430 protein-coding genes, 7 tRNA genes, 3 rRNA genes, 11 pseudogenes and 1 other annotated feature (2 of these 452 cut by a window edge) are annotated in these 461,373 nt (G+C 41.1%); of the genes and pseudogenes, 270 read left to right on the forward strand and 181 right to left on the reverse strand.

Annotated features, from left to right (window positions below; genetic code table 11):
* From P3L40_RS04000 to P3L40_RS04035, 8 genes are all read left to right on the forward strand, one after another.
* Positions 1 to 546: the 3' portion of an ankyrin repeat domain-containing protein gene (locus P3L40_RS04000; protein ID WP_004905375.1), read on the forward strand. 141 nt of this gene lie to the left of the window's left edge; the window shows 546 of its 687 coding nt (coding positions 142-687); the start codon falls outside the window, past its left edge; the stop codon is at positions 544 to 546.
* The gene (locus P3L40_RS04005; RefSeq protein WP_136134791.1) at positions 546 to 1,013 is read left to right on the forward strand and encodes a nucleoside deaminase; all 468 of its coding nucleotides are present in this window, start codon (positions 546 to 548) and stop codon (positions 1,011 to 1,013) included. Before P3L40_RS04000 ends, P3L40_RS04005 begins: the two co-directional genes overlap by 1 nt.
* Positions 1,010 to 2,191 carry a cyanate transporter gene (locus P3L40_RS04010; RefSeq protein WP_096864804.1) on the forward strand — a complete coding sequence of 394 codons (1,182 nt, stop codon included), beginning with the start codon at positions 1,010 to 1,012 and terminating at the stop codon, positions 2,189 to 2,191. The genes P3L40_RS04005 and P3L40_RS04010 overlap by 4 nt, the downstream gene beginning before the upstream one ends.
* Before the next feature lie 96 nt (positions 2,192 to 2,287).
* Positions 2,288 to 3,157 (forward strand): helix-turn-helix transcriptional regulator, encoded by an 870-nt coding sequence (locus P3L40_RS04015; RefSeq protein ID WP_136134792.1) that lies wholly within the window; start codon positions 2,288 to 2,290, stop codon positions 3,155 to 3,157.
* 107 nt (positions 3,158 to 3,264) lie between these two features.
* Complete coding sequence (locus tag P3L40_RS04020; RefSeq protein ID WP_136134793.1) at positions 3,265 to 5,403, forward strand: TonB-dependent siderophore receptor; 2,139 nt, start codon at positions 3,265 to 3,267, stop codon at positions 5,401 to 5,403.
* Positions 5,403 to 5,654: a hypothetical protein gene (locus P3L40_RS04025; protein ID WP_136134794.1), complete on the forward strand. Its 252-nt coding sequence runs from the start codon at positions 5,403 to 5,405 to the stop codon at positions 5,652 to 5,654. Before P3L40_RS04020 ends, P3L40_RS04025 begins: the two co-directional genes overlap by 1 nt.
* Complete coding sequence (locus tag P3L40_RS04030) at positions 5,651 to 7,090, forward strand: PepSY-associated TM helix domain-containing protein (protein ID WP_210852711.1); 1,440 nt, start codon at positions 5,651 to 5,653, stop codon at positions 7,088 to 7,090. Before P3L40_RS04025 ends, P3L40_RS04030 begins: the two co-directional genes overlap by 4 nt.
* Complete coding sequence (locus tag P3L40_RS04035) at positions 7,068 to 8,291, forward strand: RhtX/FptX family siderophore transporter (RefSeq protein ID WP_272693283.1); 1,224 nt, start codon at positions 7,068 to 7,070, stop codon at positions 8,289 to 8,291. Before P3L40_RS04030 ends, P3L40_RS04035 begins: the two co-directional genes overlap by 23 nt.
* Positions 8,292 to 8,308: 17 nt before the next feature.
* Here the strand turns inward: P3L40_RS04035 and P3L40_RS04040 are convergent, their stop codons facing one another.
* The 29 genes from P3L40_RS04040 to P3L40_RS04180 all read right to left on the reverse strand — a co-directional run bounded on the left by P3L40_RS04040 (position 8,309) and on the right by P3L40_RS04180 (position 35,910).
* Positions 8,309 to 8,701 carry a hypothetical protein gene (locus P3L40_RS04040; protein ID WP_094962165.1) on the reverse strand — a complete coding sequence of 131 codons (393 nt, stop codon included), beginning with the start codon at positions 8,699 to 8,701 and terminating at the stop codon, positions 8,309 to 8,311.
* A complete protein-coding gene (locus tag P3L40_RS04045) occupies positions 8,698 to 9,240 on the reverse strand; it encodes a LemA family protein (RefSeq protein WP_168697667.1) in 543 nt (180 codons plus the stop codon). Before P3L40_RS04045 ends, P3L40_RS04040 begins: the two co-directional genes overlap by 4 nt.
* A 1-nt stretch (position 9,241) precedes the next feature.
* Positions 9,242 to 10,282 (reverse strand): hypothetical protein, encoded by a 1,041-nt coding sequence (locus P3L40_RS04050; RefSeq protein ID WP_196731752.1) that lies wholly within the window; start codon positions 10,280 to 10,282, stop codon positions 9,242 to 9,244.
* 29 nt (positions 10,283 to 10,311) lie between these two features.
* Positions 10,312 to 10,869 carry a LemA family protein gene (locus P3L40_RS04055; RefSeq protein ID WP_004905359.1) on the reverse strand — a complete coding sequence of 186 codons (558 nt, stop codon included), beginning with the start codon at positions 10,867 to 10,869 and terminating at the stop codon, positions 10,312 to 10,314.
* Positions 10,870 to 11,020: 151 nt separating this feature from the next.
* Positions 11,021 to 11,284, reverse strand: coding sequence for a helix-turn-helix domain-containing protein (locus P3L40_RS04060; RefSeq protein ID WP_004905357.1), 264 nt, complete (start codon positions 11,282 to 11,284; stop codon positions 11,021 to 11,023).
* Positions 11,285 to 11,333: 49 nt separating this feature from the next.
* Complete coding sequence (locus P3L40_RS04065) at positions 11,334 to 12,794, reverse strand: O-antigen ligase family protein (RefSeq protein WP_228677150.1); 1,461 nt, start codon at positions 12,792 to 12,794, stop codon at positions 11,334 to 11,336.
* Between the two features lie 18 nt (positions 12,795 to 12,812).
* Entirely contained in the window at positions 12,813 to 13,865 is a 1,053-nt protein-coding gene (locus P3L40_RS04070; RefSeq protein ID WP_110592376.1) for an adhesin, read from the reverse strand.
* Positions 13,866 to 13,880: 15 nt separating this feature from the next.
* A complete protein-coding gene (locus tag P3L40_RS04075) occupies positions 13,881 to 14,390 on the reverse strand; it encodes a fimbrial protein (protein ID WP_110592375.1) in 510 nt (169 codons plus the stop codon).
* Between the two features lie 11 nt (positions 14,391 to 14,401).
* Entirely contained in the window at positions 14,402 to 14,929 is a 528-nt protein-coding gene (locus P3L40_RS04080) for a fimbrial protein (protein WP_094962170.1), read from the reverse strand.
* Positions 14,922 to 15,272: a hypothetical protein gene (locus tag P3L40_RS04085; RefSeq protein ID WP_004905343.1), complete on the reverse strand. Its 351-nt coding sequence runs from the start codon at positions 15,270 to 15,272 to the stop codon at positions 14,922 to 14,924. The genes P3L40_RS04080 and P3L40_RS04085 overlap by 8 nt, the downstream gene beginning before the upstream one ends.
* Positions 15,273 to 15,300: 28 nt before the next feature.
* Positions 15,301 to 16,029 carry a fimbria/pilus periplasmic chaperone gene (locus P3L40_RS04090; RefSeq protein ID WP_004905342.1) on the reverse strand — a complete coding sequence of 243 codons (729 nt, stop codon included), beginning with the start codon at positions 16,027 to 16,029 and terminating at the stop codon, positions 15,301 to 15,303.
* Positions 16,030 to 16,042: 13 nt separating this feature from the next.
* Positions 16,043 to 18,532 carry a fimbria/pilus outer membrane usher protein gene (locus tag P3L40_RS04095; protein ID WP_004905341.1) on the reverse strand — a complete coding sequence of 830 codons (2,490 nt, stop codon included), beginning with the start codon at positions 18,530 to 18,532 and terminating at the stop codon, positions 16,043 to 16,045.
* Positions 18,533 to 18,566: 34 nt separating this feature from the next.
* Entirely contained in the window at positions 18,567 to 19,136 is a 570-nt protein-coding gene (locus P3L40_RS04100; protein WP_004905333.1) for a fimbrial protein, read from the reverse strand.
* 42 nt (positions 19,137 to 19,178) lie between these two features.
* A complete protein-coding gene (locus tag P3L40_RS04105; RefSeq protein WP_004905332.1) occupies positions 19,179 to 19,730 on the reverse strand; it encodes a fimbrial protein in 552 nt (183 codons plus the stop codon).
* A 401-nt stretch (positions 19,731 to 20,131) separates the two neighbouring features.
* Positions 20,132 to 20,614 (reverse strand): FidL-like protein, encoded by a 483-nt coding sequence (locus tag P3L40_RS04110; RefSeq protein WP_004905330.1) that lies wholly within the window; start codon positions 20,612 to 20,614, stop codon positions 20,132 to 20,134.
* A complete protein-coding gene (locus tag P3L40_RS04115; RefSeq protein ID WP_004905329.1) occupies positions 20,604 to 21,422 on the reverse strand; it encodes a transcriptional regulator in 819 nt (272 codons plus the stop codon). The genes P3L40_RS04110 and P3L40_RS04115 overlap by 11 nt, the downstream gene beginning before the upstream one ends.
* Before the next feature lie 363 nt (positions 21,423 to 21,785).
* On the reverse strand, positions 21,786 to 22,304 hold the full coding sequence (hpaC, locus tag P3L40_RS04120) for a 4-hydroxyphenylacetate 3-monooxygenase, reductase component (protein ID WP_004905327.1): 519 nt from the start codon (positions 22,302 to 22,304) through the stop codon (positions 21,786 to 21,788).
* 19 nt (positions 22,305 to 22,323) lie between these two features.
* Positions 22,324 to 23,886, reverse strand: coding sequence for a 4-hydroxyphenylacetate 3-monooxygenase, oxygenase component (gene hpaB / locus P3L40_RS04125; RefSeq protein WP_004905326.1), 1,563 nt, complete (start codon positions 23,884 to 23,886; stop codon positions 22,324 to 22,326).
* Positions 23,887 to 24,404: 518 nt separating this feature from the next.
* Positions 24,405 to 25,295 (reverse strand): 4-hydroxyphenylacetate catabolism regulatory protein HpaA, encoded by an 891-nt coding sequence (gene hpaA, locus P3L40_RS04130; protein ID WP_136134800.1) that lies wholly within the window; start codon positions 25,293 to 25,295, stop codon positions 24,405 to 24,407.
* Between the two features lie 225 nt (positions 25,296 to 25,520).
* Positions 25,521 to 26,888 carry a 4-hydroxyphenylacetate permease gene (gene hpaX / locus P3L40_RS04135; protein WP_094962172.1) on the reverse strand — a complete coding sequence of 456 codons (1,368 nt, stop codon included), beginning with the start codon at positions 26,886 to 26,888 and terminating at the stop codon, positions 25,521 to 25,523.
* A gap of 164 nt (positions 26,889 to 27,052) precedes the next feature.
* The gene (hpaI, locus tag P3L40_RS04140; RefSeq protein WP_196731730.1) at positions 27,053 to 27,859 is read right to left on the reverse strand and encodes a 4-hydroxy-2-oxoheptanedioate aldolase; all 807 of its coding nucleotides are present in this window, start codon (positions 27,857 to 27,859) and stop codon (positions 27,053 to 27,055) included.
* Positions 27,860 to 27,869: 10 nt separating this feature from the next.
* Positions 27,870 to 28,673 (reverse strand): 2-oxo-hept-4-ene-1,7-dioate hydratase, encoded by an 804-nt coding sequence (hpaH, locus tag P3L40_RS04145; RefSeq protein WP_004914311.1) that lies wholly within the window; start codon positions 28,671 to 28,673, stop codon positions 27,870 to 27,872.
* Positions 28,674 to 28,793: 120 nt separating this feature from the next.
* Complete coding sequence (locus tag P3L40_RS04150) at positions 28,794 to 30,257, reverse strand: NAD-dependent succinate-semialdehyde dehydrogenase (RefSeq protein ID WP_136134803.1); 1,464 nt, start codon at positions 30,255 to 30,257, stop codon at positions 28,794 to 28,796.
* Positions 30,254 to 31,480: a Bcr/CflA family multidrug efflux MFS transporter gene (locus P3L40_RS04155; RefSeq protein ID WP_004905316.1), complete on the reverse strand. Its 1,227-nt coding sequence runs from the start codon at positions 31,478 to 31,480 to the stop codon at positions 30,254 to 30,256. The genes P3L40_RS04150 and P3L40_RS04155 overlap by 4 nt, the downstream gene beginning before the upstream one ends.
* A 40-nt stretch (positions 31,481 to 31,520) precedes the next feature.
* Positions 31,521 to 31,904, reverse strand: coding sequence for a 5-carboxymethyl-2-hydroxymuconate Delta-isomerase (locus P3L40_RS04160; protein ID WP_004905302.1), 384 nt, complete (start codon positions 31,902 to 31,904; stop codon positions 31,521 to 31,523).
* A 9-nt stretch (positions 31,905 to 31,913) separates the two neighbouring features.
* On the reverse strand, positions 31,914 to 32,795 hold the full coding sequence (gene hpaD / locus P3L40_RS04165; RefSeq protein WP_004905296.1) for a 3,4-dihydroxyphenylacetate 2,3-dioxygenase: 882 nt from the start codon (positions 32,793 to 32,795) through the stop codon (positions 31,914 to 31,916).
* A gap of 240 nt (positions 32,796 to 33,035) precedes the next feature.
* Positions 33,036 to 34,502: a 5-carboxymethyl-2-hydroxymuconate semialdehyde dehydrogenase gene (gene hpaE, locus P3L40_RS04170; protein ID WP_094962174.1), complete on the reverse strand. Its 1,467-nt coding sequence runs from the start codon at positions 34,500 to 34,502 to the stop codon at positions 33,036 to 33,038.
* On the reverse strand, positions 34,502 to 35,281 hold the full coding sequence (locus tag P3L40_RS04175; protein ID WP_094962175.1) for a fumarylacetoacetate hydrolase family protein: 780 nt from the start codon (positions 35,279 to 35,281) through the stop codon (positions 34,502 to 34,504). The genes hpaE and P3L40_RS04175 overlap by 1 nt, the downstream gene beginning before the upstream one ends.
* Positions 35,281 to 35,910, reverse strand: coding sequence for a fumarylacetoacetate hydrolase family protein (locus P3L40_RS04180; protein ID WP_196731729.1), 630 nt, complete (start codon positions 35,908 to 35,910; stop codon positions 35,281 to 35,283). Before P3L40_RS04180 ends, P3L40_RS04175 begins: the two co-directional genes overlap by 1 nt.
* Positions 35,911 to 36,341: 431 nt before the next feature.
* Between P3L40_RS04180 and hpaR the strand changes: the two genes are divergently transcribed.
* The 11 genes from hpaR (at position 36,342) to P3L40_RS04235 (ending at position 47,045) form a co-directional block, all read left to right on the forward strand.
* The gene (hpaR, locus tag P3L40_RS04185; RefSeq protein ID WP_110592370.1) at positions 36,342 to 36,791 is read left to right on the forward strand and encodes a homoprotocatechuate degradation operon regulator HpaR; all 450 of its coding nucleotides are present in this window, start codon (positions 36,342 to 36,344) and stop codon (positions 36,789 to 36,791) included.
* Positions 36,792 to 37,420: 629 nt separating this feature from the next.
* Positions 37,421 to 39,094, forward strand: coding sequence for a ShlB/FhaC/HecB family hemolysin secretion/activation protein (locus P3L40_RS04190; protein ID WP_210852708.1), 1,674 nt, complete (start codon positions 37,421 to 37,423; stop codon positions 39,092 to 39,094).
* Positions 39,095 to 39,118: 24 nt separating this feature from the next.
* Positions 39,119 to 40,927: a filamentous hemagglutinin N-terminal domain-containing protein gene (locus tag P3L40_RS04195; RefSeq protein ID WP_272515336.1), complete on the forward strand. Its 1,809-nt coding sequence runs from the start codon at positions 39,119 to 39,121 to the stop codon at positions 40,925 to 40,927.
* Between the two features lie 38 nt (positions 40,928 to 40,965).
* On the forward strand, positions 40,966 to 41,877 hold the full coding sequence (locus tag P3L40_RS04200; RefSeq protein WP_210852706.1) for a hemagglutinin repeat-containing protein: 912 nt from the start codon (positions 40,966 to 40,968) through the stop codon (positions 41,875 to 41,877).
* A gap of 152 nt (positions 41,878 to 42,029) precedes the next feature.
* A complete protein-coding gene (locus P3L40_RS04205) occupies positions 42,030 to 44,288 on the forward strand; it encodes a DUF637 domain-containing protein (RefSeq protein WP_210852705.1) in 2,259 nt (752 codons plus the stop codon).
* Positions 44,272 to 44,547 carry a hypothetical protein gene (locus P3L40_RS04210; protein ID WP_407072567.1) on the forward strand — a complete coding sequence of 92 codons (276 nt, stop codon included), beginning with the start codon at positions 44,272 to 44,274 and terminating at the stop codon, positions 44,545 to 44,547. Before P3L40_RS04205 ends, P3L40_RS04210 begins: the two co-directional genes overlap by 17 nt.
* A 393-nt stretch (positions 44,548 to 44,940) precedes the next feature.
* Positions 44,941 to 45,216: a hypothetical protein gene (locus tag P3L40_RS04215; protein ID WP_096864821.1), complete on the forward strand. Its 276-nt coding sequence runs from the start codon at positions 44,941 to 44,943 to the stop codon at positions 45,214 to 45,216.
* A gap of 208 nt (positions 45,217 to 45,424) precedes the next feature.
* Complete coding sequence (gene cdiI / locus P3L40_RS04220) at positions 45,425 to 45,838, forward strand: ribonuclease toxin immunity protein CdiI (RefSeq protein WP_136134808.1); 414 nt, start codon at positions 45,425 to 45,427, stop codon at positions 45,836 to 45,838.
* A 147-nt stretch (positions 45,839 to 45,985) separates the two neighbouring features.
* Positions 45,986 to 46,201 (forward strand): hypothetical protein, encoded by a 216-nt coding sequence (locus P3L40_RS04225; protein WP_136134809.1) that lies wholly within the window; start codon positions 45,986 to 45,988, stop codon positions 46,199 to 46,201.
* Between the two features lie 9 nt (positions 46,202 to 46,210).
* Complete coding sequence (locus P3L40_RS04230; RefSeq protein ID WP_112307870.1) at positions 46,211 to 46,606, forward strand: hypothetical protein; 396 nt, start codon at positions 46,211 to 46,213, stop codon at positions 46,604 to 46,606.
* A gap of 109 nt (positions 46,607 to 46,715) precedes the next feature.
* Positions 46,716 to 47,045 carry a hypothetical protein gene (locus tag P3L40_RS04235; protein ID WP_094962182.1) on the forward strand — a complete coding sequence of 110 codons (330 nt, stop codon included), beginning with the start codon at positions 46,716 to 46,718 and terminating at the stop codon, positions 47,043 to 47,045.
* 23 nt (positions 47,046 to 47,068) lie between these two features.
* Here the strand turns inward: P3L40_RS04235 and P3L40_RS04240 are convergent, their stop codons facing one another.
* The gene (locus tag P3L40_RS04240) at positions 47,069 to 48,028 is read right to left on the reverse strand and encodes a hypothetical protein (protein ID WP_036958546.1); all 960 of its coding nucleotides are present in this window, start codon (positions 48,026 to 48,028) and stop codon (positions 47,069 to 47,071) included.
* Positions 48,028 to 48,507: an Hcp family type VI secretion system effector gene (locus P3L40_RS04245; protein ID WP_036958545.1), complete on the reverse strand. Its 480-nt coding sequence runs from the start codon at positions 48,505 to 48,507 to the stop codon at positions 48,028 to 48,030. The genes P3L40_RS04240 and P3L40_RS04245 overlap by 1 nt, the downstream gene beginning before the upstream one ends.
* Before the next feature lie 485 nt (positions 48,508 to 48,992).
* Here P3L40_RS04245 and cdiI (P3L40_RS04250) point away from each other — a divergent pair, with 485 nt between their 5' ends.
* Positions 48,993 to 49,115 (forward strand): ribonuclease toxin immunity protein CdiI, encoded by a 123-nt coding sequence (cdiI, locus tag P3L40_RS04250; protein WP_231665161.1) that lies wholly within the window; start codon positions 48,993 to 48,995, stop codon positions 49,113 to 49,115.
* Between the two features lie 109 nt (positions 49,116 to 49,224).
* On the opposite strand, the gene P3L40_RS04255 is transcribed toward cdiI (P3L40_RS04250), so the two are convergent.
* From P3L40_RS04255 to P3L40_RS04270, 4 genes are all read right to left on the reverse strand, one after another.
* Positions 49,225 to 51,231, reverse strand: coding sequence for a BCCT family transporter (locus P3L40_RS04255; protein WP_094963056.1), 2,007 nt, complete (start codon positions 51,229 to 51,231; stop codon positions 49,225 to 49,227).
* Positions 51,232 to 51,654: 423 nt separating this feature from the next.
* Positions 51,655 to 51,921, reverse strand: coding sequence for a DksA/TraR family C4-type zinc finger protein (locus P3L40_RS04260; RefSeq protein ID WP_036958544.1), 267 nt, complete (start codon positions 51,919 to 51,921; stop codon positions 51,655 to 51,657).
* A gap of 75 nt (positions 51,922 to 51,996) precedes the next feature.
* A complete protein-coding gene (locus tag P3L40_RS04265; protein WP_136134810.1) occupies positions 51,997 to 52,434 on the reverse strand; it encodes a GNAT family N-acetyltransferase in 438 nt (145 codons plus the stop codon).
* A gap of 143 nt (positions 52,435 to 52,577) precedes the next feature.
* A complete protein-coding gene (locus tag P3L40_RS04270) occupies positions 52,578 to 52,901 on the reverse strand; it encodes a hypothetical protein (RefSeq protein ID WP_036958543.1) in 324 nt (107 codons plus the stop codon).
* 301 nt (positions 52,902 to 53,202) lie between these two features.
* Here P3L40_RS04270 and P3L40_RS04275 point away from each other — a divergent pair, with 301 nt between their 5' ends.
* The gene (locus tag P3L40_RS04275) at positions 53,203 to 53,889 is read left to right on the forward strand and encodes a DUF421 domain-containing protein (RefSeq protein WP_004905262.1); all 687 of its coding nucleotides are present in this window, start codon (positions 53,203 to 53,205) and stop codon (positions 53,887 to 53,889) included.
* A 49-nt stretch (positions 53,890 to 53,938) separates the two neighbouring features.
* On the opposite strand, the gene cptA is transcribed toward P3L40_RS04275, so the two are convergent.
* Entirely contained in the window at positions 53,939 to 55,648 is a 1,710-nt protein-coding gene (gene cptA, locus P3L40_RS04280; protein WP_036958542.1) for a phosphoethanolamine transferase CptA, read from the reverse strand.
* Between the two features lie 360 nt (positions 55,649 to 56,008).
* Between cptA and P3L40_RS04285 the strand changes: the two genes are divergently transcribed.
* The 7 genes from P3L40_RS04285 to P3L40_RS04315 all read left to right on the forward strand — a co-directional run bounded on the left by P3L40_RS04285 (position 56,009) and on the right by P3L40_RS04315 (position 62,053).
* Positions 56,009 to 57,187, forward strand: a complete 1,179-nt coding sequence (locus P3L40_RS04285) for an ion channel (RefSeq protein WP_096864750.1) — start codon at positions 56,009 to 56,011, stop codon at positions 57,185 to 57,187.
* Between the two features lie 32 nt (positions 57,188 to 57,219).
* On the forward strand, positions 57,220 to 57,852 hold the full coding sequence (gene ccmA / locus P3L40_RS04290; RefSeq protein ID WP_004914240.1) for a cytochrome c biogenesis heme-transporting ATPase CcmA: 633 nt from the start codon (positions 57,220 to 57,222) through the stop codon (positions 57,850 to 57,852).
* Positions 57,837 to 58,502 (forward strand): heme exporter protein CcmB, encoded by a 666-nt coding sequence (gene ccmB, locus P3L40_RS04295; protein WP_004905254.1) that lies wholly within the window; start codon positions 57,837 to 57,839, stop codon positions 58,500 to 58,502. Before ccmA ends, ccmB begins: the two co-directional genes overlap by 16 nt.
* A gap of 523 nt (positions 58,503 to 59,025) precedes the next feature.
* Positions 59,026 to 59,247 carry a hypothetical protein gene (locus tag P3L40_RS04300; protein WP_036958541.1) on the forward strand — a complete coding sequence of 74 codons (222 nt, stop codon included), beginning with the start codon at positions 59,026 to 59,028 and terminating at the stop codon, positions 59,245 to 59,247.
* Between the two features lie 391 nt (positions 59,248 to 59,638).
* Positions 59,639 to 59,986 carry a thioredoxin family protein gene (locus P3L40_RS04305; RefSeq protein WP_096864752.1) on the forward strand — a complete coding sequence of 116 codons (348 nt, stop codon included), beginning with the start codon at positions 59,639 to 59,641 and terminating at the stop codon, positions 59,984 to 59,986.
* A gap of 42 nt (positions 59,987 to 60,028) precedes the next feature.
* Positions 60,029 to 60,823, forward strand: a complete 795-nt coding sequence (locus tag P3L40_RS04310; protein WP_004905249.1) for a sulfite exporter TauE/SafE family protein — start codon at positions 60,029 to 60,031, stop codon at positions 60,821 to 60,823.
* Positions 60,824 to 61,045: 222 nt separating this feature from the next.
* On the forward strand, positions 61,046 to 62,053 hold the full coding sequence (locus P3L40_RS04315) for a LacI family DNA-binding transcriptional regulator (RefSeq protein ID WP_004905247.1): 1,008 nt from the start codon (positions 61,046 to 61,048) through the stop codon (positions 62,051 to 62,053).
* A 156-nt stretch (positions 62,054 to 62,209) separates the two neighbouring features.
* On the opposite strand, the gene P3L40_RS04320 is transcribed toward P3L40_RS04315, so the two are convergent.
* The 6 genes from P3L40_RS04320 to P3L40_RS04345 form a co-directional block, all read right to left on the reverse strand.
* Positions 62,210 to 63,181, reverse strand: coding sequence for an ABC transporter permease (locus tag P3L40_RS04320; protein WP_004905244.1), 972 nt, complete (start codon positions 63,179 to 63,181; stop codon positions 62,210 to 62,212).
* A gap of 10 nt (positions 63,182 to 63,191) precedes the next feature.
* Positions 63,192 to 64,676: a sugar ABC transporter ATP-binding protein gene (locus P3L40_RS04325; protein ID WP_094963062.1), complete on the reverse strand. Its 1,485-nt coding sequence runs from the start codon at positions 64,674 to 64,676 to the stop codon at positions 63,192 to 63,194.
* Positions 64,677 to 64,832: 156 nt separating this feature from the next.
* On the reverse strand, positions 64,833 to 65,693 hold the full coding sequence (locus P3L40_RS04330) for an ABC transporter substrate-binding protein (protein ID WP_370661211.1): 861 nt from the start codon (positions 65,691 to 65,693) through the stop codon (positions 64,833 to 64,835).
* A 151-nt stretch (positions 65,694 to 65,844) separates the two neighbouring features.
* Positions 65,845 to 66,918 carry an erythritol/L-threitol dehydrogenase gene (locus P3L40_RS04335; RefSeq protein WP_004905239.1) on the reverse strand — a complete coding sequence of 358 codons (1,074 nt, stop codon included), beginning with the start codon at positions 66,916 to 66,918 and terminating at the stop codon, positions 65,845 to 65,847.
* Positions 66,919 to 67,646: 728 nt separating this feature from the next.
* Complete coding sequence (locus P3L40_RS04340; RefSeq protein WP_136134812.1) at positions 67,647 to 68,948, reverse strand: anaerobic C4-dicarboxylate transporter; 1,302 nt, start codon at positions 68,946 to 68,948, stop codon at positions 67,647 to 67,649.
* Positions 68,949 to 69,018: 70 nt separating this feature from the next.
* Complete coding sequence (locus P3L40_RS04345) at positions 69,019 to 69,747, reverse strand: aspartate/glutamate racemase family protein (protein ID WP_110592361.1); 729 nt, start codon at positions 69,745 to 69,747, stop codon at positions 69,019 to 69,021.
* Between the two features lie 460 nt (positions 69,748 to 70,207).
* Here P3L40_RS04345 and hypT point away from each other — a divergent pair, with 460 nt between their 5' ends.
* Positions 70,208 to 71,116 (forward strand): hypochlorite stress DNA-binding transcriptional regulator HypT, encoded by a 909-nt coding sequence (hypT, locus tag P3L40_RS04350; protein ID WP_004905229.1) that lies wholly within the window; start codon positions 70,208 to 70,210, stop codon positions 71,114 to 71,116.
* Between the two features lie 409 nt (positions 71,117 to 71,525).
* Here hypT and P3L40_RS04355 read toward each other — a convergent pair whose 3' ends face one another.
* A complete protein-coding gene (locus tag P3L40_RS04355) occupies positions 71,526 to 72,044 on the reverse strand; it encodes a ClbS/DfsB family four-helix bundle protein (protein WP_136134813.1) in 519 nt (172 codons plus the stop codon).
* A 621-nt stretch (positions 72,045 to 72,665) separates the two neighbouring features.
* Here P3L40_RS04355 and melR point away from each other — a divergent pair.
* The 4 genes from melR (at position 72,666) to P3L40_RS04375 (ending at position 77,477) form a co-directional block, all read left to right on the forward strand.
* Positions 72,666 to 73,628, forward strand: coding sequence for a transcriptional regulator MelR (gene melR, locus P3L40_RS04360; RefSeq protein WP_110592359.1), 963 nt, complete (start codon positions 72,666 to 72,668; stop codon positions 73,626 to 73,628).
* Positions 73,629 to 73,687: 59 nt separating this feature from the next.
* On the forward strand, positions 73,688 to 75,136 hold the full coding sequence (gene nhaC / locus P3L40_RS04365) for a Na+/H+ antiporter NhaC (RefSeq protein ID WP_110592358.1): 1,449 nt from the start codon (positions 73,688 to 73,690) through the stop codon (positions 75,134 to 75,136).
* Positions 75,137 to 75,181: 45 nt separating this feature from the next.
* Positions 75,182 to 76,363 carry a MalY/PatB family protein gene (locus tag P3L40_RS04370; protein WP_136134815.1) on the forward strand — a complete coding sequence of 394 codons (1,182 nt, stop codon included), beginning with the start codon at positions 75,182 to 75,184 and terminating at the stop codon, positions 76,361 to 76,363.
* 241 nt (positions 76,364 to 76,604) lie between these two features.
* Entirely contained in the window at positions 76,605 to 77,477 is an 873-nt protein-coding gene (locus P3L40_RS04375; RefSeq protein ID WP_000196965.1) for a ParA family protein, read from the forward strand.
* A 77-nt stretch (positions 77,478 to 77,554) separates the two neighbouring features.
* Here the strand turns inward: P3L40_RS04375 and P3L40_RS04380 are convergent, their stop codons facing one another.
* Positions 77,555 to 77,986 carry a hypothetical protein gene (locus tag P3L40_RS04380; RefSeq protein WP_001095747.1) on the reverse strand — a complete coding sequence of 144 codons (432 nt, stop codon included), beginning with the start codon at positions 77,984 to 77,986 and terminating at the stop codon, positions 77,555 to 77,557.
* A gap of 211 nt (positions 77,987 to 78,197) precedes the next feature.
* On the opposite strand from P3L40_RS04380, the pseudogene dnaB-PI reads away from it, so the two are divergent.
* From dnaB-PI to P3L40_RS04425, 9 genes and pseudogenes are all read left to right on the forward strand, one after another.
* Positions 78,198 to 79,549 (forward strand): annotated as a pseudogene (gene dnaB-PI, locus P3L40_RS04385) (SPI-7-type island replicative DNA helicase).
* Positions 79,550 to 79,563: 14 nt separating this feature from the next.
* Complete coding sequence (locus P3L40_RS04390) at positions 79,564 to 80,268, forward strand: ParB family protein (protein ID WP_316928008.1); 705 nt, start codon at positions 79,564 to 79,566, stop codon at positions 80,266 to 80,268.
* 85 nt (positions 80,269 to 80,353) lie between these two features.
* Positions 80,354 to 81,214, forward strand: a complete 861-nt coding sequence (locus P3L40_RS04395) for a hypothetical protein (protein WP_316928009.1) — start codon at positions 80,354 to 80,356, stop codon at positions 81,212 to 81,214.
* Positions 81,195 to 81,824 (forward strand): hypothetical protein, encoded by a 630-nt coding sequence (locus P3L40_RS04400; RefSeq protein WP_004239739.1) that lies wholly within the window; start codon positions 81,195 to 81,197, stop codon positions 81,822 to 81,824. The genes P3L40_RS04395 and P3L40_RS04400 overlap by 20 nt, the downstream gene beginning before the upstream one ends.
* Positions 81,739 to 82,329, forward strand: a complete 591-nt coding sequence (locus tag P3L40_RS04405) for a DUF2857 domain-containing protein (RefSeq protein WP_000235333.1) — start codon at positions 81,739 to 81,741, stop codon at positions 82,327 to 82,329. Before P3L40_RS04400 ends, P3L40_RS04405 begins: the two co-directional genes overlap by 86 nt.
* A gap of 42 nt (positions 82,330 to 82,371) precedes the next feature.
* Positions 82,372 to 82,602, forward strand: a complete 231-nt coding sequence (locus tag P3L40_RS04410; RefSeq protein WP_410482066.1) for a hypothetical protein — start codon at positions 82,372 to 82,374, stop codon at positions 82,600 to 82,602.
* Positions 82,603 to 82,728: 126 nt separating this feature from the next.
* The gene (locus tag P3L40_RS04415; protein ID WP_316928010.1) at positions 82,729 to 83,847 is read left to right on the forward strand and encodes an STY4528 family pathogenicity island replication protein; all 1,119 of its coding nucleotides are present in this window, start codon (positions 82,729 to 82,731) and stop codon (positions 83,845 to 83,847) included.
* Positions 83,844 to 84,026, forward strand: a complete 183-nt coding sequence (locus P3L40_RS04420; protein WP_316928011.1) for a hypothetical protein — start codon at positions 83,844 to 83,846, stop codon at positions 84,024 to 84,026. Before P3L40_RS04415 ends, P3L40_RS04420 begins: the two co-directional genes overlap by 4 nt.
* Positions 84,016 to 84,147: a hypothetical protein gene (locus tag P3L40_RS04425; protein ID WP_316928012.1), complete on the forward strand. Its 132-nt coding sequence runs from the start codon at positions 84,016 to 84,018 to the stop codon at positions 84,145 to 84,147. Before P3L40_RS04420 ends, P3L40_RS04425 begins: the two co-directional genes overlap by 11 nt.
* A 165-nt stretch (positions 84,148 to 84,312) precedes the next feature.
* Here the strand turns inward: P3L40_RS04425 and P3L40_RS04430 are convergent, their stop codons facing one another.
* On the reverse strand, positions 84,313 to 84,831 hold the full coding sequence (locus P3L40_RS04430) for a ClbS/DfsB family four-helix bundle protein (protein WP_000115888.1): 519 nt from the start codon (positions 84,829 to 84,831) through the stop codon (positions 84,313 to 84,315).
* A 282-nt stretch (positions 84,832 to 85,113) separates the two neighbouring features.
* Here P3L40_RS04430 and P3L40_RS04435 point away from each other — a divergent pair, with 282 nt between their 5' ends.
* The 3 genes from P3L40_RS04435 to P3L40_RS04445 all read left to right on the forward strand — a co-directional run bounded on the left by P3L40_RS04435 (position 85,114) and on the right by P3L40_RS04445 (position 88,466).
* Positions 85,114 to 85,818, forward strand: coding sequence for a PFL_4669 family integrating conjugative element protein (locus P3L40_RS04435; protein ID WP_000437242.1), 705 nt, complete (start codon positions 85,114 to 85,116; stop codon positions 85,816 to 85,818).
* Between the two features lie 182 nt (positions 85,819 to 86,000).
* On the forward strand, positions 86,001 to 86,402 hold the full coding sequence (locus P3L40_RS04440) for a hypothetical protein (RefSeq protein WP_239637694.1): 402 nt from the start codon (positions 86,001 to 86,003) through the stop codon (positions 86,400 to 86,402).
* A gap of 9 nt (positions 86,403 to 86,411) precedes the next feature.
* Positions 86,412 to 88,466, forward strand: a complete 2,055-nt coding sequence (locus tag P3L40_RS04445) for a DNA topoisomerase III (protein ID WP_004239734.1) — start codon at positions 86,412 to 86,414, stop codon at positions 88,464 to 88,466.
* Between the two features lie 250 nt (positions 88,467 to 88,716).
* Here the strand turns inward: P3L40_RS04445 and P3L40_RS04450 are convergent, their stop codons facing one another.
* Complete coding sequence (locus P3L40_RS04450) at positions 88,717 to 88,917, reverse strand: hypothetical protein (RefSeq protein WP_000370330.1); 201 nt, start codon at positions 88,915 to 88,917, stop codon at positions 88,717 to 88,719.
* 432 nt (positions 88,918 to 89,349) lie between these two features.
* Between P3L40_RS04450 and P3L40_RS04455 the strand changes: the two genes are divergently transcribed.
* The 3 genes from P3L40_RS04455 to P3L40_RS04465 all read left to right on the forward strand — a co-directional run bounded on the left by P3L40_RS04455 (position 89,350) and on the right by P3L40_RS04465 (position 91,560).
* Positions 89,350 to 89,817, forward strand: coding sequence for an STY4534 family ICE replication protein (locus tag P3L40_RS04455; protein ID WP_000202155.1), 468 nt, complete (start codon positions 89,350 to 89,352; stop codon positions 89,815 to 89,817).
* A 20-nt stretch (positions 89,818 to 89,837) separates the two neighbouring features.
* Positions 89,838 to 90,785: an Rpn family recombination-promoting nuclease/putative transposase gene (locus P3L40_RS04460; protein ID WP_004239733.1), complete on the forward strand. Its 948-nt coding sequence runs from the start codon at positions 89,838 to 89,840 to the stop codon at positions 90,783 to 90,785.
* Positions 90,786 to 91,227: 442 nt separating this feature from the next.
* A complete protein-coding gene (locus P3L40_RS04465; protein WP_004239732.1) occupies positions 91,228 to 91,560 on the forward strand; it encodes an exported protein in 333 nt (110 codons plus the stop codon).
* Between the two features lie 14 nt (positions 91,561 to 91,574).
* Here P3L40_RS04465 and P3L40_RS04470 read toward each other — a convergent pair whose 3' ends face one another.
* A complete protein-coding gene (locus P3L40_RS04470; protein ID WP_004239731.1) occupies positions 91,575 to 91,886 on the reverse strand; it encodes an Orn/Lys/Arg decarboxylase N-terminal domain-containing protein in 312 nt (103 codons plus the stop codon).
* A 314-nt stretch (positions 91,887 to 92,200) separates the two neighbouring features.
* Positions 92,201 to 92,257 (reverse strand): hypothetical protein, encoded by a 57-nt coding sequence (locus P3L40_RS25105; protein WP_105874332.1) that lies wholly within the window; start codon positions 92,255 to 92,257, stop codon positions 92,201 to 92,203.
* Between the two features lie 845 nt (positions 92,258 to 93,102).
* Here P3L40_RS25105 and P3L40_RS04475 point away from each other — a divergent pair.
* The 4 genes and pseudogenes from P3L40_RS04475 to P3L40_RS04490 form a co-directional block, all read left to right on the forward strand.
* Positions 93,103 to 93,489, forward strand: coding sequence for a fimbrial protein (locus P3L40_RS04475; protein ID WP_410482067.1), 387 nt, complete (start codon positions 93,103 to 93,105; stop codon positions 93,487 to 93,489).
* A gap of 256 nt (positions 93,490 to 93,745) precedes the next feature.
* Positions 93,746 to 94,315 (forward strand): fimbria/pilus periplasmic chaperone, encoded by a 570-nt coding sequence (locus tag P3L40_RS04480; RefSeq protein WP_230458799.1) that lies wholly within the window; start codon positions 93,746 to 93,748, stop codon positions 94,313 to 94,315.
* Positions 94,316 to 94,413: 98 nt separating this feature from the next.
* The gene (locus P3L40_RS04485) at positions 94,414 to 94,617 is read left to right on the forward strand and encodes a FimD/PapC N-terminal domain-containing protein (RefSeq protein ID WP_223302955.1); all 204 of its coding nucleotides are present in this window, start codon (positions 94,414 to 94,416) and stop codon (positions 94,615 to 94,617) included.
* Positions 94,556 to 94,759: pseudogene (locus P3L40_RS04490) on the forward strand (DUF417 family protein); the annotation flags it as partial. The gene P3L40_RS04485 and the pseudogene P3L40_RS04490, both read left to right, overlap by 62 nt.
* Positions 94,760 to 95,423: 664 nt before the next feature.
* Here P3L40_RS04490 and P3L40_RS04495 read toward each other — a convergent pair.
* Positions 95,424 to 95,699: pseudogene (locus P3L40_RS04495) on the reverse strand (DDE-type integrase/transposase/recombinase); the annotation flags it as partial.
* Positions 95,700 to 96,077: 378 nt separating this feature from the next.
* Between P3L40_RS04495 and P3L40_RS04500 the strand changes: the two are divergent.
* From P3L40_RS04500 to P3L40_RS04510, 3 genes and pseudogenes are all read left to right on the forward strand, one after another.
* Positions 96,078 to 98,159: a TonB-dependent receptor gene (locus tag P3L40_RS04500; RefSeq protein ID WP_001351060.1), complete on the forward strand. Its 2,082-nt coding sequence runs from the start codon at positions 96,078 to 96,080 to the stop codon at positions 98,157 to 98,159.
* Between the two features lie 10 nt (positions 98,160 to 98,169).
* The gene (locus tag P3L40_RS04505; RefSeq protein ID WP_004239729.1) at positions 98,170 to 100,539 is read left to right on the forward strand and encodes a TonB-dependent receptor plug domain-containing protein; all 2,370 of its coding nucleotides are present in this window, start codon (positions 98,170 to 98,172) and stop codon (positions 100,537 to 100,539) included.
* A gap of 447 nt (positions 100,540 to 100,986) precedes the next feature.
* A pseudogene (locus P3L40_RS04510) lies at positions 100,987 to 101,908 on the forward strand (ArdC family protein).
* Positions 101,909 to 102,260: 352 nt separating this feature from the next.
* On the opposite strand, the pseudogene P3L40_RS04515 reads toward P3L40_RS04510, so the two are convergent.
* The 19 genes and pseudogenes from P3L40_RS04515 to P3L40_RS04650 form a co-directional block, all read right to left on the reverse strand.
* Positions 102,261 to 102,416 (reverse strand): annotated as a pseudogene (locus P3L40_RS04515) (ClbS/DfsB family four-helix bundle protein); the annotation flags it as partial.
* Between the two features lie 12 nt (positions 102,417 to 102,428).
* Positions 102,429 to 102,644, reverse strand: a pseudogene (locus tag P3L40_RS04520) (integrase core domain-containing protein); the annotation flags it as partial.
* Between the two features lie 12 nt (positions 102,645 to 102,656).
* Complete coding sequence (locus tag P3L40_RS04525; RefSeq protein WP_004239726.1) at positions 102,657 to 103,721, reverse strand: IS110 family transposase; 1,065 nt, start codon at positions 103,719 to 103,721, stop codon at positions 102,657 to 102,659.
* Between the two features lie 210 nt (positions 103,722 to 103,931).
* Positions 103,932 to 104,884: pseudogene (locus tag P3L40_RS04530) on the reverse strand (IS3 family transposase); the annotation flags it as partial.
* A gap of 20 nt (positions 104,885 to 104,904) precedes the next feature.
* Positions 104,905 to 105,018: pseudogene (locus P3L40_RS04535) on the reverse strand (DUF2857 domain-containing protein); the annotation flags it as partial.
* 24 nt (positions 105,019 to 105,042) lie between these two features.
* Positions 105,043 to 105,231 (reverse strand): AlpA family transcriptional regulator, encoded by a 189-nt coding sequence (locus tag P3L40_RS04540; RefSeq protein ID WP_000200567.1) that lies wholly within the window; start codon positions 105,229 to 105,231, stop codon positions 105,043 to 105,045.
* A gap of 131 nt (positions 105,232 to 105,362) precedes the next feature.
* On the reverse strand, positions 105,363 to 105,605 hold the full coding sequence (locus P3L40_RS04545; RefSeq protein ID WP_017827829.1) for a hypothetical protein: 243 nt from the start codon (positions 105,603 to 105,605) through the stop codon (positions 105,363 to 105,365).
* 534 nt (positions 105,606 to 106,139) lie between these two features.
* Positions 106,140 to 106,283, reverse strand: a complete 144-nt coding sequence (locus P3L40_RS04550; protein WP_000482925.1) for a hypothetical protein — start codon at positions 106,281 to 106,283, stop codon at positions 106,140 to 106,142.
* Between the two features lie 169 nt (positions 106,284 to 106,452).
* The gene (locus tag P3L40_RS04555) at positions 106,453 to 107,202 is read right to left on the reverse strand and encodes a 4'-phosphopantetheinyl transferase family protein (RefSeq protein WP_000071884.1); all 750 of its coding nucleotides are present in this window, start codon (positions 107,200 to 107,202) and stop codon (positions 106,453 to 106,455) included.
* Between the two features lie 12 nt (positions 107,203 to 107,214).
* On the reverse strand, positions 107,215 to 108,942 hold the full coding sequence (locus P3L40_RS04560; RefSeq protein ID WP_000588838.1) for an ABC transporter ATP-binding protein: 1,728 nt from the start codon (positions 108,940 to 108,942) through the stop codon (positions 107,215 to 107,217).
* Positions 108,935 to 110,701: an ABC transporter ATP-binding protein gene (locus tag P3L40_RS04565; protein WP_001044024.1), complete on the reverse strand. Its 1,767-nt coding sequence runs from the start codon at positions 110,699 to 110,701 to the stop codon at positions 108,935 to 108,937. The genes P3L40_RS04560 and P3L40_RS04565 overlap by 8 nt, the downstream gene beginning before the upstream one ends.
* 18 nt (positions 110,702 to 110,719) lie before the next feature.
* Entirely contained in the window at positions 110,720 to 111,493 is a 774-nt protein-coding gene (locus tag P3L40_RS04570; protein WP_004239723.1) for a thioesterase II family protein, read from the reverse strand.
* Complete coding sequence (locus P3L40_RS04575; protein ID WP_000801189.1) at positions 111,493 to 112,581, reverse strand: Gfo/Idh/MocA family oxidoreductase; 1,089 nt, start codon at positions 112,579 to 112,581, stop codon at positions 111,493 to 111,495. Before P3L40_RS04575 ends, P3L40_RS04570 begins: the two co-directional genes overlap by 1 nt.
* Positions 112,581 to 121,784 (reverse strand): annotated as a pseudogene (locus P3L40_RS25110) (SDR family NAD(P)-dependent oxidoreductase). The gene P3L40_RS04575 and the pseudogene P3L40_RS25110 overlap by 1 nt, the downstream one beginning before the upstream one ends.
* A 2-nt stretch (positions 121,785 to 121,786) precedes the next feature.
* On the reverse strand, positions 121,787 to 122,335 hold the full coding sequence (locus P3L40_RS04630) for an acyl carrier protein (RefSeq protein WP_316928020.1): 549 nt from the start codon (positions 122,333 to 122,335) through the stop codon (positions 121,787 to 121,789).
* Positions 122,336 to 122,962: 627 nt separating this feature from the next.
* On the reverse strand, positions 122,963 to 124,744 hold the full coding sequence (locus tag P3L40_RS04635) for a condensation domain-containing protein (RefSeq protein WP_316928021.1): 1,782 nt from the start codon (positions 124,742 to 124,744) through the stop codon (positions 122,963 to 122,965).
* Between the two features lie 37 nt (positions 124,745 to 124,781).
* The gene (locus tag P3L40_RS04640) at positions 124,782 to 127,892 is read right to left on the reverse strand and encodes an amino acid adenylation domain-containing protein (RefSeq protein ID WP_316928022.1); all 3,111 of its coding nucleotides are present in this window, start codon (positions 127,890 to 127,892) and stop codon (positions 124,782 to 124,784) included.
* A 20-nt stretch (positions 127,893 to 127,912) separates the two neighbouring features.
* Positions 127,913 to 128,650, reverse strand: a complete 738-nt coding sequence (locus P3L40_RS04645) for a class I SAM-dependent methyltransferase (RefSeq protein WP_000371013.1) — start codon at positions 128,648 to 128,650, stop codon at positions 127,913 to 127,915.
* A 31-nt stretch (positions 128,651 to 128,681) separates the two neighbouring features.
* On the reverse strand, positions 128,682 to 129,995 hold the full coding sequence (locus P3L40_RS04650; RefSeq protein ID WP_001351065.1) for an MFS transporter: 1,314 nt from the start codon (positions 129,993 to 129,995) through the stop codon (positions 128,682 to 128,684).
* A 172-nt stretch (positions 129,996 to 130,167) separates the two neighbouring features.
* On the opposite strand from P3L40_RS04650, the gene P3L40_RS04655 reads away from it, so the two are divergent.
* From P3L40_RS04655 to P3L40_RS04700, 10 genes and pseudogenes are all read left to right on the forward strand, one after another.
* Positions 130,168 to 132,156: a TonB-dependent receptor gene (locus tag P3L40_RS04655; protein WP_272693287.1), complete on the forward strand. Its 1,989-nt coding sequence runs from the start codon at positions 130,168 to 130,170 to the stop codon at positions 132,154 to 132,156.
* 157 nt (positions 132,157 to 132,313) lie between these two features.
* Positions 132,314 to 132,751, forward strand: a pseudogene (tnpA, locus tag P3L40_RS04660) (IS200/IS605 family transposase).
* Positions 132,752 to 132,922: 171 nt separating this feature from the next.
* Positions 132,923 to 133,585, forward strand: a complete 663-nt coding sequence (locus tag P3L40_RS04665) for a PilL N-terminal domain-containing protein (protein ID WP_004239720.1) — start codon at positions 132,923 to 132,925, stop codon at positions 133,583 to 133,585.
* Complete coding sequence (locus P3L40_RS04670) at positions 133,582 to 133,800, forward strand: hypothetical protein (RefSeq protein WP_316928023.1); 219 nt, start codon at positions 133,582 to 133,584, stop codon at positions 133,798 to 133,800. The genes P3L40_RS04665 and P3L40_RS04670 overlap by 4 nt, the downstream gene beginning before the upstream one ends.
* Positions 133,797 to 134,324 carry a hypothetical protein gene (locus P3L40_RS04675; protein ID WP_316928024.1) on the forward strand — a complete coding sequence of 176 codons (528 nt, stop codon included), beginning with the start codon at positions 133,797 to 133,799 and terminating at the stop codon, positions 134,322 to 134,324. The genes P3L40_RS04670 and P3L40_RS04675 overlap by 4 nt, the downstream gene beginning before the upstream one ends.
* A 13-nt stretch (positions 134,325 to 134,337) precedes the next feature.
* Positions 134,338 to 135,072: a TIGR03759 family integrating conjugative element protein gene (locus P3L40_RS04680; protein WP_000790124.1), complete on the forward strand. Its 735-nt coding sequence runs from the start codon at positions 134,338 to 134,340 to the stop codon at positions 135,070 to 135,072.
* Between the two features lie 12 nt (positions 135,073 to 135,084).
* Entirely contained in the window at positions 135,085 to 135,723 is a 639-nt protein-coding gene (locus P3L40_RS04685) for a transglycosylase SLT domain-containing protein (RefSeq protein ID WP_004239718.1), read from the forward strand.
* A complete protein-coding gene (locus tag P3L40_RS04690) occupies positions 135,713 to 136,267 on the forward strand; it encodes an integrating conjugative element protein (RefSeq protein WP_004245750.1) in 555 nt (184 codons plus the stop codon). Before P3L40_RS04685 ends, P3L40_RS04690 begins: the two co-directional genes overlap by 11 nt.
* 355 nt (positions 136,268 to 136,622) lie before the next feature.
* Complete coding sequence (gene traD / locus P3L40_RS04695; RefSeq protein ID WP_012368437.1) at positions 136,623 to 138,770, forward strand: type IV conjugative transfer system coupling protein TraD; 2,148 nt, start codon at positions 136,623 to 136,625, stop codon at positions 138,768 to 138,770.
* A complete protein-coding gene (locus tag P3L40_RS04700; RefSeq protein WP_000179437.1) occupies positions 138,757 to 139,506 on the forward strand; it encodes a TIGR03747 family integrating conjugative element membrane protein in 750 nt (249 codons plus the stop codon). Before traD ends, P3L40_RS04700 begins: the two co-directional genes overlap by 14 nt.
* An 87-nt stretch (positions 139,507 to 139,593) precedes the next feature.
* On the opposite strand, the gene P3L40_RS04705 is transcribed toward P3L40_RS04700, so the two are convergent.
* Positions 139,594 to 140,202: a DUF2913 family protein gene (locus P3L40_RS04705; RefSeq protein WP_004239713.1), complete on the reverse strand. Its 609-nt coding sequence runs from the start codon at positions 140,200 to 140,202 to the stop codon at positions 139,594 to 139,596.
* A 146-nt stretch (positions 140,203 to 140,348) separates the two neighbouring features.
* Between P3L40_RS04705 and P3L40_RS04710 the strand changes: the two genes are divergently transcribed.
* The 16 genes from P3L40_RS04710 to P3L40_RS04785 all read left to right on the forward strand — a co-directional run bounded on the left by P3L40_RS04710 (position 140,349) and on the right by P3L40_RS04785 (position 155,643).
* Positions 140,349 to 140,675, forward strand: coding sequence for an RAQPRD family integrative conjugative element protein (locus P3L40_RS04710; protein WP_004239712.1), 327 nt, complete (start codon positions 140,349 to 140,351; stop codon positions 140,673 to 140,675).
* The gene (locus P3L40_RS04715; protein ID WP_001070025.1) at positions 140,672 to 140,911 is read left to right on the forward strand and encodes a TIGR03758 family integrating conjugative element protein; all 240 of its coding nucleotides are present in this window, start codon (positions 140,672 to 140,674) and stop codon (positions 140,909 to 140,911) included. The genes P3L40_RS04710 and P3L40_RS04715 overlap by 4 nt, the downstream gene beginning before the upstream one ends.
* Before the next feature lie 47 nt (positions 140,912 to 140,958).
* Positions 140,959 to 141,321, forward strand: coding sequence for a TIGR03745 family integrating conjugative element membrane protein (locus P3L40_RS04720; protein ID WP_073557142.1), 363 nt, complete (start codon positions 140,959 to 140,961; stop codon positions 141,319 to 141,321).
* 12 nt (positions 141,322 to 141,333) lie between these two features.
* A complete protein-coding gene (locus P3L40_RS04725) occupies positions 141,334 to 141,750 on the forward strand; it encodes a TIGR03750 family conjugal transfer protein (RefSeq protein ID WP_004239708.1) in 417 nt (138 codons plus the stop codon).
* Positions 141,743 to 142,387, forward strand: coding sequence for a PFL_4703 family integrating conjugative element protein (locus P3L40_RS04730; protein ID WP_000033152.1), 645 nt, complete (start codon positions 141,743 to 141,745; stop codon positions 142,385 to 142,387). The genes P3L40_RS04725 and P3L40_RS04730 overlap by 8 nt, the downstream gene beginning before the upstream one ends.
* Positions 142,384 to 143,283, forward strand: a complete 900-nt coding sequence (locus P3L40_RS04735; RefSeq protein WP_316928025.1) for a TIGR03749 family integrating conjugative element protein — start codon at positions 142,384 to 142,386, stop codon at positions 143,281 to 143,283. Before P3L40_RS04730 ends, P3L40_RS04735 begins: the two co-directional genes overlap by 4 nt.
* Entirely contained in the window at positions 143,280 to 144,776 is a 1,497-nt protein-coding gene (locus P3L40_RS04740; protein WP_004239706.1) for a TIGR03752 family integrating conjugative element protein, read from the forward strand. Before P3L40_RS04735 ends, P3L40_RS04740 begins: the two co-directional genes overlap by 4 nt.
* Positions 144,773 to 145,258 carry a hypothetical protein gene (locus P3L40_RS04745; protein ID WP_004239705.1) on the forward strand — a complete coding sequence of 162 codons (486 nt, stop codon included), beginning with the start codon at positions 144,773 to 144,775 and terminating at the stop codon, positions 145,256 to 145,258. The genes P3L40_RS04740 and P3L40_RS04745 overlap by 4 nt, the downstream gene beginning before the upstream one ends.
* Complete coding sequence (locus P3L40_RS04750; protein WP_004245744.1) at positions 145,255 to 145,692, forward strand: TIGR03751 family conjugal transfer lipoprotein; 438 nt, start codon at positions 145,255 to 145,257, stop codon at positions 145,690 to 145,692. The genes P3L40_RS04745 and P3L40_RS04750 overlap by 4 nt, the downstream gene beginning before the upstream one ends.
* Positions 145,692 to 148,559 carry a conjugative transfer ATPase gene (locus P3L40_RS04755; RefSeq protein ID WP_004239701.1) on the forward strand — a complete coding sequence of 956 codons (2,868 nt, stop codon included), beginning with the start codon at positions 145,692 to 145,694 and terminating at the stop codon, positions 148,557 to 148,559. The genes P3L40_RS04750 and P3L40_RS04755 overlap by 1 nt, the downstream gene beginning before the upstream one ends.
* 94 nt (positions 148,560 to 148,653) lie before the next feature.
* The gene (taaP, locus tag P3L40_RS04760) at positions 148,654 to 150,879 is read left to right on the forward strand and encodes a trimeric autotransporter adhesin TaaP (RefSeq protein ID WP_004239700.1); all 2,226 of its coding nucleotides are present in this window, start codon (positions 148,654 to 148,656) and stop codon (positions 150,877 to 150,879) included.
* Between the two features lie 78 nt (positions 150,880 to 150,957).
* Entirely contained in the window at positions 150,958 to 151,398 is a 441-nt protein-coding gene (locus P3L40_RS04765) for a TIGR03757 family integrating conjugative element protein (RefSeq protein ID WP_004239699.1), read from the forward strand.
* Positions 151,395 to 152,369 (forward strand): TIGR03756 family integrating conjugative element protein, encoded by a 975-nt coding sequence (locus P3L40_RS04770; protein ID WP_012368435.1) that lies wholly within the window; start codon positions 151,395 to 151,397, stop codon positions 152,367 to 152,369. The genes P3L40_RS04765 and P3L40_RS04770 overlap by 4 nt, the downstream gene beginning before the upstream one ends.
* A 14-nt stretch (positions 152,370 to 152,383) precedes the next feature.
* On the forward strand, positions 152,384 to 153,826 hold the full coding sequence (locus tag P3L40_RS04775) for an integrating conjugative element protein (protein WP_004239696.1): 1,443 nt from the start codon (positions 152,384 to 152,386) through the stop codon (positions 153,824 to 153,826).
* Positions 153,827 to 154,165: a hypothetical protein gene (locus P3L40_RS04780; protein ID WP_000160224.1), complete on the forward strand. Its 339-nt coding sequence runs from the start codon at positions 153,827 to 153,829 to the stop codon at positions 154,163 to 154,165. It begins immediately after the preceding gene.
* Complete coding sequence (locus P3L40_RS04785; protein WP_115240228.1) at positions 154,162 to 155,643, forward strand: conjugal transfer protein TraG N-terminal domain-containing protein; 1,482 nt, start codon at positions 154,162 to 154,164, stop codon at positions 155,641 to 155,643. Before P3L40_RS04780 ends, P3L40_RS04785 begins: the two co-directional genes overlap by 4 nt.
* Before the next feature lie 74 nt (positions 155,644 to 155,717).
* Here the strand turns inward: P3L40_RS04785 and P3L40_RS04790 are convergent, their stop codons facing one another.
* The gene (locus P3L40_RS04790; protein ID WP_004239694.1) at positions 155,718 to 156,125 is read right to left on the reverse strand and encodes a DUF3742 family protein; all 408 of its coding nucleotides are present in this window, start codon (positions 156,123 to 156,125) and stop codon (positions 155,718 to 155,720) included.
* Between the two features lie 342 nt (positions 156,126 to 156,467).
* Here P3L40_RS04790 and P3L40_RS04795 point away from each other — a divergent pair, with 342 nt between their 5' ends.
* The 16 genes from P3L40_RS04795 (at position 156,468) to P3L40_RS04870 (ending at position 168,844) form a co-directional block, all read left to right on the forward strand.
* Positions 156,468 to 156,767, forward strand: a complete 300-nt coding sequence (locus P3L40_RS04795; RefSeq protein ID WP_004245740.1) for a hypothetical protein — start codon at positions 156,468 to 156,470, stop codon at positions 156,765 to 156,767.
* Positions 156,767 to 157,006 (forward strand): hypothetical protein, encoded by a 240-nt coding sequence (locus tag P3L40_RS04800; RefSeq protein ID WP_004245739.1) that lies wholly within the window; start codon positions 156,767 to 156,769, stop codon positions 157,004 to 157,006. Before P3L40_RS04795 ends, P3L40_RS04800 begins: the two co-directional genes overlap by 1 nt.
* Positions 157,007 to 158,048: 1,042 nt before the next feature.
* Positions 158,049 to 158,957, forward strand: a complete 909-nt coding sequence (locus P3L40_RS04805) for an integrase domain-containing protein (RefSeq protein ID WP_004239692.1) — start codon at positions 158,049 to 158,051, stop codon at positions 158,955 to 158,957.
* 7 nt (positions 158,958 to 158,964) lie between these two features.
* Positions 158,965 to 159,576 (forward strand): SGNH/GDSL hydrolase family protein, encoded by a 612-nt coding sequence (locus P3L40_RS04810; RefSeq protein WP_000861660.1) that lies wholly within the window; start codon positions 158,965 to 158,967, stop codon positions 159,574 to 159,576.
* 348 nt (positions 159,577 to 159,924) lie between these two features.
* A complete protein-coding gene (locus P3L40_RS04815) occupies positions 159,925 to 160,287 on the forward strand; it encodes a hypothetical protein (RefSeq protein WP_004245735.1) in 363 nt (120 codons plus the stop codon).
* Between the two features lie 81 nt (positions 160,288 to 160,368).
* Positions 160,369 to 160,686 (forward strand): hypothetical protein, encoded by a 318-nt coding sequence (locus P3L40_RS04820; RefSeq protein WP_000171971.1) that lies wholly within the window; start codon positions 160,369 to 160,371, stop codon positions 160,684 to 160,686.
* A gap of 418 nt (positions 160,687 to 161,104) precedes the next feature.
* Positions 161,105 to 161,275 carry a hypothetical protein gene (locus tag P3L40_RS04825; protein ID WP_223302951.1) on the forward strand — a complete coding sequence of 57 codons (171 nt, stop codon included), beginning with the start codon at positions 161,105 to 161,107 and terminating at the stop codon, positions 161,273 to 161,275.
* Positions 161,276 to 161,371: 96 nt separating this feature from the next.
* Positions 161,372 to 161,728: a hypothetical protein gene (locus tag P3L40_RS04830; RefSeq protein ID WP_004239684.1), complete on the forward strand. Its 357-nt coding sequence runs from the start codon at positions 161,372 to 161,374 to the stop codon at positions 161,726 to 161,728.
* Between the two features lie 110 nt (positions 161,729 to 161,838).
* On the forward strand, positions 161,839 to 162,351 hold the full coding sequence (locus P3L40_RS04835; protein ID WP_000542402.1) for a hypothetical protein: 513 nt from the start codon (positions 161,839 to 161,841) through the stop codon (positions 162,349 to 162,351).
* Positions 162,351 to 162,998 (forward strand): hypothetical protein, encoded by a 648-nt coding sequence (locus P3L40_RS04840; protein WP_004239680.1) that lies wholly within the window; start codon positions 162,351 to 162,353, stop codon positions 162,996 to 162,998. The genes P3L40_RS04835 and P3L40_RS04840 overlap by 1 nt, the downstream gene beginning before the upstream one ends.
* A 152-nt stretch (positions 162,999 to 163,150) precedes the next feature.
* Entirely contained in the window at positions 163,151 to 164,125 is a 975-nt protein-coding gene (locus P3L40_RS04845) for an ArdC family protein (protein ID WP_012368428.1), read from the forward strand.
* Between the two features lie 9 nt (positions 164,126 to 164,134).
* Positions 164,135 to 164,434 (forward strand): TA system toxin CbtA family protein, encoded by a 300-nt coding sequence (locus P3L40_RS04850; RefSeq protein ID WP_001038587.1) that lies wholly within the window; start codon positions 164,135 to 164,137, stop codon positions 164,432 to 164,434.
* Positions 164,435 to 164,518: 84 nt separating this feature from the next.
* On the forward strand, positions 164,519 to 165,520 hold the full coding sequence (locus P3L40_RS04855) for a DUF1281 domain-containing protein (RefSeq protein ID WP_004245726.1): 1,002 nt from the start codon (positions 164,519 to 164,521) through the stop codon (positions 165,518 to 165,520).
* 143 nt (positions 165,521 to 165,663) lie between these two features.
* Positions 165,664 to 165,990: a hypothetical protein gene (locus P3L40_RS04860; protein ID WP_012368427.1), complete on the forward strand. Its 327-nt coding sequence runs from the start codon at positions 165,664 to 165,666 to the stop codon at positions 165,988 to 165,990.
* A gap of 175 nt (positions 165,991 to 166,165) precedes the next feature.
* Positions 166,166 to 167,758 (forward strand): TraI domain-containing protein, encoded by a 1,593-nt coding sequence (locus P3L40_RS04865; protein ID WP_000938200.1) that lies wholly within the window; start codon positions 166,166 to 166,168, stop codon positions 167,756 to 167,758.
* Positions 167,759 to 167,773: 15 nt separating this feature from the next.
* A complete protein-coding gene (locus P3L40_RS04870; protein ID WP_000654298.1) occupies positions 167,774 to 168,844 on the forward strand; it encodes a tyrosine-type recombinase/integrase in 1,071 nt (356 codons plus the stop codon).
* A gap of 233 nt (positions 168,845 to 169,077) precedes the next feature.
* Here the strand turns inward: P3L40_RS04870 and P3L40_RS04875 are convergent.
* The 4 genes from P3L40_RS04875 to mutY form a co-directional block, all read right to left on the reverse strand.
* Positions 169,078 to 169,153 (reverse strand) — tRNA-Phe (locus tag P3L40_RS04875).
* A gap of 183 nt (positions 169,154 to 169,336) precedes the next feature.
* Positions 169,337 to 170,410, reverse strand: coding sequence for a membrane-bound lytic murein transglycosylase MltC (mltC, locus tag P3L40_RS04880; protein WP_004264664.1), 1,074 nt, complete (start codon positions 170,408 to 170,410; stop codon positions 169,337 to 169,339).
* Positions 170,411 to 170,464: 54 nt separating this feature from the next.
* Complete coding sequence (locus P3L40_RS04885) at positions 170,465 to 170,734, reverse strand: oxidative damage protection protein (RefSeq protein ID WP_004264665.1); 270 nt, start codon at positions 170,732 to 170,734, stop codon at positions 170,465 to 170,467.
* A 10-nt stretch (positions 170,735 to 170,744) separates the two neighbouring features.
* Positions 170,745 to 171,797, reverse strand: a complete 1,053-nt coding sequence (gene mutY, locus P3L40_RS04890; protein ID WP_210852704.1) for an A/G-specific adenine glycosylase — start codon at positions 171,795 to 171,797, stop codon at positions 170,745 to 170,747.
* A 289-nt stretch (positions 171,798 to 172,086) separates the two neighbouring features.
* Between mutY and trmB the strand changes: the two genes are divergently transcribed.
* The 5 genes from trmB (at position 172,087) to P3L40_RS04915 (ending at position 176,084) form a co-directional block, all read left to right on the forward strand.
* Positions 172,087 to 172,806 (forward strand): tRNA (guanosine(46)-N7)-methyltransferase TrmB, encoded by a 720-nt coding sequence (gene trmB / locus P3L40_RS04895; RefSeq protein WP_004264669.1) that lies wholly within the window; start codon positions 172,087 to 172,089, stop codon positions 172,804 to 172,806.
* Positions 172,806 to 173,138 carry a YggL family protein gene (locus P3L40_RS04900; RefSeq protein WP_004264672.1) on the forward strand — a complete coding sequence of 111 codons (333 nt, stop codon included), beginning with the start codon at positions 172,806 to 172,808 and terminating at the stop codon, positions 173,136 to 173,138. Before trmB ends, P3L40_RS04900 begins: the two co-directional genes overlap by 1 nt.
* A 119-nt stretch (positions 173,139 to 173,257) precedes the next feature.
* Positions 173,258 to 174,175 carry a glutaminase B gene (gene glsB / locus P3L40_RS04905; protein ID WP_004264677.1) on the forward strand — a complete coding sequence of 306 codons (918 nt, stop codon included), beginning with the start codon at positions 173,258 to 173,260 and terminating at the stop codon, positions 174,173 to 174,175.
* 23 nt (positions 174,176 to 174,198) lie between these two features.
* Complete coding sequence (locus tag P3L40_RS04910) at positions 174,199 to 174,930, forward strand: DUF2884 domain-containing protein (protein ID WP_136134823.1); 732 nt, start codon at positions 174,199 to 174,201, stop codon at positions 174,928 to 174,930.
* 203 nt (positions 174,931 to 175,133) lie between these two features.
* Complete coding sequence (locus tag P3L40_RS04915) at positions 175,134 to 176,084, forward strand: siderophore ABC transporter substrate-binding protein (protein WP_110592327.1); 951 nt, start codon at positions 175,134 to 175,136, stop codon at positions 176,082 to 176,084.
* Positions 176,085 to 176,245: 161 nt separating this feature from the next.
* On the opposite strand, the gene hemW is transcribed toward P3L40_RS04915, so the two are convergent.
* The 9 genes from hemW to rsmE form a co-directional block, all read right to left on the reverse strand.
* Positions 176,246 to 177,385 carry a radical SAM family heme chaperone HemW gene (gene hemW / locus P3L40_RS04920; protein WP_210852702.1) on the reverse strand — a complete coding sequence of 380 codons (1,140 nt, stop codon included), beginning with the start codon at positions 177,383 to 177,385 and terminating at the stop codon, positions 176,246 to 176,248.
* Entirely contained in the window at positions 177,378 to 177,971 is a 594-nt protein-coding gene (locus P3L40_RS04925) for an XTP/dITP diphosphatase (protein WP_094962051.1), read from the reverse strand. Before P3L40_RS04925 ends, hemW begins: the two co-directional genes overlap by 8 nt.
* Before the next feature lie 16 nt (positions 177,972 to 177,987).
* A complete protein-coding gene (locus tag P3L40_RS04930; RefSeq protein ID WP_094962050.1) occupies positions 177,988 to 178,572 on the reverse strand; it encodes a YggT family protein in 585 nt (194 codons plus the stop codon).
* 19 nt (positions 178,573 to 178,591) lie between these two features.
* The gene (gene proC, locus P3L40_RS04935; RefSeq protein ID WP_004264693.1) at positions 178,592 to 179,413 is read right to left on the reverse strand and encodes a pyrroline-5-carboxylate reductase; all 822 of its coding nucleotides are present in this window, start codon (positions 179,411 to 179,413) and stop codon (positions 178,592 to 178,594) included.
* Between the two features lie 28 nt (positions 179,414 to 179,441).
* Positions 179,442 to 180,134 (reverse strand): YggS family pyridoxal phosphate-dependent enzyme, encoded by a 693-nt coding sequence (locus P3L40_RS04940; RefSeq protein ID WP_247605806.1) that lies wholly within the window; start codon positions 180,132 to 180,134, stop codon positions 179,442 to 179,444.
* A 147-nt stretch (positions 180,135 to 180,281) separates the two neighbouring features.
* Positions 180,282 to 180,701 (reverse strand): Holliday junction resolvase RuvX, encoded by a 420-nt coding sequence (gene ruvX / locus P3L40_RS04945; protein WP_102139766.1) that lies wholly within the window; start codon positions 180,699 to 180,701, stop codon positions 180,282 to 180,284.
* Positions 180,701 to 181,264 carry a YqgE/AlgH family protein gene (locus P3L40_RS04950; RefSeq protein ID WP_094962048.1) on the reverse strand — a complete coding sequence of 188 codons (564 nt, stop codon included), beginning with the start codon at positions 181,262 to 181,264 and terminating at the stop codon, positions 180,701 to 180,703. Before P3L40_RS04950 ends, ruvX begins: the two co-directional genes overlap by 1 nt.
* A 173-nt stretch (positions 181,265 to 181,437) precedes the next feature.
* The gene (gene gshB, locus P3L40_RS04955) at positions 181,438 to 182,385 is read right to left on the reverse strand and encodes a glutathione synthase (protein ID WP_004264707.1); all 948 of its coding nucleotides are present in this window, start codon (positions 182,383 to 182,385) and stop codon (positions 181,438 to 181,440) included.
* A gap of 9 nt (positions 182,386 to 182,394) precedes the next feature.
* On the reverse strand, positions 182,395 to 183,126 hold the full coding sequence (gene rsmE / locus P3L40_RS04960) for a 16S rRNA (uracil(1498)-N(3))-methyltransferase (protein ID WP_004264709.1): 732 nt from the start codon (positions 183,124 to 183,126) through the stop codon (positions 182,395 to 182,397).
* A 278-nt stretch (positions 183,127 to 183,404) separates the two neighbouring features.
* On the opposite strand from rsmE, the gene P3L40_RS04965 reads away from it, so the two are divergent.
* Positions 183,405 to 184,214, forward strand: coding sequence for a prepilin peptidase (locus P3L40_RS04965; protein ID WP_210852700.1), 810 nt, complete (start codon positions 183,405 to 183,407; stop codon positions 184,212 to 184,214).
* A gap of 61 nt (positions 184,215 to 184,275) precedes the next feature.
* Here the strand turns inward: P3L40_RS04965 and P3L40_RS04970 are convergent, their stop codons facing one another.
* Both P3L40_RS04970 and P3L40_RS04975 read right to left on the reverse strand, forming a co-directional pair.
* Positions 184,276 to 184,920 (reverse strand): DsbA family protein, encoded by a 645-nt coding sequence (locus P3L40_RS04970; protein WP_210852698.1) that lies wholly within the window; start codon positions 184,918 to 184,920, stop codon positions 184,276 to 184,278.
* A 172-nt stretch (positions 184,921 to 185,092) separates the two neighbouring features.
* Positions 185,093 to 185,965: an MBL fold metallo-hydrolase gene (locus tag P3L40_RS04975; RefSeq protein ID WP_210852697.1), complete on the reverse strand. Its 873-nt coding sequence runs from the start codon at positions 185,963 to 185,965 to the stop codon at positions 185,093 to 185,095.
* Between the two features lie 130 nt (positions 185,966 to 186,095).
* Between P3L40_RS04975 and P3L40_RS04980 the strand changes: the two genes are divergently transcribed.
* Positions 186,096 to 187,016 (forward strand): LysR family transcriptional regulator, encoded by a 921-nt coding sequence (locus P3L40_RS04980; RefSeq protein ID WP_210852694.1) that lies wholly within the window; start codon positions 186,096 to 186,098, stop codon positions 187,014 to 187,016.
* Here the strand turns inward: P3L40_RS04980 and P3L40_RS04985 are convergent.
* Positions 186,990 to 187,925 carry a LysR family transcriptional regulator gene (locus P3L40_RS04985; protein ID WP_004264729.1) on the reverse strand — a complete coding sequence of 312 codons (936 nt, stop codon included), beginning with the start codon at positions 187,923 to 187,925 and terminating at the stop codon, positions 186,990 to 186,992. The two genes, P3L40_RS04980 and P3L40_RS04985, sit on opposite strands and share 27 nt — an antisense overlap.
* 125 nt (positions 187,926 to 188,050) lie before the next feature.
* Between P3L40_RS04985 and lysA the strand changes: the two genes are divergently transcribed.
* The 4 genes from lysA (at position 188,051) to P3L40_RS05005 (ending at position 192,067) form a co-directional block, all read left to right on the forward strand.
* On the forward strand, positions 188,051 to 189,310 hold the full coding sequence (gene lysA / locus P3L40_RS04990; RefSeq protein ID WP_210852692.1) for a diaminopimelate decarboxylase: 1,260 nt from the start codon (positions 188,051 to 188,053) through the stop codon (positions 189,308 to 189,310).
* A 171-nt stretch (positions 189,311 to 189,481) separates the two neighbouring features.
* Complete coding sequence (locus P3L40_RS04995; protein WP_004264733.1) at positions 189,482 to 190,117, forward strand: hypothetical protein; 636 nt, start codon at positions 189,482 to 189,484, stop codon at positions 190,115 to 190,117.
* Between the two features lie 22 nt (positions 190,118 to 190,139).
* The gene (locus P3L40_RS05000; protein WP_136134829.1) at positions 190,140 to 191,375 is read left to right on the forward strand and encodes a hypothetical protein; all 1,236 of its coding nucleotides are present in this window, start codon (positions 190,140 to 190,142) and stop codon (positions 191,373 to 191,375) included.
* Positions 191,372 to 192,067, forward strand: a complete 696-nt coding sequence (locus tag P3L40_RS05005; RefSeq protein WP_004264740.1) for a hypothetical protein — start codon at positions 191,372 to 191,374, stop codon at positions 192,065 to 192,067. Before P3L40_RS05000 ends, P3L40_RS05005 begins: the two co-directional genes overlap by 4 nt.
* 89 nt (positions 192,068 to 192,156) lie before the next feature.
* Here the strand turns inward: P3L40_RS05005 and fadE are convergent, their stop codons facing one another.
* Positions 192,157 to 194,622 (reverse strand): acyl-CoA dehydrogenase FadE, encoded by a 2,466-nt coding sequence (gene fadE / locus P3L40_RS05010; protein WP_210852689.1) that lies wholly within the window; start codon positions 194,620 to 194,622, stop codon positions 192,157 to 192,159.
* A gap of 390 nt (positions 194,623 to 195,012) precedes the next feature.
* Here fadE and lpcA point away from each other — a divergent pair, with 390 nt between their 5' ends.
* Positions 195,013 to 195,591 (forward strand): D-sedoheptulose 7-phosphate isomerase, encoded by a 579-nt coding sequence (lpcA, locus tag P3L40_RS05015; RefSeq protein WP_136134832.1) that lies wholly within the window; start codon positions 195,013 to 195,015, stop codon positions 195,589 to 195,591.
* A gap of 26 nt (positions 195,592 to 195,617) precedes the next feature.
* Complete coding sequence (locus P3L40_RS05020; RefSeq protein ID WP_004264748.1) at positions 195,618 to 196,385, forward strand: class II glutamine amidotransferase; 768 nt, start codon at positions 195,618 to 195,620, stop codon at positions 196,383 to 196,385.
* Here P3L40_RS05020 and P3L40_RS05025 read toward each other — a convergent pair.
* A complete protein-coding gene (locus P3L40_RS05025) occupies positions 196,356 to 197,093 on the reverse strand; it encodes a murein L,D-transpeptidase family protein (protein WP_094962038.1) in 738 nt (245 codons plus the stop codon). The two genes, P3L40_RS05020 and P3L40_RS05025, sit on opposite strands and share 30 nt — an antisense overlap.
* 416 nt (positions 197,094 to 197,509) lie before the next feature.
* Between P3L40_RS05025 and P3L40_RS05030 the strand changes: the two genes are divergently transcribed.
* From P3L40_RS05030 to nqrM, 8 genes are all read left to right on the forward strand, one after another.
* Positions 197,510 to 198,853 (forward strand): Na(+)-translocating NADH-quinone reductase subunit A, encoded by a 1,344-nt coding sequence (locus P3L40_RS05030; RefSeq protein ID WP_004264753.1) that lies wholly within the window; start codon positions 197,510 to 197,512, stop codon positions 198,851 to 198,853.
* A 4-nt stretch (positions 198,854 to 198,857) separates the two neighbouring features.
* A complete protein-coding gene (locus tag P3L40_RS05035) occupies positions 198,858 to 200,096 on the forward strand; it encodes an NADH:ubiquinone reductase (Na(+)-transporting) subunit B (protein ID WP_004264756.1) in 1,239 nt (412 codons plus the stop codon).
* Positions 200,089 to 200,883: a Na(+)-translocating NADH-quinone reductase subunit C gene (locus P3L40_RS05040; RefSeq protein ID WP_110592315.1), complete on the forward strand. Its 795-nt coding sequence runs from the start codon at positions 200,089 to 200,091 to the stop codon at positions 200,881 to 200,883. Before P3L40_RS05035 ends, P3L40_RS05040 begins: the two co-directional genes overlap by 8 nt.
* Positions 200,876 to 201,505: an NADH:ubiquinone reductase (Na(+)-transporting) subunit D gene (locus P3L40_RS05045; protein WP_004264762.1), complete on the forward strand. Its 630-nt coding sequence runs from the start codon at positions 200,876 to 200,878 to the stop codon at positions 201,503 to 201,505. The genes P3L40_RS05040 and P3L40_RS05045 overlap by 8 nt, the downstream gene beginning before the upstream one ends.
* A gap of 4 nt (positions 201,506 to 201,509) precedes the next feature.
* Positions 201,510 to 202,106 (forward strand): NADH:ubiquinone reductase (Na(+)-transporting) subunit E, encoded by a 597-nt coding sequence (gene nqrE / locus P3L40_RS05050; protein ID WP_004264764.1) that lies wholly within the window; start codon positions 201,510 to 201,512, stop codon positions 202,104 to 202,106.
* Positions 202,107 to 202,121: 15 nt separating this feature from the next.
* A complete protein-coding gene (gene nqrF, locus P3L40_RS05055) occupies positions 202,122 to 203,348 on the forward strand; it encodes an NADH:ubiquinone reductase (Na(+)-transporting) subunit F (protein ID WP_004264766.1) in 1,227 nt (408 codons plus the stop codon).
* Positions 203,349 to 203,588: 240 nt separating this feature from the next.
* Positions 203,589 to 204,620, forward strand: a complete 1,032-nt coding sequence (locus P3L40_RS05060) for an FAD:protein FMN transferase (RefSeq protein WP_036958908.1) — start codon at positions 203,589 to 203,591, stop codon at positions 204,618 to 204,620.
* A 17-nt stretch (positions 204,621 to 204,637) separates the two neighbouring features.
* Positions 204,638 to 204,865 (forward strand): (Na+)-NQR maturation NqrM, encoded by a 228-nt coding sequence (nqrM, locus tag P3L40_RS05065; RefSeq protein WP_004264769.1) that lies wholly within the window; start codon positions 204,638 to 204,640, stop codon positions 204,863 to 204,865.
* 96 nt (positions 204,866 to 204,961) lie between these two features.
* Here the strand turns inward: nqrM and P3L40_RS05070 are convergent, their stop codons facing one another.
* Positions 204,962 to 205,324 carry a hypothetical protein gene (locus P3L40_RS05070; RefSeq protein WP_210852687.1) on the reverse strand — a complete coding sequence of 121 codons (363 nt, stop codon included), beginning with the start codon at positions 205,322 to 205,324 and terminating at the stop codon, positions 204,962 to 204,964.
* A gap of 178 nt (positions 205,325 to 205,502) precedes the next feature.
* Positions 205,503 to 206,399: a glycerophosphodiester phosphodiesterase family protein gene (locus P3L40_RS05075; RefSeq protein WP_181488604.1), complete on the reverse strand. Its 897-nt coding sequence runs from the start codon at positions 206,397 to 206,399 to the stop codon at positions 205,503 to 205,505.
* 281 nt (positions 206,400 to 206,680) lie between these two features.
* Here P3L40_RS05075 and dinB point away from each other — a divergent pair, with 281 nt between their 5' ends.
* Complete coding sequence (gene dinB / locus P3L40_RS05080; RefSeq protein ID WP_036958912.1) at positions 206,681 to 207,736, forward strand: DNA polymerase IV; 1,056 nt, start codon at positions 206,681 to 206,683, stop codon at positions 207,734 to 207,736.
* Between the two features lie 48 nt (positions 207,737 to 207,784).
* On the opposite strand, the gene pepD is transcribed toward dinB, so the two are convergent.
* Positions 207,785 to 209,245, reverse strand: coding sequence for a beta-Ala-His dipeptidase (gene pepD, locus P3L40_RS05085; protein WP_004264782.1), 1,461 nt, complete (start codon positions 209,243 to 209,245; stop codon positions 207,785 to 207,787).
* A 436-nt stretch (positions 209,246 to 209,681) separates the two neighbouring features.
* Here pepD and gpt point away from each other — a divergent pair, with 436 nt between their 5' ends.
* The 18 genes from gpt to luxS all read left to right on the forward strand — a co-directional run bounded on the left by gpt (position 209,682) and on the right by luxS (position 227,135).
* Positions 209,682 to 210,146 carry a xanthine phosphoribosyltransferase gene (gpt, locus tag P3L40_RS05090; protein WP_036958965.1) on the forward strand — a complete coding sequence of 155 codons (465 nt, stop codon included), beginning with the start codon at positions 209,682 to 209,684 and terminating at the stop codon, positions 210,144 to 210,146.
* A gap of 184 nt (positions 210,147 to 210,330) precedes the next feature.
* The gene (frsA, locus tag P3L40_RS05095) at positions 210,331 to 211,581 is read left to right on the forward strand and encodes an esterase FrsA (protein ID WP_004264784.1); all 1,251 of its coding nucleotides are present in this window, start codon (positions 210,331 to 210,333) and stop codon (positions 211,579 to 211,581) included.
* Between the two features lie 71 nt (positions 211,582 to 211,652).
* Positions 211,653 to 212,054 (forward strand): sigma factor-binding protein Crl, encoded by a 402-nt coding sequence (crl, locus tag P3L40_RS05100; RefSeq protein ID WP_036958914.1) that lies wholly within the window; start codon positions 211,653 to 211,655, stop codon positions 212,052 to 212,054.
* A 116-nt stretch (positions 212,055 to 212,170) separates the two neighbouring features.
* Positions 212,171 to 213,274 (forward strand): glutamate 5-kinase, encoded by a 1,104-nt coding sequence (gene proB, locus P3L40_RS05105; RefSeq protein ID WP_036958967.1) that lies wholly within the window; start codon positions 212,171 to 212,173, stop codon positions 213,272 to 213,274.
* Between the two features lie 2 nt (positions 213,275 to 213,276).
* The gene (gene proA, locus P3L40_RS05110) at positions 213,277 to 214,530 is read left to right on the forward strand and encodes a glutamate-5-semialdehyde dehydrogenase (protein WP_196731716.1); all 1,254 of its coding nucleotides are present in this window, start codon (positions 213,277 to 213,279) and stop codon (positions 214,528 to 214,530) included.
* 127 nt (positions 214,531 to 214,657) lie between these two features.
* Entirely contained in the window at positions 214,658 to 215,155 is a 498-nt protein-coding gene (gene aroL / locus P3L40_RS05115) for a shikimate kinase AroL (protein WP_004264804.1), read from the forward strand.
* Between the two features lie 140 nt (positions 215,156 to 215,295).
* Entirely contained in the window at positions 215,296 to 217,449 is a 2,154-nt protein-coding gene (gene aas, locus P3L40_RS05120; RefSeq protein WP_210852685.1) for a bifunctional acyl-ACP--phospholipid O-acyltransferase/long-chain-fatty-acid--ACP ligase, read from the forward strand.
* A 1-nt stretch (position 217,450) separates the two neighbouring features.
* Positions 217,451 to 218,653: a lysophospholipid transporter LplT gene (gene lplT, locus P3L40_RS05125; protein WP_036958917.1), complete on the forward strand. Its 1,203-nt coding sequence runs from the start codon at positions 217,451 to 217,453 to the stop codon at positions 218,651 to 218,653.
* Positions 218,654 to 218,667: 14 nt separating this feature from the next.
* Entirely contained in the window at positions 218,668 to 219,171 is a 504-nt protein-coding gene (pncC, locus tag P3L40_RS05130) for a nicotinamide-nucleotide amidase (RefSeq protein ID WP_004264808.1), read from the forward strand.
* A gap of 104 nt (positions 219,172 to 219,275) precedes the next feature.
* Positions 219,276 to 220,343 carry a recombinase RecA gene (recA, locus tag P3L40_RS05135; RefSeq protein ID WP_004264809.1) on the forward strand — a complete coding sequence of 356 codons (1,068 nt, stop codon included), beginning with the start codon at positions 219,276 to 219,278 and terminating at the stop codon, positions 220,341 to 220,343.
* A 326-nt stretch (positions 220,344 to 220,669) separates the two neighbouring features.
* Positions 220,670 to 223,297 (forward strand): alanine--tRNA ligase, encoded by a 2,628-nt coding sequence (alaS, locus tag P3L40_RS05140; RefSeq protein ID WP_096864775.1) that lies wholly within the window; start codon positions 220,670 to 220,672, stop codon positions 223,295 to 223,297.
* 227 nt (positions 223,298 to 223,524) lie between these two features.
* A complete protein-coding gene (gene csrA / locus P3L40_RS05145) occupies positions 223,525 to 223,710 on the forward strand; it encodes a carbon storage regulator CsrA (protein ID WP_004264815.1) in 186 nt (61 codons plus the stop codon).
* A 435-nt stretch (positions 223,711 to 224,145) separates the two neighbouring features.
* A tRNA-Ser gene (locus tag P3L40_RS05150) sits at positions 224,146 to 224,238 on the forward strand.
* Between the two features lie 11 nt (positions 224,239 to 224,249).
* A tRNA-Arg gene (locus tag P3L40_RS05155) sits at positions 224,250 to 224,326 on the forward strand.
* A gap of 138 nt (positions 224,327 to 224,464) precedes the next feature.
* A tRNA-Arg gene (locus tag P3L40_RS05160) sits at positions 224,465 to 224,541 on the forward strand.
* 94 nt (positions 224,542 to 224,635) lie between these two features.
* Positions 224,636 to 224,712, forward strand: a tRNA-Arg gene (locus P3L40_RS05165).
* A gap of 196 nt (positions 224,713 to 224,908) precedes the next feature.
* Entirely contained in the window at positions 224,909 to 226,468 is a 1,560-nt protein-coding gene (gene gshA, locus P3L40_RS05170) for a glutamate--cysteine ligase (protein WP_112307895.1), read from the forward strand.
* Between the two features lie 151 nt (positions 226,469 to 226,619).
* The gene (luxS, locus tag P3L40_RS05175; RefSeq protein WP_004914042.1) at positions 226,620 to 227,135 is read left to right on the forward strand and encodes an S-ribosylhomocysteine lyase; all 516 of its coding nucleotides are present in this window, start codon (positions 226,620 to 226,622) and stop codon (positions 227,133 to 227,135) included.
* Between the two features lie 85 nt (positions 227,136 to 227,220).
* Here luxS and P3L40_RS05180 read toward each other — a convergent pair whose 3' ends face one another.
* Together P3L40_RS05180 and P3L40_RS05185 are read right to left on the reverse strand one after the other, a co-directional pair.
* Positions 227,221 to 228,507 (reverse strand): CNNM domain-containing protein, encoded by a 1,287-nt coding sequence (locus P3L40_RS05180; protein WP_110592308.1) that lies wholly within the window; start codon positions 228,505 to 228,507, stop codon positions 227,221 to 227,223.
* A 42-nt stretch (positions 228,508 to 228,549) separates the two neighbouring features.
* Positions 228,550 to 229,341 (reverse strand): inner membrane protein YpjD, encoded by a 792-nt coding sequence (locus P3L40_RS05185; protein WP_004264820.1) that lies wholly within the window; start codon positions 229,339 to 229,341, stop codon positions 228,550 to 228,552.
* 384 nt (positions 229,342 to 229,725) lie between these two features.
* Between P3L40_RS05185 and ffh the strand changes: the two genes are divergently transcribed.
* The 8 genes from ffh to P3L40_RS05225 all read left to right on the forward strand — a co-directional run bounded on the left by ffh (position 229,726) and on the right by P3L40_RS05225 (position 237,876).
* A complete protein-coding gene (gene ffh, locus P3L40_RS05190; protein WP_210852682.1) occupies positions 229,726 to 231,087 on the forward strand; it encodes a signal recognition particle protein in 1,362 nt (453 codons plus the stop codon).
* A 136-nt stretch (positions 231,088 to 231,223) separates the two neighbouring features.
* Positions 231,224 to 231,472: a 30S ribosomal protein S16 gene (gene rpsP / locus P3L40_RS05195; RefSeq protein ID WP_004264823.1), complete on the forward strand. Its 249-nt coding sequence runs from the start codon at positions 231,224 to 231,226 to the stop codon at positions 231,470 to 231,472.
* 18 nt (positions 231,473 to 231,490) lie between these two features.
* The gene (rimM, locus tag P3L40_RS05200) at positions 231,491 to 232,036 is read left to right on the forward strand and encodes a ribosome maturation factor RimM (RefSeq protein ID WP_004264824.1); all 546 of its coding nucleotides are present in this window, start codon (positions 231,491 to 231,493) and stop codon (positions 232,034 to 232,036) included.
* A 38-nt stretch (positions 232,037 to 232,074) separates the two neighbouring features.
* Positions 232,075 to 232,839 carry a tRNA (guanosine(37)-N1)-methyltransferase TrmD gene (gene trmD / locus P3L40_RS05205; RefSeq protein ID WP_210852680.1) on the forward strand — a complete coding sequence of 255 codons (765 nt, stop codon included), beginning with the start codon at positions 232,075 to 232,077 and terminating at the stop codon, positions 232,837 to 232,839.
* 41 nt (positions 232,840 to 232,880) lie between these two features.
* Positions 232,881 to 233,234 carry a 50S ribosomal protein L19 gene (gene rplS, locus P3L40_RS05210; protein WP_096864779.1) on the forward strand — a complete coding sequence of 118 codons (354 nt, stop codon included), beginning with the start codon at positions 232,881 to 232,883 and terminating at the stop codon, positions 233,232 to 233,234.
* A gap of 529 nt (positions 233,235 to 233,763) precedes the next feature.
* Entirely contained in the window at positions 233,764 to 234,858 is a 1,095-nt protein-coding gene (locus P3L40_RS05215) for a 3-deoxy-7-phosphoheptulonate synthase (protein ID WP_110592307.1), read from the forward strand.
* Positions 234,859 to 234,871: 13 nt separating this feature from the next.
* Positions 234,872 to 235,993 carry a bifunctional chorismate mutase/prephenate dehydrogenase gene (gene tyrA / locus P3L40_RS05220; RefSeq protein ID WP_004264830.1) on the forward strand — a complete coding sequence of 374 codons (1,122 nt, stop codon included), beginning with the start codon at positions 234,872 to 234,874 and terminating at the stop codon, positions 235,991 to 235,993.
* A gap of 314 nt (positions 235,994 to 236,307) precedes the next feature.
* On the forward strand, positions 236,308 to 237,876 hold the full coding sequence (locus P3L40_RS05225; RefSeq protein ID WP_004264831.1) for a methyl-accepting chemotaxis protein: 1,569 nt from the start codon (positions 236,308 to 236,310) through the stop codon (positions 237,874 to 237,876).
* 50 nt (positions 237,877 to 237,926) lie between these two features.
* On the opposite strand, the gene pheA is transcribed toward P3L40_RS05225, so the two are convergent.
* The 3 genes from pheA to bamD all read right to left on the reverse strand — a co-directional run bounded on the left by pheA (position 237,927) and on the right by bamD (position 240,763).
* Positions 237,927 to 239,099 (reverse strand): bifunctional chorismate mutase/prephenate dehydratase, encoded by a 1,173-nt coding sequence (gene pheA, locus P3L40_RS05230; protein ID WP_136134837.1) that lies wholly within the window; start codon positions 239,097 to 239,099, stop codon positions 237,927 to 237,929.
* 26 nt (positions 239,100 to 239,125) lie between these two features.
* Positions 239,126 to 239,243: a sequence feature (Phe leader region), on the reverse strand.
* Positions 239,244 to 239,383: 140 nt separating this feature from the next.
* Entirely contained in the window at positions 239,384 to 239,716 is a 333-nt protein-coding gene (gene raiA / locus P3L40_RS05235) for a ribosome-associated translation inhibitor RaiA (protein ID WP_036958924.1), read from the reverse strand.
* 315 nt (positions 239,717 to 240,031) lie between these two features.
* Positions 240,032 to 240,763, reverse strand: a complete 732-nt coding sequence (gene bamD, locus P3L40_RS05240) for an outer membrane protein assembly factor BamD (protein ID WP_004264835.1) — start codon at positions 240,761 to 240,763, stop codon at positions 240,032 to 240,034.
* A 137-nt stretch (positions 240,764 to 240,900) separates the two neighbouring features.
* Here bamD and rluD point away from each other — a divergent pair, with 137 nt between their 5' ends.
* The 13 genes from rluD to P3L40_RS05305 all read left to right on the forward strand — a co-directional run bounded on the left by rluD (position 240,901) and on the right by P3L40_RS05305 (position 256,783).
* The gene (rluD, locus tag P3L40_RS05245) at positions 240,901 to 241,878 is read left to right on the forward strand and encodes a 23S rRNA pseudouridine(1911/1915/1917) synthase RluD (protein ID WP_004264836.1); all 978 of its coding nucleotides are present in this window, start codon (positions 240,901 to 240,903) and stop codon (positions 241,876 to 241,878) included.
* Positions 241,878 to 242,612, forward strand: coding sequence for a purine nucleoside phosphorylase YfiH (gene yfiH / locus P3L40_RS05250; RefSeq protein ID WP_210852678.1), 735 nt, complete (start codon positions 241,878 to 241,880; stop codon positions 242,610 to 242,612). Before rluD ends, yfiH begins: the two co-directional genes overlap by 1 nt.
* Positions 242,613 to 242,735: 123 nt before the next feature.
* Positions 242,736 to 245,309, forward strand: coding sequence for an ATP-dependent chaperone ClpB (gene clpB, locus P3L40_RS05255; protein WP_094962020.1), 2,574 nt, complete (start codon positions 242,736 to 242,738; stop codon positions 245,307 to 245,309).
* 621 nt (positions 245,310 to 245,930) lie between these two features.
* Positions 245,931 to 247,470, forward strand: a 16S ribosomal RNA gene (locus P3L40_RS05260).
* A gap of 65 nt (positions 247,471 to 247,535) precedes the next feature.
* Positions 247,536 to 247,612, forward strand: a tRNA-Ile gene (locus tag P3L40_RS05265).
* A gap of 122 nt (positions 247,613 to 247,734) precedes the next feature.
* A tRNA-Ala gene (locus P3L40_RS05270) sits at positions 247,735 to 247,810 on the forward strand.
* A 325-nt stretch (positions 247,811 to 248,135) separates the two neighbouring features.
* Positions 248,136 to 251,220: ribosomal RNA gene (locus tag P3L40_RS05275) — 23S ribosomal RNA — on the forward strand.
* A 144-nt stretch (positions 251,221 to 251,364) separates the two neighbouring features.
* Positions 251,365 to 251,480, forward strand: a 5S ribosomal RNA gene (gene rrf, locus P3L40_RS05280).
* The 16S, 23S and 5S rRNA genes sit together here with 2 tRNA genes alongside, the layout of an rRNA operon.
* Before the next feature lie 842 nt (positions 251,481 to 252,322).
* A complete protein-coding gene (locus P3L40_RS05285) occupies positions 252,323 to 253,114 on the forward strand; it encodes an endonuclease/exonuclease/phosphatase family protein (RefSeq protein WP_036958303.1) in 792 nt (263 codons plus the stop codon).
* 59 nt (positions 253,115 to 253,173) lie between these two features.
* Positions 253,174 to 253,755, forward strand: a complete 582-nt coding sequence (locus P3L40_RS05290; RefSeq protein ID WP_228676927.1) for a DUF1287 domain-containing protein — start codon at positions 253,174 to 253,176, stop codon at positions 253,753 to 253,755.
* Positions 253,756 to 253,971: 216 nt separating this feature from the next.
* Positions 253,972 to 255,159 carry an FAD/NAD(P)-binding oxidoreductase gene (locus tag P3L40_RS05295; protein WP_096865156.1) on the forward strand — a complete coding sequence of 396 codons (1,188 nt, stop codon included), beginning with the start codon at positions 253,972 to 253,974 and terminating at the stop codon, positions 255,157 to 255,159.
* Between the two features lie 13 nt (positions 255,160 to 255,172).
* Positions 255,173 to 255,565: a hypothetical protein gene (locus P3L40_RS05300; protein WP_110592302.1), complete on the forward strand. Its 393-nt coding sequence runs from the start codon at positions 255,173 to 255,175 to the stop codon at positions 255,563 to 255,565.
* Between the two features lie 15 nt (positions 255,566 to 255,580).
* Positions 255,581 to 256,783: an aminotransferase class I/II-fold pyridoxal phosphate-dependent enzyme gene (locus tag P3L40_RS05305; protein ID WP_272693337.1), complete on the forward strand. Its 1,203-nt coding sequence runs from the start codon at positions 255,581 to 255,583 to the stop codon at positions 256,781 to 256,783.
* Positions 256,784 to 256,859: 76 nt separating this feature from the next.
* Here P3L40_RS05305 and P3L40_RS05310 read toward each other — a convergent pair whose 3' ends face one another.
* Positions 256,860 to 258,227 (reverse strand): amino acid permease, encoded by a 1,368-nt coding sequence (locus P3L40_RS05310; protein ID WP_094960907.1) that lies wholly within the window; start codon positions 258,225 to 258,227, stop codon positions 256,860 to 256,862.
* A 178-nt stretch (positions 258,228 to 258,405) separates the two neighbouring features.
* Between P3L40_RS05310 and queE the strand changes: the two genes are divergently transcribed.
* Positions 258,406 to 259,077: a 7-carboxy-7-deazaguanine synthase QueE gene (gene queE / locus P3L40_RS05315; RefSeq protein WP_136133946.1), complete on the forward strand. Its 672-nt coding sequence runs from the start codon at positions 258,406 to 258,408 to the stop codon at positions 259,075 to 259,077.
* A gap of 65 nt (positions 259,078 to 259,142) precedes the next feature.
* Here queE and P3L40_RS05320 read toward each other — a convergent pair whose 3' ends face one another.
* On the reverse strand, positions 259,143 to 259,760 hold the full coding sequence (locus tag P3L40_RS05320; protein ID WP_004260761.1) for a YagU family protein: 618 nt from the start codon (positions 259,758 to 259,760) through the stop codon (positions 259,143 to 259,145).
* Between the two features lie 279 nt (positions 259,761 to 260,039).
* The gene (queD, locus tag P3L40_RS05325; RefSeq protein ID WP_004913900.1) at positions 260,040 to 260,405 is read right to left on the reverse strand and encodes a 6-carboxytetrahydropterin synthase QueD; all 366 of its coding nucleotides are present in this window, start codon (positions 260,403 to 260,405) and stop codon (positions 260,040 to 260,042) included.
* A 343-nt stretch (positions 260,406 to 260,748) separates the two neighbouring features.
* Here queD and cysJ point away from each other — a divergent pair, with 343 nt between their 5' ends.
* The 12 genes from cysJ to P3L40_RS05385 all read left to right on the forward strand — a co-directional run bounded on the left by cysJ (position 260,749) and on the right by P3L40_RS05385 (position 274,377).
* Positions 260,749 to 262,554: an NADPH-dependent assimilatory sulfite reductase flavoprotein subunit gene (gene cysJ, locus P3L40_RS05330; protein WP_210853693.1), complete on the forward strand. Its 1,806-nt coding sequence runs from the start codon at positions 260,749 to 260,751 to the stop codon at positions 262,552 to 262,554.
* Positions 262,554 to 264,287 carry an assimilatory sulfite reductase (NADPH) hemoprotein subunit gene (gene cysI, locus P3L40_RS05335; RefSeq protein WP_210853694.1) on the forward strand — a complete coding sequence of 578 codons (1,734 nt, stop codon included), beginning with the start codon at positions 262,554 to 262,556 and terminating at the stop codon, positions 264,285 to 264,287. The genes cysJ and cysI overlap by 1 nt, the downstream gene beginning before the upstream one ends.
* Complete coding sequence (gene cysH / locus P3L40_RS05340) at positions 264,284 to 265,018, forward strand: phosphoadenosine phosphosulfate reductase (RefSeq protein ID WP_004260748.1); 735 nt, start codon at positions 264,284 to 264,286, stop codon at positions 265,016 to 265,018. Before cysI ends, cysH begins: the two co-directional genes overlap by 4 nt.
* Positions 265,019 to 265,795: 777 nt before the next feature.
* Positions 265,796 to 267,208: a siroheme synthase CysG gene (gene cysG / locus P3L40_RS05345; protein ID WP_210853621.1), complete on the forward strand. Its 1,413-nt coding sequence runs from the start codon at positions 265,796 to 265,798 to the stop codon at positions 267,206 to 267,208.
* 13 nt (positions 267,209 to 267,221) lie between these two features.
* Positions 267,222 to 268,130, forward strand: coding sequence for a sulfate adenylyltransferase subunit CysD (cysD, locus tag P3L40_RS05350; protein ID WP_196732879.1), 909 nt, complete (start codon positions 267,222 to 267,224; stop codon positions 268,128 to 268,130).
* A 36-nt stretch (positions 268,131 to 268,166) separates the two neighbouring features.
* Positions 268,167 to 269,609, forward strand: coding sequence for a sulfate adenylyltransferase subunit CysN (gene cysN / locus P3L40_RS05355; RefSeq protein ID WP_136133950.1), 1,443 nt, complete (start codon positions 268,167 to 268,169; stop codon positions 269,607 to 269,609).
* 5 nt (positions 269,610 to 269,614) lie between these two features.
* The gene (cysC, locus tag P3L40_RS05360; protein WP_004260739.1) at positions 269,615 to 270,223 is read left to right on the forward strand and encodes an adenylyl-sulfate kinase; all 609 of its coding nucleotides are present in this window, start codon (positions 269,615 to 269,617) and stop codon (positions 270,221 to 270,223) included.
* 160 nt (positions 270,224 to 270,383) lie between these two features.
* Positions 270,384 to 270,671 (forward strand): cell division protein FtsB, encoded by a 288-nt coding sequence (gene ftsB / locus P3L40_RS05365; protein WP_004260736.1) that lies wholly within the window; start codon positions 270,384 to 270,386, stop codon positions 270,669 to 270,671.
* Positions 270,672 to 270,738: 67 nt separating this feature from the next.
* Positions 270,739 to 271,476, forward strand: coding sequence for a 2-C-methyl-D-erythritol 4-phosphate cytidylyltransferase (ispD, locus tag P3L40_RS05370; protein WP_004260733.1), 738 nt, complete (start codon positions 270,739 to 270,741; stop codon positions 271,474 to 271,476).
* A gap of 9 nt (positions 271,477 to 271,485) precedes the next feature.
* Entirely contained in the window at positions 271,486 to 271,998 is a 513-nt protein-coding gene (gene ispF, locus P3L40_RS05375; RefSeq protein WP_004260732.1) for a 2-C-methyl-D-erythritol 2,4-cyclodiphosphate synthase, read from the forward strand.
* Entirely contained in the window at positions 271,964 to 273,022 is a 1,059-nt protein-coding gene (gene truD, locus P3L40_RS05380) for a tRNA pseudouridine(13) synthase TruD (protein WP_094960915.1), read from the forward strand. The genes ispF and truD overlap by 35 nt, the downstream gene beginning before the upstream one ends.
* A gap of 164 nt (positions 273,023 to 273,186) precedes the next feature.
* On the forward strand, positions 273,187 to 274,377 hold the full coding sequence (locus P3L40_RS05385) for a tyrosine-type recombinase/integrase (RefSeq protein WP_272693336.1): 1,191 nt from the start codon (positions 273,187 to 273,189) through the stop codon (positions 274,375 to 274,377).
* On the opposite strand, the gene P3L40_RS05390 is transcribed toward P3L40_RS05385, so the two are convergent.
* The 24 genes from P3L40_RS05390 to P3L40_RS05505 all read right to left on the reverse strand — a co-directional run bounded on the left by P3L40_RS05390 (position 274,364) and on the right by P3L40_RS05505 (position 284,625).
* Entirely contained in the window at positions 274,364 to 274,543 is a 180-nt protein-coding gene (locus tag P3L40_RS05390) for a helix-turn-helix transcriptional regulator (protein WP_272693335.1), read from the reverse strand. The two genes, P3L40_RS05385 and P3L40_RS05390, sit on opposite strands and share 14 nt — an antisense overlap.
* Positions 274,536 to 274,784 carry a hypothetical protein gene (locus P3L40_RS05395; protein ID WP_316928026.1) on the reverse strand — a complete coding sequence of 83 codons (249 nt, stop codon included), beginning with the start codon at positions 274,782 to 274,784 and terminating at the stop codon, positions 274,536 to 274,538. Before P3L40_RS05395 ends, P3L40_RS05390 begins: the two co-directional genes overlap by 8 nt.
* A complete protein-coding gene (locus tag P3L40_RS05400; RefSeq protein WP_210853629.1) occupies positions 274,756 to 274,950 on the reverse strand; it encodes a hypothetical protein in 195 nt (64 codons plus the stop codon). Before P3L40_RS05400 ends, P3L40_RS05395 begins: the two co-directional genes overlap by 29 nt.
* Before the next feature lie 7 nt (positions 274,951 to 274,957).
* Positions 274,958 to 275,503: a phage N-6-adenine-methyltransferase gene (locus tag P3L40_RS05405; RefSeq protein ID WP_272693333.1), complete on the reverse strand. Its 546-nt coding sequence runs from the start codon at positions 275,501 to 275,503 to the stop codon at positions 274,958 to 274,960.
* A 337-nt stretch (positions 275,504 to 275,840) separates the two neighbouring features.
* Positions 275,841 to 276,089, reverse strand: a complete 249-nt coding sequence (locus tag P3L40_RS05410; protein ID WP_272693332.1) for a hypothetical protein — start codon at positions 276,087 to 276,089, stop codon at positions 275,841 to 275,843.
* A complete protein-coding gene (locus P3L40_RS05415) occupies positions 276,082 to 276,321 on the reverse strand; it encodes a hypothetical protein (protein WP_144140585.1) in 240 nt (79 codons plus the stop codon). The genes P3L40_RS05410 and P3L40_RS05415 overlap by 8 nt, the downstream gene beginning before the upstream one ends.
* Positions 276,322 to 276,331: 10 nt before the next feature.
* Positions 276,332 to 276,493: a hypothetical protein gene (locus tag P3L40_RS05420; protein ID WP_210853633.1), complete on the reverse strand. Its 162-nt coding sequence runs from the start codon at positions 276,491 to 276,493 to the stop codon at positions 276,332 to 276,334.
* Between the two features lie 296 nt (positions 276,494 to 276,789).
* Positions 276,790 to 276,987: a hypothetical protein gene (locus P3L40_RS05425; protein ID WP_210853138.1), complete on the reverse strand. Its 198-nt coding sequence runs from the start codon at positions 276,985 to 276,987 to the stop codon at positions 276,790 to 276,792.
* A 69-nt stretch (positions 276,988 to 277,056) separates the two neighbouring features.
* Positions 277,057 to 277,503: a single-stranded DNA-binding protein gene (locus P3L40_RS05430; RefSeq protein ID WP_272693331.1), complete on the reverse strand. Its 447-nt coding sequence runs from the start codon at positions 277,501 to 277,503 to the stop codon at positions 277,057 to 277,059.
* Positions 277,503 to 278,003 (reverse strand): HNH endonuclease signature motif containing protein, encoded by a 501-nt coding sequence (locus P3L40_RS05435; protein WP_272693330.1) that lies wholly within the window; start codon positions 278,001 to 278,003, stop codon positions 277,503 to 277,505. The genes P3L40_RS05430 and P3L40_RS05435 overlap by 1 nt, the downstream gene beginning before the upstream one ends.
* Before the next feature lie 46 nt (positions 278,004 to 278,049).
* Complete coding sequence (locus tag P3L40_RS05440; protein WP_272693329.1) at positions 278,050 to 278,664, reverse strand: ERF family protein; 615 nt, start codon at positions 278,662 to 278,664, stop codon at positions 278,050 to 278,052.
* 15 nt (positions 278,665 to 278,679) lie between these two features.
* Complete coding sequence (locus tag P3L40_RS05445; RefSeq protein WP_272693328.1) at positions 278,680 to 279,033, reverse strand: hypothetical protein; 354 nt, start codon at positions 279,031 to 279,033, stop codon at positions 278,680 to 278,682.
* The gene (locus tag P3L40_RS05450) at positions 279,026 to 279,178 is read right to left on the reverse strand and encodes a hypothetical protein (protein WP_180312428.1); all 153 of its coding nucleotides are present in this window, start codon (positions 279,176 to 279,178) and stop codon (positions 279,026 to 279,028) included. The genes P3L40_RS05445 and P3L40_RS05450 overlap by 8 nt, the downstream gene beginning before the upstream one ends.
* Positions 279,175 to 279,648, reverse strand: coding sequence for a class I SAM-dependent methyltransferase (locus tag P3L40_RS05455; protein WP_272693327.1), 474 nt, complete (start codon positions 279,646 to 279,648; stop codon positions 279,175 to 279,177). Before P3L40_RS05455 ends, P3L40_RS05450 begins: the two co-directional genes overlap by 4 nt.
* Positions 279,645 to 279,911 (reverse strand): hypothetical protein, encoded by a 267-nt coding sequence (locus tag P3L40_RS05460; RefSeq protein WP_048606419.1) that lies wholly within the window; start codon positions 279,909 to 279,911, stop codon positions 279,645 to 279,647. Before P3L40_RS05460 ends, P3L40_RS05455 begins: the two co-directional genes overlap by 4 nt.
* Positions 279,908 to 280,063: a hypothetical protein gene (locus tag P3L40_RS05465; protein WP_272693326.1), complete on the reverse strand. Its 156-nt coding sequence runs from the start codon at positions 280,061 to 280,063 to the stop codon at positions 279,908 to 279,910. The genes P3L40_RS05460 and P3L40_RS05465 overlap by 4 nt, the downstream gene beginning before the upstream one ends.
* A 65-nt stretch (positions 280,064 to 280,128) precedes the next feature.
* A complete protein-coding gene (locus P3L40_RS05470; protein WP_272693325.1) occupies positions 280,129 to 281,124 on the reverse strand; it encodes a cell envelope biogenesis protein TolA in 996 nt (331 codons plus the stop codon).
* A 64-nt stretch (positions 281,125 to 281,188) separates the two neighbouring features.
* Positions 281,189 to 281,491 (reverse strand): hypothetical protein, encoded by a 303-nt coding sequence (locus P3L40_RS05475; protein ID WP_272693324.1) that lies wholly within the window; start codon positions 281,489 to 281,491, stop codon positions 281,189 to 281,191.
* Between the two features lies 1 nt (position 281,492).
* On the reverse strand, positions 281,493 to 281,705 hold the full coding sequence (locus P3L40_RS05480; protein ID WP_129467332.1) for a hypothetical protein: 213 nt from the start codon (positions 281,703 to 281,705) through the stop codon (positions 281,493 to 281,495).
* Positions 281,702 to 282,058, reverse strand: a complete 357-nt coding sequence (locus tag P3L40_RS05485) for a hypothetical protein (protein WP_272693323.1) — start codon at positions 282,056 to 282,058, stop codon at positions 281,702 to 281,704. Before P3L40_RS05485 ends, P3L40_RS05480 begins: the two co-directional genes overlap by 4 nt.
* Positions 282,059 to 282,087: 29 nt before the next feature.
* Positions 282,088 to 282,708, reverse strand: coding sequence for an Nmad5 family putative nucleotide modification protein (locus tag P3L40_RS05490; RefSeq protein WP_272693322.1), 621 nt, complete (start codon positions 282,706 to 282,708; stop codon positions 282,088 to 282,090).
* Between the two features lie 382 nt (positions 282,709 to 283,090).
* On the reverse strand, positions 283,091 to 283,291 hold the full coding sequence (locus tag P3L40_RS05495) for an antirestriction Ral family protein (RefSeq protein ID WP_094963050.1): 201 nt from the start codon (positions 283,289 to 283,291) through the stop codon (positions 283,091 to 283,093).
* Between the two features lie 72 nt (positions 283,292 to 283,363).
* Entirely contained in the window at positions 283,364 to 283,570 is a 207-nt protein-coding gene (locus P3L40_RS05500; protein ID WP_238563499.1) for a hypothetical protein, read from the reverse strand.
* A 347-nt stretch (positions 283,571 to 283,917) separates the two neighbouring features.
* Complete coding sequence (locus P3L40_RS05505) at positions 283,918 to 284,625, reverse strand: XRE family transcriptional regulator (protein WP_272515427.1); 708 nt, start codon at positions 284,623 to 284,625, stop codon at positions 283,918 to 283,920.
* A 110-nt stretch (positions 284,626 to 284,735) separates the two neighbouring features.
* Between P3L40_RS05505 and P3L40_RS05510 the strand changes: the two genes are divergently transcribed.
* The 43 genes from P3L40_RS05510 (at position 284,736) to P3L40_RS05720 (ending at position 316,275) form a co-directional block, all read left to right on the forward strand.
* A complete protein-coding gene (locus tag P3L40_RS05510) occupies positions 284,736 to 284,948 on the forward strand; it encodes a transcriptional regulator (protein WP_224050378.1) in 213 nt (70 codons plus the stop codon).
* Between the two features lie 106 nt (positions 284,949 to 285,054).
* Positions 285,055 to 285,372 carry a CII family transcriptional regulator gene (locus P3L40_RS05515; RefSeq protein ID WP_272515428.1) on the forward strand — a complete coding sequence of 106 codons (318 nt, stop codon included), beginning with the start codon at positions 285,055 to 285,057 and terminating at the stop codon, positions 285,370 to 285,372.
* Positions 285,373 to 285,443: 71 nt separating this feature from the next.
* The gene (locus P3L40_RS05520; RefSeq protein WP_272515429.1) at positions 285,444 to 285,569 is read left to right on the forward strand and encodes a hypothetical protein; all 126 of its coding nucleotides are present in this window, start codon (positions 285,444 to 285,446) and stop codon (positions 285,567 to 285,569) included.
* The gene (locus P3L40_RS05525) at positions 285,562 to 286,644 is read left to right on the forward strand and encodes a replication protein (RefSeq protein ID WP_272693321.1); all 1,083 of its coding nucleotides are present in this window, start codon (positions 285,562 to 285,564) and stop codon (positions 286,642 to 286,644) included. Before P3L40_RS05520 ends, P3L40_RS05525 begins: the two co-directional genes overlap by 8 nt.
* Position 286,645: 1 nt before the next feature.
* Positions 286,646 to 288,025, forward strand: coding sequence for a replicative DNA helicase (locus tag P3L40_RS05530; protein WP_272693320.1), 1,380 nt, complete (start codon positions 286,646 to 286,648; stop codon positions 288,023 to 288,025).
* A gap of 25 nt (positions 288,026 to 288,050) precedes the next feature.
* A complete protein-coding gene (locus tag P3L40_RS05535; RefSeq protein ID WP_272693319.1) occupies positions 288,051 to 288,443 on the forward strand; it encodes an ASCH domain-containing protein in 393 nt (130 codons plus the stop codon).
* 58 nt (positions 288,444 to 288,501) lie between these two features.
* A complete protein-coding gene (locus P3L40_RS05540) occupies positions 288,502 to 288,723 on the forward strand; it encodes a hypothetical protein (protein ID WP_272693318.1) in 222 nt (73 codons plus the stop codon).
* Positions 288,723 to 288,998 (forward strand): hypothetical protein, encoded by a 276-nt coding sequence (locus P3L40_RS05545; protein ID WP_316928027.1) that lies wholly within the window; start codon positions 288,723 to 288,725, stop codon positions 288,996 to 288,998. The genes P3L40_RS05540 and P3L40_RS05545 overlap by 1 nt, the downstream gene beginning before the upstream one ends.
* A 2-nt stretch (positions 288,999 to 289,000) precedes the next feature.
* Positions 289,001 to 289,219 carry a hypothetical protein gene (locus P3L40_RS05550; RefSeq protein ID WP_272693316.1) on the forward strand — a complete coding sequence of 73 codons (219 nt, stop codon included), beginning with the start codon at positions 289,001 to 289,003 and terminating at the stop codon, positions 289,217 to 289,219.
* Between the two features lie 13 nt (positions 289,220 to 289,232).
* A complete protein-coding gene (locus P3L40_RS05555) occupies positions 289,233 to 289,679 on the forward strand; it encodes a DUF1367 family protein (RefSeq protein WP_164561120.1) in 447 nt (148 codons plus the stop codon).
* 182 nt (positions 289,680 to 289,861) lie between these two features.
* Positions 289,862 to 290,524 (forward strand): metallophosphoesterase, encoded by a 663-nt coding sequence (locus tag P3L40_RS05560; RefSeq protein ID WP_272693338.1) that lies wholly within the window; start codon positions 289,862 to 289,864, stop codon positions 290,522 to 290,524.
* A gap of 60 nt (positions 290,525 to 290,584) precedes the next feature.
* Positions 290,585 to 290,875 carry a DUF1364 domain-containing protein gene (locus P3L40_RS05565; RefSeq protein WP_272693315.1) on the forward strand — a complete coding sequence of 97 codons (291 nt, stop codon included), beginning with the start codon at positions 290,585 to 290,587 and terminating at the stop codon, positions 290,873 to 290,875.
* Positions 290,872 to 291,237 (forward strand): RusA family crossover junction endodeoxyribonuclease, encoded by a 366-nt coding sequence (locus tag P3L40_RS05570; RefSeq protein WP_272693314.1) that lies wholly within the window; start codon positions 290,872 to 290,874, stop codon positions 291,235 to 291,237. The genes P3L40_RS05565 and P3L40_RS05570 overlap by 4 nt, the downstream gene beginning before the upstream one ends.
* Before the next feature lie 43 nt (positions 291,238 to 291,280).
* On the forward strand, positions 291,281 to 291,418 hold the full coding sequence (locus P3L40_RS05575; RefSeq protein ID WP_410482070.1) for a hypothetical protein: 138 nt from the start codon (positions 291,281 to 291,283) through the stop codon (positions 291,416 to 291,418).
* On the forward strand, positions 291,415 to 291,918 hold the full coding sequence (locus P3L40_RS05580) for an antiterminator Q family protein (protein ID WP_272693312.1): 504 nt from the start codon (positions 291,415 to 291,417) through the stop codon (positions 291,916 to 291,918). Before P3L40_RS05575 ends, P3L40_RS05580 begins: the two co-directional genes overlap by 4 nt.
* A gap of 331 nt (positions 291,919 to 292,249) precedes the next feature.
* Positions 292,250 to 292,567 (forward strand): phage holin, lambda family, encoded by a 318-nt coding sequence (locus tag P3L40_RS05585; RefSeq protein WP_153673578.1) that lies wholly within the window; start codon positions 292,250 to 292,252, stop codon positions 292,565 to 292,567.
* A complete protein-coding gene (locus P3L40_RS05590) occupies positions 292,560 to 293,042 on the forward strand; it encodes a TIGR02594 family protein (protein ID WP_221078493.1) in 483 nt (160 codons plus the stop codon). Before P3L40_RS05585 ends, P3L40_RS05590 begins: the two co-directional genes overlap by 8 nt.
* A gap of 1 nt (position 293,043) precedes the next feature.
* Entirely contained in the window at positions 293,044 to 293,391 is a 348-nt protein-coding gene (locus tag P3L40_RS05595; RefSeq protein WP_180312453.1) for a hypothetical protein, read from the forward strand.
* Between the two features lie 630 nt (positions 293,392 to 294,021).
* The gene (locus tag P3L40_RS05600) at positions 294,022 to 294,804 is read left to right on the forward strand and encodes a KilA-N domain-containing protein (RefSeq protein ID WP_272658175.1); all 783 of its coding nucleotides are present in this window, start codon (positions 294,022 to 294,024) and stop codon (positions 294,802 to 294,804) included.
* Positions 294,785 to 295,141, forward strand: a complete 357-nt coding sequence (locus P3L40_RS05605) for a hypothetical protein (RefSeq protein WP_137019202.1) — start codon at positions 294,785 to 294,787, stop codon at positions 295,139 to 295,141. The genes P3L40_RS05600 and P3L40_RS05605 overlap by 20 nt, the downstream gene beginning before the upstream one ends.
* Before the next feature lie 116 nt (positions 295,142 to 295,257).
* Entirely contained in the window at positions 295,258 to 295,497 is a 240-nt protein-coding gene (locus P3L40_RS05610; protein WP_272693311.1) for a hypothetical protein, read from the forward strand.
* Positions 295,498 to 295,565: 68 nt separating this feature from the next.
* On the forward strand, positions 295,566 to 295,811 hold the full coding sequence (locus tag P3L40_RS05615; protein WP_126459730.1) for a DUF2560 family protein: 246 nt from the start codon (positions 295,566 to 295,568) through the stop codon (positions 295,809 to 295,811).
* A gap of 58 nt (positions 295,812 to 295,869) precedes the next feature.
* Positions 295,870 to 296,292: a DNA-packaging protein gene (locus P3L40_RS05620; RefSeq protein WP_112860405.1), complete on the forward strand. Its 423-nt coding sequence runs from the start codon at positions 295,870 to 295,872 to the stop codon at positions 296,290 to 296,292.
* The gene (locus tag P3L40_RS05625) at positions 296,273 to 297,517 is read left to right on the forward strand and encodes a PBSX family phage terminase large subunit (protein WP_272693310.1); all 1,245 of its coding nucleotides are present in this window, start codon (positions 296,273 to 296,275) and stop codon (positions 297,515 to 297,517) included. Before P3L40_RS05620 ends, P3L40_RS05625 begins: the two co-directional genes overlap by 20 nt.
* Positions 297,517 to 298,887, forward strand: a complete 1,371-nt coding sequence (locus tag P3L40_RS05630) for an anti-CBASS protein Acb1 family protein (RefSeq protein WP_272693309.1) — start codon at positions 297,517 to 297,519, stop codon at positions 298,885 to 298,887. Before P3L40_RS05625 ends, P3L40_RS05630 begins: the two co-directional genes overlap by 1 nt.
* Positions 298,823 to 299,752, forward strand: a complete 930-nt coding sequence (locus P3L40_RS05635) for a phage minor head protein (protein WP_272693308.1) — start codon at positions 298,823 to 298,825, stop codon at positions 299,750 to 299,752. The genes P3L40_RS05630 and P3L40_RS05635 overlap by 65 nt, the downstream gene beginning before the upstream one ends.
* 2 nt (positions 299,753 to 299,754) lie before the next feature.
* The gene (locus P3L40_RS05640; RefSeq protein ID WP_272693307.1) at positions 299,755 to 301,029 is read left to right on the forward strand and encodes a hypothetical protein; all 1,275 of its coding nucleotides are present in this window, start codon (positions 299,755 to 299,757) and stop codon (positions 301,027 to 301,029) included.
* The gene (locus P3L40_RS05645) at positions 301,029 to 301,466 is read left to right on the forward strand and encodes a hypothetical protein (RefSeq protein ID WP_137019183.1); all 438 of its coding nucleotides are present in this window, start codon (positions 301,029 to 301,031) and stop codon (positions 301,464 to 301,466) included. The genes P3L40_RS05640 and P3L40_RS05645 overlap by 1 nt, the downstream gene beginning before the upstream one ends.
* Positions 301,467 to 301,481: 15 nt before the next feature.
* A complete protein-coding gene (locus tag P3L40_RS05650) occupies positions 301,482 to 302,576 on the forward strand; it encodes a major capsid protein (protein WP_272693306.1) in 1,095 nt (364 codons plus the stop codon).
* 10 nt (positions 302,577 to 302,586) lie between these two features.
* Positions 302,587 to 302,760 carry a glycoprotein gene (locus tag P3L40_RS05655; RefSeq protein WP_272693305.1) on the forward strand — a complete coding sequence of 58 codons (174 nt, stop codon included), beginning with the start codon at positions 302,587 to 302,589 and terminating at the stop codon, positions 302,758 to 302,760.
* Positions 302,761 to 302,816: 56 nt separating this feature from the next.
* Positions 302,817 to 303,221 (forward strand): hypothetical protein, encoded by a 405-nt coding sequence (locus P3L40_RS05660; protein ID WP_272693304.1) that lies wholly within the window; start codon positions 302,817 to 302,819, stop codon positions 303,219 to 303,221.
* Positions 303,218 to 303,586, forward strand: coding sequence for a hypothetical protein (locus P3L40_RS05665; RefSeq protein WP_272693303.1), 369 nt, complete (start codon positions 303,218 to 303,220; stop codon positions 303,584 to 303,586). The genes P3L40_RS05660 and P3L40_RS05665 overlap by 4 nt, the downstream gene beginning before the upstream one ends.
* Before the next feature lie 2 nt (positions 303,587 to 303,588).
* Positions 303,589 to 304,029, forward strand: coding sequence for a hypothetical protein (locus P3L40_RS05670; RefSeq protein WP_272693302.1), 441 nt, complete (start codon positions 303,589 to 303,591; stop codon positions 304,027 to 304,029).
* Entirely contained in the window at positions 304,026 to 304,403 is a 378-nt protein-coding gene (locus P3L40_RS05675; RefSeq protein WP_272693301.1) for a hypothetical protein, read from the forward strand. The genes P3L40_RS05670 and P3L40_RS05675 overlap by 4 nt, the downstream gene beginning before the upstream one ends.
* Before the next feature lie 14 nt (positions 304,404 to 304,417).
* On the forward strand, positions 304,418 to 305,143 hold the full coding sequence (locus P3L40_RS05680) for a phage tail tube protein (protein WP_195698448.1): 726 nt from the start codon (positions 304,418 to 304,420) through the stop codon (positions 305,141 to 305,143).
* A gap of 33 nt (positions 305,144 to 305,176) precedes the next feature.
* On the forward strand, positions 305,177 to 305,818 hold the full coding sequence (locus P3L40_RS05685; RefSeq protein WP_136135563.1) for a DUF6246 family protein: 642 nt from the start codon (positions 305,177 to 305,179) through the stop codon (positions 305,816 to 305,818).
* Between the two features lie 60 nt (positions 305,819 to 305,878).
* Positions 305,879 to 309,328 (forward strand): tape measure protein, encoded by a 3,450-nt coding sequence (locus tag P3L40_RS05690; protein ID WP_272693300.1) that lies wholly within the window; start codon positions 305,879 to 305,881, stop codon positions 309,326 to 309,328.
* Positions 309,329 to 309,341: 13 nt separating this feature from the next.
* Positions 309,342 to 309,827, forward strand: coding sequence for a hypothetical protein (locus tag P3L40_RS05695; protein WP_272693299.1), 486 nt, complete (start codon positions 309,342 to 309,344; stop codon positions 309,825 to 309,827).
* The gene (locus P3L40_RS05700) at positions 309,824 to 310,291 is read left to right on the forward strand and encodes a DUF1833 family protein (protein WP_036943373.1); all 468 of its coding nucleotides are present in this window, start codon (positions 309,824 to 309,826) and stop codon (positions 310,289 to 310,291) included. Before P3L40_RS05695 ends, P3L40_RS05700 begins: the two co-directional genes overlap by 4 nt.
* Positions 310,291 to 310,683, forward strand: a complete 393-nt coding sequence (locus P3L40_RS05705) for an NlpC/P60 family protein (RefSeq protein WP_036979310.1) — start codon at positions 310,291 to 310,293, stop codon at positions 310,681 to 310,683. Before P3L40_RS05700 ends, P3L40_RS05705 begins: the two co-directional genes overlap by 1 nt.
* Positions 310,670 to 313,144, forward strand: a complete 2,475-nt coding sequence (locus tag P3L40_RS05710) for a host specificity factor TipJ family phage tail protein (protein WP_316928028.1) — start codon at positions 310,670 to 310,672, stop codon at positions 313,142 to 313,144. Before P3L40_RS05705 ends, P3L40_RS05710 begins: the two co-directional genes overlap by 14 nt.
* Positions 313,145 to 313,170: 26 nt before the next feature.
* Entirely contained in the window at positions 313,171 to 315,027 is a 1,857-nt protein-coding gene (locus tag P3L40_RS05715; protein ID WP_272693296.1) for a hypothetical protein, read from the forward strand.
* A gap of 216 nt (positions 315,028 to 315,243) precedes the next feature.
* A complete protein-coding gene (locus tag P3L40_RS05720) occupies positions 315,244 to 316,275 on the forward strand; it encodes a DNA cytosine methyltransferase (protein WP_272693295.1) in 1,032 nt (343 codons plus the stop codon).
* A gap of 1 nt (position 316,276) precedes the next feature.
* Here P3L40_RS05720 and P3L40_RS05725 read toward each other — a convergent pair whose 3' ends face one another.
* The 3 genes from P3L40_RS05725 to P3L40_RS05735 form a co-directional block, all read right to left on the reverse strand.
* A complete protein-coding gene (locus P3L40_RS05725) occupies positions 316,277 to 316,987 on the reverse strand; it encodes an MAE_28990/MAE_18760 family HEPN-like nuclease (protein ID WP_272693294.1) in 711 nt (236 codons plus the stop codon).
* Between the two features lie 3 nt (positions 316,988 to 316,990).
* Positions 316,991 to 318,043: a DUF262 domain-containing protein gene (locus tag P3L40_RS05730; RefSeq protein ID WP_272693415.1), complete on the reverse strand. Its 1,053-nt coding sequence runs from the start codon at positions 318,041 to 318,043 to the stop codon at positions 316,991 to 316,993.
* A 97-nt stretch (positions 318,044 to 318,140) separates the two neighbouring features.
* A complete protein-coding gene (locus P3L40_RS05735) occupies positions 318,141 to 318,479 on the reverse strand; it encodes an Arc family DNA-binding protein (protein ID WP_272693292.1) in 339 nt (112 codons plus the stop codon).
* A gap of 143 nt (positions 318,480 to 318,622) precedes the next feature.
* On the opposite strand from P3L40_RS05735, the gene P3L40_RS05740 reads away from it, so the two are divergent.
* The 4 genes from P3L40_RS05740 to P3L40_RS05755 all read left to right on the forward strand — a co-directional run bounded on the left by P3L40_RS05740 (position 318,623) and on the right by P3L40_RS05755 (position 320,467).
* On the forward strand, positions 318,623 to 318,790 hold the full coding sequence (locus P3L40_RS05740) for a hypothetical protein (RefSeq protein ID WP_272693291.1): 168 nt from the start codon (positions 318,623 to 318,625) through the stop codon (positions 318,788 to 318,790).
* A 72-nt stretch (positions 318,791 to 318,862) separates the two neighbouring features.
* Positions 318,863 to 319,765, forward strand: coding sequence for a phage antirepressor N-terminal domain-containing protein (locus P3L40_RS05745; RefSeq protein WP_272693290.1), 903 nt, complete (start codon positions 318,863 to 318,865; stop codon positions 319,763 to 319,765).
* Positions 319,766 to 319,846: 81 nt separating this feature from the next.
* Positions 319,847 to 320,059 (forward strand): hypothetical protein, encoded by a 213-nt coding sequence (locus P3L40_RS05750; RefSeq protein WP_316928029.1) that lies wholly within the window; start codon positions 319,847 to 319,849, stop codon positions 320,057 to 320,059.
* Positions 320,060 to 320,065: 6 nt separating this feature from the next.
* Positions 320,066 to 320,467 (forward strand): type II toxin-antitoxin system death-on-curing family toxin, encoded by a 402-nt coding sequence (locus tag P3L40_RS05755; protein ID WP_316928030.1) that lies wholly within the window; start codon positions 320,066 to 320,068, stop codon positions 320,465 to 320,467.
* A gap of 28 nt (positions 320,468 to 320,495) precedes the next feature.
* On the opposite strand, the gene P3L40_RS05760 is transcribed toward P3L40_RS05755, so the two are convergent.
* Complete coding sequence (locus P3L40_RS05760; RefSeq protein WP_231131805.1) at positions 320,496 to 320,723, reverse strand: DNA polymerase III subunit theta; 228 nt, start codon at positions 320,721 to 320,723, stop codon at positions 320,496 to 320,498.
* 266 nt (positions 320,724 to 320,989) lie between these two features.
* Here P3L40_RS05760 and surE point away from each other — a divergent pair, with 266 nt between their 5' ends.
* The 4 genes from surE (at position 320,990) to rpoS (ending at position 324,793) form a co-directional block, all read left to right on the forward strand.
* On the forward strand, positions 320,990 to 321,751 hold the full coding sequence (surE, locus tag P3L40_RS05765) for a 5'/3'-nucleotidase SurE (protein ID WP_004260729.1): 762 nt from the start codon (positions 320,990 to 320,992) through the stop codon (positions 321,749 to 321,751).
* Positions 321,748 to 322,374, forward strand: a complete 627-nt coding sequence (locus tag P3L40_RS05770; protein ID WP_004260727.1) for a protein-L-isoaspartate(D-aspartate) O-methyltransferase — start codon at positions 321,748 to 321,750, stop codon at positions 322,372 to 322,374. The genes surE and P3L40_RS05770 overlap by 4 nt, the downstream gene beginning before the upstream one ends.
* A 307-nt stretch (positions 322,375 to 322,681) precedes the next feature.
* On the forward strand, positions 322,682 to 323,752 hold the full coding sequence (gene nlpD, locus P3L40_RS05775) for a murein hydrolase activator NlpD (RefSeq protein ID WP_136133951.1): 1,071 nt from the start codon (positions 322,682 to 322,684) through the stop codon (positions 323,750 to 323,752).
* Positions 323,753 to 323,806: 54 nt separating this feature from the next.
* The gene (gene rpoS / locus P3L40_RS05780; RefSeq protein ID WP_004260723.1) at positions 323,807 to 324,793 is read left to right on the forward strand and encodes an RNA polymerase sigma factor RpoS; all 987 of its coding nucleotides are present in this window, start codon (positions 323,807 to 323,809) and stop codon (positions 324,791 to 324,793) included.
* Between the two features lie 78 nt (positions 324,794 to 324,871).
* Here rpoS and miaE read toward each other — a convergent pair whose 3' ends face one another.
* Together miaE and mutS are read right to left on the reverse strand one after the other, a co-directional pair.
* The gene (gene miaE, locus P3L40_RS05785) at positions 324,872 to 325,636 is read right to left on the reverse strand and encodes a tRNA isopentenyl-2-thiomethyl-A-37 hydroxylase MiaE (RefSeq protein ID WP_096865144.1); all 765 of its coding nucleotides are present in this window, start codon (positions 325,634 to 325,636) and stop codon (positions 324,872 to 324,874) included.
* Between the two features lies 1 nt (position 325,637).
* A complete protein-coding gene (gene mutS / locus P3L40_RS05790) occupies positions 325,638 to 328,205 on the reverse strand; it encodes a DNA mismatch repair protein MutS (protein ID WP_136133952.1) in 2,568 nt (855 codons plus the stop codon).
* Between the two features lie 402 nt (positions 328,206 to 328,607).
* On the opposite strand from mutS, the gene P3L40_RS05795 reads away from it, so the two are divergent.
* On the forward strand, positions 328,608 to 328,811 hold the full coding sequence (locus tag P3L40_RS05795) for a hypothetical protein (protein WP_231137111.1): 204 nt from the start codon (positions 328,608 to 328,610) through the stop codon (positions 328,809 to 328,811).
* Here P3L40_RS05795 and P3L40_RS05800 read toward each other — a convergent pair.
* From P3L40_RS05800 to P3L40_RS05845, 10 genes are all read right to left on the reverse strand, one after another.
* On the reverse strand, positions 328,808 to 329,425 hold the full coding sequence (locus P3L40_RS05800; protein WP_136133953.1) for a Fic/DOC family protein: 618 nt from the start codon (positions 329,423 to 329,425) through the stop codon (positions 328,808 to 328,810). The two genes, P3L40_RS05795 and P3L40_RS05800, sit on opposite strands and share 4 nt — an antisense overlap.
* Before the next feature lie 561 nt (positions 329,426 to 329,986).
* Positions 329,987 to 331,285 (reverse strand): c-type cytochrome, encoded by a 1,299-nt coding sequence (locus tag P3L40_RS05805; protein ID WP_004260716.1) that lies wholly within the window; start codon positions 331,283 to 331,285, stop codon positions 329,987 to 329,989.
* The gene (locus P3L40_RS05810; protein ID WP_094960921.1) at positions 331,278 to 333,554 is read right to left on the reverse strand and encodes a xanthine dehydrogenase family protein molybdopterin-binding subunit; all 2,277 of its coding nucleotides are present in this window, start codon (positions 333,552 to 333,554) and stop codon (positions 331,278 to 331,280) included. The genes P3L40_RS05805 and P3L40_RS05810 overlap by 8 nt, the downstream gene beginning before the upstream one ends.
* Positions 333,551 to 334,024, reverse strand: coding sequence for a (2Fe-2S)-binding protein (locus P3L40_RS05815; RefSeq protein ID WP_036958302.1), 474 nt, complete (start codon positions 334,022 to 334,024; stop codon positions 333,551 to 333,553). The genes P3L40_RS05810 and P3L40_RS05815 overlap by 4 nt, the downstream gene beginning before the upstream one ends.
* A gap of 396 nt (positions 334,025 to 334,420) precedes the next feature.
* Positions 334,421 to 335,740, reverse strand: a complete 1,320-nt coding sequence (locus P3L40_RS05820) for a cytochrome c (protein ID WP_036958301.1) — start codon at positions 335,738 to 335,740, stop codon at positions 334,421 to 334,423.
* 11 nt (positions 335,741 to 335,751) lie between these two features.
* Complete coding sequence (locus tag P3L40_RS05825) at positions 335,752 to 336,318, reverse strand: (2Fe-2S)-binding protein (protein ID WP_004260707.1); 567 nt, start codon at positions 336,316 to 336,318, stop codon at positions 335,752 to 335,754.
* On the reverse strand, positions 336,315 to 339,233 hold the full coding sequence (locus P3L40_RS05830) for a xanthine dehydrogenase family protein molybdopterin-binding subunit (protein ID WP_196731603.1): 2,919 nt from the start codon (positions 339,231 to 339,233) through the stop codon (positions 336,315 to 336,317). The genes P3L40_RS05825 and P3L40_RS05830 overlap by 4 nt, the downstream gene beginning before the upstream one ends.
* 426 nt (positions 339,234 to 339,659) lie before the next feature.
* Positions 339,660 to 340,895 carry a c-type cytochrome gene (locus P3L40_RS05835; RefSeq protein ID WP_210853399.1) on the reverse strand — a complete coding sequence of 412 codons (1,236 nt, stop codon included), beginning with the start codon at positions 340,893 to 340,895 and terminating at the stop codon, positions 339,660 to 339,662.
* The gene (locus P3L40_RS05840; protein WP_004260697.1) at positions 340,892 to 341,443 is read right to left on the reverse strand and encodes a (2Fe-2S)-binding protein; all 552 of its coding nucleotides are present in this window, start codon (positions 341,441 to 341,443) and stop codon (positions 340,892 to 340,894) included. The genes P3L40_RS05835 and P3L40_RS05840 overlap by 4 nt, the downstream gene beginning before the upstream one ends.
* Complete coding sequence (locus P3L40_RS05845; RefSeq protein WP_210853401.1) at positions 341,440 to 344,235, reverse strand: xanthine dehydrogenase family protein molybdopterin-binding subunit; 2,796 nt, start codon at positions 344,233 to 344,235, stop codon at positions 341,440 to 341,442. The genes P3L40_RS05840 and P3L40_RS05845 overlap by 4 nt, the downstream gene beginning before the upstream one ends.
* Before the next feature lie 195 nt (positions 344,236 to 344,430).
* Here P3L40_RS05845 and P3L40_RS05850 point away from each other — a divergent pair, with 195 nt between their 5' ends.
* A complete protein-coding gene (locus tag P3L40_RS05850) occupies positions 344,431 to 344,994 on the forward strand; it encodes an NTP transferase domain-containing protein (RefSeq protein ID WP_096863304.1) in 564 nt (187 codons plus the stop codon).
* A 9-nt stretch (positions 344,995 to 345,003) separates the two neighbouring features.
* The gene (locus P3L40_RS05855; protein WP_094960926.1) at positions 345,004 to 346,032 is read left to right on the forward strand and encodes an XdhC family protein; all 1,029 of its coding nucleotides are present in this window, start codon (positions 345,004 to 345,006) and stop codon (positions 346,030 to 346,032) included.
* 64 nt (positions 346,033 to 346,096) lie between these two features.
* Here the strand turns inward: P3L40_RS05855 and P3L40_RS05860 are convergent, their stop codons facing one another.
* The 5 genes from P3L40_RS05860 to gltS all read right to left on the reverse strand — a co-directional run bounded on the left by P3L40_RS05860 (position 346,097) and on the right by gltS (position 351,995).
* Positions 346,097 to 347,764: an alpha-keto acid decarboxylase family protein gene (locus P3L40_RS05860; RefSeq protein ID WP_210853403.1), complete on the reverse strand. Its 1,668-nt coding sequence runs from the start codon at positions 347,762 to 347,764 to the stop codon at positions 346,097 to 346,099.
* A 250-nt stretch (positions 347,765 to 348,014) separates the two neighbouring features.
* A complete protein-coding gene (locus tag P3L40_RS05865) occupies positions 348,015 to 348,368 on the reverse strand; it encodes a RidA family protein (RefSeq protein WP_004260681.1) in 354 nt (117 codons plus the stop codon).
* Positions 348,369 to 348,370: 2 nt separating this feature from the next.
* Positions 348,371 to 349,612 carry a D-amino acid dehydrogenase gene (locus P3L40_RS05870; RefSeq protein ID WP_110592286.1) on the reverse strand — a complete coding sequence of 414 codons (1,242 nt, stop codon included), beginning with the start codon at positions 349,610 to 349,612 and terminating at the stop codon, positions 348,371 to 348,373.
* Positions 349,613 to 349,668: 56 nt separating this feature from the next.
* Positions 349,669 to 350,577 (reverse strand): LysR family transcriptional regulator, encoded by a 909-nt coding sequence (locus P3L40_RS05875; protein WP_004260676.1) that lies wholly within the window; start codon positions 350,575 to 350,577, stop codon positions 349,669 to 349,671.
* A gap of 212 nt (positions 350,578 to 350,789) precedes the next feature.
* On the reverse strand, positions 350,790 to 351,995 hold the full coding sequence (gltS, locus tag P3L40_RS05880; RefSeq protein WP_094960930.1) for a sodium/glutamate symporter: 1,206 nt from the start codon (positions 351,993 to 351,995) through the stop codon (positions 350,790 to 350,792).
* A gap of 665 nt (positions 351,996 to 352,660) precedes the next feature.
* Here gltS and P3L40_RS05885 point away from each other — a divergent pair.
* Entirely contained in the window at positions 352,661 to 353,425 is a 765-nt protein-coding gene (locus P3L40_RS05885) for an aminoglycoside adenylyltransferase domain-containing protein (RefSeq protein ID WP_210853405.1), read from the forward strand.
* A gap of 128 nt (positions 353,426 to 353,553) precedes the next feature.
* Entirely contained in the window at positions 353,554 to 353,958 is a 405-nt protein-coding gene (locus P3L40_RS05890; protein ID WP_210853407.1) for a RidA family protein, read from the forward strand.
* Between the two features lie 58 nt (positions 353,959 to 354,016).
* Here P3L40_RS05890 and P3L40_RS05895 read toward each other — a convergent pair whose 3' ends face one another.
* Both P3L40_RS05895 and P3L40_RS05900 read right to left on the reverse strand, forming a co-directional pair.
* The gene (locus P3L40_RS05895) at positions 354,017 to 355,360 is read right to left on the reverse strand and encodes an NCS2 family permease (protein WP_004260651.1); all 1,344 of its coding nucleotides are present in this window, start codon (positions 355,358 to 355,360) and stop codon (positions 354,017 to 354,019) included.
* Between the two features lie 41 nt (positions 355,361 to 355,401).
* Complete coding sequence (locus tag P3L40_RS05900) at positions 355,402 to 357,177, reverse strand: adenine deaminase (RefSeq protein WP_136133960.1); 1,776 nt, start codon at positions 357,175 to 357,177, stop codon at positions 355,402 to 355,404.
* Positions 357,178 to 357,320: 143 nt separating this feature from the next.
* On the opposite strand from P3L40_RS05900, the gene P3L40_RS05905 reads away from it, so the two are divergent.
* From P3L40_RS05905 to P3L40_RS05915, 3 genes are all read left to right on the forward strand, one after another.
* On the forward strand, positions 357,321 to 358,247 hold the full coding sequence (locus P3L40_RS05905; RefSeq protein ID WP_136133961.1) for a LysR family transcriptional regulator: 927 nt from the start codon (positions 357,321 to 357,323) through the stop codon (positions 358,245 to 358,247).
* Positions 358,248 to 358,411: 164 nt separating this feature from the next.
* Positions 358,412 to 359,308, forward strand: a complete 897-nt coding sequence (locus tag P3L40_RS05910) for a hypothetical protein (RefSeq protein ID WP_136133962.1) — start codon at positions 358,412 to 358,414, stop codon at positions 359,306 to 359,308.
* Between the two features lie 180 nt (positions 359,309 to 359,488).
* Entirely contained in the window at positions 359,489 to 360,223 is a 735-nt protein-coding gene (locus P3L40_RS05915; protein ID WP_136133963.1) for a vWA domain-containing protein, read from the forward strand.
* 88 nt (positions 360,224 to 360,311) lie between these two features.
* Here P3L40_RS05915 and efeB read toward each other — a convergent pair whose 3' ends face one another.
* The 5 genes from efeB to P3L40_RS05940 all read right to left on the reverse strand — a co-directional run bounded on the left by efeB (position 360,312) and on the right by P3L40_RS05940 (position 364,326).
* Positions 360,312 to 361,586, reverse strand: a complete 1,275-nt coding sequence (gene efeB / locus P3L40_RS05920; RefSeq protein ID WP_210853410.1) for an iron uptake transporter deferrochelatase/peroxidase subunit — start codon at positions 361,584 to 361,586, stop codon at positions 360,312 to 360,314.
* 11 nt (positions 361,587 to 361,597) lie between these two features.
* Positions 361,598 to 362,500 (reverse strand): EfeM/EfeO family lipoprotein, encoded by a 903-nt coding sequence (locus P3L40_RS05925; RefSeq protein ID WP_136133965.1) that lies wholly within the window; start codon positions 362,498 to 362,500, stop codon positions 361,598 to 361,600.
* Positions 362,493 to 363,326, reverse strand: coding sequence for an FTR1 family protein (locus P3L40_RS05930; RefSeq protein ID WP_210853412.1), 834 nt, complete (start codon positions 363,324 to 363,326; stop codon positions 362,493 to 362,495). Before P3L40_RS05930 ends, P3L40_RS05925 begins: the two co-directional genes overlap by 8 nt.
* Before the next feature lie 11 nt (positions 363,327 to 363,337).
* Positions 363,338 to 363,673: a cupredoxin domain-containing protein gene (locus P3L40_RS05935; protein WP_004260622.1), complete on the reverse strand. Its 336-nt coding sequence runs from the start codon at positions 363,671 to 363,673 to the stop codon at positions 363,338 to 363,340.
* 95 nt (positions 363,674 to 363,768) lie between these two features.
* Positions 363,769 to 364,326, reverse strand: coding sequence for an iron transporter (locus P3L40_RS05940; protein ID WP_094960937.1), 558 nt, complete (start codon positions 364,324 to 364,326; stop codon positions 363,769 to 363,771).
* A 281-nt stretch (positions 364,327 to 364,607) separates the two neighbouring features.
* Here P3L40_RS05940 and P3L40_RS05945 point away from each other — a divergent pair, with 281 nt between their 5' ends.
* From P3L40_RS05945 to P3L40_RS05955, 3 genes are all read left to right on the forward strand, one after another.
* Positions 364,608 to 365,537, forward strand: a complete 930-nt coding sequence (locus P3L40_RS05945) for a haloacid dehalogenase-like hydrolase (RefSeq protein ID WP_136133967.1) — start codon at positions 364,608 to 364,610, stop codon at positions 365,535 to 365,537.
* A 193-nt stretch (positions 365,538 to 365,730) separates the two neighbouring features.
* Complete coding sequence (gene rimO, locus P3L40_RS05950; RefSeq protein WP_004260618.1) at positions 365,731 to 367,065, forward strand: 30S ribosomal protein S12 methylthiotransferase RimO; 1,335 nt, start codon at positions 365,731 to 365,733, stop codon at positions 367,063 to 367,065.
* Positions 367,066 to 367,280: 215 nt separating this feature from the next.
* Positions 367,281 to 367,922, forward strand: coding sequence for a helix-turn-helix domain-containing protein (locus P3L40_RS05955; protein WP_136133968.1), 642 nt, complete (start codon positions 367,281 to 367,283; stop codon positions 367,920 to 367,922).
* Between the two features lie 610 nt (positions 367,923 to 368,532).
* Here P3L40_RS05955 and P3L40_RS05960 read toward each other — a convergent pair.
* Positions 368,533 to 369,162, reverse strand: a complete 630-nt coding sequence (locus P3L40_RS05960; protein WP_110592276.1) for a response regulator transcription factor — start codon at positions 369,160 to 369,162, stop codon at positions 368,533 to 368,535.
* Between the two features lie 470 nt (positions 369,163 to 369,632).
* Here P3L40_RS05960 and P3L40_RS05965 point away from each other — a divergent pair, with 470 nt between their 5' ends.
* Entirely contained in the window at positions 369,633 to 370,628 is a 996-nt protein-coding gene (locus P3L40_RS05965; protein WP_004260608.1) for a LacI family DNA-binding transcriptional regulator, read from the forward strand.
* A gap of 31 nt (positions 370,629 to 370,659) precedes the next feature.
* On the opposite strand, the gene P3L40_RS05970 is transcribed toward P3L40_RS05965, so the two are convergent.
* Positions 370,660 to 372,114, reverse strand: a complete 1,455-nt coding sequence (locus P3L40_RS05970) for a glycoside hydrolase family 32 protein (RefSeq protein WP_094960940.1) — start codon at positions 372,112 to 372,114, stop codon at positions 370,660 to 370,662.
* Positions 372,115 to 372,317: 203 nt separating this feature from the next.
* Between P3L40_RS05970 and P3L40_RS05975 the strand changes: the two genes are divergently transcribed.
* The 7 genes from P3L40_RS05975 (at position 372,318) to yjiA (ending at position 380,221) form a co-directional block, all read left to right on the forward strand.
* A complete protein-coding gene (locus tag P3L40_RS05975) occupies positions 372,318 to 373,265 on the forward strand; it encodes an aminoimidazole riboside kinase (protein WP_210853414.1) in 948 nt (315 codons plus the stop codon).
* 172 nt (positions 373,266 to 373,437) lie between these two features.
* Positions 373,438 to 374,364, forward strand: coding sequence for an EamA family transporter RarD (gene rarD, locus P3L40_RS05980; protein ID WP_004260597.1), 927 nt, complete (start codon positions 373,438 to 373,440; stop codon positions 374,362 to 374,364).
* A gap of 122 nt (positions 374,365 to 374,486) precedes the next feature.
* The gene (purT, locus tag P3L40_RS05985) at positions 374,487 to 375,665 is read left to right on the forward strand and encodes a formate-dependent phosphoribosylglycinamide formyltransferase (protein ID WP_004260593.1); all 1,179 of its coding nucleotides are present in this window, start codon (positions 374,487 to 374,489) and stop codon (positions 375,663 to 375,665) included.
* Between the two features lie 221 nt (positions 375,666 to 375,886).
* Complete coding sequence (locus tag P3L40_RS05990; protein WP_004260591.1) at positions 375,887 to 376,342, forward strand: hypothetical protein; 456 nt, start codon at positions 375,887 to 375,889, stop codon at positions 376,340 to 376,342.
* Between the two features lie 429 nt (positions 376,343 to 376,771).
* Positions 376,772 to 378,925, forward strand: a complete 2,154-nt coding sequence (locus tag P3L40_RS05995; protein WP_004260588.1) for a carbon starvation CstA family protein — start codon at positions 376,772 to 376,774, stop codon at positions 378,923 to 378,925.
* Between the two features lie 101 nt (positions 378,926 to 379,026).
* Positions 379,027 to 379,230, forward strand: coding sequence for a YbdD/YjiX family protein (locus tag P3L40_RS06000; RefSeq protein ID WP_004260586.1), 204 nt, complete (start codon positions 379,027 to 379,029; stop codon positions 379,228 to 379,230).
* 22 nt (positions 379,231 to 379,252) lie between these two features.
* The gene (gene yjiA, locus P3L40_RS06005; protein ID WP_181488499.1) at positions 379,253 to 380,221 is read left to right on the forward strand and encodes a GTPase; all 969 of its coding nucleotides are present in this window, start codon (positions 379,253 to 379,255) and stop codon (positions 380,219 to 380,221) included.
* Positions 380,222 to 380,467: 246 nt separating this feature from the next.
* Here the strand turns inward: yjiA and P3L40_RS06010 are convergent, their stop codons facing one another.
* Positions 380,468 to 381,790 carry a serine dehydratase subunit alpha family protein gene (locus tag P3L40_RS06010; RefSeq protein WP_136133971.1) on the reverse strand — a complete coding sequence of 441 codons (1,323 nt, stop codon included), beginning with the start codon at positions 381,788 to 381,790 and terminating at the stop codon, positions 380,468 to 380,470.
* Between the two features lie 208 nt (positions 381,791 to 381,998).
* Positions 381,999 to 383,345: an MATE family efflux transporter gene (locus tag P3L40_RS06015; RefSeq protein WP_004260574.1), complete on the reverse strand. Its 1,347-nt coding sequence runs from the start codon at positions 383,343 to 383,345 to the stop codon at positions 381,999 to 382,001.
* Between the two features lie 199 nt (positions 383,346 to 383,544).
* On the opposite strand from P3L40_RS06015, the gene P3L40_RS06020 reads away from it, so the two are divergent.
* Both P3L40_RS06020 and P3L40_RS06025 read left to right on the forward strand, forming a co-directional pair.
* Positions 383,545 to 384,441: a diaminopimelate dehydrogenase gene (locus P3L40_RS06020; RefSeq protein WP_196725290.1), complete on the forward strand. Its 897-nt coding sequence runs from the start codon at positions 383,545 to 383,547 to the stop codon at positions 384,439 to 384,441.
* Positions 384,442 to 384,611: 170 nt separating this feature from the next.
* Positions 384,612 to 385,346: a hypothetical protein gene (locus P3L40_RS06025; protein ID WP_004260570.1), complete on the forward strand. Its 735-nt coding sequence runs from the start codon at positions 384,612 to 384,614 to the stop codon at positions 385,344 to 385,346.
* A 62-nt stretch (positions 385,347 to 385,408) separates the two neighbouring features.
* Here P3L40_RS06025 and P3L40_RS06030 read toward each other — a convergent pair whose 3' ends face one another.
* Together P3L40_RS06030 and P3L40_RS06035 are read right to left on the reverse strand one after the other, a co-directional pair.
* Positions 385,409 to 386,236 carry a phosphoenolpyruvate hydrolase family protein gene (locus tag P3L40_RS06030; RefSeq protein WP_004260569.1) on the reverse strand — a complete coding sequence of 276 codons (828 nt, stop codon included), beginning with the start codon at positions 386,234 to 386,236 and terminating at the stop codon, positions 385,409 to 385,411.
* Positions 386,237 to 386,248: 12 nt separating this feature from the next.
* On the reverse strand, positions 386,249 to 387,466 hold the full coding sequence (locus P3L40_RS06035) for a Tm-1-like ATP-binding domain-containing protein (RefSeq protein WP_110592268.1): 1,218 nt from the start codon (positions 387,464 to 387,466) through the stop codon (positions 386,249 to 386,251).
* Positions 387,467 to 387,838: 372 nt separating this feature from the next.
* Between P3L40_RS06035 and P3L40_RS06040 the strand changes: the two genes are divergently transcribed.
* On the forward strand, positions 387,839 to 388,471 hold the full coding sequence (locus P3L40_RS06040; RefSeq protein ID WP_004260563.1) for a TetR/AcrR family transcriptional regulator: 633 nt from the start codon (positions 387,839 to 387,841) through the stop codon (positions 388,469 to 388,471).
* Positions 388,472 to 388,667: 196 nt separating this feature from the next.
* Positions 388,668 to 389,717: an AbrB family transcriptional regulator gene (locus P3L40_RS06045; protein ID WP_210853416.1), complete on the forward strand. Its 1,050-nt coding sequence runs from the start codon at positions 388,668 to 388,670 to the stop codon at positions 389,715 to 389,717.
* Positions 389,718 to 389,776: 59 nt separating this feature from the next.
* Here P3L40_RS06045 and P3L40_RS06050 read toward each other — a convergent pair whose 3' ends face one another.
* The gene (locus P3L40_RS06050; protein WP_096863287.1) at positions 389,777 to 390,124 is read right to left on the reverse strand and encodes a YacC family pilotin-like protein; all 348 of its coding nucleotides are present in this window, start codon (positions 390,122 to 390,124) and stop codon (positions 389,777 to 389,779) included.
* Between the two features lie 240 nt (positions 390,125 to 390,364).
* On the opposite strand from P3L40_RS06050, the gene cueO reads away from it, so the two are divergent.
* Complete coding sequence (cueO, locus tag P3L40_RS06055) at positions 390,365 to 391,996, forward strand: multicopper oxidase CueO (protein WP_210853418.1); 1,632 nt, start codon at positions 390,365 to 390,367, stop codon at positions 391,994 to 391,996.
* Between the two features lie 126 nt (positions 391,997 to 392,122).
* Positions 392,123 to 392,659: a hypoxanthine phosphoribosyltransferase gene (gene hpt, locus P3L40_RS06060; protein ID WP_004260548.1), complete on the forward strand. Its 537-nt coding sequence runs from the start codon at positions 392,123 to 392,125 to the stop codon at positions 392,657 to 392,659.
* A 107-nt stretch (positions 392,660 to 392,766) separates the two neighbouring features.
* On the opposite strand, the gene P3L40_RS06065 is transcribed toward hpt, so the two are convergent.
* The 8 genes from P3L40_RS06065 to P3L40_RS06100 all read right to left on the reverse strand — a co-directional run bounded on the left by P3L40_RS06065 (position 392,767) and on the right by P3L40_RS06100 (position 401,257).
* On the reverse strand, positions 392,767 to 393,312 hold the full coding sequence (locus P3L40_RS06065) for a fimbrial protein (protein ID WP_096863285.1): 546 nt from the start codon (positions 393,310 to 393,312) through the stop codon (positions 392,767 to 392,769).
* Positions 393,313 to 393,321: 9 nt separating this feature from the next.
* On the reverse strand, positions 393,322 to 393,870 hold the full coding sequence (locus tag P3L40_RS06070; protein WP_004260541.1) for a fimbrial protein: 549 nt from the start codon (positions 393,868 to 393,870) through the stop codon (positions 393,322 to 393,324).
* Positions 393,871 to 393,886: 16 nt separating this feature from the next.
* Positions 393,887 to 394,909, reverse strand: coding sequence for a fimbrial protein (locus tag P3L40_RS06075; protein WP_004260537.1), 1,023 nt, complete (start codon positions 394,907 to 394,909; stop codon positions 393,887 to 393,889).
* A 14-nt stretch (positions 394,910 to 394,923) separates the two neighbouring features.
* Entirely contained in the window at positions 394,924 to 397,506 is a 2,583-nt protein-coding gene (locus P3L40_RS06080) for a fimbria/pilus outer membrane usher protein (RefSeq protein ID WP_136133975.1), read from the reverse strand.
* A gap of 21 nt (positions 397,507 to 397,527) precedes the next feature.
* Entirely contained in the window at positions 397,528 to 398,205 is a 678-nt protein-coding gene (locus P3L40_RS06085) for a molecular chaperone (protein WP_210853420.1), read from the reverse strand.
* 49 nt (positions 398,206 to 398,254) lie between these two features.
* Positions 398,255 to 398,800: a fimbrial protein gene (locus P3L40_RS06090; RefSeq protein WP_210853423.1), complete on the reverse strand. Its 546-nt coding sequence runs from the start codon at positions 398,798 to 398,800 to the stop codon at positions 398,255 to 398,257.
* 748 nt (positions 398,801 to 399,548) lie between these two features.
* Positions 399,549 to 400,319, reverse strand: coding sequence for an ABC transporter permease (locus P3L40_RS06095; RefSeq protein WP_004260522.1), 771 nt, complete (start codon positions 400,317 to 400,319; stop codon positions 399,549 to 399,551).
* Positions 400,316 to 401,257: an ABC transporter ATP-binding protein gene (locus P3L40_RS06100; RefSeq protein ID WP_004260518.1), complete on the reverse strand. Its 942-nt coding sequence runs from the start codon at positions 401,255 to 401,257 to the stop codon at positions 400,316 to 400,318. The genes P3L40_RS06095 and P3L40_RS06100 overlap by 4 nt, the downstream gene beginning before the upstream one ends.
* Positions 401,258 to 401,514: 257 nt before the next feature.
* Here P3L40_RS06100 and can point away from each other — a divergent pair, with 257 nt between their 5' ends.
* Positions 401,515 to 402,189 carry a carbonate dehydratase gene (gene can / locus P3L40_RS06105; RefSeq protein ID WP_004260515.1) on the forward strand — a complete coding sequence of 225 codons (675 nt, stop codon included), beginning with the start codon at positions 401,515 to 401,517 and terminating at the stop codon, positions 402,187 to 402,189.
* A gap of 176 nt (positions 402,190 to 402,365) precedes the next feature.
* Here the strand turns inward: can and panD are convergent, their stop codons facing one another.
* The 7 genes from panD to sfsA all read right to left on the reverse strand — a co-directional run bounded on the left by panD (position 402,366) and on the right by sfsA (position 408,673).
* The gene (panD, locus tag P3L40_RS06110; RefSeq protein ID WP_036958294.1) at positions 402,366 to 402,746 is read right to left on the reverse strand and encodes an aspartate 1-decarboxylase; all 381 of its coding nucleotides are present in this window, start codon (positions 402,744 to 402,746) and stop codon (positions 402,366 to 402,368) included.
* 236 nt (positions 402,747 to 402,982) lie between these two features.
* Positions 402,983 to 403,846, reverse strand: coding sequence for a pantoate--beta-alanine ligase (gene panC / locus P3L40_RS06115; protein ID WP_036958293.1), 864 nt, complete (start codon positions 403,844 to 403,846; stop codon positions 402,983 to 402,985).
* Positions 403,847 to 403,876: 30 nt separating this feature from the next.
* The gene (gene panB / locus P3L40_RS06120; RefSeq protein ID WP_210853425.1) at positions 403,877 to 404,668 is read right to left on the reverse strand and encodes a 3-methyl-2-oxobutanoate hydroxymethyltransferase; all 792 of its coding nucleotides are present in this window, start codon (positions 404,666 to 404,668) and stop codon (positions 403,877 to 403,879) included.
* A gap of 58 nt (positions 404,669 to 404,726) precedes the next feature.
* Positions 404,727 to 405,218 carry a 2-amino-4-hydroxy-6-hydroxymethyldihydropteridine diphosphokinase gene (folK, locus tag P3L40_RS06125; protein ID WP_136133977.1) on the reverse strand — a complete coding sequence of 164 codons (492 nt, stop codon included), beginning with the start codon at positions 405,216 to 405,218 and terminating at the stop codon, positions 404,727 to 404,729.
* Between the two features lie 17 nt (positions 405,219 to 405,235).
* A complete protein-coding gene (pcnB, locus tag P3L40_RS06130) occupies positions 405,236 to 406,582 on the reverse strand; it encodes a polynucleotide adenylyltransferase PcnB (RefSeq protein ID WP_206077539.1) in 1,347 nt (448 codons plus the stop codon).
* Positions 406,583 to 407,311: 729 nt separating this feature from the next.
* Complete coding sequence (dksA, locus tag P3L40_RS06135; RefSeq protein WP_004260494.1) at positions 407,312 to 407,767, reverse strand: RNA polymerase-binding protein DksA; 456 nt, start codon at positions 407,765 to 407,767, stop codon at positions 407,312 to 407,314.
* 195 nt (positions 407,768 to 407,962) lie between these two features.
* Complete coding sequence (gene sfsA, locus P3L40_RS06140; RefSeq protein ID WP_004260493.1) at positions 407,963 to 408,673, reverse strand: DNA/RNA nuclease SfsA; 711 nt, start codon at positions 408,671 to 408,673, stop codon at positions 407,963 to 407,965.
* Positions 408,674 to 408,773: 100 nt separating this feature from the next.
* On the opposite strand from sfsA, the gene hrpB reads away from it, so the two are divergent.
* A complete protein-coding gene (hrpB, locus tag P3L40_RS06145) occupies positions 408,774 to 411,233 on the forward strand; it encodes an ATP-dependent helicase HrpB (protein ID WP_210853427.1) in 2,460 nt (819 codons plus the stop codon).
* 182 nt (positions 411,234 to 411,415) lie between these two features.
* Positions 411,416 to 413,938 carry a bifunctional glycosyl transferase/transpeptidase gene (gene mrcB, locus P3L40_RS06150; RefSeq protein WP_210853429.1) on the forward strand — a complete coding sequence of 841 codons (2,523 nt, stop codon included), beginning with the start codon at positions 411,416 to 411,418 and terminating at the stop codon, positions 413,936 to 413,938.
* Positions 413,939 to 414,845: 907 nt separating this feature from the next.
* Here mrcB and hemL read toward each other — a convergent pair.
* Entirely contained in the window at positions 414,846 to 416,135 is a 1,290-nt protein-coding gene (gene hemL, locus P3L40_RS06155) for a glutamate-1-semialdehyde 2,1-aminomutase (RefSeq protein WP_210852418.1), read from the reverse strand.
* 213 nt (positions 416,136 to 416,348) lie between these two features.
* Between hemL and erpA the strand changes: the two genes are divergently transcribed.
* On the forward strand, positions 416,349 to 416,693 hold the full coding sequence (erpA, locus tag P3L40_RS06160; RefSeq protein WP_004260480.1) for an iron-sulfur cluster insertion protein ErpA: 345 nt from the start codon (positions 416,349 to 416,351) through the stop codon (positions 416,691 to 416,693).
* 149 nt (positions 416,694 to 416,842) lie between these two features.
* On the opposite strand, the gene btuF is transcribed toward erpA, so the two are convergent.
* On the reverse strand, positions 416,843 to 417,673 hold the full coding sequence (gene btuF, locus P3L40_RS06165; RefSeq protein ID WP_210852358.1) for a vitamin B12 ABC transporter substrate-binding protein BtuF: 831 nt from the start codon (positions 417,671 to 417,673) through the stop codon (positions 416,843 to 416,845).
* 68 nt (positions 417,674 to 417,741) lie between these two features.
* Positions 417,742 to 418,434 (reverse strand): 5'-methylthioadenosine/S-adenosylhomocysteine nucleosidase, encoded by a 693-nt coding sequence (gene mtnN, locus P3L40_RS06170; protein WP_036958290.1) that lies wholly within the window; start codon positions 418,432 to 418,434, stop codon positions 417,742 to 417,744.
* 257 nt (positions 418,435 to 418,691) lie between these two features.
* Between mtnN and dgt the strand changes: the two genes are divergently transcribed.
* From dgt to P3L40_RS06210, 8 genes are all read left to right on the forward strand, one after another.
* Positions 418,692 to 420,218 carry a dGTPase gene (dgt, locus tag P3L40_RS06175; protein WP_136133981.1) on the forward strand — a complete coding sequence of 509 codons (1,527 nt, stop codon included), beginning with the start codon at positions 418,692 to 418,694 and terminating at the stop codon, positions 420,216 to 420,218.
* A gap of 175 nt (positions 420,219 to 420,393) precedes the next feature.
* Entirely contained in the window at positions 420,394 to 421,725 is a 1,332-nt protein-coding gene (rlmD, locus tag P3L40_RS06180; protein WP_136133982.1) for a 23S rRNA (uracil(1939)-C(5))-methyltransferase RlmD, read from the forward strand.
* 16 nt (positions 421,726 to 421,741) lie between these two features.
* Positions 421,742 to 423,973 carry a GTP diphosphokinase gene (relA, locus tag P3L40_RS06185; protein ID WP_096863274.1) on the forward strand — a complete coding sequence of 744 codons (2,232 nt, stop codon included), beginning with the start codon at positions 421,742 to 421,744 and terminating at the stop codon, positions 423,971 to 423,973.
* A gap of 522 nt (positions 423,974 to 424,495) precedes the next feature.
* Complete coding sequence (mazG, locus tag P3L40_RS06190; protein WP_247605777.1) at positions 424,496 to 425,290, forward strand: nucleoside triphosphate pyrophosphohydrolase; 795 nt, start codon at positions 424,496 to 424,498, stop codon at positions 425,288 to 425,290.
* Between the two features lie 668 nt (positions 425,291 to 425,958).
* Positions 425,959 to 427,596 carry a glutamine hydrolyzing CTP synthase gene (gene pyrG / locus P3L40_RS06195; protein WP_004260455.1) on the forward strand — a complete coding sequence of 546 codons (1,638 nt, stop codon included), beginning with the start codon at positions 425,959 to 425,961 and terminating at the stop codon, positions 427,594 to 427,596.
* 65 nt (positions 427,597 to 427,661) lie between these two features.
* Positions 427,662 to 428,963: a phosphopyruvate hydratase gene (gene eno, locus P3L40_RS06200; RefSeq protein ID WP_004260453.1), complete on the forward strand. Its 1,302-nt coding sequence runs from the start codon at positions 427,662 to 427,664 to the stop codon at positions 428,961 to 428,963.
* A gap of 211 nt (positions 428,964 to 429,174) precedes the next feature.
* On the forward strand, positions 429,175 to 435,063 hold the full coding sequence (locus P3L40_RS06205) for a TcdA/TcdB pore-forming domain-containing protein (RefSeq protein ID WP_210852362.1): 5,889 nt from the start codon (positions 429,175 to 429,177) through the stop codon (positions 435,061 to 435,063).
* Positions 435,064 to 435,456: 393 nt separating this feature from the next.
* A complete protein-coding gene (locus P3L40_RS06210) occupies positions 435,457 to 436,842 on the forward strand; it encodes an SLC13 family permease (RefSeq protein WP_004260445.1) in 1,386 nt (461 codons plus the stop codon).
* Between the two features lie 73 nt (positions 436,843 to 436,915).
* Here P3L40_RS06210 and P3L40_RS06215 read toward each other — a convergent pair whose 3' ends face one another.
* Positions 436,916 to 437,851 (reverse strand): filamentous hemagglutinin N-terminal domain-containing protein, encoded by a 936-nt coding sequence (locus P3L40_RS06215; RefSeq protein WP_210852364.1) that lies wholly within the window; start codon positions 437,849 to 437,851, stop codon positions 436,916 to 436,918.
* Positions 437,852 to 438,107: 256 nt separating this feature from the next.
* On the opposite strand from P3L40_RS06215, the gene P3L40_RS06220 reads away from it, so the two are divergent.
* Positions 438,108 to 443,999 (forward strand): TcdA/TcdB pore-forming domain-containing protein, encoded by a 5,892-nt coding sequence (locus tag P3L40_RS06220; protein ID WP_210852366.1) that lies wholly within the window; start codon positions 438,108 to 438,110, stop codon positions 443,997 to 443,999.
* Between the two features lie 61 nt (positions 444,000 to 444,060).
* Here the strand turns inward: P3L40_RS06220 and P3L40_RS06225 are convergent, their stop codons facing one another.
* Together P3L40_RS06225 and P3L40_RS06230 are read right to left on the reverse strand one after the other, a co-directional pair.
* Positions 444,061 to 447,219 (reverse strand): efflux RND transporter permease subunit, encoded by a 3,159-nt coding sequence (locus tag P3L40_RS06225; protein ID WP_094960962.1) that lies wholly within the window; start codon positions 447,217 to 447,219, stop codon positions 444,061 to 444,063.
* Positions 447,220 to 447,234: 15 nt separating this feature from the next.
* Positions 447,235 to 448,422, reverse strand: coding sequence for an efflux RND transporter periplasmic adaptor subunit (locus P3L40_RS06230; protein WP_004260432.1), 1,188 nt, complete (start codon positions 448,420 to 448,422; stop codon positions 447,235 to 447,237).
* 134 nt (positions 448,423 to 448,556) lie between these two features.
* Between P3L40_RS06230 and acrR the strand changes: the two are divergent.
* From acrR to mscK, 3 genes and pseudogenes are all read left to right on the forward strand, one after another.
* Positions 448,557 to 449,212: pseudogene (acrR, locus tag P3L40_RS06235) on the forward strand (multidrug efflux transporter transcriptional repressor AcrR).
* A 12-nt stretch (positions 449,213 to 449,224) separates the two neighbouring features.
* On the forward strand, positions 449,225 to 449,578 hold the full coding sequence (locus tag P3L40_RS06240) for a DsrE/DsrF/TusD sulfur relay family protein (protein WP_004913652.1): 354 nt from the start codon (positions 449,225 to 449,227) through the stop codon (positions 449,576 to 449,578).
* 108 nt (positions 449,579 to 449,686) lie between these two features.
* Positions 449,687 to 453,064, forward strand: a complete 3,378-nt coding sequence (mscK, locus tag P3L40_RS06245; protein ID WP_210852368.1) for a mechanosensitive channel MscK — start codon at positions 449,687 to 449,689, stop codon at positions 453,062 to 453,064.
* Between the two features lie 5 nt (positions 453,065 to 453,069).
* Here the strand turns inward: mscK and P3L40_RS06250 are convergent, their stop codons facing one another.
* Together P3L40_RS06250 and priC are read right to left on the reverse strand one after the other, a co-directional pair.
* Positions 453,070 to 453,246, reverse strand: a complete 177-nt coding sequence (locus P3L40_RS06250) for a DUF2496 domain-containing protein (RefSeq protein WP_004260415.1) — start codon at positions 453,244 to 453,246, stop codon at positions 453,070 to 453,072.
* Positions 453,247 to 453,264: 18 nt separating this feature from the next.
* Complete coding sequence (priC, locus tag P3L40_RS06255; RefSeq protein ID WP_110592248.1) at positions 453,265 to 453,813, reverse strand: primosomal replication protein PriC; 549 nt, start codon at positions 453,811 to 453,813, stop codon at positions 453,265 to 453,267.
* Between the two features lie 142 nt (positions 453,814 to 453,955).
* Here priC and apt point away from each other — a divergent pair, with 142 nt between their 5' ends.
* The 7 genes from apt to hemH form a co-directional block, all read left to right on the forward strand.
* Positions 453,956 to 454,507 carry an adenine phosphoribosyltransferase gene (gene apt / locus P3L40_RS06260; RefSeq protein ID WP_036958374.1) on the forward strand — a complete coding sequence of 184 codons (552 nt, stop codon included), beginning with the start codon at positions 453,956 to 453,958 and terminating at the stop codon, positions 454,505 to 454,507.
* Positions 454,508 to 454,619: 112 nt separating this feature from the next.
* Positions 454,620 to 456,563: a DNA polymerase III subunit gamma/tau gene (dnaX, locus tag P3L40_RS06265; protein ID WP_096863266.1), complete on the forward strand. Its 1,944-nt coding sequence runs from the start codon at positions 454,620 to 454,622 to the stop codon at positions 456,561 to 456,563.
* 48 nt (positions 456,564 to 456,611) lie between these two features.
* Positions 456,612 to 456,941, forward strand: a complete 330-nt coding sequence (locus P3L40_RS06270; protein WP_004260403.1) for a YbaB/EbfC family nucleoid-associated protein — start codon at positions 456,612 to 456,614, stop codon at positions 456,939 to 456,941.
* Complete coding sequence (gene recR / locus P3L40_RS06275) at positions 456,941 to 457,540, forward strand: recombination mediator RecR (RefSeq protein ID WP_004260396.1); 600 nt, start codon at positions 456,941 to 456,943, stop codon at positions 457,538 to 457,540. Before P3L40_RS06270 ends, recR begins: the two co-directional genes overlap by 1 nt.
* A gap of 362 nt (positions 457,541 to 457,902) precedes the next feature.
* On the forward strand, positions 457,903 to 459,771 hold the full coding sequence (htpG, locus tag P3L40_RS06280; RefSeq protein WP_164561310.1) for a molecular chaperone HtpG: 1,869 nt from the start codon (positions 457,903 to 457,905) through the stop codon (positions 459,769 to 459,771).
* Between the two features lie 192 nt (positions 459,772 to 459,963).
* A complete protein-coding gene (adk, locus tag P3L40_RS06285; RefSeq protein ID WP_004260386.1) occupies positions 459,964 to 460,608 on the forward strand; it encodes an adenylate kinase in 645 nt (214 codons plus the stop codon).
* 181 nt (positions 460,609 to 460,789) lie between these two features.
* Positions 460,790 to 461,373: the 5' portion of a ferrochelatase gene (gene hemH / locus P3L40_RS06290; protein ID WP_094960967.1), read on the forward strand. It continues 382 nt past the right edge of the window; 584 of the gene's 966 nt are visible here — the first part of the coding sequence; it begins with the start codon at positions 460,790 to 460,792; the stop codon falls past the right edge of the window.

Consider the following 461,373-nt stretch of genomic DNA (forward strand, 5'->3'; position numbering starts at 1 on the left):
GGTGTTAAGTCCTTAGTTGAGCAAGGTGTGGATATTGAACAGCGCGATTCACGCCAACGTACAGCGTTGATGGCGGCAACCCATGAAAACCATCTTGAAGTTGCCCGTTTTTTGATTGAGCAAGGTGCGGACGTTAATGCACGGGATAATATGCAAGATTCCCCTTATTTGTACGCAGGGGCGCGTGGTTTGCAAGAGATACTAATATTGACTCTACAACATGGCGCTGATTTAAAAAGTACCAATCGCTACGGGGGAACTGCTTTGATCCCTGCGGCAGAACGTGGACATGTTGCAACGGTTAAAACCTTGATTGATGCGGGTGTTGACGTCAATCATGTTAATCGGTTGGGTTGGACGGCACTAATTGAAGCGATTATTTTGGGTGATGGTAGCGATAAGTATGCACAAATTGTCACTGAATTAATCAAAGGTGGCGCAGATGTTAACTTAGCTGATGGTTCGGGGATATCACCGCTGACGTTGGCAAAAAGTAAAGGTTACCGTAACTTGATTGAAATTCTTGAGAATTCAGGAGCGAAATAATGTCGGATACGCAATTTTTACAACAAGCTATCAACTTAGCAATGGAAAACGTGCGAGCTGGCGGGCGGCCTTTTGGCGCAATTGTTGTCTGTGATGGGCAGGTTGTTGCGAGTGGCGTTAATCAAATGCTTGAGCTCAATGATCCAACCGCCCATGCGGAGCTGATGGCATTGCGTCAAGCAGGGCAAAAATTAAGCCGCGTGAAATTAGATGACTGTGTGGTTTATGCAAGTGGGCAGCCTTGCCCGATGTGCTTGGCCGCGATGCGAATGGCGGGTATCTCTCGGGTCGTCTACGCCTATTCAAATGATGACGCCACACCTTTTGGGCTTTCTACGGATGCGATTGCAAAAGCGCTGAGGGTCGTTCCTGAGCAGCAATCAGGTTTACGGTTTGAGCAACTAAAACCCAATGATGAAACGCGCAGTACCCTGTACCAACAGTGGTGGGAACGGCAATCTAAATGAGTAAAGCGGCACCATCTTCGCTGGCGTTAGTACTGACCATTGTTTTAGTCGGGGTGAACTTACGCCCCTTTATGACGGGCCCAGGGCCTGTTATCGACAATATCATTCAAACGACAGGGATGAGTTATCAAAGCATTTCGCTTTTAACATTGTTACCCATGTTATTGATGGGGGTTGGCGCATTGGTTGTACCAATGCTAAACCAACGAATAGGTGAACGTGCGGGTATCAGTAGCGCAATGCTATTACTGCTGGTCGGTTCACTCGCTCGTTACTTTGTTGTTGATGGTGCAGCTTTATTATTAACCGCTTTTTTATGTGGAGTGGGTGCGGCTTATATCCAGTCGGTATTTCCTGGGCTCATCAAAGCGAATTTCCCCCAAAAAATGGCGATGATGACAGGATTATATTCAGCCACGTTAATGGCAGGGGGAGCTATTGGCGCACAGATCACGCCTTTGGTTGAAGAAATGACAGGCCATTGGCAGAGTGCCTTAGCATGGCTTGCTTTCCCTGCTTTGTTGGCGCTGTTGGCTATTTGGGCGAATGTACACACGGAGCGGGGCTCAAAAGCAGAGCAGGTCTCAGTGTTGACATTCTTACGAAGACCGAGAGCATGGTTGTTGATGGCAGGTTTTGGGCTGATTAATGCGGGCTATGGCACCGTAGTGACTTGGCTAGCGCCTTTTTTCCAAGAACAGGGAATGAGTGCTGCACAAAGTGGCACTTTTGTTGCCATATTAACGGTGTTTCAGGCGTTATCTGCACTCATGATTCCCGTGTTTGCTTCGCATAATATTGATCGTCGTTTTTGGCTGATTGTCACGCTCAGTTGCCAAGCTCTTGGTTTTTCTGGGTTGATGCTGTTTGCCAGCGATGTGCCACTTTTATGGGTCGCGTTATTAGGTATGGGGCTAGGCGGCTGCTTTGCATTAAGTATTATTACAGCTTTAGATCATTTGCCTCATCCCGTTAGCGCAGGCGCATTGACTTCGTTGATGCAGGCTGGAGGATTTATTATTGCAGCCTTTGGGCCATTATGCGCCGCGTGGATACAGCAATTGAGCCAAAGTTTTACATGGGTATGGGCAATGCATGTGATTTTTGTATTAGTAACATTGATTCTTTATTTGCGTTTGAACCCTAAAAGCTACAGTCAAATCTTCAATTTAAAATAATTAATTTCCTCTTTATTTATTGCGAATGATAATTATTGTTATCTTGGTGTTTTTTTGTCACTATACTGTTTATTTATTCGTCTAGGTAAGAGCCCTATGCAGCAGCGTATCGAAGATAAATTCACACAAGCGCATTCGGCCCGTGAAGAACACTCTGTTGGTGAGTTTATCCGGATCCGTCGCGGTGAGTTTCTGATTAACCGTGATTTAGGTATTGAAGAAGAGCAAGCCGCTGGGCTAAAAATTGTGGCTATCCATCAAGGGGCAATGGGCTGCCGTAGTAGTGCGGGACAAAATGTGGAGGTCAATTCACCTTCATTGATTTTATCGAGCAGCCAGCAAAATTATTTACTGAATAATCAATTTTATGGCCAACAAACCATGAAATACACCATGATTGATATCTCTCCTGAATGGTTAGAGGCTCAGCAATTAAGTTTACCTGATACGTGCTATCACCCTAGCGCCCCAAAGCTATTACAGTTGGTTATTCCTCCTAATATACTCGCAATCACTCATCAATTATTTGCTTGCCCAACTCATTCGTCATTACGTCATCTATATTTAAGTGCTAAAGTGTCAGAAATTACGGCATTATGCTTACATCATTCATTATCTAGTGCGAACTCGGCGGTTATAGGCACATTACGGCAGCGAGATATTGATAGCCTGCACATGGCAAAAACGATATTGATTCAGGAAATGGAATCTCCGCCCAGTTTAGATGAACTGGCGAAACGACTAGGGATCAATACCCGTAAACTTACCCAAGGCTTCCGTCAATTATTCGGTAATAGTATTTATGGCTGGTTGCAGGAGTACCGCTTAGAAACAGCTTTTCAACTGCTGAGTATGAATGATGCGAATATCTCAACAGTGGCTTACCAAGTCGGCTATACCCCCGCTCATTTCTCCGTTGCATTTCGCAAGCGCTTTGGTATCTCCCCCAATCAACTCAAAAAATAACAGCCTACTGCCGGATAACGATAGACAAATTCCGGTAGTCGAAAGTAACCCATTACATTAATTGCTAAATTGATAACAATTATCATTTAACTTTTTTAGGGTGGGAAATGCTGTCCGTTTATAACATTAAGTCACGCGGAATATTCCGCTTAACACCTTGTGCCCTTTTGTGTGCAACAGTGAGTTGGTCTGTGATGGTGAGTGCAGAACCCGTGCAGCCTAAACAGGATGTTATACAAGTGACCGCATCCTCAGATATGGATGATGACTATGTTGCACCTGGTGTGACAACACTTGGAAAAATGGCACTCAAGCCGCGAGAAGTGGCGCAATCTGTTAGCGTGATTGATAGAGAACAAATTGAAAAACAAAACTTACAAACGCTTGATGATGTAATGCAACGTGCAACAGGGGTAACCAGTGCGCCTTATGTGAAGTTAACCACCGCTTATTATGTTCGTGGTTTCCAAATTGACTCATTTGAAATTGATGGTGTACCTGCGTTATTAGGGAATATGGCGAGCTCACCTCAAGATATGGCGGTATACGAGCGGGTCGAAATACTGCGGGGCTCGAACGGCCTATTGCATGGTATGGGAAACCCCGCGGCAACCGTCAATATGGTCAGAAAACATGCGCCAAAAGAAAATATGGCCAAGTTGAGCTTAAGTGCGGGAAGTTGGGAGCGTTATCGTGGGGAAGTAGATGTTGGGGGGCTACTGAATCAGTCAGGTTCAGTGCGCGGACGGTTTGTTATGGCGTGGGAAGATAAAGATTATTTTTATGATGTTTCTGACCAGCAAACACGCTTGATGTACGGTACTGTCGATATCGATGTTACCCCTGATACGTTACTGCGTATAGGCGCACAGTTTCAAACGATTGATTCTGTCACTAATATGGCGGGTGTTCCTTTCGGTAAAGATGGCAGTGATTTACATCTACCGCGTAAAACGTATTTAGATGTGGATTGGGATCGCTTCAAGTGGGACACCTCCCGTTCATTTGCGGGGATTGAACATAAAATCAATGATGATTGGCAATATAAGCTTAACGCAGAGTATCAACATGTAAATGCCCGATTACTGTATGCAGGAGCATGGGGAAATATTGACCCAGTCACGGGTGATGGCGCGATGCTGATGGGAGGTGCGTATAAATTCCGTAACGAGCAAACCAGTTTAGATACCAGTTTAAACGGCAAAGTGGACGCATGGGGGTTAACCCATGATGTGGTTGTTGGTGCGAGTTACTCACATGCCAGTGAAAAGCAATATAGTGCAGATTTAGACCCCGCCTTAAATGTGCCTGTGAATGTGTATCGTTGGAACCCTCACAGCGTGCCGAAACCGAGTATTGGCGCTTATAGTTCAGCAGGGCCAACCAAAACAACACAAAAAGGTTTGTACGGGATGGGGCGTATCAAAGTGATCGAACCTGTCACGGTTATTGCGGGGCTACGTGATAGCTGGTGGGATGTCAAAATGCCTACGGCAAACTTCACGGAAAATGGCCGTCTTACCCCCTATGGTGGTGTGATTTGGGATTTTAACCCTCAATGGTCATGGTATAGCAGCTATTCAACGGTCTATCAGCCCCAAACAGGGAAAACGTGGAGCGGGAAAATGCTCAAGCCTGTTGAAGGGCAAACTCTTGAAACGGGTGTCAAAGGTGCGTTATTCAATGGCGGATTAAACTTATCAGGTGCTATTTACCAAATCGATATCAAAAATAACCCACAAATTGACCCTGCGCACCCAACGGGGGGCTTTAATAACTATTTCATTAGTGGTGGTAAAGTCCGTAGTCAAGGCTTTGAACTTGAAGGGATTGGCTATCTGACTCCATTTTGGGATGTATCTGTGGGTTATACCTATACGGATACGAAATACCGTGATGACAGCCAGCACCAAGGGGAGTCTTACAACACCTTAACTCCTCGCCATATGTTACGGGTATGGTCTAACTATGATTTACCGTGGGATGAGCGCAAATGGAGTTTGGGCGGCGGTATGCAAGCTCAGAGTGCATACCGCACAAGTAACGGTAATGTGACTTTACGCCAAGGTGGATATGCCATTTTTAATGCCCGTTTAGGCTATCAAATCGATGAAATATGGACGGCTGCCGTTAACGTTAATAACGTGTTCGACCGTCGTTATTACTCAGGGTTGTTCTCTCCTCAATGGAATAACCGCTATGGTGACCCGCGTAATGTGATGTTTACATTGAAGGCTGATTTCTAATGAAGTTAGTCAGTTGCCTAGCAGTTATTGGCACTCTGTTCAGTGGGATAGTGCTATCGATGTTGATAGCACGTTTTTATCCATCAGCAGATCCGCTCGAACGCTTATATGGTGCGATATTTCTAAGTGTTATCACCTCAATGGGGTTATTGGTTTATAACCTCAGCGCATCAAATTGGCGGCAAATATTAGTACGCAGCTATAGCTGGTGGCCATTGCCGCTTTTTTTAATGATGAGGGGATGGATATGAAGAATAAACAGCCTCTTTCTCTCACTCGTCGTTTAGACCAATTACATCGCAGTGCGGGGGCGCTATTTGGCGTTTTTTTGTTTGTGATCCTATTTACAGGATGTTGGAGCTTAGGTAGTGATGCATTGAGGTTATGGGGCAACAAGGTGCCACTTTCAGGTGAGTTACTACCACTTGAACAGCTCCTTGCATTGCAACCAAGTGCAACCATGATCCAATTGCCGGAACAGCATAACCCAGTGATCACTTTTTGCCAGAGTCAGGGAAGTTGTGAGCTAAGCTATAGCGCGATTAACGGTGAATTGGTTGTATTAGACAGCCCGACAATGTGGCTAGTGACATTACATAAAAACTTATTTATAGACTTTCCTGGGCGCATTCTTATCAGTTTATTTGGTTTTGCATTAGCTGTCTTATTAATTACAGGTCTAGTAATACAGCGCCGTAGAATAGCCACTATGGTGCGCTTGCCGCGTGTTACACACTTGAGAGTGTTGCTTCACGATTTACATAGCTGGCTTGGCCTATGGTGTTATCCGTGGTTGGTTTTATTTGCGTTTACCGGCGCGTTATCGGGGCTAGGGGCGCTCGGAACCGTTTCCCTCGGTGAAAGGGCGGCACCGGATAATCCACAAATTATCATGAAAGCTCTGATGGGGGAGTTTGAGCCACTAAAAACACCCGTACCTGTGGCTGAAAGCTCAATCACTGCGGCAGTCAGCGCATTACAGCAAACAGTCCCTAGCTTTATACCTCAAACTTTGTTCAAGCAAGGTGAAATGTGGGTGATTGGTGGTGTGCGTAATGGGCAGTTATCTACTTCTAATTTCGAACAATATCAATTTGATAGTAAAAAACGCCAGTTAGTTGCAGTGCGGGATTCTGCAATGCAAGGTATTTGGACTCGTGCTTTTATTGCCATCCAACCCTTGCATTATGGGCAATATCAATGGCTACCTAAAATAAGTAACACATTGAGTTATCTGCATTTTATCGCGGGCTTGAGTGGGCTGATATTGATTTCTGTTGGCCTAGCTATGTGGTGTTGGAAAAGAAATCATAGCTTAGCGGCAAGGTTCATTGTGGGCAGTTGTGGGGGATTGCTGTTGTCCGCATGTGCACTATTAGCGGCAGTGCCATGGTTCACTTCATTGTTACCAATACATTTTTTTATCGGCTGGGGGATAGCATGTACTGCGAGTCTACTCTGCAAAAATGTACAGTTGAGCTTGCAGGCATGCCTTTTATTCTCTGCTGCTTTGTTGCTATTTGCATTTATAGCCTCCTATCTGTTTAGTTCGTTGCCTTTTTCTCGTATCAATCTCGTTTTGTTATGTGGCGGAATAGGGCTTTTATGTATTTTATTCGGTTGTCGAAAATTGTTAGGCACAGCAAAACGTGCGCGGAGTGAGTATGAAAAATCTATTACAAAATAAACAGTTAGTGGTGACTTTGGGGTTACTTTATCTTGCGCAAGGGATACCGATGGGGATAGCAATGGATGCGTTGCCTACCTTTTTACGCCATGACGGAGGAGAACTGAAAGCATTAGCTTTTTTGCCATTAGTCGGTTTGCCATGGGTGGTGAAATTTTTATGGGCTTCGTTTGTTGATAACCATTGGGGGAAACGTTTAGGTCGTCGTAAAAGTTGGATTATTCCAATGCAAATTATTGTCACGGTAACGATGTTTGCGTTAAGTACCATCGGGCTATCGGTTGCGAATGCTTTCCCTTGTATTGTCTTGTTGTTTGTGGCTTCACTTACTAGTGCTACCCAAGATATTGCAACAGATGGCATGGCTGCTGAGCAAGTCAGTGGCACAATGTTATCAAAAATTAATGCGGTGCAGATAGCTGGGGTGATGGCGGGGTTTTTTATTGGCGGTGCAGGGTTGATGATCATGAGTGAAAGTTTTGGTCAGCAGCTTGCCTTAGGGGTTTTAGCTTGTGTACCGTTACTTAGTTTATTGTTTATTAGTGTCTGCCCATTAAAAACACCATCAATAACACAGGAAATGAACGAGAAAGCGAGTCTATTAAAAACAGTAAAACGTCGTGGTGCTCCGCGTTTACTGTTATTAACTTTACTTTCTGCGGTAACGGCTGTTTCCGGTTTTGGTTTAGCCAAACTATTCTTAAATGATGCTGGTTGGTCATTAGCGCAAATTGGTAAAATGGGCATGGCTGGTGGCATGGTCACATTAGTACTGGGTTGTGGCGGTGGGGCGTGGTTAATCGGTAAAACCGGTGTGTGGCGCGCTTTCTCATTTGGTCTATTATTTGCTTTACTCTCTTCATTATTGTGGTTGTTACAATCCTTTAGTGGCGTGTCAATTAGCTTAGTGGCACTTTGTATTACATTTGGTTCATTATCTGCGGGGATCACATCAGTCGCGATAATGACGGCGGGAATGCAATTTGCATCACGCTATCAGCAAGCGGGTACTGACATGACCGCAGTACAAAGTACGCGGGATATTGGCGAATTAGTCAGTTCGATGATGCTTGTTGGTTTAACGGCAGCGGTAGGTTATTCAGGTGGGTTTATATTAGGGGCATTAATTGCCTTTATAGCGTTGCTAGTGACATTTTCACATTACCGTTATGTGAAAAGATTAGAAGCAGAGCAAGTTTAATATAAATAGAGCCGGTGCTATTTTTTACGTTTCTTATTTTGTTTTTTGACTTCTTTATTCGCTTTCTTTTCAATGGAATTGAAGTAGATATCTAAATAATGTCGGTTGCTTAAAAATGAAATTAAGCAACTGGCAACAATCACCACCCAAACAAGTTGCAACTTAATTGAGTTTTCAATACTGAAAAGTAGTAATAGTGGGATCATGATCATCATGCTTATGAAAATGGAGCACAATAACGCGCCAGCAATATAGAGTGAGTACTTTTTTAACCCGAAAATATTGAGGATGGTAAGCACGACAAAAGTTAACAGTAGCGTACCAAATGTCGCAAACATAATGATTAGCCCAGCCTCTTGTTCAATAAGCCAATCCGTGAAACCAAACCAAGAAAAAGGGATACTTATCATTGTAAGCGCTCCTGTTTACTAAATAGTAGGGGGATATCTTTAAAACGAAATAACCTGGCAAAAATAACATTGGGGAAAACATGAATATCTGTATTGTAGAGTGTGACGGTTTGGTTGAAAAACTCACGTCGGTCTGCAATTTGGTCTTCAACATGTTTTACTTGTGTTTGCAATTCCAGTAACACCCCTTTACTTATCAGCGTTGGATAGTTTTCAGCGATAGCAATCAGCGGTTTTATTTTTGCTGGAAATTGGTTTGCAGTATCGACTTTGGTTTCAATAGCGGTACTGGATAAATAGCGCTGACGGCTGGCAATTAACTCGCTAAACAGCTGTTTTTCATGTGCCATCGCTTTATCTGCAACTTGAGTTAATATAGGAACTAATTCAACTTGCTTCTTTAATAGCACATCTATATTCGCAAATGCTTTATGGCAATTGTTTTTTAAAAATACAATATTATTATAAATATTAATTATATAGCGTATAAAAATATAGCTAATAACAGCGATAATAATGAAAAAAATAAGCTTTTCCATGTTAGTTATCACCGAATAATGAGATCTGGTCGAAATGCATATTTAGCAGCCCGTTTTGATAATCCATTGGCGTAACTAAAATCACACCAATCAGAAAAAGTGCAATCATGGCGGTAATAGCTAAATTTCGACGTAATGGACCTGTTTTGTTCCAACGAACGACATAGTCTGAGGGCGAGACGCCTAATAGCATATGAGGTGCCTTACGTATAATAATCGATTCGCCTTTTTCATTGGCATCTGCTGTACCAATTAATAAATAACTGCGGTTTGCTTCAAGTAAATATTCTTTGTAACGGCGATTACCGCTTTCAATATCCATATGTGGTTCTAAGCCAGGGTAAACAAAATAGTCTGGATCGCACTCTACTTTTACCGAACCAGTATCATCCGTAAGAGTGAAGCTATGCATGTTGCATTTGCTATTTTGTAAGGTATAACTCTTTTTACCGTCTTTATCTTTTGATATGGAATATTCAAAATAAAATGAGCCGTAACAGGTTTTATTACCTAACTGACTTTTAATTACAGTACCCGCAGTGATTTTCCCTTCAACCTCCACAAGGCCCATCGCCATTGAGCGTATTTTAGAGGTGGCTAAGTTTTTCTGAAATTTTAAAAAGCGCTTGGTTGGCGTATTTTCAATCGCTTTAAATACAAAGGCTAAGACAAATGCGATAAAAAATACGCGCATGTCGATGAAGAACCCTGCAAATAGGCAAGTGGCGATCAGCATACCTATAAGAGTTTTAAGAAACGCACTAAACTTTGATGAGCCTTCATTTTGTAAACGTTGATAACGTTGATAGCCCGCTTTACTAGCCTTGACAACATTACGGGTAATAAAAAAGGTGATGACGAGAATAACGACGTAATAAATAATACTGCCATAGTCGCCGATAGAAGGAGAGAGTGAGTACCACATACCACAAGCAACACTGATAAAAGGAATAATCCCCCAGTTTACCTTTTTATTTATCGAAAATTTGTTATCAATAAATAAAATTAAAGCACCAATAGCTGCTCCGAGTAAAAAATACATATTCACGCATTAATACCTTTAGGCTGACATTATTTAAACTGGACGCCCTGATATTTTTTTTCATCTTCAGAAATATCAAGTAATGGCAGTGCTGAGAAACGAAATGCATTGGCAATTAGGCTGTCAGGGAACATTTGTATTGCAGTATTATACTCTGTTGTTGCATCGTTAAAGCCTTCACGTCGTTGGGCTAATTTATTTTCAACATCACTTAAGGCGATTTGTAATTGGGTAAATTGCTCACCAGAAATGAGAGTAGGGTAATTTTCTGCAATGGCAATAAGGTTACCCAGTGCACGGTTCATTTCATTCGATGCTGCGATTTTATCGTTCATGTTTTTGGCATTAAAGTAGTTCTGACGCGCATCACTTAGTGAAGTAAAAAGGATTTCCTCATGTTCCATAGCCTTTTCTGTAATGGTAACGAGTTGTGGGATCTGATCGGCTCTTTGCTTTAAAATAACATCAATATTGGCAAATTGATTGCTGACTTGATTACGGGTGTTGATCAGGCGGTTATAGATAGAGATCCCCCAACCTATAGCCAATAAGAGTAAAACAAATACAACGATAAGTGTGATGGTCATATTGATGCCTTTTAACCCGTGATAAGTAATTTGGGTTAAAAGTATAAGAGCCTTACCACTTATGCAATCAGAAAAGAATGAAAGTAAGGTGAGAATAAAGAAAATCTGATCTTTTTGAGTGACAAGATCAGATTTTACTTTTGAATAGTGCTTAAAGATTTGTATTTACAAGAGAAAGGTTCTTATAGCTATTTTGTTCAAGAAAATAATCTAGGTCACACTGCAATACATTAGCAAATATACAGAGCCGATGAATCGTAAAATTCTGCGTACCGCGTTCATAACGGGAGATTTGCTGTTGGCTTAATCCCGACTTTTTCCCTAAAGTGTGTGCTGTCCATCCCATCTGTAAACGGCGTTTACGAACTTGTAGTCCTATATAGGCATTTGAAATTTCAGTTTGATATATTCTCATAATATTATCCTGATTAATATCACACTACTTAAGTGTAAATAAGGTTTAGTTATGTGTTCTTATATTGATACGTTGTTTTTTCGAAAGTAATTGAATCTGATAGTCTAATTGCTATGTTTTCATTTCGATAATTACCCTGAGTATAAAAAGATTTCTCTCCATTAAACAGAAATAACCCAATAATAAATACGCCTAATCCAATAATAAATACAATAAAGCTGAATAGATAAGATAGTTGCTTGTTAATATAAAATAGGGATTGTTCCTCTAATGCAAAAGCGGCATCTGAGAATGATAAAAATAATATGACGATCCCCCAGTGTAATACAGAAAGCAAAAAAGGGTATTCAACATGATTATGTATAATAATAGGGATTATTGATAGAATGATTGCCAATGGATAACCATTTCCATTAATTTTATATTTTATAAAAGATTGAAATACGACATAGATACCTCCGGTTAATAATAAAGATAAAAATATCAAATTAATGAGTCCTCCAGTCATCAGCCAGAGTAGTATTTCATTGTGTGGGTGAGGAACAATATACATTTTAGGACTAAAAAAAGGAATTGCTGTTCTTTCATAACTATTTTCAAATAAAAATGATTGCTCCCATGCATCATACGGTTTTTCTAAGAATAAAGTAATAGAAAAACGTAGCATTTGTTTTAAATGGAATTGATTCATAACATCAGTTCCAATGTACTGTGGGCATAGTTTTATTAAATAAACTCCAATAAAGATTGCTACAGCAATAATAAAATAACTAGCACTAACACGTAGAGGGTTTTTCTTGTAAAAAAGACAAATGAAAATAAATGCACAAACAGTAAAGCTTAGCCAAGCAATAACAGATTGCAGAACGACTAAAGTTAATGTGAAAAATAAAACGCATGTTCCTAGTAATACAATCCTGATTTTTTCATGGCGTTTAGATAACAACGAAAATTGTGATAATACAAGAGTCATAAGAGATAATAAGCATGCAGTCGCCATGTTAACCGATAATATATTAACTTGCTGTGATAAGCCATTTGAACGCACGCCTGATGCAAGATAAAAAATATCAGCTTCAAATATATATTGATATGCAGTAATAAAGACTTGAGCTACATTAATAATGATATAACAGTAAATACAAAATGATTGTATTAACCATTTTTTTTTCACTTGTAACCCTGCAATATATAGTAATACGCCAACGGTAATACCAGAACAATACCAAAAATCAACATTATTATTTTCTCCCTGATGAGATATTAACCCCATCATTAAAATAGCTAAAGAAAAACAGTAGCAAATAGCAGGTAATGTAATGATTATTTTAATTTTCCGATAGAAAACTGTAAATGCTATAATGGATATCGTCAAGGAAATAGATAACCAGCTAATAATGTTTTGTGGTAATGATTGTCTCAAGCTTCCTAGACTGTCAATATAAATAAGACTAGCAAGGTGCCAAACAATAAAGATACCAATAAATAGTGAGCGGGATATTATGATCATAGTACGCTTACCGCTATATTAAATAAATGTTGCTATTAACCAAGCATTGCCTTTGTAGTCTCCAGGTTCGGCGTCATAGCCTGAAACTTTACTTTCAATCGTAATGTTTTTTACTTTATCTATTGTTGTTTCGAGCGTTTTTCCACTTTGATTATTTTGTTCATCATAAAGTATAAGCTCAGAATAAATAGTATTATTTCCTGATTTTAAGGGAAGTCGTTTTTGTGGATCACTATCCGTGGCATAATCTAATGCTAATTTTACTTTAACTGGCTGTACTCTATCGCATGTATAAGTAACAGTACGCGTTTCTTTACTATTAAATTCATAAGCATCCAATGTTTTGTGATCAATGTTTAAATTATCAATATTAGAATGGCAATTTGACGGATAATTGATAACCGATGTAGTGAGATCTAATTTAACGGTGGCTTTATCAATAGGTACATAAATATCTGGTGTTCCATAGTCTTGGAATAATCGTGTGTAACCTGCAATCATTGCATTTGGAATAACAATTTTTCCATCAACAGGGATATCTTTGACATAAACTCTAACGGTAAAAGGAAAATGAACAGTAAAAAATGATGTTGCTAATGGCCCCATTTCTTCATTCGAGCATCCTCTCCCTGAAATATTCCGCCAGCCATTGGTTATTCCATTCTCAGAATAAAGTGTGAAAAATGTATTATTGTTTATTTTAAATGCGGTCAGCCCTCCAATAGTAAAGCCTGCTTCTGGCATATAGGCAAAAACACGGTGGTAGGCATAAGCCGGAACAAGGCCTGCTGAATAATTACCTTGTAAGAAATTCACAGTACAATATACAGACCCATAAGGCTGAGATGTGTTTTCATTAATAACAATACCGGAGCTATTTGCTGGGGCTATTAAAAAATATTTATTGTTATCACTTCCAATTGCTGGTGTATCAGAAACAACAGAATTGTTAGATACTAAACTCATTTTATAGCCACCACCACTTCCTGAATAGCGAGTCGCACTATAGGAATTTAAGTTAACTAATAGTAGTAACAAAAATAATGGTGAATACTTTTTTATATTTTTCATAAAGACTTCCCAATATTACAGATAATCAACCATCACTGATAAAGCGGCACTAAATGGCCCAGCAGTGAGATTTTCAATAGCTTGATTAGTGACTAATTGTGATTGGATAACAACTTTCCCTGTATCACCACTTACGGATGGAGCAATCCTTTCCCATTTATTAAGGTTGAGCGCATTACTTTTATTTTCTTCTGAGAAACGAATACCCAATCCATTAATAGAGGTTGCAAGTACGGTTTCATTATTTATTGTCAAAGTGTTCCCTTCTCTAGGAGATAGGTAAACTTGTAAATTTTTTCGAAGTTCACATTGTTTAATGAGAATACCGAAGGACTGTTTTTCTTCAGTTAGTCTGTCTAGCGCTACCTCACGGAAATTAATGACTAATTCTTTTTCACCATTTTCTGCTGTAAGTACACATGGCGGTCGAACCAATTTTGCAGAAAGAGAAATTAGTACATCCGCTTGAGTGCCTAAGGAAACTAATAAACTAATTAAAGGGAATGAAAAACAAATAAATTTCATTTCAATTCTCCTTATTGATAATCAAGATTAAAAGTAACAGTTGAGGAGAACCCCCCTGTTTTTAAAAGAGAACTAAAGGGCTTCTGAGCATAAACACCGAATAAAAGTGTATTAACGGACCCTTTACCTGATTCAGTTACTGTACTGACATCAATTGTTGTATTCAGTTCTAGTTCTTTACCACGACTATCAGTCAGTGCTAATAACACATTAGATTCACCAGTGGTTTTTAAATAATTAATACCATTATGTGTTTCAATATTTTGGGTATTTAACGTTATTTTGATCGTTTTATTCAAAGCCATCGCTGAACAGTCCATGATATCCAATTTAAATGGTTGCATATCTGAACGTCCTAATGTTTCGATTGAAGAAAAACGTAGCCCAGAAAGATATATTTTTTTCTGTGTATCATCATCACTTAGCCGGCAACCAAGCGGTACTAACACTCCTTCAAAGTAAACTGTTAGTGTATTGGCAAAGCTGGTATTCCATGTTAGGAATAAAAAACTAAATAATAATATTGAGCATCTAGTCATAATTTATCTCCACACGTTGCATCTTATTACTAGCAGGAATAGAGAATAAAATGGTGTTATTGCGTAGTGGTTGAGTTAGCACATATTGGTTACTGCCTAATTTCAGTCTTAACGGTACCCAAGCTTGCTTTTGTATTGGTTTGCTACAATGAGAAAAATGCATTTCCACACTATAGGTTGCTGCAATTAAAGTACTTTCATTTAATTTTAATGAGATATTAGGTAGACAAGGAGCAGTAACAATACGCGCATTAACATATATCGTGCCTGTTGTCACAGGCACCGCAGACTCAGCAAAAATAGGTATAGTAAAAGCCCATAGTGCTAGGTAATTCAATTTCATTGTTCTGCTCCTATCTATTTTTTACTCATTATTCCGTCACACTGCACTTTGAAGCTTGGCATTTGAAAGCAAGTGAGGGCTTTCCACCATAATCATTGATATATGTCAGGTAAGGTGTTGAAAATTTGGATGATTTAATCAGTTGATTAGATTTTGGCGGTATCATGACTGCGTCAAAATCACTTTCTTCAGATTGTTTTTGGCTGTTCCCTATACCAATTACAGTTAAATAAAATGGTGTTGGGTTATCTAACGTATAACCCGATGATGTTGCTGTTAATGTTATGTATTTCGTCCAATCGGTTTTGCTTTGTGCAACAATGCTTTCAGGGCGATAAAATAGTTTTACACGGCTCTGTAATGCAATTTGCAACACACCCGCTTCTGATGACTTAGGCGGGATTTCACGCAGGTTGTAATAAAACAGGGATTCCCTGTCTTGCGGTAACTTTGCAATGTCGGGTGCGGTGCTTAGGCGAACTAGGCTAGTGGATTTGGGTTCCATGCGCTGAATCGGCGGAGTGGCAATAATAGGGCCTGTTTCCAGTTTTTGTTCTAACGCATTTTCTAACCACGACTGGGCCAAATAAGGCAATTCCGGGTTATCATTACGGATCGTAATATTAATAGACGACTGGTTTCCATCGAAAATTATACGAGTACGATCAAGTGTAACCGCGGCATTCGCAGCTGAAATTACACTTATAGTCAGCGTGAATACGCTAGTAAGTAACAAAAAAGGGGAATTCAATTTCATCTTAGTTCTCTTATTAACGACAAATAATAGTTGGGTAAATTTCTTGAGGATTAATCACGTCAGGCACATCGGCACTACACTGGTGTTTATTTCCCCAGTAGAGATTGAGTAAGTCTTTAGGCTGGATACCAATAATCCACGTAATACCTTGTTCGCCAACAATTCCGAGTTCAATATTGTTGCTATTACGTACGCTGGCGCCAAAAGGCGGATAAGTGTCATCAGCTAGTTTTAAGCGAGCAAACGTTTTTTCACCTTGAATTACGTTGAGGCGACGATATCCGATTGCCCCACGAGTCAGAGTCGTATCAGTGACGGTCTCTAATGCTTCAACATCTTTTGGTAATTTACTGGTATTAATTGATGCACTGGTTTTCCGATAACTACTCACGTTTGGCAATACAGCGAGTCCAAAGTGATTAGTTTGATAAACGCCACCACTCAGAGGAACGTTAGCTGCACCAGGTGTTTCTATAACGAGTCGAGTACCACCATAAGCGGCTTGGTGCATGGCAATACCTTCTTTAATTAAGGTAATTCCACCATTAATTGATCCCCCAACGCTGTGATACTCGTTCGGGACATAACTCGCATTTCCTGAAATTGAGGCATAAGGAAGATTTTGGTTTAAATAACCACTAAAGCTGGTTTGGTCATTCTGATGACTTCCTGTTTGATAACCGACATTTAAGTTATAATTGCGCTGCTCACTATATCCGCTATAACCGATATTATGTGTTGAACTGCGTTGGCCATTTTGGTTTCGGGTATAACCTTCAGAAAAGCTGACGCTGCTTCCTTGACTTAAAGGAATAGTGAAATACAAGCTGATCGCATCATCTTGATATCCCGCTCTTTTTGAACGAGAAGCAGAAGCTGTCAGGTTAATATTTTTGAGCCCAATAGCCGCCCAATTTAAAAGAGTACTTAGGTATAAGCTGTATTGTTCTTCTGTTTCACTATTCCAATACGTATTGTATTGATAGTTTCCACCCAATGAGAAATCATCAAAATATTTATTAATATTAATTTGATAGCTTTCTTTTTGAGCTTGGCTTTCATTACCTGTACGTCGTTCATCCAACGTTTGTTGCAAAGAGCGATAGGTTTCATCAGAGAAACGATACCCTGCGAATGTAATGTCAGTTCTGGCTTCATCAAATGATTTTGAATAACTAAGTCGATAACTTCGGCCAGTTAACGTTTTATCAAGTAATTGAGCATGTGACTGAGTCGCATCGAACGAAAGGCTACCGAATGAAAACAGGTCACGACCAAAGCCTGCTGAAAATGCCTGATAATTTTTTGATAAAACGGAGCCCCCATAGATAGACCAAAGGTTATTTAACCCGTAAGAGAGTTCTCCCGAAGCAGTTAAATCACCTTCGAGCTGGCGGCCATTAAAACGTGGTTTACCCGCTGCAAATTTATAGCGGATTTGCCCTGGTCTCGTTAAGTAGGGTAATGCTGCTGTGGTAATGCTAAATTGTTGTTCTTCACCATTTTCTTCTCGCACAGTCACATCTAATGTTCCACGAATAGAGCTATCTAGTGTCTGGATACGAAAGGGACCAGCAGGTACGGTTGTTTCTAAAACTATACGGTTATGGCTTTTGACAATAACAGTGGCATTAGTTTGAGCAATACCAATAATCTCTGGTGCATAACCTGTTAATTTAGGGGGCATCATATTTTCATCGGTTTCAAGAGATACCCCGGTGTACTGCCAAGAATCAAAAATAGCAGAGTAAAAGTAGTTCTCACCTAACGTTAAAATAGACGCAATGGATTTTATTGAGCGGTATGCAAATAATCGGCTAAATGTGGCATCACTATATTGGTTTTCGAAGCTTCCTGTCGATTTTCGATAGTTTGCTTGGTAATCACCGCGTAAACGCCATGCACCAAAATTAAGCCCTGTTGTTCCGTTAGCAGAAAGGTACGATTCTCGTGAACCTGAATTTTGATGCGTTAAAGAACCTGTTAGGTTGTAATCTAATAAAAATCCATTTACACCTTCCTCCCAACGTGAAGGAGGAACCCAACTTGGATCTGTATATTCTAAATAGCTTTGTGGGATTAAAATGGATAGCGTTAATGTCGATAAATCTACACTTAATGAAGCACCTTCAAGCGGAGATAAATCAAGGCATTTACCCTCATCACGATATTTAATTAATTTAATTGCGTCCGGAGTAAGCCCTAAACGATCAAGAATATTAACGGGAACACAAACGGTATCGAATAAATTATTGTTTTGGGATTGTGGCGCTATCACAGTGATATCTTGCGCACTACCCATGCCCTCATTATTGACTTTGAGATTTAAATGATAAATACCAGGCATAATAAATCCAGCCTGAGAAAATTGGCTAAAGTCAATATTTTGAGTGTCTTCTGTATCTAACATATCGGTATTGAATTCGACAGCATAGGCTAACGAAGAGATTGAAGATAAAAAAGAAGTCACAATGATGTAAGAGTAAATATTAAATTTAACCATGATTTTTTCATCAAATTAATTATGAGTTTATTTACTAGTCGTAAGTAACGTTGAATTTAATTGTGGTAAAGTAATCACCAGGTGTAATTTCGTTATTACTTGTGCCTAATTCTGTTTCATATTTTAAAAAGCTCTCTTTACTTTTGTTATCAAAATAAACATAATTATTAGAAATAGAGTAGAGCTTATTTGGTATTAATAAATTATTGTTAATGTCGTATATATATAGAACAACTCCAGGCTTAGGGCCTGATAGTTTTATTGCATTAGTATACGTATCTTGCAGCGCAAAAAAACGAATTTTAATACCTTTATGATTACTACTGTCATATTCACTAATACAGTTATTTAATTTTATATAGAAAGGTCTTCGCATTAATTTTTCATCATCTATATTATTTATACTGTAATTAGAAATGTAATTATAGTTTATATATTGATACTGACTATCAGTTTCAATTGAACAAGGTGCCGCAACGATATAACCTTGCATTACTGTTTCGCCTCGGAGGCCATCTTGAATATGTCCAAGGTTAGAGCTAGTCGCATTAGAGTTAATAGGGTTAAATAATAAGGCAATCCATAGATAAGTATTTTTTTTCATAATGAGCCTTTTATGGGGAGAGAATTCTCTCCCCTAAAAAAATTACTCGTATGTGATTTTAAAGTCAGCGATAGAACTAAATTCACCTTCAGTAACTGGTGTTGCACCATCAACACGTTTAGCTAATGCAGTAAATTCTAAAACGTTTTCACCTTGGCGGTTACGAATTTGGCTTAGGATAGATTTAGCTTCATCAAATTTAAAATCTTTGATTTGAATACCGATATTCGAAGCGGTACCAGTAGTACCTAAGAATTCTTTATCAGTACCGACATAGTTTTTACCACCAAAGGTAATTTTAATATCTTTAACAGCAACCCACTTACCTTCAGTGTCTTTGCTAAACTCATCAAAATTACATTCTTTTAATTTGATAGCGATATCTTTTTCTGCTGCATTACCCGCTTCTAAAGATGCACGAGAAAGTTGACCAAATGGAACTTCTTGTTTTGTACTTTCTGATTCAATATTACATGGAGCATTAACAACTTGGCCGCTGAAATGTAATTCACCGCTATTACCACTAGCAAAGATAGAAGTTGAAATAGCAGAAGACGCGAATAAAACAGCAATAGAAAGTTTATTTAATTTCATATCTTACATCCTTAAAAATAAGTAAATATTTGATCCCTAGTGAGCCTTTATATAAGTACTGCCATAGGAATAAAGTTCAGTATCCATAAATGGATTTTCAAATGTCCTAATCACAGAACGCTTAACGTAATCGTTTTTAGCGTGGGTCATTTCGACGGAAGGAATCTTATCCCTATCAGGTGTAAAATGGAATAAAACTCTTTGATTTTAATTAAATTTGAATTATTTAACTTATATTTAGTTTTTTTTAATATGTATCAATGTTTTTATGCTAATTTAATTGTCTGTGAAATGTTTAATGTTTGTGCTTTTAAGGTGTTTTAAGGTTGGGGGTGTTTAGAAATAAAAAAAATGCATCAAAATATCAATATTTGATGCATTTCTTATGATTTTTTTTGGTACTACAGAGTGCAAATAAAAAGTGGAGAGAAATTTTCTTCAAAAATATAACTTGTGTCGGTTAATTTTTTTATTTTTAAAAAATAAAGTTGGTTAATTTCAGGAACACCTCGAATATTGATTTTGTCTTGAGCCTGATCAGCTGGGTCTATAAATATATTTTCAACGCGTAAAAAAAAATGGTCACCTAAGTATTCATGTTTCATCAGAAATTTTCGTGAAATAGTATAGTTTTTACCATTATCACTAATGCTTCCATTCATGATGAATGTGTGTTGGTCAGGTTTATTTTCGTTAGGGATAACACTTAGCAGGTAAAATCCTTTTAAGGTAGAACGATGGTCAGAGATATTTATTTTTAAGGTTGTTTGGCAATCAGGAATAATAGGAGTGTTAATTATGTGATGAACATATAAGCTAATGAAAACCAAAATTATAGATATAATGGACAAAAAAAACATTCTTGTTGATATTTTATTTGACATAAAAATTCTCACAGCTCACAGTTGCACTTTCTTTCGGTACTGTTGGGCAATAGGACAAAAATAGGAAGTTGTCATATAAATTTTTATCATTTGCTACGATACCAACATTATAATAAAAAACAGTTGCCGGCTTTTTACAATCTAGGTTTAATTTCGTGAGTTCATTTTGAATTGTCGCAAAGCTGATGGTTGTTGTATCGGGTTTATGGTAACTATTAATGTAGCGGATACTGCATTGATCGATACGACCAACTTCAGGGTATTCTGTTCGGCTTGCAAAGAAATAACTTTTAAAAAGGTATAATAAGCAAAAAATAATGAGCCCAATAAGTGAAATTTCAACATATCGGTTATTCAACATGTAGCTTTTTTTATTTTCGACTGCCTGGGGGAAAGTCCCTTCGGGTACTTTTGATGAAGAGTCTAGTTCTTCCTCACTAGTGAATAAAGCTTTGTGATTATTATCACTAATTTCCTGTTGCTCATTTTCAATTTTCAGATCAGCAGAAAATTTAATCCCAACTTTAGGTACAGTCGTGATAATTTCATCATCAGAAAAAGATGATAAATGGCGTCTGAGTACAGAGACACTACTATTAAGGTTATTATCGGAGACAACTTGGTTATGTTCCTCCCAAACCCGACGTAATATGGTTTCTCGGTCAACAATATCATGATTATTTTGTACTAAGACTAATAACAAACGGTTTAAGGTGGTTGTTAGTTTTAATGCATTATTAACATCGTCGATATATAACAGCCCCTGATGACTGTCATAATTAATATGATTATTAATCAAATAGTTCATTTTTAGATTGATTTTATTTATAGGAAAAATATTTATATTATTTGAGTTTATACCTGTTATTTATGTTATGTCAATTAAGCATATTTGGTGTAATTTTGAAAGTTATTGAAAATCATATAGTTAAGTTTTTATTTACGCATGTTATGTTTAAGGCGGGAGGTTGAAGAGGTATTTATTTTTTTAGAAAAACACTATTTTTTTAACATTATACAAAATAACTAATAGTTATTATTGCGTAAAAAATTTTAGGCTGAAACATTTTATGAGGAGTAAGTCTGTTGCTAGCTATTATTTTGGCTAAACGATGATATATAAAAAATAGCCTCAAATATAAGAGGCTATTTCATATAAATACTTTACCAATTAAGCCGTTGGCTCAAGGATTTGGTGCATAACAGGATGGAATTTACGTTTAAAGTAAACGAGACCATGTCCAGTATCGTTCACAATGATTTGTTTCATTTCAACCATGTAGACAGAGTGCGTACCGATATCTTGAACTTGAGTGATTTCACCTTCAAGGTTGGCAAGCGCGTTTTTTAACATTGGTTGCTGTAAAATACCGCTTTCCCATACACTCCAGCCAAAACGTTCTTCCATCGTTGAACCTTTCATACCTGCGAAATGGCATGCAAGTTCTTCTTGTTCATGGCTTAGCACGTTGACACACAGGCGGCCATTCTTTTGAAATACCGCATTCATAGCGCTATTGCGGTTAACACAGACCATCAAAGTGGGTGGCGTATCTGTAACTGAACAGACTGCAGTGGCTGTAATTCCACAGCGACCCTCAGTCCCATCCGTGGTGACGATATTGACTGCTGCACCAAGACTTGCCATCGCATCTCTGAAACGCAGGCGATGTTCATTTTCTAAAGACATTTTGACCTCCTGCTGCCGACTATTTCAGCAGCGAATCTAACTGATTAATATCATTGTTGTTATGCAGGTGTGGACGTTTCCATCCGTGTTGATCGTAGTCTGATAAACAGCGATCAACCATATCTGTCATGGCTTTCATATTGCCAGAACCGTATGCATGACGCAGACATTGCAGACGAATTTCATCTTGGCTTCCTGCGTAGTTAATTTCATACAGTTCATGGCGGCCACCAAATTCACTGCCGATTGCATCCCACATGAGTTTAAGGATCTTAATACGTTCAACGTGATCCATACCATTAGAGCCGCGAACATATTTAGCTAAATACTTATCAATTTCTGGATTATTCATATCACGAACGCTTGATGGTAGGTAAATCAGGCCACTTGTCACGTTACTTTCAATGATATTCTTGATTTTGGTGTAAGCCATTGGTGCCATAACACGGTAAGTTTGGATAGCTTGAGTATCGGGTAGATAAGCGCCGCCTTCCCATGCTTGTGCTTCAGAGGTCATTGCGTCGGTTAATGACCAGAACAGATTACGCCACGCAACCACTTCACCCAGATCAGCTTGTACACCACGGAAATCAATAACACCTGTACATTCTAAACTTTTTTGTAACAATCCGGTAATGAAGTCTAATTTAACGGCTAAGCGGACACAAGCTTGTAATGGGAATAAACGTGCAAAACCACCTTGAACAGCCCAATTACGTGCACGGTCGAAATCACGATAAATTAATACGTTTTCCCATGGAATTAACACATGGTCCATCACCAAGATGGCATCATTTTCATCGAAACGGCTTGATAATGGGTAATCAAATGGTGCGCCAGTTGCACCAGCAACTAATTCATAAGATGCACGTGAGATTAATTTCACGCCATCTGCGTCCATTGGTGCAACAAACATCAATGCGAAATCAGGGTTATCGCCCATGACTTGTGCGGAACCAAAACCAATAAAGTTATAGTGTGTTAACGCTGAGTTGGTCGCAACAACTTTAGCACCACTGACGATAATCCCTGCATCTGTTTCTTTTTCGAGTTTGATATAAACATCTTTAACTTCATCAGCTGGCTTGTGACGGTCGATTGGTGGGTTAACAATGGCATGGTTAAAGTACAGGCCACTTTCTTGAATACGTTTATACCAGTGACGTGCGTTGTCTGCAAACTGACCATAATATTCAGGGTTAGCGCCTAAACAGCTGGCGAATGCCGCCTTATAGTCTGGAGTGCGTCCCATCCATCCGTAGCTCTGACGTGACCAATCTGCGATAGCGTCACGCTGTTGGCGTAGTTCATCGGCACTTTTAGCGAAACGGAAGAATTTGTGAGTGTATCCGCCGTTTCCTGTGTCGGTGTTCCAGCAAAGTTGGTCATGAGTCGTTTTATCATGAAGCGCATCATATAATTGTCCTATAGAAGCGGCTGAATTACGAAAAGCAGGGTGAGTGGTGACGTCTTTTACGCGCTCGCCATAAATATAGATTTCACGGCCATCTTGTAAGCTTTTTAAATATTCTTGGCCATTAAAAGGGCGTTTAGCATCTGAACGAAAATCTTCTGGTTTCATGTCTACCTCGTTATCTCACAATGAGGGCTTGCATTGATAGGGTACAAAGGTTGCAAGCGAAATATGTTAATTTTATGTTTGTTTTGTGTTTCTTAATTGAATCGCTTTACGAGGGAGTTTTAAAGAGACTTTCTAAAGGTTTGCTGGTACTTTTCGTTGGGAGCTGTGTTTTGTGAAAGAAATGTGATCATCTCGATGTTTTGATATTAATATAAATTTTTATTTATCTTACAGTGCATTGATTATTAATCATTAATTAAATGGTTATTATATTAATATTAATATTTTTCCTTCGGTTGTTTGTTCTTTTTTTAATCTTCACATTCACTTTTTGTTAAGCATTATTAGCATCTTTATAAAGTTAAAACAAAATTTATAAGATATCAAAAATGTTTTTAAAATGTAAAATTATTTGAAGAGTGGTTTGTAGAGATAGGTTAGAAGTAGGTATGATATACCGTTCAGGAGGCATTGATGATTTTTACCTAAAAATACGGATAAAATCACTAAGCCTCTCTTTAATGAATGTTTTGTTCTCGCCATAGGCTAGGAGAGCACCCGACTAACCGGTTAAAAAATCGCGCAAAATAGGCGGGGTCTTTGAAACCGAGCTGGTAGGCAATTTCTGAAACGGGGCTGTCGGAAAACAGTAACATCCGCTTAGCTTCACGCAATATTCGGTCAAAAATCAACCTTTTCGGTGGCCGGTTAGCAAACCGCCGGCACATATCTTTAAGGCGTGACTCTGTGACATCAAGTTTTTTGGCATATTCAGGTACCGCAAGGTGTTCATGATAATGTAAGTCAATGAGCTGATTAAAACGTTGGAATAGGCGGTGTTCGCCTCTAACCCCCGTTGTAGGGTGCTCATCAAGTGGAATAGAGCGCAGTAGAAAGGTAAACAGCGCTTGGGCTAAAGAGGCGAGGGCTTGGTCTTTGCCAATATAGTTATTCGCCGATTCGCGAGCCATCAATGCCCAATAATGATTAAAAGTATCGATATCATCAGGCTTATCGGCAACAGATAAGCAAATAGCAGGGATATCGACCAAATCTGGATTCGCTGGGTACAATGAGCTAAGAAGCGGCGTGATCAGCTCTTGCCGTACGGTGAGTACGTGGCCATCAGTGTCTTCTTGAGTGAAAAATGCATGTGCAACCGAAGGGGGCGTAAGAATAAAGAGCGGCGCTTGAACAGAATAGCGCGACTCATCGAGCTGCAAAGTAATATGGCCCGTAACTAAATAGTGCAACTGGAAGAAACCATCATGGCGATGAGCTTGCATATCACGACCAAAGAAGGCGGCCATGTTGCCGAAGGTTTGGTAGTGGACGTCGTCGGTGCCTTGGGTTTCGTCGTAGTCTGTGCTGATGTCAATATTCGTAATTAAAGTTGAGTTACCCTTCATTCTTCGGCTCGCAGCGTTGTTGGCCTCACAAGCCAACCCTAGTCACATACTTCAGTATGCTCCTAGGGATTAACTTGCTTGCCGCCTAGCTGCAAACCAAATTATTTTGGGTAACACCCTTTAATAATTATTTGCAGCATAAGTTATTAAAACATTTAAAACATTTAAAACATTTAAAACATTTAAAACATTTAAAACATTTAAAACATTCGAACCATCAAAATTTTAAGGTGTTGCTCTTGGCCTTGAGTTTTTCATTGGGATAGCAATGACTAACAGCGCACCGACCACCAATAGGCCTGCAACAAAATAGAGGCCAGAGTTAAAGCTACCGGTTTGGTCTTTCAGCCAACCGATAAGGAGTGGGCTGACAGCGGAACCTATATTACCTGTTGCGTTGATAACCGCAATACCGATGGCACGAGCACGTAAGCTGATTGACTGGTCTGGGGTTGTCCAGAACACTGCCATCGCAGTAAATGAACCTGTTGAGGCCATAATAATACCAATCAACTGAATGACGGGATGGCTTGTCATCGCAGCGAGAACCCATCCTGCGGCCGCAAATAAATACGGTAGTGCAGTATGCATTTTCCGTTCTTGTAACCTATCAGAACGGCGACTCCAATAGATCATTCCAAGGATAGTACAAAACTGTGGGATTGCAGTTAATAGCCCAATCATGGCATTACTACTGCCTTCATTGAAGCTTTGCATGATCTGCGGGGTCCAGATATTAATCGCACTTAACGTATTGGTTAAACAGAAATAAGCGACGGTATACATTAAGATCACAGGGGTGAAAATTTCTTTCCATAAGCTTTTGTTCTGCAATGCGGTATGGCTTTTGGAACCATGCGGCTGGACAAGCTCAAGCTGGTCTTGGTCCATCATTTCTTGCAGTGTGTCTTTGTCTTCTTGGGTCAACCACTTAGCTTTTTTCGGCGAATCATCAAGATAGAACCAAACTAGCACACCGAGGATCACGGATGGGAAACCTTCTAGTAGGAACAGCCATTGCCAACCTTTTAGGTCTAAAATGCCATCCATACCTAGAATATAACCGGATGCGAGTGAGCCGAATGCCATGGTGACTGGCATCGCAATCATAAATAAGGCATTAGCACGAGCGCGGAAATAGGCAGGGAACCAGTAAGTCAAATAAACTAAAATCCCGGGTAAGAAGCCCGCTTCAGCGATACCCACTAACATCCGTAGGACGTATAAACTGGTTGGCCCTGTGGCAAACATGGTGGCTGTAGAAGCGATACCCCAAAGTACCATGATGGTGGCTATCCAGCGGCGAGCACCAACAATCCCCAACATGATGTTACTTGGAATACCAAAAATCACATAAGTGGCATAGAACAAGGTGGCGGCTAAGCCGAACATGGTGGAAGTTAGGCCGATGTCTTTCCCCATGGTTAGACCCGCAAAGCCAATATTAATACGGTCTAAGAAGGAAAAAACAAATAGCACAAATAAAAATACAATGAGACGTTTAAATAACTTATTAATCACCCGCTGCTGCGGTTCGGTTAAATTTTTATGTTGTTCAGCAGGGTTAGTGCTTGCAAGTTGTTGATTACTCATATTGTAGGGCCCTCAATTCTTTCTTTTACAGATTATTATAGGTACAAGGGACGAGTAGGCAGTCATGGTGCTGTCTGCCCAATGTTGCGATATTGATTTCTTAATTTATCTAATTAAGTTATTTGTCTGTAGGGTTAAAATTAACTTATTTAGAGATAGTTTAATTAATAAACGCTTGGTGCACTCGAGGCCACCTCTGAGACGGTTTTACCAAATTTTGCTGCTAGCGCTTCTGCGGTACGTGCTAGTAGCGTGGTATCAACCCCGACGGCAACAAATAGTGCGCCGAGTTTAAGATAATGTTTAGCGACATCTGGGGCTGCCATTAAAATACCAGGTGCCAAACCGGCCTCACGAATTTGTACAATCGCTTTTTCGATTGCGGCTTTGACTTCAGGGTGGTTAGGGTTCCCTGAAAAGCCCATATCCGCACTAAGATCCGCAGGGCCGATAAACACACCATCGACACCTTCAACTTTTAGGATCTCGGGAAGGTTATTCATGGCTTCACGGGTTTCAACCTGTACTATCACGCACATTTCATCATTGGCACGGGTTAAATAATTAGGCACTCGGTTCCAACGAGAAGCACGTGCCAAAGCACTGCCGACACCGCGTATCCCAGCTGGCGGGTAACGTGTTGCGCGCACAGCTTGCTTGGCTTGCTCTGCATTTTGTACCATCGGTAGCAAAAGGGTTTGTGCGCCAATATCCAGTAATTGCTTAATGATCACCGGATCATTCCACGGTGGGCGTACCACGGGCTGTGACGGATAAGGGGCGATCGCTTGTAATTGAGATAATGTCGTTTGCACATTATTTGGTGCATGTTCACCATCAATTAATAACCAGTCGAAGCCTGCACCAGCAAGTAATTCAGCACTATATGGGCTGCACAAGCCAAGCCATAAACCGATTTGCGGTTGACCACTTTTTAGTGCTTTCTTAAATTTATTTTCTAAAATATCCATGCCATTTTCCTTACACGAAGCGGCAGCTAATTGAACCCATATTGCCGTAATCAACGTGGAACACATCACCTTTACGAGCCGGAACAGGGCGTGTAAATGAGCCACCTAAGATAATTTGACCAGGCTCAAGTTGCACATTATGCGGTGCTAATTTATTTGCTAACCATGCCACGCCATTTGCTGGGTGGTTGAGTACAGCGGCTGCCACGCCAGATTCTTCAATGACCCCATTACGATATAAAAGGGCGCTAATCCAACGCATATCCAAATCGCGAGGCTTGATTGGGCGACCACCTAAAATTACCGCGCCATTTGCTGCGTTATCCGAAATGGTGTCGAACACTTTGCGTGGGCGGTTGGTTTCAGGGTCAACGTTATGACAACGCGCATCGATTAGCTCAAGGGCTGGGATCACATAATCAGTCGCGTTATACACATCAAAGATGGTGCAATTTGGCCCACGTAATGGTTTCGCCAGTACGAATGCTAATTCAACCTCAATACGCGGTACGATAAAGCGGTCTGTTGGAATATCACAGCCGTCATCAAAAAACATATCGTCAAGAAGCGCACCGTAATCAGGTTCATCAATCTGTGAACTTGCCTGCATGGCTTTGGATGTTAGCCCAATTTTATGGCCTTTTAGCACACGTCCTTCAGCAATTTTCACGCCAACCCACTCTTTTTGGATAGCGTAAGCATCGTCGATCGTCATTTCTGGGTGATCGAGTGAGATCTGTCGGATTTGCTCACGTGATTTTTCAGCCTGATTTAGGCGCTGCGCGATTTGTGATATGACATCTTTTTGTAACATGCTGTTAATACTCCTATTCACCTATTCTATTTCGAGAGCAGCGCTGCACTAAAGCGCTTTGCTGCCACTCGGACTATTCAAGGTGTAAATTGAATGCGTACCCAGCGGTACTCAATTTAACTAATTGGAAAGACCACCAAAGCAGAGGTATTTCACTTCCAAGTAATCTTCGATTCCGTAGCGTGAACCTTCACGCCCCAGACCTGACTGCTTAATGCCACCAAATGGGGCCACTTCATTTGAAATAATGCCTTCATTAATACCCACCATGCCGCTTTCTAATGCCTCAGCAACACGGTAGATACGCCCGATATCTTTTGAATAGAAATAAGATGCCAAGCCAAATTCAGTATCATTGGCAAGATCAATCGCTTCTTGCTCATCGCGGAATTTAAATAAAGGTGCCAGTGGGCCGAATGTTTCTTCTTTAGCGACTTTCATGGCTTCAGTGACGCCAGTGATAACGGTCGGTTCAAAGAACAAGCCACCTAATTCTGCCGATTTACCACCAGCGATGACTTTTGCACCGTGGGAAACGGCATCAGCAATATGTTCAGTGACTTTATCGACTGCGGCTTGGTTAATCAGAGGACCCTGCTGGGAGTCTGCTTGTGTAGCGGGGCCGATTTTCAGTTCATTCACGGCTTTTGCTAAACGAGTCGCAAATTCATCGTAAACGCCTTCTTGGACTAAAATGCGATTAGCACACACACAAGTTTGCCCACTATTGCGGAATTTAGCCGCTAAAGCACCTTGTACTGCTGCATCTAAATCGGCATCATCAAACACGATAAATGGCGCGTTACCACCGAGTTCCAGAGACATTTTTTTCACGGTGTTAGCGCACTGTTCCATCAGCAATTTACCAACTCGTGTTGAACCTGTGAACGTGAGCTTACGAACGATAGGGCTAGAGGTCATCACGCCGCCAATGGCTTTAGCATCCGTACCTGGGACAATGTTAAATACACCAGCAGGAATACCGGCTTCTTCCCCTAACGCTGCCAACGCTAATGCAGATAATGGTGTTTCTGCCGCGGGTTTTAATACCATCGTACAACCAGCTGCAAGCGCAGGGCCGACTTTGCGAGTGATCATGGCATTTGGGAAGTTCCATGGCGTGATAGCCGCAACCACACCCACGGGCTGTTTTATCGTCACCAGACGACGTCCTGGCAGAGGTGATGGAATGGTTTCCCCATACACTCGTTTACCTTCTTCAGCAAACCACTCAATAAAGCTGGCACCGTAGGCAATTTCTCCCATCGATTCAGTGATCGACTTACCTTGCTCAGCACTGAGTAATTCAGCCAGTTCTTTTTGGTTATCCATCATTAAACGGAACCATTTATTTAAAATTTGGCTGCGCTCTTTGGCGGTTTTAGCACGCCATGCCGGCAGGGCTTTTTCTGCGGCTTCGATAGCTTGTTGGGTTTCTAAAGCACCGACATTGCTGACGTTAGCGATAACTTCATTATTTGCTGGGTTAGTGACCTCAAACACACCTTTATTTTGGGCATCAACCCATTGGCCGTTGATATAAGCTTGTTGGCGAAATAACGTAGAATTGGTATTTATGCTCATTTTTCGTTGTTCTCCGAAGACACTGATTGGACTTGTGGGCGGATATTTTTAGCTGATAGCTGTTGGCTAACAAAACTTAACCCGGCACACAGCGCCATAACAAGTGCCATAGCGAATGGGGATTCATCTTGTAATACAGAAACTGCAACGCTGGCGACAGCCGCTAAGGCAAACTGAATAGAAATAGCAAGTGCACTGGCACTTCCTGCAATTTTCCCGCGATGTTGCAGTAATAGTGACAAACTGTTGGTGCCGATAGCATTGACCATCGATAAGAACAGCACGACTAGAATAACAATTATGGGCAAACTTTGTTGGTAAAATATGAGTAACAGCAGACCAAATGCTAATTGAAACCCACTTTGCATAGTCAGTATGCGCGTTAAACTATAGGTTTTTAGCAGTTTAACGTTCAGCAACAACATGACAATCATCCCCAAGATGTTACAACCGAACAGCAAACCATAATGTTGTTCAGAAACACCGAAATAATTGATGTACACAAACGGTGAACCACTGATAAAGGCAAACATACCGGCAAAAGAGAATGCCATGGTGCCAATAATACTCAGTGCTTCTCGGTCTGTGAGCACCTGCGCATAATTTTTAAAAGCGACACAAAGTATATTTTCAGAACCGCGCTGGTGGGTTAACGTTTCAGGGAGTAAGAAAAAAATCGCACACACCGAAGCCAAGCCAATTACTGCCAGCAAATAGAAAATCACTTGCCACTGAAAATGAACGAGTAAAAAACCACCTAAAAGTGGTGCCAGTAATGGCGCTATCATGGTCACAAGTGTCATTAATGACAGCACTTTAGGTAGTTCATGAGCAGGGTAAACATCTCTAGCAATCGCCCTAGCCATAACAATGGCCGCTCCACTACCAAAAGCTTGCAGCGCTCGGAATACAATCAAGGTATTTGCGTTGGTGGCTTGTGCGCATAACAAACTGGCAATAGTGAAAATGGCAAGGCCACTTAACAACATTTTCCGCCGGCCAAGAAGGTCACTTAATGGGCCATAAAACAGCATTCCCACGCAGAAACCAGCAAAAAAAGCCCCAAGGGTGTACTGCATTTGCCCTTGAGTGGCCTGTAATGCAATTCCCATTTGAGGGAGGGCTGGGAGGTACATATCGATAGACAATGGACCGAATGCCACTAATGACCCCAGTAATGGAATCAAGTAGTGCGGTATGTGTTTATCGAAATTTTTAACCATCTTGCCCTCTCAATAAAACGAAGAATAAAGCTTTAAACTCTTAGCCCTTAAACAAGGCATGAACATTGTTCTGTTTATAATTTAAAACAGGATCAAGCTCTTCCATGGTAAAAGACAGTGCGAGGTAGCGTTTTGCCATTAAATCGGCAAAATGGGTTTTGATCAGGTCGAAAATCATTTCCCCCGTTTTTTGTCTATCTTCAAGAGAGCGCCCAGCACCGATCTTCAACGTCATATGGACAAAAGCATAATCGTGCTTGCCATCGGCCATTTGCCAAGTATCCAGCCAAATAGCACGACTACGAATGCCACCTAATGGGAAGATACCGGTTCCCGCGAGGGCTTCATTCACTTTGGCGAAGAGCTCAGGTAGTTGAGCTTCATCACGAATATTTTCTGTACATTCTGCATAAAAATGAGGCATAACAATTCCTTATGCGGTGACAGCTTGTTTATCAGTAATATAGCTTGGCAGTGGGAACACGGCATTGATTTGCCCTGTGCCTGAGCTGGCAAACAAGTCAGTTAAAACTTCCACTTTCTCAGCGTATTTATCCCAACCTAACATACCTAGCAGCATCACGGTGTCGTGCATATGGCCTTCGCCATAGCAGTAATCTGCGTATTCAGGCAACATTTTGCAGAATTCTTCAAAACGACCTTCACGCCAAAGTTTGACGACACGTTTATCCATTTGCTCATCAAATTCACGCGTGTAGCTGTTCATGCCATCTTCGGCTTTTTGGTCATCAATAAAGCGGTGTGATAATGAGCCACTCGCTAATACAGCGACGGTGCCATCGTATTTTTCAATCGCGGTTAGTACGGCTTCACCTAATTTGCGGCTGTCTTCAAAACTATGGGAAGTACAGAATGCTGAAATTGAGATAACTTTAAAGTGACGGTCACTATTCATATAGCGCATAGGAACTAATGTCGCATACTCAAGGGTTAAGCTTGGGATTTCATGAGCTTGAGCACGAACACCTAACTTACGCGCTTCCTCACCAATCATTTGGCCTAATACCGAGTTCCCATCGTATTCATATTCCATATCGCGAATAAAATGTGGAAGTTCATTACTGGTGTAAATACCTTTAAAGTGGTCAGCACAGTTAATGTGATAGGCGCTGTTGACTAACCAGTGCGTATCAAAAACGATGATGGTATCAACGCCTAATTCACGGCAGCGGCGGCTGATTTCTTTATGCCCATCGATAGCGGCTTGGCGGCATCCAAAGTTTTTACCTGGTAGTTCTGATAGGTACATGGATGGGACGTGTGTTATTTTTGCGGCGAGTGCCAACTTACCCATTTCATCCTCTCTTACCCGTTATATTTTGAGCTGTAGCGGTGTTGGCCGCACAAAACCACCCTAATCACATACTCATGTATGCTCATAGGGATGATTTCGCTTGCCGCCTAGCTACAACTCAAACTATTTAGGGTAAGGAACGAGTTTACCCATAATTTGTTGTAGCTATTATTTATCATGAATCATTTACAGTTCAAATTTTCATGGGTATCTAATTGATAAATAAAATAAATTTATGAATCACACACCCCAGCGAGGGATGTTGTGGTCTCCGTAGGAGATACAGACGTTCTTCATTTCTGCGAACACTTCGAAGCTGTACTCGCCACCTTCACGGCCTACACCGGAGGCTTTGACACCACCGAATGGTTGGCGCAGGTCACGCACGTTTTGGGTGTTAACAAACACCATTCCAGCTTCAATACTGCGTGATAAACGTAAAATCTTGCTGACATCTTGCGTCCAAATATACGAAGCAAGGCCGTACTCGATATCATTTGCCATGCGTAAACCGTCTTCTTCAGATTTAAACGGAATTAAACAAGCCACAGGCCCAAAGATTTCTTCTTGTGCAACACGCATGCGGTTATCGACATCAGCCAGTACGGTAGGACGTAAGAAATTACCGCCTTTGAGGTGGTCAGGTAGATCAGTCGGTTTGTCTGGGCCACCCGCTAACAAGGTTGCGCCTTCTTCCATACCTAAGCGAATATAACCCGAAACCTTGTTCCAGTGCTGCTGGCTGATCAATGCACCCACTTGGGTTTTCGGATCGTTCGGGTCACCGACGATCAAGCGGTTTGCACGTTCCGCAAAGCGTTTAACAAACTCAGGATAGATACTTTCTTGGATGAAAATACGTGAGCCAGCCGTACAGCGTTCGCCATTAATGGAGAAAATCGTAAACAGGGCAGCGTCTAGTGCACGCTCAATATCCGCGTCTTCAAAGACCAGTACCGGTGATTTACCCCCTAATTCCATGGAATACTTTTTCAAGCCTGCATTTTGCATAATAGTGCGGCCAGTAGCCGTGCCCCCAGTAAAGGAAACCGCACGGACATCATGGTGTTTGACTAAAGCATCTCCCGCAGTGCTACCGTAGCCTTGAACCACGTTCAAAACGCCTGCTGGAATACCGGCTTCCAGAGCCAGTTCACCAAGGCGATTCGCTGATAATGGTGATAACTCAGACATTTTCAGAACCGCAGTATTACCCAGTGCTAAACAAGGGGCGGTTTTCCATGTTGCGGTCATAAATGGCACGTTCCATGGGGAAATCAGCGCACAGACACCCACAGGTTGAACCAAGGTGTAGTTCATCATCTTGTCATCAACAGGGTAAGTACGGCCATTCATTTGCTGGCAAATTTCAGCAAAGAATTCAAAGTTGTGTGAAGCGCGTGGGATCAACACGTTTTTAGTTTGGTGAATAGGCAAACCAGTGTCTTTGGTTTCCATTTCTGCAATTTGCGGGACATTTTCGTCGATCAATTCACCAAGGCGACGCATTAAGCGAGCGCGCTCTTTCATCGGGGTATTGGACCATTTTGGAAATGCGTCTTTTGCTGCGGCAACGGCTTGGTTGATTTCGTCTTGTCCACCCGCTGCGACTTCAGCGAGTACTTCACCCGTTGCAGGGTTGGTGGTTTCAAAATAGTCTTTGCTAGCAACGTTTTTACCGTTGATCCAATGATTAATCTTAGTCATTACACACGTTCCTCATAGTCTTTTTCGCTGATAATGGTGTTGACCAGTTTGCCAACACCTTCAACTTCAACAATGACTTCGTCACCCGGCACGACATCAGACAACCCTTTTGGTGTCCCTGTCGCAATCATGTCTCCCGGTTGCAGTGTCATAAAGTCACTGAGGTAAGCAATTAAAAAGGGAATATCGAAAATCAGATCGGCAGTGGTGCCTTTTTGGCGTAATTCACCATTTACATAGGTGTATAAAGCTAAATTATGCGGATCTTTAATGGCATCTTTATCGACAATCCAAGGGCCAATCGGCGTTAAGGTATCACGGCTCTTAACACGTAAATTTGGTCGATAATAGTTCTCTAAATAGTCACGGATCGCATAGTCATTACACACGGTATAACCTGCGACATAATCCATGGCATCTTCTCTTGAGACCTTGTGAGCCGTTTTTCCAATCACCACCACTAACTCAGACTCATAATGCATATATTCAACATTATCAGGGCGAACAGAAACTTGGCGGTGGCCCGTTAAGCTGCTTTCTGCTTTTAAGAAAATTAAAGGTTCTTCAGGTGGCTTAAATTCTAATTCGGCAGCATGGTCTGCATAGTTCAAACCAAGGGCAAATAACGTCCCTTGAGCAGGGGGTAACCATTCAACATCAGGAGAATCACCCGCGATCACATCCCCATTAGGTAATGTAATGGCTTCGTTATCACCAACAGTGACGGAATATTCAGTGCCTTTAAAAAGGATTTTGGCGCGTTTTGTTATCGTAGACATTATTTTCCTCCTGCTGCCACAACGGTATTTTTCAGGCTAGGAAAGCCTTCCGCTTGGATAACCACGTCATCACCGGGTTTGATGGTGACACGTTGCTGTGGCGTTCCGAGCAGGATCACATCCCCTTGCTTTAAGGTGGCGAAGTCACTTAATGCAGCCACTAACTCGCTAGCATTGCGGATCAGATCTTTTGTTGACCAGCGATCCACTTCTTTGCCATTCACTAGGGTGATGATATCGACAGGAGTATTTAGCGAAGTAGTCACCATTTCACCGATTGGGCAGAAAGTATCACGGCATTTTGCTTTAATTGCAGGGCGATAGAAGGTGTCTTCTGGCAAGCTCACTTCATTTGCCAGCGCAAACCCAGCAATAAATTGATGAGCATCCTCTTTACTGACTTTGCGTGCATTTTTACCGATCACCAAAGCAAGCGTAGCGCCACTTTGCACTTCTTCACCTATAGGGTGCAAAATTTGCTCACCTGAATTGATACGCGTATTACGCGGCTTAATAAACCACACAGGGGTTTTTGGTGGGGTCTTATAAGGGGCTTGCTGGAATGCCTCAAGCCAATGGCTAAGCTGGCTTTGGTGATTGAGGGCAACGGCAAATACAGTGCCTTTCATTGACAACTCCTTAATGAAAAGAATTCAACTTTCGAGTAATTATTAATATATTAATAAAGTATAATTTTTAAATTAGCAATAGGTTTATGTAAATGTTAATTTTAATTGTGATCTCATTAACATAATTGAGTCATCTTTCTGTAACATGCTGTTATAAATGAATTTATTATTTTTTCAATTTTTTTTGATTTACAAAAAATTAACTTTAAAGTTGAATTTTAAATTATTTACTCATTAATATTTTAGGGTTTTTCTTTGAGATTGTTATTTGACCGTGCTACTCTTGAATAAGGCAAATTGGTGATGTGGAAATTCATGGTGATAACCAAAGGGTTTCACTAAAGCATTGTGCCAATAAAGCACTGTGGCAGCCGCCATAAAATACCTAAATTAGGCTAAATAACGTTAATTAAGTGGTGAGTTTTAAGCTTATGCATGAATCATTGACAATTGCATTATTGCAGGCAAGGGAAACCGCAATGGGTTTTTTCCGGCCGATATTAAAGTCGTATAATTTGACTGAACAGCAATGGCGTATCATTCGCGTTTTAGCTGATAAGCGTTCAATTGATTTTCATGAATTATCAGTCCAAACCTGTATTCTGCGCCCAAGTTTAACGGGGATCCTAACCCGTATGGAGCGCGAAGGTTTAATTTTCCGCTTAAAACCGTTGAATGATCAGCGCAAATTATATGTCTCTTTGACACCGGCAGGGCAAGAGCTGTATGACAAAGCACGGCAGGAAGTGGAAGAAGGTTATCAAAAAATCGAGCTGGCTTTTTCGCCAGAGAAAATGCAGCAATTGACCGCGTTGTTGGATGAGCTAATCGCTTTAGAGAGCCCAGACTACAGTGAGATGAATAAGCGGAAAAGTGCCTAAATTTTCGTCATATTTCGAGCTCTAGCTGTGTTGGCTTCTTTCGGCTATTTGGGTCACATACTGATGTATGCTCCCCAAACTATCCTCAATTGCCGCCTTGCTAGAGTTCGAACTATTTAGAAAATTAATTTGTCTTCGTCATATTTCGCATTGTGACATTGTTGCTGGCGCTGGCTACTGGGTCACATATTGGTGTGTTTTCATCGGACTTTCTTCAATTGTCGCCTTCTTATAATTCGAATTATTTAGAACATAGTTATTACTTAAATAATTCACTTTTCCGTTTAGATTCACTGAAGTTGAACTTCATTTATACTTTTAGTTGAGTAGCCAATCCCTCACTGTCATATCTTATTTGTAATTGTGAAATTACCTATAGGTTGCTTGTGACAAATTCTTCAGAAAAATCATTCCTAATAAAATCAAATGATTGATTTTCAGTATATAACGTTAGACTTTATCGTTAATTGCAATTTGGTCAAATTAATGCAGTGAAATAGCGTAAAAAACAATATTAAGAATGAAAGTATTAATTTTTAGTCATGGTGGATTTTTTTTATCTAAAAGCAGTTAATGAGAATAAGTTACATTACGGTAAATTTACTGTTCGTAACGAAAATTTAGATAACATGACAAAATATCAAATTATGTGGCGTTTATTATGCTTATCGTTGTTTATGATTTCTCCTTATGGCTACACGGAAAATCAATTATTCCCTTCCACGAATGAAAGTATTCAATTTGAACAGAAACAACGGTTAGAATCGGAGTTAATCCAGCGTAACCTATTGGAAAAACACAATGTAATCACCGTTGATGATACTTTTTCCAAACACGGTCAAGATGAAATCTGTTTCCCGGTCGATAAGATCCAATTTGTCGGTGCCACACAACTCACCAGTAAAACTCAGACTCAGTTAACCTCACCTTACTTAAAACGCTGCCTCACGCTAGGTGAAATACATAAGCTCACCAAGCATGTGACTAATTACTATATAGAACAGGGGTTTATTACCTCTCAAGCCATCATTCCTGAGCAAGATTTATCGTCACATCATCTCGCTTTACAAATGATTGAAGGAAAGATTGAAACTATCGAGATTGATAACTCCCCAGAGCGCCTAGTTCATCAAATATTTCCTTATCAACAAGGTAAAATATTAAATCTACGGGATATTGAACAGGGGTTGGAGCAACTCAACCGGTTATCGTCCGCTAAGTACACTATCGATATCCAGCCAGGAAGCCAAAATGGCTACTCTCGGATTATTATTCATCAGCAAGGGAAAAAATGGCCTATTACGGGCCAATTGAACTTCGATAATTCAGGGATGAAAGCAACAGGAAAACAGCTGATTACAGGCGGTTTGACGGTAGATTCCCCATTAGGGTTTGGTGAGCAGTGGTCAGCCTCGGCCAATACCGATATGGATGGAAGTGCATCCCATCATAGTCGTTATATCGTTGCGAATGTGAATGTGCCTTATGGTTATTGGTCTTACCGTTATCAGTTTTATCGTAATAATACATTACAGCCGTTTTATACATTGGATCAGCAATACCGTTATGAAGGCAAAAATACCAACCAACAATTTGATGTCAGCAACTTAATTTATCGCGATGGCAAACAGCGTCTAACCTTACAAGGCAGTTTCAAACATAAAAATGCCCGCACTCAGCTAGCTTCCCAAACCCTGAGTATCAGCAGCCCAACTTTAACCTCGCTCTCATTTACCCCACAATACAGTACCGCGCTGGGACAAGGTTACTTCACGTTTAACCCTGCTGCTGAATGGGGGATATCTGCCTTTGGTGCCTCACCGGACACCCTCGCGCAAGGCTCACCACGAAGCCATTACCGCAAATTCAGTCTAAGTAGCAGTTATCAGTATTTTTTCGCTAATGGTTTGACTTATTTAACCTCATTTTACGGTCAATATTCGCCCGATAATTTATACGGCATTGAACGCATAAGTATTGGAGGCCAGTATTCTGTCCGTGGCTACCATGAGCAGTCTTTGAGTGGTAACCGAGGTGGCTATTGGCGTAATGAAATCAATAAAGACATCGCCAATACGGCAATTGGGCAACTGCGTTTTATCGGAGCGTTAGATTACGGGTTTATTGCCTCAGATAAATACCACGTTGAACATGACACCCTAGCTGGTGGAGCCGTTGGCCTCTCTTTTACAGGCAATAGCCTAATTTATTCTCAGTTTCTACTCAGTAAACCTTTGCATTATCCCTCACAACTTAAACCAGACAATTGGTCGGCTTATTGGTCGGTCTCATTCTCTCTGTAGCTTTACGTTTTTAAAGGATTATTTATGCTAAATGAACAATTACCTTCTCGCTCTAAGCGGATATTAAGTTACACCATTATTTTCTTAACCGCAGTCTACCCCTTACATCCCGCTTGGGGAGCAGCCATGACGGCGGCAGATAAAAACACCCAAATCAGCCAACAAAATAACGTCCCGATTATTAATATCGCCACGCCGAATGGGGCAGGAATATCCCACAATAAATTCCAACAATTTAATGTCGATAAACAAGGTGCGGTACTCAACAACGCCACCACTAATGTGAATTCCCAAATTGCAGGGCAAATCAAAGCCAATACGAATTTAAAGGGAAATGCCGCTAATCTGATTATCAACGAAGTTACCGGCAGTAGCCGCTCAGAATTACAAGGTAAGTTGGAAGTAGCAGGCAAAGGGGCGAATGTCTTAATTGCTAACCCGAATGGGATTACCTGCAATGGCTGTAGCTTTGTGAATACCCCTGCGATTACCTTAACCACGGGAAAACCTATTCTGGATAACAAGGGGGCTTTGTCTGCGGTTGAGGTGAAAAAAGGCAGTGTGGTTATCGGCGCCAATGGCATGAATACCGAAGCGCAAACCTATGCCGATATTATCAGCCGCGCCACCGAACTAAATGGGCAAATCAAAGCCAAGAACCTGACCCTGATGCAAGGCACCAACCGTGTTGACTTTCAAAAAGGCACCGTGACACCGATTGCGGGTGAAGGAGCAAAACCCAGTATTTCCGTAGATACCAAAGCACTGGGTGGGATGTATGCCAACCAAGTGAAATTGGTGAGTACGGAATCAGGGGTGGGGATTAACCTCAGTAATGTGCAAGCCAACCAACATGACCTGACGTTAACCGTCGATGGCAAAATTACCCTTGCCGGCAATATTCAAGGGAAAAAAGACATCAATGTTAGCACCAAAAACCTGCAAATTAACGCCAATGCCAACGTGAATGCCGCCAAAGACATCACATTAGCCACCAACACCCTCGCCAATAACGGGAAAGTTACCGCAGGCAAGGATATGCGTGTCTTTGCTGATAACGTCAGTAACACAGGAAATAGCGCACTCATTCAGGCACAAGATAATCTGTGGATGCAAAAAAATGCCAAAGGGGATTTGAGTACCCTGATTGAGAATAAATCGGGGACGATAAAGACCAATGCAGGGGATTTGGTGGTTCGTACGAAGCAATTGACCAACATGTCGTTAAATACCCACTACAAGGAAAATACGATACAACCGACCTCCACAAGTAAGAACTTATTAATAGACCGAGTTAGAGAAGGAGGCGGGAATTATGATGTGGTCATGAATGCAAAGTTGGTTAACCCTCTTCCTAATAAGTGGTTCGGTGTAGCTGATTTTTCAAATGCATTTTATAAAGAGGGTGTTTTAGTCAATACAGGTCAAAGTATTTACTCTGATGATTCAGTTCGGCTCGGAGAAATAGTTAGCGGTGGAAATGCTTATCTTAATGGTAATCAAATCACTAATGATAACGGTATCATTTCTGCTAAGAAAAATTTAATTTTAACCGGTAATACTTTAGATAACAGTCAAAATATTGGCTGGAAAAAATACACCTATAAAAATTATGTCATCGATCCTTCGAACAGTGGAAGTGGAATAGTTAATATTAGAAATATCAAAGAATTAATTTTAGAAACGCATTATAAAATACAAGGTGATGTGTTCATTTTGGAATTGATTGATAATGTAAAACAAAGAAAGGGTTACATTCAGGTGCGAATCTCATCCTCGATTTTAAACATTCGATCAGCAGTGAGAACAAACTACCTATTACCTCATCACTGATCTCAAAAATAAATCACATCGATTCCCCCGCTTATTTAATGTCAGCAAAAAATATTATTTTAAATTCTAATAATATAAATATTTCTACTAACTTACAGTCTGAAAATGATCTGTCTATTATCGCTGGTCAAAACATCAATATTCATGATGCACAACTGGTTGCAAAACAATCACAAAGCCTAATTGCCAATAACGACCTTAATCTTAAACAAGTCAATTTAACGGCTAAAGACAGCACCTTAATTGCGAAAAATGGCGATCTTCAATACAGTTTAAACCCCGTTTCTGCCTTTAAAGAGAATGTATTATCGCCCCCGGTTCTCAATGCCGCAAATTCGTTACATATCCAAGCGGGTAAAAATATCACTTTTGATAATGCGCAATTAGCTAAAACGAATAAACTTACCCTAAGTGCCAATGACAATATCCTTATTCGTCGCGATGAACTCAACTTAATGAAACTCGCGGCTTCAGAGCCTGTCGCCAATATCAATGCGTTACTCACAAAAACAGGAAATTGGGCAAGTTCAGGGGAGATAAACCTCACTGCAGGTAAGAATATTGAAGCGCGTGGCATTGCCTTCAACAGTGGAAAATCACTGACGTTCAATGCAGGCCAAGATATTTTGTTAGGCTCAAAAGCGATTAAGGATGTCGATAATGTATTTAAAACCAATCGCTATCCAGAGTTGCGTTCTCAGCTCATCGCGAATGGCAATATTACGTTAAATGCAGCCCGTGATATTGACTTGCAGTCGGCTAACCTTCAATCCACAGACAAGGTCATAGCGCTTTCAGGTCGTGATATTAAATTAACGGCTACCGCTTACTCTGCCATTCCCAACCCCAGTGAAGATAACCAAGATGTGCGTTATGTGACCTCGACACTTTCCGGTACAAAGGCATCACACTGGCCTCCAATGGCGCACTCACTGCACAAGGCAGCATAATCAAATCCCTAGATGACATCACATTATCAAGCGGGGGAAATGTACGTTTAGAGTCGGTCAAAACGAATTATCGAAAACAATCAGGGAAAAAATTTGAAGAGTTATATCGTCAAATTGGCACTGAAATTAACAGCGGTAAAACGCTGACCATTTTGTCAGAGGGGAGCATTCTTTTCCAAGCCTCACGTCTCGTTGCCAAAGGTGCGATGGATATTGCGGCAAAAGGCGGGTATCTCTACGCCCAAGCCATGGAAGAAAGCAGTTACTTCGAAGAGTATAAAAAGAAATGCAATAGATGGACGCTTTGTATTACGAAAAAGGAAGTGAGAAAAACACGCAGTGATAAAACCAATAAAGTCACTGAATTTACCGCAGGTGGCGATATTAATCTGTATGCCAAGGATGATGTGACATTAGAAGCGACCAAAATTAATGCGGGCAAGAATGCCAAAATCACCAGCCAAACGGGCAAGGTCAATTTTAAAGCGGTCAAAAACTCGCAATTTGAACAGGTGATTACAAATTCTAACGGTTTTTATATCACCCAACGTAATAAAGGCTATACCTCAGATAAATGGGTTTTACCTGTATTGCATATTGGTGGAAAACTGACTGTTGATGCGAATAAAGGGATCACTGCGGATGTTAAAACTAAAGAAGGGCAGTCATTCGAACAGGCATTAGCAATATTAAGTCGTACTCCTGGGTATGAGTGGCTCGGGGACATTAAAAATAACAAAAACGTCAATTGGGCTGTTGTAAAAGATGCTTATAGCCAGTGGGATGTAAAAACTGAAAGCCTTAATCCAGTCGTAGGTGCTGTGATTGCCATTGCTGTCGCGGCTGCTACTTATGGAACCTCTACAGCCGCCAGTATTGGTGGGTTAGCGAGCTCTACTGCTACAACCATGGGTGCTTCAGCGACAACAGCGTCAATGGCTTCTGCTGCGGCACAGGCGGGGTTTGCCTCTCTCGTTTCTCAAGCTTCCGTCGCATTAGTCGAGAACAAAGGAAACCTGTCAAAAACCTTATCCAGTCTAGGGGAAAGTGATACCGTAAAATCAATTGTGACCAGCATGATTATTGCGGGTTCACTTGAAGGATTTGATATCGCGTTATATGGCAAAGCGACAGATCCGGCCAAAGTGACTTTACCAAAACTCAGTGATGGAAATTGGACTCAAGTCGCACAGCGTGTGGCAGGGCAAAGTGCTATCAGCTCAACCATCGGAACAGCGATCCAAGGTGGGAGCTTTAGTGAAAACTTTAAAACAGCCCTACTCAGTAATGTGGCAGGGCAAATTCAAGCTGAAGGGGCTAACCTGATAGGCGATAAATTCCAGTATTTATATGTAGATAAACAGGGAAATATTCTAGGACATACAGGAAAAGCTCTTAGTCATGCGGGTTTGGCTGCACTAAGTGCAGAAATTAGTGGTGGCAATGTAAAAGGAGCCGTTGTTGGTGCATTAGCCGCTGAATTGGCTGCACTATCTCTTGATAACAAAAGTAAAAATAATTTAAATGCAGATACTCAAATAATCAAGGTGGTTGGGGCTTTATCTGGCGGTATTTATACAGGTGAAGCGAGTGGTGCATACAGTGGTGCTAATGCCGCAGAAAATGTATTTCTTTTTAATCACCATTACCATAATTTTTTTGGAAATACGGGCGATAACTTTTTCGCAAGTGGTTTTGAACTTGAAAAAGTATTAGCGAGTGATAGCAGCCTTACGGAGCAAGAAAAACGTAGTATTCGGAAAAATTATCTTAACGGTGCTGGGGGAGAAGACCCTGTAAAGTTAATATTAGAGCATCTTCCCGTTTCAGATACTATGATGGCATTAGCACAGGCCAAGGATACTAAAGATTACGCAATTGCACTATTAACATCGTTACCATTAGAACGAGCTGTAGCCGTTATGGGGCGATTGATCAAAACAACAGGCACGGCCCTTCAGCGGAAACCATTAAAAGGAGGGGCTGGAGGTAACTGGAATGTCATGAATGAAATCGTTGACCCAACTGTAGTGAAACAGGTGACGCCGACTAGTTGTGGCGCTGCATGTGGGGAAATGATATTAAAAGATCGTAATATTTTCACATCTCAGATTAAATTAGGTACAGAATTAACATCAATGAATTCACTTGCCAATAAACTAAATAAAGTTGATAGCGGTTGGGTTGCTAATAATGTTTCTTCCTCAAGTTTTGAGTCATTAAATCGTACCGGTTCTTGGAGTGCAATGATGTGGGACTCAGGTAATAAAGTTGGTCATTGGGTTGTTGTTAAAGGCGTAGACAATGGAGGTAATGTAATAATCAACGATCCATTTAAAGGAACACGGTACACAATGAAAGTTAACGAATTTAAGGATGCATGGAATGGACATAGTGTCTACAAACCATAATATATTTTTATTATCAATAGATTATGATAATACAACGAAAAATATTAGCTATGGTTTTAGTGTCAATAAAGAAACTAAATTTTTCATGGCAAGTATATTTGAGGCTAAAGGAATAAAAGGTATAAATTATACGGATGAACTCGATAAGTTAATAATGTCTATAATGCCATATAAACCAGAAATATCTAAATTTTTAAGTGAGATAACTTGGGATTATATCGAAGGCAGAAATATATCTCTACCAGCTAATTTAATTTAAAACATGGTTCTACGCTAGAATCATTATTCAAATTTTGTAACAGTCTCCTATTGATAACCTGAGTGAGCTTGATGAGGCTTCCAGTATTTGAATGGGTTTGTTGGATCAGCGAGGCCATTTGAGCAGAAATATACGGTTCATCCACTGTGAGGTGTTTTGACTTGAAGGAGGGTTTATCCGACGAAGCCTTATATGTATTAGCTCAGACCTTACAGTTACCGGTTATTTATAAGGTGTCTGTCAGGTCAAATCTAGTTCAGTTTTTTCTGCCGGGGGGAGGGCGGCCTAGACTGTAATTTAAATTGTGTATTTGCCTGCTTTTGATATGTTAATCCCAACAAAAAAGCACGAGCTATCAAATGACACTACGAGAATTTTTAGAGGGGCCTTGGAATGGAAATGCCGTTTTTAGTCAGTAGTGTATATCTTAATAATATACAATATATTAATGGAAAGGCTTTTTTAACTATATCGATAAACGGTGTTAGTCACGTTTTTATAGCGTATCCTGAAGGGGGGGAGATATCAGTCATGAGATCATCGGATGAACTATCAAAACTATTAATGCACCTATCACAATATGAAAGCTCGATATATAAAAAGATATTCACCTTGGTATGGGATTATGTTAAAGGCAAAGACGTAATACTTCCTGCAAAATTATTATAAGAAATCTGGTAATAACAATCAGTAAGCCCCAATGATAGGGGGTAGATAGCTCTAAGTTCAATAGAATTGAGCAAAAAAGATTGAATTCACAGGCGGCTATAATTTTAGCCGCCTGTGAATTCTTATCGACACTAATACACTTTAGAGTTTATTTAGATCCCAAAACTAAAGGTGTTAGTAATTTTCATCCTCAATAGGAATAATTTATATGAATGAGTCTTTTGATGAATTAAATCATTTATTGTTTGGATTACCTTATAATTATGAGGATAAAAACAATTATGATCATCACGATTGGGTCATCAAAACTTATTTTGATCGGATGTATAATGATCACCGTTTCTTAGATGTTGTAGACCACATAGTTCATAAGAGAGGCTATAGTACTGATGGTGCATATTGTCATTTTGCTTGTGAGTATGATGGATTTTTAGATGATATGATTTTTAAAGAGGGGGTTTTTTTTGCAATAGGTTATCCTCCAGAAAAAGAAGATGAAATAGTCGTCAGTGAAGAAACTTGCTTCCACTATGTCAGATTAGCTTGTGAAAAATATTTAAAAGTTCATCCTGAAGACTTAGCTAGCGTAAGTAATTTATTATCAAAAATGCAAATGTCATAAAATAGGATTCTATTGCATTAATAGACAATTGAATAAACATAGTCGGCTAACTTACTATCAAAAGGTAAGATTATTACGCTTTCAGACCATGATATTAAATTAGGCTTAATATCTCAAAATTAATCCCCCATCATAGAAAAAGAGCAGTTGCATGCCTTTGCGACTAACAAATTGGTTGAGGAAATTAATAAATTAAATTCTAAATCACAAGCCGAGAAGTTTGCAGTTGGGATTGGTGCTTATGATCCTTCTATGGAGAAAACAGCATTTGGGTTTAGTAATGGTAAAGTCAGTGCGGAACTCGTTATGTTTTTATTGCTTTATGTGAAAAAAAATGGCTTACTAAAGCCAAATGCTACATAAGGAAATCGCATGAAACACCAAATAATCATGAGAATAATTGGATCTGAACAGGGGTTAATCACGAAAGACCTTTCAAATTCAAAAAATGATGCGATCCTAATTAATTCAATTAGTTATTCTAGAGAAAAAGATGAAAATGGCACTCCAATTCTACGATTGACGATTGATAAAGATTTGGGTCACTCAACCAAATTTATCTTTGATGCTATCAAAAACGATGAAAAAATAGATATTACTCTTAAATATTTTATTGATGGGGAAGAACCTTCTATTATCAATTATAACAATGTCATTATTGACAGTATACAATCGTTATTTTGCGCTGAAGGATTCAATTTCGATGATAACCTTGCGATAAGACAAGGTAAACCGTATGAATTAATTCAAGTGATTTCATATAATTAAGTATTATAACCTTGATGGTGATTATTATAAATCACCACCATCAAAATGAAAAACAAGACTATTTACACCAATTAAGATAAAAAGCTATATATTAGTATCAGAGGTCATAGTGAAAATAAGAAATATAGATAAGTTAAATAAAAATGACTTTATCAAACTTAGTTCAATTCATTCATCCATTGGAAAAGGGGATGATTTTGATTCATGGTTTGAAGAATCAGTATCAAGTAAAAAGATTCCCAAAATATTGTATTTGATTTATATTATTAACTATTTAACTCTTGTTTTTTTTATGGGGGCACCATTAATTCTATCACTAATACCTTTAACAATCGCATATTTAATCCCTGTATTAATGGTTTTATTTATAGACTCAGTAAATAGTAAAATACCTTTTTTATTTTATCTATCCATAAAATTTAAACTTTTAATTCACTAATGAAAATAAAAAATTATAAAATACTAATTTTCGTCACTATGTAATTCAAGAATCAATTTCAATTTTATTGCTGATGCTGTTAATGAATATAATAACATTGGCTTATTTCCTATAGCTAATTTTCTTTTATAATTTTCACTAGTCCATCTTTCTATTCTAAACCCGACGTTATCTGGAAAATAGCGTTCAAAAAAACCTAATTTTCTTAATCCTTTAGAAGTTTTTGTTGGTAATTGTCTTATTTCAGTTCTTTTCTTTGGATCAATAATTTTAAATGCTCCAAAACCGATATAAAGATTATTTACAAAATCAACATCATAATAAATTTTCTTAGCTGTGATGCTATCTCCACCTAATGCTATAGTACCTTGTTCTATTAAAAATTTAACTGGATCTTGTCTAAAGTTTATTTCACCATCAGTTAACTCATACGTAATATCAGAAATACCTTGATATACACGACCTCCACCATAGGCCATGCTTATCGCACCGGACGTTTTCATTCCGTGACTTCCAATTGTTTTACCTATTCTATAACTAAAAATACCAACTGCTGTTTGAATTGCACCACCTAATATATCAAGGCTCTTGTCACCATAAAAAAGCCAGCCTTCACCAAAATAAGACCTAGTTGCATTATATAGTTCTTTACTTGCCTTTCTTAATTGGGAATACGCTAATTTTTCTGATTCATATTCGAGTTTAATTTCCTCAGTGTATTTATATATATCGGGCCAATTCCCCGTTGAACCTATGTTCTCTCTAAACCAATCCCGAGTGCTATCTACTCGTTGATGCCTAGCATTATTATTATACAGTGCTATATTAAAATCAGCTCGGATCAACCTTATAACTTCATTTATTTCACTTCTGTAACCTTGTTTACAGTAGGGGTCGTCAAGAAAATACCTTGCAGATAACTCAGATATTTTTCTTAATTCATTTGCATACCATTCAAAGGTCTCTTCTGGGCTAGAGAACATTAAAAGCTCCTTTCTTCCCATATACTGTATGTACTAGTACCTGCAATAACATGCTCCCAGGTAACCGATTTAAATCGAAACGATACAGACTCTTCTGGTTGGGCTTGATTGTGAGTAACAGAATTAGGATAAAAACAATTTAGGTCAACAATTGAGGCATCTGTCAGTTTTATTTTATAATACAGCTCTAACCCACCATTCATTGATGTTCTATAAAAAGTAAAGTCGCACGTTAATATCTCACTCGATGTTAATGCTTGAGAAAGTAGTGGGGAAGACTTATCAATTGGCTTACGAATACTAATAGGCTGAAAACTGACATTTTGATGCATCGATAAATTAGAAGACAACTCATTAATAAGAATTTCGTTTTCATGTCCCTTTTGATACTTATTCCCGATAGAATCTATCGTTGAGCATCCTTTCGAGATTAAACCTTGTTTATTTCCTTTTAGCGTAAGATAAATTATATTCGCCATTTTAAGCATTCCCTTTGTCATTAAAGATCAATATAGATAGTTCACAATACCATATACATTACTTAAGTTAAATATTATGATTTAGCATAGATTGCGTTTACCTTGATTTTAAAATTTCCATAAGACCTATTATGTTAAACTGGCGAACTTAGTGTCTAAAACACCCGTTAGACATCATAAAACTGCCTCAGTGCGACTTTTAGCAACGTTGAGATTGAATGCGAAAACACACTGAAATCGTCGAAAAACATAAACCTGTTTTGTGGTGATAGACGATTTAACCAACCAAGTTAACGAGGGTCGTAGCCGAATCAATTAGGAAAAAGACACGTGGTCATGTCTGTCTATTTGAGGGATAAAACTTACATGAGGGGAGAAAATAAGAGTGCTAATTTTGCTTGTGAGTATGATGGATTTTTAGATGATATGATTTTTAAAGAGGGTGTTTTTTTGCAATAAGTTATCCTCCAGAAAAAGAAGATGAAATAGTCGTCAGTGAAGAAACTTGCTTTTACTATGCCAGATTAGCTTGTGAAAAATATTTAAAAGTTCATCCTGAAGACTTAGCTAGCGTAAGTACTTTATTATCAAAAATTCAAATGTCATAAAATAGGATTCTATTGCATTAATAAATAATCGAATAAACACAGGCGGCTATAATTTTAGCCGCCTGTGAATTCTTATCGACACATTTTAGGTAATGTTTCTTTTTTGGGGCTACTTACCCAGTAAGTGTAAGAAATGGATATGTTTTTCGTATTGGTCTAGGATATCGTGAATGATTTGCTCTTTTGCCCAGCCCATCACATCGTAGTCTTGCCCACCTTCTTTTAAGTGAATTTCAGCGCGATAGTAGCGTTGCTCCTCGCTCTTTTCATCATCACTTTCTGTCCCCATACCCGATAACGCAAATGACGGTTGAATATAGTAACGGAGGCGAACTTCGTATAAAAAGTTCATATCTTCGCCTAAATCCACTTCAAAACCTATTCGGTCATCTTTATCAGTATGGATATGGCATACAGTACCTTGCTTAGCCAGTTCTTCAGATACCATTTCCATTGATGGCTTCACAGATTCTTCCATAAAGCGTTTAACATGCGCGCGTTTAGGGAAATATACGATGTTACGCAAGCGTCGCTGCCACGGAATAGGGTTACGGCTGGCAGTTGGTGCAATGGTCGCTAACTGTTGGCTATCGCGCTTATAGGCATCGACTCTTAAGGCTTTGAACAAGCCATAAATGGAGGCGAGCAAAACGACAGCAAAGGGAAGAGCACTCGCAATTGTCAGTGTTTGTAACGCTTGGAGACCACCTGCGAGTAACATTGTTATCGCAACGATACCCATTAAACCCGCCCAAAAGATACGTTGCCAAACAGGGGTATTAGAATCGCCGCCTGAAGCTAAAGTATCAACCACCATTGCTCCTGAATCCGCTGAAGTCACGAAAAACACAATGACCATTAGCATAGCAAAGAAAGATAAAACCGAAGAGAATGGAAAATAATTAAGGAATTCAAACAAAGCGAGAGATACGTCTGCCTGAACAGTTTCGGCTAATAAGGTTGCGCCTTTATTTTTAATTAAATCAATCGCTGTGTTACCGAAGAATGTCATCCACATTAAAGTGAAGCCAGCAGGGACAAATAATACCCCCATGACAAATTCACGAATACTACGACCGCGAGAGATACGGGCAATAAACATACCGACAAATGGCGACCAAGATAACCACCATCCCCAATACAGTAGTGTCCAGCCGCCTAACCAATTACTTGATTTGGGTTCATAGGCATAGAGATTGAAGGTTTTATTGACGATCTCTGAAAGGTAGCCACCTGTATTCTCAACGAAAGATTTTAAAAGAAGCACAGTTGGCCCTAAAGCAACGATTAATACGAGCAATAGAAATGCGAGGCCAAGATTGAGTTCCGATAAGATACGGATACCTTTATCTAGTCCTGAAACAACGGAAATTGTTGCAAGCCCTGTAAAAATGATGATCAAAGCCACCTGTACGGTTTCGCTGACTGGTAAACCAAATAAATGGTTCATCCCAGCGTTAACTTGCAGTACACCGAAGCCTAAAGATGTTGCAACACCAAATACCGTCCCTACTACTGCAAATACATCAACTGCATGGCCTATTGGGCCATAAATACGCTCACCAATAATGGGGTAAAGGGCAGAGCGTAATGTGAGAGGGAGGCCGTGGCGATAGCTAAAAAACGCTAAAATTAATGCGACAATGGCATAGATAGCCCAAGCATGTAACCCCCAGTGGAAGAACGTTAAGCGCATGGCTTCTTTTGCGGCTTCAACGGTTTGCGGTTCACCTACAGGTGGGTTGAGGTAGTGCATTACGGGTTCTGCAACCCCAAAAAACATTAGCCCAATTCCCATACCTGCTGAGAAAAGCATGGCAAACCACGAGACATAGCTAAAATTGGGTTGGGCGTGGTCCGGGCCTAATTTTATTTGCCCATAACGGGAGAGTCCCAGATAAGTCACACTCAAAAGAATAATAGCGACGGCTAGAATGTAAAACCAGCTAGCATTATTGAATAAGTTTTGCTGAAGATGACTTAGATGAGATTCTGCGACTTCTGGCATCAAAGCGGCAAAGCCAACGATAACCAAAATAATAACGGCAGAGCTATAAAATACAGGGGGACTAATTTTAGAACGAATTTTTTTAGAATCAGTATCAATTTGACTCATAACAACCTTCTTTTGTTTTGTTTTATTTTATTTTTGGCATACCGATATCGACAAATATGCAGCGAGCTGTCCTTCTTAATGAAACAATGAATAATTGCGAAAAATTTCCCCTAAGGAAACGAGATAGAAAGAACAATAATATGGTGTTGAGGGCAGGCTAAACTGCCAAAAATAGCGATGAAACCCGGGTCTTTATCACCTTCATAAGTTAAAAAATAGGCGGTTATACTGCCATGATACGAGTGAATGATCAACAAGATCGGGAAATAACATTAAATAGAGGATAAAAATATCATGTTAATTATCATTAAATTAATAATTAACAGTGCAGTATTTACATGTTTTACCAATAAGTTAACGCAAATGAGTGAAAGTAAGTACTAGATAAGTAAAAACCTTAGATAAATGGAGGTGGAAATGTGATTAGCGTAATTGGCTATCCTTACTGCCACGCCGATTATAGCCACTAAACGTAGATTGTTTTTTGTCTAATTCATTTTGGCAGTTGATACAGAATTTAACGCCGGGTAATGCTAAACGGCGAGCCTCAGGAATTGCCTCACCACACTCTTCACAAAACTCGGCACTTTCACCTGAGTGCAATTGGCGACGAGCTTTCGCTACCGCATCATCAAGAGTGGCATCAATTTGTTCTTGAACAGCATCTTCATTTGCCCAACCATTTGCCATCATTCACCTCTGCTTGATTAAATATTGACCTATATACCAATATAGAGGCGAGAAAATTTAATTCAAGGGCAATTATTACTCTAAAGATAATGTCATATAAATGTGGTCCATTCCCTCTTCATCATACATTTCTCCCTCAGTTTGGTACCCCAGAGTATGGTAAAAATCAATGACAGTATATTGCGCTGAAAGAGCGATTTTATGGTAATGATGAGAACGGCCATATTGCTCTACAAATTTCATTAATTCACGTCCTAGCCCTTTACTTCGGTGTGATTTTTGTACTGCGACACGGCCAACTTTGATGAGATTGTCTTCAAGTAGTACACAACGTAATACTGCAGCTGGCTGCCCATCTAAATACAAAACGACATGTAATGCGGACTCATCATATTCATCGACATCGATATCAGCGGGAAACCCCTGTTCTTGAGTAAAAACTTGTTGGCGCAGGTTGAAAGCATCAGTAAGGAGTTCTGGGTTTGTGTACCCCATGCTATGTTTAATTTGCATTAGTTTTCCTGGTAGCTAGCGAATAAGAAACATAATTATATCGTGGAATGGCGAAAGAGTTAGGTGGGTTTTGTTGTTTTTTTGCACCAAATAAGAATGCAGGCATTTAAAGCCCACATTCTTGAAGGGAACTGAGCGGAAAATTATTTTTTATTGGTTTCTGCGTCATTTTCTGCTTTGAGCGATTCCGTTTTTTCTTTCATATCGGTTGCGACTTCGTCAGCTTTATTAATCGCATCCGTTTTAACTTCTTGGCTCAGTTCTGACGCATTTTGTTTTAACTCTTCAGCTTTATTTTGCGCATCTTTCGTTAATTCATCAGCTTTTTGTTCACCATCTTCTTTTAATTGCTGGGCTTTTTCTTCAGCTTGTTTAACGGTGTCACTTGGTTTGGATGAGTCATCACAACCTACGATAACTGTAACAATTCCCGCGAAAAGAAGTGAAGTGATGAGTTTTATATTCATAAACATATCCTTAGCACGATGCTGGTAAAAATGTTATTGAAGCTCGATATTGGCATAATCGCCAATGTGTATATTTAACTATAGTTGAAATTAAGTGAGTTATAAAATAATTAGGTAAAAAACTGAAATCGTTATATTTTTTTTGATTGTAAACTCAAGTGAATGCTTTTTTTTGGAAAGTCATCTCTTGTTCCATGCTATAGAGTTATAAAATATAGAAAACCAAGCTAAACTGTTCGAACTTATTATTAAATAAATAATGAAAACAAATGTATGGCTTAGATAACAAAGGAATAGCATTATGGCGTACTATTATTCGTTGATTATTTTAAAATTTATTATCGGTTTTGCCATTGTTATCACTCATATGAATCTATCGGGAAAAACGCAGCTTTCCCAAATGACTCCTATTGATTTTATTGGTAATTTTGTTTTAGGAGGTATTATTGGTGGGGTGATTTACAGTGATACTATCCCATTGTACCAGTATGTGACTATTTTAATTATTGGTGTTTTGTTTATAAGCTTTTTGAACTTTTTAACAAAAAGATTTAATTTTTTTCGTAATGTGGCCATTGGTAATCCCATACCTATCATTAAAAAAGGCCAATTTATAATGGAAAACATCTTAGAAAAAGCCAATAAGATAGACCTCATCAATATTTCATCTCGAATTCATGCACAAGGCATTCATTCCTTTCAAGAAATTTATTATGCACAAATAGAACCTGATGGGCAGCTAACCATTATTTGTGATGAAAAAAATATGCCATCAGTGATCCTGATAAAAGAAGGGGTTATTAGAAGCTATGGTTTGGAATCTATCGAAAGAGATGAAGCTTGGTTAATGCAGCAAATTGAATTACAAGATATTGAATCAATAAACGATATTTTCTTAGCTGAATTTTGGCGTGGTGAAGTCACTTTTATTTTGCGGGATGGTAAAATAAACCGCAAGGGAGCACAGCATCTGAAAGTTATAGCTTAAATGAATAGGTCGGTGAAATGCAGATAACATTTCACCGACAGAGACCTAATTATTGTTTTAAATCATCATAAAGCATTAATGAGGATTTATTATCTGGGTCACCAATATAACGAGGTTGAGGTTTAAATGCCTCATTAAACAGGCTTTTTTCGGGCTCAAACCCAGTATAGTTTAAACCTGCTAAATCAGACCACGCGTAGATAAAGTCCATGTTACTGAATGGTCGGGTTGTTTTATCATTCAAATCAAATTGATGAGTTGATAGCCACTCAGGTGATTGCCAAACTAGGAAAGGCACATTATAAATGACCTTACTTGGCTTACCTTCACTACGCCCTAACATTTCATGAGGCGGGGTATCATAAACATCTTCACCATGGTCTGAGAAAAACACCAGAAAACCATTTTCTTTTGAAGAATCAAAGTCCTTGATTAATGTTGAAACAACATAATCGTTATAATGTTGTGCGTTATCATAAGCATTATAATCTTTCACTTCGTCATCATTTAGGTTAGCGGGAACCACGCTGTCTTTATCTTTGAAAATGGCTTTATCTTCTGGGTAGCGGAATTCATAGCGCATATGCGTTCCTAACAGATGGACAACGATAAATTTCTTTTCTGCTGGGTCTGCAAGCGCTTCTTTGAATGGTGCAAAAACCACGTCATCATAGATACGTGAGCTTTGAGCCATATCATTATTCAAATAATATTGCTTATCTGTTTGGCGAGAGAATGCCGTTAATAAGGTGTTGCGTTCAGTCATCGTCTGCTGGTTAGTGATCCAAAACGTTTTAAAGCCCGCTTGCTTCATCATGTTCATCATAGAAGGGCGCGAATTGAATAGTTCAGGCTCAGTTTGTGTCGCAAACGTCAGAATTTGTTGTAGTGCTTCAATAGTATAAGGTCGCGACGTCACAACATCATTGAATACGGATAAATTAGCAGGATAATCCCTTGCAAGTTCATCTAACTCAGGTGTCGTTGGGCGTGAATAGCCATATAGGCTCATTCTATCGCGGCTGGTGGACTCACCTATTACTAATACAAATGTGCGGGGTGTATCACCGTTTGCATCGACAAAGTTTTCTAATGGTGGAATTTTACTGTTGTCGCGGATTAATTCCTCCATGTTTGCTAGCTGGTTTTTATATAAAAAGTAACCACTCACAAACTGCCATGGGGCAGCGTAGGCGAGTTTACTATTTAAATATGATGCGACATTAGCCATTGGTCGGTCTTGTTTAATGCCTTTGTTATAATAAGGAATACCGAACAAAATAACTAAAATTAACAATGAAATACCGATTCGCCCTGACTTTGGCAGTGTTACCGGTTTTAGACGTGTCCATAGGAAAATTGCGACTACAGTATAGGCGAGTATGACACCTAAGACTTTGAAGCTAAAATATTGTTTAAGGAATTCGCCTGCTTCATTAGTATTGGTTTCAAACATCACAAACATGACACTTTGGGATATTTGATGCCCATAAACCACAAAGTAGGCGAGGGCAACTACCGAAGAAAGCCATAAAACAATACCAATTAGTCCCGCAACTAACTTAACTTTTTTAGGGAACAGTAGGGCAGGAACCAGCCAAAGAGAGCTATAGAGTAGTGAATCTCTTAGGCCAATAGAATTACTTTGTCCTGTTACGAGCACATACAGTTGTAATAGTGATGAAAAATACCAAAAGTAGATTAGTAACCAGAACAGTGAGGTCCAGCTAAATTTTTCCGAGTGTGTAGTGTTACTCATAGGTTTTTAAACTCTTGTTTTCTATTATTGTTAAATCGAATTGAAAAATAATTGAGAAATCGGTTTTTAGATATAAAGACGTAGTTTAAGTTCCAAAATATATTATCTATAAATAATATTTCCTTAATAATCATATAACCGTTTGTTTACTAGTGTTTTTTAAAAGCTGTTTTGTCCGCTTGGAATTGGGCAGCTATCGTGATATTCAATTATAGACGATGTTTTGCTAGCCATTGTTAAAATAGTAAAATGTCCAATTAGCATTTGTCATCGTCTTTACGCCATTGGTACTATCCTTTGATATATTTATGGTATATAAGAAAATTTGACGAATGCATCAATGAAGGGTGAGAGCAATACATGTTAGATAATTCATTTGTGGCTTTTTTAAAATCACCTCTATCAATCAGGGTGTTGCTTTCATTGCTAATTATTATTGATGGCGCAATGATTTTAAAGCCTGTATTAAGTGCTTATACCGACTACATTGATTGGCGCGAGTCAGGGCTAACACAGTGGTTAAAATCACTCGGCTTTATGAAGTTACTGGATATTCCTCGTTTTTTATTGGGAATTTCACTGATTTTCCTATCGTTATTTATGGTTAACGGAGCCCGTATTGCTTGGGTGTTCTCCTTATTTTTACTTGGGATTATTTCATTTGTTGACCTGCGGTTAACACAAGAAAACATACATCAAGGTTATTTTTCCCTCTTTTTATTGGTTGCTTTGTGCCTTTTTTGGAAGTTGTATCATCACCATAGCTTAACCAGTGCTGGCTTTGTGGCAATAACCTGTATTATTGCATTATTGCTGTATTCCATTTTTGGTACTTTATATATTGGTGATGAATTTTCACCAGTGGTTAAAGACGGCACAACGGCCTTTTATTTTGCTTTAGTCTGCATGACAACGGTCGGGTTTGGTGACATTGTTCCGGTTACCGTGGATGCGCGTGTATTCACGGTGACGGTGATTATTTTAGGAATTACAATTTTTACCACTTCAGTGGTTTATATTGTTGGGGTGTTAGCGAAAGGTACGAAAGAAATCGTGCGTAAGAGGTTTTCTTATATGAAAAATCATTATGTGGTGATTGGTAGCACACCAATGGCTGTCAATGTCTATCAAGGGCTGAAAAAACGAGAGCTGCCGGTGGCTGTGATTTGCCAAGAAAACCATCGCAGTCATTATCCCGAAAAAGATAATATTGTGACCGGTGACCCAACCAGTTCCGAATTGCTCGCCGCTGCTAATGTTAAACATGCAAAGTGTGTGTTAGTGATGACAGATAGCGATTCGCTCAGTACTTTCGCTTTATTGGGAGTGAAAGAGCAAGCAGGGGAAGGTAGCTCGGTAAAAACCGTGGTGCTAATTAACCAAGAGAGCAATATGGATAAAGTTCGCTTACTTAAACCTGATATGTTGTTTTCATTATCTACGCTAGGTTCAGAGGTTTTGATGCAAGTGCTTTGCGGTGAAGCAATATCGAGCGACTCTATTAGTGATATGCTGTTGAACAAAGTTGCAAAAAGCTAACCTTAAAATAAAAATAACGGGAATTGTGCTTCATGCTAAGTGCTCAACAAGTGAGTTGCCATCGGCAAAATAGGGTGTTATTCCATCAACTTGATTTTATAGTGCAACCTAGTGAAATCTTGCAAGTTGAAGGGCCAAATGGAGCAGGAAAAACGACCTTGCTACGAATGATGGCTGGGTTATTAAAACCTGATGAAGGGGCGGTCTGTTGGAATAATCAATCGATTGATAAACTAAAAGAAGAATTTACTCGTCATTTACTTTATTTAGGCCACAAACCAGCGGTTAAATCGTTATTAACACCTTATGAAAACCTCAAATTTTATTACCAAATGCACCATAAAGGGCATGAAGGTGAGCGTATTTGGTCTGCTTTAGAAGAAGTTTCGTTGATCGGTTATGAAGATATTCCTGTTAGCCAACTTTCTGCTGGGCAACAACGGCGTGTTAATTTAGCGAGGTTATGGCTAAGCGAAGCCCCTCTGTGGATACTTGATGAGCCTTTTACCGCAATTGACGTGGCGGGGGTCGCTCGTTTAACAGAACGTTTTCATCAGCATGCAGAGCAAGGGGGGATTATTTTGTTTACCTCCCACCAAGCGATGTCAGGGCAATTTGGTTCACTAAAACTGACGGGTGGGGTTGAATCATGTTTTGGTTATTAATTAAAAGAGAGCTTAAAATTGCGTTTCGAGGTTTTTCTGAGCTCGTTAATCCGCTATGGTTTTTCTTAATTGTTATCACACTATTTCCCTTGAGTATTGGTCCTGAACCTCAATTATTAGCGCGCATTGCGGTTGGGGTGTTTTGGGTTGCGGCCATTTTGTCTTCACTATTATCACTAGAGCGTTTATTTAAGGATGACTACCTTGATGGCTCCCTTGAGCAACTGTTACTCGCACCGCATCCTTTATTTATCACTGTATTTGCGAAAGTGATTGCCCACTGGTTAGTCACAGGGCTGCCCTTGATCTTGTTATCCCCTGTTGCGGCATTAATGTTGTCTTTTAGCGCAGACACACTATTTGTATTAGCAGGGACATTATTATTGGGCACACCTGTATTGAGTTTTATTGGGGCGATTGGTGCAGCGTTAACCGTTTCCTTAAAAAAAGGCGGTGTCTTGGTGAGCTTGCTTGTTTTACCGCTGTATATTCCTGTGCTGATTTATGCAACAGGTACGATGGAAGCCCACAGCTTTAAAATGCCTCTCGATGGCTATTTTGCCATTCTTGCCGCGTTATTTGCCGCCAGTATTACTTTTTCTCCTCTCGCTATCGCCGCTGCGTTGAAGCTTAATATTAGCAATAGCTAATTATTTTTCTCTCGTCAAAATAGATAACAAGAGCAAATTAATTTTTGCCTTGTTATCTATTGTCGATTCAGAATTGAAATATAATAATTACTTATACATTTAACGGGTGTTTTTTCTTAAGATTTCATTTTATTCAACTAGTTAATGGGCTTTATTTGTGTTTTTGATACAAATAAAGGTAAGTTTTATAAAAAATCGCATTGAACTCAAATAATTTATTTAAATTGCTACCGTTTTATATTGTTTATTACAAAAAAATATTTTTATGTTAAATTATGATTATAATCATAATCATAATATATGAAGTTAGATGAGTTATAAAAAAGCTTAAATGAGTGTGATTGTAATTTGACTTAAGGTGTGTGATGTTTCGTATATTACTTTATCTCAAACCAATACAATTAATAATTCTAATGATTTTAAAACGTAATTTTAGCTATAGATCGATTTTGCTTACCTTTTGTCTCCTTATGGTAGCCAAGCGGGCGGAGGTTCACTGAGTCTCAATGCCAGCAAAACCGAGATGCACAGCGATTACCAATCGGTGGATAAACAAACTGGCATCAATGCAGGCAAAGCCAGCAACACCACTCATACAGCGGTATCGGAAGGTGAGATTGTTATTTGCGATAAGGCAAATCAGAAACAAGATGTTACTGATTTAAGTCGATATACAGACAATGCCCATGAGAAGCTGAATATGATTTTTGATAAAGAAAAAGAACAGAAACGGATACCCATCTAAATGGGTTAAAATTGAAAAGCTAATAAAGAATAAGAGTAAAAAAATAGTTTATTATTTAATGATAAACATCTTTAAATTATATTAAATAATCTAGGCTCATCAATGCTGATAATATTCAGGAATAAAAATCCAATGTATAATAAAAAGCTAAAAGTGGTTTATATATCGTATGATTTTTTAAAGTTAATATAGCGAGTTTGTTTTTACTATTTATTATGAATCATATTTTTATGCTTTATTGTGATAAAATGTTAAATTGGTTTATTGTTCTTAAATGAAAGTAATCAAATGCCAAATAATACTAAATAATTAATGGACAAAAGGTGACTTATTATCTAGTGTGTTGTTCCAATATGTTAGTTTAGGAAAAAATCACAAAAGGTAGCATATAATGTCGAATATTTTATCATTAGATAGTGATAATTTCTCGAGTACACTTTACCCTCTAGAGCAAGATGAGCAACAAACTGTAGTTGTTTATTTTTCGGCTTCTTGGTGTTTACCGTGTAAAAATATGTATCCTATTTTTACTAAGCTTTCTGAGTGTTTTCAAGAAAATAACATCGATTTTGGTATTGTTGATATTGCTCAATCGCCCACTTTAGCTCCTCGATATGGTATAAAATCAGTGCCGACAATTGCGGTTTTCCAAGATACTCGGTTAATCGATATTATTGCAGGAGAAGTACCATTTAATAGGGCATTAATGGTATTGGAGAAAACGCTCGGTAAGCGTTAATATTCAGCGAATATATTTAATAATAATGATAAGACATTCATAATGTTAATACTGATATTAGAAGGGCTATTGATAGGCTGTCTACTAGGTTTAACGGGAGCGGGAGGTGGAATTCTTGCTGTTCCTGCTTTAATGGCAAGCCAAAATTGGAGTGTAGCATTAGCAGCACCTGTAGGGCTTTTAGCTATTACAATAGCGGCTTTTATTAGTGTTATTCAAGGGCTTATAAAAAAGAATATTCGCTATAAAGCAGCTATTTGGATAGCGCTATTGAGTATTCCTTCTGCTAAGTATGGTATTTACCTTGCCCATATTGTTCCTCCAGTTTGGTTAACGCTTATTTTTAGCCTTGTTATGCTTTATGTCGGGGGACGTATATTTTTCAATCGGGGTGATGAGCAAAATGATGCACATTGTTTAATTAATACAGAAACTGGGAAATTTATTTGGAACACTAAAACAGCGTTAATCTTTGGGGGAATTGGTGTCATTACAGGATTACTTACTGGCATGTTAGGTGTCGGTGGTGGTTTTATTATTGTTCCTGCATTGCGAAAATTCACTAATTTGAATATGAAGAGTATTATCGCAACATCATTAATGGTTATCTTCTGTATTGGTAGTATTAGTATTTTTATTAATGTCTGGAATGGGTTTCAATATCCTAAAGAAATTAGCATCGTTTTCATTGCTTCATGTGTTGTTGGCTTATTAATTGGTCGATTAATAATGCATTATATTTCTAATAAAGCCATTCAAATACTATTTTCAAGTGCTGTTATCTTTGTTGCCTTAGGGTTGATTTCATCAGTATTGATTGAATTTAATGTCATTTGAAATAGGTTTTAAATATCACTTATTAAATAAATTTTTATAATTCATGCAGTGTGTCACTATTTTGAATGTTCAATCATTTATTCTTCTTTAAAAAAGTAAATTTGATTTATCTTCAAGCTCAAAAAGGTATAATGAACCATCGCATTTTTCTACCCTGATAATAGTGAAATGGATTGCTAATATACTCTTCTGGGTAATCATTAAAGGTTGACTAGTATAATTATGACAAAACAAGATAGCTCAACAACGATAATTGATATAGCTAAACGTGCTAATGTAACTGATATTACAGTCTCTAGAGCATTTAATCATCCTGAGATGGTAAAGAAGGAAACTCGAGATAAAATATTAGCGATAGCACAAGAGCTCAATTATGTGCCAAATCTTTTTGCACGTAATCTGAAAAACAAAAATAGCCGCATAATAGGTGTGGTTACTGATAGCACATTTAACCCATTTTATATCGTACTGATTCAAACTGTCTCACGCTTAGCGAAAGAAAAAGGCTATCAAGTCATGATTTTTGATTCAGATAGTGATGAAAAAGCAGAAAAAACAGCAATCGAAACATTAGTCAGCTACAAAGCGAGTGGGATCCTACTATCGCCAGTTCGTGATGATAAAGACTATCAACCAAGTTACTTATCATTAATTGATCAACATAATGTGCCTTTAGTTTTTGTTGACCGTTCAATTTATGGTTATCAAAATAAGTATTCAGGGCTGTTTTTGAAAAACTTTGAAATTGGCGCTTTAACAGGAAAATTTCTTAACCAGCAGAATAGTGAAAACACACTGATTGTTTCAGGGCCAGAAGGATCTGAAATTAGTTTGTCTCGTTTAGCGGGTATATATGAAAATTTTCCAAATAGAAAAAATATTAATGTCTTATACAGCAGTTATATGTTTAATAAGAATGATGAAGATTATCTAAGAAAAAAAGTTCAAGAGCTTTATACACCAAATATGTATATTGTTGGGTTGAATGGAATTATCACGGCAGGGATGTATAAAATTATTTTAGAGCTAGGCCTTTCTTGCCGTTATTTTTCTGTAGATTTACCACCCTATGCAGATACTTACCATTTATCTATTTCTGGTGTACACCACGATTCAGTATATCTTGGTGAATTAACAACTGAGTTATTGTTTTCTGAAATAGAGCGAGATTCACATAAAGATCATAAAACAAAACAAATATTTGTTGATGGGAAACTTGTTGTTTATTAATAAGAGTTAGAAAGAAAATCCGTTATGATTTATATACTCTAAAGAATTCGAGTCATATATGAACACAGTCAACACCCATGCAACTTGAAGTATGGCAATTATAGATAGGCAGGTAATGATACCTGCCTATCTTAATGGCGATGAGGTATTATTAATTTAGCGTTTCATTGAGCTAATTAAGGTAGCGCCCCAAATAATTAAACCTTTTACAATATATTGAACATAAGGTGAAATACCTAATAAATTTAAACCATTATTAAGTACGCCTAAGATCATTGCGCCAATCAGTGTGCCAATGATCATACCACGGCCTCCTGCAATTGAAGCGCCGCCGAGTACGACCGCAGCAATAGCATCTAACTCAAATCCTACCCCTGCATTGGGTTGCCCACTCATTACTCGAGAGGTAAATATTAACCCAGCGAATGCAGCAGTAAAACCGCTAATGACGTAAACTAACATTTTATAACGTTCAACGCGGATACCACTCAGGCGTGCAGCTTCTTCATTACCGCCAATGGCGTAAATATAACGGCCAAAAGAGACATGATTTAGTACAACATAGAAAATAAGATAAAGGCCAAGCATTAATAAAATAGGAACTTGAATTCCCATTAATTCTTCGCGTCCCCAAAAAGCAAATTCTTGAGGTAATCCTGACACTGGGTAGCCACCGGTATAAATTAAGGCTAGCCCTTTAGCAATAATCATGGCGCCTAAAGTGACAATGATTGGTGGCATTTTACCATAAGCGGCTAAAATTCCATTAATGAAGCCAAAAGCAACACCGGATAATAAGCCCAGAGCAATTGCGGCGTAAGGGTCCATTCCATAATATTTCATTAAGCCAGCCATCAAGGTTCCAGAAAGCGCCATAACAGCACCAACGGACAAGTCAATTCCACCTGTTAAGATAGCAAATGTCATACCAATAGCGATGATGGCATTAATAGAAACCTGACGAGCAATGGTCGAAAGGTTATTTACAGTTAAAAAATGTTCATTAAAAATGGACATGCAGACAAATAAAAGAATTAAACCAACAAGTGGTAAAAATGCAGGTATTTTTGTTAGCTTAGAAAAACTAAATTTATTTTTAGTTAATGGAATTGCACTTTGATTAGACATAGTCGTTATCCTATATAATATTGCCGGCCGCATGTACCATGATCTGAGTTGAGTTTATTTCGTCTCCAGTTAACTCAGCAGCAATTTCACCATCTCGAAAAACCAAAACTCTATCACTGACACCAATAACTTCTGGTAGCTCCGATGAAATCATAATAATGGAAATTCCTTTTTCAGTTAGAGAGCGCATTAACTGATAAATTTCTGATTTTGCCCCAACATCAATACCTCGGGTGGGTTCGTCGAAAATAAGAATTTTGGCTTGTTTATTTAGCCAGCGAGCAATAACAACCTTTTGCTGATTTCCACCACTTAAAGTAGAAACCGCGGTGTGAGGTTCTGGTGTTTTAACTTTTACTTGGGAAATTAAATCAATAGATAAAGTGAGTTCTTTTTTATTTTGAATTAAAAATAATTTTTGAGCATGATTGTTTAACCATATATTTTCTTTAACGGAAAAGGGCAATACAAGGCCTTGAGTTTTTCGGCTTTCTGGTAATAAACCGATACCTAATTGCAATGCAGCCGCAGCCGATTTAACTTTAACTTCTTTGCCTTCTAAAATAACTTTCTTCTTATATGCTTTATCAGCACCGATCATGGCAAGAATAGTTTCTGTGCGACCCGATCCCACCAACCCCGCAAGCCCTAAAATTTCACCTCTCTTTAATTGAAGGTGGTTAGTTGGGCTATATGAGAAACGCTGAACTTCTGCATCTAAGATGACTTCTTGCTCGTTGAATTGGCGTTTATGAGGATAAATATTCTCAACTTCACGACCAACCATCATTTCGATAATAACGTCTAAATCTGTTTCATCGACCTTACGCGACCCTATATATTGTCCGTCACGTAGTACACTGATGGTGTCACAGATTTCATAAATTTCTTCTAGATGGTGGGAAATAAAAAACATTCCAACCCCTTTAGCTTTTAAATCACGCATTACATCGAATAAATGGTTTGCTTCATTGGGGGTTAATGTCGCAGTTGGCTCATCTAACACTAAAATTTTAGCATCCAAAGACAGAGCCTTTGCGATTTCAACAAACTGTTGCTCTGCGATACTTAAATGGCTAATAGGTTCATCAATATTGATGTTTACACCCAGCTCAGCTAGGATTTCCTGCGATTTTTTTCGCATTAATTTTCTATCTAATAAACCAAACTTATTTTTTAACTCTCGATTTAAAAATATATTTTCAAAAGCGTTTAAATAAGGAATAAGAGAAAATTCTTGGAAAATAATACCTACGCCAGCTTTAATGGCATCTCTGTAGTTATGAAAGGTGTGTTCTTTGCCTTCAATCAGAATTTGTCCGCTATCAGGTTTATGTATTCCACATAACACTTTCATTAGCGTTGATTTACCTGCGCCGTTTTCACCTAATAATGCGTGAACCTCCCCTTTTTCTAGGGAGAGATTAATATTATCTAACGCCTTAACCCCAGGGAAAGTTTTACTGACATCTTTTAATGCTAATAATTGCATCATATTGCTTCCCTATATTTCTCAACTGCTTAAAAATGGGTAACAAAGCCATTTGGAATTTTTATTCCAATATGCATTTAATAATTAATATTTATGAAAATGTATTGCACCGAACATCAGAAATACAGGTGCAATACATTGGTTATTGATAACTAACTATTACCAGTGAAAATCTTTAGCATTGGTTTTGTCGATCAATTTAACATCAATTGGGACTTCTTTAGGGACATTAGCGCCCCAGTATTTTGCTAAGCCCATAGCTAAACCAATACGAACTTGGTCACGAGGGAATTGCGCTGAAGTAGCAATAAATGGAGAGTTACCTTTGGCAATTTCAGCAACCGCTTCAGGAGAACCGTCAACACTTACTAATTTGACATCACGACCAGAGGACTCAATCGCTGCTAACGCACCTAAAGAGCCGACATCGTTAACACTGAAAATCCCATTGAGTGTTGGATTTGCTTGCAACATATTTTCTGTAACGTTCATTGCAGTATCACGTTCTTGTTTACCGTTCAATTTAGTTACGATTTTGATATTTGGATATTCTTTCATCGCTGCTTCAAAACCACGAACACGCTCAAGAATTGGCACAACAGGAATACCATCTAAAATTGCCACTTCGCCTTTGCCGCCTAATGCTTCACCTAAACGTTTACCTGCCATTAAGCCAGCATCATAGTTTTTAGAACCAACAAAAGAGTCAATTGGGCCATTTGCTTGAGCATCAATGGCGATGACTACAACTCCGGCTTTTTTCGCTGCCAGTACAGCCGTTTCCGCACCAACGCTATCTGCCGGATTTATTAACAGAATATCGATTTTTTTCTGTAACATATCTTCGATATCACTGGTTTGTTTTGATACATCATGAGCCGCATCAGAAATGTATAGTTGTGCGCCCATATCACCCGTTGCGCTCTCTAAGGCTTCCTTCATGGTGACAAAATATTCATTGTTTAATTCTTGAAATGACATGCCCACTGAAACTGGCTTAGCGGTAGCGTTAAATGCCATACCTAAAGTCAGTACACTTGCAGCGACAGCTAACTTTTTAAATTTACTCAGCATAAGATGTTCTCCTAAAAGAGCGTTTAATTATATGTAGGGTTTTTACTTATTTAGTGTTTATTTGAATTATCAATTATTACTGCCAGTTAAAACATGTTTATGGCTTGATGACGACTTTAATTGAGTCTGCCGATTTCGCCATGACAAAGGCTTCTTCCCAATCATCGATGGAATAGAAGTGAGTAACGATATCATCAGCACTAACTAAGCCACGGCTAAATAGGTCAATAGCGACTTCATAACTATATGGCCCTAAGTGAGCACCGCGGATATCGAGTTCTTTGCGGTCACCAATGATTGACCAGTCAACTGTTGTTTCTTTACCAAACACGCTGAATTCCACGAAACGGCCAAGTTTGCGGATCATTTCTAGCCCTTGAGTAACACCGATTGGTGCACCCGTTGCTTCAATATAAACGTCACAGCCATAGCCTTCAGTCATATCTTTGACTAATTTAATCGCATCTTCTTTCAGTGGATTGATAACGACATCTGCACCAAATTTTTTTGCTAATTCAAGGCGCTCATCAATCGCATCAATGACAACCAGTTTTTTCGGCGTTTTTAATTTTGCGACTTGGATCATGCACAGCCCTAGTGGGCCTGCACCTGCAATGACGACGACGTCATTTAAATCAATATCACCACGGCGTACAGTGTGGATAGCACAAGCCATTGGCTCAATTAATGCGGCATCTTTATCAGATAGTTCATCAGGGATTTTATGAATAATGGCGCGTTCTGAAAAACGCATATATTCAGCCATACCACCGTCGGCAACTTCTTTTTGGAAACCGTAAATATCATGGGTTTCACACATCCAGTATTTGCCAGACTTACAGAAACGGCACTCCCAGCAAGGGACTATCTGTTCTGCTAAGATGCGGTCGCCGATTTTCAGTTTGAATTTTTCAGCGGAGCCTTCACCGAGCTCTGCAACGCGGCCATAAAACTCATGGCCAGGAACTACTGGGGCTTTGATCCATGGGTCATCTCCCCAAAACATTTGAGCACCATCGTTGGCTTTACAGTCGCCAGCACAGATCCCGCACCCATCAACTTTGATGACAACTTCTCTAAATCCTGGCGTTGGTCTTTTAATATTTTCAAAGCGATAATCATGTGGGCCATGACAAACAACTGCTTTCATTTTTTCAGGTAGGTTACTCATGTTCTAAGACCTCTTTCTAGTTGTTAACCCTAATGTTGACGTCAACATTAAGCGTTTTTTTATAACGCATTTGCTTTAGTTTTTTAACGCTTAACTATCAATATTGATATGTATGTAAGAAAAATGGTTGTTTAATGTTATAGATAAAATAAATTCTTTTTAATATGACGACGTCGTCATTTTTGAAAGTAAGTATCTTAAAAACTAAAATTTGTGATTTAAGCCCTAATTTTAGTCATTTAGCTGAGTACTTTCATTGGGAAATGAGACTGCCGAAACTGACTTTGTAACATGATGAAAATCATAATAAAAATCTTAATTCATTCCTTATTTTGTTTTTTTAGAAATGAATATGAAGCCGAGTATAATTATTTTAACTATTTTCAGAAGTGGATATTTCATGCAAAAACATTTCAGCTCACACTTTTGAATGAAAACAAATTTTAACTACATTTAATAAAGAGATATCGAGTGGTCAATAGGACATTATTTTTAATTTATAAAATTTAATTTAAAAAATTAAATAGAGTAATGAGTCATTTTCATACGCTGCCATAATATTTTCTTTGCAGACATACCTATAGGTATTAAAAAATAGCTTTATACCTTGTAATTGTATTTTGCCAATTAAGCAAAGTATAAAGCTAAATAGAGCCAAAGTTTAACTTCATTTTGTCAATAAAATCATTTCGTTATATTCTAAAGGAGGGAGACCTCACACCCTAGTGTTAGACAATCATTGGTGCAATGATAAAACCGAAGGCGACACCTGCAATAATTCCACCTAGCCCTGGTAGCATGAAGGGGTGATTTAAAATATATTTTCCAACCCGAGTAGACCCTGTAGAGTCGAATTCAATGGCTGCTAATGATGTTGGGTAAGTGGGTAAGACAAATACCCCGGTGACGGCGACAAAAGAGGCTAATATTGCCCATGTCGGAACATCTAAGGCAATGGCTAATGGAATAATTAACGGTGTTGTGGCACCTTGTGAATATAGCAAGGCACAGGTTAAGAACAGAACTAAAGCCAATAAAATAGGATATGCAGATAACACATCTCCTGCGATGGCCTTAATTTGGTCCATATGGGCATCAACAAAAGTAGTGCCTAATGTCACGATTCCGAGGATCACCGCAAGAGAACTCATTCCTGAGCGGAATGTTGGTGCTAGTACAATGGAATCCGGTGATGTTTTACAGAAAACTACCATCAAACATGCTGCACTTAGCATACAAATGATGATGATATCTCGTGTTCCCATCGGCTTACCGATATCAAAACCAGGACGTAATTGTGGGAATGCAGCGAGGATCACGATAGCAATAGTGGCAATAATGAATAGAACAACAGAGAATTTTTCTCTCGTTGTGCTCTCGCCTTTTTTCTCTTCGTACTTATGCACTAAGCCTTTTTGTAAACGTTCTAAATAGACCTCATCGTTTTCAAGCTCGCAGCCTTGACGCGATGCAATAAAGGCGGCAACCATAGCAGCAACAAAAGAGGCGGGTAAACATACTGACATGACAACGATAAAAGTGATGCCGTTACCTTCCATAATTGTCAACATCGCCGCCATTGCTGCACTGATTGGAGAGCCAGAAATAGCAATTTGTGAGGCAACCACTGAGCCTGCTAATGTTCTTGATGGTCGAATACCCGAATCTTTCGCAATTTCCGCTATCACAGGCAGCATAGAAAACACAATGAAACCTGTACCAGCCATGATAGTCATCATCCAAGTGGTGATTGGTGCTATTATATTCAAATACTTAGGATTTTTACGCATAAATTTACTGGCTAGGCGTACTAGATAATCCATCCCACCAGCAGCTTGTAATGCAGAAGCTGCTACCACGACCGTCATAATAATTAAAATAACATCAACAGGTGGTGATCCAATGGGTAAACCAAACCCGATGGTTAATACAGCTAATCCTAATCCACCACAGAGTCCTATACCTATTCCGCCCATGCGAATGCCAAAGAATATTGCACCTAATACAACAATGATTTCTAGCCAAACCATAATCGTCTCCAATAGACAATATATTGTCATTAGTAATATTGAAAAATTAATTTTTGATAATTGATATAAGTTAAATATTTTTATTTATCATTAAATTTTGTTTTCCGACTCTGTTTTCATACCAGTGAATACTTGCTCTGACTAATGAGCTGGTTGAGTCGATATATTTATCTGGATAATTATTTATTTCATTTGCAAGAATGACGGGGACTTCAGTACAGCCAAGAACAATAACTTCAGCTCCTCGAGAAAATAATATCTCAGCTTGTTTTTTCATAATGGACTCAGCCATCTTTTTATTTCCTGACTTTAATAAATAAATGCTTTCCATTACATTTTCTTGGCTTTTTTTATCAGGAGTAATGCAATTTAAATAATTTCTCTCTATATTTTTTTGGTATAACCCCATATACATGGTGGCATTTGTTGCAAGTAATCCGATATTTTTTTTCTTAGTTGCTAGTACCTCTTTCATTGTCGTTTCAACGATACTTAGCATATCGACGTGGCAAACCTCTTTCAGTTCACTAAACCAAAAATGTGCGGTATTACAAGGTATAACAATGCATTCGGCACCTGCATTTTCTAGCTTTCTCAAATAGTCAGTCATTAAAGGTAGAGGAGATTCACCATGGTTTAATAGTGCGTCCGTTCGGTCTGGTATATCAGGAATAGATGATATAATTAAAGGAATATGCTCTTGGTCTCTATTTACCACGGTATAATTTACGAATTTATTAAATAAATCGACAGTAGCGGCAGGCCCCATACCACCTAATACACCAATTAAGCCTTTCATTTTAATACCCCTGCATTTCATTAGTCTTTTTATAAAATAAAAAACAATAAGCACTTATCTTTATTGATTTATTTAACATATACTTTAATGTTAAAATGGTTATTAACTTATTTATAACTGCCTAGCCTGTGGTTAATATTTATCAATGTTTATCTAAAATGAGAAATGCAAGTAAGTATGGTTTGATGCAAGATATGCATTAAGAGCTTTTATTCAAAATAAAAGCATTTTTATAAATGGCTCTGAAAGCCTGAATAGACTGGGCTCTATGGATTAAAAAAATCAAATGAAATTAATTTTTGATTTTTGTTAATGTTTTAAATGGTAGGGCTATGCATAATACAAATAACGCCACTACAAATTTAGTTTGATTATTTAACCAGTCATTAACTTAAAATATCAATAAAAATACTTTTGATTTTTTATATTTTAACAGCAAGTCAATTTAAGGCTTAATAAGATGAAAAATATAGAAACAAAATGGCTATATGATTTTTTAACACTAGAATCGTGCCGACATTTTTCTCATGCAGCAGAACAGCGAAGTATTTCTCAGCCCGCATTTAGCCGTCGTATTAAAGCTTTAGAGGAAGCTATTGGCGTTGAATTATTTGATAGAACGACGTCCCCTTTACAGTTGTCTGAAGAGGGCAAAATTTTTCATTCTCAAGCGCGTAGTTTATTACAACAACTGGAATGTAACTTAAATGAATTATCCGGCCATAATGTATTGAGCCTACCGAATATTAAAATTGCTGCTGCTCATTCGTTGTCGTTAACATTGCTCCCAAAATTAGTTCACGGGCTGTCTGGTTACGGTGGAGAATTTGTTTACCATGTTGAGGCTATTGATGTCGTACAAGTTGTGAACACATTGAGAGAAGGGAAAAGTGATTTTATTATCTCATTTTATGATGAAGATTTAATGCAATCACCATTTTCCTCATTGAATGTATTTGAATCTGAATTATACCCAATTTGTGCAGCGGATGAGCAGGGTAAGCCGCTATTTGACATCTATCAACCTCAAGTGCCGCTGCTGAATTATACCAGTGCTTCATATATGGGAAGATTAGTTAATCGTCGGTTAAGTGAGTTTGGTGCGATCAATTCAAAAACACTTTTTATGTCATCAATGAGTGAGTTACTAAAAAATATGGCTTTGGATGGCCATGGTATAGCATGGTTACCCATTTATTCTGTAGTGAATGAATTGAAAGAAAAAAAACTCGTTTGTTTGGATACACCTGAATTAACGATACCTATCCAAGCGTATATTTACCGCATGGATACACGACTAAATAAAACTGCAGAGGATTTTTGGCGTATTTTGAAAAAAAATATTCCAGAGGATTTACGGAATTTATAGTGAGGAAAGGTAATTTATAAGTAAATAACCTGCGAATATAAGCAGGTTATTTAAGTAATTCGCCTTTTATTTAGCGGAAATATAACACCTTAAAAGTGAGAAAATTAATGATCTAGAGAAACAGAATGCACATATTCCAACTGTTTTAAAGAACAGTAAAATTCAGGTAAAGTGATTTTTTGGCGTACTAATAGCTTTAAATTTACCTCGACGCGCTCTTTCTTGATATCTCTGATAGTGAGATTCTCAATTAAGTCCTTATGACTTTTTAGATACTCAATAAGTAAAGGTACACCTTTTTCATGAGTAAATAGCATACGAACTTTAATTTTTCCTAGTTTTTGGTTTTTCATCTGAAAAAGACATGGGGATAGAGCGAATTTTCGTCCATATAATTTGATGCTGACGCTTATTTTAAATTGATATTATTATTTTTTGCCCACATTCTTAATCTCCCATTAGCGTTAGCATAAGGCGAAGAAGTATTAAATGAGATCATCCGGCCCATTGTCCATTTTGAGTACCATGGTTTACCATATAAAACATCATCAGTTCGCTCATCAATAAGCTTCACAATTTCATTTTTTACAGTCTGAAGTTCAGCTACTAACGAGTTATAATTTAACTCACTGTAATCTGAATAAAATTTTTGGGCAAGAAGACCTAGCTGGTTCCATTTAAAACCAGTGTCTGGAAAATCGACTGGCAGACCTTTGGCATCAGAGGTGATCCATTTTACAACAAGAGAATTCCATCCGAGCAAATACGAAACAAGATCACGAACACTCATTTCCGTTTCTTTGGCATGCCCATCCATTGAGTGATCTGAGATAACTTCTGGCGGGATTGCATTAAGGTAACTAATTAATTTACTGAAATTTTTATTAATAGCTAAAAGTAGTTCAGCTTTTGTTTGGGGTACGCTCATAAGGAGTTCTCTCTTATTAAAATAGATACACCATAAAAGCACTGTGTGGTGCTTGAAAATGAATCAATTATGTATTACCAACCTCAACAGAGGAAGAGCCAATCATTAACTAGCTCCTTCTATCAAGTTCTGATGACCAGTTGAACTTTTGATAAGTTCAGTAATTAAGCAGCTTTGTTCCCATTTTTTCTAATTTTTTAGGGCGCTACATATAATATCGTGGCTGCACCACAGGCCTTATTTTGTAGTATTTGGCGCATTACTGGCGCTAGCATTTTCTCTACTAGCTTTCATTGATGCTCTGTCCCCAACAACTGATGCCAGAAAAGCTCTCTCAAATAGCTGAACGATTGGATAATCTGGCGCAATACAGTTTTATAGGCCACCAATTTAGGCTTTCAACTGAGAGGTATAGGATGAAGCTTAACAAAAGTTACTGCTTAACATGGAATGTAAACTTACAAAAGATTATTCCCATAAAGTCAGATTGATGATCTGCCACATCGTAATCTGACTTTATGGGATTAAATCCAATGAAATGTAGGTAAATTTGGGAAGTATCTACGCTAAGATACAAATGCAGTAGATACCTTTTCAATCAGTTGGCTCGGAGTAAGTGCTATGGCAGATAAAAACTATCCACGGTTACCGAATGATCCATATATGTGCCGTAGTTATGATAAGCAGACCAAAAGCCCACTGGCTCTATATTCAGAGTCGCAAAGAATGGACATAGAACTCCGGGCGCCTCTAGCAATGTCTTACAGTCACTGGCATGGACAGGTAGAAATAAATATTCCATTCGATGGTAATGTTAATTACCTGATAAATAATGAGACCGTGCAGTTCCAGCAGGGGCATGTGACATTATTCTGGGCATGCACTCCCCATCAGTTAATAGATCCGGGGTACTGCCAGCAAATGGCTATTATAAACCTACCTATGCATTTGTTTTTATCGTGGCCTTTGGAACGGGAGTTAATAAATCATGTTACGCACGGGAGGGTGATACAATCTTTGAGCGTACAGCCGTTGAGCATTATTGAGGTTCAGCGCTGGCAGAATGAACTCAACAGTCCTAATCCACATATTCGACAATTGGCAATTGATGAAGTTGCTCTGATGCTTAAGCGCTTTAGTATGTTGGGATGGTCCCCTGTATCTGCACATAAAACATCTTCTTCAACCCAGAATTCTACCTCTCGTCACGCGCAGTTTTATGTCAGTCAGATGCTTGAATTTATTGCCGTAAATAGTGATCAACACCTTACTGTTAATGATATCGCTGAACATGTGAAATTAAATACTCACTACGCCATGGGTATTTTTAAGAAGTCTATGCAGATGTCGATAAAGCAATACATCATGTCACTACGTATTAACCATGTCCGAGCACTGCTAAGCGATACTGATAAACCGATTATGGATATCGCCATGCTGGCTGGTTTTACATCTAGCAGCCGATTCTACAGTATTTTCAAAAACCATGTTGGTATACCTCCTAAAGAGTACCGAAGGTTGAGTCATGAACATAGTCTACATGTTTCCTCACCAGGGAAAGGTATTAAACATATAAATAAGTAAGTGTAAATAATAATGAAATATAAGCCTGTTCCATAATATAAAAATCAGGGATATATAAAATGAAAAACATTCCACATCCAGGTAAGCAGCGACCTTCTTTCTTCTGGTCACTGTTCCCTATGCTTATTATGTTAGCTGCAATTAGTATTGGATATTTTGTATTTAATATACGCGCTGAACCCATGATCCTTTTAGGAACAGCGACAGCTTCTTTTGTTGCTATTGCCCATGGTTATACGTGGGATGATATTTTGAAATCTATTTGTTTGAAAATATCAGAGGCCTTACCCGTTATCTTAATTGTAGCTAGTATTGGTTTTCTTATTGGTGCATGGATGGTATCTGGCACTATTCCTATGATGATATATTATGGCCTTAAGATTATAAATCCGCAGTATTTTTATATTTCGGCATTCTTTCTTGGAGCTCTTATTTCTGTTTGTACGGGAACGTCATGGGGATCAATAGGAACAATAGGAATTGCAATGATAGGAGTTGCTATCGGATTGAATATTCCCTTAGCTATTGCCGCTGGAGCCATTGTTTCTGGTTGCTGGTTTGGAGATAAGCTTTCTCCTGTTTCCGATTCGACAAATATGGCAGCTTTAGCAGCAGGTGTGAATTTATATTCACATATAGGCCATCTGCTTTGGACAACTGGTCCCGGATTTATTTTGTGCTGTGTCGTATATACTTATATGGGTTTAAGTATTGATGCCTCAGCGACAACACCGGACAGTATTGCCATACTGATGACGTCTATTGCTAAAGTATATAATTTTAATGTTTTGCTTATTTTGCCACCTATCATTGTACTATACGGCTCTTTGAGCAAGAAACCGCCCATTCCAATGCTTTTTTTATCAACGTTAGTTTCAGTCATTTTAGCACTTGTTTTCCAGTCATTTACTCCTGCTTCTGTAGGAGAGTCTGTAGTAAGTGGCTTTAGGTTAAGTATGGCTGATGGCGTGAATATTTCGGCATTATCTTCAGATATGCCACGCTTACTAGAGCGAGGTGGGGCAATCTCCATGTTTAGCAGTTTCGTTACCGTATTTAGTGCATTCAGTTTTGCTGGTGCTATGAGTGCAACAGGCTCTTTACATACGGTTATTCATAGAATGACTGAAGGGGTGAAATCTACCTTCAGACTAATACTTACAACGATTCTGAGTGCTTTTACTATATGCGCTTGTACTGCAAATGGCACATTACCATTGTTACTATGCGGGGATGCATTTAAAGATGAATATAAAAGGAGAGGGCTGGCTACTAAAAATCTTTCCAGAACCACAGAGGATGCAGGTACGGTAGTTGAGCCTATAATTCCATGGTCAGCTTCTGGGGTGTATTGTGCCACGATGCTGGGTGTTGCAACTCTCGATTATCTTCCTTGGGCAATTCTGTGTTACAGCGGTGTATTTTTTGCTCTGTTATGGGCCGCTACAGGTATTGGTATTGCTCCTTACGATAAAGATGACGACCCCGAATATCTGGCTGCATCCTGAGCTACAGAAAATTTAATTTAATATCGAGACAATGGTGTACAAAATATGTCTTTATTTGATCAAGCTATTTCCAGAGATCCTATATCCCGCAAAACTGGGCAAATGAAACAAATGTTTGGGACAGATACCGTTATACCTTTATGGATTGCGGATATGGATTTTAGTACTCCCGATGCTATTTTGTCAGAGATGAAATCCGTTCTTTCACAGTCAATTCAGGGATATAATATGGACTACCCTGGTTGGAAAGAGGCTATAATTTACTGGTATAAAAAGCGGTATGATTGCCAGATTAAAGAGGAGTGGATACATTTTATTCCGGGAGTAATAAAATCAGTTGTTTTATCTTTGCTTGCTCTATCTCAACCGGGGGATAATATTCTGACCTTGACACCGATATACGACCCATATCGAGAATTAGTGCCAGGGTGTGAGCGTACTCTTATACAGTCCCAGTTGATTGAAAGTCAGGGTTCTTATGAGATTAACTGGATTGATTTTAGAGACAAATTAAAAAAATCTAGATTATTTTTATTCGTCTCTCCTCATAATCCTGGTGGAGTCTTATGGAGCAAAGAGACACTTTCAAAAATAAAGCGTTACTGCCATGAAGAAAACGTTATCGTAATATCGGATGAAGTACATAGTGATTTAATATTTTCTAAAACATCACATATACCTTTTTTTAACTTAGATGATGACATGGTTAGCCAGTCGATAGTCTTGCACTCTCCCGGAAAAACATTCAATGTACCGGGGGTGCAGGGTGGGTTCATGATTATTAAGAACCCACAATTACGTGAAAAGGTATTTGGTTTTCTTGATCAATGTCATCTTGCTGAGACAAATTATCTTCAACAGGCAGTTATTTTTTCATCATTCATTCATTGTGAAGAATGGTATCAGAAATTACTGGGGTATCTGGCAGATAATATAGCATTTGTAAAAGCAACAATAGAAAAACATTGCCCAGACCTCTCTGTTGTACATGGAGGAGCTTCTTATTTATTATTTTTGAACGCTGAAAAATTAGGTATGGATGATGAACAACTAGCGACCTTTTTTACCAGAGATGCGGGATTGGGGCTCTCCCCAGGAAAGCAATACGGTCCCGGGGGGGAACAACATATGAGACTAAATGTTGCGTCTCCACGGGATGTACTGGATTATGCTATGGAAAACCTCAAGGCTGCTTATAAAAAACGGCATGTTTTACCCGCACAGTAAGGTTGATACGGGTAGGTTCGAGTTGAATTTAGTTGAGTTGAAATATTGGGCGAGTGCTGACTTCAAGTAGATATAAAGCAAAAACCCGCCTTTTGGGCGGGTTCTTTAAAGAAGTGGTGCCCGGACTCGGAATCGAACCAAGGACACGGGGATTTTCAATCCCCTAGTTAAAAAGCTTGATGTAATTCACTAATGTAATTATTTTTTTTGACTTCTCACCCAGAGTATGCTGAGTGAGAAAATGACCAGAATTGTTCCAATTATATCAACAAAAGGCGGAGCCGGAAAGTCAACCAAAGCCAGCAATATTGCGGGTTTTTGTGCTGATGCAGGGTTAAAAACCCTGTTGATCGACGGCGATCATTCCCAGCCGACAGCCAGCAGTCTGTTTAAACTTGAATATGAAGCACCAAACGGCTTGTTTGAGTTGTTAATGCAACTGACCGATCTTTCCCGGCCGGATACCATCATATCACGCTCCGTTATCCCTAATCTGGATATCATCATTTCTAACGATCCGCATGATCGTCTCCCTGCGGCTATATTGCATGCACCTGACGGCAGAATGCGTCTGCGTAATATTCTGCAACATCCGTTATTCGCTTCTTACGATGTTATTATCATTGATTCAAAAGGCGCGGCTTCGGTGATGCTGGAAACCATTTTGTTAGCTGCCACCGATTATGCTGTCGGGATAATCAAACCTATTTTGCCGGATACGCGTGAATTTTTACGGGGAACACTGGGATTAATCGGCGGGCTGGTGCCGCTGACGGCTTACGGAATTCCCCTGCCGGCAATACGTATTCTTGCTAATTGTGTTGAAGATACGGTGTTAGATCGTGCAACACTGACTGAATTAACTCAGATTATTGACCAAAAAGCGTACCCCTTTGCGGAGTCGATTTCTCTTTCGTTACTGAAAACCGCTGTTCCCAAACTGGAAATATTTAAAAATGGTCATGCACAGGGACAACCGGTGCATCGTCTGGAATACCGGACTCAGCGTAAAACACCGGCAGCCGCAGTCATTATGCATCATCTTGTTTCAGAGCTGTTTCCGGAATGGAAAACCCGTTTTGATGATGTGCTGAAACGGGAGGTGCGTCCATGAATATCAAGGTATTCTCCTGTTTTTTCCCGTTCAGTCTAACCGTGGACTGGCAGCAGATACTGCCAGCCCGATCAGAATTAATGTATTTCCCGGAAAGGATCGTCAAGAGAGTCCGGGCGTTTTTCGACTCTGCGCAAAAAGTCTTTTGCCCCTCTACGAGCTTTGAATGTGCCCCACTCTTCAGTCAGCGCCAGATGTATCTGTTCTGTTGTCATGCCTGCCACCTGAGCTGCCGGCAGGTTATCGCGAAGAATAAGATAGCTGTGAATAGCATTCAGGGGAGTGATATCGGGATTCAGCATTTTCCAGCCATACATTTCAGCCAGCCAGTCACCCAGCCATTGCAGGCGGAACAGACTCTGGCGGGAATTGCTTTCTTCAGTCATTTTCATGGTCATACTCCGGAAGGTTTTGACATACAAGTCAAAACGGGCTTCGCCCGTATCGGTGTTGTTGTCAAAAATGCCAATGTAATCAATGTCGGACGGCAGTTGATAGTTTGTATTCATAAATGTTCCTTTAGGTGTGTTATGGATAAAAATAGGCTGCCTGTACGTTCAGACCGGGGTCGCCAAACTTACCGGTCCGAAAATAGTCGGGCAGTCACAGGGAGCTTATCTCTGACGACTGTTCGTCCGACACCAACAATTCATATTCCAAAAAAAATAATTTATTTACACGGTGGGAACAGGGCATTTCGGATTAACGGAGGGCTTTTCAATGCATAAAAAGTCTTCTTCTGCTGTATTACCTGAAACTCTGTACTCACCGGAGGCGGAGCAGAGCGTGCTGGGCGGGCTGATGCTGGATAATGACCGCTGGGATGAAGTGGCGCCGTTATTACAGGCGGAGGATTTTTGTTCCAGAGCGCATCAGGAAATCTGGAAGAAAATGGCCGCCCTGTGTCAGATAAACAGCCCGATAGATTTAATCACCCTCAGTGATGTACTGGAAAAAGACGGCGTGCTTGAGCGGGTGGGGGGCTTTGCTTATCTGGCGGAATTATCCAAAAACACCCCCAGTGCGGCCAATATTGTCCGCTATGCGGAGATTGTCGTGGATCGCAGCCGTGCCCGTGGTCTGATGATGCTCGGGAATCTGCTGGCCACCCAGAGTGTGGCGGCTCAGGCAAATATACCGGCGTTATGTGAGCAGGCTGAACAGCGGCTGTTTCAGCTGTCAGAAAAAGGGCTGCCCGCTTATTCCCCGTCGTTGCTCGATATTTTAAATAATGTTGTTCAGCATCTGGAGGAGGCATTAAGTGCAAAAGGGATAACCGGTACGCCAACGGGGTTCAGTGAGCTGGATGAAAAAACCTGTGGTTTGCAGGCAGGCGATTTGGTGTTACTGGGCGCACGGCCATCGATGGGGAAAACGGCACTGGCGCTGACCGTTGCACAGAATGCCCTGCGTCTGGCAGAAAAACCGGTCTTTTTTTTCAGTCTGGAAATGCCGGCGGAACAAATCATGCAGCGCTTACTCAGTGATTTGGGCAATGTCTCACTGACGGCTATCCGCAGTGCGTCTCTGGAAGAAAATGACTGGGAGTGTCTTGGTGGTGCCATGTCACAGATTGCCGAATGGGGGGAGCGTCTGGTGATTGATGATACCAGTAATATGACACCTTCCCTGTTACGTGCCCGGGCACGGCGTTACCGCCGTAAAGTGGGTACGCCGGGACTGATTATTGTGGATTACCTTCAACTGATGCGCAGTCCTGAACAGGAAAACCGGACGCAGGAAATCAGTGAAATTTCCCGTAGTCTGAAAGCACTGGCGAAAGAACTCGGGTGTCCGGTGGTGGCCCTTTCCCAGCTAAACCGGCAACTGGAGCAACGTGCAGATAAGCGCCCGACAAACGGGGATTTACGGGATTCCGGCTCGCTGGAACAGGATGCGGATTTGATTTTTTTTTGTACCGCGATGAGGTGTATCACGAACACTCACCGGACAAAGGTGTGGCAGAAATTATCATCGGTAAGCAACGACAGGGACCGCTGGGGACGGTGAAAGTGCAGTTTAACGGGATGTATACCCGGTTCAGTGATTTTCCTCAGGGATATTATTTTTAAGGGAGAGGCGAAGAATGAAAACAGATTTACAGCATAAACTCAGTCAGGCGCTTCTCAGAGGAAATCCTGTCAGTTCCCCGTTATCCGATAATGCCCACGTCAATCCGGTGTCTGAAATGCCGATGATATTAACACTTGAGCAACTTCAGCCAAATCCGGATAACCCACGTCAGGGCAGAAACCCGCGTTATGAGGAAATCAAGAGTTCCATTCGGGCACGCGGACTGGACAGTGTCCCTAAAGTCACCAAAGCACCGGGGAGTGAGTTTTATATCTTCAGTGACGGCGGAAATACGCGCTATCAGATCCTCTCTGAGTTGTGGCAGGAGACACAGGATGAGCGTTTCTTCCGCCTTCATGTGTTATTTAAACCCTGGCCGGGGCGTTTGCAGTGTTTGATTGGCCATCTGGCGGAGAATGAAGTCAGAGGGGAGTTAACGTTTCTGGAAAAAGCACAAGGGATTTGTGTGGCGCGTTCTCTGTATGAGGAAACGCTGGGGAAAAAATTATCACTCCGGGCATTCGCTCAGCGCATGACGGCGGACGGATTACCTGTCAGCATTTCACACATCAGTAAGATGGAAGATACTGTTTCTGTTTTATTACCTTATATGCCCCGTTTACTGGAAAACGGGCTGGGAAGACCCCAAATTGAGCAATTATTGTCCGTGCGTTCGACATTAAAAACGGGTAGCGGATTCGTTTCTTTTTCAGTATGACGGGCCGGATCCAGCCTGTGATTTTCTGGGATGTTTTGAAAGGACATGCACAGAAATAGATAACCATGATGTTTTTGATTATGACGTGTTTCTGGATGAACTGATTGGCCGGCTACTGAGGGAGTGTTCTGTTGCCGGTGTGGATTATGAACGTTGGGTATTTGAATTGAAGGTCAATAAAGGCAGACGCAGCACAAAGCCGGAATTGCCTGCGCCGGTGGAGAGTGAGGGTGATACAACAACCGCGCATTCAGAAACCGTACCTACCGGTATGACCTCCGGTTTTTCGGCAGAGGATTTGTTAACGGAGCCCCTATCTTCTGGTTCAGGTCAGGAGGCTTCAGTATCTCCTGTCGTTGAAAAGAAAAAATCCCGTCCGGTTGTGGAGATCCAGACGGATTTATACGGCGGGGCACCTGTGCTGAGCGGGGATACCGACGAGGCGGATATTGAGCCTGTCGATGGCGGAAGTCTGTTTGTCACGAATAACCCGGAGCATGTCACACCGGTGGAGGCGCCCGTCTCCGGTCATGCGGTGACGGCACTGACGTGTCAGGATCTCTGGCCGGTGGCATCACATCTGGATGATATTGAACATCTTCAGACGCAAATTTACCGTACTTTGTTTGAATTAGGGAATGAGCTGGATTTATCTTCCGCCTTTATGGCGGCTTCCGGGGTGCATTCTCCGGGATTTATTACGTTGTCAGCACATTCGGTGCTGGGGCGTGTGATGACGGTTTTCTCAGAACCTGATGAGTCCCATGATGATATTCCGGATGCCCTCAGAGCCCTGCTGACGGGGGGATATCAGCCCGGTATGTCGCCGGTATTGAATGATACCCAGTTTATGACATGGATGAAACTGATGTACTTGTTGCGTTGTTTGTATGCCAAACAAAGAGATGTTGATCCGGATGTGAATGATGAAGAGGAATGGGAATAAAAGCACCGCCTTATCGCCGGAGGCGCTGGCGTGTTATCTGCCCCTGAACCGGGGGCGGGCAAAGACCGGTTATGAGCAGGAAGTGATACAGCGCCTGATGGATATCTGCCGGTTATTCCGGGCCGGGAGCCGGAAATATGAGCATGATAAGGTTTTCCGGTTTTCTGTCCGTCCACCGGAAAATCAGGATGCGGACTGGTGGCGGTTGGTGTTGTTCAGTGCGGAAATTTGCCGTTGCCGTTATGCACTGCGGAAAACCGGGACCGCCGGAGAACCTTATATTGAGGTGTGTTTTACCGGTAAAGGCCGGCAGGCTGAATTGTCTGCGGAATTACTGGGATTTATATGGTCCCGGTATTATCAGAGCCGGCGCCGGGCGTGGCGAAAATATATGCGCACCATGAGACAAAAAGCAGGGGCAGAAGTATTGCTTTCAAATAAAGCCCGTGAGTTATGGCACCGGAATTACGTGTTACAGTGGATACTTACACTCTGGCAGGCTTTCAATAATACAGGAGGCTGTAATGGCGACTCAATTAGCACAGGCAGGGAATCATCTGCTGACAGAACTGGTGATGGAAATAAAAAGCGGAAATCTGCGGCGTTGTGAGGCGCTGGGACTGACGGACAATGAGATCCGGTTACTGAACAGTTTAACCATTGAAGATCTGCATTATCTTTCTCAAAGTCCGGTCTCCATTATTACCTGCCAGATCCACCGGGAGAATTTACGGTTATTACTGACCCGGGCAAAAGAAGTTCACCGTCAAAATCAGATGATTGAACGCTGTCTGAGACTGGGGGCATCCATCGATTTGCTGAATCAGTATTTTGGCATGACGTCACTGGAGGTGTCAGCCCGTCGGCGTTTGTCCGGGATCCGGGGAAATGCTGGCCGTTCACAGCGGCTGTCAGATGTGCAGCAAACGGAATTATGGTATCGCTGGAAAGAGGAGGGCATGCCGGAGCCGGATGATCCGGATTGTCTTCAGATCATGGTGTCCTGTGCCGAAAAAATGAATGTCTCTCTGACCACGGTATGGAATTCGGTTCAGGAATGGCACCGGGACGGCATACTGAATTCAGCTGACAGGGGGAAATATCATGCCGGATAACAGGAATATCAGTCATCATCAATCCGCCCGGATATTTCCGGAATGTGTCACGCCTGTTCCGGAGCATATTCAGCGGAAGGCAAACGGGTTATTGCTACGTTTTTTTCGGGAGAACGACTTTGTAAAAAAGTGAAATGCGGTGGAAAAAAGGGCGGTGTTTACCCGGTATTGAAAATTGATATTGGTGCATTCTGGCGTCTGCTCAGTATGGACCAGGGGCAAAGCTGGAAGCTGATGAGCCATGAACGTTATAACAAGATGATTAGCCGGTAAGGGCAGAATATTCAACATCATGATCCTCAGTATATTGAGACTGCCTCTTTACGGTGCGGTATTTTCACCGGAGGAGGCAGCTATAAGTGTATTCAGGCATGAAATTATTTTTGTGTGGGGCATAAGATGCAATTTCCTCCGGACAGTATTATTCAGTTTTCATTAGAAAAAATGCGGCAGCAACTGCATCACCGGCAACACAGCCAGCCCGGCACGGCACTGCGCAGTGGATTGATTTACGCCGGCAATGTTCATGATGCAATCCCCCGGCAATTATTGCTGGAATCCCGACTTTCCCCGGTTGATAAACTGACCTGGATGATGATCCGCCTTCATGCTCAGCAAAATGAGGGGGCCGTATTTCCGACCTATGATGACTTACAACTCCAGTTAGCCACACCCCACAGCGATAAAGCCTCGCGGGAAACGGTCAGCAGGGCACTGTTAATGCTGAGGCTGACGGGCTGGCTCAGTTTATGCCATCGGGTCAGGGATAAACGGGGGCGTATCAGAGGAAATATCTATATGTTACATGATGAGCCGGTGAATGCATTTGATGCAGAGACATTAGATCCACGCTGGATGGATGTACTGGAAAAAAGTTGTTATCACAAAAATAAGAGTGTGCGGTGCGTGGCCCGCGCTGCGCTGACTGCCCTGAAAACCGAGCCGTCAATGCGACATCAGCATACCAGAATGCAACTCATTGAGCAGCGGCTTGAAAGTCTTCAGACACCGGAAGCGCTGGCAGACAGGCAACGCCGGATACTCAATGGGCAGACGGCACAACTTCATCCGGGTAAACATAAAAAAAATCGAGCCCAGTGTAAAACACCGGATTTGAAAATCGAACTCAGGGAAAAAAATGATGAAAAAAAACCGGGTACGAAAATCGAACTGAGTACACAAACCCAGTCTGATTCAGGGGTACGAAAATCGAACTGTTACGTACGTAATACTTTTACACAGAGTGTAAAAAATACGTACGTAGATCAGGGAGAGCAATATTTATCGGGTACTCAGGTGCAGGGGCTGCATCAGTGGATTGATGAGAATGATCGGCAGATGCTGGAAAAACAGTTACAGGCGTTGCCGGAAGAAGCCGCAATATCGATTGTGCAGCAACTGACACAGGGGGTGAGGACAGGAAGTGTACGTAATCCGGTGGGGTATGCCTTGCAGCTATTAAAGGCAGCCCGTGAAGGGCGATATCACTCCGTCCGTTCCCAGCAGAAACGGGGATGAAAAGTGCGTCTTTACAGAAAATGTCAGGTACTCCGGATGTATCACAGCACACGCAAACCAAACCGGAGAGAACGGAGAGAAGTAAGGCGTCTCAGGGGGGGATGGGTGCCCCTGATATTGCACGTCAGTACCTTCAGCGTTTTCGCCGTACGCTCATAGGGATATCCAATGAGCAATGAAGGCGTATTCAATAAATCACACCGTGTTTCCACTGGAAACAGTGCTCAAAACTTAACCGGTGTTTCCACTGGAAACAGTGCTCAAAACTTAACCGGTGTTTCCACTGGAAACAGTGTTTAAAAATTGGGTTTTTCTTATCCGGGTAGGAAGGTCCGGAACGCGATATTTCGCTTTCCGTAACGAAATCTGCATCATCGAGAGTAAAGAATTTAACAAGCTATGGAGCAGTCTGGTTAACGATATGGGCATAGAGATATTTTCGTACATATAATTTCACTCTGATATTTACTTTAAACTGATCTTATTGTTTTTTGCCCACTTTCTTAATCTTCCATTAGCGTTGGCGTAAGGCGAAGATGTGTTAAATGAGATCATTCTCCCCATCGTCCATTTTGTGTACCATAGTCTTCCATACAAAATATCATCGGTACGCTCATCAATAAGTTTCACAACTTCATTTTTTACAGCCTGAAGTTCAGCTACTAACAATTCATAACTTAACTCACTGTAATCTGAGTAAAATTTTTGAGCAAGAAGACTAAGTTGATTCCATTTATAGCCAGTTTCCGGAAAATCGACAGGCAGACCTTTAGCATCAAAAGTGATCCACTTTACAACAAGAGCATTCCATCCAAGCAGATATGAAACAAGGTCATGAACACTTATCTTCGTTCCTTTGGCGTGTCCATCCATTGAGTTATCTGAAGTCATTTCTGGCGGGATTGCGTTGAGGTAACTAATTAATTTACTAAAACTTTTATCAATAGCTAAAAGCAGCTCAGCTTTTGTTTGTGGCACACTCATGAAGAATTTCCTCTTATTTAAAATAAGACACCATAAATGCATTGTATGGTGTTTATAAATCAATTAGGTACTGTACTACTCCCCTTACAACAGAGGAAGACCCTTAACTATTTACTGATGTTTCCGGTGGAAACAATGCTCAAAGGTTAACCTGCATTTCAGTAGGATGACGAGTAACGCTACGTTTTTATAATAAATTATTTTTTTCAATTTGAATTTATCGTTGGCATAGGGGGTTGACATTTGTACGGTATGTCAATTTCTCAAAGCAAGGGTATTGTTATGGAACAAAATAAACATTCTCAACAGTTACTTCAGGCTGGCCCTTTAAAGTCAACATTAACACTGAAACTCCATACCAGTTATGCAATCCGGCTATGGGAAGGGCGGGTTGTACCCAACTCTCAGAATGACGGTGACGAAAAAAAGCGTAAATGGATGATCCCCAGTCTTCCGATGTTTATTTCCCGGGCGGGTCATATTACTGATGATGCAAAGAAGGGATACTTATATGCAGAAATGTGGCTGTATCAGCTTGAGCAGGCACTGGAGCAAGGGACTCGGACTATTCAGAAATTACTTTCAGAGGTTGAACAACAATTAGTTCAGTTACCTGCGGTTGCGGTTATTTCGGATATCTCATCAACATCTCCTGTTGACCTGGCGATATTCAGTAAATCTCCTGTTGGTTATAAATGTGTCTGGTTACTCGTCGGGGTTGATCAACTTGCTTTGCGTGTATTGCAGGGAGAGCATTATGGTTTTATTTCCCGTCAGCAACGTGACAAGGTCCTTAAATTAGCGGGCTATCAGGTTCGTCATGTGACAGGGATGGCCGTAAACTACCGGAAATATGAGCTCACCCGTCATAACCTTGATTTAAACAGTGAAACTTATCAACAGGCTTCCCGTTATTTAGGTGAAATTGATCCGGATATCATTTCAGGAAGAAAACGTGCGTCATTTTTACCGTCTTTAAAAAAATAACGAATGTTATTTATATTGGGTTAATTATTTAATAATAAGGAGCTGCAATGAAAAAAAGCGGATTGCTTACCTTATGCTTTTCTTTATGGCTTTTGACCGGATGCTCTGCACAGGAAATCGCAGAATGGAATCAGAAAATCAGTGACCTGGGGCATCAGGTCAGTCATACCATGAATGGTGGTATGCAGAAACGGGAACAACGGGAGTATGACGTGGTTATCCCTGTTGATATTGATACAGCCGCAGCCCGTCTGCGCCGTTATTATGGTTTTGAGGATGTGAATGCCAAAATCCGTGCTCTGTGTCAGTCAGGTAAAGAAAGTGATCAATGGGCCGCCACGGCTATTGCAGAAGAAAGCCGGGGCTGGGAATGGGAAGTGACGCCGGGAAGTTATTATAAAATGGGGGCGGATATGGGAAAACGTAACCCGCCGGCACATATCGTCATCGAACTGGAAAAAAATGGTTCGGGAACACACATGTATATCACTTACAGCGCTTCGTACAGTGATACCCTGACTCCGGAGTTTGTTCAGGAAATATTTAAAACCGCGAATGACGTTGCAGCCGGAAAAAGGAGGTAGAACAGGGTAATGAAATTATTTCTGTGCGAAAAGCCGTCTCAGGCCAAAGATATTGCCCGGGTGATCGGCGCTCATCAGCGGCGGGATAATTTTTTTCAGGGAAATGGCGTTCAGGTCGCCTGGGCAAGAGGTCATCTGCTGGAGCAGGCTGAACCGGAGGCTTATGGCGCACAGTTTGCGGCCCCCTGGCGGCAGAGTGCCTTACCCGTTATTCCTGAACAGTGGAAAATGGTGGTTAAAAAAGACGCGGTTTCGTTGTTTCAGACCATAAAACAGTTGCTCAGTCAGGCGACGGAAGTGGTGATTGCCACGGATGCGGACAGGGAAGGGGAAGTGATTGCCCGTGAATTACTGGAGGCCTGTCATTACCGGAAAAAGGTACAACGTTTATGGTTGTCTGCACTGGATGAGGCGAGTATCAGGCAGGCATTAAATAACCTGTTACCCGGCGAGAAAACGGCCTCTTTATATTCAGCGGGATTAGGGCGGGCCAGAGCAGACTGGCTTATCGGTATGAACATGACGCGTCTGTTTACCCTCAAAGCCCGGGAACTGGGGTTTGGTGGGATATTGTCGGTCGGACGTGTCCAGACGCCGACACTGGCCCTGATTGTCCGGCGGGAAAGAGAAATTACGCACTTTGTTTCCAAACCCTTCTGGCGGGTGACCGCCTCGTTGCAGCATCAGGGGATCATTTTTCAGGCTCACTGGCGACCTGCCTCGCAGTATTGTGATGATGAACATCGTTGTATTCACGTTCAGGCCGCTCAGGCCGTAGAGCAACTGTGCCGGCAGGCAGGGAAAGCGACGGTGTGTACAGTGAATGAAACGAAAGGAAAAGCCTTGCCGCCGTTGCCGTTTGATCTCGGGACACTTCAGCAGGCGGCCTCAAGGCGTTGGGGGTATTCTGCGGATAAAGTGCTTGAAATCGCACAAAGTCTGTATGAAAAACATAAGGCCACCACGTATCCCCGGACGGACTGCGGGTATCTGCCGGTGTCCATGCGTGCCGACATACCGGTTGTTTTAGATGCATTATCACAAAGCGATCCGGCCTTACAGAATGTGCTGGCACAATTGCAGCCGGCGCGAATTTCCCGGGTCTGGAATGATGCAAAAATTACGGCTCACCATGCGATTATACCGACCCGGCAGACACCTGATTTGAACGCCATGAATGAGGCTGAACTGAATGTCTATAAACTTATCCGTGCCCATTATCTGGCGCAGTTTTTGCCGGATCAGGAATGGGATGCAACAGAGGTGTTTTTAGATATAGGCGGACAACAATTTGTTGCCAAAGGGAAAGTCGAAAGAGTGAAGGGCTGGTCTGTATTATTTGTGAAACATGAAGACGATCCGCCAGTAAAAGAAGAGGCAGAAACCGGGCTGGAAGCCGGAACAGAAACATTGCCGTCCCTTCACGAAGGTGAATTCTGTGTGGTACAGGAGGCAAAGGTTGTACAACTGGCGACCTCACCACCGAAACCGTATACGGATGGTACATTGATTGCGGCCATGAAGAATGCGTCCTCCTTTATTACCGATCCGACATTAAAAAAAGTCCTGAAAGAGAATGCGGGGCTGGGGACAGAGGCAACCCGGGCAGGGATCATCACCACGCTGGAAAACAGGAAATTGATTGTCAGGCAGAAAAAAACACTCCGGGCGACAGACACCGGTTGTCAGCTGATTGATGCCCTGCCGGCAGCCTGTACAGATCCGGGAATGACGGCGTTATGGGAACAATCACTCGAGCAGGTTGCACAGGGAAATCTGTCTCTGGATGTGTTTATGCAAAAGCAAATCAGCTGGTTGGCACATCTCATTAAAAAAGGCGGGGAAATGCCGCTGGCGCTGGATCTGCCACCGATGCCATCCTGCCCGTCGTGTCATGGAAAGATGGTCTTACGGGAGAGCAGTAAAGGCCGTTTCTGGAGTTGTCAGCGTTATCCGGATTGTAAAGGGAGTGTACCATTACCGGAAAAAATGCAGGGGGTTACCCGGGGGATGAATAAAAGAAAGAAGGCCGTGAAGAAGAGCATAACAGGACTCTTTACCTGAGTGATAATTACCGTTAGCATAGCTGACGCTAGGGAAAAGCCCCCCGTCATTGCGGCAAAGCCGTAGCGGAACAACTGCGGTGGCGACAATGAGAAAGTCTGTCTGTCAGCAGGACAGACTTTAAGGCGCATCAACCTCATGAAAACCGCGCCGGAGCTGGTTGAACTCCTGAGGTTCTTTTTAACATCACAGAGTGGGCGGCACTGTCAGGCGTTATTAACCGTAACGCCTTTTTTATTTGACAAAAAAGTTATTCATCCATGTGACTGAGTACCTGAATCACCCAGTCCGGGCAGGGCCGGGCGCTGTTTTTTTCCGGTGGGCATAACCAGGATTTTACCGCCCTGACAGAACAGGGCCTGCCTGTTGTCTGCTGAATGAGTTGAGCCAGGTCTTTTTGTGTCAGATGATGTTGCTGTAACCAGACTTTCAGTTTGTTTCTGTTATCCATTTTATTCTTCTGTGTTTATCCTTTTCTCTCTGAACTGCTTTTTTACTTGACAAATAAAAAAAGCAGATTAATCCTTATTCTGCTTATACCGTTGCTTAATGCAACATTGCCAATGCTTCAGTTGTCTGAGAGAAGCGCCTACGGGTGACAACGATGCCAATGTTCCGGCAATCTGAGAGGAACGCCTACGGGTGATTGCCACTGCCAATCCTCGGGTCATCTGAGACGGGAGCCTACGGGCGATGACAGAACTCCGTTCGTCCTTGAAATTGACGGAGGGTGATAACAGAATAGCGTTATCATCAGGATCATCTTATACAACGCAAGTCGTCAGTTCGGGAGCGTTCCTGTTACTGACCCCGGTGGGAAACACGTTCCTGCCGAGACGATGTTTCTCATTTTTTTACCTTTTTTATCCGATGGAGAAACATCATGACCAGCAAAAATAATACAACATCTGAAAATAAATACTTTAATCTGCATGTGAACGGGATTGGGTATTTATCGAATATCCGTCAGGTTAACGGCCCTAAAGGGCAGTTTTTAACCGCAGTGATTAATGCACTCAGTGGACCGGCTGATAACCCTGTGTATGTTCGTTTTGATACGACCGTTGTCGGGGAGAATACGGTCTCACTGGTCAGACGGTGTATCAAAGCGGTGGATGAGGACAAAAAAGTCCTAACCGGGTTTACATTAAGTAACCTGGCTTCCGATATTTTCACCCTGACAAAAGGTGAGCATGCCGGAGAACAGCGGGTCAGCCTGAAAGCCAGGCTGCTGAATATTGACTGGATTAAAATCGGTAAAGAAGTGGTATATAAAGCCGAGAAACACCAGTCAACACCACCAGAGACTGAACAGCCGGTATCCAGAGAGTATGTGGCTGATTCTTTTTAGTCATTAATAAGGAGTTTGCTGTGACTAAAAATACACAACAACCGGTACATGATGCGTTATTCAAGCAGTTTTTAACGCATCCTGAGAATGCCCGGGATTTTTTCTCGGTGCATTTGCCGGCCAACATCCTGCCTTTGTGCGATTTAAGTACACTGCGCCTGGAGCCGGCCAGTTTTGTGGAGCGCCGTTTACGTCAGCTGCATTCGGATGTGCTGTATTCCGTGCAGATGACGGAAGGGGAAGGGTATATCTACTGCCTGATCGAGCACCAGTCAAAACCGGATCGGTTAATGGGTTTTCGTCTGATGCATTATGCGATGTCAGCGATAGCGCATCATCTGAAAAAATCGCCGGCGGATAAGACCCTGCCGTTGGTGGTGCCGTTTCTGTTTTATCAGGGCAGTGTTTGTCCTTATCCGTACAGCATGAACTGGCTGGACGGGTTCGCCGATCCGGCGCTGGCTCAGCAGCTGTATACCCGGTCGTTTCCGTTAGTGGATTTGAGTGTGCTCAGTGATGAGGAAATCCTGACACACAAGGGTATTGCCCTGCTGGAGCTGGTTCAGAAACATATTCGGACCCGCGACGGTTTAATGGCGGTATTGCCGATAATCGCGCAGATAATTAACTCGCAACACAATACGGTTGACCAGGTGAGGAGTGTGATAGAATATATTGCCTATCAGGGGTATATTCTGGATGAATCCCGCTTTTTCAGCCAATTGATTGCACTGTCACCGGAGTATAAAACGATGCTGACAACGATTGCAGAACAACTTGAGCAAAAAGGTATCGAAAAAGGTATCGAAAAAGGTATCGAAAAAGGTATCGAAAAAGGTATCGAAAAAGGTATTGGCCTGGGTGTTGAAAAAGTCGCCCGCTCATTATTACAACAGGGGGTTGATCTGAACATTATTATGCAATGTACCGGACTGACCCGGGAAAAGATTGAGTCATTAAAACATTAATCTTTTCTGTTTTTACTCTCAAATGCCGGCATGACTGCCGGCATTTTTTATGCCCGCCGTTTTCTTTTTTTTTTCGGAAAACTAATTTCTCATTGAGAGCACTTGCTTTTCTGCGCACAGTGTGCCTGTGACTTTATTTTATTAACACAGGACAGAAAATGCGTATGAAAATTCTCCCGATATGTCTTGCCCTGACCTCACTGCTGTTGGGGGGCTGTGCAGATAAACCCTCCCGGCCTGCTGAACCGGTGGCTGATAGATACCGCGATTCTGGTCAACACCGGTCATGCCCAGCCGGTACTTCCGGACCTTTATCCATCAGCTGGGGCTGGTACAGTTACTGCCGGTGGGCGGACGTTATCAGGGGCGTACGGTGACGTTGCGCCTACCATAAAAGAGATGCCGTGATGAAAAACATAAGATTTGTGGTTTTACTGAGCGGGTGTCTGATGACAGCGCCGCTGACAGCCACACAGTCTGTTTCCGGGGGGCAGATTGGCAGATTGAGGCGGGGAAATCGGCTAAGAGTCAGACTCAGTCATTGCAGTATGAGGCGCAGGAATGGGGACTGAGTGCGGAGGAGTATGCCCGTTTTGAAGCGCTGATGAAAGGGTGGCGCGGTATTCAGTCTCTCGGCCTGGATCCTCTGACGACACTGGGCATTGAGGCCCGGTCAGATGAGGAGCGCTGTCGGCTGGCTGAAAAGTGGGTACAGCAGGAATTTGCCTGGGCAGAAAAAGAGCTGGCGTTTCAGCGGGAAGTGGATGCAGCCTAGAAACGGCTTTATGGTCAGATATTATCGGTCAGTCTGGGAACAGCCGGCTGAATCCGGTCTGTATTCTTTTTATTTAAATCAATTACACCTGTTAATCGATTAATAATATTAGTCGGAATAACTTTATCTTTATTAATAATAGCGAATACAGGCTGTCCAAAGCTATTTTGTTCAATAAAATCGAGCCTTCCATCTTGAATATTATCAAGTGAAATAATAATTGCGGCAATATAAGAGAAGTCAGTATGTAGAATATTAACATATTTACGATGAGTTGAAATAGAGTCAGACATATCATAGCTGACTGCGACTTTATAATTTTTCATTTTTAATTCCTTTTTGGTAAAAAATCTTGCTGAAATATTAAGTGAAAATATTTCATTTATTTATATTTATGTCATCACGGATATAAAATAATGTTATAGGTTGGTGGCTTTTATAATTTTAGTAATCTTTTTTTTAGCAAAATGACTAGGAATAAAAGCTGTTTAGCTGCACATTACTGTGCATAAAAACCAAGGATATGAATGTTCAATAAGAGCTCGTTATAACCACATTAAATGTGATATATAATGATAAAGAGATTGACTATCCATTTGATGAAAATATGCAAACCACGTGATAGAAGCCAATAGAGAGATTATCTTTGAGCGCTGAAAAGATTAAAACTAAAACATGAGAAATGTGAAAGCATCATTATATGTGTAATAAGTTTTATATGTGGTCAAAATCGGTTATTATTTTCTATTTTTGCATTCATTAATTGTTAAGGTATATATAACAACTATAAGTTATATGTAATTAAATATCCGAATTATACTGTGATGCAGATCAAGGTATATCATTTAAAGAATGATTTTTCTTTAATTCATATATTTATTTTTTGTTATTTGTTGTTTTCTTTTTAACAAAAGAATAGGTGATTAATATAGTCGCCAAGTCTATGTTATAAATATTAATACAATGTATTTATGGTGCCTTTCCTATAATTAAAGATTATAAATTATTATCATTAATGGTTGCATTAATATATATTTATTTTCTAAATAATTATTTTAAAGTTTTTTAAATTTGCTTATATAGTCATTAAGATTAATAAAATATACTTTGAAATATATTCTGTATTACCTATTCCCTTCTATATCAATATAAATGAGTTTTACAATCAGTATAAATTGTTAAAAATGATCGTTAAAAACGATTGTTATGTTTATATTGATGGTTTTAATCTATCAAAAAAATACATTATCGATCAATAATAACATATTAACATAATTTATTTTTAGAAAGAAAATTATATCCATTAATTATATTTTAATTACATGAGGTTACATTTTAATAAATAATAAGTTTGTAATTTCAAATAAAGCTTCCGTATTTTTCATGTTGGTGAATGTTATTAATTTTTTATTAAATAATGGCGTTTATATTTAATAATTTTAATAGAGTAGCACCTGTTTTTTATAGTTTTAATATATAAATTAAGGATATAAATACCCTCAATGAAGTTTATAGATTGATTTTTATGTTAGTAACCAAATAATGAAATTTAAAAATAATATTGCTTTAAGTACGGTACTGTCTGTTGCTATTTTTAACTCAGCAATGGCATATGACGGTACAATTAGTCTTACTGGATGCACTACTGGACAAAATGGATCTAGTAATGTGAAAGCTTTTTTTGAACCCGGAGCTAATACTGACTTTAATACGAACAAACTAAAAAATGCAAGCTCTGACGGAGCACAAAATGTTCAAATTCAGTTATTAAATAACGATGGTACTACTGCTATTCAATTAGGGAAAGACTTTGTCGGACAGGATGTCCATTCAGAAGCTATTAATAGTGACGATGAAGCGACACTACGCTATATGAATGGCCCAATATTATGCTACAGGAAAAGCAATTGTAGGGGATGTCATTTCTAGTGTTAATTACACTATTGCCTATGAGTAATAAATAATAATCGTGCGTTTTTATTATCATTATTTACAAGGCAGCTCATCTGCACTGCTTTGTTCGGAGTTTCCATGAAAAAACTTTTCTTTTTCATGATGGCCGGCTTATTTTCTGTGTCAAGTTATGCTAATGTTGGGTACCTGAGTTATTTATCCTGAAAACTAGGAAGGTATTAATATTAAAATTAATAATGATGAATCTACTCCATCTTTAATTCAGTCCTGGATTGATACTGGTGATGCCAGTGTTGCTCCAGACTCAGTCAATGTTCCCTTTATTATTACTCCGCTTATATTTCGTATAGAACCTCACACAGGGCAAACATTACGAATTATGTATACGGGTGAAGCACTGCCTAATGATCGTGAATCAATTTTTTGGCTAAATATACTGGATATTTCAGCTAAACCTAAATTTGAAAATAAAAATAATTTAAATGTAAACTCAAATTATCTTCAACTCCCGATCCATAGTCGCATAAAGCTATTCTATCGTCCAGAAAAACTCACACGTTCTCTCAGTGAGGCCTATAATTCTGTTATATGGCATATTGAAAAACAAGGAGCAAAGGCCTTTCTTTGTGCAGATAATCAAAGTCCTTATTTTATTACTTATAATCATATTACTTTGATTCAGAGCAACTACTCACAATCAATTAATCCAGTAGATATGGTTGCTCCTTATTCTTCAATACGCCTTCCTATACATGGAAATATGTCGGGATATGGAAAAGTGAAGTGGACAGTTGTTAACGATTATGGTGGGCATGAATTAAGTGAGTCAGCTCTGAAATAAGGATAATATTTATGAAATATTGCACTTAAACTGAACATCATTCATTCCTGCCTGCCATATTTATTTCACTGGGAGTTTTTTCCATGGACACAGTGGCTATGGAATATGCTGAATTTGATCCCAGTTTTTTACAGCATACTCAAGGGAAGACGACGTTAGATATTCATCGTTTCAATCAAGGAAATCCAACTCCAGCAGGAAAGTACTATGCTGATGTTTATCTTAATAATAAATGGAAAGGGCTCTGCCTTAGTGTTTCTTACGCCATTTGTCACATTAACATTTTTGGTGTTTACACCTGAAACCTGGGTACATGGAGCAGATGCTCATACTGAGTTTCCTTATCTTTCCGGTGCGGGAAGGTTAGTTCTGAAAGATACTATGATGATAGCAGCAGGATTTGTTGCAATGGTACATTCTGCAAGGTGTATCACTAAAAAGTAGTGAACACTATCATTTATCTGATTTTTATTTTCTAGTATTATATGAGGTTATCGCGTCGTGGAGGGGAACTTTCCCCCTCCACTCCCACGGAGCCGGACGTGGCAGTATCCCGTCATCTGGCTCTTGTAGTTGACTGGTAACATCGCGTACAAATAGTCCAGTGTGCAAACAAACTGAGTTTAACATTCCGGATCCTGTCTAATCATTCATACGCTTGAACCAGACTACCGTGTCCCCTCTTGTATTTACGGGTAACCCATTTAGCAAGGTACAGATCGATATGTCTGGCTATATAATCCATTACTGATTGACAAAAGCGTCCATAGTACAATACCCACGTAGCCTGAGATTGAGCCAACGTACCATTGTATCCAGTGATAACGGTGCTCTGTGGCTTCAATCCTAACCCCGCACTGTCTGACGGATTGCCTCGCAAAAATGGACAATGCCGCTGAGGAACTGGCGTATAGTAATAGAGTCGCTTTATTGTCGAGTTCGGTGACCGCGACCGCTAGGATGGTCACTTTTGAAAAAGGCGTTTACACAGCATGGTAAACGGACTCGAAATTCTCTTACATATACTGAAAATTAATTACAGTAACCTATTCGTTATAACCTGTTTAAACCCACTCCAATTCGTTATTTATCTCACGTCTGATCATGAATATATAAAAATCGCGTATGTACGGTATGTCCGGTTAAAGTATTCAATGAAAGTGTCCTGCGTCGGCTTACCTGGCTGGATAAGATCCCGTTTTACTGCATGTTTTTCTGCCCATTCAGCCAGTATCAGTGAGATAAATTCTGGACCATTATTCATGTGCAGCATGATCGGGTAGCCGCAGTTTGCCGCGATCCTGTCGAGTACACGGATCATTCGCAGATCTGGCAGATTCAGAATGATTTTAATCGACAATGTCTCACGGTTAAAGTCATCAACTTTAACAGTCCGCCCGGTTTCAACCGACTTAATTACGGCGATGATCTGATGCTCAGTAAAACAGGCTTTACGCATAGCGATCTCCTTCGTTGGCAAATTAATTATGCGGGATACTTACACCGTCAACCCCAGTATGCAGAGGATGAAGCATCAGATCGGAGCATTGTCTGATGGTGCCATACACCAGATTTAACAATAACCCGTTTAATACGCCAAGCTGCAAAGAAGCAATTAAGTATTCTAAAACAGATAGTTAAAACTTAAACCTTATCTAGGACAGCCCAAATTTTTATTATTTTTTAAATAATCACTTGCTAATGATAATTATATATACATACAATGTGATATGTTATAACATAACAAAAAATGGCGGATAGTATGAAAAAATCTATTTTTAATTATACAACATTTTTTATTTCAATGAGTTATTCCTTATTTGCAAATGCAAGCCCTGCAATAAAATCAACTGAAAATCGGAACAATGAGGTATTAGAGGTCTATTCAACACCTTTGCATACTCCGCAAGAGAAAATGGCGATCCCCGTTTCTGTTCTGACACAAGAAGATCTACGCGCTAATCGTAGTGCCTCGATTGCTGAAACCTTAACATCCTTACCAGGTTTTCATGCCAGCTTTTTTGGTGGAGGCTCAGTTCATCCAGTTATTCGAGGAATGTCAGGCAATCGAGTCAAGGTATTACACAGTGGTAGTGATCTTATGGACGTATCCTCTATTGGTGCAGATCATACAATCACCAGTGAACCCTTTTTAAGTCAACGCATTGAAGTATTAAAAGGCCCTTCAACATTACTTTATGGAGGAGGCACAATAGGCGGTGCAATTAATGTTATTGATAGCAAGATTCCTATGTCAGTGCCTGAAAAAGGCTATGAGGGTGAATTGCATTATCAATACGATTCTGTTTCTAAAGGAAATACAGGATCAGTAGGATTAACGTTAGGAGAAAATAATTTGGCGCTTCGCCTTGAGGGTACTAAACGTTATCAAAGTGATTACAAACAACCAGAACCTTTACATCAAGGAGAAACTAGCCGTTTAGCAGGATCTTATCAAGATAACCAATCGGCAAATATTGGTGTATCCTGGCTTTTTGATGACGGTTATATAGGGATTGGTTATGGTGAACAACATCGTCGATATGGGCTGCCTGGTCATACGCATTTTCATGATCATGAAGATGATCACCATCATCACGCCCCAATTCGCCCTCCTTTAATCGGCCATCATCATCATAATCACAATCATGAATACCCTGATGAACAACATCAACATGGTATTCCTTATATTGTTATGGATAGCAAACGATGGGATCTTCGTGGTGAAAAAAACAATCCATTTACTGGTATTGAATCAATACGTTTCAGTGCGGTCAGAACCGATTATCATCATGATGAAAAAGAAGGAAATGAAGTCAGTACCTCATTTAAAAACAAAGGCGATGAATTAAGACTGACATTTACACATCAACCTATTTGGGGTTGGCATGGTGTTATTGGCGGGCAATTTAACCAGCGTGATTTTAGTGCTCAAGGAGAAGAAGCTTATGTACCGTCAACAAAAACAAAAAATCACTCACTCTTTTTATTAGAAGAATACCAATTAGGTGATTTTCGCTATGAATTAGGATTTCGCCAAGAGTGGCAATCACTGTTAAATAGAGAAACTCAAAAAAATAATAAGCAGAGTGCATCTTCTATTTCTGCTGGATTAGCATGGAATTTTACACAAGACTATTTTTTAAATTTATCACTTTCACACACGAAAAGATTACCTGTTGCAGAAGAGCTTTACGCGAATGGTGTTCATGCTGCAAGTCGAACTATTGAAAAAGGCGATCCTAATTTAACCGCAGAGGCTGCAAATAATATTGATATTGGAATAACTAAAGTAACAGGTGATATTCAATTCAATATGAGTGCCTATTATAACCGTATTAATAATTATATTTACGGTCAATTTACGGGGACTGAATTAAATAATGGCTATCGTTCATTACAATATGTTCAAAATGATGCACAGTTTAAAGGTATAGAAGGAAATATTGATTATTACTATAACCAAGATAGCTTAATTGGTATTTCTGGTGATTATGTTAGAGCAAATTTACTACACAATAAGGGAAATATACCAAGAATACCGGCTTATCGTTTAAGTACTTATATTAAACATAGTTTTACAGAAAACGTAATTGGACAAATTCGCATTGATCATTTTGGAAAACAGAATAAAACAGCAGACTATGAAACATCCACAGAGGCTTATAACACAGTTAGTTTAGGTAGTGAATATATTGGTTATTTAGATAACACAGATTATACCTTATACGCCAAGATTAATAATATCTTTGATGTAAAAGGGAAAGACAGCACCTCTTATATTAAAGATGAAATGTATTTACCTGGTCGTAATATTATCTTAGGCGCTACTCTTACATTCTAATATGAATATCATGAAAAAAAGTAAACTCTCTATTATTTTACTTATACTTTTGTCGTCTCCTTTATATGGAAAAGAGAATAATCAAGATAAAAGCCAAGAAAAAGAAACATCAAACGATGTTATTACTGTTAAAGCAACATCAATAAAAAACAAAGAGACATTCTCCTCTTTATTACTCAATAATCGAGAAGAGATAAAAGGAAAACAACTTGAACAAATAAAAACAAATACGATTGGTAATACCGTTTCAAAAGTTGCTGGTGTACAAGCGGAAGGTTTTGGCCCAAATGCGGCAAGGCCTGTTATTCGAAGTCTCTCTGGCAATAGAGTCGGGATTTTAGTTAATAATCTTCCGATTAATGATGTTTCATTTATTAGTGGGAATATGCCTATTCCTGTTGATATGAATAGAATTAACGAAATATCAATTAGTAAAAGCTCCGAAGCACTACTTTATGGTGGTAGCAGCAGTGGTGGTGCAATTCATTTGTGGGATGATCGAATAATGACACAGTTTCCTGAAAAAGCAATTTCAGGTGCCGTGACATTTAATGGTAGCACTAATAATGGTAACGGTGGATCAGTAAATATTAAATTCAGTAATAAAGAAAACTGGATTTTTAATCTTTCCGGTGCTACTAAACGAGTCTCAAAATATAAAATTCCAACACGCTCTAAAGTTGGTGCTTGCTATAGCTATCAACAGCTAAAAGACCACTCTGCATTACGTGATCAATGCCAAGTGGATATGAAAGTGTTTACTAGCCGTAACCCTGAAGCGTATCCTTACATTAGTGAGTTTTGGAAAAAATATCAGGTTGAATATGAGTTAAGCGAGGATGATAAATATACCTTTAAAGATAAGGACTATTTTTCAGGTATTGGTTATGTAGATAATGAACCTAACTTACGATATAAACCTGGTAGCCCCACATCTATTGAACATGTCACACCTCCAAAGCATTATGTTGAAAATAATAATAACGAAATTCCCAATAGCTTTTTAAAAAGCCAAAGTGGTAACGCATCACTCTCTTATATCGGAGATGACGGTTACTTAGGTTTTTCTGTCACTGATTTTCAAACATCGTATGGAGTGCCAGGCTATGCTTATCTCACAACTAAAACAACTCGAGAAAGGTATAAACCTGTTTCGGTTTCAAATAGTAATCGAAGAATAGATATACAAGGAAAACATGATCATTTAGCACCATTTTTAAGAGACAGTGCTTTTTATTATTCTTATTCTGAATCTAAAGATGAAGAGTTAGTCGGCCAAATTGCTTCATCGGTATTTAATACAAAAAGCCATCAGTTAGCTTTAGAAACTGCACATACTCCGCTATTTAATCGACTTAATGGTGCGTTTGGGATCAACGGTAATTATCGTGATCTGAAAACGTCTGGTTATGATGCTTATTTACCCAGTGTATTAACCAAAGAGTACGGAATATATTGGGTTGAATCGCTAAATTTATCTCCTTTTGAGCTCACTGCTGGATATCGTAAAGGTTACACTCAACATAATCTCAATATTCCAGCGAATTATAATCGTGGTAGAGGGCAAGGTTCTAATTTACAAAACCGTCATTTTGATACAAGTGCAAATACACTCGCTCTATCTTTTACACCAATTGATGAATGGACATTAAAACTACAACAAAATATTTCTTATCGAGCACCAGAAATTAATGAACTTTATACACATGGCCCTCATTATGCTTATTTAATTGAAGAACAAGGAAACAGTGAATTTAATACCGAAAAAAGCAAAAGTATTGAATTATCATCTGTTATTGAGATTGGCAATTTCTCTAATAAACTTAATTTGTATAAAACAGACTACAGTGGTTTTAAATTTAGACGATTAACGGGTATCAGTCGTGGTGCTGGTCCTGTTATGGAATGGGATGACACCGATCTTGAAACAAAAGGATTAGAATATGAATTTAAATATTTATATGAAATGCCTCATGATCACAATCTAACATTTACACTATTTGGTGATTTTGTCGAAAATAAAAGCAAAAGAAAACTGTTTATTGCAGGTCACTATTTGCCAAATTTACCTAATGAAAAGCATGGTATCAGTATTTATTACCAACATGATGAATTAACTGCATTTAGTAGTGCAACTTACTATAAAAAACAAAAAGAAAGCGGTGGGTTAATGTATGGTGGAGATATGGCCTTTCCTTCCTATACGTTAGTTGATGCGGGGATTGGCAAAAAATACCACCTTGATAAGGTAGATGTTTCGGTTGATTTTATTATTAATAATCTCACCGATACTGAAGCAAGACCTGCATCTTCTCAATTGAAATATTTAGTCCCATTACCGGGTCGAAATTATGGGATAAATGTCAAAATTGATTTTTAATATATTCTGATTTAATAAGATATAAAGTAAGTGAGGTACTCTATGGGTGCCTCTTTTTTTTATAATCATGCACAATTAACTTGAAGATGCATGTTTTAGGGCTCTATCACATTAAGGTAAGCACACCTGTTTTAATTCTAGACATTTTTTGAGATCTCGGTGCCAACAAGATGTTTCTATCAGTACCAATCCCCAATTCATTACCACAAATCTACTTTTCACCAATACGGAGTAAAGGGCGCTAAGTTCGGCTATGCAGGGACCGATTTTTCCTCCTGTGTGCTTTTTGTTCCCGTATCAGCTTCCGGTTAATCATTTCACGGCACAACCGGTCCCGTAAGGGTGAAGTGCACGCATGCTGCACCCTTGTGGGCCAGAACGATGCCGAGAAAGCGAACTGTCAGGCGATACGAAGATGAAAATCACATTACTGATGGAGAAAAAACTATGATCACTTCCTTGCATACTCAGACAAGTGCCTCTAACACCGCAACGGCGACCAGCGTATCCCCGCTGGACCCGTCAGGCTCCTCAAAAACGAAATTTTCCAAAACCAGAACCGATATTTATCAGATCGTTACCGACCTCATCATTACCACACTGGAAGTAGGCGTTAAACCCTGAGTGTGTCCGTGGCAGCGCGTACCGGGTATGTCCGGCATGCCTTCCAACTACGCTACTGGCACAGCCTACAGCGGGTGCAGTGAATCAGAATGAGGATTCAGTGATTCCTGCTGGATGACATACAAACAGGCTAGGGCAGAAGGTGCGCAAGTTCGTAAGGACTAGCACGGCATGACCGCCATTTTTTATACCATCCTGGAGAAGGAAAACGACACCGGAGAAATTGACCATATCCCGATGCTGAAAACCTTTGTCGTGTTTAATGTCGAACAAATTGATGGCCTCTCACTGACGGCAGATACCGTTGCCCCACAAGCGACGTTTGACGCGTTGCCACAGGCTGAAAATCTGTTCTGTAACAGCGGTGCTAACATCATTGAGAAAGGACAAAACGCCTTTTTCATGCCATCAACAGATGAGGTTTTGTTACCTGAACGTCGTTTTTTTCCGATGCCGCTAGCTTTTATGCCACGGATCTGCATGAGATTGTTCACTGGAGCGATGGCAAAAGTCGCCTGAACCGCGAAATGAAAGGAAGATTTAGCAGTGAAAATTATGCATTTGAAGAGTTGATCGCCGAGCTGGGAAGCGTGTTCCTGATGGCGGATCTGGGGATTGTCGGATAGGTTCAGCACGAAAGTTATATTGCTTCTTGGCTGAAAGCACTGAAAAACGATAAGCGCTATATTTTTAAAGCCGCCAGGCAGCATCGAAAGCGCATCGTTATATGATGGATAAGGTCTGAACAGAGGAATAAGACGCCGCAAAGGAATGCGGCCTTAACCTTATTTTTGGATCTGGCAGAGTGACATAGATTTCAATTTCCCTGCGAATGCGGACGGTAAAGAGCCCGCTCATCCTGCAAACTACATTTTTATACTGTTGATAATAGGGTATTCCTTAGTCATGGTAATAAGGCTCAGAAAGCCATATTTAGCTTTCCATAATGGAATATTATCGCCACCTTGAAGAATTCTTTGTTCCGGTTACAGAATCTGCATTTTTATTGAGAGCAAGGGATTTAACCTGCCACGGCGTGGTCAGATTAAGGATGTGGGCATAGAGCGATTTTTCGGCCATTAATTTGACGCTGATGCTTACTTTAAATTGTTATTATTTTTTGCCCACTTTTTTAATCTTCCATTCGCGTTGGTATAAGGCGAAGATGTATTAAATGAGATCATTCGGCCCATCGTCCATTTTTTGTATCATGGTTCACCATACAAAACATCATCAGTTCGTTCATCAATAAGCTTTTGTAGTGGTCAACTAAAACTGGCCACGGTTTTAGAGTTTTTTCGGTATCGGTTTTCCGATTCATTTGGTGGTAATCCACCGTTATATTCGTGCGGCCTGAGTTCGCTGTAATACCCGACGATATAACCCGTTATCGCTTGAGCAGCTTCACTGAAGCTGGTGTAGCCTGTCACCGGCATCCACTCATTTTTCAGACTCCTGAAAAAGCGCTCCATCGGACTGTTGACGCTCCTATGTCAAGAGCGGCGATTGGCATATGCGAGGTCCGATAAAATCAATGGATAGAGCTCACGGACGATGTAGCGTTTTAGGCATCTCAGGATCTCTTTAGTCGATAGCCCTTCACCAGTTCGTCTGTCGACATAGATTCTCGTGCGCGGATCGCTACGCATACGTACAAGGGCTATTGTCCACAGGGCATTGTTTGCTTCACGTGAGCCACCACGGTTTAATCTGTGCCTTACTGTTTTCCCTGATGATGCTGGCAGTGGATTTACGCCACAGAGCGATGCCAGGGCCGCTTCATTTTTTAAACGTTCGGGGTTATCACCCGCAACTGCCAGCAGTGTTGCAGCCGTCTGTGGCCCAACGCCAAACTGGCTACGAAGGTTACTGGCATACTTGCGGGTCAGTTTATCTAGTGATTCGTCTAGTTCATTCAACTCTTCAGTCAGGGCCATCCATCGTTTCGCAAGGCTTCGAAGCGTACTGCACAAGGCTATACGTAACGGTGAGTGCTCTGACACTTCGCTGTTAATGCAGGCAGTTACGCATTCGTGTGGTTTCGATTTCCAGAGTTTGTCGCGAACATCTTGCGGGGCACTAACCAGCAGTGCACGAAGCTGATTAATCGCCTGCGTACAGGCTTTTACTGCACTACGTCGGGCAACACTAATAATCCGGAGAGCCTCACATGCACCTGACTGCATTTTTGGTATGGCCTTGCTGCTCCCTGAAAGCACTGTCCGGGCTGCATTTTCTGCATCTAGTGGATCTGACTTCCCTTCAAGGCGGCGTTTTGAGCGATCTGGCCGGTTAACTTCAACAACATAAATGCTATTCTTGATGAGATAGCGTGTTAATGCGGCACCATATGTTCCTGTTCCTTCGATGCCTGCTCGTTCGAGGCTACCGAAAGAACGTGCCCAATCAAGTAGTTCCAGATAGCCCGCTTGATTTGTTTGAATAATGTGAGTTCCAAGCAGTTTACCTGCCTGACTGATAACAGCGCCGACATGAATATCAAGATGGGTATCGACACCCAGAATCACGGTTTCAGAAGATTGGCGGTCGTTTTGCATGGTTTGCCTCCAGATATTGGTAGCACAATCATCCCCATCGCAGGACAGGACACTCGGGATGCAGCACAAAGCTCCTATCAGGTCACAAACTCTGGGCCCGGTTATGCCCGGGAAATACCAGAATCGGACGACAGGTCAACACAAAGGCATTTGAGCCAATCCCAGCACGGGTCAGTCCGATCCGGTATTTGAAAGTATATTAGAATGAGTATCCCAGCAGTTTCCGCGCCTGCTCATACTTTGCCTGATCCGGTATCGCCACAGTAACTGCCTGAACTACCTGCTTGTATAGTGACTACCCTAATCACTGTGGAACATAACCCCGGATGGCTTACCGCGTCTTTCCCATGCCATTTTCAGTGCTTTGGTGGTCAGCCTGCTGTCCGGAGAGAACGACATTGCCCACCCCACGGGTTTCCGTGCAAATAGATCGAGTACCACAGCAAGGTAAGTCCGGCGTTTACCTGTCCAGATATACGTCACATCGCCGCACCATACCTGGTCAGGCACTGTCACTGCAAACTGACGTCCGAGGTGATTCGGGATAGCAATATGTTCGTGTCCCCCACGTCTATATCGGTGAACAGGCTGCTGACAACTCACCAGCCCCAGCTTCCTCATAAGATGGCCGGCAAGCCATCGTTCCATCCGGAAGCCCCTGTGTGTGGCCATTGTGGCGATACTTCTTGCATCCTCGGAGCCATGACTGAGGCCGTGTAGTTCCTGAACCTGACTGCGTAATACAGCTAGCCTGCTATCCGGCTTGTCAGGACGGTTTTTCCGGTATTTATAGCTGCTGCGGTGAACCCCAAACACGTGGCAAAGCGTGGCCACAGGATAATGCGCTCTGAGTTTCCCGATTATCGAGAGTTGTTCAGGGAATCTGACATCAAGAGCGCAGTAGCCTTTTTTAATATTTCATTTTCCATTTCAATACGTTGAAGTTTTTTCTTCAGCTCACGTATCTCAATTTGCTCCGGCGTGATAGGGGAGGCTTTAGGTGTTTTGCCGGCACGTTCATCTCGTAGCTGCTTTACCCACCGGGTCATAGTGGAAAGTCCGACATCCATGGCATTTGCGGCATCTGCAACCGTATAGTGTTGATCCACCACTAACTGAGCGGATTCACGTCTGAATTCTGCACTGAAATTTCGTTTTTTCATTAAAGCACCAGTGTTGTCCTGAGGGTATTCATTTCGTCGAAGGTGAGTCCCAGAGATTCACGATGGTGAATATTGTCTTCTTTCAGCGCACGCAGGGCATCTGTTAATACGGCGTAATTCAGAGACGGAATCATGATTTCGGACCTTCCTTAAACACTTCAGCGGTTGGCTAATTTGAGGTTGATCCATTCATCAATTTCAGATTCGAGCCAGGCTACGCTGGCAGGGCCAACCTTTATTATTGAACGAGGAAAAGAGCCCCCTTTCATATACAGATAGATTTGCGAGCGTTTCAGACCGGTTTTTTCTTCGACCTGTTTCAGGCGTAATAACTGATGTGATGTCATGATTTTCTCCAGTGTAGAGTGGGGTTGGAGAAGATAAAAAAGCATAAGCGAAGGTGAAGAAGAAAGCACGTAAGCCCGTATTAAGAGTTTTTGAGTTCTTAATACGTATTTCAGTATAATGGTGAGTTAAATCAATAAGGCACTGAAGTGGGAGAACCGCGTTCAAGTGCTGTTTTCAGTGTATCGCCGCTGAATTTGTCAGTAATACCTTCGGTAGATGCCCATTGTTCGAAAATGGATAAAAGCTTGTAAGGTTTTCCTAGTAATGGACTGATGACTTCATTATGTTTACATGAAAGCCAGAAAAGACGAGATAAAGGGCTGGATATGCGTGTCGATGTTGGAGTGTGTTTAATATTTACATAGGCATTCATCAGCTTTTGTAGTTCAGTCAGGCGAATTACAAAACAGGAATCTTGTGGTAATTTATAAATAGGGAAATATTCTTTGTCACTGGATTTATGAGTTTCATTCGATTAATGTTGTTATAAATCTCAGATTTTAGTTCTTCAGGTAATTACATTAGTTGTTGGCTAATTCGTTCTTTTCATGTTATTTTCTCAAACGCTTGAAATAGAGTTCTTGATAATAAAACTGAAATGCCATAATTAATACATTGATTGCCTGTGATTGGTGGTGATATATTGATTGAGTGCGCCAGTAAGTGTTGAATTGTTACGAATTCATACCCGATCAGAGTGGTATCAATGACCCATTTTTTTAGAATGAATATATTTATCTTGAGTGAGTGTGGTATAATTTATATGTTTAATGAAACAATGTGTATCAAGATAGCATAAACGATCTGTGAGAGAGTTTCCTATTTTTTTCAATTTAATTTTATTCTTAATTTTTGTGACTTTCCTTAATATAATTGTAGATTGAAAGTATATAGATAAATAAATGTTTCAAGATAGCGCATGGCGATAAACGTCGCTGTCGGTTAATTGTTTCTCTGTTTTTTTCTGGTTGGCTAGGTATACAGCTTCAGGTATGGTTAACCAATCGGATTTATTTTTAATAATAGTATTTTTTGTTTTATTGTTAAACATAATTTTTCCTTATTTATATGAGTGCTAATATATTGATGGTTTTTTATAATTTATTCGTGTTTTGGTGTGAATATATGAATTGAATTGTCATATCTTTTATATGACCTATAGTCAGTCAAATAATACTTAAAACTAACTGTTAATATATAATTTCATTGTGGTCGTATAACTATAATAAATGATGTGGCAGGTTGCTTTTTATATCACCCCATGTTAAGAATTTATAGTTAAATGGATGGTGATATGTGATTATGGATATTTTATAGCTATCTAATATTGATTTGGTAATATATGAAAGATGAGCAGAGTAATGCTGTTCTATAAAATATAATTTATCAAATTGATCTCTCTTTATATAAAAATCTAAATTCTTAATGATTTCTTCTGATAATCCAATGCCTCTTGATTTAATATAGGCTTCTTTTAATGTCCACATCTTATAGAAATTATGTTTTTTTTGAGTCTCGTCAAAATAAGATAGGTATTTTTTTTCTTTTTTTGAGAAATAATAATCTATAATGCTATTTATTTCTATATCACGGTTGAAATATTCAATATCAATACCAACGGATGATGTATTTGAAATAGCGAGAGCAACACAATTATTTGAATGTGATAAATTGAAGTAAATGCTTTCCTTTGATTCGTTTAAAATAAATGGTTTCCCGTACTCATTTTTTGAAAATCTTACATCTTCTGGTGAAATTTTTAAATAAAATGATAAAATATCGCGTAACATGACTCTTGATAGCAAAAAAATATTTCGTTGTTTTATAAAAGGGTAGTCGAATAACGATGAAATTTCATCGTTATTTAAGATGTGCATTCTGGATTTAGCTTTACTTAAACATGGTATCGTTTGTAGATTACCAATCCAGATATGCACCTCATTATCTATAAACAAGTTGCTATTACTCATTGCATTTGGCTATTAGCATAACGCTTTCTGTTGTAACCATAAATGTGCATATAAGCCATTTTTTGCAAGTAACTCAGCATGTTTTCCTTGTTCTGCTATTTTTCCATTTTCCATTACGATAATGTTATCGGCATTTTTAATGCTATTTAATCGATGGGCAATCATAATGATTGTCTTATCTTTTGATAACAATGATAAAGCTTGTTGAATTAATACTTCTGATGAACAATCGATACTCGATGTTGCTTCGTCGATCAGTAAAATTGGTGCATTTTTTAATAAAGTTCTAGCAAGAGAAAGACGTTGACGTTCTCCACCTGAGAGTAACATACCACCGTAACCAATAGGAGTATCATAATTTTGTGGTTTTTGTATAATAAACTCATGTGCATTAGCTAATTTAGCTGCAGTTATTATTTCATCATCGTGAGCATCTGTTTTTCCCATTAAAATATTATCTTTAATTGTTCCTGAAAATAAAACGACATCTTGATAAACAGAAGATACATATGAACAGAGTTTATCGGAATTTATTTGGTTAATATTAATATCATCTAGCAATATTTCACCTTGGTTAACATCCCATAGACGAGAAATAAGCTGTAGTAAAGTGCTTTTCCCTGAGCCACTAGGGCCAACAATAGCAGTAAAGCTTTTTTCAGGAAAACAGCAAGATATATTATCTAATGTTAATTGACTATTATAAGGATAAATAAAGCTTACATTGTTAAAATAGATATCTGTTCTTATTGGTAATTGAGTATATTTAGGCTCAGAAAGTGGAACCACTTTCATTACTTCTTCTATGCGTTGTAATGATTTTTGTGCATAATTTAACAACATACTGGATAATCCTAAATCAAAGAATTGTCGATAAATGGGGAGTGCTAATACAAGGAAAAAAACGAATTGAGAAGGAGAAAGTGAGCCACTAATTAAACGGCTTGTTCCTATTATCATTAATAAAATAAAACCTGATTCAAGAATAAAACCATAAAGTGCAATCCAAGGGGCAGGCTTGGAATCTAGAACTATTTGGGTTTTATTTTGTGTTTCTAAGGCTGCTTTTAGTTTTTTCCATGCAGGACCAAGTCGCCCAAAACTACGAATAACCATAATTCCTTGGATATAATCGAGTAATTCGGATTGTACATTGGCATTAGCATCAGCTGCCTGTTGTGCAGCTTTTAACATTATTTTATGGCTTATGGATAATGCGAACAGAGCGATTGGAATAGAAAATAATATAATTAAAGTGAGTTGCCAATCTACCCATACTAAGAATAGTGAGAGAAAAACAGGCATCGCTAAAGTACTGATAAACATTCCTAAGAAATGTGACCAGATATTTTCAATGATCTCTAAATCAGCAGTAAGCCGTGATGCAAGATCACCACTGCGTTGAGAAGAAAACCAGCCAATCGGGATTTTTCGTAAATGATCGGCTATTCTTAGACGGGCTTGTCCCATCATTTTATAAGCACCAATAAAAATCATTGGCATACTATAAGTACCAATGACAATACGCAGAACAATAGATAAGAGTATTGATAAAAAGTAATAAAATAACTGAGCTAGTGTGATTTTATTGGCAAAAAGATCAATTAATAAAAAATAGAGTAGAATATACGGAATAGTAGCAAAAAGACCTTCAACTACGGCAAGGCATAGACCCACCATTAAATCTTTATCTTTTTTATTAGAAAGCAAATAACCTGATTTAATTAATTCTTTAATCATTATTATTCTCCTGGATTAATTGCCAATGAATAGTGTGACTATAATCATTCCATAATTTTTGATAGGTTGGGCATTGGTTTAATAAATGGGTGTGTGTACCTGTATCAATAATCTTTCCATTATCAAGCACAATAATTTTATCTGCGTTAATAATAGTATGTAGGTTATGAGTGATCATAATAACAGTCCGATTCTGGCATAGACTCTTTAATGCGCGATAGATCAAAATTTCATTTTCAGCATCAACATTGGCAGTAATTTCATCGAGAAGTAGGATTGGAGAGTTTTTTAATAGTGCTCTTGCAATTGATAATCGCTGTTTCTCTCCACCTGAAAGTTTATTTCCTTGTTCACCAATTAATGTATTATATCCTGCTGGGAGTTTTTCAATAACATGATGAATATTGGCTGCTTTAGTTGCTTTGATAATATCCTCAAATAAGGCATTAGGATTTGCTATGAGTAAATTTTCTAAAATAGTTCCATGAAATAGATATACATCTTGAAAAACAACACTTATTTGAGAAAGTAAATCAATTTCTGGCCAGTAGTTGATATCATATTGACCTATTTTTATTTGGCCAGAAGTACAATCATAAAAACGGGGAATTAGTTTTAATAATGAGGATTTTCCTGCACCACTGTGGCCTACAATTGCAGTTGTTGTACCCGCTTGGGCATTAAAACTAATTTTCTCTAATATCGGTTTATCACCATGATCCAAACAGACATCTTTAAAAGTAATATCGCTATTTTTAGGGAGAGTAAAATGTTTATCATGTTGTTTATGCTCTGAAAGTTCAAGGATCATACTGATATGTTTTAAGGTTTGTTTTCGTTGAGCTTGTTCTCCTAGCACAAATGTTAGTCGTAATAACGGCGCAAGTACGAGGGGGGATGTCATTAAAAATAAAATATAAGTAGATAAATCAATATTTTGATTTAAATACATCCACCCACCTACTGGTGCTATAATAACGAGATTCGCTGTTAATATCCCACTAAATACCATCCAAGAGCCTGTACTAGCTTTGACATTATTTTTTATCCATTTAACAGAGGAATTGATAGATTGAGATAATTTACCAAAAGTATGGGAGGTTAAGTTAAACGCTTTTATTTCTCGTATTCCTTTAATATATTCTCCTATTTCATTAGCAATTTTTTTCTGAATATTCATCCACTCATTGGTTTGTTTATTGGCTCGACGCAACATGAGAAGTTGAGCCATAAAAGCAATGGGTAATGGGGTTAGAGATAATAAGGCAAGAGGCCAATTTACATAAAAAAGTAATATAATAGCGATAAAGGGAGTCACTATGGCTGAGACGAGATCAGGTAGCATATGTGCGAAAAAACCTTCTAAGCTTTTTATATCATCATTGATAATACGTCGCAGATTTCCACTGCCATATTGAGCAAAAAATGATAATGGTACTTTACTGATTTTTTTAGCTATTGCGAGTTGTAATTGATGCTGAATATAAAAAGCACCCCGATGTGCGGCAATATGACTTATTGCCATTAATCCCCAACGTAAAATTAAAATAATCACAGTGATATAAACTAGATTATTTATTTGTTGAATATTAGGTGATGTTGAAAAACAAATCTGGCTGATTTTATAGATGATCCATAATGGTGCTAAACTTAGCATTGTTGAGATTATTGCCATAATAATGCCACTAATCAGAGGGAGTGGGGCTAATTTTATTAAAATACGAAAGTTAAGTGGCAAAGTATCTATTGTTTTATTCATATATATTACCTAATCAATTTAATCATTGATAAATTGGTGATAAAAATCAATAATAAAACGACAAAAAGTATTTGGGCGTGTAATTGGATAAAAGTGATCTCCAGCGATGCAATTAATAGTGCAATGCTTATCTATCCAATCTTGCCATGCTTCAACTTCGTTTTTATCAGCTTCACTATCATGACTACCATACATTAATAAAACAGGGGTATGAAAAAGCCGTTTAGTGCTTTTTTGAAAAAAATAACGCTCGGTAGCAAGGAAATCAGCACGTAATAATGGCATAAACTGTTTTAACAACTGTGGCTGCTTGATTAATTCAGCATCACATCCACCAATGGCAATTAATTGTTGAATAAAGTCATCATCATTTAAATCACTCAGTAATCTCCTTGCTTGAATATGAGGAGCTTGGCAGCCTGATAATATTAGTCCAGATAATTCCCAGCCATTTTTTTCTAATTGAATAGCAGTTTCAAAGGCAACTTGGGCCCCCATACTGTGACCGCAAAGTAATAATGAATTATGCCGTGGTGGATAAAATTTCTTTATTATTGTTATTAATTCATTGGCTAATAACCCAATATCATTAAAGGCTGGTTCTTTAAATCTGCAACCATGGCCAGAGTAATTAACTAATTGACAATTTAACCCTGAAATATCGGTAGATCTCCACGAGTTAAATGCACTATTACTGGCACCAGCAAATGGGCAAACCAATAGGTTAGCATTGTCTTTATTTACATTTTGCTCATTTAAAGGAGTAATATATTTGGGAGATTGTTTTATCATTATTTTCTCCGTCCACTACTTTTGGTGAAGTTCATTCGCTTAAATGGCGCAATTGTGCCATCAATGGCTTTACCTGCTGTTTGCAATGTTTTTATCCATAATTGAGATAAAGCTAATTGGTAATGGGGTTGTAAAATCATTGGTTTTTTATCATTAGGTAATTGCCAGCATTTATCTATCTCTGCCAGTAAGTAATTAATAGCTTCTGGTGCTTCACATTCCATCACATCCTGCCAACTATTTGGTGGAGTATGAAATGAATGAAACAGTGGTTCATCAAGCTCCATCGTGGCAGGAGATTGATACATGGCTTTTTTACTATCTTGGTGATGATGAATATAAAGCGCATTATTCCATTCTACTGGCCCATAACTTCCAGCGAGAGTTAAATAACCAGCTGGCCAGCCTAATATCATATGATGCATCACGAGGCTATGCTGATCAGGATCGTTAGATGACAAATGTTTTTGTAGGCATAAAAGCAAATCACCAGTAGGGTTGGATAGTCGTAGAAATTGTAGCGGGGTATTATCTTTTTCTAATGTGACTGTAATATCATTAGGGTGTAATTTCATTGCTTGGCAATATATATCTAAGGCGGAATAAATTAATTGCCTGCTTGTGATAATTTGTCCCCACACTGGTCGTTGTTGTATTTGCTGATATATCTTCTGTGTGTTTTCTATCCATAAACGTCCTGCTTTATTATGTGGATAGAGGCTGTTAACGATATAGTGGCAATGCATTTTTTCTGCTAATGATTGTAGTCTGGTAATTTCATCAGGATGTACAGGATGTTCCTGTACAACCGAGATCCCCCGTTGTAAAAATGCTTGCGCAAGTTGGCTACCTTCGCCACCAACAATGGCTGATCGCACAACAATACAAGCTAGATCTATTTTTTCAGGTAGTTGATCAAATCGAGTAAAAAGTGGAATACCGAATGCTTTAGATAATTCTCGAGAACGAGTGCTACCTTTGGAAAAAAGGCCAATAAGATGCCATTTGTCTTGAGGTTGTATAAATGCATTGAGATAAACCTCTCCAAATTTACTGCCTACAATCACCACTTTTTTTGCCGGTTTCATTAATTACCTCCTTCGGATGGATATCCGTTATTAGAAAGTTTTTGTTGCACCCACTGATCAATGATTTCGGCCAGATGTGTGCTGGTAGCGCGATCTTGCAGTATTGACCAGTGCTCCCCTGAAAAATAGTGATGTTGGGTATGTGGCGGTAATCGTTGGTACCACTCTTTTTCAGGTGATGTCCATTCTGTTGGGTGGTTGGTGGCTTCCAGCCATAAACAGGCGATATCATCAGATAATGGTAGGTCACTTTCAGGTAGGAATGACATAAGTCTTTTAGTGCATGCAAGCTGCTTATTTTCATCTGATGAACTATCTGAGTCATCATGACAAAATTTAATAAAATCATGTCGATAGACGGGATCTATTAATACTAATAATACGGAATGATTTTGTTGCGAGAGTTGTTCTGCAAGGTAACTGGCAATAAAAGCACCATATGACCAACCAATAAGAATATAAGGGCCAGTCTGTTGTGCTGTTTTTATGCTAGATAAATGTAATGATAACAATGTATCCAAATCAGTTAGTTTTGAAGCATCTGTAACTGTTAATCCCCACACTGTATTATTTAACGACTCAGCAAGAGGTAGGTAAACACCGGGATCACCATCAGAAGCATGTACCATAAAGTAGTGGTAAGGTTTTGGAGCAGATACAGCGCTTAGAGGTATCAAAGAGGAGTACTCTCGTTGAGATTGCTTTTCCTGCTCTAAATGAGCACAAAAATCGGCTAAGCATGGATAGGTAAAAATCTGTTGTAATGTTGCTGGATATCCCCGTTGATGTAATTGGCTGATCATTTTGGTTGCAATCAAACTATCTCCTCCAGAACGGAAGAAATCATTTGTACTATTGACCTCACGACCTAATAACTCAGACCATAATGCAATGATTTCATTAATCATATTGGTTGGTACATCAGGTATTGCAACAGGTTGTATCTGTTCATTTAGCTCTTGAGCGGATGATGTTGCTATGCCATTAAGGGTTGCTTCAATATTTTCACATTGGAACAACTCAAAAGAGTCGATATTCTGATCAAGAGAATGAGATAAATAATCACGTAATTTACCTAAATAAGGTTTTCCTCCACGAGTGGGAGAGGCTAAAAAGAGTGTTTGTCGCAAAGATGAGGAATCTGTTTGGGGCCATTGACCAATAGTTTCAAAACCAGTATTGATTAAAATATCATGCCAACTTTCACTATCAAGCATCGCTTTATTCGTCAATATACGCTTATCTTGATATGCACTTAATCCCTCAATAAAGCCAACAGTCGCCATTTGCATAGCACTTTGACACTCGGTTGCTTCGATAAATAATAAATAGCCTTGAGGTTTTAACAGGCTTCTAATCCGTTTTAGTGCGTGGCCGATATGTGATGCATCATGTAATACATTAGATGCAATGATCAGATCATAGCCATTATCTGGATGATGAGAAAATTGTATTGGTGCATTAATATCAAAGAGTTGATAGCGCATTTCTCCTACAGCAGTGAATTTTTTTCGCGCTTTATCAAGGAAGTAATGTGATATATCAGTAAAGGTGTATGAGTAATGCGTATTCTTAAGTACTGCGACTATACCTTGAGTGGTAGCTCCTGTACCTGCCCCTATTTCTAAAATATTGAGTGAAGATGTTGCACCAACCATTGCACTAACAATATCTTTTGCACATTGATTTAAATAATTTAGTGCAGGGTGTTTGGCGTATAGTGCTGTGGTAATTTCATCTGAATTAAAAAGTAGTGAAAGAGGAGAAACCTTACCACTAAAGAGTAATTCATGTTGGGTTAGTGATTGTTCAAGGTAATCCCAAAGTACATATTCCCAATCATTAACAGGTTGTTGAAATACTGGGGCAGATAAACATAAGTTAATAAACTGTGTTGTGGCATAAAACTGATCACCCTCTTTGGTTAATAAGTGATGCAGGCATAATAAATCTAGCCACTGACTAAGTAGCCTCTCATACTGAGGCTTTGCTTTTAAACGAGCCACTATTTCAGCTAGGGTGATTGGTGTGTTTAGCTCGGTAAAAAGAGCATTTCGATACAGTGTGTGACATATGCCATACCGTGCTCGTTCCTCAAATCGTTGCCAACTCTTTTCAATAATGTCACTGAGTGAAGCTGATGGCGAAAGTAAATTAGGTAACCAATTGGGCTGTTTAATAACGGATAGTGGAATATCAGAAGAGGCTTCAAACAGTAATTGTAGAGGAGGCTCTACTTTCGTATCGTCTTTTACCATTACCATAGCATGAGCACGTTTGATTTGCGGATGATTTTCCAATGTTTGCTCGAGTTGTTGATAGCGTGATTGGAGGTGATTATCTATTGCTAAATGTTGATATGAAGGAAGTTGCGCAATAATCTTATCAACTGATTGATTATTATCTTCATCTTGGCATAATTGAGTGATCAAGCTTTGATAATCAGAGAACATCATTGTTAATAAACCGTCAGCAAAGATGTCATCCATGCAGAACCAATTTAATGTTAGCCCCTCTTTTCCTTCCATTACTTGGTGATCTAACCAAACTTGAGGTGTTTGCGCGAAGCTATATACGGGTTGGCCGAAAAGCTGATTTAATGCTTCATCAATATTGTCACCATCTAGTGTCATACCTAACATGCTAGTAAATACAATAGGTAACAGAGATTGGCTACTATCCCCTTTATAGCGTCCCCATTCACGTAAAATCTCTACACCATTTACTTGGGACTTACTTAAATGTTGCCAAAGTCTGCGCTGTATTTTTGCCATTGACTCATTTAATGTACAGTCGTTATCTAGATAAATATCTATAGGGAGTACAGAGGTAAAATCACCAATAAGTTGTGTAACATCTGGGTGCCATGGTTGACGATTAAAGAAAGTTAAGTTTAGTGTAAAGGCTGGGTATTTTGTCCAGCGACCTAAAACTAAAGCAAAAAGTGTTAAAAGCCCTGCTGATGGTGTAATACCATGCTTTTTCCACCTCTGTTTTAATTTGTCCCATTGCGCTATAGAAACATGATGTTGGAAAGTCGTAAAACGAGGTTGTTCAGTAATGGATGAATTCTTTATCGGTAAATATGGGGCAGAAGGTAAATCAGATAATAGATCCTGCCAGTAACACCATGCCATTTTCCACTCATCACTGTTACGATTTGTTTGATTTTTTAAGCAGTAGTCGCGGAAGGTAAATGTTTGTGGTATTAATTCTTGTCCTGAATAGGCGTTAAATAGATCATCAAACAGAATTTTAAAGCTCATGGTATCAAACTGCAGTAAATCTAGATTGATATGTAATCTGTAACAATCGTTATTTAGCCAAGAAATTTCAACTTCAAATAATGGCCATGACTCAGTCGGTAATACCCGATAAGAAAGGGCTTCCCTTATCTGTGTTAGGCTCTCTTGTTGCTCTTGTTGGGTTAAATTTGTTAGGTCATGTTGAATAAAATGAAAATAAGGAACTTCTTTTAAGATACGTTGTTGTCCATCATCATCTATGATCATTCTCAACATATCATGACGCTGAATAACTTTATTCCAAGCTTTTTCAAGTGAGGCCGGCTCCCATATATGGCGTTGACAATCCCATTCAAAAATTGCATGGCAAGCAACGCCTCCGTAGTTAAAGAGGTTTTTACGTCCGATCCAATAGGCGTGTTGAATTGGTGTTAATGGAAATGGGGCATATCGTTCTGACTCCATTGTGTGGGAAATGTTGTCTTGATTATGGAGTGCTTCTGTCACAGTAAATTTCTCAGGTGCTGCGGTTCGAATAACTGAGGCTAAACCAGCAATAGTCATATCATCATAAGATTGTTCAGCGTCAATATTGACCGCAAACTGTTTCTTAATTTCCGCACTGAGATCGAGGAAAGAGAGAGAATCTAGTCCTAATTGGAATAGTTCAATGTGAGTATCAATATGTTCATCACCAAGACGCAACAGTTGTTTGATGCATGCTGTTAGCCACTGTTCTAAGTTATCACCAACGCGATAATCAACCCTGTTAGGGCTTACCGGCTCTGTTTGATCCGTTTGAGTTGGGGTTTCACAAAGCTGGCGAGTGTGATTAATTTCATGGTTATCATAATGATCATTATGATTAGTCTGATGAAATAAAGGCGTTTTTTGTGTCATTAAAGGTGGAGTCGCTAAGCGCATTGCAAGGCGACAAGAGGTATTATCTAGCAGACAAGCATCTAAATGTGCCAGTCCTTCCTCAGTAGTAAGCGTACTCATACCTTTGTGTTGTAATTTATCATGGAGTTGTTTTTCTGCCACAAAGCCAACACTTTGCCATGCCCCCCAAGCGATAGAAATGACGGTTAATCCCTTGATATTGCGACGTGCATATTCAGCTAATCCATCTAAATATCCACAAGCGAGGGAATGAGCTGCTTGTCCTTCAGAGCCTATAGTTGCAGCGGCAGAGGAGTATAAAATAAGGTAACTGGCATCTGTTTTTTCTAAAGCATCACAAAATTGCTTGGCAGATATCGCTTTAACAGAAAATACGTCAGACATACGCTTAGGGGTGAGTTGTGTCATAAGTGCATCATCCAAAATACCTGCACTGTGTATAAGCCCCTCAATGCCACCTTCATTTTCAAGCTGAGTGAGTGCTGCATGACATTGAGCGTTATCACGACAATCACATGTTAGCCATTTTATTTCTAGCTGGTTAGATTTCTGTAAGTTATTCATCCAATCTAATGCGCTGCTATCAGCTCGTGGTGCCAAAATAGCGATACGTTTAGCACCTTGCCTTACTAACCAACTTGCTGTAATTCGACCTAAGCCTCCAAAACCACCAGTAATAATATGCCAGCGCGGGGATACCATGATGTTCTGCGCTATGATCGTAGAAGATGAGGGCAGTGGGGTTAATTGTGGTAAGTAGCAGCAATGGTTACGAACAATAATTTCATTATTACCTTGTTCTATTTGTATAAAAGCAGGAACTAATTCAGACCATGAGGCATTTATACCTAAATCAACAATGGCAATTAACCTTGAGCTATATTCTTTTTGAATAGTTTTTAATAAACTTCGAATACTACGTTGTGCTGGATTAACCGTTTCTATGGCAGTTAATGCCCAGGCTTGTTGCGTGATAACAACAAACCCATCAGACGATGACAGTAATATTTGGCGGATCTGCTCGGCGATAATTAAAGGATCTGCAAGGTTGGCAACGATTAATTGATTTTCGCCCTGTTCAGAAAGACATCCAATAGCGGATAAAATAGCTGTGATTTCAGAAGGCAATGTTTGTTGATGGTTAAATATTAATGTTGGCTTGATAAGATCTTGTTCCACACAAGGTGTTAATTGCCATTGGTAGTGTGAACTTTGTTGTATCTTGGTGTCACTAGGTAACTCTTGATCAAAGTGATCGTTTCTGTCGAAACACTGGCGAGAATAATATGTTTTTCACACACACATATCTTTGGTTTCTGGTAATGCATCAGGTAACCAGCGAATATGTTGAAATCCTGCTAAGCGACACTGTTGATGCCATAATTCTGGTGATAAAAATAGTTTTCCTTTACGGATCTTTTCATCATGGAGGGGTAACACCAGTGGGCCAAAAACAAAATCAAATAAGCGAGCTTGTTTGGTTATTTCGCGCATAAGCAAATGACCATTGGAACGCAGTAAAGTACGAAGAGCAGTTAATGTATCTCCAATATGTTGAGTGGCATGAATAACATTAGCAGCAATAATAATGTCATAATAATCAGATTGAAAACCTTGTATTTCAGGGGATTGTTGTAAATTGAACTCTCGATAGTTAACAAATGAATATGACTAAATTTTTGTGCGGCACGTCGGGTGAAGATAGGTGAAATATCGGTAAATTCGTATTCAACATGTTGTATGTTGATAAAATAGGTAGCAGCCAAGAGGTGGTTCCTCCCGTGCCACCACCGACTTCAATAATTCGCAAAGGCTTAGCCCAGTGGGCTGGTAGTGAGAAAGTAATCCTTTAAGTACCGCGGCAGCAATTTGGTTAAAATAACGACCAAAACTAAAATCTTGATAGAGAACTTCAACACCTTGAGATGCACCTTCAGGAAAGATCACTGAAACAGGTTCAATCACGCCTGTCATCATATCGTAGAGTTGCTCTCCTGCTCGCTTGACGGTGTCAGGAATAGATTGAAGACCTTCGCTATCTAATTGTAATTGATGGAATAATAATGGTAATTTATCACTAGAAATAGATTTATTTTTTTATAGTAGTTGTGCTGATTTATTGTTGGTAAATAAATATCCATCCTCAACACAGGCTCTAATAAACGTACTAATAATTGATAATAGCGGGGTAAAATGCGTCCTGCTCGCATAATATCGATTACAGACATGGGGGTATTCAACTCATGGCCTAAACACGAGCATATCATTTTATCGACGTAATAATTATGTAAAGTGGTAAGTGTTGAATTAAATGAGTTTAAACGAGGAAGATCGAGTGTTGTAAGCGCTTTTAATGCCGTTTCACGACCTTGGCTAATAGGTAAATCAAATGCGCTTTTTTGTGGTTGATATTTTTCACTATCCTTTTTTCATACCAATAATATTGTTTTTCAAAGGGATAGAGAGGTAATGGTATATAACTTCCTTGAGTTTTAAACAGTGACTGCCATGGTAAATCATAGCCTGCAATAAATAGGGTTGTTGCAGCCTGTTGTTTCATCTGAATTTCATCAAACTCCCATTCTGGCAGTTGGTATCCAACTAATCTCAGTAATGCCTTCACGTTCACCAAGATCACTTAATACAGAAGTTGGTCCTAATTCTATAGCATGGGTGACACCATGATTGACTAACGTTTGTTTTGCATCTTGATACATAACTGTATTGCGTAGTTTGCTGAGCCCAATATGATGGATGTTGAAGTTCTTTTTGAGAAATTAATTGCCCTGTATAGCCTGAGACTAAGGCTATTTTTCCTTGTGAGGCTGATAATGACTCAGTAAATTCCATCAATTGATCAAGAATATTATCAATATAAGAGGTATGAGCAGCACACACGTTATTCATTTCTCTAAATCGAATATTCTTTGCTTTCAATATTTGAGTAAACTTTTGCATATCATCGGGTTGCCCCGCGAATGATAAGTTGTTATGGCCATTAATTGCAGCTAATTCAACATGACATGTTTAGCAATGATTTGAATATCTTGATATTCTGCAAATACAGCAATCATTTCACCATTAACATGACTTTCCATTAATTGTCCACTATATACAGCAAGTGGCATCATTTGTTCGATTGTATAGAAACCAGCGATAACGGCTGCGGCATATTCTCCGCAAGAATGACCTACAATTATTTCAGGTAAAATACCGATTGCTCGCCAATGTGCTGCCATTGCGATTTCATAGGCGACAATAGCCGCTTGAATATAACTGGCATTAACAAGTTTATCGCTATGTAGGCCAAACATGACTTCTTTTAACGGAAATGTTAAGTGTTGCAGGCATGCTTGCTCACAACGATCGATTGTTTCGGCAAATGTTGTTGAATGTTGGTACATCACTTTACCCATAGCAGGATATTGTGATCCCATACCAGAAAATAGCCACGCTATTTTCTTATTTGTTGATGTATGACCATATGTATTAAAGAATCAGCACTTCCTTGAGAGAAAGCTAACAGTGAAATATCACTCTCACTTGTTAAGGGGATATAAGCGCCATGGTAAGTTGAGTTGTCTTTGCTGTAATGCATTATGAGCCAGAATGTTTGCTGGGGTAATTTTTATTAATGGTGCATAATCACCAGCAAGTTTTTTTAGACTCTCTTTTGTGGCGGCACTAAGCAATAATGAGTATTCAAAATTATTGTCTACCTCTTGTTCAGGTTTGATTGATACTAATGAGTCAGGCAATGATTGCACAATGATATGACAGTTTGTTCCACCAATACCAAATGAAGAAACACCAGCAGTTCGTATTCTGCTAGACCAAGCTTTAGGGTTTTTAGGAATGTAGAACGGGCTTTTTTCTATTTGTAATTGAGGATTTGGGTGATTAAAATGCATAGATGGAGGAATAAGTGCTTTATTTACCGCTAATATCGTTTAATTAGGCCAGTGATACCTGCTGCTGTATCCAGATGTCCGATATTGCCTTTAACTGAGCCAATAGCGCATTTAGAAGCAGTAAGAGAGCGATCAGCGAAAACCTGACATAATGCACTAAACTCAATTGGATCACTAATGGTGTAGCTGTTGCGTGTGCTTCAATAAGTTCAATATCTTCATTTTTAATATCGGCCAGTTGTATTGCTTCTCTAATAACTGAAACTTGGCCTGCTACGGAGGGAGCTGTGAATCCCGCTTTTGATGACCATCATTATTAATGGCACTACCACGTAATACAGCAATAATTGTGTTTCCATCCACTAAGGCATCTTCAAGACGACGTAACACTACAATACCAAATCCATTACCAGCAAAAGTACCGTTTTGCCTCTGCATCAAAAGGACGACAAATACCATCTGGTGAGAAGATCATGCCTTTCTGATATAGATAACCACCGGTTTGTGGAAATGTGATACCAATTCCACCAGCAATAGCCATACTGCATTCACCAGAGCGTAAACTTTCACAAGCCATATGTACGGCAACTAAGGAGCTAGAACAAGCGGTTTGTATAGTTAATGCTGGACCAGTTAAATTTAATTTATATGCAATACGTGTTGCGAGATAGTCTTTATCATTCCCTATATAATTTTTGCATGCCACGGACATGGCCAATATTGTGCAATGCTAAATCTTGCTGGGCAGGATAGCTGCTCATTCTTGCTGAAGCAAAAACGCCTGTTTTGATGGTTATATTGCAAGGGGCATATCCAGCATGCTCTAAAGCATGCAAGCACTTGTAAAAAAATTCTTTGCTGGGGATCGATAAGTTCAGCTTCTGAGCGTGAATAATTAAATAGAGTAGCGTCAAAATATTCCGCTTCATCTAACGGCGCGCCACGATTAACAAAATCAGGTGAATGATAAGTTTGTTCAGCGACACCTGCGGCTTTTAGTCTTCTTCAGAAAAAAGACGAGCTATCGTGTTTATTAATTATGTTATGCAAAATTGATCAATATTTTGTGCATCAGGAAGCGACCAGAAAGACCAATAACAGCTATAGGTTCACTATTACCATAGAAAGTTTCAAAATTCAGCATGATTAATATCCTTTATCTACTATGAGTTCGTAGTTGTACCGTTTCTTTCTCTTGTTTTTGTGTTTGTCTCGGTCGGAATATTGCTCACATGTTGGTGAAGTGTTTTGCCAAAGCAATTGCGCTAATGTACTTAGATTTGGACTAGCGAACAGATCAGTAATTGTAATATGGCTATAGCCATTTTTTTGTAGTGCTGCATGAAGTTGAACCAATTGTAAAGAGCTGGCACCTGCTTCGAAAAAATTTGTTTCAGGTGCTAACGTATATTCCAATAACTTGCTTAACAAGTTGTTGTAGTTTTTGTATTGTCTGACCTGTTTTTTGTGTATCAGTAGATTGTTTATAATGTGTGTTTTGATTATTTTGGCATTGAAAACTGGGGTGATGACGAGATTATTGCATCTTGGTATAAGTTTATTTAGTGGCAATTGCCAAGATTGTGGTTCAGTAGCCAGTTTAGTGAGTATATGTTCATATTGCTGGAACATGGAAAAAAATGGTTGTGTAGTCAAATATTGTTCGACAAAATCCCAGTTTAAATATAATTTCACCGTCTGACTCATATACTTGATGATCTAGCCATGTTTGTGGTGTTTGTGATATTCCCCAAACAGGTTTTAGCCATGAATGATGAGAAAGAAAACCTTCTTCATGTTTATAGCCAATGCACAGTAAAAACGACGGTATCTATATATGAGACATCTGTCGTTGAATTGCCATTTCACGCATTACTTTGATGGCTGAAACACTACGATGTTGCATATCTTTATGTAAACGTTTTGCATCTTGAGATACTGTTTGACCAAAGATCACAGGTATACCAATCGAGTAATTGTAATGAGGTAAAATCACAAGTACTTCATTTATTTGAGGATGTACAGGATGCCGATTAAATAATGTCAAATAATTGTTAACTCAGGGCTTTTACTCCATGCGGATAATGTGGCGCAATAAGCAGCAATCAAAAGTGCTGCTGGCGTAAATTATTTTGCTGAGCAACTTGTTGTAGTGCTTGCCAAACAGAAGTAGATAATGATGTTTGTAAACGCGAGAAGCGAGGTTGCACAATCTGTGCTGGATCTTTTATTAGTGGCAATTGTGGGGCTGGTGGTAATTGTGGTAAACGCGTTAACCAATATTCCCAATCATTTTGTGTGTTAATCGGATAGGCATCACAATCAATTATAATCTCGAAAAGTAATATCTAGAGGGATAAATTGGTGATTTGGCTCCATATACAGTGTTTTTAGCTCACTGAAAAATATCTGCATACTCATTCCATCAAGGAATAAGTTATCAAGGCTAATAAAAATATGATCTGGTTGTTCTTTGGTCTTGATAACTTGAATAGTAAATAAAGGCCAAATTTCTGGATCATAAACAATGTTAGCAAGTTGAGCTCGTAATACTAGAAAAGCGTCACTTTTTTCTGTAGGGATATAATGCGTTTTAACGGAATAATAAGGAACTTTTTTAAGTACTTGTTGTTGTCCATTAATAATGACACCACGTAACATATCATGACGAGAAATCAACTGATTAATTGTACGTTCTAATTTAGGTACATCTAAATTTTCCGCTATAAAATGGACAAAAAAATGTGTACCAACACCCCCAAGTGTAAAATTATTTTGCCGTCCAACTAAGTAAGCTTGCTGAATATCAGTGAGTGGAAATGGATTGTATCTATACGCCTCGTTATGTGAAATTGCTGGCTGTTTTTCGAAAACTTCGCTCTGCTTTATATTTTGTGCAAAATCAGAAAGGATCGGATAAGCAAAGATATGCTCCAGTTCAACTTGGTAGCCAATATGGTTTAAATCAGAGATCAATCGAATAGCAACTAGGCTATCTCCCCCTTCACGAAAGAAATGACTGTGACGGTGTATCTTGTTGGTGCCAAGGAGCTTTTGCCATATTGTTATGATGATCTGTTCTTTACCATTGATAGGTTGTTGATTTAGGTATTCTTCTTGGTATTCCTGACAATACAATTTTAATGATTGGTTATCTATTTTGCCATTTGCGGTTAAGGGGAACTCAGTTAGAAAATAAATATGTTTTGGGATCATATAGTCTGGTAAAAATTGGCGCAAATCATGCTCTAGCTTATTTTTATCTGGTAAATAAATTTTTTCTGGTGCTTGGTATAACTGTGTCAATATTTCGCCGTTAACTCCTTCACTTTTATAAGTCGCAGTAGAAGCGCTAAAGATATCTTTGCATTTTTTTGCTGTTAATAATTCATCAGCAGGATCACTACCATTTTGTTGTAATAAAGAGATGCTTATCAGTGATTGTGCAGGGGCATGTAACACTTCTTGTATAAAAATCATTCCACTCGGAGCACAGAGTGAAACGAATTTTTGTATCTCTTTTTGTGGGCTGTCTAATCGATGAAGATAATTGTTCATCCAAATGATATCTGCACTATATCGATTTTTATGAAGAAATACTTCTGTAAGAGGCTCAGCATAACTATTTTGATAATCTGATAAATTTTGGTTAGCTTGCGTTACCATTGAAAGAGACTCATCAGTTAGCAGTAGGGTAACCATATTAGTGGGTAATCGTTGCAGAATATAATTTGCTGAAATACCGCTTCTAGCACCTAATTGAATGATTTTTATTGGCCTTTTTAGTGAATGATGAAGTTCTCTTATTTGTTGTAGTAAATTTTCTAAGGAGTAGTGCATTCCATCAATACGCATAGTGACTTGTTCTGGTGACCAATAGGGATCATCAAATAGTGTTAGAGCTGATTTTTTACCTTTGAGTATGTCTGTTAAATTGTTTTTGTGGCGCTGCAAATTTTCTATTAGCGTTCGCTGGGTACTATTAGTTGGGGGGGAATTGAGTGTAGTTTGTGGATATTGTGCTATTAAATTTAGCCAATTAGCCATTAATGACTGATAGCTAGCGATAATGCTATGGTCATCTGCTGATTTTTTTTCTGACAAGAGGTTGTCGAAATCAATATTTTGTTCAGTAAGATAATCATATAAAAATCCAGCTATGATTGCCGTTTCTTGGGATTGTTGTTGTACATTTATTGGGGTTGAGCGCAGATAGTAGGGGAGAAAAGGTGCTATTTGAACTGATAATATCCTGGTAATTACCCGAATTTAGTATCACAAAAGAGTGTAATGCTTTTTCTTTATTACCATTACCAAGGCATAGTGTAATCGCATTTTGCACACCCTGAAGCTTATTGAATGCAGCATCAATTTCCCCTGGTTCTATACGGTATCCGCCAATCTTAACTTGGCGGTCACGTCTTCCTAAAAATTCAAGTATACCGCCAGGGAGATATCTTCCCATATCACCTGTTTTATACCAATTTTCACCATTTTGTTTTACAAACTGTTGTGCTGTTTTTTCGGGATCGTTTAGGTAGCCTAACGCAACGCCTGCACCACCAATCCAAAGTTCTCCTGATACCCAATCAGGGCAATCTTCTCCTCTAGCATTAACAATACGATAACGTTGGTTGGATAAAGGATATCCATAAGGTATCGAGCTCCAGGATGGGTCTAATGTTGTGACATTAAAATAGTTAGACCAAATAGCGGCTTCTGTGGCACCTCCCATGGCGACTATTTGTCCATCAGGGCAGAAATTATAGTAACGTGTCGGGAGATCAAGCCCAATCCAATCTCCAGAGAGATAGATTAATAGCAGCGATTGTGGAATGGATGACCCTATTCCTTCTGCATAGGTTAGTAACATATCAAACAGTGCAGGTACGCTGTTCCAAAGTGTTATTTTATGTTGGTTAATAAGTCGTAACCATGCATCAGGATTACGGCGCTCATCTTCTTTAACTAATACAAGAGTCCCTCCGGCATTTAAAACACCGAAAATATCATAAACAGACAGATCAAAATGTAGTGCTGATATGGCAAGTACCCGATCTTTGTCTGAAATGTTATATCGCCGATTGAGATCAAGGCAGGTATTCATTGCGCTGGCATGGGATACAACAACACCTTTAGGCTCTCCAGTAGAACCTGAAGTATAAATAACATAAGCTGCTTGATGAGGAGATATATCTATATTGTGTAGTGGTTTATTCTCGGAGGGTTGAACTTTTTGCCAAACAATCCTGTTACAAAATGTAGCATAGATTGAATAGGATGGATCGCTATCAGATACGATGAGTAATGAAAGCTGAGCATTTTTAGCAATGCGGTTTATACGTTCTTCTGGTTGTAGTACATCAATCGGAACATAAGTTCCCCCCATTAATAAAATAGCCAGAACGCTAATGATTTGCCCTACTCCTTTTGGCATACATACACCAATTCTGTCTTCTGGTTTATAACCTTGTTGTATTATTTGATCACTGAGTATTGTTGCTTTAGATAATAATTTTTTGTAGCTCCATTCCTGAGAGTCGATATCAATGACAGCAATTTTTGATGAATTTGAATAATTATGGAAAATAGACTTATGCAGTGTATGTGGTAATAGTGAATTATCTTTTTTGATAACTGATATTCTATTTTTTAATTGTTTTTTAGGAATTAAATCAGGTTGGGTTTCAATCCAGGCATTAGGATCGTTGGCAAGTTGGCGTATACGAGAAATATAAACATCAAATATTGTTGTTATAACATCATTCCGGAACAAGTCATTGTTATAATCCCACTGTAAAACAATATTTCCACTTTTGTTAATTGCCATGTGATCAAGCCAAACTTGTGGGGTTTGTGATATTCCCCATCCTATAGAACCTAATACAGATTCTATATTTTTATCAATAAGTGGTTGATTAATATGGCTAGTAAAGACAACAGGACACCCATAAGGATGGGTGCCATTTTTACGAAGGTCTCTAATGATATCAATACCAGAATAATCAGAATGTTGCCAAGCTTCAATAAATGTATTTTGATTGTCTTTAGATAATGAAATTAATGGTCGATTGTCTGTTTTCATTTCTAAAAGAATGACATTAGTAAAATCAGCTATAATATTATTAACTGCAGGGGCTAATGGCTTTCTATCAAATAATGTAAAGTTGAGTAATAAGCTATTTTGGCCAGTCCATCTTGCAAGTACAGATGAGAAACAGGTTGCTAATGCAATGGAAGGTGTAATATTATTTTCTTTAGCCAAATTACTAAAGTTTTTCCATTCTTTTGAGCTAAATGTCCAGCTAAGGCGTTTAATTTTTATTTTATTTATTTTTTCTGGATCCATATATAATGGCAGAAGAGGAGAGTCTGGTAGGTTTGGGATTTTATTTTTCCAATATTGATATGCTGATTCTTTGTTTTCATACTGTTTTTTATCTTGTAAATAATGGTAAAAGTCATAGTGCTCATCTAACTGAGGCAGTATTTCTCCGCTCAATAATAAACAAAGTTCAGTAAAGAGTAATGAATAACTTGTACCATCTGCAATCAACATATCAATATTAGTACATAAACGATATCTGTTGTTAGGTAGCGATATCATGTGAAAATCAATTAACTGACCGCTTTCAACATTTAGTACCTGATGGCTTAATTTTTCCCGTAATTGTAAAAGTTTTTTCTCATACTCATCTTTTGGTAATTTACTAAAATCATGATATGTAACATATTTTCTATTTGGGTTAGGAGACCAAAATTGTGTACCCTGTTGGTGAAATACTATATTCAACATGGGATGACGTTTTGATAATAATACTAATGCTTTCTCTAAACTTTCCGGAGTAAATTTAGGGGTGCCATCAAATTCTTGATAAATTTGGCAAGCAACACCACCAAGAGTTTGTTTATTCAAACGGCCGACAAAATAGGCATGTTGTATAGGTGTAAGTGAAAACTCACCAGCATTTTTTATTGTTTTATGTGTATATATATTATCTTTTCTTTCTTTTTTATTTATATCTGATTTTTTTAATATTTTATACCATCCTTTTATTGTTGGATTTAAATACAAATCTTTTAATGTTATAGCATAACCATTTTTTTGGAAAATATATAAACATTGCATAAATCCAATTGAATCAAGACCTAATTTTATCAGATTGTCCTTATCTGAAAATTTATTTTTGTCAATGTTTATTTGCTTGGAACATAATTCTTTTATGTTATTAATATCACTTAATATTTTCATTTCTATACCTTAATTATGAGTTATTTATGGCGGAGGATTGCCATTGGTACAGTACTTGAGCTAATGTTTTCATGGACCAATCCTTCTCTTGATGCCTCCTTAATTACTTGTTCAATTCCAAAAGTATACCAATCTCTTTCTATATTAAAATTTCGTATGACTTTATCGTCTTCTATGATTTTAAAATTCATATTCCAACGAATAGCCTCTTGATCTATAGGTTTGCCACTTAAATAAATTTCATAGATATGGTTCCCTATTTTTTTACTATTTAATAGTATCTTAGAAATGTTACAAGGCGTATTAAACGGCATTGTATCTACCAAAATAGCACCTTTTTTTTCTAGCCCATTTGCAAGCTTATTCCATAATATTTTTCTATCATTCTGATTAAAATATCCTATACAGCCACATATAATAGCGGCAGAAAATGATTTTGGTAGAATGGTATTTTGAAATGTATCAGCAATCACAGTTACTTGGTGTTGTATTTCAGGTAACATCATAATTCTTGTCATTAGGCCAATACGCATAGATGCAGACGGTTCAATTGCAAAAATATGTATGTCTGGAAACATTTGCGCAATTATACTTAATTCTTGGCCAGTGCCGGAACCTATATTTAACCAGTTGCCTGTTTTTACTCCCATAAACTTCAAGGATTTTATAAATGTATCTTTACGAGTTTCCCAATGAGGTTCGCTTAAAATATCATACATTTCAGCAGACTGAGTATAATAATCTTCATAGTTATCCATTCTGTAATTACCTTATTCAATTTCCTACTAATTATACATATTGCTCAAAATTGTTTGATGAAATATTTAGTTTAAGGCGTTTTTTTATTAATTTAATGGAAATTAGTACTGCGATAAAAGTATAAATAGATGATATTGCAAAAACAAAATGATAAGACCAGTTCTCCGCTGTCCAAGTGCCTAATAGAGTAGCAATGATTGCTGTAAAAGCATTTGTACATTGGAAAATAGTGAAATCAATACCAGCTTGTTTCAATGAAGATAAGCTCATTAAACCAGTGTAAAAAGAAACTAGTCCTGCAGAAAAAAGAATATATTTGAACCCTATAAGTAAAAAAAGTATTTCATGTGGGATATATTTTATTCCTATAGCCATGGATATGAAAGTAAAAATTAAACCTTGTAAACCATAGGTAATGAAAATTGATTTCCATATGCCAAATACTTTTATTAATATACCACCTAAAAGTGTTCCAAATAGGCTTGCACAAAAATTGAAGCTTCCTATTAATAGTGCAATATTATTTAATGTAATATTTATATCTATTAATAGAGGTCCGGTAATCATATCTGTGATTCTGTTACCTCCTTCTAATAAAACTACTAATAAAATACCAATTCTTACCTCTTTTCGATTAAATGCATATGATAATTTGGGTATATGGTAAGTTTCAGATGTGGTTAGTCTATCTGATTCTTTAAAGTAGAGTGTTGGAATTGTAAGTAATATGATGGTTAGAGCTGATATAGCAAATGCAGTATTTAAGCTAAAATAACTGGAAATTAATAAAAAACCACTAGTGCCTAATAATGCTCCTATTTCTCCTCCGCCAACTTGGGCAATATTTCCCCACCCTCTATTACTTGCCTTAATCTGTTCTACCGCCATGCCATCACATGCAATGTCAATAGTCGATGTTAAGAATGCACATAGGATAAATATTCCAAAAATCCAAAGATTATTCAGTTTGCTTATATTATCGTTAGGGTTTATTAGAATAAGTAAAAAAACTAAAAGAGCAACCAATGATTGACCAATAAGAATCAAGTTACGTGAACGGCGAAATTTTTTTCCAAAAGGTAATCTCAGGCGTTCAATAAATGGAGACCATAAAAATTTAAGTGTCCAAGGAAGCATAAAAAGTGAAGTCAATCCAATTAAAGAGAGAGAAAATCCTTCACTTCTTAGTAAGGTTGGTACAGATTGCATGATAATCATTGATATAAGGGTTTGGGTGATATAAACCCCACCTATAGCCATAATGATCCTTCTGTTGGCTGATAACTCATAACAGATTGATTTATAGCAGCAATGATCCTTTTGTTTTTTGTCATTGGTTTGCACTCTATTAACCCACCTTAATATTCATGTTTTCTGTTACTCAGCACACTTTCATAAGTATATATAATTTTCATGCTCAAAATGTGATCAACCTCAAATAATAATAACAATGCAAATGATATTAATTCGCATTAACATTTCGGCGTAAAGTGCCATTGCACATTTTGGGGTTTATATGGAAAATAAAGGAACTTTATTTAAATCTATATCTTTTGTAGTGGCTACAATGGTAACAGTAAGCTCTGTAGCTGCCACAGAACAGCATGATAATACAATAACTGTTACTGCAACTAAGCGCATTCAAAGTAGTTTTGATGTAATTGGTAATGTGAATGTTCAAACTGATGAACAGTTAAAAAAATCTTTAGTTAATCAAACTGATGATTTGAGCGCAGTTTTTCCTGAGTTGTTATCTGCAAACCGAAGTTCGCGTATTTATAACAATATGACTCTTCGGGGCCAATCTTCGGCCGATTTCTTTTCTCCAAGTTTGGGACTGTTTGTTGATGGTGCTCCCCAGCTTTCTCAATCGTATGCTCAATCTCTTCAAGGGGTTGAGCAAGTTGAGCTACTTAAAGGCCCACAAGGAGTTATTTATGGGCGTGGCACATTGGGAGGGATTATCAGTGTTATTACCAAAAAACCCAGTAGTCACGCTGAAGCATGGTTAGGGGGGCAATATTTTGGTCAAGGGGAAAGAATCAATACAGGAGGAAGCACTGGCTACATGGAAAACGGCTGGGCTTTTCAGGGGAATGTTAGTCTCGATAGAAATAATGGTTCTTTGAACAATCCAGCATGGGATAAAAAAAATGTTGATAGCAGAGATATAAAAGCTGGATGGTTGTCTGCTAATTATATTTCCCCTGATACATTATTTGAGTCTAATTTAAAAGTAGGTGGAGAAAATTACCATTCTCATGAGGAATATTTTGTTCCTTTTTCACCTCTTTCACGTTCAAAAATTGATACTGAATGGTTATATGAAACACCTAATCTTAAACGTAAATTAAAAAATATTTCCTGGAATACAGGTTATGATTTTAATGATGAATGGAAGTTTAAAACGATACTTTCTTATCAAAATATGGATATAGATAGATTGTTTATGGACGGAACGTTACAAGATGATTCTCAGGATATTTTGTATTCAGAAGCAAGAGCTAATTATGAGGGGGGGGATCTAAGTGGAATTATAGGGGTATCATTTCAAAAGATGGGTTATATACATGATAATTTATCTGTAGGGAAAGTCGGAATGGGAGGAAAAAAATCTGATAATGATATTTATAATTACTCTGGATATTTTGATGGTGCATACAGGATAAATGACAATTGGGAGTTAGGTGCAGGGGCTCGTTTTTCTCACGAAAAAGCAAAAACTCGAATGATTATTTTAGAAAAAGGAAAAGGTGAGTCTAATTATAATAATAATGCAGTTTTTAATGCCTTTATTCCACGAGCAAGTATCGCCTGGCTTCCAAATGAGCAGAATCGTATATGGTTTGGAGTTGGCCGCGGTTTTAAACCTGGTGGTTTTAACAAAGATGGGGTTGATAAACTAGCTCTGACTTCTTATAAATCGGAAATTGCCACGGAAATGGAATTAGGTTGGAAATGGCACAGTGTTAATGATAACCATATGGCCGAAATTACTTTATATCAAATAGATAGTAAAGATGTTCAAGGATATGTAGGTGTTATTGGTTATCAGGCATTATCTAATATGGGAGATTCAAGAAGTCGAGGGATAGAATATCTTTGGAAATCAAAGCTTACCCCTAATCATAGTATTTCACTGGGTGGCATGTTCAATCAATCAGAGTTTACCAGTGGAGAACATAAAAATAAAAGACCTGCTTATACTCCTAGTTATAGTTCATTAATTTCATGGGAGGGCTTATATGGCAAGGAGCAAAAGTGGTCTTCTCGGATTGCAGTCAGATTTAATGGACCATTTTACTTTAATGAGCAAAATAATTTAGAACAAGGGCATTATACTGTTGTTGATGCATCAATATCATGGCACCCTACAAAGCAATATGAACTTAGTATCTATGCGAAAAATATTGGTGATGCTTTATATCGAACGTATGCATTTGGTAATAAAGCACAGCTAGGTAATCCGAGAGAGATCGGGGTTCAGGGAAGTATTAACTTTTAGGGTATAGTAAAATCCGCCTGCGCCAAAAAGCGGGTTTTTATTGTCAGCCTTAAACCACCACCTAAGCAGGTGATGATTGACCCTGTGAGGCTATAGCCTGAAGGAAACCCATGTTAAAAAACTACCTCTTACTCACCACAAGTAAAGAGGAAATAACATGGGTTTATACAGAAGTTCATCACATGTGTATTGACGTTGCAAATATCATCTAGTTTGGACTCCTAAATATCGTTATAATATATTGAAAGATAAAGTAGGAAAAGAGCTTTATAGAATAATTTATATTCTCTGCATTATGAAAGACTGTGAAGTATTGGTGCTAAATGTTCAGCCAGACCATGCTTATTTAGTTGTAATGATCCCACCTAAACTATCAATATCAACACTAATGGGAGTCCTGAAAGGACGTAGTACGATAAGGTTATATAATCGATTTCCACATATACGTAAGAAACTTTGGGGTAATCATTTTTGGGCTAGGGGATATTTTGCTGATACGGTGGGGGTTAATGAAGTCATCATTAGGCGTTATGTAAGGCATCAGGATAAAGTTGATCAAGAGCTCGACCAACAAATGGAATTGTTGGGGGATTAATAAAGAATATAGCCCCCTTATAGGGGGCCCAATTTAAAACCACCTCTTTTAGAGGCGGTATTTTACACCCGCCGTTTTCTTTTTTTTCGGAAAACTAATTTCCTATTGAGAGCGCTTGCTTTTCTGCGCACAGTGTGCCTGTGACTTTATTTTGTTAACTCAGGACAGAAAATGCGTATGAAAACTCTCCCGATATGTCTTGCCCTGACCTCACTGTTGTTGGGGGGCTGTGCAGACAAGCCAGCCCAGCCTACGGAAGCGGCGGCAGACATCGCGATTCCGCTCAACGTCGGTTATGCTCAGCCGCTGCTCCCAGATATTTATCCGTCAGCCCCGGAAGTGGTGCGTTATGACCGTTACCGGCTGGTTGATATTTCGCCTTCACAGGCACAGCGTTACCCGCTGGAACAAATTGTTCATCTGCGTATTCCTGCTTCCGTCTCCCCGACAGTCGGGGATGCGCTACATTATGCCCTGCGTGATTCCGGATATCGTCTGTGCACGTCCGATGGACAGGCGAACCACCTTTATCGTTTGCCGTTACCCGCTGTTCATTATCAGATGGGATCGATCCGCCTGAATGTGGCGTTACAGATCCTTGTCGGTCCGGCCTGGCAGTTGTGGGTGGATGATGTGCAACGGGAAGTGTGTTACCGACTTCGTCCGGAATACACGCCATCTGCGCCGGATGCAGGAATGAGCGGCGCTTCATCCGTCTCTGTGGTCACCCCACTTTCTGCGGGCAGTACGCCATTACCGGTGCCACCGGTGCTTAACACTTCCACTGGTCATACCGATGTGAATAAGGTTCATCGCGGAGGGTGGCTGAAATGACTCATTCTGAAGAATTGTCCGTAACCCCATTACATAAAAAAATTTACCGGGGGGTGATTGTGACGGGCGTGGTCGCCTGTGCTCTGGTGGCCGGTATCCCGCTGTTTATCCACAGTAATGTTATCAGTTCACACTCAGAGGCTCTGTCACAACTCGGACAACGATTACAGGCGATTGAGATGAAGATGGCTGACTCTGTCACGGATGACCGATGATGAATGCGCAACTGGACGTGCTCCGTCAGGGGCTGACGACGCTAAAACAGGATGTGGCATCACAGCGCGACACCCTCAGAACGGTGACAGCACAGCTGGCGGTGGCCGGCAAACCGGATGAACAGATCGCCGTACTGTCTGACGGGCTGGAAAAACGGCTGGCACAACTGGAAACCCGCCAGGCACAGTGGGCACTGGCGTTACATCAGTTGCAGGAACAGCGTCAGCCGGAACAAAAAACGGTCAATCCCCCGGTTGTCAGGGCAAAACCCGCCACGCCGGAAACTTCCCGTCTCGGGGCTTCTGTCCGTCCATCCCGGACCGTGCCGTTTCAGTTAACCGCGATTGAACAGCGGGGCGGTCGTCTTCTTGCCGCACTGGCTCCTGCGGATATTCGTCAGCTGGGGCAGGTACAGTTACTGCCGGTAGGCGGACGTTATCAGGGCTGGGAAATGACCGACATTCAGACTGATCGTGTGACATTACGTTATCAGGGGCGCACAGTGACGTTGCGCCTGCCATAAAAGGAATGCCGTGATGAAAAACATAAGATGCGTGGTTTTACTGGGTGGGTGTCTGATGTCCGCACCGCTGACAGCTGCACAGTCTGTTTCCGGGGCAACCCGACCGGTTCAGATTGAGGCGGGGAAATCGGCTGAGAGTCAGACACAGTCATTGCAGTATGAGGCGCAGGAATGGGGACTGAGTGCGGAGGAGTATGCCCGTTTTGAGGCGCTGATGAAAGGGCGGCGCGGTATTCAGTCTCCCGGACTGGATCCCCTGACGACATTGGGTATTGAGGCCCGGTCAGACGAAGAGCGCCGCCGGCTGGCTGAAAAGTGGGTACAGCAGGAATTTGCCAGGGCAGAAAAAGAGCTGGCGTTTCAGCGGGAAGTAGATGCTGCCTGGAAGCGGCTCTATGGTCAGGTATTACCGGTCAGTCTGGGAACATTCGGCAGGATGGAACAGGGAACAGCGCAGCGCCGGCAGGCACTGTTTGTGCAGGCGGAAAATTGTAGCGCGTGTGATGCCCGTCTGGCTACTCTGCTGGCCGGCAAACAGCCGTTTGATATTTATGTGCTGGGGACAAAGGGGGATGATAACCGCCTGAGGGCTTGGGCCAGACAAAAAAATATCCCGGCAGAGCGCGTCAGAAAGCGGGAAATTACGTTAAATCATGATGGCGGTCTCTCGCTTCAGTACGGACTGACCACCACACCGGTGGTGATGCAACAGTTACCGGATGGGCGGTGGCGTCCGCTCACACCTTAATCCGGAGGCGTGATGCGTAAAAATTCCCTGCTCACTCTTGTCCTGCTGCTGTTTTCCGTGCCGTTACCGGCTCGGGAGGTGCCGCCGGGCTACCGTGAGGTGGCCCGGCAGGAGAATGTACCAGCAGAAGCCCTGTATTCCCTGGCACTGACGGAGTCATCCTGGACATTACCGGCACATCACCCGCAGGCCGGTGAAATCCATCCCTGGCCGTGGACGCTGAATGTGGCTGGTAAAGGATACCGTTATCCGACACGGCAGGCCGCCTGGCAGGCTTTACAGTCGTTTTTACAGACGACATCCCCCAGACGTATTGATGTGGGGATTGCACAGGTGAACTGGGGCTGGAACGGGCATCACTTCCGTTCCGCCTGGGAGGCCTTTGATCCTTATACCAATTTGCATGTGGCCGCCCGCATCCTGCGCCGCTGTTATGAGGCGTCACCGGGTAGTTGGATCCGTGCCGCCGGCTGTTATCACCATCCGGCGGGCGGTCAGCCCGCAGTACGCTATAAAAATAGTGTCCGGCGTCAGCTGGCGACACTGACGGGCGGTACACAACCCGTTCCCGCTCATTTACCGGCAGTCAGTACAGATCGGGCTGTATCGTTTGTGTGGATAGAACCGGAGAACAAAACCGATGCGAAATAATCCTGAAGAAAAGACAACGCGAGCCTTTTATCCCCTGCCCGTCTTGGGGATGCTGCTGTTTTGCGCAGCCGGCGGCAGTCAGGCGGCATTAACGGTGGTGGCGGATTATGGCGGGCAACCGGCAGCACCTTTTTATGACGCGATAAATAATGCCCCGAATGAATGGACAGCAAAGCCGGCGTCCCGCCCTCTGCCGTCCGTGATGGCCCCGTCAATGGTGTTGCCGGTTGAGACACCGGAAATGACGCCGGGGGAGGTGGATGACCGCGTCCTGCATTTACCGGGGATTGGGGCACTGTATCTGGTGGGGGATGATCCGTTATCCCGGGCATGGCTCACACAGCACGCAGCCCAGCTGAATGCAATGAATGCGGCCGGGATGGTGGTGAATGTGAAATCGGAAACCGGGTTACAGGCGCTTCAGGCGCTGGCTCAGGGAGGACTGCTCTCCCCAGCTTCTGGCACCGATTTAGCTCACCGTCTTCAGTTATCACATTACCCAGTTCTGATCACGGAAACCGGGTTGACCCAGCAGGTGAAGTAATGTTACCGCCGATATGGCCTTCAGATGGGGTTGACTCCCCGGCATTCTGGTTGGCCGTGCTGATGTGGTGCGTGTTCTTTGTTGTGATGAGACTCCTGGGGAAAAAAAACCGTCCTGCCCGCCGTCATCGTCACTGTCACGGGAAAGAATCGCGTGTACCGGAAAAAGAAAATCCGTCAGATCCTCCCTGGGGTTGAGTGCAGTGAGCACATTGTTTTCCGGACGTGTCGGTGAATTTTCAAACAGTGTTTCCAGTGGAAACGCTGGATGATTTTTGAACACTGTTTCCACTGGAAACACCGGTGAATTTTTAAACACTGTTTTCCGGGGTAACACCAAAAAAGAGTTTGAGAGAATGAGTGATCGTTATGTGATAGAGGCCTGGCTGCGACCGGCCGTGGAATTGAACAGTGCTCTGGTGTCCGGCGGGGCGGCGTTTGTGTGTGCGGTAGCGCCCTGGGCAGTGGCATTGTCTCCGTCCGTGAGTTATGTCACCGCCGGTGCGTTTGCCGGTTTTTCCGCATTGCGGGCACATCAGGGATTCCGGGTATTACGTTACCGCCGGAATCTCCGGCGTCTGCCCCGCTATCAGGTGACGTCGGCACAGGTGCCGGTCAGCCGGCAGCGTCTGTTTCTGGGAAAAGGGTTTCAGTGGCAGCAAAAACACACGCAACGCCTGCTGGAAACCCAGCGTCCGGAAGTGGAGCGGTATGTTCAGCCGCCGGCACATTACCGGCTGGCCCGGCAGTTTGAACTCCGTTTTGAATCCCGTTTTCCGGCGGTTTGCCGGCTTTTGCAAAAAGACAGTTGGCTGAATCCGGTCCGCCCGCTGACGCCGGTGGGGGGGAATCCGGTGTTACACGGTGTGGAGCCGGATGAGGTGAATGTGACCATGGATTTGCGTGAACGGGTTGGTCATATGCTGGTACTGGGGACCACCCGTGTCGGCAAAACCCGTCTGGCGGAAGTGCTGATCACTCAGGATATCCGCCGGGGGAATATCACGATTGTTTTTGATCCGAAAGGGGATGCGGATTTATTGCGCCGGATGTGGGCGGAAGCGCATCGTGCGGGGCGCAGTGAGGAGTTTTATGTTTTTCACTTGGGCTGGCCTGATATCAGTGCCCGTTATAACGCCATCGGGCGTTTTGGCCGAGTATCGGAAGTCGCGGGGCGGGTTGCCGGCCAGTTATCCGGGGAAGGGAACAGCGCGGCGTTCCGGGAGTTTGCCTGGCGGTTTGTTAATATCATTGCCCGGGCACTGGTTGCTCTGGGGGAGCGTCCGGATTATGCCAAAATTTTACGTTATGTCACCAATATCGGGGAACTCTATCAGACATATTCGATGCAGGTGATTAAAGCACAACTACCTGATTTGTTTGCCCAAATCGAGAATGCGCAGAACGCGCTGACGGTCGAGGATGTGCCCCGTCATCTGCAAAGTGATCCGAAAGCTGTGGCTATCTGGGCAACGGAGCTGGCGTTAAGTAGTGAGAAAGGGAAAAAAATCTATGATCCGATTTTGGACGGGCTGCGCAGTGCGATCCGTTATGACCGGACCTATTTTGATAAAATAGTGGCTTCTCTGCTGCCGTTACTGGAAAAACTGACTACCGGAAAAACTGCCGCCCTGTTGTCGCCGGATTACACCAATATGCAGGATCCCCGTCCGATTTTTGACTGGCAGCAGGTGATTCGGAAAAAAGGGATTGTATATGTCGGGCTGGATGCGTTATCGGATGCGGAAGTGGCGGCAGCGGTGGGGAATTCCATGTTTGCGGATTTGGTCTCGGTAGCCGGGCATATTTATAAATTCGGGACTCAGGATGGACTGCCGGAGGATGAGCACGCCGGAAAATTACCGATCAGCCTGCATTGCGATGAATTTAATGAACTGATGGGGGATGAATTTATTCCGTTACTGAACAAGAGCGGCGGCGCGGGGATTGAAGTGACGGCCTACACACAGACCTGGTCTGATATTGAAGCCCGGCTGGGGAATGCGGCGAAATCGGCGCAGGTCACCGGTAACTTTAATACGCTGGTGATGTTGCGTGTCCGTGAACTGATGACCGCGAAATTACTGACGGAACAGTTACCGGAAGTGGATATTTACACCAAAACCCTGGTATCCGGGATCACCGATATTTCCAATCCGAGGCAGGGGAGTGATTTTACCTCCAATACCCAGGACAGGGTCAGTATGGTGGCTAAACCGCTGCTGTTACCGGCAGATATTATTCAGTTACCGAAAGGACAGGCGTTTGCGCTGCTGGAAGGCGGGAAGTTATGGAAAATCAGGATGCCCCTGCCGGCGGCAGAGGCTGATGCCCTGATGCCACCGGATTTACAAAAAATCGCACAGTATATGGAGAAAAATTACCGTACCGGCGAAACTTGGTGGACTGCGTCATCATTTTCGGATGCGCGGCATGACAGCGGCGGTATGAATGTGGCTGAGATGGCACCGGATACCGAAGGGGGCAACGATGGCAACTGCTGAGGTACGTCAGGAAACCCCGCGTCACCCGGCAAAAGACCCCGGTTTGCCGGCTAAATTGTTGTGGCACTGGCCGTGGGCCATCATCGGGGTATTACTGGCCTCCTGGGTATGCAGTCTGTTGATTGAGTGGGTCGGGATTGCGTTTTTCTGGGCGGACGAAGGGGCGGAGCACAGCCGGCAGGTGATGTTAACCGAGAGCGGGTATCTGTCAGAAGGGTTTACCCGTAGTCTGCTGATGTCCAGTCCGGCGCAGTGGCTGGCTCATACCGTTGAACAGGCATACCGGTGGCTGTTTGTGGAGTCCGGGCTGATGGAGAGCTGGCAGAACGTGTATCCTGTCAGCGGGAATGCAGTTGCCCGTGAACTGGATGACTGGCGGATTTGGTTTGTGTCCGAGCTGAGAGACTATCTGCTGGCGACGGTTTATGTGACGCTGACCTTTTTTATCCGGGTGACTATTCTGGTGCTGTCGATGCCCCTGTTTGTTATGGTGCTGTTGGTGGGCATGGTGGAAGGCTTTAACCGGCGTGATTTGCGGCGTTATGGTGCCGGGTATGAATCCAGTTTTGTGTATCACCACGCCAAGCGTTTTGTTAAGCCGGCCTTTTTTGTTCCGTGCATGATTTATCTGTCCTGGCCGTCTGCCATTTACCCTAATCTGGTGTTGTTACCGGCGGCTCTGTTGTTCGGGCTTGCGGTGGCAGTGGCTACCGCGTCATTTAAAAAATATTTATAGGCGCTGGGCAGAGACACACAACACTTGTTTTTGTGTGTCTCTGTCAGCAGACAAGCGGCTAGGCCGCGCGTCAGTGGTGTGATGGGGTTATCCTGCGCTGATTGATGGATTGATGAGTGTGAGCAGTAAATAAAGTGGCGGGTTGTCTGTCGTGATGAGTTGCCAGCCACATTGTGTCAGCAGTTCAGCTAGTGCGGCGATATCACCTCCGATTTTTACAGGTAGGTGTGCGGTCTGATGACCGTCAGTATCAAAAGCCTGCTCCAGTGCATTTTTGGATAAACAGATGGTGTTGCTGAGCGTATCCGGGCTCACCGCATGTCGTCTGTGCCACGATTTATCACTCAATAACTGATAGGCAAAGCCTGCCTCCTTGGCCGATTCAAGCGCATAAGTGAGCCGGAACAGATCGCTCTGCTCGTGTAATGCGCCTGTACAGGAGCGGTACAGATAATCCAGTTTTTGTGGCAGTTTGGCCCGGCTCCCCAGTGTACGTCCCTGTTGAAGCAGCCAGTCAATATCCGGCGTAACGTCACGGTCAAAACGGCGTTGCTTTTTGGCGGTTGCCAGCCAGCGTATTAAAAACAGGTTTTTCTGCATGTCGGACTGCACCAGCCCCTCCCTGCGGGCCAGATGCAGGGCAACCAGTGCACACCAGGCAAAATGCCCAGTTTTTCGGGTGATGGTCTGACTCATAGGCTCACTTTTATTTATTCATTTCAGCTATTTTCGCAAAAAGCAAGCAATATAAAATTAAAAAATTTGGAAAACTAATTGTTTGCTGTTTTTTCTGTCCGCCTTTTTTACCCTGACTCCACGTTAACCGTCTTTAAGGAGTCGTTATGCGATTATTTTCTCCGCTTATTTCCCTGTTTGCGTTGGTTGTCAGTGCATTTGGGGTATTGCCTGCTCAGGCCGCTGAAAAAGATGAACTGGCGCTGACGTTAAAGCAGCTCGATCACATCCAGGCCAGCCTGGAGCGCGCCCGTATTCAGGCAAATCAGGACAATCACGCCCGTTTTTATTTTGATTATTCCCGCGCCTCCAGAGAGGTGGAGATTATCCGGCAGGGGATTGTCCGCTATCTGGAGCCTTCCCGGGCCCAGCCCACGATGCCGGTTAATGTGGCGGAGCCGCTGCGCGGGGATTACCGCCGGGAGCAGCGATGAATCCGTCACAGCAGGCGGCATTTGAGGCTGCTGCCGGCTCGGGGATGTCTCCGGCTGTTCTGAATCTGTTGTGTATCGGGGCATTACTGGCGGTGCTGTTTTTATGGGCAGCCTGGGGACTGGTTGATGTTTACCGGGGCTGGGCAAATGAAAATGTTCGTACTGCAAGGGTGGGGCAGTTTGCTGTCCGGGCAGTGATATTACTGGTGGTCTGCATCTGGATGTTTGCCAGTTGAGTGTGCTGTTTAATTTATTTTACAGAATGAAAGGTCATTTTATGGATATGAAATCATTTTGGGGACGTGGTGTCCGTCGTATTGGTGCGTCAGTGGTGACGTTATTCACTTTATTCAGTCTGATGCCGGCGTATGCCGCACTGCCTTCGGTGGAACCCCCTTCTTCCGGTGGCGGCGGCGGACTGATGGACACCATTAAAGGCTATCTTAATGACGGCATTGTGATTGGCGGGCTGGTTGTGGCTGCGACGGCTTTTATCGTGGTGGCCATTGCCGCGGTCACCACGTTCAATGAAGTGCGCGACCAAAAGGCTGGCTGGGGTAAATTCGGTACAATTATTGTAGTCGGTGTCGTCCTGATTGTGGCGGTCGTCTGGCTGGCCGGAAAATCCGCCACTATTATTTTTTAAGCGGAGGCAACGATGCAGACCATCGATTTTATGCCGGATCGCTTAAATGCAGAGCCCACCGTCTTTCGCGGATTTACCACCCATGAAATGTTTGCCGCCGCCGGTGTCGGTTGTGTGGGCGGGAGCGTTATCAGTATCCCGCTGTTACCGCTGGCCGGGTGGGTGATCCTGCCGACCGGCGCGTTGATAATGCCGCTGTTGGTGGTGTTTTTTGGCGGCACTTTTCTGACCCGTATCAAACGCGGAAAACCGGAAAATTATCTCTACCGCCGATTGTCCTGGAAACTGCAAACCGGGTTTGCCCGCACATTGCCGCTGACCGGACGGCTGACTGAAAAATCCCTCATCACCGTATCTCAGGGCTGGTTTTTACGCCGGACGCAGGCGCTGTCACTGTGCCGGTATATCGCCGGAGGCCGCCATGAGTAAATTTCGTCATGCCCTGCAAAACCGGGACCAGCACATTCTGACACTGCGGATGATCTGCGGGGTGCTGGTGCTCTGCCTGTTTGTGGCCTTTGCCGGCTGGATGCGGGCGCCGGCTAAACTGACGATCCATAATCCGCCGGATTTGCGCTCCGGCAGTACCCGGGCATGGTGGGAAGTGCCGCTGCCGACGGTGTACGCTTTCAGCTTTTATATTTTTCAGCAACTGAATGCCTGGCCGAAAGACGGCGAGGTGGATTATCCGCGAAAGATTGCACAGCTCAGTGCCTATCTGACGCCGTCCTGCCGGGCGTATTTTGAGAAAGAGGCCGCTTACCGTACTACGCTCGGGGAGCTGAAAGGGCGTTCCCGGGTGGTGTATGAGATCCCGGGACGCGGGTTCAGTGAGGATAAAGTCCGGGTGATTGACCGGGATAACTGGATCGTGCGCCTGGATTTGGTAGCGGATGAATATTTTAGCGCGGAGCCGGTCAAGCGAGCGACGGTACGTTATCCGGTGAAAGTGGTGCGCTGGGAGGGCGATCCGGAAAGTAATCCGTTTGGTCTGGCCCTGGACTGCTATGACGGGCTGCCTCAGCGTCTGGAAGCGGCGGAGCAGAATAAGGAGGTCAGTCAATGAGCATAAAACGTCATCTGACGGCCTGTGCTCTGGGGATTTCGGCGGTGTTTTCTGTGGCCGCTCTGCCGCTGCCGGTGCAGGCGGTAGAGCTGGTCCGCTGGGAGCGTATTCCGTTACCGGTTTCTCTGCATGTGGGGGAAGAGCGCATTGTGTTTGTGGAAAAAAATGTGCGTGTCGGTTTTCCACCGTCTCTGAATGAGAAACTGCGGATCCAGAGTACCGGAGGGGCGGTGTACCTGCGGGCGGAAAGCGCCTTCCCGCAGACCCGCCTTCAGTTACAGGATGTGGAAAGCGGGGAAATCCTGTTGCTGGATGTGACGGCCACTGCCGGTAAAGGGAAGCTGGAGCCGGTGCGGGTGGTGTACAGCGGTGAAGTCAGTACGCAGCGTGACAGTCAGAGCGTCAGACGCAGCGGGCAGGCTGCGCGGGCGGCAGCAGCCGATGCCGTACCGGAAAGCGTGGACCGCAAAGCGAAAACCCGTTATCCGGCGCCGTTACCGGTCTTACTGACCCGTTATGCCGCCCAGAGTCTGTATGCACCGTTAAGAACAGTGGAGCCGGTGTCCGGCGTACAACCTTTGCCACTGACCTTACCAAAAACACTGACAGCACTCTACCCGTCTGAACCACTGATCGCGCGGCCGCTGGCCGGCTGGCAGGCGGCGGAGTACCGGGTGGTGGCGGTGAAACTGACCAATCAGTCCGCTCAGAAAGTCGTGCTGGATCCCCGTCAGTTGCAGGGGCAGTTTGTCAGCGCCACGTTCCAGCATCAGTGGCTGGACGCGAAGGGCACACCGGAGGATACCACCACAGTGTATCTGGTGATGAAAGGCAAACCGGATAAGGCGTTTCCTGCGGAGCCGCCTGTCCGGAGGACGGGAGGGAAAGCCCGATGAAAGTGAAATCCAATACGCTGGTCAAAATTCTGGTGCCGTCCGCACTGGCGTTGGCGGTGCTGATTGGTATCAAAAGCTGCCAGCCCGACACGCCGGTCACCGGCAGCGGACAGGACAACCTGTCTCAGTCAATCAATGACCTTGACCCAGGGGAGCTGAAGTCACTCGGGATTGAGGGGGATACCCCGGCCGATACACTGAGGACGCTGATTGGCACTATGAAAACGGTACGTGACCGTCAGGCGGAATTGATCGCCCAGAATGAGAAATTGCTGGAAGAGAATGCGCAGCTGCGTAACCGGCAGCAGAATGTGTCGGGGCAGATCCAGTCTGCGGTGGCTTCCGTCCGTCAGGAAGCGGAGAGTCAGCAGCGTGCCCTGCAACAGGAGCAGCAGACACTGATGCGGCGTCTGGATAGCCTGGGGGAAACGCTGACAGCATCAGGTGGTCAGCCGGCTCAGGGCAGCGGACAAGGCGATATTCCGCTGGGACTGGGGCTGGATACCGGGGGCAGCGGACTGACGGTGAAAGACGGGTTGCTGTGGGCTGAGCCGCAGGATGCACAACCGGCTGAACCGGGGCGGATGGTGAACGGACAACCGGCTAAACCGGCGTTTCCGACCTCTTTTCTGGAGGATAACGCCATTACCCGTCAGAAAGCGGAACTGGACCGGGTGGCCAAAAATCAGCGCACGCTCTCCGGTACAGTGGACGGTGAGGCCCATACCGAACCGGCGTACACGATACCGGAGAATGCCACCCTGGTGGGCAGCCAGGCGATGACGGCGTTGCTGGGGCGGGTGCCCATTGACGGTAAAGTGACCGATCCGTATCCGTTCAAGGTGGTGGTGGGAAAAGACAACCTCACGGCGAACGGCATTGAGTTACCGGATGTGGAAGGGGCGGTGATCAGCGGCTCGGCCACCGGTGACTGGACATTGTCCTGTGTGCGCGGGGATATCACCTCGATCACCTTTGTTTTTACGGACGGCACGATCCGCACGGTGCCGAAGCCGGCTGACCGGACGGACGGCGGCAGTCAGGCCAACAGCGGACAGAATGCCCGTAATAACGGCGGGTCGCTCGGCTGGATTTCAGATGAGAGCGGGATCCCGTGTATCAGCGGTGAACGTAAAACCAATGCCGGCACCTATCTGCCGACCCTGTTTGCCCTGACGGCAGCGGCCTCGGCCGGGGATGCGATGTCGCAGAGTCAGTATACCGCGCAGAACAACGGGTACGGTATCACCTCCTCGCTCTCTGGGGATGCGGGGAAAGCGGCGCTGGGCAGTGCCATCGGCGGCGGGTTTAAGGATGTGGCGGACTGGGTGAAATCCCGCTACGGGCAGACCTTTGATGCGGTGTATGTGCCGCCGGGGCAGAAAGTCGCGGTGCATATCAGCCGTCAGATCCCGGTGGATTATGAATCGCAGGGACGCCGGGTGAATTACGGTTTTTCACTGACAGAGGGTGAGGAAGGAGGTCTGGAGTGACGTATTTTGCGAAGCCGGGGGTGCTGGCTGTGACGCCGGTGACGTTTCCGCTGGTGTTTGTGTTCAGTGCCGGACAGGCCGGTTGTACTGGAAGTCATTTTTGCCTGACGGTGGCCGGTCATCAGGTGTTTGATGAGGAGCAACAGCAGCTGATTGCCGGCATGTCACCGGCGACGATACAGCTGGCGTGGCAGAGTACCGCCGGTGAGACGCCCGGGGCGGTTCTGTCTGTGGGCCGTCACCGGGTGGGGCTGAGTGACAACGACATTACCGTTTACCGGTTTGCCCCGCGGGATGAGGCGTGGCCGCAGGACAGTGACTGGGATCGCCTGCTGTACACCGTTTTTAAAGGGGAGGCGCCGGATAAAGCCGGCTGGCAATGTGTGCCTTTTTCACTATCTGAACTGAGCTGTCACGGTGAGTTTGCCCGGCTGACCTGCCGGGGGGCGATCCTGAAGGGCGCGGGAGGCGTCATATCATGAGAATGATGAAATGTGTGATGAAAAGCAGAGTGCTGTGCGCACTGGTGTTGTTGCTGGCCGGCTGTGCCACCTCCAAAGAGGAGCTGCTGCCGGCGGGAAACAGCGACATGATGGCCATCTGGTCCGGCAGACAGGCTGATCCGAACGGTGCGGCGGACAGCCGGACGGTGACGGAGACCGCCCGCAGCGCCCTGCGACGCGCCCTGACGAATGATGAAGCCGCGCGCCTTCAGCAGGCGGACACCGCGTATACCCGGACACAAAGCAGTGAGATCCATCAGCAGTTTCCGCGTCTGCCGAACCCGGACATGGTGATGTATGTGTTCCCGCATCTCTCGGCCGGCAATCTGCCGGTGCCGGGATACAGTACGGTGTTTCCGTTTTACCATCAAGTGCAGTATGCCCTGCCGGGTGAGCGTGTGGAGGGCTTGTGATGGGATTTTCATTATTCCGCTCACGCCGGAAAGCGCAGGCGGTTTCTGCTGAAAAAACGGATGAAAACAAGGCTGACAAAACCGTACACCGCAGTACACCGGCAGAGAATGCCGGTTTAGGCCGTCAGCCGCTTTCCCGGCCGGGAAAAATGACCCGGGCGGATGAGCAGAAGATTTACCATGCGAATCCGTCCTTTATTGATTACCTGCCCTGGGTGGAATTTCTGGATGAGGAGCAATGCCTGCTGCTTGATGACGGGGTGTCGGTCGGGGCGGTGTATGCCGTTGAGCCGGCGCCGACGGAAGGGCGCTCTGCCGGCCGTCTGCTCGAAATCCGGGATGCGGTGGAGGATGCGCTTCAGGACAGTCTGGATGAGCATGATGATAACCCGTGGGTGGTGCAGTTTTTTTGTCAGGATGAGGACGACGTGAGCGTCACACTGGCCACATTGCGGGACTATATCCTGCCGGCGGCCCGGGGCACCGCGTTTACCGAAGCCTGGCTGACCGAAATGGCGCGTCATTTACGGGGGATTGCCCGTCCGGAAGGGCTGTTTAAGGACACGGAGGTGACCGGACAACCCTGGCGCGGACAGCAGCGCCGGACCCGGATGGTGGTTTACCGCCGGCTGGGGAACAGCTATACCGATCCGATGCCGCCGGTGGCGATGCTCAATCAGATGTGTGACCGGCTGGTCAGCAGTCTGGGCAGTGCCGGCGTGCAGTGTGTCCGCCAGGACGGGAGGCAGGTGCATCAGTGGCTGCTGCGTCATTTCAATCCGGCCCCTGACTGGGTGGACCGGGAGACGCTGTACCGGGAAGGGGCGTACTGGCCGGCGGCGGAGGAAGCCCCGGGCACCCTGCCGGTGCTGAAGGATTTTGCGGAAACGCTGTGGTTTACCCCGCCCCGGTCGGATGTGGAAAACGGCGTGTGGTGGTTTGATAACCTGGCGCACGGTGTGGTGAATATCGAAAAACTGCGTAAAGCCCCGGGGCCGGGGCACCTGACCGGGGAGCAGAAGCGCGGTGACAAAAATATCAATGCGCTGATGGACCTGTTTCCGGAAGGGACGATGCTGTCGATGACCATCGTCACACAGCCTCAGGATACGCTGGAGCAGGAATTTACCCGGCTGGGGAAAAACTCGGTGGGGGAAAACACCGACTCGCAACGTACCCGCCGGGACGTGGAAACCGCCAGAGGTTTACTGGGGCACCGCCATAAGCTTTACCGGGCCTCCCTGTCATTGCTGCTGCGTGCCGGCTCGGTGGAGGAACTGAACAAAAAGCGCGTGGATCTGACGGCCACGCTGCTGAATGCCGGTCTGGAGCCGGTGAAGCCGGAATATGATGTGGCGCCGCTGAACGGGTATCTGCGTGCCCTGCCGATGTGTTTTGACCCGCAGACGGATAAAAAACACTGGTATACCCGGCTGACCTGGGTACAGCACCTGGCCGGATTACTGCCGGTGACCGGGCGCACCAGCGGCACCGGGCATCCCGGCTGGAGTTTCTTTAACCGGGGCGGCGGGGTGCTGACCTTTGATCCGCAGAATAAACAGGATCGTACCCAGAATGCGCATCTGCTGTTATTCGGTCCCACCGGGGCCGGTAAATCCGCCACCTTATGCGCACAGTTATCGCAGCTGATGGCGGTCCGCCGTCCGCGTCTGTTTATTGCGGAGGCCGGTAACTCCTTTGGTTTACTGGCGGACTATTACGCCAGTCTGGGGCTGAGTGTCAATAAGGTCAGTGTCAAGCCCGGCAGCGGGGTGCGTCTGCCGCTGTTTGCGGATGCGCATCAGCTGCTGATGATGGATGAACAGCGTCTGGCACTGAATGCGGATGAACTGCCAGAGACGGACAGTGAATCTGAGGATGATGACGGGCAGCGTGACATTCTGGGGGAAATGGAAATCTCCGCCCGCATGATGATCACCGGCGGGGATGTGCGGGAAGAAGCGGAGCTGAAGCGGGCTGACCGGGCGATGATCCGCCGGGCGCTGATGGCGGGGGCCCGGGCGTCTTATGCCGCCGACCGGCAGATGCTGCCGGCGGATTTGCAGGAGGCGCTGTATGCCCTCTCCCGGGGGGAAGGTGAAGAGGAAGGGCGGGCATTAAATCCGCAGCGCCGGGCGAAAGCGGCCGAAATGGCGGAATCCCTGGGGATGTTTACCGAACCGGGCAGTTTTGAGCATGAGCTGTTTAATCTGCCGGGGGAGCTGTGGCCGGAGGCGGATGTGACCCTGATTGATTTGGGGCACCTGGCGCGGGAAGGGTATGAGGCCCAGATGGCGCTGACGATGGTGAGTCTTATCAACTCCATCAACAATATTGCCGAGCGGGATCAGTACCGGGCCCGGGACATTAATTTTGTGGTGGATGAGGCGCATATCGTGACGGTCAACCCGCTGTTATCCCCCTATGTGACCAAAGTGGTGAAAATGTGGCGGAAACTGGGGGCCTGGCTGTGGCTGGCGACCCAGAACCTCGATGACTATCCGGACTGTGCCGAGAAAATGCTCAATATGGCGGAGTGGTGGGTGTGTCTGACGATGCCGCAGAAAGAGGTGGAGGCAATCGCCCGCTTTAAGACGCTCAGTGAGGAGCAGAAACAGGTGCTGCTGTCCGCAGCCAAACTCTCCGGCTGTTACACGGAAGGGGTGGTGCTGGCGCGGAAAGTGGAGGCGCTGTTCCGGGTGGTACAGCCGAGCTTATATCTGGCGCTGGGGATGACGGAAAAAGAGGAGAAGCAGCAACGGCGGGTGCTGATGGAGCAATACGGATGCAGTGAGCTGGAAGCGGCGTTCAGGGTGGCAGATGAACTTGACCGGAAACGGGGGTTACCGCCCCGGGTGCCGGGATGATGAAACGGGTGGAGCAGGGAGTGGGTAAACCGTGTTGCAGCACGGCTTACCCGGCCGCTTCATTGGGTATGTTAAAAAGAGGAAACATGACGTCATGAAAACGACGGGAGTTAAAGTAACGCTTTTGTCGCTGGTTGTCAGTTATTCCTGCGCTTTACAGGCCAAAAACGTGTCACTGGGGGACACGGCCGTGGCCACGGGGCAGCACAGTACGGCTGTCGGTGAGGGCAGTATGGCGCTGGGGAACAATATGACGGCGGAACAGGCGCAGGCGGCGATGAAAGCCCAGAATGCCCTGTTGCAGAACAGGGCGCAGGCGCATGAGCAGTACATGCAGACGCAGGCCCTGTTTGACAGTAAATCGCTGGCGAACAGCAATATTCTGGAGCGTCAGGAAGCGATGAAACCGTTGTTGCAGCAACAGGAGACCCTGGCGGGTCAGCGTACCGCGCAACAGCAGCAGGTGACACAGGCACAGCAGGTCGCTGACCGGATGGCACAGATTTATGAACGCAATCTGGGGGCGGTTTCACAGATTGTGGATGAGAATTTTGTGGCGTTGTGGCAGCAGGGGCAGGCTGACCGTCTGGCTCAGGAAGTGAAAAAACGGGTTGAGCAGGATACGTCGGTCAGTAATGACACGCAGTTTTATGTCAGTTATGTTAATGCCTATATTGAAGCGAAAACCAGAAGTGCTCTGGTTAATGAAACCATCAAAGAGAAAACCGGTTCTCAGATTACGACCAACTATCAGGGTGTGGCCCTGTCCCCGGTACTGAGTGCCGGCCACAGTGATAAAGCGATGCTGTGGTCGGATGCGGTCACGGACAGCGAGCAGAAGAAACAATTATCCCGTTTACACCTGAATACCGCGGCCCTGAAGGGCGTTGCCGGTTATCAGGAAGAGCTGGCCAAAATCGCCCTGATCACCTCTGCGGACGGGAAAAAGAATCTGTATCAGGCTTATCAGAAAAATGCCCGGCAGCAAATTGAGCAGGGGCTCACCGGGGTGACAGAGGCCGGGAAGCAGATCCTGTCAGAGCTGTATCTGGATAACATCGATGAAGGCACCTTTAATCAGATGGTCAGCGGTATTTTCACCCGCTATGAGAATCAGCTGAACTACCTGATCCAGCTGGATAAGGTCAACAGTTTATCGCCGGACAGCCCGGATTATGCCAAAGAGTTACAGCAACTGCTGGTACTGGAAAGCCGTCCACGGGATAACACCGTCGGGCTGAATACCAACCCGGAGGCGCTGAAACAAAAAGTGGATCAGTACCTTCAGGACAATGCGCTCAGTCACACACAGGCCATGTCGTCACAGGCCACACAGCTGAAACAGCAGTTATCGGCGGAAAAAGCCGTCACCGATCAGGCACTGAAGCAGGCAGAAACGCAACTCTCCCGGCTGGAAAAGGATCTCTCCGCGCTGGATACAAAGTTGTCTGATTTGCGTCCGACGCAATCCGAGCTGGAAAACATCCGGGATCTGGAGAAGGTGAAAGCCGAACTGGCGCAGAAACAGGCGGAATATCAGGCGGCGGATAAAGCCCTGAATGAGGCGCAGAGTACGCTGAGTCAGGGTAAACAGGCTGTTGCGGTCGGGGATAAGAGTCTGGCGCTGGGCGAAAAATCCGTGGCACTGAGTGTGGATGCCCGGGCGCTGGCGAAAAACAGTGTGGCACTGGGGGACGGCAGCCTGGCTGACCGGGATAACAGCGTGTCCGTCGGCCGTGAAGGTCAGGAACGTTTTCTGACGCATGTGGCGGCCGGCATTGCAAAAACGGATGCGGTCAACAAAGGGCAACTGGATGAGGAGCGGGATGCGCGTATTGCCGGCGATAAGCAGACGCTGAAACAGGCCATGGACTACACCGATGTGAGCATTCAGTACAGTGAGGCGAAGATAAACAAGCGGATTACGGAAGAGCAGCAGGCCCGTATTGAGGGGGAGGAACAGACCCTGGCGGCCGCAAACCGCTATACCGATGAGACGTTCGGGCAGGTGACCCACACGGTGCTGGACAATGCCCGGCAGTATACCGACCAGCGTTTCAGTCAGCTGGACAATAAAATCAGTCAGGTGGAGAAACGGGCCAATGCGGGGATTGCCGGGGTGACCGCAATATCTTCCATTCCGTATGTGAACAGTGAGCGTTTTTCGTTCGGGATGGCGATGGGGCATTACCGTGATGCACAGGCGATAGCCACCGGGGTGCAGTATAAGCCGACGGCCAATACCAATGTGCGCCTGAATGCGTCATGGAATAACGGCGGCGATACCAGTATCGGCGCCGGGTTTGCGGTGGGCTGGTAACCGGTGAAAACCCGCCGGTCACCGGCGGGTTTTGATGCGCTTTTCTTCTCTCACCGTTCGTTTGTGAGGACTGACCGAATGAAAAAACGATTTTTATCTCTTTCCGGATTGCTGATGCTGTCGCTGTCATGCCTGCCGTTGACCGCCGGGGCGGCAGTGGTGCTGTATACCACGCAGGATGACGCTCTGCCGCAGACGGACATCCCGTTTGAGGTGGTGTATCTGGATGCGCCTGAACGCCTGCTGGATGAGGCCCTGCTTCAGCCGGGGACGGAACTGAGTGAAGCGGATGCCCCGCACATCACCGCCCTGTTACAAAGTCCGGCCTGGCAGGCCAGAGAAACGGCATTACGGCAGGCTTATCAGGGCGTGGTTCAGGCCTGGCAGCTGGGGGTGTCATCTCTGCCGGCGGTCGTCGTTGATGCGCAGTGGGTGGTTTACGGCACCACCGATATTGCACAGGCGGTGACGCAGATACAGCAGTACCGGGAACAACAGGAAGGAGGAGGTCAACCATGACCCGACAATCACATCGCCGGCGTCTGGCGGGGGCTTTGTTACTCGGTTGTTCACTGGTGCCGGTGGCGGAAGCCAGTCTGAGTACCGCCACTCTGGTCGCTTCTGCGGCCTCACCGTCGTGTATCAGCTGGCGTATCAGCGGGATTTGCTACTGGCTGAAGTGTGGCTGGGGCGGCTGCCGTATCCGGACATCTGTCCGGGTGTCACATTTTATTCCGCAGGCGGTGGTCTCGGCCTACCATGCCCCGGGTGAAAACCCGTGGCGGGAAATGTCACTGGTCAGCGGGGCGGCCGGCGGGATTGAAAATGCCGTGACCGGCGTGCTGAGCGGGGTATCTGCCGGGGGCGGAAACAGTGAACAGAAGTTTGAGGCAAAACGTAAAACCGCCCTGCACTTTTTTTATGCGGATGCTATCGGTCATCCGGCAACCACCCTTATCGGCGGCAGTATTCCGGGGTATTCCTGTGACAGCGCAGCCACACCGCTGTTTCCTTATTACCTGAGCACGCTCGACAGTGTGCCGTGGCGGCTCGGTGTGCCGGAAATGGCGTATCCGGAAGCGATAATTCCCGGGAAACGGGAAATCGGGGGGCAGAGCCGGGGCAACATGTGGGGAAATCTCTATCCGCGCAGCGGTTTTGTCAACCAGCAGGACGGGGATAAAGCGGCGGCTGTGGTGGCGCAGCGCGTGGCAGATATTATGACCCGCACCGGGCAGGCGCATACCTATGTGCCCCTGAAAGGCAACCGCCGGGATGGCTATTGGCCGCCGGACGCGGTGACGGAGAATACCGGGACAAAAAACCATAAATGGCAGCGCCTGTCGCCGGGGCTGAAAAACAGCTGTGCGGTGTTTCCGGATGAGGGCGGAGCACAGGCACAGGACGGTAATTATGCCTGGGCATTGTGGCAGCCGTACAGCTGCTGCAAGCGCATGGGGCAAAAATTTCTGTACAGCACAACGTTTTAAGCAGGGATTTTAAGATGATGAAAGCAAAACGACACACGTTTTTTCCGCCGGCGCTGACACTGATGGTGTTATGCAGTGTACCGGCATTTTCTGTCCGGGCCGGGCTGGATTTTTCTGCCGGTGCGAATGATATCGGCTACGGCGCAAATGTTTCCGGCGCGGTCTCCGACAAACTGTACTACAACCTGGGCGGCGGCACGGTGTTATCCCAGCCGCCGGGGCGCAGTAATCTGCAACGTCTGGGGATGAGCATGGGCTGGAACAGTGATCTGATGTGCGGCAATTTTGATATCAAAACCACGGTGGGCAACCAGCTGAACGGGGTGACGGCCGGCTTTAAGAATCTGATGAGTGAGGTGATCCAGAATGCCACCGGGGCGGTGGCCAGTCTGCCGGCGATGGCTATCCAGCGGGCGAATCCCGGCCTGTATGAAATGCTGACCAACGGGGTGTTGCAGGCTAATGTGGCGTTTGATAAGGCGCAGCTGAACTGTCAGAACATGGCTAAACGGATGATGGACTTTTCAGAAAATAATCAGTGGACGCAGGCGGCGATCCTCGAAGAAGCAAAGAATATCATCAATAACAGTGACGGGGATGCGGTAAAAACTGACCAGCAAATTCAGCAAAGCAGTGGCGATAAAGGGGTTGTATGGATAGGCGGGAAACAGCGCGGTGGGGTTGGTCAGCCTGCGATTCAGCCGGCGCAGGATTTTGCACAGGCCGGCTTTAATATCATGAACGGTCTGCCGGCAACCAGTACGGCCCCGGTGCCGGCCGGCCAGTGTAACGGAGCCGCTTGCAGGCGCTTTGCCAACAGTGAGGAAGCCGCTCAGGTGGTCACACAGGTGCTGGGCAGCAAATCGGTCCGCACCTGCACCAATCCGGCGGATTGTCAGAGCGGCGGTGAGGCGGAGCAACCGGGCAGTTCCCAGCCAGGAACCGGGCTGGCACCGGTGCTGGAGACCACCACCCGGGAAAATTTGGAACAGCTGCATAAACTGGTGAACAGCCGGGGCGCGGTCGGGGCGGCAGAGTTGGCGAAACTGAAAACCGGCAGCCTGACGGTCTCCCGGGGGGTGATTGAAGCGCTGCGCCGGGATCCGGATAAAACGGCATTAACACAGCGTCTGGCCGGTGAGCTGGCGATGGCGGACACGATGGAGCTGGCGCTGACGATGCGCCGGATGCTGATCACCGGCCAGGGGGAGCCGAATGCCGGTAATTTTCCGAAAGCCCAGGAGATCGGTAACCAGTCGGTTGACCAGCTGGATCGCGAAATCGGGATGCTGCAAACGGAAATGGAAGTGCGTAAATCCATTGCCAATAACGCGATGCTGACGGTGATTGAGCGTGATCAGCAACGGACACAGGTGAACCCTGCCACCCAGACCCCAGATAATACGGATGTGCGTGTACAGGGACTGGAGCAAAACAGTGACACCGGAGGACGTTAAATGACGAAAGGAAAAACCGGGCGCCGGTTATGGCCGGTGCTGAAAGTAACCGGGCTGACCCTGCTCAGTATGGTGGTGTTGCTGGCGGTGGCTCAGCTGGGGCTGAGTTATTACGGTGAGGCGGACAGTCTGCGCCGGGCGTTTTACCGTGCCCGCTGGTTCTGGCTGGTCTGGCGGTGTGTGTTGTACGGAGCCGTGGCGGTTGGATTATGGAAACTGTATCACCACCCGAAAGTCAGTGAGACGGCCCGGCGCAGTCTGAAGCGCAGCGGGCTGGCGATGGCCGCCTTTGTGGCGGTGAGTGAATGGTCAGTCTGGGCGGGAGGTGACGGCTTATGATGACAAACAGTTATCTCGAGTATTTTCTCACGCTGCTGGCCTGGGTGGTGAATAACGGATTGTGGTCGGTACTGACCAGCACCGGGCTGTTTGCGCTGCCGCTGGTCTTTAAAGTGCTGGGGATCTGGCTGAAAGTGCGGGAAGAGGGGGAGGATGAGGGTAACAAAGGTTCACTGGCAATTGTGCGTATCGAGAACGCGCTTTACGGCGCCTTTGTGGTGATCCTGTTTTGTTGTGTGCCGTTGATGGAGGTGAGTGTCAGTACCCTGCAATTTGATACCAGCCGGACCAAAACCTGCGGCACCTGGACCCCGGTGAAGCCGGCGGAATCCGGTTACAGCGGCGTGGTGTCGTCACTGGATAATCAGACAGCCAAAATCCCGCTGTGGTGGATGCTGGTACATAAGCTGTCGAAAGGGGTGACTCAGGCGGCGGTGGCCAGCATTCCGTGCCGGCCGGATTTGCGTCAGGTGCGTTTTGAGGTGCAGCACAGCAACATTAAAAATCCGGCGCTGGCTGCCGCACTTCAGGATTTTACGGATGACTGTTACTCACGTGCCCTGTATGACTGGAAAGCGAAAGATCAGGGAAAAACACAGGATGAAAAAACGTTACAGGATATCACCTGGATAGGCTCGGCCACCTTTATGAAAGGGGAATATCATCAGATCCAGTCACGGACACCGCGGGCGGGCTTTCCCTGGGATGCCGACCGGGATGACGGGTATGCGAATGTCAACGGCAACGGTTACCCGACCTGTTATCAGTGGTGGAATGATGCGAATGCAGGGTTACTGAAACTTGTCAAAGAGCAGACCGATGAAGGGATGTGGCTGCGTGCCCGGGCGGCGATGAAGCTGATTAATAAAAACTCGAAAGAGTTTGAGGAGGCCATCGTCCGCCGGCTGGTGAGTCCGGCGAATCTGGATGTCTCCGGCGGCCGGGTATACCGGGGATACGGGGGTAATGCGGATATGACGGTGATGAATGAGCTGGCCAGAATGGGAGGGGTAGCCGGGACTTCGCTGGCGTCACTGGGGGCATTCCCTGCCTTTGATACGATGCGACAGTCCTTACCGATGGTGCAGGGGCTGATGTTAATGGCGGTGTATATCATGATCCCGATGGTGCTGATGTTTTCGGCGTATGAATTTAAGACGGCGATAACGGTGACGTTTGTGATATTTGCGCTGAACTTTCTGACATTCTGGTGGGAGCTGGCACGCTGGATAGACAGCTGGATGATGGAGGCACTGTATAATTCCGATACGCACAGTCAGTGGAATATGAACGGGCTTCAGAACACGTCTGATGATGTCATTATGAACCTGGTAATGGGAACGATGTTTTTGGTGTTGCCGGCGTTGTGGTTGACAGCATTTGGTTGGGCTGGAGCTAAAGTTGGGTCCGAGCTAGGTAATATGACATCTAACGCGACTTCACCTGCGCATAGTGCGGGGGGAAAGGAGGACAGTTAGCAGAACAAGCTATTTCTAAAAAAGTTAACTAATAATATTTTGAAGCCAGCTGCAAAATTTAGTTTTGTGGCTGGCTAATCTTCGTCAATATTTATTCCGTTCATATAATATCCAAAACCTTGGTTGCCATTTCTAAAGTCGTCACTATTGCCAACGAGATTGGATTGCCATTCATTATTGTTATCAGTGGATTGAATGTTATTTCCTGAAGAAATATCAATGTGTTCTATTACAGAAAATAAAATCACCAACGCTCCAAAGGTAAATAGGATGTACAAACTGAAATAAGCCAGTAACGCGATGACTGCGAGAGTTATAGATACCAGTGGAATATGCCCCAGCCAACCCGGCATATTTTTGCTTTTGGCGCTTGCCACACAGTTCTTATCGAAAGCCTTCAATTTTTTGATTAGCCATTTTGCTTTATAAGCTGCTTTTATGCCCCAGCGTTCTCCTCTGGAAGCGGCTGTTTTATCACTCATTTCCCCCTCCGGTAATCAGTGAGTCTGATTTATCTCATGCTTGTCGTCTATCGTTAATACAATTTTAGGTCGATTTTTAATCATTGTCTACATCTTGTGAGTTATGCACATATCCACGGTCACCAAGCCAGTGCAACCCGATGCCAACAAGCAATCGGGTAAACGGGAGCGTACAGGGCATCGGCCCTGATGGTGGCGGTGGGTATGTGTATAACTTTTTTGTTGCCTTCATATAAAAATCTTATTCTTTCATCTGGATGGATTTATTGAATTTGATTTTTTATGTCAGTTTAAGTAAGTTTTTAATATGTATCCGAGTCCTTGTATATAGGAGATGATAATATGAATTTTATTTTTTGGTTTGTGGTCTTAATAGGGGCGGGATATTTGTGGAGGAGGAGGGGTTGGTTCAGTAAAATAAGGAAGCAATACTCAAGGAGAAAAACAACATTAAATGGTAACAAAGGATGTTTATATAATAAAAAAAATGACAATGATGCTTTGGAAGGTAATGGGGATTGTAATAATTTTTATTCTGAGAATAAAGAAAGTTTCTTTTGGTTAATGATCGAGAGAGGTATTAAATTTTACAGAAAAGAATATTTGACTACGATTACTGAAAAAAATATCATGATAAGTTAGTGAGCTGGTTTGGTGAGAAATGTTATATACATTGTCAGGTTAGTTTAGGGAGTTTATTTATATTCCCAAAACAAAAAAATTTTACTGATGAAGAACAAAAACGTTTTTTTTCTGTTTGTAATAGAATGTCCTTGGATTTTATTTTAACATTTAAAACTAATATGCCCTTCTTACGTGTTTCTGTTGACTCTATGAAAAATAAACCGCCTGTTTGGGATGTTTATGATAAATCCAAATAAAAACATATCTGATTGTTGAGTTTTCGTGATTAAAGATGGCATTGATTATTAATACGATGAAGAACCAACAAGGGGATATTTAATAAAGAGAAAAAGGAGGATGTAAAATATTCTCCTTTTTCTTTATCGGGTATTGACGAAAAAAGAAAGTTTGATTAAATTTACCACGTTACACCGTTGCTTAATGCAACATTGCCAATGCTTCGGTTGTCTGAGAGAAGCGCCTACGGGTGACAACAATGCCAATCCGGCAATCTGAGAGGAACGCCTACGGGTGATTGCCACTGCCAATCCTCGGGTCATCTGAGACGAGGGCCTACGGGCGATGACAGAACTCCGTTCGTCCTTGAAATCGACGGAGGGTGATAACAGAATAGCGTTATCATCAGGATTAACTGCACTTCAGTGACCATGTCACAGCTATCCGGTCACCCGGATATCCACAAAAAAGCAGAGTATGCGATAACGTGTATCTGCCTCTTCTGATGTGTTCTGACGAATACGTCCTGCTTTCTGCAACCTTTGTATGCCCGGTATGACGCGTTTCCATTGCGCAGCTTTGGAAAGCGGCATCTTCGGAGCAATACATTGAGCAGCAGAATGATGGGCGTGCGTCACTTTCGTCAAGTGAAACGAAGACAAAGTGACGCACGCAAGTGCATACGCTCAGAACGCTTCAATACTGGTCTTACAGCAAAACTGACAATCTGACAGACATGTAATGCATTGCTCAGAACGGCTGAAAGTCTTTCAACGCTCAACGTTTATATGATGATAAAAACGTATAACATTATGAAAAAAGGAGAAAAAACGACACGATACCAAGGCGACGTCAGGAAACTGACGGACGGAGGTGCCCTGATAACGGGGGCCGGTCTGATGACCGCAAACAGTTCAGAGAACTGATTTGATACCTCTCAACAACTCAACCTTTTATCGCCCCGGTGCTCAGGTATCTGTCAGGTCGCAGGATGCGCAATATAAAACCGTCGCGCCGGGAAAAGGTAACCAGTTGAGAGCGAAAGAGGCGGAGAATCAGAGAATGTCCAGAAGAGCAAAAGCCCTGTCCCGTGAAATGCATATCCTTGCACGTCAGGCCGGAGGGAGCTTTAAAACCATTGCAGACCGGGTCAAAATTGCAGAACGGGTTGCGGCAGAGCTGGCCGGGTTGAATATTCAGATACGATCTGTTGAGCAACTGAAATCCCGCTATATTGAAATGTATATCCATGCCCGCAGAGAACAGAATATCAGTTTACGCAGCTGTCAAAACGAAATGTCGGCTATCCGGGCGATATTTCGTGTTGCCGGACGTCATAAACTGGCTGACCCTAAACATGAGCGCCTCAGTAATGAGGCGCTGGGGCTTTCAGGTGCCAGCAGGGCTGGCACCCGTACCGCGATATCGGACGAGCGCTTTCACGAAGCGCTCGCTCGGATTGAGCCTTATGATCAGGGGGTGGCATTAACTATGCAGTTATCCCGTAGTCTGGGATTGAGAAATGAAGAAGCCGTGCAGTCAGTAAAATCATTACGGACCTGGCAACAGGCGCTTAAAAACGGTAAAGATCGCGTTCATGTGGTTTTTGGGACAAAAGGAGGCAGACCCCGTGAAGCATTAGTGCCGGATAAAGCCCGTGTATTAACATTAATTAATAAAGCCATTGAATATGCGGATAAACATAACGGTTATTTAATTAATCGTCCGTCATTACATTCTGCCAAAGATCGTTATATTAATGTGATGCGACGGATAGGCGGATTTATTCACGAAGAATCAAATCATGGTTTACGGTATGCCTATGCTCAGGATGTTGAAAAATATTATCTCAGTCAGGGATTCAGTCAAAAGGAAGCCTATGCATTAACCTCCATGGATTTAGGGCATGGTGACGGTCGTGGCGATTATATTAAACGGGTTTATAGTCAGAAAGGAGATATTGAGGAATAAGATAAAAATGAAAGTCTGTTTAATTATTTTGTTTATTAATTTTGCTTTTTGTTTTCCGTTAATGGCGAAGACGTTATTTTTAGGTGATTCATTAACGGCTGTTTATGAAATGTCAGCAAAATATGTTTTGGATGAAAAAATAAAAACAGAATATGTTTCCGGTTCGGGGTTAATAAATAAAAGTAAAAAAGATTGGATCGCTTTCGTGAATAATTTCGATTTGCGGGAGTTTGATAATGTGATTATTAGTCTCGGAACAAATGATTTTGTTCAATATGGTTCGGATGAATGGCTGAAATATTACAGTCTGGTATTTCAATTCATTGCTGAAATTCAAAGTGAAAATCCGTTAGCGACAATTGTCTGGATATCTCCACCACATTTAAAAAATCCGGAACATGAACGTTATTTAATACATACCCGGCATATAATTAAACACAGTGCGATGTTATTAAATATTCATTATCTGGATATTAATCAGCCTCATATATTAGGAACGCAATGGCAATCTGTTATTCATAATGAAACTGTACGAACTGATGATGGAATACATATTACCCGTAAAGGGGGAGTACGGGTGATCAGAGAAGTGGTAAAAATCCTGAATGGGCAGGATTGACAAAGATAAAAAAACGGCTAAAAATGAATCTGCTTATCTCGTTGCGTAATGCAACTTGCCAATGCTTCGGTTGTCTGAGAGAAGCGCCTACGGGTGACAACAATGCCAATGTTCCGGCAATCTGAGAGGAACGCCTACGGGTGATTGCCACTGCCAATCCTCGGGTCATCTGAGACGGGAGCCTACGGGCGATGACAGAACTCCGTTCGTCCTTGAAATCGACGGAGGGTGATAACAGAATAGCGTTATCATCAGGATTATTTTTACGCAACGCTTCATATAACCTGCCCGCTGACGGGGAAATCACCCGTCATCAGGGAATTTCTCCGTTTTTTCAGGAGAAATTCAATGAAGGTATCTACATTTCCGGAATCGTCTTTTTTTGACGATCTGCACTCTCTCACGCAACTGCATCACCTCTCAGGTGAGCTCGACATGGTTCTTGCTTTTGTCCGTCTGGATATTGGCGAGCACCCGGACGAAGATAATTTTCCGCCAAACTTCTGGATAATCAGTGCCGTTGCAGAGCAACTGGGCGCGTTATCTGTGGAGGCTGATTTTACCCGTCCACATCTTGAGAAAATGGTCCGCGCTGTCTGGAAAGCGGCTGAGCAAACGCCTTATGCGTCTGACTTTCGCCGTATCTACAACGATGCGATCAAAAATGCACAGTTTGAAGATCCGGTTGAAGCGCTGATGTTTGGTGCTTAACGGCGGACATTCACTGATTTTATGACCCATACGGGAAAACATCCCGTGAGGGCTGTATTCCCTTATCTGAGGATAGCCCTTATGACTCTTTTTACATTGAATTATGGTGTTGCCCACGTAATGTCTGGTATTGCCAGTTATTTATTTCCGCATTCCCGTGTTTCTCAGCAACTGAAGGCCGTTGCTAATGATGCCCGGATGCTGAAAATCACCGCAGAAGAACTGGAGGTGATACGTTTGGACGAAAAACGGATGTATCAGAGCGGAGATTACAGAGAACTGCCGTTTATTGAGCTTGATTTGTATACAACGGCATTTCGTTTTGGCGCCCTGATTTACTATGGACTCGCAAACCGGTGCCCCCGCATTTTTGCTTCACCGGCTGACAGTCATCGCTGAGCGGCTCGATCCGGAAATCTGGAATGAAGCCTGGCGCTGGGGTTACCGCTGCTGCCTGCAACACGAAAATGAAAAGCATGTAACCGACTGATTTAACGGACTCACAGGTGTCAGTCAGCTACCCTGAAATGGGGCTGCTTCCATTTACTGATCAGGTTTGATAACCATGATTTATGGCATTACCCGCGGACTGTTCTTTGTGGCCGATCACGTCTGTCGCTATTCCCGGAGTTGGGAATGGCTGATGTGGCTGGTTGAGGAAGCCCGGACACTGCGAAATGTTGAGGCTGATTTGAAACTGGCTGAAAGGTATGCCGGTGAGCAAAACCGCCCTCATTCCATTTCGCTGATGAAGTGTACGCTTTATGATGCCGGATTTGCTTACGGCAGATTATTACTGTGGCGTGCGGATGGTCTGATGAGACCCTGGCCGGCATGTCTGCTTCGCCGTTTACCGGATATCGGTCAGCGGATTGATGCAGTGATCTGGCAGAAAGGCTGTGAAGCCGGCTTGGATGAGACCGTCAGTGAATGGATGGCAATGGAGATGGCTGATGAATACCTTGTCGGTATCGAACTGAGCGACTGATTTGCCGGCATTCATTCTTTTTTTACTTACCTACCCGACGGGGAAACTCCCCGTCAGGTGGACGTTTCTCCGTCTTTTTTTACCGGAGAAACACACATGTCTGTTTTACTGCCAGAAAACAAACCGTTTTCATTTCTGAGTCTGATCATGCAACGGCTGTACCGTTTTTATGACCGTATACCGTTTGTTTCGTCAGGGATACCCGGTGAATTACCGTGGATAAGTAACCGAACCGGCCGGCGCGCTTACCGTGCGACGGTGGTGAAAGTGAATCCCCGGCAGTTCAGGATCCGCATTACTGTACGTCTGGGCGCGCATTCGAAAGAATACCGCTTTCATTCGTTGATAACCTCGCTGGACAGCAGGACATTTTGTTCCATAAAAGCGGCCTCCCGTGCCGGATTTGCACTGACATACCAGCTGGCACAGGTGCGTTATGCCTGGTGTCGCTGATTTGTTGTACTGATAGCACCATTGACTTTTTGTTATGACCCCGCCCGGCGGATTGATTTCCGTCAGGAGATGAATCCGCCATTTTTTTAATCAGAATGAGGATTTATCACATGGGATATACACATTATTTTACACAAAAACAAAGCGTTGACCCCCTGATGTGGCAGAACTTCCGTGAACATCTGGACAAGCTCTATCACCACTATCTGGCCAATCCCATATCCGCAGAGCAGATTTGCGGCGGATACCCAGATAAACCTATTGTGTTGTGTGATGGCCTGGAGGAAAAACGGCTGAATGATGGCTCATTATTCACCGACGACGGTGAGGCGCTTTGTTTTAACGGTAATGCGGCTGATGACATGAATCATGAGACGTTTATTGTTCAGCGCGAAATCCCCGTAGAGGACTACTGGGATTTCTGCAAGACAGCATACAAACCCTATGACGTGTTTGTAGTCGCGGCATTACTGTTGTTGTACAACCTGTGCCCGGGATATTTTTCGGTCTCTTCTGACGGGGATATCCGGGACTGGCAGCCGGTGCTGGACTATGTCAGTCAGGTATTTCCTTATCTTATCCTGACGTTACCGGAAGGGATAGGTTTACCGGAGGCAGGATAATGGCCAGAGCCTGTACGATACGGGAACTGATAGCGGATTTATCCCGCTGCAATCCGGAGGCATTCGTCTTGTGTGAGATGTGGTTCCCCGATGATGTTACCTATGTTGATGAAACGGCTTGTCCGGCAGAGACACGGGCAACATTAACGCATGTTGCACATCATTTTGATGCGGAGCTGGGGATCAACTGGGACACGCTGGCGTGTGCGTTATCGTGTGTCAGAGATGCTGAGCAGAAGGGACTCGATATTTACTTTTATGCCAGTGAAAAGCGTGGTACAGACAAAAGCCGGATACCCGCCTCACGTTACGCAGAAGCGGACAGCGACGGCGATATTGAAGTCGGGTATTTCCGTAAGGTTAATGCGCTGTTTAAGTGGGTGCATGACCATATCGGGGCTTTTGAGAACTGTGAAAAGGTGCTGGTGACAGAGGCCCATCTGCGGGCTTTACAGCAGGACTTGCAGGCACTGACACCGGAAAACTGTCAGACACGGTTCCCGACCACTGAGGGCTTTTTCTTTGGTTCAACGGCTTATGATGAGGCGTACTGGGCTGATGTGGAAGGCGTCAGACGCTGGCTGTCAGAGATAACGGAGACGTTTGACTTTGACGCAGAGTCACTGTTTTTTGTGGCCTGGTGGTAATCAGGTAAGGTGTTTCCCCGGGAAGCACTGAACACATTTTAATCAGTGTTTCCACTGGAAACGCCGGTTGAAAATTAACCATATTGTTTTTTCACCTGATGGTGTATCTCACCGTCAGGACGGGATACACCTTTTTTATTGAGGGTATTCCGATGAAAAAATCTGACCGTAAACGCCGTCCGGCAGCGGATAAGCCGGTTCGCGATATTTATCAGGAAGTGACTGACCGTATTGTGGCCGCGCTGGAAAAAGGCACCCGTCCGTGGAAACGACCATGGCGGCCGTCGGAAGGGACAGGCACCGGTTTTCCGGTGAACGCCCTGACCGGTCATTCCTACCAGGGGATAAATGTGCTGCTGTTATGGTTGTCGGCGGCGGAGCAGGGCTTTGGTTACGATATCTGGCTGACTTACCGTCAGGCACAGCAACTGGGTGGCCATGTCCGTAAAGGCGAAATGGCGACGAATACTGTGATATTCAAACCGGTGAAGGTGCCGGCAAAAGACCGTCACGGTGAGCTGCTGCGGGATGAACACGGTGAGGTGGTGATGACGGAGGTGCCGATGATAAAGGCGAATCCGTTATTTAACATAGCCCAGTGTGATGACCTGCCGGCGCATTTTTACGAAAACCGGCGACTACCCGGAGAGGAGACAGCAGGGATAACCCTGCCGGCCACGCACCGGGTGCTGGATATCCTGAATGCCAGCGGCGTGAAGGTGACCAGTGCGGCGCAGAACCGGGCGTATTACAGTCCGTCACAGGACCGGATTGTGATGCCGCTGTCGTCACAGTTTGACCGGAATGCCGATTACCAGGCCACCTTACTGCATGAGTTGGTGCACAGTACCGGTCATCCGTCCAGGCTGGCCCGTGAAGGCATCACCTCATCGTCCCTGAAGTTTGGTGACCCGCTGTACAGTTTTGAGGAGCTGGTTGCGGAAATGGGCAGCGCTTTTCTTTGTGCGCAGTTAAGCGTCGAGGGAGAAGTGAACCATGAAAGCTATCTTGACAGCTGGCTGCGGGTACTGAAATCGGACAAAAAAGCGTTGTTCCGGGCCGCCGGGCAGGCCCGCCAGGCCTGTGAGTTTTTACTGAATGTGGCCGCATCCCGACAGGCCGCGTAGGAGACTGCGATGAACAAAATGACCATTATCCGCTTTCAGTTACTGGTACATCAGTTACTGCAAGTGCATTACGGCATTACGCTGAGTGATACCGGATTGTCCGATGATGCTGAGGTGTCCCGGATGATTGAACTCGGGATATCGCCGGTATCGGTGGTCAACCGTCTGGTGGATAAGTACCACCTGGATAAACTGAATGCATCCTGTTATCTGCCGGCATCCCCGTATGTCAGTGACAGCGATGCCTTACTTGCACAGGCTCAGCTGAGCGGTGCCATTAACCCGGATGTCATGCCGGATAATCCTTAACGATTAACGACTGACATCTTTCCCGTGAGGGCTTGTTCCTCACGGGATAAGCCCTCTTTTTTATTCTGAAAAGAGGACATCATCATGCCAAACTGGTGCTCGAACCGACTTGACATCACCTTACACAACGCGGCGGATATGCCGGCTCTTAAACACTGGATATATGCGGATGATGGGATACCCGCCTGGCAGACGGCGATAGCACAAAGTCTGCATTTGTTGCTGGCCGGCTGCGCGGGGATACTGAAACCGGTCAGACCGCTGTCTTTTCCGCCGTTACCGGAACTGACTTCATACGGTGCAACCGGGCCTGTTTCCCCGGGAAACACGGCTTTCACGCACTGGGTTGACCTGCTGATGACTGCACCGGATTTGACACCGTCATGTTGTCAGCAAATCCATCAGTGGTATCAGATGTGGTTATCTGAAGGCGGGGCGTACCATTCCTGGGACTCGCTGACGGCGACGCAGAAAGCGAGACTGTCCCCGTTGTTATCGGGAAGCAGTTTTGACTGGCTTAACCGGTTTACCGGAGAGGATGAGAGCCGGGTGGCGACAGCCTGGGAGGATATTCAGTACCTTCGCAGTACCGGAGAAGCCATACCGATGGATATGCGGACTCTGTTACCGACCAGCCTTGCGGCTGAATTACACGGTTTTAACGGCTGTTTATGGAAAACACCGGAGGTCATCTGGCGGCAGGCGCGCTGGCAGGCGTTTGCCCCCGGTAACAGTACATATCACCTTTATCAGTGCCGTTATGGTGTGAAATGGCCGAACGGCAGTGGTTTTCACTGTATTGATGGCGGGTATGCGACGGAGTTATCCGCAGAGTTTGATACTCCGTGGGGGCCGCCGTCAGCAGCGGTTTTGTGTGCTCTGTCTGCGCGTTTCCGCTGTCAGGTCCGTCATGTCTATGCCGAAGAAGGCTGTGGTTTCTGCGGATACAGCGAGTATGACCATGGCCGGTTAACCGACCATGAATCTGATGAGATTGAGTTCAGTGATGAAGAGAATGAGGACGGTTTCCAGGATGTGACGGGACCGGACTATATTCTTGATTCATTGCCACATTACGGAGGGTGAGGTTTCCGTACTGATTTAACTGACTGAAAACCCGGTAGTGATACCGGGTTTTTTTATTTTTTTCGGAAAACTAATTTCGGCTTTTGTTTTATTCCCGCATTGTTATCGTGATGCCGTCATTGAATGAGATGGGGGAGAGTGTGATGAGATGTGAATTTGGGCAGGGTGTGAGGGAGTGGGCTCAGGATTTTTGGAATGAAATTCTGTTTCCTTTTTTTGTCACAGCCGGACTTTTGTTGCCACTGATTCTGGTTGTGGGCGTTTTCCTGGTCTGGGATGAACAGCGCCAGGCTGAGTGGGGGCGTTATTACCTGACGGAATGTCAGTTGGTGGAAAGAAACAGAAATGCGGGCTTCTGGTCAGGTCGGGAAAATATTCTGCAATGCGGAATGACCCGGGAGCATGTGAATGCGGACGCGTATGAAAAGGCCATCCGTGCCTGGCAGCAGAAACAGACAGAGACAGAATAATAAAACATTATTCATGTAATCTTCTGTTTTGTTGCCGGAATTATTTTTGTGGATGAGTTAACGTAATGAAAATAAGGTGCATTTATTATTTATTCTTATCCTGATATTAAAATAATTTATGTTTTATTTAATGTTGCGTTGTTGTTTTTACCGAATTAAAGAGGCAGTAACACCGATGTTACCGTGGTTTCGTAAATCGCTTTCCCGGAAAGCGGAAGAGAAAACATTGCGTGTTTCCCCGGGAAACACGCAGGAAAGGCCATTATTTATCCGTGACAGTGACGGCTTTTATTTACCGCAGGCAGCTGACGTATTGCTGACCACACCGCAGCGGCAAAACTGGTTACAGCAAATCAGCCGGGTGGTAGCGTTACCGGATAACCAGTACCGGGCACTTTGCCTGTCTCCTTTGCAGACGCTGGCAGAACGACTTCAGTGTGTGCCGGCATCAAAAACCGGGAAATATGCCGGCGAAGGGGGATTGCTGGATTTAACGCTGAATACGACAGCCTGGTGTATGCGGATGTCCCAGAAAGAGATGCTGCCCCGCGGGCTTCCGTCGGAAGAGCAGAGCCGTCAGTTCAGCGCCTGGAATGTGTGTGTTTTTTATACCGGACTGTTTTACTGGTTACCGTTAACGGCACAGTTTGAGGGACAACTGAACAGCCTGTCGGCGTGGCAGCCGGGGATGAGTGCGCCCACCGTACCGTATCGTTTTCGCTTTCATGAGCCGGTGCCGGATATGACGCATTTTCGCCGGACGACGGGGGCCATGATGGCTTTCCGGCTATTACCGGAGAAGGTAATCCACTGGTTGTCGGGTACACCAAAGGCGCTTCAGGCGTTGTCTGACGTGGTGACCGAGCCGGTAAACGGTGATAATGATTTACAGCGTGTGCTGAATGAGGCTCTGGCTGCGTTCCCCGCCGGTGCATTGCCGGCATTTTCTTCCGTTGTTTCTATGTCAGCGCCTGATGCTTCGTCTTCAGTGCTATCAGGGCAGCCGGAGAATGATATCGCGTCATTGGCGCCTGCTGAATTGGCGCAAAAGCCACAACCTGAAACTCCGTCTGTAACATCTGTATTGCCTCCGGAGTCTGTTACTTCAGAAAAAACAGAGAACGGAATTCACTGCGATATACCGCTAATGGTAGTTGCAGAAGCAGAAGGTGCGGTTGTCCATGGGGCACTTGATTCTGCTGATGAAAAAACTGTCTCAGATATGTCTCCTCCGTTATCTGAGGATATGAAATATGCACTTGAATTATCAGGTTTAATGCCGGAAATCTTATCTGATACTCAGACGGGCAATCGTGATGAGAAGGATGAACAGCGCGAAAACTGTCTGAGTATAAAAAATGAAGGAGAGGCTTTCTGGGCGTGGTTTAAGTCCGGATTATTGGGCGGAAAACTGGCAATAAATACGCCGGATGCGAAGGTTCACTGTGTCATGGAGTATTTGTTTTGCCAGAGTCCGGCTGTTTTTTATCAGTACATACAGGAGGCGGGTAAAAATCCGGATGATATCGGCCATATTATTTCTTCTTTTGAATCCCTTAAATTGCACCGGATTATTCGTCATGATACCCGACAAACAGGGCATTTCAGGGCTCGAATTTATGGTGAAAAACTGAATCCGCTGAGTGATAACAAAACATTAATTACGTTATCCCATAAAAAAATCAATGGTTACATGATTAAAGGACGTCAGATTTTTGGCATGAATATGCCGGAGGAATCATTGTTTATTCGTATTGTCGGAAGTTAAAAGCAGGAGGTGTTTATGAAAGATAATCACAGTTCTGATGAACATCAGCAGAAAGTGGATGTATGGGAGCAAATGCTGAGTAATTACTTTTACAATAAAGTATTACGGCCGGATACGGAGAAAACATACCGTAAGATGGTACGTCTTTTTCTGCGTTATTGCGGAGTTTGTGAAAATGCGTTACCGCTACCGGATGAAGTGACACATGAGCATGTGCTGAGATGGCGAAGAAATGAGCTGAATATTCAGAAAGTCCGGGAACGGACATGGAACACAAAAACCAGGCATATGCAGTCTCTGTATAATTATTGGATCAAAAAAGGGATTGTTTCACTTAAAGAAAACCCGTTCTCAGAAACACAAATTGAACCGGGTGAAAAACAGAAAAAAGTCTATACACAATCACAACTGAGAACGATTTATCGTATTCTGGAACAATTTCAGCAACAGGAAAATATGCTGCCACCTGATCAGGCTCACTTTCAGGCATGTGCGGTTTATCCCACTCGATTCTGGTTTGCTGTGCTGGAAACGCTGAGGCTGACGGCTATTCGTTTTAACCAGCTGATTAACCTGCATATTGGCGATCTGGATTTTGAGGAGTGTACGATCACATTGCGCAGTGAAAGCAGTAAAAATCACCGGGAATATCAGATTGCTTTTGTTCAGCCACTACGTTGTTTACTGGCGCCCTTGGTTGAGGAAATGCGTTGTCACGGGGCGGATAAAAACGATATTTTGTTTGATGTTCATCGTCTTTATCATAAACGACTATCCCGCTCTGAAACTCCACTCAGTCAGACGATACGTTCTTTTTTCCGTCGTTTATCAAAGGAATGTGGATTTCATGTCAGTCCCCATCGTTTCAGACATACACTGGCGACGACATTAATGAAACATCCTGAACGTAATATGCAATTGACGAAACAGATGTTAGGACACCGTAGTCTCTCTTCAACTATGGAATATATTGCTCTGGATGCATACAGTACAGTCAGGATCTTGGAGAATGAGTTAGGTGAGTTTTTAACAATGGGATTAGGTGGTGAACTTACAAGGCTAGCATCAAAAAGACAGAGGATGTGATATAAATAAAAAACATTTACACAAAGTTGACTATTTTATCAACTTTGTGTATAAGCTGGATTTGATTGAGAAGGGTGTTCTAGGAAAACACCCTTACTTGATAAATCATTGTCAACCACGTGAGAAGTCATGAACGTGATTACAACTGAAATTCAAGTTTTAACCGAGCGTTGGAGATCTCACTTCCAGCGACCGTGCTAGGGAAACGGTTACACCATTTCCGAAAGGAAAGATGGTGCCCGGACTCGGAATCGAACCAAGGACACGGGGATTTTCAATCCCCTGCTCTACCGACTGAGCTATCCGGGCAACGGAGCGTATTAAACCTGATTTCATTGGTTGAGTCAAGGCGCTTTCAATAAACTTTTGACTGTATGCGCTTTTTTTCAACATGTTAGCTAGTTTTTAATCGAAAACACATAAAATTATTAAGGTTAATGACTAATGCCAGCCTTAAATCAGATTTTGGCTGGCATTCACTATTGGAAAATTTTAACGTAGATAATTTTTCTGTGCTTTGTTCACTTTAATCAGGTAATTACGTGACTCAGCTGCAGGGTGCTTAGTGGACAAGGTTTCATACACTTCACCCGGTTCTAAATTATTAATACGCTGCGCGGCTTGCTTTTTATCGCTGTGGAACACCCGCAGAACGCTGCCTGCGCCGCCATTATATGCGGTAATAACAGCATAACGGCGTGAGGTTTGATTACGAATATCGCCTAAGTAGCTGTTTTGCAATATAGCTAAGTAAGCCGTACCCGTATCAATATTTTTTTCTGGGTCAAACAAATAGCTACGGCTAGGAACACCAGATTTCCCTTGTGAGCGGAAAACATCTTTGCCGGCGGTATTTGGCATAATTTGCATTAAACCAAGCGCATCAGAGCGGCTAACTGCATAAGGGTTGAAACTCGACTCAATTTGCATGATCGCGAGGATTAATGACTCATCAACACCATATTTGGCCGCAGATTTCTTAATATAAGGTAAGTATTTATGAGCCCGTTTATCTAAATGGTTTGGTACTAATTGCATAGTCACGGACCAAACAATATTCATACCAGACTGTCTGCGCTGCATTTTATTTTCAATCAGATAATCAGCAAACTTTGTGGCTCTCCATTCCCAACGAATCGCTTCTCCTGTGTTATCGAGCACTTGGCCAAATAAAAAGGGTTCTTTGCTGTGAGGAATATCATTGATATCAGAATAGAGGTCAATGGAATTGGGGTCGTCCCCCATTAATAAGGTGGTGACAATGGCTTTCTTTAAGTGCTGTGAAGGCTCTACCGCTGAAATAGTCTCAACCGTAATGGTCCCTGCATCAAAATTAATATGGCTACGAGTTCGGTATTCATCGGTATATTTTACGTAGTCTTTTGGACCCGCAATTAATACTTCTTTAATGCCCCAAATATTTTCAATATTGTGGGCAAATTGACCCATTAATATATCGAACCCATTGGTATCTTTGACATAATCAGGGTTAAAGTCAGATTTTTGCTTGCTAGAACAAGAAATAATTAGAGGGATCAACAAACTCAGCGCAAATAGTTTTTTCATACGATTCACAGTCTTGGGGCAAAAGTCTACCTACTAAGTAGGTAGACAAACAGATTATTTTTCAGGAGTATAGCCATCAATATGGATATCGTGGCCTTCAAACAAGAACTTAATCATTTCTTGTTCTAACATTTTACGGTCATCAGGGTTCATCGTATTAAGTTTCTTTTCATTAATGAGCATGGTTTGCTTTGTCATCCACTGACTCCACGCCTCTTTTGAAATCTCGTTAAAAATACGTTTTCCTAACTCACCTGGGTAAAGCTGAAAATCTTGCCCATCTGCATCACGTTGTAAAAATGTACAAAAAATGGTTCTACTCATTAATTTTTCCTCAAATATCAGGTAGTAAGGCGAGCTGTTTTAGTAAACTTTCAACTGGGGCAGCAAGGCCGATAGTTGCGCCTAAGTGTAAGTTATACCAGAGTCCTTTGCCTTCATCCATGGCAGAATTAAATGCCTGAATCTTAACTTTTACAGGGATAATATCTAAATGAAAATGGCTAAATGTGTGACGGAAAGAAATTAATTGCTCTAATTGAGTATACTCAAAGCCAGATTCGTTCAGCCAATCATTGAGTTGCTCTAAAGAATCAAACTGTGGAAAGGCAAATAACCCCCCCCAAATACCGGATGGTGGGCGTTGTTCTAACCACACATCATCGTCGTGCTGAATAATTAGAAACCAAGCACTCTTTTCAGGGATTTTCTGTTTGGGTTTTTTACCTGGGTAGTTTTGCCATGAATGATTAGCATAGGCCATACAGCCAAAATTAAGCGGGCATAGTTCGCATTTTGGTTTACTGCGAGTGCAGACCATTGCGCCTAAATCCATCATCGCTTGGTTAAAAAATTCAACTCCCACTTGTGGGGTGACATCAATGCTGATTTCCCACAAACGGTTTTCGACTTCTTTTTTACCCGGCCAGCCATCAACCGCATAAGCTCGAGCTAATACGCGTTTAACATTACCATCGAGGATAGGGTAATGCTGTTTTTGCGATAATGATAAAATTGCCCCAGCAGTGGACCGGCCAACCCCGGGCAGCGCTAAAACCTCATCAAATGTAGTGGGAAATGAGCCACCATATTGAGTCGCGATCACTTGAGCGGTTTTATGGAGATTTCTAGCCCGGGCGTAATAGCCGAGCCCTGTCCATAAGTGCAAAACTTCATCAAGAGGAGCGTTGGCAAGGGCGGTCACATCCTCAAAGCGAGAGATAAACTTCTCAAAATAAGGGATTACAGTACTCACTTGGGTTTGTTGCAGCATAACTTCTGATAACCAAACATGGTAAGACGATTTTTCCTGTTGCCATGGCAACGTCTTACGACCATATTTGTGATACCAGTTAAGTACTGCAGATGAAAATTGTTGAGCTTCCATTAATAATTTTATTTTTTATTGATATTTCCAGTCATGGTAGGAATTGCAACATAGACGAAGGGGGCTGTAAACCGCTATTGTGTTGTTTAGTGTAAAGTTAGCGAATTATCAACTGCATCCTTGTGGAAGTTTTGCTAAACTCCGATATCCATCATGCCTCAAGGGTAAAGTTAATCACTACAACTTGGGCATTTAGGGCTGTAAATTGATAGGTTTGGTAACCAATCACCTTATAAACTTGATTGTTGGCACATTAACTTAATTGGGCACTCATTTTAGAACCTTTATTATGATCAATAATGTTATCTCCCCCGAATATAATGAAGATGGGCGGGTTATGCGCCGAGTCCGTAGTTTTGTCCGCCGTCAAGGGCGTCTGACAAAACGTCAGGAAGACGCATTAGAAAAAGAATGGGCAGAAAAAGGCATCGATTTTATCAATGAACCTTTTGATTTTGCCAAAGTATTCAATAACTCAAATCCAGTTACCTTGGAAATTGGGTTTGGGATGGGCGCCTCATTGGTGACCATGGCATCTCAAAATGCAGATAAAAACTTTTTAGGTATTGAAGTTCATGCTCCCGGTGTTGGCGCATGTTTAGCATCAGCAAAAGAAGAAAACGTCACCAATTTACGGGTGATGTGCCATGATGCAATAGAAGTTTTAGACTGCATGATCCCAAACGGCAGCCTTGCGATGGTTCAGTTATTTTTCCCTGACCCATGGCATAAAGCGAAACATAATAAGCGCCGTATTGTGCAAGTTCCGTTTGCAGAAAAAATTCGTAGCAAACTAGCTATCGGCGGTGTTTTCCATATGGCAACAGATTGGCAGCCTTATGCAGAGCACATGCTTGAAGTGATGACGAGTGTCGAAGGGTATAAAAACTTATCACCATCAGGTGATTACGTTCCTCGTCCAGAAACAAGACCAGAAACAAAATTTGAAAAGCGCGGCCAGCGGTTAGGGCACGGTGTATGGGATTTAATGTTTGAGAGGATCAAATAATGGCTAAACAACCACGTAGTCGTCGTTTACGTAAAAAATTACGCTTGGATGAGTTCCAAGAGTTAGGCTTTACTGTTAAGTGGAGCTTTAAAGAAGGTACGCCGATTGAGGAAGTTGACAGCACCGTTGACCAACTGATTGCAGAAGCGATTGAACCGAATGGTTTGGCGTTTGAAGCAAGTGGCTATATGAACTGGGAAGGGATCGTTTGCTTACAAAAAATTGGCAAATGTACCGAAGAGCACCGTCAAATTGTTGAAAATTGGCTAAAATCAAAAGGCATGAATGACGTCGTCGTTTCTGAGCTGTTTGATGTTTGGTGGGAAGAATAATTTTATTGAGTCAATCTCAATAAATAAACTGAGCTTTCAGTCGCTTGAAGAGGCATCCAAAAATTGGGTGCCTTTATTTTCTGTTGCAAATACTATCTGGAGTCAACGTTTTGAGCGCCATGCTTTCTAACCAGCTACTCAACGATATCCTAGACCAAGTTCGCCCACTGATTGGGCAAGGTTGTGTTGCAAATTATATTCCTGCTTTAGGTTGCGTACCTTCCCACCATTTAGGCATTGCGGTATCCACGATTGACGGTGATATTTTCACCGCAGGGGACGCATATCAACGTTTTTCAATTCAATCTATTTCAAAAGTATTAAGCCTCACGCTTGCAATGACACGTTATGAGGAAGAGGAAATTTGGAGCCGTGTAGGTAAAGAACCCTCAGGGCTACCCTTTAATTCGTTAATTCAAATTGAAATGGAAAAGGGGATACCTCGAAACCCATTTATCAATGCGGGAGCCATTGTTATTGCTGATATGTTGCAATCACGCCTAAGCGCACCTAAACAGCGCATGCTAGAGTTTGTCCGAAAGTTGTCCTGTGAACCGGATATCAGTTATGACACGGTTGTCGCTCGTTCAGAATTGGAACACGCCAGTCGTAATGCAGCCATTGCTTATCTTATGAAATCTTTTGGAAATTTTGAAAATGATGTTTTAACGGTTCTCGAAACTTATTTTCATTATTGCTCTCTAAGTATGAACTGTGTTGAATTAGCGAGGTGTTTTTCCTATTTAACATCGCAAGGGATGTCATCTTGCTCCATTGACCCCATCATCACGCCACTACAATCAAGGCAAATCAACGCATTAATGATGACTTGTGGTATGTATGACGGTTCTGGTGAGTTTGCATTTCGGATAGGAATGCCCGGCAAGTCTGGTGTTGGTGGCGGTATTGTTTGTGTGGTTCCAAACCAATTTACCGTAGCGGTTTGGTCACCTGAGCTAGACTCGGCGGGGAACTCTTTAGTCGGCTGTGCGGCTTTAGAGTTATTATCGAAACGAATTGGGCGTTCTGTTTTTTAATTAATGCTCTACTAGGAGATTTTATGTTACGCCGTACATTAATTGCATTTTCACTCCTTGCTTGTGCGACGAGCCAAGCTGCAGATTATAACTGTTCTGTAACACCAAAGGATGACATCGTTATGACACCTGAAAGTGTGCAAGTTATTGGTGCAAGTGGCGATTTAAAAATTACGCCAAATGGTGATATCACGCTTAACGGTAAAAATGTTGCTGCAACAGAGGCCCAAAAGCAGCAAGCTATTCGTTACCAAGCCTCTATCCGTCAGGATTTACCTTGGATAAAACAAGAATCAGAAAAAAAATTATCAACTTCAAGGGAAACGATAGACAAAGTTGTCGTTAAAGTGGTTGGTAGCGATAGCAATATCCGTAACCGGTTAACAAAACTAGAAAAAGAGCTTAATGGGCAAATCAATCAAATTATTGAGACTCGCCCTAATGGTTATGTATTTCACCATGAAGCCATGAAAACTGTTGAAGCGAAAGGACGCGAGCTAGTTAATGAAAGCTTGGGGGGCATTTTACAAGACAGCATCAACGAAATGGGGCGCAAGCAATTATTATCGGGTGGTGATGCTAATAAAGCGCTACAAGGTATGTTAGGGAACTTAGGCGGGTTACAACAAGAGCTCGAATCTGAATGGAAAAAACAAGAGAAAAGCTTCCAGCAATTTGGCCAACAAGTTTGTTCTAAAGTAACCTCAATAGAGCAACAACGCGTCTCATTACTTAATTCAATCAAAAGTAGCTGATAGCACTAAAATCACAATAACCTTATGAGCAGTAATGTATTTTTTGTACATTACTGTTTTTTTATTTTATCTCTATCATCAATTTGTGTGATATTAATTCCATTAATGGGAATGAAAATGAAATTGATTCTTATTTGATTGACATCTAAGCTGCTCACTTTACAATGCGGGTTTGGCTTAATGACTAAATTGGGATCATTTAAATGAAAAAGTTCATTCCTGCTCTGCTTGTTTCTGTGTTGTCATTCTCTGCGCCTTTCGCTCTCAGCGCTGAATCTACCACTTTCACGCCAAATGCGGTGATAGCACAAGGTGTTGAAAAAGTGACGATCAAACACCTATCAGGTGAAACTGAAGTCGTGAAAAAACCACAAAAAGTGGTTCTGTTTGATTTCGGTGTTTATGACTCAATGCAAAAACTCGGCTTAGGTGACAAGGTTGTTGCGCTACCAACTGGCAATGCTCCCGCTTATATAAAAGGCAGCATCCCTGCATCAATGGAAAATGCAGGTGGAATGAAACAACCTGATTTAGCCAAAATCGCGCAATTAAAACCTGACCTGATTGTGATCACGGGTCGTCAAGGTAAGTCTTATGATGAGTTATCAAAAATTGCACCCACCATCAATTTAGGCTCTGATAGCAAGCACTATATTGATTCTGTAAAAGCCAACATTGGTGTGATTGGTGAGCTCTATGGTAACCAAAAAGCGGTTGATGAGCAGTTGGTTCAATTAGATAAAGTCATCGCAGACGCCCAGAAGAAAGCGGCTGATTCTAATAAAAAAGTGTTAGTGCTGATGCATAATGACGGCAAATTAATTCCAAACAGCCAAGCTGTTGTTTACAACGTTGTGAAAGCGCAACGCGCTGACCTACCTGTTGATGAAAGTGCAGATAAAGCAAAACGTCGTGTAGTGGATACCAAAACTATTGCTCAAGCGAATCCAGACGTGATCCTGATTGTTGACCGTAGCGAAGCGATTGGTGCAGGTAAACTGGATAAAACGGTATTTGAAGACAGCAATATTCAAGAAACCAAAGCTTATAAAGACGGCAAAATTACTTACCTGCAATCTGACTTATGGTATTTGTCAGGTGGTGGTTTAGTTAGCTTAACTGAACAAGTTAATGCGGTAGTTAATGCCCTGTAACTGATATCTGCCACTGTCTTATTGATGGTGGCAATATGTATTACCTCAATTGTTATTCTTGTCTATTTCATTTTTATCTCTAAACAAAAGCCCACGTCAAATAAAGTGGGCTTTCATCTAATTTATAAGTGAAATGATATTATAAATAAATCGAATAACCGCTACTCTTCACCTAAAAATAACTCTAATAGAGAATTGAGAAACAATTTTCCATGCTCAGTGATCTGCCATTCATCCACAGTTTCTGTGATATAGCTTTTCGCTAAGGCTTCATCAATAGCCGCTCTAACTGTTGATTCTGGTAACCCTGTATATTGGGTAAATTCAGCGCGAGGCATAGCTTCAAGCAGGCGAAAGCGGTTCATGAAATATTCAAATGGCCTATCGGAGGCATCAACATCATAGGATTGGTGCATATAACGCCCCTCCATATAACCTCGAGGGTGTTTTGTTTTTACGGTTCGTAAAATTTGACCATCTTCAAAAGAAATTTTTCCATGAGCACCACAACCGATGCCTAAATAGTCACCAAAGCGCCAGTAATTGAGATTGTGTTGGCATTGGTAACCGGGTTTAGCATAGGCGGATGTTTCATATTGCTGATAACCTGCCGCGCTCAATAATTTATGGCCTTCGGTGTAAATATCCCACAGAGTATCGTCATCGGGTAATACCGGAGGACGTGAGCCAAATTGAGTGTTGGGTTCAATGGTTAATTGGTACCAAGACAGGTGCGGAGGTGCAAGTTCAATGGCTTGGCGCAGGTCAGATAAACCTTCAATTTGAGTTTGCGCAGGTAACCCATGCATTAAATCGAGGTTAAAGCTTCTTAAATTAAGATTAGTGGCCAACTGAGCGGCGCGTTTCGCTTCATCAGCGCCATGAATACGCCCTAAAGTGATTAATTTGTCATTACCGAAACTTTGTACACCAATAGAAATACGGTTGATTCCTGCTGCTTGGTAACCTGCAAAACGGTCAGCCTCAACAGTGCCGGGGTTTGCTTCCATGGTGACTTCTGCGAGAGGGTCTAAATCAACTCTCTGACGTACGCCATCCATTAACGCTTGCATTGACTCAGCACTTAATAAACTGGGTGTTCCACCCCCAATAAAAATGGTTTTTACCGAACGCCCTGCAACTAATTTTGCATCAATGTCTAAATCGGCCAACAAGTGTGCCACATATTCTTGCTGAGGAATTTCCCCCTTAAGTGTGTGCGAGTTGAAGTCACAATAAGGGCATTTTTGCACACACCAGGGGATATGGATATACAGGCTAAGCGGGGGTAATTTAAGCATTCTTCAGCGCATCCAACATCATTGTGAGGGCTCTTCCACGATGTGAAACGGCTTGTTTTTCTGCTTTTGTTAACTCTGCTGAGGTGCAACCTAATTCAGGAACATAAAATATAGGGTCATAACCGAAGCCACCTTGGCCTTTGCGTTCATGAGTTATGACACCGTGCCAGCGACCATGAAAAACCAACGGCGTTGGGTCTTCTGCATGGCGTAAATAGACCAGAACGCAGTTGAATTGAGCCTGACGTTGGTCGTCAGGCACATTTTTCATTGCTTCAAGTAATTTTATCAGGTTTTGCTCATCGGTCGCATCTTCCCCTGCATAACGTGCAGAGTAAATGCCAGGTGCGCCACCGAGTGCATCAACAGAAATTCCTGAATCATCAGCAATTGCGGGTAACCCGGTTTGTGCTGCTGCATGGCGTGCTTTTAAGATCGCATTTTCAATAAAGGTTAAGCCTGTTTCTTCTGCAGATTCAACACCTAATGAGGTTTGTGCGACGATATCCATCCCAAAATCACGTAATAGGTCAGCTAACTCATTCACTTTCCCGGGGTTACCGGTGGCTAAAACAACTTTTTGCATTATTTAAAACTCGTTTTTACATAATACCAATGGAATACATCATTGCAGTCAATGATGGGTCAATCATCAGTGAGATATCAACACGCAGATAATTCAGCGCGATTAAAATAAACATTACAATCATTGCGGAGAAATCTAACCCGCCCATAGCAGGGATGATACGACGAATTGGCGCCATTAAAGGTTCTGTTAATTGGTATAATAAATAGTCTACAGGATTACGGCCTTGGCTGACCCAGCTTAAAATTGCACGGATTAAAATCATCCAAAAAATCAATTTACCGGTATAGGTTAATAATAAAATCAGCCCCATAGGTAAAATACTTATGCCTAAAATAGGGAGCAAGTTAGTCGCCCACATACCAAAAATAATAGCTGCAATGGCTAAAATAAATGCCACAACCACTGAAGCGGTATCTATTGCGCCAAAAGAAGGAATGACTCGGCGCAATGGTGCGACGATAGGCTGTGTTGCTTTGACAACAAATTTCGAAAAGGGATTGTAAAAATCTGCACGCACCCACTGCATCCATACGCGCAGTAGTAATACAAAAATATACAGTTGAATCAGGGTAGTAACGACGAATACTAAGGTCTGCATGGTGAGTTCCGCGATTAATTTAAAAAAGTTTTTCCATTTCTTCCGCTCTATTTATTGCGCTTTGCATTGCATCGGCAACAATCTGCGGAAGATTTCCATTATAAAATTGCTCTAAAGCCATCGCGGTGGTACCGCCTTTAGAGGTGACTTGTTCACGTAGAGTCGAAAAAGCCGTGTCATTTTGTGACTTAGCAAGTTCTACAGCCCCCTCAATCGCATGAAGAACGAGCTCTCTAGCTTGTTGTTTATCATAACCGAGTTGCTCTGCTTTTTGCTGCATTGATTCCATAAATAGAAAGAAATAGGCAGGAGAGCTACCAGTAATAGCAATAATGTTATTGATTTCTTGTTCTTGTTGGCACCAAATCGTTGAGCCGACACTTTGCATCAGTTCTTGTGCAAATTGTTTGTCTTGCTCTGAAACTTTCCCTTGAGCAAATAGCCCACTAACGCCTTTCCCTACCAATGATGGCGTGTTTGGCATGATGCGCACTAAATTCAGCGAATGAGCGAAATAGTCGTTATAACGTTCTGCTGGGATCCCAGCCGCAATGGTTAGGACTAATTTTTGCTCAAAATCAGCCGCATTTTGTAGTGGTTCACAGACTTCTTTCATCATTTGCGGCTTAACGGCAAGGACAATCACATCTGCAGCTTTGACAGCGGCTAAGTTATCATGACTGCTGATAATGCCATATTGTTCAGCCAGTTTATCTCGACGCACAGGTGTAGGAGAACACACCGTGATCATCGATGCAGGGTAACCATGGTTAACCAGCCCAGCAATGATGGCGTGAGCCATATTTCCGGCGCCGATGAAGGCAATTTTACGATGTTGCATTCTGTTCTCCTATTTATTGGTGATATTGTTATTGGTGATATTGGCGCGCGCCAAAAATAGCGGTTCCTATGCGAACAAGTGTTGAACCGCAATGGATTGCTGCACGCATATCATCAGTCATCCCCATTGAAAGAGTGTCAACCGTGGGATAAGTGGTTTTTAATTGCTCAAATGCCTCATTCATTTGATGAAACGCAGCACATTGGCGTTCATAATCCGTTTCAGGTGCCGGGATCGTCATCAGGCCGCGTAACACTAGGTTTGGCATAGTAGCGACCTGTGCAGCAAGTTCTGCGACTTCTGCTAGTGTTATACCCGATTTACTGTTTTCATCGCTGATATTAATTTGAATTAGCACATTGAGAGGGGCTTTTTCACTAGGACGTTGGTCATTTAAGCGCTGAGCAATTTTCGCTCTGTCTAAGGTATGAAACCAGTCAAAATGTTCAGCGACAAGGCGGCTTTTATTTGACTGTAATGGGCCAATAAAATGCCAAATAAGGTCATTTCTATGTGAAAAATATTGAATTTTCTCAACACCTTCTTGAACATAATTCTCACCAAATTGGCGCTGACCTGCCTCAATGGCTTCTGAAATAGCTTCACAAGGTTTTGTTTTACTTACCGCGAGTAGCGTAATGTCCTGTGGTGAGCGCTGGCACTCTGCGGCAGCATGCTCAATACGCGCGGTGACATCAGAGATATTATTTTGAATGGTCATTATGTTATTCAATATGGTTTATTCAATACTATTTTATTCATGTCAGACATGAATAGCGACTGTAGACCATAGTGTAAAGCAAATTACATCAGAACGGCACCATGGCGTGAGGTTAAGCTAAAAATAACCACGCAAAATACGCAATAATTATATCTGTTGTTCAAACCAGCTTTCAAGGATCACCACGGCAGAGGCTGAATCAACTTTGCCTTTGCTTAGTGCTCGATAACCGCCTTGTTCAAAAAGGCCTGCTTTTGCTTCAACCGTGGAAAGACGTTCATCATGTAGTTCGACTTTAACACCAAAACGGCCATGAATTCGATTTGCAAAATTACGGGCTTGGCTTGTAACCAGTTGCTCCGTACCATCCATATTAAGGGGAAGGCCGACAATAACCAACTGTGGTTGCCATTCTTTAAGTAACTTTTCGATTTGTTGCCAATCAGGGCGGCCGTCACTGGCTTTCAATGAGGTTAATGGCCGTGCAGTACCTGTAATTTCTTGTCCAACTGCAACACCGATGCTTTTGGTTCCAAAATCAAAGGCTAACAAAGTTCTTCCAGACATTAAGCATGCCCCGCTTGCATTGAAATTGTATGAATATCAACACCAATTAATTTAGCCGCGGCACTCCAGCGTTCATGAATGGGTGTGTCAAAAATAAGCTGAGGAGAAGCTTCAACGGTTAGCCAGCTATTTTCCATAATTTCACGCTCAAGTTGGCCAGGCTCCCAGCTTGCATAACCTAGCGCCACTAATGAGTTGGTAGGCGAGTGCTCACTTCCTAAAGTCTCTAAGATATCTTTTGACGTCGTCACCATAACGTCATCATTTAAATGCAGGCTAGATAAAAAGCCTTTAATTGGTGTGTGTAAGATAAACCCATGTTCTTCTGCAACAGGGCCTCCCGCAATGACGGGCTTTTTTAAATTACGGTTATCAATTTTATCTGAAATCGTAATTTCGAGTTTTTTGAGCATCGTATCGACAGAAAAGTCATCAATAGGTTTGTTAATCACGATCCCCATCGCCCCTTTTTCATTGTGCTCACACACATAAACGACCGACTGTTCAAAATAAGGGTCTGTTAAGGATGGCATGGCGATAAGAAAATGGTTTTGCAGATTCAAACTTAGACTCCAGCAAATTTAAAAACAATTGATAGAACACAATAAAAGGCAAAACTATAAGGTGGTAAATAAAACTGATGACTTTTACCGTTTGAAAACAATATATCTTGTTAAAACAATATATTGTGTGAAAAAAATAAAAATCATCAGTAAAGATAAACCACTGCTATAAATTATTTATTGAGACGGCGTTCAATGGCATCCATTAACATACCGGTAATGGAGATATCAAATGCGGCTTCAATTTCCCGTGCACACGTTGGGCTGGTCACGTTAATTTCAGTTAAACGGTCACCGATGATATCAAGACCAACAAAAATTAAGCCTTTTTCTTTTAATGTTGGCGCGACAGCACGCGCAATGGCCCAGTCACTTTCACTTAATGGACGCGCTTCCCCACGACCACCCGCAGCAAGGTTACCTCGGGTTTCGCCTTGAGCTGGAATTCGTGCTAAACAATACGGAACGGGTTCACCATCAACAACTAAGACACGTTTATCACCATCTTTAATTGCTGGCAGGAAGTTTTGTGCCATGCAGTAACGGGAGCTATGTTCTGTTAGCGTTTCAATAATCACACCCACATTTGGGTCATCTTGTTTGAGGCGGAAAATCGAAGCGCCGCCCATACCATCGAGTGGTTTAAAAATGACATCGCCATGTTTTTGGTGAAATTCTCTCAACTTTTGTGGGCTGCGAGTGACTAATGTGTCCGGTGTTAATTCAGCAAACCAAGCCGTAAATAATTTTTCATTACAGTCGCGTAGGCTTTGCGGCTTATTCACAATTAAGGTGCCGGCTTGTTCTGCTCTTTCTAAAATATAAGTCGCATAGATAAATTCAGTGTCAAAAGGCGGGTCTTTACGCATTAAAATGGCATCAAGTGAACTTAGGGCGATGTCTTGTTCGCCATGAAATTCATACCATTTTTCAGGGTTTTCTTCGACCGTCACGATTTTTGTTTGTGCGCGAGCTTCACCTTGGTGTAAATACAGGTCATTCATTTCCATATAATGGATTTCATAACCACGACGCTGAGCTTCCAACATCATTGCAAAACTGGTGTCTTTCTTGATTTTGATGGATGAAATAGGATCCATCACTATACCGAGCTTGATCATTTTTTCTCCTTACCCCAGATCACCTAAGCGCACTTGCAGTGCTGTGATAGCGGTTAGCGCAGTCGTTTCTGTTCGTAATACTCGAGGCCCTAACAGTATATCGGTAAATTGATAGTTTGCTGTCATGGCAATTTCGTCTGCTGATAAGCCACCTTCAGGGCCAATCAACAATCGTACTTTCTTTAGTTCAGTGGGTAGCGTATTAATACTTTCTGTTGCCCGTGGGTGTAAATTGACTTTAAACGCACCGTCATTCTCGGTGCACCAGGCTTCAAGGGTTTGCACTGGGCGAATTTCTGGAATTCGGTTGCGGCCGCATTGTTCACAGGCTGCAATTGCAATTTTTTGCCATTGTAGTAATTTTTTTTCGAGTCGTTCGCCATCTAAGCGAACACCACAACGTTCTGATAATAAAGGTGTTATTGTATTAACTCCGAGTTCGACAGATTTTTGGATGGTAAATTCCATTTTTTCCCCACGAGACATGACTTGCCCTAGGTGCAAATCGAGCGGGGATTCTCTATCATCAATTTGGCTATTTTCAATGTGTACGAATACGTTTTTTTTAGTTGCTTCAGTAATTTCAGCACTAAAGGTCTGATTGCTGCCATCAAAAAGTTCGAGTTTTTGGCCAGCAGTCATGCGTAGCACCCGGCCGACATGGTTTGCGGCATCATCACCAAGAGAAATTGTTGTATTTATTTGAAGAGGCTCTGGGTGATAAATGCGTGGAATGCGCATAGCTTTTCCTTAGTACAAACTGGGTTAATAAATAATATAACTTTGATGAATATGGGGGTTGAATTGTTAAACTCAAGCGCTGCTACCTAGTTTATAACGAAATACAGGCCTTTTATAGTATGTCTGTGCCATTAGCGACATCTTAAACTGTGATGAAGTCCACTAGGGGATACTGATATTCGAATAAACCGATTCTACTCTACGGAATTAAAGTGTTGGGGGCATCGGAAATTCACAGTATATTTATTTTTATCTCCATAAAGGAATAAGGAGTTAATATGAGGGAACTAATCTGTATTTTTATATCATCAGCTATATCTATTATTTCACCTTCTGAGCAGTTTATATTATCATGCCAAAATGAAAAATTTACAAATCCGTTTGATTTTGTTTGTATTTTTTCTTTTTTGATTATGTTGTTAATCTCTTTTTTCTCGACTAAAAAGCTACTTATTTATTTACCAGTTGTTTTTTTTGATAAATCAAAAATTATTATTAGAAATACTATTCTACTTCTAATATATGGCGTATTAATTTTTATAATATATTGGAAGTCTGATGGTTTATATATGGTTTTATTTTTGACACTATATATTAATTTGATAATTCCATTATTCATCATTGATAATAAAATAGGTTATCTCCCTGATATTCTTACATACCCATTATTATGGTTGGGGCTGTTATATCAAATTCATTTGCCAAATGGGAATGTGGTTTCAGCTATTTACGCGGTGCTGATCAGTTACTTAGTAATGCTTATGGTGGTGACATTGGTTGAAAAACAAACGTTTCAGCCACAAATGGGGAGGGGGGATTTTAAACTCGTTGCCGCTTGTTCTGCCTGGCTTGGGGTTTGGCAGCTTCCTTACTTTTTGGGGACTGCCGCAGGGGTAGGGCTATTGCAATATTGGGTAATCTATGGGTTGTTGCCTAAAATATATCAAAAGAAGCAACAGGCGAATCAGGCCTACCCTGAGACATTATCTGGGGAAAAAATAGCTAAAAAAACGAAGACGATCCCATTTGGCCCCGCGCTAATTATTAGCGCTAGCATATGGTTGTATTTATCAATAATTGAATATTAAATTAAAAGACAACCATACGTGCATGCATGAAAGGGGTGAGTAAAAATCGGAGTTGTAGTTGTTAAGACGCTGCTGTTACTAGAGAGTCTAAAAACTGCTGCCATTTACTCGGCTCACCGAGGTAATTTTGTAATGGAACACGCAACCATCTATCCTGTTGTTGTATTAACAGTGTTGGAAAACCGGATGCACCTGACTGCGCTAACAGAGCCTTACTTGTTCCAATGTGGGCCGCAGTTTCATGTTGCTCACACTCACTGTAGTCGGATACATACTGGGTTACATCGAGGCCAATTTCTTTGGCGAGCTCAAGAAGTACCGTGGTATCTTTAATATGGCGTCCTGAAATGTAGTGTGCTTTTTGAATGGCTTTAAGCATCTCAAAGCCTTTGTCTTGCTTGGTTGCCGCTAATATAGCGGTTTGCGGTGGTGTTGAGTCCATAACCAAATTAGGTTCGTGTAGCATTTTTATATAGTCATCGCCAAACACTTGCCCTGTCATTGATGCAATGCGCTTATCGGATTGCAGAATATATTGGCGAAAATTATCATCTAAATGTAGACGAGCGTCACCTGCTAGCATGCCACCACCATGCATTTCAATGTTGATACTTGGGTGTTGCTTGGCAATTTCGACTAAAGGCGCAGCGGCATAGCACCAGCCGCAATAAGGGTCATAAATATAGTGTAGGGTGATGCTGCTCATAATCGTTCTCTTTATTTGCTATTTTTAAATAATTTGAGTTAAGTTGTATCATTATCAAAAAATTAATACCACTATCATTCGGTTAAATCAGCCAAATTGCTTTTAGTAAGTCATTCAGTGTGCAGATACGGGGCATACCGCGCAACTGGCTGAAATAGTGAATATTACTTAATTACTGAGGCCATTTCATTTCGCCTTTAATGACTTTTGCACTAAGTTCTAAGCTTGATTTATCATCTAATTGTGGATACTTCGCTGCAACTTTTTGGATGAGCTCACCTGAGTTTTTACTTGTTTTATATGCACTTTCAAAGTCCTGTAAATATTTTTGAGTGAAAGAAACCGTCGCTACATCTAATTTAGACGCCCCCGTAAAGTGGCCGGGAACAACGGTTGCTGGGTTCAGAGCTTTGATGTCTTTTAATGTTTGCAGCCAATTTTTGCGTGACTCTTCTGTTTGGGTATCCGCTACCCAAACATGAATATTGTCAGAAACAATAACGCCACCCACAACGGCTTTTAATGATGGAACCCAGAGATAAGTTCTATCTGGTGACACGCCATCAAGGCCTTTAATTTCAAGTTTTTCGCCATCAACGGTGAAGTAGTCTCCTTTAATCACTTCAGGGACGATAACATGGGCAGGGGCTTCATCTTTTAATACACCACCCCAGTAAGCCAGCTTGCCATCTTTAGTGGCTTTAATGGCTTCAACTGTGTTTGCTGTCGCGACCACCTTTGCCTCTGGGAAGGCGTTTGTTAGGGTATCGAGCCCAAAATAGTAATCTGGATCTGAATGGCTAATATAAATCGTGGTTAATTTCTTATTGAGTTTTTTGATTTTATCAACCAATTGTTGTGCATCATTTTTTTGAAATTGCGCATCAATCAGTACCACTTCACTTGAGCCGCTAATAATTTCAGAGGAAACAGGGAACACGCTGTTATTTCCGGGGTTATAAACATCCAATGCCAGTTTTTCAGCTTGTGCTAGATTTATCGTTGTGGCGAATAATGCGGTTGCTGCTAATAAGGCCAATTTCATGTTGTATCCTAAAATGAAGTTATACAGAAAAGTTTGTTTTGCATGTCGTGTATACTAAATTGCAATGATGAGATGAAAAACCCCATAATTAGGTGTTGTTTGTTGCATAATTCGGTCAAATGAGAATGGTATGGATAGATTAAAAGCGGCTGAGGTATTTATTACTATCATTGAACAAGGCAGCCTAAGTGGAGCCGCAGAAAAACTGGATATGTCTAGAGCGATGGTGACACGCTATTTGTCAGAAATGGAACAATGGGCGGGGGTACGTTTATTAAATCGCACTACGCGGAAATTAAGTTTAACTTCCGCAGGAGAAGGTGTATATCAACAATCTTTGCAACTTAATGCGATTTCCCAAATGGTGCCTGTGCAGCAAGAGCTTGATGCAAAAGTATTATCTGGTTTAGTGCGTATTAGTTGTTCACAATCAATCGCCCAAAGTGCGCTTTCTGTGGCTATTTCTGAGTTTATGAAACTTTACCCGAATATGGCTATTGATATGCAAATATCGAATAAATCGGTTAATTTGATAGAAGAACGAATTGATTTGGCAATCCGTATCACGAATCAACTGGAACCGAGTTTAATCGCAAAACCCTTGTCAACTTGCCATTCTGTCATTTGTGCTTCACCTGACTTTTTAAAAGGAAAAAAACAGCCTGAAAAGCCAGAGGATTTAGTTTTGCTTGATTGCTTAACCTACAATTTTTTTGGTCGTAGCTTATGGGTATTTGAAAAAGCAGGCATGCAGCATAGTGTGTTAGTTGATGGGCGCTTAAGTGCTAACGAATCCGTATTTCTCGCTGAAGCAACATTGCAGGGGGCGGGTATCTCTATGCAACCTTATTATTCAGTTGCTAATCATTTGGCTTCGGGTGAGTTAGTTCAGTTATTACCTGAATATACTCCAATGCCACTAGGTATTTACGCTGTGTATACTAGCCGCCAAAAAATGCCAACCGCCCTGAGGGTGGTGATTGATTATCTCGCTAATTGGTTTGAAACTTCACCTCATTGGCACCTATTGATGCAACAGCGCGGAAGTTAGCTGAGTTCTTATTTGATTAAAGTTATCCTCTAAATGTTGAGTAAAAATATTGGTCAATTGTGATGAAGGGCGGTGAATTGGCCTTATTAAACTAACAGTAAAAGGAATCGAAAAACTGAGTGGGCGTAGAGCTAACTTCCCAGCTGATTGTTGATGGAAATCTAATGCAGTTAACGGGTTAACAATAGAAACTCCAATCCCTTTTAGTGCCATAGCGCAAATGGATGATGCCGAATGCGTTTCCATGACCATTTTTCGTTCGACGTGGTGTTCCGCAAAGGTTGAGTCAATCAACTGACGGTAGCTGTCAGTTAATGACAGGCTAATAAAACGTTGGCCTTGAAAATCGCTGGGTGTTAACACTTCTTTTTGGGTTAAAGGGTGGCTCGCCGGTAAGACACACACTTCATTTAAACTTCCTAGTGTTTGTTGTTCAGTTCCTGGTGGCATTTGTAGATGCTCTGTTAAGCCGAAATCGTAACGTTGGGCTGACAACCATTCCTCTAATACAGGGGACTCTTGTGGGATCACCGTGATGCTGACATCAGGGTAATTTTCCATAAACGATTGGCAAACCTGAGGTAATAAAGATTGGGCGAAAGCCGGTAGGCAGGTTATCGATATTTGCGCATGTTCGAAACGCCGGATGGTTTCCGCTGAATTTTTAATGCGTTCTAAACCATAATAGGAGCGTTCAACCTCTTCAAGAAACCGTAAACCTTGTGCTGTAGGTTGTAACCGCCCTTTGACTCTATCGAATAACTTAAACTGTAAAAGGTATTCTAAGCGAGCAAGTTCACGGCTGATAGTCGGCTGTGAGGTGTTTAGCAGCGCAGCGGCTTCCGTTAGGTTAGGGGTCGTCATTACTGCACGGAATATTTCGATGTGCCGCCATGAAATGGCTTGCATAGAGCGTCCTTAATAAATTCCATATCAAATGTGAATAGACTTTAGCAAAATAGATATTTTTTTTCCCGTATTATTCTTTGAATAATAGCTTTTAATATAATAAAAACTTGCAAACGAGAAAGACAATGACTTCATTCGCAACGACAACAAGCCAATATTTAACCCCTGAGTATTTACGCGCATTACCTGAGCAGTATGGTAGCCCTGTTTGGGTTTATGATAGCGCGGTGATCATTGAGCGTATCAAGCAATTACAAGTTTTTGATACCGTGCGCTTTGCACAAAAAGCGTGCTCGAATATTCATATCCTGTGCTTAATGAAACAGCAAGGCGTTAAAGTCGATTCCGTTTCCTTAGGGGAGATTGAACGTGCGCTGGTGGCAGGGTTCCAGCCTGGGCGTGAAAACTCAGAAATCGTCTTTACAGCGGATGTGCTCGATAGAGCGACATTAGCGAAAGTCACTGAGTTAGATATCCCTGTGAATGCTGGCTCGATTGATATGCTTGAACAAATTGGCGAGCAAAAAGCTGGCCATCCTGTTTGGCTGCGTATCAACCCTGGTTTTGGTCACGGTCATAGCCAAAAAACTAATACTGGCGGCGAAAATAGTAAGCACGGTATTTGGCATGAAGACTTATCTTTAGCGTTAGAAAAAATTCGCCATTATAATTTGTCATTGGTTGGTATTCATATGCATATTGGTTCTGGGGTTGACTATCAACATCTTGCCGATGTGTGTGATTCTATGGTGGCGCTAGTCACAACCGCAGGGGTTGACCTTCATGCCATTTCAGCAGGTGGTGGGTTATCAACCCCTTATCGTGAAGGTGATGAATTAATCGATGTGCAGCATTATTACAGCTTATGGGATAACGCTCGCCAACGTATCGAACAACACTTAGGGCACAAAATTGAACTTGAAATAGAACCTGGCCGATATTTGGTTGCGGAATCAGGCGTATTGTTAGCTGAAGTGCGAGCCGTTAAAGATATGGGTAGCCGCCACTATGTGCTTGTAGACAGTGGTTTTAATGACCTAATGCGCCCAGCGATGTATGGCAGCTATCACCATATTTCAGTATTACCCACGGATGGACGTAACGTTGATGGGGCTCAACTAAAAGACACTATTGTCGCTGGCCCTCTGTGTGAATCAGGAGATGTATTTACCCAGTTAGAGGGCGGTTTAGTGGTAACCCGCGCTTTACCCGAGGTGAAAGTTGGCGATTTTCTGGTTTTTCATGACACTGGCGCTTATGGTGCATCCATGTCATCAAACTACAATAGCCGCCCATTATTACCCGAAGTGATGTTTGTGAATGGCAAACCACAATTGATTCGCCGTCGCCAAACGATAGAGGAATTATTGGCGTTGGAGTTGTAATTTAAATAATTCCTCAAAAAATTAATGGATCCAGCTATTAAATAAATGGCTGGATTTTTTTGTTTTTAATTAAGGTTAAAACTACTCTTTTAGGTTATTTACAATACTTTTTTATATGTAAAAATAAATTTATTTTCTTCTAATGATTGATTTTATTTAAATGAGAATAATATGAAATTGATGATTTTTATACTTGGCTTAGCCTTTTTAGAGTGTAAAGCTAATGATTTTAAAAGAGATATCATTATGCCATCATATAGGATGTTATCATTTAATTATGATAGTAAGTATTTAATATATGAACCATCTATTAGTGATGAGTACCCACCACCAAGAAATGAAAAAGATTTCTTTTTGTTAGTTGAAAAGGCTGCATCAGGAGATTCAAATAGTAATTTATTATTATTTAAATTATTCCTTAAGGATTCTAATTGCAAGTATTTTGATTTTAAACCGTCGATACCTAATTTCATCTGCAAAAAAGCTGTTAATTACTTAATTGAATCAGTTAATATAAATCCTGATAATAATATGGCGTTATTTGAAATGAGTAAACTTTATCATAAAGGGGTTGTATTGAATGAAAATGAAAATAAAGCAAATCTAATTCTAGATAAAATAATAAAAAAAGGAGGGAGAGATTCTGTATTAGTCTGTGATTACTTAGTTGAAATTACTCTTTTTGATGATGATGGAAATATAAAAAATATTGATAAATCTAGATATTATGCAGATATTGGTGCTAAAAATGGTAGCGAAAAATGTAAAAAATATCTCAATGATATAGATAACTATATGAGAAATTAATAGAGATAAAAGGGGGGGATGTATGGATGTTAAAGAATATATACCAGAACATTATTTACAAAGCGTAAATGAAGGTGATAGTCGATTGTTTGAATTAGATGATAATGGTTTCTCTAACTATGGAGGACCTAGCTTTACTATATTTGTTTCTCCGCCGGATAGCCAATATATAGATGTTGTAGGTGATAATACAAATATAGGGGATTCTTCTTTTGGTCATGTGTTTATTGGTCTTAAAGGCACAAATCCGGAAAGTAACCAATTTGAAAGCGTATCTATAGGTTTTAGTGCTGGTAATAGTTTTTTGACCAATACGGATAATATTTCATTCGATGATCATAATAAGTATTCAGAAGCATCATCTTTGACAATTGTGGGACAAGGACCTGTGTTTGATAATGATTTAAATAATTTATTTAAGACATATAATTCAATCAAAAATAATTTGGATGGTAATGAGAATTATAACTTGATATCAAATAATTGTATTGACTTCGTGAGTGATTTTCTTGAAAAGTCTGGTGTCAATGGTATTAAATTAGCAGGAACACCAAAGAAAAATTTAAAGAAAATAAAGGAAATAGCAAAGGACTATAAAACACCTTTAATTATTGACTTAAATAATAATGGAGTGGAAACTTTACCATATGATTTTGGTGTGCTATTTAAATTTAATGGAGAGCTAAAAAAAACCGGATGGGTTTCTCCCAGTGATGCATTATTGGTGATGGATAAAAATAGTGATGGAATTATTAATGATTCTAGTGAGTTATTTGGGGATGATTATCTGAAAGAAAATGGTTGTTTTGCATTAAATGGTTTTGATGGCTTAATGGATTTTGATAGCAATAATGATGGATTTGTTAGTAATGATGATTTTCACTGGGAATATCTTAAGTTATGGCGAGATAAAAACAGTGATGGTAAAACGCAGTCTGAAGAATTATTAGGTTTGAGTAAGGCCGGTATTTCATCAATAAGCTTAAGTTATTCATTTTCTGATTATGTGGATGAAAATAGTAATCAACATAAATTAATATCAGAGGTAACTTGGATTGATGGAAAAAAAACAGATATTGTTGATGTGTGGTTTAAACAAAAAGATATAGCTCATCCTGAAAATCAACTAGCAGAGTTGATTTCATTATTTAATAGTGAGTCATCTATAAGCTTAAATAATGTATTAATGACTACAATGAAAAATACACTACCATTTTTAAAATCAAATAACGATCGCGTATTTAATGGGTTAATATGAAATGGTTATTGGTTGTGCTAGTTTTTATTCTCAGTGGATATGATTCATATTCATACAGTGAAAATTTTTTACAAAGTAGTGACGTGAAACCTCCGTCGTATAGGATGCTTGCTTTTTCTACTAATAATATGAAGCATGAAGAAGAGAAAAATTTTTTTCAGGCCATGACACCAATTGAGACAGCAGAGAAATTTTATCTACTCAAAAATAAAGTAGATGAAGGTGACGCCAAAACCCATTATCTTTTATTTTTATTATATTTTGATGATTCGACCTGTTCTGAAAAAAGTCTAGTCAATTTAAAGCGAATTGCAGATGAAAATTGTTTAATTGGTTTAGAATATTTAAATAAAGCTGTAATGATTGATCCTAATTTTCAGCTGGGTTTATACCGATTAGCTTACTTTAATAATCACGGAGTTGGTGTGGAGATTGATTTGGAGCAGTCAATAAAATATTGGGAGAGGTTGATAGAAACTAAAGGTTATTACCGTCTATTAGCGTTAGAGGCTGCCTCTGAAATCTATTTTTACGAATTTGGAAAAATAGACAAAGCAAAAGAGTATCTAACAATTTGCGCAAATGAAGGTGGGGAGATTTGTCAATTTAAGCTAGGTGACTGGGATAATAAAATTAAATTACGACCTTATATATTAGAGGCTAAACAACGAGCAAACTCCCCGAGTACGTAGAAAATTGATGTATAATTTGCACTAATAAAAAACTCAAGGGGCGAATAACTCCTTGAGTTTTTTTATTACTTAATAAACTTAATAATTAATTAAGCCGCTTTCTTTTTCTTACTAGTTTCTTCATTTGAAGGTTCATCTGGTGACTTTTTTGTCGGAAGTACACCCAAATCATCAAACTCAAACTCATCGACGTTAATCGTCCGTAACCGGCTTGCTTCTGCTTTACGCAAGATATCAGCTTCTTCTTGCGTAATTACGTTTTCAGGAAGTAGTTGGTCAGCAAGCTTATCTAAGCGAGTAAAGCTGAGCTTACGCTCTTTTAAGCGGCAAATACGTTCGAAAATAGGTTCAGCGGCAATGATATCCAGCAAGGCTTGGTTAACTAAGCCATGAGGGTTGTTTTCCGTAGGTGTTAAATACTGCCCACGGCCCAATCTGTCGCGTGTTTCTGATGGCTCCATCAGAATTTGAGCCAGTTTATGGTCTAGTCGGTCTGATGGTGTCGACATCGCACGGCCAGTAGGGAACAGTGTGATGCGCATGATCCCGGCAACCAATTTGTTAGGGAAGTTTTTCAGGAGGTCATCCATCGCTTTTTCTGATTGATATAAACAATCTTCAACCGCCCATTTCACTAATGGTAAGTCTGCTTTCTGGCGACCTTCATCTTCATAACGTTTTAAGGTTGCAGATGCGAGATACAAGTGGCTTAAAATATCCCCTAAACGAGCAGAGATACGTTCACGGCGTTTCAAGCTACCGCCTAACACACCCATGGCAACATCGGATAGCAATGCTAAGTTGGCACTTTGGCGGTTTAGCATTTGATAGTAACGACGTGTTTCATCTTTGGTTGGTGCATGACTTCCACGGCCATTGGTTAAACCAAGCCAGAAGCTACGGAATTGGTTACTAACCACATGTCCAATATGCCCAAATACGGCTTTATCGAATTTATGTAAGTTATTGTCCTGCGCTGCGGCCATTTCTTCTAATACAAAAGGATGGCAACGGATAGCGCCTTGACCGAAGATGATCATACTGCGGGTTAGGATATTTGCCCCTTCAACTGTAATGGCGATAGGTGCGCCTTGATAGGCTCTGGCAACAAAGTTTGAATCCCCAAGACAGATTCCTTTACCACCCGTAATATCCATGGCATCAATAATGGCGCGCTGGCCACGGTGTGTACAGTGGTATTTAACAATAGCGGATAAAACGGCAGGTTTCTCACCTAACATAATTCCAGAGGTGATGAGAGTTGCTGCTGCATCCATTAGATAGGTATTACCCGCGATGCGCGCTAGCGGCTCTTCAATACCTTCCATTTTACCAATGGGTAATTTGAATTGGCGACGAATATAAGAGTAAGCTCCTGTCGCGATAGCGATACTCTTCAAGCTACCTGTTGAGTTCGATGGCAATGTAATGCCACGACCCACTGAAAGGCACTCAACCAACATTCTCCAACCTTGGCCAGCCATTTTTGGCCCACCAATAATGTAATCGATTGGAACAAAAATATCTTTTCCACGTGTAGGACCATTCATAAATGGAATATTTAGTGGGAAGTGGCGGTGACCAATTTCAACACCTGAGGTATTAGTTGGAATTAACGCACAGGTGATACCAAGGTTTTTCTCGCCACCTAAGAGTTTATCAGGGTCTGAAAGTTTGAATGCGAGACCTAGTACAGTGGCAATTGGTGCTAAGGTAATATAGCGTTTGTTCCATGTTAAACGCATTCCTAATACTTGCTCACCTTGCCATTCTCCCATACAAACGACACCTGAATCTGGGATTGCACCAGCATCTGAGCCTGCTTCAGGGCTCGTTAATGCAAAACATGGAATTTCTTCACCCGTCGCTAAGCCTGGTAAATAGCGTTGTTTTTGTTCGTCAGTCCCATAATGCTGTAGTAGTTCGCCAGGGCCTAATGAATTTGGAACACCAACAGTGATAGCAAGAATACCGGATACGCCAGCGAGTTTTTGTAGAACTTGAGACTGTGCATAAGCAGAAAACTCAAGGCCACCATATTCTTTTTTGATGATCATAGCGAAGAAACGGTGATCACGTAGGTATTGCCACACTTCAGGAGGAAGATCCGCAAGTTCATGGCTAACTTCGAAGTCATTGACCATACCACAAACAGTTTCAACGGGCCCATCCATAAAAGCTTGTTCTTCTGCGGTTAATTGTGGTTTTGGGTAGTTATGCAGTTTATTCCAATCTGGAGCACCACGGAAAAGGTCACCTTCCCACCACGTTGTTCCAGCGTCAATGGCTTCTTTTTCTGTACTTGACATTGGCGGCATGACTCTTTGGAACATTTTCATCGCGCGGATAGAGAAAAGCGATTGACGTACGGGAGTGAAGACAAAAGGAAATAAAACCAAGGCAACTGGCAGTAACATCCAGTAGCTCCAAATATTGATGACCCCCATAACCGCGGTATAGGCCAATAATAATATTGAGCTAAAAACTAAAGAGGTTTTGTGGTAACAAAGTACGCCGATTAAGGCGAGAAATAACACAATGCTGAGAAGGATCATAGTTAAGCTCCTGTCCACTTGTAAGAGGTCTGACCTGTTTGTTGCTTTAATCTATACCTATTAATAAAGGATTAGCAATGTATTTACATCTTAATTACAACTTAGCTCACAAAAACGTCATATAAAGGAAATTATCGTAGTAATTAGTCTTATTTGTTTTATGAAAAGTCAGGTTATTGGTTATGAGATACGGTGAATTTTGTCGATAGGGTCATGACAGCACAATCAAAAGTAGAAACAAAATTATCCCTGTGCAACAATCTGACTATTAAAGATTAATTACTGATATCTATCTGAGTTTTGCCATGGAACGCCATTTTTCTTTTAGGATAATTTGGATGTAAATTAATCGTAATTTCTGTAACGTATTCTTAATTAAGAGGAAATCTCATGTATCAAGACTTAATCCGCGGCGAGCTGACTGAAGCGGCCGAGACGTTATCGAATTTCCTTAGCGATGATGCCAATATTAATGCTATCCAACAGGCTGCCGTTCTACTTGCTGACTCTTTTAAAGCAGGTGGCAAAGTATTATCTTGTGGTAATGGGGGCTCTCACTGTGATGCAATGCATTTTGCTGAAGAATTAACAGGGCGTTACCGCGAAAACCGCCCAGGTTATCCTGCGATTGCTATTTCAGATGTGAGTCATTTATCTTGTGTGAGTAATGACTTCGGCTATGAGTTTGTTTTTTCGCGCTTTATCGAAGCTGTTGGCATGAAAGGTGATGTTTTACTCGGAATTTCTACCTCAGGTAATTCAGGAAACATTATTAAAGCGATTGCCGCTGCGCGTGAAAAAGGTATGAAAGTCATCACGCTAACAGGTAAAGATGGCGGGAGAATGGCTGGAACCGCGGATATTGAAATTCGTGTTCCACACTTTGGGTATGCCGACCGTATCCAAGAAATTCATATTAAAGTTATTCATATCTTAATTCAGTTAATCGAAAAAGAGATGGTGAAGTAACGTTATTATTGATCAGGAGCTTTTAAATGTGCGAGTTACTTGGCATGAGTGCCAATGTTCCAACCGATATTTCGTTTAGCCTAAGTGGGTTAATTTCCCGAGGGGGCCAAACAGGCCCACATAAAGATGGTTGGGGAATTACCTTTTATGAGGGGCTCGGGTGTCGCACATTTAAAGATCCTCAACCCAGTTTTTTATCACCTGTCGCTCGTTTTGTGCAGGAATACCCGATTAAATCAGAAAGTGTTGTTGCGCATATTCGCCAAGCAAATCGGGGGGATGTGTCGTTAGCAAATACTCACCCCTTTACTCGTGAGCTATGGGGACGTAATTGGACTTATGCACATAATGGGCAGTTAAAGGGGTATCGTACACTGAAAACTGGACGTTATTGCCCAATAGGTGAAACTGATAGCGAATGGGCATTTTGTTGGATACTTCATCAACTCAGTGAAAAATACCCACGCAGGCCATCGAATTGGAAAAGCGTGTTCCGTTTTATTGCGACATTAGCTGACCAATTACGTCATAAAGGGGTATTTAATATGTTGCTGTCTGATGGGCAATATATGATGGCCTTTAGCTCGACGAATTTACATTGGTTAACGCGTAAGGCACCGTTTGGTAAAGCAAAATTACTTGACCAAGATATTGAAATCGATTTTGAGCAGTGCACGACCCCCACTGATGTGGTCTCTGTTATCGCAACGCAACCACTAACGGGTAACGAAAACTGGCAGCGAATTGACCCTGGTAATTTCGTCTTATTCTATCTTGGTGAGCGCATATTGTGATTTAGACCCTAACAATTTTGTTGGGGTATCAGCTTGGTCAATAACCGCATATTTACCTAAAGCGACCGACACCTCGGCAGGCCTTCCTGTGCGGTTGAAATACTCGTAAGCGGGTTGTAGCTGCTTCCAGAAGGCATAATGGCTGGAATTACGGTAGCGCAGCATATTTTCATTTGTCATTTTAAATGGGTAAATGTTGACATTAATGACTGACTGCCCGCTGAGTAAGGCCGTTTCTACTGTTTGGTAAATCTCACCCATATATTTATCGGTCATGGCATAACATCCCACCGAAACGCAACTGCCGTGGATCATAAGATAGCTACCGCTATAGCCTTGCGCTTTATCAAACTCATTAGGAAAACCAATATTGATAGATCGGTAATACCGACTATTAGGATTGAGCTGTTCCGCTGTAATTTGATAAAATCCTTCTGGACTTTTCAGGTCGCCTTCAATTTTTTTGGGACCTAGCCCTCCTGAAAACTTACAAATTGGGTAAGTTTTCGACAGTTTATATTTTCCTGATGGTGTTTTTTGGTAGAGTTCTAATAAACCTTCTTGCTTAAATATTTGAATAAAAATGGATGAGTTTGAGCTATCCGATACGTTATTATTAAGTAGAAATGAATAGTTACTTGCCTGAATAGCAGGAGAATATATGAGTACAAATAAAAAAATTGCACTAAAAAATTTACTTAATTTCATATTTAAGCCATATCAAGAAAATGTTTTTGAACAAAAAGAGTACATATTTTATGCATTCTAGACGAGTAAATCGAAAATTAATATAGTTTGTTAATAGTTTTTAAATGAACCTTTATTGTGTAAATAATAAACAATGATCGATAAATATGAGCTTAAATATCGATAATACCGAATTGTTAACAGAAAAATTTAAATATTAATGCAATTTGCTTGAACTATGTCACTTCTATAGCCGGACATAGAGAGTGGGAACTGATAAAATTGTGGGTGGCAGAAGATAAAATTTAGTAACAATTATGTGAGAATACCTGCTTAAGTGATGACGATTACTTGAGCTATTTTTTATTTAATGAGTCGCTATCATTCATTGCTGAATCGTTAGCTTAGGGTTTAACTGATAAACTTGTGCAGATCTTATGATTAAAATTAAAAAAGGCCTCAACCTTCCTATCGCAGGTGAGCCAGCCCAAGTGATAGAAGACGGCCCGAAAATTCAACACGTAGCTGTGCTAGGTGAGGAATATGTCGGAATGCGTCCTTCGATGCTGGTTAAAGAAGGTGAGCGTGTAGTTAAAGGACAGGTTCTTTTTGAAGATAAAAAGAACCCAGGGGTTTTATTTACAAGCCCAGCCTGCGGTAAAATTGTTGCTATTCATCGTGGTGAGCGTCGTGTGCTTCAATCTGTTGTCATCGAAATTGATGGTGATGAACAAGAAACATTTGCAGCTTATACTCGTGATGAGCTATCAACATTAACGCAACAACAAGTCGAAGATAACTTGATCAAATCGGGTCTGTGGACATCTTTAAGAACGCGTCCATTTAGCCGTTCACCACAACCGGGTTCTTCACCTATCGCTATTTTTGTCACTGCAATGGATACTAACCCACTTGCAGCGGATCCTGTTTTAATTATTAAAGAGCAAGAACAAGCATTTAACGATGGGCTTTTGGTTCTAAGTCGTTTAACAGAAGGTAAAATCCATGTGTGTCATGGAGAGGGAGACTTACCGAAGAATACGGCACACAACCAAATTTCTTATACTCAGTTTGCAGGGCCGCATCCTGCTGGTTTAGCGGGAACTCATATTCATTTCTTAGAACCTGTGAGTATTAAGAAAAAAGTTTGGAGCCTTAATTACCAAGACGTTATTGCTATTGGTAAGCTATTTGTTACGGGTCACCTATACACAGACCGCGTGATTTCATTAGCAGGGCCACAAGTTGAAAAACCTCGTCTTCTGCGTACTCGCCTAGGTGCTGATTTATATGAATTAACACAAGGTCAGCTTAAAGCGGGTGAAAATCGTATTATTTCCGGTTCAGTCCTTTGGGGCGTGACATGCGATGATACCCATCACTATCTTGGTCGTTTTCATAATCAAGTCTCAGTGTTAGCCGAAGGTCGCAATAAAGAGTTATTTGGCTGGATTATGCCTGGTGTTAATAAATTTACGATTACTCGTACCACAATCGGGCATTTCCTGAAAAATAAACGTTTTAATTTTACAACGACAATGAACGGTGGCGAGCGTTCGATGGTGCCAATTGGTAACTACGAGCGAGTCATGCCTCTCGATATCATGGTCACTCATTTATTGCGCGATCTCCTTGCTGGAGACACTGACTCATCACAAGAATTGGGCTGTTTAGAGTTGGACGAAGAAGATTTAGGTTTATGTACCTACGTTTGCCCAGCGAAATATGAATATGGTCCGGTGCTACGCGATGTTCTGACCAAGATTGAGCTAGAAGGGTGATTCCATGGGTCTGAAAAATTTATTTGAAAAGTATGAGCACCATTTTGAGCCCGGTGGAAAGCTAGAAAAATACTATGCGTTATTTGAAGCAGTTTCGACTGTTTTTTACACGCCGGGTACGGTAACAAAAGGGCGTTCTCATGTCAGGGATACTATTGACCTGAAACGTATGATGATATTGGTGTGGCTAGCGGTTTTCCCAGCTATGTTCTGGGGAATGTATAACGTTGGTAACCAAGCCATCCCAGCTTTGCATCAATTATATAGCGGGGCTGAATTACAGCAAGTTCTAGCTAGTGATTGGCATTATAGCTTAGCGCAGTTTTTAGGCGCATCACTTTCGATGGATGCGGGATGGGGAAGTAAAATGCTGCTGGGTGCAGTGTATTTCCTTCCTATTTATGCAGTCGTTTTCTTAGTCGGTGGTTTCTGGGAAGTGTTATTCGCCATGATCCGCGGCCATGAAATAAACGAAGGCTTCTTTATTACCTCGATTCTATTTGCCTTAATTGTGCCGCCAACCATTCCTTTATGGCAGGCTGCATTAGGTATCACGTTCGGGGTTGTTATTGCGAAAGAAATTTTTGGCGGTACTGGGCGTAACTTCTTAAACCCGGCATTGGCTGGACGTGCTTTCTTATTCTTTGCTTATCCTGCTCAAATATCAGGTGACTTAGTTTGGACCGCTGCAGATGGCTTCTCTGGTGCAACACCATTATCACAATGGGCAACAGGTGGTGAGCATGCGCTAATGAACACAGTGACTCATGAGCCTATTACTTGGATGCAAGCCTTTTTAGGTAATATGCCAGGTTCAATTGGTGAAGTGTCAACTCTGATGCTGTTTATTGGTGGGGCTCTTATCATGTTCTTCCGTATTGCATCATGGCGCATTGTCGCTGGTGTGATGGTTGGTATGATTGCAATGTCCTACCTATTCAACGCGATTGGCTCTGATACCAACCCGTTATTTGCTATGCCATGGTGGTGGCACATGGTACTCGGTGGCTTCGCATTCGGTATGATTTTTATGGCGACAGACCCAGTATCAGCTTCATTCACAGACAAAGGTAAATGGGCGTACGGCATTCTGATCGGTGTAATGTGTGTTCTTATCAGGGTTGTTAACCCAGCTTATCCAGAAGGGATGATGCTGGCGATCCTATTCGCCAACCTGTTTGCTCCTCTGTTTGACTATCTGGTCGTTCAAGCAAATATTAAGCGGAGAAAAGCTCGTGGCTAATGAAAAACCAATTAATAACGATAGCGTCGGCAGAACATTTCTAGTTGTTTTTATTCTTTGTCTAGTGTGCTCTATTGTCGTCGCAGGTGCTGCCGTTGGTTTAAAACCACAGCAGCAAGAACAGATTCAGTTAGATACTCAACGTAACATTTTAAGTGTTGCTGGGTTGCTACAGCCTAAAATGACCGCTGAGGAAGTTCAAAATGTGTATAAGGATCGCATCGAACCTAAACTTTTGAATTTTAAAACTAATGAATTATCTGATAGCACTAGCCGTTATGACTTAAATAGCGAGCTACGCAGCGAAGAAACGAGTATTGCACTCTCTCCTGCAGAGGATATTGCAAAAATCCGCCGTCGTGCCAATAGCGCTGAAATCTATTTGGTTAAAGATGAAGCAGGAAAAGTATCACAAATTATTTTACCTGTTTACGGTTCTGGTTTGTGGTCTGTCATGTATGCCTTTATTGCGGTAGATGTAGATGGTGTTACCTCTCGTGGTATTACTTACTACGCACATGGTGAAACACCAGGGCTGGGTGGTGAGGTTGATAACCCTCAGTGGAAAGCACAATGGCCAGGTAAAAAGCTGTTCAATGAACAGGGGGTTCCGGCAATTAAAATCGTGCGCGGTGGTGCTACAGATAACCCATACGGTATCGACGGCCTTTCAGGTGCGACTCTAACATCGAACGGGATCCAACATATGTTTGATTTCTGGTTAGGGGATAACGGTTTTGGTCCGTTCCTGAAAAAAGTACGTGAAGGAGCGCTGAATAATGGCTGATTCAAAAGAAGTAAAACGCGTCCTACTTGGGCCGCTATTTGATAACAACCCAATTGCTTTACAGGTATTAGGGGTTTGTTCTGCACTTGCAGTGACAACGAAGTTAGAAACCGCACTCGTTATGACGATTGCTGTAACCTTAGTAACGGCTTTTTCTAACTTCTTTATCTCACTCATCAGGAACTATATTCCGAGTAGTGTGCGTATTATTGTTCAAATGGCGATTATTGCGTCTTTAGTTATTGTCGTTGACCAAATTTTACGTGCATACGCCTATGAAATATCAAAACAACTTTCTGTATTTGTTGGCTTGATTATTACTAACTGTATCGTCATGGGACGTGCTGAAGCTTACGCAATGAAAGCACCACCAATTGAAAGCTTCATGGACGGTATTGGTAACGGTCTTGGTTATGGTGTGATCCTTGTTTTAGTCGGCTTTTTCCGTGAGTTATTTGGTTCCGGCAAATTGTTTGGTATCACAGTTTTTGAATCACTACAAACCGGTGGTTGGTACATGCCAAATGGCTTGTTCCTCCTCGCGCCAAGTGCATTCTTTATCATTGGTATGCTGATTTGGGGACTACGTACTCTGAAACCAGCTCAGGTAGAGAAGGACTAATCACATGGAACACTATATTAGCCTGTTTGTTAAAGCCATTTTTATTGAAAATATGGCATTAGCGTTTTTCTTGGGAATGTGTACTTTCCTTGCGGTGTCGAAGAATGTAAAAACCGCTTTTGGACTGGGTATCGCTGTAACGGTAGTTCTGGGGATCTCTGTCCCAGCCAATAACTTAGTATACAACTTGGTGTTACGTGATGGTGCGATTGCCGAAGGTATCGATTTATCCTTCTTGAACTTCATCACTTTTATCGGTGTTATTGCCGCGTTAGTTCAGATTCTTGAAATGATTTTAGACCGCTACTTCCCGTCACTGTATAACGCGTTAGGTATCTTTTTGCCATTGATTACCGTTAACTGTGCCATTTTCGGTGGTGTTTCTTTCATGGCTCAGCGTGATTATAACTTTAGCGAATCGATTGTGTATGGGTTCGGTTCGGGGATCGGTTGGATGCTCGCAATCGTATTGCTGGCGGCTATCCGTGAGAAGATGAAGTACTCAGATATTCCATCGGGTCTAAAAGGGTTAGGTATCACCTTTGTGACAACCGGTTTAATGGCATTGGGCTTTATGTCCTTCTCCGGTGTGCAGCTATAAAGGCGAGAAGAATTCATGGAAATTATTATTTTAGGTGTCGTGATGTTTACCCTGATTGTCTTGGTGCTGACAGGTTTAATCCTGTTTGCTAAATCCAAGCTAGTCAATACAGGGAACATCAAAGTTGAAGTTAATGGCGATCCAGACAAAAGTTTTGAAGCTCCGGCGGGCGACAAACTGTTAGGCATGCTATCAAACCAAGGTATTTTTGTTTCATCAGCATGTGGCGGCGGTGGCTCTTGTGGTCAGTGCCGTGTGAAAATCAAAGAAGGCGGTGGTGATATTCTGCCAACTGAGCTTTCACACATCAACAAACGTGAAGCAAAAGAAGGCTGCCGATTAGCGTGTCAGGTCAACGTTAAGCAAGATTTAAAAATTGAGCTTCCAGAAGAAATTTTTGGTGTGAAAAAATGGGAGTGTGAAGTTATTTCTAATGATAACAAAGCCACTTTCATTAAAGAGCTTAAACTGAAAATTCCAGAAGGAGAGGTAGTTCCTTTCCGTGCGGGTGGTTTTATTCAGATTGAATGTCCGGCACATGTTGTCAAATACGAAGATTTTGATGTACCAGAAGAGTACCGCGAAGATTGGGATAAATTTAACCTGTTCCGTTATGTATCTGAGGTTAAAGAGCCAACTGTTCGCGCCTATTCGATGGCAAACTACCCGGAAGAGTATGGCATTATCATGCTAAACGTGCGTATTGCTACGCCACCACCTCGTAATCCAGATGTCCCACCGGGGATCATGTCTTCTTATATTTGGTCATTAAAGCCAGGGGATAAAGTCACTATTTCTGGGCCGTTTGGTGAATTCTTTGCTAAAGAAACGGAAGCAGAAATGGTGTTTATCGGTGGTGGTGCGGGAATGGCGCCAATGCGTTCTCACATATTTGACCAACTGCGTCGTTTGGATTCTAAACGTAAGATCAGTTTCTGGTATGGTGCGCGTTCAGTCCGTGAAATGTTCTACACTGAAGATTTTGACCAACTTGCCGCAGAACATGAAAACTTTACATGGCATGTCGCGCTTTCAGACCCTATGCCTGAAGATAATTGGGATGGTTATACAGGTTTCATCCATAATGTCTTATATGAAAACTACTTAAAAGACCATCCAGCGCCAGAAGATTGTGAGTTCTATATGTGTGGACCTCCAATGATGAATGCTGCTGTGATTAAAATGTTGAAAGACCTCGGTGTTGAAGATGAAAATATCCTGTTGGATGACTTCGGTGGTTAAGCAACTTAGCTGATTTTATTAGACTTATCAAAGTCAGTAGACAGTAACACTTTAAAGAGGGAAAATATTTTCCCTCTTTGTGATTTTAGTAAATCTATTAAGTGCTAATTAGTTAGCGCTTAATAGGTAGATTTATAATTATTTTGACTGGAACATTCTCTGCATGGGTGACGATGTAAAGTGTGTTAATAGTCTGGGCGGCCTTAACAAAATGCGCTCATGATTGACGCGGAGAAAATTATGCTAAGTAAAAGAATTTATACCCCAATACTGCTATTTGTTGCAGCTCTGTTTCTTACTGCCTGTGGTGGACCTGAACAACAGAATCTTCAGGGGCAAACGATGGGGACGTACTATTCGGTTAAATATGTTACAGATTCTTCGGAGCCAAAGCCTGAAGTCATTCAAGCCGAAATAGATAAACGTTTGGAAGAAGTTAACGACCAAATGTCAACATATCGCCCAGATTCAGAATTAAGTCGTTTTAATCAATTTAAAGAAGTGAATACGCCGTTCCCAGTTTCTGCAGCAACCGCAACTGTGGTTAAAAAAGCCATTGAAATTAATAAGCTTACTAATGGTTCATTAGATGTAACGGTTGGGCCTTTAGTTAATTTATGGGGTTTTGGCCCTGAAGGAAGAGTGACTAAAGCGCCTTCTGATGAAGAGTTGGCTAAGCGTAGAGCCTGGACTGGTATCGAGAAACTCTCGGTTCAGGATAATAACCTAATTAAAACGATCCCTGAGCTGTACGTCGACCTTTCCTCAATTGCTAAAGGTTATGGTGTTGACGTTGTTGCTGAATATTTAGAATCATTGGATATCAATAATTATATGGTTGATATTGGTGGTGAAGTGCGTACGAAAGGAACAAATGGTAAAGAAGTACCATGGCGTATTGCAATAGAAAAACCTGTCGCGGATGGGGTAAGCCAAACAGCACAAGAGATTATTGAACCAGGTGACCGTTCTATCGCTACATCAGGAGATTACCGTAATTATTTCGAGCAAGATGGTGTTCGTTTTTCTCATACCATTGACCCAAAAACAGGCAAGCCAATCACTCATAATTTAGTTTCTATTACGGTGATTGCAGAAAATTGCATGAGTGCTGATGGCCTATCTACGGGGCTAAATGTTTTAGGGCCTGAAGTTGGCTTTGATTTAGCTGAAAAAATGAATATTCCTGTTTTTATGATTGTTAAGACAGATAAAGGTTTTGAAGAGCGTTATACTAAGGCATTCGAACCATTTTTAACTAAAAAACAGTAGTTTTGGGAGGATAAAAGATGCTAAATGTTTTTATTGCAGCCTTTGTACTGTTTTTGCTGGCCTTTTTAGGCATGTCACTTGGATATATTATTAAGCGTAAGAGTATCCAAGGTAGCTGCGGCGGGTTAAGCAGTATTGGTGTTGATAAAGTGTGTGATTGCCCTGAGCCTTGCGATGCACGTAAAAAGCGTATGGCACGTGAAGAAGCCCGCCAAAAAATACTGGATAAAAACCGTATTATTTGAATAGTAATATTTAACGGTTCTATAACTAGTAATGAGCCGGAGATGTCTAAATATAGTTATTAGACATCTCCAAATATTACTTTCCCGTTATACAGTCTAAATTAATTGCATTTTCTTAGCACATGAAACAGAGACAGGGTAATTAACATGCATGCTTTTTGTCTCACCATCAAATCTAATCGTGACCTTTCCATTATCATTGTTGTTAATTTGGCAAGGTAAAAAATCACCACTACTCCACAGTTCATTATTTTTCGTAGTAATTTTAGCTTTCCAAGCACTTTTACCTGTTGTTGAGTAAGGGAATGAATTTACGTTAGAGCTAGATGTGGCATGTGCTAGATTATAAAATATAAACACATTATCATAGGGGTTATCACTATTATGATAATGTATTTCAACTTTCCTTAATGTTTCATTCCAATAATTCTCGACAATCATTGTTCCAATATTTGACATATAAAACCTTTTTTAAATTATTTTAAATAGAATTTTTGTGACGGATTAAATATATCAAGTTTTCTATAGCGGTAAATTAAGAACAATTATTATTAATTGATGAAAAGAATGTTTTTAAGATGTGATTTAATTCCTAAGCTATTATTAAAGTAATAATAGCTTAGGAGATGTTATTAGATTATTTTTTAAATGCTTTTGGGGAATCAACCATTACAGCATCAACACCAATTTCTTTTGCGAGTTGGTAGTCACTGTCATTATTAACACCAAAGACAATGATATAGGCATTACCATTTTTTCTAAAACAGTCGATGGCCTCTTTATCCCATGAAAGGGTAGCTGGTGAGCGTGCCTCACCTAATGTATATTTTTCAACTACTTCAACCTTACGATGTAGCTCAAAGCCATACCAACGAGTGGTGGTTTTGTCATTTTCTATTGAGCATTGATGGTTCATTACGATATTTGCCAACATAGTCCGAGTTTCATCACGGCTTTCAAATAGTGAAATTTTTGATGAAAGGGATTTTAGCGCTTTTAAAAATTCATCATTAGTGGAATAAAAACGTACTTGGCTAAATGAATTAGTTTTATCTAGTAATGCAAGGATAGCTTGTGCTTGGATATTAGGGTCTGCATCAGGTGATTTTAAATCAATATAAAAAGTCGTATCAGGGTATTTTTTTAAAATAGTTTCTAGTCTACTAATAGTAGTATCTTGCATAGGTAGTTGCAGGTTATTTTTTATATTGTATTTATATGCAGCATTTATACGGTTAAGTTGCAGGGCATTATATTTTGATACAGGACCTTCATGGTCTGTAAGTGAGCTTAAGTCACTTGGACGATATAAAACGAGTTGATTATCTTTACTTAACTGAGCGGTAAGCCAAATAGCATCAGCATTATTTTTCTTCGCTAAATCAATTGCATAAATTGTATTTTCTGGTGCATCAGCCGTTCCTGCACGGTGAGCAACAATTTTAGGGGATAGTGCAAAAACGGTTTGGCTAGCAAACAGTATTATGAGAGTTGCCATAAATTTAAAATATTTTGATGTTGATGTAATTGCCATAGAGATGATCCATAAATAGTTTTTCAAGGTATTGTCGTTGGTAAAACAACTCTTTTTATTACTTTTTTGTTTAAAAGTAAGTATTAACACTTATTTTTAAGACAAACTTTAAATAAAATCTTTATTGGATAGATTGGCAGATGATTATTGCAATATGATGAATTACCTAGTTATCATTAAGTTAGCTTGTTATTCATCCATTTATGGTGGTCTGATAATAATTGCATGGCTATTAAAGATACTGTATATTTAAACAGTTGATTGATTGTTAGGGTATACTCGTGCGTAAAATTATTCATATTGATATGGACTGCTTTTATGCCGCCATCGAGATGCGTGACGACCCAAGCCTTCGCAATGTACCTATTGCGGTGGGAGGTAGCGCAGATCGCCGAGGAGTGATTAGTACTGCAAATTATGAAGCACGTCGCTACGGTGTTCATAGTGCGATGTCTACAGCGATTGCACTTAGGCTTTGCCCTCACTTGAAAGTGGTTCCTGGGCATATGGCACTTTATAAAGAAACCTCTCTTCATATTCGAAAAATATTTGCGCGTTACACAGACCTCATAGAACCGCTTTCTCTTGATGAGGCTTATTTGGATGTTACGGATTGTACGCAATTACACGGCTCTGCAACGTTAATTGCTGAGGCTATCCGTAAGCAAATCTTTGATGAATTACAGCTCACTGCTTCAGCGGGGATCGCTCCAATAAAATTTTTGGCAAAGATTGCTTCCGATATGAACAAACCGAATGGCCAATTCGTGATCACACCACAAGATATCGATCAATTCGTTCTTAAATTGCCGCTAAAAAAAATACCAGGAGTGGGTAAGGTAACAGCCCAAAAATTAGCGGATATGGGGTTGGTGACTTGTGCCGATGTTCAAAAATATGATGTAGTTGCGTTGATTAAAAGCATGGGGAAATTTGGGCAGGTACTTTGGGAGCGTTGCCATGGTATCGATGAACGTGCGATTAACCCTGATAGGCTTAGGAAATCGGTAGGAGTTGAACGTACACTTACAGAAGATATCTATCAATGGGAAGATTGCTTGCCGTTGTTGGATAAATTATACGATGAACTCCAACTGCGTTTAGCAAAGGTAAAGCCTGACCTTCGTATTGCTCGCCAAGGTGTAAAATTTAAATTTGCAGACTTTCAGCAAACGACACAAGAACATGTATATCCAGTTCTCAATAAACAAGATTTGGTACAAATAGCGAAAAAAGCTTGGGATAACCGCCGCTTAGGGCGTGGCGTTCGGTTAGTTGGTTTGCATGTGATGCTGCAAAGTCCTCAGCTTGAACGGCAATTATTACTTGAATTATAAAAAACACCCATCGTATGATAGGTGTTTGATTTACAATTAATTAGTTGTTTATTCTTTAACTGGAATTGCTTTTAAAACCGCAGTTAATAATTTCCAATACTCACCAACGCTTGCAATATGCACACGCTCATCAGGGGAGTGCGCACCACGAATAGTTGGCCCAATTGAAACCATATCCATGTCTGGGTAAGGCTTTTTGAATAAGCCACACTCAAGGCCTGCGTGGATCACCATCACATTAGGAATTTTACCGAATAGTTTGTTGTAGGTATCGCTGACTAAATGCATCACTGGTGAGTCTGCATCGGGCTGCCAACCAGGGTAACTGCCTTCTGCTCGATATTGGGCTTGTGCTAATTTACTGATAGATGTCAGCATGTTAACAACGTAGTTCTTGCCGCTATCGATAAGTGAGCGAACAAGAAAGATAATTTCTGCTTTATCTTCAGTTAGGCGTACCACACCTTCATTAAGTGACGTTTCAACCACGCCAATAGCCACATCGCTCATGCGAATTACACCGTTCGGTGCTGCATTTAAGAAGAAAACAAAACGCTTTTGGCAATCATCAGAAAGGGCTTTTAGCTCACTTTGCGTTTCGTCAAGTAGCAGAACAAGGTTAGGCTCAACAACAGCTAATTCATTTTTCAGAATATCTTCATAGCGCGTTCTCAGTGCCGTTAATTCAGCAACTTTGTCTGCTGGAACAGCAATAATGGCATAGGCTTCACGAGGAATCGCATTGCGAACAGTACCCCCTCTAAAATCTAATAATTTTAGGCTTAAATCTTCCGCGTGCCCTGCTAGAAAACGAGCTAACAGCTTATTGGCATTACCTAAACCTAAATGTACATCACCACCGGAGTGACCACCTTTTAGGCCTTTTAGGGTCATTGTGAAGGTTTTATAGCCTTGTGGTAATGCTTCACGAGTCAGGTCAAACGTGGTTGTAAAATCAACACCACCAGCGCAACCCATGTAAATTTCACCTTCTTCTTCGGAGTCGGTGTTTATCAAAATATCTGCTTGTAACCAGCCTGCTTTCAAGCCAAAAGCACCTTCCATACCGGCTTCTTCGGTCATGGTCAGGAGAACTTCCATTGGCCCATGCTCAACGCTATCGTCAGCAAGAACAGCCAAAGCAGAAGCTAAGCCAATGCCGTTATCAGCACCTAAAGTGGTGCCTTCAGCAGTAACCCACTCACCATTAACATAGGGACGAATTGGATCTGTTTTAAAGTCATGTACCGTGTCGTTATTTTTTTGTGGCACCATGTCCAAGTGAGCTTGTAAAACAACACCTTTACGGTTTTCATAACCAGGCGTAGCAGGTTTACGGATCAGAATATTGCCTACTTCATCACGTTCAACGTGAAAGCCTTTTTGTTTTGACCAATCAACAATATGCGCGGCTAAGGCTTCTTCGTGATACGAAGGGTGTGGGATAGAACAGATTTTAGCGAAGATATCCCATAGCGGTTGGGGGGATAATGTAGCTAGCTCAGACACGTCTCTCTCCTTTTATTTTCCCTTTATATTTCAATCTGTAGCGTTGTTGGCTTCATTCATAATCCCAGTCACATACTTATGTATGCTCCTAAGATTCACTCATTTGCCGCCTAGCTACAAATTGAACTATTTAGGGATAATATCCTGAATAACCCAGTAGGAGCTGATTGGCAACCAACGTTAATTTCAGCTTCAATTTTAAAAGGAATATTGCTGTAATTATGACCTAACAGCCTGAAGTTTCGAATTAAAGGCTGCCTCTTTTATAAACTCAGGATAACACTTTCTTTTGAGCAATGGACAGTGTAAATGATAATAATTAATGGCTAATGGTGCTTTTTGCTGGTTTTTAACCGGCCAAATCACTATAATCTCGCGCAACCTTTTTTCCGCAAGACACTTTTCAGATTTACTCAGCAGTCGGGACCCGAATTTTATGAGCGAAAAATATGTCGTAACGTGGGATATGTTGCAAATACATGCCCGTAAACTCGCACAACGTTTATTACCAGTAGAGCAATGGACCGGTATTATCGCGGTTAGCCGTGGTGGCCTTGTTCCTGGAGCACTGCTTGCACGCGAACTTGGTATTCGTAACGTTGATACCGTTTGTATTTCTAGCTATGACCATAATAACCAGCGCGAATTAACCGTGATTAAACGCGCAGAAGGTGATGGTGAAGGCTATATTGTCATCGATGATTTAGTAGATACAGGCGGCACAGCTCAAGCTATCCGTAACATGTACCCTAAAGCACATTTTGTCACCATCTTTGCAAAACCTGCAGGCCGTCCATTAGTTGATGACTACGTAGTTGATATTCCACAAGACACATGGATCGAACAACCATGGGACATGGGTGTCGTTTTTGTTAAACCATTGTGTGAACAAGATAAATAAATCTGTTTTTCATGAGCGTTTTAGGTGAAAACATTGTAATTATAAAGCGTTATAGGTTTTATTGATTGCAAAAACACATTAATACCTAAAATTTTTGAGCTAAACACGATATAATTTGGGGAGTGCATTTTTGCATTCCCTTTATTTTTGGCCAAATTCAACTCTGATCGACAAGGAAATAGGGATGACTCAGCAAAACCTTTCAGAAAAACTTTTCAAACCTAAAGTCAGACAAGTTGAAACATCAACATTAGTCTCTTATTCATCTCAAACAATTTCTCAAATTAAAGAACACAGCGTGTTAAGTGGCTCCCATCATGCGGGTTGGTACCGTATGATTAATCGTTTAATGTGGATTTGGCGAGGAATAGACGCCTTAGAAATTGAAGAAGTGCTAAGTCGTATTGCTATCTCAGATGCTGAGCGTAGCAATGATAATTTGTTGGATACGGTCATTGGCAACCGTCGTGGAAACTGGTGTTTCGAATGGTCCCAGCAAGCCATGCGTTGGCAGCAAAAAGCATTAGAATTTGAAAAAGGTGCAGAGGCAGGGGAGGCTTGGTTACGTTCTGCTAATTTGTACAGCATTGCCGCTTATCCTTTTATTAAAGGTGACGAGCTGGCTGACCAAGCTATTTTGCTGGCTTGCAAAGCTTATGATAGTGCCGCAAAATTTTCTCAATATCGCCTAAAGAAAATTCCTTTCAAAGTTGATGGTGGGAAAGAAGTCTGCGGTTTTTTACATATTCCTTCACAGGGGCAAGGGCCTTATCCGACAGTGATGATCTGTGGCATGTTAGATAGCTTACAGATTGATTTCTGTCGCTATTTTCGCGACTACCTCGAACCACTCGGTATTGCGATGCTAACACTGGATATGCCGTCAATTGGTTATTCGGTTAAACACAAGCTTACGCAGGAAACGAGCACCTTACATGAGCAAATCGTTCGACAGCTTGGGGATATTGCTTGGATTGATCATACGCGTTTTGGCATCGTTGGTATGCGTTTTGGCGCAAATATAGCGTTAAGATTAGCTTATATGTGCCCTGATAAGATTAAAGCAGTCGCTGTCATAGGGCCAATTGTCCACAGTTTATTGCATGAAGAGAAATATCAGCAAGATATTCCTCGGATGGTTTTGGATGTATTCGCCAGTCGTTTGGGTATTTATCAAGTTGATGGTTCTGCTTTACGTCATGAATTAAGTTGCTATTCACTTAAAAATCAAGGGCTTTTGGGGCGGCGCAGTAAGGTTCCAATGCTATCGGTTAGTCTTAAAGATGATATTTACAGCCCCAAAGCAGAGTCTGATTTAATTCGACGTTCATCGATGGATGCTGACACGATAATGCTACCAAGCCAGCCCGTTTTTGCTAATTTTGAAAAGGCGCTAAGTGAAACTACTAATTGGTTAAAAGCAAAAATACTTTAATTTTATTTAATAACTTGCTTATTTTTTCCCATTTGTTAAAAAGGTGTCTTCCCAAGAAGGAGATCCTTAACATGGCTTTACCGACTGATTACTCAAATGGAAAGTATTTAAAGAAGTTTGCTTCGATAGGACCTTATTTACGTGAAAAACAATGTTTAAATGGCTGTTATATATTCGATAGTCTCGTTGTTTGCGTGAATGCAAATATTGCCCCAGAAAAACGTGAATTTTGGGGGTGGTGGCTAAAATTGGTTGCAACTGATAAGGGGTTTGAATTTACTTATCATTTGGGCCTATACAACAGCCATGGTAGTTGGCAAGTCAAAGCATTAAAAGATGCACCAACCATTGAGGCGACAGAGCAAAATTTAGTGTCTTTTCACCAAGCCCTTGCAAAACAACTATCTGAACTTGAGTTAAGCCTCTTTCCCTCCCCGCTAATGACAGAATTAAAACTGGAATTAAGCGCATAAATTTGTTTTAAACCAACTTTTGTTGAATTTTGCGTTATGCCTGTTGGCATAACGCGCTTCTCCTGATAAAAATGATACCTACTTTTTGGTTTATTAATCCTAATGGCAGAAAAATGATGAAAAATAGCCAGACGCTGGTAGTTAAATTAGGGACCAGTGTATTAACAGGGGGCTCGCGCCGTTTAAATCAAGCTCATATTGTTGAGCTGGTTAGGCAGTGCGCGCAGCAATATGAAAAAGGGCATCGTATTATTATTGTGACTTCTGGGGCAATTGCCGCAGGTCGCGAACACTTAAATTACCCCGAATTGCCGGCTACCATAGCATCTAAACAGTTGCTTGCGGCGGTCGGTCAAAGTCGTTTAATCCAGTTATGGGAACGGTTATTCTCTATTTATGGCATTCATATCGGGCAAATGTTACTGACACGAGCCGATTTAGAAGACAGAGAACGTTTCTTAAATGCACGAGACACTTTGCAAGCACTGCTAGATAACGGAATCATTCCAGTTATCAATGAAAATGATGCTGTGGCTACCGCAGAAATCAAAGTCGGTGATAATGACAATCTATCCGCTTTGGCCGCGATTCTTGGCGATGCAGATAAACTGCTATTATTGACAGATATCGAAGGCTTATATGATGCTGATCCACGCAGTAATCCAAATGCAAAATTGATCCCTGAAGTGTATGGTATCAATGATGAACTTCGCGAAATGGCGGGGGGAAGCGTTAGCGGGTTAGGAACCGGTGGAATGGCAACTAAATTACAAGCAGCAGATGTCGCGGGCCGTGCAGGAATTGATGTTATCATTGCAGCAGGCAATAAACCGGATGTTATTAATGCGGTTATTGAAAATCTTCCAGTTGGTACCCGTTTTTATGGGCAAAAAAATCCAATGGAAAATCGTAAACGTTGGATTTTCGGTGCTCCAGCAGCTGGAGATGTGTACATTGATGATGGTGCACAACTGGCAATTATGGAAAAAGGCAGTTCATTATTGCCAAAAGGTATTAAGAAGATTGAAGGCGATTTCTCCCGAGGCGCAGTGATCCGTATTCGTAATATGGCAGGGAAAGATCTTGCTCATGGGGTCAGCCACTATAACAGTGATGCACTTAGAATGATTGCTGGGCACCATTCACAAGAAATCAGCAAAATACTTGGCTATGAACACGGTTCTGTGGCTGTTCATCGTGATGATATGATAGTGAGTTAATTATGTTAGAGACAATGGGTAAGGCTGCAAGGGTTGCTTCATGGCAATTAGCTCAGTTAAGTACCAAACAAAAAAATGCAGCACTATTACAAATTGCAGATCTACTAGAACAAGATAATGCAGTTATACTTGCAGCGAATCAAAAAGACATGGCGCAGGCAAAAGCAAGCGGTATGACTGAGGCGTTACAAGACCGCTTATTGCTGACGCCAGAGCGTTTAAAAAGTATTGCTTATGACGTCAGAAAAGTATGCCAATTAGCTGATCCTGTTGGGCAAATCATTGATGGAAGCCAATTGGATAGCGGCTTAAATTTACAGCGCCGCCGTGTCCCATTGGGGGTTGTCGGTGTCATTTATGAAGCCCGCCCTAATGTCACCGTTGATGTGGCTTCGTTATGTTTAAAGACAGGTAATGCGGTCATTTTACGTGGCGGGAAAGAGACGCATCATACTAACCTTGCGGTGGTGGAAGTTATTCAAAAAGCATTGGAAAATAGCGGCTTGCCAGCAGATGCAGTACAGGCTATTAATAACCCTGACCGTGAATTAGTTGCGCAATTACTCAAATTAGATCGCTACGTGGATATGCTAATCCCTCGCGGCGGTGCGGGTTTACATAAATTATGTCGTGAGCAATCAACGATCCCAGTAATTACCGGGGGAATTGGTGTTTGCCATACATTTGTTGATAAATCGGTAGATTTTAATAAAGCCATTAACGTGATTATTAATGCAAAAGTTCAGCGCCCAAGCGCTTGTAATTCACTGGAAACATTATTAGTTCATAAAGAGATTGCGAATGAATTTCTGCCGTTTTTAAGTGAAAAAATGGCACAACAACAAGTCACATTACATGCGAGTGAAAAAGCGCTTCCATTGCTAAAACAAGGTCCAGCTAAAGTTGTTGATGTAAAACCTGAAAACCTTGTCGATGAGTGGCTCTCACTGGATCTTAACGTAGACATTGTTGACGATATTGACGCTGCTATCGACCATATTCGTCATTATGGTACAGCTCATTCTGATGCTATCTTGACAGAATCTATTCACCAAGCTGACTATTTCGTTCAATGTGTAGATTCAGCCGCGGTATATGTTAATGCAAGCACTCGCTTTACCGATGGTGGGCAGTTTGGTTTAGGTGCAGAGGTCGCAGTGAGTACGCAAAAATTACATTCACGTGGCCCTATGGGGTTAGATGCACTAACAACGTACAAATGGATCGGGTATGGTGACTTTTTAAGTCGTCCATAATGAGTAAAAATGATGAGATAGCCACACTTGTGTGGCTTTCTTTTTTTATTTGCCAAACTAGGCAGTTTATCATAAGCAAATTTGTAATCGGTATTGCTTAGTATTTATGATGATGGGATGAAATTTAATGTTTTACATTATCGGTCCAAGAGGTTCGGGTAAAACCACAATTGGTAAAAAATTTGCAGAATCTAAAGGTTATCAATTTGTTGATACAGATAAATTGATTTTAGAAAAAGCGGGAAAAAGTATCGCAGAAATTGTTGAACAGCACGGTTGGGATTACTTTCGCCAGCTAGAGACTGACGTCCTTAAGTCGATTACGCAAAGCGATATGATTGTTTCAACTGGTGGGGGGCTTGTTCTTGCAGAAGAAAATCAGCAAATTATGCGTAATAACGGCACCGTGATTTACTTAAATACCCACCCTGAAGTTTTAGCAAAACGCCTCGCTGCGGAACCGCAAGCGGATCAGCGACCAAGTTTGACAGGAAAATCTTTAGTTGAAGAAATTGAAGAAGTAATGCAACAAAGGGAGCCTATCTACCGTGCGACAGCACATCATATTATTGATGCGGCGCAGCCTGTCGACGACATCATCGCACAACTTAATGATTTAACTTAAACTCATGAGTGATAAGCCAGCGGTGTTTTCGGAATATACTAATTAGAGTAAAGGGAGTAGCTCAGTAAGATAGAAGTCACTAAAGGTATAGTCGTATCACACTAATATATAAAAATATAATCATAGTATAGGGACTCATTATGTTGGCAAAGATAGTCAAAACAGTACTTAAATTTTTGTTTCGCGTACAAGTTATTGGCGACGCGAAAGAATTTAATCAAGATAAATGCTTAATTACGCCCAATCATGTTTCTTTCCTAGATGGTGTATTAATCGCACTTTTTTTGCCTGTCAAACCTGTATTTGCTGTTTATTCAACATTTGCCACACCGAAAATGGTGAAGCGCCTTAAGCCCTATGCGGATATTGTCCCTCTTGATCCTGCCAACCCTCTAGGTATTCGTCATCTAGTTAAAGAGGTAGAAAAAGGGCGCCCAATAGTTATTTTCCCAGAAGGCCGAATTTCGGTTCATGGCTCTTTAATGAAAATATACGAAGGAGCGGCTTTTGTGGCAGCAAAGTCAGAAGCAAAAGTTGTTCCTATTCGTATAGAAGGTGCACAATATAGCCATTTTGGGCGGCTGAAAGGAATTTTTCCATTAAAATGGTTCCCGAAGATCACATTGCATATCTTGCCAGCACAAGAAATTCCAATGCCAGAAGCTCCTAGAGCGGTAGAGCGTCGTGCTCTGGCTGGTGAAAATCTGTACCAAATCATGAAGTCCGCACGTATGTCTTGTTTACCACAAGTCACATTAGTTGAAGAATTTATTCAAAGTGTTCAGTTTTTTGGGCGCCGCACGCCTTGTATTGAAGACATCGCATTTAAAGAGGATTCATATCAATCTCTATTGAAAAAAACCTTAGGGGTTGGTCGTATTATTGAACGCTATACTCATGAAAATGAAAGAGTTGGCCTATTATTGCCAAATGCGACAGTCACCGCAGCCGCGATTTTTGGCGCTTTAATGAGAGGCCGAGTACCTGCCATGCTTAATTACACTGCGGGCAGTCACGGTATTAGTAACGCTTTAAAAGCTTCAGCAGCGAAAGTGGTCTTTACTTCCCGCCAATTTTTGGAAAAAGGCAACTTGACGCATATTCCAGAACAAGTGCCAGAAGCAAGTTGGATTTACCTTGAAGATTTAAAAGACACGGTAACATGGCAAGATAAAATATGGATTATTAAGCACTTATTTAATCCTAAGAAAGCCATTATTCCCCGAAAGCCGTCCGATGAAGCGATTGTTTTATTCACATCCGGCTCGGAAGGTACACCGAAAGGTGTTGTCCACAGCCATGCCAGCTTGATGGCAAACGTAGAGCAAATTAAAACGATCGCTGATTTTACACCTCGTGACCGTTTTATGTCGTCACTTCCATTATTTCACGCATTTGGTTTGACGGTTGGCTTATTTATCCCTCTATTTTCAGGTAGCCGAGTTTTCCTTTATCCAAGCCCATTACATTACCGGATCATTCCTGAATTAGTCTATGACAAAAACTGTACGGTATTATTTGGAACATCAACCTTTTTAGGTAACTACGCACGATTTGCTCATCAGTATGATTTTGCACGTTTGCGTTATGTGGTTGCGGGCGCAGAAAAATTATCAGATAAAACCAAAAAAATCTGGTTCGATAAATTTGGCATCCGAATTCTTGAAGGCTATGGGGTAACTGAGTGTGCACCTATTGTTTCAATTAATGTGCCAATGGCCGCTAAAGAAGGCTCTGTAGGGCAAATTTTACCCGAAATGGAAGCGCGAATTATCCCCATTTCTGGTATTGAACAAGAACAAGGTGGTAAATTACAGCTTAAAGGCCCAAATATCATGAAAGGGTATTTGCGTGTGGAAGCGCCTGGGGTACTTGAAACACCACGAGCTGAAAATGCACAAGGTGAAATAGAGGAAGGTTGGTACGACACAGGTGATATCGTTGAACTAGATCATAAAAATTTCTGTACGATAAAAGGCCGTGTTAAACGTTTTGCTAAACTTGCGGGTGAAATGGTTTCTCTCGAAAGTATTGAGCAAATGGTGGCATCTCTTTCTCCTAATGCAAATCACGGTGTGGTTACAAAGCCAGATAGCAGTAAAGGTGAAGCGCTTGTTTTGTTCACAACAGATAAAGAACTAGACCGTAGCGCATTATCCAGCGCAGCCAAGAGCAAAGGGTTAACCGAGTTAGCGGTTCCACGTGATATTCGTTTTGTTAAAGAATTGCCAGTACTAGGTAGTGGTAAAACGGATTTTGTCACATTAAAGCAAATGGCATTAAAGGATGAATAACATGCAAGAGAATGCTTCCAATGTACCGTTAATGAGCAGAGGAATGAAAGCTGTACTTGCTTCACAGTTTCTTTCTGCATTTGCAGATAATGCTTTATTATTTGCCATATTAGCCCAACTTAAAGCCGAGTTTTATCCTGAATGGAGTCATCCTATCTTACAAATGGTGTTTGTTTTCACTTACATCGTTTTAGCGCCATTTGTTGGGCAAATTGCAGATAGGTTCTCAAAGGGCCGAGTGATGTTGTTTTCTAACATCTTTAAGTTTATTGGGGCATTAGGGATTTGTTTTGGGCTAAATCCATTCCTTTGCTATGGGTTAGTAGGAATCGGCGCGGCTTCATATTCACCAGCTAAATACGGTATTTTAGGTGAGCTCACAGGTGGAGATAACCTTGTTAAGGCCAATGGTGTCATGGAGGCTTCAACAATCGCAGCTATTTTAGTGGGATCGGTTGTTGGAGGAATGCTTTCCGATATTAACTTAATCTTAGCGTTAGGCACATGTGCTGTATTGTATGCGTTAGCCGTTATTGCGAATTTTTTCATCCCACACTTAGCTGCCGCGAGGCCTGGAAAAGGTTGGGATCTTAAACTGTTAATTACTTCTTTTTTCAATGCCTGCCGGGTGCTATGGGCTAACCAAGAAAGCCGTTTTTCACTAGTTGGAACCAGCTTGTTCTGGGGGGCTGGGGTAACGCTGCGTTTTCTGCTCGTTGCATGGGTGCCTGTGGCATTGGGATTACAAGACAACACAACGCCGACTATTTTAAATGCGATGGTTGCCGTGGGAATAGTTGCAGGAGCCGGGCTTGCTGCCAAGTTTATTACCTTAAAAACGGTTTATCGCTGCATTCCTGCGGGAGTTATTATAGGTGTGATGGTGGTGTTACTTTCGTTGCAAACTAATATTATTCCATCCTATTTTATTTTAATCATCCTTGGGATCTTCGGCGGTTTATTTGTCGTTCCGTTGAATGCATTATTGCAAGAAAAAGGGAAGGAAACTGTTGGAGCAGGGAATGCGATTGCAGTACAAAATTTAGGTGAAAATAGTGCAATGCTAATTATGTTAGGCTTGTACTCATTAGCAATTAAAGCAGGTTTGTCAGTTGTGAATGCCGGTATTGGTTTCGGTGCTGTATTTGCAATTGCGATTGCGGGTTTATGGGTTTGGGATCGCGCTCGTAAAAAAATGGCATAAAGGTAGATAACATCATGATAGATGAGAAGCGGCTTGAAACTCTGAGTATTCAGGTTGGGCTGAAACTGAAAGAACAGGGTAAAACAGTCACAACCGCAGAGTCATGTACCGGGGGCTGGGTTGCCAAAGTTTTAACCGATATATCGGGTAGCTCAGATTATTTTCAGCGTGGCTTTGTGACATACAGTAATGAAGCAAAGCATCAAATGATCGGTGTTAAAGATGAGTCTTTACAGCAGTATGGCGCTGTAAGCCAACAAGTCGTTACTGAAATGGCGACAGGCGCTTTACAAGAAGCCTGTGCAGATTTTGCTGTTTCAGTTAGTGGAATAGCAGGCCCTGGGGGCGGTAGTGTAGAAAAACCTGTTGGTACAGTATGGTTTGGTTTTGCACAGAAACAGGCAGACCAAACGGTATTAGTCACAACACAACATCAAGTGTTTCAAGGAAACAGAAATGAAGTTCGTTTTCAATCAACACTTTATATACTTGAAACACTTTTAAAGCAGTTAAGTTAAAAATCTTCTTGATACTGTATGATTATACAGTATAATTAATTTCAACAAACCGAATTCAATCGTTTTATTTGCAGTGGTCAAATCATTGCACTTAGGGAGTAAACATGGCTATTGATGAAAACAAACAAAAAGCACTTGCAGCAGCATTAGGCCAAATTGAAAAGCAATTTGGTAAAGGTTCCATTATGCGTCTTGGTGAAGACCGCTCTATGGATGTTGAAACTATCTCAACAGGCTCCTTATCCCTTGATGTTGCATTGGGTGCTGGTGGCTTGCCACTAGGTCGTATTGTTGAAATCTACGGCCCTGAATCTTCAGGTAAAACAACACTAACTCTGCAAGTTATTGCTGCAGCGCAACGTAGTGGTAAAACATGTGCTTTCATCGATGCTGAACACGCTTTAGACCCTATCTATGCTAAAAAATTAGGCGTTGATATCGATAACTTACTATGTTCTCAACCGGACACCGGTGAGCAAGCGCTAGAAATTTGTGATGCATTAACTCGCTCAGGTGCGGTTGATGTGATCATCGTTGACTCCGTTGCTGCATTAACACCAAAAGCTGAAATTGAAGGTGAAATTGGTGATTCACATATGGGCCTAGCTGCTCGTATGATGAGCCAAGCAATGCGTAAGTTAGCAGGTAACTTAAAAACATCTAATACCTTACTGATCTTTATCAACCAAATTCGTATGAAGATTGGTGTTATGTTTGGTAACCCAGAAACAACAACAGGTGGTAATGCATTAAAATTCTACGCATCTGTTCGTTTAGACATCCGCCGTATTGGTGCTGTTAAAAATGGCGAAGAAATCATCGGTAGTGAAACTCGCGTTAAAGTGGTAAAAAACAAAGTTGCAGCACCGTTCAAACAAGCTGAATTCCAAATTTTGTATGGTGAAGGTATTAATACCTTCGGCGAGCTAATTGACTTAGGTGTAAAACATAAGTTAATTGAAAAAGCAGGGGCTTGGTATAGTTATAACGGCGATAAAATTGGCCAAGGTAAAGCTAACTCAACAAATTATTTAAAAGAGCACCCTGAAGTCGCTCAAGAAATTGATACCAAACTGCGTGAAATGTTATTGAATCACACTGGTGAATTTAGTAGTGCAGCAACAGACTTTATCAGTGATGCTGATGAAGAAGAAACACCAGAAGAATTTTAATTTTAATCTAATTAATTGATTAATAAGTAAATTATAGGCGCTCCGCTGATGTGGTGGCGCCTATTTTATTTTTAACCTATTACATTAATAGTTTATTGAACAGTTTTTCTGTGGAAAAATACACCAGTGCAAGGTATAAACATACTTTCAGAAAATATCTAGACGCTTTACAATGAAAGCTGCGAATGGATGTATCTATATTTTACTTCTGCACAAAGAGACTTTATCTTATCAGTCACTTTTTAATCGGAGAGTTGATTAGAGGTGATGTTACATTCCATCTCAACAATTCGTAATTCTGTTTCCAGCTTGATATCGGGATAAATATGAGTAAAAGCACCGCTGAGATCCGTCAAGCGTTTCTCGACTTTTTTCATACAAAAGGTCATCAAGTGGTCTCTAGTAGTTCACTAGTGCCAAATAATGACCCTACACTATTGTTCACAAACGCAGGGATGAACCAGTTCAAAGATGTATTTCTTGGTCTGGATAAAAGAGCATATTCCCGAGCGACAACCGCGCAACGCTGTGTGCGTGCAGGTGGTAAACATAACGACTTAGAAAATGTGGGCTATACCGCCCGCCACCATACATTTTTTGAAATGTTAGGCAATTTTAGCTTTGGCGATTACTTTAAGCATGACGCTATCCGTTTTGCTTGGGAGTTATTGACTAGCGAAGAATGGTTTAACTTACCAAAAGAAAGGTTGTGGGTAACCGTTTACGCAACTGACGATGAAGCTTATGATATCTGGAATAAAGAAATTGGTATTCCAGTTGAGCGTATTATTCGTATTGGTGATAACAAGGGCGCACCATATGCGTCAGATAACTTCTGGCAAATGGGTGATACCGGTCCTTGTGGTCCATGTACCGAGATTTTCTATGATCACGGTGACCATATATGGGGTGGCCCTCCAGGAAGCCCAGAAGAAGACGGTGACCGCTATATTGAAATTTGGAATTTAGTCTTCATGCAATTTAACCGTCAGTCTGACGGGACAATGGAGCCTCTACCAAAACCTTCAGTTGACACAGGAATGGGCTTAGAGCGTATTTCTGCGGTATTGCAGCACGTTAATTCAAACTATGAAATTGATATCTTCCGTGACCTTATTGCTGCGGCAGCTAAAGCAACAGGTGCGACGGATTTAGAGAATAAATCATTACGTGTTATTGCTGACCACATTCGTTCTTGTGCATTTCTTGTTAGTGATGGTGTTATTCCATCAAATGAAGGTCGTGGTTATGTTCTGCGTCGTATTATTCGACGTGCTGTTCGTCACGGTTATATGCTTGGTGCCAAAGACACTTTCTTCTACAAATTAGTCGCGCCATTGATTAAAGTCATGGGGCCTGCGGCCGATGAACTTGCACGCCAGCAAGCTATGGTTGAAAAAGTTCTCAAGACCGAAGAAGAGCAATTTGCACGCACGTTAGAACGCGGTCTTCAATTATTAGATGAAGAACTTGCTTCACTGAAAGGGGATACTCTGGATGGTGAAGCGGCATTCCGCTTATATGACACCTATGGCTTCCCAATCGATTTAACGGCAGATGTTTGCCGTGAGCGCAATATTAAAGTCGACGAAGAAGGTTTTGAGCGGGCGATGGAAGACCAGCGTCGTCGTGCGCGCGAATCCAGTGGTTTTGGTGCGGATTATAACTCTTTAATTAAAGTTGATAAGCGTAGTGAATTCTCCGGTTATCAATATGATGAGCAACAAGCCACTATTACTGCATTATATAAAGATGGCCAGCCTGTAGACAGTTTGAATGCGGGTGAAGAAGGCTTAGTTATACTAGATAAAACGGCATTTTATGCAGAGTCTGGTGGGCAAGTCGGTGATACTGGTTACTTAAATAATGATAATGCGAGCTTTAAAGTCACTGACACACAAAAGTATGGTCAAGCAATTGGGCATATTGGTAAGGTAGAGGCGGGTTCACTGGTTGTTAACCATAGAATTACCGCTTTTGTGGATAGCGCTAGACGTGATGCGATCCGTTTAAATCACTCAGCAACACACTTACTGCATGCGGCATTACGCCAAGTATTAGGCGACCATGTTTCTCAAAAGGGTTCATTGGTTAATGACAAATACTTGCGTTTTGACTTCTCTCATTTTGAAGCGATGACACAAGAGCAACTACGTCAAGTAGAAGATATTGTGAATGCACAAATCCGTAAAAACTCAGAAATTGAAACTGAACTGATGGATTTAGAAGGCGCTAAAGCAAAAGGTGCTATGGCATTATTCGGTGAAAAATATGAGGAACGTGTACGTGTTCTGAGTATGGGTGATTTTTCTATCGAGTTATGTGGTGGTACACATGCGCGTCGTACAGGAGATATTGGTTTATTCCGTATTTTGAGTGAATCTGGTACGGCTGCAGGTGTTCGTCGTATTGAAGCGACTACAGGCACAATGGCGATTGAAAGCATTCACAATCAGTCAGAGCAACTTTCAGCAATTGCACACTTAGTGAAAGGTGATATTAATAGTCTTGTCGAGAAAGTAAAAGCGGCGTTAGACAAATCTCGCCAACTCGAAAAAGAAATTGTGCAACTAAAAGATCAACAAGCATCTCAAGAAAGTGCTTCACTAAGTAGCAAAGCGAAAGACGTGAAAGGCATCAAATTATTAGTCACTCAATTAGCGGATACTGATCCTAAGTTATTGAGAACTATGGTTGATGACCTTAAAAATCAGTTGAAATCAGCGATTATCGTGCTTTCAACAACAAGTGGTGATAAAGTCAGTATGATCGTTGGGGTAACTAATGATTTGACTGCTAAAGTTAAAGCAGGGGACTTAATTTCCTATATTGCAAGTCAGGTAGGTGGTAAAGGTGGCGGTCGCCCAGACATGGCTCAAGCGGGAGGTACTGACGTTAGCGCATTACCTGCTGCTATGGCAAGTGTCGAAGAATGGGTCGAAGCGCGTCTGTAAGCACTTACAAAGTTGCCTCATTAAAATATGAGGCAACTTTAATCTGTTGCGGCATTGTTAATGTATCGTTTGTAGTGCTATATTTTGCTTGTAAATAATTAGAATGCTTGTATTGATGGCATCAATGCTTTAGGTGAATGTCATTGCTTTACGTTTTCACGGTGTGTGATGGACAATAGCGGGGATACCTAGAGACCCGACTCTTTTAATATTTCAAGGAGCAAAGAATGCTTATTCTGACTCGTCGAGTTGGTGAAACACTCATGATAGGCGATGAGGTAACAGTTACTGTATTGGGTGTCAAAGGCAACCAAGTTCGTATTGGTGTTAATGCCCCAAAAGAAGTTTCTGTTCACCGTGAAGAAATTTATCAACGGATCCAGGCTGAAAAGACTCAACCAGATAATCAATAATAATGAATAAGCGTCCAATGATTGATCACACAGCAAGAATGGGCGCTTGTCTTACTCGCATTATTTCTAAAAATATCCTTTCGTTTTTATAATTCTCTAGCATCAAACTCACTTTATTGTTTAGTCTTCGGTTTTCTTGTACGAAATCTTGTTTTCCTTTGTATGAAATATAGGCTAATCAATCCAGTGAGCTCATTTTTATTCACTTATAGAATAATTTTTTTTCTGTATTTTTGTTTATAAAGTTAGTGTCATAAGGGCTGAAAAATATCTTTTTCGGTGTTAAACTAAGCATCTTGCTTGTGAAATGTGCAAACAGACAACGGAATGCAAAAAGTTTGGAAAAATTGTTTGACTTCTAAGTCTAGGAAAGTAATATGTGCGCCACACAGCAACGAGATGTTTGAAAAAACAAATCGTGTGTAACTAAAATATGGTGAGGTGGCCGAGAGGCTGAAGGCGCTCCCCTGCTAAGGGAGTATGCGGTCAAAAGCTGCATCGAGGGTTCGAATCCCTCCCTCACCGCCATTTTAGATTATGCATCCGTAGCTCAGCTGGATAGAGTACTCGGCTACGAACCGAGCGGTCGGAGGTTCGAATCCTCCCGGATGCACCATCTTTAACCCTATGAGAGAATCTGATGGGGTTTTGTTTTGGTTTTAGCAACCAAACAAAGCAGTAACTAAGAAGTTGATTTATAGAAGTAGAAGTTGATAAAGAAGTTTGAGAGAGCAGCACATCTTGCATTAAGTATGCATCCGTAGCTCAGCTGGATAGAGTACTCGGCTACGAACCGAGCGGTCGGAGGTTCGAATCCTCCCGGATGCACCATCTCTTAGCTAATAATTTAGCATATCAATAATACCTTTTAATTTAACTCAGAAAAGTTATTGAGAATGTATCGATTTCAAATCGAATGAATTTTGCATCCGTAGCTCAGCTGGATAGAGTACTCGGCTACGAACCGAGCGGTCGGAGGTTCGAATCCTCCCGGATGCACCATCTTTAAGAAACTCCTCGTTCGAGGAGTTTTTTTTTGCCTAAAATTACCATTCATAAAATTAATTAAATCGTATTTTCTATACCTCTTTGATTTATTCCCTCATAAACCACACATCTAGACAGCGACAATTTATGTGATTTAAGCTAAAGTAATTGCCTTAATAAAATAAATTAACATCACAGGCGGGAGGTCGACTTGATCCCGGACGTATCGAAAGCGCTCTCATGGTTAGAGGCGCACCCAGAAACACTTAATGGTATTCAACGTGGTATTGAGCGTGAAACATTGCGTGTAACCCCCACAGGCGCAATTGCAGAGACCTTGCATCCAGAAGGGCTGGGAAAAGCTTTAACACATAAATGGATCACGACAGATTTTGCGGAGTCCTTACTCGAATTTATTACTCCTGTAGATAAAAGCATTAGCCATAATTTGGCTTTTTTGCGAGATTTACACCGCTATACAGCTCGTCACCTTCAAGATGAAAGAATGTGGCCGCTGAGTATGCCATGCTTTATTGAAAGTGAAGATAAAATCACTCTTGCGCAGTACGGCTCTTCTAATGTGGGGCAGTTTAAAACGCTGTACCGTGAAGGCCTTAAAAATCGTTATGGTGCTTTGATGCAAACGATAGCAGGGGTGCATTATAACTTCTCTTTGCCGATTGAATTTTGGCAAGCATGGGCGGGTATTGAAGACGAAGAAAGCGGTAAAGAAAAAATTTCTGAAGGCTATTTACGTCTAATTAGAAATTACTACCGCTTTGGTTGGGTTATTCCTTATCTATTTGGCGCATCTCCAGCTATTTGCGGCTCTTTTTTGAAAGATAGGGATACGACGCTATCATTTGATAAAACAGACTGTGGTACGTATTACTTGCCTTATGCGACATCATTACGCATGAGTGACTTAGGTTATACAAATAAATCACAAAGTGATTTAAACATCACATTCAATAAATTGGATGAATATGTAGAGAACCTGAAAAAAGCCATCCATAAGCCTTCAGCTGAATTTGAAAAACTGGGTGTAAAAAAAGACGGCAAATATATTCAACTAAATACGAATGTGCTGCAGATTGAAAATGAGCTCTATGCCCCAATACGGCCCAAACGCGTTCCTAAAGGCAATGAATCACCTTCTGACGCATTATTACGTGGTGGTATTGAGTACATTGAAGTCCGTTCACTTGATATCAATCCATTTAGTGCGATAGGCGTTAATGAAACGCAAGCTCGTTTTGTTGATCTATTCTTAATATGGTGTGTACTTGCTGATGCACCTGAAATGAATGCTCAGGAATTAGACTGTTGCCGTCAAAACTGGAATCGTGTCATTCTTGAAGGTCGTAAACCAGGCCAAGTCATTGGTTTCGGTTGTGGCAGCGAAGTTAAACCATTAGTTGACGTTGGGCAGCAATTATTTAATGACTTGATCCGTGTGGCTGAAGTGCTAGACACTTGTTGCGATGCAAAATATCAAGAAGTTTGTCACCAATTTGTTGCTATGTTTAAAGACCCAACTCTTACATATTCAGCGCTTGTTATGGATGAAATGTTAGAAAAAGGTATTGGTGGTTACGGGTTAGAATTAGCTGAAAAATATTTTGAACAGTTAGTGAACGAGCCGTATGAAGTGATAACTGAAGAGCAATTTGAGCAAGCACGATTAGCTTCAATAGCGAAGCAAGCGAAGATGGAACAAAGTGAGAGCGAAAGCTTTGAGGACTATCTACGCATTCATGCAGGACGCTAAAAGAAATGGCCACTCTAGGTGGCCAAAAAAAATCTCTTAGAGAATTAGGGATGATAACAAATTGCGCGTCTTTCAATAATTCAGACTCTGTATTTTCAAAATAGTTTCATTTATTTTAGAAAATATTTTTTATTTTCGAGGAGGTCACGAAATGCCATTATTAGATAGCTTTACTGTCGATCATACTCGCATGTCAGCACCTGCTGTACGTGTGGCAAAAACCATGAAAACACCAAGCGGTGATACCATCACAGTTTTTGATTTGCGTTTTACTGTACCAAATGAAGAAGCCATGACAGAAAAAGGGACGCATACTTTAGAGCACCTTTTTGCAGGCTTTATGCGTGATCACCTCAACGGAAATGGTGTTGAAATTATTGATATTTCACCAATGGGGTGCCGTACTGGTTTTTATATGAGCCTTATTGGCCAGCCAGATGAACTGCGTGTTGCTAATGCATGGAAAGCGGCAATGGAAGATGTTTTGCAAGTGAAAGACCAAAACAAGATCCCTGAATTGAATGTCTATCAGTGCGGTACATACAAAATGCACTCACTGGAAGAAGCCCAGCAAATTGCACGTAATGTTCTTGCATCAGAAATTGGTATCAATAAAAATGATGAATTAGCATTACCTGCAGAGAAACTTGAACAGCTACACGTTTAGTTTTTATCAAATATTCTCTATAAAAAGAGCCAATTAAGGCTCTTTTTATTTTATATGAGAATTAAATTGCAAGTTTATGACCAAATCAAAGGTCGGGGACTTGAGAACTGAATGTAAGAGGTGTGATCCTAACCTGTTTAACGATATTTTCATTCATCGCTAATACCTCGATAAGGTAATGCCCCACCACGATTTGCTCTTCAAGCTGTGGAATATCACCAATGACCTCTAAAACCATGCCATTAACCGTCCTAGGGCCATCTATGGGGAGATTCCAATCAAAAGCCTTATTCAGCTCACGAATATTAGCAGAACCGTCTACAAGAACGCTTCCATCACTTTGTGGCAAGACTTCTTCGGCTAAAGATGGCGACATCGAGGTTGTGAAGTCACCCACTATCTCTTCTAATATATCTTCGACAGTGATAAGGCCTTGAATTTCACCGTATTCATCAACAATGATCCCAAGTTTTTCTTTATTGTGCTGGAAGTTAACTAACTGAACATTTAATGGTGTACTGTTAGGAATAAAATAAATGTTATCTGCAGCTTTAATTAGGTTTTGCTTATTAAACTCACGTTTTTCCATCATAAGACGGTATGCTTCACGGACGCGTAAAATGCCAATAGAGTCATCAAGTGAGTCGCGATAAAGCACAATGCGGCCATGGGGGGAGTGCGTGAGCTGCCGAATGATTGATTTCCAGTCATCATTGACATCAATACCAACAATCTCATTCCTTGGCAGCATAATATCGCCAACAGTGACTTTGTCTAAGTCTAAAATTGAAATCAACATGTCTTGATTTCGGCGGCTAATTTTATGCTTTGATTCGTTAACAATGGTGCGTAGCTCTTCCTTATTAACTGCATCAGTTCTTGCGGTTAGTGACTTCACCCCAATGCAGCGTAACAGTAGGGCTGAAATAGTATTAAATGCCCAAACAATAGGCATCATGACTACTTGTAATGGTTTTAAGAGGTAACTACTTGGAAATGCGATTTTTTCAGGGTACAGCGCTGCCAGTGTTTTTGGCATGACTTCGGCAAAAATGAGGATCACAAAAGTCAGGATCCCTGTAGCCATAGCTACACCTGCATTCCCATATAATCGCATACCAATGATGGTCGCTAATGCGGAAGCGACTATGTTGATTAAGTTATTACCAATAAGGACTAGGCTTAACAGCTTATCAGGGTGTTTAAGAAGTTTTTCAACGCGGATCGCTGAGCGATTACCTTGTTTTGCTAAATGTTTTAACCGATAACGGTTTAGCGTCATCATCCCTGTTTCTGATGCAGAGAAATAGGCTGACATAAAAATTAAAACAATCAATATGATGATTAGCGTACTCGTGGACACATCATCCAAAACAAGTTTCCTTATATTGTGAAAGTCGTGGCTTTATTTGCGTCAAAATACCATAAACTCCTGTATTAAACGGTTACCAAAAAAAGCCATTGTTAAGATGATTGAGCCACCAACATGGAAAAATAGGACGCGCTTACCTCGCCATCCTCCATGGAAATGCCCCCAAAGTAGAGTGATATAAACAAACCATGCAATGACGGATAATACCGATTTATGGATATTTTCTTTATCAAAAATATTATCCATATAAATAAAGCCAGTACACAAGGTCAGAGTCAGCAAAATGACCCCAACTTGAGTGATGTGGAACATTTTACGTTCAATTACCATCATGGGTGGCATATCTGGACTAAATTTTAAGGTTTTGTTCTTTAGCTGATGGTCAATTAAAGCCACTTGTAATGCATATAAAGCCGCAATAAGGAGTGTTGCATAGCTCAACAACGCTAGACCAATATGAACAAAAAGTGGTACTCGAGCTTCAAGATGCGTAATAAACTCACCAGGCATTAGCGTTGACAGCATCAAGTTAATAATGGCAAAACTATAGACTATGGGCGTTAAGTACCAAGCTTTTCCCCAGTAAGCGACAACAGTCATAATCACACACATGAGTAAGCTCACTGTTGAGCCTAAATTCAACAGAGTGAGGTTTTGTCCTTCGGCTTCACTGAAAATCAAAAATTTCAATGTAATAGCGTGAGTTACTAACGCAACAACGGCAAGAAAAAGCGCGAGATGGCGGTAAAATGGCTGTTTACGCACTTGGCCGGGGACGATCAGTAACAGACTGACCATGTATGTACAAACTGCTATGACTGCAAATACGGGCATAGTATAGTGTCGTTTATCATTTTTAGTGGAAAGTTATTCATAGTATAACTTGTACGAGTGTAGGCTCCAACTATTGGACAGGCCAATCACAATATATTCATTGCTGATAGCACTTCATGCGCCTACTGCTTGGTTTGTATTATTAAATTCATGCCATAATAACCTTTATCATCTGTTTCAAACAGGGGGCAGCGAAAAAACTGCGGGCATGTTACAATGGGGCATTATTTTGCCGCGATTATTTTTAGTGTTGGTTTCCCTTCATCATTGTGAAGGTATTGATGCTTATAATTCAAGTTGTTAGGTAACACGCACTTGAAATTATCTGTATTAGCAACCAGATCAGGCTGACATCGGCCCATCAACAGAATTGAGCTAAGACATATGTTTGATAATTTAACTGACAGACTATCGCGCACGTTGCGCAATATCAGTGGACGTGGGCGTCTAACTGATGAAAATATTAAAGAAACACTACGCGAAGTTCGCATGGCCTTGCTGGAAGCTGACGTTGCTTTGCCAGTTGTCCGTGAATTCATTCAAAAAGTTAAAGCAAATGCTGTTGGGCAAGATGTCAATAAAAGTCTAACACCTGGCCAAGAGTTCATTAAAATAGTTCAAAATGAACTGACTAGGGCGATGGGGGACGAAAACCACCAACTTAATTTATCCGCACAACCTCCTGCTGTCGTTTTAATGGCAGGTTTGCAAGGTGCCGGTAAAACGACCAGTGTTGCAAAATTAGGTAAGCTATTAAAAGAAAAGCAAAAGAAAAAAGTATTAGTTGTCTCTGCTGACGTTTATCGCCCTGCAGCGATTAAACAATTAGAGACATTAGCTGAAAGTGTTGGAATTGACTTTTTCCCTTCAGAAGTACAAGAAAAACCCGCTGCAATTGTTCAAAAAGCATTAAAACACGCACAATTACAATTCTACGATGTGCTGTTGGTGGATACCGCAGGTCGCTTGCATGTTGATGAAGCGATGATGGAAGAAATCCAAGAAGTTCACCGTATTATTAAGCCAGTTGAGACCTTATTCGTCGTCGATGCGATGACAGGGCAAGATGCGGCAAATACAGCGAAAGCATTTAATGAAGCCCTACCACTGACAGGGGTTGTGTTGACCAAGGTCGATGGTGATGCACGAGGCGGTGCGGCACTTTCAATTCGAGCGATTACGGGGAAACCTATTAAGTTCTTAGGTGTTGGTGAAAAAACTGATGCCTTAGAACCATTCCACCCAGAGCGCGTCGCGTCTCGTATCCTTGGTATGGGTGATGTGATTTCTCTGATTGAAGAGATTGAGCATAAAGTTGACCGTGATGAAGCTGAAAAGCTTGCTAAAAAACTTAAAACGGGAGATGGCTTTGATTTAAATGACTTTTTAAGTCAATTAAAGCAAATGCGTAATATGGGCGGCATGGCGAGCATGATGAGCAAAATGCCAGGAATGTCTCAGTTACCCGATGCCGTTAAGTCCCAAATGGATGATAAAATCACCGTTCGTATGGAAGCGATGATTAATTCCATGACACGTAAAGAACGTGAAAAACCGGAAATTATTAAAGGTTCACGAAAACGTCGTATTGCGGCAGGTTCGGGAACTACCGTGCAAGAAGTTAATCGCCTCTTAAAACAATTTGATGACATGCAACGCATGATGAAGAAAATGAAAAAAGGCGGTCTAGCCAAGATGATGCGCGGCATGAAGGGTATGATGCCACCGGGTTTTCCGGGGCGTTAAGCAATAAAGCCTCAAACAAAACGCACTTTTGATTGATTTTTGCGTCAAAGTGAGTAAACTTTTCGGGCTTTTTATATGACAGCCGGACTCTATCCCTCGATGGAGTCTGGTTGTTTTGTTAACTAATGAGGATGTTATGGTAACAATTCGTTTATCTCGTGGCGGCGCTAAAAAACGTCCGTTCTACCAAATCGTTGTGACTGATAGCCGCAATGCGCGTGACGGTCGTTTCATTGAGCGTATCGGTTTCTTCAACCCGATCGCTGCAGGTCAAGCAGAAGAACTGCGTTTAGACCTGGACCGTGTTGAGCACTGGGTTGGCTTAGGCGCAACTATTTCTGACCGTGTTGCACAACTGGTCAAACAAGCTAAGAAAGCAGCTTAATCTGTCGCGGTGGTAACAATGAGCAAGCAAACTAAACTACAGCCACCTGAAAACCCAATTGTATTGGGGAAATTAGGTGCGGCATACGGTATTCGTGGTTGGCTCAAAGTTTTTTCGTCCACCGAACATGCTGAAAGTATTTTTGAGTATCAGCCTTGGTTTATCCAACGTTCAGGTCAATGGCAACACATTGAAATTGAAGATTGGAAACATCATAACAAGGATATCATTGTCAAGCTGAACGGGGTCGATGACCGCGATGCAGCCGCGCTTTTGACTAACTTTGAAATTGCGGTTGATTCAACCCAACTTCCTGAGTTAGAAAACGAATACTACTGGAAAGACCTGATGGGCTGCCAAGTAGTGACGTTACAAGGCTATGACCTTGGTACCATCACTGACATGATGGAGACCGGTTCAAATGATGTGCTGGTCATTAAGGCGAATTTAAAAGATGCATTTGGCATCAAGGAGCGGTTGGTTCCGTTTCTTGATGGGCAGGTTATCAAGAAAGTCGATCTCGATGCCAAACTTATTGAAGTGGATTGGGATCCTGGTTTTTAAATCTCCGGTTGAACGGTTTTGATAAGTGGGACGAAATTATGTGGATTGGTGTAATTAGCCTGTTTCCCGAAATGTTCCGCGCAATAACCGAGTACGGGGTAACTGGTCGGGCAGTGAAAAATGGCCTGCTAACATTTGAGTGCTGGAATCCGCGAGATTTTACTCACGATAAGCACAAAACTGTTGATGATCGCCCCTATGGTGGTGGTCCAGGCATGCTGATGATGGTGCAACCGCTTAAGGATGCAATCAACGCAGCAAGAACTGAGGCTGGTGAGGGTGCAAAGGTTATTTATCTTTCACCGCAAGGGCGCAAACTTAGTCAAGACGGTGTTTGCGAGCTGGCAACCAATGAGAAATTGATTCTTGTTTGTGGCCGCTATGAAGGCATTGATGAGCGTATCATTCAAACCGAAGTTGACGAAGAATGGTCAATCGGCGATTACGTTCTCAGTGGCGGGGAACTTCCCGCGATGGTGTTGATTGACTCAGTTTCACGGTTTATACCGGGAGTACTTGGTCATCAAGCCTCTGCTCAAGAAGACTCTTTTGCAGATGGTTTGTTAGATTGTCCGCACTATACCCGCCCTGAAGTGTTAGATGGCATGCAAGTTCCTGATATTTTACTTTCAGGAAACCACGCTAAAATAGATAGCTGGCGTATGAAACAATCACTCGGCCGTACCTGGCTTAGAAGACCTGAGCTTCTGGAAAGCCTAGCTCTGACTGACGAGCAGAGGATGTTGCTGGCTGAATTCCAACTGGAATATCAGTCTGAGCAACAAATGAATCCAGACAATTAATTGTCTAAACATATCAGTTTACCTAGGGTAAGAGAGTTATTATGAGCAACATTATTAAACAAATCGAAGAAGAGCAGATGAAGCAGGACGTACCTTCATTCCGTCAGGGTGACACCGTGGAAGTTAAGGTATGGGTCGTAGAAGGCTCTAAAAAACGTCTGCAGGCATTCGAGGGCGTGGTTATCGCTATTCGTAACCGCGGTCTGCACTCTGCATTCACTGTTCGTAAAATTTCTAACGGCGAAGGTGTTGAGCGTGTATTCCAAACTCACTCTCCAGTCGTAGATAGCATTGCTGTTAAACGTCGTGGTGCTGTTCGCAGATCTAAACTGTACTACCTGCGTGAGCGTTCTGGTAAGGCAGCTCGTATCAAAGAGCGTCTGAACGCCAAGTAATACGCTTTCGCTACATCCGAAAGTTATGTTATGAGAGAGGCCCGCATTTGCGGGCCTTTTTATATTCGTCACTATCTTCTTCATAATTCAAATTGTAGCCGTGTTGGCAGCACTCAGCTTCTCAGGTCACATACCTATATTCGTCATATTTCAAGTTGTAGCCGTGTTGGCTGCGTTCAGCCCCACAGGTCACATACTTGTGTATGCTCCCTGCGATGTCCTCACTTTGCCGCCTTGCTACAACTCGAACTATTTAGAATATAGCTGATAACTTATGCTTATCTGTAAATAAATACTTACAGATTGCTTGTTTTTCTTTGGTCTATTAAATTATTTTAATGTTAAATTAATGTAAAACTGTAATTTATTCAATTTATTATGGTAGTGTAAATAATTAAATACAGTAGTGGAAATATTTTACATAAATGGATTGAATTGTTTACGATGCATGGTATGTTATTACTCATACACCCAAACACAATACGTAAATAATAAACTAAGCAAATATAAGCTAATAAGTAGGTAAAAAATGATCATGCAAAAAGATGTACTCAACAACGTGAATATTCAAGACGAGCAGGTATTAATCACTCCTGAGAGTCTGAAAGAGAAATATCCGCTGAGTCGCAGCAACCTGCATGCCATTGCGACATCGCGCCAAGTGATTGCTGACATTATTCATCAACGCGACCCTCGCTTACTCGTGGTATGCGGCCCTTGCTCAATTCATGATGTGGATGCTGCTATTGAATATGGTGAGCGCCTGAAAGTATTAGCCGAAGAATTAAGTGATAGTTTATATATTGTGATGCGTGTGTATTTTGAAAAACCTCGTACAACCGTAGGTTGGAAAGGTTTGATTAGTGATCCATTTATGGATGGTTCTTTTGAAATGGAAAAAGGCCTACATATTGCTCGTGATTTGTTGACCAATTTAGTGAATATGGGGCTGCCATTAGCGACAGAAGCATTGGATCCTAACAATCCTCAATACTTAGGGGATTTATTCAGTTGGTCAGCCATTGGTGCAAGAACGACTGAGTCACAGACCCACCGTGAAATGGCATCTGGTTTATCTATGCCTGTTGGTTTCAAAAATGGAACCGATGGGAGTTTATCTACAGCGATTAATGCGTTAAAAGCAGCAGCGATGCCACACCGTTTTATGGGAATTAACCAATCTGGCCAAGTTTGTTTATTACATACCAAAGGTAATAGTAACGGACATGTCATTTTACGTGGTGGGAAAACGCCTAACTACAGTGCCGAAGACATTGCGGCTTGTGAAGCGGAAATGAAAAAAGCAGGTTTAGAGCCGTCCCTTATGGTGGATTGTAGCCATGGAAACTCGAATAAAGATTACCGCCGTCAGCCATTAGTTGTTGATTCTATTATTGAACAAATTATTAATGGTAATGAATCAATTACAGGTATTATGCTAGAAAGTCATATTAATGAAGGGAATCAAACATCTGAACAAGCCCGTGACACAATGAAATACGGTGTGTCAGTGACAGATGCCTGCATTAACTGGCAAACGACGGAAACGGTATTGCGTAAATTACATCAAGCATTGTTGCCTGTGCTTGAACAACGTGCGCAAAAATTGAGTAAAGTGAGCTGATCAAGGTATTGGTATGTCTGTTGAGTTATCCCATTTACGGGAACAAATTGATGAAGTTGATAAATCGTTATTAGATTTATTAGCAAAAAGGCTGCAACTGGTTGCTGAAGTCGGTGAAGTGAAAAGCTTACATGGTTTACCGATTTATGTGCCTGAACGAGAAACAAGCATGTTGGCAGCACGTCGCGCCGAAGCTGAGCGTATGGGGATCCCACCTGATCTGATAGAGGATATTCTAAGGCGGATCATGCGCGAATCTTACGCACGTGAAAATGATAAAGGGTTTAAAACACTGAACCCATCAGCTGGCCCAATTGTGATTGTAGGTGGTGATGGGAAAATGGGGCGGTTATTTCACCGTCTCCTTAATTTATCAGGCTATCAGGTTAAGACATTAAACGAAGATGACTGGGCACAAGCAGAATCTATAGTTGCTGGAGCGAGCGTCGTGATAGTTAGTGTACCAATACATTTGACGGTACAAGTTATCAACCAACTGCCTAAACTGGATAAAAGCACGGTCTTGATGGATATTGCATCGATTAAGCAACAGCCATTAGAAGCGATGTTAGCGGCCCATGATGGGCCAGTACTTGGGCTTCACCCGATGTTTGGTCCTGATATTGGTAGTGTTGCAAAGCAAGTATTTGCTTACTGTAATGGCCGTGGCTCGGAGTCTTATCAGTGGTTTCTTGAACAGTTATTAGTTTGGGGGGCACGTTTGAAAGAAATCTCAGCCGAAGAGCATGATAAAAACATGAGCTTTATTCAGGCATTACGCCACTTTACAACATTTACTTACGGGCGAAATCTTGCTGAGGAAAATATCGATTTACAGCAATTACTTGATTTGTCATCACCTATTTATCGTTTAGAGCTCGCGATGGTTGGGCGGCTGTTTGCTCAAGACCCTCAACTCTATGCAGACATTATTATGTCTTCAAATGAAAATGTTGAATTGATACGCAGATATCATCAATTGTTAGGTGATTCAATAGCGCTACTGGAGAAAAAAGATAAAGCGGAATTTATTCGCCAATTTAATCAAATTAGCCAGTGGTTCGGTGAAGATGCCCATCATTTTATGAAAGAAAGCCAATCATTACTGCAACGAGCAAACGATAATCGAAAATAATCATCCCGCCTTCTATCGTGTTTTATAGCGGTAGAGGGCTTTATTTTCCTGTTAATTTTTTGTTGTCTTCTATATTCTTCTATTTCAGTTAATCTCACCAAGAATGTTTATTTAAAATAGGTAATTGTACTTATCTGTATAATTTCTATCGAATAATATGCTAATCAGATAAAAACTGAATTTATTCACTATCTAATTTCAAATTAATCAATTTTTAAAATCAATATTTATAAATCGATCGATTTATATGATAAAGATTTCACCTGTTTTACCGATAACACTACTCATTAAATGATGGTTAGCGTGGTAAATATATGTCTTTTAAAAATCTCAAAATTAGTATGAAGTTAACGGTAGCATTTGGTGGTTTTGTTGCGCTTATTATCCTAAGTTCACTTTTTTCTTTAGCCAATATGAACCGAGCTAATGATGGCATGAAACAAGTCCTGTATGAAAGTTATCCTATTGCCTCTACCGCAGGGCAAATGATGGATAACTTTTATTCTTTTATAGGGATCCAAGAGCTAATTTTACTTGATGATCGTGGTAGTGATAAACGCAGAGAAGAGTTGGCTAAAATTACATTAAAAATTAATGGATTGATGGAAAGCTTAGAAAATAACGTTACAGATGATCGCTCTAAAGAAGTCTTGGCTGATTTGCGTGTTATTCGCCAACAGTTTCATTCATCAATTACTCGCATCAATACCTTTTTATCAGAGAATAATCGCCAAGCTGCTATTGATGAAATGATGACTAAAACGTCTAGTATTCAACGTGATTATCGTGATCAAATTCAAACTTTAATGGCTATCCAAGATTTGGAAATGCAAGAGGTTGGCCGTAAAGTGAATGCGGATTATGAAAACAATAAACTATTACTAGCGGTGTTATCAATCTTGAGTATTGGCGCGGGCTGCGTAATGGGCTGGTATATTACGAACATTATCACAAGGCCATTGGAAAATGCGGTTAATTTCGCGCAGTCAATTGCAAATGGGGATCTGACTAAAGATATTCAGGTCACCTCAAAAGATGAAACGGGTGTATTGTTAAATGCACTTAATGATATGAAAGAGCACTTGCTGGAAATCGTTCAAGAGGTTCAACAAGGTTCTGAAAGTATTTCGGCAGCAGCAGGGCAAATTGTCGCGGGGAACCAAAACCTGGCGGCGCGCACCGAAGAACAGGCCGCATCAGTTGAAGAAACGGCCAGTTCAATGGAACAAATAACTTCAACCGTTCAAAACACGACTGAGCACACTCATGAAGCTAGCATGCTTGCAGACCAAGCGGCAATTATTGTACAAAACAATGGCGACATGATGAGTCAAGTAACGAATAAAATGCGTGCAATCAATGGATCATCATCACAGATGACAGAAATTATTAATCTAATAGACTCAATTGCATTTCAAACCAATATCTTAGCATTGAATGCATCCGTTGAAGCGGCAAGAGCCGGTGAACATGGGCGAGGCTTTGCCGTTGTTGCCGGAGAAGTGAGATTATTAGCACAAAAAAGTGCGGCTTCAGCGAGTGATATTCGTGGGTTGATTGAAAACTCATCGTCACAAACGCAAGAGGGTATGGAACTTGTTGAAAAAGCGACTCAGCAAATACACGGAATGGTTGATAGTGTAAAAGAGATGAATGCGTTACTACGTGAAATTGGGCAGGCTAGTCGTGAGCAAAGCGATGGAATTTCTCAAATCAATAGTGCAGTAGGGCAACTTGATTTAACCACACAACAAAATGCGAGTTTAGTTGAGGAATCTGTTGTCGCAGCGGACTCATTGAATGAACAGGCGTACCATTTGAAGGAACTAGTCAATTATTTCAGAGTCAAATCTTCGAATTATCAACCTGAAGTGAGAGCATAGTTTCAGTTTAGTAGGCTGCACTGAAAAAATGCAGCCTAATTATATTTTAATTAAGGCGTAATTTTTTCAGGTTCAACAGGAACCACATTTTCGGATGGGTAGCAGCCTAATATTTTAATTGACCTAGTAATTGTTGAAAGCTCTCTTAAAGCTTGTTGCATATTTTCTGAACGTAAATTGGCATGCACATCAACATAAAACATCTCTTCCCATGGTTTTCCATTTATTGGGCGTGATTCTAACTTGCTCATGATTATCTTATTATTTTTCAAAATAACTAATGCATCAACTAAGGCACCAGCTTGTTGGCCAGTGGTCAGAAGCAGTGTTGTTTTAGCCGGTACTTGTTCAGTGACTTCAATTGGTTGTGGTGCAACAACAATAAAGCGTGTCATGTTAATTTGCTGATTAGCGAGATTATGCTCTATTACGCTTAAATCGTATAAGGCGCCACCGGCTTCACTTCCAAGTGCCGCGACACTCGGTGAGTTTTGGTCTGCGACCATTTGCATTGCAGTTGATGTGCTATCACAATATTTTATTTCCCAGTGTGGGAATTGTGCTAAGTATTGGCTGCATTGTTGGAAAGGCTGAGGGTGGCTATACACGGTTTTGATCTGGCTGAGATCGGTATTTCCTGTTGTTAAGAGGCAATGGTTAATTGGGAGCCGAATCTCCCCGACGATTGATAATGATGTATTTTGTAGTAAATCGTAAACATCGTTAATTGCGCCCGAACTGGTGTTTTCTATTGGTAAAATGCCATATTCCGCTTGCCCATTTTCAACTAATGAAAAAATATCTTGGAATTTATGGCAACTGCATTCAACTAGTTGGTCAAAATGACGGGCTGAGTACTGGCGTGCCGCAATGTGTGAATAAGAACCTTTCGGCCCTAAAAATGCGAAACGCGCGGTATCACTAGGGGTTAAATTTAAATGCTTTTGTAAAATAGCCTGTTGCGTAAGAACAGAGTCCTCAATAATCATCTGGAATAGGCGAGTGATATAAAAGCCATCAAGCCCTAGCGGTTTGCCTTTGTTGATTAAAACATCAAGAAGCTGACGCTCACGGTCTTTATCACGAATAGGGCGGCTATCATCAATTTTTGTTTCAGCGACTTCAACAGCATAACCACGGCGCTTTGCTAAAAGATTTAGTAATTCACTATCCAGTTGACTTATTTTCTCTCTTACTTTTAATAAATTAGTGCTGTTTTCCATGCTGCCCACCCTGTTAATATCATGATATAAAAAAAGCCCCCTAGAGGGGGCTTTCTAATTTTGTCTTCTTTTCTTTCTCGAACGACAAAAGCCCCCAATTAGGAGTTGCTAAAGAAGAAAAAGAAAACAAAATTAAGATTCATATGAACACCTTTAGTCAGATTCAATTTAAATAAACCCGATACTCACTAAGAAGTCAATAGGTAAGGATCATAAACATAAAAAAACGCGCCCATGGTGAGCGCGTTTATAAGGTTCAAGATTAGTTGATAGATAATATAAAATTATAACGTAACAGTATTATTCGCTTCTTTTACACTATTATATGCTCTTCTTGATTCTCCTTTATGTTGCACTTTATTAAGTTGTCTTTCGAGTTTGTTAATTAGTTCATTAATTGCAACGTACATATCTTCATGCTTGGCACTTGCGACCAATTTTCCTGTCGCTGTTTTTATGTTGGCATCAACCATAAAACCTTGTGGCTCTTTTGATAATACGACATGCGTATTTATTAGAGATACTTGCCACTTATCGAGTTTTGTTAGACGGCTCTCAATGTGCTCACGAATCGCTGGGGTAATGTCCATTTGTTTGCTAGTAATGTTCACTATCATATAGTTACCTCTCATTGTTTCCGTCTTTGTTGATTTCAGAATACCCGTTCTTGCTAAGAAAAAATTGATGTAGATCACATCTCATTCAGGGGAAGAGTAACAGCTATCTGAAGTGTGATTTCACATAAAAAAGGGGCGAAAAAGCATTGCCAAAATGAATGGATTAAGGGACACTGATTGAGTTGGCTAGGGGAACGGTAAATAGCCGGAACTTTTTTTGGGTTAAAATTAGTACCCTAAATGAGCAAGCAACTAAATCGCCGCTAGCAAAGAAAAACAGCAGCCTTGGCTGCTGTTTTAGATCGCACGATGATATTATTGTGGGTTTGCAGCAATAATACTCGCAACTTTATTCGCTTCTTGGTTTAGCCCCATCTCATTATAAGCAATTTCCATGTATGCTAAGGCATTACGTGTTGCTTCTGTGTCTGGGTAGTCTTTTAGCATTTGTTGAACACGATTAACAACCGCGACATAAGCACCGCGTTTGTTGTAGTATTCGACAACAGAAAGGTCGAATTTCGCTAAGCGGTCTTTTAAGAAGACTAATCGCTTACTCGCATCATTGGAGTATAAGCTGTTAGGATAGTAGCGAACTAACTGACTGAAATCTTTGAATGCAACTCGTGCATGCTGTGGGTCTCTGTCTGAGCGGTCAATACCAAAGAGGCCTTGCAATAAGCTATCATCCAGAGCCATCGCGGTTAAGCCTCGCATATAGAGGACATAATCAATATTTGGATGAGTTGGGTTCAAACGCATGAAACGGTCAATTGCGGCTATCGCCATTGGCAGCTCTGCTGATTTATAATATGCATAAATCAGGTCTAATTGAACCTGCTGAGCATATGGACCAAATGGATAACGGTTATCAAGAGCTTCAAATTGTTTAATCGCTGCTTTAAAATTGCCGTCCTGTAATTTTTGCTGACCCGTTGCATATATTTCAGCAGGGGTGCTATCAGGGCTGACTTCAGGAGTGCTGGAACAGCCGACTAAAATCAGGCTCAACGTGGCTGCAGCCACCAGATTTTTCATACGTATCATCACGTGTAGGTTATCCTCTGAGTGTTTCGAGGGAGTCTATCCATAAGGCTCCCGGCAAAATTCGAGTTACAATAGCATATATTTTAAATGAAACGGCACTGCCGTCAAAATACAAACACCAAAAAGTAGATTAATTTATGGCTCAACAAGTACAACTTAGTGCAACTATCGCTGAATCACAGCTTGGTCAACGTTTAGATCAGGCTTTGGCCGAATTGTTCCCTGATTATTCACGTTCTCGCATAAAAGAATGGATTTTAGCTGATAGAGTGCAGGTTAATGGCAAAGTTATCAATAAGCCAAAAGAAAAAGTTTTTGGCAGCGAACAAATTTTAATCGACGCCCTCATTGAAGAAGATAATCGCTGGGAACCACAAGATATCCCACTTAATGTGATTTATGAAGATGAAGATATCCTAATTATTAATAAACCGCGTGATTTAGTTGTCCACCCTGGAGCAGGAAATCCAGACGGTACAATTCTTAATGCGTTGTTATATCGTTATCCTGAAATTGCTGATGTGCCGAGAGCAGGTATTGTTCATCGTTTAGATAAAGACACGACAGGCTTAATGGTTGTCGCAAAAACAGTTCCAGCTCAAACACACCTTGTAGAAGCATTGCAACGTAGAGAAATTACGCGTGAATATGAAGCGGTTGCGGTCGGCCGTATGACAGCGGGTGGCATGGTAGAAGAACCTATCTCTCGTCATCCAACTAAACGAACCCATATGGCTGTGCACCCAATGGGCAAACCCGCTGTAACGCATTATCGTGTGATGGAACACTTTAGAGCCCATACTCGTTTACGTTTACGTCTGGAGACGGGCAGAACTCACCAAATTCGTGTTCATATGGCTCATATCAATCATCCATTAATTGGTGATCCCTTATACGGTGGCCGCCCGCGCCCACTAAAAGGGGCGACCGAAGAATTTTTAGAGGTCATGCGTAATTTTGATAGGCAAGCACTGCATGCCACCATGTTACGCTTATATCACCCAATCTCAGGTATTCAAATGGAGTGGCATGCACCGTTACCTGATGATATGGTTAAGCTTATAGAAGCTCTAAAAGCAGACACTGAACTGCATAAAGACGATATGGACTGGTAATGAATACATTGATTTTCCCTGATTGGCCGCAACCTAAAAACATAGCAAGCTGTAGTACAACTCGAGTGGGTGGTGTGAGCCTGCCACCTTTTGATAGCTTGAATTTAGGTGATCATGTTGGGGATATACCCAATGCCGTCAGTGAAAATCGTCAACGCCTTGAGACGCTTGCTCAGCTACCACAACAACCAGTTTGGCTTGAGCAAGTTCATGGAACGGATGTGCTTCAGCTTGTTGGTGATAAAATTCATAATAGGCAAGCGGACGCCGTGTACAGTAATCAGGTTGGCCAAGTTTGTGCCATTATGACTGCGGATTGCTTGCCTGTGTTATTGACTAATCAAGCAGGAACGGAAGTGGCAGCAGCCCACGCAGGGTGGCGCGGGCTATGTCATGGGGTTCTTGAAAATACAATCAATCAATTTATTAGCCCTGCAAATGAAATTATCGCTTGGCTTGGCCCCGCTATTGGTGCTGAGAAATTTGAAGTCGGTAAGGAAGTCAAAGAGGCTTTTGTTAATCAGTCATCTGATTTAGCCTCTGCTTTTATTTCTTATAATGATAAATATTTAGCTGACATTTATTTATTAGCACGTAAAAAACTACAGGCTGCTGGCGTAACGAAGGTCTATGGTGGTGATTTTTGTACAGTAACAGATGAAAACAGATTTTTTTCCTATCGAAGGGAAGGAAAAACCGGCAGGATGGCTTCATTGATATGGATAAATACCTAGTATTGGGGTTTTGTTCTAAATTAACGGATATATCAAAAATAATTCCTTGCAAAACTTGAATATTTAAAAACTGACCTCATCTAGTATCCAGTAGCAAATTTAATCTCATTTATTGGAGGTGTTATGCGTCTGGACCGTTTAACTAATAAATTCCAGCAAGCTCTCGCTGACGCCCAATCACTAGCCCTTGGGCGCGAAAACCAGTTTATTGAACCTATTCATCTATTAAGTGCCCTGTTTAATCAAGAGGGTGGCACAGTTCGTCCATTGCTGACGACGTTAGGCGTGAATGCCGTACAATTCCAGCAAAAAGTCGAAGATGCATTAGGGCGTTTACCTCAAGTGCAAGGTGTTGCGGGAGATGTTCAACCATCAAGTGACTTAATGCGTCATTTGAATTTATGTGATCAGTTGGCACAAAAGCACGGAGATGAATTTATCTCCTCAGAATTATTTCTTGTCGCCGCTTTAGAAGCCAATACGACATTAGCAGACATGCTCAAAGCAGCAGGTGTTAACAAAGATAATTTAAAAAAGGCAATAGAACAGATGCGTGGTGGAGAAAAAGTGAATGACCAAAGCGCTGAAGACCAGCGCCAAGCCTTGAAAAAATATACAGTTGATTTAACCGAACGTGCAGAGCAAGGCAAATTAGACCCAGTAATTGGTCGAGATGAAGAAATACGTCGGACCATTCAAGTACTGCAACGTCGTACTAAAAATAACCCTGTGCTGATTGGTGAACCAGGTGTAGGTAAAACAGCAATTGTTGAAGGGTTAGCACAACGTATTGTTAATGGTGAAATTCCAGAAGGGTTAAAAAACAAACGTGTATTATCCCTTGATATGGGGGCGCTGATTGCGGGTGCGAAATATCGTGGTGAGTTTGAAGAGCGTCTGAAAGCTGTTCTAAATGATCTTGCCAAACAGGAAGGTAACGTCATTCTGTTTATTGATGAATTACACACCATGGTTGGTGCAGGTAAAGCAGATGGTGCGATGGATGCGGGTAACATGTTAAAACCTGCGTTGGCTCGCGGTGAATTACACTGTGTTGGCGCTACCACATTGGATGAGTATCGCCAATACATTGAGAAAGACCCTGCATTAGAGCGTCGTTTCCAAAAAGTGTATGTGGCTGAGCCATCCGTTGAAGACACAATTGCTATTTTACGTGGTTTAAAAGAACGTTATGAACTGCATCACCACGTTCAAATAACTGACCCGGCGATTGTGGCAGCGGCAACGTTATCGCATCGCTATATTACTGACCGTATGTTACCTGACAAAGCGATTGATTTAATTGATGAAGCGGGTGCAAGTTTACGTATGCAAATGGATTCGAAACCTGAATCCTTAGATAGGCTGGAACGCCGTATTATTCAGCTCAAACTTGAACAGCAAGCGCTGAAAAAAGAATCGGATGATGCAAGTAAAAAACGTCTTGAGATGTTAGAAGAAGAGCTCGCAGAGAAAGAACGTGAGTACTCTGCGTTAGAAGAAGAATGGAAAGCTGAAAAAGCATCATTAACAGGTACTCAGCATATTAAAGCTGAACTTGAAAATACACGTATCGAGATGGAAAAAGCACGCCGTATGGGTGATTTGGCAAAAATGTCCGAATTGCAATACGGTAAAATTCCAGAGTTAGAGAAACAGCTTGAAGCGGCAACCAAAGCTGAAGGCAAAAGCATGAAACTGTTACGTAACAAAGTAACAGATGTCGAAATTGCTGAAATCTTAGCTCGTTGGACTGGCATCCCTGTATCTCGAATGCTAGAAAGTGAAAGAGAAAAACTGTTACGTATGGAACAGCAACTCCATCAGCGTGTTATTGGACAAGATGAAGCGGTAGTTGCAGTATCGAATGCAATTCGTCGTAGTCGTGCAGGGTTATCAGACCCGAACCGCCCAATTGGCTCGTTTATGTTCTTAGGGCCAACAGGGGTAGGTAAAACTGAATTGTGTAAAGCGTTAGCAAATTTCATGTTTGATAGCGATGATGCAATGGTTCGTATCGATATGTCTGAATTTATGGAAAAACATGCGGTATCACGTTTAGTGGGCGCACCTCCAGGGTATGTCGGTTACGAAGAAGGTGGGTATTTAACTGAAGCGGTTAGACGTCGTCCATATTCAGTCATTTTATTGGATGAAGTTGAGAAAGCACACCCTGATGTTTTCAACATTTTATTACAAGTGCTTGATGACGGGCGTTTAACGGATGGACAAGGTAGAACAGTGGACTTCCGTAATACGGTGATTATCATGACATCTAACTTGGGTTCTGACTTAATCCAAGAAAGATTTGGTATGATTGGTTACTCAGAAATGAAAGATATGGTGATGGAAGTGGTATCCCATAGTTTCAGACCTGAATTTATTAACCGTATAGATGAAGTTGTTGTATTCCATCCATTAGGTAAAGAGCAAATTACGAATATTGCCAATATTCAATTGGCTCGTTTATATAAACGTCTTGAAGAGCACGGTTATGAAGTTAGTGCGACACCTGCTGCACTGGAGAAAATTGGGGAGGCTGGTTTTGACCCAATCTTCGGAGCAAGGCCATTGAAACGCGCAATTCAGCAGGAAATTGAGAACCCTCTGGCACAAGAAATCTTGTCAGGTAAGTTATTACCAGGTAAACCTGTCGTTTTAGATGTAGAAAATGACGAAATCGTTGCTAAACAGTAATTGATATTATTGTAAAATCAAAAGGTGGCTATTGTTAGCCACCTTTTTTATATCAAATTAGGTATAAAATCACTTTTTTTGCTTGATAATTGGGCGTAAAGTATAAAATATCACCACTTGAAATTTTTTTTCAAAAAAACACTTGCCAGATTTTTCTGACTCCCTATAATGCGCCACCACTGACCGGGAACAAGACAACGCAAAGCGCGATGAACACTGAAACGGCAGCGAGAGATTCTGAAAAGAAAAAGCAAAAAATTGCTTGACTCTCACGGAGGAAAACGTAATATACGCCTCCTCGCAGCAACGACCGAAAGGTTGGTTTTCATAAAGAAAAGCTGCAACGCTCTTTAACAATTTATCAGACAATCTGTGTGGGCACTCACAGGACACTATCAAAAAAATATTTGATTTTAAGTCTTGAAGAGTGACTAACACGTTAATTCATATATATGAAATAAGGTAGTAACGCTTATTTTGGAAGGATAACGCGAAGGCAAGCAGAGATAACCCGAGACAGTACTTAGGTACGGCGAGGGGAAGCGATGCGAAGCCGACAAAGTTAGCCGAACAAAAGAACGTTACGGTCAGTAAGACATTCTTTGAGCATCAAGCTACTTTTAATTGAAGAGTTTGATCATGGCTCAGATTGAACGCTGGCGGCAGGCCTAACACATGCAAGTCGAGCGGTAACAGGGGAAGCTTGCTTCTCGCTGACGAGCGGCGGACGGGTGAGTAATGTATGGGGATCTGCCCGATAGAGGGGGATAACTACTGGAAACGGTAGCTAATACCGCATAATCTCTCAGGAGCAAAGCAGGGGAACTTCGGTCCTTGCGCTATCGGATGAACCCATATGGGATTAGCTAGTAGGTGAGGTAATGGCTCACCTAGGCGACGATCCCTAGCTGGTCTGAGAGGATGATCAGCCACACTGGGACTGAGACACGGCCCAGACTCCTACGGGAGGCAGCAGTGGGGAATATTGCACAATGGGCGCAAGCCTGATGCAGCCATGCCGCGTGTATGAAGAAGGCCCTAGGGTTGTAAAGTACTTTCAGTCGGGAGGAAGGCGTTGTTGCTAATATCAACAACGATTGACGTTACCGACAGAAGAAGCACCGGCTAACTCCGTGCCAGCAGCCGCGGTAATACGGAGGGTGCAAGCGTTAATCGGAATTACTGGGCGTAAAGCGCACGCAGGCGGTTGATTAAGTTAGATGTGAAATCCCCGGGCTTAACCTGGGAATGGCATCTAAGACTGGTCAGCTAGAGTCTTGTAGAGGGGGGTAGAATTCCATGTGTAGCGGTGAAATGCGTAGAGATGTGGAGGAATACCGGTGGCGAAGGCGGCCCCCTGGACAAAGACTGACGCTCAGGTGCGAAAGCGTGGGGAGCAAACAGGATTAGATACCCTGGTAGTCCACGCTGTAAACGATGTCGATTTGAAGGTTGTTCCCTAGAGGAGTGGCTTTCGGAGCTAACGCGTTAAATCGACCGCCTGGGGAGTACGGCCGCAAGGTTAAAACTCAAATGAATTGACGGGGGCCCGCACAAGCGGTGGAGCATGTGGTTTAATTCGATGCAACGCGAAGAACCTTACCTACTCTTGACATCCAGAGAATTTAGCAGAGATGCTTTAGTGCCTTCGGGAACTCTGAGACAGGTGCTGCATGGCTGTCGTCAGCTCGTGTTGTGAAATGTTGGGTTAAGTCCCGCAACGAGCGCAACCCTTATCCTTTGTTGCCAGCGATTCGGTCGGGAACTCAAAGGAGACTGCCGGTGATAAACCGGAGGAAGGTGGGGATGACGTCAAGTCATCATGGCCCTTACGAGTAGGGCTACACACGTGCTACAATGGCGTATACAAAGAGAAGCGACCTCGCGAGAGCAAGCGGAACTCATAAAGTACGTCGTAGTCCGGATTGGAGTCTGCAACTCGACTCCATGAAGTCGGAATCGCTAGTAATCGTAGATCAGAATGCTACGGTGAATACGTTCCCGGGCCTTGTACACACCGCCCGTCACACCATGGGAGTGGGTTGCAAAAGAAGTAGGTAGCTTAACCTTCGGGAGGGCGCTTACCACTTTGTGATTCATGACTGGGGTGAAGTCGTAACAAGGTAACCGTAGGGGAACCTGCGGTTGGATCACCTCCTTACCATTGAAGTGTTTTTGTGAAGTGCTCACACAGATTGTCTGATGAAATAGAGTAGCGGTATCGATAGGCTTGTAGCTCAGGTGGTTAGAGCGCACCCCTGATAAGGGTGAGGTCGGTGGTTCAAGTCCACTCAGGCCTACCAAAATCGAATTAATGCGTCGTTATAGATTAGCTCACTTACCTAAGTAAGCTTCGCCAATCTATGCCTTGCCTGAATTCGATTTGTCATTTAATGACTTATATTGATACCGAAAATACCTTTATGGGGCTATAGCTCAGCTGGGAGAGCGCCTGCCTTGCACGCAGGAGGTCAGCGGTTCGATCCCGCTTAGCTCCACCATAATTTTTCTGATTATTCAGAATAGATTAGTAATAGTCTATTGCGAATAATTATGCTCTTTAACAATCTGGAACAAGCTGAAAATTGAAAACAACGCACATTGTTTATCGCTTAAACAATGTGAGAGTCTCTCAAAATTTCAGACCTGAAATTTTCGGTCACAAACTCGAGCGGCATGCGCGAGCAGTGTGAAATTCAAGGCGGACAGCGCGCAGCAAGCGCAGCGTACTTAGGTACGTGAGCATTGCGAGCACTGCCCAACGAAGAAGTTCACCACGCACAGCCATGACAGTAAGGTGAACGTTGAAACAATTTCGGGTTGTGAGGTTAAGCGACTAAGCGTACACGGTGGATGCCTAGGCAATCAGAGGCGATGAAGGACGTGCTAATCTGCGATAAGCGTCGGTAAGGTGATATGAACCGTTACAACCGACGATTTCCGAATGGGGAAACCCAGTGCAATTCGTTGCACTATCGTTTGATGAATACATAGTCAAACGAAGCGAACCGGGGGAACTGAAACATCTCAGTACCCCGAGGAAAAGAAATCAACCGAGATTCCCCTAGTAGCGGCGAGCGAACGGGGAGCAGCCCAGAGTCTTAATCAGCATTAGCATCAGGAGAACGGTCTGGAAAGTCCGGCAGTAAAGGGTGATAGCCCCGTATCCGAAGGTGTTAGTGTTGTGAACTCGACGAGTAGGGCGGGACACGTGTTATCCTGTCTGAATATGGGGGGACCATCCTCCAAGGCTAAATACTCCTGATTGACCGATAGTGAACCAGTACCGTGAGGGAAAGGCGAAAAGAACCCCGGCGAGGGGAGTGAAATAGAACCTGAAACCGTGTACGTACAAGCAGTGGGAGCCCCATCACTCAAGTGCCTCGGCAATTGAGTGATGGCTTAACAACCATCACAATAACAGCGCAGGATTTGCCAACAAGATTGGTCGATTTTTTCAAGCCGTCGCGCAGTGTACATCGAAGTACACGAGCAGCGGAAGTTAAAAAATCGGGCAAGATTGGCCGCAAAGACAAGCGGGACATTTGAGGATGGGGTGACTGCGTACCTTTTGTATAATGGGTCAGCGACTTATATTCTGTAGCAAGGTTAACCGTATAGGGGAGCCGTAGGGAAACCGAGTCTTAACTGGGCGAATAAGTTGCAGGGTATAGACCCGAAACCCGGTGATCTAGCCATGGGCAGGTTGAAGGTTGGGTAACACTAACTGGAGGACCGAACCGACTAATGTTGAAAAATTAGCGGATGACTTGTGGCTGGGGGTGAAAGGCCAATCAAACCGGGAGATAGCTGGTTCTCCCCGAAAGCTATTTAGGTAGCGCCTCGTGAACTCATCTTCGGGGGTAGAGCACTGTTTCGACTAGGGGGTCATCCCGACTTACCAACTCGATGCAAACTACGAATACCGAAGAATGTTATCACGGGAGACACACGGCGGGTGCTAACGTTCGTCGTGAAGAGGGAAACAACCCAGACCGCCAGCTAAGGTCCCAAAGTCATAGTTAAGTGGGAAACGAAGTGGGAAGGCTCAGACAGCCAGGATGTTGGCTTAGAAGCAGCCATCATTTAAAGAAAGCGTAATAGCTCACTGGTCGAGTCGGCCTGCGCGGAAGATGTAACGGGGCTAAACTATGCACCGAAGCTGCGGCAGCGATATGTAAATATTGTTGGGTAGGGGAGCGTTCTGTAAGCCTGTGAAGGTGTGCTGTGAGGCATGCTGGAGGTATCAGAAGTGCGAATGCTGACATAAGTAACGATAATGCGGGTGAAAAACCCGCACGCCGGAAGACCAAGGGTTCCTGTCCAACGTTAATCGGGGCAGGGTGAGTCGACCCCTAAGGCGAGGCAGAAATGCGTAGTCGATGGGAAACGGGTTAATATTCCCGTACTGGTGATAATTGCGATGGGGGGACGGAGAAGGCTAGGCTATCCGGGCGACGGTTGTCCCGGTTTAAGGATGTAGGCAGGTGAATTAGGCAAATCCGGTTCACTATATGCTGAGGTCCGACGACGAGTCACTACGGTGATGAAGTAGCTCATGCCCCGCTTCCAGGAAAAGCCTCTAAGCTCTAGATTATCATTAATCGTACCCCAAACCGACACAGGTGGTCAGGTAGAGAATACTCAGGCGCTTGAGAGAACTCGGGTGAAGGAACTAGGCAAAATGGTGCCGTAACTTCGGGAGAAGGCACGCTGGCATTAGGTGAAGTGATTTACTCATGGAGCTGAAGCCAGTCGCAGATACCAGCTGGCTGCAACTGTTTATTAAAAACACAGCACTGTGCAAACACGAAAGTGGACGTATACGGTGTGACGCCTGCCCGGTGCTGGAAGGTTAATTGATGGGGTTATCCGTAAGGAGAAGCTCTTGATCGAAGCCCCAGTAAACGGCGGCCGTAACTATAACGGTCCTAAGGTAGCGAAATTCCTTGTCGGGTAAGTTCCGACCTGCACGAATGGCGTAATGATGGCCAGGCTGTCTCCACCCGAGACTCAGTGAAATTGAACTCGCTGTGAAGATGCAGTGTACCCGCGGCAAGACGGAAAGACCCCGTGAACCTTTACTATAGCTTGACACTGAACATTGAGCCTTGATGTGTAGGATAGGTGGGAGGCTTTGAAGCGTGGACGCCAGTCTGCGTGGAGCCAACCTTGAAATACCACCCTTTAATGTTTGATGTTCTAACGTTGCCCCATTATCTGGGGTGCGGACAGTGTCTGGTGGGTAGTTTGACTGGGGCGGTCTCCTCCCAAAGAGTAACGGAGGAGCACGAAGGTTGGCTAAGCATGGTCGGACATCATGCGGTTAGTGCAAAGGCATAAGCCAGCTTGACTGCGAGAGTGACGGCTCGAGCAGGTACGAAAGTAGGTCTTAGTGATCCGGTGGTTCTGAATGGAAGGGCCATCGCTCAACGGATAAAAGGTACTCCGGGGATAACAGGCTGATACCGCCCAAGAGTTCATATCGACGGCGGTGTTTGGCACCTCGATGTCGGCTCATCACATCCTGGGGCTGAAGTAGGTCCCAAGGGTACGGCTGTTCGCCGTTTAAAGTGGTACGCGAGCTGGGTTTAGAACGTCGTGAGACAGTTCGGTCCCTATCTGCCGTGGGCGTTGGAAGATTGAAAGGGGCTGCTCCTAGTACGAGAGGACCGGAGTGGACGCACCACTGGTGTTCGGGTTGTCATGCCAATGGCATTGCCCGGTAGCTAAGTGCGGAAGAGATAACCGCTGAAAGCATCTAAGCGGGAAACTTGCCTTGAGATGAGTCTTCCCTGACCCTTAAAGGGTCCTAAAGGAACGTTTAAGACTAAGACGTTGATAGGTTGGGTGTGTAAGCGTAGCGATACGTTGAGCTAACCAATACTAATGAACCGTGAGGCTTAACCTGACAACACCGAAGGTGTTTTAGAGAGATTGAGTTGTTTTCGAGAAGTGAGAAGCCGCAAGGTGAAGGACACGCAGCTTGTTTGAGATTGAGGTTCTGGTTTAAGGAAGGTGAAAACCAAATTAAACGGGAACAAAACAGAATTTGTCTGGCGGCAATAGCGCGGTGGTCCCACCTGACCCCATGCCGAACTCAGCAGTGAAACGCCGTAGCGCCGATGGTAGTGTGGGGTCTCCCCATGTGAGAGTAGGGAACTGCCAGACATTAAATTAGTGAGAAAGCCACCCATCGGGTGGCTTTTTTGCGTTTGGAGAAAAAAAGAAAAACAGTGGATGTTGAGGTTAGGTGGGGTGCCTAAGTTTTAGTTCCTCAGTTCCTTAATGCTTTACTCCCTAATTTTAATTCCCTTTTTATCGCTTACTTTCTCATTAGACGATGTATTACACGTCTCTTCATCTTTTTTAACTACTCTTGGGGCTCCCCTCTATCTATCACCATCATTAATGAGCGTGCGTGATGCAAAGTAGTGAGTAACAGCTCACAGATTGTTTAGGGTAGCGGAATTTTAATAAAATCAAATAAATATTGTGGATTGGGTGTTTCCCCATCACGGTGATGAATGATACCGCTTGAGCCAAAGTAGTCAGTAACAACTCACTTGTTGAAAGGGATGTTGGCTGCTAGTGATGGTGAGATGGCAGGAGTTAGGAGAAGTAATGGAGGGGGAGCGGTTGTATTGGTGCGCTGAATGGATATTGTGGATGCAAAGAGTGAGTAACAACTCATAGATTGTTTAGGGTAGCGAAATTTTAATAAAATCAAATAAATATTGTGGATTGGATGTTTGCCCATCACGGTGATGAATGATACCGCTTAGGTGGGGTGCCTAACATACTTATCATTTCAAAGGGAGAAGTAAAAGAAGGCATGGAGCATTACCCCTTTATAGATAGCGCTAATGAAAAACTTAAAGACCCTAGGGTTAAGATGGCAGTTACATTAAATTTGATAAGCTATAACACCTCAAATTTGATATACTACCCACAGTAACTAATCAAAAAGTGTAAGATTTTCATTATTTTTCTGTAATATAGGGACTTCAAATTTGGCGAAAAGAACCTATTCTGTTCGGTATATTGCAGGTGAGCCCGCTAAACGTATTCAGCCCATGCCTGTACATATGTTAGGAGAATCACTTCCAATAGGTTTACCGCTATTTGCTGCGGGTGAAACTCTTGATGTGGTTACATGGAACATTTATAAGCAGCAGCGTCCAAATTGGAAATATACACTTAATGAGTTAGTGAAAGATAGAAAACTTATTTTGTTGCAAGAAGCTCAAATGTCACCTGAGCTAATATCTTTTGCTGCATCACACAAATTAATTGCTGACCAAGTACCTGCATTACCTTTTTCTCCTCATCCCGCTGGTGTGATGACGCTTGCAGCTTCACACCCAATATATTGCTGTCCTTTAAGAGAAAAAGAACCACTTTTACGGTTAGCTAAATCTGCGTTGATTACGGTATATCCCCTACCAAATGGAAAACATTTGATGGTAGCGAATGTTCATGCAATTAATTTCAGTTTTGGAGTAGATGTTTATACTCGGCAACTAAGTAAATTAGGTGTTCATATTGCTAAACATGTAGGGCCAGTAATCCTAGCAGGTGATTTTAATGCATGGAGTAGACAGCGTGTGAATGCGTTGAAACGATTTATTCGCAGTGTAGGCTTGAAAGAAATTGTATTTAGTGATGATTACCGTACTAAGGCTTTTGGTCGTCCTTTGGATTACGTGTTTTATCGTGGATTGAACGTTAAAGATAGCACTGTACTACCGACAGATGCTTCTGATCATAACCCTATTATGACCAAATTTACGCTTTCTAAGTAATTAAGATTATCTCCCTTATTTTCCCTCGTATTTAATTGTAGATTCGATGAACTACTTGTATGGGGAATATCAGATTGAAATCATCGTTTTTATACATTCTTTTCTTTTTTGCACAAATAGCTAATGGGTCTAGCTTATTGTTGGCAAAACATGCTGAACAGTTGCCTCGTTTAGTTATTTATGACTCATCTTATCGACAAATTTCTTATCCAAATGGTGATGTGCCCGAACAATATGGTGTCTGTTCTGATGTAGTTATACGAAGCTACCGAAAAATTGGTATTGATTTACAAAAATTAGTACATGAAGACATGAAAGCAAACTTTAGTCAATATCCCAGCCAACGTATATGGGGATTACGTAAGCCAGATACAAATATTGATCATCGTCGTGTACCTAATTTAGAGGCTTTTTTCTCGCGAAAAGGGAAAAAAAAGCCTATATCAAAGAATGCCAGTGATTATATTCCCGGCGATATTGTCTCTTGGCGTTTAGATAATGGTCGGTCACATATCGGTGTTGTAACTTCGATAAAGTCACCAAGTACACAAAGTTATTTAGTTATGCACAATATTGGATATGGCCAAGTTGCTGAAGATGTTTTATTTCGTTGGGATATTGTTGGACATTATTCTTATTAAGTGAAATGGTTTTTATATAATATAATTTCCTAGATTATAATTTTAAAAATTAACTTACTCAAGAGGTTTTATATATGTAAGTGATTAGTTTTAATTGTTGTTTTTAAAATTATATTCTAATTATTGTATTAGCATTAATTCACTATGAACTATATTTATAACAGGTAGGTGGTATGTCGTATAGAATTTAATTATATAAAAATGGTGGTTAATGTTATGAAAAATATAGTTATTGTTGGCGGTGGAACGGGTGGGACGATGCTAGCAAATACACTTGCTAGAAAATTGAGTAGAGAAATTTTTTCGAAGAAAATAAAAATAACATTAATTACTGATAATCCAATCCATTATTATAAACCTGCATTTATGTATGTTGCTTTTAATTTATTTTTTAAGGATGAACTGAGTCGCCCTGAAAGAGAATTGCTAAGACCTGAAATAGAGTTAGCCATTGATAAAATAGAGCATTTTGATTTTAAAAATAAAGCGCTAAACTCTAAGCATGGAAAAAAATATAACTATGATTTTCTTGTGATTGCAACAGGTTGCATACCTAAACCTGAGCGAATTGAAGGTTTAAAAGATATCGGTAACCACTTTTATGCATATGAAGCATCGAGAAAGCTAGCAGATCAACTTGCTAAGATTGAAAAAGGTCGAATTTTTATTACGGTATCATTCCCTGAAACGCCAAATGTACCCCATCAGTGTGGCATCGCGCCGATGGAAACAACATTAATGATTGATGAATTTTTACGTAAACGTCGAGTTAGGGATAGTATTGAAATCGTTTATACCTATCCAACAGTTTCACAATTATTGCGTAACTGTTTATTCATGCAACAACCTGTTTGTGAAGTTATTCCTGAAGTATTTACTGCTAAAAATATTAAAGCTCAGAGAGGGTTTACTTTAGATAAAGTTGATCCAGATAAAAAAATAGCTTATTCGAAAGAAGGTGATGAGCAAAATTTCGACTTATTGATTAGCACTCCGCCAATTACCGCGGTTGAGGCAGTTATTAATACCGGATTAAGTGAGCATAATAATGGTGAAGGTTGGTTACCTACCGATCATGAAACTATGCAAGTTTATGGTGTTGATGGCGTTTATGTTATAGGTGATACCGTTGATTTACCGATCAGTAAAGCAGGTGGAAGCTGTCATAATCAGGCCGCAATTATAGCTGATAATATTTGCGGAGAATTAATTTATGGTTATCCCGCAGCTATCTATGATGGGCGAGTTCAAGCTGTTGCCCAAATGGGATTAACTGCAGGGATGCCTTTACAATACGATTATAAACACGATGTTATTCCTACGCCTCCGACTAAATTAGGGGGATTACTAAGAAATGGCTTTAATAGAGGTATTTATTGGGCTGCTATTCGTGGCTTAGTTTAAGGAGGAAATCAAAATGTCTAATAATGAAAATCAAAGTAAACTAATTGAACTTCTTAATTCTGAGTCGGGTGATCATTTCGCAGACAAATTAGCACCGCTATTACAATTGAATCGTTTAGATAATATTGTTGATTTACTTTCTCTAATTTCTGACCTTATTGACATTACTGATAATAGCACGGTAGAAAAACTGGCAAACTCATTTGAGGATATTCTAGCGCCAGTCTGGGAATTCGGCACTGCATATAATATGGCTAAAATGGAGGAAATATATAATAGTAAAAATCCAAATTTTCGTTCGGTGTATGCTTTATTAAAAGATCCAAATACATTACGTGGAATTAGTACCGTTTTACGAACCTTGCAAATAATGGGTTCTCGATTGTCTTCCCCCCAAGAGGGATAATATTTCGGAGGTGGTATGATATTAGATAGACTGTATTCTTTTGATACGCGTGTGATACATAATTACTATGATGCAGCCGAAAATTTAGGATCACTAGCTTCTCCTATTTATCAAACGTCAACTTACGTATTTGATAGTGTTGAAGAAGGTGTCGCTTGTTTTAGCGGTGAATCGGATGGGTATATTTATACACGAATAAATAACCCAACATTAAGTTTGTTGGAAAAGCGGCTTGCTGATTTAGAAGAGGGGGATGCCGCAATTGTATTTTCTTCAGGGATGGGGGCAATAACATCGACTCTTTGGACCTTACTAAGCCCAGGAGATGAGCTGTTAGTTGATATGACGGTTTATGGCTGTACATATGCATTCTTTCATCATGGGTTAGCTCGATTTGGTGTCAAAGTTCGTCACATTGATATGAGTGACCCAAATAATGTGGCACAGGAACTCACTGAAAAAACAAAGATGATATTTTTTGAATCACCTGCAAACCCAAATATGCGCTTAGTTGATATTAATGCTGTGAGCAATATCGTTCATCAATATAACCTTGCAAATAACCAAGAAATATTGGTGACAGTAGATAATACCTATTGTACTCCTTACATTCAAAAACCACTTGAGCTTGGGGCGGATATCGTTGTTCATTCATTAACGAAATATATGAATGGGCATGGTGATGTGATGGCTGGCGCTGTTATAACAACTGAGGAATTAGCGAAGCAAATCAGATTGGTTGGGCTGAAGGATATGACTGGAGCATGTTTATCCCCTCATGATGCAAACCTGATATTGCGAGGAATGAAAACACTGCCAATCAGAATGGAAAGAGTGGTTGAGAATGCACAGAAAGTTGCGGAATATTTGGCCTCACTATCTGAAGTTTCTCAAGTGATGTATCCGGGTTTACCGATTTTTCCTCAATACACATTAGCTCAAAGGCAAATGAAGCTGCCTGGAGGGATGATTGCTTTTGAACTTGGAGGGGGACTTGAGGCGGGTAAGCAGTTTCTGAACCGTTTACAGCTATTTTCTTGTGCGGTTAGCTTAGGTGATTGTGAGTCATTGGCGCAGCACCCTGCAAGTATGACCCATTCTACTTACACTGCTGAGGAACGAAAACAGTATGGGATTAGTGATGGGCTTATTCGTTTGTCAGTTGGGTTAGAAAGCGCTAATGATTTGATTGCCGATATTAAGCAAGCGCTCATTTGATACCAAAATAGGTAACAAAGGGCCCTATATCATATAAATATAGGGCCTAAATTTACTTTACGAATGCTTTAGTCGATTAAGGTTTTTGAAATTTACGCATGACAAAGAAGGTGACGCTCAATATAGCGACCCATGCAAACCCGACGAGAAGGGCAACTTGTGTATCTTTAAAGAAGCCAAGTAGCGCGATAACAAAGACCATAAATGCGATAGTAATTGCAGGGCCAATTGGCCAGAACGGTACAGGGAATTTGAGTTTTTTAACCTCTTCAGGGCTCATTTGGCGGCGCATTGCGACATGAGAAAGTAGTATCATTAACCAGACCCAAACGGTCGCAAAGGTTGCGATTGACGCAATAATCACAAAGATTTTTTCTGGAAGTAGGTAGTTTAAATAAACGCCCAGTAACATGACAACAGACATCACCAGTACAGTGACCCAAGGCACCCCACTTTTCGTCAACTTGGTAAAGACTTTTGGTGCTTGTTTGTCTTGTGCCATACCATACATCATGCGACCAGCACCGAAAATATCACTATTGATAGCTGAAATTGCCGCAGTGATCACCACGATATTTAAGATATTTGCCGCTGATTGAATGCCTAAGCTATCAAAAATTTGGACGAATGGACTGCCATTTTGACCAATTTGATTCCACGGGTAGATACACATCAGAATAAAAAGTGTTAACCCATAGAATAATAAAATACGAATGGGTACCGCATTGATTGCTTTAGGAATAGTTTTCTCTGGGTTTTGCGCTTCACTGGCGGTAATACCGATCACTTCGATACCCCCAAAGGCGAACATTACGATAGCTAAGGACGCGATAACGCCTTCAATGCCGTTTGGCATAAAGCCACCGTGTTCCCATAGATTTTGGATACCCACCGCATGGTCAGTTTCTTGGCCGAAGCCGTAGAACATTAAGAAGGCTCCACCAACAATCATTGCGATGATTGCAGAGACTTTTACGATAGACAGCCAAAATTCCATTTCACCAAAAATTTTAACGTGGCATAAATTGAGTGCGCTAATAAATAGCACGATACTTAATACCCACACCCATTGGTCGACATGAGGGAACCAAAACCCCATGTACATCCCAAAGGCGGTAATATCAGCCAAGCAAACGACCAACATTTCAAATACGTAGTTCCAGCCAGTTAAAAAACCAGCTAAGGGACCCATGTAATGGCTAGCGTAGTGAGAGAATGAACCGGGTACTGGGTGATGCACAGCCATCTCGCCTAAGGCTCGCATGACCATAAATACAGCGGCACCACCGACCATATAAGCGAGTAGCACAGCAGGCCCTGCCGCTTGAATTGCGGAAGCAGACCCATAAAATAAGCCGGTACCAATCGCTGACCCTAAAGCCATAAAGCGAATGTGCCGAACACTCAGCCCCTTTCTGAGTTGATTTTGTTCACTACTTTGCATGTCTTTTCCTGTCTTTTTCTTCGTTCGATATGTTGTTCCGAATAGGCTTTCGGTATTGTTTATTCAGTCGGACGTACTTTATTGAACCCTAAGGTGGCTACATTATCACAAACTTCCTTGTTCGTGAGATAGATATCTGCAATATAATGCGTGCTTAGCTAACTATTTTAGGAGTGATATGAAATACCCAATTAATGAAATTTTCCAAACCATTCAGGGAGAGGGGGTTTTTACTGGTGTTCCAGCTGTGTTTATTCGTTTACAGGGCTGCCCAGTTGGATGTAGCTGGTGTGATACCAAACAAACATGGGAAAAAGAACAAGATAAAGAATCGACCCTAGGGGATATCGCACTTAAAACGATTGATTCAGATGCATGGGCTATGGCAGATGGTGAGGCATTGGTTCAATTAATGAAAGAAAAACACTTCAGCGCACAGCATATTGTTATTACAGGCGGTGAGCCCTGTATTTATGATTTACAGCCACTGACTGGAATATTAGAACAATATGGATACCAATGCCAAATTGAAACTAGCGGCACATACCCTATTCAATGCACTGATAACACATGGGTTACTGTATCACCAAAAGTCGGTATGAAAGGAGGACTACAGGTGATCAACCAAGCAGTAAATCGTGCCAATGAAATTAAACATCCTGTTGCTCGCGAGAAAGATATTGAAGCACTTGAGAAAATTTTAGCATTGCGTACTGTCGAAACGCCTCCAGTAGTGGCATTACAGCCAATCAGCCAAAAAGCGGCAGCAACAAAATTGTGTATTGAAACCTGTATTCAACGCAACTGGCGTTTATCAATTCAAACACATAAGTATTTGGATATTCAATAATAAAAAATAGCGATGGTTTTTAGTAACCCCCAAGAGTTAGAAAACACTCATTGGGGGCCTTTAAATTATCTAAATGGTTGGTTTAATGGTACTTCAGGATCTGGCTCATGAGTAATACGGTTACGTAAGTCACGGCGAATAATTTCAATAGACCAAAACCAAATTAAATGGCCAAATATTTCTGAAACATTCTCATACCATGGTAGGTCGAAGAGTGGAGGGGTGAGCCCCATAAGAGGGAAAGAAATCATATGGACAAATAATTGCGCCAGTGCACCCGCTAACAACCCTTGCCATAGCTTAATTTTAGGGAATACTTCAGCAACAATACAATATCCGACAGCAAACACGATAGAAAATATGATGTGAGTAACACCCACAGAGTTAAAAACGTGCCCAGCAAAGGTGTAAACTGCAGAGTTAGGGTCGGCAATTCCTAACCAATCCCTTAAGAAAATATAAGGTGGGTTGAGGAAGTTACGTGAGCAGTCAATTTGTTCTGCTGCACGGATCAGCGTTTCTGGCGAACAAGCTGCGTTGAACATATCCGTTGGGCTTCTTGGTGGTAATGGGACTTCAGCCCCCCATTTGACAAACGAAGAGACGATACCAGCGATTAGACCAATAAATGCGGCCAGTCCATAACGCCTTCTGGATTTTGGTGTTTGTTGAAATAAATGCATTTTCCCTGCCTTATTAAGAGTAAATAATGGTAAATAATAGATCAGGTTATAATTTAATGCACTATGTCAAATTAAAGTTTTTATATCCTTAATTTCAAGGGGGGAATGCCAGCCACTAATTGCTTTTTGCCCCTCATTTATTTTCAAAATCTATTAAGCTTGCCGCCTGAGGTGCTTGTGTCTCTATATTATATTTCTATATTTATGAATGTTATTTTGCCCAGCTATCAAAATGGCTGCGTAAAATAACATTACATTATATTTGTAGCACTTGTACTTTTAAGCTTCCCCGCGATAGACGCAACCTGCATTGCAGGTTTCTTTTACGGTAACTGCACTTAATAAGGGTAGCAAAGGCTTAGTTTGTTGCCAAATCCACTGCGCTAATACCTCACTGGTTGGGTTTTCTAACCCTTCGATATCATTTAAATAATGATGGTCTAAGCGTTCCCAAATAGGTTTAAACGCGGCTTTTACATCGGAAAAATCAATAATCCAACCACTATGGGAGTCGACTTCACCAGTAATTTCTAAACGCACCATGAAAGAATGCCCATGGAGGCGGCCACACTTATGGCCCTCTGGGACATGAGGTAATTTGTGGGCAGCTTCGAAAGTGAAATCTTTATAGATTGTTGTGCTCATATGTGGCTCCTTGTTATGAATAAACAGCGTATTGTACTGCATTTTTAGGTGAAAATATCTTTAATTACTAAAATAGCGTTAACCGCTTTTATCAATATGATCCATCAGTTAATTGCTTTAGGCTTTTTAGTTATTAATTATGGCTATCGTTTCTTATCCCATTATCTAGGGTTGTTATAACCTAACTGCATACCCTATATGTTTCAGGTACTGCGGTATTTTTTGCTTTATTACCTTAATTATTTGGGTGAATGAGCAAGTGTTAGGTTGTCGGTCTTTTCTGGGGTAATGACATGGCGTCGTTTTTAAAATCAAAGATGAATAACACTGGGGTTACAAGATAATGACAAAAAAACAGCCGCCATTAGCGGCGCTGCCAATATCTGTTGAGCAATTAGCACGTTTACAGACGGCCGTTGATGATTTTTCATCCCATCAACTCGCATGGCTTTCTGGTTATTTGTGGGGAATAGTAAATCAGAATACGCAAGTTGATGCATCTGTCAGTGCGCCTGTGGTTACCCAAGATACGGTCACAATCATCTCTGCATCACAGACAGGAAATGCACGCCGCCTATCAGAGCAGCTTAGAGAGCGTTTAGTCGGTGAAAAAATTAGTGTGAATTTAGTGAATGCAGGGGATTATAAATTCAAACAAATTAACCAAGAGAAAGTGTTAGTTGTTGTAGCCTCAACGCAGGGTGAAGGGGAGCCAGCTGAAGAAGCGGTTGCATTATACAAATATCTTCATTCTAAAAAAGCGCCAAATTTATCACAAACCAGTTATGCGGTTTTTGCGCTGGGGGATTCATCTTACGAAAAATTCTGTCAAGCAGGTAAAGATTTCGATTCACAGCTTGCATCATTAGGGGCGACGTCATTAACCGAGCGAATTGATGCGGATGTTGAATACCAAGGGATTGCGGATGAGTGGGTTGAAAGCCTCACTCAGATTTTAAAAGCTCGCGTTCCTGCTCAAAGTGATAGCCAATTATTGGCGACTCAAACAGGAAGTGTGAATGAAATTCATTCATCACCTTATAGTAAAACCGCACCATTGACTGCGTCACTTCTTAGCAATCAAAAAATAACCAGTCGGGACTCACAAAAAGATGTTCGCCATATTGAAATTGATCTCGGTGACTCTGGTTTACGTTATCAACCTGGTGATGCGCTAGGTGTTTGGTTCGATAATGACCCTGCTTTAGTTGATGAGCTGGTGGCTTTGTTGTGGCTGCAAGGTGATGAAGAAGTCTTTATTGGTTCGCAGCGCCACTCATTACGTGATGCGCTGATTTATCAATTAGAACTGACACAAAATACTCCAGTGATTGTCGAAAAATATGCTCAGTTATCAAAAGACGATGCACTATTGTCATTAATTAGCGATAAAGCCGCTATTTTGCACTACGCACAAAATACGCCAATCGTCGATATGGTACGCCAAGCGGCATCTCAGCCTACTGCCCAAGAATTTGTTGACCTACTGCGTCCGCTAACCCCTCGTTTGTACTCGATTTCTTCTTCCCAATCTGAAGTAGAAAATGAAGTTCATGCAACGGTTGGCGTTGTCCGCTATGAGATTGATGGTAAGGCGCGTACTGGTGGTGCGTCAGGTTTCTTAGCCGATCGCTTAAATGAGGATGATGAACTTCGTATATTCATTGAGCACAATGATAATTTTCGACTGCCACAAGACCCAAATACGCCTGTGATCATGATTGGCCCAGGTACAGGGATAGCGCCATTTCGTGCTTTCTTACAGCAGCGTGACAATGACGGTGCGACAGGAAAAAATTGGTTATTTTTTGGTAATCCACATTTTGTTGATGACTTTCTCTACCAAGTGGAATGGCAGCGTTATGTCAAAGACGGTTTACTAACCCATATTTCATTAGCGTGGTCTCGTGACCAGCAAGAAAAAATTTACGTACAAGATAAACTTCGCGAACAAGGTGAAGAAGTTTGGCAATGGTTACAAGAAGGTGCGCACATCTATGTGTGTGGTGATGCAAACCGCATGGCCAAAGATGTTGAACAGGCATTATTAGATATCGTCAGTCAATATGGGAACATGGACAGTGAAGAGGCTGATGAATTTTTAAGTGAGTTGCGCGTAATGCGCCGTTATCAGAGGGATGTTTATTAATGAGCAATGAACAACAACAAAAGCCCTTAATTGTCGAAGGTAAACTCGCAGACAGTGAACGCATGAAGCAAGACAGTAATTACTTGCGTGGAACCATTAAGGATGACTTAAAAAATGGGTTAACGGGGGGATTTGAGGGTGATAATTTCCTGTTGATTCGCTTTCACGGTATGTACCAACAAGATGACCGTGATATTCGTGCCGAGCGAGCGGAACAAAAACTCGAGCCTCGCCATGCAATGATGCTACGTTGTCGTTTGCCGGGCGGCATTATTACACCCAAGCAATGGCTTGATATTGATAAGTTTGCCACAGAGCACACGCTGTATGGCAGTGTGCGCATTACGAATCGGCAAACATTTCAGTTCCATGGCATTTTAAAAGGGGATGTAAAGCCTGCCCATCAAATGTTAAGTCACGTTGGTTTAGATGCCCTTGCAACGGCGAATGACGTTAACCGTAACGTGTTATGTACCTCTAACCCCGTGCAATCTGAATTGCACCAACAAGCTTATGAATGGGCAAAGAAAATATCTGAACATTTATTACCGCGCACTAGTGCTTACGCGGAAATTTGGTTAGATAAAGAAAAAATAGTGACAACGGATGAAGAGCCAATTTTAGGGCAAACTTATTTGCCAAGAAAATTTAAAACCTCTGTCGTGATCCCGCCATTAAACGATGTGGATTTGCATGCAAATGATATGAACTTTGTTGCGATAGCCCAAAATGGTGAGTTGATCGGTTTTAACGTGCTGGTGGGCGGTGGCCTTGCTATGACTCATGGTGATACGGCGACATTTCCTCGCTTAGCCAGTGAGTTTGGGTTTATTCCATTAGAGAAAACGTTAGCCATTGCAGAAGCGATAGTGACTACCCAACGGGATTGGGGAAATCGTACTGAACGTAAAAATGCGAAAACCAAATATACCCTTGAACGAGTGGGAGTTGATACTTTCAAAGCTGAAGCCGAAAGGCGCTCAGGCGTAGTTTTCGAACCTATTCGCCCATATGAATTTACTGAACGCGGTGACAAGATTGGCTGGCTTAAAGGCATTGATAACCGTTGGCACCTAACATTGTTTATTGAAAATGGTCGATTAATTGATTTAGAAAATAAACCATTAAAAACCGGCGTGGCTGAAATTGCACGTATTCACCAAGGGGACTTTCGTTTAACGGCAAACCAAAACTTAATTGTTGCGGGTGTGCCCGAAAGTGAAAAAGCGGCAATTGAAGCAATTGCCAGATCTCATGGGTTAATGAGTGATGACATTACGGCACAACGTGAAAATTCCATGGCTTGTGTATCATTTCCAACTTGCCCGCTCGCGATGGCCGAAGCAGAACGTTTTTTACCTGAATTTATTAGTCAAGTGGAAAGTATCATGGCCGCCCATCAAGTTGCCAATGAACATATCGTTTTGCGGGTAACGGGTTGCCCTAATGGCTGTGGGCGAGCCATGCTGGCAGAGGTTGGACTGGTCGGTAAAGCGATGGATAGATATAACTTACATTTAGGTGGAAATCGCATTGGCACCCGTATTCCACGCATGTACCGTGAAAACATCACTAGTACAGAGATTTTAGCTATTTTGGATGAGTTAATCGGCGATTGGGCGAAAAACCGTCTACCTAATGAAGGATTTGGCGATTTTGTTATTCGCACCAATGTTGTTAAGCCCGTATTGAATTCTGCTGTTGATTTTTATGAGGTTAAGGAGGCAGTATGAGCCGACTTGAACTAGCAACACTCATCGAACTCGATAAGCCCCAACAAGTCGCTTATCTCGCTGAGTTTAATTCCCAGTTAGAAGCAATGAATGCATTGCAGCGGGTTGAGTGGGCGGTTGAATACTTACCGACTGAGTTTGTGTTGTCTTCCAGCTTTGGTATTCAAGCGGCACTGACATTGCATATGGTGACGCAAATTGTGCCTAATATCCCAGTTATTTTAACGGATACCGGTTATTTGTTCCCAGAAACCTATCAGTTTATTGAAGTGTTAACAGATAAGCTGAATTTAAATTTGCAGGTGTATCGAGCCAAACAGTCACCGGCTTGGCAAGAAGCGCTGTATGGTCAACTTTGGACACAAGGGCTTGATGGTATTGAGCGTTATAACCAATTGAATAAAGTTGAGCCGATGGAGCGCGCGTTACATGAATTACAAGCACAAACCTGGTTTTCTGGTTTACGGCGAGAACAATCAGCAAGCCGTGCAAATTTGTCTGTACTAGGTATCGGGAAAGGGATTTTTAAAGTTTTACCAGTGATTGATTGGAATAATAAGCAAGTTTATGAATATCTAACAAAATATGATTTACCCTACCATCCGTTGTGGGAACAAGGGTATTTATCGGTTGGCGATACCCATACAACTCGCAAATGGGAAGAGGGTATGAATGAAGAAGATACGCGTTTTTTTGGTTTAAAGCGTGAGTGCGGGCTTCATGAAAACTAAATATTCGTCATAATTCAATCTGCAGCGTTGTTGGCTACGTGCACTCGCACTAGTCACATACTGGTGTATGCTCCTAGCGACTCATTTACTTGCCGCCTAGCTGCAACTTGAATTATTTAGAATATTGATTAGGTCATAATTCAATCTGCAGCGTTGTTGGCTACGTGCACTCGCACTAGTCACATACTGGTGTATGCTCCTAGCGACTCATTTACTTGCCGCCTAGCTGCAACTTGAATTATTTAGAATATTGATTAGGTCATAATTCAATCTGCAGCGTTGTTGGCTACGTGCACTCGCACTAGTCATATACTGGTGTATGCTCCTAGCGACTCATTTACTTGCCGCCTAGCTGCAACTTGAATTATTTAGAATATTGATTAGGTCATAATTCAATCTGCAGTGTTGTTGGCTACGCGCTATTCGAATAATTTAGAGTGTTGATTAGTCATGTTTCACGTTATGACTTGAGTTTAAAATATAAATAATTACGAATTTAATAAAATATTTGTTTAATTACAAAGGGATACTTTTTATTAAAAATAAGTATCTCTTATTTTTCCCTTATTTTTAATTTTCTTATAAATATTATAAGTTTGCGTTAAGTGTTGTGTTTTTTTTGATATTAGCGGGTTTTAATGGCTTTTATACAAATTTTTTGGCTTATGCTTTTCAGTTACAAGAAAGAGCTTTTTGTCATTTCAAACCTATTACGTGAAGCCATATAGTCAATTGTCTATTTCTTATAATAAGTTTATATAACGATGGGTGAGCAAGATGGATTATTTACCATTATTTGTCGATGTCCGCACGCGAAAGGTCGTGTTAATTGGCGGCGGTGTGGTCGCAGCACGAAAAGCAGAATTGCTAATAAAAGCACAAGCTGACTTAGTGGTCATCTCACCGACGTTATGTACACAGTTACAAGCTGAACACCAACAAAATAAATTTGCTTGGTTAGCTGAAGATTACCAATCCATTCATTTAGATGATGCTTTTTTAGTTATCGCAGCAACAGATGATGCATTACTGAATGAAACGGTTTTCTATGACGCCAATGAACGAAAAATATTTGTTAACGTAGTTGATGACCAACCATTATGTTCATTTATTGTGCCTTCTATTATCGATCGCTCGCCAGTGATTGTGGCGATCTCTTCAGGGGGGACTGCGCCTGTATTAGCACGTTTACTCAGAGAAAAATTGGAAACGATGTTGCCAACTTCTTTGGGGAAAATGGCGGAAATAGCCGGCCGCTGGCGTCATAAAGTCAAAGAAACACTTACTAATATGCGTGAAAGAAAACGTTTTTGGGAAAAAAGTTTCAGTGGTCGTTTTGCCTCTTTAGTAGAAAAAGGGCAATTCAGTGAAGCGGAACAACAATTGGAACGTCAATTGTATGAGCCTGATAACCATGGCGAATTAATCTTAGTCGGTGCTGGGCCGGGTGATGCGGGGCTACTCACGTTAAAAGGGTTGCGAGTTTTACAAAGTGCAGAAGTGGTTTTGTATGACCATCTGGTGAGTGAGGAAATCCTCGAGTTAGTTCGCCGCGACGCTGACAAGATTTGTGTTGGGAAACGCGCAGGAAATCACAGTGTTTCCCAAGAAGAAACCAATGCTTTAATCGTGAAATTTGCTCAACAAGGTAAAAAAGTGGTGCGCCTTAAAGGTGGTGATCCTTTTGTTTTCGGGCGAGGAGGGGAAGAGCTACAAGTGGCGGCGCAAGCGGGGATCCCATTTCAAGTGGTTCCGGGTGTGACTGCAGCAATTGGTGCAGCCGCTTACGCAGGAGTTCCGCTGACTCACCGTGAACATTCACAAAGCATTACGTTTATTACGGGTCATTGCCGTGAAAATGGGATGGAACTTGATTGGCAGGCACTTGCTCGAGGAAACCAAACCTTAGCTATCTATATGGGTACCGTGAAAGCTGCGAAAATCAGCGAACAATTGATTCAATTTGGCCGTGCTGAAAATACCCCTGTAGCGGTTATCGGCTGTGGTACAAGGCGTGAACAAAAAGTAGTAACCGGAAAACTCGATGAACTTGAAGTGTTAGCACAGCAGGCACCTGCTCCTGCTTTGATAGTGGTTGGTGAAGTCGCTGCATTACACCAACAACTCGCATGGTTTGGTTCTCAAACTGAAGATATAAGATGGCGCAGTGCCGTATTGGAACTGGCTTAAGTAAGGGGCTATCGTGAACGACAAAAAATTGACTCATTTACAGCAGTTAGAGGCAGAAAGTATTCATATCATTCGTGAAGTTGCCGCCGAATTTGCTAACCCAGTCATGCTGTACTCTATTGGTAAAGATTCTTCCGTGATGCTGCATTTAGCACGCAAGGCATTTTATCCGGGAAAACTACCATTTCCTCTTTTACATGTTGATACCGGCTGGAAATTTCGTGAAATGTACGAGTTTCGCGATGCAACTGCAGAAAAATACGGCTTTGAGCTACTTGTTTATCGTAATCCTGAAGGGGAAAAATTAGGGATTAACCCGTTTGTGCACGGCAGCGCTAAGCACACAGATATTATGAAAACCGAGGGCTTAAAGCAGGCTTTAGATAAGTACGGTTTTGATGCTGCATTTGGTGGTGCTCGTCGTGATGAAGAGAAATCACGTGCCAAAGAACGGATCTACTCTTTCCGTGACCGATCTCATCGTTGGGATCCTAAAAACCAACGGCCTGAGTTGTGGCATAACTATAATGGACAGATCAATAAAGGGGAAAGTATTCGTGTTTTCCCGTTATCAAATTGGACTGAGCTCGATATCTGGCAATATATCTATTTGGAAAATATCGATATTGTTCCCCTGTATTTTGCAAAAGAGCGGCCGGTTATTCAGCGGGACGGCACTTTGTTAATGGTGGATGATAACCGTATTGACTTACAAGCTGGTGAAGTCATTAGTCAGCAAAAAGTGCGTTTTAGAACATTAGGTTGTTGGCCACTGACCGGAGCTGTGCTATCAGAAGCACAAACGCTGCCTGAGATTATAGAAGAAATGTTGATTTCCACAACGAGTGAGCGGCAGGGGCGGCTGATTGATAGCGACCAATCCGCTTCTATGGAGTTGAAAAAGCGCCAAGGTTATTTTTAGTGGGCAAGGTGAATACGCAAAGTCAGGAGAAAAATCATGGCACAAGCCGTTTATAATGAATCAATCGCTCATCAAATCGAACAGCAAGGTGGGGTAGAACCTTACTTATTGGCGCAGCAACAAAAAGGATTATTGCGTTTTTTAACCTGTGGGAATGTGGATGATGGTAAAAGTACCTTAATCGGCCGTTTACTGCATGATACCCGCCAAATATACCAAGATCAGCTGTCAACTTTGCAAAGTGACAGTAAGCGGATAGGGACTCAAGGGGAAAAGCTTGACCTTGCTTTGCTGGTGGATGGCCTTGCTGCTGAACGTGAGCAGGGGATCACAATCGATGTGGCTTATCGTTATTTTTCAACAGAAAAACGCAAATTTATTATTGCGGACACTCCCGGTCATGAACAATATACGCGCAATATGGCGACAGGGGCATCAACTTGCTCACTTTCTATTTTGTTGATCGATGCTCGAAAAGGGGTACAGGAGCAAACACGTCGACATAGTTTTATTAGTACATTGCTTGGGATTCGCCATCTTATTGTTGCCGTCAATAAAATGGATCTGGTGGATTACAGTGAAGCCATTTTTGAAAAAATAAAACAAGATTACCAAAAGTTTGCGATGGAATTGCCTGTGGATTTAAAGGTATGGTTTGTACCTATCTCTGCCCTAGATGGCGATAACATTGTAAATTCAAGTGATAATTTGAAATGGTATCAAGGTGATACGCTATTATCGATATTGGAAAATGTTCAAGTGGAACAAAAAGCCTCGGAGCAAGCTTTGCGTTTCCCTGTGCAATATGTGAACCGCCCAAATTTGGACTTTCGCGGATACAGCGGGACATTATCATCAGGTGTCGTGGAAGTGGGGCAAAAGGTTAAAGTGTTGCCCTCTGGCGCCATCTCAGCAATCAAAGAAATTGTGACATTTTCAGGGTTACAAGATTTCGCTGTGCCGGGGGAAGCAATTACATTAGTGCTTGAGGATGAAATTGATATCAGTCGTGGCGACTTAATTGTTGCACAAGATGAAACCTTACAAAGCACACAGCATGCCTCTGTCGATGTCGTGTGGATGTCTGAACAGCCGCTAGTTCAAGGCCAACAACTTGATATTAAAATTGCGGGAAAACGCAGTCGGGCAAAAGTAGAAAATATTCAATATCAAGTAGATATCAATAATTTAACGCAGAAAGTGGCGACAGAGCTGCCATTGAATGGTATTGGTTTAGTCGAATTTTCCTTTGATGAACCATTGTTACTGGAAAACTATCAACGCAATTCAGACACTGGCGGAATGATTTTTATTGATAGATTAACAAATGTGACCGTCGGAGCGGGTTTAGTCCGCGAAACACAAGCCCCTGTCTTTGAAAAAAATAGTAATTTTAGTGAATTTGAAATAGAGCTAAACAAATTAGTCCGCCGCCATTTCCCACATTGGGGTGCACGTGATGTTTTAGGTGGGAAATAATACGGATGACAAAAGAAAACCATATTGTTTGGCACCAACACGCGGTAACTCGCCAATTACGCGAAAGTAATAATGGCCATAAAGGTGCTGTGTTGTGGTTCACCGGGTTATCAGGTTCTGGGAAATCAACATTAGCGGGGGCAATAGAGAACCAACTTACGTCCATGGGAATGAAAACCTACTTGTTGGATGGCGATAATATTCGCCATGGTTTATGCCGTGATTTAGGATTTAGTGAGGCTGATAGACAAGAAAATATCCGTCGAGTGGGAGAGGTGGCTAAGTTAATGGTCGATGCGGGGTTAATTGTTGCGACTGCCTTTATCTCACCTTTCCAATCGGATAGACAGAAAGTTCGTGACTTGTTTGAACCCGAGCAATTTTTTGAGTTGTATGTGGATACCCCCGTAAATGTTTGTGAACAGAGAGACCCTAAGGGGTTATATCAACAAGCACGAGAAGGTAAAATAAAACAATTTACTGGGATTGATTCCCCTTATGAAGTACCACAACATCCTGAGCTGCATCTGGATGGTCAACAACCTATTTCGGATTCTCTTTCCCAAATCATTGCGCTTTTATTGCGCAATCATGTCATTCAGCTAGATTATTAATACAGCTAAAATACCTCCTTTATTTTATTCGATGGTAAAATAAGGCGGTATTTTGCGTATTCAAACCCGACTTAATCTGACTTTTTATCACAATTTCAGTATCACAGTGGCGTCAATCGTTGAGTTATGGGATGATTAGCAAATCATTTCAGGGGGCAAGATGGGTAAATTAACGCTACTATTAATTGCGATATTAGCTTGGTTACAGTATTCCTTATGGTTAGGCAAAAATGGCATACACGACTACGTACAAGTCAAAGATGATGTCGCCGCTCAGGAAATTGTAAATTCGCGTTTAAAAATGCGTAATGAACAGCTATTCGCTGAAATCAACGACTTAAATGATGGCCAAGATGCGATTGAAGAACGAGCTCGAACTGAGCTTGGGATGATCAAACCAGGGGAATCATTTTATCGGATGGTTAAAGAAAGTAATAACCAGAAATAGACATAATAAAATGATGTCAAAATAGTATACCCATTAGCCTGATAATTTCTGATGTAAGAATTCAACAATGACAAATCCAAACCATGCCCCAGAAAACAATCTCCCTCAAATTGTTGCACTGATTCCTGCTGCTGGGGTAGGTAGCCGTATGAATGCCGAGTGCCCAAAACAATATTTGCAGGTTGCAGGTAAAACGATCATTGAACATACCATAAGCGCATTGCTCGAAAATGATAAAGTGCAAGAGATTGTGGTTGCTTTGAGTGCAGAAGATGATTATTTTCAGCAGCTTGCAATTTCTAATGACCCACGAGTAACGACGGTTATTGGTGGCAAAGAACGTGCTGATTCAGTATTAGCAGGTCTGGATTTTTTAATCACTAACCCCAATTTTTCAGATTGCTGGGTATTAGTGCATGATGCGGCGCGTCCCTGCCTCCATCAATCAGATTTAAATGAAATTATTCAATTAGCAGCGGAAAAAAATTGTTGTGGTGGGATCCTCGCAGCCCCCGTACGCGACACCATGAAACGCAGCTCAATAGCGAGTCAATTAATTGACCACACTGTTGAACGTGAAGCGTTATGGCATGCGCTCACACCACAATTTTTTCCGTTAACATTATTACGGGACTGTCTAAGTAAGGCCTTGAAAGAAAACGCTGTGATCACAGATGAAGCTTCTGCACTAGAGTATTGCGGCCACCAACCAGTGTTAGTTGCTGGCCGCGCTGATAATTTAAAAGTGACGCGCCCAGAAGACCTCACTTTAGCGGAATTTTATCTTTCAAGAATGAACAATTAAGGAAAAAAAATGAGAATCGGACACGGTTTTGACGTACACAAATTTGGTGGCGAAGGCCCTATTATCATTGGTGGTGTGCGTATCCCTTATGAACAAGGTTTGCTCGCGCACTCTGACGGTGATGTGGTATTGCATGCGTTAACTGATGCAATTCTCGGCGCTGCTGCATTAGGGGATATTGGTAAATTATTCCCTGATACTGACCCAGCATATAAAGGGGCGGATAGCCGAGTCTTATTGAGAGACGCGTTTTGCCATGTGCGTGCCAAAGGGTATCGCATTGGTAACATTGATATTACCATCATGGCACAGGCACCAAAAATGTTGCCACATATCGCGCAAATGCGAGTGAATATTGCCGAAGACCTTGAGTGCCACATGGATGATGTCAATGCGAAAGCGACCACAACCGAGCAATTAGGTTTTGTGGGGCGTAAAGAAGGCATTGCCTGTGCTGCAGTTGTTCTTTTAATAAAAGATAATAGTAATGAAAGTAATGAATGTTCAGTACCTGCATGGTAAGCCATTGTCTTCTGGCACATTAAAAAGTGTCCCAGAAGATTTTATCGTCAAAGAAGATTTAGGCTTTGAGCTAGATGGCGAAGGCGAACATGTTATGGTTCGTGTGGAAAAAACAGGCTGCAATACGGTGTTTGTTGCTGAACAACTAGCAAAATTTGCTAAAATTTCAGCGAGAGCGGTCAGTTACGCAGGTTTAAAAGATAGGCATGCAGTAACGGAGCAGTGGTTTTGCCTGCAAATGCCAGGTAAAGAAACACCTGTTTTTTCGACTTGGCAACTCGAAGGCTGCCGAATACTGGCTGTCACTCGGCAAAAACGCAAATTACGTATTGGTTCCTTGAAAGGAAACCAGTTCGAAATAACCTTGCGTGATATTTCAGATGCAAAAGACGTTGAGCAACGTTTACAGAAAGTTGCATTATCAGGGGTGCCTAATTACTTCGGTGAACAACGTTTTGGGCGCGATGGGCAAAATTTAACGCAAGCGTTGCGTTGGGCAAACCAAGAAATCAACGTACGTGAACGCAACAAGCGCAGTTTTTATCTTTCTGCTGCACGTAGTGCAATGTTTAATCATGTGGCAAGCGAACGTATTGCAAATAATACTGCTCAACACGTAATGCTGGGAGATGCGCTGCAATTAACCGGCAGAGGGAGTTGGTTTGTCGCGACACAAGATGAATTTGCTACATTGCAACCACGCTTGGAGTCCAACGAGTTAAGTATTACAGCGCCATTACCGGGTGATGGGGAATTGGGAACTCAGGATGAAGCACTGGCATTTGAAACCCAGTGTTTAGTGGATTATCAACCCTTTATCTCTTTAATGCAGCGCGAACGAGTTTCTTCAGCTAGACGGGCGGTAGTTGTTAAACCACAAAATTTACAGTGGGAATGGTTGGATGACTCGACGGTAAAACTGAATTTTTTCTTAAACTCGGGTTGTTTTGCAACCAGTGTTGTGAGAGAAATTATTAATCAAAATGGGCAGGATAATGTCGATGCTAAAGATTTTATTGAGTAATGATAATCTTTATCCATAGGCATCCATTGGTTTCCACGAAGTTTATTTAACTCAATGATAGATGGGTTTAGTTTTCCATAGATTTCCATATCTATCCATTGACATCCATGAAAAAACAGGACAACTTACAGGACAACTTAATCTTATCCTGAGGTTGTCCTGTCATGGCTCTTACTGATACAAAGATAAAATCCCTCAAACCAAAAGACAAAGCGTATAACGTAGCTGATAGTGATGGCCTGTATATTGAAGTTAGGCCAAGCGGTAGTAAATTCTGGCGTTATAGGTTTTGGCTTTCCTCATCAAAAGATGGTCGTTACACCATCGGCGAATATCCGTTCGTTTCATTATCAGAAGCGAGAAAAGAAAGAGATTGGGCTAAAAGTATTGCTAGGAAAGGGCTTAATCCGACAACTGAAAAGAAAAACCAGCAACACCAGATTGAACTTGAAAGCAAAAATACATTTATGTTTATTGCTGAGGAGTGGATGGATAAGAAATCCATTACTTGGAAGGAGGGGACAAAAAAGCAGGTTAGGGAATACTTGGAGAGGGATTGCTTCCCTGCATTTGGACATAAGCCAATTAAAGAAGTTACTCCTAATGATATCCTGTTAGTAATGAAAAACATGGAGAATAGAGGTTCTGCGTCAACAGCTTTAAAGGTTAGGCAGTGGTGCTCATCTATTTTTTGCTATGCAGCTTCTACGCTCAGAGCAGAAAGTGATCCGGCTGCTTTGTTAAAAGGTGCAATAATTACACCCAATACAACTCACTCTAAGAATATAAGCAATGATAACCTGAAGAAGTATTTTGATAATTTAAATAAAAGCAGGGTTTATCTGCAAACAAAATCCGCCTTGTATTTACTTCCGTTTTTATTTGTTCGTCAGGCTGAATTAAGAAATGCCACATGGGACGAGTTTGACCTAGATAATAATTTATGGGTGATAAAAAAAGAACGAATGAAAATGGGTAGGCCGCACAGCGTACCTTTGACTGATAATATCACTAATGAATTCATTAAGCTGAAAGCGGCATTTGGTAACAATGTTAACGGGCTAGTATTTCCAAGTATTATCAATAGTGCAAAGTCACTGAGCTACACAACGTTAAATAGAGCTATTACTTATCTTGGGTTTGGTTCTGGTGAATTGACGTGTCATGACTTCAGGGCGACAGCTTCGACACGTCTATATGAGGCAGGATTTAGAACTGAGGTGATAGAGAAGCAATTGGCGCACGCAGAACAGAATAGAACTATTGCTGCGTACAACCATGCTGAATATTTAGATGAAAGGCGGAAAATGATGGAGTTTTGGGAGTCTGAATTACTGTCTATCATTGATGGGTAAACTTAGTGTTAAGCCACTGAATAACTTGCTCGGCAGGCCATCTAGAAGATGAGCCGTTTTTAACTTGTCTTGGGAACCTGCCGTGTTTAATCTCCCTGTAGATATATGATTTTTTATATCCAGTTAACTCTTCAACTCCACGCATATCTAAATATCTATTATCCATGTTTTTCTTCCTTATGTAACTTTTCAACATAAACACTAAGCCATATATTTACGGTCGTTTTATTTAATTGGTCTGGCGATAGCCAAGTGGTGAATTTATTTAGGTACTTACTGAGAATTGACTTTCGTTTTACATCATTAAGCGGCTTGTTATTTTCTAATTCTTGCTTACATTCCTTTGCAACTCCTCTTAATCCATTTTCTCTTACCACATCATCCATTCTTTCTTTTATATTGAGCATCATCATCTCCGCAATCTTTGCAGCAATATGCGCTATTTGGTGCTGCTGGCAACTCTTCGCACCAGATGCACATTCCGTTTATTGATTTAATTACTGGCTGGCGATTTGATAATGCGGCTTGAATGTGTAATTGTTCTAGTTCGTTTGCTGAGTCAATAATATCCATAATTCACCTATGCTATTTTCCATTCATTTAATATTCGATTGCCGATATTCATTAATTCGTCTCTATCGACAGTGCTAATTATCTTTCGTGGTTTAATGTAAGGTCGCCATATTAAAAGCATTGAGCCTTTATTATTTCCGTTAACTGGTTTGTTTGTTCCTGCATTAATAAAAGATATTCTTCCTCCTGTAATTAATCTAACCTCATCAACTGTTTCCAGTGCAGAATTAAACCAGCCTACTGATGTATCATTAGGAATTAACATCACTATTGGTTGTAATTGCTTTTTACATTGCTCAGCGGCTTTATTAATCCATGGCTGAATTTCACTGTACGGGGGATTACAGAATATAGCCCCATAACTTTCCCAATCGCAATTTAACGAGTCGTCTTTTTCGGTGAGGTAATGAGCACAAAGATGGTTATTTTTATCGGCGGCGGCATCTAAATAGAAACCGAATTCAGCGTCCAATGCTGTGAATAAGGGTAGGGGAGTTTGCCATCTATCACGCAATTCCTTTGGTGTGTGGCTGCCTCCATAATCAGATTTCATGTCACAACCTATGCGCTTGAGCTGAAATATTACCTAGCTTATTTCGTTTAACCCACACTTTCATTTTCGGTCTTGTATAGGCGCAATCCTTGTGTCCTTTATCAATAAAATAAGCTATACATTGGCTTGCGAATATTAATAACCCCGTATTGTTTGGTTTATTTAAAGTTAAAGTAACTCTCATTAATAACCTCCCCACAAACTATCTCAACCTTCCGCACCTGCATTATCTGCATAGCACGGCTCTCGCATTCTTGCTGTGTGTATATTTGCTCTGTAACAGGCACAGCAGAACCCTGTATTAGCATGAGCAATACATATCCGATTATTTTCATGGTTATTTATTTGAATATTTAATTAAAGTTTCTTTAATCCAACTCTCAGCTTCATTATTACAAGTCAACACATCACTCATCATTAATTCAATATCGATAGATTCATTTGCAATATGAGTTAATGTATTCATAAACATTGCGAATTGAGATTCGTCACATTCAATAAAGTTAGCTCTGTATACGCTTATTAAATGATTTCTTGCATATAAAACACCGAGCTTCATTTGCTGTCTGTTATATTCATCATTCATTTTTTATTTTCACTCCGTTGCTGATTAATATTTTCTTGCAATGTGAAATAGCATCGTTATAACCATTATTGAAACCACACGGATTAATTGAAGTTGATTCGCTTGTTAATTCAATCTCCAAACTCTCGCGTGATGCTTTCCATACCATCCACATAATCGGAATGGACGCTTTTAACCAAGGAAAGCCGCCATCATTTATAAAAGCTTCAAATTGCTGCCTTGATTTATCCATCACTCCACCTTTATTCCTCTGGCTGTACCCATAAATCGACTACATCACCCGTAAATTCAGCTATAATTTCCAACCTCTCATCTTCAGATAATTTCGCCCATTCTGATTCTGTATAACCAATATCAGTGCTACACGTTGAACCTTGGTTGTTCGTTCTTGCATATAGAAGCATCTACTTACTCATATTCATTCCTCTTTATTGCATCTATTTAATCGCTAGGATTAAAACGTTTCATGGCAAACACTTATTTACCTTCTACACTTAAGCCCGAAAGAGTAGTTACAAGCTGTGTAACTTTTGCCGACCTCCCTGTGTCGGCATTTTTTTATCTAGCTTCCTTGCTAAATTCCATGCCTTAACTATTCTTAAACTGCATACACAGATAAATTATAAGTTTCATTCCTGCACGTCCCCTTGCCGTCCTCTCTGTGGCGGCTTTTTTATTCATTGCATCCCTACGAGTTAAATTAATCCTTATCCCAGTCTGGATATAGCTTTACCAGTTCACGAATTAATGGTCTGGCATATTGGTTTGGGATGTTTATGTAATCAAAGTTAGGGTTTTCTGTGTTTTCTCCGATTTCCAGAACATCACTAAATCTTCCCATTCTTATTTCTTTTGCTTCGCCTTCAAATTCGATATCAATATAGCTATTTAATTTCATATCTATCTCCTGTTTGCATCCTTGCAAATATATCCTTTGGTTAAATCACATAAATAGCGGGAAGGGTTGCTAGAATGGTGGTTCTTCATCAAAATTCATTGGCGGCTCGTTATAACTCGGTGCCTGTGGTTTATTTGATTGTTGTGGTTTCGGGCTTCCTGCCTGATTGTTGCCACCTAACATTTGCATAGAGCCGCCGATATTCACAACGACTTCTGTTGTGTATCGGTCTTGCCCGCTTTGGTCTGTCCATTTTCTGGTTTGCAGAGAGCCTTCGATGTATACCTGACTTCCTTTTTTCAGATATTCACCTGCAACTTCAGCTAACTTGCCGAAAATTACCACACGATGCCATTCTGTTTTTTCGCGCATTTCACCCGATTGCTTATCACGCCACGATTCCGATGTGGCTAGTGTGATATTTGCTACTGCACCACCATTTGGCATATAGCGAATTTCAGGGTCTTGGCCTAAGTGACCAATGAGAATTACCTTACAAACTCCACGACTTGCCATTATTTTAATCTCCCGTTGTGGTCTCTTTTTCTGTTTTTAATGTTCTCCAAAGCGTGATGCCTTGCGTGTGATTCTCTGGTCATTAATTGAAGGTTTTCTGGTGAGTTATTACTTCTATTGTGGTCTATGTGATGAACGCACTCATTCGGCATTAGCTTTCTCCCTATTATTTTTTCCATAATTACAACGTGGGCTGACCTTCCTTTGTTTTCGCCCATAGTTATTTCAATATATCCGCTAGGTTTTAGTGAGAATCCTTTTCCTATACCAGACCTGCCTTTAGATATATTTTCCTTCCATTCTTTGGTGAATGTTCTTTTCTTTCCTAGGAGTCCCTTGCCGAGCCTTCCTTGCGATGATGCTAGCCTTATGGCATCGACTCTACTTCTGAGTATGTTTTTCTTTTTTAATCTGAATCGAATTGTTGATAGTGGAATTCCAGTTTTATTACTGATTTCTGTTATGCTCATTCCTGAGAGGTATAGTTCAGCTTCATCCATAGTCACCGCCAATAAGTATGACCTTGTTTACACCTTTACTTGCCATTTACGCTGCCTTTTTAAGTTCGCTAATTCTTATTCCAGTTAATCGCTTACACTCTTCTTGGTGAGTGCCGCTTAATTCATTCCATACTTTTTTGTACTCATTTGTGATCGCAAGTTCGCTAGTTGCTTCATGCAAAAAGCCTGTGTAATCACTTAATATTTGCTCTGGTGTTCTCGGTGCTACGTTATGCACCTCTGCGTCAGCATCAACCGCTGTTTCCTCTGTCGGTATGCAAAACGCTTGAAAGGCTGCGTATTTATATGCAATAGACATTGCTTTGTTTGTGGCCTTATCTCCGCTATCCATAGCTTCACCATAAGTCATGACTGTGTGTTTGCTGCCATCCGTGACAGATACAAAATCAAACTCAGCTTTGACGGTTACGTAAAATAATGGAGTTCCTTTTTGGCTAAGGCGTTCACATACCGACCGCTCAGTACAGCGAGTTAAGATAAGTAATCCGTGCTTAACTAATGCAGGAGCTAAGGCGTTATAAACCGCATCAATACCCCTAAACGCATAATTTACACCGCCGCCTTTGGGTTTTTCCTTGCTAATGCCTTTTTCTGCCAGCTCCTTGGCAACATTACTTATTGCTTTGTATACCTCACTCATAATTACCTCCGAAAATTAGTCACCCACAACCCTACCACCTAATGGCAACTCTGTGACGCCACGATAAGGGTCAAAGTTATCTTTGAATAAATGCCTTGCGTATCGCTCCAAGTCAGCCTGTCTTCGTTGCGCTTTAATGTGTTCAGGTAGAGGAGGGTAGAATTGGGACATTTCTAAGTTTTGACTTTTAACTAGTGCGGCATGAGCTAATTCTAGTGTTGAAATCCTTTCAACTGGTTGAATTTCATTGCCCGTTAGGTCACGCACTCTTCGCCTTTCGATATCTTCATCAATCATTGATAAAGCATATTTCAGGGCAGCATCCTTGCTTTTATGGCTAGGGAATGCAGGTATTAAATACTTACCCATATTCTCCCCTTAGCCAGCCTGTTGGCACTGATTGAGGCTGAATACCAAGGCTTTCCATGCGATAGTATTCAGCTTCTTCCTCACGCTCCCTGCGTCGCTTCTCGGCATCCTGCCTTTGCTTGAGTTCATACTCTGAAATTCTCATGCTGCGTCCTTAATGAATAATATCCAGTGAGTCTTATCGTTCTTGCCGACGCGCTGAACTATCGTTGGTTTATAGTCAGTAAGAGCTAATACTTGCTTTGTTGGGATTTGAGTTTCATTCCATTTGAAGGCTAATGTTCCATTTGGTCGTAACACTCGAAATGCTTCACTAAACCCCTTGGCTAAATCCTCTTTCCACGATTCTTTATTTAATCGACCGTACTTTTTAAACATCCAACCATTGTGGCCAGCGCGAATTAAGTGAGGTGGGTCGAATACAACTTGATGGAATGAGTTATCAGGGAAAGGTAGGCTTTTAAAATCAGCGATAATATCTGGTGTTATATTTAGCTTCCTGCCATCACATAGAATGTGTTTTTCTACCCTTATATCACTGTAAATTGCTCTGTTGTCTTTCCTGTCAAACCAAAACATACGACTACCGCAGCACATATCTAGTATCTGTTTCATGCCGCGTCCTTACTTAACTTGGCTACTGCCGAAAATATTAGGCTTCCTTTCCCTCTGGTGATGTACTCTTCCATAAGCGCATCAGTCCATTCATGCTTTAAGAGGAAATCAACTATCTCCTCAATCGGTGCATCCATTGCAGTAAAGAGAGCGTCCGTATCTCCCTCTATTTTTTGCACTTCATGGTTTTCAATTGATAACCTGAAGTCTTTATCAAACGTTATTGACGGGTAATAGCCTTTTGTATTTATGTGCAATGTCATATCCACCTCGGTATCAGTGTTATGAAGGCAAGTAGGGCGACAACAACAGCCACCCAGTCCCACTTAATTTTGTTTTTAACTTCATCCTTGAAGCTCTCGCTATTCAGTCGATAGCTGAGTTCCTGACGTTTTAATTCGTTAATTTTTGGCATAAGAAATCCATCACTTATCGATTGATAGCGATTGTTATTTAGGTTCTGGGTTGGTGCGGTGGGTATTAGTAATTCATTGTCATGTGGGGGATTTGGTTACTTGCAACTAGCTTAATAAATTCAGTTGCTAATTTTTCGTCAAATCCGTTACTGACTAAGGCTTTCAATGCCTCTTGATTAAATACACGGCGATGTTCTTTATCTTCTTGACGCTTCGCATCTTCCTTACGCTTGCGTTCTTCTTCTGCCAGTCGCGCTTGTTCAGCTTCATGAGCTTTCTTGCGTTCAGCTTCGATAGCTAATTGTTTCTCGCGCTCGGCTCGCTCCTGAGCTTCTTTGGCATCACGTTCAGCCTTTTCCTTGGCTTCTTTAGCTGACTGCTCTGCACGTTGAATAGCTTCCTGCTTTTCACGCTCGGCGCGCTCGGCGGCTTCCTTAGCTTCACGCTCACGCTGTGCTGCTGCTTCGATTTCTTGCTGTGCTTTTTGTTCGGCCGCTAATCTTGCCTGTTCCGCAGCTTGTTTCTTCAGCTCTTCTTCGTGTGCAATACGTTGGCGTTCTGCTTCGGCTTTAGCTTCTGCTAAATCACGGTCGAATTTCTCATTCATGAGCAGGGCGATTTCATGGTCTGACTCGATACGCTCAGCAAGTGCCTTGCCGAAAGCCTCATTCATTTCTAGCGCTTCTTCGTGCCACGCTAACATTTGCTTTTCTGCTTCGATTCGCTCTTGCTCGGCTTCCCACTCAGTTAATGGCTGTCGAACTTTATCGCGCAATGTATCGAAACGCTCTCGCACAGTTCGGCGATTGGCGTCGATTAGCTTTGGTATTTCTTTTAACTCTGCCACCAAGTCTTTACCGAGCCCATCAAGGTAAGTTTTCGATTGAGCGACTTTGTAAGCCAGTGAAGCAATTTCCTTGCGACCTTTGGCAGTGCTAACATCTGGAATAAAAGAGTTAACTTCTTGCTCTACTTTACGAATGATATCTTCGACGCTATCCGATGACTTAAATACTTCAAGTGCGGTCGATTTCTCAATTACGACTAATTCATTTGCCATTTCCTATGTTCCTTATGTGCGTATTCCTCACTATTAATAGCGATATGAATGATTAAGTGGTGGGTTACTGCTGACCGAGGGCTTTTGCGATTGCTGCTTTGGCTGTGTCTATTGCGTCTGCTAAATCACCTAAGCCATCAATAGCTTCTTTGGCACTTTCAGTTAGCTCAATCAGAGCCTCTAATAACTCTGGTGCTGCTGCGATTAGATGGGCGTTTGCTTCTTGTACAGATTCACTTTCAGGCCAATCAGTAGACCAGATTTCAACCCAGTCGTTATTTTCACAACCATGAACCGTAGCAATATGTCCGCTATGGCAATTATTTCTATCCGTTAACCACGGCGCAGGCGTTCCTTTAAATTCCATATCACCCCCTAGCCTTTAATATTGCATATGCTTCATTAAAAACATCTTTATCTACCCACAAAACCAAAGCTTCTTCATCTAAATCAGCATCAGTAACAAAAGAGACTGTCGTGTTATCAGTGCTTTCTTTTATAGCAGTTATAGTCTTTGATAAAAGCTGGAAAGATATATTTTCACTTCCGATTTCATTAATTAAGTCAGATATAGAAATCATTTATTACTCCTAGCCTTTAACATTGCATCTGCCATGCGGTAGGCTAAATCAGCAGTAATGAAGTAACATTCAGACTGAGGGTCAGCACCGCAACCACCCATATATTTAGCTGCAAAGTAATCGCGTAATGTCGCATCACTTGCCATTAACTCTGGATCCTTGCCATCTGGACGCCACAGCAAATCATAGTCGCCGTTATCATCGAAACTGGTTACTTGGTATTTCCAGCGGTGGCCTTTGAATTCGAAGGTTGCAGGAGTTCCAACAGTGTAGTTTCCAGTTTTTGGAAATCTGGCATTTCTGTATTCTTCATATTCTTCCGAATCTTTATATACTTTCAGTGTTATTGTCATGCTCCCTCCGTTATTAACTAAATAGCAAGTTAAGCCGCTTTTTCAGTTGGCAATCCGATAATTTCATTTAGCTTTTCAACTTTAAGTGCGGGTAATTGAACTGATGCTTTTTCAGCATCTTTAGGCAATAGCTCTTTAGCTTCAGGCCAGATGGCTAATAGGCGCTTAACGGTAGTTACTGAGTTTAAAGCTGCTGTTACATTTGATTTAACATCTTTAACTTTATTGGTGATATTTCGTTTTTCATCCTCAAGCTCTGAGAACTTAATGCTTAATGGGTGATCGGCTGCAAACAGGCACTTAGAATCACATGGAGTGAGTAGGTAAGTATTATCTCCATTTTCTTTTTTACCGTACTTCAACCAAAGTCGCATTCCACCAAACGACGCGTAAAGTCTGTGTCTTAGTGCGTAATGAACACCAATGTCTTCATTTACTGATTGGCGAAGTTTTTCTGTAAGCTCAACAGCCTTGCTATATAGCCCATCCATTTCTTTGGCTTTACTTTCGCCGCCGAGCGCTTCAATGCGAACCTCTAAAGCTAACTTGTTATATTTCAGGTCTAACTCTTTTTCCTGCTGGATAACACCTGATTTCTCTAATGCGTTTTGCGTGATAACTTCTTTCAAGCTATTTGTTAAACGAGTCATATCTCTATCTCCTGTCTATTAATCAACTCACCAACCTATTGATAATCCACACTCTCGCAGTGGACGCGCTCATGCCCTTGAGTTCATGCCGCTCAATCGCCGCTAATAACTGGTGCGTATTTGGCTTGTACGCTGCTTTACCAGAGCATATTCGCTTATTAACCCTCACAACGGTGTGCTAAACCTGCTCGCCATTACGCGACTCGGGGCTGAATCATGACTTCAGCTTTCAATATGCGGTCTATCCGCTTACTTGTTACATAAATCCTCCGATTCAGACGGTACTTTTCGTAAAGACGAGACCGATTTATCGCCTTTGGTTTATTGTCGTGCTGTCAAAAAAGCTACCTCACCACAGCCCACCTTGATGGACTGTAATTAGTTAACTGTGCTCGTTTTTCTGCTGCTCAAGCTCTCTTGCTATCATTGCAGTTGTGCGTATCGCCCATTTATCGATAATTAATCCATCCTCCATCACTAGAACCATTTCCTCTGGCCTAACCATACATTCAGCATCAAGTTTGCAGCCTTTGCATTTTTTGAACTGGCTACACCATTTGCTAGTGTCAATAGTCGTATTCATACGGATAGTCCTGATATTGACTCATGTCATCGTCTGGATGCTCGTCGAATTCTTCGATATCGTCTTCCATATTCATCCCCTTGCCGTAACACTTCCATCACTCATAATCGGCTTGCGTAGCCGTGGTTGCTTGCGTGTGTCTGGTGCTGATTTGAGCTTCTTCAACTCAACGATTATCTGCGCCATAACATCAAATGAATTGACCTTCCGTGATTCTTCTTTGCGCTGTTCCATGCGCTTCTCTTTCCTGCGTAATTTGTAACGCTGTCTTGAGTTCATAATAAAATCCTCAGTTAGTTAACTTTGGTGATTGGTGGTGGTCGCCTAATACCACACGTGCCGCCGTAGCGTTCACCAATCCCAAAGCTAACTTCACTTTGGCCTCCCGTTTTCAAGGAGGAAGCTAAATTATTAAAGAGCATAAGGCGTATATTTCATGTTGCTTGCCTTCGATGGAGTTAACTATAACCATAGTTATATAACCAGTCAATAACCAAATTAATATTAAATATGAATATAGTTATAAATGCATGAATTAGAAATGAAAAAAAATCAAAAATAATTTTGATTTCGTGATTTATAGGCAAAAAAAATCCCCTATTAAGGGGATTATTGAGTGATGTAGGTTATAGCAAGGATGCAACCCAGAATACTTTACCGATTATCTCTATTGAATCTGCGCTTACTTCCTCATCTGGGTATACATCTTTGTTGTAACTTCTAATTATAATTTTTTCTGGTGATGATCTAACTAATAGTTTTATTCTTTTCCAGCCATTTTGGTTTATTGCGTAAACCTTCCCATCAACTATTCTTTTATCGTTGCAGTTTACACTAACAGTTGCCCCATCTGATATTACAGGCTCCATTGAGTCTCCTGTAGCAGGGAAGCAAAGAACACCAGTTCCATCAGTGTTAGCCCCAACTTTGCGTAAAGTTGACTTTGAAAACCTTAACTTAAATCCATTGTAGTCATCTTCATTATATGAGCCATCACCGCAGGCAAACTCTATATCTTTCAAAAATGGAACCTCAACCTCATCAGATTCTAGCTCATCCTTTCCACTCCACGGAATTACCTTTCCCCATTGATCCTTACTAGGAACATTAGACTCTGGAACTCCATCACGAATATGACCCACACCATTAACCAGCCATGTAGGGTTAACTCCTAGAGCGATAGCCATCTCTAGTGACTTTGTTGATGATTTTGCCCTTCCTGAAACAAGCTTAGCAACTGCTGGCTGGGATATACCCACAGCTTTAGCTAATTGTTCTTGTGACATAGAGCTGGCTTCTAGAGCCATTTTTAAGCGTTCTGCAAATGTTTTCATAGATAAATCATATAACCGAAGTTATTTATAATCAAAGAACCATAGTTATTGATTTTTTCCATAACCTGATTTATATTTGGTTATGAAATATAACTACGGAAGGATTCTGTATGAATTTGGTAATACAAAAAGCAATAGGTATTGTTGGTAGTCAGGAAAAACTAGCAGCAATCTGCGGAGTTACTCAACCAGCCGTTCATAAGTGGCTAAATGGTGGAAAAGTAGCCCCAGAAAGAGTTAGTGCAATTGTAGAGGCTACGAATGGAGCAATTAAAGCTCACGAGCTTCGCCCTGACTTACCTTTTTTATTTCCACATAACTAGTTTTAACTGCTCTTTAACATCTTATCCGCTCTCCTTGCAAACGGGAGAAAACTTAACTCACAGGAACGTGAGCAACGGACTAACTACGTCAAAAGGAATTTAACAAATGGACTACGCAATTTCACGCAACGTGCGAGCTATTGAGGCTCGTATTCGCAAAGGGATCATCTTAACCACACCTAAGCAAGTTGCTAAGGCTGTCGGTGTACACGAATCCCAAATCACTAGATGGCAAGCTGAGAACGGCTTTGTTGAGAAGGCAGCAAGACTGCTAGACGCAATAGGGTTCGATGCGCCAATTCAAGATGTGATTATTCAGGGTGATGAGGCTAGGGCATTAATTCAGATGCTAGAGCATGTCAGATACCCAAAAAGAAAAACCTCAAAGGCGGCAACCGATGAGGCTCAAATAGAACTACTTTAAGGAATCAATATTTGCAGGAGTGATTATACATGAGAAACAAATTTAATTACAGCGCTGTGCATAAAAACGTCATGCGTGATCGGGCTAATCGCTCGGTCACAGAGCAGGGAGCTAAGGCGCTCAGGTCAGCATTGGAAGATGCAAAATTACGGCTTGAGCATCGTCAGGAAGTCACTGGAGGGAAACAGCATGAGTAACGTTGCATACGCTGATTTTAGCAACCAACGACGGCAAGAGAGGCCTACAGTGGCAGATCTTGATAATGGATACACCAGGATAGCAAATGAGCTCTTAGATGCGATTATGCTTGCTGGGCTCACTAAGCACCAATTACTTATAGTCATGGCTGTATGGAGGAAAACATACGGCTTTAACAAAAAAATGGATTGGGTAAGCAACCCTCAGTTAGAAAAGATGACCAGGCTAGACAGCACCAAATGCTCAACAGCTAAAAATCAATTAATCCGCATGAAAGTCTTTATCCAGGAAGGTAGAAAAGTTGGAATGAATAAAGACATTTCTGACTGGAATACTGACATTGACCAAAAGAGTAAAACATTTACCGAAACGGTAAAGAAAAGATTTACCAAAACAGTAAAAGAGGTTTTACCGAAACGGTCAACCACAAAAGACAATATTACAAAAGACAATAAAGACAATATCCCCCTTACCCCCGAGGGGGAAAATATCGCTCTCGAAATTCTTGATTATTACAACCAGCTAACCAACTCTAAGTTTCAATCTACAGCTCCAATTTTGAAAGCTCTCAACACTGTTAAGTCAAAAGGTGAATGTTATACGCCTGACGAAATAAAACTGGTGATGAAATGGGCTGTTAAGACCTGGACTAAAGGGAAGGATTTAAAGCCTCAGAATTTATGCCGCATGACTAGGTTCGATGGTTACTTGTCTGACGCCTTGAAATGGAAAAATCGTGAAGGAATTAACCCGGTTGATTGTCCACACGAAGAGCTGATTAAAATTTGGAATAGATACATCCCTGAGAGAGCAATTGAGCTCCATGAATGGACGCCTCGCAGACCAGCTTATAAAGACCTTGAAGCAGTTTGGAATGGAAAAACAAATAAGGGTCAATGGCGAGAAATACAGCACATGGATACTTGCTTTAGGCTAATTTCTCAATCAAGCCATTTCACTAACCTGGGTGAAAAGGGGTATTTAACCCTAGATTGGATCTTAACTCCAGCTAGGTGGTCGCAAACCTACGAGCAAGCTAAGCGCGAATATGCAGAGCGTAAAAAAGGAATTTAACATGAACAGCAAGTTTTGTGATTTATACGCTGAGAAGTCAGTAATTGGCGGGATTTTAAATGCCACTGGAGAATATACAGACCTGGCATCAAGTGCCATAGAGACTTTATCCGAGGATGATTTTACTGCTGTTAGCAATAAATTAATTCTCCGGGCTTTGAAACGAATGAACCAGGCAGGTGCGAAGATTGACCTGATTATGGTTAACAGTGAGCTTGAGCAATGCGGTGATAGCAAAAATAGCGGCGGTTTCCCATACCTGGCTGAATGCGCCAAAGACTTGCCTAGTATCCACATGCTGCCAGGGTATGTTGAGAAAGTTAAACAGCTATCTTTAGCTAGGGGAACAATATCAATTCTTCAGGATGGGATATCCAGGATAAATGATTCCGGGGTAAACCATGTTTATGATATTGCCGGGCAAATTCAGGAAGAAATATCCAACGTTAGCAATAACCAGGTTACTGAGACTCAGCACATCATGTCAGGGGTTGAAGAGTCACTATCGATTATTGAGTCGATGATCAGCGGTGATATTTGGAAGTATAAAACTGAGTTCGGGTTGCCAGACATTGACCAGGCTTTCGGAGGCTTCAACAACACTGATTTTATTGTCATTGGCGGTCGTCCTGGTATGGGCAAGACAATGCTTAGCACCACGATCACAAAATCGGTTGGTCTGGCAAAATCTAAACCGGTTTTATTCTATAGCCTTGAAATGCCATCCTGGCAAATATCCGAACGTGTCGCATTTCATCATGCCCGGGTTGATAAGGAGTCAATTCTAGGGAAAGAGAAATCTAAAATGCACATGGATGAAGCCTGGGCTCGTCTATCTAATTCACTAGCAGAAATTAAAGACTCTCCAATTTACATCAATGACAAACCATCAATGAGTATTCATGAAATCCGGGCTGATGCCAGGAGAATGAATAAGCAAACTGGCGGTTTAGGGGTGATCATCGTTGACTATCTTCAAAAGATGAAAATGACTAACCCGGAAAATATGAATCAGTCGGTAGGTGAAATTGCTACCGGGCTTAAGAACCTGGCCAAAGAACTTAAATGCCCGGTAATCGCCCTGGCACAATTAAACCGTAACTTGGAGCAAAGAACCAATAAACGCCCTGGCAACGCTGACTTAAGGGAGTCAGGAGTTATCGAGCAAGAAGCGGATGTTATTTTCATGATTTACCGGGATGAGAAATATAACCCGGATACTGAACTGAAAGGGATAACGGAAGTTATCTGCACAAAATCACGACATGCACCAGGTGCAGAGAAAACCTATTACTTCACTAATACTCACGGCGGTTTAGACACGGCAGATTTGAGCCGGGCATTTATGGATCGCTATAGCGACACAGACATCGAGTGCTAACACACCAAATCATAAGGACTTCTAGATGAAAGCAATATCAATTCGTCAGCCTTGGGCGTGGCTAATAGTCAATGGTCACAAGGACATTGAAAACAGAAGCTGGCGCACTAAGTACCGAGGCGAAGTATTAATTCACGCATCGCAAGGAGTTAAAACTATTGAATATGTTAGAGCATCAACACTGGCTAACAGGCTAGGGATAACACTTCCAGAAATCGACGCATTTGATACAGGCGGGATTGTTGGTATGGCCACGATTATTGATTGTGTAGAGCAAAGCGAATCACCTTGGTTTTTCGGTGAGAAAGGTTTCGTATTAGCTGACGCAAGGCCACTTGAATTTATCCAGATGAAAGGGAAATTAAGTTTCTTTGAAACAGGGTTTGAGCCAGCGGCAATTAAGCGAGGTGTTGAGTGATGAAAGGAACAACGTTAACAGAGGGAGGCATCTAATGCAGGGAACTAATTGGGTTAAGGTGAGCGACAGATTACCAACTGAAGGTGAGCCGGTAATTGTTGTCTATGGCGAACATATCCAGAACATAACATATGAGCTAATTTCATGCGGTGTTGACTGCGAAGAACTTAGATGGATACCACACAATAACAGCGACTATGATTCGGCTCCACTGGAAACATTCGACCACTGGATGTATATCAAAGACCTGCCACTCCCACCAATGCCAGAGGGTGAATGATGAAGATAAAACGCAAAGTTCACAATAAGTTATTCCCAACTCGTAAATTGTCATTCTATCAACATTCAAAAGTTGGTGAATTGAATGTGCTCGAATGCTACATGGATAAGTGGTTATTAATATTACTGTTTATTCCTATTGTCGTTATTGGAACTCTAATAGCTGGATTTCCTACAGCATTTAATGAGGCAACGGCTTATTTCAGAAATCCATATTCATTTGACAAGCTAACCACGGCAGAGGTTGAGGCTATTAGGTTGGAACAGGAGAGCTAACAGTGAGTGAGCCAATAACATTGATGTACAAAATCAGCATGAACCTATTTTGCGGGTTAGGCTTTGCAATGGCATTTATCATGCTGAATGTATTTGAAGGGGATAATAACTGGTTTGTTATCACGATGAAGGTTATATCAGCAGCAGCGATAATTCTCTGGTTAATATCCATGGCTTATATTTGTTTTTTCTTATTCAACAACGTGTTTCTAAAATATTGAATAGGAGGTTAACTTGGAAATAGAAATGGTCAAATGCGCCAATGGCATATTTGCACCAGCATTCGAACACGACTTACCACGTTTAACAAAATTCAAAAATGGCGAGATGTACACCTTCAGCGCCAAGCTCACAAGAAACCCCGCATTTCATAAAAAGATGTTCGTATTCTTCAAATTCTGCTTCGACCACTGGTGTGCAAACAAGGCGGGACTCGACTGTATGGACGAGCACAGCCAATTTGAGCGATTCAGGAAGGATTTGACGATACTTGCAGGATTTTATGAGCAAACGGTAAGGCTAAACGGTGACGTGCGCACAGAAGCTAAGAGCTTGTCATTTGCCAATATGGATTCAGACGAATTCGAACGCTGTTACAAAGCCATGATTAACGCAGCAATAAAACACATTTTCAGGGGATGCAATGAAATCACTGAGAATCGGTTACTGACATTCTTTTGAGGAGCAGCAAGGGAGATGAATATCATATCAACAATGGCAATCGCTATGGCGTCACTATCAGCACAGAACGCTTTATGGGCTATCAACCGTAATAGCTATTGGTACAGCTACCCCACATCAACCAAGCGCATCACAGGTCACGCAAAGATAAACCGAGCAGCCAAGAAGCGGAGGGCGAGAAAGTGAGTGAAGAAAGAAACGGAATTTACCTCAGAATCGATGGTGATCAATATCGGCATATTTGGGTGGTAGGTGACATTCATGGGTGTTTTGATTTACTAAATGATAAGTTGCAACAGATTGAATTTGATAAAGAAAAAGATTTATTGATTTCAGTTGGTGACTTAATAGATAGGGGGGATCGAAACGTAGAATGCCTAGACTTGATTAATGAAAAATGGTTTAGAGCTGTACGTGGCAATCATGAGCAAATGGCTATTGATGCTTTGTTTAATGGAGCGCCCTCACATAACTGGCTCTATAACGGCGGTGATTGGTTTTTCATGCAGGACTACGATAGTGAAGTTTTATCCCGATCCTGTCTAGCTAAAGCGAAGCAACTACCACTCATTATCGAAGTCAATGCAAACGATAAAAAGACGGTCATTGCACATGCTGATTACCCATCCGATGAATACGAGTTCGGCAAGCCAGTAGATGAGCAGTATGTGATTTGGAGCCGTGAGCGTATAGGTGACGAGAATGTGCGTGAGATTAAAGGCGCTGACCTATTTCTATTTGGTCATACTCCAATGATTAAAGGTGCTGTTAAACGAGCTAACCAAGAGTATATCGACACTGGCGCAGTGTTTGGCTATGGACTGACATTAAGGAAGATAAAATGATTAGAACCCGACACGTAATTCTATTCTTTTCGATTGTTACTTTAGCAATGGGGTTTATGTATGGCTAACTTACGCAAAGAAGCAAAAGGCAGAGAGTGCCAAGTAAGAATTCCAGGAGTATGCAACGGCAATTCTGAAACTGTGGTGGGCGCTCATTATCGAATGGCTGGATTATGTGGCACAGGATGCAGGCCTAGCGATTTATTCATAGCTTGGGCGTGTAGTGCTTGTCATGACGAAATCGACCGCAGGACGCGAATCATGGACTCTGAATACGCAAAGCAATGTCACCTAGAGGGTGTAATTCGAACTCAGGCCATATTGCAAAGCGAGGGGAAGATTAAGGCATGAATGAATATCACCTCAAATTACCGTGGCCACCGACAAATAACACGTTATTTTCAGTAGTCAACGGAAGAAAAATAAAAAGCAAGAAAGGCAGGATATTTACCGAAGCAGTAATAAATCAAATCACCAAAGCAAATCAGCAATTCAATTTATCCGGCAAGCTAAAAATCAAGATAGTAGCCAACCCTCCAGACCTAAGAAAGCGCGACTTAGACAACCTCCTCAAAGCACCATTAGACGCACTTACACAAAGCGGCGTTATTGCTGACGACAGTATGTTCCGTAGCATGAGAATTGACTGGGGGGAGAAAACCAAAGGCGGATCACTTGATGTAACCATATGGGAGATAGGCGATGCAGACTGAAATAACAACTATTCCTGAGCTTCTCATTAAAGCATATGGAAACATGAGCGAAGTAGCAAGACGGCTCAATTGCAATAGGTCGACAGTCAGGAAATATTCCGGTGATGTACGCGGGTTTGACCACGCGATTATAAATGGTCGACTGATGACTAAGTATAAACATGCGAAGGGGGCTAAATGAGCTACATCGGAGAGAAAGAGTTAACGAAGGAACAATTCGACTGGCTTAACGGATGGCTTGAATTGTGGGGCGCTTGGGTTCATTCAGGGCGATTGAGTACACGCATGATAAACATGATTTATAAATTCATGCGAACAGTCGAACCAAGCAGTACACCATCAAGGCCTATGTGTAGTGACGATGAAGGAATGTTGATTTCTCAGGTCGTAGATTCAATCATCGCCACTGACGAGCAGGCTTATAAAATATTACTCAGCTATTACGCTCATGGGGCATCCAAGCTTTCGATAGCATCTTACTACCATAAGGTTGCAAATCCCCGCAAAATGAACACAAGGTCAGGAGGAAAAGTAAAGGTTCCATCATTGCGAACATGTCGACGAGAAGTTGACGAAAAACTGAAAGCTTGCCAGTGGTTATTATACGAACCTCTTCGAAATGCAATGAAAAGTCGCAAACGTGTAGCTAAAGTTAGAAAAATAACTGAACTTTGCTATTGACAGCAATGACCAAATGGACAATACTTATCAGGTAAGCTGCCTTAACTGTTCTTAGGTTGGCTTAACCACATAAAGTACTCCCATATATAGCCCGCGTTGCTCGATACAGCGTGGGCTTTTTTATTGCCAAAATTCCAACTACTGCAAAATATGCAGTAGTTCAAAATATCGCACTTCCTGAATATGAACAGAACAATATTTCAAGAGGTCGCCTAGTGCGGCCTTTTTTCGTATACGCCGCCACAGAATTCTAATCACACACACTTAATTGACGCATAGAAATTGTGCGCGGCTATTTATTAACTAAATTCCTCCAACGTAGGGGGTGAGTATGAAATGTATGAAAAACACCCCTGAATTCTGGGAGCAGGTATTCAACTACCTATCTCAATACAAAGAGCAAGGAATGTTTGCTGGCCTAGCTGGTACGGTTGCGATATTGCGCGGACTGTATAACGGAGGTGGATGGTGGAAAACGCTACTAGATGGTTTCTTGTGTGCGTTCCTCGGTTGGTTTGCAAAAGACCTATTGGCATTTTTTGGTATGAGCGCTGATTTTGCATACTTAGCAAGTGTAATGATTGGTTACTGGGGCGTAGCAAAAATAAGTGGAATGATTAAAGGTAAGGCGGGAGTGAATAATGACTGAACCTAAATGGCTAACTGAAGCTAGAAAAGAAATTGGCGTGTCTGAGCATACCACTGAGGGCTCGAAAGCAGTCGACCAAATGTGGATTGATAGCAAGCTGCGTGGACTAGTCGGAACCGCGAGAAAAGTTCCTTGGTGTGCTGGTTTCGTCAATGCCATGTTAGAGCGTGCTGGTATTAAATCTCCTCGCAAAGATGCTTCAAGTTCATATGATACGTTTGGGCAAAAGCTAACAGAGCCTAAGTATGGCTGCATTGTTCGCTTCTCACGCTCAGGCGGTGGCCATGTTGGTTTCTGTGTTGGCAAAACTGCAAATGGCTCACTTCTTATCTTGGGTGGCAATCAATCAGACGCAGTGAACATCAAAGCGTTTGGTACTGACCGAGTTGTTGCTTATCGCTGGCCTGATGGCGTTGAAGTAGATAATCGACCGCTGCCAATCGGTGATGCTGCGCTGTCAGTGAAAGAGTCGTGACATGAGTGATATGGCCAAAGAGTTATTGAAAATAGCAATAAAGTATTTGATTGCCTTCATTCCAATATTTGTAGCTCTCTTTTTCATTTACCAAAACTCAAAGCTAGAACGTGAAATTAAGTCGCTGAATGGTGAGCTGTCACGGCAATCACTCATATCTGACAACGCCTACACCTCAATATCTATCTTTGACCGTATCTCTGGAGCAACCATTGATGCTAAACAACAAAACACACTGGACGCACAGGGAGCCAAGAAAGACGTCAAAACTATTCTTATTGGCAATGACTGCGCTCCTGTTACTGCTCCTGATAGCCTCATTAACAGGATGCGGCAGTATAAAGACTGAATATGTATTAGCGCCTCACATTCCCATTCCTGCAAGCCTACTAGCTGATTGCCCGATACCAGATATCCCTGACAAAATGACGTGGGGTGATATCGCTGAATATAACATTGAGCTGATGTCGGTAATTAAGGCGTGTAACTTGGACAAGAAAGCAATACGGGAAATTGAAGCAGAAAGAAATGCCCCAAATATCGGGGCGAAGCGAGAATAACAGTTCATGAATGTAACGCAACTATACGTTAATCGTGAATGACCACAACCTTAAAAAGGTAGTAATCTCAAACGGATATTACAAATATGAGCCTCGCAAAATAGCGGGGCTTTTTAATGGCAAAAAAATAGCCCCTGGTGTTGAGGCTTAAAAGTGTAGGAATATATATGAAGTTAATAACTTAGCGATGTAATAACCATACCCCTATCAACGTGATGTTACGAAAGTAAAGTTAAAAGAAAGTTACATTTATTCAAGTTTTGTAATCAGTAGTACGCATTTCACCCTGTGCATAGCACGCACATCTAAAACACCAAGAGTCTACAGAAAGTGAGCCTGAGAACTGCCGTTATAGCTGGCAAGCTCTCTTGGGGCGGCTTTTCTGTGCTAACAGGCTCCCTTTCTATAGGAAATATGCAATGATTAAAATCGTACCTATGAAGTATGACGAAACTCTGATCCCGTTTAATGGCGATTGTTGGGTTAATGCTACAGCAGCAGCTAGACACTTTGGAAAACTAACCAAAGACTGGTTAAGGGTCTCATCAACTAAAGAGTATATCTATGAGGTAGGCAAAGAGCTTGATATTGAAGCGTATAATTCTAAAGAGGAGATTTCTCCCCTTTTAGTTCGAGTAGAAAAAGGGCGACATGGCGGCACTTGGATCCATCCTGAATTAGTAATTGAGTTCGCAAGATGGTTATCACCAAAATTTGCTCGCGCTTGTGACCGACACATTAAAAACATGTTGATGTCACAGAGTATGACATTGACCGAAGATCAGGTTATTGGGTTACTAACATATAAAGAGGCCACTGAATGGGAAAAGCGATTTCAAGAACCCTATTACAGAGCGCTATCAAAGATGTCAGGGACTCCTTATTTTGGTCATGTTGGTGGTTGTCCGTTATTGTTCGCTGGTATCACAGCTAAATGGGTTTATGGCGTTGCATTGCCTGATTATGTCTATGAGTCAGTCAAAGAAAATAAAGGCGGCAGAGAAAAAATCCATCAGTACCTGAAAGGTGATGCCTTGCATGCGGTAGAACAGCAAATGGTGGCAGTAACAAATATTGCTAATAGTTCTGTTGATTATAAAGACTTTGATGCTAGATGTATGGCTGCTTTTGATGTTAAAGGGCAAATGCAATTGCTTTATCCTTCAGCGCATGGAGAGCAACATGCAGCAAGATTACAGTAAGCAAGTAGAAATCTTTTCATTAGTAGTCAGCGAGTTATTTTTGATTAGGCAGGTCGCCATGCATAAGCGGCCTGTTTTTCGTTCATCGCTAGGGGATATTAAGTTTAGCGTTGAGTCGTTGGCCAACTTCTTAACATCATACTATCGGGAAGATTATAAAAGCGACCTTGAATTAAGTATGCTGTTCTTCAATATGCTGAAAAGAGAATACCTACCAGATCCGACAGTGCTAGTTTCTTGGTGTATGAATGAAGAACTAACCGATGAGGCAATACAGAAAATATCAGGCTTGCTTGAAGACTTCGCGGAAATGGAATTCTCAAATCAAATTCAATAGGTCGCTCAGCGGCCTTTTTTATGCGAAAGTATAACTACTGGCTAGAGTCGCTCTCGAAAAGTGGTATCGTCACCACCTGCCAGTATTTCAATGACGAATAACTAGACGAGGTTATTATGAAAGTTCAATTAGTTAATGGTCCATGCGAAGGTGTATGGGCCCAAGTAAAACTAAATGATGAAGGGATGCCACCATCAACGTACATAGCTGAGCTGCCAGCAGTATGTAATGACGTTCATGTAGACGGAATTGTTGAGCCATTTAATATTGCTCCAGATAAATTTATCTATGAACTGCACGTAACGGTGAGAAATGACGAGCCTCCGCATTTCGAGTATCGCTTTCCTGAGAATTAATCATCAAAACAAGAATTCACAATGACCCGCCTAGTGCGGGTTTTTTATTACCTAAAGAAAGGCAATTTATGACTACTGAACTAACAGCAAAAGAGAAAATCCGCTTAGGCTTACTTAAGCTAACCAGTAATAACACTACAGCAACAGCACGAGCTATTAAGCTAATTAAAGACGACCAATTGGAATATGAATTATTCTGCCAACTTTGGTCAACTCAAATGGACAATGGGGATACGGTAACGAAAGTTGATTCCGTCTATCAGCGAGTGCAGGAAACAAAGAAAACGTTATTCAACGATGAAGTAGCAGAATAACCAATCACAAAGCCAGTTCGAGTGAGCCGGCTTTTTAATTTGTTATGAGGTAAACATTATGGGACAGCAATCAAATCAGGTTGGATGCCCTAGCAAACTGACTGATGATCTAATCGCTAAGGCAAAGGAATATCTATATGGCGGTTATAAAGAAAACGAAGGTCAGGTAATACCAAGTATCGCTGGTCTAGCGTGCTACCTAGGCATTGCTCGCTCTACTGTTTATGAATATGCAAAGCAGGATAGTGACTTAGGTCATGAGTTTTCGGACACGTTAGACGGAATTATGGCTTTTCAGGAAATGAAGCTAATTAATAGCGGATTATCTGGTGATTTCAACTCAACAATAACTAAGCTAATGCTTGCCAATCATGGCTACAGTGAGAAGCAGGAGGTTGACCACAAATCCTCTGATAGCTCAATGTCACCAACAAAAATAGTTCTGGTTGCCGGAGGTAACAATGACGGTAGCGAGGATTGAAATACCGCCTAAATTAATTCCAGCATTCGAAGGTAACTATCGCTATCGCTGCTCACATGGTGGGCGTGGCTCTGCAAAGACAAGAACATTCGCATTAATGACAGCTATTCGTGGCTATATGGCTGCAATGAATGGTCAATCTGGCGTAATACTTTGCGCTCGAGAGTACATGAACTCCCTTGAAGAATCATCAATGGAGGAAGTTAAACAGGCGATTAGGTCTGTGCCTTGGTTAAATGACTTCTACGAACTAGGTGAGAAATACATTCGCACTAAGTGCCGCTCAGTTAGCTATGTGTTCGCAGGGTTACGGCATAACTTAGATAGCATCAAATCTAAGGCAAGAATATTAATCGCATGGGTCGATGAGGCTGAATCAGTATCAGAAATAGCATGGACAAAACTTGCTCCTACGGTTCGTGAGGCTGGCTCTGAAATATGGGTGACATGGAACCCTGAGCGAGACGGTAGCGCAACAGATAAACGCTTTAGGAAGAACCCACCTGATAACGCTGTCGTTGTCGAGATGAACTACGATGATAACCCGTGGTTCCCGTCAGTATTGGAAGATGAGCGGTTAAATGACCAAGCCAGATTAGATTCCGCTACTTATGCGTGGATATGGGAAGGTGCTTATCTTGAAAACTCTGATAAGCAAGTATTAGCCAATAAATATGTCGTTCAATCATTCCCTGATGATTTATGGCAGCAAGCAGACCGTTTACTTTTCGGCGCTGACTTTGGCTTCGCTAAAGACCCTAACACGCTGCTACGACAGTTCATCCTAAATGACTGTTTGTATATCGAATATGAGGCTTATGGCGTAGGTGTTGAGCTTGACCATATGCCAGCATTTTACGACAAAATACCAGAAGCACGTAAGTGGCCTATTAAAGCCGACTCCGCACGACCTGAAACAATTAGCTATTTAAAGCGGCAGGGATTCAACATCTCAGCCGCTAAAAAGTGGCAGGGTAGCGTTGAGGACGGTATTACGCATCTACGCGGATTCAAGCAAATCATCATCCATCCTCGCTGTAAAGAAACAGCAAAAGAAGCCCGTCTCTACTCATACAAAACAGACCGAATCACTGGTGAAGTATTGCCTGTGATTTTGGATGATAACAACCACTGTTGGGATGCTGTTAGATATGGGCTTGATGGGTATATCACACAAAAATCTAACGCAGGCCTACTGGTTCCAAAAAGATTGCTGAGGCGATAATGCAAGAAAACATGAAACTAGCCGTCAATCACTTAGTGAATGATGCGATAGCTCGTGCCCGTATGGCTTTGGTCAATCCAACCATGGGGCTTGATGCTAAGCGATCATCTGCTTGGTGCGAATACGGATTCAAACAAGATTTAACCTTTGATGATTTATACAAACTATTTCGCCGTGGTGGGATTGCATACGGCGGGGTAACTAAATTAAGTGGCACGTGCTGGAAAACATCTCCGCAAGTCATTGAAGGAGATAGTGCCGATGAGTCGAAAGATGAAACGGCGTGGGAAAAGTCTTTCAAAAAAGCAATTAACAAACGCATATGGAAAGAGTTTAAAGAGGCAGATCAGCGCCGTCTTGTAGGTCGCTATTCTGGCCTAATCCTTCACATCAATGACAATGGCAAATGGCACGAACCGGTTAAAGCCTCCAAGCTTTTGAGAAAGGTTACTCCCGCATGGGCTAGTGCTATTAAGCCTACTGAGTGGGTGACTGATATTAACTCGCCTAATTACGGTCAGCCGAAGATGTGGCAATACACCGAGTCACTACCCAATGGCGGCAATAGAAACATCAATATTCATCCTGACAGAGTGTTCATTCTAGGTGATTACTCCATTGATGCGATTGGTTTCCTTGAGCCGGCATACAACGCATTTGTAAGCCTTGAAAAAGTCGAAGGCGGTTCTGGTGAGTCATTCCTAAAAAATGCAGCCAGACAGCTATCAGTTAACTTTGACAAAGAAGCCAAACTTGATGATTTAGCAAGAGCATACGGCGTTGAAATGTCAGAGTTGCAGGAAATTTATAACGATGTCGCTAGGGAAATCAACATAGGCAATGACGCAGTTATGATCACTCAGGGCGCTAACGTGAACCCGTTAGTTACTGCTGTATCAGACCCAACGCCTACATATAACGTCAACCTCCAAACTGCCGCCGCAGCAATGGATATCCCATCGAAAATACTCGTCGGAATGCAAACGGGCGAAAGAGCCAGCACCGAAGACCAGAAGTATTTCAATTCACGCTGTCAGTCACGCAGGGAAAGTGAGCTTTCATTCGAGGTGGAGGACTTCATTGACCACTTAACGCGAATCAAGGTGCTAGAGCCTATTGCTGAGAAAACGGTTATTTGGGATGACCTGAACGAGCAATCAGCCACTGAGAAGCTTGATAGCGGTGAAAAGATGAGCCGTATAAATCAAGCATCACTAGCAACTGGCGAGCCTGTATTTACCGTTGAAGAGATTAGAACGGCAGCAGGGTATGAGAATGATGGTAGCGACCCGCTAGGTGAATTCGATGAAAATCCAGAAGATACGAACCGCGATAAGAGCAGGAACGAAAGCAGATCCGACAGCGGTTGATAAATTAGAGCGCGGAGCAATGAAAGCCTTTGCAAAGCGCATTAAAAAAGTATCACAAGGCTACATGCAGCTACTCAATAGAATCCCATCCGAGCCCGTAGTTAATAAAAAATACCAATTCGACCTAGACCCTAACTATCTTTCAATCATCTTGAGAGACGGTGAGCTCATGGTCGATGAGGTGTTATTGCAGGGTGGTGAATTCAATAACTTCTTTTTCAATGAGTACGTCAGTACAGCATATGAACGAGGAACAGCGCAGGAGTATGCAAACTTAGCGCAACAATCAACGGCATACGCAGCAACACAACAAAGTGTGGCAACGATATTGCTCAGTGAGCCTTATCAGCTTCGCATGGCATTAGTGCGCGCTCGCGTATTTGAGGAAATGAAAGGGCTGTCAGCACAAGTCAAAGCAGATATGGCGCGCATTCTTACCGATGGCATAGCGAGAGGGCTAAATCCTCGTGAGGTAGCTAGAAATCTGAATGAGCAATCAGGTATCGAAATCCGTCGAGCTAATCGAGTAGCTAGAACGGAAATTACCACAGCACTACGTAGGGCAAGAATGGATGAAGCTGATGAGGCTAGTGAAGTTCTCAACCTTGAAACTCGGCAGGTCCACATATCCGCGCTTAGTCCAACAACTCGACCTAATCATGCATCACGTCACGGGAAGATATTCACCACTGATGAGCAGCGTGATTGGTGGGCTGTAGATGGAAACTCAATCAACTGTAAGTGCTCGACGGTGACTATTCTGACCGACAAAGAAGGTAGGCCTTACAACGATACGTTACTCAATAAACTGAAAGAGGAAAAAGAAGCCATGAAAGAACGTGGTTACCAATGGGCGGAGGAATAACGATGCCGATTCAAGTAAACGTCACGACTAAGGTTAACAGCGCATCAATCAGGCGTGAAACCTATAACGGGCGTGAGCACATCATCATACCGAGCTACACACTACCAGCAAACGTCATCATGAATGGTGGCTTATATCCAAACACAGAAATCGATGCTCACTACAGAGGCCTAGAGGGCACTCTCGCGCCACTTGGTCACCCAACGGTAAATGGTGAGTTCGTATCTGCTTTATCGGCCGAGGGTATTAATCAGGGGCATGTAGGCGCATGGAATCGTAATGTTGCGAAAGTTGGCAATCGAATCTATGTCGAAAAGTGGATTGATGTAAACAAGGCAAAAGAATCTGAAGGTGGACGCGAAGTATTGGCAAGAGTGGAAGCGCTGGAAAGCGGCGAAAGCTCAGAGCCAATTCATACCAGTGTGGCTGTTTTCTTGGAGCAACTAGAAGCCAACGAAGAGCAGAAAGCACAAGGTTATAACTGGATTGCAAAAATCCACAGCATGGACCATGACGCAATCTTACTTCATGAATCTGGCGCAGCAACACCAACTCAAGGTGTTGGAATGATGGTTAATGCTGACCAAGCAACTGAGATGCAAATTAACAACGGTGCGCTTACTGGCGAAACCTATCGCGAGAAAGAGCACAAGTTAACAATGGCGGCTCGCAAGCAGTTTGCTACTGGTGACGAATATGTATGGGTATCTGATTTCACTGATACACACGCAGTCATCATGGTAGATAACGGCACGGCTAAATTACATTCCTACACTAACGAAGATGGCGTTATCACATTTGACATTCAAGGCGAAGAAGTAGAGCGCCAAGAGTCGTGGGTGAAAGTGGTAACAAACAAACTTAAATCGGTATTCAGTAAACCGCAGGCAAGCCCTGCAATCAACAATAGCACGGAGGGCGACATGCCTTTAACTCAAGAAGAAAAGAACGGCTTAGTAGGCGATATCACACAGGCATTAGCGGCAAACTTTGCAGAGCAATTAAAGCCAATCAATGAAAAGGTTGATGCACTTCAAGTTAACCATCAGAAGCTAGAAGAATCACTAACCGCTAACCAACGCGCTGAAGAAACAGAAATGCGTAAAGAGGTAGCGGCTAAATATGGCGAAGTGGTTGCAAATTCACTACAAGGCCAAGCGTTAATTGATATGCATAAGCAACTCGGTGAAGCAGCATCATTAGCTGGCAACTCAGGCACACAACAGGAACAAGTTGGCGCACCAAACCCAGCGGAATACTTTAAAGGAGCTCAATAATGGCTACTAGTCGTTACCGCCGTGTAAATCTTGACGGCAAATCAATCACAGAAACACGCGCAGCAAAGGCTAATGTGTTGCCAGGTACTTTCGTGGTTATTGATGCAAATGATGAGTTTGCACAAGCTACAGCATTAACTGGTCGCATCTACATTACTAATCCTGCATATCACCAAGGGCTGACGATTCGTGATGCTATTCCAGCTGGTGACTCTGCTGTCGGTGAGTATGTGGAAGAAGGTCGAGAGCTTGCTTTATTGGTTCCTGCTGGCACTTACAAAAAAGACTCGCCGATTAAATTTGGTGCGGATGGTCAAGGTGCTTTGGCAACTGCTGATACCGACTCGGTTATTGGCTACAGCCAAGATGAAGTAACTCTGTCTAGTGCGGATTTCATTCGAGTTCGCTTCCGTGTTGGCACTGTTGCCGCTGCATAATTAAAAGGAAAAACTATGTTTTATACTGCTGAAACTTTAGCAACAAATAGCCGACTGCAAGGTCAGTGGGGCGAATTATGGGCGACACGTAATATTTATAATACGCAGCATAATCTGATGATTAACCAGTATCAGGGCGTGATGGATGGCAAAACGTTAGCAGCAAACCAAAAAGGCGGATTCGCACAAGATTTCTGGAAGGAACTGGATAATAACATTATCCAACTCCGCGACCAAGAAACAGGCATGGAAATCGTTAATGATTTAATGAGCCTGCAAACTGTGCTGCCAATTGGCAAAACTGCCAAGTTGTACAATGTGGTTGGTGATATTGCTGACGATGTATCTATTAGTATTGATGGTCAAGCGCCATACTCACATGACCACACTGAATACGGCTCAGACGGCGACCCAATTCCAGTATTTACCGCAGGTTACGGTGTTAACTGGCGTGATGCGGCAGGTCTAAGCACTGTGGGGATAGACTTAGTGTTAGATTCTCAAACTGCGAAGATGCGACAATTCTACAAGAAGGTTGTTAATTACTTCCTGAATGGTGACGACAAAATCAGCGTTGATGGCTACAAAGGCCAAGGCATGAAGAATCACCGCAACACAGCGAAGATTGATTTAGGCACTTCAGGGGCAAACATCGACTTAACTACTGCTGATTTACCAGCACTGTTAGCGTTCTTCGGTTTCAATGGTGCGTTTGGCCAGACTGCATTCAAAAACAAAGTAGATGCATACGACCTAATGTGGGTGAGCTATGAAGCATGGGGCAATTTGATTAAACCTACTGTGGTTGCAGTTGGTGCGGGTGCTGGCAATAGCGTGGTGAATGGTCGTGTTATCGATACATTGCTTCCATATGCAGGCGTGAAAGAAATTCGCCCGACTTATGCGCTTAAAGGTTCTGAGTTCATTGCGTATCAGCGCCGCAAAGATGTAGTAACTCCATTAGTTGGCATGGCAACAGGTGTTGTTCCTAAGCCTCGCTTTATGCCACAGGACAACTACAACTTCCAAATCATGAGCGCGGCAGGTCTGCAAATCACTCGTGATGGTGAAGGCAAATCTGGTGTGGTTTATGGCGCGAAACTGAGCTAAGGAGATAAAAATGGCTAAGTATGAAGTTATTATCCCTTGGTATGGTGTCGAAAAAGGTGAGGTGGTTGATATTGAAAACCTTCACACTGCGCTGAAGCCGAATGTGCGGAAGCTATCAATTGAGGCTGCTGAATTAGTCCCAGCCACACCAAAAGCCAAGTCGAAGAAAGACAAAGAAGAATAGCCGCGAAAGCGGTTTTTTTATGCCCTCGAAAGGGGGCTTTGCTTTGTGAGGTAATCATGATCACAAAAGAGCAAGCCAAAGAATACTTGACGGGGCAGGGAATAGAGTTACCTGATTTTATTCTCGACGCGTTGATTGAGCAGGTCGGTAGTATTCAGGAATGCCTTGATAAGCATTATCCAGCGGCAACCGCACTATTGATTCAGATGTATTTGCTTGCGCTCATGGCGCTTGGTCAGGGTGACAAGTATATCAGCTCACAATCAGCCCCCAACGGTGCATCACGGTCATTTCGGTATCAATCCTTTAGTGATAGATGGAAAGCGGCTACATCGCTCCTGCGTGGCTTGGACAAGTACGGATGCGCTAATGGGTTAATTCCTTCTGACCCAACTCAAACTGCACATGCTGGATTATGGATTGCGAAAGGCGGCTGTATGTGTTCTGGGGGTAATCGATGAGCACTACCGCTAATTGGTCATATACCAATGTCGCTACTGTTTACCCTGTCATTCGTGGCGGTGGCAAATGGGATGACACAATCACCTATGGCACACCATATCTTATCGACTGCACATTTCGAGGTAGTAACGAGGTGGCGAAAGATGATTTCGGGACTGAGTTTGTTACTAAAGACTTATACAACACCGAAATGAAGTATCAAGGCCATCCTGTTCGCCATCCTGTCCGTGGTGATTATATCGCACAGGAAGATACAACAGCCATTCTTGACCCAAGGTTAGCGAATGCGAGTCAAATCGTTGTGGTAAGCAAAGACGATATGAGTTTCTTTGGGGAAGAATATGACTACGTGATAAGGACTTAATCATGGGCGTAAAAGTCAAAGGTATCAGGCGAGTTAGAGGGAATATCAATAGCGAATTAGAGCTTATTGCTACACAGCGAACAGCCCGAATTATGCAAGAGATATCTATCACTGGGGCGGCTTATGCTGCGGCAATTACCCCTATCGACACATCCAACCTTATCAACAGTCAGTATCGTCAATTGCAGAAAATACCCTCTGGCTATGAGGCTAGAGTCGGTTATTCAGCCAACTACGCCGCAGCGGTTAGTCAGATGAAAGGCAAGCTTAAAGGTCAGCCAAGAGAAGATTTCGGCAAAACTCGAAGCGGTGTCTCATTTGGCGGCGGTACTGGTAAGGGGCGATATTGGGACCCGAACGCAGAACCTGATTTCTTACGCAAAGGCTTTGAAAACGCAGCGCCAGAAATACAGGAAATCATTAAACGAGGCTACAAAATATGAAGCCTAGTGATATTTACAGCGAAATTACTGCGTGGCTGGAGGTTAATCACTTCTCTGATGGGTTCGATGTTCAGTATCGATTTTGGAAAGATGGTCAGCAACTAGACAAGTTTATCGTCATTCAGCGAATGGGTGGCGGTAAGCCAGAGGAAGCATTAATACGCGACTCTTATCGAATGCTGCTTATATCTGAAGTTGATGGCGGTCAATCAGCACTTGAAGACCTAGCTTTTAGTATCAGAGAAGCATTAATCCGAGACCACAAAATCGGATGCATGACCTATGTAGAGCCAATCGGCGGTATCAACCAATCAATGAGCGACAGAAATCGCTTAGTCCTCGAAATCAATTTCAACACAATAATCTCACGATAACGGAGTAAATAAACATGGCATGTGAATCAGGTGCATTCACAGGGCGCGACGTCGTTGTATTTTATGCAATTGCGTGTCCTGAGAACAAACCATCACCAATCGATTACGGTCGCCTTGGTATGATGCGCGGAAAGTCGTCTGCTACTGAATGGGAAACGGTAGACGCAACGGGCGATATGTCGCCACAAAATACACAGGAAAGTTTAGTTTCGTATAAAAACGTCACGTTCTCGGGTGATGGCGTATCTCGTAAAGAATCTTTATACGGTCAAAAAGAGCTTAAGCGCCACGTTAACAACCCTGAAACTACATCAGGTCAGCCTTACGTATGGTTCAAGATTGTTAGCCCTACAGATATCACAGAAGGCTGTTTCTTAGTGACTAGCTGGAGTGATGAATATCCACACGATGATGTAGCGACTTGGTCTATTGAAGCCAATAGCGCAGGCGGTGTCGATATCCGTGATATTCCAGAAGAAATCGTAATCACCAAGCAGCCAGTAGACCAGACTTTAACTGTAGGCCAAACGCTAACTCTGTCTGTGGAAGCTAAATCCACCGATGGCTCGGCGCTAACTTACCAGTGGAAGAAAGGTAACAGTAATGTGTCTGGCGGTACTGCTGCGACATTCACCAAGCAGGCAACAGTTGCGGGTGATGCAGGGGAATACACTTGCGTCATTACTTCAACTTCTGCGGGTAGCGTCACTTCAAGTCAAGCAACAGTCACCATTTCTTAATCTAAGGGGCGTAAGCCCCTCTATTGAGGTCTCATGCAAGTATTAACGGATGTAGGGCAATTTACAGCAATAGTAGATGGTAAAGCGTATTGTTTTACACCTTCATTTTCTGCGATGGCAAGACTAGCGAAGGACTCACTAACAAGATTGACTGATGTTTTCGTTACAATTCATGGCGGTAAATTCCCAAAAATAAACAATCCTGATATCGCTAAGCAAGTCGAACCGGTCTGTTTTGCAAGAATGGCTATGGCATGCAAGGAGGTGATGGAGGTGTGCTGTAACGAAAATATCAGCAATTTAATCGGCTCACTTAGTATTAATAGAAAGGGGTGGTTAAGTTATCGAGCGGGGTATATTGAGCTTGAGGATATTATTAAGCTAGCTCGTCACCTAATGCGCCACGGTATCATGGGCGACCAAAAGCCCGATGAAGACGAAGAGCCACAAGGTAAATTCACAAACGAGTTCGACCCGCGCGTCTATGTCTATCTTGCCGTAGCCCATTTGGGTATCAGTGAGCAGGAAGCATGGGGGATGACAATGACAGGTTTCCGCGCTGCTATGGAAGCTAAATTTCCCCGTAGCGAGAAAGACAAAATCCCATCCAATAAGCGGTATGAAGAAGCTATGGATTGGGCTGATAAAATTATTATGCGTGATAATGCGAGGTAAAAAGTAGCTAAAGGCCCATGTATTAATTTGCATGGGCTTTCTTTTTTTAAAGAGGTAACAATGACGCTCAATGCTGGTTCAGTAGAATTTATTATTAAAGCAGATACTGAAGCTCTGCTAGTTGCAAATAAGCAAGTGGAAAGAAGCTTAAGCGATCTCGACTCTGGATTTAATAAAACATCTAAATCTGTTGAGAAAACAGAAAAATCAATGCTTTCTCTATCTAAAGCCGCGGCAGCTGTAGCCTCTGCTTTATCCATAGGTGTAGTTGTTAGCGCTGTGGATGAGTGGGGACAAGTAGCAGCTCGAATAAAAATGGCTTTGAAGTCTGTGGAGGGGGATGTTGAGAAATACACCGCCATACAGGAGCGTTTTTTAGAAATAAGTAATCGAAATGGTAAGGCTGTTGAAATAACTCAATTGCTGTATGTAGAAGCCGCAACATCCATGCAAGAGCTTGGTTACAACACCGAGCAAACAGTTGATTACATCGAGTCTCTATCATCGGCGTTAACTGCAAATGCCACTAGTGCAAACCAAACACAATCAATGTTAAACGCGCTTAGTAAATCAATGGTGTCTGGAAAAGTTGCTGGAGAAAACTGGAACTCAATTATGAACGCGACCCCAACATTGATCGGGGATATTGCTAAGCAATTATCTGTAATGCGTGGCGGGGTAAAAGTTACAGAGCAAGATGTTAAAAAGCTAGCCGCTGAAGGGAAAATATCATTCCAATTATTTGCCGATGCGATCATTAAAGCTAGAGATGCAAATAATGCAATGGCCGACTCGATGGACAACACTGTTGCTGATGGGTTCACGAAATTAACAAACTCAGCAAAGGCTTATTATGGCGAGCTGAATCAGACATTAGGTATAACAAGAAGTGTTTCGGCTGGATTTGCTGTACTAACTGAGAATTTTGATAAGGTCTCTACCGCCGCAATGGCTTTAGCCGCTGTTATGGGGGCAAGAATGGCAGGCGCTATGAGTAGCTCTGTTAAGGCTAAAATTGCCGATGTTGCTGCAAGTACAGCCCAAGCTAAGGCAACTCACCAAGCGGCTCTAGCTGAACAATATGCGGCAACTGCAACAGTGAAGAAAACACTAGCTGATAAGGCCGCCGCTGCATCTTCATTGGCTCTTGCTCAGGCTGAATATAATGTAGCTAAAGGAACAAATGCCGAGGTTACAGCGCTAGAAAACTTAATAGCCAAAAAGACAATTGCTAGGAATGCGTCACTAGCTCACGCACAAGCATTAAAGGCTGAGACTGTAGCAATAACTACAACTGGTAACGCTGCAAGAGCTGCGAACGTTGGATTGACAGCTTTAAGGGCTGGATTGGCATTGATTGGTGGGCCAATGGGCGCAGCCATGATCGCTGCTGGTGCCGTATTCTATTTTTACCAAAAAAGCCAAGAAGCAAAAGAGGAAGCATTGGCATTTGCTGATTCTATCGAAGAGTTAAAAAATAGAATGAAAGAGCTATCCGCTGTAGCACTAGAAGCGGAAATGGCTAAAGCCAGAAGATCAATTAACGAGCAAAAGGATGTAATAAAAGAATTAGAAAGTGAAATAGAGATGCTGAAAACATCTTACAAACTAACATCTGAAAGCATGGCGCTGTTTTTAGATAAAGAAAAGAAACTAAGTGAGATAAGTGATGATCTAAAAATAAAAGTAAATGACCTAGAAGAGAAGAAAGCTAGATTAGCTGAAACGATCGGGTTTGTATCTAAAGCAACCGAAGAAATGAATGCAAGGCTTGATGATGCTTCAAAAATGTTCGGCGGAGCTACCAATGGCGCTGATAAGCTAGGCAATGCAGTTCAATGGATGGGGAAAAAAATAAAAGAAGCTGCAGACGCTCAGCGTGCTCTTAATGAAGCGCAAAAGGAAGCACCAAAAACCGATGAAGGTGCAAAAGCAATACTGTCTTTGAAAGAACAGAATGAGTTACTAAAAATCAAAGATAAGCGGCAAAGAGCCATTAGAAAAGCTGAAATGGAAGCTGGAAAGTTAACGCAAAATAAAGGTCAGGCGGATGAGTTAATAGCAGAAGCTACAGCCTTTTATGATTTAACTGAAGCAGACAGGGAAAGAGAAAAACAGTCCAAATCATCATCTAAAACCACAGACACAGTAACGGAAGCAATCAAACGCCAAATAGCCGAAATCGAACGCCTTAATAAAGGCTACGAAGAAGGCTCTAAGAGGTTAGCGCAATATGATGCTGGAAAGGCGTTAGGTGATAAGGCAAGTCCTCAGCAGATAGCAGAAGCGGAGCGTTTAGCGGGTGAGTTGTACGATATTCAGCAGCGATTAGCAGACAAACGAGCAGCGCTAGAAGCTAATGTTATCGCCAAAGCTGAGAAGCTGAAAACAGATGAACTGGCACAGATAGAAAGACAACTGAAAGCGGGTGATATTTCTTTCGAAGAATCACAGCGCCGTAGGTTAGAAATCGCGTCTGAATATGCCACTAAAATTGCAGAGGCCACAGCTAATAATATCATCACACCAGTAGCAGAGAACCGCGCTAAGTTCGACCCTGTGCAAGCATTACAGAACGAAAATACCCGCAAATTAGCCTTGATGAGAGAGTATTACAATCAAGAGCAGCAGTTACTAGATGATTCCTACGCTAAACAGCAAATGTCGCATGAGCAATTTACAGCAGCAAAACAAGCTACTGACATGCAATACAGAGCGCTTATTACAGCGATGGATAATCAGTATCAACAACAGCAAACAGCCGCACAATGGGAGCTAATGAGGAATCAATCATTAAGTTATGAAATGCTGGCGTCTGCGGTTGATTCGTTCGCGGGTAATGCTTCCAATGTAATGACAGGGCTTATGACGGGCACTATGTCGGCAGCTGATGCTATGCGCTCATTGGGTAACACGATTCTAAACAGTGTCGTTAACTCAATCGTTCAAGTCGGTGTTGAAATGCTGAAAAACTTTATCATCAGTAAAACGATGGGAGTAGCAGCACAAACAGCGAACGCAGCGGCAGCAGTAGCAGGGGGCGCGGCAGCGTTGGCTGCTTGGACACCTGCGGCAATAGCGGCATCTATCGCAACTGGCGGTGCGGCAGCAGGTAGCGGATTAGCTTCTTTCCAATCATCAATGTTAGCTGGTCAATCAATGTCATTACTCGGCGTTCGTCGGTACGGCGGTAACGTATCAGGCGGTAATCCATATCGTATTAATGAATCTGGCGAATCGGAGATATTCCAGACTTACGACGGGAAACAGGCTTTCATTCCGAATAAGTCAGGGAAGGTTATTCCTGCGGATAAGGCGGGTGCAGGTAAGGGGATAACCCTGAATATTGAGTTTTATGATTACTCAACAGGGAAGCATCAGTTCGACGCCAAAGCATCACAAAGCGGCGATACATTAACGGTTCAAGCGTTCATTTCAGATATGCGTGAGAAAGGGCCATTGCTCCGCGCTATAACCGACAATACAAACGCAACGCCAGTCTTAAGATAACCAAGAGGTAAAGATGGACGAAATTATTGATTACCCTCGCGGTATGCCATTGCCGATTAGGGCAGACAAAAACATGACCATCGACACTGGATTTAGGACTGACCAGCCACAGGTTGGCGCTCCTATTTTCCAGCCTCTTACGGATGATTTGAAAGCCGTTTGGAGTGTGCGATGGGTATTGAGGCGAGAGCAGGAAAGGCGCTTTGCTCAATGGTTGCGAAGCCCTAACTATCTTGATAACGGTAAGCGTTGGTTTCGCATGGAGATTGATTTGGGCGGGAGTGGACTACAGGAGCAAATAGTTCACTTCGTTCAAATGCCTGTGCAGACCTCGATAGTTGCTGGCGTGGTGACGTGGACGGGAAGCATTATTTGCCGAAAACTGAACAATACAGATGATGAGTTCGGAGACCTGATTGTCGAGCTATTACCCGAAGAATGGGGCTTGCTCGATATAGTCGTCACCGAGCGATTACCACGATGCAAGGGGGGAGAATGAAGTTAAGAGAGTACCGAGCGCAACGACCGATGCGCACATTCTACGAGACCATTCAATTCTATCATCCCTCATTCGGAAACATTCATTTAGTCAGCTTGCAGATAGAGCCTAAAGTTTTGGGCGGTGTTGAGTATCAGCCGTGCAACTTCGAACTCGCTGAAAGTCAGCAAAGCAAAACGCCGATTATCGATGCTTCGGTTAAGTTTAGCCGAGTCGCGCAGGACTTTAAGCAGCAGCTCAAGCTATGGCGGTCAAATACTCGAATGAAGCCGATTATCGCAACGTTCAGGTTATTTGATTCAGCTGATAAAGATAACCCAATAAGCGAGTGGTCGCTGTACGTGAAAGACTGTTCACTCGATGCGGAATCGGTCACTGTCACGCTGTCGATGAATAACCCGCTGAATAAAAACGTTGGGCGTATTTACACGATGGAAGAATTCACAGGCTTGGAGACAGTTTAATGACGAAATTAGAGTTTATTAATCGGATGATTGGCAAGCCGTGGAAGAATAGGGCGTGTACTTTGAATGAGTGTGACTGCTGGGGCTTGGTGGTCTTGTATTTTAGGTACGTACTAGGTACGGAAATTCATCATGATGCTGGCTACGAATCTGATCATGATTTTGTAACTTGCTATGAGAATGAAGTCGAATTTTGGCAGCGCACAGAGCACCCAGTGGATGATGGGATATTTATTGGATATCGCGGCTCTCAGCCAGCTCATATTGGATTAATTATCGATGGCAATGCATTTCATAGCCGAGGCGAGAATGGCGCTGTAAGAATGGATAGGCTCATTGTGCTTGAGAAGAAATTCACGAAATTGGAGTTTATGAAATATGCCGATAGTTGAAATTCAGCGAATAGCGGGAACACCTAAAGAAAGAGTCGATTTAAAAGTCGGCTCTTTTTTTTATAGCGATTTTCTAGTGCATCAGCAATTGCATAACGATGCGGTGATTATCGTTAATGGTCGTGAGATGCAAGAAGATGACGAGTTAGATTTCGAGATAACACCGACTCACTTTATTCAAGTATTCGACCAGCCAAAGAGTGTTATAGGCGATATCCTGAATCCAGTGTTTAACTTGGTTACAAAGGTATTCTCGTTCCTCGCACCAAAAACACCGTCATTTTCTGCTGCGGAGTCGAATGTTAAAGACAGCCCAAATAACCGACTCACAGGACAAACGAACGTTGCTCGAGCATATCAAGCAAGACCAGAAATTCACGGTCAAGTAAGGGCGTTTCCTGACCTCATTCAGCAGTCAATGTTTGAGTACAATAACAACCTAAAAACCGTAACAGAGTGGCTAAACATCGGTATTGGCGAATATAAAACGGAAAGTATCCGATTTGCTGAGTCTGATTTCACGGCGATGGCAGGTGCTAGCTACAAGATATACAGACCAAAAGAAGTTATCCCGCTAATCAACGAGGGTTTTGAGTTTCCTGATATCGACGGTCAAGAGTTGCCGGGTCCCAATGAAAGTAAAGATATCCCGCAGCAAACAGCGACTGCAAACGAAGTCGTTTCGGGTGAAATAAAAGGCGGTGAAGCAGCGATAAAAATCGTTAAGCAAGATGAGTTTGAGTACTTCTACGAGCTAACGAAGCCGCGCTCTATCTCAATGACTGTGAATGTGAGCTATGGCACGCCGCAAGGTTCGGTAACTAAAGATGTGAAAATTGACGCTCAATTAGTTGATGCAAAAGAGAGTGACGATGGCTCATTAATTAACCCTGTCGAGTATTACGAGTTCTTTTTTACGAACTTAACTGGCACTGATTTAGCACAACTACCGCCAAATGCAGTAGTGAACACAACGAAATTCATTCTGTATGACAATCAGTTTTTAACAGTGGGCCCGTTCTTCTCTCCTGTTGATGGTGACCAGATGTGGATTCATCTACAGGCGCAACTTGGTGGCGGTGATAACTGCAATGCAACTGTTGAAATCTGGAAGATAAACACTGATAACGAGGAAATAGCGGGTACTCGTCAAAGCTTTAATACTGCTCTAAGCGCTAACAATGGCGCTCGAGTTTATTATAAAACGGACAAAGTGACGTTGAATTCAGGCCGTGGACGCTACGCTGTACAACTCACTCGACGCAATAACAGTAGCGACCAAAGCATCATGAAAATAGAAAACGCTCACATTGTCAGAGTTCGTGAGAATGTCGTTTTTGAGAATGACACGATTGTTAATGTGTCAGTGAGGGCTACTGAAGCGCCAACGGGAGCAAGAGAGCGCAAATACAATCTGCTGGCTACTCGCATGGTTATTTCATATGACCGAGCATCGAAGCAAGTTGATTATACACTCAGGCCATCACGGAGTTTTGCTGATGCAGTGCTGCATACGTGGCTAATTACTGCAGGCGAAAGTGAGAAAAATATCGACATTGATGGGCTATATCGAATATACGATAGCTTGCCTGATGAGCGATTGGGCTATTTCGATTACACCTTTGACGATGAAGATATTTCCCTTGGTCAACGCATCGAAACTATCTGTAATGCCGCAAGGGTAACAGCCTATTTCGATAATGCAGTCCTCACATTCTCCCGTGAACAGTCCAGCGAATTCCCAATGACAACTTTCAACCGTTCAAACATCACAGGTAACGACATGAAGATATCGTATGACATGTCCATGCCATCTGGTTATGACGGAATTGAGTTGGAGTATGTCGAACCGGTTCGCAATAAGAAAGACTATATCCGCTTTCGAGTTGATGAAAACGGCATCACTGAAGGGTTATCGCGCACGCCGAATAAGATAGTTTTACAGGGCTGTAGAAATCATTACCAAGCACTGGACAGGGCGCTACTCGAAGCCAACCGACTCATTCACCAACGAACAAGCATCAGTCTAACCACGCTTGCAGATGGTGGAAATGTGTACCCATCAGACATGGTGTTGATTGCTGATACCTACGATTCAAACCAGCAAGCAGGTTATATCACTGATCGAAACGGGGAGGTATTCACAACTAACGAGAAAATCAAATTTGATGAGGAAATGTGGGTTTATCTCACTGATTCAATGGGGTACACAACTCAAAAGTTTAAAGCAGAGCCAAGGCAAGATACTGAGTTTGGCTTTATCGCAAGTGTACCGGAAGATATAGAACTCAATCTATCCGATGGATATCAGAAACAATCACCCTCTAGATATGTGATAGCAACATCGATTGAATTAGAAAATATCAAGTGGGTAATTACAGATAAACGCCCACTCGGTGGTGAACGTTACACAATAACCGCAACAGAATATTTCGACGCAAAACCAGACTATAACGCATAACAGCAATCATTATGAGAGGACAACTTATGTCTACTGTACCAACAAACAAACCTGTACCAAGTAAAGAAATGCGTGATTTAGCTTATAACGCAGAAAGAATTGATGAGTTCGTAACATCATTACAGCACGAATATAAAGATAGATTCGGACAGTGCCACCGAACTATCGAGGGAATTAACTGGGTTGCAACTCAGCTAATTGAGCGATTTAAAGTTGAAATGGGGCAGGCTATTTTAGTCGCTGGATACGTACCAGTTGGCACATTCCAAGAGGGTGCAGAGTTAGCCAATAGAAATGAAACAGTGTTATGGAAATTGCCAGATGGTGATGGTGACCACTACCGCTGGGATGGCGACTTACCTAAACCCGTTCCAGCAGGCTCAACTCCACAATCAACTGGAGGCATCGGTAAAGGCGCTTGGGTTAGCGTTGGGGATGCGAGTTTGAGAGGGGAGTTATCTGCCAATGATGGGTCTAAGCTTATTGGGGTAAATGATGGCGTTAACCTTGATGATTATTTGGGTAATTTACCTTGTGATACGATTGTTTTTACTGAGCAGGATGCTATATCAGCATTTACAATTCACGACCACGTTTTATTAAGAGCGGAGCGGATTGATGGAACAATAGAAATACCAGCCTATAAAACACTGACCGTACTACCTCCTATCGGGCAAAAAAGAAATTTACTTGGCGGGACTGGTAAGAAATTTATTCTCAATAGAAGCTCTCAATTTTATGCCCCTAGCCTAGCATGTCTAGATTACGAAATGGATGTTGTGACAATTAAAGGCTCTACAAGACCCGCAATGATTCTGGGTGTAGGAAGGCCTGTGATTGCTAACTTCACAATTGAAAGTGAATACCGGAAAGGTAGGGGGCTAGTGCTTGACGCTAGCACAGGGTCTGACAATAAATCAGGTATCATTGCAGGAATTCAAGTTAATGCTTCAATTAAAGGAATGGATACTGCTTATGAAGAAATAGCATCTCGAAATGGTACAGAGTCAGATGCTACATACATAAACAACAATGATATTAATCTAACCATATGGCAATGTCGTAGAGGACTTATACAACAAGAATACACCCATGGTGCAATTAATAAGTTAGAGATAGCCGCGAATAACTACTTTATTAACTATCAGACTGATGCACAGTCAGAAGATGTTATTCATATTTATGGGGTAAGAAATACGGTTGATGGTCATGTATGGGATTATGAATACCCTAAATTACATTCAACTTCAATTTTAGTGAAAGGGATAGCGAATATCGTTGGTAGCCGTAACTTCCCATCAATAACAAACCAGTTTGTTACTGTTGATAACTTTGTAAATTCTAGAAATACATACATTGGCGGTACATATGGAACCGATAGACAAGACATAGGACAATTCACATTACTGCATAGACCTTACCATTTTTCAGACTTAACAACCCCAATAACAATGGCATCTTCTTTATTCTTCCTGAAAAGTGAGAGAGTAATTCCAAGTGGGAATGCCGTAAGCATTGCTAGTAGAAAGTTATTTTATCGCAGTAAAGATAAGCTTCCACTTAGCTTAACTGGGTTTGCTTTCGTTCGAAATACATCAGGAAGCGAAGCGAATGTTCGATTAGGTTTTGGGTTATCAAATATTCAGGGTGAAAACTCGTTAAGTCAAACATACACGATTGCTAATGGTGGGCTGGTAAAGATTCCAATTACTGTTTTATTAACATCAACAATCCTTTATATCGAGTCAGGTTCTACTGAATGGCTAGGAACTCCAGCATTATCTGATAATAACGGAGAAATTACTTTAGTTCTTAGTATGACTAACAATGTTCAGGTGACCCTATGTGGTTGTGTATTTAACTTTAATAAATACGATTATTGATAACCCCGCAGCCCCAAGCTAACACTTGGGGTTTCTTGTATGAGAACAAGCCCCGAGGGGCTTTTTTATTGCCCGTCCTTGGGCTGGGTGGTTATGCTAAAACAGTAATTGAATGATTTTTCATCTAACTACTTATTTCTCGCAAAATGACACAAAAACTCCTCGAGATTTTTTTCCAGTGAAGCTATACTAAGAATAGTTTAGACTGGAGGGGCTATGGAAGTAAGAGTTGTCGATTTATTTTGTGGTGCAGGCGGTTTGACTCATGGCCTTATACAGGCAGGTTTAGCCGTGTCTGCAGGGATCGACATAGCAAGTGAGTGTAAATTTGCATATGAATTCAATAATGGCTCTACCTTTATTGATAGAGATGTGAAGGAGCTCAGTAAAGAAGATGTGCTAAGTTTATTTGGAAACGCTAGGGTAAAGGTGCTAGCAGGTTGTGCACCATGCCAGCCATTTTCCACATACACATCGTCAATGGATAAAACAAAAGATACTAAATGGCCATTACTTTATGAGTTCGAACGACTTATAAAAGAAACCTCTCCAGACATTATAACAATGGAAAATGTACCGGGCGTTATACGGCATCAGGTTTATACTGATTTTCACGACTCACTCGTTAAGCAAGGTTATTTCGTATGGTCTGGAACCATAGATTGCACTAAGTATGGAGTTCCTCAAAAGAGGGAGCGCCATGTTTTACTAGCATCTAAATATGGTGAGATAAGTTTCATACCGCCAAGTGATAATCAAGTTAGCGTCAGAGATGCTATTGATTGGCTTCCTCAGATAAAAGATGGTCAGATATGCGAAATTGATCCTTTGCATAGAGCTAGCAAGCTATCAAAAATAAATAAACAGAGAATCCAGCATTCATCTCCAGGTGGAACTTGGAGGGATTGGCCTAATGAGCTTGTTGCTGATTGTCACAAGAAAGAGACGGGGAAAGGCTATGCGAGCGTTTATGGAAGAATGGAATGGGATAAGCCGAGTCCAACAATGACAACGCTTTGTTATGGCTTTGGAAACGGTAGGTTCGGTCATCCAGAACAGGATCGCGCTATTTCTCTGCGCGAGGCTGCTTTATTACAAACATTTCCAAAAAATTATCAGTTTGCAGAAGATGGGAATAAAATTTCAATGAAAGCTACAGGTAAAATGATTGGGAATGCAGTTCCTGTTTTATTGGGGAAGGCAATTGGTGACTCAATAATGAGCCACCTCAAATCAATTAAAAAATAACTTAGTTTTTAAGGTATTTTTTATCTTCTAGGTAAGCCTTAATGTTATTAAGAATTTGGTCAAGATAGCATTTTGTTTCATCCTTGAATCTTATTAGCTCATCAATAGATGTGGAAATACCCATTTCTTTAAATGAGTTTGCCCCATGAGCAAGGGAGTTCCTTGCTACTCTTATGTGGTATAGACATCTACCTTGGCCTGTGGATTCCCCTGCTGTCTCATGAGAAAAACCATAGTCTACAGCGACTTCTCTTATTTTTCTTGCATCTACGTTGCCAGAAAATAATGGGTTTTTGTGTTGGCTCAAGAGTTGCTTGTGCTTTTTTATCCATGATTCTAATACCAATCGTTGGACGTCAGTAGAGGAAAAATCTTCGTTACCTATTGTCGGTTGGTCAAACTTCAGTAGCGCCCTCTTAGCTAGGCTTATGCAAAGAGTGTCAACACCAACATTTTGGTCACATATTAACGTGTCATGTATATCCTCAATGGCATTTGATATCGTTGCCTCAATCAAATTATATAAAACAAGGTAGCCATTCGATTTCAATATATGAGTGGTATCGGTTGATACTGGGCTATTTTTCTGAATTCCATCATCGACATACGACATTAATGGCCTTTTGGATATTAGGAATTCGATAAAATTGAAATATTCATCTATATCGTTAACTCTTTCATCAAATAAGATTCGGCTACTCATCTCGACCATTACTTAATCCTCTGAATCATCATCTTGAACAGGATTATTTGGTCTACCAAGCAACATATCTCTGACGTACTCAATCCTATTTTTTACTTTCGGTCTGGAATTGCTTGCGTCAGATCTTGTGTGTTTTATGAACTCAGGGGAATTAATCCATGAATCAATGTTTTTAGGGATAAGTCTTGGATTCTCTCTTAATGCTAGGGTAATCCCTACAGATAGAGCTTCGAATCTTATTCTTGGGACAGTTGTTGCATTTGGGGTTTTCCTGAATCCATAGGGAAAGTAATTCTCTACAAAATGACACATAGTAGAAAATTGCTCTTCCATTGCTAATTTACGTGATGGAGTAAAGTTATCGTTTTCATCAATTAAGTATGTGGTTAAGAAATCATCAACACTTTTTCCAAACTGAAGATACCTGTCACAGTATGCGAAGTAACGAAGAATAAGCTCTGGATATTCAGCCCTATTTTTTCTTGCCTCAGTAATAGGGCAAATTTGATGAAATAGACTAAAATCTGCAATTTCATTGATTGCATCTAGGAATGGTCCATCGTTGCTACCTTGCCTTTGCTCCATTGTGGTGAGTTTTATTCCTCCAGAGTTTAATCGGTCAAATATTTCTCTTCTGGTTTCTTCATCACAATACTCAGTTAACTCAATCATTCGAATGGTTTTTCTAGCGAATCTTAACTGCCTTGCCTTGCTGAAATCAGAATATACAAAACCATTAGCTGAAGGTAATTTTTGAAGGTTAGATAATTGTAATAAATCATTTAAAAAAGCATGCAGGGTTCTTATCCTTTGGCTACCATCTACTATTTCTATTCTGCCAGCATTCTCTCCATCATTCACATCAGCTACGAATAGATATGGTATTGGTAAATTCAATAGTAGAGATTCAATAAACCTAGATTGGTGATCTTTACTCCAAACAAATTCTCTTTGGTAGTCAGGAATAAATATTTCAGCTTTATCCTCTTCTAACCCAATTTGATATTTATCCACTATTACACTAATTGGAAATTCCCTGATTTCGTGGTCAGTTATTTTTTCCATTTGCCTTATATCTAGATCAAGATTTTCTTGTTCTTCGACTGTTTTTATAACGTGTTCTATATTTGCTCGTCTAGCGCACATTTAAGACCTCAATTGTTTATTTTTGCTTGTCATTTTTAATATATTCGGTTGCTTTTATGAGCAAGTCATCACTAAGTAGCCTTAATGCTGGTTCAGCAGATGCTAGCGCGGAAAACAATTTAATTAGTTCCTTGGGACTTATATTTTCATTTAATGGCGCAAGCCCGCTATTGTCTAACTGCATAAAGTTTGAAGTATTAGCTTCAGTGCCATCTAAAGCATCTTGTAGTATTTGTAAAATCTCTGAATTCATAGAGCGACCATTCGCCTCAGCTCTTTTAGCTATTGCGTCACGCATTCCATCAGGAAATCTGACAGTAAATTTATCCTGAGTTTGGCTAGGGTATTTACTCATTTATGTATCCATTGATAGATGTTGAAGTAAGGTAATACCCGAAAACGGGCATAGAATTAATTATGGTGGCTACTTGACTTCATTGTCAATCGTGGTAAATTGCCTCTAGTGTTAAATAGCCTCCATTATGAAAAGGAAATTTTATGCATTTAGATAAACAAAAGAAAACCGAAAAAATTCAGTTACGTACTACTGAGTACTTAAAAACTAAAGTTGAAGGACTTTCACTTTTAGATGGGATTTCACAGAATTCACTTATTAATCAGGCGATAGCTTGGTATGTAGAAGAAAGAGAAAGACGTGCAGCATAAAACAGTGAAGCCCCAACTACTTGCGATAGTCAGGGCTTCAAATTCAGTCCGAAACTTAACGAGAAACGAACCATGAACAGTATAGCAATTATTGAGCCAGTTAGCACATCAAACATTCAGTTTCACGGACAACAAATAATTACTGCAATGGCAGAAGGTGTTGCTTATGTTGCAATGAAACCTATTGTCGAGAACCTTGGTATGAGCTGGTCAACTCAATTAAGAAAGATCAATGAAAACAATGATAAATTCAACTGTGTTCATATGAACATGGTTGCTGCAGATAAAAAATTACGTGATGTTCTTTGCATGCCATTAAAGAAATTAAACGGCTGGTTGTTCAGTATTAACCCATCTAAGGTGAAAGAAAGTATTCGTAGTAAGCTAGTAGCGTATCAAGAAGAATGCTTTCTTGTATTACATGAATATTGGACTACTGGCGAAGTTAAGGCTAAACACAAGTCAACGGTTCAGGAACGTAACCCATTAAAGAACGCTGTTAATCTACTGGTGAGCAAAAAGGGAATTATGTATCCCGAAGCATATTCTCTGGTACATCAGCAATTTAATGTTAGCGGGATTGACGAGTTAACAGCCGACCAGATACCAATGGCGGTTGAATATGTTCATAAGCTAGTGATGGAAGGTGAATATTTACCGAAGCAAGATGCGTTACCAGTACCAAAACTTGAGATTGATTATCCGCTTACTTGGTATCCAGATAATTTCCCGTTTGTAGATATGTGCTTCTACAAAAACGGGCAATTAAAAGTAACTCAGTCAATGCTTACTGAGACCAAAAGCCCAAGCAAAGAAATTTTAAGCAAGTTAGAAAGTGCTGGCTACGATGTAACAGCAGCTAAGGCTGAAATTGAGTCACTACGCCACACTATGATTGAAATGTCATGGGCGCTAGGTCAAATAGCTTCTTTTGCCAAAATGAAAGATGTTGTGAACAAGACGTTTACAGCCTAACCACCCAGCCCAAGGACGGGCTAGTAAAACCTGATGATTTACTGCTATTCTATACATATAGATAGTTGGGAGGTAATTATCATGACTACAAAAAAAACAAATCATACTGGCTCATCACCTACAGTAAAAAAGTATGATAGAGTCTCTTACCCTAACTCAGGTATTGTTGGGACATCTAGCAGCACTATAAAGCGTTGCATAGGTTCAATTACTACAACCTCTGACTTTGAGCAGGCACTTAAAGATACACAATTAGAGTATGCTCAGATAATTAAAGATTTAGAAGATAAGTGATAAGTCATGAGGCTATTAACTGTAGATGAAGTGATAAGAATACAGAAATCAACGCTACCTAAAAGCGGAGAGTCAAATATAGATAAACTATCAGGCGCCCTTGGTCGTGTTCAATCACTTATTGATTATGATAATTGTGATGACTTATTTGATTTAGCGGGAATGTACCTTGTTGCCATAGCTAAGGCGCACGCCTTCAATGATGCAAATAAGCGGACGGCATTCCAGGCTGCAACAATATTTCTGAAGTTAAACAATATTAAATTATTCCCTTCTGTTTACTTAGTAAAGTTAACAATCTTATCAGCTATGGGTGAGTTTGATTATAAGCAAGCATCAGCTACATTGCGTATTCTATCTGATTATCGAGATGATTTAGTTGAAGAAACAAGAAGCGGATATATTTAGACAAGAGGCTGCGGCCTCTTTTTTGTTTCTAACTTTCCTTACTGTACTCATACCCCTGCGGAAACCTCTTACTCAATTCTCTGTAATGAACTAAACGCTCACGAAAGTACTCGCGCAAGTGTTCAGGTTGTTGTCGCTCAATTTCGACATCAATAACTGGCTTGCCGAGCCTTTCTTTATATGCGACACCGGAAGCGGCTAAATCGACATTCACTTTGTCTTTATCTTCTTTTGGTAGTTCTGCGAGATTGTGCATGATTGTTTTCTGCTGAGAATTGAGTGAGGAGAGCATAGCATGGAGGGAAAATCACTGTGACGAGCTGTGCCGAAATTGTGACACAAAAATGAGAGGAATCGATAAAATAGCAAACTAGTCTAATCACATAATAGTGTTATATCATTAACGTGAAACTGATAGATTTTAGAGTCATTTTATTGGTCACTAAAAGTTTTTAGGATAACAAGCAGGACAATATCCTTGCGCTTAAAAATAAACTTCAACTACATCAATGGATAATGTCGATGCTAAAGATTTTATTGAGTAATGACGATGGGGTAAATGCGCCGGGGATTCAAACCCTTGCGGCTGCGTTACGCCAATATTATCATGTTCAAGTGATTGCGCCTGACCGCAATCGAAGTGGGGCTTCGAACGCATTAACATTAGATAAACCACTTAAAATTCAGACGCTAAGTAATGGTGACCTTGCTGTACAAGAAGGCACACCGACAGATTGCGTCTATATTGGGGTGAATAAAGTGGTACGTCCACGCCCTGATATTGTTGTATCTGGTATCAACTGTGGCCCTAATTTAGGGGATGATGTTATTTACTCAGGCACGGTTGCAGCGGCAACGGAAGGCCGCCACTTAGGTTTACCTTCAATTGCGGTATCGCTAGATGGCGAAACGCATTACGAAAGTGCCGCTAAAGTGACATGCGATATTTTAGCGCTCTTACAGAAGAACCCATTGCGAGCAGGCAATATTTTAAATATAAATGTACCTGATATCCCGTACGAAGAGATTAAAGGAATCAAAGTCACTCGTTGTGGCAGCCGTCACGCCGCCTCTGAGGTGTATAGTTTAGAAGACCCGAAAGGGAATACACTGTATTGGTTAGGGCCTGTTGGTGAAATTCGTGATGCCAGCCCTGGAACGGATTTTGAAGCTGTGCAAAATGGCTATGTTTCCATCACCCCATTACAAGTTGATCTAACCGCTTATAAAGCACATTCATTAGTAGAAGAGTGGCTCGAAAAATCAGGAGTGTCAGTAAAATGAAAACAGGGCTCATGAAAGAACTTTTGGCTCAATTACGCCAACAGGGAATTCACGATGAGCGCCTATTAGATGCCATTTCACTCGTTCCTCGGGAACGGTTTGTGGATGAAGCGCTCTCCCATAAAGCCTATGACAATATCCCATTACCTATTGGGCATGGGCAAACTATTTCTCAGCCGTATATTGTTGCTAAAATGACGGCGCTATTGGCTTTAGCTCCGAATGATCACGTTCTTGAGATAGGGACAGGCTCAGGGTATCAAACAGCAGTATTGGCACACTTAGTTAAACATGTTTTTTCTGTTGAGCGGGTGAAGAGCTTGCAATGGGCTGCAAAACGGCGTTTGAAACAGCTTGATTTACATAATGTTTCAACGCGTCATGGAGATGGCTGGGAAGGTTGGCAATCTAAAGGGCCTTTTGATGCTATTATCGTTACTGCGGCACCAACAGAAATACCGGCTCTATTATTAGGGCAATTAAAAGATGGCGGGCGAATGGTTTTACCTGTCGGTGATAAAGAACAAGCATTGAAGCTAATTACTCGACGTGGTAATGATTACCATACTAATGTTATTGAAAAAGTCCGTTTTGTCCCATTGGTTGCCGGTGACCTCCTTTAACCTATTTGTAATGGTATTTAATCAAAGTCTGATTATTTTTATAATTGATTTAAATAAAATATCATTGCAAAGGTTCTATTAACCCAAATAGCAGTAAAACTATTCCAAATATGATATTTTACCCAGCTGAATTTGGGTGAATAGCTTAAAGCGTTAGGTCATACTCTCAAATTGTTATATTTTTAATATATTTAACTTGTTCACTATTTTGTATTTCTGCTTTAATAAGTGAAATATTTTATGATAACTCTATTGCTGACATTGTTTTGAATTGTCGCGTCAGATTTTTCTTCACGGGAGAAGAAGCATGAAAATTGTTAGCCCTATAAGCAGAATTCGATGGGCCGTCATCTTTTCATTTAGCGGAGCGCTATTGGCAGGTTGTTCTACACCGTATCATACAGCGGCACCTATTTCGAGTGTGAATGATAGCCAGTCTAGCCAACAGACGGTGCATAGGACGACACCGGCCTCGTCACCAAATACGGGTATGAGCACGGCAATGCCGTCGTCTCGTCCAAATCTATCAAGTAATACTAACACTCAGCCTGTAAGCCGTAGTTCAGCGCCGGTAACAACTAATGGTGAAGGGCGCATTGTATACAACCGTGACTATGGCAGTATTCCAAAAGGCAGTTATAGCGGTAATAGTTATACGGTGCAGCGTGGTGACACATTATTCTATATTGCATACTTAACCGGTAATGATTTCCGTGAGTTAGCATCGAGAAACAATATTCCAGAACCTTACAGCCTAAATGTAGGGCAGGTTATTAATATTGGTAACACAAATGTGAACTCGAACACTCAATTAGCGGCAAATTCATCAAATAGTCATCAGCAAGCGGTTGATCTTCGAACAACTAATGAGTATCCTGCAAACAGTGGTGGTCAAACTTCAGGTAAGATGTTGCCTAATAATAAGAAACCTGCAACGCAAGTTTCAACGACAACAACAACCTCGACAGCAACCGCTTCTACCGCAGTCAGCAGTACGAATAATTCGTCAATAAAATGGCGTTGGCCAGCTGAAGGGAAAATGATTGAAGGTTTCTCTGATGCTCAAGGCGGGAACAAAGGGGTAGATATAGCCGGTTCTCGTGGTCAAGCTGTGCTTGCTGCTGCGCCAGGAAAAGTCGTTTACGCAGGTAATGCTTTGCGTGGATACGGAAATCTAATAATTATAAAACATAACGATGACTATCTAAGTGCTTATGCTCACAATGATACGTTACTTGTGCGTGATCAGCAGGATGTCACTGCGGGTCAAAAAATAGCCACTATGGGTAGTACTGGAACTAGTTCGGTTAGACTACACTTTGAAATTCGTTACAAGGGAAAATCAGTAAACCCGTTGCGCTATTTGCCGCAACGATAAACTGGGCAGAGTGCTTTGACATTCTGTCCGCATTATCTAGGGTAGGAGTCACTGATGAGCCAAAGTTCGCTGAAAGTTAACGAGTTATATAATGACCTCGATGAAAGTAATTTAAATGACACTTTTGACGAGAGTCAGTTTAAAGAAGAGGATCTGGTTACTGAGCTAGATGACGAAATGGATTTACTCCAGAACACAAATCAACGTGTTCTGGATGCCACTCAAATTTATCTTAGTGAGATTGGGTTCTCACCACTCCTTACAGCAGAAGAAGAAGTTTTCTATGCAAGACGTGCATTGCGTGGAGATATTGCATCACGACAGCGCATGATAGAAAGCAACCTTCGTCTCGTTGTAAAAATATCACGTCGTTATAATAATCGAGGTCTCGCATTACTCGATTTGATAGAAGAAGGAAATCTTGGGTTGATTCGTGCTGTTGAAAAGTTTGATCCTGAAAAAGGGTTTCGCTTCTCGACGTATGCAACGTGGTGGATCCGTCAAACGATCGAGCGCGCGATTATGAACCAAACTCGAACCATTCGTCTTCCTATTCATATCGTTAAAGAACTCAATATTTACCTTCGTACTGCACGTGAATTAGCCCAGAAGTTGGATCATGAGCCAAGCCCTGAAGAGATCGCTGAGCAGCTAGATAAACCTGTCGAAGATGTCAGTAGGATGTTACGTTTAAATGAACGTATCACATCTGTTGATACGCCAATTGCAGGGGACTCAGAGAAATCTTTGCTTGAGGTATTGTCTGATGATAATGATTCAGGTCCAGAAAATACAATTCAAGATAATGACTTAAAAGAGAATATTGTTAAGTGGTTATATGAATTGAACCCAAAACAAAGGGAGGTTTTAGCACGACGTTTTGGGCTTTTAGGCTATGAAGCTGAAACTCTGGAAGAAGTTGGCCGTGAAATAGGGTTAACAAGAGAACGTGTTCGCCAGATCCAAGTAGAAGGTTTAAAGCGATTAAAAGATATTTTACATGGAGAAGAGCTGACTCTGGAGTCGCTATTTAATATGTAGGATGTTGATTAGATAGTTAAAGCCCCTATAAGCTAAGGTTTATAGGGACTTTTTATATGTAAATAATAGAGAACAAGCTTAGTTAATGGGGACACCACTATGAAATTTAAAATCATCATCAGGTGTCGAAATTAATTCAGCTTCAATAATACCAAAATAATTAACTCGCTCAGTAATATCTTGTTTGCTAATTAATTGTGCTAAGTGCAAATAATCTTGATAGTGGCGAGCTTCTGAGCGTAATAATGAAATATAAAAATTTGCCAGCTGCTCATCAAGAAATGGGGCTAATTTAGCAAAACGCTCACAAGAACGTGCTTCGATATAAGCTCCAATAATTAGCTTATCAACTAAGGTTTTTGGATCATGGGGGTCGACATGGCTCAACAACCCTTTAGCATAACGGCCTGCAGTGATGCCATCGTATGGAATATTACGTTCATGCATAATCTCTAGAACTTGGTAAAAATGATGAAGTTCCTCTTTGATTAGCAGGACCATTTTATCAATTAAATCTTGGCTATAAGGTGATTGTTTTTTTGCCAATATCTGTTTAGAAACCTGATTTTTGTTTCTTAATGTATGGATGTCACCAATTCTGTCATAAGCAAATGATTCATAAGGTTTAAACCATTCAAGTAGCACTGCAGCACTGTCTTTATCGACAGCATACTTGCGAATTAAAAACATCGCACTTTGCGCGGCTTTTAATTCACATAACAAATGGTCTTTTAAGATAATGGGCAAGTTTTCAGGCAAACTCGCTTTTTTTACCCACGCATCAGGCGTTTCACATTGCAGAAACTGCCTGATTGGTGTGAGTAATTGCGCATACTCATCCATATTAGTTATCCATATCCTTTAACCGATAAATCCAATCTAGGGCTTGGCGCGGAGTGAGTTTATCGGGATCAATTTCAGCGAGAGCAGTTAATACTGGTGATGGCTCGACATCTTCTGTGGTTAAAAAGCTAAGCTGGGCGCTATCCACATGGCTCGCATTGGCATTGTTTGAGATCACTTCGAGTTCTTTAAGCTTTTGTTTTGCTCGTTTAATCACATCTTTTGGCACGCCTGCAAGAGAAGCGACAGCAAGGCCATAGCTTTTGCTGGCGGCGCCGTCTTGAACGTTGTGCATAAAGGCAATGGTATCACCGTGCTCAATAGCATCGAGGTGAATATTGACTGCACCTTCGAGTTTTTCAGGTAGTGTTGTTAATTCAAAATAATGCGTAGCAAATAAGGTCATTGCCTTGATTTTATTAACTAAATTTTCAGCGCAAGCCCAAGCAAGAGAAAGGCCATCATAGGTTGAAGTCCCACGACCAATTTCATCCATTAGCACTAAGCTATGTTCTGTCGCATTGTGAAGGATATTGGCGGTTTCTGTCATTTCAACCATAAAGGTGGAACGGCCAGAAGCTAGGTCGTCAGAGGCTCCAACACGAGTAAAAATACGGTCGATTGGCCCTATTACTGCCTTGCTGGCAGGAACAAAACTGCCGATATACGCTAATAAGGTAATCAATGCAGTTTGGCGCATATAGGTACTTTTACCGCCCATATTTGGACCAGTAATAATTAATAGGCGACGTTGTGGTGATAGCGATAATGGGTTAGAAATAAACGGCTCACTAAGCACTTGTTCTACAACAGGGTGGCGACCCTCGGTTATTTGGATACCCGGTTTTTCAGTCAGTTGTGGGCAAGCATAGCCTAGAGTTTGTGCTCTCTCCGCAAGGTTGGCTAGGACATCTAACTCAGCGAGTGCTTCAGCACTAGTTTGCAGCGCAGCAAGATGAGGCAATAGCATATCAAACAGCTCATCATACAGCGCTTTTTCAATAGCTAATGCTTTTCCTTTTGATGTCAATACCTTATCTTCATATTCTTTGAGTTCAGGAATAATATAGCGTTCGGCATTTTTTAACGTTTGGCGACGGACGTAATGGATAGGCGTTAAATGGCTTTGACCGCGGCTAACTTGAATATAGTAGCCATGAACCGCGTTATAACCGACTTTTAGGGTATCGATCCCCAGCTTTTCTCTTTCACGAATTTCGAGTCTATCGAGGTAGTCGGTTGCCCCATCAGCAAGGGCGCGCCATTCATCGAGTTCACTATTATAACCTGGGGCGATAACACCGCCATCACGTACCAACACAGGTGGCGCATCAATAATGGCTTTTTCAAGTAAGTCTTGTAACTCATCAAATTGGCCAATACGATTTTGAAGATCTTGTAAATACGAACAACTTGATTGGCTCAGTATTTGATGAATATCTTGGTATTGCTGGAATGCGTAACGCATACGGGTTAAGTCACGTGGACGAGCGGAACGCAGTGCTAAGCGTGCTAATACCCGTTCTAAATCGCCGATCTGACGCAAAAATGGTTGTAATTCAAAGCCGCATTCTTGCAATGCACTAATAGCTTGTTGGCGGTTATTTAATACTTGAATATTACGCAATGGGGTATGTAGCCAACGTTTTAGCATACGGCTGCCCATTGGGGTTACACACATATCCAAAATGGCGGCAAGTGTGTTTTCTGTACCACCTGCAAGGTTTTGTGTGATTTCTAAATTGCGACGAGTTGCTGCATCCAAAATGACATTATCATTTTGTTTTTCCATCACAATACTGCGAATATGGGGCAGTGAAGTACGTTGTGTGTCTTTTACATATTGTAATAAGCAGCCCGCGGCTCTGAGCGCTTTATGGGCATCTTCAACCCCAAAACCGATTAAATCTTTCGTACCAAACTGTAAACCGAGCTGTTGTTTTGCAGTATCAAGCTCATATTCCCATAATGGGCGGCGACGTAAGCCTTTATTGTGTTCAATTAATGCCATACTGGCGAAGTCTTCAGGGTATAGAAGTTCGGCAGGGCGAGTGCGTTGAAGCTCAGCTTGTAATGCTTCTTCGTCGGCAATTTCACTGATAATAAAACGACCAGAAGTGATATCTAATGTGGCAAACCCGAAGCCTTGTTGGTCTTGCCATACCGCAGCTAATAGGTTGTCTTGCCTTTCATTTAATAGCGCTTCATCGGTGATAGTACCCGGCGTGACAATACGTACTACTTGGCGCTCAACCGGCCCTTTACTGGTCGCAGGGTCGCCAATTTGTTCACAAATGGCGACGGATTCACCCATTTGTACTAATTTGGCTAAGTAGCCCTCGGCAGCATGGTGGGGAACGCCGGCCATAGGGATCGGCTGCCCCGCAGATTGCCCCCGTTTGGTGAGGGAAATATCCAACAATTGAGACGCTTTTTTAGCATCATCAAAAAACAGTTCGTAGAAGTCACCCATGCGATAAAACAGCAGTATGTCTGAATGTTGTGCTTTTAGTTTTAGATACTGCTGCATCATAGGGGTGTGAGATTCGAAACTTTGCTTATCAGTCATAATGTTGTCTGTTTAACGTATTGAGTTAACTAAATTCTGTGAGTGTATTCGACGATTATTTTCAGAGACTAAAATACCACAAATCGCAAGAAATGAGAGTAGGCAAACGTGTTAGCCATGCAATTCTCTATAGTATGACGTGATTATCACAGGGACAATGCGTGTTTGGTAATTAATAGTCTGAAATATGCATTAGTGTAGTGGCATAGTTAATTTAGTCACCAAATCAGAGCTGATATCATCACTTCATAAACAGATAGGTGACAATTATGGCAAAACGTCAGCCGAGGTTCTGAGTGACACAATTAATTGGTACTACATGCTGTAGCTGGGATCTCAAAAAATAGGTCTGTAGAATACAGCTTGGATTTAGTGTTTGTAGTTTGTATGATAATTGATACTATGGAACAGCGATTATATTTTATGGTGTTTAAAGTGGAAAGTAATAAAAATGCTGAAATAACATATATAAAGCCGACTAGTACCCAGCTCACTCGCTCGGTAGTAACCTCTACGGCGATTGAAACAGGGCAGGAGTCTCGTCGCCTTGAAGAAGAGATGAAAGCAAAGCGTGAGAAATTTGGACATTTGAAACTGGCGATTTAGCTTTCTTTTAAGGCTTCATTAACCCAATATTTCATGGGTTCATAGTTAAGGTTTAACCCTGCGTGGATTGCTGCAATGTACTGCTCAGGGTGTTGAGTCCAACTTTCATAGTCTAACGACTGAAAACCAGCTTGTACCGCCATCACATCAGCGAGTAAGCGCGATAAGCGCCCATTTCCTTCCCTAAAGGGATGTATCAGAATTAATTCCACATGTACTATGGCAATAGCTTCTATGACTTGTTCTCGGCTCATGTTGGTGCAAGGCGTATACTTCGCTAGATACTCTTTTTCAAATTGAGCTAGTAACCTTGCAACTCGACCCGCAGGGGCGAACATAAAACCACCCTTGCTAATATTCACCGTACGTAACTGACCTGCCCACTCATAAACATTTCCTAGCCATTGGCGGTGCCAGTGCTGAATAAGTGATACGGTAATTTTTTCAGTTGGGAATTGTTCTTCAAAAATGACTTGATACAGTTTTTCTAACAGGACAAGTTCAGCATCATTGATATCATCAACGTTTGAAAGCCCTAGCTTGTTAGCTAGTACTTCTTCATCAGAGCCGTCAGCAAATTTTCCTTCGCTGTTAGATACATCATATCTATTCATTTTATACTCGTCATACTTCAAGTTGCCGCGTTGTTGACTGTGCTCATTCGCACTAGTCACATACTTATGTATGCTCCTAGCAACTCATTCACTTGTCGCCTAGCTGCATCTCGAATTATTTAGAGTATAAGCGGTGGCTAGGGTAAATAAAGTAATAACTATCTATAAATCAACGGATTAATTAAGTATAGGTTAAATTATAGGTTTTGCTGAAAAATCAATAAATATCGTTATATATCAACACTAACACACCCATGCATCATAGGGGTGTGAGATTCGAAACTTTGCTTATCAGTCATAATGTTGTCTGTTTAACGTATTGAGTTAACTAAATTCTGTGAGTGTATTCGACGATTATTTTCAGAGACTAAAATACCACAAATCGCAAGAAATGAGAGTAGGCAAACGTGTTAGCCATGCAATTCTCTATAGTATGACGTGATTATCACAGGGACAATGCATGTTTGGTGATAAATGGTCTGAAATATTGTTGAGTAGAAATAAATAGCGCAAATAAGGGGACATAGATATAACCGTTATTTGCGCTAAAGATAAAACGGATTATTTAGCTGCTGTTTCCGCGCGTAGCTGGCTAACTTGTTGTTCCAAATCAGGCCATGGCGATTTGTCGGTAAACGTTGTTCTTAGGTAATTTAAGAGTACAGCTATTTGCTTATCACTTAAATTATGACGAAAAGCAGGCATGCTACCGAGCCCATCTGTTGCCTCATACTCTATTCCATTTAATACAACGCGAATGGCATTATCTGGTGTATCTGCATAAAGATTTGTATTTAAGGCTAAAGCGGGGCGTATACCTGACATTTGCGCACCTTTCGTTTGGGCGTGGCATGCCATACAAGCCCCTGAATATAACCTTGCCCCTTCAGTAGAGAGTGGTTCAATTTTATCTTCTGTTTGCTGTACGATTGCTACGGCTTGCGATGTGACTTGCGGATGATCAACTTCAGAAGTCAAATAGGTAGCAATAGCTTGTCTATCTTCTTCGGTTAGTTGAGAGGTTCCTTCTCTAATGACAGGCGCCATCGGGCCTGCTGCAACGCCATGGTTAGCTGAGAACCCGCTACGCAAAAACTCCGCCATGTCCTGATGGCTCCATGCAACAGGTGAAGATTGGTTACCTCGCAGCGCTGGTGCACTCCACCCTTCAGCATCTCCGCCCATCAAGTGGCTATCTCCGCCTTTTTCGCCAAATAAAATATCACGTGGAGAGTGGCAAGCGCTGCAATGGCCGAGTCCTTCGGTAAGGTATGCACCTCGGTTCCACTCATCAGTTTGTGAACTATCTGGTTTTAATGACCCAGTGGTTAAATAGAGCTGGTTCCATGCCCAAATTCCTTGGCGAATATTAAAGGGGAAGTTCAACGATGTCTTTGGGGGTTGATAACGAACGGGTTTTTGGCTCATTAACCATGCATAGAGGTCATATAAATCATCGTCGGAAGTATGAGTAAATGCGGTATAAGGGAAAGCAGGGTATAAATAATTCCCTTCACGATCAACACCATAACGCATAGCCCGTTCAAACGCTTCATATGACCAGCTGCCAATTCCTGTTTCTATATCCGGTGTTATATTTGTGGTGTAAATTGTGCCAAAGGGGATCTCCATTGCGAAGCCCCCGGTATTTTTCTCACCGCCAGGCCGTGTATGGCAAACAGCACAATCACCTAGTGCCGCTAATTTTTCACCGTGGGCAATTTGAGCATCAGTAAAACTTTGTGTCGAATTAGTGTGTAATGGCTCAATGGCAGATTGCCAACTCAGAGCGAGTCCCCCCACCGCAATAATAATGACAGCAAGCGCACTGTAGCCAAATAGTTTTTTTGCTTTACTCATGAGCCACTCCTTGGTTTTTGGCTGCCATATTTACTGCTCGCAGAATACGTTCAGGGGTAAACGGAGCTTCCCGCATACGAACACCTAATGCATCAAATAACGCATTTGCTACCGCGGCAGCGCTTGGTACCGATGAAGATTCACCCGCTCCCATAGGGGGTTCATTGGGATATTCCATTAATTGAATGTCAATTTCAGGTAACTCATCGAAACGTAGAATAGGGTATCCCCCCCATTCAAGTGAGGTTGTGCCTGATTTATCAAAGGTGGCAAACTCTTTTAATACTCGGCTACAGGATTGAATAATGTTTCCATGGACTTGGTGTTTAACGCCATCTGGGTTAACTATTTGTCCACAATCATGAGCGACATAGACTTTTTTGATAAGCACTTGCCCTGTACGACGATTAACGGTTAAGTCACAAACCCAAGCTGCCCATGCTGCACCAAACCCCGGGAATTTACTGTGAAAATAACGCGCCCATGCAAAGCCTCGACCATTCACAATTTCTTCGGTTACAGGGGATGGTTTTTGATGCATTGGTCCATCAATCCAATTTGCCTGTTTTTTCACAGCATTAATTAAAGCGATAGCTCGAGGATCATCTAAATATTTCAAGCGGTATGCTATAGGGTCTTGCTGTGCTAAATAAGCAATTTCATCAATCCAAGATTCATGGGCAAATACATTTGGGAGCGCTGAAACTCCGCGCATCCAAGATGCCCTAACAACAGGTGCGGTATCTTTAGCAATAACACGCATATGTGGGTATAGATATTGAGGGATAGCAGTGCGGTCTCCCATCTGTTGAATATCTGGTTTGTTTTCTTTTTTCCCAGTTAAAATCAACGATAAAGTAGCAGCATTATTTGATGGATAACGAGTACTGAGTTCGTAAGCGCTGACATCATTATTTTGATCAACTCCCCCTCGAATTTTAATCAATTGCCCTGTGCCTTTTGGCTCCCAACCCGCTTCTTGTTCTCGCATTAATTGCACTCGCACAGGTCGGCCTGTCGCTTGAGACAGTAAAACAGCATCGGCAGCCACGTCATCAGCACAGTTGCGCCCATAGCACCCTGATGCTTCCATGCGATGAATATGTATTTGATATAGGTCTCTATCGAGTTGTAGTGCTAAATCTTTTCGTAGGTCATGAGGGTTTTGTGTGCCTGACCAGACGTCTACTTTATCGGCACGGACATCAGCGATAGCGCAAGATGGCCCAATTGATGCGTGTAAATGGTATGGCCAAACATAGTCAGCATTCACGGTTTTATGTAAATTTGCTAAGGCGCTGTCAACATCGCCATCATCTCGTAATACCCTATCTTGGCTGGGTAATGCATCAAGGGTGTCATGGAGCTTATCAAGGGTTAAATCGGGTAATCCTTGCCATTCTTTCCATTGAACTTTTAACTGACGCATAGCGTCTATCGCTTGTTCTTCTCGTTCTGCAACGACACCAACAAAGTCATTAATGCGTACAACTTTTACCATGCCTTGCAGGTGGGCAATCGAACTTTCATCAATGGAAAGCAAACTATTCCCAAGCGGCGCGCTACTATCTGCACCTGCATAAGGAGGGCGAATAACTCTGCCATGTAACATATTGGGTACTCGCATATCATGTACCCAAGTCAATTCACCCGTTACTTTAGCGCGAATATCTACGCGTTGAATCGGCTTTCCGACATAAACAGCCTCAGAAACAGGTTTTAAGGTTACGTTTTCATCTAATTCAAAATGGAGATCTTGTCCTTTCGCCAATTGCGCATAACTCAAACGGCGTTCAGGTTCGGCAGTGACAAAAACATATCCATGCTCTGCTCGAACAGCTTCCACAGGCTCATTTAACGCTTTTGCAGCAAGAGATGTTAGCTTCATACGAACTTGAGCTGCGGCATGGCGTAAAGGGATAGAAGTGACTTGAATGGTCGCACTGGCGATAGTCGGCCCTTGATCTGGTGTACTTTGCGGATCCCCAAGTATCATTGTTACCGATTCAAAAGAGACACCAATTTCATCAGCGACAATTTGTGCGAGCGAGGTACGAATTCCTGTACCTAAATCCACATGGCCATTAAATGCAGTCACCGAACCATCTGCAGCAAGAGCAATAAAACTATCGACATAATTTAAAGGGATAGCGGCATTCTTGGTTGGTGTTTTTTCTGTTGCAAATGAAATAGAAGGCAACATGTTACTGACAACGATGAGCCCACCAGCTTGCAGCATACGGCGTCGAGTGATATCTAAAATACTCATGCTTTACCACCTTGTGCGATGATTATTTTAGCTTTTTTAGCTGCTTTTAATATTTCTACATGGGTTCCACAACGGCATAAATTAAAAGCGAGCTCTTTTTTTATTTCTTCTTCACTTGCATTAGGGTTACGTTTAAACAGAGCAACCAATGTCATTATCATGCCATTCGTACAATAACCACATTGTGCTGCTTGCTCATCAATAAATCCTTGTTGCACAGGATGGAGTGTATCAGCATCACTAATACCTTCTAATGTCGTAATTTTTCTATTTTCTACTGTCGATATAGGTGTTGAACAAGAGCGAACGACTTTACCATCGATAAGTACACTACAAGCACCACATTCGCCTAAGCCACAGCCATATTTGGGGCCGTTGAGCTTTAAATCATTACGTAATACGTAAAGAAGCGGTGTTGATGGAGAAATATTACTTAGTTCAACCCATCTTCCATTGATATTTAGTTGCATATACTTTCCTTTCACATTGCTAATCACAATAAATGATAATTTAATGTTATTATTTGTATGTTAACTATAACATAGGTTATTAATTTGAATTGTGACTGTATGTGCTAAGCTAAATTTTCGTTATGTATATAGTAAGTGCTTATTAATAAAGGTTAATATTGAAAAATACCCATGAGTTGTGTGAATGTTTGAGTGAGGTAATGTGAAAGGAAATCCAGTTGATATATTCCAAATAATTAGAATGTGGGCTGTCGTTTTCTCTGCTTGTGGGATTAACTCAAGATAGGCTTTTAGATAACAATAAAATTAATGGGGATTTTACTCAAATATTGTAATGAAAATAATAATGTCGCTTCCCTTCAATAAATAAGTCATTTGAAGAGAAGCGACGAATGATTACTGAGCCGCCTTTTTCAGTTTTTCAACTTGTTCGGCGGTGACGGGTTTACCTTGTCCTCCCCACTCAGCGCGCGCCCATGAAATTAAATCTGCCATTTCTTGTGGTGTTAAATCATCGGCAAAACTTGGCATTGCATACATACGCTGCCCGTTCGGGAAGGTGGTGGTTGGAATACCGGTTAATACCACACTGATAAAGGTTTCAGGGCTGTCCATGGCTAGGATGGCATTACCTTTTAACGCTGGAATGCCATTTGGTACACCTTCTCCGGTGATCCCGTGGCAACCTGCACACGTAGACATATACATCAAGCGACCAGTTTCCATTATTTGACTGACATCACCCACTTCTGGTGAGCTTGCCTCCGGTAATGGCGCTGGTGGGGCTTTGGCTCCGAGTATTTTTCCTTGTTTATCGGTCATCAAATAAATCGCCATGTCATCAACATCGCTTTTTTTCATCTGACTAGTAGAAAAATGAGTCACTGTGCTCATGTCTGCAAATGCAGAGCCTTGTGGGGCATTGCCCGTCAGTAAAAATTGGCTCAAAGAGGCGGTATCGTAGCCATGTTTGGAAAGCGCTTCTGCTGTGATATCAGGGATCGCTAAGCCCGCTTCTTCACCCCCTTGAAGTGACCGTGAAAACTCGACACCCATCATTAAGTTACGCGGTGAGTGGCAAGCACCGCAGTGTGCCAAACCTTCGACAATATATGCACCACGGTTCCATTCTGCAGAGCGTTGCGGGTCATGGGGTGCATTTTGTTTAGGAAAATTAAGCAAAGTCCAGAAGTTCATAAATGGGCGAACGGGTAGGACAAAGACACCTGTATTTTCTTTGTTTGGCACGGCTATTGGTGGAAGCGACATCACATAAGCATATAGTGCATCAATATCTTCTGATGTGGTCATATGGGTAAATACAAACGGCATCGCAGGGTAGAGATTACCTCTTTCTTTGCCAATTCCGTCTTTCAACGCACGATGGAAATCAGCGCGGGTATAGTTACCAATACCAAATTGTTTATCAGGCGTTATATTCGTGGAGTAAATAGTACCGAAAGGGGTTCCGATAGCACGCCCCCCCGCAGCCAATGGCCCTTCAGGTAATGAGTGGCAACCAAAGCAATCCCCAGCGGTTGCCAGTTCTTGCCCTCTTGGCAATAATTTGGCGACTTCTTCTGAGGTTAGCGGTTTATCTAAATCAGGGCCGATACTGGAGGTACGAAAAGCGCCAAACAGGATCGCAAGCATTAATATTATGAATAATAAGATAATAATATAAATGCTTTTACGTAGAGAGCTGGATTTAGCCATGATGTTTCTCCCTAGTCGATTACGCAGCCAGGAGTGTCGAGAGCGACTTTCCTCACAGCTTCATAATAGCGTACATAACCTGTACAACGGCAAATATGCTCATTGAGAGCCTCTTCAATCGCATGTTCGAGTTGGTCTCGTTTCACTGGATTTTTCTTCAGTTTATCAAGAAACACCGTTGCACCTGTGACAAAACCGGGAGCACAATAACCACATTGGAACGAAAAGTTTTCGATAAAAGCTTGTTGAATTGGCGTTAATTCAACAACTTTGCCTTGTTCATCCAGTTTGGCTTGCCCTTCGATGGTAACAATATTTTTATTGTTGAAATAATGGGCACCAAAGATACAAGTCCGGCTTTCAACCGTTGTGCCATCGGGCTGGATTTCCATAATGGTACAAGCATGGCAAATCCCTTGTCCGCAACCAAAGTGGGTGCCAGTGAGGTCTAGGTATTCATGTAGAAACTCAATCATTGGCATCCCAACAGGGACATCAATAGGACCAATTTTTTGGCCGTTAATGGTCAGTGTTAGTGGCTTGCGCTCAATAATCGGAACGGCATTGTTGATTTTCATGAGAGTGCCTTTTTAATTTTATCTACCGTAATAGGGAATTCATAGAAACGCTTGCCTGTTGCATGGGTTAATGCATTGCTCGTCGCAGGTAAGATTGGGATCATCCCCAGTTCTGCCATGCCTTTGGGTGGGGAAGTTTCTGAAAGTGGTGGTAAGTAATCAATGGTTTGCTGCCAAACCGCAACATCTTTAGCGCGCGGCAGGACATAGCGATTAAAGTTCCATGTTCCGTTTCCTGGCCCATCTTCATAGAGTGGTAATTCTTCCATCAACGCGTGGCCGATACCCATCGCGGTACCCCCTTGAATTTGGCCTGAAACCAATTCAGGGACAATCATCGTACCGGGGTCCATAATCATATGGTGGCGCATGATATCGACCTCACCCGTCATGGTGTTGACGTTGAGCTCGACTAAACAAGACGCAGGCGTGACCGTTGTTGGGTCCGCTTTAGCGCGTTGTGTTGGGGGGTAGTAGGCAATTTTACGTTTAATAAAATGGTAACCGCCAGTTGTCATTTGTTTTTTCAATTCTTGTGGAGCACCCTCGCCATAACGAACGGATATTGCATCGAGAGGGAGATTTTTCAAACCCACAGTTGGGATATCGAATTCTGCGCGAGCCCACTGCCAGCTGGAATAGCCGTGAACAGCAACCCCAGTGATGAGCCCCATCTCATGGGCTCTTCTGGCTAAAATGTCAAAAGGAATGGGCTTCATTCCGCCACCGCCAATACCATCTGGGCCAACGCGAATATCGGAAAATTCAACATTTAAGCCGTTGAACGCACCGCCGCCGGGGCCTTCACTCCAAATGCTTTTAGCCGCAGGCCAGAGGGTATTTTCCAATAAAAAATGGCCAGCTTGGCGCGTACCGAACCCAATGTAGTAAACACCACTTGATGAGCTCATGTCAGGTATTAGAGCGGGTGTCCAATAGGGATCAGTTTTGGATAATTCATCTTGTTTTTTCTGGTCGGCCCAACTGGTTTTAAGCGGTAGTTCTTCAAACTCAGTCACCCCAAACTCAACGACATCAGGGGCTTTGCTGAGTGCTTGCCATACCATTACTTGCTGCGCGGTTGTACCACCGGTGCCAATCTCTTGCATACAATGGCGCATTGTTAGTTTGCCATTGGCATCAAATTCAAGAGAAAGAATCGTTGGAACACCGCTAGAACCATAAACTTGCTGCACCTGTGCAAAGCCAACGCCGTATAACTTACCGGGGTTTTTCGCTTCATAATCGGCTTTGTTTTTCTCACGATCGACCCATATTGGGTGTTTTTCCGCAAGATTTAACATTTCAACGTTGCGTGGGTCACCGGCTATTACACCACCTTGTGTATTTGGATAACCTTCTAAAATGGCATTACGGCGGCGCAGTTCGATCGGGTCAATATTAAGATTATGAGCGATTTCATCCACCATCAATTCAGTGACTGCCATCGACTGCAAGGAACCAAAACCACGCATTGACCCCGCTTCGACAGCCGGAGTGGCCATGGCTAGAGCAGTGAGGTCAGATTTAGGGAAGTAATAAATAGACTGAGCACCGCGCACTGCTACGTGAGATACGGCAACGGAGAGGTTTTCACGACCGCCGCCATTACAGTTATAAGTGCCTTTTAATACATCAAACTTACCTGTTTTTTTATCACCAATAATGGTGACATCCATCTCAATGGAGTGGCGTTTCATTCCCATTTGGAATTGTTCATAGCGGTCATTTGCCATGCGAACAGGTAAGCCATCAGCGTAGAAACTAGCGACCATCGAATAAAAAGGAAAAACCGAATAGTCTTTTGAGCCGTAACCAACAGTAGAACCGGTTAATAACACAATGTTTTCGACGGAAAAATGTTTGTTGTGTTTAGATAGCTCAGCAGCAGCATTAACTACACCAGCAGGAGACTGTGTCGCGGTTAAGATATGCAGTGTTTTGGTTTGTGCGTCATACCAAGTATTACAGTTATCTGGCTCCATCGCGCAAGGGTCAATGGATTGTGAAAAACCATGGCGCTCAATCACAAACTTATCAGGGTTCTCGCGAGCCGCTGCGATTTCTTGCTCAATTTGCCGCGCGTAATCCATCGCTTTTTCTTGTTTATCAGGGCTTTTTTCTGCCTGATGAAGGGCTTGAATAAAGCCACCGCCACGATCTTTACGGATCACTGGGGGAATAGAAATGGCGTGCTTGGGGTCATAAGGTGGCCAAATAGGCGTATTGCCATCGAACCCGCCTTTAATACCTGAATCTTGATAAGGGGAAAAAATAGAAGGCGAAAGTGGTGTGTCACCACCGATACGCACGTACCGTGCTGCACCGTAGTTAGCGGGCGGTTTTGGCCCTGTCACCGTTCCGTATTTTACGGTGTTTGTGGCAAAGCGTAACATCCGCTGTGCTGCACTATATTTATCGAAATCATGATAAATCAAGATAGCAACTGGGTGGCCAATAATCGGCGGTGTATCCCCTAGAGGAACTAAAATATTGGTGCCATAGAAGCCTTTCCCCATACTGGTATCTTGGGGAATATTTAAGCCATCACGGATAAGATCTTCTTGTAAAACAACTTTATCAGGTTGTAGATTTGGCCCTAACATTGAAATATCAATGCCTTCAAAGGTTTTATCTGCCTCTGTCGCTTTTAACATAAAGGCATAACTTTGTTTTTTTGGCCAGCCGGGGATGTCTTTAGCGCGGTAATCACGAGCAAAATTTTTACGGCCAGTGACTTTTTCAACGCCATCCCAACGAAAACGTGCTTTACCGTTTTGACCAATCCAATCCGTTGATGGGGCGTCAGAATCGAGCTCCATTGCTATTGCAAAAGGGAGTTTGCCGACCATAACAGCAATGCCCGCAATAGTGCCTAGTTTGATGAAATTGCGTCTAGAAATATGTCCCGACATGTTGTGCTCCCTGATTATATTTTTAGGGTTTTTATTATGAGCAATGGAAGTAAATAATATTTTTTAGTCATTCATTATAAGATCGTTTTATTTCGCTTAAGTTTGCTCACAATTTGATGACTAATATCAGATAGCTCAGTAAGTTACATAAATAGTATGGGTATCTGTAATGATATATCAAGAACGAGTAAAGGGATTTAGACAAGAAAGTGAATAATACTGTTGAAGTCATCTTAATATGACAGTATTGAATAAAATAACTGAGCTTTATTAGAACACAATTTATTTAAATGATACTAATTCTTATTAATGAATGATTAAATCAATATGCATTTAATTATGTAAAGTATATTTGTATTCGGTTATTAAATAGAAAACTATTGGGCTCGTTAAATACGAACAAGCCCGATAGTTCATTTTTTGTCATTATTGACGTAAGGATTTAACATGCTCCGGGGTGACATCAGCAGGTTGTCCTCCCCACTGAACACGAAGGAAGTTCACTAAGTCACTAATTTGTTGGTCATTTAGCTTATTGGCAAACCCTGGCATGCTTTGCATATATTGGTTATTTGGGAACGCTTGCTCAGGCAAACCATCTAGAATCGCATTAATTAGGTTAGTGCTATCCACATCACGCAATGTTGAATTTCCTTTCATTGCCACCGCAACATTCGGTTTACCGCTACCGTCATAGGAGTGACAACCTGAGCAGGTTTCTAAATAAATTTGGCGGCCTTGTGCATTACCTTCCCCCATTCTTAATGGCGAAGTTGCTGGCGGGTTATCGCCCATTAAATAGGTGGCTATGGCACTATTATCTTCTGGAGTTAAATGTTGTGAACTCAGATAAATTACAGGGTGCATATCACTGTAGGCGGAACCTTGTGGTGTGAGTCCAGTCATGAAAAACTGCTGTAAATCTTCTTTTGTCCATCCTCGTTCTGCAAGCGCTTGCGGGGTAATATCTGGAGCAACAAAACGACCTAAAGCACCCCCTTTCATAAAGTTATCTAAATCCATTTCTCCCAGTTTTCCTCTTGGCGTATGGCATTCAGCACAGTGCTCTAATACGTTAACTAAATACTTACCACGTAGCCATTCAGGGGAGCTACCTTGTGAGCTATCGGGGAGTGGTTTATCGTTAAAAAACAATAAATTCCAGCCAATCATTGCCATGCGTTGGTTCAGTGGGAATGGCAATGAATTTTCAGGTGGCGCGACATCAATAGCTGGCTGGCTCATCAAATAACTGTAAATAGCGTCAGAATCTTCCCGAGTGATCCCTTTATAGGATGTATAAGGCATTGCCGGATAAAGATTTTTACTCGGTGGAGAGATACCTTGGGTCAGTGCTTTATAAAAATCATCTTTTGTCCAGCGGCCGATACCAAAATCGGCTGAGGGCGTTAAGTTACTGCTGTAGATGGTACCAAATGGGGTATCGAGTGGAAAACCACCGGCTAATGGTGCGCCATCAGCACTGGTGTGACACGCAGCGCAGTCACCAGCAAGAGTGAGGTAACGGCCTCGCTCAATTTCTTGAGGCGTCGCAGTCACTTTTTGTACAGGGCCATCTAAGGTACGGCTTTCATACCAATACAGTAACGCCCAGACGATGATAGCGATGGCTATCAACCATAAAATAATTCGTTTGATCATTTTACTGCCTCCTTGATAAGACCAGGAGTCGCAAGAACCACATCGCGTACTGCTTCATAATAGCGTACATAACCAGTACAACGGCAAATATGGTTATTTAGAGCTTGTTTGATAGCCTCTTCTAAGTCTGCTTCTGCAATCGGGTTTCGCTGAAGTTCTTCAATAAACACGGTCGCTGCATTTACAAAACCTGGGGTACAGTAGCCACACTGAAAACTGAAATTTTCAACAAAAGCTTGTTGAACCGGAGATAGTTTTACCTCCCCGTTTTCTTCTTTGGTGGCAGCCCCTTCGATAGTTCGGATGCTTTTATTATTGAAAAAATGTGCACCAGTAATACAGGTGCGGATTTCTTCGCTGGTACCAGATGGATTATCTAATATAACAACGCAAGCATGGCAAATGCCTTGGCCACAACCTAGGCGAGAACCTGTTAGGTCAACATATTCATGAAGAAAGTCTATCATCATGAGGCCTTCAGGCACGTCCATTGGTCCATACTGTTGGCCATTAATGGTTAAGGTGAGGGGAAGGAAATTTAGGCTCATGATATTACCTCTAAAATGTCTTTTGCGCGTACAGGCAAATGCAAGAAATGATGACCAGTTGCATCTGCAATGGCATTGACGATGGATGAAACTACCGGGATCATAACAACCTCAGCAACGCCTTTCGGCGGGTCAGTATCTGAAAGTCCTGGTAGGACTTCATTGGTTTGTTGCCAAACTGCAACATCACTGGCAAGCGGGAGATGATAACGGTTAAAGTTCCATGTCCCATTACCGGGACCATCTTCGTAGAGAGGTAAATATTCATGGAGTGCATGGCCGATACCCATTGCTAATCCACCTTGAATTTGTCCTGAAACCAGTTGTGGGACGATAAGATTACCGCATTCCACCACACTATGGTGATTCAGCAATTCGACTTGCCCAGTCGCTTTATCAATGGATAGCTCGCTAACGGTAGCGACGGCACTGTAGTAAGTGACTCCGGCATTATTTCTTTGTGTATCAGGGTAATAAGCTTTTTCGCGGTGGCAAACTTGGTATTCTTTATCGGCAAATCGTAGTGATAGCCCATCAATCGGTAAACGGCGAGTTTCACCCTGAATAGGGAAATCGGCTTCAGCCCATTGCCAGCGGTTAAATACGTGGCACACTGCGCCAGTTACCCCGCCCATTGCAAAAGTGCGTTCAATTAAGCGCGGTAAGCTAAGCACCTCAAGCCCATCAGCGGTTAAGCCTTCAGCAACCCAACGAGCATCTTCACGGCGAACAACTAGAGGGGCCGCTTGTCCGCCGCCAATCCCTTCTTGCCAAATTGACATGGCAGCTGGCCATAACCCATGTTCGAATATAAGGCGTGCGGCTGCTTCTGTGCTGTGGGTGAAATAATAGGCTGAATTACTCGCACTCGCAGGTGAGCAGTAGTTCGGTGTCCATAATGGGTTTTGTGCTAAGTGGTTTTGCTCATCTTGTGACATAGCAAATGGGTTACCTGTTGAGATCATCGGTAAAATTGACCAATCAACAACGGAAAAATGAGCTTGTTCCGCAGGCTTTCCTAACCATTTAGCGCAAACCACCGATTGGGACGTAGACATACCTGTACCAATTTCTGCACCACTATGATAAATGGCTATTTTACCCTCGGGGGTAAGTTCTACGCGAGCAAAGGAGGATTCCGCACCTGTCCCAAAGTCTTTTTGCACACAAGAAATCCCTGTACCGAATAGTTTACCGCTATGTTTCGCTTCAAAGTCGGCTTTACGTTTGGCTCTGTCAGTCCACATTGGGTGAGCAGCACAGCGGGTTAACACTTCATCGGCACGAATTGCGCCGCCAGGAATTGCCCCTTGGGTATTTTTCATCCCAGATTTGATGATATTTTTAAGACGGAACTCGATGGGGTCTACTTTTAGGAGTTTTGCGGCTTCTTCCATTAACATATCGGTTGCTGCCATGGCTTGTAAAGTACCATAACCGCGAGCTGAACCCGCATCGACAGCTCTTGATGCAATACCGACCGCAGATAAATCACTACGGGGAATATAATAGATAGCTTGGGCCCCAGTAGCCCCGACCATGACAACGGAAGGCGTAAAATTACAGCGACCACCGCCGTCACCGATAAAAGAAGCTGAAAGGGCTTCAATTTTATGCGTTTTTTTATTAACCGCTAAGGTGTAATCCATATCGAAAGCATGGCGTTTGATGGTAGATTGAAATTGTTCATAACGGTCATTAGCTAGACGAATAGGGACTCCGTCTCCATATAATGTTGCCATCGCACCATAATAGGGGAATGGAGTGTGGTCTTTAGAACCATAACCAACGGTAAAACAAGGGTGTAGGAAAATTTGTTTAATTGGAAAATGCGATTTTGCCAACATCTCTGGTAATGATTCCGCAACTTCCTGCGGGGACTGTGTCGGAATAACAAGATGGAATGACTGTGTTTTGGCGTCGTACCAACCGTTAGCATTATCAGGCTCTAAGGCAGCAGTATCAATGGATTGAGAAAAGTATTTTCGTTTGAGCACTAACCAGTCTTCCGGTGGGTTTTCCAGTTGTTTAGCGAGCTCATCAGCATATAGCATGCCTTGTTGATCTAATTTTCCGCCTTCGCGACCTTCAGGCCAAACGGGTAAGTGCTTTTTCATGCCAATAGGGGAGATTGGCATATCTTTTAGGCTTGAATAAATATCTGGCTCATAAGGATTTTCATTGCCAATTCGCACGCCACGGTAGGTTCCCCATGGGTCTCGTTTTAATGGGCCAGTTACTGCGCCGTATTGGATAACATCGTCACGGAATTTTAAGGTTTCTTTGGCAAAACGGAATTTAGCAAAATCATGATAAATCAATAATGCGACGGCTTGGCCAAGGTAAGCGGGAGTTTTCCCTTCTGGAAGCAATAAATCATCACCATAAAATTCAGGGAAAGCAACGCCATCTTTTTCTAAGTCACTTGCAGTTACGATGCGGTCAGGCATCAGGCCATCTTTTAGCAGATCAAGGTTAAAGCCTTGGTAAATTTTATCGGCTTGAGTCACGCGGAGTAAAAATGCATGACCTTGCTGTTTTGGCCAGTGAGGGATATCACGTGCACGAATGTCTCTGGCGAAGACTTTTTCCCCTTGGACTTTGGCAAACCCATCAATACGAAATTTGATTTGTTTGTCGACCGGGTTCCAGTCAGGAGATTGAAGGATTTTTTCTTCGAATAGCACATCAAAAGCACGGCTATACAAAGGGGCTAAATAAACAGATATTCCCGCTATAACGGCACATTTTAGAAAGTGTCTGCGGGAGAGTTCGACATTGCTTTTGCTCATAATACACCCTTACACTTATTATTATTACATCGGTATTTTTATTTTTATAGTCACATCGAAAAAATTACTTGTATCACATTTATATTATACTTCTCTTAATAAATTTCAAATTAATGATAAGTAGTTCTTGTGATCTTACTGAATATACTTTATTTATGAGATACGCAATCAGTATATCGATTTAAAATAAAAACTATGAATATTGGTATTTTAATATTGGCAGCAGGAAAAAGTGAACGTTTTCAAAATGCTGGAGGTAAAGGAAGTAAATTAAATTTTATGCTTGAAAAAAATACAGTTTTTGAAAAAACACTATTAAATTCAATCGATAGTGAGCTTCCTGTGCATGTAGTGACACGGCCTGAGAATGAAGGTGTTATTAATAATTGTTTACAATTTAATATTCCATACTCGTTGATAAATAGTAATGGATTAGGTGAGTCAATCGCATTTGGTGTTAAAAATACGTCTAATTTAGATGGTTGGATAATTCATTTAGCGGATATGCCATACATCAATAGTCATTTATTTACTCGTATAGTGAATGAATTAAAACAGCATACATTAGTCAGGCCAATATATAATGGTTTGCCAGGCCATCCAGTGGGAATATCTGCAAAGCATTATACAGAATTAATTAATCTAGTAGGTGATGACGGTGCGAAATCAATATTAAGTCGTAATCTTGTTTATCAATTAGACATAAATGACGAAAATGTTGTAAAAGATATTGATTATCCGAGTGTTGATAACGATTAAGGAACGAATATGTTGCGTGAAGATGTTTTTGTTATCTCTCAAGCCCTTTCTTGGATAAAAAAAGAGCCCATATGGTTGTGTACGGTGCTAAGTACATATGGTTCCTCTCCTCGTAGCCCGGGCTCACTTCTTGTTGCAAAGGCAGATGGCCAGTATGTTGGTTCTTTATCAGGTGGTTGTATTGAAGAAGATTTTATTCAACGAATACAGCATGCTGAATACATTAAGAGCAGCCAAATTGTTCGCTATGGTCGCGGTGGTTTAGAAGCGAAAGTGAATTTACCTTGTGATGGTAGTTTAGATGTTTTAATTGAATATTTACCGAATAGTCAGGAAAGTGTTAGTTACCTTACGGAGATACATCAAGCGTTACTGGGATATACTGCAATCAGTAAAAAAATCACGTTGCCACAAAGAGGTGAGGTAAGCACGGTTAATAATCAACAAACCCCAACCCAAATAGAGCGGGAAGGGGAGAACATTCAATTATATATTGCCGCGCCGCCACGGTTAATTATTGCTGGGATCTCAAATGTAGGTATTTACTGTGCTAGTTTTGCAGCAACATTAGGGTTTGAGGTTATAATTTGTGAACACCGTGAAGATGAGCTATCGCGTTTTTCTGGGCAACTTTCTAGTCAATTTGAAGTCATTAAATTATTTCCAGCTCGCTATTTGGAATCCCAAAGCTGTACACCGAATACCGCTATTGTTTCTTTAACCCATGATCCTCGTATTGATGACCTGACACTAATGGAAGCAGTGAATACCCCAGCGTTTTATATTGGTGCAATGGGCTCAGTAAGAACGAGTGCTCGTCGTCGTGAACGTCTTATAGCATCTGGTGGGATGACGGAGGCGGAAATAGAACGCATCCATGCTCCCATTGGTATTCCTATCGGTAGCAAAACACCACCCGAAATAGCATTAGCGATAATGGCGGATATTGTAGCTCATAAAAATGGCGTAGTTTCATCTAGTTATGTTAGTGAAACGAAAAAAGTAATGGTTACAAATTCAATGTATTGTGATGTTTAAAGTTAAATTCCCACGCCTTATAAAGTTAAATGACCTTTATAAGGCGAAAGGACCTAAAACTAGTTTAGTTGGTATAAATAGAAGAAATAATTTCTCTCATTTTTATTAAATATTTTGAAGCATCATATCGGTCAGTGACTATTTCTATATAAGCTGCAGTGTCGAGTGTTTCGATAGCCTGTAAAGCCTCATCTAATTCATCGCAGGTTGTCACTTTTTTGCAATACCAATCGTCACATCCCAGTGCTAAAGGAAGTTGTGCGTAATTCCATTGCGCAACATCATTATAATAATATTCAGGTTCTTTACAGAATAGTCGTTCAATAAGATAGCCATCATTATTTAATATAAAGATAATGGGTTTTAATCCAAATCGTGCAAATTGACTAATTTCTTGCATAGTTAATTGATGAGCGCCTTCCCCTGTCGCTAAGATGACTCGACGTGACGGGGATGCTAAAGCGGCGCCCAGTGCAGCAGGTGTTGCCCAGCCAATAGATCCCCATAATGATTGGGAATGAAAAGATGCACCTTTAGGTAATAGTGAAAATGCTAAGCCCATTGAAAAGGTTCCAGTATCTGTAAATATTATATCATTAGGTCTAAACATTTTTTCTAAGCGAGGATATAGATATGATTCAGTTATTTCGTTTGTTTCTACGGCTATCGGTTGACCTAGTGATTGGGCCTTAGGACTTTTGTGTTGATTAAAAGAAGAGGTTGGCAGTGATAGCAATCTATTCTGCAAGGCTAAAACAACGTCTTTCATGGAAATATTATTGTAGCATTGGCCATCAATAATGACTTTATCTTCCATAATATGGATTATATTTTCGATTTTAATATTAGAGGTATAACAACCTGAATTAAAGTCAGACAGAATAGTGCCTATATTTATAACACAATCACTGCTTTCGACAAATGAAGTGACTTGAGGATTTAATATTTGCCCTGTATACATTCCGATATATTGCGTATTAGTTTCATCTAATACACTTTTATCCATAAATAACGCGGTATAAGGAATTTTGGTTTTTTCAATGATTGTTTGTAAGGTATTTGCTACGCCTAAGCGCAAAGACATTGAGCCTGCTAATATGCAGGGTTGTTGGCTATTTATTAATTTATTTAAGATTAAAGGAATAATATTTTTTAGTGTTTCTGAGCAACTGTTTGGTATTAATGGAACAACATGATGAAATGGTTTAATTACAGTCTTTACAGCATAATCAGCAGGTAAGCCAAAATAAACTGGACGGCGTTCATGTAAGGCGTATGCGATTAACCGCTCAGTCTCTTCAATACAGTTTTCAGGGGTAATAATGGCATGAGCACAGACAATATGTTGGCTCATTTTATAAAAAACGTCATAGTTTCCATCCCCTAATGTGTGATGAGAAATACGCTGTTTCTTTTGTGTTAGGCTAGGAGGCATTCCAACAAGGTGAAATATAGGGACTCTTTCAGCATAAGAACCTGCTATTGCATTGAGAGCGCTTAATTCGCCAACGCCAAAGGTTGTTGATAGTGCAGCAACACCTTTAATTCTTGCATATCCGTCTGCAGCATACGCTGCGTTTAATTCGTTGCAATTGCCAATCCAACGTTGATGGGAGTTTGCACAAACACTATCATTTACAGGAAATGAATAATCACCAGGAACACCAAATATATCTTCAATGCCTAATTGATAGAGCTTAGATAAAATATATTCAACAACAGTTTCTTTCATTTAACTTCTCCAGTTAATAATTGTTTTTTACTTGATTTGTAATTATTTATATTAGCTATTTATTCTTATTGAAATCAATTCCATGATAGCTAATAAGGGAAGTAGTGAAAGTGTTATATTTTATAATGAGATTAATGGGGGTTATTAAATATATTATTTAATAAATTAATATAAATTAGTAGAGTAATAAAAAACAGTAGATCTTTTTAGACCTCACTGTTTTTTAGATTTAGAATACCGTTAAATAGAGTCAAGCCTGAGCGGCAATCACCATAATTTCTACTAGTACTTGTTCCCGAGCCATATTGGCTTCAACAGCTGCACGGGCAGGGCTATTTTCTATAGGCATCCAACTTTCCCATACCGCATTAAAGTCAGCAAAATCCCGTTTGATATCTTTAATCCAAACTTGGGCGGATAAAATACGTGTTTTATCACTGTTGCTTGCAGCAAGTAATGAATCAATCTTGGCAAAAACGTCTTTGGTTTGTTGTGTGATATCACCTGTTAGATCATTAGGTACTTGCCCTGATAAGTAAACTAAACCTGAATATTCAACGCTATCAGCTAAGCGTGGTTTTGGGTTGTTACGTTTTATGGACATGATTACCTCGTTAATCCAGTTAAAGAAATAGGGGGTTTTTGTTCAGTTATTAATTGGCTCAGTATTTCCGCGCTGCCTGCGGCAAGTGTAAACCCTAAACTGCCATGCCCAATATTAAGCCATAAATTTTTATAGGCAGTTTTTCCTAGTATCGGTGGGCCTTTCGGTGTTGAAGGGCGTAACCCACACCAACTTTCAGCATCGTCAATTTTAGGTAATTCAGGGAAGGTATTTTTAATAATATTCTTGAGTGCTTGTATTCTATTTTCACGCAAGCCTTGCTTGTCATAACCAATATCAACCATCGCAGCAATGCGTAATTGATCATTAAGTTTGGCATAGACAATTTTATTGCCGTAATCAGTCACGTTAATTTTCGGAACAATATGTTCTACCTGCGGGTATTCTACGCTTAAGCTATAGCCTTTTAACCCTAAAATTGGGACATTAATATTTAGTGGTTTTAACAATTCGCGGCTACCATTGCCGGCACAAACAATAAAATCATCAGCTTGGATAGTTCCCTGGTGAGTGGCTACTCCTATAATGCAGTCATCTTGTTTAATGAAAGATTGAACATTATGTTGTAAGCAAAGATTAAATTGAGATTGCGTGAGTAAATATTGCAGTAGGTTCTTACAGAATAAATAGCAATCTGCACTCTCATCATCAGGGGCATATATTGCACCTACCAATTGAGACTGTATATTTTTTAAAGAAGGTTCTAGCCCAACAATTTCAGAGGGTGTTAATATTTTTTGAAATTGTTTATCAACCGTTTCACTGGCTTTTTGAAAACTTTTATTATCACGGTGGATAATTAATTTCCCTGATTTTTCCCAAGCAAAATCAGAAATATCACCATTGTTACGCCATTTATTCATTATTTCTTGGCTAAAAAGTGATAAACGTAAAAGATGGGCACCATTAATTTTATTCGTTTTACGGTTACAAGCTAATGTAAATTGTGCAAGCCAAGACCATTGTTGTATTGAAGGCGTTATTTTTAGATTTAAAGGAGAATTATTTTTCCCCATCCAACGTAGGCCTTGCAAAGGAACACCGGCGTCTGCAAGAGGAGATACATAGCGATAGCTGAGTTGCCCACCGTTAGCAAAACTGGTCTGCATGCCAACATCGGTATCTGATTCAACTAATGTTACGGTTTGGCCTGCTTTAATTAATGCATAGGCGGTGCTTAAACCAATTACACCAGCTCCAATAACCACCACATGTTTAGTCATAATAATCCGTAACCCATAATAACCAAGATGTTATTATTTAACGGTGAATAAGCTAACTAAACAATTGAGTTTTCATTACTAGAGTATAACTTTTGGTTAACTACTTTATTTCTTTTTTCAAGTGTGGATGCCAAAGTATTAACATAATTTTGTGCAGCTTTGGTTAATGGTTTGTCTGCGCGATGAAAAACAGATACGGCAAGATGTAAACCTTCTTTTAGTGGGTAAATCATCGACTCAGGTAGCGTATGTTCGGCTGAAAAAATATCCGTAATACTACAGCCTAAACCCGCTTGAACAAATTCTGCTGCCATATGGTAGGTATGAACACTAATATTTGATTCTGCAAACTCATGGCGCTTTTGTAATAGCTGAGATAAGGAGTCAGACCCAGGATGGATCCAACGCTCTTGGTCTATATCGGTGAGTGATACAGGGGAGTGCAATGGTAATTTGCTATCCACATAGACTAATGGGATATCAGCAATGGGAAGAACAGCAATGCCTCCTTCAATTTCAAGATTAAAGCCAATACCAATGTCGAGATCTTGTTGGGTTAATAACTGCAGAATATCCGTTGTATGATGTGTACCGATCGTGAGTTTGATATTGGGGTGTTTTTTAATAAATTGCGCGGTCACTTCAGGTACTAAGTTTAGCCCTAAGCTAGGTAGACAACCAATGGCTAGTTTACCTTGCGGATCACGTGATAAATTTTGCGCTAAAATTCTTAGTTTATCTAGATTTTGATAAACTTCTTTGGCTTCTTCAAATAGCAGGTTTGCCTCAGCCGTGGGAATTAACTTTCCTCTTATTCGCTGGAACAAGACTAAGCCAAGTTGTTGTTCTGCATGTTTTAAGGCCTTACTTGCCGCGGGTTGTGAGATATGTAAAACCTCCGCTGCACGAGTTAAAGAGCCACATGTCATGACCGCATAAAAAATATCGAGATGCCTTAATTTCATTTTCAGAAACCTACTATTTGCTTTGACTCACCGAAACCGACTATTGGTATTAATTCGCATATTCTACCGAATTAATACAAATTAATCTGAGCAACTATTTATTTGGTACTGAAAATGATGAAAGGTAATTAGGCGGTTTAAATTCAATGGTGATAAAAAAGAGAAGGCCAGATGATATACATAGGTTATAGTCTGGCCTTTATGATTGTGTACTAGGTAAAATACGTGCCGATTTCGATAAAGATTTTAATTAAGATACTATTTGAAATATCGACAATAAATGCCCCTACCATTGGCACCACTAAAAATGCTTTATGAGAAGGACTGAATGCTTTAGTGACGGTCTGCATGTTAGCGATAGCGGTTGGTGTCGCACCCATTCCAAACCCGCAGTGCCCAGCACTAATAACAACTGCGTCATAGTCTTTACCCATCATTTTAAAGGTAACAAATGTTGCAAATAGAACCATAACTACCGTTTGGACAGCAATAATTATCAGAACAGGGCCTGCCATACTGGCGAGTTGACCGAATTTTAAGGACATTAGCGCCATTGCTAAGAATAATGACAAGGCAACGCTACCTAAAACATCAACAGTTGGTTCAAAAACTTCATGCTTAAATACATGGGTTAAGACATTACGAATAATAATACCGACAAATAAGCACCAAACAAAGGTTGGTAATTGCATGACAGTATCTTTAAAAAACTCACTAATATAGCCACCGACAACAATACAGATAATCAGCATTGAGATGGTTTCAATAACATTATTAGCATTAATTTTTCGTTTAACACTCGGTTGTTCGAAGGCTTCAACGATCGTTTCTTTTTCGAGTTCAGTGCTTTTAGGGATTGAAACTTTTTTCAATAAATGACGAGCAACAGGGCCGCCAATTAACCCACCTAATACTAAACCTAGGGTTGCACATGCCATAGCTAATTCAACAGCACCAGTCACGCCATACTTATCAGCCAGTATTGGTCCCCAAGCTCCTGCGTTGCCGTGGCCACCCGTAAGTGTGATTGAGCCTGCAATTAAGCCAATAAATGGACTTTCATTAAGCATGACAGCCATTCCCATACCAACGGTATTTTGAATAGCAATTAAGATAGTCACTGCGATAGTTAATAAAATAAGTGGCTTACCACCTTTTATTAAACGCGAAAAATCTGAGCTCAATCCAATTGATGAAAAGAACGTAATCATTAAAATGCTTTGTAGTGAAGCATCAAAAGTAAATGAGTATCCAGCTGTTTTATCGACAATTAATAGAATGATAGCAACAATAAAACCGCCAACAACGGCTTCAGGAATATGGTTTTTTTGTAGAAAAGGAGTGTATTTTACAACAAACATACCAATCAATAGCGCCAAACAAGCGACTAATAAAGTGTAGCTGGCATCTAGGATCATTATTTTACCTCAAGTTAGTTTACCAGAACTTTCACCGTTGTTATTTAACATTAGCGATAAATTAAATTACTTTGCGTAACTTTTGTTTAACAATGAGTTTTGTTTGGGTATCTATAACTTTTAGTTAACTGCGACATTCTTATTTTTTCATTTGTCGAGTCATCCAATCCCGTAGTAAATTATTTATTTTCAATTTAACTATTTGTTAATTATGATTTTTTATGTTTGATATGTATTTTGGTATCATTTATGTGGTGATTAATATTTGCACTGGTTTTATCTCGTGGTTATAAAGCCGTATTCAATATGAATGATGAGAAGTGTGATGTACCGCATGTAAGATGTTTAGAAAATGTAGGAGAAGAGGGGGAATGCTACATGATGTAGAATGCGCTTAATAATTCAAATGAAAATTGATGTCTTGGACATATCGTTTTGGCTCAGTATGCTAAACGATTAATTGCTTTTAACCTCAGTAGAATGAATGCGAATATTATTCATTAAAATAATAGTGTAATTCTATTTAAATATTATAGCTTAGTTTTTTAACCATTTTATTTATGCCATAAAAATAAGCCAGTGATTTAGTTATTGATTTTATTAAAGTTATTGTTTTAATTACTATTTATAATAGTATTAGTATCATTAAATATGATAGGAGCGATATGATGGTGACTCCCCCCCAAGCAGAACAAGCATTGGTTATTCTGCGAAAACATTTTTCTGATTCATTAATTGCAGTTTATCTACACGGTTCCTCTGTTTCTAGTGGGTTACGGCCAATGAGTGATATTGATTTACTTGTGGTGATTGATAGCCCCGTGACTGATATTTGCCGTGAACAACTTGTACGAGATTTAATGGATATTTCTGGCTTATATCCGATTGATCCAAAAGGCCGGCGACCACTGGAAATTGTTGTATTCTTAACAAGTGAATTAAACATGCTTTCTTATCCTGCAAAATGTGAATTAATTTATGGAGAGTGGTTACGTACAGAGTACGAGCAAGGGGTATTTGAAGGACAAACTCAAGACCCTGAATTCACACTAATGTTAGCCCAAGCGTCACAAGAAGCAGTAAGTTTATGGCACAAGGAAATATACGGCTTACCTATTGTTGGCCTGCACGATATTCGCCGAGCTATGTTAGATTCACTCCCTAATTTAGAGTTATCTCTAAAAGGTGATGAGCGTAATGTTTTACTGACATTAGCACGCATGTGGTACACCATGGAAACGGGACTATTTATATCAAAGGATGAGGCTGCCATTTGGGCAATAGAACTCATTCCAGTGGAATTGGCCTCGGTGCTACTGGTAGCGAAAAAGGCCTATTTAACTGGTGTTTCTGTTGATTGGGAAAATCAACAGGTGGAAGTCACCTTGTGTGCGAACTATTTAGCTGAGCGTATTCGTGTTTATTCTTAGATGCACATAAGCCAGTGTGTCTTTTGATGCTTTTTTAATACAAATTAAATAACGTTTGCCTGATATTTAATGAATTGAAAAGTGAAAGTCTTATACTGCCTTACTGTTTTATTAACGATGGAACAAAAATGACTAAAAAATCGATAAATCCAGCGTCTGTCTTTAATTCTTTGCAGTATGGCTTTAGCCAAGCCGTAGAAACAACGGGAACCCGACAATTATTTTTATCGGGTCAGGTTGGTGTGAATGCTGCGGAAGAAACTGTTGCTGGGGGAATTTACGAACAAACCGTGCAATCATTAATTAATATTGAACATGTATTGCATGAGGCCGGTGGCGATTTATCTCATGTGGCTATGCTACGTATTTATATCAAAGAGGGCTTTAACAGCCATAAGAAACAAGCTGATATTGCGCGAGCATTAAAAGAAAAATTTCCAAATATGTCACCTGCATCTTCTTGGGTTATTGTTTCAGGGCTTTCCTTGCCAGAATGGTTAATAGAAATAGAAGCTCATGCAGTTTTGAACTAAATTTATTAGAATAGAAAAGCCGATAGTGGAAGTATCGGCTTTTCTGGCACTCGTGGTATTAGTGTTTTACTAATGTTGAGAAATAATAAATAAGAGGTACTGCAAGGATCCACAAGCTTATTGGAATTTCTCTCCATTTGCCTGCAACCGCTTTGATTAAAATATAAAATAACAGCCCACCTGCAATACCAGTACCAAAACTATTAGCGATTAACGTAATCATCACCATCATTAATACTGGTAAGCCATCAGTAAAATTGCCTAAGTCCACTTTTCGTAAGCCACTAAACATATTTAGTCCAATTAAAATTAGAGCTGGAGCTGTGGCTTGGGCTGGGATCATTAATGCGATAGGCGTAAATAACAGCATTAATAAAAACATAAAGGCAGCAGCAAGGGCGGTCATACCTGTTTTACCCCCAGCTTCTGCGGCAGCGGAGGACTCAATGAGTGCGGTTGCCGCTGGAATACCTACCCACGGGCCTAATGCAGCAGCAATTGAGTCAACGATAAAGGGGCGGTTAATATTTGGCATATTACCTTCTTTATCTAATAAGCCAGCCTCTCCGCCAACGGCTAAAGTTGTTCCCATGGTTGAGAAAAACTCAGCAGCAAAAAAGACAAATAAGAAAGGTAGGAAAGCGATATTTAATGCGCCAATTAAGTCTACATGCCCTAGTACAGGTGCCACAGAATGTGGAATACCAATAAAGCTTTCAGGCAATTTTGTGACGCCAAAAGGAATGCCTAAGAGGGTTGCAAATAAAATTGCCCATAAAATTCCGCCTGGTATTTTGCGAGCTTGTAGTGCAATCGCAACGAAAAAGCCTGCGAGTGCAACTAATGCACCAGGAGAAAGGAAATCCCCAAGCATTAGTGCATTTGTTTTTGGGTTAGCAAGTACTAACCCTGCATTTCGAAAACCTAAAACGGCCACGAACAGACCAATTGATGCAGTTAATCCGAGTTTAATTGATTGGGGAACAGAGCGTGTAACAACCTCACGCAAGCCAAATTTAGTTAATAGGAAAAATAAAATTCCAGACCAACAAGCAATGCCGAGCCCTATTTGCCAGTCAATGCCTTCACTACCTGCGAGAGTAATGCCGACAAGAACAGAGCCTCCGATACCGGGGCCAACAATAAATGGTAAATTCGCATAGAATGCCATTAATAAACTGGCAATGACGAAGACAATAATTGTTCCAGTGGTTGCTGCGCCTTTATCCATTCCTCCTGCGGCAAGTAAACCGGGGATCACGACTAGCAGGTAAGCTGCGGCTAAAAAACCAGTAACTCCGGCTAAACACTCTGTTTTCACTGAACTCCCACGTTCACGTAAAGCAAAGCGTTTTTCCAGCCAACTCCCTGATGTTGGCGTATTTATTGAACTGTCAGCCATTAATAGGCTCTCCTATCATTATTTTTGATATTTTTAATTTTCTAAGCGTGCTTAACCGTATGGATAACAGCGTCAACGATTTGACGTGTTGTTCCGTCAGTTAATCCTAAATCGGTTAAATGTGGCCCTGCATTGCAGGCAAGACAAGTTCCCTCAATGGCTTTAAATACGCGGTAAGGTGGTTCCCAATCTGCAATTTCACTGCTTAATTCACGTAATTGACGAAACTGAGCGGCTAATTCAGGCGCAGGTAAATCAGATAACATCCCCGCTATTGGCATCGCAACATGGGCTAAAATTTGGCCATTTTGCACTAACGCCATACCTCCACCACTCTCGATTAATAAATTAGCAGCGATAGCCATATCATCGGGGTCACGTCCAAGAACAACGAGGTTATGTGAATCGTGTGAATAGCTTGTCGCAATGGCTCCGCGTAATTCACCCCAGCCCTCAAGTAAGGCTATTTGTGGTAAAGCATCGTGACGGCCGTGACGGTGTTGAACTCGAATAAGACTGAAATTATTCGGCAGTTGTACCACGCTATTCTTGATTTGTACGTCAACTTCTCCCCATTGGGTAAAGCGCGCCCCACGAATATGACGTAAACGCGCACTACCATTATTGATTCCAGCAATTTTTAGTGTGCAATCATTTGGGGTAATTGGTGAAAGTCGCATAGTATCGCGTGGAGGTAAAATATCATTAGGTACATTTAATGCATTGATAAGCTGATTATTTTCAGCTATTTTTCGCCCAGATACATACACAGCTTTCGCTTTCAAAGTTTCCAATGAATCGAAAATGACTAAATTTGCCTTTCTACCCGCAGCAATCAGGCCAAGATCATGGCGTTGCAAGCGTATTGCAGCATTAAATGTAGCAAAGCGTAGTACGTCCGTTGCCGGCATTCCATGCTCAATTAAAAGGTTAAGTAGCGCAATAATGCCACCTTTTTCAATTAACATATCGGGCGGAACATCATCCGTACATACTGTAATTTGCGATGATAAATGTGGTAAGGATTTTAATGCGGCAACAATATCGGGAAGAAGGTAAGGATGAGAGCCACGAATTTGTAATGTAAGACCCGCACGTAGTTTTTCAAGAGCATCTTCAGCCGAGGTTAATTCATGATCAGATGTGACTCCGGCTGCCAGATAAGCTTGGAGATCAGCCCCATTTAAACCTCTTGCATGGCCTTCTATAAGTTTACCTGATGTAATTCCTGCATTTAGAATTTCTTCCATTCTATCACTGCCATGGAGCACGCCAAACATATCCATAACTTCAGCCACACCGCGGACTTCCGGCCAACTCAGCATGGTTGACATCTCATCCCCAGCAAAGTCTGCACCAGACATTTCTAGGCCAGGTGTTGATGGTACTGATGAAGGGGCTGCAACCATAATATCTAGCGGCAAATTTCGGCTAGAATCAATGGCATAACGTACACCTTCTAGGCCTAGTACATTGGCGAGTTCATGGGGGTCCCAAAATACAGCTGTTGTTCCTTGAGCTAGAACTATCTCAGCATAGCGAACAGGAGGCAAGTGTGAGCTTTCTAAATGGACGTGAGTGTCTATTAAGCCGGGTGAAATGAAATAGCCTGATAAATCATGGATTTCATTTGCATCAGTACGGGTTCCAGTAGGGTGAACGCTAGCAATTAGGTTGCCGGTGATCCCGATATCTGCAAGGCGAACTTCACCTGTGACCATATCGACAATATTGGCATTAGCGAGTAAAAGGTCAAAAGGCTTTTCACCTTTAGCGGATTGAATGACATGACGCCTGTTTTGTTCTGTTATGCTCATAAATACCATTCCTTCAATTTAATGACAGTTACTTTATGAGCAACGCAAACGTTTGCCAAGATGATAAAATTTATCATGCGATAAGAAATGGTTATAATGAACAGATATATTGGCTAACCCAATAAAAATAAAAGTACATTATTATGATAGAACCTTGGCAGAGACTGCCAGCACTTACGCTCAAACAACTACAGTATTTTGTGACATTAGCAAAACTGCGTCATTTTACCGAGACAGCAAATCGTCTAGCGGTGAGCCAACCTGCTTTGAGTAGTGCTTTGCGGCAAATAGAAACGGTTATTGGAGGAAAACTAATTAATCGTACCGCTTCATCCGTAACATTAACGGAGCTAGGCGCAGCAATTTTGCCACATGCACAGCAAATACTGAGTGTTTCTCACCGTGCATTTAGTGAAATTCAAAAAATAATCGTGGAAGGTGGGGATGGAACATTACGTATTGGGCTAGTTCCTTCCGTAAGTTCTTTGTTATTTCCTGCTGTACCTGAATTATTAACTCAATATTTTCCGAGGCTTAATATTGAGTTTTATGACCAAACGAATGACGCTTTGATTGATAAACTTATCAATCATGAAATTGATTTTGGCATTGGTGTGTTAGATAGCTCAGTGCCTCAAAATTTAAATATCTTTCCCTTGCAGGATGACCCTTTTGTTGCTGTTATTCATCATGATGATACCGTGTCTGCCAATGAATTTCACTTGCCGTGGAAATTGCTAAATAATCGTGATATTGCCGTATTTTCGAAAGGTAATATTCAACGTTTAGTTGCTGCTACGGTGGAAAGTCACCGACTAAAATTAAATATTCGTTATCAAGTAGATTATATTGAAACCTTATATGGCTTAGTTCGTTCAAAATTAGCGATTGCTATTTTACCACTGCTTTATACTGTACATTTACGAGACCCGGAATTGAAAGTTTTGCAATTACAACAACCGGAGTTAACGCGCACAGTCGCTTTAATTCGTAATAGCGAGCAAGCGACGCCACTAATGGACGAGGTTTTTCAGGTATTGTTAAAAGTATTGCGTGATAACAACGTATGAGATTTATCAACTAAGGCAGATTACTACCGCATTTATCGTAAAGTTATTTTATTTGAATAACTGAATAATGGTTTCAATATCGATAATAATATCTTAAAGAGCGTTACAGATAGCGCTCACTTTTTATTTAATAAATTGATTTTAAAAAGCTTTGGAATAACTTTATGAATACTATACTAAAATATAGCTGTTTTATCGCCGCGGTTATATTACTTTCCGCTTGTGATGATATGGAGCTTTTAAGTGGTAAAGGTAAATTTTATTATAGTAACCCAAGCGCAAACACGATTAGGTTTAAGCTAGATGGTAAAGATTATGATGTTTTACCAGAAGATAAAGGTGTTGTTTTACTTTCTAGCGGGTTACACCAGTTAGAAAGCGATGAGGGTAACGTGACGGATTTTTTTGTCTTTGAAAATAACTCTGGCGGTATTATTAACCCAAATCATTTTGTTTATTACACATTGTCTGAAGTTTATGCTGTTGATGGTAAAGAAGAGAGGTTTAAACCTGCGAGTTACCCCATTACGATTAATGGGCACGAGCTTGAACTGCCGGTTCGCAGTTCTAATGCAACGCTTATTGATGGGAATATATTTAGGTGTAGCTACCCGATTGGCGAAAATTTTCCTGATTCAATCACACTTTATGATGATAAGTTAGATGGAAATATTAAATCCAAGTGTTTTGATAAACATGAATTAATTGCCTATTTAGATAATGAATACGGACAAAATTTATTACCGGATCCTGCTAATCATGAAGCTGCGGATTCTATCAATGTGGTATTTATGTATGGAGTCCCAACTGTTACTTTTGATAATGAGGATGTACAGGTAAAGGCCGAAAAATTAATTCAGTTAGTTACACGGTTAAAAAATACCGATGATGTGAATATTCATAAAGAATTAAATCAAGAATTTCATCAGGCTATCACAGAATTAGTCCAGGAGCAGGTTCGAAGTACTTCATCAAATTCTGTTGCTGAAAATATAAAGTATAATCATTTTATTCAAGAAATTAATGTAGTAAGAGAAAATGGTATTTGGTTAAAAGAGTAATCATTTAAGTAGATTTACTCTTTACATGTTTACTCAAAAAACTATTTCGAGTAATAATTTTTTTGAAATTAATTAAGAAAATGCTTATTAATTATACAGAGTAATCTTATTTGAAATAATTGGCGAAAAAGCGAGATTGGGGTAGTTATATTTTTATTAACCTCACCAAGGAACTCGGCGATGAATTTATCCATACAATCTGTTTTCACCGTCATATCAGCTGTATTTTTGTTTTTATTTTCTTCTGTCGCTAGCAGTACAACTATTATTGATACCAAAAAGGAACCCGATGTTTTAGATTTAGTATTCATTCTTGATAAAAGTGGCTCTATGTCAGGTTTCGAGACTGATACAATTGGTGGATATAATAGTGTATTAACTGAAAATAAAGGAAAAAAAGCAAAAACCTACATTACAACTATTTTATTTAATGACAAAACAAGTTTACTTCATAATAGAGAACCCATTGCAAAAGTTTCTAATCTAACACTTGATGATTATCCTGTTGGTGGCTATACCGCATTGTTAGACGCAATAGGAGAAGGCATTGAAAAAATGCAAGAAAATAGAAATGTTACTAAAAATAATAATGTCCTTTTTGTAATAATTACAGATGGGCAAGAAAATAGTAGCCGTAAATATTCCCAGGCGAAAATTAAAGCTATGATTAAGTCAGCTGAAACAGAAGATAAATGGGATTTTATTTTCTTAGGAGCCAACATTGATGCCATTTCTGAAGCGGAAAATATTGGGATTAAAAGTTCAAATGCCACTGGTTATGTGCAAGATGGGACAGGTTACGATAAAGCTTATCGTGCTGTAAATAAAGCGGTGGAAGCTAAACAAATGTCTGCGCCAATATCAGAGGACTGGAAACAGGAAGTCGAAGCGGATGTGAAGGAACGTAAAAAATAATAATGTGTTCAATTAAAAAGAGATGAATATCGCTTCGAATAAAGCCCTTACGGCAAATGCAATAAGGGCTTTCATTTTATAAATATAATTAGCTAGTTTGTTTTAAGGCTGTAAACATTTTTTCAGCAAGTGTGTCTTGTGCCGATTGGACTCCAGGTAATACAAAATAGTACCCTCCACCAAAAGGCTTGATATAACGTTCAAGTGGTTCACCATTGAGCCGTTTTTGAGTGTCAATAAAGCCTGTCTTTAAATTTTGTTGAAAAGAGACAAAAACTAAGCCCATATCGAGAGTTCCTGTTTCGGTTAACCCCAGTGAATAGCTATAACTTCTTCGCCTTAGTTTTGCGGTATAACGTTCAGGGTTACGAGGTTCTGCACGGCGCATATGGGAATCAAATAAAATACGGTCACCATGAGGATCTTTTTTAAACTCAGGATCATCATGCTCATTTTTCATGCCGATTGGTGCTCCTGAGTCTTTATGTCGGCCAAAATCATTTTCTTGATCTTCTAATGGTGTTCTATCCCAAAACTCTAAATTAAAACGAATGAGACGTACTGCTTGGTATGTCCCTCCGTCGCACCAAGACGGTTCTTGGCTGCCTTTTGTTATCCATATTAATTCGTTCATTAACGAATTGTCATCGGCAGGCGCATTTCCTGTTCCATCCTTAAAACCAAAAAGGTTGATAGGCGTTGAGTGGTTATCAATATCTCTTGCAGGTAAGAAACCATCTATTTTCCAGAGAGGAAAACTGTATGGCGAAATATGACGTAGGATGTCACGTAATGCATAGATAACGCTTTCTTGGCTATTCGCACATATTTGCAGAAGAAGATCACCACCACACCATTTTTGTTCTAGTCGATCGTTAGGAAAACTGGTCATTTCACTAAGATGTTTAGGCTTAATTTTATTTAAGCCGAACCGGTTATCAAAAAGAGAATTTCCTAAAGCAACGGTGATAGTTAGTGAGTCGGGTTGTTGTTGTGTCCCAAGAATACCTGATTCTGCCGGAGGCATCTTATCGTTATTGATTGACGGCTCTATTTGGGGTTGAGTTAAGTGAGCAATACGCTGAGTCAGTAAAGTAAAAACAGTTTGTAATTGTTCGACAGAATTCGCTGTAGTATTAAATGCAATAAAAGTGGCATTTTTGGGTTCAGGCGTTAAAACACCGGCTTGGTGTAGCCCAAGATAATTGATTGCTTTGTTATAGGTGAGCTGGCAATTAGCAATTTTCCCTTGCGCTTTTAATGTTGGAGCCGCTAAAACTGCGCTACTAACTGCGAGCATTTTTAGGGCATTACGCCGAGACATTCCGCTGGTTTGCAATATACTGCTTAGTTTAGCTTGCATAAATATATGCCTTAATATTTATAGTAAACATCGACATCGAGCTCAGCACGCAATTTAGCTAAGGTTTCAGCTTGCTGAGTGAGTAATGAATAAAGCGCCATTTTGTCTTTTAATTGTAATTGGCTATAGGGTTGATATGTGGTATTTGACAGTTGATATGGCTGCATTATTTGGTTAATCAGCTGTTCATTTTGCTGTATTTTATCCAGTGTTTCTGGCTTGATAAAAGGTTTAAGAACCCCAACTATTTTTTTTGCTCCCTCTAAATTAGCGGCAATATCAGTTAAATCAGACAAACTGTAGATATTTTCTTTACCACCCAATTTTGTTTCTAAGATCATTTCAATAAAATCAGCCGAGGCTTGCACAAGCTTGGGTATTTCGATGGTTTCAGTTGCTACTCGTTTATGCAAATCACGCCCTTTGAGTAATAGCTCTTGGTTTGCCGCTAACGCAAGTTTGGCATCCTTTTGCATAAATAGCTGGTACTCAACAAGATGAAACCCCGTAAAGCGGTAATCTGTTTCTTTATCGAGGAAATAATCGGCTCTTGGGTTAATTGTCCTATCCGTATTACCAAACAAAATAATAATCGGGCGCACTGTTTCATAGTACTGGTGAGCTTGAATATATGCTGTTTGAGCTTGTTGCAGCTTCCCTTGCTGTAAATTCTGTTGCAACAATTCCAATTGTGTGACCATTTCTGCCAATTGATTAGTGGCAAAGGTTAAATAGGTTTGGATTGCATGTTGATATTTTTCTGGAGTGGGTATATCACCTTTAGCAATAATGATGTTGTCCCCTGTTTGCACAGGGGATCTTAGTGCTTTACTTTGAACCAAAGTAGGAATGGCAACACTGAGTATTAAGCTAAAAGACATCCATTTGATATTCCGCCTCAGTGAGCTAGACATTTTTTTTGCTCCGAGCAAACAATGGGATCACAATAGCCCAATAAAGGACAAAGGTAATGACGCTGAGCCAAATCGGTTGTGAACGGTAGGCAAAGAAAGAAGAGATAAAATTGCCAGCAATACCAGAATCATCGAGAAATGCGGTTGTATCCCAAGCGGGATAAATTAAAAACTCAGGGATAGCGAAATCATATTCAATCAGTAAGTTAGCACTTTCTTCTACACCTTTAAGTAAGAGAGATAGTGCGAGGAATAATAAAATAACCCCTGTAACTTTAAAGAAGATAGACCACGAAATTAAGCGATTTGTTAGTAGGAAAACATAAAGTGTAAGAGCTGCAATCGCAATTCCACCACCGACCTCGATAAAGAAAGTCGAGGCATTAGATGTGGTTAGCGACATAATAAAGCTAGATAGGAAGACGACGATTTCACTCCCTTCGCGGGCAATGGCAATAGCAATAATCAATGCGGCTCCCCACCAGTTATGGTGGGCGGCATTACGGCTTATTCCTGATTCAATTTCGGATTTCATTGAACTTCCATGTTTGTTCATCCAATACACCATTTGGACAATCAGGACACAGGCGAGTAACTCCATAAAAATCATAAATAGTGATTGCCCAGTGTCATCAAGGACATTGAATACACCATAAATGAGAAGCGCCAATAAGATTGAGGTTATAACCCCGATAGCGACACCAGCCCACAGGTATTTCATACCATTATGTGCGTCAGGGTGACGTTTAATCCACGCATAAATAATGCCAATGACAAGTAGCGCTTCAAAGCTTTCACGCCAAACAACAAACAGAACTTGTCCCATGCTAAATCCTTTTATTTCGCAATGATCTCGCCTTTGGGGTGAGAAAGGTGGAAGTCATCAAAAAAAGTGTACGTACCAGGTTTCAGTGGTGCGATTACCACTACTGAGCTTGCACCCGGCGCTAAAACTTTTTCTTTTCTTAATTGAATGCTTTCAAACTCTGCGGGTTCAGTACCTGTGTTGGTAATTTTAATGCGGATAATCGTTTTTGCAGGAACTTCAAGAACTCGCGGGATGAGATCACCATTTTTCATTTCTAATTCGACAGTATATTTTTCTGCAGCAAATGAAGATAAGGGAACTATTGTACAAGTGATAACCAGTAAAAAGCTCAGTAATGTTTTCATTTTGGCTTGGTTTATCCTTTAATAACGACAAACAAAAAAGGGCTTACGCAAGATAACTCCCTTGGCTAAGCCCTTATCTAATTTTAATAAAAAAATTAGTAACTACCTTTACGGCCAACACCTGCGTAGTCAAAGTCCCAAGAGACTTCGAAAGGTTGGAACCAAGGGGCTACACCTGTTTCTTTATCAATATGGCGCCCAAAGGCAACTTCTTTATTGTGTGATGGCGGGTAAATTTTATAGGTGACGCGGTATTTACCATTGCCATCTAATTTAATGTTTTCCCCATAATGAGGGCCATCACTCGCCACCATAGGCATAAATGTGCCTGTTTGAGTTTGTGGTTTATCACCGAGTTTAGTCACTGAATACTCAATGGTCAGGTAAGGGATCCAATCGCCTTCTGCAAAGCCATTTGGGTTATCTTCAACAGCGTGAATATCTGCTTCTAAGTGGACATCTGCTTTATCTGCAGCTAAGTGAGACATCGCATGATGGCCTTCTTCGGTATCCATTGTAATGGGCTGTAAATAAACACCTTGGATTTCCATTCCGTTTTTGATCACAGGGTGACCGAGAGGGTACTCTTGAGCTAATGCTGAGATTGAAAACAACGCGAGACCTGAAACAGCAGCTTTATAGGCGAGTTTCATTATTTTTGTCCTTACCATAAGTGATATAGAGTAGTAATGATAATCATTACTATTAATAAAAAACAAGTGATAATTTCTGATAAGTTGACAACGCGTTGCTGAGAATGATTATTTTTATATAAAAATCTATGTGTTAGAAAAAGTTATTATTCTTCAAAAAATAACTTGCTAATAGTGTGCTCTATTAGGCAGTTTATTATTATCTACGTGATATATTTTGAATGTAGATATTCATGACAAATGAGTTTTTCATCAATTTTGTTGAAACTAAAGGTATAGCCATGCAACGACGTTATCTTGATTGTTCAGCTTCAGAAATCGCAAAATTCAATAAAAAGAATCTATTAGAATCAATTAAAGCCAGTGAAGGGCGAATATTGGTTTCTGAAACCATTGGTACAATTCAGCCTGTATTAATGACCGTAACGAATGCTGAATTAGCTGCAAGCCAAGGTGCCGATATCCTGTTGCTGAATGTTTTTGATGTTAATCAACCGACTATGCAAGGCCTGCCCGAAGGGATTGAACCCGAAGAAATCATTCGAACGCTTAAGCGTTTAACGGGGAGAGCAATAGGCGTTAATTTAGAGCCCGTACCTGAGGGATTTAATAATCCAACACAGGATGCGCAGTGGAAAATGTCAGAAGGGCGGTTAGCAACAGTAAAAAATGCCCTTAAGTTAAAAGAAATGGGTGCTGACATTATTGTTTTAACGGGAAACCCTGGAAATGGAGTCACTAATCAGGAAATTAACCAGAGTCTTAAAGAGCTTAAAGCTGTTGTTGGCGAAGATATTGTGCTTATTACAGGGAAAATGCACGCAGCAGGGGTTTTGAATGCCTCGGCTGAGCAACTCATAACAGAAGATGATATTCGTACCTTTATTAACAGTGGTGCAGATATCATTTTGCTTCCGGCTCCAGGAACGGTCCCCGGAATCTCGTTAGAATTTGTGCAAAAAATGGTGGGTTATTGCCATTCCCAAGGAGTGATGACAATGACAGCGATTGGGACTTCTCAAGAAGGCGCAGATTTACAAACTATTCGGCAAATAGCATTAATGTGTAAAATGGCCGGGACAGATTTACATCATATTGGTGATTCAGGATATAACGGAATTGCATTACCTGAGAATATTTTAAATTATAGTATTGTGATCCGAGGGGTTAGGCACACTTACTCACGTATTGCTCGTTCAATTAATCGCTGATTGGCGTTTTTAGGTGGTTTTTACAAAATGATTTGTGAAAATCACCGACTAAAAGCAAGATTTGTTTCTATCTACTCTAGATTTAAATTCATATTATTTTCGATAAAAATTTATACAATTCCCTCAATTCTTCAGGTAAAATTTCGCCCATTTTTCTAAAACAATATTTATAACACAATAAAAGAAGTGAGTTATGTCGCAAAATACTAATCCGGTACCAAAAATTGGTTTCGTTTCTCTCGGCTGCCCGAAAAACCTAGTTGATTCAGAACGCATTTTAACTGAATTACGCACTGATGGTTATCAAGTGGTTCCAAGCTATGATAATGCTGACTTAGTCATTGTGAATACTTGTGGATTTATCGACAGTGCAGTGCAGGAATCATTAGAAGCGATTGGGGAAGCACTGAATGAAAATGGTAAAGTGATTGTGACAGGATGCCTTGGTGCGAAAGAAAACCAAATTCGTGAAGTACATCCAAAAGTTTTAGAAATCACTGGCCCACATAGCTATGAGCAGGTACTTAACCATGTTCACCACTATGTACCGAAGCCTGAACATGACCCTTTCTTGAGTTTAGTCCCTGAGCAAGGGGTAAAATTGACACCAAAGCATTATGCGTATTTAAAAATTTCCGAAGGGTGTAATCATCGTTGTACTTTCTGCATTATTCCTTCAATGCGAGGGGACTTAGATAGCCGTCCAATCGGGGATGTGTTAAATGAAGCTAAGCGTCTGGTCGCTTCAGGAGTCAAAGAGTTACTGGTTATTTCCCAAGATACTTCTGCATATGGTGTTGATGTTAAAAATAAAACGGGTTTTTGGGATGGTCAGCCTGTAAAAACTAGCATGGTGGGGTTATGCGAACAACTTGCTTCAATGGGCGTATGGGTGCGTTTACATTATGTTTACCCTTATCCACATGTTGATGATGTTATCCCGTTGATGGCAGAAGGTAAAATTTTACCTTACTTAGATATTCCATTACAGCATGCAAGTCCGAAAATTTTAAAATTAATGAAACGCCCCGGTGCCGTTGAAAGAACACTTGAGCGGATTAAACGTTGGCGTGAAATTTGCCCTGAACTCACCTTACGTTCAACATTTATTGTTGGATTTCCCGGTGAGACAGAAGAAGATTTCCAAATGCTATTAGATTTCTTATTGGAAGCTAAGTTGGACCGAGTCGGCTGTTTTAAATATAGCCCTGTCGAGGGAGCGAAAGCGAATGAACTAGCAGATCAAGTTCCTGAGGAAATAAAAGAAGATCGTTATCATCGTTTTATGCAATTACAACAGCAAATTTCTACACAGCGATTACAAGATAAAATTGGTAAAGAAATTTTAGTCATTATTGATGAAGTTGATGATGAAGGTGCTATTGGTCGTAGTATGGCTGATGCACCAGAAATTGATGGTATGGTTTATCTCAATGGTGAATTTGAGGTTAGCGTTGGGGATATAGTGAAAGTATTAGTTGAGCATGCAGATGAATATGATCTGTGGGGAAATATTGTTACTGCTTAATTTAATAAAAGCGTTCTAGAAGTGTATATGGCTAACTTAGATAGATTCAGTTAGCCATTTTCTTTTTTACCACATTGATTTACTACTTTTAATTATAAAAAATTGATGTGGATCAATGGTTGTAAACCTATCAATTAATAACTTGATCTAGAATATAATAATTAAATGGCAAATTGACATAATCAGATAACTCTTATCGAAGAATAAGGATAACTATGTCAACTCATTTAATATTTCCAACTACAACACCTGTAAAAGAAAGTATTTATAATTCAGGTAATTATGAATATATCGTAGAGCTTGCTCATACAACCATTGAGAGCGGATTAGCCTCATTACATGATAATAATATTCGCAGTTCTCTACTGAGCACTGATGGGAAAACGCTTTGGCTCAGTCATGAGCTTGATGGTAACTTTGAGATAGCAAATTTACTATCTGATAATTTAACTTATGGGGCTCAGCTTAGGTTGTATGCAGAGCCAATTGAATTACATGGAATTTTTTATTACTTAGCACCAGTGTATTCACATACTGGTGAGCCTGTACTCGTTGTTGTTTTATCTTCAACTAAGAATAGTTGCAATATTTTGTTTGCACTTACGCAATCCTTAGCAAGGGAAGTGAGTGAAAAATTGAAATTTCGCTATTACGAACAAGGTGTTTTTAAGGTAGATAAGGACGAACAACGGTTCGCTAACTTAGATATTCATTCAGTTGAGAAAGCTTTGATTATTGAAGTTGCACAAGCTTGCAAAGGTAAAATTCAAAAAATGCATAAAGTCCTTGATATGGGACGGACAACATTATGGCGCAAGCTAAAGCAGTACGAAATTAACATTAAGGACTACAAATAGCTCTCCTATATGCTCTGAATGGTAAAAAATAGTGCTTTCGCGTGTTTTTCGAACAGCTACAAAACATAAAAACAGCGAAGCGCGAAATATTTACCAACATTTTGAACGTTTGAACGACAGCCGATAGATAAATAAAGCGTAATCTATCTACTTGTATCGTTACTTGATGTATTGAGAAAAGAAAATGAAAACGATGCTTATTATGCTTGGATACGGTAAGGAGGTATGTCGTTTGTAGCCTTATTTTTTTAGTTTTATGAGAGAGAAAGTTCGTTGATAAAGGTTATTGTTTTACTAAAAAAGTAGTGAGATATGGGGAGGGTAAATAATACTTTAATAACTAAAAAAAATGTAATTTTATTTTGTGATTATTAGTGGTTATTATTACCATCTGAATTATTAATTTACTTAGGTTTTTAATCCATAACAGAGTGGTGTTGTTTTTATCACTTATAAAAATAAGTTATTATTTCAAAATTAACAGAATATTAATCTATATTTATCTAAATTATAGTACCTTTAGGTATTTTTCATATAGTTAATTTCTGATGGCTTAGAATCAAGCCATCAGAAATAATAACGCTATAAGAAGGTAAACATAGCATATAGATTAAATATATCTAGGATAGGTATTAATATATTCGTATTCTTGAATAAGTTGTGGTAGTGATTTTATTCCTAATTTTGTATAAATATTAGAGCGATGTACCTCTACAGTTCTTGGTGATAATGACAGTTTTTCTGCGGTTTCTTTACTGGTATTACCTTCTAATATCATATCCATAATTTCTCTTTCTCTAACCGAAAGACGATTAAATTTATCAGAGAGATGAGTATATTTTTTATGCTTCTCATGCATACTTAAAAATAATTCCATTGCGTTGCTAATGGAATTTGATATTTCGATGTCCTTGAAAGGAAAGGGAAAAAAATCAAAGGCTCCAGCTTTAAAGCTTTCTCGACATAGACTGATAGAAGGCTCTTCGGCAAGCACAATGAATGGAACAATACCAAATGAATTATTTATATTGTTTAATCGATTAATACGATTTTCATCATTGTTTAAGAATAATAAAATACATTCCTTTACATTACCCTCATTAGGATAAGTATAATTACTCATAAACACTTCTTCGTTATTATAAAATCTAAAGATAAAACCAAAAGATTCCATCATTAATTTCAGTTTATTCTTAAAGACATTATCACTTTCTACGATTACGTGAATGGTGTTATTCATCACCATACTCCTGTTGAACTGATTTGATATTCATACTAATCTGATAAAATACGTAGATAAATAAAGTGAAATTTAAATTCCACAATAATATTTTCTACTGATCGTTGTTTTTTTTATTAATGTAATACTGACCTTAATTTATATTAAAAACATCATCTAGTTAAATTTAATATAAAAATAGAAACAATAGTTAAAGTTTGTGTCATTGGGTAATATTCGATTAATGACGTGTAACATTTTAGGTGATTTTACTTATTAAATGTGTTTTTATCATAAAGTGATAGACAGAAATATTGCTAAAGCTAATCAATAATATCTTAAATCATTAGTCATAAAAAGTCTTAGATGTACACTTATGTTGTTTTTTGAGGTGATAGCTCTTAACTTGTGAATTGACGAAGATTAAGTACTTTTTATATCTATCATGTTAAAATTAATACTTACCTAGTTTTGATGAGTGAATATACTTAATGGCTTCTTTAAAAGACGTAGCTCGACTTGCAAATGTTTCATTGATGACTGTATCAAGGGCAATTAATAGCCCTGAATTACTAAAGCCTGAAACCTTGAAACAAGTCCAACAAGCTATTGAGTCACTCAATTATGTCCCTGATTTTTCAGCGCGAAAGATCAGAGGGAAAAGCTCTAGGGTTTCGACAGTTGGTGTTTTGGCCCTCGATACAGCAACTACCCCTTTTTCTGTAGAAATCATTCTTTCAATAGAACAAACCGCGAGGCAATTCGGCTGGAGTAGCTTTGTAGTTAATATTACATCTAGCGAAGATAGTGAAAGAGCTGTCCGACAATTATTATCTCAGCGGCCAGATGGTATTATTTATACTACGATGGGGCTTCGAGAAGTAGCGATTCCAGAAACATTACATAATAATCGTTTGGTTCTTGCTAATTGCATAGATAAAAATGGGCAGTTCCCTGCTTATGTGCCAGATGATTTTAATGGTCAATTTAATGCAGTAAAACGCTTAATAGAGAAAGGATATCGAAATCCTCTTTGTCTTTATATTCCGCAAGAGACACTCGCTGGAAAAATGCGCCGTGAAGCGGTGGAGTCTGCGTGGGCAAGTGCTGACTTACCGCTAGCATCACTTCAGCAACACCATTTAGAGTTAGGCGATGAGCATTATTTAGATGTTATAGCTTTAATTAATAGTCATTTTAAGAATAAAAAACCGAATTTTGATGTCATTATTTGTGGAAATGACCGTATAGCATTTTTAGCTTACCAAGTACTACTTAGCCGTGGCTTACGTATTCCACAAGATATCGCAGTACTTGGCTATGATAATATGATAGGTGTCGGGGAACTATTTTATCCTCCATTAAGTACGGTTGTGTTACCGCACTATCAATTAGGCCAACAAGCCGCTTTACACATCATAGAAGAACGGCAGCAAAATAGTGTTGAATATGTTGCTTGCGACTTGTTAGAACGTAATTCTTTTTAACCTTGCAGAGAAAAGCAAATCTAGTAGCTTGCTATTCAATGGATTTTTTGATCTCCCAATAAATCGCTTTTTCGAGCTTTGCTTGCTGATTTATTGCAAATAATCTTAAGTCCCGCTCACTTTGATGGGGGTAGATTCGACAACTAAAATTGAGTTCACCATCATTAATAAATACTTCCAAGCTAGAGTGATCGATAAAAGCATTTATTTTAAGTTGATGACCTTCAGGTATTGGCGCACAACGACTATCACTAATTGTATATTCAGGGTAATGACGCATTAAGGTTAATTGCTGACTTTGGTTATCAATGTAAAACTGTACGCCGTATCCTACCCAAAAGCCGAATTTTTCAGCAGGGCTTTGCTGTAAGTCCCAGATAAGTTCTATTTCACAACTTGTCGCATTCTCATTCAGTATGATTGTGCTGTTTTTAGCTAGTGTTGTTGCGGGAAAATGGCTTGCGGACTGACGTAATGTTTTCAATTCCTCTATAGGTTTAGCGACAATTTTACCTTGTTCATTCAGTGTTAGCTCTCTAGGTAAAGTAAAACATCCTGACCACCCATGTTTTTGTGTGGGCATATGGCTTTCCCACATATCCATCCAAGCGATAGCGATACGGCGGCCATCTTTAGCTAAAAAGGTTTGAGGTGCGTAAAAGTCTTGGCCGAAATCAAGTTCTGTAAATGCATGTGAAATTTTATAAGATGAATTAGGAGACCAATTACCAACCAAATAACCATTTTGAAATAGATTTCGATACTGATAATTTTTTGCCTTTTTTCCTTGAGGTGAAAAGAGGGCAACAAATTGTTCGCCTAATGGAAAGAAATCAGGACATTCCCACATATAAACATTATCGTCGTCAGTTTTTGCCAGAACTTGGTAGTTTTGATCCCAATTTAATAAGTCTGTACTCTTAAATAAAAGTATTTGTCCTTGATCTTGGGAGTCTCTTGCGCCGACGACCATCCACCATTTTCCATCTTGTCGCCAAACTTTAGGATCTCGAAAGTGCATATAACCATCGGGTGCAGAAAGCACAACACCTTTCTTTTCGAAATGAATACCATCTTCACTGATTGCAACACATTGTGATTGGATGATTTGACTATCATCACCTGGATTTGCTAACCAGATGTGGCCCGTGTAGAACAGATATAATTTATTATCGTAACTAATTGCAGATCCTGAGAAACAACCATCTCGGTCATAGTCTTCACTAGGTGCTAACGCAATTGCCTGATGTTCCCAATGTACCATATCTGTACTTGTTGCATGCCCCCAATGCATGGGGCCCCAAATCGCACTAAATGGATGATGTTGATAAAAAGCATGGTATTGGCCTTGATGATAGATCAAACCATTAGGGTCATTCATCCAGCCTGCATAAGGGGCAAGGTGGTATTGTGGGTAAAACTGCAAGTCCATATTTTTCCTTGCTGTTTTGATGGCTTCGTTGGCTAGTTCAAGTTGTTTTTTCATTATGGCTTCCTGAATGTTTTTCGATCGCAATAACAAAATAAGCACATGAAATTCAATAATAGGTGCGTTTATTTGCTGGTTTCTTTATACTCAATGTTAACGTTAACAGTTTGCGTTTACTAGTTTTATTTTTATGAGTTGGTAATGTGCTAGCTATGAATAAGAATGAAGGTTAAAGATATAAAACTCGCAAAGGAGACATAATGAAAGTTTGGGCATTAGGGGATGCTGTCATTGATTTAATCCCCCTTCAAAACATGCAATATGAAGCTTGTGCTGGTGGAGCACCTGTGAATGTTGCCGCGGGTGTTGCACGCTTAGGGCAAAACAGTGGTTTTATTGGGCGAGTCGGCGAAGAAGCTTTTGGGCATTTTATGCAGAAAACCCTATTTGATATAGGGGTTGATACTAGTGCGATGGAGTTTGATGAAAAGTATAAAACAAGTACTGTTCTCGTCTCGTTACACGAAAATGGAGAACGTGAATTTTCTTTTTTAGTTTCTCCTTCGGCCGACCAATTTTTAACGATAAATAATTTACCGCAATTTGGTAATGATATTTTGCATTTTTGTTCATTAGCTCTGGTGCACCATCAATGCAGAGCATCACTATCGACAGCTATCGAACAACTCAAGCTCGCTGGCGGATTACTGAGCTTTGATATTAACATTCGTCCGCAAATGTGGCCAGATCCCGACGAAATGCACCAAATTGTTGATAATTTTGCAAAACAAGCAGATATTTTAAAACTTTCGGATGATGAATTGCTGTGGTTAACGCAAGAAAGTCGTTTTGAGAATGCTATAGCTAAATTGCAAAATTACCCTGCTCAATTAAAAATTGTGACTCAAGGTGCTAAAGGCTGTCAGGTGTTCACCCCCTTAGTTCAAATAGCCGTAAGTGCTTATTTAGTTGAAAGTATTGATACTACTGGTGCAGGTGATGCATTTATGGCAGGGTTATTGGCGGCCATCTCACAATATGGGCTAGTCAACGAAAAAGAGGGATTGATGAAGGTCATCTCGCAAGCTACGGCTTGTGGTGCACTAGCGACAACTAAAAAAGGCGCTATCGCTGCGGCTCCGACACAACAGGAATTATTTGTATTTATGCAGCAGCAACCGCCATTACATCAACGCGATGTTTTTTGATGAGAATATATGTGTATTGAGCAACTAAAAGGTAGCGATATAGTTACCTTTTAGTTTAAGAATACTTGATATAATTCAAATTATATTATGGTGGTGGCAAGTTTTATTTTTTGCATTTTGGCGTATGATAAGTAGCTAATATTATTTAATCAGATTTTATTGTGGATAAATCATGTTGCTTCGCTCGGGAGTAGCTCTTGCTATTTTTTCCTATATCCTATGGGGAATAACACCATTATTTTATCGTTTACTTCCCGGTGCGGAACCTTTAGAGCTACTTGCAGAACGTCTTATCTGGTCTGTGCCTATACTTTTTCTTGTTCGCTTAATTATCAAAAATAAATCTTTATGGCGTGAGGTATGGTCTGACAAACAGTCGATAATCCTGTGTTTATTTAGTTCGTCGGTTATGGCGATATCTTGGACTACATTTACTTATGCATTAACCCACGGGCAGGTGTTAGCTGCTAGTCTTGGCTATTTTATTAACCCATTATTTTCTATTTTACTTGGTGTTTTGTTCCTTCGCGAACGGCTTGTTTTTGCAGAAAAAATGGCTGTTATTTTTATTTGTGCGGGGGTCGGTTACCAAATTTGGCAGTATGGTGAATTACCTATTTTAGCGTTAGTAATGGGGAGTGCTTTTGCAGTCTATGGGTTAATCCGTAAATTTATTCGATTTGATGTGATTACGTCTTTATTTCTAGAAGCACTTTGGCTGCTTCCCATTGCAATAGCGATCACTTGGTGGTTAGCATCTCATGGTCTAAGTGCCGTGACGCAAGGGGATTGGCAAATTAAAGTTCTTTATATGTTAGCGGCGCCTGTCACGATAATTCCTTTGCTTTTTTTTACCGCAGCGATTAAACGGACATCATTAACGGTGATTGGTTTAGCGCAATATATAGAACCAACAATTCAATTTTTATTGGCCGTATTTTTATTTAATGAGCTCTTTGATTGGGTCAAAGGTATTAGTTTTTCACTTATTTGGATTGGTTTAATGTTTTGTGTATTAGCTATTTTACGCAAACAGTATATTAAATTTTCTCACAAAGAACCCTTTATTACTGGGCGCGATAAAACACCATTAGATTAAATAATAATTATTATTATCAATCGATTATGAAATTTTTTTTTATAGTGTTTTTTCCTTGATAGTAAAAGCAAACGATTGCGTATATAATTGGTATCAACTTTTTGTCGGTAAGGTCATCAATCATGAATCAATTAGGTACTGCGCTGTGTAAATCTGCAACAAAAGTCATGCTGTTAGGTGCTGGAGAGTTAGGCAAAGAAGTTGCGATTGAATGTCAACGATTGGGCATCGAAGTTATTGCGGTTGATCGCTATGATAATGCGCCAGCGATGCATATTGCACACCGCAGTTATACGATAAACATGCTTGATGGCGAAGCGCTGAAACAAATAGTCTCACGGGAAAAACCTGATATTATCGTGCCTGAAATTGAAGCAATTGCGACACAGGTATTGATGGAGCTTGAACAGCAAGGACAAAAAGTGGTTCCGTCTGCGAAAGCCATTGTACTTACTATGGATAGAGAAGGGATCCGTCGTTTAGCGGCAGAAGAGTTGAAATTGCCAACATCAGAGTATCAATTTGTAGACAGTAACCCCGATTTTATTGCAGCGGCAGAAAAAATTGGGTTTCCCTGTATTGTTAAGCCTGTGATGAGTTCATCAGGAAAGGGACAAAGTGTGATCCGCTCTCGAGCAGAATTAGATCAGGCTTGGGATTATTCCCAGCAAGGTGGGCGAGCAGGGCAGGGGCGTGTAATTGTTGAAAAAATGGTTAATTTTGATTTTGAAATTACATTGTTAACAGTCAGTGCAGTGGATGGTATTCACTTTTGTGCGCCTATAGGTCACCGACAAGAAAAAGGGGATTACCGTGAGTCTTGGCAGCCGCAGTACATGAGTGAGGCTGCGTTGAAAAAAGCGCAAGACATTGCCAAGAAAATTGTAACCTCTCTAGGAGGTTATGGAATATTTGGTGTTGAATTATTCGTATGTGGTGACGATATCATTTTTAATGAGGTTTCGCCTCGTCCCCATGATACGGGGATGGTGACGCTTATTTCGCAGAGTTTATCTGAATTTGCATTACATGTTCGTGCATTTCTTGGTTTCCCAATTGGCGTGATCCGTCAATATGGGCCGAGTGCTTCAGCGGTTATTTTACCTAATTTACAAAGCCAAAATGTGGTTTTTTCAAATATTGGTGCTGCTTTGGGGTCTGACACCCAATTACGGTTATTTGGTAAACCTGAAATTGCAGGAACTCGTCGGTTAGGTGTGGCTTTGGCGATTGCGGATTCTATTGAAAATGCATTAGATATGGCTAAGAAAACCGCGAATACAGTGTGTGTTTCTGGTTGATCTTGATGAATTTTGCGCTCAATGACTCTAAGTGAGTGAGCGCTTGTATACTTTAATTTTAACTTTGAGATTATCTTCATATAAGACTTTATTTACCTTTATTCCTAGTTTCACTGAAATAGATATCCGCTATCTTTAATTAAGCGAGTATTTAATAGAGCAAAGTTGATGAGCTTAGCGTCTTATCACTTAGTAGGCATAAAAGTAGAATAAGGAAAGTTATGATGATTCATTATGTAGTTGGTTTAATGTCATTAGGATTAATATCTTTTTTATCAACAGCGCAAAATCTTGAACAACAATTCAGTTTATGGGTAGAGAACGAAAAAGATAAAATCGAGTGTTTTGAGCAACAATCTTCATTTAAGTATTGCTTAGGTAAATCATCGAATAAAGGCTTAGCTGTTTTTGATCAGAAAGGACAAGAGATTTATCAACTTTACTATTTTGATAATTGGCCTGATGAAGCGCAAGACGGGGTATATCGAATTCGCAAAGAAAATAAAATTGGTTTTGCAGACGCAATTACTGGGGAAATCGTGGTTGATGCAATTTATGATTGCGCGTATCCCTTTGAAGCAGGGAAAGCGAAAGTCGGTATCGGATGTGAAACGCAAACAGATGGTGAACACAGTTGGTGGGTTGGTGGTAAATGGACAACAATTACACGCCAATAGCACATAGATATTATAAAGCTTCAGATAACCTAACTTTGAGATTTCACGTTATTAGTGAACTTTGTTTACAATAAATTTCATTTTATTCATATGAGTTACATTTTTTAACTTATTGAAAATAAATCAGAATTGTTATATGGATCACATTTTTGACCTCATATTCCCTTCCTAAAAACCATTTAAAGTAAAAAACAAACCGCTTAATTCTATATGGCACCACTTAGCATAACTTTAGTCATTTGCTGAGTGTAATTTCATACCATATACACCATGGCAGAGCTCAATTTTTTAATTCAATACAGTTCAACCACTGCCAATTAAAAAACCATCAACGATAAATGATAAGCAACGAAAATACAGCGATATCGTTTTTTAAGATGGTTAATACAAAATCAATGGCATGTTCGTTTTACCTCAGAAGGGTGTTCTATGAACAAAAATGGTATTTTAAAGCACATTCCGTGGATGATCCTCGGGATAATCGGTGCAGTCTGTTTAGGGGTTGTTGCACTCAGACGCGGTGAGCACATTAGTGCGCTGTGGATTGTCGTCGCTTCTGTGGCGGTGTATCTCATCGCATATCGTTATTACAGCTTATATATTGCTAAGAAAGTGATGAAGCTGGACGAAACACGTGCGACCCCAGCCGTCATTAATAATGATGGTTTAAACTATGTTCCGACAAATAAAAATGTTCTATTTGGTCACCACTTTGCCGCTATTGCAGGGGCTGGGCCATTAGTCGGACCCGTTCTTGCGGCGCAAGTAGGCTATTTACCCGGTACCTTATGGTTACTAGCTGGGGTTGTGTTAGCTGGTGCGGTGCAAGATTTCATGGTGTTATTTATTTCATCACGCCGTAATGGTGCATCATTAGGGGAAATTGTTAAAGAGGAGCTTGGCCCGATTCCGGGAACGCTGGCGCTCTTTGGGTGCTTCCTAATCATGATCATTATCCTTGCTGTATTAGCATTGATTGTGGTGAAAGCCTTGGCAGAAAGCCCATGGGGTGTCTTTACCGTTGTCTCAACAGTGCCTATCGCATTGTTTATGGGGATATATATGCGATATATCCGGCCGGGGCGCGTAGGTGAAGTTTCTGTTATCGGTATTGTTCTGTTAGTTGCTTCCATTTGGTTTGGTGGTGTGATTGCTCATGACCCATACTGGGGTCCAGCACTGACATTCAAAGACACGACGATCACTTATGCGTTAGTCGGTTATGCGTTTGTTTCAGCATTATTACCTGTATGGTTAATTTTAGCGCCTCGTGACTATTTAGCGACCTTCCTGAAAATTGGGGTTATTGTTGGTTTAGCGATTGGTATCGTTATTCTAAACCCTGAATTAAAAATGCCAGCTGTCACCCAATTTGTTGATGGCTCCGGTCCTGTTTGGAAAGGTACTCTATTCCCATTCTTATTTATTACCATTGCTTGTGGTGCGGTATCCGGCTTCCATGCGCTTATTTCTTCAGGGACAACACCTAAGTTATTAGCAAACGAAAAAGATGCGCGTTACATCGGTTATGGTGCAATGTTAATGGAGTCATTTGTTGCGATTATGGCACTGGTAGCGGCTTCTATTATCGAACCAGGCTTGTATTTTGCAATGAATACACCACCTGCGGCGTTAGGTATTACTATGCCTAACTTACATGAACTGGGTGGTCCAGATGGCGCAGCTATCATGGCTCAGCTCAAAGATGTGTCTGTTCATGCAGCCGCTACAGTGAGTTCATGGGGCTTTGTGATTTCACCTGAGCAAATCATGCAAACAGCGAAAGATATTGGTGAGCCGTCGGTGTTAAACCGTGCAGGTGGTGCGCCGACATTAGCGGTAGGTATTGCGTATGTTTTCCATGAAATCATGCCTGCGGCAAATATGGGCTTCTGGTATCACTTTGGTATTCTGTTTGAAGCGCTGTTTATCTTAACCGCATTGGATGCAGGAACCCGTTCTGGCCGCTTTATGCTGCAAGATTTATTAGGTAACTTTGTTCCGTTCTTGAAGAAAACCGATTCACTGGTTGCGGGTATCATCGGTACAGCGGGATGTGTTGGGTTATGGGGTTACTTATTGTATCAAGGCGTTGTTGACCCACTGGGCGGTGTTAAGAGCTTATGGCCTCTGTTCGGTATCTCGAACCAAATGTTAGCAGCGGTTGCTTTAGTCTTAAGTACAGTTGTATTGATTAAGATGAAACGCAGTAAATACATTATGGTGACTGTCTTACCTGCAGTATGGCTATTAATCTGTACAACTTGGGCATTAGGACTGAAATTATTCAGTGATAACCCACAACTGGAAGGGTTCCTATACTTAGCTAAATCTTATAAAGATAAGATTGCGGCAGGTGGTGCAGAGTTAACTGCACAAGAAATTACTAATATGAATCACATTATTATTAATAACTACACCAACGCTGGGCTGAGTATTCTATTCTTAGTGGTTGTTTACGGTATCATTTTCTACGGTATCCGCGTTGGGATGAAAGCACACAAAAACCCAGAGCGTACAGACAAAGAAACACCTTATGTTCCTGTACCTAAAGAGGGCGTGAAAGTTTCATCTTCACATTAAGTCACCCTTCAACGGATTTGAACATCGAAAGGTGTTCAATAAATGAAAGGTCGCCCTACATTATGTGCTCATGATGTAGGGCATTTGTATTGGAGAGGCTGATGTTTGGAAATCTTGGCAAAACAGGAAAATACCTCGGGCAAGCCGCACGTATGTTAATTGGTATTCCTGATTATGATACTTATGTGCAGCATATGAGTGATAACCATCCAGACAAACCTGTGATGACATATAAAGAATTTTTTCGCGAAAGACAAGATGCACGGTATGGTGGTAGTGGTAAAGGCGGATTTCGCTGCTGTTAATCAATGAAGTGTGAGGGCAATAATGAAACCTATTAGCGTAACAATTTTAACCGGTTTTCTCGGTGCAGGTAAAACGACTCTCCTTAGCCATATTCTTCATGCTGAGCATGGCCATAAAATCGCAGTGATTGAAAATGAGTTTGGTGAAGTCCCCATTGATAACGCAATAATTGGTGATCGTGCGACACAAATTACGACATTAAGTAATGGGTGTATTTGTTGTAGTCGTTCGAATGAATTAGAAAATGCCTTATTAGATCTATTAGATGGCCTTGATAGTGGAAAATTAGACTTTGACCGTCTGCTCATTGAATGCACTGGCATGGCAGATCCCGGGCCGATCACTCAAACCTTTTTTTCCCATGAAGTCCTCTGCGAACGTTATGTATTAGATGGTATTATTACCTTAGTGGATGCTGTTCACGCTGATAAACAATTAAATGATTTCGCCATCGCTCAAGCGCAAATTGGCTATGCAGACCGGATTTTATTGACCAAAACCGATATTGAGCCAAATAATGAAGCTTTAATTGAACGTTTACAACGAATTAATGCAAGGGCGCCGATTTACTCAGTCATTCACGGTGATATTGACCTCAGTATGTTATTAGATATCGACGGTTTTTTATTGGATTCACAATTAAATGTTAAACAACCGACATTCCGTTTCGCCCCTAAACAACAAAATGAAGTAGGCTCGATTGTTCTCGAATTTAATTACCCTGTTGAACTGATGGCGGTTTCTCAGGTAATGGAAGAATTATTACTTGGCTTTGCAGATAATTTACTGCGCTATAAAGGGATCCTTTCCATTGTGAATGAGCCAAAACGCTTATTATTCCAAGGTGTTCAGCGTCTTTATAGTGCGGATTGGGATAGAGACTGGGAAGTTGATGAACAACGCCGCAGTGTATTAGTGTTTATTGGTATTGACCTACCAGAAGAGATGATCCGCGAAAAATTCGCAGCCCTAGAAGTTAATTCAAAATAGAACAATTCAAAAAAAAGAATTTCAAAAAAAGAAATTCAAAGTCATTAGCGGCGTAGCAAGGCGGCAAAAGAGCCAATCCCTAGGAGCATACACAAGTATGTGACTAGGGTTGGCGAATGCAGCCAACAACGCTACGGTGTTAAGGACGAAGAATTAGCGGCGTAGCAAGGCGGCAAAAAGCCAACCCCTAGGTGCATACAAAATATGTAACTAGGGTTGGCGAATGTAGCTAACAACACTGCGGCGTTAAGGACGCGCTTTAGCGGCCATAATTTCAATAATCTGCACGTCAGTATGTCTCATAGAACCCGCAGCTAAAGAACATAAATTGGCAATGGACTGGTCGACATCATCAGAAACAATACCATCCGACCCTCTGACACAGCTATTATCTAATGCCATTAGCACGGCTTTATAAGCGGCACTCGCACTGGTTGACACCTTCATTGCACAACTGTTTGATGCACCATCACAAATCATACCACTAACATCACCAATCATACTGGAAATTGCCATTGCGACGACTTCATAGCGGGATTCTAGTAACCAAGCGATGCCTGCAGCAGCCCCCATAGCTGCTGTTGTCGCAGCACATAGTGCCGATAACGCAGGAAGCTGGTTGTGAATATAAATAGCCATTAAGTGTGACAACATTAAGGCTCGAGCCAGTTGCTCTTCAGAAGATTGCAAATAATCTGCAGTGACAACCACCGGCATGGTTGCTGCAATACCTTGGTTACCTGACCCTGAATTACTCATTGCGGGCAACACAGCCCCTCCCATGCGTGCATCAGAAGCCGCGGAGGTACGGATCATAATTTCTGACATTAAGTCTTTTGAAAGCAAACCACGGTCTCGCTGGGTTTGTAATGTTTTGCCGATATGTAAGCCATAAACATTGCGTAAACCTTCTTGAGATAAGGCTTCGTTTAAATGCGCGGCTTCAAGAATAAAACGAATATCCTCTAAAGGCGCTTCGGTGGCAAATTGATACACAGACTTAGCAGTGACTGGCGGTAGTGGGACGTCAGCTGCGCAGTCAACTGGAGATTCATGGTGAGGTTGAGCCGTTGTGGCATCAAATACGGTGTGATTGTTATGAATAATTTTAACAATATTCGTATGTGACCCCGCAATGATGACGGTTGCGGATTCTGTTTGGGTATAGACCGTGGCTTCGGAGTAGATAACATCGTCGCAAGGGTGCTTAATATCAACGGTAATAGCCCCTTGTGCTAACATAGTTTTACTTAATGCAATGGCATCCGCAGATGCTGATTTTAATACTTCTAAACCTGCTTCAGCATCACCGCCAACTGCGCCAAGGGCTGCAGCAATGGGTAGACCAACCATTCCTGTTCCGGGTACGGTTACGCCCATACCATTTTTCATGAGGTTAGGGGAAACGAAAGCACAGACTCGGGTCACTTTGCCATCAAGAAATGAAGCCGCTTTGGCGGCAGCATATGCTAATGAAATTGGCTCAGTACAACCTAAGGCAGGCTTTACTTCTTGCTTTACTGCGTTGATAAAATATTGCCAAAGTAGTGGTTGTGATTGAGCATGCATGGCAAGTCCCCTTAATAAAATCTTTTTTGATTTTATTATTTTAAACAACAGTCTGGAGAAAAACTTCACTAAGTTAGGGGATTTAAAGAGAGTGGAGAGAAATATTATCTCTAATTTGAATTATAAAAATGAAAAATTTCTAACTTTGAGCTTAGTCACAAAAGTCCTGCCTATAATATTCGGCAGGACTGAGTGATAACTGCACAGATTAGCTTTCTACATCAAGACGCTTACTTTGCCACTTACGTGAACGCCAGCGCCATGCATTGGTTAAGCCGCGCAACCATTCATCAGCAAAGAAACCTAGCCAAATACCTAAGAGACCCATCTCCATTTTTATGCCTAAGAAGTAGCCTAATGGGATAGCGACGCCCCACATAAAAATAATAGCGGTACACAGAGGAAAGCGGGCATCGCCAGAGGCACGCAAGGCATTTACCATCACGATATTAATTGTTCTGCCGGGCTCTAAGAACACCGAAAGTAAAAATAATGGCAGCAGTACCTTAATAATACCTTGGTCATCAGTAATATTATTTAAGATAGGATCACGGAATAACCAAAAGGCAATAACGACACCAATTGTTACGTAAAAACCCATTTTAAGGCTTTTTACACCGCGCCTAAAGGCATCTTCAAAGCGTTTTGCTCCAACAAGGTGGCCAACCATAATTTCATTACCAATACTGATAGAGATCCCGAACAGCATGATAAACAATGATAATTGGAAATAGAGCGTTTGTGCCGCAAGAGACGTTTCCCCCATGAGACCGATAAACGCAGATGCGGTCATAAAATGGAGGATCCACACAAGATTTTCCCCCGCAGAGGGTAATCCAATATGTAAAATCTTACCCAACATTTTCCGTGACCAGTGTATTAACATCATTGGGACAAATTTAATTCTCAGCCCATAAAACAGTAGGCAGAAAAGTAAAATAACGGCAACAATACGCCCAACGACTGTTGACCAAGCAACGCCTTCAAGGCCGTATTGTGGTAAGCCGAAGAAACCATAAAGCACAATGATATTACCAAATACTGTAATCACATTAGCGATTAATGTGACCCACATTGCGGGTTGCGCTTTACCATAAACCCGCAAGCATGCCGCTAAAATAATTGAAATCGCTTCAGGGATTAAACAAATCCCTAGAATACGTAAATAAGTATAACCATCAGCCATTAAATGCGATGGCATATTCATAATAGTTAGAATGCTATAGCCAAAAAATAACGCAACTAATGCGCTGGAAAAACCAAGAATAAAGTTAAACGCGATTGAAATATGAATTGCTTGGCTGGCTTTTTCTCGGCGGCCTGCCCCTAGGTATTGGGCTATAACAACGCTACACCCCACACTGATAAAGTTAAAAATAGTGATAAATAGGTCAAACACTTGGTTTCCCACCCCCATAGCAGCAAGGTAGGCTGTAGACACGTGACTAACCATGTAGGTATTAATTAATAATGTGGCCAAATGAAGAAAAATATCGATAAAAATTGGCCAGCTGAGCGAAAAGAGTGACCGCTCAGTCACATCGGATTGATGCATTGAGAACCTTTATATATTCATGAATGATAGGGAAAGCTTTCTGATGGGCTAATTCTACATGGATTTCAACAATGAAAATAGGGTTAAAATGCGTCTGATTTAATTAGGCTAATGTTTTGTTTACTTTTAATTATTCTGTTAAATTCAATTTCGCTATAAATAATTTAATAAGCAACATCAGAACTGTATAGGAGCAAAAATGACAAAAATTAAAGCAGCAATAGTGGGCTACGGTAACATTGGTCGCTATGCACTAGAAGCTGTTCTGGCCTCTGAGGATTTTGAGTTAGTCGGGGTAGTTCGTCGCAATACGCAAGATATTCCTGCTGAGCTTTCTGGATATAAAGTGGTTGATGATATTGAAAAACTTGGGAAAGTGGATGTTGCACTCTTGTGTTCACCAACGCGTGCTATCGGCCCATTAGCAGCTAAAGTTTTGAGCCTCGGTATTAATACGGTTGATAGTTTTGACGTGCATTCAGATATTGTGGCGCTAAAACACAGCTTAGATGACGTTGCGAAACAGCATAATAGCGTGGCGGTTGTTTCTGCCGGATGGGATCCTGGCTCGGATTCGATTATGCGTACATTGATGCTAGCAATGGCACCAAAAGGGGTAACTTATACGAATTTTGGTCCAGGGATGAGTATGGGACACAGTGTGGCCGCTAAAGCTATCAATGGCGTAAAAGATGCCCTTTCTGTCACAATTCCATTAGGAACAGGGGTTCATCGTCGTATGGTTTATGTTGAATTAGACGGTGGCGCTAAGTTCGATGAGGTGGCTCAAGCGATTAAAGCAGACAGCTACTTTTCTTCTGATGAAACACATATTCGTCAGGTGGATAGCATTGATGCATTAAAAGATGTTGGGCACGGTGTGCACATGACTCATAAAGGGGTTTCAGGGGCAACACATAACCAGTTGTTCGAATATTCAATGCGCATTAATAACCCTGCACTGACTTCTCAATTTATGGTTTCTGCCGCACGAGCGACGATGAAACAAGCAGCAGGCGCATATACAGTGATTGAAATTCCACCAGTGAATTTCTTACAAGGTGATTTAGATACGCTGATCGCCAAACTGGTTTAATTAAATTTAATCTATCTGTGGCATGACATTTATTCGTTCATGCCATCTTGTCGATATTTCTTACACTTTACCTCGCTTTGAACCTGCCATTCAGACTTTAGCCACTGTTTATTTTTTGTGTGATCAAGTAGCTTATTAATAAAGTGATATTGGTGAGATGGAGTGAGCTAATGGTAAAACCACCAAGGAATGGGAAAGATAAAAACCAAGGTTTTTTCCCAGAACAATCTTCAGTAAAAAGTGTGAAGGAGAACCCGCATTCTTTCAGTATTATTCGTGCTTTTTCTAAAATAATAAACTACGGTTTTTCATTGTTTTATGTTGGTTTTATTCTATCTGTATGGTTTTTTCCTGAATACTATACGGTAGAAATTATTTATAACCTGACGTTGATCCTGATTTTTGAATTTATTTTAGTTCACTCGGGCGTCTTTATGGCGGTATTTCGTGATTGGCGAGTATTAACGTTATTTGCTCTTTTCTATGGTCTTTTTGCACTGGCCATCAATATGTCAGTATTAGGTGATTCCCCATTAATTTTATATTTATACAGTGCCACTGTTGCCAATCGAATGCTTTTTGGTTTAACCAGCCGAACAGAGCAAGAACGTTCAGAAAATATGGGCTATTCAGCATTAATGGCACTCAATTTTATGTTCTGTATTTTCTCGGTGTTAATTTTATCTTTCCTCGTGCCTTATGGCGGATTAACGCCTGAATATTTAAGGTCGATTGACTATTATTCGAGTATTTCTAGCGGTGGTGAATTCCCGGAGAAACCCCATGTGGCTTTTGCCTTTGGCGTGCTCTACTTTGGTATGCCTATATTTATGGCTTGTCTAACACATTTCTTATGCAAAGGGCATTCTATTTACCAGAAAAAGGGAAGTAACTTTCGTGGCTAGAAAGATAAAAAAACGCCTACCGAAGTAGGCGCCTGGTGTTGGCAAAATATAAAGTAAAAAAACTAACGTGTAATTGATTTAAATTTTTGTGTGGTGGCGGTTAATGCTACTTCTGTTGGTAAACGTTCCATTGAGCTGGCACCATAGAAACCATGGCAATCAGGGCAGTTGGCTAAAATATATTCAGCATCTTCAGGGGTGGCTATTGGGCCACCGTGGCACAGAACAATCACATCTTCGCGTACTGATTTTGCCGCTTTTGCCCATTCATTGATTAGTGGAACGCAATCTTTGAGCGTCAGGGCGGTTTCTGCTCCAATATTCCCCCCAGTCGTTAGCCCCATATGTGGCACAATAATGTCGGCACCAGCTTTAGTCATCGCAATGGCATCTTCAGCGCTAAAAACGTAAGGCGTAGTGAGCAAATCTTTCTCATGAGCGAGACGGATCATCTCAACTTCTAACCCATAACCCATTCCGGTTTCTTCTAAGTTGGCGCGGAAATTGCCATCAATTAAGCCGACGGTAGGGAAATTTTGCACTCCTGCAAAACCTGTTGCTTTGATATCATCAAGGAATTTATCGAATTGGCAGAATGGGTCTGTTCCATTCACACCCGCAAGGACAGGAGTATGTTTTACTACGGGTAAAACCTCTTTTGCCATATCCATAACGATTTCATTCGCATTGCCATAGGCTAATAAGCCTGCAAGTGAACCTCTACCTGCCATGCGGTAACGGCCTGAGTTATAGATAACGATTAAATCGATACCGCCCGCTTCTTCACATTTAGCAGATAGCCCTGTTCCTGCGCCACCACCGATGATTGGTTCTCCCCGAGCAATCATGTCTCTAAATTTTTTTAATAAATCTGCGCGGTTATGTTTCATAGTTAACCTCTATTATTTGTTCAAAATTTCCTGGTGAAGCTGAATAACCTGGTCACAAAACTCTGTGGAGTTAATATGATAAGGACTCAAAATAAGTTGTCTTTTCTCTGTTATTATTAAATTTGCTGTTAAAGCATCAATGAAGGCTTGATCTGCGATAGGATCCCAAAATGGAGCACCATCAACATCTAATGCTGAAAAGCCTGCTGTTGGGATGATAAAGCGCACTTCACCATTACAACGATTTAATTTTTCTGCAATCCAACGACCCATTTGCTGATTTTCTTCTTTGGTCGTTCTCATTAAAGTGACTTGAGCGTTGTGATGATAAAATAAGCGATTTTGGTAGTGTTCGGGCACAGTCGAAGGGCGGCCGAAATTCACCATATCGAGAGCTCCACAAGACATCACGCAAGGGGTTTGAGTGCGTTCAATGGCACCAAAACGGTCTTCATCACACGCTAATACCCCACCAAATAAATAATCACATACTTCGGTGGTTGTAATATCTAAAACAGAATGTAATAACTGGCTATCAATCAGTTTTTCCATGGCTTTGCCACCACTGCCAGTCGCATGGAAGACTAGACAGTCATATTGCGCCTCTAACTCTGTTGTGAGCTGCTGTACGCATGGGGTCGTTACTCCGAACATGGTTAGTGCAATTGCTGGTTTTAAGTCATGCGGTTGTTCTTCGTCGTCAAACCAAACAGCTCCTGCTATTTGATTAGCAGCATTTTTTAATACTTTGCGGGAAATGATATTCAAACCTGATACATCAGTGACGGAGTACATCATCGAAATATCACTCGCGCCGATATAACCAGAAATATCCCCTGATGCCATTGTGGAAACCATTAATTTTGGAATACCTACGGGCAATACTTGCATGGCGGGTGTAATGAGTGCGGTTCCACCCGAACCACCTAAACCAAGAATAGCGGCAACATCTGTTTGTGCGGCAAGATAAAGGCTGAAAGCCTGTGCCATAGCTTCAATGGCTTTACCGCGGTCACCACAGAAAACGGCCTCAGTACCAAGTGGATGAAAACTTGCGACAGTGTGTGCGCTGATATCTGCGTTTTTTTCTAATTGCGTTGGTTGTGTTGTCAGGTCAACAGTACGTACCGCCAATCCGGCGTTTTTGATTAATTCACTAACATAAAATAGTTCAGCACTTTTAGTGTCAAGCGTCGTTACAATATAAATAAAACCCGGATGTTTTTTCATATACAAACCCTTTCAGAGTAAAACGAGCGTTGAATTTTTCATCATAATGAGACTATAGTATCATTGTGGTTGATTGTAAAATGAGATTGTAGTCTCATTTCTGGTTTATTATGACGTTATTGACTGATAATGTTTTTATCCTATTGATAAAATAGTATAAATTATTATTTATAGACCTGAGCTATTTTGAGTATATTTGGATATTTAAAAGATATAATTGTGATTGTTATGATTTTTGCTATTACTTTTAAATCACCTTTATGAATAATTTCTTTAAATCATCAACCAAGTGCATTTACCTATTCACACTTATATGTTTTCATGAGCTCTAACTCATTTTATAGTAAGTGACAGTATTTTAAGGATAAATTAATGTCTAAAACTAATTCACATTCAGAATACAAAGGGACACGAAAACGAACCTATGTATTGTTGATTAAGACGGCTTTAGATTTATTTGAAAAAGGGGCGATGCCTTCTGTTTCTGAGTTGGCACTTGAGGCGGGAGTTTCTCGTGCGACAGCTTATCGTTATTTTCCGACACAAGCCGATTTAATTACCGCAACGGTTAATGAAAGTTTAGGTCCTATTTTAACTTGGCGCCCGCAAAGTGAGCAAACCGAAGAGCGTATTGACGAGCTATTAACCTATGCTTTTCCACGTATGTTTGAACATGAAGGTGTTTTACGAGCCGCGCTGCAAGTATCATTACAGCAGTGGGCACAGGGGCGAGCAGCTCCACAAAGCATTAAAGATAAGCGTCTAGAACGCGGTAATCGTAAAGAAATTCTTGCAATGGTCACATCGCCAATGAAATCAGAATATCCGCAAGAAATTATTGATAAAGTGATTCGTGCTTTTTCTGTTATTTATGGTTCTGAAATATTTTTAGTACTAAAAGATATTTGGAAAATGGATGATGCTCAAGTAACACAATTAGCACAATGGATGTCCAAAGCGGTTATGAACCAAGCTCATGCTGATAACATAAAGAGAAGGAAATAAATTTTTCACTGTACCGTGTCAATCTAAGTTAAAAAGATTTTTTCAGACCAAGTTAAAATAATAAGATCAAAACCTAATAAATAGATAAATGTTGGTGGATATCACTAGGGTGATAAATAAATAAAAACTAAAGCCATATGGCTTAAATAATATGATATAAATTAGGGATATAAAAAGACTTAATGGTTAATACCATATGAAGAAATTATTAAAAATGATAGGTGGGATTTCCATCTGTGCTTTAATCGGTGGCGGGCTTACTTACCTAGGAGTTCCCCTTGCATTGATGTTTGGCCCGATCATTGCCATTATCATTTTTCATCGTTTTGGTATTTCCTTCGCAATTCCTAAACACACCATTAGTTTTGTTCAAGTCACATTGGGAACCTCCGTGGGCTTGATGTTCAATCAAGTATCTCTTAATGAAGCGGACAATTTATTTCTTTTATTATTGATGTTAGTTGTTTGTTTGGTTGTGCAATTTTCGTTTAGTTTTTTTTGGTTTTACCGGAAAGTCGGTTGGACAAAACAAGAGGCAATGCTTGGCTCTGTACCCGGTGCTATGGCGGCAATCCTCGCATTAACAGACCACACCCATACACCGCCTCAGAAAATTGTTATTTCCCATACAATCCGCTTAATTATTCTTATCTTATTAGCAGGAATTGTTGTTGGCAGTGATGGTGACCCACAACCGATAATAGAATTGCCAGAATTGACATTAATTTCAACGGGATGGCTACTGCTTATTATTGCTGTTGGGGTGATTTCAGGGGCCATTTTGCAGCGTTTAAAAGTTCCTGCGCCTTTTATGTTGACGTCATTAGCGGCGGCTACACTCATTCAAGGTTGGGCTGATATCCCATTGAATTTTCCACTGATGTTGACTGAACTGAGCATGGTATTGATTGGGATGAACATTGGTAACCATTTCATTGTGTTCCCACTTTCCTCGTTGATTAAAAATATATACTCTTCAGCTCAAGTCGTGGTGGTTAATATCGTGCTGACTTTTCTTATCACGGTATTTGCATCTTGGATTACGGGCTATGATATTTCGGTGTTACTGCTAGCTTGGGCCCCGGGAAGTATGGAAGCGATGACATTCGCAGCAATTACCATGAATTTAGATGCAGGCTTTGTTATGTCAAACCATATTATCAGGATGGTAATTATTCAAAGTATTCCATCGATAGCTTTGTTTTGGCAAGAAAGAAGGCAGAAAAGAAAGAATAATTTAGAGTAAAGAAAGAAAACATGCAGGCGATATTTTGGCATGTTTTCTTGATGGGCTTTCTTATCAGCTCACTTGACGTAAGCAAAGAGGCCAAGAGAATCCCGTGCAAGGGACTGGCATTTAAACTCAGTGGTGAGTGGTATCCCTTTTAGGTCACTATAACTTTCTTTGTTAAGAGCGGTCATTTTTTCCGCATTATAGTTGCTAAGGTCCCATTTGTTACTTTTAGCAAAGTAAACAATGGCACGTTCAATTTCTCTATCTGGGATTTGTGAATACCCGCAATCATATTTTAGATAAATAAAAACAGCTGTGAGATCAGCAAGATCTTCAGCTTCGTTGTTGGAAAGGGCTCTGGCAGAATTGGTTATCCCTAACAGAGTCATTAAGCATGACATCAATATAAATTTGCGCATTCGTTATTCTATCTGTTTTCTATGTCAAGTTACGTTAGCATAAGAATAGAATTGTTAGTCAACTATATTTTTCTTAAATCCATGTAATAAACCCACATTTTTAGAGTGGCTTTATTGACCTTCCTGTAAGGGGAAGCTTTATCATACCTCCATTAAACCATGTTTTGCTTCGAAAGTGTAATTTGTCATAAATTACACCACTGATGATTATCGATTTGATAAATAAAAGGAAGGTTATCAATGCTACGTCGCGATTTTCTTAAGTTAAGTGCTATCACATATGCTGCAAGTGCGCTGCCTATTTGGAGCCGCATCGCGGTCGCAGCAGGAAATTATCCAACATTAGCGATTCCACCCTTATTGGAGCCTGATGCGCAAGGCAACATTCAGGTTGTTATTCAGCAGGGTGTTTCGCAATTTGTTCCAGGAAAGCAAACGACGACATGGGGTTATAACGGTAATTTATTAGGCCCTGCAATTAGTTTGAAAAATGGACAAAATGTTAATATCAATATTATTAACAAACTGGCAGAAGACACCACGGTTCATTGGCACGGTTTAGAGATTTCAGGTGAGCAAGATGGCGGCCCTCAAGCGATAATCGAACCAGATACAAGCCGTAAAGTGAATTTTACGGTAAATCAAAGCGAAGCGACATGTTGGTTCCATCCTCATACTCATGGAAAAACCGGCTACCAAGTGGCGATGGGGTTAGCTGGTCTTGTATTAATTAAAGATGATGACAGCACAAAACACGGCTTACCAAGCGATTGGGGTGTTGATGATATTCCTGTCATTTTGCAAGACAAACGCTTAAAAGATGATGGGCAAATTGATTACCAGCTTGATGTGATGAGTGCGGCTGTGGGGTGGTTCGGTGACATCATGCTAACGAATGGTGCTGTTTATCCTAAACATGTTGCCCCGAAAGGTTGGCTGCGCTTAAGGTTATTGAATGGCTGTAATGCTAGAAGTTTAAATATTTCCACCAGTGATGGACGTAAAATGTATGTCGTTGCGAGTGATGGTGGTTTATTAGCCGAGCCGATTGCGGTAACAGAATTACCTATCTTGATGGGAGAGCGTTTTGAAGTATTAATTGATGCCTCCGATGGTCGTGCATTCGATTTGGTAACTTTACCTGTCGGGCAAATGGGTATGACGATCGTACCATTTGACCAGCCTTTGCCAGTACTGCGTATTGAAACAACGTTGACGAAGGGAGAAGGTGACTTACCATCAACACTTGCAGCAATGTCTGCTATTCCTTCTCTTGCTGGCTTAAATCGCCGTCGTTTCCACTTAATGATGGATATGCGTTTGGACATGCAAGGCATGATGATGTTACGTGAAAAATATGGTGACCAGGCCATGGGTAACATGGGCGGTCATGGTGCAATGATGGGGAATATGAACCACGGTAACATGAATGCAGGTAATATGAACCATGGAAATATGAATCATGGAAATATGAATGGCAAAATGGGAAGTGGCGGCCACTGTGGTACAGGTTCTGATGGTTTGGATATTCATAATGCGAATACTATTAATGGGCAAGTTTTCTCAATGACGCATCCCGCATTCAATGCCCCTATGAATCAGCAAGAAATTTGGGTCGTTTCAGGGCGTGGCGATATGATGTTGCACCCATTCCACGTTCATGGCACACGTTTTCGTATCCTAAAAGAAAACGGCCAAGCCGTAGCGCCTCATCGTCAAGGGTGGAAAGATATTGTTAAAGTGGAAGGGCAGGTGAGTGAAATTTTAGTCGAGTTTAAACACCCTGCAACTCAACAGCACCCTTATATGGCCCATTGCCATCTTTTGGAGCATGAAGATACAGGAATGATGTTGGGCTTCACTGTCAGTTAACAGCAATATTTATTTTCAGAGAAAATGCAGTGTGAAATTTTAGCACTGTATTTTCCTTTATTAGTATATGCGTGCTGCCTATGTTAAAATTACGTGCTTTCCATTCCCATAGATGCGTAATAGAAGATGAAACATACCCTTGAAGTGATGATCTCTGAAGAAGAGATTGCTCAACGAATTAGTGAATTAGCTGATAAAATTAGTGCTCATTATCAAAAGCTTGATGGTGAATTAGTCCTTGTTGGCTTGCTGAAAGGTTCATTTATTTTTATGGCTGATTTATGCCGTAAGATTGATGTTCCTCATGAAGTCGATTTTATGACTGTTTCAAGTTATGGCAATGCGATGACATCGAGCCGTGATGTTAAAATTGTCAAAGATTTGGACGAAGATATCCGTGATAAACACGTATTAATCGTCGAAGATATTATCGACTCTGGTAATACTTTAAATAAAGTTCGTGAAATTTTCGAATTACGTGGCCCTAAATCTGTCGCTATTTGTACATTACTGGATAAACCTTCACGTCGCGAAGTGCAGGTTCCTGTTGAGTGGATTGGTTATTCTATTGAAGACAAATTTGTGGTGGGTTACGGTATCGACTACGCTCAACAATATCGTCATCTGCCTTATATTGGTCATGTAACGTTACTTGAAGAATAATATTTGGTGACCTTATAAAGAAGAGCCGCGTTTAGCGGTCCTTCTTGTTGTCACCACACATAATAGGTTTAGCAGTGTGCTGAGCGCCACAGTAGGGCGTTTTTCTATTATTCGTAAGTCACTTCTACGTCCATAGTCGCATTGGCTTTACCTGGAAGAATCGTTTTTTCCATTTGTATATAATACGAGTTAAAGTATATCGATAGTTTTCCGTCAACATTTGACGGGGAAACCAAAGTGCCTCGGCCACCTATTCCCATCCTATACCACAACGTTCGGTCATTACTGTATTCTATTCTTATTCCAACACCTCTGGCTCTATCAGAAGAGTTATCTATATCTAGAACTGTGTTAGAACCTGAATATTGACGTCCTTGAAGAGCAATATTAATTTTAGTGTCTTTATCGCAATCAAAATCAATCTGCCATCTCACATCTTTGCTTTGCGTGTTGACACCACTGCCAAAGCCGGACTGACCAATAGTATAATCACCAAGATGAACATTTTGTATTCTTGATGATTGGACGGAGCAGGTATTAGAAGACACTCGCCCTGTAATATTAAAAATGGCATCGTAACCAAATGATTTAACAGAAAAAAATAAAATCATTGTTACAAGGCAATGAATTGTATATTGAATTTTTTTATTCATTGCTTCCCCTTAATTATTTCGTACAACGAATGTAATAGAGGCATTTGCCGTACCTGGTGTTGCGCTATTTGCTAATTGCTTATAGCGTGCGCGCAATTGAACTGTATTAGTTCCTGAAATTGTCCCTGCCGCACTAATTAAGGTGCTGACTTCATTTGCATTTTTTGCTTCCCAACGTTTGCGCTCGGGTGAATAAGCTTCAACTTGAATTGCCATTCCGCTCGCTGAACCTTCAGTCTGATCCAACTCAAATAGCTTTCTATCTAGTGCAGCAGGAGTTCCTTCTAAGGCGCCACTCACTTGTCGATTTACTGTTGAACAATTAAAAACCAAATCAAATTCCACCCAATCCGTCACTGAGTTACGAGGGAAGTTGCTTCCATCACCTTCTAAAAACCACATTCCTAAATCAACACCTTGCGCAGCAGAAGATATGCTACACGTTTCACCTTTAATCGAACCTGTGAAATTCACCTTGATATAGGCATCCACAGCCATCACATTCATTGGCATTAGAGATATAAAAAACAGTACAAATAGATTTAAATTATGTTTCATAAATAATGACCCTTGATTATTTATACACAAGGGTAACCGTAACCTGTGCATTACCATGAGTTGCCTTCACTTCATTTGATGTTTTGACATATCTGAATTCAAATGTTTTTGTGACAATGGGGCTCAGACTTGCTTTATCCAGCAAGGAATAGACATAATTGTTGGATAAGGTACGGTCTCCTCCTAATTTCAATGGGGAAGATTGACCCGCTTCGTATACTCGCACCGCAAACCCAGGGTTTTCGCTTTCATTTTCTAAATAAATAATATCTGTATTTATATTACTTGGATGCAAGTTATCAGCTACGGTGTAGGCTACAGACATGATGGCAGGGCAGTTAATCGTAATCGACTGTTGAGCATGGCCAAAGGTATCTCCTATATTTAACGAGCGAACTTTAGCGATGTCATGGACGCCGAGGTCGACCGATTGTCGAACTGATGAAACTGCACAAGTGCGTTGTGCCCATGAAATCAATGTTGATGCAGGCAATATTTCCCCTACTGATGAGACCCAATTCATATCACCACTGCATTGCACTTTGACTGGATTAAAATGTGTAACAGCTTTATCCGTTCCTTCAATATCTCCTTGAACGGTTTTGACATACATCATTCGTGTTTCAAGTTGTAGCGATGATGAGCCATCAATGGCACTAATTTCGCTATTATTTCCTGTTAATGGATACCATTGGCTCGTTCCTTTTTGCCTTAATGCCATGACATAACCCACGCCATTAATGCCAGTGCTAAAAACGGGGTAACTCCCTGATCCATCATTAATCACCATTCCTACGGGTTGGCTATTTACTTGAGGAGTAAAATTAAAGTTTCCCGGCCCTTCAGCAACACATAATTCTTGATTCCCTGTAGATTCAAATTGCTTCCAGCCATTACCCAATATCGCTTCACGGGGAAGTTTATGAGCTGCCGTATCAATTTCTAAATCCCCTAAATTGATACGAAACTGCCCGACACTGAGCGCGTTAAATGAAAACAAGGTAATACCAACCAAAGCAATAATTTGTTTTATATTCATATTCAAAACCTATTTTATTGGCAGTTGACGGGCAATATGGGTAAATGATGCTTCAAGTGTTCAGCGGTTAATTTATATTCGGCAACACACTGATCTTCTTGGTTTTTACCCCATTTAATTTGTAGCCGCCCTTGCTCTGGCATCCCACTGAGATACACATCACCATTATCACCGACAATACCTGAGCTCATATTTTGGTCATCACTTTGAGCGAATTGGGCCATTGCACCGAAAGGCACTGGTTTTCCATTATGAGTAACATTAAATAATAATCGGTAACCTACATGAGTTTGGTAGCTTGCCAAAATTGCGGCGCCTTTTGTTGGTACCGCATTAACTGTATTGGTTTTTAATTCAACATTTTCAGGTAAAGAGTCAATGTTGAGGGATATTTCATTTTTAGTATAAGGATTGAGATAAGGCACAATGGCGTAACCTCGAGAATCGGTTGAAATATTAGCTCGATTTAAAACTTGCACATTTTCCGCACCCGGAGCTCGAATAATCGCGAAAGAATCATAGATAGGCTGAGCTAAAGTGATGCCATATGGATGAGCAACAACCGCCCCTGTTAAACCGTAGTTTGCTCGCTGTGAATATCTATCATAGCCATAGGCCGCATTAGCAACACCGTAACTTCCTCGATAAGATGCCGAGGCATTTCCACTACCACGAGTTTCTTTATTTCCATATGACTGCTGAACAGCGTAATTAATATTATTTTTTTCGCCAAGAGTACCACTTACTCCCATCATTGCGTCTGCATTGCCGCTGTTATCCGCTGTAATACTACTATTTATCGATGTGTAATTGCCGGATGTATTATTAAGTGGAATAGAAACTGAAAAAGAGAAGTAATTATCAGCTTTACGTTGATAAGCACTATCAGAATAACTGTAATTAAAGTTATAAGTGATCCCATCAAAGCTTTTGTTATAACCTGCATTTAATGAGCGTTCTTTACCCGAACGGTTCCAATAATCTTGCTGATAACTAGAAAAATAAATATTACCGAATTCATTTAGTGACTGATTTAGTGAGATTTGAAAGCGATTTTTTTTATTATCGCGATATATTTTAGGTTGATTACTGTTAGCTTCACTGAATGAATAAAAACCTTCCGTTGAGTAACGATAGTTAGCTAAAGTTACAGATGTACCAGTCGAGGTCACGTTTTTGGAGTATTGAAAACGATATGACTGCCCACTGTCGGTATCTTCTTTCCCTAATAAATTTTGGCTATTTGCTTGTGTAACATCAGCCGATAGTGCTCCCAAACTACCTAAATTAATTCCCATTCCTATCGCATAAGATTGGTAATTTTTTGATAGTAAAGTTCCAACGTACCCAGTAATACCTTTTGGTAACCCATAAATAAAAGTACTTTGCAGGAAATCAGGTTCTACTTCACCGGAGGCATTAGATTTATATTTTCCCCCCGTTAATGAATACTTGAGTTGCCCTTCTCGCTGCATAATAGCAATTGATGAGAACGGAACAGTAAATGAGCGTTCAGTACCATCCGCTTCTTTAATTATAACGGTTAAGTCACCGCTAGTCCCTGTTGGGTATAAATCATCAATTTCAAATGCACCTGGAGAGACATAGGATTGATAAATAACATAGTTATTTTGTTTAATCGTAACTTCTGCGTTACTTTGAGCTATTCCCCTAATAATGGGAGCAAAACCTCTCATTGAACTAGGTAGCATGGATTCATCACTTTGTAATTGAATACCACGGAATTGAAAACCATCAAAAATCTCACTTGGTGTCGCTGTGTCACCAATCACTAATTGAGATTTTAAGAAATTAATCCCTCTTTCTAAGCTAGTCTCAATGTTTTTCCATTCGCGTTCTCCACTATTATCCGTATAAGTCGAATAGTTTTTTAAACGCCATGGGCCTAGATTTCCAGTGCTACGAAGGTTGAAATAATGAGAGTTTGTATCTTTGGCGTTATTACGACTCCAATTGTTTGAACCACTATAATAATAATTTAAGATTAAAGCAGGAACACCATTTTCCCATTGACTAGCGGGAACAGTACCTAATGCTTGTTTATTCATAGCAATTTGAGGTATTGAGATATTCAGCTTCTGTTGATTCAATTCAAGCGTAGATTTTGCCTCGGGTATATATTCGCCTATTGGGCCTATATATTGCCCAGCAGAAAGTGCAGCCAATGCTGGAATAGAATTAACTTTAACTCCCCAAAGTGCTAATTCTTCTTTTGTTATGCGTGGAATTAATTGGCTTGATTTATCATCCTTAACAAATTCGATAACCTTAGAATCCATTAAAATACCATTTACGATAATATCGACATGATATTCTCCCGCTAACTGGCCTCCAGGGTTAGCAAACTGGTCTAAATTAGGTAGATCTGCAATATTTTGGCCATCAATGACGCTGAGTGAGCTAGGACTAAAATAATCTTCCGCAGATACATGACTAATGCTTATTCCAGCCAAAATTATTGCAGTTACTACCTGACATATTTTTTTTAATCGAAAATAAGTTACCCCATTATGCAAATCGGTTATCGCGTCATAATGACGATTTAATGGATGTTGCTTTCTTGAAATGCAGCGCATAATGAATGTTCTTCCAACTGATTATTTTAATGTCTGAGTTTTCGCTTTCGTTATCGATCCATGGTCATTAATTGCACTCCAAGTAACTTGGTTTGCTTGAGTTCCCGAAATATTCCATGACGCTTCGCCCAGAGGAGGGACCATGCCTGGTTCTGCAATTTCTTTATTACCAACCTTCAACTCCCCGAATGAAACATAATAAGGCGTTGGATTATTTGCTTTTAAATAGCTTCCTTGTTTTTTAAAGGTTAATTTTTCATACGCAATTAATGCTTCTGCTGTTGGTAAATCTGCAGGGCGATAAAATAATTTAATCTTGTTATTAATTGAAATCGTTAAATTATTTGTTGCATTTGGGTCAGATGGTGGAATTGATTTAACATTTAGCCAATAAACTGATTCTTTATCAGAGGGTAACTGAGAATCTGTTAAAACAATTCGAATAGCATTGGCTGATTCAGGTTCAATGCGAAAAAGTGGAGGAGTTACAGTAAACGGTACTTTTTGCTTATCATTATTATTAAAATTATTGACCCAAGATTGTACAAGATAAGGTGTTTTGTCATCATTTCTCACTGAAATTGAAGCTTCTTTCTTATTGCCTTCATAAATAACACGAGTGCCACCTAAAATAACACTGGCGTTTGCATTAAGAGTCGTCATAAATAAAAGCGCTAATGAAATGAGATGCTTTTTCAAAATTTTCCCCTATAAAAAGAGGGAACGAATGTTCCCTTAATTCAGTGAACTATTGGTTATATTGAATAGTGACAGTAACGTCAGCGTTTGCTTTACCAGCAGTAACTTCATTTGCGGTTGTAACGTAACGCGCATAATATGTTTTTTCGCCACTATTACCTTTCAAATCAATACCATCAGCTTCTGTGTCTGGAGTATAGAAATTTGTTCCGTTAACATCACCAGAAATACCAATACCAACACCTTCAGCCTCATTGACAGCATATAATTGGTTGTTATCTGAGTGTGCGGTTCCTCCGAAGGTGACGCGAGCACGTGCTAATGTTGCAGGGCAGCCACTCAAGCCTATTGTTAAAGGAACTGCATCAGTTAATTCACCGACTTTATCGAAGGTGTTAGTCATCCAAGTGCCAAGTTGCACTACACCTTCATTTTTGTTTGTATTATTAACTTCAATAGTACAAGTCGTATCAATAAATTGACCTTTGAAATTTATGGTGCCTTTAGCATTACCGCTATCAATTGCAGCATGTGCCACACTTGATAATGAAACCATAATAATTGATGCCATTAATACTGACTTTTTAAAAATCATAGGAACCTCTTATCTATCTAGTAAAGAATCATTAATTATATTCAGGTTAGATGACTAAGTTATTTTTTAATAACTATTATCCCATATATTTCACACATCAAAATTATATTAGTGTTTTTAAAGTAAATCCATTAAACGAGTAATTTTAAGTATTTTGCTTAGATTGCGATGTTTAACTTTGAAATAACACTTTTAAGTTAATAATATAGATGAATAATCCAATAAACTGACATTTTCTTAACTGTTAACGATAACAATCATATTAAAATTAAATTTAAATATTATTTAAGTAACTGTAACATTGTATTTCGTTTGAAATATAATTTAACGGATATATGCAGGCCAATATTCTTATTATACGAGATGCGTGGTATTAAAAATTTCCAAAGTTAGTATTTAAGGTATTTAAAGCTTATTTGCTGTAGGGGAAATGTGAAAACTCATAAGATATGATCTGGCAGTGCTATAAAATCACCTTTTTATTTTTACCTTTTCCAGGTAAATAAAATGAATGATAAGACCATGAATTTTAATGTTTTCAACAAGAAACTATTTATGGTTTAAATTAAAGGGGTAGTAAACTCTCTTTAATATATAATTTTTTATTAAATTTACTTTAGTTTTGATTTTTTATCGAGAATATTCTTTGCTTGATTAAGTGATTTTACTTAAAAATAAAAGGCCATATCTAATTAGCTGAATGACAACGATAGATATGACCTTTTTATTATTTATAATCTAGGCTAAATTAACTGCGTAACCCTCTACCTTGTTCAATCAAATACCAAGTTAGTAAATAAAAAACTATCAAGAAAATCATCAGTACACCAAGAGTAATTGCGATTGATACATCTGCAATACCTAGGAATCCATATCTAAATCCACTAATCATATACACGATAGGGTTTAATTTAGATATAGCCTGCCAAACTGGCGGTAATAAGGATAGCGAATAAAAGACACCACCTAAATAAGTTAACGGTGTTAGGACAAAAGTAGGAACGATACTGATATCATCAAACGTCTTAGCAAAAATTGCATTTAATAGCCCAGCAAGTGAAAATACAATAGCGGTTAGCAACAAGGTTACTACAACCATAACCCATGAATGGACTTGTAGTGGAATAAAAAATAGTGACACTAACGTGACTAAAAAACCAACTAGGATCCCACGAGCAACACCTCCACCAACAAAACCAGCAATAATTATGTGTGTTGGAACAGGTGCAACCAGTAACTCTTCAATATTCTTTTGAAATTTAGAACCAAAAAATGAAGAGCAGACATTAGAGTAAGAGTTAGTGATAACTGCCATCATGATTAACCCCGGAACTATAAATTGCATATAGTCCACACCACCCATATCACCAATTCTTGAGCCAATTAAATTACCAAAAATGACAAAGTATAGTGACATTGTAATGACTGGTGGTAATAAGGTTTGTACCCAGATACGACCAAATCGAGTGACTTCTTTTATCCAAATAGTTTTTAATGCTACCCAGTACAATGAGATCATTTTACAATCTCCTTCTCGGCCGCATGGCTTTCTTTTTTGACTAAATTAACAAATAACTCTTCCAAACGGTTCGCTTTATTACGCATACTTAAAATTTGTACACCTTGCTCGCTGAATTGGCTAAAAACACTATTTAGGCCTTGCTCTCTTTTTACATCCACTTCAAGTGTTGATGTGTCTATCAAACGAGATTCATACCCTAATAATTGAGGAACAGGACTTTTGGGCATTAGATCAAAAATAAAAGTTTCTGATTCTAGTTGGCTAAGTAGTTGTTTCATACTTGTATTTTCAACTAGCTCACCATGTTGAATAATACCAATATTACGGCACAGCATTTCAGCTTCTTCTAAATAGTGAGTTGTTAAAATGATTGTCGTCCCTTGAGCGTTTAGATTCTTCAAAAATGTCCACATAGAACGACGTAACTCGATATCCACTCCTGCTGTTGGCTCATCGAGTATTAATAATTTTGGTTGGTGCATTAAAGCACGAGCAATCATTAAACGGCGTTTCATTCCACCTGATAGATTGCGGGCACGCTCATTGCGTTTTTCCCATAAATCAAGTTGAGTCAGATACTGTTCGGCACGTTCTACAGCAACTGAACGAGTGACTCCATAGTAACCCGCTTGGTTAAGGACGATTTGTAGTACTGTCTCAAAAGGGTTGAAATTGAATTCTTGAGGCACTAAACCAAGTTGTTGTTTTGCTTGTACAACTTGCTTTTCTAAATCATAACCAAAAACTTTTACACTTCCACTCGTTTTATTCACTAATGAGCTGATAATCCCGATTGTAGTTGATTTACCTGCACCATTTGGTCCTAGCAAAGCATAAAAATCGCCATCTTCAACGCTTAAGTCGATTCCTCGCAAGGCTCTTACACCACCGGGGTAGGTTTTGGTTAACTGCGATAATTCAAGTGCATATGTCATATGTAAAAAAAACCTTTATTCTTAAGATAGTTTGGCGGCAATATATCCTAATGATGCCACTTTTTTCTGTCCTATGTTATGCAGAAAAGAGATAATTAATTTATCTAAGATAATTCAATATGTTACTAATTTAGGGTTGTTTTGTCTAAAGGAGAGGTTCATCATAAGGGCATTAAAATTAGTATAACTAATTATTAATTAATCAATAAATGCTGTATAAGATTTTATCGCAAAGTAACACAATTAGGCTATAAGTCATGATGAGAAAAATAGAAGAACTGTTTGCTAACAATGAAGCATGGTCAGCATCAGTAAAAGAGCAAGATCCTGAATTCTTCAAAGAATTATCAAAAGCGCAAAAGCCAAGATTCTTATGGATAGGCTGCTCAGACAGTCGAGTACCTGCAGAAAAGCTAATTAACGCAGCACCTGGCGACCTTTTTGTTCACCGTAATGTTGCTAATTTAGTTATCCACACGGATCTTAATTGTTTATCTGTTATTCAATATGCCGTTGATGTCTTACAAGTTGAGCACATCATTATTTGTGGTCACTATGGTTGTGGTGGTATTGAAGCGGCTGTTGATAATACCGAACTCGGCTTAATCAATAATTGGTTATTACACATACGTGATATTTGGTACAGACACAGCTCTATGTTAGGTGAATTAAAACCTTGCGAGCGACTTAACCGTTTATGTGAACTAAATGTTGTGGAACAAGTTTATAATTTAGGCCACTCTACCATTATGCAATCAGCGTGGAAACGCGGTCAAAAAGTCATGATCCACGGCTGGGTCTACGGTATTAACAATGGCCGATTGCAAGACCTTCATATTACGGCGGATAGCAGAGAAAAACTTGAACTTTGTTACCGTGAAGCAATTGCGACATTAACGCAAAAAAATAATTTAAGTAAAAAGGATTGCTAAATTGCCCTCTGATTGCTGGTAAACCTATTATGTCATCAGCAATTAGAGCAAGCTTTGAAAGTAAAACCCTAAAAAACAACTTATTAACGTTGGGCAGATAAAACAAAGCGGGAAAAATAGGTATTTATCCCGCTTTATCAACAATCTCAAGCGCTATAGAATGGTGCTTTCTTATATTAAGCGACTTGTACAGGCACCGCTTTAGCCACCCTGCTCATGACATTGTTTTCATCAAAATAAGCAACCTTCGGTTTATGCGTGCGCGCATCTTCATCGTCAATTTGTACATATGAACAAATAATGAGTTTATCGCCTACCGCGGCACGGCGTGCAGCAGCACCATTAACTGAGATAATTTTTGAACCGCGCTCACCAGAAATCGCGTAGGTTGAAAAACGCTCACCATTATCGACGTTATAGATATCAATGGCTTCATATTCAAGGATCCCAGCAGCATCCATGAAGTTCTGATCAATCGCACATGACCCTTCGTAGTGTAGGTCTGCCTGTGTGACTGTGACGCGATGGAGTTTACCTTGTAACATTCTTCTTAACATTTCTTCTTCGTCCTTCAAATTGCAGCGTTGTTGACTACGTGCGTTCGCCCTAGTCACATACTTATGTATGCTCCTAGGGACTCACTTACTTGCCGCCTAGCTGCAATCTGAATGACTTTGAATAAAATCATAGTGCCTTCAAAACTGCAGCGTTGTTGACTACGTGTATATAAGTCGCAACAGGCTTAGCAACGCAGCAAGATGGTTGCTGTGATAGTGTTATAAGTCTTATTGTTTTATGCAATATCGCGTTGCAGGTCAACTTGTAAATTGTCAATAAGACGCGTTTGACCTAACCATGCCGCCATTAAAATAACCGCACGTTTACTGGAATCACCAAGTGGTAACAACGTCTCTGCATCGCGAATAAATAGCTCATCAGGGGTAAAACTGGCTTCACGTAAGCTATTATTCATCTCTTCAATAATAACCTCAGATGCGCTAGGTTCAGCCACTAATTTTTCACCCGCTTGTTGCATAATTTGATACAGCTTAGGCGCTATTTTTAGCTCTTCTGCTGACAAATTATTGTTACGTGAACTCAGTGCTAGGCCATTTTTAGCTCTAACCGTTGGGACACTAACAATTTGAGTATCAAATGATAAGTCAGAAACTAATTTGCGAATTAATTGCAACTGTTGGTAATCTTTTTCACCAAACAAGGCAATATCAGGCTGAACTAAATTGAATAGCTTAGTGATAACCGTTGCGACACCTCTAAAATGACCGGGACGGCTTGCGCCTTCTAACATGGTCGATAACTCAGGAACTTCAACAAAAGTCTGTTTTTCCATCCCTTCTGGGTAGAATTCTTGCGGGGAAGGTGCAAAAACTAAATTGATATCACGACGCTTTAATTTTTCGCAATCTTCTTGCAAAGTTCGTGGGTAATTGGCTAAATCAGATTGCCTATCAAATTGCATAGGGTTCACGAATACACTGGCAATCACAATATCAGCCTGTTTTTTCGCTTGGTCAATGAGTGTTAAGTGACCATCGTGTAAATTACCCATCGTTGGGACAAGTGCAATACGTTTACCTTCTTGTTTCCAACGACGAATTTCACGGCGTAAGATAAGTGCCGTTTCAACGATAAGCATACGTGTGTTCCTTATAATTACTGGCATCAATTAAGAAAAAGAATGTGCTTCACTTGGGTAAATGCCATCTTCCACTTCTTGGATATACATACGAATAGCATCATGAAGGTTGCCTGCTTGAGCTAAAAAGTTTTTAGCAAATTTAGGCGCTCGTGCGGTAATACCCAGTGCATCATGCATAACAAGGATTTGTCCATCAGTTCCATTTCCTGCGCCAATACCAATCACTGGTAATAGCAGTTCTTCAGAAACATGGCTTGCTAAGGCAGTTGGAACACATTCGAGAACTAATAATTGGATACCTGCATTTTCTAATGCAATCGCATCTTTGAGTAATTGATTTGCCGTGACCTCATCGCGTCCTTGAACTTTATAACCGCCAAGAACGTTCACGGCTTGTGGTGTTAAACCGAGATGACCACACACAGGAACAGAACGTTCTCCTAGCATTCTTACGGTATCACATAACCAGCTGCCACCCTCAATTTTCACCATGTTTGCACCCGCTTGCATCAAAATTGCTGCATTAGAACAAGCTTGTTCTGGTGTGGCGTAACTCATGAATGGCATATCTGCAATAATGAAGGCGTTTGGTGCACCTTTGCGAACGCATCGGGTGTGGTAAGCAATTTGCTCGACAGTCACAGGTAAAGTAGATGATTCACCTTGGATTGTCATTCCTAGGGAGTCTCCAACGAGCATCACCTGAATACCTTGCTCATAAAATAATTGAGCAAAGCTTGAGTCATAGGCTGTCATGGTTGCAAATTTGTGTTTGTCTTTTTTAAACTGACATAAATCAGCCAGAGAAATTGGTTTCATTATAATAACCTCCGGAAATGATCTCCCTGCGACCATACCTCATAAGAGGTTGAACATTTTAGGCTGGAATATCCCAAAACGTTAGGCCATTTCGAGGGACTTGTGTGAGTCTTTCTGAAAGCTTTTCGCCATCAGGAAAAACAAGAGAAGGGGCGATTTCGCTAAGCGGATACAACATAAACTCACGCTCTTTTAGCCCATAATGTGGAACGATTAACCGTTCAGTATTGATGATACGGTTACCAAAAAGCATGATATCTAGGTCAAGCGTTCGTGGCCCCCAACGTTCCTCTTTGCGTACACGGCCAAGTTCAAGTTCGATTTTTTGTGTATAGTTAAGAAGAACCTCGGGCTCAAGGCTTGTTTCTAGTAGCACAGCCAGATTCAAAAAATCTGGCTGGTCCTGTGGGCCTAATGGCTTGGTTCGATAAACAGAAGAAGTAGAAACAACGCGGCTATTAGGAATAGCATCTAATGCTGCAATAGCTTGCTGTGCCTGTAGCAGCGGCTCACCAAGGTTACTTCCTACAGCAATATAGACTTGTTCCATTGTATTCTCTCTATCTATTATGACTTATTCGGCCGGCGCGCGCCGGTTCCACCTTGTGATGAACGTGGGCGATGGCGGCGGCGAGTAGGGGCACTACCTAATTCCGAAATCATTTCACGCTGTTTGATATTATTCGCTTGTTGAAAATCAGTCCACCATAACGCTAACTCTTGTAACTCGTTGCGGTGCTCAACATTGGCTCTTAATTCTAATAAATCAAACGCTGCACGGAATTTTGGGTGCTCCATGAGTTTATTTGCGCGACGACCTTGGCGGCGAGGTAAGCGTAATTGCAATAACCAAATATCACGCATAGTGGTTGTAATGCGTTTTGGGATCGCAATCGAGCGGCACTGTTCATCTAATATATCATTCATTGCCAGCGCAAAGGCGTCGTAATAGGCCAACCCGCCTTCTTGAGATAGCTTCTCAGCATGCTCAGTAACTGGGTACCATAACATAACAGCAAATAAAAAAGCAGGGTTAACACGCTTATCATTTTTTAGTCTGAAATCAGTATTTTTGAGGACTTGCTCAATGATTTTTTCCATTGGCGAATCACTGTTATCAGTAAATCGGCTTGCGACAACAGGGAAAAGTTGCTCAAACAAACCATATTTTTTGAGCATTTTATAAGTCGCGTAACCTTGGCCTGCTTGGAGTAATTTGAGTGATTCTTCAAATAACCGAGCAGATGGAATTTCTCTCAATAAATGAGCGAGTTGGTAAATTGGCTCTGCGGTTTTCGGCTCGATGCTCATATTTAATTTGCAGGCAAAACGTACCGCTCTTAGCATTCTGACTGGGTCTTCACGATAGCGCGTTTCAGGGTCACCAATTAAACGAATAACGCCAGCTTTGAGGTCTTTCAAACCATTAACGTAGTCACGTAATGTGAAGTCTTCAATATTGTAATATAGGCTATTAACGGTGAAGTCCCGACGAATCGCATCTTCCTCAATAGAACCAAAGATGTTATCGCGTAACAACATACCGTTTTGCGCTTGTGCAGATAAGTTTTTGTCATCTGACACATTTTGGTCATGGTGGCCACGGAAAGTTGCAACTTCAATAATTTCGGGGCCAAACATAATATGGGCTAGACGGAAACGACGACCAACTAGACGGCAATTACGAAATAATTTGCGGATCTGCTCAGGTGTTGCGTTCGTAGTTATATCGAAGTCTTTAGGCTTTTGGCCTAAAAGCAAATCACGCACACCCCCCCCCACTAAGTAGGCTTCAAAGCCACTTTTATTTAAGCGATACAGTACTTTTAATGCATTGTCACTAATATCACTACGCGAAATAGGATGTTCGGAACGCGGTATAACAGTAATGTTTTCGTCGTTTACGGTTGTCATTGTAGGGCGCTTCTCAGGTGTTGAATCGGCACGTTGAGATTGACGAACCGTTTTTTTAATAGGGGCTGTTTTATGGGGTTGAGCAGTGTTCTGCTCTTTAGATGCGGTTTGCGCATGAGCAGAATGAGTGACTGGCCTTTTACCGGCTGCCTGTATATCTCGCGAAGTATCACGATGTTGTTCTACATCTTCAGGGGATGCGTCTGTATTGCGAGATAAAATATTACGGCAGAAATTTGCTACTCGGTTAAAAATAGTACACCTCGATGTCATTACCAATATTCATTAAACAAAAATAAGCGGCTAATCATAGCTCACAGAAGTTTCTTTGAGAATGGTTAAACGAATAAAAGTCATCTCTAATTATAAACGTTACCAATAAAATTTACGCAAAATAATAGCTCAAAAAGCGATCTTACTATAGAGAACTAGGTTTAGAAGCCTTATTTTAAGCGCTTTTTTGTTGTTAGATGATTATTCAACTTCAAACTATGGGGTTAAAAAACAACCTAATCTATTTCCGTAAAAAATTACGTGAAAGTAAATGTTTATCTTATTTAAAAGAGCACGATAGGACGTTATCGCCAATTAATTAGCAGAAAGGTGCGGGGGAGGATGGAATGACGTGATAGCTAACGCAAGGAATAAGCCTTGAGCTGAACATAACAGAATGTAGAGTTCCCTTGTAACGGCGCAGTAATATGCGCCGTTCAGGACTCCATATAGACACTAGCCAGCCATTTGCTTTTCGCGAATTTCAGCTAATGTTTTACAGTCGATACATAAATCAGCGGTAGGACGGGCTTCCAAACGGCGGATACCAATTTCTACACCACATGATTCACAATAGCCAAAGTCGTCATCTTCAACTTTTTTCAGCGTTTTTTCGATTTTCTTAATCAGTTTACGTTCACGGTCCCGGTTACGTAATTCAAGGCTGAATTCTTCTTCCTGAGCGGCTCTATCAACGGGGTCTGGAAAGTTAGCTGCCTCATCTTGCATATGAGTAACAGTCCGGTCCACTTCATCTCTGAGTTGATTGCGCCATGCTTCGAGAATGAGCTTAAAATGCGCCAACTGGGCCTCGTTCATGTACTCTTCGCCAGCTTTTTCATGATAGGGTTCAACCCCAGCAATGGCGAGAATGCTTAAGGACGATGTCTTACGTTTTTGCCCTTCTTGCATAATGCTTCTCCTACACACGCAAATTTTACAAAAACCCCAAGGGGGAAAAATTAAGGTCGCTATAAATAGCAGAAGACTGCGCTCTTGGCAATCGTTCCTGCAATGAGTTTTGTAATGCTGTGAGGGCGAGCGTGTTTATTCCCTTTTTAGCGCCCAGAACTCTGCGGCCTCGTATAAAAAACGGTTAAAAAAACTTTATTTAATAGAGTTAAAGTGAATCTGCTTACTTAACACCATTTGTTGAACAGTTATATCAGCTTGATAACAAAGCACTTCAACACCACTTTGTCTCGCTTCCTCCAATAAGAGCGCATATTGTTTATCAATATGTGCCGCTGCAGATGCTACGTGAATACCTGTGTGTAAAGCAACAAACAATAGTATGGCTCTTTTTCCTTCTTTCGCAATATGCATGAGCTCTCTTAAATGCTTTTGGCCTCTAAGTGTCACTGCATCAGGAAAGAACCCCTGATTATTTTCTAGTAAAGTTACTGATTTTACTTCGATAAAGCAATCTGGTAATCCATTTTGCGTGAGATAGAAATCGATTCGGCTATTTTCTGTGCCATATTTAACTTCAGGCTTTATTACGCTGTATTCGGATAATTCTGGAATGTGTTTTTCGGCTAAGGCTTGTGCAACTAATTGGTTCGCACGAAGGGTATTAATGCAAATAAAGTGGCCATTTGTGGTTTGGGTTAACTCCCAACTATACGGATACTTGCGTTTTGTATTATTGGACGTCGAATACCAGATGGTATCACCAGGGGTAGCACAACCTGTCATAGCGCCTGTATTCGCACAGTGAATTGTAATTTCTTCACCGCTCGGTAAAGTAACATCAGCCAAAAAGCGCTTGTAACGCTTAATCAAAGTAGCTGGTTGTAAGGCGGGTTCAAATTCCATGGGGTCTCCGCTATCGTTGTCGGTAATATGCTTACTGGCAAAAGAGGCTAATGCTACAATGTCTGACAGTAAAAGTTAAATACATGGAGTGATAACCTCAGTGTTACCGATATTCGAAGTTTGTGAGGACATACTTACCGCGTTAGTCGCTTCACCTCAAGTTTTGCTTCATGCACCTACAGGTGCAGGTAAATCAACGGTTTTACCGTTAGAAATATTAAAAAGTGGGGTTATTGATGGGCGGGTTATTATGTTGGAACCCCGTCGCTTAGCGGCACGTTCAGTAGCGGCTCGCCTCGCACAGCAACTTGGTGAAGATATCGGTCATACCATCGGTTTACGCATGCGCTCTGAAACTAGAGTTAGTCGCCACACGCGTCTTGAAGTCGTGACAGAAGGCGTACTGACCCGCTTACTGCAAAATGACCCAATGCTTGAAGGGGTTGGCTTAGTCATTTTAGATGAGTTTCATGAACGAAATTTACAGGCAGACTTAGGTCTCGCTTTGTTAATTGATTCACAGCAAGCCTTACGTGAAGATTTACGTATTCTATTGATGTCAGCGACATTGGATAATCAAGGGCTGAATCAGTTGTTTCCTGATGCTCCAGTTATCACCTCACAAGGGCGTACGTTCGCCGTAATACGTGAATATCATCCGATTAACCCAAATAAACTCTTCCATAAAGAAGTGGCGCTAGCGGCTTGGCAGTTATTGCAACAAGATCACGGGTCTTTATTATTATTTCTTCCAGGTATGGGGGAAATCGAGAAAGTAAGAGTAGAACTCGCCTCGATGGTAAGTGAGGACATACTTTTATGCCCTTTATACGGAGCATTATCTTTACAGGCTCAGCAACAGGCGATACAGCTGGCACCAGAAAGAATGCGAAAGGTCGTATTAGCCACCAATATTGCGGAAACCAGTTTAACGATTGAAGGGATCCGCCTTGTGATGGACAGTGGTTTTGAACGTGTGGGTCAGTTCAACCCACGAACAGGACTGACAAAGCTCATTAAACAGCGAATCAGCCAAGCATCGATGGCGCAGCGAGCCGGTCGAGCAGGCCGTTTAGAAGCAGGTGTTTGTTGGCACTTATTTAGTGAAGAGCAAGCTGAACGTGCGGCTCAATTTAGCGAGGCTGAAATTGCACAAAGTGACCTAAGCAACTTATGGTTATCTTTATTACAGTGGGGTTGTCACGACGTGGCACAGCTGAATTGGCTGACTTTACCCCCGAAACCTGCGATATCTGCGGCAAAAAATTTACTCAGTCAATTAGGTGCCATTGATGTGGCTGGTAAGTTAACGCCTTTTGGGCAGCAGATGGCGGTGTTAGGCAGTTCAGTGCGAACAGCGGCAATGCTATGTAAGGCACAACAGACCCAAAATCAGCATGTTATTCAATTAGCTGCGTTGCTAGTGGCGATTATCGAGGAACCTCCTCGTCAACAAGATGCAGATCTTCGTTATTATATAGAAAGGCCAACTGAGGGGTGGTGCAAGAGAGCATCAGCACTTTGCGAACAAAAAGTGTTGAGTACCATTGGTCAGCAAGATGCGCTAATTAGTGAGTGGTTACCAACGTTGTTAGCTGTGGGGTTTCCCGATCGCATTGCGAAATCTCGAGATAACCAACAGCGCTATCAATTAGCGAGTGGTTTAGGTGCAGTATTGGGTGAATCGGATAGGTTAGTGGGAGAGTCGTGGTTAATGGTGGTGTCTTTATGGCAACCCGAAAATATGGCGGATGCGCGTATTTCCTTGGCTTACCCTATTGAAATTGACAGATTACAAGCAGATTGCCCATCTTTATTTAACACTCAAGAAACGGTCGAATGGGATGAACAAAAAGGGACCTTATTAGCTTGGAAACGCTTGCAATGTGGCCAATTAGTAGTGAAATCAGAACGTTTGAGCAACCCTGATAAGGCTGAGATTCGCCAAGCGCTGGTTTATTGGTTGAAGCAAAATGGCTTGCAGCAGTTAAATTGGCAGGAAGATGCTTTGCAATTGTGTATTCGCTGCATGCTAGCTAAGCGGCATTTTCCTGATATTGCTTTTCCTGATTTTGATGATATAGCGCTATTAGATTCGTTAGATGAATGGCTTGAACCTTATCTTGATGGCATAACAAATAAGCAAAAACTACAGCAGATTGATTTAGCCTCTTTATTAATCAATCGATTAGATTGGCAGCAGCAACAGTGGTTAGAAAGTATGTTTCCGAAGACCTATCGAGCGCCATCTTTACATGATGTAAGTATTCACTATTCGTTAGATAAGCCACCAGTGATAGCTATTCGTATGCAAGAAATGTACGGGGAAAAAGCGAACCCGACAGTAGCACAAGGGAAAATTCCTATTACGCTCTCTTTGCTTTCTCCTGCGATGCGGCCATTGCAGATTACACAAGACCTTGGCGTATTTTGGCAGGGCAGCTATAAAGAGATACAAAAAGAGATGAAAGGGCGTTATCCAAAGCATTTATGGCCGGATGACCCTGCAAATACTGCGCCAACGAGACAAACAAAAAAAGCGATGATGGGTGCGAAATAACCTATTTTTGTGCTCTAATAGCGGGTTTCCTCATTCAGGCTATCGATGCGTTAACCTGAGTAAGGAAATGTAATTAAGAGCTTTCTTTGGTGAAATCTCTGAGGTTATGAGCCAAAATTAACCACTAAACTGGCGTAACTAGTGAGTTATTAAGTTATTTTGTCATGTGATATGGAGTGACCATGTCAGGTAAAGATTTTGAACCGATCGGCAGACGTAATAAAAAAACTGCTGGGAAAAAACAGTCTTCATCTCGCCGCCGTAGAGACCGCGATGACTATGACGATGAAGATTTATTTGAAGATGATGATATTGATGAACAATATCTCGATGATGAAGATGAAGAAGAGCAAATGGCTAAAAAAGGCTCAAAAAAGAACAAGCCTCGGAAGGTAAAAAGTAAATGGCGTTGGTTTTGGCTGCTAGTCAAACTGATGATCGTATTTGCTGTTTTACTCGCGGCATATGGTTTTTATTTAAACCAACAAATTAAAGAACGTCTCGATGGTAAGGTTTGGGATTTACCCGCCGCAGTATACGGCCGGATGGTTAATCTTGAACCGGGCATGGACTACAGCCAGGCTGAAATGGTTCGCCTGCTTGAAGGTATGCAATACCGTAAAGTGAGTAAAATAACGACATCGGGCGAATTTGTAGTACGCGGTAATAGTATCGAAATCTTACGCCGACCGTTCAATTTCCCTGATCAAAAAGAAGGGCAAATACTCGCGCGTATGGTGTTTGATAATAACGCGTTGAGCAAAATTGAAAATATGGAAAACGGCCGCTCATTTGGCTTTTTCCGCTTAGACCCGAAACTGATCACGATGATGCAGTCGGCGAATAATGAGCAACGGTTAGTTTTACCAATATCTGATTTCCCTGAGTCATTAGTTAAAATCTTACTAGAAACCGAAGATCGCAACTTTTATGAGCACGATGGGGTCAGTTTGTACTCTATTGGCCGTGCTGTTGTTGCTAACTTAAGTGCAGGACGCTCCGTTCAAGGGGGAAGTACCTTAACTCAGCAGTTAGTCAAAAATCTCTTTTTGACTAATGAACGGACATTAAAGCGTAAAGCGAATGAAGCGTACATGGCGGTTTTACTGGACTACAACTACAGCAAAGAGCGCATTTTAGAGCTGTATTTAAACGAAGTCTTTTTAGGCCAAAATGGTAATGATGAAATTCGTGGTTTCCCATTAGCGAGCTTGTATTACTTTGGTCGTCCAATCAATGAACTAAGTTTTGATCAACAGGCGTTATTAGTCGGTATGGTGCAAGGGGCATCAACGTATAACCCTTGGACTAAGCCACAAAATGCGATTAAACGCCGTAATATCGTACTGAAAATCTTGGAAACACGCGGTGTGATTGACCAAGAAATGTATCAGGTACTGAGCGCAAGGCCTCTCGGTGTGAAAAATAAAGAAGGGCTAGTGGCTTCTCAACCTGCCTTTATGCAAATGGTTCGTTCAGAACTCAATGAAAAATTGGGCGATAAAGTTAAAGAACTCTCTGGTGCGAAAATTTTTACCACTCTAGATCCTGTGGCTCAAACTGCGGCTGAAAATGCAGTTGAGAATGGTGTCGCTGATTTACGTAAATCTCGTAAATTAGATGACATAGAAGGTGCAATGGTGGTAGTTGACCGCATTAATGGCGAAGTACGCGCTATGGTTGGTGGTTCTCAGCCCCAATATTCAGGGTTTAACCGTGCGTTAAATGCACGGCGCAGCATTGGTTCTCTGGCAAAACCTCCGGTATACCTCGCTGCACTAAGTGAACCGGACCGTTTTCGTTTAAATACATGGTTAAAAGATGAGCCACTAACAGTAAAAGTCGGGAATCAAAACTGGAGCCCAAGAAACTACAGCCGTAATTTCAACGGCCGTATGATGTTAGTTGACGCTTTGGCAAAATCACAAAATATCCCAACGGTAAACTTAGGGCTAGAGGTTGGTTTAGACCAAGTGTTTAATACTTTTGTACGCTTAGGAGCTCCTGCGGCTGCCATGGAAAAAGTTCCTGCGATGTTATTAGGTGCAGTTAACCTAACACCAGCGGAAGTTGCTCAAGTTTATCAAACCATTGGTGGTGACGGTAATCGTGCGAAATTATCTGCATTGCGTTCTGTTATTGATGGAGATGGCAATGAAATTTACCAAAGCTACCCATCTGCAGAGCGAGCAGTACCTTCCCAAGCGGCATACCTCACATTGTATGGCATGCAGCAAGTGGTTAAACAAGGTACGGGCAGAGTCTTATTGACCAAATACGCCAAGTATAATTTAGCCGGTAAAACAGGGACAACTAACGATCTACGCGATAGCTGGTATGCAGGTATTGATGGCAAAGAAGTGGCGATTGTGTGGGTTGGCCGTGATAATAACGGTCCAACACAATTAACAGGGGCGACAGGCGCACTGAAAGTGTACCAACGCTACTTAGATAACCAAGCGCCATTAGCACTTATCAACCGTGCACCAGAGGGCATTGTTGATATGCAAGTCACTGCTGACGGCCAATTAAGTTGCTCAAACTTCGGCGGCGGTAGAATGTTGCCGATTTGGACAGATAACCCAGAAGGGTTATGCCAAGCGTCAGAAGAGCAAGCCCCGATCTGGGACTTAAATGGTAATAATGGCGAGCAACAAGATGATGCGCCGGATTGGGTTAAGGATATGTTTGGCAATAATCCCTAAATTCTCGTCATATTTCAAGTTGTGGCTGTGTTGGCTTCATTCGTCAACCCTAGTCACATACTTGTGTATGCTCCTAGGGATTTCCTTATTTGCCGCCTTGCCACAACTCGAACTATTTAGAGAATTAATTAGTTGGCGAATTGCTTATTTGAAAGGCTAATTATTTGAATACTAATTAGTTAGGGAATTGTGGTGTAAGGCTTTTCTCGTCATATTTCAAGTTGTGACTGTGTTGGCTTCATTCGTCAACCCTAGTCACATACTTGTGTATGCTCCTAGGGATTTCCTCATTTTCCGCCTTGCTACAACTCGAACTCTTTAGAGAATTAATTAGTTGGTGAATTGCTTATTTGAAAGGCTAATTATTTGAATGCTAAATAGTTAGGGAATTGTGGTGTAAGGTTTTTCTCGTCATATTTCAAGTTGTGACTGTGTTGGCTTCATTCGTCAACCCTAGTCACATACTTGTGTATGCTCCTAGGGATTTCCTCATTTTCCGCCTTGCCACAACTCGAACTATTTAGAGAATTAATTAGTTGGTGAATTGCTTATTTGAAAGGCTAATTATTTGAATGCTAAATAGTTAGGGAATTGTGGTGTAAGGTTTTTCTCGTCATATTTCAAGTTGTGACTGTGTTGGCTTCATTCGTCAACCCTAGTCACATACTTGTGTATGCTCCTAGGGATTTCCTTATTTGCCGCCTTGCCACAACTCGAACTATTTAGAGAATTAATTAGTTGGCGAATTGCTTATTTGAAAGGCTAATTATTTGAATGCTAATTAGTTAGGGAATTGTGGTGTCGAACCTAGAGTTATCTATTCTTAACTATATATTAACTACATCTTAACTATAAAAAAATAGAGGTGAAAATGGATAAAATTTCACCTCTATAACATCAATGTGAATTAATTCTCTTTAATTTTCATCAATGCAGTTTCTGCGGCTTTGATAGTTTTCTCAATGTCTTCATCGTTGTGGGCGATAGACATAAAGCCAGCTTCAAATGCAGAAGGCGCGAGGTAAATACCTTGCTCTAACATGTAATGGAAAAATTTCTTAAAGCGCTCAATGTTGCATTTCATCACATCTTGGTAGCAAGTTACGGTTGGGGCGTCGGTGAAGAAAATACCAAACATGCCACCGACGTGATTGATAACCATCGGGATACCTTGCTCTGCGGAAACACGTTTTAAACCACGAGCTAACTTTTCTGTTAATTCATTTAAACGTGAGTGGACTCCCGGCTGAGAGACTTCTTTTAAGCAAGCGAGGCCAGCAGCCATCGCGACAGGGTTACCAGATAAGGTCCCTGCTTGGTAAACAGGCCCAATTGGTGCTAGTTTTTCCATAATTTCAAGGCGGCCACCGAAGGCACCAACAGGCATACCACCACCGATGATTTTACCTAAACAGGTTAAATCAGGTTGAACATCGTAGTAATCTTGTGCTCCACCTAATGCGACGCGAAAGCCTGTCATGACTTCATCAATGATGAGTACGGCATTGAATTCATCACATAATGCACGTAAACCGGGTAAAAATTCAGCTGTTGGTGGTACGCAATTCATATTTCCTGCAACAGGTTCAACAATGACACATGCAATATCTTCTGGATAATTTTCAAATGCTTGGCGGACTGAAGACAGGTCATTATAGGTACAAGTTAATGTGTGTTTTACAAAATCTTCAGGAACGCCAGGAGAGTTTGGTTCGCCCATAGTAAGCGCACCAGAACCCGCTTTGACTAATAAGCAATCTGCATGGCCATGATAGCAGCCTTCAAATTTGATGATTTTGTCACGGCCTGTGTAACCCCGAGCTAGGCGAATTGCGCTCATGGTCGCCTCAGTGCCTGAATTTACCATGCGTACCATATCCATAGAGGGAACTAGTTCACAAACTAATTCAGCCATTTCAACTTCAGCGGCAGTCGGAGCGCCAAAACTTAATCCTTTATGAACCGCTTTGATCACGGCATCACGGATCTCAGGATGGTTATGGCCTAAAACCATTGGTCCCCATGAGCCAACATAATCTACATAGGCTTTACCATCAACGTCATAAATATAAGCGCCATCCGCTTTTTCAATAAATAATGGGGTTCCACCAACACCATTAAAAGCACGAACAGGGGAGTTTACACCACCAGGAATTTGTTCTTTTGCTTGTGCGTAAAGTTTTTCAGATTGTGACATCGCAGGGCTCCAGAAAGAGGCTAAGAAAAAAATTGCTCTCATTCTAAAGCACCACACCAATTAAACCAAATGTTGATACGAAGATATGCACAATGTGTCTAATTGCGTAACAACACTTGAACCATTTAGTCAAGTGGCGGATAATTAGGTTAATTGATCTGAGTAGGTTTTAGCCTACACATGAATTTACCGGTCACCGGTTTGGAGTAAAAAATGAGTGATGATGCGGCTCTGCCTTTGCAATTTACTGATGCGGCAGCAATTAAAGTTAAAGATCTAGTCTCTGATGAGGACAACCCAAACCTGCGTCTGCGTGTTTATATCACTGGTGGCGGATGCAGCGGTTTCCAATATGGTTTCACATTTGATGATCAGATCAATGAAGGCGATATGACAATCGAGAAACAAGGTGTTGCTCTTGTCGTAGACCCAATGAGCCTACAATATTTAGTGGGTGGAAGTGTTGATTATACTGAAGGCTTAGAAGGTTCGCGCTTTATTGTGACCAATCCGAATGCTAAGTCTACTTGTGGGTGTGGTTCGTCTTTCAGCGTCTAATTTTCGTCATATTTCGAGCTGTGGCGGTGTTGGCTTCATTCAGTTACTCGGGTCACATACTAATGTATGCTCCCCGAGATATCTTCATTTGCCGCCTTGCCACAACTCGAACTATTTAGAAAATTTTTGTAATTTGTAATTTGTAATTCTCAATCAGATAATGCGTTTAACTGCTCGCACAGTTGTTCTGTCGCATTAACAATCCTTGGGCCTGCTCGGTGAAACCAATCTTCATTTAATCGGATAATTGGGACATTGAGCTGTGAGTGCCAAAATTTTTTCACTGTTTTTTCCTGTTCGGCTGAACCAGTCATAATAATTACATCTGGCTTGCGAGTGAGCACCTGCTCACGACTGATTTGAGGCCATTGAACTGTGCTATTAGCAAAAATATTTTCACTACCACAAAACTCTACGACATCATTTTGCAGCGTGTGGTTACCTGCGCTAAATAAAGGCTGAGTACCGAGTTGAATGAACACTTTCTTTGATTTTTTATTAGAAATTTTTTCTTTTTGATAAGGAGCGAGCCTAGAGCGCATTTTTTCAACATTTTGTTGTGCTATCTCTGGGGTTGGGCTGTATTGTGCTAATTCAATCACTGAGTTGATGACATCATCAATAGTTTGAGGATCGAAATAAATAATTGGGATACCGAGGCCTGCGAGTTGATCAAGAGGCCGCTGGGGGTTACCTCCTCGCCATGCGAGGATTAAATCAGGTTTAAGTGCGATAATACGTTCTACATTTAAACCTTGCCAATCAGAGACTTGTTCTAATTTTTTTGCTTGCTCTGGGTAATCGGAGTAAGCACTGACCGCAATTAAGCTATCTCCAAGCCCTGCTGCATAAGCAAGTTCAGTATTGGCCGGTGATAAACTAATAACGCGCTGCTTTGCTGCTCCTAGTGCAGAAAAGGCCACCAATAAAGCACATAATAAGGTGATAGTAAGGGAAAAATAATGCGTTATTCGTTTCATAACAAAATTCATCGTAGAATTAATTAAAAGGTATAACTAACAAATGGTTATACCTTTTTTGCAAATGATTAAGCGAGTTTAGCTAAAATTGCTGTGATCATCAGGGAAGATTGACGGGCAGCAACAGGTAAAAACTCATCGAAGCTCGTGTGGGATTCTTTATCTGCAACATCTGAAATGGCACGAACGACGACAAATGGAATGCCAAATTGGTGACATACTTGACCAATCGCGGTGGCTTCCATTTCTACTGCCGCAACTTGTGGGAACATCGCTTTGATGCGCGCTAGTGGCTCAGCACCATTAATAAAAGCATCACCGCTACAGACTAATCCACGAACAGCGTTCATATCCAATAACTTAATGCACTGCTCAGCAACTTCAATTAACTTAGTATCAGCAACGAAAGCTGGCGGACACTGTGCCATTTGGCCGGGTTCATAACCGAATGCGGTCACATCAGCATCATGGTAACGAACTTCTGTAGAAACCACGATATCGCCGACGTTTAAACGAGGGTCTAAACCACCTGCGGAACCTGTGTTAATCACGACATCTGGTTGGCAATGCTCTAATAATAGTGTTGTACCGATTGCGGCTGCGACTTTACCAATACCTGATTTCAATAACGCAACGTCAACGCCATTAATTTGGCCTGTATAAATCTCACAACCAGCACGGTTAATAGTTTGGCAGTTTTCAATTTGTGAGCGCAAAATCGCCACTTCCTGTTCCATGGCACCAATTATTCCAACTTTCATTTTGTCTCCTTTTCCCTGCACAATTTGCACTATTAATGTCAATATAGTGTCAATATTTTGACTAGGGACGATAATGTTTTATTGTGTTATTGCTGCATTCTTCGAGTGGGCTCGCAATTTTAATTGCAACAACTCGAATTTTGACAACGAAATTACAAAGATGCACGAAGTGTAACATTGAAAGGTGAGTCGTGAAGGTTTTTTCCTGTATTTAGGCTATATAATGAAACATCAATCGAAATAGGGAAGGTGGCAGAGTGGGTGAGATTAATTTTGTTAAGAAGCTAAACTTTCAGCGTAACTACATGAGCAGTGCGAAAAACCAAAAAATTTCACCTAAAGATGAAGATGCGGTTAATCGCTTATTTGAAAGTGATCGTGGGCGGATTATCAATTCAGCAGCCATTCGCCGCTTACAACAAAAAACACAAGTTTTTCCCTTAGAGCAAAACGCAGCAGTGCGTAGCCGATTAACTCACTCACTAGAGGTTCAGCAGGTTGGCCGTTACATCAGTAAAACGGTTTTAGGTGAATTAAAAAAGAAAAAATTACTGGAGCCCTATGGGCTAGATGAACGTTGTGATGCGTTTGAAAGCTTAGTCGAAATGGCTTGTTTGATGCATGATATCGGTAATCCTCCATTTGGGCACTTTGGTGAAGCTGCAATTCAACGGTGGTTTATCAAGTTACTGTCGCCAAGTTACTTGTATACGCCGAATTCCCCTGACCCATGCCAAATACCGGCATTACAATTAACTGGAAATGAAAAGCAAGACTTATTCCGCCGTCAATTAAAGCAGGATTTATGCTCATTTGAAGGTAATGCGCAAGGGCTGCGCATGGCGCATCGTTTACTCAAACTAAACTTAACTTATGCACAAATTGGTTCTATCTTAAAATATACGCGTGGAGCTTATGATTTGGAGCCAATTCCCCCTGAGTTTGATTATTTGATGAAAAAACCAGGCTATTATTGGTCAGAGGTGGACTTTGTCAGTGAGTTAACCAAAAAACTCGATATGGAGAAATACTGCCGTTTCCCTCTGTCCTATATTATGGAAGCGGCTGATGATATTTCATATTGTATTGCTGATTTAGATGATGCCGCGGAAAAAGGCATTTTTACTGTTGAGCAGTTGATTGAGTACTTAAAAGCAGAGTGGGGTGATATTGAACAAAATGATTTGTTCGATCAAACTGTCATGCGAGCTTTCAATAATATCAGTGACAACCACACAAGGCGTATTCAGCAAGATCAGTTCTTTATGTATTTGCGCGTGAATATTACAGGGAAGTTGTCTCATTACAGTGCACTGCAGTTTATTAAAAATCTGCCTGAAATTTATAATGGCACTTTTAACAGCGCTTTGTTAGAAGATAAAAGCCCAGAACATAGATTACTGAAAGTATTGAAAACAGTGGCTTTTAAACATGTATTTAACCACCATGAAGTTGAAGAGTTAGAGTTGCAAGGCTACCGAATTATCAGTGGGTTATTAGATTTTTATAGCCCATTACTGATGATGAATAGAAGGGATTTTGCTGAGCTCGTTGAAAAAAATTACCACAAGCACTTTTTCATTGAAACGAGATTGTTCCATAAATTATCTAATAAGCATCGCTTATCTTACACGGAAGCACTTGAGAAAATTTCTGCAACGAATGAAGCAGATAAATCTATTCTGGAGTTTTATTATCGAGCTCGTTTGATTCAAGACTATATTAGCGGTATGACAGACCACTATGCCTATGAAGAATATCGTAAATTTATGGTTAGTAATTAATATAATAATTGAATGGCATAATAAAAATGGAAAAGTAGTCAATCAAATGATAGGAAAAACAGGTATAATGGGACTGGCCGTTTTTCTGGATTAATTAGCGAAAAAAACAACGCATTAAAATTGAAAACTCGGCAATCATGATTTTTATAACTTAATACTCTGTAGTGACTACTTTATGGCTCAATTTTACTCTCCTAATCGCCGTACCACTTCACGCCGTCAAATCACGGTTGTAGCTGATAGCCTCGATGCTGCAGGGCAAGGTGTTGCCCGTATCGAAGGAAAAACCATTTTTGTAACAGGTTTATTGCCTGGAGAAGAAGCACAAATTGAATTGACGGAAGAGAAGCGGCATTTTGCTAAAGGGAAGGTGACTAAACGCTTGAGCACGAGCCCACAAAGAGTAAAGCCTCGGTGCCGTTATTTTAATCAATGTGGGGGGTGTCAACAGCAACATGTTGACATTGCACTGCAAAGAGAAAGCAAAGCTCATGCCTTAGCTTATCTGATGCAGCGCGAAACATCGCTAGATATATCCGTTCCCACGGTGATTAGTGGTGAGCCATATGGTTACCGCCGTCGAGCTCGATTAGGTCTACAGTATCAGCCTAAAAGTAAAAATGTCGTTATGGGGTTTCGTCAATCTCAATCTAACACATTGGTTGATATAAAAAATTGTCCTATCTTGTCCCCTGATTTGGATATCTTACTAAAACCACTTTCTGAATGTATTAACCAGCTCAGTAATAAATCGAAACTGGGCCATGTAGAACTTATTCGTGCAGACAATTGTAAAATTGTATTGATTCGTTACTTAACCCCTTTTTCGTTATCAGATACCCAAAAGTTAAGCGATTTTGAAAATCAGCACGGAGTGTCTATCTGGTTAGCGGGTAATGATGAAAACTTACAGGCTCTGTCACCAAATTCGCCACAACCTGAATATCAAGTTGCAGGGGAGTTACTAAAATTTAATCCGTTAAATTTTATTCAAGTGAACGGGCAAGTTAACCAGCAGATGGTAGAACAAGCTTTAGCATGGTTAGATCTAAACAGTGAAGATAGGGTATTAGATCTTTTTTGTGGAATGGGTAACTTTACGTTGCCAATTGCACGGTTAGTGAAATCCGTTGTGGGTGTTGAGGGTGTGGAAAATTTAGTCGAACAGGCACGAAACAATGCACAGCTCAATACTATTTGTAATGCGACATTCTATAATGAAAACTTAGAAGCCCAGATACACACACAACCTTGGGCGGTTCATGGCTTTAATAAAGTGTTATTAGACCCAGCTAGGGCTGGAGCCGCTGGCGTTATGGAACATTTAATTAAACTGATGCCAGAAAAAATTGTCTATGTTTCATGTAACCCCACAACATTGGCAAGAGATAGTAAAGTTTTACTTGATGGGGGCTATCAATTATTACAGTTGCGGATGCTAGACATGTTTCCGCAAACTAGCCATTTAGAGTCAATGGCGTTATTTATCCGTCGCCCAGAGGTTTAATAGGTAGGGAGAACATATGGTTGCAGTAAGAAGTGCGCATCTTACCCCAGCAGGTGAGTTTGCCCCAGAAAAGTGGGTTAACGGCCTGGGATTGAGTAATAAACAATCAGAAGAAAAGCTCATCCATACCTGGCAATATTGTCACGATAAATTAGCCGGACAAGAAATCGCCCCTCTGTTACTGTGGCGTGGTATTGAAATGACCGAGATCCTATCGACATTAAGTATGGATATCGGCAGCTTACAAGCGGCTTTGCTTTTCCCCTTAGTGGAAGAAGGGAAGTTAGAAGAACAAGAAGTTATTGATGAATTTGGCAAATCCATTCACGAACTTGTTAAAGGCGTGCTGGAAATGGATGCGATCCGCCAACTCAAAGCAACACAATCAAGCGAAACCAGCTCGACACAAGTCGATAATATTCGTCGTATGCTACTGTCAATGGTAGAGGATTTCCGCTGTGTTGTTATTAAGTTAGCGGAACGAATTGCTCATTTACGTGAAGTCAAAGATGCAACGGAAGATGAGCGCGTCTTAGCTGCAAAAGAGTGTTCAAATATTTATGCTCCTTTAGCAAATCGCCTAGGAATTGGGCAGTTAAAATGGGAGTTAGAAGACTTTTGTTTTCGTTATTTGCATCCCGATGAATATAAGAAAATTGCAAAGCTCCTCCATGAACGTCGTATTGACCGTGAAGAGTACATAGATACTTTCGTAACAACCTTACGTAAGTACATGTTAAAAGAGAATATTCAAGCAGATATCTATGGCCGACCTAAGCATATTTACAGTATTTGGCGTAAAATGCAGAAAAAATCATTGGCATTTGATGAACTGTTTGATGTGCGAGCGGTGCGTATTGTCGTTGAACGCTTGCAGGATTGTTATGCTGCATTAGGAATTGTTCATACCCATTTTCGCCACCTTCCTGATGAGTTTGATGACTATGTGGCGAATCCAAAGCCTAATGGTTATCAATCGATTCATACAGTAGTATTAGGGCCAAACGGCAAAACACTTGAAATTCAAATTCGTACCCGTCAAATGCATGAAGATGCAGAGCTGGGGGTTGCGGCGCATTGGAAATACAAAGAAGGCGCGACTGGTATTGGCAAAGGAAGTAGCTACGAAAACCGTATTGCGTGGTTACGTAAGCTGATTGCATGGCAAGAAGAAATGGCAGATTCTGGCGAAATGCTAGATGAAGTTCGTAGCCAAGTGTTTGATGACAGAGTGTATGTTTTTACCCCAAAAGGGGATGTGGTGGATTTGCCAGCAGGCTCGACGCCGCTTGATTTCGCTTATCACATTCACAGTGATGTCGGCCATCGTTGTATTGGTGCAAAAATAGGTGGTCGTATTGTTCCATTTAGCTATCAATTACAAATGGGTGACCAAATTGAAATTATCACTCAAAAGCACCCAAACCCAAGCCGTGACTGGTTAAATCCTAACTTAGGGTATGTAACAACCAGCCGTGGGCGAGCCAAAATCCAAAATTGGTTCCGTAAACAAGATAGAGACAAAAACATCCTCGCAGGGCGCCAAATTCTAGATAGCGAATTATCGCAGCTTGATATCAGCCTCCGAGAGGCCGAAAAACTGCTAATCGCGCGCTATAATGTTCACTCATTGGATGAAGTTTTAGCCGGAATTGGTGGTGGTGATATTCGTATCAACCAATTAGTGAATTTCCTGCAAAGCAAATTTAACAAAGCCACCGCAGAAGAAGAAGACCGCGCGGCAATGAAGACATTAGAAAGTAAGTCTTCACTCCCAAGAGCACCATCCCATGGTAGTGGTCGAGTGGTGGTTGAAGGGGTTGGTAACCTAATGCACCATATTGCACGTTGCTGCCAGCCAATTCCAGGGGATGAAATTGTCGGTTTTATCACGAAAGGACGAGGTATTTCTATTCACAGTGCGGATTGCGAACAATTAGCTGAGCTGCAAAGTCATGCGCCAGAACGTGTGATAGATGCAGTTTGGGGAGAAAACTATTCCAGTGGTTATTCTCTCGTGGTTAGAGTTGTCGCCAATGACCGTAGTGGTCTACTACGTGATATCACGACAATATTAGCTAATGAGAAGGTTAATGTGCTTGGCGTCAGTAGCCGCAGCGATGTGAAGCAGCAATTAGCAACGATAGATATGACAATTGAGCTGTATAATATTGAGGTGCTGAGCCGGGTGTTAGCAAAATTAAATCAGTTGCCGGATGTTATTGAGGCAAAACGCCATTCCCAGTGATTTTCTTCATATTTTGAGTTGTAGGGGTGTTGGCTGCACTTAGCTACTCGGGTCACATACTTATGTATGCTCCCCGAGATATCTTCGCTTGCCGCCTACCTACAACTCAAACTATTTTGAAAATCAGTACTGTTATATTGTCAGTGGTTTTCTTCATATTTTGAACCGCAGCGTTGTTGGCTGCGCGCTCTCATCTTAGTCACATACCGATGTATGCTCCTACATTTTCTTCATATTTTGAGCCGCAGCGTTGTTGGCTGCGTGCTCTCACCCTAGTCACATACTGATGTATGCTCCTAGGGTTTCGTTTACTTGCCGCCTAGCTGCAACTCAAACTATTTTGAAAATGGCTCCGATATATTCTAAAAATCACATTTTCCGAGTTACCTAGAATTGTTTTTTAATTGTTATTAATGAGTGAAAATGGCTTTTTCCTGAAAAATTTGTTGAACAGGTGTCATTTCTGATAAGTTTGAGATAAAGATGACAATTAGAAACAAAAGAAAATCAAAGGTTAATACAATGAGTCAGGAAAAACCCGAAATCGAACGCTTATTATCCATTATGGCACAGCTGCGTGACCCACAAACAGGTTGCCCATGGGATAAAGTACAGACATTTAAAACTATTGCACCTTATACACTTGAGGAAACCTATGAAGTGCTTGATGCGATAGAACGTGAAGATTTTAACGACTTAAAAGGTGAGCTGGGCGACTTATTGTTCCAAGTGGTTTTCTATGCGCAAATGGCGAATGAAAAATCATTGTTTGATTTTAATGATATTTGCCAAGCAGTGAGCGATAAGCTTGAACATCGTCACCCATATATTTTTGATACAAATAACACATTGAGCAGCTCGGAAGTGATTGAGGGATGGGAAAAACGAAAAGCAAAAGAGCGAGCTGAAAAATCGCAGTTTTCTGTGCTAGATGATATCCCGAATTCGCTCCCAGCACTAATGAAAGCCTATAAAATTCAAAAGCGTTGTGCTTCGGTCGGTTTTGACTGGGATACGTTAGGCCCTGTTGTGGGTAAGGTTCATGAAGAACTTGAAGAGGTGATGGAAGAAGCCACACAGGTGGTTGTTGACCAAACTCACCTAGAAGAAGAAATCGGCGATTTATTGTTTGCCGTAGTGAATTTATCTCGCCATTTAGGTCATAAACCTGAAATAGCGTTGCAAAAAGCTTGCAACAAATTTGAAGGCCGTTTTCGTCAAATCGAAAAAAGCCTAGCGGAAAGTGGCAAAACGACAGAAAGTGCTACACTTGATGAGATGGAAGGGCTTTGGCAGCAGGTTAAGAGTCAAGAATAAAATGGTTCGTCATATTTCGCACTACAGCGTTGTTGGCTGCGTTCGGCTACTCAGGTCACATAACTGGTGTATGCTCCCTGAGATATCTTCTCTTGCCGTCTAGCTTTGCTCGTCATATTTCGCACTACAGCGTTGTTGGCTACGTTCGGCTACTCAGGTCACATACTTGTGTATGCTCCCTGAGATATCCTCTCTTGCCGCCTAGCTGTAGCACGAACTATCTAGAGCATTAATTATATATAGAACGAAGCATCTACAGAAAAATTCGATATGGTTGGTTTGTTCTAAAATCACCTCATGCAATGGCTCCAAACAAAGCTTCAAAAACAATATGTAGGTTGAAGTTTTCGAAGGTTAAATGTGGAGAGTTAGAGTAAATAGTTATTCAAAATCAAAGTTAGTGCAGAATCGCATTTTTTACACCATACAATGAGCTGAAAGGATTTAGCTTTTGTGTTTGAACTGTGTTAATCTATAAAAATAGATAAAGATGACTAATTTTGAAGCGATAAATATTTTTCGCTTTTAACTTGCTGATAATATTAGAGTATTGATGAAATTTAGCCTTATTATGCTTAGAACATTTGTAGCGAAATTAAGGTTCGGGTATACTGTTTTCCCGTCCTGTTATATCCATCATCTTTTAAACCTAAACTTTCAGGTTCAGCATGAAAACTAATTATATTTTTGTGACCGGCGGGGTCGTATCCTCACTGGGTAAAGGCATTGCCGCAGCCTCTTTGGCGGCTATACTCGAAGCCCGTGGACTCAATGTGACTATTATGAAACTGGATCCCTACATTAACGTAGATCCAGGCACTATGAGCCCAACCCAACACGGGGAAGTTTTCGTTACAGAAGACGGCGCTGAAACTGACTTAGATTTAGGTCACTATGAGCGTTTCATCCGTACTAAAATGACACGTCGTAATAACTTTACGACTGGGCGTGTTTACTCTGAAGTTCTGCGCAAAGAGCGCCGTGGCGACTATTTAGGCGCTACAATTCAAGTTATCCCTCATATCACTAATGAAATTAAAGACCGCATCATCCGTGGTGGTGAAGGCCATGACGTTGTTTTGGTTGAAGTTGGTGGTACAGTTGGTGATATCGAATCATTGCCATTCCTTGAAGCGATTCGTCAAATGGCAGCTGAAGTTGGCCGTGAACGCACATTATATTTGCACTTAACATTAGTGCCATACCTTGCAGCGGCTGGTGAAGTAAAAACTAAGCCAACTCAACATTCTGTGAAAGAATTACTGTCAATTGGTATTCAACCAGATGTGCTGATTTGTCGTTCAGACAGAGTGATCCCAGCAAATGAACGTGCAAAAATCGCATTGTTCTGTAATGTGCCAGAGAAAGCGGTTATTTCTCTCAAAGACGTTGATTCAATTTATAAAATCCCAGCCTTATTGAAATCACAAGGTTTGGATGAATACATCTGTAACCGTTTCCGCATTGATGCGCCAGAAGCTAATTTAGCTGAGTGGGAACAAGTTATTTACGAAGAAGCCAATCCCGCTGGTGAAGTGACTATTGGGATGGTGGGTAAATATGTTGAGTTACCAGATGCGTATAAATCTGTAATTGAAGCATTAAAACACGGTGGCTTGAAAAACCGTTTAACTGTGAACATCAAATTAATTGATTCACAAGATATTGAAACTCGAGGTGTTGAGTTACTAAAAGGTTTAGATGCTATTTTAGTACCAGGCGGCTTTGGCGAGCGTGGTGTTGAAGGGAAAATTCTGACCGCTCAATATGCACGTGAAAACAAGATCCCTTACTTAGGAATTTGTTTGGGTATGCAAGTCGCATTGATTGAATTTGCACGTAATGTTGCCAATATGGCAGATGCAAACTCAACAGAATTTAAAGCGGATTGTAAATTCCCTGTTGTTGCGCTGATTACTGAATGGCGCGACGAAGAGGGTAACCTTGAAGTACGTTCAGAAGAGAGCGATCTTGGTGGAACAATGCGTGTTGGTGGCCAACCATGTCATTTAGTGAATGGTAGCCTTGTACGTGAAATGTATGGTTCAGAAACTATCATTGAACGTCACCGCCACCGTTATGAGGTGAATAATTTACTACTGAAACGTATTGAAGATGCGGGCCTAAAAATTGCAGGCCGTTCAGTGGATAATAAGCTGGTGGAAATTATTGAAAACCCTAATCATCCATGGTTTGTGGCTTGTCAGTTCCACCCAGAGTTCACCTCTACACCAAGAGATGGTCATCCGTTGTTTGCAGGTTTTGTTAAAGCCGCTGGTAAGTACCAGAAAGGTGAGTTGAAATAAGATATGGGGAAGTCGGCGCAGGTGCACCAACTTCCCAAAATTTAACTTGTACTGAGGAAAACCTAATGTCCAAAATTGTTAAAGTGATCGGTCGTGAAATCATTGACTCTCGTGGTAACCCAACTGTAGAAGCTGAAGTTCATTTAGAAGGTGGCTTTGTTGGTTTAGCTGCGGCACCATCAGGTGCGTCAACAGGTTCTCGTGAAGCTCTGGAACTGCGTGACGGTGATAAAGCGCGTTTTCTGGGTAAAGGTGTTCTGAAAGCAGTTGCTGCAGTTAATGGCCCAATCGCAGAAGCGCTGATCGGTAAAGATGCTAAAGACCAAGCTAACATCGATAAAATCATGATTGATCTCGATGGCACTGAGAACAAATCTAAATTTGGTGCAAACGCAATTCTCGCTGTATCTTTAGCAAATGCTAAAGCAGCAGCAGCGGCGAAAGGTATGCCTCTGTATGAGCACATTTCTGACTTGAATGGTACTCACGGTCAATACTCTATGCCTCTGCCGATGATGAATATCATCAATGGTGGTGAGCATGCTGATAACAACGTTGATATCCAAGAATTCATGATCCAGCCTGTTGGCGCACCAACGTTGAAAGAAGCGGTTCGTATGGGCTCTGAAATCTTCCATCACCTAGCAAAAGTACTGAAATCTAAAGGTATGAATACAGCTGTAGGTGATGAAGGTGGTTATGCGCCTAACTTAGAGTCAAACGCAGCAGCATTAGCAGCAATTAAAGAAGCGGTTGAGCAAGCAGGTTATGTGTTAGGTAAAGACGTAACACTGGCGATGGACTGTGCAGCATCTGAGTTCTATAACGCAGAAACCGGTAATTATGAGCTGAAAGGCGAAGGCAAAACCTTCACTTCACAAGAGTTCACACATTATTTAGAAGAACTGACTAAACAGTACCCAATCGTATCTATCGAAGATGGTCTGAACGAGTCTGACTGGGATGGTTTCGCATACCAAACTAAAGTTCTTGGTGACAAAATCCAACTGGTTGGTGATGACCTGTTTGTAACTAATACTAAGATCCTAAAAGAAGGTATCGATAAAGGTATAGCTAACTCTATCCTGATCAAATTCAACCAAATCGGTTCTTTAACTGAAACTTTGGCTGCAATTAAAATGGCGAAAGATGCAGGCTATACAGCCGTTATCTCTCACCGCTCAGGTGAAACTGAAGATGCTACTATTGCAGATTTAGCAGTTGGTACAGCGGCAGGCCAAATCAAAACAGGTTCTATGAGCCGTTCTGACCGTGTTGCTAAATATAACCAACTGATTCGCATTGAAGAAGCATTAGGTAAAAATGCACCATTCAATGGCTTAAAAGAAGTTAAAGGCCAAGCATAATTATTTATTGCTTAGCAAGTTAATGAATAGGGAAGCTTAGGCTTCCCTTTTTTTGGGTTATTTATTGTATTAATGCAACAAATATAATTGAGTTTTTTTATAAAATTCAATCTGAATTTGTTTTTTGATTATGGTACTAAAGGAGATATTAATTTACAGTCATTATTCATTTTAGATAAATAATTAATTTTTATTCAAAGGAATGAATGCAATGACAGTAAAAAAATATACAGAAGTAATTGAAAAAATAAATGAAATCATCAATAAATATACGCTAGATACAAGCGAGTTAATTAAAATTGGCTCAACGGCAGAAAAAGGAGATATAACATTAACTAAATATGATAACTCACGATATGATATTAGTTATTATGATAGCGAGCAGCCTGATCCGTTTGTAATTAAAAGTTATTTACTCAATAATAATAATTATGATGCAACTCATTTATATCCCTCCTATGTAGATATTCCTAAAAAACCATCAGATACGTTTCTCTTATTTACAGGTACTTTAAATAAAAATTCTATTATAGTTACCAATCATGATAAAGATCATTATCGAGTCTATAATGATTGCAGAATGAATAGTTCAATTTTATATGATGATGTTGTTATGTCTGCTGATTATCAAGATTATAAAATAAAAAATGGTACAAATGGTAATGCGACAGCATATATGCAGTTTGTAAATAATGATTGGCAATTAGTCTTACAAACACAAGAGGTTAAAGATTTTAAGGGTGAAAGGAAATCATTTGCAATAGAAGGGGAAAATAGAATATTAAAATATATTCCTAATAATAAAATGGATAGTATAAATAAAAATAAATTTGAAAACACTCGGGAAAATACACATGTCAAAATATTGTCTATAGCAAAGAAATTAAATTGCTTATATGTGGATGAGAAAGGTAATAATATATTTGAAACGGAACGAAAATTAGATAGCGCTAAAGCATGGCATGAGTTTATTACATCTATAAGTATAAAAATAAATAATCATGTAAAAATGTTAAAAAGTTTCCAAGAAGTATGGCAGAAACAACTTCAGGAACTAAATGGGAAAATAAATAAAACAATAGATGATAAAGTTAAAATAAAATCTTTAACACGAAAATTAGCACAAAGTGATATTCAAATTAGTCTTTATCATAATCATTATAATAGAATACTGTCTGAAGGGAACCAAATAGAAAGAAGTAAGTTATGGTGGGAAATAAAAAAAAGTAAAGGTATGAACGCTGTTGTTAAAAATGAAGAACAATCAATATATGGCGGTATTAATGAATATAAGCAAACAATCAATGAGCGATATGAAAATTTAGTTTTTGTTCATAAAAATTCTAATAAACCTTCATTTAGAAATAGTTTTAGTGAGGGCATGAACGATTTTTCAGAAGTCAATATATCAGGATTAAAGAAGAATATGACTTCAATAGAACTGAAAAAATTATATTTGACTCAAGACCTTAGCCCTATAGAACGAGGAGCTTTATATCAAAGAATTAATAATGTAGGTCACTCCGAATATATAAAATATGTTTTGAATGAAACAGGAAAAGTTAGTGAATTATTTTATTCATTAAATAGCCAAATTAATCGATTAATGCCACAAGATTTTTATTTAACGCTGATAGGAGATGATTCTCGAGGGCGTTGTTACCCTTTGGTTAGAGCTATGTCAGTTGCATTAGCAAAAGATGATCAAAAAGGTGCGGATACTTTATTTAATAAACTTTATATAGCATCAGCAAATCCTAAAGATAATGATTCAATATTAATAAAAACGGCATTGGAGCGATTACATTCGAATGTGGAAGCAATAGAGGCATCATTTTCTCATGGTAGAATTAATATCAAAGAAACACAGAGTTTATTAGAGGCGCAGCAAAAAACAATGATGTTTGCTATTAATAGTCAAAATCACTCGATGCTTATTGGTAAAACTATAAATGATAAAAAATCACACTATTATTTTTATGATCCTAACTTCGGTTTGTTTTCGTTTAATAATAGTAAAGAACTATTTTCAGCATTTAAAAAATTTATGGTAGATAACAAAATGGCTGATTTTTACTCAGCCTTTGGGAGCAATAAAGATCCGGTTTTTGAAGTGATTTCGATTATTACCGATGATATGTCGAGTGTTCCTGTGGGGAATGGGTTAAGTGTAACTCATTTAAGTGAGCCTATTTCACTGAGTTTAATTACTAAACGTGAAAGTAAAACTAGTAGGATCGTTAATAAACAACTTGCTATTCAAAGAGACATTCAATTGAAAGGAACATTGGCTATGTTAGAAGCAGAACAATGGGGATACCGTTTAGAAACTTCTCTTGCCAATTTATCAATGAACTATCAATTTAATAGAAAATGGGTGCCTATATTTTCTACACTGAAAGAGGATGAGAAAGGTAAATATCAACTTCAATTTATAGATTATGATGATCCTGAAAAAAGCCATTGGATTGAAATGGATGATCCGACAATTAAAGAGTTTAATCATTATTATGAAAAGCAAGTAGCATTATTTGGAGAAGGTTATTTTTTTGATGGGGAAAAATTAATTCCCCAAAAGAATATAGATAATAACAGTGAATATAATATCAATGAGCCATCGTTCGATGGATTAAATGCAGGAATAGCTATTCAGTCTTTGATGCTATGGTATTCAGATAAAAACCATAATAGAAACGGAATGAATAATGATAATTTTAACTTAGCATTAGCATTGAAAATACATAGTTATATTAATTATGGAATGATATTTCATGGAGCTCTGAATGATTTAGCTAAAATTGTAGGTATAATTCGTAGTGGGTTAAATGAAAATATTAGCTATGAAGCTAAAAATATTAGTCTGTTTTCTACTTCATTAGCTCAAACAGTAAATGAAGGTGTTACTGTTTTATTTAATGGTACCTTAGTCGGCTTTGATATATATGAATTGACCTATGCAAAAGATGAACCTCATAAGATTATATTTAGTACACAACTTGCTTTTGACTCTGCGAGTTTTGTCACAGGAGGACTCAGTTTAGGAACCGGTGCTTTAGGAGTAACGGAAGCTTCAGTATTTATGGGGGGAGCTGGGGTTATTTTTGCAGGGTTAAGTATTGGTTTCACTGGTTTGGCGCGTAATTATGCAGTGATAGGAGAAGATGCTAAATCGGTAGGTAGATATTTCTATCAGTTAGACCAAGCATATAAAAATAACGGATATGATTACTTACCTGATAAAAGTATTGTTCTTCCGCGCGCTGGTGCAGTTTTTAAAACAATAGATCTTAGAAATAACCAAATTGAATTTGATAGCCAATATATCTATAGGACTAGCGCACATTCTGCAGGAGGCGGACGGAAAAATTATATTTTTTGGGCGGGTAATTTCCCTACAATGGTACATGACCGTCAACAGGCAATTAATATTCGTAAAGGTATCGGATATAATATGAGTAGTCGATATTATGGTTATTTAGATGCGCAAATAATTGCCTTGCCTATCACGCCAAAATCGTATATTAAATATGATTACAATTTATGGCCAGGAGCAACAACACGTCATGATAGTGGATTTGATGTTATTCGTCGTTTAGAAAACACAGATAAATTTGATTATGACTTTTATATATTTCCAAGTGAAAATACTATTACTCAGATATTTCATGAATATGTAGATACAGAAATAGAAATAAAGTTAAATAATCAATATAGACATTTAGTTATTCCAAAAATACCCAGTGAGTGGCATGGGAAAATTAAATATTCGATAAGGGGTGATGGTGGAGTATATAAAATTAGTCCACAAATAGGTGCAGAAATAGAATTGATTGATGACTCAAATAAGTTATCGACTTCTCACTGGATAATTAGTGGTGGGTTATTAGGTAAAAATGACATTATTGTTAGTTCTGACCGTATAGATGTAGGTGGAGTAAAAATAAAAATAGACCAATCAGTATCAAAAAAAGATTTTTTATACATTAATAATAATAATGAAGTTTATAAAGTAGATTTTTTAAACTTAGATGTAAATTTAATTGGCGAAGATGGAAATAAGTGGGTCGGACATAATGAAGAGTTATCTAATCATTTAAATAAATTAAATGAACAACATAAAATTATGGGGCAGTACGTATTAATTGAAAATTATCAGTTTGGGAATGTTAATGTAGGCCGAGCATTTTATCAGGTTTCTACAGGGAGATATATTTTCACTGACTCATCGGAACAATATACTAAAAATGCTGATCTATTTTCTCCATTAGGGACGGGGGCATGTTTTTACTCAAAAGATAATAATATATTGTGGTTAGTTGATCAGGATAATAAAGTTCAATATACGTATATTATTAATAATAATGCTCAGCGGAATTTTGAATTAACTAAGTTATGGGTTAGTAATGAAAATATTTATTTCTCATGTCGTTATCCTAGTGAAGGAGTTCATGAAGTCGCAAATTATATGATAAATGGAAATGAAATTATATTAGTTAGTGTTTCTATTGATGAGCTGACTCATTATCAGTTTTTTGAAGAAAAATCGGTCATACCTAAGGATATTTCAGATGTGATTTTTGGTAAGTATTTATTGTTAATTGATAAAGTAAAAGATAAAAAAACAATATATAGTAAAAGTGTGAAGCTGGCTGATGTCATCCAAATATCAGGAATTGATAAAAATAATAATATATATCATTATTGGTTAAGAGAAAGAGACGGTGTTATCATAAGGCCAAATGTTACTTCATATAATCTTGCTCTCGATAACAAAGAATTATTTGAGCCTAAAGATTTAATGTTTGTTGGGTTTTTATTAAACAATGATGGGAAAGAAGTATTCTTTTTTTATAGTCATAAGGAAAAATCAATATATCGACAAGTTGGAGAAAATCCAAATTTCTTTCAAATAGAAAAGCAAGAAATCAAAAGGATAGAAACCGAAAATATTGAGAGTGTTATATTCAGTCAAAGTAAAATTTTAATTATTAGTAATAATGGCATTGTGAGTCAAATTAACGCTCAAGGTAATATTCAACCTGTGGCACTAAATCAAAAGTGGTTTGATTCACATTCAACAAGATGGTGGGAAGATTTTGGTCAATTAGAGTCAAATCAAGGAGTATATGCTTTACTTGGATTAAAAATGAGTGATAATCAAGCTATTATTCCTGCTTGGTATGAAAATAAAAGTATTGTTATTGCATATCAATTATCATCAAAGAATACATTGCAATATTTAGGAATAGACGAGTACCGTTCAGCAGCAATTATTTTTGATATGGAAAATAAAAAACTTTATTGGCAACCAATTGTAAGTGAAGCTGCTTTAGTTAAAGCTTTTGATAAAAATAATTTAAAAAATACTTTATCACTACCTTCAATGTATGAGATATACCCAAATATTAAATTTGATACAGTTAAAAAATTAAAAAATGGATTGTTAATGTATACAACTAATGATGAGATTTTATATTATAGTAAGGGAGAGAATAATTTAGATGGTAATAAAGAGGGATTCTCATCATCTTTATTAATTAACGGTGGAAATTCAAGGGATATAATTAACCCACCAGTTATCAATAATGTAAAAAATATTGTATTAAGTGCGGGAGATAAAGAAGATAGTTATGTTATTTCTAGAGCAGCGTGGCTACATTATCAAGCAATTATCATTGATAATAATGCGAGCGATCGTTTGACAGATACACTTGTTTTACCTGTTGACGATATGAACTCGCTAGCTGTTAATCGCCTAGGAGATGACCTTATCCTGACGGATATAAATACAAATAGCATACTTATTATTAGGCGTATATTTTCTGCTAATGCTCAAGGATATGAACACCTTCAATTGCGATTTTTAAATTCTAACGAAGATATTAGGGTAAAAACTATTGTAGATAGTTATTTGTTGACTGATGGGCTTATGGTTACTAATACACCGAATGAGTCTGATGAAGAAATACTGTTGGCTCATGACAATCAGTTAGCACAGCTTTCATCAATGACATCATCATTAAACCATCGTGAAAGCATGTCTAGACATCAGGATATAATACAGCCTTCGTTGGTTACTGGACCTATTTTAGTGGGATAAAGCAGGTATGAATTAGTTAAGCTAGCCGGAGTTTAACTAGCTAGCTTAATTAGTTGTCTAGTTTTATTGGTTGATATTTTAATTTAAGTTTGTTTTTTATTCATAAACATTATTTATTTTGCTTTGGGTGGAATTAACTACTGACTGGTGCGTTGGCGTATTAGCGCAATTATTCTGTCAATTGAAACTGTTAATTTATGCGGTTATTTGCCTACAAAATAGAACATTTCTCGGTAGAGATATTAAAAATACAAAAAATTGCGCGGGGTAGATCGCACTTTTAACTTATCCACATTTTCATCTCAATAAATTAACTCTATATTTCACAGCTTATAAATAATTATTAACAATATGCGCTAAAACTAAACTTGCTTCCAAAGCTATGGAGTAAACATGGACGCTTCAGAATCTTTAACACCATCAGTGAGCCCAACGCCCTCGAATAAACGAGGGTGGATAATCTTAGCTGTTGATATCGTACTCTTAATTTTATTACTAAAATATTTACCATTCGATGATAAAGCAAATGCTGGTCTTGCAATGATGGTTTTCATCGGTGTGCTTTGGTTAACTGAAGCTATCCATGTCACCATTACTGCACTGTGTATTCCGATCTTGGCAGTAGGCTTAGGGCTGATGAATACAGGGGATGCATTGAAATCATTTGCAAATCCGATTATTTTCTTATTCTTCGGAGGCTTTGCATTAGCGACGGCTTTACATATCCAAGGCCTTGATAGGCTAATTGCAAATCGCTTACTAATGGCAGCTCGAGGGCGCTTATCAGTCGCGGTATTATTGCTGTTTGGTGTAACAGCGTTACTTTCTATGTGGATTAGTAACACAGCAACAGCTGCAATGATGCTACCACTAGTATTAGGTATACTGTCTAATCTCGATGTACGTCATGAACGTAATACTTTCGTGTTTGTACTATTAGGTGTTGCTTATAGTGCAAGTATCGGTGGTTTAGGCACGATTGTAGGTAGCCCTCCAAATGCGATTGCGGCTGCGGCTTTAGGTTTAGATTTCTTATCATGGATGAAATATGGTATTCCAATCATGGTGGTGTTACTACCAATGATGTTTGTATTGATGTACATGATGTTACGTCCAAACCTGAAACATCGTTTTCAAATTGAGTTAGAACACGTTGAGTGGAATGGCAAGCGTATTACAGCAATGACGATTTTCCTTTTAGCCGTAGTTTGTTGGATCACGAGTACGTTTATTAGTGATGCATTAGGTGGTGTAAAAGATTTAGATACAATCATTGCGATGAGTGCTGCGATTTTAATTGGTGTAACAGGTGTTGCTAGCTGGTCTCAAATTCAAAAAAATACCGAGTGGGGCGTATTGATGCTGTTTGGTGGTGGTTTAACACTCAGCGCAATTTTAAGTTCTTCTGGGGCAAGTAAGATCATGGCAGACTGGATGCAAATGACATTCGGTGAAAGCCACTGGTTTGTTATTATTCTAGCTGTTACTACCTTTATTATCATTTTGACTGAGTTTACCAGTAATACGGCGAGTGCTGCTTTATTAGTACCAATCTTTGCAACAGTTGCTGAAGCATTAGGTATGCCAGTCATTGTATTAACCATGATTATTGGGATTGGTGCATCCTGTGCGTTTATGTTGCCGGTTGCTACACCGCCAAATGCGATTGTGTTCGGTTCCGGTTATATTAGGCAAATTGAAATGGTACGTGTTGGTGCGGTATTAAACGTGGCTTGTATCCTTGTGATTTCATTGTTTGCTTGGTTTATCTGGATGTAACTTAGTATCAATTCATCTTAACTTAACGGCCTCTTTTTGAGGCCGTTATTTGTTGTTGTACGCTAAATTGAGATTATTGCGTTGTTTTAGCAATAAGAGCCTGTTGGTTTTTCCCTATTTTTATCACACCTGTATCAGAAAAAATAATGTCTGCATCTCCGCGCACAGAGAAACTCATCGTGTTTATAACTCCTTGAATATCTATCTTATTCTGTGGGCAAAGGAAATTATCTTTACAGTGATATTGGTAACTCTCAAGTACAATGTTACGACCTGTCAATTTAGTTTGCTCATCCATCTCTAAATGATTTCCTTGAATATAAGGAATGTCAGTTTTGAACTTTGTGCTGTACTTGACAATGCCTTCACTAGGAGAAAGGGTGCTATTACCAGATGCGCTGATATAATTTTGTATGGCAGAGTGGATATTAAGTGTATTTTGCAGCTTTATTTGGTCTGCAACGATATTTAATTTTGATAGTTGAATTGGAGTTCCTTGTTGCTGACTAATACTGATTTGGCTAGCAGGTTGAGTTGAAAACTTCAGTTGGTTATAGTCCTCCAATTTTTGGAGTTCAAGCTGGTTATCTTTCTCTTTGTTTTTAATGTATTTTTTTTCAAATTTACCGGCAATTAAGGAGAGGCTATTAATATTATCAACGGCACCGTCTTTCCATGAAATACCATTAGGATTTGCGATAACAAGGTTAGCGCGTTGCCCTTTTATTCCTAATATCCCTTGTAAGTTGCTTGTTTCAGTCCCTGTTACTTCTGCAAAAATAAGCTTTGCTGCCTTATTATTAAGCTTGGTATTACTGTTAATATCATTATTAAAAATTAAACCATCGTCATTAGATGAGAGACTTTCGAAGGTATTAAACGAGATGTTATTTTTGAGAGGGGCTTCTATATTAATGACTTTTGCTTTTGTGATATCAGGGGCCTCGGCTAATGATGTGGTATGAAATAAAGTACAACTTAGTAGAGTGAATGATATGGTTTTCTTCATTGGTATTAGCTCCTTGCTGTAAAAATCCTTTAATGATTAAAAGCATAATGTATTTAGTCGTTTTTTATAATAATCAAAAATTAGTTTGGCTTAATAAAATATGATACGTTAGCACTCAGGTAAAATCGGAAAATCGGAAAAATATGATGTAAATAATTGTTACACTATGTTTTTGGCCGTTTATAAGTTCCATTTTCCTTGCTAATAAATTACTACTTGTTATGTTTTCAAATTAAAGATAAAGGGATTTAATAATATGTCTGGTGATAGCTATAGCTCTCTATTGAATCATGCCATTTATGTAATGGATAAAATAAAGCTTGATAAAAATATTATGATGCTAGTTGAGGCGATTAAATATGAATATCGTCATGAAGGAAAGTGGTCGGCAGATTTATTAAAAAAACATGATAAGTTAAAGAAAGAAATAGAAAGAAAATCTTATTTTTTATATAACAATGATGTTCCTATTGGTATTGAAAAACTCAGTAATCAAGAGGAGTTGGAGTTTATTGGTTATATAAGAGATTTATCAACAGGAAATAATGATGTCGATATAAGAGTTCAAGGTAAAGAGGATATTGAATTATCTAACCTTGTTGATTCCGATTTATTAAGTTCGCAAGCACTGCGTATTCTCCCTAAAAATTTAAAAAAAAGAATGAAACTTCGCTCTAGTATAAATGCTAGGTTAACTATAAATATACATAAAAAATATATTAATCGGCTGACAAAATCTTTGGTGAAGTTATTTCATGAGCCGTCACCTCAGTGTATAGAACAAGCCAAAATTATGGGGCCTAGAAAATTTGGTATACAAACGGACCAAGCAGTTATTTACTTATCTGAATCGGGGCTTGAGCATGCAAAGGAAATTACCCAGCGACTTAATACATTAATTCCTTCTGATGCATTTATTGAACATACACCAGTTGGTATGCAAAAAATGGATACTGGTATTTCTTATTCGGAAACACCAAAAGGTCAGTCAACAAGCCATGGGCAAGCCAGGTCACAGGTCATTGCTGACGCTATTACAGAAGTTTTATTAACAGATCGCCCAGTAAAACAAATCTTACCGAAAGTATTAAAAAAAGTAGGCTACGATACGAATAATCCTAGTTTAGTTGCGCAAGTTCAGCGTGATGGTCATTTAAAAAATAGTCTTTTTGACAGTATGATGCTTAAAAAGCATAGAATAAGCCAAGATATTCAGCGATTTGTTACGGACCCACTGTTATTCCCATGTATGTATGTTATTGATAAATTTAATAATGATATATTATCAGTAAAAGCGGAAATATTTAACTTTGAGAATGAGTTTACCGCCATTGAGTGCGGAGTATTAGCTCAGTATATAACCTCGAGAGAAAATTCAGGTTTTATTTATGATGTTTTAGATTTTACTTATAAATTTAATTCAATCTTTAGAGATAGTGGTTATATTGAAAAACGCCTCGCACCACAAGATTTTTATTTATATTTAATGGATGATAATTCAGGGGGGCGTTGTTACTCTTTAGTTAGGGCAATGGCTGTTGCATTAGCCTTAGAGGGCAGTGAGGGTGCAAATAAATTGCTTAATAAGATGTTTTTAGCTGGGGCATCACCAACGGAGCCGAATTCAACTTTGTTACAAGCTGCGTTAAAAGAACTTCATGTAAATATAGAGGCGGCACACGCATCAACTATAATTGGCCAATTTGAGTTAAATGAAATAAAAGAAATTCTGATTAATGCTGAACAAGGAAATATTTATGCGCTAAATAGCACAACACACTCAATGTTATTAGGTAAAGTCAAAAGTGGTAATGAAATTAATTATTATTTTTATGATCCAAACTTTGGTATTTATGCTTTTAATGATTCTGATAAGTTATTTTCAACTTTAAATAAGTTTTTATTTAAAAACAAGATGGCAGAGCAGTATGCGGTTTTAAATAGTAGTTTTGAATTGGTCTCTATTAATACGGGAAAAATGTCTGAAGTACAAATTGGTAGTGGTTTAACTGTTTCCGATTTGGTTTATTCAGATAATTTAATGGAATCTATTTCTCTACATAAGAAAATGGAGAGTATTCTAGAACATCAGTCTTTAATAGCAAAAGATAAGAAAATACAGACATCCTTAATTATTTTGGAGTCAGAGAAATGGGGGGAACGTCTTGAATACTCAATTAATGAAGTGTGCAAAAGTCATCAACTAGATGAAAAATGGTTACCTGTTTTTGAAAATGTTGAGAATTTGGAAGATGGCCGATATCGTATTCAATTTATACATCAAGGGATAGAGGAAAAGATATATTGGGCTGAAACGAAAGACACAACCTTTATTGAGTTTAAAGAATATTTTCACAAGCAAATGGCTATGTTAAAGAGTCATTATTCTTTTAGTGATGGGGAGTTGCAATGTGAAAGAGATATTGAGGGTACAGAACATGTGGATGGCCTCAATATAGCGATGGGAATACAAGCAATCATTCAATGGTCGGAGAATAGGAATCGACAGTCAGTGGTTTCTTCTAGGCCAACATCTAATTTAGCAACAGCACTGCGTATTCATAGTTATATTAGCTATTCTATGATGGCCCATGGTGCTATCAATGATGCCGTGAAAACTGGAAAAATTGCATATTCATTATGGTGTGAAGGGAATGGAGTGGCGAAATCAGTAATGAATCGCTTTTCTTCGTCTCTAGTACGTACAGCGAATGAAGGGTTAGGGGTTATTTTCCAAGGAGCTATGGTTGGTTTCGATATTTATGAGTTAGCGAATGCACAAAATGAAACTCAGCGAGCTGTATTTGGTACTCAACTAGCTTTTGATTCATCATCATTAGGGTTAGGTATTGTAAGTACGGGAGCATCTCTACTTGGTGCGGAAACGGTGGCAGGTGTTGCAGGGCCATTAGCTGTACCACTTATGGGAATAGGTATTGGTATCACCGAACTGGTTAATATTAATGAAAGACACGCACAAAAAGCTGTTGCTGTAGGGGAAGAATTCGCGATTTATCAACGAGACTATCAAAATGCAGCGATAAGTTATGATGCAAAAAAAGACTTTTTGGTACCAACACCCAATATTGTCATCGAGAAATTAGATTTCAAAAATGGTTATTTTGACCTTGGTAGCCAATATATATATCGAGGTGTGAAAAAAAAGTGGTATATAGAGCATTGCTGGTTGAATGATTTTCAGTCGGGCCCGAGTGCAGAGATTGATAAATCACATGCAATTAATATTAGAGAAGCTGTTGGTGTTACTGAGCCAAGAGTAAACTTTAATGGGAGCCAAACTGGGGTAGTGATATTACCAGTTGTACCTAAATCGTTCATTCGTTACAGATATAGCTCTCTTTTTGGTGGAACTTCTCGAGGGGATAATGGTTTTTCTATTTTGAGAGGAATGGAAGAACGCTATCAATTCTATTTTGATTTTTTTTATTGTGGCCTAGAGTATGTTATCACCACTTTAGAGCATGAATATGAAAATACTACCATTCATGTCAATCTAGATAGCCAAAATAGACAATTAACCGTTCCTAAAATGCCTATTCCATGGCAAGGGCATATTACGCACGCTGTCACTGGTAATGGCGGGGAATATCAAATTACAGTTAATTATGGCGCATCTCTTACGTTAATTGAGGGGGCTATATATGGAAAACAATCTAGCTGGATAATTGATACGAGTTTAATAGAAAGTGATGGAAAAGAGCATGTTATTCAAATCATGGATGATCACATTAAAATTAGCGGCATTACTATCAATGTTGATACATCGGTGGCGGATAATTCGATTTTACTTGTCAATGCTCAACATGAAGTATGTGAAATAGATTTTATTAATAAGACTGCAAAGATTATTAATCTAGATGGTAGTCAATGGATAAACAAAAGCCAGACAATTAAACAGCATCTTCATGATTTATCAATTAAAAATAAGCTTAACGGCCAGTATGTTGCCATCGATAATTATCAATATAACGGTTTAAACGTGGGACGTGCATTTTATGATGTTCAATATGATCGGGTCATTTTTACTCACTCAAAAAATAAAGAAAATCATTCGGCACAACTAATAAAAATTAATAGGGATACAGCCTATTTTTATTCATCAGTGGAATCAGTAATTTGGCAGGTTGATATAAATACAGGTTCTTTACTGACTCAACTTAAAGCGAATATGGTTTTAGGTCTAGATGCAGAAATTATTAAAGTCACATTGGTTGATGACCAACTGTATATAACACTAACAGAAAGAAGTACTGGCAGTACAGTTGAAAATACCTATAGGCTAATACAGAGTGATAAATTAGAGCTCGTGAGCGTTGTGAATAACAGGTTATTACTCGATAACTTACATGACACACAAACATTATTATCATTTGAACAACGTAAGCAATTTAGTAGCCATGACTACTTAGCCTGTCGATATATGAGTCCTGAATATCAAAAGACAATTACCATCAAACCCAGCATTGCGAACACGGTGATGATATCGGGCACTGATGAAAATGGTTTTTGGCATCATTACTGGCTACGCAATGAGAGTGGAACATTGGTTAAAGCCAATTTAGAAAGAAAAAATGTGAATGAACGGCTATTCTTGAATGAGTTTATTTCGATAAGTGAAGAAGATTTAAAATATATTGATTGTGAGCTCGCAAAAAATACGCCATTAGAAAAAGTTTGGCGAGAGAGGTTTGCTCTATCTATTAGCGATGGTAAAGAGGCGATATCTCAATTAAAGCGTTATAGAATTAAACCTACACTTGCAAAAATATTTGCAACAAGCCTGGGACGTTATAATCCGAGGTATGATTTATGGTATTGGTTTCCTCCTAAGGACTTGGAATTAATAGGAAGTTTATTAAAGGAAAATGGAAAGGAAGCCTTTTTCTTTTATAGCCAAAAAGAAGACACCATTTTTTATCAAAAAGGGTTAGGGCAAGATATTATTAAGCCAAATAAGCCTAGTGCCTTTCGTTTAAATTTGAGTGGAATAAAAAATGTCACGCACTGGCAAGGGGAGCTCCTTGTTATCCAAAAAGAAGGCTTTGTTAGGCAACTGGATGCGAATGGCAGTGTACAATTAGTTGCCCTCAATAAAGACTGGTTTGCGAGAGAGCCTTTGAGATGGGAGCGTTTTGCTCAATTTTCCAATGAAAAGGACCCCATTGCATTGTTTGGATTAAAAGATACTAATGGGGAACGCATATTACCAGCATGGTATTTTAACGAGATGGTTGTTGTTGCGCCTTCATTTTCGTTAGAAAGTGAGTTACAAATTATCGATTTTGATCACGATAAACAATATGGCGTTATTTTTGATTCAAAATCAAAGAAGCTATATCGAATAAACGCGATTGGAGAGATGAAGTTTAACAATATTTTCGATAGTAAGGGTGTTCTTCGATTTCCCAATAAATTACCTAAGCATGTTGATTTATACCCTGAGCTTACTTTTAAGTCAGTGCAAAAAATAGCGGATGGCTTAATGCTGTTAACAGAAGAAAATGCAATTATTTATCATCCAACATCATCTCATGAACAATTAGGCTTATCATTAATTATTAAAGGAACACCGGAGGATGATGTCGTTATTCCTGCAGCATTAGGCGATGTTTCTGTTTTAATTCTTAATGGTGGTGAGGGCTCCGATACTTATCAGTTTAAAAAAGTAGATTGGCAGCGTTATCAAACGATTATTATTGATAATTATTCGGTAGACCGAATTGTTGATTTGCTTATCCTACCCATAAAAAACCAATTGAAGGAGATTTTTATTAATCGCCAAGGAGATGACTTGGTTATTACAGATTCAATAAATAATACATCTCTTTATATCCGTGGAATTTATGGTTTACAGGCTCACTCTTATCGTCATCTACAACTTAGAATTGATGGAACAGATCAACACATTGATGTGAGTTTATTAGCTGAGCAAGCTTTGGCCAGTCACGGTTTAATGTCTTTATCAATGCATTTCAGAAGCCATTTTGATATCAATGGTAAGATAGTTTTATTAGGGGAGTTGTTGAATCGAATAGATTTTACTCAGGGGGACTTTGAAATTCAAACTGCACTCAAAGAGCAGGACAAACCTCATTTCGCCATGTTATCTACAACAAGTCAGTATTAAATTAATATATAAAAAAAAGAGCCACAACATAAGTGGCTCTTTTCGATTTATCGATCAGCAATTATTGTGCTGTTGGTGGATGGCTGTGTTCAACATCTTCTGATTTCTTCGAGAAACGGCGACGGATCACCACGAAGAATACAGGAACGAAGAAGATAGCCAATGAGGTTGCGGCAAACATTCCCCCAAGAACACCAGTACCTACTGAGTTCTGGGATGCAGAACCTGCACCGTTACTAAACACCAGTGGGATAACACCTAACATAAATGCTAAAGATGTCATCAGAATTGGTCGTAAACGCATTTTAACTGCATTCAGTGTTGCTTCGACTAACCCTTTACCTTCTTTTTCCATCAAGTCTTTGGCGAATTCAACAATCAAGATTGCGTTTTTCGCCGAGAGCCCAATGGTTGTTAAGAGACCTACTTTAAAGTAAACGTCGTTGTCTAGACCACGAACACTGGTAAACAGTAACGCACCAATAATACCTAATGGAACGACTAACATAACTGAGAATGGAACTGACCAGCTTTCATAGAGAGCCGCCAAACACAGGAAGACCACTATCAAGGAGATTGCGTACAGAGCAGGGGCTTGGTTACCTGCTAAGCGTTCTTGATATGACATACCTGTCCACTCGTAACCAATTCCTTCAGGCAGGTTTTCAGTGGTGAGTTTTTCCATTAACAGCATCGCATCACCAGTACTTTTCCCTGGAGCTGCCTGACCTTGAATGTTCATCGCAGGGACACCGTTATAACGCTCTAAACGCGGTGAACCATACTTCCAAGGATCTTTGGATTCGTCCATAAAGGCAGAGAACGGAACCATTTTACCTTGGTTATTGCGAACATACAGGTTACTGATGTCAGAAGGTAACATACGGCTTTCTGCGTCACCTTGTACGTAAACTTTCTTCACACGACCACGGTCGATAAAGTCATTCACGTAGCTTCCACCAAACATAGAACTCAATGTTGCGTTGATATCACTGATAGCGACACCTTGAGCCTGTGCTTTTTGTTGGTCAATATAAATACGGTATTGCGAGGTATCATCCTGACCATTTGGACGAACACCTTGAAGCATTTCTGGGTGCTGAGCAGCTAATCCAAGTAACTGGTTACGGGCTTGCATCAGTTTATCATGCCCCAAGTTACCTTTATCGACTAACTCAAAGTCAAACCCGTCTGCGGTACCTAACTCAACAATCGCTGGTAGGTTAAAGGCGTAAATCAGTGCCTCTTGTTTTTGTGACAGTGCGATATTCGCACGTTGTACAATCGCATCAACGTGGTTTTCATCGCCTTTACGTTCGCTCCAATTTTTCAGAACGACGAAAGCGAGACCCATGTTTTGACCTTGACCTGCGAAGCTAAAGCCCCCAACGGTAAAGACCGACTCAACGTTTTTGGCTTCTTCGGTATGGTAGTAGTTATTCACTTCATCCAATACCGCTTGGGTTTGTTCTTGCGTTGATCCTGGTGGTAATTGGATCATTGACAAGAATACCCCTTGGTCTTCCGCTGGTAAGAAAGAAGACGGTAAGCGGACGAACATGAACGCCATACCAACCACTAACAGCAGGTAAATCACTAAATAACGGCCCGTGCCGTTAAGCATACGGCTTACACTGTCGGTGTAGTGGTGTGCTTGTTTCTCAAATGTGCGGTTAAACCATCCAAAGAATCCTTTTTGGCTACCATGGCTGCCTTTTTCAATTGGCTTCAACATGGTGGCACACAGTGCTGGCGTTAAGATCATCGCAACCAGTACTGATAAGATCATGGAGGATACAATGGTAATTGAGAACTGACGGTAAATTGCCCCTGTAGAACCTCCAAAGAAGGCCATAGGAATAAATACCGCAGACAGCACCATTGCAATACCGACTAACGCACCTTGGATTTGACCCATTGATTTTTTGGTCGCTTCTTTTGGTGACAAGCCTTCTTCTTGCATAACACGCTCAACGTTCTCAACAACGACGATGGCGTCATCGACGAGAAGCCCGATGGCGAGTACCATCGCGAACATGGTCAAGGTGTTTATGGAATAACCAAATGCCGACAAGATAGCAAAGGTACCTAACAATACGACAGGTACTGCAATCGTTGGTATCAGTGTTGCACGGATGTTTTGTAGGAACAAATACATAACGACAACAACCAGCATGATTGCTTCTACTAACGTTTTAACCACTTCGTTAATTGAAATTTTAACGAATGGGGTCGTATCGTATGGATAAACAATCTCTAATCCTTGAGGGAAGAAAGGCTTCATTTCCTCAAGCGCAGCGCGGACGTTATTAGACGTATCTAAAGCGTTAGCTCCGGTTGCCAGTTTAATACCGATACCTGCTGCTGGCTTACCATTAAAGCGGGCAATCGTACTATAGTTTTCAGCACCTAATTGGACATCAGCAACATCTTTAATACGCACTTGTGAACCATCCTGGTTTACACGTAATAGAATATTGCTAAATTCTTCAGGGCTATTTAAACGTGTCTGCGCAATGATAGAAACGTTTAAACGCTGGTTTGCTACAGACGGTGAACCACCGAGTTGCCCTGCTGCGACTTGGTTATTTTGTACCTTGATCGCATTAATGACATCTGTTGTGGTCATGTTGTACTTAACGAGTTGCTCTGGTTTTAACCAAATACGCATTGCATATTGGGTACCGAACAGTTGAGTTTCACCTACACCGTTAACTCGGCTAAGTGGGTCTTTAATATTTGACCCTACGTAGTCGGCAATATCGTATTGCCCCATTGAGCCATCGCTAGAAACGAAACCCGCAACCATTAAGAATGAACTAGTTGATTTATCGACACTAATACCTTGCTGCTGAACTTCTTGTGGCAACAATGGCATCGCCAGTTGCAATTTGTTTTGCACCTGTACTTGCGCGATATCACCATCAGTTCCTGCTTCAAATGTCAGCGTAATGCTAGCAGAACCTGATGAATCACTGCTCGATGACATATATACCAAGTTATCGATACCGTTCATGTTCTGTTCGATAACCTGCGTTACTGTATTTTGTACCGTCTCAGCATCCGCTCCCGGATAGTTAGCTGAAATAGAAACAGCCGGTGGCGCGATGGTCGGGTACTGCGAAACAGGTAACTGGATAATTGCCAACAGACCAGCAAGCATGGTGATAATTGCAATTACCCACGCAAAAATTGGTCTTTCTATAAAAAACTTAGGCATTAATCAGCCGCTCCCTTATTTAGACTTTTCTTCAGGTTTTGCCTGATTGTCTATGGATTGCGTTTCTAAGTTTGCTTCCTTAGGATTCACAACAATTCCTGGTTTGATTTTTTGTAAGCCGATGACAATGACACGATCACCTGCTTGTAGACCTTCAGTTACCAGCCATTTGTTGCCAACTGCTTGTCCTGCTTTAACTTTTCTGACTTCAACTTTATTCTCTGCGCCAACAACCATGACTTGAGAAGTTCCTTGAGCCGTACGAGTCAAGCCTTGTTGTGGAACTAGAATCGCCTTTTCAATAACACCGTCTTCTAATACAGCACGAACAAACATACCTGGAAGTAACTCTTTGTTCGGGTTAGGGAACATGGCTCTCATGGTGATAGACCCTGTTGTTTCATCAACAGTGACATCAGAGAATTCCAGAACACCCTTTTGTGCGTATTCTTGACCGTTGTTGTTGATCAAACTGACAGGTGCTTTCCCTGATTCTCGCTGTACAGCGCCTTTCGCTATCTCATTTTTGAGACGTAAAAAATCGTCACTCGATTGTGTTACGTCAACATAGATAGGATCAAGTTGCTGAACACGCATTAATTCAGTGGCTTGTCCTGTAGATACTAGAGCCCCTTCAGTCACATTCGATTTACCGGTACGGCCGCTGATCGGTGCAGTTACTTTGGTATAATTCAGGTTGATACGTGCCGTTTCAACCGCAGCTTCAGCCGCTTTGACGGCAGCAAGTGCTTGTGCATAGGTTGAGGTTGCTTCGTCGTATTCCTGACGACTAATGTAATTAGTACCTAACAATGGTTTATAACGCTTCACCGTTAATGCAGCCAGATTCGCATTGGCTTGTGCTTTTGCAAGTTCCGCTTTTGCGCTGTCATAGGTTGCTTGGAATGGTGCTGGGTCAATTTGGTATAAAGATGTCCCTGCTTCTACGTCGCTACCTTCTTTATAGTTGCGTTTCAATATGATGCCACTAACCTGAGGGCGAACCTCGGCAACACGAAATGCGGATGTACGGCCTGGTAACTCGGTTTTGAGAGTCAGAGGTTCGGCTTTAAGCGTAACAATTCCTACTTCAGGCGCCGGGCGTTCTCCGCCACCTTGTTGTTCATCGTTACAACCAGATAAAGCCAAGCCACCTGAAAGAACTAACAGAGCCAGAGGTAACACCCCTCTGTTTTTTCGCATAAGTTAACCTCAATTAATCAATATGAGTTCAAAACAAAAATAAGAAAAATGGTAAACAATATGATTTATCACTATGCTATAGTACAAACATACACGAATGTATGTAAATCAGCTTTCGATAGAAACGGGTCACAATGGCACGAAAAACTAAACAACAGGCTGAAGAAACCCGTCAGGAAATATTAGATGCTGCCATCAAAACATTCTCTGAACGAGGAGTTTCTGCCACATCATTAGCCGATATTGCAAAAGCAGCGGGGGTTAGGTTACCCGAGGTGCAATATATTGGCATTTCAAAAACAAAGTTGATCTTTTTTATCAAGCTTGTGAATTTGGTGATAACCAAATAGTACAAGCTGAAGAATATTATCGTTCTAAATATACCAATGATCCACTTTCAATACTAAGAGAATTATTAGTTTATATTTTGACTGATTTTATTGAAAGCCCTAAAAACCGCGCTTTGATGGAAATTTTCTTTTTGAAGTGTGAATTAGTTGGCGAAATGGCAGAGTTAGTTGATTTTAAACGCGCTAATTATGTCGCAAGTCAATGTCGAATAGTTGATAACTTGACTGCCTGTATTGATGCAGGTCAACTTCCTGCTGATCTTGATGTGGAATGTGCTGCGATTATGATCCGTTCATTAATGTCTGGTTTGTTAGAAAACTGGCTACTCCAATCAGAAAATTTTAATACTAATCAACATACAATTACATTGGTTGATACACTATTAGAAACACTAAAATGTAATACCGCAATCCGGTTAAAACCCATTCAAACTGAATAAGTGGAGTACAATATGACCTCTATTTTGATTATTGCTAATGGCGCACCTTACGGCAGTGAAACATTGTTCAACTCATTGCGATTAGCGATAACGTTAAAAGAGCAAGAGCCGCAGTTAGATTTAAAAATATTTCTGATGTCAGATGCTGTGACCGCAGGTTTGGCAGCTCAAAAGCCGAAAGAAGGCTATAATCTTCAACAAATGTTAGAGATTTTAACGGCACAAAATGTCCCCGTTAAATTATGTAAAACTTGTACAGATGCCCGAGGTGTAAGTGAGTTAACCCTTGCTGATGGTGTTGAGGTAGGCACGTTAGTCGAGCTTGCAAGCTGGACATTAACGGCAGATAAAGTATTAACTTTCTAACATTTTACGTAAAATGTGTTTAATTAGGTGAAAGTAAGTGTTGATAGGTGACTATCGGCACTTTGGTTTAATTAAACAATATTATTATTTGTATAAAGGAATGCCATTATGATGAAACAACAATGGAAGTGGCGGCAGCTAGTATCAATAACACTGTTTTTTTTCATCATATCTTTTTCTAGTTCAATTACGGCATTAACATCAAATAACTTACCTGATAAGAATGAAATAAAAAGTGCGCTCAACGCATTGAATAAAAAAAGTTCACTCAGTGAGGAAGATAAACTTGCTCTCGCTGATCTGGAAAAAACCTCAGATTTTTATAACGAGCTGGATAAACTCGAACAGCGAACGGCTGAACTGCAAAAAAAACTGAATAGCGCGAGTGAAGAATCGAAACAAGCAGCACAAGGTTTGTTGCAAATAAAAAATGAAAATGAGCAACGCACCGAAAATTTCCGACGAAAAATACAAGATAGTTCTCTTTCACAATTAGAAGCATTACAAGCCTCTTATTTAGAAAATCTGCAAACAGAACAAAATGACCTTGCAACCTATAGTAGTCAATTAATTGGCTTACAAACGCAGCCTGAAAGGGCGCAAGCGATGATGTTGGAAAATGCGAGGCGCTTACAAGAAATTCGCAATGAGCTAAATAGTTCATTGAATGAATCTGTGAATTTAAGACCTACTCAAATTACCATGCTGCAAGTTGAACAGTATTTATTGCAGCAACAAAATGAATATCAAAAACGTATTCTACAGGCTAACACTCAATTACAAGATGTGCTGCAAAAACAACGTGATTATACCGCAGCATATATTGAGCAATTGGAACACCATATTCAGCAAGTACAAAATGCGATTAGCCATCGCCGACTAAATGACTCCCAATCAACGGTACGCGAGGCGCTGAGTACTTCTGAAACCGATATTGAAGCGCAACAGAATCCCATTATTCAAAAAGAAATTGCGATTAATAATGCGCTCAGTGACCGTTTAATCGCAGTGACCGAAAATAGCAATAAACTGGTGCAAAATGGTATTCGAGTTAAAACATGGCTTGAAAGAGCGACGCAGTCCGAACGAAATTTAAAAGAGCAAATTAATGTATTACGCGGTAGTTTATTGCTCTCACGAATTTTATTTCAACAACAAATTGACTTGCCGCCAGACATTTTAACTAAAAATTTACCCACAACGATTGCTGATTTGCGGCTTGAGCAATTTGATATTAACCAACAGCGTGATGAGCTTTATCAACCTAATGATTATATTACTAAGTTGGAACAGCAATTTGAGGTAAAAACAGGGGATGAGCTGGCAAATAGCGCATTATTATCCGCTGAGGATAAATCTACGTTATTGAAACTATTGGAAGTACGTCGTGGGTTATTAGATGAACTCAACCAGCAGCTTGGCGGGCAAATTTCCCAAGCAATCAACTTGCAACTTGATCAAAACCAATTATTGAGTGTAGTGGGGTCTCTTGAAAATACCTTGGCGCAGCAAATATTTTGGGTGAATAGTAATAAACCGATGGATTTGGAATGGGTTAAAGGTTTTCCAGAAGCTGCGGCAGCACAGATTCATAATTTTGATTTTAGTTTATCGAATCGTAGTATTAAGCGTGGAGTGACGGCTTCATTATTGGTCGTTGTTCCACTGGTTTTAGTCGCATTGCTGTTTATTTGGTTTAATCGCAAAATTAATAACCGACTGCAGGATATTGACCAACGGCTTTCCAGCTTACGTAATGACAGTGTATTAAGTACCCCGTTGGCACTGTTGTTAACATTAATGCAAACATTACCTATTTCACTGTTTTTACTGGCATTTGGCTATTGGTTTTTGAAAACAGGGAATGTGCAAGGGCCATTCTTTTGGCAATTTTGCCAACAATTGGCGATATTTTGGGCATTATTTGAGCTGACTTTCCGAGTATTAAAACCACAAGGTATTGCACAAAAACACTTTGGTATCGAAAAAGAAAAAATATCCCAGACTCGACGCAGGATAATCAGGCTATCTATTCCTCTATTGCCACTCATTTTCTTTTCTACTTATGGCGTTAGCAACCCACTGAAAGTGTCTGAGGACGTAATTGGCCAGTTGATCGTGCTGGTTTCTCTTATTCTACTGTGCATCTTTACTATTCCATTTTGCAAACAAGTTTGGCAAGAGAAAGGGAGTCACTTAACGCGCAGTATCGTTGTGACATTGTTGACATTTTCGCCATTAATTTTAGTGGGCTTAATGATGGCGGGGTATTATTACACCACATTGCGCTTGGCAAACCGTTGGATCGACAGTTTATACCTATTACTCCTATGGTATATCACTTATAGCGCGTGTTTGAGAGGCTTAACACTGGTTGCTCGTAAATTAGCATATCAACGTGCCATAGAACGCCGTGCGATGTCGAAGCAAGAAGATACTGAAAACGAGCCAATTAAAGAGCCACCAATGACTATTGAGCTGATTAGCCAGCAATCATTGCGTCTCACAACAATGGTGTTATTTATTATTTTCGCTTTGGCGTTTTATACGATTTGGTCTGATTTTATAACCATTTTCTCTTTCTTAGATAGCGTGAACTTATGGAGCTATACCGCCACATCGGCAGAAGGGGGAAATATCTTACAATTCGTGACGTTAGCGAATTTAATTTTAGCTCTTGTGATTATCATTGTGTCTTGGGTAATGACGCGAAACCTCCCTGGACTACTGGAAGTGTTGGTATTATCACGGTTAAAACTCCGTCAGGGCTCTACTTATGCGATCACGACAATATTAACTTATATTATTGTCGGGATTGGGGCGATCGCCTCATTAGGTATGATTGGCGTGACATGGAACAAATTGCAGTGGTTGGCAGCAGCTTTGACCGTCGGGTTAGGGTTTGGTTTACAAGAAATTTTTGCTAACTTTGTTTCAGGGATCATTTTACTGTTTGAACGACCGATCCGTATTGGCGACACCGTCACTATTGGGACCTATTCAGGAACAGTCAGTAAAATTCGCATTCGTGCGACAACCATCGTTGATTTTGATCGCAAAGAAGTGATCATTCCTAATAAGGCTTTTGTGACTGAACGGTTGATCAACTGGTCGCTATCGGACACCGTCACACGTATCACCATAGCGATCGGTGTGGCATATGGCTCTGATCTTGATAAAGTGAAACGCGTTTTATTGTCTGCGGCAACCAATAATAGCAAGGTAATGACTGAACCCGCTCCTAATGTCTATTTCACCAGTTTTGGTGCAAGCACGTTAGATCACGAATTACGTTTTTATGTACGGCAGATTGGTGACCGTGGCGTAACCAGCGATGAAGTGAACCGTGCGATAGACAAACTATGTCGAGAAAACGATATTGATATTGCATTCAATCAGTTAGAAGTGCATTTACACAATAGTAAAGGTGATGAAGTGCAAGAAGTGAAGCGAACACCTAAAGATAGTGATGATAAAACGCACTAAACTCATTAAGTTTCTTTGGTGCAGGCAGTTTTTGCTGCTTGCACTTGTTTTGCAATATAATCATTTTTCACGATTTCAAGTGCTTTGAGAACCACATCAGCTTCTATCTCAGACGTCTCTAATAAGTAGATTAAATCAACAGCAAGTTGGATTTCTTGTGGAGCATCCTTGAGTGAACTCATACTGATTCCTTCTAAGATTTAATCAAAATATTGATTTTCTTGATGTTCAATGGCTTTTTCAATACGCAAAAGTGCTTGGCGGCAACGGTACAAACGGCCTGCGAGTACAGCGAGTTCTTTTTGGCACTGGTGCTGCAAACGGTGGTCGGTTAGCTCACTTAAATGAAGTTCTTTTTCACTCACCATGGCCTGCAAGCGTCGTTCATAGTCTTGGTGTTGTGATAAACGTTCATATAAATCAACTTGTTCCTTTTTCTTAGTAAAATTTGATTCTTTTTCACGTAAAGCTTGTGTAGAGATCTCTCGTGAAATTGCCTGCATTTGATGGACGATTTTTTCAGTAAGAAAATTAACTTGCTCAGTGTGGTTTAACGTTACGCTATGGCACAATTGCTGGTACAACGTCTGTAATTCATTTTGGCAATCCCCTAAACGGGTTGATTTGCGGCTAAACAATTGCATATCGAAACGTGAATGTGAAAACTCAAGGTCTTTTATGGGCTCCACTCGTGTTTTCAATTCATCAATTTGCTTTTTTAACGCATCCAAAAGAGCGGGAATTTTCATTTTTTGTTCTCATTAAATGTGAAAAATAGCGGAAAATTGATATTCAGCAACAAAACTGATGCCAAATTGACGGCTTCTTATTGCATTTTTATGGTACTTTACATAGATTCTACACTTTCGTGTTTACTACATGGCTTTTATTATGACCGCTAAAGAGCAACAACTGCAATTGATTAAAGAAAGTATCGCATCTATCCAAGATTATCCAATCGAAGGTGTGATCTTTCGTGACATTACGACTTTATTAAATAACCCTGCTGCATACCAAGCAACGATTGATATGTTAGTGGAACATTATCAAAATAAAGGCGTCACTAAAATTGTAGGAACTGAAGCGCGTGGTTTTCTATTCGGCGCTCCAGTTGCATTACGTTTAGGCGTAGGTTTTGTCCCTGTACGTAAAAAAGGGAAATTACCACGTGAAGTATTGAGTATGACTTACGACCTTGAATATGGCACGGATACACTTGAAATCCATAAAGATAGTATCAGCCCTGAAGATAATGTCTTAGTGGTTGATGACTTACTTGCCACAGGTGGTACAGTGGAAGCGACAGTTAAAATGATCAAACAACTCGGTGCTAATGTTGTTGATGCCGCATTTATCATCTGTTTACCTGACCTTGGCGGCGTTGAGCGCCTGCAAAAAGAAGGTGTTTCTTCTTATAGCCTTGTTGAATTCCCAGGCCACTAATCTTTATTTTCCCTCTATTTTTATCACAGTCTCGCTGTATAGGTTGAGGCTGTGGTAGCATGGTACTATGATTATATATATTCACGTACCATGTTAAATGACAGTGGAATCCATGAGCTATCAGGTACTTGCCCGTAAGTGGCGCCCCCAAAAATTTTCAGACGTTGTTGGCCAACAGCACGTTTTGACTGCACTCGCTAATGGGCTAACGCATCAGCGGCTTCATCACGCCTATCTTTTCTCCGGTACACGTGGTGTAGGAAAAACGACGATTGCTCGCCTATTTGCCAAAGGCCTTAATTGCGAAACAGGGATCACTGCATCACCTTGTGGTAAATGTGCCAACTGCCTTGAAATAGAACAAGGGCGATTTGTTGACTTAATTGAAATTGACGCGGCTTCCCGAACCAAAGTCGAAGATACTCGTGAATTATTAGACAACGTCCAATACGCGCCGGCACGTGGGCGCTTCAAAGTTTATTTAATTGACGAAGTACACATGTTGTCTCGTCATAGTTTCAATGCGTTATTAAAAACCCTTGAAGAACCGCCTGAACATGTGAAGTTTTTGTTGGCGACGACGGACCCGCAAAAACTCCCCGTGACCATTTTGTCTCGCTGTTTGCAATTCCACCTAAAAGCATTAGATGTCACGCAAATCAGTGAACAGCTTGAACTTATTCTGAATGCAGAAAATATTGAACATGACCAACGAGCTCGCCAGCTTATTGCAAGAGCGGCGGATGGCAGTTTACGTGATGCATTAAGCTTAACTGACCAAGCCATTGCGATGGGGCAAGGGAAAGTAACGGCTGATATAGTTAGCCAAATGCTAGGAACCCTTGATGATGAACAGCCATTAGCGATTATTGAAGCGTTAGTACGTGCCGATAGCATGGCGGTGATGGAACAGGTAGAGCAAGCTGCTAGTCGCGGTGCGGATTGGGAAAACTTGCTGGTGGAAGTTTTGTCGCAATTACACCGTATCGCGATGATCCAACTGCTTCCTGCTGAACAAGAAACAGACCCATCATCGACAGAAGGGCGGCTACGGCAGGTCGCAAGGGTAATTTCTCCTGCAGATCTCCAACTGTTTTACCAAACGTTATTAGTTGGAAGAAAAGAACTCCCCTATGCCCCTGAGCGGCGTATGGGGGTTGAAATGGCATTGTTACGTGCATTAGCTTTTCATCCGAAAAATGTGATTGCTGAAATTGAAGCTCCACCAAAAGTTATTACGCAGGCGGCTGTTCAATCGGCATCGCCTGCTGCACCAAATATGGTGCAAAGGGTGCCTCCTGTTCAAGCACGAGCAGAAAATTTGCCAGACAATAGCCCAACGTTACAGTTATTGAAGGCTAGGCAGGCGCTACAATCTCCACAAAGTGAGGATCCTAGCCCAAAAAAGGCTAAACCGGTGATGCCTGAAAGGGCTAAGCCGGCGGCATCAGCACTGGAAAGGCTGGCCGCCGTGACCAGCAAACATCAACAAAATGTGGTAAATAAAGCGGCTCAGGCAGCAAAACCACAAAAACCAAAGCAGTACCAATGGAAGCCTCAAAATGAAGAGGCGATGGCACCAAAAGAGGCAATAACAACGCCAAGTGAAATCAAAGAGGCGTTGGAATATGAAAAAACGCCTGAATTAGCCGCTAAAATTATTGAGGAAGGGCGAATTCGTGATAGCTGGTCTGGGAAAATCGCAAAATTAAATATTCCCAAGCTGGTTGAACAATTAGCTTTGAATTCATATATAGAAGAATTAAGTGAGTCGCAAATTGTTTTACATTTGCGCTCGGCTCAGAAGCACCTCGATAAACCATCGGCACATAAAGCGTTGGAAGAAGCTCTGAGCGAACTATATGGTCGTACTGTTGAACTGAAAATCGTTCATGATGATAATAGCGAGGTGAAAACCCCGCTAGAATGGCGACAGGCGATTTATGAAGAAAAACTGGCACAAGCGCGCCAGTCTATTATTGCGGATAAAACGATTCAAAAACTGCGCTCAATGTTTGATGCGCAATTAGATGAAGAGAGTATTCGCCCCGTTTAACGCTACAGTCTCATTGTTAAGCTGTAGCCTCAGTTGTGAGAGATAACTATGTTTGGTAAAGGTGGATTGGGTAACCTGATGAAACAGGCCCAGCAAATGCAAGATAAAATGCAAAAAGTTCAGGAAGAAATCGCTCAACTAGAAGCTACAGGTGAGTCTGGAGCTGGCTTAGTTAAAGTGACGATTAACGGCTCACACAACTGCCGCCGTGTTGAAATTGACCCTAGCTTACTCGAAGACGACAAAGAAATGTTAGAAGACTTGATTGCTGCGGCATTTAATGATGCTGCTCGTCGTATCGAAGAAACGCAGAAAGAAAAAATGGCGAGTGTTTCCAGTGGTATGCAATTACCACCAGGCTTTAAGATGCCATTCTAATGCAAACAAGTCCGCTTCTTGAATCTTTGATGGAAGCTCTGCGCTGTCTCCCAGGGGTTGGCCCCAAGTCAGCGCAGCGAATGGCTTTTCATCTTTTACAGCGTGACCGCAGTGGGGGAATGCGTTTAGCGCAATCGCTCACTCGTGCCATGTCTGAAATAGGTCACTGCCGTGATTGCAGAACATTTACAGAACAAGAGGTCTGTAATATCTGCGATAACCCTCGCCGCCAACAAAATGGTTTGATTTGTATTGTTGAAAGCCCAGCAGATATCTATGCAATAGAACAAACCGGGCAATTTTCCGGGCGTTATTTTGTGCTGATGGGGCATTTGTCACCACTTGATGGTATTGGCCCAATGGATATCGGTCTTGATAGACTAGAAGAGCGTTTGGCATCAGAGACTATCAATGAAGTGATTTTAGCAACCAACCCAACGGTTGAAGGTGAAGCGACGGCAAACTATATTGGGCAAATGTGTGCTCAATATGGGGTGGCGGCGAGCCGAATTGCGCACGGTGTGCCAGTGGGTGGGGAGTTGGAAATGGTTGATGGAACCACACTTTCTCACTCGTTGGCGGGGCGCCAACGGCTCTAAAGTCCTCGTCATTCTTTGCGCCGTAGCGTTGTTGTCTTCATGCATCAACCCTAGTCACATACTTGTGTATGCTCCCAGGGATTAATGCATTCGACGCCTAGCTACGGCACAAATTATTTAGAGGATGATGGTGAGGTGCTGTTTTTAAAATTTAAAGGCAAACCCCTCAAAGCAAAACCCTTAATTCAAAAATATCCTTCAAGCAAAAGCATCGTAGTCTTCGGTCATTTCCTTTCATTCATATTAATTTAGCTTCTAATTTGTGGTTAGTGGTTGAATTCTATTTTTTCGCCCCCAACTAATCTGCATCGATAAGTCAAACCTATCCAATTAGATTGATGAAATAGAGGCGATTAATGAGTATGAAAGGACAGGAAACTCGTGGTTTCCAATCAGAAGTTAAACAACTCCTCCAATTAATGATCCACTCTCTTTATTCAAATAAAGAGATTTTCTTACGTGAATTGATCTCCAACGCATCAGATGCGGCGGATAAACTGCGTTTTCGTGCATTATCTAAACCAGAACTGTATGAAAACGATGGTGACCTGCGCGTGCGTATTAGTGCCGATAAAGACAAAGGTACATTGACCATCAGTGATAACGGTATCGGTATGAGCCGCGAAGAGGTGATTGAAAACCTTGGAACTATCGCGAAGTCAGGCACAAAAGCATTCTTAGAGTCATTAGGTAGTGACCAAGTCAAAGATAGCCAAATGATTGGTCAATTTGGTGTGGGCTTCTATTCTGCATTTATTGTGGCTGATAAAGTGACTGTACGTAGCCGCGCAGCTGGTGCCCCTGCCGATGAAGGTGTGTTCTGGGAATCTGCTGGTGAAGGTGAATACACCATCGCTGATATTGAAAAAGCGGAGCGCGGCACCGAAATCACTTTGCATTTGCGCGATGATGAAAAGGAATATCTGGATAACTGGCGCTTACGTTCAGTGATTAGCAAATATTCTGACCATATTGCTTTACCAGTTGAAATCGAAGAAAAAAATGAAGAAGACGGTACGGTAACTTGGGAAAAAATTAACCAAGCGAAAGCATTGTGGACTCGTAGCAAATCTGAAATTTCAGACGAAGAATACGCTGAATTCTATAAACATATTTCCCATGACTACGCAGACCCACTAACATGGTCACATAACCGTGTAGAAGGTAAGCAAGAGTATACGAGCTTGCTGTATGTGCCGTCTAAAGCGCCATTTGACCTATGGAATCGTGACCAACAGCACGGCTTGAAACTCTATGTTCAACGCGTATTTATTATGGATGACGCAGAACAGTTTATGCCTAATTACCTGCGTTTTATTCGTGGGGTGTTGGATTCCAATGATTTACCACTGAACGTGTCTCGTGAAATACTGCAAGACAGCGCATTAACTCGTAGTTTACGCAGCGCATTAACGAAACGTGTTCTGCAAATGCTTGAGAAACTGGCTAAATCTGATACAGAAAAATACCAAACCTTCTGGCAACAATTTGGCTTGGTGATGAAAGAAGGCCCTGCGGAAGATATGGCAAATAGTGAAACTATTGCTAAACTTCTGCGTTTTGCAACAACTCATACCGATAGCAGCGTACAGAATGTTTCTTTAGAAGATTATGTAAGCCGCATGGTTGAAGGCCAAGATAAAATTTATTACATCACTGCAGATAGCTATGCAGCGGCGAAAGGCAGCCCACACCTTGAGTTATTCCGTAAAAAAGGTATTGAAGTCCTACTGTTATCTGACCGTATTGACGAATGGATGATGAACTATCTGTCTGAATTCGACGGTAAACAGTTCCAATCCGTGAGCAAAGCAGACGAGTCATTAGATAAGCTAGCGGATGAAAACAAAGCGGAACAAGAGGAAGCGGATAAACAATTAGAGCCATTTGTTGAACGCGTTAAATCATTCCTTGGTGAGCGTGTTAAAGAAGTTAAACTCACACATCGCTTAACGGATACGCCTGCCATTGTTACGACAGATGCGGATGAAATGAGTACACAAATGGCAAAACTGTTTGCAGCAGCAGGGCAAGCCGCGCCAGAAGTAAAATATAACTTCGAATTGAACCCAACACATCCATTGGTGAAAAAAGCCGCAGAAGTGTCAGATGAATCTGTGTTTGCTGATTGGGTAGATGTATTGTTGGATCAAGCATTATTAGCAGAACGTGGTACATTGGAAGATCCAAACCTATTTATTCGTAAAATCAATGAATTACTTCTAAAGTAATTTAATTTGATATTTTCGATATTGAGCATAAACCGCGCTTTTGCTTGTGCTTTAGCGTGGTTTTTTTCTTTTGCGAAAAAAGATAAATGCGAAATCGTTTACGTGTGTTCTTGAGTAAAGCCGTATGCTAATGGTATGGTAGCTTGTTTTCTTTTCAAATTATAAAAATCTAAATAGCAAGGGGTTTACGCAATGCGTATCATTCTGCTTGGCGCTCCAGGCGCTGGTAAGGGCACTCAAGCTCAATTTATTATGGAAAAGTTTGGGATCCCTCAAATTTCAACAGGTGACATGTTACGTGCAGCTGTTAAATCAGGGAGCGAACTCGGCTTACAAGCTAAAGAGCTGATGGATAACGGTAAATTAGTTACTGATGAATTAGTTATCGCATTAGTTAAAGAGCGCATCAAACAAGATGACTGCCGCAATGGCTTCTTGTTGGATGGGTTCCCTCGTACAATCCCACAAGCGGACGCGATGAAAGAAGCGGGTATCACGGTTGATAACGTACTGGAATTTGATGTACCAGACGATATCATTGTTGAGCGTATCATTGGTCGTCGTGTACATGCGCCATCAGGCCGTGTTTACCACATCAACTTCAACCCACCAAAGGTTGAAGGCAAAGACGATGTAACAGGTGAAGAATTAACCATCCGTAAAGATGACCAAGAAGACACCGTGCGTAAGCGTCTGGTTGAATATCATGCATTAACTGCACCTTTAATTGCGTACTACCAAAATGAAGCTAAACAAGGTAATACCAAGTACTTCAAATTAGACGGTACTCGTAAAGTGGCAGAAGTTAGTGAAGAACTAGCAAAAATTTTAGGTTAATATTTGTACTTGCCATGCTTTGTGTTGCAGTAATCGTAACTGCAATTCGAATTATTTTAAGTATAAGGTAATATATGGAGGCAGCGATGATCGCTGCCTTTGTTTTTTATACCACTTGGTGACAAAAATCGTTAATTAACTGTGCTAAAGTTGGGAATAATTATCAATTAGGAGTTGTTTCATGTCAGAAAAAAAATACGGCATTTTGTTAGCTAACCTAGGAACCCCTGATGCCCCAACGACCTCAGCAGTGAAACGCTATTTAGCCGAATTTCTTAGCGATAAACGCGTTATAGATGTCCCCCGCTTGATTTGGAAGCCGATTTTACATGGGGCGATTTTACCTCTTCGTTCTTCTAAAGTGGCGAAGTTATACCAATCTATTTGGTTAGACGGGGGATCGCCATTATTGGTTTACTCTTTACGTCAAAAACAAAAATTAGCTGAGCTATTGCCTAATATTGCCGTAGAGATAGGTATGAGCTATGGTTCGCCTTCAATCAAAAGTGCGGTGGATAGCTTGCTAGACCAAGGCGTGACCGATTTAGTGGTTCTTCCACTGTATCCACAGTATTCTTGCACAACAACGGCTGCGGTTTATGATGCATTAACCAGAGCGTTTGAAAGTAGACGTACCATTCCAAGCGTGCAATTCATTCGTAGTTATGCGACACACCCTGCTTATATTCAAGCTTTAGTGGCTTCGATAGAAGAAAGCTTTGCTCTGCATGGTGAACCCGATAGGCTTATATTGTCGTTCCACGG

This window comes from Providencia sp. PROV040 (assembly GCF_032706145.1).
GTDB classification, from domain to species: domain Bacteria; phylum Pseudomonadota; class Gammaproteobacteria; order Enterobacterales; family Enterobacteriaceae; genus Providencia; species Providencia hangzhouensis.

Coding starts and splice junctions, on each gene's coding strand:
- P3L40_RS04110 (WP_004905330.1), bottom strand. CDS start 20,614: ATGTCAAATAAAATATCAACAAGAATGTTTTTTTTGTCCATTATATCT.
- P3L40_RS04075 (WP_110592375.1), bottom strand. CDS start 14,390: ATGAAATTTATTTGTTTTTCATTCCCTTTAATTAGTTTATTAGTTTCC.
- P3L40_RS04405 (WP_000235333.1), top strand. CDS start 81,739: ATGGCGACTCAATTAGCACAGGCAGGGAATCATCTGCTGACAGAACTG.
- P3L40_RS05860 (WP_210853403.1), bottom strand. CDS start 347,764: ATGAAAGAAACTGTTGTTGAATATATTTTATCTAAGCTCTATCAATTA.
- P3L40_RS05435 (WP_272693330.1), bottom strand. CDS start 278,003: ATGGATGAAGCTGAACTATACCTCTCAGGAATGAGCATAACAGAAATC.
- P3L40_RS05815 (WP_036958302.1), bottom strand. CDS start 334,024: ATGCAACTAAATATCAATGGAAGATGGGTTGAACTAAGTAATATTTCT.
- P3L40_RS05750 (WP_316928029.1), top strand. CDS start 319,847: ATGACTACAAAAAAAACAAATCATACTGGCTCATCACCTACAGTAAAA.
- P3L40_RS05760 (WP_231131805.1), bottom strand. CDS start 320,723: ATGCACAATCTCGCAGAACTACCAAAAGAAGATAAAGACAAAGTGAAT.
- panB (WP_210853425.1), bottom strand. CDS start 404,668: ATGAAACCAATTTCTCTGGCTGATTTATGTCAGTTTAAAAAAGACAAA.
- P3L40_RS04665 (WP_004239720.1), top strand. CDS start 132,923: ATGCGTATGAAAACTCTCCCGATATGTCTTGCCCTGACCTCACTGTTG.
- surE (WP_004260729.1), top strand. CDS start 320,990: ATGCTAAAGATTTTATTGAGTAATGACGATGGGGTAAATGCGCCGGGG.
- P3L40_RS05595 (WP_180312453.1), top strand. CDS start 293,044: ATGAGTGATATGGCCAAAGAGTTATTGAAAATAGCAATAAAGTATTTG.
- trmB (WP_004264669.1), top strand. CDS start 172,087: ATGATCAATAATGTTATCTCCCCCGAATATAATGAAGATGGGCGGGTT.
- can (WP_004260515.1), top strand. CDS start 401,515: ATGATGAGAAAAATAGAAGAACTGTTTGCTAACAATGAAGCATGGTCA.
- P3L40_RS05385 (WP_272693336.1), top strand. CDS start 273,187: ATGGCTCTTACTGATACAAAGATAAAATCCCTCAAACCAAAAGACAAA.
- P3L40_RS06020 (WP_196725290.1), top strand. CDS start 383,545: ATGACAAAAATTAAAGCAGCAATAGTGGGCTACGGTAACATTGGTCGC.
- P3L40_RS04655 (WP_272693287.1), top strand. CDS start 130,168: ATGGAAAATAAAGGAACTTTATTTAAATCTATATCTTTTGTAGTGGCT.
- P3L40_RS05720 (WP_272693295.1), top strand. CDS start 315,244: ATGGAAGTAAGAGTTGTCGATTTATTTTGTGGTGCAGGCGGTTTGACT.
- P3L40_RS04735 (WP_316928025.1), top strand. CDS start 142,384: ATGAGCATAAAACGTCATCTGACGGCCTGTGCTCTGGGGATTTCGGCG.
- P3L40_RS05505 (WP_272515427.1), bottom strand. CDS start 284,625: ATGAAAACATTTGCAGAACGCTTAAAAATGGCTCTAGAAGCCAGCTCT.
- P3L40_RS04275 (WP_004905262.1), top strand. CDS start 53,203: ATGGCGTACTATTATTCGTTGATTATTTTAAAATTTATTATCGGTTTT.
- hpaA (WP_136134800.1), bottom strand. CDS start 25,295: ATGAAGGGTAACTCAACTTTAATTACGAATATTGACATCAGCACAGAC.
- P3L40_RS05665 (WP_272693303.1), top strand. CDS start 303,218: ATGAGCACTACCGCTAATTGGTCATATACCAATGTCGCTACTGTTTAC.
- hpaR (WP_110592370.1), top strand. CDS start 36,342: ATGCATGAATCATTGACAATTGCATTATTGCAGGCAAGGGAAACCGCA.
- P3L40_RS05490 (WP_272693322.1), bottom strand. CDS start 282,708: ATGACTCGTTTAACAAATAGCTTGAAAGAAGTTATCACGCAAAACGCA.
- P3L40_RS04755 (WP_004239701.1), top strand. CDS start 145,692: ATGGGATTTTCATTATTCCGCTCACGCCGGAAAGCGCAGGCGGTTTCT.
- P3L40_RS04435 (WP_000437242.1), top strand. CDS start 85,114: ATGGAACAAAATAAACATTCTCAACAGTTACTTCAGGCTGGCCCTTTA.
- P3L40_RS04570 (WP_004239723.1), bottom strand. CDS start 111,493: ATGATAAAACAATCTCCCAAATATATTACTCCTTTAAATGAGCAAAAT.
- hpaB (WP_004905326.1), bottom strand. CDS start 23,886: ATGAAACCAGAAGATTTTCGTTCAGATGCTAAACGCCCTTTTAATGGC.
- mscK (WP_210852368.1), top strand. CDS start 449,687: ATGATGAAACAACAATGGAAGTGGCGGCAGCTAGTATCAATAACACTG.
- P3L40_RS05455 (WP_272693327.1), bottom strand. CDS start 279,648: ATGAAACAGATACTAGATATGTGCTGCGGTAGTCGTATGTTTTGGTTT.
- P3L40_RS04100 (WP_004905333.1), bottom strand. CDS start 19,136: ATGAAAAAAAATACTTATCTATGGATTGCCTTATTATTTAACCCTATT.
- hypT (WP_004905229.1), top strand. CDS start 70,208: ATGAAAAATATAGAAACAAAATGGCTATATGATTTTTTAACACTAGAA.
- rpsP (WP_004264823.1), top strand. CDS start 231,224: ATGGTAACAATTCGTTTATCTCGTGGCGGCGCTAAAAAACGTCCGTTC.
- P3L40_RS04005 (WP_136134791.1), top strand. CDS start 546: ATGTCGGATACGCAATTTTTACAACAAGCTATCAACTTAGCAATGGAA.
- lplT (WP_036958917.1), top strand. CDS start 217,451: ATGCAAGAGAATGCTTCCAATGTACCGTTAATGAGCAGAGGAATGAAA.
- hpaC (WP_004905327.1), bottom strand. CDS start 22,304: ATGTCTTTAGAAAATGAACATCGCCTGCGTTTCAGAGATGCGATGGCA.
- P3L40_RS06250 (WP_004260415.1), bottom strand. CDS start 453,246: ATGAGTTCACTCAAGGATGCTCCACAAGAAATCCAACTTGCTGTTGAT.
- P3L40_RS05940 (WP_094960937.1), bottom strand. CDS start 364,326: ATGAAACTCGCCTATAAAGCTGCTGTTTCAGGTCTCGCGTTGTTTTCA.
- glsB (WP_004264677.1), top strand. CDS start 173,258: ATGCTTTCTAACCAGCTACTCAACGATATCCTAGACCAAGTTCGCCCA.
- P3L40_RS04330 (WP_370661211.1), bottom strand. CDS start 65,693: ATGGCATTTAACGCTACCGCTAAGCCAGTTTCAGTGGGCATGTCATTT.
- P3L40_RS04770 (WP_012368435.1), top strand. CDS start 151,395: ATGACCCGACAATCACATCGCCGGCGTCTGGCGGGGGCTTTGTTACTC.
- P3L40_RS04015 (WP_136134792.1), top strand. CDS start 2,288: ATGCAGCAGCGTATCGAAGATAAATTCACACAAGCGCATTCGGCCCGT.
- crl (WP_036958914.1), top strand. CDS start 211,653: ATGGCTTTACCGACTGATTACTCAAATGGAAAGTATTTAAAGAAGTTT.
- rluD (WP_004264836.1), top strand. CDS start 240,901: ATGGCTCAACAAGTACAACTTAGTGCAACTATCGCTGAATCACAGCTT.
- P3L40_RS05440 (WP_272693329.1), bottom strand. CDS start 278,664: ATGAGTGAGGTATACAAAGCAATAAGTAATGTTGCCAAGGAGCTGGCA.
- P3L40_RS04930 (WP_094962050.1), bottom strand. CDS start 178,572: ATGCAGACCTTAGTATTCGTCGTTACTACCCTGATTCAACTGTATATT.
- P3L40_RS05960 (WP_110592276.1), bottom strand. CDS start 369,162: ATGAATAACACCATTCACGTAATCGTAGAAAGTGATAATGTCTTTAAG.
- ruvX (WP_102139766.1), bottom strand. CDS start 180,701: ATGTCTGGAAGAACTTTGTTAGCCTTTGATTTTGGAACCAAAAGCATC.
- cdiI (WP_136134808.1), top strand. CDS start 45,425: ATGAATGAGTCTTTTGATGAATTAAATCATTTATTGTTTGGATTACCT.
- P3L40_RS04940 (WP_247605806.1), bottom strand. CDS start 180,134: ATGACCATTCAAAATAATATCTCTGATGTCACCGCGCGTATTGAGCAT.
- P3L40_RS04995 (WP_004264733.1), top strand. CDS start 189,482: ATGAAATTGATGATTTTTATACTTGGCTTAGCCTTTTTAGAGTGTAAA.
- P3L40_RS05300 (WP_110592302.1), top strand. CDS start 255,173: ATGTCTAATAATGAAAATCAAAGTAAACTAATTGAACTTCTTAATTCT.
- P3L40_RS04550 (WP_000482925.1), bottom strand. CDS start 106,283: ATGTTTAACAATAAAACAAAAAATACTATTATTAAAAATAAATCCGAT.
- hpaH (WP_004914311.1), bottom strand. CDS start 28,673: ATGTTACAAAAAGATGTCATATCACAAATCGCGCAGCGCCTAAATCAG.
- mrcB (WP_210853429.1), top strand. CDS start 411,416: ATGTCAGGTAAAGATTTTGAACCGATCGGCAGACGTAATAAAAAAACT.
- P3L40_RS04720 (WP_073557142.1), top strand. CDS start 140,959: ATGAAATCATTTTGGGGACGTGGTGTCCGTCGTATTGGTGCGTCAGTG.
- P3L40_RS06025 (WP_004260570.1), top strand. CDS start 384,612: ATGGTAAAACCACCAAGGAATGGGAAAGATAAAAACCAAGGTTTTTTC.
- hpaD (WP_004905296.1), bottom strand. CDS start 32,795: ATGGGTAAGTTGGCACTCGCCGCAAAAATAACACACGTCCCATCCATG.
- P3L40_RS04785 (WP_115240228.1), top strand. CDS start 154,162: ATGATGACAAACAGTTATCTCGAGTATTTTCTCACGCTGCTGGCCTGG.
- P3L40_RS05835 (WP_210853399.1), bottom strand. CDS start 340,895: ATGATCAAACGAATTATTTTATGGTTGATAGCCATCGCTATCATCGTC.
- priC (WP_110592248.1), bottom strand. CDS start 453,813: ATGAAAATTCCCGCTCTTTTGGATGCGTTAAAAAAGCAAATTGATGAA.
- P3L40_RS05810 (WP_094960921.1), bottom strand. CDS start 333,554: ATGAGTATTTTAGATATCACTCGACGCCGTATGCTGCAAGCTGGTGGG.
- purT (WP_004260593.1), top strand. CDS start 374,487: ATGAATCAATTAGGTACTGCGCTGTGTAAATCTGCAACAAAAGTCATG.
- raiA (WP_036958924.1), bottom strand. CDS start 239,716: ATGATAGTGAACATTACTAGCAAACAAATGGACATTACCCCAGCGATT.
- P3L40_RS04455 (WP_000202155.1), top strand. CDS start 89,350: ATGACCAGCAAAAATAATACAACATCTGAAAATAAATACTTTAATCTG.
- folK (WP_136133977.1), bottom strand. CDS start 405,218: ATGGAACAAGTCTATATTGCTGTAGGAAGTAACCTTGGTGAGCCGCTG.
- P3L40_RS04675 (WP_316928024.1), top strand. CDS start 133,797: ATGATGAATGCGCAACTGGACGTGCTCCGTCAGGGGCTGACGACGCTA.
- P3L40_RS05725 (WP_272693294.1), bottom strand. CDS start 316,987: ATGGTCGAGATGAGTAGCCGAATCTTATTTGATGAAAGAGTTAACGAT.
- P3L40_RS05535 (WP_272693319.1), top strand. CDS start 288,051: ATGAAAGCAATATCAATTCGTCAGCCTTGGGCGTGGCTAATAGTCAAT.
- recA (WP_004264809.1), top strand. CDS start 219,276: ATGGCTATTGATGAAAACAAACAAAAAGCACTTGCAGCAGCATTAGGC.
- yfiH (WP_210852678.1), top strand. CDS start 241,878: ATGAATACATTGATTTTCCCTGATTGGCCGCAACCTAAAAACATAGCA.
- P3L40_RS05855 (WP_094960926.1), top strand. CDS start 345,004: ATGTTGCGTGAAGATGTTTTTGTTATCTCTCAAGCCCTTTCTTGGATA.
- P3L40_RS04925 (WP_094962051.1), bottom strand. CDS start 177,971: ATGCAAAAAGTTGTTTTAGCCACCGGTAACCCCGGGAAAGTGAATGAG.
- P3L40_RS05020 (WP_004264748.1), top strand. CDS start 195,618: ATGTGCGAGTTACTTGGCATGAGTGCCAATGTTCCAACCGATATTTCG.
- ispF (WP_004260732.1), top strand. CDS start 271,486: ATGAGAATCGGACACGGTTTTGACGTACACAAATTTGGTGGCGAAGGC.
- P3L40_RS05935 (WP_004260622.1), bottom strand. CDS start 363,673: ATGAAAACATTACTGAGCTTTTTACTGGTTATCACTTGTACAATAGTT.
- P3L40_RS05310 (WP_094960907.1), bottom strand. CDS start 258,227: ATGCAAAGTAGTGAACAAAATCAACTCAGAAAGGGGCTGAGTGTTCGG.
- P3L40_RS04525 (WP_004239726.1), bottom strand. CDS start 103,721: ATGCAAAACGACCGCCAATCTTCTGAAACCGTGATTCTGGGTGTCGAT.
- cysI (WP_210853694.1), top strand. CDS start 262,554: ATGAGCAATGAACAACAACAAAAGCCCTTAATTGTCGAAGGTAAACTC.
- proA (WP_196731716.1), top strand. CDS start 213,277: ATGTTAGAGACAATGGGTAAGGCTGCAAGGGTTGCTTCATGGCAATTA.
- P3L40_RS04820 (WP_000171971.1), top strand. CDS start 160,369: ATGACTCTTTTTACATTGAATTATGGTGTTGCCCACGTAATGTCTGGT.
- P3L40_RS04765 (WP_004239699.1), top strand. CDS start 150,958: ATGAAAAAACGATTTTTATCTCTTTCCGGATTGCTGATGCTGTCGCTG.
- P3L40_RS05575 (WP_410482070.1), top strand. CDS start 291,281: ATGAGCGAAGTAGCAAGACGGCTCAATTGCAATAGGTCGACAGTCAGG.
- P3L40_RS04915 (WP_110592327.1), top strand. CDS start 175,134: ATGAAAAAGTTCATTCCTGCTCTGCTTGTTTCTGTGTTGTCATTCTCT.
- P3L40_RS04965 (WP_210852700.1), top strand. CDS start 183,405: ATGAGGGAACTAATCTGTATTTTTATATCATCAGCTATATCTATTATT.
- P3L40_RS05620 (WP_112860405.1), top strand. CDS start 295,870: ATGGGACAGCAATCAAATCAGGTTGGATGCCCTAGCAAACTGACTGAT.
- P3L40_RS04775 (WP_004239696.1), top strand. CDS start 152,384: ATGATGAAAGCAAAACGACACACGTTTTTTCCGCCGGCGCTGACACTG.
- P3L40_RS04370 (WP_136134815.1), top strand. CDS start 75,182: ATGTCTTTATTTGATCAAGCTATTTCCAGAGATCCTATATCCCGCAAA.
- P3L40_RS05580 (WP_272693312.1), top strand. CDS start 291,415: ATGAGCTACATCGGAGAGAAAGAGTTAACGAAGGAACAATTCGACTGG.
- P3L40_RS05795 (WP_231137111.1), top strand. CDS start 328,608: ATGGAACAGCGATTATATTTTATGGTGTTTAAAGTGGAAAGTAATAAA.
- P3L40_RS05925 (WP_136133965.1), bottom strand. CDS start 362,500: ATGTCTAGCTCACTGAGGCGGAATATCAAATGGATGTCTTTTAGCTTA.
- P3L40_RS06240 (WP_004913652.1), top strand. CDS start 449,225: ATGACCTCTATTTTGATTATTGCTAATGGCGCACCTTACGGCAGTGAA.
- P3L40_RS05425 (WP_210853138.1), bottom strand. CDS start 276,987: ATGAAATTAAATAGCTATATTGATATCGAATTTGAAGGCGAAGCAAAA.
- P3L40_RS05295 (WP_096865156.1), top strand. CDS start 253,972: ATGAAAAATATAGTTATTGTTGGCGGTGGAACGGGTGGGACGATGCTA.
- P3L40_RS04565 (WP_001044024.1), bottom strand. CDS start 110,701: ATGAATAAAACAATAGATACTTTGCCACTTAACTTTCGTATTTTAATA.
- P3L40_RS05850 (WP_096863304.1), top strand. CDS start 344,431: ATGAATATTGGTATTTTAATATTGGCAGCAGGAAAAAGTGAACGTTTT.
- panC (WP_036958293.1), bottom strand. CDS start 403,846: ATGCTTATCGTTGAAACGGCACTTATCTTACGCCGTGAAATTCGTCGT.
- P3L40_RS04900 (WP_004264672.1), top strand. CDS start 172,806: ATGGCTAAACAACCACGTAGTCGTCGTTTACGTAAAAAATTACGCTTG.
- P3L40_RS04265 (WP_136134810.1), bottom strand. CDS start 52,434: ATGCAAATTAAACATAGCATGGGGTACACAAACCCAGAACTCCTTACT.
- P3L40_RS05710 (WP_316928028.1), top strand. CDS start 310,670: ATGCCGATAGTTGAAATTCAGCGAATAGCGGGAACACCTAAAGAAAGA.
- P3L40_RS05395 (WP_316928026.1), bottom strand. CDS start 274,784: ATGCTCAATATAAAAGAAAGAATGGATGATGTGGTAAGAGAAAATGGA.
- P3L40_RS05990 (WP_004260591.1), top strand. CDS start 375,887: ATGATGATTCATTATGTAGTTGGTTTAATGTCATTAGGATTAATATCT.
- P3L40_RS05610 (WP_272693311.1), top strand. CDS start 295,258: ATGAAAGTTCAATTAGTTAATGGTCCATGCGAAGGTGTATGGGCCCAA.
- nqrE (WP_004264764.1), top strand. CDS start 201,510: ATGGAACACTATATTAGCCTGTTTGTTAAAGCCATTTTTATTGAAAAT.
- taaP (WP_004239700.1), top strand. CDS start 148,654: ATGAAAACGACGGGAGTTAAAGTAACGCTTTTGTCGCTGGTTGTCAGT.
- P3L40_RS04020 (WP_136134793.1), top strand. CDS start 3,265: ATGCTGTCCGTTTATAACATTAAGTCACGCGGAATATTCCGCTTAACA.
- P3L40_RS05670 (WP_272693302.1), top strand. CDS start 303,589: ATGGGCGTAAAAGTCAAAGGTATCAGGCGAGTTAGAGGGAATATCAAT.
- P3L40_RS05965 (WP_004260608.1), top strand. CDS start 369,633: ATGGCTTCTTTAAAAGACGTAGCTCGACTTGCAAATGTTTCATTGATG.
- P3L40_RS05605 (WP_137019202.1), top strand. CDS start 294,785: ATGCAGCAAGATTACAGTAAGCAAGTAGAAATCTTTTCATTAGTAGTC.
- nqrF (WP_004264766.1), top strand. CDS start 202,122: ATGGAAATTATTATTTTAGGTGTCGTGATGTTTACCCTGATTGTCTTG.
- ffh (WP_210852682.1), top strand. CDS start 229,726: ATGTTTGATAATTTAACTGACAGACTATCGCGCACGTTGCGCAATATC.
- hpaI (WP_196731730.1), bottom strand. CDS start 27,859: ATGGATATTTTAGAAAATAAATTTAAGAAAGCACTAAAAAGTGGTCAA.
- P3L40_RS04380 (WP_001095747.1), bottom strand. CDS start 77,986: ATGAATACAAACTATCAACTGCCGTCCGACATTGATTACATTGGCATT.
- P3L40_RS04035 (WP_272693283.1), top strand. CDS start 7,068: ATGAAAAATCTATTACAAAATAAACAGTTAGTGGTGACTTTGGGGTTA.
- P3L40_RS04870 (WP_000654298.1), top strand. CDS start 167,774: ATGAAAGATAATCACAGTTCTGATGAACATCAGCAGAAAGTGGATGTA.
- P3L40_RS05805 (WP_004260716.1), bottom strand. CDS start 331,285: ATGAGTAAAGCAAAAAAACTATTTGGCTACAGTGCGCTTGCTGTCATT.
- P3L40_RS05820 (WP_036958301.1), bottom strand. CDS start 335,740: ATGGCTAAATCCAGCTCTCTACGTAAAAGCATTTATATTATTATCTTA.
- P3L40_RS04545 (WP_017827829.1), bottom strand. CDS start 105,605: ATGAATGCCTATGTAAATATTAAACACACTCCAACATCGACACGCATA.
- P3L40_RS05655 (WP_272693305.1), top strand. CDS start 302,587: ATGGCTAAGTATGAAGTTATTATCCCTTGGTATGGTGTCGAAAAAGGT.
- P3L40_RS04180 (WP_196731729.1), bottom strand. CDS start 35,910: ATGAAAGGCACTGTATTTGCCGTTGCCCTCAATCACCAAAGCCAGCTT.
- P3L40_RS05650 (WP_272693306.1), top strand. CDS start 301,482: ATGTTTTATACTGCTGAAACTTTAGCAACAAATAGCCGACTGCAAGGT.
- P3L40_RS04680 (WP_000790124.1), top strand. CDS start 134,338: ATGAAAAACATAAGATGCGTGGTTTTACTGGGTGGGTGTCTGATGTCC.
- P3L40_RS05320 (WP_004260761.1), bottom strand. CDS start 259,760: ATGCATTTATTTCAACAAACACCAAAATCCAGAAGGCGTTATGGACTG.
- P3L40_RS05930 (WP_210853412.1), bottom strand. CDS start 363,326: ATGGGACAAGTTCTGTTTGTTGTTTGGCGTGAAAGCTTTGAAGCGCTA.
- P3L40_RS05485 (WP_272693323.1), bottom strand. CDS start 282,058: ATGACAATAACACTGAAAGTATATAAAGATTCGGAAGAATATGAAGAA.
- P3L40_RS04080 (WP_094962170.1), bottom strand. CDS start 14,929: ATGACTAGATGCTCAATATTATTATTTAGTTTTTTATTCCTAACATGG.
- P3L40_RS05520 (WP_272515429.1), top strand. CDS start 285,444: ATGCGTGATCGGGCTAATCGCTCGGTCACAGAGCAGGGAGCTAAGGCG.
- P3L40_RS04400 (WP_004239739.1), top strand. CDS start 81,195: ATGAAGAGGAATGGGAATAAAAGCACCGCCTTATCGCCGGAGGCGCTG.
- P3L40_RS04825 (WP_223302951.1), top strand. CDS start 161,105: ATGAGACCCTGGCCGGCATGTCTGCTTCGCCGTTTACCGGATATCGGT.
- mutS (WP_136133952.1), bottom strand. CDS start 328,205: ATGACTGATAAGCAAAGTTTCGAATCTCACACCCCTATGATGCAGCAG.
- P3L40_RS05465 (WP_272693326.1), bottom strand. CDS start 280,063: ATGCCAAAAATTAACGAATTAAAACGTCAGGAACTCAGCTATCGACTG.
- P3L40_RS04320 (WP_004905244.1), bottom strand. CDS start 63,181: ATGTCTAATCAAAGTGCAATTCCATTAACTAAAAATAAATTTAGTTTT.
- P3L40_RS04750 (WP_004245744.1), top strand. CDS start 145,255: ATGAGAATGATGAAATGTGTGATGAAAAGCAGAGTGCTGTGCGCACTG.
- rarD (WP_004260597.1), top strand. CDS start 373,438: ATGTTGCTTCGCTCGGGAGTAGCTCTTGCTATTTTTTCCTATATCCTA.
- P3L40_RS04910 (WP_136134823.1), top strand. CDS start 174,199: ATGTTACGCCGTACATTAATTGCATTTTCACTCCTTGCTTGTGCGACG.
- P3L40_RS04860 (WP_012368427.1), top strand. CDS start 165,664: ATGAGATGTGAATTTGGGCAGGGTGTGAGGGAGTGGGCTCAGGATTTT.
- P3L40_RS04850 (WP_001038587.1), top strand. CDS start 164,135: ATGAACAAAATGACCATTATCCGCTTTCAGTTACTGGTACATCAGTTA.
- P3L40_RS05495 (WP_094963050.1), bottom strand. CDS start 283,291: ATGAATACGACTATTGACACTAGCAAATGGTGTAGCCAGTTCAAAAAA.
- P3L40_RS04410 (WP_410482066.1), top strand. CDS start 82,372: ATGTGTCACGCCTGTTCCGGAGCATATTCAGCGGAAGGCAAACGGGTT.
- hemW (WP_210852702.1), bottom strand. CDS start 177,385: ATGCTTAAATTACCCCCGCTTAGCCTGTATATCCATATCCCCTGGTGT.
- P3L40_RS04640 (WP_316928022.1), bottom strand. CDS start 127,892: ATGAAAATATTAAGTGATATTAATAACATAAAAGAATTATGTTCCAAG.
- P3L40_RS05910 (WP_136133962.1), top strand. CDS start 358,412: ATGAATACTATACTAAAATATAGCTGTTTTATCGCCGCGGTTATATTA.
- P3L40_RS05515 (WP_272515428.1), top strand. CDS start 285,055: ATGGACTACGCAATTTCACGCAACGTGCGAGCTATTGAGGCTCGTATT.
- rimM (WP_004264824.1), top strand. CDS start 231,491: ATGAGCAAGCAAACTAAACTACAGCCACCTGAAAACCCAATTGTATTG.
- traD (WP_012368437.1), top strand. CDS start 136,623: ATGAGTGATCGTTATGTGATAGAGGCCTGGCTGCGACCGGCCGTGGAA.
- csrA (WP_004264815.1), top strand. CDS start 223,525: ATGCTTATTCTGACTCGTCGAGTTGGTGAAACACTCATGATAGGCGAT.
- P3L40_RS06080 (WP_136133975.1), bottom strand. CDS start 397,506: ATGCGCTGCATTTCAAGAAAGCAACATCCATTAAATCGTCATTATGAC.
- P3L40_RS04685 (WP_004239718.1), top strand. CDS start 135,085: ATGCGTAAAAATTCCCTGCTCACTCTTGTCCTGCTGCTGTTTTCCGTG.
- P3L40_RS06000 (WP_004260586.1), top strand. CDS start 379,027: ATGTTTGGAAATCTTGGCAAAACAGGAAAATACCTCGGGCAAGCCGCA.
- P3L40_RS04160 (WP_004905302.1), bottom strand. CDS start 31,904: ATGCCTCATTTTTATGCAGAATGTACAGAAAATATTCGTGATGAAGCT.
- P3L40_RS04115 (WP_004905329.1), bottom strand. CDS start 21,422: ATGAACTATTTGATTAATAATCATATTAATTATGACAGTCATCAGGGG.
- P3L40_RS06070 (WP_004260541.1), bottom strand. CDS start 393,870: ATGAAACATAATTTAAATCTATTTGTACTGTTTTTTATATCTCTAATG.
- P3L40_RS05480 (WP_129467332.1), bottom strand. CDS start 281,705: ATGATTTCTATATCTGACTTAATTAATGAAATCGGAAGTGAAAATATA.
- P3L40_RS04310 (WP_004905249.1), top strand. CDS start 60,029: ATGTTAATACTGATATTAGAAGGGCTATTGATAGGCTGTCTACTAGGT.
- P3L40_RS06215 (WP_210852364.1), bottom strand. CDS start 437,851: ATGAAGAAAACCATATCATTCACTCTACTAAGTTGTACTTTATTTCAT.
- P3L40_RS04050 (WP_196731752.1), bottom strand. CDS start 10,282: ATGTATTTTTTACTCGGAGCAGCTATTGGTGCTTTAATTTTATTTATT.
- P3L40_RS05895 (WP_004260651.1), bottom strand. CDS start 355,360: ATGGCTGACAGTTCAATAAATACGCCAACATCAGGGAGTTGGCTGGAA.
- erpA (WP_004260480.1), top strand. CDS start 416,349: ATGAGTGATGATGCGGCTCTGCCTTTGCAATTTACTGATGCGGCAGCA.
- P3L40_RS05510 (WP_224050378.1), top strand. CDS start 284,736: ATGAATTTGGTAATACAAAAAGCAATAGGTATTGTTGGTAGTCAGGAA.
- P3L40_RS05735 (WP_272693292.1), bottom strand. CDS start 318,479: ATGAGTAAATACCCTAGCCAAACTCAGGATAAATTTACTGTCAGATTT.
- P3L40_RS04325 (WP_094963062.1), bottom strand. CDS start 64,676: ATGATGCAATTATTAGCATTAAAAGATGTCAGTAAAACTTTCCCTGGG.
- P3L40_RS05000 (WP_136134829.1), top strand. CDS start 190,140: ATGGATGTTAAAGAATATATACCAGAACATTATTTACAAAGCGTAAAT.
- P3L40_RS05890 (WP_210853407.1), top strand. CDS start 353,554: ATGACTAAAAAATCGATAAATCCAGCGTCTGTCTTTAATTCTTTGCAG.
- P3L40_RS05530 (WP_272693320.1), top strand. CDS start 286,646: ATGAACAGCAAGTTTTGTGATTTATACGCTGAGAAGTCAGTAATTGGC.
- P3L40_RS04470 (WP_004239731.1), bottom strand. CDS start 91,886: ATGAAAAATTATAAAGTCGCAGTCAGCTATGATATGTCTGACTCTATT.
- P3L40_RS05500 (WP_238563499.1), bottom strand. CDS start 283,570: ATGAACTCAAGACAGCGTTACAAATTACGCAGGAAAGAGAAGCGCATG.
- P3L40_RS04725 (WP_004239708.1), top strand. CDS start 141,334: ATGCAGACCATCGATTTTATGCCGGATCGCTTAAATGCAGAGCCCACC.
- cptA (WP_036958542.1), bottom strand. CDS start 55,648: ATGAGTAACACTACACACTCGGAAAAATTTAGCTGGACCTCACTGTTC.
- P3L40_RS04390 (WP_316928008.1), top strand. CDS start 79,564: ATGAAAACAGATTTACAGCATAAACTCAGTCAGGCGCTTCTCAGAGGA.
- P3L40_RS04710 (WP_004239712.1), top strand. CDS start 140,349: ATGCGATTATTTTCTCCGCTTATTTCCCTGTTTGCGTTGGTTGTCAGT.
- P3L40_RS04060 (WP_004905357.1), bottom strand. CDS start 11,284: ATGAGAATATATCAAACTGAAATTTCAAATGCCTATATAGGACTACAA.
- P3L40_RS04485 (WP_223302955.1), top strand. CDS start 94,414: ATGGAATATGCTGAATTTGATCCCAGTTTTTTACAGCATACTCAAGGG.
- P3L40_RS04555 (WP_000071884.1), bottom strand. CDS start 107,202: ATGAGTAATAGCAACTTGTTTATAGATAATGAGGTGCATATCTGGATT.
- hpaX (WP_094962172.1), bottom strand. CDS start 26,888: ATGAGTAATCAACAACTTGCAAGCACTAACCCTGCTGAACAACATAAA.
- mutY (WP_210852704.1), bottom strand. CDS start 171,797: ATGGAAGCTCAACAATTTTCATCTGCAGTACTTAACTGGTATCACAAA.
- P3L40_RS05215 (WP_110592307.1), top strand. CDS start 233,764: ATGATCATGCAAAAAGATGTACTCAACAACGTGAATATTCAAGACGAG.
- P3L40_RS05460 (WP_048606419.1), bottom strand. CDS start 279,911: ATGACATTGCACATAAATACAAAAGGCTATTACCCGTCAATAACGTTT.
- miaE (WP_096865144.1), bottom strand. CDS start 325,636: ATGGATGAGTATGCGCAATTACTCACACCAATCAGGCAGTTTCTGCAA.
- P3L40_RS05030 (WP_004264753.1), top strand. CDS start 197,510: ATGATTAAAATTAAAAAAGGCCTCAACCTTCCTATCGCAGGTGAGCCA.
- mtnN (WP_036958290.1), bottom strand. CDS start 418,434: ATGAAAGTTGGAATAATTGGTGCCATGGAACAGGAAGTGGCGATTTTG.
- P3L40_RS04705 (WP_004239713.1), bottom strand. CDS start 140,202: ATGAGTCAGACCATCACCCGAAAAACTGGGCATTTTGCCTGGTGTGCA.
- P3L40_RS06040 (WP_004260563.1), top strand. CDS start 387,839: ATGTCTAAAACTAATTCACATTCAGAATACAAAGGGACACGAAAACGA.
- P3L40_RS05830 (WP_196731603.1), bottom strand. CDS start 339,233: ATGTCGGGACATATTTCTAGACGCAATTTCATCAAACTAGGCACTATT.
- P3L40_RS04300 (WP_036958541.1), top strand. CDS start 59,026: ATGCACAGCGATTACCAATCGGTGGATAAACAAACTGGCATCAATGCA.
- P3L40_RS04245 (WP_036958545.1), bottom strand. CDS start 48,507: ATGGCGAATATAATTTATCTTACGCTAAAAGGAAATAAACAAGGTTTA.
- P3L40_RS04260 (WP_036958544.1), bottom strand. CDS start 51,921: ATGGCAAATGGTTGGGCAAATGAAGATGCTGTTCAAGAACAAATTGAT.
- mazG (WP_247605777.1), top strand. CDS start 424,496: ATGAGTCAGGAAAAACCCGAAATCGAACGCTTATTATCCATTATGGCA.
- P3L40_RS04305 (WP_096864752.1), top strand. CDS start 59,639: ATGTCGAATATTTTATCATTAGATAGTGATAATTTCTCGAGTACACTT.
- P3L40_RS05675 (WP_272693301.1), top strand. CDS start 304,026: ATGAAGCCTAGTGATATTTACAGCGAAATTACTGCGTGGCTGGAGGTT.
- P3L40_RS05840 (WP_004260697.1), bottom strand. CDS start 341,443: ATGAGCCTAAATTTCCTTCCCCTCACCTTAACCATTAATGGCCAACAG.
- P3L40_RS05770 (WP_004260727.1), top strand. CDS start 321,748: ATGAAAACAGGGCTCATGAAAGAACTTTTGGCTCAATTACGCCAACAG.
- P3L40_RS05585 (WP_153673578.1), top strand. CDS start 292,250: ATGAAATGTATGAAAAACACCCCTGAATTCTGGGAGCAGGTATTCAAC.
- P3L40_RS05075 (WP_181488604.1), bottom strand. CDS start 206,399: ATGGCAATTACATCAACATCAAAATATTTTAAATTTATGGCAACTCTC.
- nlpD (WP_136133951.1), top strand. CDS start 322,682: ATGAAAATTGTTAGCCCTATAAGCAGAATTCGATGGGCCGTCATCTTT.
- P3L40_RS05875 (WP_004260676.1), bottom strand. CDS start 350,577: ATGAAATTAAGGCATCTCGATATTTTTTATGCGGTCATGACATGTGGC.
- recR (WP_004260396.1), top strand. CDS start 456,941: ATGCAAACAAGTCCGCTTCTTGAATCTTTGATGGAAGCTCTGCGCTGT.
- P3L40_RS05975 (WP_210853414.1), top strand. CDS start 372,318: ATGAAAGTTTGGGCATTAGGGGATGCTGTCATTGATTTAATCCCCCTT.
- P3L40_RS05570 (WP_272693314.1), top strand. CDS start 290,872: ATGAATGAATATCACCTCAAATTACCGTGGCCACCGACAAATAACACG.
- pncC (WP_004264808.1), top strand. CDS start 218,668: ATGATAGATGAGAAGCGGCTTGAAACTCTGAGTATTCAGGTTGGGCTG.
- P3L40_RS05545 (WP_316928027.1), top strand. CDS start 288,723: ATGAAGATAAAACGCAAAGTTCACAATAAGTTATTCCCAACTCGTAAA.
- P3L40_RS06030 (WP_004260569.1), bottom strand. CDS start 386,236: ATGAAACATAACCGCGCAGATTTATTAAAAAAATTTAGAGACATGATT.
- P3L40_RS04095 (WP_004905341.1), bottom strand. CDS start 18,532: ATGGTTAAATTTAATATTTACTCTTACATCATTGTGACTTCTTTTTTA.
- P3L40_RS05905 (WP_136133961.1), top strand. CDS start 357,321: ATGATAGAACCTTGGCAGAGACTGCCAGCACTTACGCTCAAACAACTA.
- P3L40_RS05405 (WP_272693333.1), bottom strand. CDS start 275,503: ATGAAATCTGATTATGGAGGCAGCCACACACCAAAGGAATTGCGTGAT.
- P3L40_RS05690 (WP_272693300.1), top strand. CDS start 305,879: ATGACGCTCAATGCTGGTTCAGTAGAATTTATTATTAAAGCAGATACT.
- cueO (WP_210853418.1), top strand. CDS start 390,365: ATGCTACGTCGCGATTTTCTTAAGTTAAGTGCTATCACATATGCTGCA.
- sfsA (WP_004260493.1), bottom strand. CDS start 408,673: ATGGAATTTGAACCCGCCTTACAACCAGCTACTTTGATTAAGCGTTAC.
- P3L40_RS04190 (WP_210852708.1), top strand. CDS start 37,421: ATGACAAAATATCAAATTATGTGGCGTTTATTATGCTTATCGTTGTTT.
- P3L40_RS04575 (WP_000801189.1), bottom strand. CDS start 112,581: ATGAAACCGGCAAAAAAAGTGGTGATTGTAGGCAGTAAATTTGGAGAG.
- P3L40_RS05695 (WP_272693299.1), top strand. CDS start 309,342: ATGGACGAAATTATTGATTACCCTCGCGGTATGCCATTGCCGATTAGG.
- P3L40_RS05955 (WP_136133968.1), top strand. CDS start 367,281: ATGTCAACTCATTTAATATTTCCAACTACAACACCTGTAAAAGAAAGT.
- P3L40_RS04740 (WP_004239706.1), top strand. CDS start 143,280: ATGAAAGTGAAATCCAATACGCTGGTCAAAATTCTGGTGCCGTCCGCA.
- P3L40_RS05745 (WP_272693290.1), top strand. CDS start 318,863: ATGAACAGTATAGCAATTATTGAGCCAGTTAGCACATCAAACATTCAG.
- P3L40_RS06075 (WP_004260537.1), bottom strand. CDS start 394,909: ATGAATATAAAACAAATTATTGCTTTGGTTGGTATTACCTTGTTTTCA.
- rplS (WP_096864779.1), top strand. CDS start 232,881: ATGAGCAACATTATTAAACAAATCGAAGAAGAGCAGATGAAGCAGGAC.
- adk (WP_004260386.1), top strand. CDS start 459,964: ATGCGTATCATTCTGCTTGGCGCTCCAGGCGCTGGTAAGGGCACTCAA.
- P3L40_RS06220 (WP_210852366.1), top strand. CDS start 438,108: ATGTCTGGTGATAGCTATAGCTCTCTATTGAATCATGCCATTTATGTA.
- gpt (WP_036958965.1), top strand. CDS start 209,682: ATGAGCGAAAAATATGTCGTAACGTGGGATATGTTGCAAATACATGCC.
- fadE (WP_210852689.1), bottom strand. CDS start 194,622: ATGATCCTTCTCAGCATTGTGTTATTTCTCGCCTTAATCGGCGTACTT.
- P3L40_RS05025 (WP_094962038.1), bottom strand. CDS start 197,093: ATGAAATTAAGTAAATTTTTTAGTGCAATTTTTTTATTTGTACTCATA.
- P3L40_RS04560 (WP_000588838.1), bottom strand. CDS start 108,942: ATGATTAAAGAATTAATTAAATCAGGTTATTTGCTTTCTAATAAAAAA.
- P3L40_RS05645 (WP_137019183.1), top strand. CDS start 301,029: ATGGCTACTAGTCGTTACCGCCGTGTAAATCTTGACGGCAAATCAATC.
- gshB (WP_004264707.1), bottom strand. CDS start 182,385: ATGATCAAGCTCGGTATAGTGATGGATCCTATTTCATCCATCAAAATC.
- P3L40_RS05660 (WP_272693304.1), top strand. CDS start 302,817: ATGATCACAAAAGAGCAAGCCAAAGAATACTTGACGGGGCAGGGAATA.
- P3L40_RS04285 (WP_096864750.1), top strand. CDS start 56,009: ATGTTAGATAATTCATTTGTGGCTTTTTTAAAATCACCTCTATCAATC.
- yjiA (WP_181488499.1), top strand. CDS start 379,253: ATGAAACCTATTAGCGTAACAATTTTAACCGGTTTTCTCGGTGCAGGT.
- P3L40_RS05070 (WP_210852687.1), bottom strand. CDS start 205,324: ATGTCAAATATTGGAACAATGATTGTCGAGAATTATTGGAATGAAACA.
- lpcA (WP_136134832.1), top strand. CDS start 195,013: ATGTATCAAGACTTAATCCGCGGCGAGCTGACTGAAGCGGCCGAGACG.
- nhaC (WP_110592358.1), top strand. CDS start 73,688: ATGAAAAACATTCCACATCCAGGTAAGCAGCGACCTTCTTTCTTCTGG.
- P3L40_RS04450 (WP_000370330.1), bottom strand. CDS start 88,917: ATGGATAACAGAAACAAACTGAAAGTCTGGTTACAGCAACATCATCTG.
- P3L40_RS05290 (WP_228676927.1), top strand. CDS start 253,174: ATGGGGAATATCAGATTGAAATCATCGTTTTTATACATTCTTTTCTTT.
- P3L40_RS05400 (WP_210853629.1), bottom strand. CDS start 274,950: ATGGATATTATTGACTCAGCAAACGAACTAGAACAATTACACATTCAA.
- P3L40_RS04040 (WP_094962165.1), bottom strand. CDS start 8,701: ATGATAAGTATCCCTTTTTCTTGGTTTGGTTTCACGGATTGGCTTATT.
- P3L40_RS04065 (WP_228677150.1), bottom strand. CDS start 12,794: ATGATCATAATATCCCGCTCACTATTTATTGGTATCTTTATTGTTTGG.
- P3L40_RS06015 (WP_004260574.1), bottom strand. CDS start 383,345: ATGCATCAATCCGATGTGACTGAGCGGTCACTCTTTTCGCTCAGCTGG.
- P3L40_RS05420 (WP_210853633.1), bottom strand. CDS start 276,493: ATGCTTCTATATGCAAGAACGAACAACCAAGGTTCAACGTGTAGCACT.
- P3L40_RS04835 (WP_000542402.1), top strand. CDS start 161,839: ATGGGATATACACATTATTTTACACAAAAACAAAGCGTTGACCCCCTG.
- P3L40_RS05970 (WP_094960940.1), bottom strand. CDS start 372,114: ATGAAAAAACAACTTGAACTAGCCAACGAAGCCATCAAAACAGCAAGG.
- gltS (WP_094960930.1), bottom strand. CDS start 351,995: ATGATCCTAGATGCCAGCTACACTTTATTAGTCGCTTGTTTGGCGCTA.
- P3L40_RS05845 (WP_210853401.1), bottom strand. CDS start 344,235: ATGAGCAAAAGCAATGTCGAACTCTCCCGCAGACACTTTCTAAAATGT.
- cysC (WP_004260739.1), top strand. CDS start 269,615: ATGACAAAAGAAAACCATATTGTTTGGCACCAACACGCGGTAACTCGC.
- P3L40_RS06100 (WP_004260518.1), bottom strand. CDS start 401,257: ATGACATATGCACTTGAATTATCGCAGTTAACCAAAACCTACCCCGGT.
- P3L40_RS05995 (WP_004260588.1), top strand. CDS start 376,772: ATGAACAAAAATGGTATTTTAAAGCACATTCCGTGGATGATCCTCGGG.
- rpoS (WP_004260723.1), top strand. CDS start 323,807: ATGAGCCAAAGTTCGCTGAAAGTTAACGAGTTATATAATGACCTCGAT.
- nqrM (WP_004264769.1), top strand. CDS start 204,638: ATGCTAAATGTTTTTATTGCAGCCTTTGTACTGTTTTTGCTGGCCTTT.
- P3L40_RS06210 (WP_004260445.1), top strand. CDS start 435,457: ATGGACGCTTCAGAATCTTTAACACCATCAGTGAGCCCAACGCCCTCG.
- P3L40_RS04230 (WP_112307870.1), top strand. CDS start 46,211: ATGAAACACCAAATAATCATGAGAATAATTGGATCTGAACAGGGGTTA.
- P3L40_RS04730 (WP_000033152.1), top strand. CDS start 141,743: ATGAGTAAATTTCGTCATGCCCTGCAAAACCGGGACCAGCACATTCTG.
- P3L40_RS04070 (WP_110592376.1), bottom strand. CDS start 13,865: ATGAAAAATATAAAAAAGTATTCACCATTATTTTTGTTACTACTATTA.
- P3L40_RS05825 (WP_004260707.1), bottom strand. CDS start 336,318: ATGAAAATCAACAATGCCGTTCCGATTATTGAGCGCAAGCCACTAACA.
- P3L40_RS04845 (WP_012368428.1), top strand. CDS start 163,151: ATGAAAAAATCTGACCGTAAACGCCGTCCGGCAGCGGATAAGCCGGTT.
- P3L40_RS06035 (WP_110592268.1), bottom strand. CDS start 387,466: ATGAAAAAACATCCGGGTTTTATTTATATTGTAACGACGCTTGACACT.
- P3L40_RS04700 (WP_000179437.1), top strand. CDS start 138,757: ATGGCAACTGCTGAGGTACGTCAGGAAACCCCGCGTCACCCGGCAAAA.
- P3L40_RS04805 (WP_004239692.1), top strand. CDS start 158,049: ATGTCCAGAAGAGCAAAAGCCCTGTCCCGTGAAATGCATATCCTTGCA.
- cysH (WP_004260748.1), top strand. CDS start 264,284: ATGAGCCGACTTGAACTAGCAACACTCATCGAACTCGATAAGCCCCAA.
- P3L40_RS04975 (WP_210852697.1), bottom strand. CDS start 185,965: ATGAAATTGGCCTTATTAGCAGCAACCGCATTATTCGCCACAACGATA.
- cysN (WP_136133950.1), top strand. CDS start 268,167: ATGGCACAAGCCGTTTATAATGAATCAATCGCTCATCAAATCGAACAG.
- mltC (WP_004264664.1), bottom strand. CDS start 170,410: ATGAAAAAACTATTTGCGCTGAGTTTGTTGATCCCTCTAATTATTTCT.
- P3L40_RS06095 (WP_004260522.1), bottom strand. CDS start 400,319: ATGATCTCATTGTACTGGGTAGCATTAAAAACTATTTGGATAAAAGAA.
- P3L40_RS05755 (WP_316928030.1), top strand. CDS start 320,066: ATGAGGCTATTAACTGTAGATGAAGTGATAAGAATACAGAAATCAACG.
- luxS (WP_004914042.1), top strand. CDS start 226,620: ATGCCATTATTAGATAGCTTTACTGTCGATCATACTCGCATGTCAGCA.
- P3L40_RS04345 (WP_110592361.1), bottom strand. CDS start 69,747: ATGAAAGGCTTAATTGGTGTATTAGGTGGTATGGGGCCTGCCGCTACT.
- P3L40_RS04150 (WP_136134803.1), bottom strand. CDS start 30,257: ATGAGCATAAATACCAATTCTACGTTATTTCGCCAACAAGCTTATATC.
- relA (WP_096863274.1), top strand. CDS start 421,742: ATGGTTGCAGTAAGAAGTGCGCATCTTACCCCAGCAGGTGAGTTTGCC.
- P3L40_RS05470 (WP_272693325.1), bottom strand. CDS start 281,124: ATGGCAAATGAATTAGTCGTAATTGAGAAATCGACCGCACTTGAAGTA.
- P3L40_RS04840 (WP_004239680.1), top strand. CDS start 162,351: ATGGCCAGAGCCTGTACGATACGGGAACTGATAGCGGATTTATCCCGC.
- P3L40_RS05635 (WP_272693308.1), top strand. CDS start 298,823: ATGAAAATCCAGAAGATACGAACCGCGATAAGAGCAGGAACGAAAGCA.
- P3L40_RS04715 (WP_001070025.1), top strand. CDS start 140,672: ATGAATCCGTCACAGCAGGCGGCATTTGAGGCTGCTGCCGGCTCGGGG.
- P3L40_RS05450 (WP_180312428.1), bottom strand. CDS start 279,178: ATGAGAATTTCAGAGTATGAACTCAAGCAAAGGCAGGATGCCGAGAAG.
- P3L40_RS04030 (WP_210852711.1), top strand. CDS start 5,651: ATGAAGAATAAACAGCCTCTTTCTCTCACTCGTCGTTTAGACCAATTA.
- bamD (WP_004264835.1), bottom strand. CDS start 240,763: ATGATACGTATGAAAAATCTGGTGGCTGCAGCCACGTTGAGCCTGATT.
- P3L40_RS04420 (WP_316928011.1), top strand. CDS start 83,844: ATGAAAAGTGCGTCTTTACAGAAAATGTCAGGTACTCCGGATGTATCA.
- melR (WP_110592359.1), top strand. CDS start 72,666: ATGGCAGATAAAAACTATCCACGGTTACCGAATGATCCATATATGTGC.
- P3L40_RS04645 (WP_000371013.1), bottom strand. CDS start 128,650: ATGGATAACTATGAAGATTATTATACTCAGTCTGCTGAAATGTATGAT.
- P3L40_RS05390 (WP_272693335.1), bottom strand. CDS start 274,543: ATGGATAATAGATATTTAGATATGCGTGGAGTTGAAGAGTTAACTGGA.
- P3L40_RS04355 (WP_136134813.1), bottom strand. CDS start 72,044: ATGAGCGTACCCCAAACAAAAGCTGAACTACTTTTAGCTATTAATAAA.
- queD (WP_004913900.1), bottom strand. CDS start 260,405: ATGAGCACAACAATCTATAAAGATTTCACTTTCGAAGCTGCCCACAAA.
- P3L40_RS05185 (WP_004264820.1), bottom strand. CDS start 229,341: ATGCCCGTATTTGCAGTCATAGCAGTTTGTACATACATGGTCAGTCTG.
- trmD (WP_210852680.1), top strand. CDS start 232,075: ATGTGGATTGGTGTAATTAGCCTGTTTCCCGAAATGTTCCGCGCAATA.
- P3L40_RS06090 (WP_210853423.1), bottom strand. CDS start 398,800: ATGATTTTTAAAAAGTCAGTATTAATGGCATCAATTATTATGGTTTCA.
- P3L40_RS04175 (WP_094962175.1), bottom strand. CDS start 35,281: ATGTCTACGATAACAAAACGCGCCAAAATCCTTTTTAAAGGCACTGAA.
- P3L40_RS05705 (WP_036979310.1), top strand. CDS start 310,291: ATGACGAAATTAGAGTTTATTAATCGGATGATTGGCAAGCCGTGGAAG.
- P3L40_RS05475 (WP_272693324.1), bottom strand. CDS start 281,491: ATGGAATTTAAAGGAACGCCTGCGCCGTGGTTAACGGATAGAAATAAT.
- proB (WP_036958967.1), top strand. CDS start 212,171: ATGAAAAATAGCCAGACGCTGGTAGTTAAATTAGGGACCAGTGTATTA.
- P3L40_RS04270 (WP_036958543.1), bottom strand. CDS start 52,901: ATGAATATAAAACTCATCACTTCACTTCTTTTCGCGGGAATTGTTACA.
- P3L40_RS04105 (WP_004905332.1), bottom strand. CDS start 19,730: ATGAAATTAAATAAACTTTCTATTGCTGTTTTATTCGCGTCTTCTGCT.
- P3L40_RS04445 (WP_004239734.1), top strand. CDS start 86,412: ATGAAATTATTTCTGTGCGAAAAGCCGTCTCAGGCCAAAGATATTGCC.
- P3L40_RS05800 (WP_136133953.1), bottom strand. CDS start 329,425: ATGAATAGATATGATGTATCTAACAGCGAAGGAAAATTTGCTGACGGC.
- P3L40_RS04780 (WP_000160224.1), top strand. CDS start 153,827: ATGACGAAAGGAAAAACCGGGCGCCGGTTATGGCCGGTGCTGAAAGTA.
- queE (WP_136133946.1), top strand. CDS start 258,406: ATGAAATACCCAATTAATGAAATTTTCCAAACCATTCAGGGAGAGGGG.
- ftsB (WP_004260736.1), top strand. CDS start 270,384: ATGGGTAAATTAACGCTACTATTAATTGCGATATTAGCTTGGTTACAG.
- eno (WP_004260453.1), top strand. CDS start 427,662: ATGTCCAAAATTGTTAAAGTGATCGGTCGTGAAATCATTGACTCTCGT.
- hpaE (WP_094962174.1), bottom strand. CDS start 34,502: ATGACTAAGATTAATCATTGGATCAACGGTAAAAACGTTGCTAGCAAA.
- P3L40_RS06010 (WP_136133971.1), bottom strand. CDS start 381,790: ATGCATGCTCAATCACAACCACTACTTTGGCAATATTTTATCAACGCA.
- P3L40_RS05445 (WP_272693328.1), bottom strand. CDS start 279,033: ATGGGTAAGTATTTAATACCTGCATTCCCTAGCCATAAAAGCAAGGAT.
- P3L40_RS04085 (WP_004905343.1), bottom strand. CDS start 15,272: ATGAAATTGAATTACCTAGCACTATGGGCTTTTACTATACCTATTTTT.
- rlmD (WP_136133982.1), top strand. CDS start 420,394: ATGGCTCAATTTTACTCTCCTAATCGCCGTACCACTTCACGCCGTCAA.
- P3L40_RS04690 (WP_004245750.1), top strand. CDS start 135,713: ATGCGAAATAATCCTGAAGAAAAGACAACGCGAGCCTTTTATCCCCTG.
- truD (WP_094960915.1), top strand. CDS start 271,964: ATGAAAGTAATGAATGTTCAGTACCTGCATGGTAAGCCATTGTCTTCT.
- cysJ (WP_210853693.1), top strand. CDS start 260,749: ATGACAAAAAAACAGCCGCCATTAGCGGCGCTGCCAATATCTGTTGAG.
- dnaX (WP_096863266.1), top strand. CDS start 454,620: ATGAGCTATCAGGTACTTGCCCGTAAGTGGCGCCCCCAAAAATTTTCA.
- htpG (WP_164561310.1), top strand. CDS start 457,903: ATGAAAGGACAGGAAACTCGTGGTTTCCAATCAGAAGTTAAACAACTC.
- P3L40_RS04830 (WP_004239684.1), top strand. CDS start 161,372: ATGTCTGTTTTACTGCCAGAAAACAAACCGTTTTCATTTCTGAGTCTG.
- P3L40_RS05885 (WP_210853405.1), top strand. CDS start 352,661: ATGATGGTGACTCCCCCCCAAGCAGAACAAGCATTGGTTATTCTGCGA.
- ccmA (WP_004914240.1), top strand. CDS start 57,220: ATGCTAAGTGCTCAACAAGTGAGTTGCCATCGGCAAAATAGGGTGTTA.
- P3L40_RS05740 (WP_272693291.1), top strand. CDS start 318,623: ATGCATTTAGATAAACAAAAGAAAACCGAAAAAATTCAGTTACGTACT.
- P3L40_RS04815 (WP_004245735.1), top strand. CDS start 159,925: ATGAAGGTATCTACATTTCCGGAATCGTCTTTTTTTGACGATCTGCAC.
- ccmB (WP_004905254.1), top strand. CDS start 57,837: ATGTTTTGGTTATTAATTAAAAGAGAGCTTAAAATTGCGTTTCGAGGT.
- pcnB (WP_206077539.1), bottom strand. CDS start 406,582: ATGACAACCGTAAACGACGAAAACATTACTGTTATACCGCGTTCCGAA.
- frsA (WP_004264784.1), top strand. CDS start 210,331: ATGACTCAGCAAAACCTTTCAGAAAAACTTTTCAAACCTAAAGTCAGA.
- clpB (WP_094962020.1), top strand. CDS start 242,736: ATGCGTCTGGACCGTTTAACTAATAAATTCCAGCAAGCTCTCGCTGAC.
- P3L40_RS05415 (WP_144140585.1), bottom strand. CDS start 276,321: ATGGATAAATCAAGGCAGCAATTTGAAGCTTTTATAAATGATGGCGGC.
- P3L40_RS05305 (WP_272693337.1), top strand. CDS start 255,581: ATGATATTAGATAGACTGTATTCTTTTGATACGCGTGTGATACATAAT.
- P3L40_RS06045 (WP_210853416.1), top strand. CDS start 388,668: ATGAAGAAATTATTAAAAATGATAGGTGGGATTTCCATCTGTGCTTTA.
- P3L40_RS04335 (WP_004905239.1), bottom strand. CDS start 66,918: ATGAGTAACCTACCTGAAAAAATGAAAGCAGTTGTTTGTCATGGCCCA.
- P3L40_RS05565 (WP_272693315.1), top strand. CDS start 290,585: ATGGCTAACTTACGCAAAGAAGCAAAAGGCAGAGAGTGCCAAGTAAGA.
- rsmE (WP_004264709.1), bottom strand. CDS start 183,126: ATGCGCATTCCACGCATTTATCACCCAGAGCCTCTTCAAATAAATACA.
- P3L40_RS04985 (WP_004264729.1), bottom strand. CDS start 187,925: ATGCAAGCCATTTCATGGCGGCACATCGAAATATTCCGTGCAGTAATG.
- aroL (WP_004264804.1), top strand. CDS start 214,658: ATGTTTTACATTATCGGTCCAAGAGGTTCGGGTAAAACCACAATTGGT.
- cysG (WP_210853621.1), top strand. CDS start 265,796: ATGGATTATTTACCATTATTTGTCGATGTCCGCACGCGAAAGGTCGTG.
- P3L40_RS05640 (WP_272693307.1), top strand. CDS start 299,755: ATGCCGATTCAAGTAAACGTCACGACTAAGGTTAACAGCGCATCAATC.
- P3L40_RS04375 (WP_000196965.1), top strand. CDS start 76,605: ATGACCAGAATTGTTCCAATTATATCAACAAAAGGCGGAGCCGGAAAG.
- P3L40_RS04045 (WP_168697667.1), bottom strand. CDS start 9,240: ATGGAAAAGCTTATTTTTTTCATTATTATCGCTGTTATTAGCTATATT.
- P3L40_RS05680 (WP_195698448.1), top strand. CDS start 304,418: ATGGCATGTGAATCAGGTGCATTCACAGGGCGCGACGTCGTTGTATTT.
- P3L40_RS04865 (WP_000938200.1), top strand. CDS start 166,166: ATGTTACCGTGGTTTCGTAAATCGCTTTCCCGGAAAGCGGAAGAGAAA.
- P3L40_RS06230 (WP_004260432.1), bottom strand. CDS start 448,422: ATGCGAAAAAACAGAGGGGTGTTACCTCTGGCTCTGTTAGTTCTTTCA.
- P3L40_RS04425 (WP_316928012.1), top strand. CDS start 84,016: ATGAGCAATGAAGGCGTATTCAATAAATCACACCGTGTTTCCACTGGA.
- alaS (WP_096864775.1), top strand. CDS start 220,670: ATGAGTAAAAGCACCGCTGAGATCCGTCAAGCGTTTCTCGACTTTTTT.
- P3L40_RS06205 (WP_210852362.1), top strand. CDS start 429,175: ATGACAGTAAAAAAATATACAGAAGTAATTGAAAAAATAAATGAAATC.
- P3L40_RS05590 (WP_221078493.1), top strand. CDS start 292,560: ATGACTGAACCTAAATGGCTAACTGAAGCTAGAAAAGAAATTGGCGTG.
- P3L40_RS04255 (WP_094963056.1), bottom strand. CDS start 51,231: ATGAGTCAAATTGATACTGATTCTAAAAAAATTCGTTCTAAAATTAGT.
- P3L40_RS04855 (WP_004245726.1), top strand. CDS start 164,519: ATGCCAAACTGGTGCTCGAACCGACTTGACATCACCTTACACAACGCG.
- P3L40_RS04025 (WP_136134794.1), top strand. CDS start 5,403: ATGAAGTTAGTCAGTTGCCTAGCAGTTATTGGCACTCTGTTCAGTGGG.
- P3L40_RS05685 (WP_136135563.1), top strand. CDS start 305,177: ATGCAAGTATTAACGGATGTAGGGCAATTTACAGCAATAGTAGATGGT.
- P3L40_RS04430 (WP_000115888.1), bottom strand. CDS start 84,831: ATGAGTGTGCCACAAACAAAAGCTGAGCTGCTTTTAGCTATTGATAAA.
- P3L40_RS05730 (WP_272693415.1), bottom strand. CDS start 318,043: ATGGAAAAAATAACTGACCACGAAATCAGGGAATTTCCAATTAGTGTA.
- P3L40_RS04090 (WP_004905342.1), bottom strand. CDS start 16,029: ATGAAATTGAATTCCCCTTTTTTGTTACTTACTAGCGTATTCACGCTG.
- efeB (WP_210853410.1), bottom strand. CDS start 361,586: ATGCAAGCTAAACTAAGCAGTATATTGCAAACCAGCGGAATGTCTCGG.
- pyrG (WP_004260455.1), top strand. CDS start 425,959: ATGAAAACTAATTATATTTTTGTGACCGGCGGGGTCGTATCCTCACTG.
- P3L40_RS05870 (WP_110592286.1), bottom strand. CDS start 349,612: ATGACTAAACATGTGGTGGTTATTGGAGCTGGTGTAATTGGTTTAAGC.
- proC (WP_004264693.1), bottom strand. CDS start 179,413: ATGCAACATCGTAAAATTGCCTTCATCGGCGCCGGAAATATGGCTCAC.
- P3L40_RS05625 (WP_272693310.1), top strand. CDS start 296,273: ATGACGGTAGCGAGGATTGAAATACCGCCTAAATTAATTCCAGCATTC.
- P3L40_RS05600 (WP_272658175.1), top strand. CDS start 294,022: ATGATTAAAATCGTACCTATGAAGTATGACGAAACTCTGATCCCGTTT.
- P3L40_RS04795 (WP_004245740.1), top strand. CDS start 156,468: ATGAATTTTATTTTTTGGTTTGTGGTCTTAATAGGGGCGGGATATTTG.
- P3L40_RS04670 (WP_316928023.1), top strand. CDS start 133,582: ATGACTCATTCTGAAGAATTGTCCGTAACCCCATTACATAAAAAAATT.
- P3L40_RS06225 (WP_094960962.1), bottom strand. CDS start 447,219: ATGCCTAAGTTTTTTATAGAAAGACCAATTTTTGCGTGGGTAATTGCA.
- P3L40_RS04155 (WP_004905316.1), bottom strand. CDS start 31,480: ATGGTTAAAAATTTCGATAAACACATACCGCACTACTTGATTCCATTA.
- hpt (WP_004260548.1), top strand. CDS start 392,123: ATGAAACATACCCTTGAAGTGATGATCTCTGAAGAAGAGATTGCTCAA.
- P3L40_RS04315 (WP_004905247.1), top strand. CDS start 61,046: ATGACAAAACAAGATAGCTCAACAACGATAATTGATATAGCTAAACGT.
- hemL (WP_210852418.1), bottom strand. CDS start 416,135: ATGTCACAATCTGAAAAACTTTACGCACAAGCAAAAGAACAAATTCCT.
- P3L40_RS05430 (WP_272693331.1), bottom strand. CDS start 277,503: ATGGCAAGTCGTGGAGTTTGTAAGGTAATTCTCATTGGTCACTTAGGC.
- P3L40_RS05005 (WP_004264740.1), top strand. CDS start 191,372: ATGAAATGGTTATTGGTTGTGCTAGTTTTTATTCTCAGTGGATATGAT.
- P3L40_RS05865 (WP_004260681.1), bottom strand. CDS start 348,368: ATGTCCATAAAACGTAACAACCCAAAACCACGCTTAGCTGATAGCGTT.
- panD (WP_036958294.1), bottom strand. CDS start 402,746: ATGTTAAGAAGAATGTTACAAGGTAAACTCCATCGCGTCACAGTCACA.
- btuF (WP_210852358.1), bottom strand. CDS start 417,673: ATGAAACGAATAACGCATTATTTTTCCCTTACTATCACCTTATTATGT.
- P3L40_RS04540 (WP_000200567.1), bottom strand. CDS start 105,231: ATGACATCACATCAGTTATTACGCCTGAAACAGGTCGAAGAAAAAACC.
- P3L40_RS04500 (WP_001351060.1), top strand. CDS start 96,078: ATGAAAAAATCTATTTTTAATTATACAACATTTTTTATTTCAATGAGT.
- P3L40_RS04970 (WP_210852698.1), bottom strand. CDS start 184,920: ATGAGCAGCATCACCCTACACTATATTTATGACCCTTATTGCGGCTGG.
- P3L40_RS05225 (WP_004264831.1), top strand. CDS start 236,308: ATGTCTTTTAAAAATCTCAAAATTAGTATGAAGTTAACGGTAGCATTT.
- P3L40_RS04215 (WP_096864821.1), top strand. CDS start 44,941: ATGGAAATGCCGTTTTTAGTCAGTAGTGTATATCTTAATAATATACAA.
- P3L40_RS04200 (WP_210852706.1), top strand. CDS start 40,966: ATGTCAGCAAAAAATATTATTTTAAATTCTAATAATATAAATATTTCT.
- P3L40_RS05715 (WP_272693296.1), top strand. CDS start 313,171: ATGTCTACTGTACCAACAAACAAACCTGTACCAAGTAAAGAAATGCGT.
- P3L40_RS04055 (WP_004905359.1), bottom strand. CDS start 10,869: ATGACCATCACACTTATCGTTGTATTTGTTTTACTCTTATTGGCTATA.
- apt (WP_036958374.1), top strand. CDS start 453,956: ATGACCGCTAAAGAGCAACAACTGCAATTGATTAAAGAAAGTATCGCA.
- P3L40_RS05900 (WP_136133960.1), bottom strand. CDS start 357,177: ATGAGCATAACAGAACAAAACAGGCGTCATGTCATTCAATCCGCTAAA.
- rimO (WP_004260618.1), top strand. CDS start 365,731: ATGTCGCAAAATACTAATCCGGTACCAAAAATTGGTTTCGTTTCTCTC.
- lysA (WP_210852692.1), top strand. CDS start 188,051: ATGACTTCATTCGCAACGACAACAAGCCAATATTTAACCCCTGAGTAT.
- P3L40_RS04240 (WP_036958546.1), bottom strand. CDS start 48,028: ATGTTCTCTAGCCCAGAAGAGACCTTTGAATGGTATGCAAATGAATTA.
- P3L40_RS05410 (WP_272693332.1), bottom strand. CDS start 276,089: ATGAATGATGAATATAACAGACAGCAAATGAAGCTCGGTGTTTTATAT.
- P3L40_RS04980 (WP_210852694.1), top strand. CDS start 186,096: ATGGATAGATTAAAAGCGGCTGAGGTATTTATTACTATCATTGAACAA.
- P3L40_RS04340 (WP_136134812.1), bottom strand. CDS start 68,948: ATGGTTTGGCTAGAAATCATTGTTGTATTAGGTGCAATATTCTTTGGC.
- P3L40_RS05045 (WP_004264762.1), top strand. CDS start 200,876: ATGGCTGATTCAAAAGAAGTAAAACGCGTCCTACTTGGGCCGCTATTT.
- P3L40_RS04010 (WP_096864804.1), top strand. CDS start 1,010: ATGAGTAAAGCGGCACCATCTTCGCTGGCGTTAGTACTGACCATTGTT.
- P3L40_RS06050 (WP_096863287.1), bottom strand. CDS start 390,124: ATGCGCAAATTTATATTGATGTCATGCTTAATGACTCTGTTAGGGATA.
- P3L40_RS04440 (WP_239637694.1), top strand. CDS start 86,001: ATGCAGAAACGGGAACAACGGGAGTATGACGTGGTTATCCCTGTTGAT.
- P3L40_RS05630 (WP_272693309.1), top strand. CDS start 297,517: ATGCAAGAAAACATGAAACTAGCCGTCAATCACTTAGTGAATGATGCG.
- P3L40_RS05945 (WP_136133967.1), top strand. CDS start 364,608: ATGCAACGACGTTATCTTGATTGTTCAGCTTCAGAAATCGCAAAATTC.
- dksA (WP_004260494.1), bottom strand. CDS start 407,767: ATGCAAGAAGGGCAAAAACGTAAGACATCGTCCTTAAGCATTCTCGCC.
- P3L40_RS04885 (WP_004264665.1), bottom strand. CDS start 170,734: ATGAGTAGAACCATTTTTTGTACATTTTTACAACGTGATGCAGATGGG.
- P3L40_RS06270 (WP_004260403.1), top strand. CDS start 456,612: ATGTTTGGTAAAGGTGGATTGGGTAACCTGATGAAACAGGCCCAGCAA.
- P3L40_RS04810 (WP_000861660.1), top strand. CDS start 158,965: ATGAAAGTCTGTTTAATTATTTTGTTTATTAATTTTGCTTTTTGTTTT.
- P3L40_RS05060 (WP_036958908.1), top strand. CDS start 203,589: ATGCTAAGTAAAAGAATTTATACCCCAATACTGCTATTTGTTGCAGCT.
- P3L40_RS04790 (WP_004239694.1), bottom strand. CDS start 156,125: ATGAGTGATAAAACAGCCGCTTCCAGAGGAGAACGCTGGGGCATAAAA.
- P3L40_RS05615 (WP_126459730.1), top strand. CDS start 295,566: ATGACTACTGAACTAACAGCAAAAGAGAAAATCCGCTTAGGCTTACTT.
- P3L40_RS04415 (WP_316928010.1), top strand. CDS start 82,729: ATGCAATTTCCTCCGGACAGTATTATTCAGTTTTCATTAGAAAAAATG.
- P3L40_RS06065 (WP_096863285.1), bottom strand. CDS start 393,312: ATGAATAAAAAAATTCAATATACAATTCATTGCCTTGTAACAATGATT.
- P3L40_RS04195 (WP_272515336.1), top strand. CDS start 39,119: ATGCTAAATGAACAATTACCTTCTCGCTCTAAGCGGATATTAAGTTAC.
- P3L40_RS04505 (WP_004239729.1), top strand. CDS start 98,170: ATGAAAAAAAGTAAACTCTCTATTATTTTACTTATACTTTTGTCGTCT.
- P3L40_RS05700 (WP_036943373.1), top strand. CDS start 309,824: ATGAAGTTAAGAGAGTACCGAGCGCAACGACCGATGCGCACATTCTAC.
- P3L40_RS04475 (WP_410482067.1), top strand. CDS start 93,103: ATGAAATTTAAAAATAATATTGCTTTAAGTACGGTACTGTCTGTTGCT.
- aas (WP_210852685.1), top strand. CDS start 215,296: ATGTTGGCAAAGATAGTCAAAACAGTACTTAAATTTTTGTTTCGCGTA.
- ispD (WP_004260733.1), top strand. CDS start 270,739: ATGACAAATCCAAACCATGCCCCAGAAAACAATCTCCCTCAAATTGTT.
- pheA (WP_136134837.1), bottom strand. CDS start 239,099: ATGGAAAACAGCACTAATTTATTAAAAGTAAGAGAGAAAATAAGTCAA.
- P3L40_RS05915 (WP_136133963.1), top strand. CDS start 359,489: ATGAATTTATCCATACAATCTGTTTTCACCGTCATATCAGCTGTATTT.
- tyrA (WP_004264830.1), top strand. CDS start 234,872: ATGTCTGTTGAGTTATCCCATTTACGGGAACAAATTGATGAAGTTGAT.
- P3L40_RS05035 (WP_004264756.1), top strand. CDS start 198,858: ATGGGTCTGAAAAATTTATTTGAAAAGTATGAGCACCATTTTGAGCCC.
- P3L40_RS05525 (WP_272693321.1), top strand. CDS start 285,562: ATGAGTAACGTTGCATACGCTGATTTTAGCAACCAACGACGGCAAGAG.